The sequence below is a fragment of the Marinomonas sp. genome, assembly GCF_965225885.1.
Taxonomy (GTDB): domain Bacteria; phylum Pseudomonadota; class Gammaproteobacteria; order Pseudomonadales; family Marinomonadaceae; genus Marinomonas.
Window position 1 is genome coordinate 980,412 of record NZ_OZ245329.1, and the last position, 455,148, is coordinate 1,435,559.

At 43.6% G+C, this 455,148-nt stretch carries 454 protein-coding genes, 1 tRNA gene and 9 pseudogenes (2 of these 464 running past the window's edge); 258 read left to right on the plus strand and 206 right to left on the minus strand.

Annotated features, from left to right (window positions below; all coding sequences use genetic code 11):
- On the plus strand, positions 1 to 120 hold the final stretch of the coding sequence (gene rfbC / locus ACO05V_RS04425) for a dTDP-4-dehydrorhamnose 3,5-epimerase (RefSeq protein ID WP_421847903.1). Its footprint begins 417 nt before the window's first position; the window shows 120 of its 537 coding nt (coding positions 418-537); the start codon falls outside the window, past its left edge; the stop codon is at positions 118 to 120.
- A complete protein-coding gene (gene rfbD / locus ACO05V_RS04430; RefSeq protein WP_421847905.1) occupies positions 121 to 993 on the plus strand; it encodes a dTDP-4-dehydrorhamnose reductase in 873 nt (290 codons plus the stop codon).
- Positions 994 to 1,120: 127 nt separating this feature from the next.
- On the opposite strand, the gene ACO05V_RS04435 is transcribed toward rfbD, so the two are convergent.
- Entirely contained in the window at positions 1,121 to 1,936 is an 816-nt protein-coding gene (locus tag ACO05V_RS04435) for a glycosyltransferase (protein WP_421847907.1), read from the minus strand.
- 218 nt (positions 1,937 to 2,154) lie between these two features.
- Here ACO05V_RS04435 and ACO05V_RS04440 point away from each other — a divergent pair, with 218 nt between their 5' ends.
- Entirely contained in the window at positions 2,155 to 3,390 is a 1,236-nt protein-coding gene (locus tag ACO05V_RS04440) for a TIGR03862 family flavoprotein (RefSeq protein WP_421847909.1), read from the plus strand.
- A gap of 131 nt (positions 3,391 to 3,521) precedes the next feature.
- Here the strand turns inward: ACO05V_RS04440 and ACO05V_RS04445 are convergent, their stop codons facing one another.
- The 4 genes from ACO05V_RS04445 to ACO05V_RS04460 form a co-directional block, all read right to left on the minus strand.
- Positions 3,522 to 4,070, minus strand: a complete 549-nt coding sequence (locus tag ACO05V_RS04445; protein ID WP_421847911.1) for a porin family protein — start codon at positions 4,068 to 4,070, stop codon at positions 3,522 to 3,524.
- A gap of 411 nt (positions 4,071 to 4,481) precedes the next feature.
- Positions 4,482 to 5,396, minus strand: a complete 915-nt coding sequence (locus ACO05V_RS04450; protein ID WP_421847913.1) for a glycosyltransferase family 2 protein — start codon at positions 5,394 to 5,396, stop codon at positions 4,482 to 4,484.
- A 427-nt stretch (positions 5,397 to 5,823) separates the two neighbouring features.
- Entirely contained in the window at positions 5,824 to 6,978 is a 1,155-nt protein-coding gene (locus ACO05V_RS04455) for an OmpA family protein (protein WP_421847915.1), read from the minus strand.
- 289 nt (positions 6,979 to 7,267) lie between these two features.
- Positions 7,268 to 8,164, minus strand: coding sequence for an NAD(P)/FAD-dependent oxidoreductase (locus ACO05V_RS04460; protein ID WP_421847917.1), 897 nt, complete (start codon positions 8,162 to 8,164; stop codon positions 7,268 to 7,270).
- Between the two features lie 147 nt (positions 8,165 to 8,311).
- Between ACO05V_RS04460 and ACO05V_RS04465 the strand changes: the two genes are divergently transcribed.
- The 4 genes from ACO05V_RS04465 (at position 8,312) to ACO05V_RS04480 (ending at position 12,455) form a co-directional block, all read left to right on the plus strand.
- Positions 8,312 to 8,758: an Rrf2 family transcriptional regulator gene (locus ACO05V_RS04465; protein ID WP_421847919.1), complete on the plus strand. Its 447-nt coding sequence runs from the start codon at positions 8,312 to 8,314 to the stop codon at positions 8,756 to 8,758.
- A 152-nt stretch (positions 8,759 to 8,910) separates the two neighbouring features.
- On the plus strand, positions 8,911 to 9,300 hold the full coding sequence (locus ACO05V_RS04470) for a VOC family protein (RefSeq protein ID WP_421847921.1): 390 nt from the start codon (positions 8,911 to 8,913) through the stop codon (positions 9,298 to 9,300).
- Between the two features lie 226 nt (positions 9,301 to 9,526).
- On the plus strand, positions 9,527 to 10,318 hold the full coding sequence (locus ACO05V_RS04475; RefSeq protein ID WP_421847923.1) for a DODA-type extradiol aromatic ring-opening family dioxygenase: 792 nt from the start codon (positions 9,527 to 9,529) through the stop codon (positions 10,316 to 10,318).
- Between the two features lie 244 nt (positions 10,319 to 10,562).
- A complete protein-coding gene (locus ACO05V_RS04480; protein ID WP_421847925.1) occupies positions 10,563 to 12,455 on the plus strand; it encodes an LTA synthase family protein in 1,893 nt (630 codons plus the stop codon).
- Between the two features lie 96 nt (positions 12,456 to 12,551).
- On the opposite strand, the gene ACO05V_RS04485 is transcribed toward ACO05V_RS04480, so the two are convergent.
- From ACO05V_RS04485 to ACO05V_RS04495, 3 genes are all read right to left on the minus strand, one after another.
- The gene (locus tag ACO05V_RS04485; protein WP_421847927.1) at positions 12,552 to 12,890 is read right to left on the minus strand and encodes a hypothetical protein; all 339 of its coding nucleotides are present in this window, start codon (positions 12,888 to 12,890) and stop codon (positions 12,552 to 12,554) included.
- A 19-nt stretch (positions 12,891 to 12,909) separates the two neighbouring features.
- Positions 12,910 to 13,794, minus strand: a complete 885-nt coding sequence (locus tag ACO05V_RS04490) for a phytanoyl-CoA dioxygenase family protein (RefSeq protein ID WP_421847929.1) — start codon at positions 13,792 to 13,794, stop codon at positions 12,910 to 12,912.
- Between the two features lie 117 nt (positions 13,795 to 13,911).
- Complete coding sequence (locus ACO05V_RS04495; protein WP_421847931.1) at positions 13,912 to 14,565, minus strand: glutathione S-transferase family protein; 654 nt, start codon at positions 14,563 to 14,565, stop codon at positions 13,912 to 13,914.
- A gap of 122 nt (positions 14,566 to 14,687) precedes the next feature.
- Here ACO05V_RS04495 and ACO05V_RS04500 point away from each other — a divergent pair, with 122 nt between their 5' ends.
- The 3 genes from ACO05V_RS04500 (at position 14,688) to ACO05V_RS04510 (ending at position 17,505) form a co-directional block, all read left to right on the plus strand.
- Entirely contained in the window at positions 14,688 to 15,572 is an 885-nt protein-coding gene (locus ACO05V_RS04500; protein ID WP_421847933.1) for a LysR family transcriptional regulator, read from the plus strand.
- Between the two features lie 176 nt (positions 15,573 to 15,748).
- Positions 15,749 to 15,931 carry a hypothetical protein gene (locus ACO05V_RS04505; RefSeq protein WP_421847935.1) on the plus strand — a complete coding sequence of 61 codons (183 nt, stop codon included), beginning with the start codon at positions 15,749 to 15,751 and terminating at the stop codon, positions 15,929 to 15,931.
- Positions 15,932 to 16,125: 194 nt separating this feature from the next.
- Positions 16,126 to 17,505 carry a Fic family protein gene (locus tag ACO05V_RS04510; protein ID WP_421847937.1) on the plus strand — a complete coding sequence of 460 codons (1,380 nt, stop codon included), beginning with the start codon at positions 16,126 to 16,128 and terminating at the stop codon, positions 17,503 to 17,505.
- A gap of 33 nt (positions 17,506 to 17,538) precedes the next feature.
- On the opposite strand, the gene ACO05V_RS04515 is transcribed toward ACO05V_RS04510, so the two are convergent.
- The 6 genes from ACO05V_RS04515 to ACO05V_RS04540 all read right to left on the minus strand — a co-directional run bounded on the left by ACO05V_RS04515 (position 17,539) and on the right by ACO05V_RS04540 (position 23,677).
- Positions 17,539 to 19,263, minus strand: a complete 1,725-nt coding sequence (locus ACO05V_RS04515; protein WP_421847939.1) for an ABC transporter substrate-binding protein — start codon at positions 19,261 to 19,263, stop codon at positions 17,539 to 17,541.
- Between the two features lie 116 nt (positions 19,264 to 19,379).
- Positions 19,380 to 19,652 (minus strand): DUF2160 domain-containing protein, encoded by a 273-nt coding sequence (locus tag ACO05V_RS04520; protein ID WP_212917374.1) that lies wholly within the window; start codon positions 19,650 to 19,652, stop codon positions 19,380 to 19,382.
- Positions 19,653 to 19,663: 11 nt separating this feature from the next.
- Positions 19,664 to 20,560 (minus strand): carbohydrate ABC transporter permease, encoded by an 897-nt coding sequence (locus ACO05V_RS04525; RefSeq protein ID WP_421847941.1) that lies wholly within the window; start codon positions 20,558 to 20,560, stop codon positions 19,664 to 19,666.
- Between the two features lie 9 nt (positions 20,561 to 20,569).
- Positions 20,570 to 21,439 (minus strand): carbohydrate ABC transporter permease, encoded by an 870-nt coding sequence (locus ACO05V_RS04530; protein WP_421847943.1) that lies wholly within the window; start codon positions 21,437 to 21,439, stop codon positions 20,570 to 20,572.
- Complete coding sequence (locus ACO05V_RS04535) at positions 21,429 to 22,586, minus strand: ABC transporter ATP-binding protein (RefSeq protein WP_421847945.1); 1,158 nt, start codon at positions 22,584 to 22,586, stop codon at positions 21,429 to 21,431. The genes ACO05V_RS04530 and ACO05V_RS04535 overlap by 11 nt, the downstream gene beginning before the upstream one ends.
- Before the next feature lie 2 nt (positions 22,587 to 22,588).
- Positions 22,589 to 23,677: an ABC transporter ATP-binding protein gene (locus tag ACO05V_RS04540; RefSeq protein ID WP_421847947.1), complete on the minus strand. Its 1,089-nt coding sequence runs from the start codon at positions 23,675 to 23,677 to the stop codon at positions 22,589 to 22,591.
- Positions 23,678 to 23,954: 277 nt separating this feature from the next.
- Here ACO05V_RS04540 and ACO05V_RS04545 point away from each other — a divergent pair, with 277 nt between their 5' ends.
- Complete coding sequence (locus tag ACO05V_RS04545) at positions 23,955 to 26,009, plus strand: sigma-54-dependent Fis family transcriptional regulator (protein ID WP_421847949.1); 2,055 nt, start codon at positions 23,955 to 23,957, stop codon at positions 26,007 to 26,009.
- Positions 26,010 to 26,090: 81 nt separating this feature from the next.
- On the opposite strand, the gene hchA is transcribed toward ACO05V_RS04545, so the two are convergent.
- On the minus strand, positions 26,091 to 26,963 hold the full coding sequence (gene hchA, locus ACO05V_RS04550) for a glyoxalase III HchA (protein ID WP_421847951.1): 873 nt from the start codon (positions 26,961 to 26,963) through the stop codon (positions 26,091 to 26,093).
- 323 nt (positions 26,964 to 27,286) lie between these two features.
- On the opposite strand from hchA, the gene ACO05V_RS04555 reads away from it, so the two are divergent.
- The 8 genes from ACO05V_RS04555 (at position 27,287) to ACO05V_RS04590 (ending at position 35,792) form a co-directional block, all read left to right on the plus strand.
- The gene (locus tag ACO05V_RS04555; RefSeq protein WP_421847953.1) at positions 27,287 to 28,657 is read left to right on the plus strand and encodes an ABC transporter substrate-binding protein; all 1,371 of its coding nucleotides are present in this window, start codon (positions 27,287 to 27,289) and stop codon (positions 28,655 to 28,657) included.
- A 58-nt stretch (positions 28,658 to 28,715) separates the two neighbouring features.
- The gene (locus ACO05V_RS04560; protein ID WP_421847955.1) at positions 28,716 to 30,026 is read left to right on the plus strand and encodes an ABC transporter permease subunit; all 1,311 of its coding nucleotides are present in this window, start codon (positions 28,716 to 28,718) and stop codon (positions 30,024 to 30,026) included.
- A gap of 8 nt (positions 30,027 to 30,034) precedes the next feature.
- Positions 30,035 to 30,859 carry a carbohydrate ABC transporter permease gene (locus ACO05V_RS04565; RefSeq protein WP_421847957.1) on the plus strand — a complete coding sequence of 275 codons (825 nt, stop codon included), beginning with the start codon at positions 30,035 to 30,037 and terminating at the stop codon, positions 30,857 to 30,859.
- The gene (locus ACO05V_RS04570) at positions 30,859 to 31,941 is read left to right on the plus strand and encodes an ABC transporter ATP-binding protein (RefSeq protein ID WP_421847959.1); all 1,083 of its coding nucleotides are present in this window, start codon (positions 30,859 to 30,861) and stop codon (positions 31,939 to 31,941) included. Before ACO05V_RS04565 ends, ACO05V_RS04570 begins: the two co-directional genes overlap by 1 nt.
- Complete coding sequence (locus tag ACO05V_RS04575; RefSeq protein WP_421847961.1) at positions 31,928 to 33,415, plus strand: glycerophosphodiester phosphodiesterase family protein; 1,488 nt, start codon at positions 31,928 to 31,930, stop codon at positions 33,413 to 33,415. The genes ACO05V_RS04570 and ACO05V_RS04575 overlap by 14 nt, the downstream gene beginning before the upstream one ends.
- The gene (locus ACO05V_RS04580; RefSeq protein ID WP_421847963.1) at positions 33,412 to 34,416 is read left to right on the plus strand and encodes a LacI family DNA-binding transcriptional regulator; all 1,005 of its coding nucleotides are present in this window, start codon (positions 33,412 to 33,414) and stop codon (positions 34,414 to 34,416) included. The genes ACO05V_RS04575 and ACO05V_RS04580 overlap by 4 nt, the downstream gene beginning before the upstream one ends.
- Positions 34,417 to 34,425: 9 nt before the next feature.
- Positions 34,426 to 35,190, plus strand: a complete 765-nt coding sequence (locus ACO05V_RS04585; RefSeq protein ID WP_421847965.1) for an inositol monophosphatase family protein — start codon at positions 34,426 to 34,428, stop codon at positions 35,188 to 35,190.
- A gap of 104 nt (positions 35,191 to 35,294) precedes the next feature.
- Entirely contained in the window at positions 35,295 to 35,792 is a 498-nt protein-coding gene (locus tag ACO05V_RS04590; RefSeq protein WP_421847967.1) for a DUF7482 domain-containing protein, read from the plus strand.
- 216 nt (positions 35,793 to 36,008) lie between these two features.
- Here the strand turns inward: ACO05V_RS04590 and ACO05V_RS04595 are convergent, their stop codons facing one another.
- Complete coding sequence (locus ACO05V_RS04595) at positions 36,009 to 37,133, minus strand: hypothetical protein (protein WP_421847969.1); 1,125 nt, start codon at positions 37,131 to 37,133, stop codon at positions 36,009 to 36,011.
- Positions 37,134 to 37,731: 598 nt separating this feature from the next.
- Between ACO05V_RS04595 and ACO05V_RS04600 the strand changes: the two genes are divergently transcribed.
- Together ACO05V_RS04600 and ACO05V_RS04605 are read left to right on the plus strand one after the other, a co-directional pair.
- Positions 37,732 to 38,706 (plus strand): DUF1852 domain-containing protein, encoded by a 975-nt coding sequence (locus tag ACO05V_RS04600; RefSeq protein ID WP_421847971.1) that lies wholly within the window; start codon positions 37,732 to 37,734, stop codon positions 38,704 to 38,706.
- 57 nt (positions 38,707 to 38,763) lie between these two features.
- On the plus strand, positions 38,764 to 39,831 hold the full coding sequence (locus ACO05V_RS04605) for a methionine synthase (RefSeq protein WP_421847973.1): 1,068 nt from the start codon (positions 38,764 to 38,766) through the stop codon (positions 39,829 to 39,831).
- A gap of 98 nt (positions 39,832 to 39,929) precedes the next feature.
- Here the strand turns inward: ACO05V_RS04605 and ACO05V_RS04610 are convergent, their stop codons facing one another.
- On the minus strand, positions 39,930 to 40,979 hold the full coding sequence (locus tag ACO05V_RS04610; RefSeq protein ID WP_421847975.1) for a peptidase M42: 1,050 nt from the start codon (positions 40,977 to 40,979) through the stop codon (positions 39,930 to 39,932).
- 296 nt (positions 40,980 to 41,275) lie between these two features.
- Here ACO05V_RS04610 and ACO05V_RS04615 point away from each other — a divergent pair, with 296 nt between their 5' ends.
- Positions 41,276 to 42,355, plus strand: coding sequence for a methyl-accepting chemotaxis protein (locus tag ACO05V_RS04615; RefSeq protein WP_421856873.1), 1,080 nt, complete (start codon positions 41,276 to 41,278; stop codon positions 42,353 to 42,355).
- 209 nt (positions 42,356 to 42,564) lie between these two features.
- Here ACO05V_RS04615 and ACO05V_RS04620 read toward each other — a convergent pair whose 3' ends face one another.
- Positions 42,565 to 42,813, minus strand: coding sequence for a hypothetical protein (locus ACO05V_RS04620; protein WP_421847977.1), 249 nt, complete (start codon positions 42,811 to 42,813; stop codon positions 42,565 to 42,567).
- 17 nt (positions 42,814 to 42,830) lie between these two features.
- Here ACO05V_RS04620 and ACO05V_RS04625 point away from each other — a divergent pair, with 17 nt between their 5' ends.
- Positions 42,831 to 43,454, plus strand: a complete 624-nt coding sequence (locus ACO05V_RS04625) for a TetR/AcrR family transcriptional regulator (protein ID WP_421847979.1) — start codon at positions 42,831 to 42,833, stop codon at positions 43,452 to 43,454.
- A 72-nt stretch (positions 43,455 to 43,526) separates the two neighbouring features.
- Positions 43,527 to 44,738, plus strand: a complete 1,212-nt coding sequence (locus tag ACO05V_RS04630) for an MFS transporter (protein WP_421847981.1) — start codon at positions 43,527 to 43,529, stop codon at positions 44,736 to 44,738.
- A 65-nt stretch (positions 44,739 to 44,803) separates the two neighbouring features.
- Here the strand turns inward: ACO05V_RS04630 and ACO05V_RS04635 are convergent, their stop codons facing one another.
- Complete coding sequence (locus ACO05V_RS04635; RefSeq protein ID WP_421847983.1) at positions 44,804 to 45,922, minus strand: PA0069 family radical SAM protein; 1,119 nt, start codon at positions 45,920 to 45,922, stop codon at positions 44,804 to 44,806.
- Between the two features lie 165 nt (positions 45,923 to 46,087).
- Here ACO05V_RS04635 and ACO05V_RS04640 point away from each other — a divergent pair, with 165 nt between their 5' ends.
- On the plus strand, positions 46,088 to 46,849 hold the full coding sequence (locus ACO05V_RS04640; RefSeq protein WP_421847985.1) for an AraC family transcriptional regulator: 762 nt from the start codon (positions 46,088 to 46,090) through the stop codon (positions 46,847 to 46,849).
- A gap of 23 nt (positions 46,850 to 46,872) precedes the next feature.
- Here the strand turns inward: ACO05V_RS04640 and leuA are convergent, their stop codons facing one another.
- The 5 genes from leuA to pspF all read right to left on the minus strand — a co-directional run bounded on the left by leuA (position 46,873) and on the right by pspF (position 52,848).
- Entirely contained in the window at positions 46,873 to 48,549 is a 1,677-nt protein-coding gene (gene leuA / locus ACO05V_RS04645) for a 2-isopropylmalate synthase (protein WP_421847987.1), read from the minus strand.
- A 134-nt stretch (positions 48,550 to 48,683) separates the two neighbouring features.
- Positions 48,684 to 49,742, minus strand: a complete 1,059-nt coding sequence (locus ACO05V_RS04650) for a FecCD family ABC transporter permease (protein ID WP_421847989.1) — start codon at positions 49,740 to 49,742, stop codon at positions 48,684 to 48,686.
- Positions 49,739 to 50,722, minus strand: coding sequence for an ABC transporter substrate-binding protein (locus tag ACO05V_RS04655; protein WP_421847991.1), 984 nt, complete (start codon positions 50,720 to 50,722; stop codon positions 49,739 to 49,741). The genes ACO05V_RS04650 and ACO05V_RS04655 overlap by 4 nt, the downstream gene beginning before the upstream one ends.
- Positions 50,723 to 50,734: 12 nt before the next feature.
- A complete protein-coding gene (locus ACO05V_RS04660; RefSeq protein ID WP_421847993.1) occupies positions 50,735 to 51,451 on the minus strand; it encodes an ABC transporter ATP-binding protein in 717 nt (238 codons plus the stop codon).
- A 386-nt stretch (positions 51,452 to 51,837) separates the two neighbouring features.
- Positions 51,838 to 52,848: a phage shock protein operon transcriptional activator gene (gene pspF / locus ACO05V_RS04665; protein WP_421847995.1), complete on the minus strand. Its 1,011-nt coding sequence runs from the start codon at positions 52,846 to 52,848 to the stop codon at positions 51,838 to 51,840.
- A gap of 216 nt (positions 52,849 to 53,064) precedes the next feature.
- Between pspF and pspA the strand changes: the two genes are divergently transcribed.
- The 5 genes from pspA (at position 53,065) to ACO05V_RS04690 (ending at position 55,880) form a co-directional block, all read left to right on the plus strand.
- Entirely contained in the window at positions 53,065 to 53,736 is a 672-nt protein-coding gene (pspA, locus tag ACO05V_RS04670) for a phage shock protein PspA (RefSeq protein ID WP_421847997.1), read from the plus strand.
- Positions 53,737 to 53,774: 38 nt separating this feature from the next.
- Positions 53,775 to 54,023 (plus strand): envelope stress response membrane protein PspB, encoded by a 249-nt coding sequence (pspB, locus tag ACO05V_RS04675; RefSeq protein WP_421847999.1) that lies wholly within the window; start codon positions 53,775 to 53,777, stop codon positions 54,021 to 54,023.
- Between the two features lie 51 nt (positions 54,024 to 54,074).
- A complete protein-coding gene (gene pspC, locus ACO05V_RS04680) occupies positions 54,075 to 54,521 on the plus strand; it encodes an envelope stress response membrane protein PspC (RefSeq protein WP_421848001.1) in 447 nt (148 codons plus the stop codon).
- 76 nt (positions 54,522 to 54,597) lie between these two features.
- Positions 54,598 to 54,744 carry a hypothetical protein gene (locus ACO05V_RS04685; RefSeq protein ID WP_421848003.1) on the plus strand — a complete coding sequence of 49 codons (147 nt, stop codon included), beginning with the start codon at positions 54,598 to 54,600 and terminating at the stop codon, positions 54,742 to 54,744.
- A gap of 23 nt (positions 54,745 to 54,767) precedes the next feature.
- Positions 54,768 to 55,880, plus strand: a complete 1,113-nt coding sequence (locus ACO05V_RS04690; RefSeq protein WP_421848005.1) for an MbnH family di-heme enzyme — start codon at positions 54,768 to 54,770, stop codon at positions 55,878 to 55,880.
- A 62-nt stretch (positions 55,881 to 55,942) separates the two neighbouring features.
- Here ACO05V_RS04690 and ACO05V_RS04695 read toward each other — a convergent pair whose 3' ends face one another.
- From ACO05V_RS04695 to ACO05V_RS04705, 3 genes are all read right to left on the minus strand, one after another.
- Entirely contained in the window at positions 55,943 to 56,815 is an 873-nt protein-coding gene (locus ACO05V_RS04695) for a hypothetical protein (RefSeq protein WP_421848007.1), read from the minus strand.
- Positions 56,816 to 56,918: 103 nt separating this feature from the next.
- Complete coding sequence (locus tag ACO05V_RS04700; protein WP_421848009.1) at positions 56,919 to 57,806, minus strand: helix-turn-helix domain-containing protein; 888 nt, start codon at positions 57,804 to 57,806, stop codon at positions 56,919 to 56,921.
- A 118-nt stretch (positions 57,807 to 57,924) separates the two neighbouring features.
- A complete protein-coding gene (locus tag ACO05V_RS04705; protein ID WP_421848011.1) occupies positions 57,925 to 59,541 on the minus strand; it encodes a methyl-accepting chemotaxis protein in 1,617 nt (538 codons plus the stop codon).
- 271 nt (positions 59,542 to 59,812) lie between these two features.
- Between ACO05V_RS04705 and ACO05V_RS04710 the strand changes: the two genes are divergently transcribed.
- On the plus strand, positions 59,813 to 60,022 hold the full coding sequence (locus tag ACO05V_RS04710; RefSeq protein ID WP_421848013.1) for a hypothetical protein: 210 nt from the start codon (positions 59,813 to 59,815) through the stop codon (positions 60,020 to 60,022).
- 9 nt (positions 60,023 to 60,031) lie between these two features.
- On the opposite strand, the gene ACO05V_RS04715 is transcribed toward ACO05V_RS04710, so the two are convergent.
- The gene (locus ACO05V_RS04715) at positions 60,032 to 60,661 is read right to left on the minus strand and encodes a glutathione S-transferase family protein (RefSeq protein WP_421848015.1); all 630 of its coding nucleotides are present in this window, start codon (positions 60,659 to 60,661) and stop codon (positions 60,032 to 60,034) included.
- Positions 60,662 to 60,779: 118 nt separating this feature from the next.
- Between ACO05V_RS04715 and ACO05V_RS04720 the strand changes: the two genes are divergently transcribed.
- The gene (locus ACO05V_RS04720; protein ID WP_421848017.1) at positions 60,780 to 61,637 is read left to right on the plus strand and encodes a LysR family transcriptional regulator; all 858 of its coding nucleotides are present in this window, start codon (positions 60,780 to 60,782) and stop codon (positions 61,635 to 61,637) included.
- Between the two features lie 12 nt (positions 61,638 to 61,649).
- On the opposite strand, the gene ACO05V_RS04725 is transcribed toward ACO05V_RS04720, so the two are convergent.
- Together ACO05V_RS04725 and ACO05V_RS04730 are read right to left on the minus strand one after the other, a co-directional pair.
- Positions 61,650 to 61,928, minus strand: a complete 279-nt coding sequence (locus tag ACO05V_RS04725; RefSeq protein ID WP_421848019.1) for a putative quinol monooxygenase — start codon at positions 61,926 to 61,928, stop codon at positions 61,650 to 61,652.
- Positions 61,929 to 61,939: 11 nt separating this feature from the next.
- Positions 61,940 to 62,857: a DMT family transporter gene (locus tag ACO05V_RS04730; RefSeq protein ID WP_421848021.1), complete on the minus strand. Its 918-nt coding sequence runs from the start codon at positions 62,855 to 62,857 to the stop codon at positions 61,940 to 61,942.
- Between the two features lie 158 nt (positions 62,858 to 63,015).
- Between ACO05V_RS04730 and ACO05V_RS04735 the strand changes: the two genes are divergently transcribed.
- From ACO05V_RS04735 to ACO05V_RS04760, 6 genes are all read left to right on the plus strand, one after another.
- The gene (locus ACO05V_RS04735; protein ID WP_421848023.1) at positions 63,016 to 63,477 is read left to right on the plus strand and encodes an Lrp/AsnC family transcriptional regulator; all 462 of its coding nucleotides are present in this window, start codon (positions 63,016 to 63,018) and stop codon (positions 63,475 to 63,477) included.
- 98 nt (positions 63,478 to 63,575) lie between these two features.
- A complete protein-coding gene (locus ACO05V_RS04740; protein WP_421848025.1) occupies positions 63,576 to 64,028 on the plus strand; it encodes a MarR family winged helix-turn-helix transcriptional regulator in 453 nt (150 codons plus the stop codon).
- A 136-nt stretch (positions 64,029 to 64,164) separates the two neighbouring features.
- Positions 64,165 to 64,587, plus strand: coding sequence for an organic hydroperoxide resistance protein (locus tag ACO05V_RS04745; protein ID WP_421848027.1), 423 nt, complete (start codon positions 64,165 to 64,167; stop codon positions 64,585 to 64,587).
- Between the two features lie 401 nt (positions 64,588 to 64,988).
- Positions 64,989 to 66,875 (plus strand): methyl-accepting chemotaxis protein, encoded by a 1,887-nt coding sequence (locus ACO05V_RS04750; protein WP_421848029.1) that lies wholly within the window; start codon positions 64,989 to 64,991, stop codon positions 66,873 to 66,875.
- 69 nt (positions 66,876 to 66,944) lie between these two features.
- Positions 66,945 to 68,045 (plus strand): SMP-30/gluconolactonase/LRE family protein, encoded by a 1,101-nt coding sequence (locus ACO05V_RS04755; protein WP_421848031.1) that lies wholly within the window; start codon positions 66,945 to 66,947, stop codon positions 68,043 to 68,045.
- A gap of 161 nt (positions 68,046 to 68,206) precedes the next feature.
- A complete protein-coding gene (locus ACO05V_RS04760) occupies positions 68,207 to 68,515 on the plus strand; it encodes a 4a-hydroxytetrahydrobiopterin dehydratase (protein ID WP_421848033.1) in 309 nt (102 codons plus the stop codon).
- A 45-nt stretch (positions 68,516 to 68,560) separates the two neighbouring features.
- Here ACO05V_RS04760 and ACO05V_RS04765 read toward each other — a convergent pair whose 3' ends face one another.
- From ACO05V_RS04765 to ACO05V_RS04780, 4 genes are all read right to left on the minus strand, one after another.
- Complete coding sequence (locus tag ACO05V_RS04765; RefSeq protein WP_421848035.1) at positions 68,561 to 69,193, minus strand: helix-turn-helix transcriptional regulator; 633 nt, start codon at positions 69,191 to 69,193, stop codon at positions 68,561 to 68,563.
- Between the two features lie 116 nt (positions 69,194 to 69,309).
- Positions 69,310 to 70,137 (minus strand): amidohydrolase family protein, encoded by an 828-nt coding sequence (locus ACO05V_RS04770; RefSeq protein ID WP_421848037.1) that lies wholly within the window; start codon positions 70,135 to 70,137, stop codon positions 69,310 to 69,312.
- Complete coding sequence (locus tag ACO05V_RS04775) at positions 70,127 to 70,564, minus strand: RbsD/FucU family protein (RefSeq protein ID WP_421848039.1); 438 nt, start codon at positions 70,562 to 70,564, stop codon at positions 70,127 to 70,129. The genes ACO05V_RS04770 and ACO05V_RS04775 overlap by 11 nt, the downstream gene beginning before the upstream one ends.
- Positions 70,565 to 70,632: 68 nt before the next feature.
- Positions 70,633 to 71,325, minus strand: coding sequence for a GntR family transcriptional regulator (locus tag ACO05V_RS04780; RefSeq protein WP_137168990.1), 693 nt, complete (start codon positions 71,323 to 71,325; stop codon positions 70,633 to 70,635).
- Between the two features lie 109 nt (positions 71,326 to 71,434).
- On the opposite strand from ACO05V_RS04780, the gene ACO05V_RS04785 reads away from it, so the two are divergent.
- The 8 genes from ACO05V_RS04785 (at position 71,435) to ACO05V_RS04820 (ending at position 80,683) form a co-directional block, all read left to right on the plus strand.
- Positions 71,435 to 72,955, plus strand: a complete 1,521-nt coding sequence (locus ACO05V_RS04785) for a UxaA family hydrolase (protein WP_421848041.1) — start codon at positions 71,435 to 71,437, stop codon at positions 72,953 to 72,955.
- A gap of 36 nt (positions 72,956 to 72,991) precedes the next feature.
- Positions 72,992 to 73,741 carry an SDR family oxidoreductase gene (locus ACO05V_RS04790; RefSeq protein WP_421848043.1) on the plus strand — a complete coding sequence of 250 codons (750 nt, stop codon included), beginning with the start codon at positions 72,992 to 72,994 and terminating at the stop codon, positions 73,739 to 73,741.
- A 57-nt stretch (positions 73,742 to 73,798) separates the two neighbouring features.
- A complete protein-coding gene (locus ACO05V_RS04795) occupies positions 73,799 to 75,289 on the plus strand; it encodes a sugar ABC transporter ATP-binding protein (protein ID WP_421848045.1) in 1,491 nt (496 codons plus the stop codon).
- A gap of 22 nt (positions 75,290 to 75,311) precedes the next feature.
- Complete coding sequence (locus tag ACO05V_RS04800) at positions 75,312 to 76,319, plus strand: ABC transporter permease (protein ID WP_421848047.1); 1,008 nt, start codon at positions 75,312 to 75,314, stop codon at positions 76,317 to 76,319.
- A 138-nt stretch (positions 76,320 to 76,457) separates the two neighbouring features.
- Entirely contained in the window at positions 76,458 to 77,405 is a 948-nt protein-coding gene (locus tag ACO05V_RS04805; RefSeq protein ID WP_421848049.1) for an ABC transporter substrate-binding protein, read from the plus strand.
- 62 nt (positions 77,406 to 77,467) lie between these two features.
- Positions 77,468 to 78,322, plus strand: a complete 855-nt coding sequence (locus ACO05V_RS04810; protein ID WP_421848051.1) for a fumarylacetoacetate hydrolase family protein — start codon at positions 77,468 to 77,470, stop codon at positions 78,320 to 78,322.
- A 249-nt stretch (positions 78,323 to 78,571) separates the two neighbouring features.
- Entirely contained in the window at positions 78,572 to 79,561 is a 990-nt protein-coding gene (locus ACO05V_RS04815; protein WP_421848053.1) for an aldo/keto reductase, read from the plus strand.
- An 87-nt stretch (positions 79,562 to 79,648) separates the two neighbouring features.
- The gene (locus ACO05V_RS04820; RefSeq protein ID WP_421848055.1) at positions 79,649 to 80,683 is read left to right on the plus strand and encodes an alpha/beta hydrolase family protein; all 1,035 of its coding nucleotides are present in this window, start codon (positions 79,649 to 79,651) and stop codon (positions 80,681 to 80,683) included.
- Here ACO05V_RS04820 and ACO05V_RS04825 read toward each other — a convergent pair.
- On the minus strand, positions 80,680 to 81,729 hold the full coding sequence (locus tag ACO05V_RS04825) for a helix-turn-helix domain-containing protein (RefSeq protein WP_421848057.1): 1,050 nt from the start codon (positions 81,727 to 81,729) through the stop codon (positions 80,680 to 80,682). The two genes, ACO05V_RS04820 and ACO05V_RS04825, sit on opposite strands and share 4 nt — an antisense overlap.
- 220 nt (positions 81,730 to 81,949) lie before the next feature.
- Here ACO05V_RS04825 and ACO05V_RS04830 point away from each other — a divergent pair, with 220 nt between their 5' ends.
- Together ACO05V_RS04830 and ACO05V_RS04835 are read left to right on the plus strand one after the other, a co-directional pair.
- A complete protein-coding gene (locus ACO05V_RS04830) occupies positions 81,950 to 82,303 on the plus strand; it encodes a DUF805 domain-containing protein (protein WP_421848059.1) in 354 nt (117 codons plus the stop codon).
- A gap of 13 nt (positions 82,304 to 82,316) precedes the next feature.
- The gene (locus ACO05V_RS04835) at positions 82,317 to 82,877 is read left to right on the plus strand and encodes a hypothetical protein (protein WP_421848061.1); all 561 of its coding nucleotides are present in this window, start codon (positions 82,317 to 82,319) and stop codon (positions 82,875 to 82,877) included.
- Positions 82,878 to 82,916: 39 nt separating this feature from the next.
- Here the strand turns inward: ACO05V_RS04835 and ACO05V_RS04840 are convergent, their stop codons facing one another.
- Positions 82,917 to 85,802, minus strand: coding sequence for an EAL domain-containing protein (locus ACO05V_RS04840; RefSeq protein ID WP_421848063.1), 2,886 nt, complete (start codon positions 85,800 to 85,802; stop codon positions 82,917 to 82,919).
- Positions 85,803 to 86,192: 390 nt separating this feature from the next.
- Here ACO05V_RS04840 and ACO05V_RS04845 point away from each other — a divergent pair, with 390 nt between their 5' ends.
- From ACO05V_RS04845 to ACO05V_RS04865, 5 genes are all read left to right on the plus strand, one after another.
- Positions 86,193 to 86,672, plus strand: coding sequence for a GNAT family N-acetyltransferase (locus ACO05V_RS04845; protein WP_421848065.1), 480 nt, complete (start codon positions 86,193 to 86,195; stop codon positions 86,670 to 86,672).
- 33 nt (positions 86,673 to 86,705) lie between these two features.
- A complete protein-coding gene (locus tag ACO05V_RS04850) occupies positions 86,706 to 87,242 on the plus strand; it encodes a hypothetical protein (protein ID WP_421848067.1) in 537 nt (178 codons plus the stop codon).
- Positions 87,243 to 87,346: 104 nt separating this feature from the next.
- Positions 87,347 to 87,661: a hypothetical protein gene (locus ACO05V_RS04855; protein WP_421848069.1), complete on the plus strand. Its 315-nt coding sequence runs from the start codon at positions 87,347 to 87,349 to the stop codon at positions 87,659 to 87,661.
- Positions 87,662 to 87,808: 147 nt separating this feature from the next.
- Entirely contained in the window at positions 87,809 to 88,033 is a 225-nt protein-coding gene (locus ACO05V_RS04860) for an addiction module protein (protein WP_421848071.1), read from the plus strand.
- On the plus strand, positions 88,030 to 88,323 hold the full coding sequence (locus ACO05V_RS04865) for a type II toxin-antitoxin system RelE/ParE family toxin (RefSeq protein WP_421848073.1): 294 nt from the start codon (positions 88,030 to 88,032) through the stop codon (positions 88,321 to 88,323). Before ACO05V_RS04860 ends, ACO05V_RS04865 begins: the two co-directional genes overlap by 4 nt.
- 75 nt (positions 88,324 to 88,398) lie before the next feature.
- Here the strand turns inward: ACO05V_RS04865 and ACO05V_RS04870 are convergent, their stop codons facing one another.
- Genes ACO05V_RS04870 through ACO05V_RS04885 form a run of 4 tightly spaced genes read right to left on the minus strand, consistent with a single transcriptional unit; the run spans position 88,399 to position 91,277 of the window.
- Positions 88,399 to 89,127: an amino acid ABC transporter ATP-binding protein gene (locus ACO05V_RS04870; protein ID WP_338264810.1), complete on the minus strand. Its 729-nt coding sequence runs from the start codon at positions 89,125 to 89,127 to the stop codon at positions 88,399 to 88,401.
- Positions 89,114 to 89,764: an amino acid ABC transporter permease gene (locus tag ACO05V_RS04875; RefSeq protein ID WP_255827687.1), complete on the minus strand. Its 651-nt coding sequence runs from the start codon at positions 89,762 to 89,764 to the stop codon at positions 89,114 to 89,116. Before ACO05V_RS04875 ends, ACO05V_RS04870 begins: the two co-directional genes overlap by 14 nt.
- A gap of 48 nt (positions 89,765 to 89,812) precedes the next feature.
- Positions 89,813 to 90,475, minus strand: coding sequence for an amino acid ABC transporter permease (locus tag ACO05V_RS04880; RefSeq protein WP_421848075.1), 663 nt, complete (start codon positions 90,473 to 90,475; stop codon positions 89,813 to 89,815).
- 10 nt (positions 90,476 to 90,485) lie between these two features.
- On the minus strand, positions 90,486 to 91,277 hold the full coding sequence (locus ACO05V_RS04885) for a transporter substrate-binding domain-containing protein (protein WP_421848077.1): 792 nt from the start codon (positions 91,275 to 91,277) through the stop codon (positions 90,486 to 90,488).
- Between the two features lie 357 nt (positions 91,278 to 91,634).
- On the opposite strand from ACO05V_RS04885, the gene ACO05V_RS04890 reads away from it, so the two are divergent.
- From ACO05V_RS04890 to ACO05V_RS04915, 6 genes are all read left to right on the plus strand, one after another.
- The gene (locus ACO05V_RS04890; protein ID WP_421848079.1) at positions 91,635 to 92,453 is read left to right on the plus strand and encodes a MurR/RpiR family transcriptional regulator; all 819 of its coding nucleotides are present in this window, start codon (positions 91,635 to 91,637) and stop codon (positions 92,451 to 92,453) included.
- 123 nt (positions 92,454 to 92,576) lie between these two features.
- Positions 92,577 to 93,788 (plus strand): amidase, encoded by a 1,212-nt coding sequence (locus ACO05V_RS04895; protein WP_421848081.1) that lies wholly within the window; start codon positions 92,577 to 92,579, stop codon positions 93,786 to 93,788.
- Positions 93,785 to 95,422 (plus strand): gamma-glutamyltransferase family protein, encoded by a 1,638-nt coding sequence (locus tag ACO05V_RS04900; protein ID WP_421848083.1) that lies wholly within the window; start codon positions 93,785 to 93,787, stop codon positions 95,420 to 95,422. The genes ACO05V_RS04895 and ACO05V_RS04900 overlap by 4 nt, the downstream gene beginning before the upstream one ends.
- A gap of 27 nt (positions 95,423 to 95,449) precedes the next feature.
- The gene (locus tag ACO05V_RS04905; protein WP_421848085.1) at positions 95,450 to 96,268 is read left to right on the plus strand and encodes a sulfite exporter TauE/SafE family protein; all 819 of its coding nucleotides are present in this window, start codon (positions 95,450 to 95,452) and stop codon (positions 96,266 to 96,268) included.
- A 9-nt stretch (positions 96,269 to 96,277) separates the two neighbouring features.
- On the plus strand, positions 96,278 to 97,498 hold the full coding sequence (locus ACO05V_RS04910; RefSeq protein WP_421848087.1) for a pyridoxal-phosphate-dependent aminotransferase family protein: 1,221 nt from the start codon (positions 96,278 to 96,280) through the stop codon (positions 97,496 to 97,498).
- Positions 97,498 to 98,724, plus strand: coding sequence for an allantoate amidohydrolase (locus ACO05V_RS04915; protein WP_421848089.1), 1,227 nt, complete (start codon positions 97,498 to 97,500; stop codon positions 98,722 to 98,724). The genes ACO05V_RS04910 and ACO05V_RS04915 overlap by 1 nt, the downstream gene beginning before the upstream one ends.
- A gap of 30 nt (positions 98,725 to 98,754) precedes the next feature.
- On the opposite strand, the gene ACO05V_RS04920 is transcribed toward ACO05V_RS04915, so the two are convergent.
- Positions 98,755 to 99,102 (minus strand): hypothetical protein, encoded by a 348-nt coding sequence (locus tag ACO05V_RS04920; RefSeq protein WP_421848091.1) that lies wholly within the window; start codon positions 99,100 to 99,102, stop codon positions 98,755 to 98,757.
- Between ACO05V_RS04920 and ACO05V_RS04925 the strand changes: the two genes are divergently transcribed.
- The 6 genes from ACO05V_RS04925 to ACO05V_RS04950 all read left to right on the plus strand — a co-directional run bounded on the left by ACO05V_RS04925 (position 99,086) and on the right by ACO05V_RS04950 (position 104,333).
- Positions 99,086 to 99,454: a cupin domain-containing protein gene (locus ACO05V_RS04925; RefSeq protein WP_421848093.1), complete on the plus strand. Its 369-nt coding sequence runs from the start codon at positions 99,086 to 99,088 to the stop codon at positions 99,452 to 99,454. The two genes, ACO05V_RS04920 and ACO05V_RS04925, sit on opposite strands and share 17 nt — an antisense overlap.
- 172 nt (positions 99,455 to 99,626) lie before the next feature.
- The gene (locus ACO05V_RS04930) at positions 99,627 to 100,571 is read left to right on the plus strand and encodes an ABC transporter substrate-binding protein (protein ID WP_421848095.1); all 945 of its coding nucleotides are present in this window, start codon (positions 99,627 to 99,629) and stop codon (positions 100,569 to 100,571) included.
- A 7-nt stretch (positions 100,572 to 100,578) separates the two neighbouring features.
- Positions 100,579 to 101,589 (plus strand): FecCD family ABC transporter permease, encoded by a 1,011-nt coding sequence (locus ACO05V_RS04935; protein WP_421848097.1) that lies wholly within the window; start codon positions 100,579 to 100,581, stop codon positions 101,587 to 101,589.
- Entirely contained in the window at positions 101,582 to 102,613 is a 1,032-nt protein-coding gene (locus ACO05V_RS04940; protein ID WP_421848099.1) for a FecCD family ABC transporter permease, read from the plus strand. The genes ACO05V_RS04935 and ACO05V_RS04940 overlap by 8 nt, the downstream gene beginning before the upstream one ends.
- A gap of 30 nt (positions 102,614 to 102,643) precedes the next feature.
- Positions 102,644 to 103,534, plus strand: coding sequence for an ABC transporter ATP-binding protein (locus ACO05V_RS04945; protein ID WP_421848101.1), 891 nt, complete (start codon positions 102,644 to 102,646; stop codon positions 103,532 to 103,534).
- Complete coding sequence (locus ACO05V_RS04950) at positions 103,527 to 104,333, plus strand: IucA/IucC family C-terminal-domain containing protein (protein WP_421848103.1); 807 nt, start codon at positions 103,527 to 103,529, stop codon at positions 104,331 to 104,333. Before ACO05V_RS04945 ends, ACO05V_RS04950 begins: the two co-directional genes overlap by 8 nt.
- A gap of 26 nt (positions 104,334 to 104,359) precedes the next feature.
- Here the strand turns inward: ACO05V_RS04950 and ACO05V_RS04955 are convergent, their stop codons facing one another.
- Positions 104,360 to 105,796, minus strand: a complete 1,437-nt coding sequence (locus tag ACO05V_RS04955) for a TonB-dependent receptor (protein WP_421848105.1) — start codon at positions 105,794 to 105,796, stop codon at positions 104,360 to 104,362.
- Between the two features lie 57 nt (positions 105,797 to 105,853).
- Here ACO05V_RS04955 and ACO05V_RS04960 point away from each other — a divergent pair, with 57 nt between their 5' ends.
- Complete coding sequence (locus ACO05V_RS04960; protein ID WP_421848107.1) at positions 105,854 to 106,798, plus strand: IS1595 family transposase; 945 nt, start codon at positions 105,854 to 105,856, stop codon at positions 106,796 to 106,798.
- Here the strand turns inward: ACO05V_RS04960 and ACO05V_RS04965 are convergent.
- The 4 genes from ACO05V_RS04965 to ACO05V_RS04980 all read right to left on the minus strand — a co-directional run bounded on the left by ACO05V_RS04965 (position 106,743) and on the right by ACO05V_RS04980 (position 110,035).
- On the minus strand, positions 106,743 to 107,507 hold the full coding sequence (locus ACO05V_RS04965; RefSeq protein WP_421848109.1) for a TonB-dependent receptor plug domain-containing protein: 765 nt from the start codon (positions 107,505 to 107,507) through the stop codon (positions 106,743 to 106,745). The two genes, ACO05V_RS04960 and ACO05V_RS04965, sit on opposite strands and share 56 nt — an antisense overlap.
- A 137-nt stretch (positions 107,508 to 107,644) precedes the next feature.
- Positions 107,645 to 108,571 carry an allantoinase PuuE gene (gene puuE, locus ACO05V_RS04970; protein WP_421848111.1) on the minus strand — a complete coding sequence of 309 codons (927 nt, stop codon included), beginning with the start codon at positions 108,569 to 108,571 and terminating at the stop codon, positions 107,645 to 107,647.
- A gap of 40 nt (positions 108,572 to 108,611) precedes the next feature.
- Positions 108,612 to 109,343 (minus strand): aspartate/glutamate racemase family protein, encoded by a 732-nt coding sequence (locus ACO05V_RS04975; protein ID WP_421848113.1) that lies wholly within the window; start codon positions 109,341 to 109,343, stop codon positions 108,612 to 108,614.
- A gap of 26 nt (positions 109,344 to 109,369) precedes the next feature.
- Positions 109,370 to 110,035: a GntR family transcriptional regulator gene (locus tag ACO05V_RS04980; RefSeq protein ID WP_421848115.1), complete on the minus strand. Its 666-nt coding sequence runs from the start codon at positions 110,033 to 110,035 to the stop codon at positions 109,370 to 109,372.
- Between the two features lie 268 nt (positions 110,036 to 110,303).
- Between ACO05V_RS04980 and ACO05V_RS04985 the strand changes: the two genes are divergently transcribed.
- On the plus strand, positions 110,304 to 111,740 hold the full coding sequence (locus ACO05V_RS04985) for an NCS1 family nucleobase:cation symporter-1 (protein ID WP_421848117.1): 1,437 nt from the start codon (positions 110,304 to 110,306) through the stop codon (positions 111,738 to 111,740).
- Between the two features lie 147 nt (positions 111,741 to 111,887).
- Here ACO05V_RS04985 and ACO05V_RS04990 read toward each other — a convergent pair whose 3' ends face one another.
- The 8 genes from ACO05V_RS04990 to ACO05V_RS05025 form a co-directional block, all read right to left on the minus strand.
- Positions 111,888 to 113,180, minus strand: a complete 1,293-nt coding sequence (locus ACO05V_RS04990; RefSeq protein WP_421848119.1) for an NAD(P)/FAD-dependent oxidoreductase — start codon at positions 113,178 to 113,180, stop codon at positions 111,888 to 111,890.
- A 64-nt stretch (positions 113,181 to 113,244) separates the two neighbouring features.
- Positions 113,245 to 113,667, minus strand: a complete 423-nt coding sequence (locus tag ACO05V_RS04995) for a Rid family hydrolase (RefSeq protein WP_421848121.1) — start codon at positions 113,665 to 113,667, stop codon at positions 113,245 to 113,247.
- A gap of 48 nt (positions 113,668 to 113,715) precedes the next feature.
- Positions 113,716 to 114,855, minus strand: a complete 1,140-nt coding sequence (locus ACO05V_RS05000) for a tyramine oxidase subunit B (protein WP_421848123.1) — start codon at positions 114,853 to 114,855, stop codon at positions 113,716 to 113,718.
- A gap of 264 nt (positions 114,856 to 115,119) precedes the next feature.
- The gene (locus ACO05V_RS05005; protein ID WP_421848125.1) at positions 115,120 to 116,736 is read right to left on the minus strand and encodes a GMC family oxidoreductase; all 1,617 of its coding nucleotides are present in this window, start codon (positions 116,734 to 116,736) and stop codon (positions 115,120 to 115,122) included.
- Positions 116,737 to 116,799: 63 nt separating this feature from the next.
- Positions 116,800 to 117,507: an ABC transporter ATP-binding protein gene (locus tag ACO05V_RS05010; protein WP_421848127.1), complete on the minus strand. Its 708-nt coding sequence runs from the start codon at positions 117,505 to 117,507 to the stop codon at positions 116,800 to 116,802.
- The gene (locus ACO05V_RS05015) at positions 117,507 to 119,189 is read right to left on the minus strand and encodes an ATP-binding cassette domain-containing protein (protein WP_421848129.1); all 1,683 of its coding nucleotides are present in this window, start codon (positions 119,187 to 119,189) and stop codon (positions 117,507 to 117,509) included. The genes ACO05V_RS05010 and ACO05V_RS05015 overlap by 1 nt, the downstream gene beginning before the upstream one ends.
- Complete coding sequence (locus ACO05V_RS05020) at positions 119,173 to 120,039, minus strand: branched-chain amino acid ABC transporter permease (protein ID WP_421848131.1); 867 nt, start codon at positions 120,037 to 120,039, stop codon at positions 119,173 to 119,175. Before ACO05V_RS05020 ends, ACO05V_RS05015 begins: the two co-directional genes overlap by 17 nt.
- 86 nt (positions 120,040 to 120,125) lie before the next feature.
- Positions 120,126 to 121,292 carry an ABC transporter substrate-binding protein gene (locus ACO05V_RS05025; RefSeq protein ID WP_421848133.1) on the minus strand — a complete coding sequence of 389 codons (1,167 nt, stop codon included), beginning with the start codon at positions 121,290 to 121,292 and terminating at the stop codon, positions 120,126 to 120,128.
- Between the two features lie 442 nt (positions 121,293 to 121,734).
- Here ACO05V_RS05025 and ACO05V_RS05030 point away from each other — a divergent pair, with 442 nt between their 5' ends.
- From ACO05V_RS05030 to ACO05V_RS05040, 3 genes are all read left to right on the plus strand, one after another.
- Positions 121,735 to 122,679: a tripartite tricarboxylate transporter substrate binding protein gene (locus tag ACO05V_RS05030; protein ID WP_421848135.1), complete on the plus strand. Its 945-nt coding sequence runs from the start codon at positions 121,735 to 121,737 to the stop codon at positions 122,677 to 122,679.
- Between the two features lie 67 nt (positions 122,680 to 122,746).
- The gene (locus ACO05V_RS05035; protein WP_421848137.1) at positions 122,747 to 123,340 is read left to right on the plus strand and encodes a hypothetical protein; all 594 of its coding nucleotides are present in this window, start codon (positions 122,747 to 122,749) and stop codon (positions 123,338 to 123,340) included.
- 9 nt (positions 123,341 to 123,349) lie between these two features.
- Positions 123,350 to 124,831 carry a tripartite tricarboxylate transporter permease gene (locus tag ACO05V_RS05040; RefSeq protein WP_421848139.1) on the plus strand — a complete coding sequence of 494 codons (1,482 nt, stop codon included), beginning with the start codon at positions 123,350 to 123,352 and terminating at the stop codon, positions 124,829 to 124,831.
- A gap of 69 nt (positions 124,832 to 124,900) precedes the next feature.
- Here ACO05V_RS05040 and ACO05V_RS05045 read toward each other — a convergent pair whose 3' ends face one another.
- The gene (locus tag ACO05V_RS05045; protein ID WP_421848141.1) at positions 124,901 to 125,644 is read right to left on the minus strand and encodes an IclR family transcriptional regulator; all 744 of its coding nucleotides are present in this window, start codon (positions 125,642 to 125,644) and stop codon (positions 124,901 to 124,903) included.
- A 496-nt stretch (positions 125,645 to 126,140) separates the two neighbouring features.
- On the opposite strand from ACO05V_RS05045, the gene ACO05V_RS05050 reads away from it, so the two are divergent.
- From ACO05V_RS05050 to ACO05V_RS05105, 12 genes are all read left to right on the plus strand, one after another.
- A complete protein-coding gene (locus ACO05V_RS05050; protein ID WP_421848143.1) occupies positions 126,141 to 127,553 on the plus strand; it encodes an aldehyde dehydrogenase family protein in 1,413 nt (470 codons plus the stop codon).
- A 253-nt stretch (positions 127,554 to 127,806) separates the two neighbouring features.
- The gene (locus ACO05V_RS05055) at positions 127,807 to 129,348 is read left to right on the plus strand and encodes an acetolactate synthase large subunit (protein WP_421848145.1); all 1,542 of its coding nucleotides are present in this window, start codon (positions 127,807 to 127,809) and stop codon (positions 129,346 to 129,348) included.
- An 8-nt stretch (positions 129,349 to 129,356) separates the two neighbouring features.
- Positions 129,357 to 130,850 (plus strand): aldehyde dehydrogenase family protein, encoded by a 1,494-nt coding sequence (locus ACO05V_RS05060; RefSeq protein WP_421848147.1) that lies wholly within the window; start codon positions 129,357 to 129,359, stop codon positions 130,848 to 130,850.
- A gap of 21 nt (positions 130,851 to 130,871) precedes the next feature.
- Positions 130,872 to 131,666, plus strand: a complete 795-nt coding sequence (locus tag ACO05V_RS05065) for an SDR family NAD(P)-dependent oxidoreductase (RefSeq protein WP_421848149.1) — start codon at positions 130,872 to 130,874, stop codon at positions 131,664 to 131,666.
- 11 nt (positions 131,667 to 131,677) lie between these two features.
- Positions 131,678 to 132,712: a WD40/YVTN/BNR-like repeat-containing protein gene (locus ACO05V_RS05070; RefSeq protein ID WP_421848151.1), complete on the plus strand. Its 1,035-nt coding sequence runs from the start codon at positions 131,678 to 131,680 to the stop codon at positions 132,710 to 132,712.
- 32 nt (positions 132,713 to 132,744) lie between these two features.
- On the plus strand, positions 132,745 to 133,203 hold the full coding sequence (locus tag ACO05V_RS05075; protein ID WP_421848153.1) for a VOC family protein: 459 nt from the start codon (positions 132,745 to 132,747) through the stop codon (positions 133,201 to 133,203).
- A gap of 19 nt (positions 133,204 to 133,222) precedes the next feature.
- Positions 133,223 to 133,825: an amino acid synthesis family protein gene (locus tag ACO05V_RS05080; protein WP_421848155.1), complete on the plus strand. Its 603-nt coding sequence runs from the start codon at positions 133,223 to 133,225 to the stop codon at positions 133,823 to 133,825.
- 75 nt (positions 133,826 to 133,900) lie between these two features.
- Positions 133,901 to 134,743: an alpha/beta fold hydrolase gene (locus ACO05V_RS05085; RefSeq protein WP_421848157.1), complete on the plus strand. Its 843-nt coding sequence runs from the start codon at positions 133,901 to 133,903 to the stop codon at positions 134,741 to 134,743.
- A 12-nt stretch (positions 134,744 to 134,755) separates the two neighbouring features.
- On the plus strand, positions 134,756 to 136,369 hold the full coding sequence (locus tag ACO05V_RS05090) for a bifunctional 3-(3-hydroxy-phenyl)propionate/3-hydroxycinnamic acid hydroxylase (protein WP_421848159.1): 1,614 nt from the start codon (positions 134,756 to 134,758) through the stop codon (positions 136,367 to 136,369).
- A gap of 17 nt (positions 136,370 to 136,386) precedes the next feature.
- Positions 136,387 to 137,148 carry a 2-keto-4-pentenoate hydratase gene (locus tag ACO05V_RS05095; RefSeq protein WP_421848161.1) on the plus strand — a complete coding sequence of 254 codons (762 nt, stop codon included), beginning with the start codon at positions 136,387 to 136,389 and terminating at the stop codon, positions 137,146 to 137,148.
- A 48-nt stretch (positions 137,149 to 137,196) separates the two neighbouring features.
- Entirely contained in the window at positions 137,197 to 137,595 is a 399-nt protein-coding gene (locus tag ACO05V_RS05100; protein WP_421848163.1) for a carboxymuconolactone decarboxylase family protein, read from the plus strand.
- Between the two features lie 107 nt (positions 137,596 to 137,702).
- On the plus strand, positions 137,703 to 139,133 hold the full coding sequence (locus ACO05V_RS05105) for an aldehyde dehydrogenase family protein (protein ID WP_421848165.1): 1,431 nt from the start codon (positions 137,703 to 137,705) through the stop codon (positions 139,131 to 139,133).
- 157 nt (positions 139,134 to 139,290) lie between these two features.
- Here the strand turns inward: ACO05V_RS05105 and ACO05V_RS05110 are convergent, their stop codons facing one another.
- The 4 genes from ACO05V_RS05110 to ACO05V_RS05125 form a co-directional block, all read right to left on the minus strand.
- Positions 139,291 to 140,595 carry a hypothetical protein gene (locus ACO05V_RS05110; protein WP_421848167.1) on the minus strand — a complete coding sequence of 435 codons (1,305 nt, stop codon included), beginning with the start codon at positions 140,593 to 140,595 and terminating at the stop codon, positions 139,291 to 139,293.
- A 404-nt stretch (positions 140,596 to 140,999) separates the two neighbouring features.
- Complete coding sequence (eat, locus tag ACO05V_RS05115) at positions 141,000 to 142,406, minus strand: ethanolamine permease (protein WP_421848169.1); 1,407 nt, start codon at positions 142,404 to 142,406, stop codon at positions 141,000 to 141,002.
- A 75-nt stretch (positions 142,407 to 142,481) separates the two neighbouring features.
- Positions 142,482 to 143,384: an ethanolamine ammonia-lyase subunit EutC gene (eutC, locus tag ACO05V_RS05120; RefSeq protein WP_421848171.1), complete on the minus strand. Its 903-nt coding sequence runs from the start codon at positions 143,382 to 143,384 to the stop codon at positions 142,482 to 142,484.
- Positions 143,381 to 144,802, minus strand: a complete 1,422-nt coding sequence (locus ACO05V_RS05125; protein WP_421848173.1) for an ethanolamine ammonia-lyase subunit EutB — start codon at positions 144,800 to 144,802, stop codon at positions 143,381 to 143,383. The genes eutC and ACO05V_RS05125 overlap by 4 nt, the downstream gene beginning before the upstream one ends.
- A gap of 227 nt (positions 144,803 to 145,029) precedes the next feature.
- On the opposite strand from ACO05V_RS05125, the gene ACO05V_RS05130 reads away from it, so the two are divergent.
- The gene (locus tag ACO05V_RS05130) at positions 145,030 to 146,004 is read left to right on the plus strand and encodes a helix-turn-helix domain-containing protein (protein WP_421848175.1); all 975 of its coding nucleotides are present in this window, start codon (positions 145,030 to 145,032) and stop codon (positions 146,002 to 146,004) included.
- Positions 146,005 to 146,041: 37 nt separating this feature from the next.
- Here ACO05V_RS05130 and ACO05V_RS05135 read toward each other — a convergent pair whose 3' ends face one another.
- From ACO05V_RS05135 to ACO05V_RS05145, 3 genes are read right to left on the minus strand one after another with little or no spacing between them, the layout of a single operon-like run.
- The gene (locus ACO05V_RS05135) at positions 146,042 to 146,734 is read right to left on the minus strand and encodes a response regulator transcription factor (RefSeq protein ID WP_421848177.1); all 693 of its coding nucleotides are present in this window, start codon (positions 146,732 to 146,734) and stop codon (positions 146,042 to 146,044) included.
- A 12-nt stretch (positions 146,735 to 146,746) separates the two neighbouring features.
- Positions 146,747 to 148,141: a 7TM diverse intracellular signaling domain-containing protein gene (locus ACO05V_RS05140; RefSeq protein WP_421856876.1), complete on the minus strand. Its 1,395-nt coding sequence runs from the start codon at positions 148,139 to 148,141 to the stop codon at positions 146,747 to 146,749.
- Positions 148,142 to 148,159: 18 nt separating this feature from the next.
- The gene (locus ACO05V_RS05145) at positions 148,160 to 148,681 is read right to left on the minus strand and encodes a 7TMR-DISMED2 domain-containing protein (protein ID WP_421848179.1); all 522 of its coding nucleotides are present in this window, start codon (positions 148,679 to 148,681) and stop codon (positions 148,160 to 148,162) included.
- A gap of 425 nt (positions 148,682 to 149,106) precedes the next feature.
- Between ACO05V_RS05145 and ACO05V_RS05150 the strand changes: the two genes are divergently transcribed.
- The 4 genes from ACO05V_RS05150 to ACO05V_RS05165 all read left to right on the plus strand — a co-directional run bounded on the left by ACO05V_RS05150 (position 149,107) and on the right by ACO05V_RS05165 (position 153,609).
- The gene (locus ACO05V_RS05150) at positions 149,107 to 149,556 is read left to right on the plus strand and encodes an ESPR domain-containing protein (protein ID WP_421848181.1); all 450 of its coding nucleotides are present in this window, start codon (positions 149,107 to 149,109) and stop codon (positions 149,554 to 149,556) included.
- Positions 149,557 to 149,563: 7 nt separating this feature from the next.
- Positions 149,564 to 152,053: an autotransporter domain-containing protein gene (locus tag ACO05V_RS05155; RefSeq protein WP_421848183.1), complete on the plus strand. Its 2,490-nt coding sequence runs from the start codon at positions 149,564 to 149,566 to the stop codon at positions 152,051 to 152,053.
- Between the two features lie 136 nt (positions 152,054 to 152,189).
- Positions 152,190 to 153,008, plus strand: coding sequence for an alpha/beta hydrolase (locus ACO05V_RS05160; protein ID WP_421848185.1), 819 nt, complete (start codon positions 152,190 to 152,192; stop codon positions 153,006 to 153,008).
- Positions 153,009 to 153,105: 97 nt separating this feature from the next.
- Positions 153,106 to 153,609, plus strand: a complete 504-nt coding sequence (locus ACO05V_RS05165; protein ID WP_421848187.1) for a GNAT family N-acetyltransferase — start codon at positions 153,106 to 153,108, stop codon at positions 153,607 to 153,609.
- Between the two features lie 16 nt (positions 153,610 to 153,625).
- Here the strand turns inward: ACO05V_RS05165 and ACO05V_RS05170 are convergent, their stop codons facing one another.
- Positions 153,626 to 154,552, minus strand: a complete 927-nt coding sequence (locus ACO05V_RS05170) for a DMT family transporter (protein ID WP_421848189.1) — start codon at positions 154,550 to 154,552, stop codon at positions 153,626 to 153,628.
- A gap of 237 nt (positions 154,553 to 154,789) precedes the next feature.
- On the opposite strand from ACO05V_RS05170, the gene ACO05V_RS05175 reads away from it, so the two are divergent.
- The 5 genes from ACO05V_RS05175 (at position 154,790) to ACO05V_RS05195 (ending at position 159,289) form a co-directional block, all read left to right on the plus strand.
- Positions 154,790 to 155,635, plus strand: coding sequence for an arylamine N-acetyltransferase family protein (locus ACO05V_RS05175; protein ID WP_421848191.1), 846 nt, complete (start codon positions 154,790 to 154,792; stop codon positions 155,633 to 155,635).
- The gene (locus tag ACO05V_RS05180) at positions 155,632 to 156,606 is read left to right on the plus strand and encodes a DMT family transporter (RefSeq protein ID WP_421848193.1); all 975 of its coding nucleotides are present in this window, start codon (positions 155,632 to 155,634) and stop codon (positions 156,604 to 156,606) included. The genes ACO05V_RS05175 and ACO05V_RS05180 overlap by 4 nt, the downstream gene beginning before the upstream one ends.
- Entirely contained in the window at positions 156,581 to 157,174 is a 594-nt protein-coding gene (locus ACO05V_RS05185) for a Crp/Fnr family transcriptional regulator (RefSeq protein ID WP_421848195.1), read from the plus strand. The genes ACO05V_RS05180 and ACO05V_RS05185 overlap by 26 nt, the downstream gene beginning before the upstream one ends.
- Before the next feature lie 303 nt (positions 157,175 to 157,477).
- Positions 157,478 to 158,245 (plus strand): coniferyl-alcohol dehydrogenase, encoded by a 768-nt coding sequence (locus ACO05V_RS05190; protein WP_421848197.1) that lies wholly within the window; start codon positions 157,478 to 157,480, stop codon positions 158,243 to 158,245.
- 105 nt (positions 158,246 to 158,350) lie between these two features.
- Positions 158,351 to 159,289 carry a SphA family protein gene (locus ACO05V_RS05195; RefSeq protein WP_421848199.1) on the plus strand — a complete coding sequence of 313 codons (939 nt, stop codon included), beginning with the start codon at positions 158,351 to 158,353 and terminating at the stop codon, positions 159,287 to 159,289.
- A 96-nt stretch (positions 159,290 to 159,385) separates the two neighbouring features.
- Here the strand turns inward: ACO05V_RS05195 and ACO05V_RS05200 are convergent, their stop codons facing one another.
- Positions 159,386 to 161,167 (minus strand): sigma 54-interacting transcriptional regulator, encoded by a 1,782-nt coding sequence (locus tag ACO05V_RS05200; protein ID WP_421848201.1) that lies wholly within the window; start codon positions 161,165 to 161,167, stop codon positions 159,386 to 159,388.
- A 340-nt stretch (positions 161,168 to 161,507) separates the two neighbouring features.
- On the opposite strand from ACO05V_RS05200, the gene ACO05V_RS05205 reads away from it, so the two are divergent.
- On the plus strand, positions 161,508 to 162,968 hold the full coding sequence (locus ACO05V_RS05205; protein WP_421848203.1) for a benzaldehyde dehydrogenase: 1,461 nt from the start codon (positions 161,508 to 161,510) through the stop codon (positions 162,966 to 162,968).
- A gap of 75 nt (positions 162,969 to 163,043) precedes the next feature.
- Here the strand turns inward: ACO05V_RS05205 and ACO05V_RS05210 are convergent, their stop codons facing one another.
- Positions 163,044 to 164,252 carry a LysR family transcriptional regulator gene (locus ACO05V_RS05210; RefSeq protein ID WP_421848205.1) on the minus strand — a complete coding sequence of 403 codons (1,209 nt, stop codon included), beginning with the start codon at positions 164,250 to 164,252 and terminating at the stop codon, positions 163,044 to 163,046.
- A gap of 207 nt (positions 164,253 to 164,459) precedes the next feature.
- Here ACO05V_RS05210 and ligA point away from each other — a divergent pair, with 207 nt between their 5' ends.
- The 5 genes from ligA to ACO05V_RS05235 all read left to right on the plus strand — a co-directional run bounded on the left by ligA (position 164,460) and on the right by ACO05V_RS05235 (position 167,434).
- Positions 164,460 to 164,867: a protocatechuate 4,5-dioxygenase subunit alpha gene (ligA, locus tag ACO05V_RS05215; RefSeq protein WP_421848207.1), complete on the plus strand. Its 408-nt coding sequence runs from the start codon at positions 164,460 to 164,462 to the stop codon at positions 164,865 to 164,867.
- Positions 164,867 to 165,721: a class III extradiol dioxygenase subunit beta gene (locus ACO05V_RS05220; RefSeq protein WP_421848209.1), complete on the plus strand. Its 855-nt coding sequence runs from the start codon at positions 164,867 to 164,869 to the stop codon at positions 165,719 to 165,721. Before ligA ends, ACO05V_RS05220 begins: the two co-directional genes overlap by 1 nt.
- 6 nt (positions 165,722 to 165,727) lie before the next feature.
- Complete coding sequence (locus tag ACO05V_RS05225; RefSeq protein ID WP_421848211.1) at positions 165,728 to 166,441, plus strand: alpha/beta fold hydrolase; 714 nt, start codon at positions 165,728 to 165,730, stop codon at positions 166,439 to 166,441.
- A gap of 6 nt (positions 166,442 to 166,447) precedes the next feature.
- Positions 166,448 to 166,933, plus strand: coding sequence for a nuclear transport factor 2 family protein (locus ACO05V_RS05230; RefSeq protein ID WP_421848213.1), 486 nt, complete (start codon positions 166,448 to 166,450; stop codon positions 166,931 to 166,933).
- A 177-nt stretch (positions 166,934 to 167,110) separates the two neighbouring features.
- A complete protein-coding gene (locus ACO05V_RS05235) occupies positions 167,111 to 167,434 on the plus strand; it encodes a hypothetical protein (RefSeq protein ID WP_421848215.1) in 324 nt (107 codons plus the stop codon).
- 224 nt (positions 167,435 to 167,658) lie between these two features.
- On the opposite strand, the gene ACO05V_RS05240 is transcribed toward ACO05V_RS05235, so the two are convergent.
- The 3 genes from ACO05V_RS05240 to ACO05V_RS05250 form a co-directional block, all read right to left on the minus strand.
- Positions 167,659 to 168,342 carry a DsbA family oxidoreductase gene (locus tag ACO05V_RS05240; protein WP_421848217.1) on the minus strand — a complete coding sequence of 228 codons (684 nt, stop codon included), beginning with the start codon at positions 168,340 to 168,342 and terminating at the stop codon, positions 167,659 to 167,661.
- A 213-nt stretch (positions 168,343 to 168,555) separates the two neighbouring features.
- Positions 168,556 to 169,320 (minus strand): SDR family NAD(P)-dependent oxidoreductase, encoded by a 765-nt coding sequence (locus ACO05V_RS05245; RefSeq protein ID WP_421848219.1) that lies wholly within the window; start codon positions 169,318 to 169,320, stop codon positions 168,556 to 168,558.
- 72 nt (positions 169,321 to 169,392) lie between these two features.
- Positions 169,393 to 170,853, minus strand: coding sequence for an NAD-dependent succinate-semialdehyde dehydrogenase (locus ACO05V_RS05250; protein WP_421848221.1), 1,461 nt, complete (start codon positions 170,851 to 170,853; stop codon positions 169,393 to 169,395).
- A 239-nt stretch (positions 170,854 to 171,092) separates the two neighbouring features.
- Here ACO05V_RS05250 and araD point away from each other — a divergent pair, with 239 nt between their 5' ends.
- The 5 genes from araD to ACO05V_RS05275 all read left to right on the plus strand — a co-directional run bounded on the left by araD (position 171,093) and on the right by ACO05V_RS05275 (position 176,244).
- A complete protein-coding gene (gene araD / locus ACO05V_RS05255) occupies positions 171,093 to 172,814 on the plus strand; it encodes an L-arabinonate dehydratase (protein ID WP_421848223.1) in 1,722 nt (573 codons plus the stop codon).
- A complete protein-coding gene (locus ACO05V_RS05260; RefSeq protein WP_421848225.1) occupies positions 172,815 to 173,582 on the plus strand; it encodes an HpcH/HpaI aldolase family protein in 768 nt (255 codons plus the stop codon).
- 10 nt (positions 173,583 to 173,592) lie between these two features.
- Complete coding sequence (locus ACO05V_RS05265) at positions 173,593 to 174,141, plus strand: TRAP transporter small permease (RefSeq protein ID WP_421848227.1); 549 nt, start codon at positions 173,593 to 173,595, stop codon at positions 174,139 to 174,141.
- A 3-nt stretch (positions 174,142 to 174,144) separates the two neighbouring features.
- Positions 174,145 to 175,431, plus strand: coding sequence for a TRAP transporter large permease (locus tag ACO05V_RS05270; protein WP_421848229.1), 1,287 nt, complete (start codon positions 174,145 to 174,147; stop codon positions 175,429 to 175,431).
- A 66-nt stretch (positions 175,432 to 175,497) separates the two neighbouring features.
- Positions 175,498 to 176,244, plus strand: coding sequence for a TSUP family transporter (locus tag ACO05V_RS05275; protein WP_421848231.1), 747 nt, complete (start codon positions 175,498 to 175,500; stop codon positions 176,242 to 176,244).
- A 116-nt stretch (positions 176,245 to 176,360) separates the two neighbouring features.
- Here ACO05V_RS05275 and ACO05V_RS05280 read toward each other — a convergent pair whose 3' ends face one another.
- Positions 176,361 to 177,098 carry a GntR family transcriptional regulator gene (locus ACO05V_RS05280; protein WP_421848233.1) on the minus strand — a complete coding sequence of 246 codons (738 nt, stop codon included), beginning with the start codon at positions 177,096 to 177,098 and terminating at the stop codon, positions 176,361 to 176,363.
- Positions 177,099 to 177,336: 238 nt separating this feature from the next.
- On the opposite strand from ACO05V_RS05280, the gene dctP (ACO05V_RS05285) reads away from it, so the two are divergent.
- The 6 genes and pseudogenes from dctP (ACO05V_RS05285) to ACO05V_RS05310 all read left to right on the plus strand — a co-directional run bounded on the left by dctP (ACO05V_RS05285) (position 177,337) and on the right by ACO05V_RS05310 (position 184,366).
- Positions 177,337 to 178,407: a TRAP transporter substrate-binding protein DctP gene (gene dctP / locus ACO05V_RS05285; RefSeq protein ID WP_421848235.1), complete on the plus strand. Its 1,071-nt coding sequence runs from the start codon at positions 177,337 to 177,339 to the stop codon at positions 178,405 to 178,407.
- A gap of 191 nt (positions 178,408 to 178,598) precedes the next feature.
- Complete coding sequence (locus ACO05V_RS05290; RefSeq protein WP_421848237.1) at positions 178,599 to 179,486, plus strand: hypothetical protein; 888 nt, start codon at positions 178,599 to 178,601, stop codon at positions 179,484 to 179,486.
- Positions 179,487 to 181,589: a phospholipase effector Tle1 domain-containing protein gene (locus ACO05V_RS05295; RefSeq protein ID WP_421848239.1), complete on the plus strand. Its 2,103-nt coding sequence runs from the start codon at positions 179,487 to 179,489 to the stop codon at positions 181,587 to 181,589. It begins immediately after the preceding gene.
- A 12-nt stretch (positions 181,590 to 181,601) separates the two neighbouring features.
- Positions 181,602 to 182,669, plus strand: coding sequence for a hypothetical protein (locus ACO05V_RS05300; protein WP_421848241.1), 1,068 nt, complete (start codon positions 181,602 to 181,604; stop codon positions 182,667 to 182,669).
- A gap of 20 nt (positions 182,670 to 182,689) precedes the next feature.
- Positions 182,690 to 183,775, plus strand: a complete 1,086-nt coding sequence (locus tag ACO05V_RS05305; protein WP_421848243.1) for a hypothetical protein — start codon at positions 182,690 to 182,692, stop codon at positions 183,773 to 183,775.
- Positions 183,776 to 183,788: 13 nt separating this feature from the next.
- Positions 183,789 to 184,366: pseudogene (locus ACO05V_RS05310) on the plus strand (hypothetical protein).
- A gap of 82 nt (positions 184,367 to 184,448) precedes the next feature.
- On the opposite strand, the gene ACO05V_RS05315 reads toward ACO05V_RS05310, so the two are convergent.
- On the minus strand, positions 184,449 to 185,339 hold the full coding sequence (locus ACO05V_RS05315) for a LysR substrate-binding domain-containing protein (protein ID WP_421848245.1): 891 nt from the start codon (positions 185,337 to 185,339) through the stop codon (positions 184,449 to 184,451).
- A 103-nt stretch (positions 185,340 to 185,442) separates the two neighbouring features.
- On the opposite strand from ACO05V_RS05315, the gene ACO05V_RS05320 reads away from it, so the two are divergent.
- Positions 185,443 to 186,654 carry a Gfo/Idh/MocA family protein gene (locus ACO05V_RS05320; protein WP_072838819.1) on the plus strand — a complete coding sequence of 404 codons (1,212 nt, stop codon included), beginning with the start codon at positions 185,443 to 185,445 and terminating at the stop codon, positions 186,652 to 186,654.
- Between the two features lie 84 nt (positions 186,655 to 186,738).
- Here the strand turns inward: ACO05V_RS05320 and ACO05V_RS05325 are convergent, their stop codons facing one another.
- Complete coding sequence (locus ACO05V_RS05325) at positions 186,739 to 187,578, minus strand: 2OG-Fe(II) oxygenase family protein (RefSeq protein WP_421848248.1); 840 nt, start codon at positions 187,576 to 187,578, stop codon at positions 186,739 to 186,741.
- Between the two features lie 100 nt (positions 187,579 to 187,678).
- Complete coding sequence (locus tag ACO05V_RS05330; protein WP_421848250.1) at positions 187,679 to 187,834, minus strand: hypothetical protein; 156 nt, start codon at positions 187,832 to 187,834, stop codon at positions 187,679 to 187,681.
- Positions 187,835 to 188,133: 299 nt separating this feature from the next.
- Between ACO05V_RS05330 and ACO05V_RS05335 the strand changes: the two genes are divergently transcribed.
- From ACO05V_RS05335 to ACO05V_RS05390, 12 genes are all read left to right on the plus strand, one after another.
- Positions 188,134 to 188,706, plus strand: coding sequence for a YqgE/AlgH family protein (locus ACO05V_RS05335; RefSeq protein ID WP_421848252.1), 573 nt, complete (start codon positions 188,134 to 188,136; stop codon positions 188,704 to 188,706).
- On the plus strand, positions 188,706 to 189,176 hold the full coding sequence (ruvX, locus tag ACO05V_RS05340; protein ID WP_421848254.1) for a Holliday junction resolvase RuvX: 471 nt from the start codon (positions 188,706 to 188,708) through the stop codon (positions 189,174 to 189,176). The genes ACO05V_RS05335 and ruvX overlap by 1 nt, the downstream gene beginning before the upstream one ends.
- Positions 189,177 to 189,223: 47 nt before the next feature.
- Entirely contained in the window at positions 189,224 to 189,721 is a 498-nt protein-coding gene (gene pyrR, locus ACO05V_RS05345; RefSeq protein ID WP_421848256.1) for a bifunctional pyr operon transcriptional regulator/uracil phosphoribosyltransferase PyrR, read from the plus strand.
- Positions 189,722 to 189,959: 238 nt separating this feature from the next.
- Entirely contained in the window at positions 189,960 to 190,964 is a 1,005-nt protein-coding gene (locus ACO05V_RS05350) for an aspartate carbamoyltransferase catalytic subunit (protein ID WP_421848257.1), read from the plus strand.
- A gap of 1 nt (position 190,965) precedes the next feature.
- A complete protein-coding gene (locus ACO05V_RS05355) occupies positions 190,966 to 192,243 on the plus strand; it encodes a dihydroorotase (protein WP_421848258.1) in 1,278 nt (425 codons plus the stop codon).
- Between the two features lie 118 nt (positions 192,244 to 192,361).
- The gene (locus ACO05V_RS05360) at positions 192,362 to 193,468 is read left to right on the plus strand and encodes a diguanylate cyclase domain-containing protein (protein ID WP_421848259.1); all 1,107 of its coding nucleotides are present in this window, start codon (positions 192,362 to 192,364) and stop codon (positions 193,466 to 193,468) included.
- Between the two features lie 164 nt (positions 193,469 to 193,632).
- A complete protein-coding gene (locus ACO05V_RS05365; RefSeq protein ID WP_421848261.1) occupies positions 193,633 to 194,361 on the plus strand; it encodes a YggS family pyridoxal phosphate-dependent enzyme in 729 nt (242 codons plus the stop codon).
- Positions 194,362 to 194,456: 95 nt separating this feature from the next.
- Entirely contained in the window at positions 194,457 to 195,284 is an 828-nt protein-coding gene (gene proC, locus ACO05V_RS05370) for a pyrroline-5-carboxylate reductase (RefSeq protein WP_421848263.1), read from the plus strand.
- A 16-nt stretch (positions 195,285 to 195,300) separates the two neighbouring features.
- Positions 195,301 to 195,861 (plus strand): YggT family protein, encoded by a 561-nt coding sequence (locus tag ACO05V_RS05375; protein WP_421848265.1) that lies wholly within the window; start codon positions 195,301 to 195,303, stop codon positions 195,859 to 195,861.
- A gap of 149 nt (positions 195,862 to 196,010) precedes the next feature.
- Positions 196,011 to 196,496, plus strand: coding sequence for a pantetheine-phosphate adenylyltransferase (gene coaD / locus ACO05V_RS05380; RefSeq protein WP_421848267.1), 486 nt, complete (start codon positions 196,011 to 196,013; stop codon positions 196,494 to 196,496).
- Positions 196,497 to 196,562: 66 nt separating this feature from the next.
- Positions 196,563 to 196,814 (plus strand): YfhL family 4Fe-4S dicluster ferredoxin, encoded by a 252-nt coding sequence (locus ACO05V_RS05385; RefSeq protein ID WP_421848269.1) that lies wholly within the window; start codon positions 196,563 to 196,565, stop codon positions 196,812 to 196,814.
- Between the two features lie 19 nt (positions 196,815 to 196,833).
- A complete protein-coding gene (locus ACO05V_RS05390) occupies positions 196,834 to 198,570 on the plus strand; it encodes a potassium/proton antiporter (RefSeq protein WP_421856879.1) in 1,737 nt (578 codons plus the stop codon).
- Positions 198,571 to 198,580: 10 nt separating this feature from the next.
- Here ACO05V_RS05390 and ACO05V_RS05395 read toward each other — a convergent pair whose 3' ends face one another.
- Positions 198,581 to 199,684 carry an ion channel gene (locus ACO05V_RS05395; protein ID WP_421848271.1) on the minus strand — a complete coding sequence of 368 codons (1,104 nt, stop codon included), beginning with the start codon at positions 199,682 to 199,684 and terminating at the stop codon, positions 198,581 to 198,583.
- Between the two features lie 14 nt (positions 199,685 to 199,698).
- Complete coding sequence (trmL, locus tag ACO05V_RS05400; RefSeq protein WP_421848273.1) at positions 199,699 to 200,172, minus strand: tRNA (uridine(34)/cytosine(34)/5-carboxymethylaminomethyluridine(34)-2'-O)-methyltransferase TrmL; 474 nt, start codon at positions 200,170 to 200,172, stop codon at positions 199,699 to 199,701.
- 119 nt (positions 200,173 to 200,291) lie between these two features.
- Here trmL and ACO05V_RS05405 point away from each other — a divergent pair.
- Positions 200,292 to 200,367 (plus strand) — tRNA-Phe (locus tag ACO05V_RS05405).
- A gap of 69 nt (positions 200,368 to 200,436) precedes the next feature.
- On the opposite strand, the gene ACO05V_RS05410 is transcribed toward ACO05V_RS05405, so the two are convergent.
- The 7 genes from ACO05V_RS05410 to ACO05V_RS05440 all read right to left on the minus strand — a co-directional run bounded on the left by ACO05V_RS05410 (position 200,437) and on the right by ACO05V_RS05440 (position 206,259).
- On the minus strand, positions 200,437 to 201,552 hold the full coding sequence (locus ACO05V_RS05410; RefSeq protein ID WP_421848275.1) for a site-specific integrase: 1,116 nt from the start codon (positions 201,550 to 201,552) through the stop codon (positions 200,437 to 200,439).
- Between the two features lie 4 nt (positions 201,553 to 201,556).
- Entirely contained in the window at positions 201,557 to 201,823 is a 267-nt protein-coding gene (locus ACO05V_RS05415; protein WP_421848277.1) for a hypothetical protein, read from the minus strand.
- A 200-nt stretch (positions 201,824 to 202,023) separates the two neighbouring features.
- Positions 202,024 to 202,215 (minus strand): hypothetical protein, encoded by a 192-nt coding sequence (locus ACO05V_RS05420; protein ID WP_421848279.1) that lies wholly within the window; start codon positions 202,213 to 202,215, stop codon positions 202,024 to 202,026.
- Positions 202,216 to 202,292: 77 nt separating this feature from the next.
- Positions 202,293 to 202,853 carry a phage antirepressor N-terminal domain-containing protein gene (locus ACO05V_RS05425; protein WP_421848281.1) on the minus strand — a complete coding sequence of 187 codons (561 nt, stop codon included), beginning with the start codon at positions 202,851 to 202,853 and terminating at the stop codon, positions 202,293 to 202,295.
- A 23-nt stretch (positions 202,854 to 202,876) separates the two neighbouring features.
- The gene (locus ACO05V_RS05430; protein WP_421848283.1) at positions 202,877 to 205,585 is read right to left on the minus strand and encodes a toprim domain-containing protein; all 2,709 of its coding nucleotides are present in this window, start codon (positions 205,583 to 205,585) and stop codon (positions 202,877 to 202,879) included.
- Between the two features lie 3 nt (positions 205,586 to 205,588).
- Positions 205,589 to 205,969 (minus strand): response regulator transcription factor, encoded by a 381-nt coding sequence (locus tag ACO05V_RS05435; protein WP_421848285.1) that lies wholly within the window; start codon positions 205,967 to 205,969, stop codon positions 205,589 to 205,591.
- Between the two features lie 74 nt (positions 205,970 to 206,043).
- A complete protein-coding gene (locus ACO05V_RS05440) occupies positions 206,044 to 206,259 on the minus strand; it encodes a hypothetical protein (RefSeq protein WP_421848287.1) in 216 nt (71 codons plus the stop codon).
- A gap of 42 nt (positions 206,260 to 206,301) precedes the next feature.
- Between ACO05V_RS05440 and ACO05V_RS05445 the strand changes: the two genes are divergently transcribed.
- On the plus strand, positions 206,302 to 206,751 hold the full coding sequence (locus ACO05V_RS05445) for a hypothetical protein (protein WP_421848289.1): 450 nt from the start codon (positions 206,302 to 206,304) through the stop codon (positions 206,749 to 206,751).
- 1,136 nt (positions 206,752 to 207,887) lie between these two features.
- Here the strand turns inward: ACO05V_RS05445 and ACO05V_RS05450 are convergent.
- From ACO05V_RS05450 to ACO05V_RS05570, 25 genes are all read right to left on the minus strand, one after another.
- Entirely contained in the window at positions 207,888 to 208,829 is a 942-nt protein-coding gene (locus ACO05V_RS05450; protein WP_421848291.1) for a DNA-methyltransferase, read from the minus strand.
- Positions 208,792 to 208,986, minus strand: coding sequence for a Com family DNA-binding transcriptional regulator (locus ACO05V_RS05455; RefSeq protein WP_421848293.1), 195 nt, complete (start codon positions 208,984 to 208,986; stop codon positions 208,792 to 208,794). The genes ACO05V_RS05450 and ACO05V_RS05455 overlap by 38 nt, the downstream gene beginning before the upstream one ends.
- Positions 208,983 to 210,113, minus strand: coding sequence for a hypothetical protein (locus tag ACO05V_RS05460; protein WP_421848295.1), 1,131 nt, complete (start codon positions 210,111 to 210,113; stop codon positions 208,983 to 208,985). The genes ACO05V_RS05455 and ACO05V_RS05460 overlap by 4 nt, the downstream gene beginning before the upstream one ends.
- Positions 210,104 to 210,796 carry a hypothetical protein gene (locus ACO05V_RS05465; protein ID WP_421848297.1) on the minus strand — a complete coding sequence of 231 codons (693 nt, stop codon included), beginning with the start codon at positions 210,794 to 210,796 and terminating at the stop codon, positions 210,104 to 210,106. Before ACO05V_RS05465 ends, ACO05V_RS05460 begins: the two co-directional genes overlap by 10 nt.
- Entirely contained in the window at positions 210,796 to 211,332 is a 537-nt protein-coding gene (locus tag ACO05V_RS05470) for a hypothetical protein (protein WP_421848299.1), read from the minus strand. Before ACO05V_RS05470 ends, ACO05V_RS05465 begins: the two co-directional genes overlap by 1 nt.
- On the minus strand, positions 211,332 to 212,006 hold the full coding sequence (locus tag ACO05V_RS05475; protein ID WP_421848301.1) for a hypothetical protein: 675 nt from the start codon (positions 212,004 to 212,006) through the stop codon (positions 211,332 to 211,334). The genes ACO05V_RS05470 and ACO05V_RS05475 overlap by 1 nt, the downstream gene beginning before the upstream one ends.
- Positions 212,006 to 212,593: a hypothetical protein gene (locus ACO05V_RS05480; protein WP_421848303.1), complete on the minus strand. Its 588-nt coding sequence runs from the start codon at positions 212,591 to 212,593 to the stop codon at positions 212,006 to 212,008. The genes ACO05V_RS05475 and ACO05V_RS05480 overlap by 1 nt, the downstream gene beginning before the upstream one ends.
- Complete coding sequence (locus ACO05V_RS05485; protein ID WP_421848305.1) at positions 212,594 to 214,174, minus strand: phage tail protein; 1,581 nt, start codon at positions 214,172 to 214,174, stop codon at positions 212,594 to 212,596.
- A 32-nt stretch (positions 214,175 to 214,206) separates the two neighbouring features.
- Positions 214,207 to 214,812, minus strand: coding sequence for a phage tail protein (locus ACO05V_RS05490; RefSeq protein ID WP_421848307.1), 606 nt, complete (start codon positions 214,810 to 214,812; stop codon positions 214,207 to 214,209).
- On the minus strand, positions 214,809 to 215,990 hold the full coding sequence (locus ACO05V_RS05495) for a baseplate J/gp47 family protein (RefSeq protein WP_421848309.1): 1,182 nt from the start codon (positions 215,988 to 215,990) through the stop codon (positions 214,809 to 214,811). The genes ACO05V_RS05490 and ACO05V_RS05495 overlap by 4 nt, the downstream gene beginning before the upstream one ends.
- The gene (locus ACO05V_RS05500; RefSeq protein WP_421848311.1) at positions 215,990 to 216,313 is read right to left on the minus strand and encodes a DUF2590 family protein; all 324 of its coding nucleotides are present in this window, start codon (positions 216,311 to 216,313) and stop codon (positions 215,990 to 215,992) included. Before ACO05V_RS05500 ends, ACO05V_RS05495 begins: the two co-directional genes overlap by 1 nt.
- A 2-nt stretch (positions 216,314 to 216,315) precedes the next feature.
- Positions 216,316 to 218,304 (minus strand): phage tail tape measure protein, encoded by a 1,989-nt coding sequence (locus tag ACO05V_RS05505; protein WP_421848313.1) that lies wholly within the window; start codon positions 218,302 to 218,304, stop codon positions 216,316 to 216,318.
- 7 nt (positions 218,305 to 218,311) lie between these two features.
- On the minus strand, positions 218,312 to 218,449 hold the full coding sequence (locus ACO05V_RS05510) for a DUF6890 family protein (RefSeq protein WP_421848315.1): 138 nt from the start codon (positions 218,447 to 218,449) through the stop codon (positions 218,312 to 218,314).
- Between the two features lie 20 nt (positions 218,450 to 218,469).
- Positions 218,470 to 218,778, minus strand: a complete 309-nt coding sequence (locus ACO05V_RS05515; protein ID WP_421848317.1) for a putative phage tail assembly chaperone — start codon at positions 218,776 to 218,778, stop codon at positions 218,470 to 218,472.
- A gap of 4 nt (positions 218,779 to 218,782) precedes the next feature.
- Complete coding sequence (locus ACO05V_RS05520) at positions 218,783 to 219,031, minus strand: hypothetical protein (protein WP_421848319.1); 249 nt, start codon at positions 219,029 to 219,031, stop codon at positions 218,783 to 218,785.
- 9 nt (positions 219,032 to 219,040) lie between these two features.
- Entirely contained in the window at positions 219,041 to 219,553 is a 513-nt protein-coding gene (locus ACO05V_RS05525) for a hypothetical protein (RefSeq protein ID WP_421848321.1), read from the minus strand.
- The gene (locus ACO05V_RS05530) at positions 219,550 to 220,131 is read right to left on the minus strand and encodes a hypothetical protein (protein ID WP_421848323.1); all 582 of its coding nucleotides are present in this window, start codon (positions 220,129 to 220,131) and stop codon (positions 219,550 to 219,552) included. Before ACO05V_RS05530 ends, ACO05V_RS05525 begins: the two co-directional genes overlap by 4 nt.
- A 12-nt stretch (positions 220,132 to 220,143) precedes the next feature.
- The gene (locus tag ACO05V_RS05535; RefSeq protein WP_421848325.1) at positions 220,144 to 220,587 is read right to left on the minus strand and encodes a phage protein; all 444 of its coding nucleotides are present in this window, start codon (positions 220,585 to 220,587) and stop codon (positions 220,144 to 220,146) included.
- A gap of 10 nt (positions 220,588 to 220,597) precedes the next feature.
- Positions 220,598 to 221,731, minus strand: coding sequence for a DUF2586 domain-containing protein (locus ACO05V_RS05540; protein WP_421848327.1), 1,134 nt, complete (start codon positions 221,729 to 221,731; stop codon positions 220,598 to 220,600).
- Positions 221,718 to 222,455 carry a hypothetical protein gene (locus ACO05V_RS05545; RefSeq protein WP_421848329.1) on the minus strand — a complete coding sequence of 246 codons (738 nt, stop codon included), beginning with the start codon at positions 222,453 to 222,455 and terminating at the stop codon, positions 221,718 to 221,720. The genes ACO05V_RS05540 and ACO05V_RS05545 overlap by 14 nt, the downstream gene beginning before the upstream one ends.
- The gene (locus ACO05V_RS05550; protein WP_421848331.1) at positions 222,452 to 222,901 is read right to left on the minus strand and encodes a phage tail protein; all 450 of its coding nucleotides are present in this window, start codon (positions 222,899 to 222,901) and stop codon (positions 222,452 to 222,454) included. Before ACO05V_RS05550 ends, ACO05V_RS05545 begins: the two co-directional genes overlap by 4 nt.
- Positions 222,902 to 223,384 (minus strand): head completion/stabilization protein, encoded by a 483-nt coding sequence (locus ACO05V_RS05555; protein WP_421848333.1) that lies wholly within the window; start codon positions 223,382 to 223,384, stop codon positions 222,902 to 222,904.
- A gap of 106 nt (positions 223,385 to 223,490) precedes the next feature.
- Positions 223,491 to 224,378: a phage terminase small subunit gene (gene gpM / locus ACO05V_RS05560; protein WP_421848335.1), complete on the minus strand. Its 888-nt coding sequence runs from the start codon at positions 224,376 to 224,378 to the stop codon at positions 223,491 to 223,493.
- Between the two features lie 79 nt (positions 224,379 to 224,457).
- On the minus strand, positions 224,458 to 225,492 hold the full coding sequence (locus ACO05V_RS05565; protein WP_421848337.1) for a P2 family phage major capsid protein: 1,035 nt from the start codon (positions 225,490 to 225,492) through the stop codon (positions 224,458 to 224,460).
- Positions 225,493 to 225,551: 59 nt separating this feature from the next.
- Positions 225,552 to 226,466 carry a GPO family capsid scaffolding protein gene (locus ACO05V_RS05570; protein ID WP_421848339.1) on the minus strand — a complete coding sequence of 305 codons (915 nt, stop codon included), beginning with the start codon at positions 226,464 to 226,466 and terminating at the stop codon, positions 225,552 to 225,554.
- A 211-nt stretch (positions 226,467 to 226,677) separates the two neighbouring features.
- Here ACO05V_RS05570 and ACO05V_RS05575 point away from each other — a divergent pair, with 211 nt between their 5' ends.
- Entirely contained in the window at positions 226,678 to 228,492 is a 1,815-nt protein-coding gene (locus ACO05V_RS05575) for a terminase large subunit domain-containing protein (RefSeq protein WP_421848341.1), read from the plus strand.
- A gap of 14 nt (positions 228,493 to 228,506) precedes the next feature.
- Positions 228,507 to 229,514, plus strand: coding sequence for a phage portal protein (locus ACO05V_RS05580; protein WP_421848343.1), 1,008 nt, complete (start codon positions 228,507 to 228,509; stop codon positions 229,512 to 229,514).
- Between the two features lie 9 nt (positions 229,515 to 229,523).
- Here ACO05V_RS05580 and ACO05V_RS05585 read toward each other — a convergent pair whose 3' ends face one another.
- The 3 genes from ACO05V_RS05585 to ACO05V_RS05595 all read right to left on the minus strand — a co-directional run bounded on the left by ACO05V_RS05585 (position 229,524) and on the right by ACO05V_RS05595 (position 230,911).
- Positions 229,524 to 230,114: a hypothetical protein gene (locus tag ACO05V_RS05585; protein ID WP_421848345.1), complete on the minus strand. Its 591-nt coding sequence runs from the start codon at positions 230,112 to 230,114 to the stop codon at positions 229,524 to 229,526.
- Between the two features lie 75 nt (positions 230,115 to 230,189).
- Positions 230,190 to 230,597, minus strand: coding sequence for a type II toxin-antitoxin system HicB family antitoxin (locus tag ACO05V_RS05590; RefSeq protein WP_421848347.1), 408 nt, complete (start codon positions 230,595 to 230,597; stop codon positions 230,190 to 230,192).
- Positions 230,598 to 230,731: 134 nt separating this feature from the next.
- A complete protein-coding gene (locus ACO05V_RS05595; RefSeq protein WP_421848349.1) occupies positions 230,732 to 230,911 on the minus strand; it encodes a type II toxin-antitoxin system HicA family toxin in 180 nt (59 codons plus the stop codon).
- A gap of 147 nt (positions 230,912 to 231,058) precedes the next feature.
- Here ACO05V_RS05595 and ACO05V_RS05600 point away from each other — a divergent pair, with 147 nt between their 5' ends.
- On the plus strand, positions 231,059 to 231,313 hold the full coding sequence (locus ACO05V_RS05600) for an ogr/Delta-like zinc finger family protein (protein ID WP_421848351.1): 255 nt from the start codon (positions 231,059 to 231,061) through the stop codon (positions 231,311 to 231,313).
- Here the strand turns inward: ACO05V_RS05600 and ACO05V_RS05605 are convergent.
- Together ACO05V_RS05605 and ACO05V_RS05610 are read right to left on the minus strand one after the other, a co-directional pair.
- Positions 231,310 to 231,591 (minus strand): hypothetical protein, encoded by a 282-nt coding sequence (locus ACO05V_RS05605; RefSeq protein WP_421848353.1) that lies wholly within the window; start codon positions 231,589 to 231,591, stop codon positions 231,310 to 231,312. The genes ACO05V_RS05600 and ACO05V_RS05605 overlap by 4 nt on opposite strands.
- Positions 231,584 to 231,991 (minus strand): hypothetical protein, encoded by a 408-nt coding sequence (locus ACO05V_RS05610; RefSeq protein WP_421848355.1) that lies wholly within the window; start codon positions 231,989 to 231,991, stop codon positions 231,584 to 231,586. Before ACO05V_RS05610 ends, ACO05V_RS05605 begins: the two co-directional genes overlap by 8 nt.
- 335 nt (positions 231,992 to 232,326) lie before the next feature.
- Here ACO05V_RS05610 and ACO05V_RS05615 point away from each other — a divergent pair, with 335 nt between their 5' ends.
- Positions 232,327 to 235,014, plus strand: coding sequence for an NACHT domain-containing protein (locus ACO05V_RS05615; RefSeq protein WP_421848357.1), 2,688 nt, complete (start codon positions 232,327 to 232,329; stop codon positions 235,012 to 235,014).
- Between the two features lie 703 nt (positions 235,015 to 235,717).
- A complete protein-coding gene (locus ACO05V_RS05620) occupies positions 235,718 to 235,882 on the plus strand; it encodes a hypothetical protein (RefSeq protein ID WP_421848359.1) in 165 nt (54 codons plus the stop codon).
- 90 nt (positions 235,883 to 235,972) lie between these two features.
- On the opposite strand, the gene ACO05V_RS05625 is transcribed toward ACO05V_RS05620, so the two are convergent.
- Positions 235,973 to 236,572 (minus strand): hypothetical protein, encoded by a 600-nt coding sequence (locus tag ACO05V_RS05625; RefSeq protein WP_421848361.1) that lies wholly within the window; start codon positions 236,570 to 236,572, stop codon positions 235,973 to 235,975.
- A complete protein-coding gene (locus ACO05V_RS05630) occupies positions 236,569 to 237,015 on the minus strand; it encodes a hypothetical protein (RefSeq protein ID WP_421848363.1) in 447 nt (148 codons plus the stop codon). The genes ACO05V_RS05625 and ACO05V_RS05630 overlap by 4 nt, the downstream gene beginning before the upstream one ends.
- Positions 237,016 to 237,164: 149 nt before the next feature.
- Here ACO05V_RS05630 and ACO05V_RS05635 point away from each other — a divergent pair, with 149 nt between their 5' ends.
- A complete protein-coding gene (locus tag ACO05V_RS05635) occupies positions 237,165 to 238,073 on the plus strand; it encodes a DUF6731 family protein (RefSeq protein ID WP_421848365.1) in 909 nt (302 codons plus the stop codon).
- Between the two features lie 7 nt (positions 238,074 to 238,080).
- Complete coding sequence (locus tag ACO05V_RS05640; protein WP_421848367.1) at positions 238,081 to 238,536, plus strand: hypothetical protein; 456 nt, start codon at positions 238,081 to 238,083, stop codon at positions 238,534 to 238,536.
- Between the two features lie 142 nt (positions 238,537 to 238,678).
- Here the strand turns inward: ACO05V_RS05640 and ACO05V_RS05645 are convergent, their stop codons facing one another.
- Positions 238,679 to 238,906, minus strand: coding sequence for a hypothetical protein (locus ACO05V_RS05645; RefSeq protein WP_421848369.1), 228 nt, complete (start codon positions 238,904 to 238,906; stop codon positions 238,679 to 238,681).
- A gap of 376 nt (positions 238,907 to 239,282) precedes the next feature.
- Here ACO05V_RS05645 and ACO05V_RS05650 point away from each other — a divergent pair, with 376 nt between their 5' ends.
- The gene (locus ACO05V_RS05650) at positions 239,283 to 240,512 is read left to right on the plus strand and encodes a hypothetical protein (RefSeq protein ID WP_421848371.1); all 1,230 of its coding nucleotides are present in this window, start codon (positions 239,283 to 239,285) and stop codon (positions 240,510 to 240,512) included.
- Positions 240,513 to 240,681: 169 nt separating this feature from the next.
- Here ACO05V_RS05650 and ACO05V_RS05655 read toward each other — a convergent pair whose 3' ends face one another.
- Positions 240,682 to 241,251 carry a tyrosine-type recombinase/integrase gene (locus ACO05V_RS05655; protein WP_421848373.1) on the minus strand — a complete coding sequence of 190 codons (570 nt, stop codon included), beginning with the start codon at positions 241,249 to 241,251 and terminating at the stop codon, positions 240,682 to 240,684.
- Between the two features lie 220 nt (positions 241,252 to 241,471).
- Positions 241,472 to 241,972: a hypothetical protein gene (locus ACO05V_RS05660; RefSeq protein ID WP_421848375.1), complete on the minus strand. Its 501-nt coding sequence runs from the start codon at positions 241,970 to 241,972 to the stop codon at positions 241,472 to 241,474.
- A 50-nt stretch (positions 241,973 to 242,022) separates the two neighbouring features.
- On the opposite strand from ACO05V_RS05660, the gene ACO05V_RS05665 reads away from it, so the two are divergent.
- Together ACO05V_RS05665 and ACO05V_RS05670 are read left to right on the plus strand one after the other, a co-directional pair.
- Positions 242,023 to 242,364: a DUF6626 family protein gene (locus ACO05V_RS05665; protein WP_421848377.1), complete on the plus strand. Its 342-nt coding sequence runs from the start codon at positions 242,023 to 242,025 to the stop codon at positions 242,362 to 242,364.
- 103 nt (positions 242,365 to 242,467) lie between these two features.
- Entirely contained in the window at positions 242,468 to 242,833 is a 366-nt protein-coding gene (locus ACO05V_RS05670) for a hypothetical protein (protein WP_421848379.1), read from the plus strand.
- 177 nt (positions 242,834 to 243,010) lie between these two features.
- Here ACO05V_RS05670 and ACO05V_RS05675 read toward each other — a convergent pair whose 3' ends face one another.
- Positions 243,011 to 243,709 (minus strand): ATP-binding protein, encoded by a 699-nt coding sequence (locus ACO05V_RS05675; protein ID WP_421848381.1) that lies wholly within the window; start codon positions 243,707 to 243,709, stop codon positions 243,011 to 243,013.
- Positions 243,709 to 244,545: a hypothetical protein gene (locus tag ACO05V_RS05680; RefSeq protein ID WP_421848383.1), complete on the minus strand. Its 837-nt coding sequence runs from the start codon at positions 244,543 to 244,545 to the stop codon at positions 243,709 to 243,711. Before ACO05V_RS05680 ends, ACO05V_RS05675 begins: the two co-directional genes overlap by 1 nt.
- A 395-nt stretch (positions 244,546 to 244,940) precedes the next feature.
- On the opposite strand from ACO05V_RS05680, the gene ACO05V_RS05685 reads away from it, so the two are divergent.
- From ACO05V_RS05685 to ACO05V_RS05760, 16 genes are all read left to right on the plus strand, one after another.
- The gene (locus tag ACO05V_RS05685; RefSeq protein ID WP_421848385.1) at positions 244,941 to 245,708 is read left to right on the plus strand and encodes a hypothetical protein; all 768 of its coding nucleotides are present in this window, start codon (positions 244,941 to 244,943) and stop codon (positions 245,706 to 245,708) included.
- 16 nt (positions 245,709 to 245,724) lie between these two features.
- A complete protein-coding gene (locus tag ACO05V_RS05690) occupies positions 245,725 to 245,901 on the plus strand; it encodes a hypothetical protein (RefSeq protein WP_421848387.1) in 177 nt (58 codons plus the stop codon).
- 107 nt (positions 245,902 to 246,008) lie between these two features.
- The gene (locus ACO05V_RS05695; protein ID WP_338269659.1) at positions 246,009 to 247,220 is read left to right on the plus strand and encodes an IS256 family transposase; all 1,212 of its coding nucleotides are present in this window, start codon (positions 246,009 to 246,011) and stop codon (positions 247,218 to 247,220) included.
- A 182-nt stretch (positions 247,221 to 247,402) separates the two neighbouring features.
- A complete protein-coding gene (locus ACO05V_RS05700; protein ID WP_421848389.1) occupies positions 247,403 to 247,546 on the plus strand; it encodes a hypothetical protein in 144 nt (47 codons plus the stop codon).
- Positions 247,546 to 248,709: a Wzz/FepE/Etk N-terminal domain-containing protein gene (locus tag ACO05V_RS05705; RefSeq protein ID WP_421848391.1), complete on the plus strand. Its 1,164-nt coding sequence runs from the start codon at positions 247,546 to 247,548 to the stop codon at positions 248,707 to 248,709. Before ACO05V_RS05700 ends, ACO05V_RS05705 begins: the two co-directional genes overlap by 1 nt.
- Before the next feature lie 693 nt (positions 248,710 to 249,402).
- On the plus strand, positions 249,403 to 252,576 hold the full coding sequence (locus tag ACO05V_RS05710) for a CHASE domain-containing protein (protein ID WP_421848393.1): 3,174 nt from the start codon (positions 249,403 to 249,405) through the stop codon (positions 252,574 to 252,576).
- A gap of 30 nt (positions 252,577 to 252,606) precedes the next feature.
- Positions 252,607 to 252,783, plus strand: a complete 177-nt coding sequence (locus ACO05V_RS05715) for a hypothetical protein (protein ID WP_421848395.1) — start codon at positions 252,607 to 252,609, stop codon at positions 252,781 to 252,783.
- 59 nt (positions 252,784 to 252,842) lie between these two features.
- Positions 252,843 to 254,054 (plus strand): IS256 family transposase, encoded by a 1,212-nt coding sequence (locus ACO05V_RS05720; protein ID WP_421856882.1) that lies wholly within the window; start codon positions 252,843 to 252,845, stop codon positions 254,052 to 254,054.
- Positions 254,055 to 254,095: 41 nt separating this feature from the next.
- The gene (locus ACO05V_RS05725; protein ID WP_421848397.1) at positions 254,096 to 254,278 is read left to right on the plus strand and encodes a hypothetical protein; all 183 of its coding nucleotides are present in this window, start codon (positions 254,096 to 254,098) and stop codon (positions 254,276 to 254,278) included.
- Positions 254,279 to 254,507: 229 nt separating this feature from the next.
- Complete coding sequence (ugpB, locus tag ACO05V_RS05730) at positions 254,508 to 255,809, plus strand: sn-glycerol-3-phosphate ABC transporter substrate-binding protein UgpB (RefSeq protein WP_421848399.1); 1,302 nt, start codon at positions 254,508 to 254,510, stop codon at positions 255,807 to 255,809.
- 81 nt (positions 255,810 to 255,890) lie between these two features.
- Complete coding sequence (gene ugpA, locus ACO05V_RS05735) at positions 255,891 to 256,766, plus strand: sn-glycerol-3-phosphate ABC transporter permease UgpA (protein WP_421856885.1); 876 nt, start codon at positions 255,891 to 255,893, stop codon at positions 256,764 to 256,766.
- Positions 256,766 to 257,614, plus strand: a complete 849-nt coding sequence (ugpE, locus tag ACO05V_RS05740; protein WP_421848401.1) for a sn-glycerol-3-phosphate ABC transporter permease UgpE — start codon at positions 256,766 to 256,768, stop codon at positions 257,612 to 257,614. Before ugpA ends, ugpE begins: the two co-directional genes overlap by 1 nt.
- Positions 257,615 to 257,616: 2 nt before the next feature.
- On the plus strand, positions 257,617 to 258,684 hold the full coding sequence (gene ugpC / locus ACO05V_RS05745) for a sn-glycerol-3-phosphate ABC transporter ATP-binding protein UgpC (protein ID WP_421848403.1): 1,068 nt from the start codon (positions 257,617 to 257,619) through the stop codon (positions 258,682 to 258,684).
- A gap of 7 nt (positions 258,685 to 258,691) precedes the next feature.
- On the plus strand, positions 258,692 to 259,465 hold the full coding sequence (locus ACO05V_RS05750; protein ID WP_421848405.1) for a glycerophosphoryl diester phosphodiesterase: 774 nt from the start codon (positions 258,692 to 258,694) through the stop codon (positions 259,463 to 259,465).
- Between the two features lie 46 nt (positions 259,466 to 259,511).
- On the plus strand, positions 259,512 to 260,270 hold the full coding sequence (locus ACO05V_RS05755) for a DeoR/GlpR family DNA-binding transcription regulator (protein ID WP_421848407.1): 759 nt from the start codon (positions 259,512 to 259,514) through the stop codon (positions 260,268 to 260,270).
- Positions 260,271 to 260,277: 7 nt separating this feature from the next.
- Positions 260,278 to 261,102 carry an HAD family hydrolase gene (locus ACO05V_RS05760; RefSeq protein ID WP_421848409.1) on the plus strand — a complete coding sequence of 275 codons (825 nt, stop codon included), beginning with the start codon at positions 260,278 to 260,280 and terminating at the stop codon, positions 261,100 to 261,102.
- On the opposite strand, the gene ACO05V_RS05765 is transcribed toward ACO05V_RS05760, so the two are convergent.
- Both ACO05V_RS05765 and ACO05V_RS05770 read right to left on the minus strand, forming a co-directional pair.
- On the minus strand, positions 261,099 to 262,019 hold the full coding sequence (locus tag ACO05V_RS05765) for a DUF808 domain-containing protein (RefSeq protein ID WP_421848411.1): 921 nt from the start codon (positions 262,017 to 262,019) through the stop codon (positions 261,099 to 261,101). The two genes, ACO05V_RS05760 and ACO05V_RS05765, sit on opposite strands and share 4 nt — an antisense overlap.
- Before the next feature lie 42 nt (positions 262,020 to 262,061).
- Complete coding sequence (locus ACO05V_RS05770) at positions 262,062 to 262,829, minus strand: IclR family transcriptional regulator (RefSeq protein ID WP_421848413.1); 768 nt, start codon at positions 262,827 to 262,829, stop codon at positions 262,062 to 262,064.
- Positions 262,830 to 262,999: 170 nt separating this feature from the next.
- Here ACO05V_RS05770 and ACO05V_RS05775 point away from each other — a divergent pair, with 170 nt between their 5' ends.
- The 3 genes from ACO05V_RS05775 (at position 263,000) to ACO05V_RS05785 (ending at position 265,850) form a co-directional block, all read left to right on the plus strand.
- On the plus strand, positions 263,000 to 264,184 hold the full coding sequence (locus ACO05V_RS05775; protein WP_421848415.1) for a GAK system CofD-like protein: 1,185 nt from the start codon (positions 263,000 to 263,002) through the stop codon (positions 264,182 to 264,184).
- Between the two features lie 161 nt (positions 264,185 to 264,345).
- Positions 264,346 to 265,368: a response regulator gene (locus tag ACO05V_RS05780; protein ID WP_421848417.1), complete on the plus strand. Its 1,023-nt coding sequence runs from the start codon at positions 264,346 to 264,348 to the stop codon at positions 265,366 to 265,368.
- Positions 265,365 to 265,850 carry a PAS domain-containing protein gene (locus tag ACO05V_RS05785; RefSeq protein ID WP_114413017.1) on the plus strand — a complete coding sequence of 162 codons (486 nt, stop codon included), beginning with the start codon at positions 265,365 to 265,367 and terminating at the stop codon, positions 265,848 to 265,850. Before ACO05V_RS05780 ends, ACO05V_RS05785 begins: the two co-directional genes overlap by 4 nt.
- An 82-nt stretch (positions 265,851 to 265,932) precedes the next feature.
- Here the strand turns inward: ACO05V_RS05785 and ACO05V_RS05790 are convergent, their stop codons facing one another.
- Positions 265,933 to 266,439 (minus strand): ATP-dependent zinc protease, encoded by a 507-nt coding sequence (locus tag ACO05V_RS05790; RefSeq protein WP_421848419.1) that lies wholly within the window; start codon positions 266,437 to 266,439, stop codon positions 265,933 to 265,935.
- 226 nt (positions 266,440 to 266,665) lie between these two features.
- On the opposite strand from ACO05V_RS05790, the gene ACO05V_RS05795 reads away from it, so the two are divergent.
- Complete coding sequence (locus ACO05V_RS05795; RefSeq protein WP_421848421.1) at positions 266,666 to 267,592, plus strand: D-hexose-6-phosphate mutarotase; 927 nt, start codon at positions 266,666 to 266,668, stop codon at positions 267,590 to 267,592.
- A 123-nt stretch (positions 267,593 to 267,715) separates the two neighbouring features.
- On the opposite strand, the gene ACO05V_RS05800 is transcribed toward ACO05V_RS05795, so the two are convergent.
- Positions 267,716 to 268,492 carry an exodeoxyribonuclease III gene (locus ACO05V_RS05800; RefSeq protein WP_072838845.1) on the minus strand — a complete coding sequence of 259 codons (777 nt, stop codon included), beginning with the start codon at positions 268,490 to 268,492 and terminating at the stop codon, positions 267,716 to 267,718.
- A 119-nt stretch (positions 268,493 to 268,611) separates the two neighbouring features.
- Here ACO05V_RS05800 and pyrE point away from each other — a divergent pair, with 119 nt between their 5' ends.
- Positions 268,612 to 269,259, plus strand: a complete 648-nt coding sequence (gene pyrE, locus ACO05V_RS05805) for an orotate phosphoribosyltransferase (RefSeq protein ID WP_011978448.1) — start codon at positions 268,612 to 268,614, stop codon at positions 269,257 to 269,259.
- 41 nt (positions 269,260 to 269,300) lie between these two features.
- On the opposite strand, the gene slmA is transcribed toward pyrE, so the two are convergent.
- From slmA to dut, 3 genes are all read right to left on the minus strand, one after another.
- Positions 269,301 to 269,894, minus strand: a complete 594-nt coding sequence (gene slmA / locus ACO05V_RS05810) for a nucleoid occlusion factor SlmA (protein ID WP_421848424.1) — start codon at positions 269,892 to 269,894, stop codon at positions 269,301 to 269,303.
- Between the two features lie 78 nt (positions 269,895 to 269,972).
- The gene (gene argB / locus ACO05V_RS05815; RefSeq protein ID WP_421848425.1) at positions 269,973 to 270,881 is read right to left on the minus strand and encodes an acetylglutamate kinase; all 909 of its coding nucleotides are present in this window, start codon (positions 270,879 to 270,881) and stop codon (positions 269,973 to 269,975) included.
- 322 nt (positions 270,882 to 271,203) lie between these two features.
- Entirely contained in the window at positions 271,204 to 271,659 is a 456-nt protein-coding gene (gene dut, locus ACO05V_RS05820; RefSeq protein ID WP_421848427.1) for a dUTP diphosphatase, read from the minus strand.
- A gap of 153 nt (positions 271,660 to 271,812) precedes the next feature.
- Between dut and ACO05V_RS05825 the strand changes: the two genes are divergently transcribed.
- Together ACO05V_RS05825 and dcd are read left to right on the plus strand one after the other, a co-directional pair.
- Entirely contained in the window at positions 271,813 to 272,370 is a 558-nt protein-coding gene (locus tag ACO05V_RS05825; RefSeq protein ID WP_421848429.1) for a dCTP deaminase, read from the plus strand.
- Positions 272,370 to 272,888: a dCTP deaminase gene (dcd, locus tag ACO05V_RS05830; RefSeq protein WP_421848431.1), complete on the plus strand. Its 519-nt coding sequence runs from the start codon at positions 272,370 to 272,372 to the stop codon at positions 272,886 to 272,888. Before ACO05V_RS05825 ends, dcd begins: the two co-directional genes overlap by 1 nt.
- Before the next feature lie 7 nt (positions 272,889 to 272,895).
- Here the strand turns inward: dcd and coaBC are convergent, their stop codons facing one another.
- Complete coding sequence (coaBC, locus tag ACO05V_RS05835) at positions 272,896 to 274,107, minus strand: bifunctional phosphopantothenoylcysteine decarboxylase/phosphopantothenate--cysteine ligase CoaBC (protein ID WP_421848433.1); 1,212 nt, start codon at positions 274,105 to 274,107, stop codon at positions 272,896 to 272,898.
- Between the two features lie 136 nt (positions 274,108 to 274,243).
- On the opposite strand from coaBC, the gene radC reads away from it, so the two are divergent.
- From radC to ACO05V_RS05890, 11 genes are all read left to right on the plus strand, one after another.
- Positions 274,244 to 274,918, plus strand: a complete 675-nt coding sequence (gene radC / locus ACO05V_RS05840) for a RadC family protein (RefSeq protein WP_421848435.1) — start codon at positions 274,244 to 274,246, stop codon at positions 274,916 to 274,918.
- 119 nt (positions 274,919 to 275,037) lie between these two features.
- Positions 275,038 to 275,349, plus strand: coding sequence for a CopG family ribbon-helix-helix protein (locus tag ACO05V_RS05845; protein WP_421848437.1), 312 nt, complete (start codon positions 275,038 to 275,040; stop codon positions 275,347 to 275,349).
- Positions 275,334 to 275,627, plus strand: a complete 294-nt coding sequence (locus tag ACO05V_RS05850; protein ID WP_421848439.1) for a type II toxin-antitoxin system RelE/ParE family toxin — start codon at positions 275,334 to 275,336, stop codon at positions 275,625 to 275,627. Before ACO05V_RS05845 ends, ACO05V_RS05850 begins: the two co-directional genes overlap by 16 nt.
- Positions 275,628 to 275,884: 257 nt before the next feature.
- Positions 275,885 to 276,121 carry a 50S ribosomal protein L28 gene (gene rpmB / locus ACO05V_RS05855; RefSeq protein WP_011978458.1) on the plus strand — a complete coding sequence of 79 codons (237 nt, stop codon included), beginning with the start codon at positions 275,885 to 275,887 and terminating at the stop codon, positions 276,119 to 276,121.
- 11 nt (positions 276,122 to 276,132) lie between these two features.
- The gene (gene rpmG / locus ACO05V_RS05860) at positions 276,133 to 276,303 is read left to right on the plus strand and encodes a 50S ribosomal protein L33 (protein WP_011978459.1); all 171 of its coding nucleotides are present in this window, start codon (positions 276,133 to 276,135) and stop codon (positions 276,301 to 276,303) included.
- Positions 276,304 to 276,477: 174 nt separating this feature from the next.
- Entirely contained in the window at positions 276,478 to 277,296 is an 819-nt protein-coding gene (gene mutM, locus ACO05V_RS05865) for a bifunctional DNA-formamidopyrimidine glycosylase/DNA-(apurinic or apyrimidinic site) lyase (RefSeq protein ID WP_421848442.1), read from the plus strand.
- A 269-nt stretch (positions 277,297 to 277,565) separates the two neighbouring features.
- Complete coding sequence (locus ACO05V_RS05870; protein ID WP_421848444.1) at positions 277,566 to 278,558, plus strand: BMP family lipoprotein; 993 nt, start codon at positions 277,566 to 277,568, stop codon at positions 278,556 to 278,558.
- Positions 278,559 to 278,727: 169 nt separating this feature from the next.
- Entirely contained in the window at positions 278,728 to 280,299 is a 1,572-nt protein-coding gene (locus ACO05V_RS05875) for an ABC transporter ATP-binding protein (protein WP_421848446.1), read from the plus strand.
- On the plus strand, positions 280,296 to 281,393 hold the full coding sequence (locus ACO05V_RS05880; protein WP_421848448.1) for an ABC transporter permease: 1,098 nt from the start codon (positions 280,296 to 280,298) through the stop codon (positions 281,391 to 281,393). Before ACO05V_RS05875 ends, ACO05V_RS05880 begins: the two co-directional genes overlap by 4 nt.
- A gap of 9 nt (positions 281,394 to 281,402) precedes the next feature.
- On the plus strand, positions 281,403 to 282,380 hold the full coding sequence (locus ACO05V_RS05885) for an ABC transporter permease (RefSeq protein WP_421848450.1): 978 nt from the start codon (positions 281,403 to 281,405) through the stop codon (positions 282,378 to 282,380).
- A gap of 18 nt (positions 282,381 to 282,398) precedes the next feature.
- Entirely contained in the window at positions 282,399 to 282,812 is a 414-nt protein-coding gene (locus ACO05V_RS05890) for a cytidine deaminase (protein ID WP_421848452.1), read from the plus strand.
- An 84-nt stretch (positions 282,813 to 282,896) separates the two neighbouring features.
- Here the strand turns inward: ACO05V_RS05890 and ACO05V_RS05895 are convergent, their stop codons facing one another.
- Complete coding sequence (locus ACO05V_RS05895; RefSeq protein ID WP_421848454.1) at positions 282,897 to 283,976, minus strand: AbrB family transcriptional regulator; 1,080 nt, start codon at positions 283,974 to 283,976, stop codon at positions 282,897 to 282,899.
- Between the two features lie 293 nt (positions 283,977 to 284,269).
- Between ACO05V_RS05895 and ACO05V_RS05900 the strand changes: the two genes are divergently transcribed.
- The gene (locus ACO05V_RS05900) at positions 284,270 to 284,653 is read left to right on the plus strand and encodes a septal ring lytic transglycosylase RlpA family protein (RefSeq protein WP_421848456.1); all 384 of its coding nucleotides are present in this window, start codon (positions 284,270 to 284,272) and stop codon (positions 284,651 to 284,653) included.
- Here ACO05V_RS05900 and ACO05V_RS05905 read toward each other — a convergent pair whose 3' ends face one another.
- Complete coding sequence (locus ACO05V_RS05905) at positions 284,654 to 287,059, minus strand: GNAT family N-acetyltransferase (protein ID WP_421848458.1); 2,406 nt, start codon at positions 287,057 to 287,059, stop codon at positions 284,654 to 284,656.
- Between the two features lie 163 nt (positions 287,060 to 287,222).
- Between ACO05V_RS05905 and ACO05V_RS05910 the strand changes: the two genes are divergently transcribed.
- The 7 genes and pseudogenes from ACO05V_RS05910 (at position 287,223) to ACO05V_RS05940 (ending at position 294,260) form a co-directional block, all read left to right on the plus strand.
- Positions 287,223 to 288,146: a histone deacetylase family protein gene (locus ACO05V_RS05910; protein WP_421848460.1), complete on the plus strand. Its 924-nt coding sequence runs from the start codon at positions 287,223 to 287,225 to the stop codon at positions 288,144 to 288,146.
- Positions 288,147 to 288,352: 206 nt separating this feature from the next.
- Entirely contained in the window at positions 288,353 to 288,505 is a 153-nt protein-coding gene (locus ACO05V_RS05915; protein ID WP_421848462.1) for a hypothetical protein, read from the plus strand.
- Positions 288,506 to 288,517: 12 nt separating this feature from the next.
- Positions 288,518 to 290,491, plus strand: a pseudogene (locus ACO05V_RS05920) (TonB-dependent hemoglobin/transferrin/lactoferrin family receptor); the annotation flags it as partial.
- Between the two features lie 80 nt (positions 290,492 to 290,571).
- Entirely contained in the window at positions 290,572 to 291,663 is a 1,092-nt protein-coding gene (locus ACO05V_RS05925) for a hemin-degrading factor (RefSeq protein ID WP_421848464.1), read from the plus strand.
- A complete protein-coding gene (locus ACO05V_RS05930; protein ID WP_421848466.1) occupies positions 291,653 to 292,483 on the plus strand; it encodes a heme/hemin ABC transporter substrate-binding protein in 831 nt (276 codons plus the stop codon). Before ACO05V_RS05925 ends, ACO05V_RS05930 begins: the two co-directional genes overlap by 11 nt.
- 2 nt (positions 292,484 to 292,485) lie before the next feature.
- Complete coding sequence (locus tag ACO05V_RS05935) at positions 292,486 to 293,481, plus strand: FecCD family ABC transporter permease (protein ID WP_421848468.1); 996 nt, start codon at positions 292,486 to 292,488, stop codon at positions 293,479 to 293,481.
- Positions 293,481 to 294,260: a heme ABC transporter ATP-binding protein gene (locus ACO05V_RS05940; RefSeq protein WP_421848470.1), complete on the plus strand. Its 780-nt coding sequence runs from the start codon at positions 293,481 to 293,483 to the stop codon at positions 294,258 to 294,260. The genes ACO05V_RS05935 and ACO05V_RS05940 overlap by 1 nt, the downstream gene beginning before the upstream one ends.
- 12 nt (positions 294,261 to 294,272) lie before the next feature.
- Here the strand turns inward: ACO05V_RS05940 and hxpB are convergent, their stop codons facing one another.
- The 5 genes from hxpB to cysP form a co-directional block, all read right to left on the minus strand.
- A complete protein-coding gene (hxpB, locus tag ACO05V_RS05945; protein ID WP_421848472.1) occupies positions 294,273 to 294,938 on the minus strand; it encodes a hexitol phosphatase HxpB in 666 nt (221 codons plus the stop codon).
- 28 nt (positions 294,939 to 294,966) lie between these two features.
- Positions 294,967 to 296,088, minus strand: coding sequence for a sulfate/molybdate ABC transporter ATP-binding protein (locus tag ACO05V_RS05950; protein ID WP_421848474.1), 1,122 nt, complete (start codon positions 296,086 to 296,088; stop codon positions 294,967 to 294,969).
- The gene (cysW, locus tag ACO05V_RS05955) at positions 296,085 to 296,966 is read right to left on the minus strand and encodes a sulfate ABC transporter permease subunit CysW (protein ID WP_421848476.1); all 882 of its coding nucleotides are present in this window, start codon (positions 296,964 to 296,966) and stop codon (positions 296,085 to 296,087) included. Before cysW ends, ACO05V_RS05950 begins: the two co-directional genes overlap by 4 nt.
- A gap of 9 nt (positions 296,967 to 296,975) precedes the next feature.
- Positions 296,976 to 297,836, minus strand: coding sequence for a sulfate/thiosulfate ABC transporter permease CysT (cysT, locus tag ACO05V_RS05960; protein WP_421848478.1), 861 nt, complete (start codon positions 297,834 to 297,836; stop codon positions 296,976 to 296,978).
- 113 nt (positions 297,837 to 297,949) lie between these two features.
- A complete protein-coding gene (gene cysP / locus ACO05V_RS05965; protein ID WP_421848480.1) occupies positions 297,950 to 298,963 on the minus strand; it encodes a thiosulfate ABC transporter substrate-binding protein CysP in 1,014 nt (337 codons plus the stop codon).
- A gap of 266 nt (positions 298,964 to 299,229) precedes the next feature.
- Between cysP and ACO05V_RS05970 the strand changes: the two genes are divergently transcribed.
- Both ACO05V_RS05970 and feoB read left to right on the plus strand, forming a co-directional pair.
- Positions 299,230 to 299,454 carry a FeoA family protein gene (locus ACO05V_RS05970; protein ID WP_421848482.1) on the plus strand — a complete coding sequence of 75 codons (225 nt, stop codon included), beginning with the start codon at positions 299,230 to 299,232 and terminating at the stop codon, positions 299,452 to 299,454.
- 31 nt (positions 299,455 to 299,485) lie between these two features.
- Positions 299,486 to 301,555 carry a ferrous iron transport protein B gene (gene feoB / locus ACO05V_RS05975; RefSeq protein WP_421848484.1) on the plus strand — a complete coding sequence of 690 codons (2,070 nt, stop codon included), beginning with the start codon at positions 299,486 to 299,488 and terminating at the stop codon, positions 301,553 to 301,555.
- A gap of 12 nt (positions 301,556 to 301,567) precedes the next feature.
- Here feoB and ACO05V_RS05980 read toward each other — a convergent pair whose 3' ends face one another.
- A complete protein-coding gene (locus ACO05V_RS05980; RefSeq protein ID WP_421848486.1) occupies positions 301,568 to 301,951 on the minus strand; it encodes a hypothetical protein in 384 nt (127 codons plus the stop codon).
- 101 nt (positions 301,952 to 302,052) lie between these two features.
- The gene (locus tag ACO05V_RS05985) at positions 302,053 to 302,637 is read right to left on the minus strand and encodes a hypothetical protein (RefSeq protein ID WP_421848488.1); all 585 of its coding nucleotides are present in this window, start codon (positions 302,635 to 302,637) and stop codon (positions 302,053 to 302,055) included.
- Positions 302,638 to 303,062: 425 nt separating this feature from the next.
- Here ACO05V_RS05985 and ACO05V_RS05990 point away from each other — a divergent pair, with 425 nt between their 5' ends.
- Together ACO05V_RS05990 and fabA are read left to right on the plus strand one after the other, a co-directional pair.
- Positions 303,063 to 303,884, plus strand: coding sequence for a helix-turn-helix domain-containing protein (locus ACO05V_RS05990; RefSeq protein WP_421848490.1), 822 nt, complete (start codon positions 303,063 to 303,065; stop codon positions 303,882 to 303,884).
- Positions 303,885 to 303,931: 47 nt separating this feature from the next.
- On the plus strand, positions 303,932 to 304,423 hold the full coding sequence (gene fabA, locus ACO05V_RS05995) for a bifunctional 3-hydroxydecanoyl-ACP dehydratase/trans-2-decenoyl-ACP isomerase (RefSeq protein WP_421848492.1): 492 nt from the start codon (positions 303,932 to 303,934) through the stop codon (positions 304,421 to 304,423).
- Between the two features lie 293 nt (positions 304,424 to 304,716).
- Here the strand turns inward: fabA and ACO05V_RS06000 are convergent, their stop codons facing one another.
- On the minus strand, positions 304,717 to 304,956 hold the full coding sequence (locus ACO05V_RS06000) for a helix-turn-helix domain-containing protein (RefSeq protein ID WP_421848494.1): 240 nt from the start codon (positions 304,954 to 304,956) through the stop codon (positions 304,717 to 304,719).
- Positions 304,957 to 305,090: 134 nt separating this feature from the next.
- On the opposite strand from ACO05V_RS06000, the gene ACO05V_RS06005 reads away from it, so the two are divergent.
- The 5 genes from ACO05V_RS06005 to dhiA all read left to right on the plus strand — a co-directional run bounded on the left by ACO05V_RS06005 (position 305,091) and on the right by dhiA (position 308,339).
- Positions 305,091 to 305,321 carry a Trp family transcriptional regulator gene (locus ACO05V_RS06005; RefSeq protein WP_100636463.1) on the plus strand — a complete coding sequence of 77 codons (231 nt, stop codon included), beginning with the start codon at positions 305,091 to 305,093 and terminating at the stop codon, positions 305,319 to 305,321.
- Positions 305,318 to 306,733 (plus strand): anthranilate synthase component I family protein, encoded by a 1,416-nt coding sequence (locus ACO05V_RS06010; protein WP_421848496.1) that lies wholly within the window; start codon positions 305,318 to 305,320, stop codon positions 306,731 to 306,733. Before ACO05V_RS06005 ends, ACO05V_RS06010 begins: the two co-directional genes overlap by 4 nt.
- Before the next feature lie 7 nt (positions 306,734 to 306,740).
- On the plus strand, positions 306,741 to 307,403 hold the full coding sequence (locus tag ACO05V_RS06015) for an anthranilate synthase component II (protein ID WP_421848498.1): 663 nt from the start codon (positions 306,741 to 306,743) through the stop codon (positions 307,401 to 307,403).
- A gap of 139 nt (positions 307,404 to 307,542) precedes the next feature.
- Positions 307,543 to 307,812 carry a type II toxin-antitoxin system toxin DhiT gene (gene dhiT, locus ACO05V_RS06020; RefSeq protein WP_421848500.1) on the plus strand — a complete coding sequence of 90 codons (270 nt, stop codon included), beginning with the start codon at positions 307,543 to 307,545 and terminating at the stop codon, positions 307,810 to 307,812.
- The gene (gene dhiA, locus ACO05V_RS06025) at positions 307,806 to 308,339 is read left to right on the plus strand and encodes a type II toxin-antitoxin system antitoxin DhiA (protein WP_421848502.1); all 534 of its coding nucleotides are present in this window, start codon (positions 307,806 to 307,808) and stop codon (positions 308,337 to 308,339) included. Before dhiT ends, dhiA begins: the two co-directional genes overlap by 7 nt.
- Positions 308,340 to 308,415: 76 nt before the next feature.
- On the opposite strand, the gene ACO05V_RS06030 is transcribed toward dhiA, so the two are convergent.
- Positions 308,416 to 308,610: a hypothetical protein gene (locus ACO05V_RS06030; RefSeq protein WP_421848504.1), complete on the minus strand. Its 195-nt coding sequence runs from the start codon at positions 308,608 to 308,610 to the stop codon at positions 308,416 to 308,418.
- A gap of 218 nt (positions 308,611 to 308,828) precedes the next feature.
- On the opposite strand from ACO05V_RS06030, the gene ACO05V_RS06035 reads away from it, so the two are divergent.
- On the plus strand, positions 308,829 to 309,341 hold the full coding sequence (locus tag ACO05V_RS06035; RefSeq protein ID WP_421848506.1) for a DUF2202 domain-containing protein: 513 nt from the start codon (positions 308,829 to 308,831) through the stop codon (positions 309,339 to 309,341).
- Here ACO05V_RS06035 and ACO05V_RS06040 read toward each other — a convergent pair.
- On the minus strand, positions 309,338 to 310,105 hold the full coding sequence (locus ACO05V_RS06040; RefSeq protein ID WP_421848508.1) for an ElyC/SanA/YdcF family protein: 768 nt from the start codon (positions 310,103 to 310,105) through the stop codon (positions 309,338 to 309,340). The two genes, ACO05V_RS06035 and ACO05V_RS06040, sit on opposite strands and share 4 nt — an antisense overlap.
- Positions 310,106 to 310,235: 130 nt before the next feature.
- Here ACO05V_RS06040 and ACO05V_RS06045 point away from each other — a divergent pair, with 130 nt between their 5' ends.
- The 5 genes from ACO05V_RS06045 to ACO05V_RS06065 all read left to right on the plus strand — a co-directional run bounded on the left by ACO05V_RS06045 (position 310,236) and on the right by ACO05V_RS06065 (position 314,043).
- The gene (locus ACO05V_RS06045) at positions 310,236 to 310,700 is read left to right on the plus strand and encodes a GNAT family N-acetyltransferase (RefSeq protein ID WP_421848510.1); all 465 of its coding nucleotides are present in this window, start codon (positions 310,236 to 310,238) and stop codon (positions 310,698 to 310,700) included.
- Complete coding sequence (locus ACO05V_RS06050; RefSeq protein ID WP_421856888.1) at positions 310,700 to 311,377, plus strand: GDSL-type esterase/lipase family protein; 678 nt, start codon at positions 310,700 to 310,702, stop codon at positions 311,375 to 311,377. The genes ACO05V_RS06045 and ACO05V_RS06050 overlap by 1 nt, the downstream gene beginning before the upstream one ends.
- 28 nt (positions 311,378 to 311,405) lie before the next feature.
- Positions 311,406 to 312,254 carry a diaminopimelate epimerase gene (gene dapF / locus ACO05V_RS06055; protein ID WP_421848512.1) on the plus strand — a complete coding sequence of 283 codons (849 nt, stop codon included), beginning with the start codon at positions 311,406 to 311,408 and terminating at the stop codon, positions 312,252 to 312,254.
- Between the two features lie 109 nt (positions 312,255 to 312,363).
- On the plus strand, positions 312,364 to 313,170 hold the full coding sequence (locus ACO05V_RS06060; protein ID WP_421848514.1) for an endo alpha-1,4 polygalactosaminidase: 807 nt from the start codon (positions 312,364 to 312,366) through the stop codon (positions 313,168 to 313,170).
- A gap of 39 nt (positions 313,171 to 313,209) precedes the next feature.
- Positions 313,210 to 314,043, plus strand: coding sequence for an AraC family transcriptional regulator (locus ACO05V_RS06065; protein WP_421848516.1), 834 nt, complete (start codon positions 313,210 to 313,212; stop codon positions 314,041 to 314,043).
- A gap of 43 nt (positions 314,044 to 314,086) precedes the next feature.
- On the opposite strand, the gene ACO05V_RS06070 is transcribed toward ACO05V_RS06065, so the two are convergent.
- Both ACO05V_RS06070 and ACO05V_RS06075 read right to left on the minus strand, forming a co-directional pair.
- On the minus strand, positions 314,087 to 314,458 hold the full coding sequence (locus ACO05V_RS06070) for a LysE family translocator (protein ID WP_421848518.1): 372 nt from the start codon (positions 314,456 to 314,458) through the stop codon (positions 314,087 to 314,089).
- 26 nt (positions 314,459 to 314,484) lie between these two features.
- Entirely contained in the window at positions 314,485 to 314,676 is a 192-nt protein-coding gene (locus ACO05V_RS06075) for a LysE family transporter (protein ID WP_421848520.1), read from the minus strand.
- Between the two features lie 165 nt (positions 314,677 to 314,841).
- Between ACO05V_RS06075 and ACO05V_RS06080 the strand changes: the two genes are divergently transcribed.
- Positions 314,842 to 315,138, plus strand: coding sequence for a Dabb family protein (locus ACO05V_RS06080; protein ID WP_421848522.1), 297 nt, complete (start codon positions 314,842 to 314,844; stop codon positions 315,136 to 315,138).
- An 81-nt stretch (positions 315,139 to 315,219) separates the two neighbouring features.
- Here ACO05V_RS06080 and ACO05V_RS06085 read toward each other — a convergent pair whose 3' ends face one another.
- Positions 315,220 to 315,600 carry a type 1 glutamine amidotransferase domain-containing protein gene (locus ACO05V_RS06085; RefSeq protein ID WP_421848524.1) on the minus strand — a complete coding sequence of 127 codons (381 nt, stop codon included), beginning with the start codon at positions 315,598 to 315,600 and terminating at the stop codon, positions 315,220 to 315,222.
- Between the two features lie 772 nt (positions 315,601 to 316,372).
- Here ACO05V_RS06085 and ACO05V_RS06090 point away from each other — a divergent pair.
- From ACO05V_RS06090 to ACO05V_RS06100, 3 genes are all read left to right on the plus strand, one after another.
- Positions 316,373 to 317,041: a hypothetical protein gene (locus ACO05V_RS06090; RefSeq protein ID WP_421848526.1), complete on the plus strand. Its 669-nt coding sequence runs from the start codon at positions 316,373 to 316,375 to the stop codon at positions 317,039 to 317,041.
- Positions 317,042 to 317,163: 122 nt separating this feature from the next.
- The gene (locus ACO05V_RS06095) at positions 317,164 to 319,248 is read left to right on the plus strand and encodes a phage/plasmid primase, P4 family (RefSeq protein ID WP_421848528.1); all 2,085 of its coding nucleotides are present in this window, start codon (positions 317,164 to 317,166) and stop codon (positions 319,246 to 319,248) included.
- Positions 319,249 to 319,705: 457 nt separating this feature from the next.
- A complete protein-coding gene (locus tag ACO05V_RS06100; protein WP_421848530.1) occupies positions 319,706 to 320,731 on the plus strand; it encodes a hypothetical protein in 1,026 nt (341 codons plus the stop codon).
- A gap of 21 nt (positions 320,732 to 320,752) precedes the next feature.
- Here the strand turns inward: ACO05V_RS06100 and ACO05V_RS06105 are convergent, their stop codons facing one another.
- Complete coding sequence (locus tag ACO05V_RS06105) at positions 320,753 to 321,964, minus strand: IS256 family transposase (RefSeq protein ID WP_421856882.1); 1,212 nt, start codon at positions 321,962 to 321,964, stop codon at positions 320,753 to 320,755.
- A gap of 205 nt (positions 321,965 to 322,169) precedes the next feature.
- Here ACO05V_RS06105 and ACO05V_RS06110 point away from each other — a divergent pair, with 205 nt between their 5' ends.
- The 3 genes and pseudogenes from ACO05V_RS06110 to ACO05V_RS06120 all read left to right on the plus strand — a co-directional run.
- Positions 322,170 to 323,648, plus strand: coding sequence for a hypothetical protein (locus ACO05V_RS06110; RefSeq protein WP_421848532.1), 1,479 nt, complete (start codon positions 322,170 to 322,172; stop codon positions 323,646 to 323,648).
- A 186-nt stretch (positions 323,649 to 323,834) separates the two neighbouring features.
- Complete coding sequence (locus ACO05V_RS06115) at positions 323,835 to 324,806, plus strand: heparin lyase I family protein (RefSeq protein WP_421848534.1); 972 nt, start codon at positions 323,835 to 323,837, stop codon at positions 324,804 to 324,806.
- Between the two features lie 139 nt (positions 324,807 to 324,945).
- Positions 324,946 to 325,056, plus strand: a pseudogene (locus ACO05V_RS06120) (hypothetical protein); the annotation flags it as partial.
- 1,220 nt (positions 325,057 to 326,276) lie between these two features.
- On the opposite strand, the gene ACO05V_RS06125 reads toward ACO05V_RS06120, so the two are convergent.
- The 3 genes and pseudogenes from ACO05V_RS06125 to ACO05V_RS06135 all read right to left on the minus strand — a co-directional run.
- Positions 326,277 to 326,633, minus strand: a complete 357-nt coding sequence (locus ACO05V_RS06125) for a hypothetical protein (RefSeq protein WP_421848536.1) — start codon at positions 326,631 to 326,633, stop codon at positions 326,277 to 326,279.
- 278 nt (positions 326,634 to 326,911) lie between these two features.
- A complete protein-coding gene (locus tag ACO05V_RS06130) occupies positions 326,912 to 328,063 on the minus strand; it encodes a DUF6538 domain-containing protein (protein WP_421848538.1) in 1,152 nt (383 codons plus the stop codon).
- A gap of 87 nt (positions 328,064 to 328,150) precedes the next feature.
- Positions 328,151 to 328,474: pseudogene (locus ACO05V_RS06135) on the minus strand (type 1 glutamine amidotransferase domain-containing protein); the annotation flags it as partial.
- A gap of 170 nt (positions 328,475 to 328,644) precedes the next feature.
- Here ACO05V_RS06135 and ACO05V_RS06140 point away from each other — a divergent pair.
- From ACO05V_RS06140 to ACO05V_RS06150, 3 genes are all read left to right on the plus strand, one after another.
- Positions 328,645 to 329,538 carry a LysR family transcriptional regulator gene (locus ACO05V_RS06140; RefSeq protein WP_421848540.1) on the plus strand — a complete coding sequence of 298 codons (894 nt, stop codon included), beginning with the start codon at positions 328,645 to 328,647 and terminating at the stop codon, positions 329,536 to 329,538.
- An 89-nt stretch (positions 329,539 to 329,627) separates the two neighbouring features.
- On the plus strand, positions 329,628 to 329,987 hold the full coding sequence (locus ACO05V_RS06145; protein ID WP_421848542.1) for a hypothetical protein: 360 nt from the start codon (positions 329,628 to 329,630) through the stop codon (positions 329,985 to 329,987).
- A 30-nt stretch (positions 329,988 to 330,017) separates the two neighbouring features.
- Complete coding sequence (locus ACO05V_RS06150; protein ID WP_421848544.1) at positions 330,018 to 330,572, plus strand: cysteine hydrolase family protein; 555 nt, start codon at positions 330,018 to 330,020, stop codon at positions 330,570 to 330,572.
- A 46-nt stretch (positions 330,573 to 330,618) separates the two neighbouring features.
- Here the strand turns inward: ACO05V_RS06150 and fecE are convergent, their stop codons facing one another.
- From fecE to ACO05V_RS06195, 9 genes and pseudogenes are all read right to left on the minus strand, one after another.
- Positions 330,619 to 331,386, minus strand: coding sequence for a Fe(3+) dicitrate ABC transporter ATP-binding protein FecE (fecE, locus tag ACO05V_RS06155; RefSeq protein WP_421848546.1), 768 nt, complete (start codon positions 331,384 to 331,386; stop codon positions 330,619 to 330,621).
- A gap of 3 nt (positions 331,387 to 331,389) precedes the next feature.
- Positions 331,390 to 332,346 (minus strand): Fe(3+) dicitrate ABC transporter permease subunit FecD, encoded by a 957-nt coding sequence (gene fecD, locus ACO05V_RS06160; RefSeq protein ID WP_421848548.1) that lies wholly within the window; start codon positions 332,344 to 332,346, stop codon positions 331,390 to 331,392.
- Positions 332,346 to 333,347, minus strand: a pseudogene (locus ACO05V_RS06165) (iron chelate uptake ABC transporter family permease subunit). The gene fecD and the pseudogene ACO05V_RS06165 overlap by 1 nt, the downstream one beginning before the upstream one ends.
- Positions 333,344 to 334,237, minus strand: a complete 894-nt coding sequence (locus ACO05V_RS06170; RefSeq protein ID WP_421848550.1) for a Fe(3+) dicitrate ABC transporter substrate-binding protein — start codon at positions 334,235 to 334,237, stop codon at positions 333,344 to 333,346. The pseudogene ACO05V_RS06165 and the gene ACO05V_RS06170 overlap by 4 nt, the downstream one beginning before the upstream one ends.
- Positions 334,238 to 334,359: 122 nt before the next feature.
- On the minus strand, positions 334,360 to 335,427 hold the full coding sequence (gntR, locus tag ACO05V_RS06175) for a gluconate operon transcriptional repressor GntR (protein WP_421848552.1): 1,068 nt from the start codon (positions 335,425 to 335,427) through the stop codon (positions 334,360 to 334,362).
- 138 nt (positions 335,428 to 335,565) lie between these two features.
- On the minus strand, positions 335,566 to 336,057 hold the full coding sequence (locus ACO05V_RS06180; RefSeq protein ID WP_421848554.1) for a gluconokinase: 492 nt from the start codon (positions 336,055 to 336,057) through the stop codon (positions 335,566 to 335,568).
- A gap of 86 nt (positions 336,058 to 336,143) precedes the next feature.
- Positions 336,144 to 337,460, minus strand: coding sequence for a TRAP transporter large permease (locus ACO05V_RS06185; protein WP_421848556.1), 1,317 nt, complete (start codon positions 337,458 to 337,460; stop codon positions 336,144 to 336,146).
- Positions 337,453 to 338,010, minus strand: coding sequence for a TRAP transporter small permease subunit (locus ACO05V_RS06190; protein ID WP_421848558.1), 558 nt, complete (start codon positions 338,008 to 338,010; stop codon positions 337,453 to 337,455). The genes ACO05V_RS06185 and ACO05V_RS06190 overlap by 8 nt, the downstream gene beginning before the upstream one ends.
- An 85-nt stretch (positions 338,011 to 338,095) precedes the next feature.
- Entirely contained in the window at positions 338,096 to 339,112 is a 1,017-nt protein-coding gene (locus ACO05V_RS06195; RefSeq protein WP_421848560.1) for a TRAP transporter substrate-binding protein, read from the minus strand.
- Positions 339,113 to 339,475: 363 nt separating this feature from the next.
- Here ACO05V_RS06195 and ACO05V_RS06200 point away from each other — a divergent pair, with 363 nt between their 5' ends.
- The 5 genes from ACO05V_RS06200 (at position 339,476) to ACO05V_RS06220 (ending at position 344,444) form a co-directional block, all read left to right on the plus strand.
- Positions 339,476 to 341,353, plus strand: a complete 1,878-nt coding sequence (locus ACO05V_RS06200; protein WP_421848562.1) for a DUF294 nucleotidyltransferase-like domain-containing protein — start codon at positions 339,476 to 339,478, stop codon at positions 341,351 to 341,353.
- The gene (locus tag ACO05V_RS06205) at positions 341,354 to 342,016 is read left to right on the plus strand and encodes a 3'-5' exonuclease (protein WP_421848564.1); all 663 of its coding nucleotides are present in this window, start codon (positions 341,354 to 341,356) and stop codon (positions 342,014 to 342,016) included.
- A gap of 272 nt (positions 342,017 to 342,288) precedes the next feature.
- A complete protein-coding gene (locus tag ACO05V_RS06210; RefSeq protein WP_421848566.1) occupies positions 342,289 to 342,792 on the plus strand; it encodes a hypothetical protein in 504 nt (167 codons plus the stop codon).
- A 111-nt stretch (positions 342,793 to 342,903) separates the two neighbouring features.
- A complete protein-coding gene (locus ACO05V_RS06215; protein ID WP_421848568.1) occupies positions 342,904 to 343,494 on the plus strand; it encodes a hypothetical protein in 591 nt (196 codons plus the stop codon).
- A 53-nt stretch (positions 343,495 to 343,547) separates the two neighbouring features.
- Complete coding sequence (locus tag ACO05V_RS06220) at positions 343,548 to 344,444, plus strand: hypothetical protein (protein ID WP_421848570.1); 897 nt, start codon at positions 343,548 to 343,550, stop codon at positions 344,442 to 344,444.
- Between the two features lie 23 nt (positions 344,445 to 344,467).
- Here ACO05V_RS06220 and ACO05V_RS06225 read toward each other — a convergent pair whose 3' ends face one another.
- The 4 genes from ACO05V_RS06225 to ACO05V_RS06240 all read right to left on the minus strand — a co-directional run bounded on the left by ACO05V_RS06225 (position 344,468) and on the right by ACO05V_RS06240 (position 348,715).
- On the minus strand, positions 344,468 to 345,271 hold the full coding sequence (locus ACO05V_RS06225; RefSeq protein ID WP_421848572.1) for a UDP-2,3-diacylglucosamine diphosphatase: 804 nt from the start codon (positions 345,269 to 345,271) through the stop codon (positions 344,468 to 344,470).
- Positions 345,272 to 345,413: 142 nt separating this feature from the next.
- On the minus strand, positions 345,414 to 347,186 hold the full coding sequence (locus tag ACO05V_RS06230; RefSeq protein ID WP_421848574.1) for a GGDEF domain-containing protein: 1,773 nt from the start codon (positions 347,184 to 347,186) through the stop codon (positions 345,414 to 345,416).
- A gap of 294 nt (positions 347,187 to 347,480) precedes the next feature.
- On the minus strand, positions 347,481 to 347,669 hold the full coding sequence (locus ACO05V_RS06235; RefSeq protein WP_421848576.1) for an RSP_7527 family protein: 189 nt from the start codon (positions 347,667 to 347,669) through the stop codon (positions 347,481 to 347,483).
- Between the two features lie 155 nt (positions 347,670 to 347,824).
- Complete coding sequence (locus tag ACO05V_RS06240) at positions 347,825 to 348,715, minus strand: helix-turn-helix domain-containing protein (RefSeq protein WP_421848578.1); 891 nt, start codon at positions 348,713 to 348,715, stop codon at positions 347,825 to 347,827.
- Positions 348,716 to 349,275: 560 nt separating this feature from the next.
- Here ACO05V_RS06240 and pobA point away from each other — a divergent pair.
- Positions 349,276 to 350,478 carry a 4-hydroxybenzoate 3-monooxygenase gene (pobA, locus tag ACO05V_RS06245; protein WP_421848580.1) on the plus strand — a complete coding sequence of 401 codons (1,203 nt, stop codon included), beginning with the start codon at positions 349,276 to 349,278 and terminating at the stop codon, positions 350,476 to 350,478.
- Positions 350,479 to 350,572: 94 nt separating this feature from the next.
- On the opposite strand, the gene ACO05V_RS06250 is transcribed toward pobA, so the two are convergent.
- From ACO05V_RS06250 to ACO05V_RS06290, 9 genes are all read right to left on the minus strand, one after another.
- Positions 350,573 to 350,905 (minus strand): PBPRA1643 family SWIM/SEC-C metal-binding motif protein, encoded by a 333-nt coding sequence (locus ACO05V_RS06250; RefSeq protein ID WP_421848582.1) that lies wholly within the window; start codon positions 350,903 to 350,905, stop codon positions 350,573 to 350,575.
- Between the two features lie 108 nt (positions 350,906 to 351,013).
- A complete protein-coding gene (locus tag ACO05V_RS06255) occupies positions 351,014 to 352,042 on the minus strand; it encodes an LPP20 family lipoprotein (RefSeq protein ID WP_421848584.1) in 1,029 nt (342 codons plus the stop codon).
- A 2-nt stretch (positions 352,043 to 352,044) separates the two neighbouring features.
- Positions 352,045 to 352,671 carry a penicillin-binding protein activator LpoB gene (locus tag ACO05V_RS06260; RefSeq protein ID WP_421848586.1) on the minus strand — a complete coding sequence of 209 codons (627 nt, stop codon included), beginning with the start codon at positions 352,669 to 352,671 and terminating at the stop codon, positions 352,045 to 352,047.
- A 52-nt stretch (positions 352,672 to 352,723) separates the two neighbouring features.
- Complete coding sequence (locus ACO05V_RS06265) at positions 352,724 to 354,391, minus strand: hypothetical protein (RefSeq protein ID WP_421848588.1); 1,668 nt, start codon at positions 354,389 to 354,391, stop codon at positions 352,724 to 352,726.
- Between the two features lies 1 nt (position 354,392).
- Entirely contained in the window at positions 354,393 to 354,515 is a 123-nt protein-coding gene (locus ACO05V_RS06270) for a hypothetical protein (RefSeq protein ID WP_421848590.1), read from the minus strand.
- A gap of 120 nt (positions 354,516 to 354,635) precedes the next feature.
- Positions 354,636 to 355,115 carry a protein-export chaperone SecB gene (gene secB, locus ACO05V_RS06275; RefSeq protein ID WP_421848592.1) on the minus strand — a complete coding sequence of 160 codons (480 nt, stop codon included), beginning with the start codon at positions 355,113 to 355,115 and terminating at the stop codon, positions 354,636 to 354,638.
- Positions 355,116 to 355,197: 82 nt separating this feature from the next.
- Positions 355,198 to 355,449 (minus strand): glutaredoxin 3, encoded by a 252-nt coding sequence (gene grxC / locus ACO05V_RS06280; RefSeq protein WP_421848594.1) that lies wholly within the window; start codon positions 355,447 to 355,449, stop codon positions 355,198 to 355,200.
- A gap of 11 nt (positions 355,450 to 355,460) precedes the next feature.
- Positions 355,461 to 355,895 (minus strand): rhodanese-like domain-containing protein, encoded by a 435-nt coding sequence (locus tag ACO05V_RS06285; protein WP_421848596.1) that lies wholly within the window; start codon positions 355,893 to 355,895, stop codon positions 355,461 to 355,463.
- 102 nt (positions 355,896 to 355,997) lie between these two features.
- A complete protein-coding gene (locus tag ACO05V_RS06290) occupies positions 355,998 to 356,471 on the minus strand; it encodes a MarR family winged helix-turn-helix transcriptional regulator (RefSeq protein ID WP_421848598.1) in 474 nt (157 codons plus the stop codon).
- Positions 356,472 to 356,583: 112 nt separating this feature from the next.
- Here ACO05V_RS06290 and ACO05V_RS06295 point away from each other — a divergent pair, with 112 nt between their 5' ends.
- From ACO05V_RS06295 to ACO05V_RS06305, 3 genes are all read left to right on the plus strand, one after another.
- Positions 356,584 to 357,612, plus strand: a complete 1,029-nt coding sequence (locus ACO05V_RS06295; RefSeq protein ID WP_421848600.1) for a Rieske 2Fe-2S domain-containing protein — start codon at positions 356,584 to 356,586, stop codon at positions 357,610 to 357,612.
- A gap of 105 nt (positions 357,613 to 357,717) precedes the next feature.
- Positions 357,718 to 358,647: a PDR/VanB family oxidoreductase gene (locus tag ACO05V_RS06300; RefSeq protein ID WP_421848602.1), complete on the plus strand. Its 930-nt coding sequence runs from the start codon at positions 357,718 to 357,720 to the stop codon at positions 358,645 to 358,647.
- Between the two features lie 50 nt (positions 358,648 to 358,697).
- On the plus strand, positions 358,698 to 359,666 hold the full coding sequence (locus tag ACO05V_RS06305) for a helix-turn-helix domain-containing protein (RefSeq protein ID WP_421848604.1): 969 nt from the start codon (positions 358,698 to 358,700) through the stop codon (positions 359,664 to 359,666).
- A 79-nt stretch (positions 359,667 to 359,745) separates the two neighbouring features.
- Here the strand turns inward: ACO05V_RS06305 and ACO05V_RS06310 are convergent, their stop codons facing one another.
- The 3 genes from ACO05V_RS06310 to ACO05V_RS06320 form a co-directional block, all read right to left on the minus strand.
- Complete coding sequence (locus ACO05V_RS06310; RefSeq protein ID WP_421848606.1) at positions 359,746 to 361,482, minus strand: CocE/NonD family hydrolase; 1,737 nt, start codon at positions 361,480 to 361,482, stop codon at positions 359,746 to 359,748.
- A gap of 306 nt (positions 361,483 to 361,788) precedes the next feature.
- Positions 361,789 to 362,592, minus strand: a complete 804-nt coding sequence (locus tag ACO05V_RS06315) for a DUF1338 domain-containing protein (protein WP_421848608.1) — start codon at positions 362,590 to 362,592, stop codon at positions 361,789 to 361,791.
- A 98-nt stretch (positions 362,593 to 362,690) separates the two neighbouring features.
- The gene (locus ACO05V_RS06320) at positions 362,691 to 363,560 is read right to left on the minus strand and encodes a LysR family transcriptional regulator (RefSeq protein ID WP_421848610.1); all 870 of its coding nucleotides are present in this window, start codon (positions 363,558 to 363,560) and stop codon (positions 362,691 to 362,693) included.
- Between the two features lie 193 nt (positions 363,561 to 363,753).
- On the opposite strand from ACO05V_RS06320, the gene ACO05V_RS06325 reads away from it, so the two are divergent.
- The 12 genes and pseudogenes from ACO05V_RS06325 (at position 363,754) to ACO05V_RS06380 (ending at position 378,694) form a co-directional block, all read left to right on the plus strand.
- The gene (locus tag ACO05V_RS06325; RefSeq protein WP_421848612.1) at positions 363,754 to 365,298 is read left to right on the plus strand and encodes an aldehyde dehydrogenase family protein; all 1,545 of its coding nucleotides are present in this window, start codon (positions 363,754 to 363,756) and stop codon (positions 365,296 to 365,298) included.
- Between the two features lie 93 nt (positions 365,299 to 365,391).
- Positions 365,392 to 366,663, plus strand: a complete 1,272-nt coding sequence (locus tag ACO05V_RS06330) for an NAD(P)/FAD-dependent oxidoreductase (RefSeq protein WP_421848614.1) — start codon at positions 365,392 to 365,394, stop codon at positions 366,661 to 366,663.
- A gap of 338 nt (positions 366,664 to 367,001) precedes the next feature.
- On the plus strand, positions 367,002 to 367,934 hold the full coding sequence (locus tag ACO05V_RS06335) for a LysR substrate-binding domain-containing protein (protein ID WP_421848616.1): 933 nt from the start codon (positions 367,002 to 367,004) through the stop codon (positions 367,932 to 367,934).
- Positions 367,935 to 368,031: 97 nt separating this feature from the next.
- Positions 368,032 to 369,561, plus strand: a complete 1,530-nt coding sequence (gene gpmI / locus ACO05V_RS06340) for a 2,3-bisphosphoglycerate-independent phosphoglycerate mutase (RefSeq protein ID WP_421848618.1) — start codon at positions 368,032 to 368,034, stop codon at positions 369,559 to 369,561.
- Between the two features lie 7 nt (positions 369,562 to 369,568).
- Positions 369,569 to 370,708 (plus strand): murein hydrolase activator EnvC family protein, encoded by a 1,140-nt coding sequence (locus ACO05V_RS06345; protein ID WP_421848620.1) that lies wholly within the window; start codon positions 369,569 to 369,571, stop codon positions 370,706 to 370,708.
- Positions 370,709 to 370,973: 265 nt separating this feature from the next.
- Positions 370,974 to 372,047, plus strand: a pseudogene (locus ACO05V_RS06350) (S41 family peptidase).
- 39 nt (positions 372,048 to 372,086) lie between these two features.
- Entirely contained in the window at positions 372,087 to 373,244 is a 1,158-nt protein-coding gene (locus tag ACO05V_RS06355; protein WP_421848622.1) for a divergent polysaccharide deacetylase family protein, read from the plus strand.
- Positions 373,245 to 373,717: 473 nt separating this feature from the next.
- Positions 373,718 to 374,830 carry a branched-chain amino acid ABC transporter substrate-binding protein gene (locus tag ACO05V_RS06360; RefSeq protein ID WP_421848624.1) on the plus strand — a complete coding sequence of 371 codons (1,113 nt, stop codon included), beginning with the start codon at positions 373,718 to 373,720 and terminating at the stop codon, positions 374,828 to 374,830.
- 93 nt (positions 374,831 to 374,923) lie between these two features.
- Positions 374,924 to 375,834: pseudogene (locus ACO05V_RS06365) on the plus strand (ABC transporter permease subunit).
- Positions 375,835 to 377,106: a high-affinity branched-chain amino acid ABC transporter permease LivM gene (gene livM / locus ACO05V_RS06370; RefSeq protein ID WP_421848626.1), complete on the plus strand. Its 1,272-nt coding sequence runs from the start codon at positions 375,835 to 375,837 to the stop codon at positions 377,104 to 377,106. It begins immediately after the preceding pseudogene.
- Positions 377,103 to 377,984, plus strand: coding sequence for an ABC transporter ATP-binding protein (locus ACO05V_RS06375; protein ID WP_421848628.1), 882 nt, complete (start codon positions 377,103 to 377,105; stop codon positions 377,982 to 377,984). The genes livM and ACO05V_RS06375 overlap by 4 nt, the downstream gene beginning before the upstream one ends.
- A complete protein-coding gene (locus ACO05V_RS06380) occupies positions 377,981 to 378,694 on the plus strand; it encodes an ABC transporter ATP-binding protein (protein WP_421848630.1) in 714 nt (237 codons plus the stop codon). The genes ACO05V_RS06375 and ACO05V_RS06380 overlap by 4 nt, the downstream gene beginning before the upstream one ends.
- 211 nt (positions 378,695 to 378,905) lie before the next feature.
- On the opposite strand, the gene ACO05V_RS06385 is transcribed toward ACO05V_RS06380, so the two are convergent.
- From ACO05V_RS06385 to glnA, 5 genes are all read right to left on the minus strand, one after another.
- Entirely contained in the window at positions 378,906 to 379,463 is a 558-nt protein-coding gene (locus ACO05V_RS06385) for an L-threonylcarbamoyladenylate synthase (protein ID WP_421848632.1), read from the minus strand.
- 169 nt (positions 379,464 to 379,632) lie between these two features.
- Positions 379,633 to 380,013 carry a DUF3461 family protein gene (locus ACO05V_RS06390; protein WP_421848634.1) on the minus strand — a complete coding sequence of 127 codons (381 nt, stop codon included), beginning with the start codon at positions 380,011 to 380,013 and terminating at the stop codon, positions 379,633 to 379,635.
- A 146-nt stretch (positions 380,014 to 380,159) separates the two neighbouring features.
- Positions 380,160 to 381,593 (minus strand): nitrogen regulation protein NR(I), encoded by a 1,434-nt coding sequence (gene ntrC, locus ACO05V_RS06395; RefSeq protein ID WP_421848636.1) that lies wholly within the window; start codon positions 381,591 to 381,593, stop codon positions 380,160 to 380,162.
- The gene (gene glnL / locus ACO05V_RS06400) at positions 381,590 to 382,675 is read right to left on the minus strand and encodes a nitrogen regulation protein NR(II) (RefSeq protein ID WP_421848638.1); all 1,086 of its coding nucleotides are present in this window, start codon (positions 382,673 to 382,675) and stop codon (positions 381,590 to 381,592) included. Before glnL ends, ntrC begins: the two co-directional genes overlap by 4 nt.
- A gap of 316 nt (positions 382,676 to 382,991) precedes the next feature.
- The gene (glnA, locus tag ACO05V_RS06405; protein WP_421848640.1) at positions 382,992 to 384,398 is read right to left on the minus strand and encodes a glutamate--ammonia ligase; all 1,407 of its coding nucleotides are present in this window, start codon (positions 384,396 to 384,398) and stop codon (positions 382,992 to 382,994) included.
- A gap of 392 nt (positions 384,399 to 384,790) precedes the next feature.
- Between glnA and ACO05V_RS06410 the strand changes: the two genes are divergently transcribed.
- The 14 genes from ACO05V_RS06410 to dtd all read left to right on the plus strand — a co-directional run bounded on the left by ACO05V_RS06410 (position 384,791) and on the right by dtd (position 399,434).
- Positions 384,791 to 385,198 (plus strand): ParB N-terminal domain-containing protein, encoded by a 408-nt coding sequence (locus tag ACO05V_RS06410; protein ID WP_421848642.1) that lies wholly within the window; start codon positions 384,791 to 384,793, stop codon positions 385,196 to 385,198.
- 23 nt (positions 385,199 to 385,221) lie between these two features.
- Positions 385,222 to 386,223 (plus strand): ABC transporter substrate-binding protein, encoded by a 1,002-nt coding sequence (locus ACO05V_RS06415; protein WP_421848644.1) that lies wholly within the window; start codon positions 385,222 to 385,224, stop codon positions 386,221 to 386,223.
- Between the two features lie 168 nt (positions 386,224 to 386,391).
- Entirely contained in the window at positions 386,392 to 387,459 is a 1,068-nt protein-coding gene (locus ACO05V_RS06420; RefSeq protein ID WP_421848646.1) for a TauD/TfdA family dioxygenase, read from the plus strand.
- 13 nt (positions 387,460 to 387,472) lie between these two features.
- Positions 387,473 to 388,498, plus strand: a complete 1,026-nt coding sequence (locus ACO05V_RS06425; protein ID WP_421848648.1) for a hypothetical protein — start codon at positions 387,473 to 387,475, stop codon at positions 388,496 to 388,498.
- The gene (locus ACO05V_RS06430; protein ID WP_421848650.1) at positions 388,492 to 389,889 is read left to right on the plus strand and encodes an alanine racemase; all 1,398 of its coding nucleotides are present in this window, start codon (positions 388,492 to 388,494) and stop codon (positions 389,887 to 389,889) included. Before ACO05V_RS06425 ends, ACO05V_RS06430 begins: the two co-directional genes overlap by 7 nt.
- On the plus strand, positions 389,879 to 390,628 hold the full coding sequence (locus ACO05V_RS06435; RefSeq protein WP_421848652.1) for a PLP-dependent cysteine synthase family protein: 750 nt from the start codon (positions 389,879 to 389,881) through the stop codon (positions 390,626 to 390,628). Before ACO05V_RS06430 ends, ACO05V_RS06435 begins: the two co-directional genes overlap by 11 nt.
- The gene (locus ACO05V_RS06440) at positions 390,531 to 390,911 is read left to right on the plus strand and encodes a pyridoxal-phosphate dependent enzyme (RefSeq protein ID WP_421856891.1); all 381 of its coding nucleotides are present in this window, start codon (positions 390,531 to 390,533) and stop codon (positions 390,909 to 390,911) included. The genes ACO05V_RS06435 and ACO05V_RS06440 overlap by 98 nt, the downstream gene beginning before the upstream one ends.
- On the plus strand, positions 390,911 to 392,278 hold the full coding sequence (locus ACO05V_RS06445; RefSeq protein ID WP_421848654.1) for an MATE family efflux transporter: 1,368 nt from the start codon (positions 390,911 to 390,913) through the stop codon (positions 392,276 to 392,278). The genes ACO05V_RS06440 and ACO05V_RS06445 overlap by 1 nt, the downstream gene beginning before the upstream one ends.
- Before the next feature lie 63 nt (positions 392,279 to 392,341).
- A complete protein-coding gene (locus ACO05V_RS06450) occupies positions 392,342 to 393,349 on the plus strand; it encodes a FecCD family ABC transporter permease (RefSeq protein WP_421848656.1) in 1,008 nt (335 codons plus the stop codon).
- 6 nt (positions 393,350 to 393,355) lie between these two features.
- Complete coding sequence (locus ACO05V_RS06455) at positions 393,356 to 394,399, plus strand: FecCD family ABC transporter permease (protein ID WP_421848658.1); 1,044 nt, start codon at positions 393,356 to 393,358, stop codon at positions 394,397 to 394,399.
- 6 nt (positions 394,400 to 394,405) lie between these two features.
- On the plus strand, positions 394,406 to 395,212 hold the full coding sequence (locus ACO05V_RS06460) for an ABC transporter ATP-binding protein (protein WP_421848660.1): 807 nt from the start codon (positions 394,406 to 394,408) through the stop codon (positions 395,210 to 395,212).
- Positions 395,213 to 395,323: 111 nt separating this feature from the next.
- Positions 395,324 to 396,775, plus strand: coding sequence for a tRNA uracil 4-sulfurtransferase ThiI (thiI, locus tag ACO05V_RS06465; protein ID WP_421848662.1), 1,452 nt, complete (start codon positions 395,324 to 395,326; stop codon positions 396,773 to 396,775).
- Between the two features lie 247 nt (positions 396,776 to 397,022).
- Complete coding sequence (gene typA, locus ACO05V_RS06470) at positions 397,023 to 398,843, plus strand: translational GTPase TypA (protein WP_421848664.1); 1,821 nt, start codon at positions 397,023 to 397,025, stop codon at positions 398,841 to 398,843.
- A 156-nt stretch (positions 398,844 to 398,999) separates the two neighbouring features.
- Positions 399,000 to 399,434: a D-aminoacyl-tRNA deacylase gene (dtd, locus tag ACO05V_RS06475; protein ID WP_421848666.1), complete on the plus strand. Its 435-nt coding sequence runs from the start codon at positions 399,000 to 399,002 to the stop codon at positions 399,432 to 399,434.
- Between the two features lie 14 nt (positions 399,435 to 399,448).
- Here dtd and ACO05V_RS06480 read toward each other — a convergent pair whose 3' ends face one another.
- From ACO05V_RS06480 to ACO05V_RS06525, 10 genes are all read right to left on the minus strand, one after another.
- Positions 399,449 to 400,405, minus strand: a complete 957-nt coding sequence (locus ACO05V_RS06480; RefSeq protein ID WP_421848668.1) for an ornithine cyclodeaminase family protein — start codon at positions 400,403 to 400,405, stop codon at positions 399,449 to 399,451.
- A 139-nt stretch (positions 400,406 to 400,544) separates the two neighbouring features.
- On the minus strand, positions 400,545 to 403,142 hold the full coding sequence (locus ACO05V_RS06485; RefSeq protein ID WP_421848670.1) for a pectinesterase family protein: 2,598 nt from the start codon (positions 403,140 to 403,142) through the stop codon (positions 400,545 to 400,547).
- Between the two features lie 455 nt (positions 403,143 to 403,597).
- Positions 403,598 to 404,368, minus strand: coding sequence for a twin-arginine translocase subunit TatC (tatC, locus tag ACO05V_RS06490; protein WP_421848672.1), 771 nt, complete (start codon positions 404,366 to 404,368; stop codon positions 403,598 to 403,600).
- 36 nt (positions 404,369 to 404,404) lie between these two features.
- Positions 404,405 to 404,869, minus strand: coding sequence for a Sec-independent protein translocase protein TatB (gene tatB / locus ACO05V_RS06495; protein ID WP_421848674.1), 465 nt, complete (start codon positions 404,867 to 404,869; stop codon positions 404,405 to 404,407).
- A 3-nt stretch (positions 404,870 to 404,872) separates the two neighbouring features.
- On the minus strand, positions 404,873 to 405,088 hold the full coding sequence (tatA, locus tag ACO05V_RS06500) for a Sec-independent protein translocase subunit TatA (RefSeq protein WP_421848676.1): 216 nt from the start codon (positions 405,086 to 405,088) through the stop codon (positions 404,873 to 404,875).
- Positions 405,089 to 405,104: 16 nt separating this feature from the next.
- Entirely contained in the window at positions 405,105 to 405,437 is a 333-nt protein-coding gene (locus ACO05V_RS06505; RefSeq protein WP_421848678.1) for a phosphoribosyl-ATP diphosphatase, read from the minus strand.
- A 16-nt stretch (positions 405,438 to 405,453) separates the two neighbouring features.
- The gene (gene ubiB, locus ACO05V_RS06510) at positions 405,454 to 407,097 is read right to left on the minus strand and encodes a ubiquinone biosynthesis regulatory protein kinase UbiB (protein ID WP_421848680.1); all 1,644 of its coding nucleotides are present in this window, start codon (positions 407,095 to 407,097) and stop codon (positions 405,454 to 405,456) included.
- Between the two features lie 2 nt (positions 407,098 to 407,099).
- A complete protein-coding gene (ubiE, locus tag ACO05V_RS06515) occupies positions 407,100 to 407,855 on the minus strand; it encodes a bifunctional demethylmenaquinone methyltransferase/2-methoxy-6-polyprenyl-1,4-benzoquinol methylase UbiE (protein ID WP_421848682.1) in 756 nt (251 codons plus the stop codon).
- Between the two features lie 174 nt (positions 407,856 to 408,029).
- Positions 408,030 to 409,556 carry a GGDEF domain-containing protein gene (locus ACO05V_RS06520; protein ID WP_421848684.1) on the minus strand — a complete coding sequence of 509 codons (1,527 nt, stop codon included), beginning with the start codon at positions 409,554 to 409,556 and terminating at the stop codon, positions 408,030 to 408,032.
- Between the two features lie 16 nt (positions 409,557 to 409,572).
- Positions 409,573 to 410,196 (minus strand): thiol:disulfide interchange protein DsbA/DsbL, encoded by a 624-nt coding sequence (locus tag ACO05V_RS06525; protein WP_421848686.1) that lies wholly within the window; start codon positions 410,194 to 410,196, stop codon positions 409,573 to 409,575.
- Between the two features lie 324 nt (positions 410,197 to 410,520).
- Here ACO05V_RS06525 and yihA point away from each other — a divergent pair, with 324 nt between their 5' ends.
- Positions 410,521 to 411,165, plus strand: a complete 645-nt coding sequence (gene yihA / locus ACO05V_RS06530) for a ribosome biogenesis GTP-binding protein YihA/YsxC (protein ID WP_421848688.1) — start codon at positions 410,521 to 410,523, stop codon at positions 411,163 to 411,165.
- Between the two features lie 115 nt (positions 411,166 to 411,280).
- Here the strand turns inward: yihA and gshA are convergent, their stop codons facing one another.
- From gshA to hisB, 4 genes are all read right to left on the minus strand, one after another.
- Positions 411,281 to 412,873 carry a glutamate--cysteine ligase gene (gene gshA, locus ACO05V_RS06535; protein WP_421848690.1) on the minus strand — a complete coding sequence of 531 codons (1,593 nt, stop codon included), beginning with the start codon at positions 412,871 to 412,873 and terminating at the stop codon, positions 411,281 to 411,283.
- Positions 412,874 to 413,061: 188 nt separating this feature from the next.
- Positions 413,062 to 413,835, minus strand: coding sequence for an imidazole glycerol phosphate synthase subunit HisF (gene hisF, locus ACO05V_RS06540; RefSeq protein WP_421848692.1), 774 nt, complete (start codon positions 413,833 to 413,835; stop codon positions 413,062 to 413,064).
- Positions 413,836 to 413,893: 58 nt separating this feature from the next.
- Positions 413,894 to 414,556, minus strand: coding sequence for an imidazole glycerol phosphate synthase subunit HisH (gene hisH / locus ACO05V_RS06545; RefSeq protein WP_421856894.1), 663 nt, complete (start codon positions 414,554 to 414,556; stop codon positions 413,894 to 413,896).
- 36 nt (positions 414,557 to 414,592) lie between these two features.
- Positions 414,593 to 415,186 carry an imidazoleglycerol-phosphate dehydratase HisB gene (hisB, locus tag ACO05V_RS06550; protein ID WP_072838962.1) on the minus strand — a complete coding sequence of 198 codons (594 nt, stop codon included), beginning with the start codon at positions 415,184 to 415,186 and terminating at the stop codon, positions 414,593 to 414,595.
- Positions 415,187 to 415,453: 267 nt separating this feature from the next.
- Between hisB and ACO05V_RS06555 the strand changes: the two genes are divergently transcribed.
- From ACO05V_RS06555 to ACO05V_RS06570, 4 genes are all read left to right on the plus strand, one after another.
- A complete protein-coding gene (locus tag ACO05V_RS06555; protein ID WP_421848694.1) occupies positions 415,454 to 417,883 on the plus strand; it encodes an AsmA family protein in 2,430 nt (809 codons plus the stop codon).
- A gap of 54 nt (positions 417,884 to 417,937) precedes the next feature.
- Positions 417,938 to 418,987: an A/G-specific adenine glycosylase gene (gene mutY / locus ACO05V_RS06560; protein ID WP_421848696.1), complete on the plus strand. Its 1,050-nt coding sequence runs from the start codon at positions 417,938 to 417,940 to the stop codon at positions 418,985 to 418,987.
- Positions 418,988 to 419,004: 17 nt separating this feature from the next.
- Positions 419,005 to 420,180, plus strand: coding sequence for a chromate efflux transporter (gene chrA, locus ACO05V_RS06565; RefSeq protein WP_421848698.1), 1,176 nt, complete (start codon positions 419,005 to 419,007; stop codon positions 420,178 to 420,180).
- Between the two features lie 99 nt (positions 420,181 to 420,279).
- Positions 420,280 to 420,564: an oxidative damage protection protein gene (locus ACO05V_RS06570; RefSeq protein WP_421848700.1), complete on the plus strand. Its 285-nt coding sequence runs from the start codon at positions 420,280 to 420,282 to the stop codon at positions 420,562 to 420,564.
- 112 nt (positions 420,565 to 420,676) lie between these two features.
- On the opposite strand, the gene ACO05V_RS06575 is transcribed toward ACO05V_RS06570, so the two are convergent.
- Complete coding sequence (locus tag ACO05V_RS06575) at positions 420,677 to 421,099, minus strand: flagellar basal body-associated FliL family protein (protein ID WP_421848702.1); 423 nt, start codon at positions 421,097 to 421,099, stop codon at positions 420,677 to 420,679.
- Positions 421,100 to 421,251: 152 nt separating this feature from the next.
- On the opposite strand from ACO05V_RS06575, the gene ACO05V_RS06580 reads away from it, so the two are divergent.
- The 5 genes from ACO05V_RS06580 (at position 421,252) to trmB (ending at position 424,682) form a co-directional block, all read left to right on the plus strand.
- Positions 421,252 to 421,758 carry a disulfide bond formation protein B gene (locus ACO05V_RS06580; RefSeq protein WP_421848704.1) on the plus strand — a complete coding sequence of 169 codons (507 nt, stop codon included), beginning with the start codon at positions 421,252 to 421,254 and terminating at the stop codon, positions 421,756 to 421,758.
- Between the two features lie 168 nt (positions 421,759 to 421,926).
- Positions 421,927 to 422,397 carry a sigma D regulator gene (rsd, locus tag ACO05V_RS06585; RefSeq protein ID WP_421848706.1) on the plus strand — a complete coding sequence of 157 codons (471 nt, stop codon included), beginning with the start codon at positions 421,927 to 421,929 and terminating at the stop codon, positions 422,395 to 422,397.
- On the plus strand, positions 422,369 to 423,352 hold the full coding sequence (locus tag ACO05V_RS06590) for a WD40 repeat domain-containing protein (protein ID WP_421848708.1): 984 nt from the start codon (positions 422,369 to 422,371) through the stop codon (positions 423,350 to 423,352). Before rsd ends, ACO05V_RS06590 begins: the two co-directional genes overlap by 29 nt.
- A gap of 3 nt (positions 423,353 to 423,355) precedes the next feature.
- Positions 423,356 to 423,769, plus strand: coding sequence for a DUF423 domain-containing protein (locus tag ACO05V_RS06595; RefSeq protein ID WP_421848710.1), 414 nt, complete (start codon positions 423,356 to 423,358; stop codon positions 423,767 to 423,769).
- Positions 423,770 to 423,968: 199 nt separating this feature from the next.
- Positions 423,969 to 424,682 (plus strand): tRNA (guanosine(46)-N7)-methyltransferase TrmB, encoded by a 714-nt coding sequence (trmB, locus tag ACO05V_RS06600; RefSeq protein ID WP_421848712.1) that lies wholly within the window; start codon positions 423,969 to 423,971, stop codon positions 424,680 to 424,682.
- 94 nt (positions 424,683 to 424,776) lie between these two features.
- On the opposite strand, the gene ACO05V_RS06605 is transcribed toward trmB, so the two are convergent.
- Positions 424,777 to 425,175 carry an H-NS family nucleoid-associated regulatory protein gene (locus ACO05V_RS06605; RefSeq protein WP_421848714.1) on the minus strand — a complete coding sequence of 133 codons (399 nt, stop codon included), beginning with the start codon at positions 425,173 to 425,175 and terminating at the stop codon, positions 424,777 to 424,779.
- Positions 425,176 to 425,553: 378 nt separating this feature from the next.
- On the opposite strand from ACO05V_RS06605, the gene ACO05V_RS06610 reads away from it, so the two are divergent.
- A complete protein-coding gene (locus ACO05V_RS06610; protein WP_421848716.1) occupies positions 425,554 to 427,716 on the plus strand; it encodes a Tex family protein in 2,163 nt (720 codons plus the stop codon).
- A 117-nt stretch (positions 427,717 to 427,833) separates the two neighbouring features.
- Here ACO05V_RS06610 and ACO05V_RS06615 read toward each other — a convergent pair whose 3' ends face one another.
- Together ACO05V_RS06615 and aphA are read right to left on the minus strand one after the other, a co-directional pair.
- A complete protein-coding gene (locus tag ACO05V_RS06615; RefSeq protein ID WP_421848718.1) occupies positions 427,834 to 428,229 on the minus strand; it encodes a hypothetical protein in 396 nt (131 codons plus the stop codon).
- 211 nt (positions 428,230 to 428,440) lie between these two features.
- Positions 428,441 to 429,151: an acid phosphatase AphA gene (gene aphA / locus ACO05V_RS06620; protein ID WP_421848720.1), complete on the minus strand. Its 711-nt coding sequence runs from the start codon at positions 429,149 to 429,151 to the stop codon at positions 428,441 to 428,443.
- 217 nt (positions 429,152 to 429,368) lie between these two features.
- Here aphA and ACO05V_RS06625 point away from each other — a divergent pair, with 217 nt between their 5' ends.
- From ACO05V_RS06625 to ACO05V_RS06645, 5 genes and pseudogenes are all read left to right on the plus strand, one after another.
- The gene (locus ACO05V_RS06625; protein ID WP_421848722.1) at positions 429,369 to 430,553 is read left to right on the plus strand and encodes an AAA family ATPase; all 1,185 of its coding nucleotides are present in this window, start codon (positions 429,369 to 429,371) and stop codon (positions 430,551 to 430,553) included.
- A gap of 39 nt (positions 430,554 to 430,592) precedes the next feature.
- Complete coding sequence (locus ACO05V_RS06630) at positions 430,593 to 431,111, plus strand: hypothetical protein (RefSeq protein ID WP_421848724.1); 519 nt, start codon at positions 430,593 to 430,595, stop codon at positions 431,109 to 431,111.
- 52 nt (positions 431,112 to 431,163) lie between these two features.
- Positions 431,164 to 431,412, plus strand: coding sequence for a type II toxin-antitoxin system Phd/YefM family antitoxin (locus ACO05V_RS06635; RefSeq protein ID WP_421848726.1), 249 nt, complete (start codon positions 431,164 to 431,166; stop codon positions 431,410 to 431,412).
- A pseudogene (locus ACO05V_RS06640) lies at positions 431,402 to 431,686 on the plus strand (type II toxin-antitoxin system RelE family toxin). Before ACO05V_RS06635 ends, ACO05V_RS06640 begins: the two are co-directional and overlap by 11 nt.
- Positions 431,687 to 431,794: 108 nt before the next feature.
- Entirely contained in the window at positions 431,795 to 432,598 is an 804-nt protein-coding gene (locus ACO05V_RS06645) for a hypothetical protein (protein WP_421848728.1), read from the plus strand.
- Positions 432,599 to 432,696: 98 nt separating this feature from the next.
- On the opposite strand, the gene ACO05V_RS06650 is transcribed toward ACO05V_RS06645, so the two are convergent.
- Positions 432,697 to 434,175 carry an ATP-binding cassette domain-containing protein gene (locus ACO05V_RS06650; RefSeq protein ID WP_421848730.1) on the minus strand — a complete coding sequence of 493 codons (1,479 nt, stop codon included), beginning with the start codon at positions 434,173 to 434,175 and terminating at the stop codon, positions 432,697 to 432,699.
- Positions 434,176 to 434,372: 197 nt separating this feature from the next.
- On the minus strand, positions 434,373 to 435,845 hold the full coding sequence (gene ilvC, locus ACO05V_RS06655; RefSeq protein WP_421848732.1) for a ketol-acid reductoisomerase: 1,473 nt from the start codon (positions 435,843 to 435,845) through the stop codon (positions 434,373 to 434,375).
- 221 nt (positions 435,846 to 436,066) lie between these two features.
- Between ilvC and ilvY the strand changes: the two genes are divergently transcribed.
- A complete protein-coding gene (ilvY, locus tag ACO05V_RS06660; protein ID WP_114411251.1) occupies positions 436,067 to 436,960 on the plus strand; it encodes an HTH-type transcriptional activator IlvY in 894 nt (297 codons plus the stop codon).
- A gap of 49 nt (positions 436,961 to 437,009) precedes the next feature.
- On the opposite strand, the gene ACO05V_RS06665 is transcribed toward ilvY, so the two are convergent.
- Both ACO05V_RS06665 and ACO05V_RS06670 read right to left on the minus strand, forming a co-directional pair.
- Entirely contained in the window at positions 437,010 to 438,056 is a 1,047-nt protein-coding gene (locus ACO05V_RS06665) for a Fe(3+) ABC transporter substrate-binding protein (RefSeq protein ID WP_421848734.1), read from the minus strand.
- Positions 438,057 to 438,276: 220 nt separating this feature from the next.
- The gene (locus ACO05V_RS06670) at positions 438,277 to 439,890 is read right to left on the minus strand and encodes a methyl-accepting chemotaxis protein (RefSeq protein ID WP_421848736.1); all 1,614 of its coding nucleotides are present in this window, start codon (positions 439,888 to 439,890) and stop codon (positions 438,277 to 438,279) included.
- 284 nt (positions 439,891 to 440,174) lie between these two features.
- Between ACO05V_RS06670 and ACO05V_RS06675 the strand changes: the two genes are divergently transcribed.
- The gene (locus ACO05V_RS06675) at positions 440,175 to 441,368 is read left to right on the plus strand and encodes a sugar transporter (protein WP_421848738.1); all 1,194 of its coding nucleotides are present in this window, start codon (positions 440,175 to 440,177) and stop codon (positions 441,366 to 441,368) included.
- 29 nt (positions 441,369 to 441,397) lie between these two features.
- Here the strand turns inward: ACO05V_RS06675 and ACO05V_RS06680 are convergent, their stop codons facing one another.
- Both ACO05V_RS06680 and ACO05V_RS06685 read right to left on the minus strand, forming a co-directional pair.
- Positions 441,398 to 443,071: a diguanylate cyclase domain-containing protein gene (locus tag ACO05V_RS06680; RefSeq protein WP_421848740.1), complete on the minus strand. Its 1,674-nt coding sequence runs from the start codon at positions 443,069 to 443,071 to the stop codon at positions 441,398 to 441,400.
- Positions 443,068 to 444,573, minus strand: coding sequence for a bifunctional metallophosphatase/5'-nucleotidase (locus tag ACO05V_RS06685; RefSeq protein WP_421848742.1), 1,506 nt, complete (start codon positions 444,571 to 444,573; stop codon positions 443,068 to 443,070). The genes ACO05V_RS06680 and ACO05V_RS06685 overlap by 4 nt, the downstream gene beginning before the upstream one ends.
- Before the next feature lie 330 nt (positions 444,574 to 444,903).
- On the opposite strand from ACO05V_RS06685, the gene ACO05V_RS06690 reads away from it, so the two are divergent.
- The 4 genes from ACO05V_RS06690 (at position 444,904) to ACO05V_RS06705 (ending at position 448,958) form a co-directional block, all read left to right on the plus strand.
- The gene (locus ACO05V_RS06690; protein ID WP_421848744.1) at positions 444,904 to 446,238 is read left to right on the plus strand and encodes a GGDEF domain-containing protein; all 1,335 of its coding nucleotides are present in this window, start codon (positions 444,904 to 444,906) and stop codon (positions 446,236 to 446,238) included.
- Between the two features lie 158 nt (positions 446,239 to 446,396).
- Positions 446,397 to 446,837 carry a hypothetical protein gene (locus ACO05V_RS06695; RefSeq protein WP_421848746.1) on the plus strand — a complete coding sequence of 147 codons (441 nt, stop codon included), beginning with the start codon at positions 446,397 to 446,399 and terminating at the stop codon, positions 446,835 to 446,837.
- Positions 446,773 to 447,591 (plus strand): aminoacyl--tRNA ligase-related protein, encoded by an 819-nt coding sequence (locus ACO05V_RS06700; protein ID WP_421848748.1) that lies wholly within the window; start codon positions 446,773 to 446,775, stop codon positions 447,589 to 447,591. Before ACO05V_RS06695 ends, ACO05V_RS06700 begins: the two co-directional genes overlap by 65 nt.
- Positions 447,588 to 448,958: a dihydroorotase gene (locus tag ACO05V_RS06705; protein ID WP_421848750.1), complete on the plus strand. Its 1,371-nt coding sequence runs from the start codon at positions 447,588 to 447,590 to the stop codon at positions 448,956 to 448,958. The genes ACO05V_RS06700 and ACO05V_RS06705 overlap by 4 nt, the downstream gene beginning before the upstream one ends.
- A 31-nt stretch (positions 448,959 to 448,989) precedes the next feature.
- On the opposite strand, the gene ACO05V_RS06710 is transcribed toward ACO05V_RS06705, so the two are convergent.
- The 7 genes and pseudogenes from ACO05V_RS06710 to ACO05V_RS06740 form a co-directional block, all read right to left on the minus strand.
- Positions 448,990 to 450,288, minus strand: a complete 1,299-nt coding sequence (locus tag ACO05V_RS06710) for a TRAP transporter large permease (protein WP_421848752.1) — start codon at positions 450,286 to 450,288, stop codon at positions 448,990 to 448,992.
- A 2-nt stretch (positions 450,289 to 450,290) separates the two neighbouring features.
- Positions 450,291 to 450,809: a TRAP transporter small permease gene (locus ACO05V_RS06715; protein ID WP_169459273.1), complete on the minus strand. Its 519-nt coding sequence runs from the start codon at positions 450,807 to 450,809 to the stop codon at positions 450,291 to 450,293.
- Positions 450,809 to 451,450 (minus strand): TRAP transporter substrate-binding protein DctP, encoded by a 642-nt coding sequence (gene dctP, locus ACO05V_RS06720; protein ID WP_421848754.1) that lies wholly within the window; start codon positions 451,448 to 451,450, stop codon positions 450,809 to 450,811. The genes ACO05V_RS06715 and dctP (ACO05V_RS06720) overlap by 1 nt, the downstream gene beginning before the upstream one ends.
- On the minus strand, positions 451,437 to 451,796 hold the full coding sequence (locus ACO05V_RS06725) for a TRAP transporter substrate-binding protein (RefSeq protein ID WP_421848756.1): 360 nt from the start codon (positions 451,794 to 451,796) through the stop codon (positions 451,437 to 451,439). The genes dctP (ACO05V_RS06720) and ACO05V_RS06725 overlap by 14 nt, the downstream gene beginning before the upstream one ends.
- A gap of 65 nt (positions 451,797 to 451,861) precedes the next feature.
- Positions 451,862 to 452,980 (minus strand): glycoside hydrolase family 88/105 protein, encoded by a 1,119-nt coding sequence (locus tag ACO05V_RS06730; RefSeq protein ID WP_421848759.1) that lies wholly within the window; start codon positions 452,978 to 452,980, stop codon positions 451,862 to 451,864.
- A 204-nt stretch (positions 452,981 to 453,184) separates the two neighbouring features.
- Positions 453,185 to 454,477 carry an L-rhamnose catabolism isomerase gene (rhaI, locus tag ACO05V_RS06735; protein WP_421848762.1) on the minus strand — a complete coding sequence of 431 codons (1,293 nt, stop codon included), beginning with the start codon at positions 454,475 to 454,477 and terminating at the stop codon, positions 453,185 to 453,187.
- A 36-nt stretch (positions 454,478 to 454,513) separates the two neighbouring features.
- Positions 454,514 to 455,148 (minus strand): annotated as a pseudogene (locus tag ACO05V_RS06740) (bifunctional rhamnulose-1-phosphate aldolase/short-chain dehydrogenase); it runs 1,455 nt beyond the window's last position.

Genomic DNA, 455,148 nt, shown 5'->3' on the forward strand with positions numbered 1-455,148 from the left:
AGCGATGAAGGCTGTTTGATCTGGAACGATCCAGATGTTGGTGTTGAGTGGCCTTCAGGTATTGAACCTATTTTGTCGGCAAAAGATCAAGTTGGTCTTAGATTAAACGAGTTAAATTAAATGCGTATTTTACTAACAGGCAAAAATGGTCAACTGGGTCGCTGTTTTCAAGATGTAATCAAAAACACAGAATTGGCGCTTTTTGCCTTTGATTCGGCAGAATTGGATATTACGAATGCCCAAAACATTGATCAAGTTGTTAGGCAGACAAAACCTGACATTATTGTGAATGCCGCCGCTTATACGGCAGTGGACAAGGCTGAGACTGATTCAGAAACAGCGTATTTGGTTAATGCCACAGGGCCGTGTTTACTGGCTGAGCAAGCTGCTAGATTGAATATCCCATTGATTCACATATCGACTGACTATGTATTTGATGGCGAAGCAGTCGAGCCTTATAAGCCAAGTGATGTGACTAATCCGCAAAGTGTTTATGGCGCTTCTAAATTAGCTGGTGAAGAATCGGTCACGGCAACGTGTGATAAATATATTATTCTGCGAACGGCTTGGGTCTTTAGTGAATACGGTAATAATTTTGTGAAAACGATGCTTCGTCTAGCAAAAGAGCGAGACAGTCTCGGTGTGGTGGCTGATCAATATGGCAGCCCAACTTACGCTGGAGATATTGCTAGTGCGATACTGACTTTGTGCTTGGATTATCAACAAAATGGTTCTCTTGCTTGGGGGATTTACCATTTTTCGGGAGATATACCGACTAGTTGGCATGGCTTTGCGAGAGCCATCTTTTCTAAAGCTTATCAGCATGGTTTATTGTCTAAACAACCTAAACTGACTGCTCTTGGTACAGAGCAGTACCCGACCCCAGCTAAGCGGCCTGCTTACTCTCTATTCGATTCAAAGGAGCTAGATGAATTACATCTCTCTAGCTCTCCATGGTTACAAGGTTTAGATAAGGTATTAAAAAATTTATAGGTATTGTATAGCCAAGATTAATATTAACAATAAAGGTGTCTAATGTGTGTCTAATGTGTGTCTAATGTGTGTCTAATGTGTGTCTAATGTGTGTCTAATGTGTGTCTAATGTGTGTCTAATGTGTGTCTAATGTGTGTCTAAGCCTTTTTGAGCTTTGTATAGCCCTTGTGATTGCCTGCTATACATTGTTTCGAAGTCATCGAAGATATTATCTCTGTAAGTTCGTGAGTGGTATAGGTGGAATTGGTTGGCGGCAAACTTACAAGATCGAATAGTGAGTCCATATGCTTTAAAGCGCCATTCGATATCCGTGTCGTCAGGTAAAGCGCTTTCTCCATAAGCCTCATCAAACCCATTTATTTCAATGAGGTCTTTTTTGAAGCAAGAGAAATTACATCCTAAGATTTTTGGGCTTTTGGGATAAATCCATTTTTGAAAAATAGAGCCTTTTGGATTAAGTAATAAGCCTGATTCTAAATGACTTTCTTGGCCGTCCTTGAGCAGGCTGGGTAACCGCCAGATGAATTGTTTTTCTAGCTTTAATGTGTTCATTTTACCTGCGCGGATTTTTTCACTGTATTTAGGTCCTAAATTCACTCTGCGTCCAGCAAGTACTTGTCCTTGTTTCGCCAATAAAGCATGGTTTTCGATAAAGGTACTGTAAGGTATGCAGTCACCATCAATGAAAACAAGATACTCACCTGTTGAGGCTAAAATCGCATTGTTTTGTGACCGTGATTTACGTATTCCAATATCATCTTGAGAGGTGTGTATCACTTCTATATCGTTGACTGTGTTAACAAATTCTCGCATAGAGTCGCCGTTATTATCTTCGGCAACAATAAGTTCAAAGTTTTTATAGGTTTGTGTTTTTAGTGATTCTACAATCAATGACAAGGCTTCAATATCCTTGTAGACCGCAACAATTAAACTGACCTTCACTTAATATCCTTCATTTTAAAGTTAGTAACTTGCATTCCAACTTTTTAAGTTTCGTATGTTGGAATAATAACACCTATAAAAAAGGAGTCACATCGAAATATTGGCTGCTCGATCTTTGGTAAAGTATTCTTATTCATAGTGAAACCATTGGAGCCTGAGTCAAAACTCTTTATCATGCACTTCTTTTTTAGTAACTCTGTAAAGTGATGTTGGCAAGTATGCAAGAAGCGGTGCGTAAGCAAAAAACAGTCATTGTTGTTGGTGCAGGCCCTGCAGGCTTGATGGCAGCGGAAGGGATTTGTGCTGCAGGTCATCAGGTGCATGTTTACGATGCAAAACCCAGTGCTTGCCGAAAGTTTTTATTGGCAGGTGTTGGTGGCATGAACATTACCCATTCCGAAGCTTATACAGATTTTATCTCCCGTTATTATGACAAAGCCGATTGGCTGGATACGTCAATTAGTCAATTTAATGCCGATGCCTTGTGCGAATGGATCCACGAGCTAGGTATCGAGACCTTTGTTGGCACATCTGGCCGAGTTTTCCCCAAAGACATGAAAGCCGCGCCGTTGTTGCGCAATTGGTTAAAGCGGTTGCGCGACGCTGGTGTGCAGTTTCATATGCGTCACAAAATGGTCGGCTTGTCGGCCAATGAAGTGGTGTTTGATCACGCTGGAGTCAACGTGACTGCACAGGCTGATGCGATTGTATTGGCAATGGGTGGTGCAAGCTGGCCGAAGTTGGGCTCAGATGGTGCTTGGCTTCCGGTATTGACCGAAAAAGGCATTGATGTGGCGCCATTGCAAAGTGCCAACTGCGGTTTTTACAGTGAGTGGAGTGAGCATCTAAAAACGAAATTCGCGGGTAGTCCACTCAAAGATGTGGCGTTTTCTTTTACGTTAGAAGACGGGCAAGTGGTGACGAAAAAGGGTGAATGTATTGTCACGCAAGACGGTATGGAAGGCAGCCTGATTTATGCGTTTTCTAAATACTTGCGTGATGGCATTAATAACTCGGGTAAGTCGTCTTTGTTGATGGACTTTTTACCTCTGCAAAATGAAGAACAAGTGATCAAAAAACTGCATAATACCAAGCCAAAAGAATCCTTTAGCAAATACTTAAAGCGTACCTTGGGCATCACAGGTGTGAAAGCTGTTTTGCTGCATGAATCTTTTCCTAAAGAAGCCTTCCAAACACCAGAAATCTTGGCGAGATGTTTAAAAGCGGTGCCTGTTAGCTTTTACAAAACTAAGCCGATAGAAGAGGTTATTTCGAGTGCTGGTGGAGTGTGTGAAAGCAGTGTTGATGAAAAGCTCATGTTGAAAGTCATGCCCGGTGTTTTCTGTGCTGGTGAAATGCTGGATTGGGAAGCGCCAACAGGTGGCTATTTGTTAACGGCTTGTTTTGCTACCGGGCATTTAGCCGCGCAAGGCGTGAAAGCGTTCTTGGATTGAAGCGAACTAATCTTAGCTTGCGTCGCAGGTATAAAGTCAGCGGTATAAAAAAACGCCCAATGTTGTCATTGGGCGTTTTTCATTTCATCTTTAATATCAGTTAAATACATCCATGTTCGAAATTTTATCGATTAATAATCTGATGTTTGCTGGTTAGGCATACCAAAACTATATTGCACGCCAACAGACGCCACGTTATCTAGATAGTTGTCTTCGATATCCTGTACTAAGCGGAAATCTGCACGAAGGTCTACATCACTATTAATGGCGTATTTCACACCACCACCCGCGTTAACCAGTAGGTTGTTTGAATCACCATCGACATCCGTGACACCGACGCCAGCGGCTAGGTAAGGTGTTAGGTTCGTTGTTCTGAACTCAGGAAGGCTATATAAGCCATCTACTCGGTATTGATTCAAGTCGTTATTACGACCGTGCTTACTTGCGTCTGAATGCAAATAAACCGCTTCGAGTGCTAATGGGCTATTGGTTTGGTAACCGACACCGATGGAATAAGAAGTATCATTGCCTGCTTGTCGATCACCATCTGCGTTGTAGTAGCCGATGCTTGGTGTGACGGTCAGACCTTGCTTTGGTTGTTCTGCGTATGCCATTGTAGTGAGTGATGAAGCAATTAAGACACCGCTAAAAAGAGTGCGTTTTTTAAAAGATGTAGACATATTAATTTCTCCTAATGAACATAACGTTTTGTTGTTCGTTATCAAGATTACGCCAAATTTAACCATTGAAAACCCCTCTTAAAATGCGTAAAAAATGGGACATGAACCTCTGCTACTCAATCATGACAGAAGCTTTACTGAAGTGATGATATTCAAACAATTGGATGATCGAAAAATGCTTTAAATGGTGTAGGAAAAGCGCCGTTTATTACAATTACTTTTCACTTAAAAGTTGCCGAAAGTAATTGTGATTCGAGTGCATATGATTTTGCAGAAGAATGACGGTTATGAACAAGAAATTCACAAATTAGTTCGACAAGTTCTCTGGGAAGGTGTTTTTTAGGTGCTATTTTAGGCAATTAAGAGTTGGATTTTTGACTGGCAAAAATTGTTTTTTTTTAATGTTAGCAACTATTCAATCGAGGCTTTTTGGCTATGCTTTAAACTGTATTTATCTTTGTTGGGAGTTAATAGGAAACGGAATAGATTTTTATTATTTTTGCTTCTTTTTCGTCTCTTAAAATACTTGATTAACATATATAGTTTAAGAAAAGATTTGTTAAAAAAACCTAAGTGTTTGTTTATTAATCGATAATAGGAGATGATTGATTCGCGCTCTATTTCAAAGCTCCTTTCTGTACTTTTTCCGCAAAAATGAACTATTTTTGCCATAGAATTAAAACAAACTTTAAATTCGGTACTCCACACTTTTTTAGAAATATCTTCCTCTTCGCAATATAAAAAGAAATTAGTATCAAAACCTTTTGTTTTATTAAAGCATTCTCTTCTGAAAAACATTGAAGCGCCACTTACCACACCAACTTCAATAATAGAATTGTAGGTTTTTTTGTTACTATATATTTTCTTTTTTGAAATTAGATTGACAAAACCTCTACCTAAAAAACTCTCTAACGCATTAGGAAAATATTTAAAACTAGAAACTATTTTATTATTTTCATCGTATTGTTGAGGAGAAATTAAACCAATAGAAGCGTCATCTTCACAATTTTTGAATAAAATATCTACAGTGTTGTCTAATAAAAGAGTGTCATTATTCAAAAAGAAAAGGTAACTTGATTCTGAAGAACATGCTTTTACTCCTAGCATATTTCCACCAGAAAATCCCAAGTTTATTTGACTTCGTACTACTTTTACATGTCTTACTCCTTGTAAGATATGTAATTTTTTATATTCTGCTGGACTTGAATTGTTGTCAACGACAATGACTTCGTAGTTTAATGAAGTCTTTTTGCTGATACTGTCTATCATGTTTAACGTATCGTCAGAACTATTAAAATTAACGGTTATGATGGATACATCATACATAAATGTCTTCCTTTACTTGAAATGATTTTAAAATGACATTGATTATAAGATAATCGATTTGGATTTTACAATAGTTTATTTTCAGGCTGTGGAAGTATATAGAAAATAATGGGTGATTTCTGAGTGTGTCATAACGTCAAAAATCCGTCCTGCGCTTCATAAAATGTGAATATGTAAAAGTCTTCTACTCTTACCTTAATATGATGCCTGACTTTAACAGAACATTGATGGTATTAGATGAGGTAATGTTCAGTTTTTTCATGTTTTATAATACATGTTTTCAAGAAATGGAAGTGATGGTTTATTTCTCAACCAAGTCCTTTGACGGTTGTCTAGGAGTATTAGATAAAACGCCTAACAAGGTTGTTGGGCGTTTTTGAATTAGCTTAGTTTAAGGAGGTAAAAACTAAGAGTATTTATGAGGTGACTATCCGTTGTTTGAAATAACTGCGATCACTCGACGATTCGTCTGACGATGTTCGGCGCTATTGTTTTCTACCATAGGTCTTTCTTCACCATAACCAATCGCAGTGACACGGTCTTCAGATACCTCAAATGTTCTGATTAATACATCAGCAATGGCTTTAGCACGCTTTTCAGAAATCATTTGGTTGTAGCTTGCCGCACCAGAGTCATCGGTATGGCCTTCAATGACCACTGTGCTACCTGGGTTATCTTTAAGGAAAGTAGCGATTGTTTCTATTTCCGGATAAAACTTCTGCTCAACATTGGTTTTATTCAGACCAAATTGGATGTTAATTTTTCCCGGTGGCTCAGCCATAACATCTGTTTGCTCAGGAGTCTCTTCCGTCGAAGGTGATGCGTCTATGGCATCTTCTTGAACCATTTCATTTGTCTGTGCCGTTGTGTCTTCGGTCATTGGTGAAGTGGTGGCAGCCTCGTCTTGCACTTGTTCGGTTGGTTCTGAGTAAACGACGTCTGGTTGAGTCGCTTCTTGTGGTTGAGCGTCTTGCGCTGGCTCAGTTTCTGTTTGAGTATAGGTTTGTTCGACTGGCGTGTAGCTATCGTCGTTGGATGTTGAGCTTTTAGACGGGCTGCCGAAGGTCATTTGCACACCTAAAGAGGTGACATTATCGAGATGATGATCTTCGACATCATCAACCAGACGGAAGTCAGCACGTAATGAAACAGTATCATTAACCGCGTATTTTAAACCGCCACCGGCATTGACCTGTGTATTGTTATTACCACCATTACTAAAATCAGCCGTTCCTACACCTGCGGCTAAATAAGGTGTTAGATTCAGTGAACTGATATTGGGCAGGTGGTACAAACCGTCTAAGCGGTATTGATCTACATCGACGTCGTTGCCACTGCCAGACTGTTTACTATCGGCGTTTAGGTAGACAAACTCCACCGCCCATGGATTGTTAAACTGATAACCCAAACCTAGAGAGTAAGCTTTGTCGTCTTTGGTATCTCGATCACTGTCCATATTGTAGTAGCCAATACTTGGCGTAAGGGTGAATCCTTCCTGTTGTTGTGCAAGCGCTAATGTTGAGATTGAAGACGCTGCAATAATACTGCTGAGAAGCGTGCGTTTTGCGATGTTAAAAGACATGTTTTTATCTCCTGATAAATAGCTATGTTGGTTGTTCTTTTTCCACAATAACGCGTTTATCAGGACTTAAAAATTGACAGAAAAATGACCTTTAACCCTTGTGTCATCGAATATTGCGCAAACATGACCAGGCATTTACTTAACAGGCATTTTCAACACGGATGTCGTATCGAAATAGCGTTCAAAAGCGCAGCAAACGAGATATTCATTACATGAGATTTTCACATAATGAAGTAAAAAAATGGGGAGTCAGACGAGTTCCGACTCCCCATTTAAAGATACGAAGTCTTTAGTCTTGCATTAATGACTTATGAGCGCCAACTCCAGCCATGACTCCAGACGCTGATGCTAAGGTGGCATTTTGCATTGGGTTAGACACATCGCCAGCGGCAAACACGCCTTCTATCGACGTTTGATTTAAAGCATCGGTTTTAATAACCAAACCAAGCGGCCCGTCTTCAAATTCGCATCCAAGTTGTTCTGCAAACGGACTTGCCATATGAGTTTTTGGACCAATAAAAAGTGCGGCGATACGAAGGGTGCGACCATCGGCAAGGTAAACTGAAGTGATTTCTGGCGCTCGTCCCAGTACTTCTAATACAGGGGTGCTTTCAATGGTAACACCGCGCTTTAATAAAAAAGCGCGTTGCTCTTCATCCGGCTCATAAAGGCCTTGAGTAAAATACGTGGTTGGTCCCCAATCTGGAATCATACCTGCCTGATGAGCTGACAAAGGACTGGTTGCGATAACGCCGAGTGGTTGATTACGTACTTCATAACCATGGCAATAAGGGCAGTGAATTACTGTTGCTCCCCAGCGTTCTTTTAGACCCGGAATACTGGGCAACTCATCCCTTAAGCCCGTTGCTAATATGAGCTTCTTACTACGAAGAGTAGTGTTGTCTTCAAGCGTGATGCCGAACCCAGAAGCATTTTTTTCGACTGCTACTGCCCTGTGTTTGACAATGTTTACTGTCGGGTATTTAAGCAGCTGACGATAGGCTTCTTGTTGAATCGCGAACGGAGATACGCCGTCCAAACCGAAAAAGCCATGAGATTGATCAGAGAAGCGATTTCTGGGTTCACCGGCGTCTATTACTGTGACTTTTCTTTGTCCTCTTGCGAGCTGCATGGCGGCAGATAGTCCCGCAAAACTTCCACCAATTACGATAACGTCAAGTTGCATTGAGCCGTTCCTTATTTCTGTCGAACATAATGATATTAAGAAACATCATAAGTTACGTGAAATATCAAAGTCAACTCATGATGCTTTTAATGTTTCGTGATAATCTAAGTTACAATGTACGGATTGTTATTCGCCATGAGATCCCTGATGAGAAAAGACAGCCGTTTATCCCGTATGTTGCACGTACTGATTCACATGGATCAGTTGGATGCGCCTGCGACGTCCGAAAAAATTGCCAGCATGCTCAATACCAACCCTGTTGTAGTGCGTCGCACCATGGCTGGCTTACGAGACAAAGGTTACGTCACTTCGGTTAAAGGTCACGGTGGTGGTTGGTCATTGGCCACGGCCTTGTCTGATATCACCTTGTTAGATATTCATAACGCGCTTGGTGAAAGCTCGGTGTTTACCATTGGACTGTCTGATGAGCATACATCGTGCCCAATTGAAATCGCCGTTAACCAAGCCATTAGTGACGTATTGATTGAAGCCGAAGCGTTATTGTTAGAACGCTTTCGAGATGTGACATTGGACAAGTTAGCGGTTGGCTTTGCGGATTATCCACTTAACCAGCAAGCCTCTAGCGGGGAGTAACAAGGTGGTTCGTTCCCAGCGTTTGCTTGCTTTGCATCACTGCTGACAAGATCTGACACTCTGTTTGTTTATTCTCATTTTATCGAGCCAAAGCTTGATTTGAAGTACTAAACTTTTAACGTGAAATATAAACAGCGAATAGGATTATCAGTATGGATCTTTCAAATTTCACCATCTTATATGTGGATAATGTTCAGCGCAGTGTGGATTTTTATCGTCCTTTGTTCGACCGCGAACCTGTGGAAGCAAGCGAAGGTTTTGCTTTGTTTGTTTCGGAAACGGGCGCAAAATTTGGCTTATGGGCGTGGGAAGATGTATTACCAAAAGCCAAGGATGTACCCGCGGGTAGCATGGAAGTGGCGCTGACTCTCGATAACATGATTACACTACAAATCACTTACACAAAATGGCGAGAGCTGGGTGTCGACATCATTCAAGAACCAACGGAAATGGACTTTGGCACGACGTTCACCGCGCTCGATCCAGATGGTCATCGTCTACGTGTCTATACCTATGAAAAAGGCAAGCATGAGAAAGCCTAATGGCTAAGAAGATACCTTCATCGATTAAATGATGAAGGTTTTCTTTTTTAATCGAAAAGAAACTAAAATAGTATTTTTATCTACATTATTAATTAAAATGAAATGATGGGTTAACCGGATGCATATTGATCAACATGATTCACAGGCCTAGACTGATCGCATCAAATAAAGCCAATTCCGTTCTTCGCGAGTTGGTTATTTATTCTAGTTTTAGAGGTGAATGCTTATGTTACCCACTTATTTTATTTCTCACGGCGGCGGCCCTTGGCCTTACATGACCGACATGCGCGCCATGTTTTCTAATCTTGAAGCGTCTTTGGTTCGAATGACCCAAGAATTGCCTGAAAAACCAAAAGCGATTTTGATGATCTCTGGCCATTGGGAACGTAAAACTTTTGGTGTTCAATCTAGTCCCGCTCCGGGAATGGAATACGATTATTACGGCTTCCCTGCGCATACCTATGAAGTGAAATACTCAGCGCCGGGTGCGCCAGACGTCGCAGCTCGTGTTGCTGAACTCATTAAAGATGCAGGCTTTCCTGTCGACCTTGATGACAAAAAAGGGTATGACCACGGCGCGTTTGCTCCCATGGCGGTGATGTATCCAGAGGCGGACATGCCACTGGTTCAGCTGTCGCTAAAGTCGGATCTTGATCCAGAAGAACACATGGCGCTGGGGCGTGCATTGGCCCCTTTGCGTGAAGAAGGCATATTGATTGTCGGCAGTGGTTTGAGCTTTCATAATCTTGGACTAAGAGGCCCGCAAGCCATTAAGCCTTCTAATGCGTTCGATGCTTGGTTGCAAGAAACCTTATTAGAATCCGAGCCGAAAGAGCGTAGCGCGAGCTTAGTCGAGTGGGACAAAGCGCCTTATGCTCGCCTTTGTCATCCAAGGGAAGATCACCTAATTCCCTTGATGGTTGCCCTTGGCGCCGCTGAAAACAGCAAAGCAACCTGTGTGTATCACGATGAAGGACTCTTCGGTGGCTGGACGACATCTAGCTTCCGCTTTGATTGAGTCTTTTTTCTTACTTTTTTCATCTTGTTATGGCGCTAGATCAAACCAGATTTAGCGCCATTTTTATGTCGATTTATTTCATACACATGGCATTTTACCTAACTGTCATTATGTTTGTGCGTTCAAAAAACTGGTCACAAGATGTTGATTTGATTTAGAATGCTCGGCTATTTGACCCGCAATGCGGCTTGCCCGTACTTGTCACCTGCCTTAATCGGGCATACACACAGATATAGATGGATTTATGAATACCTTTTTTTCAACCAGTAAAGTGTTTTTATTCTATAAGGTCTTTGTCTTTTTTTATTTTTCGACTCTGATTCTTAAAGCCGCGTTTTTATATTTCAACTTTGACTACTTTAAAGATCTAGAGGCGACAGGCATTTTGCATGCGTTTTTTTGGGGATGGTTTGATTTCGCCGTTGCGGCTTTTTTTGCTTTTTTCTTTTTGGTCATCAATTACCTTTTATTGAATCGTTTTAGTCGCTTGGTGCTGGTGTTTTTGCAAGTCGTGTTAATTTCGATGCAATTTTCCGACATGTTGTATTTCTCCGATGCTCATCGACATACTTCCTACGAAGAGACCAGCTTTCTTGCTACGCCTTTTTCGTTGATGTCACAAGGGACGAACATCTTTTTTGACTCAGGCAAAATTCTCCCTGTTATTGCCATTGTTGCGATACTTTTTTTCCTGTCGTTTCAACTGAATGTGAAGATTAAGCGCAAAAAAGGAAAAGCTGGTTTCTTGATGTTACCCGTCGAACTGTTTGTTATTTTGCTATCTACGGTGTTCTTTTTTCGTGGCGGTGTTTCTGATCTACCCTTGAACCCTTCTTTTGCGTACGCCATTGGCGATAGTAAAAAGGCTATGTTGAGTCTTAATGGTGCTTACAGCACCGCTTTTTCGATCATCAGTGCCAATAATAAACTTCAGCAAGTGGTGATTAATCATGATGAAGGCAGTCTTTCTCATCTGTATCCCGGCGATAAACTGAACCTAAACATAGATAATATTAAAGACTACAATTTAGTGTTTATTTTGTTGGAAAGTTGGTCTCAAGAAAACCAAATTTCGCCAGACGGGCAAATTGTCACGCCTTTTTTTCAACAGCTAAAAGCCAAATCGTTTTCATCTGATTTGATGATTGCCGGTGGACATCGAACTTCCGAAGGTATTTATTCCATCTTTTGCAGTTCTCAAAACCCATTAGGAAAATCCGTTGCCCACACACAGTTAGAGTCCTTTGATTACGAATGTTTGCCTGAGATTTTGAAACGAAAAGGCTGGGATACGAGTTTCTTTCAGGGATCACACAAAAATACTAGCGGTGTTGGGTCGTTTGCCCAAGCGATAGGCTTTGAAAAAAGCTATGGCAAGGAAGATTTCGACGATGACAAAACGCAATATGGCCAAAACGCTTGGGGTTACTACGATCAAGATTTGTACTCGTTCATTCTTGATAAGGTCGAAAATACGATTAAAGAGCCGTTTTTATTAGGCATTAACACCAACACCACCCATGATATTTCCTTACCAAAAGGTGTGGAAGGTGTGTTTGTCGATGGTTCATCTCGTTCATCTAAATTAAATGTATTACGCTTTTCCGATCAGGCGCTTTCGGCCTTTTTCGCTAAAATGTCATCTATGACATTCGAAAAACCAGTTATTTACGCCTTTGTGGCAGACCATACAGCGGGTTTCACTTCCTCTAATTTGTCTGAGTACTCGATTCCTTTTCTAATCTATTCAGCGGGCCATGAGAAGATGGGTAAGACCTTCCCGGCGATTACCTCTCAGCGTGATATCGTTCCGACTGTGGCAGGTATGCTAGGCGCTAATATTCCTTGGTTTGCTGGTCGAGATTTGTTTCATACTGATCCTGCGTCGGCCTTTGCGGATTATTACCACAATGGCAACATTGGTTGGTTAACGGGGGATTATTTAACTGAAATTGATCTCGCCACAAGCGAGCGTCAATGCTACCTCTGGCGGAAAGATTTTTTATTGAAACAGAGTGTGTCCTGTCCTGCGGATGTGGATTCACGCGTCGATGATGCACTGACATTTACTCGTGTCCAGCAGGATTTATTGTTTTCTGGCAAAACGCAAGATTTTACCGAGTATAAGAAACCATAAAGAATTGTGAACTTGATTAAGCCTCAAACCTACTTAGGTTGTGAGGCTTTTTTATTTTCGGGATTTTGTGGGGACGACATCTAGCTTCCGCTTTGCTTAAGCGCTCTTAGGCTTTTTTGTCGTATATTTCTTGGTGGCTCTAGATCGAAAGCCGGATCTAGCGCCAACCTGTTTGATATGGCCTTTCATTTCCAGCATGGCGATTTTTATCTTTTTGTTCGAAGCCGCTAGCTTCTTTAACTGCTCTATTTCGTTTAATGCCTCGGCAAACTGTTTGTGTGCCAGCAAAATTTCAACAACTCCCTGCATGTGGCTGATAACCTCCGCGTGATCCGTGGTGAAGTTAGACAAACTGATTTCAAATGCTTTTCTCGCATTGTTTAATGTCTCATTTGAATGATCTGTCTGTTCGTCGTTGCGTGTCATTGTGGTCATGAAAGCCTTGGAAGGTAGATTATAATTGGCGCCTAAAATCGAGGCGTAATACTTGTCGAGGAAGACTAGAAACATTGGCAGAGAAAGTGTGAAGGCAGCGCGGATCAAACACAATGATATCGCCTGAGGCACCGGTCAATGTGACAACCTTCTGTTCGATGCCATGCAGCGTACTGCCTTCTTTAATGAATCGTTGGATTCGTTGATCAGCGGAGCCTTTTTGAACCAGCTCTTGGAACCAAGGGTCTTCTTGGATAAGGGGGTCTAACACCTGATCCATAGGCAGTAGCGTTACGTCGTTAGGATTCTCAAACAGTCCGCTGTTCACCGATTCAAAGGCGTTTATTAACGCCTCGTTATTAGATGTTCCAAGTGCCTTTGCGAGAGACTCGGCACGGCGATGGGACCCAGATACGACCGTTGTTGCCCCCATATCTGCAGTGACATTATCGAGAAATACAAAGATAAATAAACTCCAAGGCTCGGCGTCTCCGACAACCGTTGGTTCATCATTATGCCAAGATTTATGAGGCACATTCCAAGCCGACTCTGAGCCCGGAAAACTCAATAAAGAATACCAAAGGTCTAGCGGGCGCCAAGTGTGATCGACAAATATTTGATCGATAACAGGCTGGATCGCACGCTCTATTTCATCCAATTTACCCGATGCTTTGAGGTCTCGCATAATCGCCCCCATGCCGTTCAGCCGTTTTGCACGGGCGTCTCCGACAGGGTTATAGGCATTGGAAAACCATGTGTTAGGTTCGTCGATATGAATGCCAAACTTGCGGTTAATTTCCTGCCAAAGATAAGTCTGCACATTGTTAATTTGGTCAATATCGATGACATTGGAAAGTTTAAGGACACCCTTGTTTTGGAAGTCTTCAAGTTTAGATAATGTCATCGAATGGGTTTCCCGTTCAGCGTTAGTGTCTTAGTAATTTTTTGTCTGTGGCCAATAATACCATTGGACTCTTTTGAAAGAAGTCCTGTAATCAGAAAAGCACTTTTTACAAAAGCATTATACAGCTTCGCCTGTTTCACCTGCAGAAACAATTTCAGTTTCAGCTATTGAGTCTTCTAACCAAGCTTGCATTGCAGGGTGTGCGAACATGGTTTTGTGATAGGCGCTGGCGGCGTCTGACAGCCTGATACCGTAAGTCGAAAAGCGAAAAACAACAGGGGCAAAGAATACATCGGCCAAGCTAAAGGTACCGAACAAGTAGTCGCCAGTTTGGGCGTGCTTAGCGCGTAAACCAGACCAAATAGCATCTAGATTTGCGATTTCTTTTTTGGCGGTGTCGCTTAGTTCGACACGACGATTAGCGCGGCAATTCATCGGCATTTCGTTACGAATACCAAATAGCCCAGAGTGCATGTCAGCCACAACAGAGCGTGCCACGGCGCGGTTTTTTTTATCTTCAGGCCAGCCTTTTCCATCTAAATAGGTTTCATTGATGTATTCGCAAATGGCAAGGGAATCCCACACGCTCAAATCGTTATCCACTAATACGGGCACTTTACCGACAGGAGAGTGTTTGGCAAGTTCGGAATGGAATTCATCACTAAACAAGCTGAGTTTTATTTCTTCAAAAGGAATATTGAAGGCTTTTAACGCCAACCAACCCCGTAAAGACCAAGATGAGTAGTTTTTATTGCCTATGATCAGTTTCATTGTGCAAGGTTCCTTTTTGATGTCTCTACTATTTAAGAAAAGCATTGTTGCAGCTTGTTTTTCTGATGACTAACGAATAGTTTTGATTGTTCCTATTCCAAACGTTGATAGATGGTTTATTTATGGATATAGATGTACTTCGTAGCTTTATCGCTTTCGTAGATACGGGCAGTTTTACTCGTGCGGCAAAGCAGACTTTTCGCACACAAAGTGCCATTAGCATGCAGATGAAGAAGCTAGAAGTAGAAACTGGCCACGCTTTATTCATAAAAGAAGGGCGCAACCTCGGATTAACAGAACAAGGCCAACATTTGGTGAGTTATGCAAGACGTCTGGTGTCTTTGCATGATGAGGCTTTGGGGCACTTTTCAGCGCATCTGCAACATCCGCCTTTAACTATTGGCTGTCCTGATGATTATGCTGAGTCTATATTGCCTTCTATCGTGGCATTGGTTCGGGAGACCTTGCCTCATCAGAGCATTCGAGTCGTTTGTGATTGCAGTACGCAACTGCGGCTTATGCTAGACCAAGGAAAAATAGATGTGGGCATTTTGACTCGTGCGCCAGATGCGGAAGAAGGTTATCTGCTAAAACATGATTCTGGCGTTTGGGTGAAAGGGGAGAGTACACCAACAGATGGGCTAATAGGCACTCCAATAGACTCTCTAATAGAGAATCAAACTCCCTTGCCTTTGGTCTTGTACGAGCCCGACTGTAAGTTCCACAGTACAGCTATTGATGGCTTAGAAAAACAGGGGAGAGCATATCGATTGATGTGCAGTAGTTCCAGTGCGACGGCAATTAAAGGCTTGCTGCGCAAAAGGCAAGGCATTAGTGCGATGGCGCGATCCAGTGTTTCCTATGGTCTTACTATTATTGAGGGCTCTAACCTTCCCTCCTTGCCATCAGTTGATATCGTACTTGCGGTAGCGCCTATTCCTCACCCTATGTTTGCGTCTCATCTGGCTGCGGAAATCAGCCAGCGTTTTTACCAAAAAAATCATTAGCTGTTGGGTTGGTTAACACTCGGGGTACTTCTTCTTTTTTTGAGAGAATGATTGTTATTCGTGCGGAGTTCTGTAAATACTTCAATTTTTTACATAACTTTTCTTATTTATGACAGAGTAAATGGAAAAAGTTGTCTATGGTTAGAGGTCACCATGCATCTACGGAGAGAACACGCATGAACAGAAAAGATGACCGCATACAACATTTGGTTATTTTGCTCGAAAACTTAGAAAAAGTATCGTTGCAGGATATTGCCCAAATCCCCCCTTCTCAGCAGCATATACTGGCCGAAAAAATCGAAAGCTTGCAGGATGAGCTAAAGGCTCTAATGGTGGACGATGAGCCAATGACACATTGATCTTTTTGTTTAGTCACGTCATATCCAAACATTTCCAATACAATTTAATCCTCCCAATTATCCAAGCCAAAAAAAGACCGGCCTAAGCCGGTCAAACACTACTAGATTTTTTCATCTCAATTCTTCATATTTTTGAGACAGGCTGGGTTTGGTTTGCTATTCTCATCTCAATATTTTCTATTTTTGAGATAACCATGATTTCATATCCACCGAAAGAATTGATAGAAAACCCTATTACGAAAATTTATCAGAATGGGGTGCTAGTTCTTCCCTATCTTGAGTACAACGCTCCGGTAGACTCAAAAGGGCGATACTTTCATTTTGATGAGATCAAGCATAGGTTGTCTAAACAACTGAATTCGACATTAGTTTGGTCATTGATGAAAGAAGCCAGAAAAAGACAATCACAAGATCTTTATGGTTCGTTTCTTGGAAAGCACTTAGTACCCGCTACATTGTACATGAGCCCAATTATTCAAAAGGCTATCAGCGAGACGGATAGAAACACCACTACGGCTGCGTTGGAGTGGATGTGCAATAAGATAGGCGAACAAAAACATTTAGACTATTTATTGAATGATTTGGTTGAAGACGAAGCCATCAGTAGCAGTCAACTTGAAGGTGCAGCAACCACAACGAAAGTCGCTAAAGACATGCTTAAAAGGGCTAGAAAACCCAGAAGCATTGATGAAAAAATGATCCTTGGTAACTTCAATATGATGAAGTTTGCGTGGGGAAATAGACATAAAGATTTGACTGTTGAGCTCATCGAAGAGCTGCATAAAGTTGGTGTTGAAGGCATTGAAGATGGCAAATATAAACCAGGCGTTATAAGAACTACAGATGATGTTGTAGTTGAAAATAATGATGGTGAGGTGGTTCACACACCACCAAAAGCACACAACTTAAACAATCGACTTAATATGTTAGTAAAGTGGGTCAATGAATCCCATCACGATGCAGAAAGTGCCGATTACATACATCCTTTGGTGAAGGCCATTACGCTGCATTTTCGGATTGGCTATGAACACCCTTTCCATGATGGTAATGGCCGAGTCGCTAGAGCGCTGTTTTATTGGTACATGTTTAAAAATGAGTTCGCAGCTTTTCGTTACATTGCCATTAGTCTTTTGTTGAAAGAAGCGCCAGTACAATACGGAAAAAGCTATCTCTATACAGAAACGGATGAGATGGATTTGACTTATTTTGTAGATTACCAATGCCGCATCATCATCAGAGCGATTAATAAATTTAAAGAGTCTTATACAGAGTCAGTGCAGGAGTCTGAAGCTTTTAATAAATGGCTTTGGGATTCTGGCTTATATCGAAAATTAACAGATAAACAACAGGCTGTGTTTCAAGTAGCAAAAAGTGAAAAAGCCCTCTCTTTTACTATTAACAATGTGAAAGACAATCTTGGTTGTTCGTACAATACCGCGGCGACTGTGTTGAATGGTTTAGTTGAACTTAAGCTATTTGAAAAAGTGAAAGATGGGCGCGAGTGGGTCTATAAAATGATAGATCAAAAAGAGCTTGTTAAATCTTGGAAGCCAGCCAAAAAAAGACCGGCCTAAGCCGGTCAAACGTTCAGAGAGTGTAGAGTGATATTATTCCCAAGAACGAAGTAGATCGTCATAGGAAACCGTAACACCCTGTGGTTTTTCGTTCGCCAATTTTGGTTTTGGAGAACCAGGTTGAGCCAACCAGTAAGCTTCGTCACGCGGTTTGTTCATTTTTGGTCCGCATAGAGGTTGTACGTTAGCACGCTCTAAACGTTCCATGACTTTGTCCTGTGCTTCTGCTAGACCGTTAAGCGCTTCTTGTGGAGTTGCTTCACCGCTTGCCGCTTGAGAAATGTACTGCCACCAAAGCTGAGCTAGCTTAGGATAATCAGGTACGTTAATCCCAGTTGGAGACCACTGTTTACGCGCTGGTCCTTTGTAGAATTCCACTAAACCACCCAGTTTAGGTGCCGCAGCCGCCATTTCTGGAGAGTTGATATCTGATTCACGAATAGGTGTTAGACCTACTAGTGTTTTTTTCAAAGAAACGGTTTTGGCTGTGGTGAACTGAGCGTACAACCAAGCCGCTAGACGACGGTCTTCTGGTGTTGAATTCATGAAAGTCCAAGCACCAACGTCTTGATAACCTTTCTTCATACCTTCTTCCCAGTATGGCCCAACCGGAGAAGGCGCCATACGCCATTTTGGCGTGCCGTCTTCATTCACAACAGGAAGACCTTTACTCGTCATGTCAGCAGTAAACGCGGTGTACCAGAAAATTTGCTGAGCCACGCCACCTTGTGCTGGCACTGGGCCAGATTCAGAGAAGGTCATGCCTTGCGCTTCTGGTGGCGCGTACTTACGCAACCATTCTACGTATTTAGTTGTTGCATAAACTGCCGCAGGGCCGTTGGTTGCACCACCACGAGAGACGCTTGAACCAACAGGTGAACACGCATCTTTAATACGAATACCCCATTCATCTACAGGCAAGCCGTTTGGAAGGCCTTTATCACCAGCACCAGCCATAGAGAACCAAGCATCGGTGAAACGCCAGCCTAGAGATGGATCTTTTTTACCGTAATCCATGTGACCGTATATACGTTCACCATCGATGGTTTTTACTTTATCGGTGAAGAACTCAGCGATGTCTTCGTAAGCAGACCAGTTAACTGGCACGCCTAGCTCATAGCCATAGATAGATTTAAATTTGGCTTTTAGGTCAGGACGAGCAAACCAGTCAGCACGGAACCAATAAAGGTTGGCAAACTGCTGCGTTGGCAACTGATAAAGCTTGCCATCTGGACCTGTGGTGAAATCCAAACCGATGAAATCGGCAAGATCCAAGGTTGGCGAAGTATAGGCTTTACCGTCGCCTTGCATCATGTCAGAGATTGGTACCACTTTGCCGTAGCGGAAATGGGTACCGATCAAGTCGGAATCGTTGACGTAAGCATCGTAGATGTTACGGCCAGACTGCATTTGCGTTTGCAGTTTTTCGACCACATCGCCTTCTTGGATCAAGTCATGGTTGACCTTGATACCAGTGATTTCAGTGAAGGCTTTAGCTAACACTTGAGACTCGTATTTATGAGTCGTTAAGGTTTCAGATGCTACATTGATTTCCATACCGCGGAATTTTTTAGCGGCTTCTGTGAACCAGTGCATTTCATCAAGCTGTTGTTGCTTGGTTAGTGTAGAAACGGTGAATTCGGTATCTACCCACTTTTCTGCAGCGTCTGAGTATGCGTCAGCCCATAACGTGGCTGAATGCATCATGACAGCAAAGGGTAAGGCGGCGAGTGCAATTTTTTTCTTATTGTAGTGCATGTTTTACCTCAACTAAGTTTGGTTTTGCTTTTTTGGTTTTTATGTTTGGCTTCCGTGCCTGTCGTACTAGAGAGTCCATCGTTCTTATTGATAAACGCGACTGAGAGCGACGCAGACTAGCCCCAACGCATCAGGATGATCATCCAAAATGCGCATAGGACGGTTGCCACCGCAATGTTCACATCCGTTAACGCAACGAATGCAAGGTGGATAAAAGCACTGCTAAGCAGGCCAATGAATAAGCGATCACCACGCGTGGTTGCCAGTGGCAAAAAGCCACGACGTTCCACGCAAGGCGAGACCAGTTGCCATGTGGTCATGCCGACCAAGATCACAGCAATGCCGATAAAAAATAGGGCGGTAGGTAATGTCCAAGACATCCAAGCCATAATAATTCTCCTTACACTCGACCAAGGGCAAAGCCCTTCGCCACATGGTTACGAACGAAGTAAATGACCAACATACCCGGCAGGATAGTGAGCACACCTGCGGCTGCGAGTAGTCCCCAGTCCATCCCAGACGCTGAGACGGTTCGCGTCATAATGGCGGCGATAGGTTTTGCATCGACTGACGTTAACGTCCGTGCTAATAGCAACTCTACCCAAGAGAACATGAAGCAAAAGAAGGCTGTCACACCGATACCTGAGCGAATCAAGGGAATAAAGATACGCACGAAGAATTTCGGGAACGAATAGCCATCGATATACGCCGTTTCGTCAATTTCACGAGGCACGCCGCTCATAAAGCCTTCCAAAATCCAAACCGCTAACGGCACTGTGAAAATACAATGAGCGAGCGCTACGGCAATATGGGTGTCGAACAAGCCAACAGAAGAATACAGCTGAAAGAACGGCAATAAGAACACGGCTGGTGGCGCCATCCTGTTAGATAGTAACCAGAAAAACATGTGCTTATCACCAATAAACTTATAGCGGCTAAATGCATAAGCTGCAGGTAAGGCAACAACGAGGCTGATGACCATGTTCATGGACACGTAAAATATCGAGTTTAGGTAACCCATGTACCACGTTGGGTCGCCAAATATCTTGGCGTAGTTTGCTAGGGTGAAATCTTCAGGGAAGAAAGACAATCCGCTCAGAATTTCGGTATTGGTTTTAAATGACATGTTTACTAGCCAATAGATTGGCAGCAGTAACAAAACCACGTACAGCACCAAGCCAAAGCGTCCACGCAAATTGGCATTGCGGGTTTTACGCTCCGCTCGGCTAAACACCGGAGCTTGTTCTTTTTTACCTGTATTGCGTGTGCGTGTCATAGAGGTATTTGATTGAGTCATGATCCGCTCCTACTTGTCTTTTTGCATGTTCATGATGGTGGTGTAGAACACCCAACACACGAGCAAGATGATTAAGAAGTACACCAGCGAGAACGCTGCGGCAGGACCAAGGTCAAACTGACCGATGGCTTGCTGTACTAAGGCTTGGCTCAAGAAGGTTGTGGAACTACCTGGACCGCCACCGGTTAGCACAAAAGGTTCGGTGTAAATCATGAAAGAATCCATAAAGCGCAATAACACACCAATAATCAGTACGTTAGTGAGCTTAGGCAGCTGGATGTAACGGAATACCGCCCAACGTGACGCTTGGTCGATACGTGCTGCTTGATAATACACTTCAGGAATCGCCCGCAGACCGGAGTAGCACAATAAGGCAACTAAGGGAGTCCAATGCCATACATCCATTAAGACAACCGTTAACCAAGCGTCGGTAGGATCAGAGGCATAGTTATAATCGATACCGATACTGCTCATAAAGGCACCGAATAAACCGATGTCAGCACGGCCAAAGATTTGCCAAATGGTGCCCACTACGTTCCATGGAATCAGCAAAGGAATAGCAACCAGAATTAAGGCCAAAGACGCGCCTCTGCCTTTAGTTGGCATCATCAAGGCAATACAAATCCCCAGTGGTACTTCAATGATGATAATCGTGAAAGAATAGATAAATTGACGCAGCAAAGCTTCTTGTAAGCGGCTGTCTAACATCACTTGTTTGAACCATTCTGTGCCGACGAAGTAGCGTGTATAAGGATCAAAAATATCCTGCACCGAATAGTTCACTACCGTCATCAAAGGAATGATGGCAGAGAAGGCAACGATGAGGAAAACAGGCATAACAAGGAACCATGCCTTGTTATTTTCGACTTTAGTTTGCATGGTCGGTCTCCTTATTCTTATCTACTGTGTCCGTTTGATCGTTCACGTCAACGAGATACTCGTCCACATAGACCTTGGTCCACTGTTCCGGAAAGCTCACATAGATTTGCCCAGATGGGACTTTTTGATCTTCACTTAGACGGGCTTTCATTATTTGTCCATGGAATAAGAAAGACAGAATCTTGTAAGTACCAAGGTCTTCCACGTAATCCACTTCGACAGAAAAAGCGTCGTTGTTTTTGCCATCCCAAACATGAACAAACTCTGGGCGAATGCCTAAAGTAACCTTGCTCGCTCCCATGGCTTTTAATCGCGCTAACATGGCATCGCTGGTGGCGATTTCATGTTCACCAAACATAAGCGCTTCTTTTTGATCGTCTTTGGTCTTCAGTTCCGCTTCAAAGAAATTCATGCCCGGACTACCGATAAAGTAGCCAACAAAAGTGTGAGCGGGTTTTTCGAATAATTCTCGTGGTGTACCGAATTGGACGATTTTTCCGTTGTACATCACGGCGATTTTATCGGCAAAAGTAGAGGCTTCGAGCTGATCGTGCGTCACATACACCATAGTGATATTGAACTGCTCATGGATTTGCTTGAGTTTACGGCGCAGCTTCCATTTCAACTGAGGATCGATAACGGTGAGTGGTTCATCAAATAAAATCGCCGATACATCGTCACGTACTAACCCGCGTCCCATGGAGACTTTTTGTTTTTGATCTGCCGACAAACCCTTGGCTTTGCGTTTCAACTGGTCAGACAATTCAAGAATCTCGGCGACTTCGTAGACTTTCGACTTCACCTTGTATTCAGGCACGCCAATATTGCGCAGTGGAAAGGCCAAGTTATCAAATACCGTCATGGTGTCGTACACCACAGGAAACTGGAAAACCTGAGCGATATTGCGCTCTTCCGGTTTCAGTTCGTTGACACGTTTGCCATCAAATAAAACTTCCCCATTAGACGGTTTTAGCAGTCCGGAAATAATATTTAGTAGAGTGGATTTACCACAACCAGATGGGCCAAGCAGTGCAAAAGCACCACCTTGTTCCCAAACGTGAGACATTTCGCGGATGGCGTAGTCTTCTGGCTTGGTTGGGTTTTCTGTATAAGTATGCGCTAAGGCATTTAAGGTAATAGAAGCCATGATTATTGATCCCTCATTCGTGCTGGGGAATGCACCATCTTGCCTTGTGCATCAAAGGCGTACAGCTTGTGCGTTGGGAAGTAGACTTTAATTTCTTGGTCCACTTGATAGGCATGAACCCCAGATAAATGCAGTACCAAATCAAAATGCGGATTGTGAACATGTAAGAAGGTTTCAGAACCGCTGATTTCAGCCAAGTCTACTCGCACCGGTAGCTCTAAATCATCGTCAGAATGCGGTACTAAACCAATGTGAGAGGCGCGCACGCCAAACTGATATTCACCTGGAATCAGGCGACGTAAATCGCTGTTTAAACGAAAATGTACGGTGTCGTCAAAAGTCACTTCTTCTTCGCTGACGCGACCGGGAACCACGTTAATTGGCGGCTCTGAGAACATCTCGGCGGTAATAATGTCTTTTGGTTGATGGTAAACCTCAGCGGTTGGCCCCATTTGCAACAAACGACCTTCGTTTAATACCGCCGTGTTACCGCCCAAAGCTAGTGCTTCGTTAGGTTCGGTTGTGGCGTAAATGGCGATGCAGTTACGAGCTTTGAACAAGGCGCGCAATTCTTGGCGCAGCTCTTCGCGTAATTTGTAATCGAGGTTAACCAAGGGTTCATCAAACAGGATGATTTGCGAGTCTTTCACCAAGGCTCTCGCCATGGCGGTACGTTGTTGCTGACCACCTGAAAGTTGTAATGGCAAGCGATCTAGGAAAGGATCGATGCGCAACATTTCAGCGGTTTCACGAACGCGGCGGTCGACTTCTTTTTCATCCATTTTTGCCAAACGAAGCGGTGACGCGATGTTTTCGTAAACCGTGAGATTGGGGTAATTGATAAACTGTTGGTACACCATGGAAATGTTGCGTTCGCGAACGGGCACACCCGTTACGTCCACCCCATTCATGAGGATTTTCCCTTTAGTTGGTCGATCAAGACCGGCCATGAGGCGCATCAGCGTGGTTTTACCGGACAGGGTGCGACCAAGTAAAACGTTGAAAGAGCCGGGTTCGAGAGACAGGTTTACGTCATCGATCCACGTCTCGCCTTCAACAACGCGCGATACATTCTGCAGCGTCAGAGACATTGTAAGTACCTTTTTTGTTGTTATTGTTTTCTTGTGCAAACTCTTCTTGGTCTTCTGCAAGGCTCAAAAATGAATGCACAGTAATCTTGTCTGTATACGGTAAGTACTTACAAAAGCCATGCCAAAAATATTTCCATACTCTTAGGAATACTTAACTTATTGAAAAATATTATTTTTATATGATTTTTTGGTTGTCTTAGGTGATTTTCACTTTCGAAAAAGGACTGTTCACGAGTGTTCAAAGTGTTTACAGTCTTGCAATTACAGTGAACATTTCATGCACACTTTGGGTGTTTTACCTGATGTGTTGGAGTTGGAAATGCAAGACGAAGAAGAACAAAAACAACAAAACACCGCTGGCACCTCAGCAGAAATAGGTCCAGCTTCGGAAGCGAATCTGGCACAGACTCACAAAGAGCGAATTCAAGCTTCTTGGTATCGTTGCGAGCAATTTGGCTTGGATCACAGTAGTCGACCAGATTTCGCAACCTTGCCAAAAGGCACCTTGAGTGACTTGATAGATCAGCATCGTAGCTTGCTGGAAACTACAGAAAACGAAGTGTTGCCCTACTACGAAAACATCCTCAGCAATTCGGCTTGTATGATTGTCTTGGCAGATCGCCAAGGGCATGTGCTGAACACATGGGGACAACCGCGTTTTGGTAGTGCTTCACAGCATGGTTTGGTGGGTGGAAACCAATGGACAGAAATGGGCGTCGGCACCAATGCCATTGGCACGGCGCTGATTACTGGTGAAGCCATTCAAGTGGGGCGAGATGAGCATTTCTTGCGTGCTAATCGTTTCATGGTCGGCTCGGCATCGCCAATCTACAACACCAAAAACGATTTGGTTGGTGTCTTAGACATTTCTTCAGATGCGTATCTTCCGCAGGATCATACTTTTGGAATGGTCAAACTCATGTCCTTGAGTGTGGAAAATCGTCTGATATTTGCTGCCTTCCAACAAGAGCATTTTATTCTCAGTTTTAATACCAATGTGGTCAGTTTAGACAGTCATTGGTCTGGTATTTTGGTGCTCGATGAAAACGGCACAATCGTGTCGGCGAATCGTCGTGCAGAAGTCGTGCTCGCGCAGGACTTGGCCTTGTTAAATATTAATCAAATCTTTGATATCGAAATGCGTGAAATCAAACATCATCCCTATAGCTTGCCGATGAAATTGATCGCCATGAGACGTTATCAGTTCTATGTCAAAGTCATTCCTCCCGTACAGCAGATTATGCGCATCCCTGACTTTCGTCAGCGAGCTGATTACGTCGCTCCTCCACAGCCAGAAGCCCTTGTTATGAATGAAAAAAATCCGCCAGTTGAAAAGGTGAAGAAGCTGGAAATATCGCCATCTAAAACGATTCCAGATAACGTCATTCCACTGGCGGAATTACAACATGGTGATGATCATGTGGAGCGATTAGTGCGCCAAGCTCATAAGATTATGGAGAAGGATATTCCTATCTTAATTCATGGCGAAACGGGCGCTGGTAAAGAGATATTTGTGCGCAGCCTGCATTACCATAGTTCTCGCGCTAAAGAGATGTTAGTTGCGGTAAACTGTGCTGCTATTCCCGCTGAATTGGTTGAGTCTGAACTTTTTGGTTATGAAAAAGGTGCTTTTACTGGCGCTCAAAATCGAGGCTCAATTGGCTTGATTCGTCGGGCGCATCACGGCACTTTATTTCTCGATGAAATCGGTGAAATGCCCATGGCAGTGCAGTCGCGTTTGCTGCGCGTTTTGCAAGAAAGAGTGGTCACCCCGTTGGGGTCGACGGAAGCCTTTCCGGTGGATATTAAACTGATTTCCGCCACTAACCGCATTTTAAAAGAAGAAGTGAAAGAAGGTCGTTTTCGCCAAGATTTATACTATCGGATTTCTGGTCTGAACATAGAATTGCCCGCTTTGCGAGAACGAACTGACAAGGCGGAATTGATTAAATACCTTCATGAACGTTTGCGAAAAGAAGAGCCTGGTCCAGCTTTGTCGCAAGCTATGCTGGATTTACTAGTGACTCATCCATGGCCGGGAAATATGCGCCAACTCGCTCATGTATTAAAAGTCGGTATGGCAATGGCCGATGAGGAAGAGTTGGAAGAATGGCATTTACCTGATGATTTTTTTGATGATCTGGATGCTTCCGCGTCATTTGATCTAACAGAGTCTGCATCTACGGGACAAGATGAACCCTTAGAAAGGCTGATTCCTCGCCTGTTAAGCGAGTTCAAAGGCAATGTCTCACAAACGGCAAAAACGGCTGGCGTCAGCCGTAATACGGTGTATAAATACGCTAAATTGAAAGACGAGAATGATTCAGTTTAGTGAGAAACAGATAAAACGCCCATAAAAAAACCGTTTTAGTTCAATAGACTAAAACGGTTTTTTTTGGTGATGGCTATCAAATTACGCTAATTCATCCAATAAGGCTTCTGCGGCCATTTTGCCGAAAGCGTTCGCGGCATTTGGGCTCGCGCCAGTGATAAGTTTTCTGTCTTGGTAGCAGGCGTCATCGGCTTTTTTGTTGATGATTTCAACGCCCAAAGCAGACAGTTTTTCACCGAAGTACCAAGGCATGTGACCTGGCATATAGCCGAATAATGGCGTCATTTTATCGACAGAATCTGGGAAGATAGCGACTTTGTAGCCTTTGTAAGCAAACGCGTCTTTTTCGCCATCTAGATTTGCCGCTAGCAATGCTGCTGGGCCATGGCAAATAGACAGCATGTATTTGTCTTGATCAACGACCCAAGAAATGACTTTTTGCAGATCTCTGCTCTCTGGCAAGCCCAACATGGCACCGTGTCCACCCGGAATAAAAACCGCAATATAAGGAGAATCTTCCGTCATGCCATCTTGAACAAAGCTTTGTAATGATTGCGGCTTTTCAAATTTTGGTAGGTATTTCTTATACATCTTTTGTACAGCATCGTCTTCTGATGGCATGGCCCACATTTCGACTTTCACAGGCTGGCCAGTTGGTGTGCAGACGTCAATATCAAAACCAGCTTTTTCGAGGTGCAGCATAGGAACAAGCATTTCAACTGGGTGATTGCCAGTGGAGAATTTCGTACCATTTTGCATGGTCATATAGCGCTCTTCGGTGCAGATCATCAGCACTTTGAGTTTGCCTTCTTGGTAGGCATTTGGATAAACGCTATGGTCGTAATCCGTTTTACTTTTGGTTGCCAATTTCAGTGCAACCGTCGAAGGGCTAAAGGATCCATTTGAATCATTTTTAGGTGCCATTCCTAGCATCTTTTTGAAAATAGAAGCCATGAGTTTTTCCTTAATTCGTAATAAACAGTTGGGTCGTTAACAGAAGATATTTAGTTCTAATGATATGTTAGTAACTAGAATACGACTATGTTTTTTTCGAGATTAAGACCTTGATAAGAATATTTTCGGTGTGCATCTTTAATGTGCTTCGCAGATTCAATTTTGTTGCTTCTGGCTAGGCGGTTTTGTCATCAAGCTGTCATTCATTTGTCATGTCAAAGACACTCCTTTGTCATCTTATAAAGCAATACTCTCCTAGCAATGTGAGCACGTGTTCACAATCACTATTTAATTTTTTAATGACTGTCTTTGAGAGGCTCGGAATGATGCAATCAGGAACTCAAAAAAGTACTTTTATGAAGCGCAGCATGCTCGCTTTGTCCTTAGGCGTTGTCGGTTTAGCGAATGCGGCCAGTTATGATATTTCGGTATCAGCCGGTGGTACAGGTCCGAACGATCAATATCGTGTGGATGCCATTGAAATGGCCGCTGACCTTTTAATGAAGGAAGCCGATGCGGAAGGAAAAGCGTTAACTATTAATGTCAAAAAGCGTACTTATTCTGATTGGGATAGCTTTAAACAAGCGATTACGTTATCTGCAGAATCCGGCTCTGCGCCTGATATCGTGGTTACCGGACACGAAGATATTGCGCCTTGGGCTCAGTCTGGATTGATTGCACCTATTGAGGATTATGTCAGCTTCGATGCTTGGCCGTTAAACAACCTTTATCCAAACTTAGTCGATATCGCTTCTTTTAATGGTCGTATTTATGGTGTCCCACAGGATGCAGAAGCTCGTCCTTTCTTCGCTTGGAAGGACTATTTGAAAGCGATTGGTTACAGTGCAGCAGATATTGAAAAACTTCCTGCCCGAATTGAGTCTGGAGATTACAGCCTCTATGGTATGCTTAACGATGCGAAAAAAATTCAAGATAAGGGGTTGGTTGAAAAAGGTTATGGATTTTACCCACGACCTTCAAACGGACCAGATTATTGGCAGTTTTACACCAGTTTTGGTGGCCAACTACAAGATCCAGATACCGGTCGATTGATCTTTGATAAAGCTGCAATGCAGAAAACTTACCAGTTTTTTGCTGATGCGGTTGAGATGGGTGTAACACGTCGTAATCACATAGGTACGCCTTGGGATCAGTGGTATTCCGAAGTAGCCAATGGTAAAGCTGCTTTCTGGCACGGTGGGACTTGGCATTATGCTCGTTATACGGGCAAAGAAGGTCTGCAAGATTTCTTTGGCAAAATTGAGTTTAGCTTGATCCCACAAGGTAAAAAAGGTGAATCAGGAAAAGCCAATACGTTAACGCATCCAGTGGTTTATCTGATTACTAAGCAGAAAGACGAAGCTAAAATGGAAATTGCTGCTAAGTTGATTCAAATCGCTTCTGAGCCTCGTATCAACACCTTGCACGCCATCAAGTCTTCTCACCTAGGTATCAGCCCAATACAAAATGAAATTGGTTTATATGCGAATAATCGTTGGGCGGCTGAAGCCACAGAGCGTTTATTACCTCACGCCAATGCTATGCCGAACAATGTCGACTTTGGTGCTTTCTGGACGATTTATTGGAAAGGTCTAGAAGCGACTTGGACGGGGCAAAAAACAGCAAAACAAGCGGTTGCGGATGCAGAAACAGAAATTCGTAGCACGCTAGGTAACAGCGTTATTATTCGTTAATTGTGCGAGTGAATACGCCCTAAGCTCTGGCTTGGGGCGTTTTTTTTGGAGATATCCTATGAATCGCTCAAAGACATTAGGGCCTTTTTTACTGTCGCCGGCGCTGATATTTGTCATCTTACTGTTTCTTTTGCCAGTGGTAATGACTGCCTTTTTTTCGTTCACCAATATGAGTACCGCAACGGGAATCAGTGGTGGTGCTTATCAGGTGACGAAAGCCGCGTTAAATACGTTAAGCATTGACTACAAAATGCCTGATTTGGCGAAGCGGCTAGAAGCAACACGCTTTAAAGTGACCGAAGCCACATTGTCGTCCCTTAAAAAAAGCGAGATCAATCCGCGTTATGTAGCCGAAATAGAAAATCATTTATTAGGCAAAGTGTATGAGCAGCGTCGTCAGTTAACCAAAGCATTAAGAGACCTAAAAGGCGCACCTCGCAGTACGCGACAATTAACTACGTTAGCAAAATATTTCCAATATTCGGTTGGCCATAATCGTTATGACACCCAAGCGGATTTTTTAGCCGCGGTGAAAGGCGCCGAAATCGAGTTGAGTGCAGAACAAGAATCTGCCTTGTTAGCGTCAACCTATACTGGCTGGACTTGGACCACAGAGAATTATCAGCGTATTTGGAATTTGCCAGACGCGACGACATCGCTGTCTGTCACTCTTATGTATGTTTTTACCACCTTAGCATTATTTAATGTTGGCTTTGCCTTGGTGTTGGCGATTGCTACGCATTACATGCCGAAAAAAGCCGCTTCTATGTATCGTGGCTTATGGCTTTTACCGCGTATCACGCCACCAGTTTTGTATGTGTTGTTATGGAAGTGGTTGGCTTGGGACACAGGTTTCATTTCTACCTTGTTGGGCTATTTCGATGTGCCATCACGAAACTGGATGCTAGACACGCCGACCAGTGCGTTAGTGTTTATTATTCTCATCAATGGTTTTGTCGGTGCCTCAATGGGCATGCTGGTGTTGTCCTCGGCGATCAACGCGATTCCTAAAACGCAGTTCTGGGCCAGTGAAGTGGATGGAGCCAATCGTTGGCAACAAATTCGTTACATTATTTTGCCTCAGTTACGTTGGCCTATTCTGTTTATCACTTGTTACCAAACGCTCTCTTTACTTGCCTCGTTTGATTATATTTTGTTAGCGACCGATGGCGGCCCAGGTGGTTCGACTGAGGTCTGGTCTTTGTTGGCGTATCACGTTGCGCTGAATAATTACGCGGGCAATTTGCAGTATGGATATGGGGCGGCCTTGGCACTGGTGCTGGTGGTATTGGGAATAACCTTGTCTTTGATTTATCTAAAAGTATTTGGCTTTAACAAGATGAATAGCAAACCTCGGATCGAGATTTAGGAGTGAGCATGACGAGTCAACAAAGCAGTCGTTATTTGATCGTTGCATTGGGTGTCATCAGTTTGCCCCTTGCTCTGATGTATGTGTATTTGTTTATTGATACTTTATCGAATACCCATCCGGGCGACCTTTTGCCCTATGAGTTTACCTTAGAGCATTGGCGCTTTTTGTGGGAGCCAATTCCGGGTAAGCCCAATATTTGGATCGTGACCTTAAATACCTTGGTGTTTTCGGTGGTTTCTACCTTGGTGACGATTCTGGTGTCTTCCATGGCGGCCTACGCCTTATCACGACTGAATATTCCTTTGCGTAGCGCTATGTTGGGAGGTGTCATGGTGTTGCATGCGTTTCCAACCGTTACCTTGTTGATTGCCATATTTTTGATTTTGCAATATTTGGGGCTATACGACACATTAAGTGGCGTCATTTTGGTTAAAGCCTCATTGGAACTTCCCTTCGGTATTTGGATTTTGAAAGGGTTTTATGACTCGGTTCCTTGGGAGCTGGAAATGGCGGCCATGCAAGATGGCGCAAGTCGTTTGATGGTCTGGCGAAAAATCGTGTTGCCTTTGATTCAACCTGCTTTAGTGGCGTTAGGTATTTTTTCATTCTTGGCCAGTTGGAGCGAATACATTCTCCCGCAGGTGCTGGCTCCGGGTAATGACGCTCAAGTCTTGTCGGTGTATTTGGCGAACTTAATTGCCGATGACAATAACTTCGACATGGCTTTGTTTAAATCTGTCGGCTTATTTTATGTGCTGCCAGTGATATTACTTTTTGCGCTGTTCCAGAAACAGCTTATGAATATGTACAGCGGAGGCAATAAAGGCTAATGGGCATTCAAATATCTAATTTCACAAAAGCTTTCGGCGACACAGTGGTGATCGACAACATGAATCTGGATATTGGTTCTGGAGAAATGATTGCGCTGTTAGGTCCTTCTGGTTGTGGTAAATCGACCACCTTATTTGCGGTCAGTGGTATTCATAATATTAACCAAGGTCGCATTGTCTTCGCTGGACGTGATGTGACTAAATTGCCTCCACAGGAGCGTAATGTAGGGGTGATTTTTCAATCTTATGCTTTGTATCCTCATATGACGGTGGCGGAAAATATTTCTTTCCCGCTAATGGTTCGTAAGGAAAGTAAGGCTGAGATTAAACGTAAAGTCGATGACATTGCCAAACTGGTTCGCATCGATAATTTATTACATCGTAAGCCTGCCGAATTGTCCGGTGGTCAACAGCAACGGGTTTCTTTAGCCCGAGCCATGGTTCGCGACCCTGATGTTTTATTGTTGGATGAGCCTTTGGCGAATTTGGATTCGGCTTTGCGTTTGGAAATGCGTTCGGAAATTCGTCGAATTCAACAGGCGTCTGGCATCACGGCTATTTTGGTCACCCACGATCAAGTGGAAGCCATGAGCATGTGTGATCGTATCGCCATCATGAACGGCGGCAAGATTGTTCAAGTGGATACGCCTTATGAAATGTACAACAATCCTGTAAATGATTTTGTAGCAAGCTTCTTGGGAAATCCCCCCATTGCGTTTCTAACTGGAGCGATTACTAGCGGTTGCTTTGTGAGCTCAGAAGCTAACGTATGTTTACCTTTGAGTGTTGGTTATGAAGATCAATCCTTTGCCAAAATTGGTCTGCGTCCTGAGCATGTTGTGCTGGGTAATCCTGTTGAACCTTGTGGTGATAATGAGGTGAACTGGGCGCAGGTTTGCTTTATAGAAGTGCAAGGACGAGAAAATCTTTACGATCTTAGATTGGCAGACGGATCTGTGATCCGAACGATCCAACCGGTTCGTAGTGACCTTAAACTTGGTGACAAGGTGCAATGGTCTGTAAAAGATAAAGACCTGCTTCTTTTCCAGCAAGATGGAGCTCGCCTTTATGAAACGCCATGAACGTCTAAATAAATTGTTGGCGCAAGCAACAGGTTATCCATTAAATATCGCCCATCGCGGAGCTAGTGGACATTGTTTGCAAAACACCTTGTCTGCGTTCAATTACGCCTCTCAACTTGGGGCTGATATGTGGGAATTAGATGTACGTTTGACTGCCGATGGTGTTTGCATCGTGAGTCATGACGACAGCTTGCTTGCCACTGCCGGAATAGATGCGTTTATTTCGCAACTCACTTATGGCGAGTTAATGCAAATTGAATTGTATAACGGCGAAGTGGTTCCCACCTTTGAGCAAGTGTTGGCGTTAGCTCAAGCAACCGATACGGGTTTGTATGTAGAGCTGAAAGACGCCGGTGCAGGATTGAAGGTTTTGAGTGTTTTAAGTTTCACAAATTTCGATGCGGTTTGTATTGGTTCGTTTAACCCAGATTGGGTGAAACAGCTGGACGAGATAGGCTGCGAATATCCTTTGTCTGTGTTGGTTCGAGCGGGCGATTGTCCCTTTGAACAAGCTAAGCTGGCAGCGGCCGACATGATTCATTTATGTTGGGAGAATGCGTTAGATACACCGCATAAATTGATCACAGAAGCCTTGCTTGCTCAGGCGGCAAGTTTGCAGTTACCTATCGTGCTTTGGCACGAAGAAAGAGCTTCGGAAATGGAGCACTTGTTAGTATTGCCTGTATTGGGCATTTGCACCAACTTACCAGAAATGATTTCAGGCTACCGACCATCGCCTGAAAATCCGATAGATATAGTGTTACATCGCGGTGCGGCGTGCGTGTCGCCGGAAAATACGATGGCAAGCACAATTATTGGCTTACGTTCTGGTGCTCAAGTTATCGAGCTGGATGTGAATACCAGCTTGGATGGCGAATTAATGGTCATCCACGATGGAACGGCTCAACGAACTACAGATTTAACAGGAGAAATACAGACTCTATCGTCAATGGATCTAACCTGTTGCGATGCCGGAAGTTGGTTTGATGCGCGTTTTGTTGATCAAGCGGTACCACTGTTAAGAGATATTTTATTGCTGGTGAAAGACGCTGAAAAGGAGCTTTATGTTGAGTTGAAAGTGGCCGACGTTGATCAAGTGATAACAGAAGTTGAGCAATACTACGATCTTAGACACTGCTTTTTTTGGAGTTTCAATTCGGCTTATGTAGATGATATTCAGCAGCGTTATCCGCAGGCTCGTGTTATGCGCCGACGCCAAGATTTTGCCTCGTTAGAAGCTCTGGTTGATCACGGTAAACCTAGTATTGTTGAATACGATTATCTCCGTGACGATCTTACTGAGCTTACCCAGTGCAAAAAAATGGGCATGGAGGTCATGCTGCGTTATCCCGGAAAAAACATATCAACTTGGCTGGAGTTAATTGCGCTAAAACCCAATCGAGTGAATATTGATTACCCCTTTGCCTTTGCAAAAGCTTACAGAAATTGGTTACAGACGGAGCAAATTCATTGAGTTCAAACAGAATCAAGCAAGTTAGTTCTGTGGATGTTGCGCGCCTTGCTGGTGTTTCACGAGCAGCGGTTTCCCGGACGTTTTCTAATAATGGCTATGTGTCTGATGTAACTAGAGAAAAAGTTATGCTGGCGGCAAAGCAATTGGGCTATCGCGTCAATCATTTGGCCCGCAGTTTGAATCGGCAGCGTTCTGATTTGATTGGTTTAGTGGTGGCGGATTTAGAAAACCCTTTTCGTAGCCAACAGATTAACGACTTAAGTGAAGCGATTCTAGCGAAGAATTATCGACCGTTCTTGATTCCTACTTCGGTTGCTCGAGACAGTACTCAAGTTATTGAAATGCTAATGCATTATTGTGTTTCTGGGGTGATTATTACCTCAGATACGCCGCCAGAAGATATTTATAAAAACTGCATTGAGCAGTCTGTTCCTGTGGTGTTAATCAATAAAAAAGACAAGTATCCGCAAGTGGATCGAGTAGTTTGTGATAATGAAAAGGGAATTGCTCTTTTAGTTGAGGCGTTTGTTCAGCGTTCTTGTAAACGGGTGGTTATCATAGGTTCCGAGGCGGTGTCTTACAGTATCCAGATGCGTGAAGCCTTGTTTAAAGAGCAAGCAGCACAGGCAGGCATTGAGACCGATACCATTCTTGGGCCGAACCACGATTATCAAGGTGGCGTCGTTGCTGCAAATATTCTATCGAATCAGGCGAATCTTCCAGAGGGTGTTTTTTGCTGTAATGACTATTTGGCATTAGGTGTTATTGATCAGTTACGGGAGCGTATCGGCCACACAGAGACGGAAAAAATCGCCATAGCTGGCTTCGATGATATGCAGCAAGCGAGTTGGAAAAGTTATCAGTTGACCACTATTCGCCAGCCTACCCAAGACATGGCGAGCCAAACGATCAATTTGTTGGTAAGTCGCATTGGCGATCCAGAACAGGCATCAAGGACTTATCGCACCGATGTTTTCTTGGTAAAGCGTACTTCTCTGTAAGGAAAAACTATGATATCTCCGCGTGATACTCGATATAAATTTGCTTGTGAATTGGCCAAGCAAGCGGGGCAAATTGCCCTTGGATATCAACAAAGATTAAAGCAAGAAGGTCTGACCATTGACATCAAAGGTCAGCAAGATTTTGTGAGTGAGGCAGATAAAGCCACCGAGGATTATATTCGTAAAGCGCTAGAGAAAACCTTTCCCGAAGACGGCTTTTTAGGGGAGGAAAGCGGCGCGAGTTTAAGCGAAAAAGGCGGCGTCTGGGTGGTTGATCCTATTGATGGCACTACAAATTTTTTGCGTAAACAGCCTACATGGTGTGTGTCCATTGCATTTCTACAAGACGACGAATCAATGATTGGCGTCATTTATGATGCCTGTCGAGGAGAGCTTTTTTCAGCAATAAAAGACCAAGGTGCTTGGTTAAATGGGCAAAAAATTAAGGTTAATCAACAAGGCGATGAGCTTGTTGGTTTGGTCAATTTAGGCTATTCCAATAAAGTGTCACTAGAAAGCTACTTTAGTACGATTCAGCGCTTACTAGAAAATGGTATTGAACATCGTCGCACAGGCTCTGCTGCTCTGGCCTTGGCCCATGTTGCTAGCGGACAATTTGATGGTTTCAGGGAAGACGCTTTGAATGCTTGGGATATGATGGCGGGCGTTTTAATCGCTGCTGAGGCTGGAGCGACAGTATTCGTTTCTCCCATTGAAAATGGCTATAAAGTAAAGGTGAGTATTCCAAGTATTGCCGAATTATTAGCTGGGTGAGATTACCAAAGGTGACACTGAAAAAATAAATAGCTTCTCTTTTTGTCTTTCTGGCCTAAGAATAGTAAGAAGAGAATGTTGATGGATCAAAAGGTGACGTCATTTTGAAAAATATAGTGTTTGTTGTATTGGCTTTGTTATTGTCTGCTTGCAGTGCTGTTTCTAAGCAGTCCCAAGTAAGTTTACCTTTGCTACATGGTTGGCACGAGGGGCAAGAAGTTCGCTATATTACGACAGATGTGTCTGATCAGGCGGTGGCAAAAGCCAAAAATGCCAATTATGCGCCTCGTTTGCGTGACGCTGTGCCTCATTATCCAAAACCACCACAAATGAAAACCGTGCTAGAGCGCGTGTATGCGTTTCCGAATCAAGAACAAACGTGGAGCGTATTTGCTTCTGTCCCAGAACCTTTAGGTTATGAGAGTCAAAATACCCATTATTCGCCGCTTTGGTTGATGTACGCCGTGGTATGGAAAGACCCAAGTAAAGCAACAGAGTTGACTTCTGAAGAAGCGATTCTAACAGCAGAAGATCAGGGCTTGGTCACCATCGAAAGAACTGACATTGTGCTCAATTGTCCGGTCATTCCGTTTGCTGGCTAAAACATAGCAAAGTCATATCAAATATTTGATATGACTTTTAACATATTAAGAAACGCATCGACGGATTCAGCTGCTGTAGATTCAAGTTAGGTGGCCGAATTTTTGCGTCTACTAAACCAGCGTTATTTGAATGCGATAAAACCTCGATTGCCTGCTCGTTGGCGCTTGTTATAGCTCTACTCCAATAAATGCTTACTGAAAAGTAAAGCCTGAAGGTCAATCAGGAGTAATGTTTAGCGGCACTGTGGCGCAGATATTACGACAATAGACTGTTTCTAAGTTTATGGTTATCTGAGGTATCAGCTGAGTATCTGCTGTATACAACGAGTGCATGAGATTATCTGGTAGTTTAATAGATAACGTTTTTTTATTGTATTCATTCGGTTTAAGTTCGAATTCATTTTTAACTTCAATCTCTTCAACTAACGCGATGTTATGTACAAGTGTTTTTGGACTAAGTGAGGAGCTGGAGTCGGGGGTATTAATATGAAACGACTCAAGCATTTCAATTCGTGCAGTAAACTTTTTTATCTTTATAGGTTTTCTTGGTAACAATTGGTACATGATTTTTAGTGTTTGCCCAGGTTTAAAGTCTTGGTGATCGACTTTGATTAATATAGGACCACAGCGACTACGATTTAATTCCTTACGATATTTTAAATATGTTCTAGGGGCAAAAAATAACCACAAGGCAGTACAAATCCAACCAAAAGTGTATGGTTCTAATAGGTTGGGTACGGCAAATAGACTTAATAATATTGAAAATAGAGTTGAGTGAAAGTGATAATCAAATGGCTGACAATTTCCTTGTCCTTCATATACTTTTTCACCTGGTTTTGGTTGGTCACTTGGGAGGCGACGGACTAACTTTGACCCTCTAGGCTTATCTTTTTCTGGTTTAGGGAAAAGCTCGAATGCTATCTCGACTCTTCCTGGCGTTTCAGTTAAAAACCTTGGTTTAAAAGGAATTTTGGAATGACTGGAGTAGTTTAGTGTGAAGTTTTTAAAAACTTTCTTATCTCGCCCAAAAGGAATATCTGCGTAAGCAAGGACATACCAGTCGATAAAAAGTTTATCTCCTTGCCAGCTGATTGGATATTGATCCATTGTAAAATTAAATGGGAACTGATGTTTTCCTGCAGCCAAGAGTTTTTTATCGTTATGAAGAACTATTTTATATGGTGTGTGTTTTTCTGGTAAGCATTTGCCAAATAAATCCCAGAAACAGCTCACATATATTTCGTTAAATGATTTCGGTGAATCCAGCTCTATATCGACATGGCCACTTACGACTTCACCAAGGGTATAGTATTCTTTATCAAGGGATAATTGTAATTTCATAGATAACAGACCAGTAAAGGCTTAAAAAAATGGTGTTACATTATCAGACCCTTGAGGAATAAAGAAGAAACTTGGATGATAGGCTAATAAAGTATTATTTTTTGTTTTAATTCTGTGGCCGTGGATCCAAAGCTCTTTTATTTCAAAACACTCATTACTCACCACTTTGGTTGATGTATGTTGTGGTTTGGAAAGACCCAAGCAAGGCAATAGACTTGACCTCCGAAGAAGCGATTCTAACAGCGGAAGATCAGGGCTTGGTCACCATTGAAAGAACCGATATCGTGCTCAATTGTCCGGTTATTCCATTCTCTCTTGTCGATTAGTGTCCGATAAAATAGCGCTCTATCTAGGGCGTTCTCACCTTCCAGCATACTCCCTTACTCTTGATTGAAAGCTACTATCTTAGAGGAATGTCTATTTTTTAACATGAATAATATTCATGATTGTTAAAATTAATTCATTTTTGTTCATGATTGTGATTGCGTATAACTGTACTCAATTAGTAACTAGGCTGATCGCCGCCAATCGAAAACTGGCAAGTGAAAACAAGGAATAGATCCTTATTTCACTTCAGAAAATAGGATACCAGATCACCATGAACAACAGCTTTACTTTTACCATTAAGAGCATTTGCTTCGATGAAAGCTACCGCCCTTCAGATAATACTCGCATTACAACCAATTTCGCGAATTTGGCCAGAGGAGAGCGACGACAAGAGAATTTACGCGACGCATTAAGGATGATTAACAATCGTTTTAATGCATTGGCGCATTGGGATAACGCAAAGGGAGATCGTTATTCTGTTGAACTTGAAATCGTTTCAGTTGATGTGGATATCGAAGGGAATGGCCAGACCTTCCCAACCATTGAAATTTTGAAGACGAATATTCTTGATCACCACACTGATCAGCGTATTGAAGGGATTGTAGGAAACAATTTCTCTTCTTATGTCCGCGATTACGACTTCAGCGTCGTGTTGCCAAACCATAACAAAGGTCAAAAAGAATTTAGCATTCCTGATAACTTTGGCGACCTGCATGGAAAGCTCTTTAAAAGCTTTGTGAAGTCAGACAGCTTTAAAGAAAAATTTACCAAGCCGCCAGTGATCTGTCTGAGTGTGTCAGACAATAAAACGTATCAGCGAACAGGAAATCAGCATCCAGTATTAGGCGTTGAATATCAGCCAAATAGTACGTCTTTGACCGAGCAATATTTTCAGAAGATGGGCTTACAAGTTCGATACTTTATGCCTGCCAACAGCGCTGCACCGTTAGCGTTTTATTTTGTGGGGGACTTGCTTAACGATTACAGCAATCTTGAACTGATTGGCACCATCAGCACGATGGAAACCTTCCAGAAAATCTACCGTCCAGAAATCTACAACGCTAACGCGGTGGCTGGAAAGCGTTATCAACCGAACTTAAAAAACTCGGATCACTCTCTAACACAAATTGTTTATGACCGTGAAGAACGCAGTCAATTGGCGAGTGAGCAAGGCAAATTTGCTGAACAGAATTTCATAAAACCATATCAAAAGGTACTTGAGCAGTGGTCTGCTAATTACGCATAGACGCAAGTATCCATGGTTATTTTCCAACATTACATTTAATAGACGGCATCTTTTATTATGAAAACAGCTTTTGAAAAAATAGGCACTGAAAAAACACTACTACCAACATCAACGGCAGGAAGCTTGCCTAAACCCACATGGCTTGCAGAGCCAGAAACCCTTTGGTCTCCTTGGAAATTGGAAGGCGATCAATTAGTTGACGGCAAACAGGATGCGCTGCGCATCTCGCTACAAGAGCAACAGCAAGCGGGCATTGATATTGTTAGTGATGGTGAGCAAACGCGCCAACACTTCGTTACTACCTTTATTGAGCACCTCAGCGGCGTTGATTTTGAGAACCGTCAGACAGTAAGAATTCGTGATCGCTATGATGCCAGTGTTCCTACTGTCGTGGGTCCTGTTAGCCGTATCAAGCCAGTGTTTGTTGAGGATGCTAAGTTTTTACGTCAGCAAACCAAGCAACCGATTAAATGGGCGTTGCCAGGTCCAATGACCATGATTGATACGCTTTATGATGACCATTATAAAAGCCGTGAAAAGCTCGCGTGGGAATTTGCCAAAATTCTCAACCAAGAAGCCAAAGAGTTAGAAGCGGCTGGTGTGGATATCATCCAATTTGATGAGCCGGCATTTAACGTCTTTTTTGATGATGTTAATGATTGGGGCATCGCAACATTAGAAAGAGCCATTGAAGGCCTTAAATGCGAAACCGCTGTGCATATTTGTTACGGCTACGGCATCAAAGCCAATACCGATTGGAAAAAGACGCTTGGGTCTGAATGGCGACAATATGAAGAAGCCTTTCCTAAGCTGCAAAAATCCAATATTGATATCATTTCACTCGAATGCCATAACTCTCACGTACCAATGGAATTGCTCGAACTTATTCGCGGTAAAAAAGTCATGGTCGGCGCAATCGACGTGGCGAACCATGCTATTGAGACACCAGAAGAAGTGGCTAATACTCTGCGAAAAGCACTGCAGTTTGTCGATGCAGACAAGCTCTATCCTTGTACTAACTGTGGTATGGCACCGCTTCCTCGTGCCGTGGCAAGAGGCAAGCTAAATGCCTTAACAGCGGGTGCAGACATCATTCGAAAAGAGTTGGCTTTGTCGTCGAATTAATGGGCCTCAAGCGTAAAACAATCCCGTTTCGAATTTATATATCGAAACGGGATTTTTTATGTGTTGCTTCAGATAGTAATAAATAGAATCTGGTGAATCTAAATATTCGACACGACTTTTAACATATTAAGAAACGCATCCACGGATTCCACCGCAGCGGATTCGTGCATGGTGTGATAGCCGATGGTTGGGATTTGAATAGTCGTGCCATCTACCAAGCCATTTGATGCGGCGATAATGCGGCCAAGTTCAGTACTACCTAGCGAGCTTGGTGGCAAACCTTGTTCAGCACGTTTCGCGTTTTCGTTTTCCACATAACGGTTTTTATACAAATAGCTAATATTGTTTTTCACGCACAGTTCTTCAAGAAGTTGTGTGCTGTCTTTGTTAAATGTGGCGTTGGCGTCTTTTTCCCTAAGCACAAGTAACTGCTCATTTGCAGAATCCACATTCGGGAATGGGCTGGTATCCACTACGAATAAACGGTTGGTTGAGCCACCAAAGCGGCGGAACCACTCCAACAAATAGCGCCAACTTTTCCCTGCTTCTTCTTGGGCAGTAAAAAAGGCCGTGCCTTTAAAACCATGATCAAAAAGATGCACTAAAGCCGCGGCTGAAATCACATTGTCAAGCTGACCTTCTAAGCGGTTGTCGACAATGTGCAATTGGTCTTTAAAGGCGATTGGCGTGCCGGCCACCACGCCTTCTAAGCCTTCGGTTTCGAAAATCAAGTTGTTACGAAACTCACAAACGTAAGAGCTTTTAATCGTGCCTTTGCCACGATAAACGCCAGACCAAGGCTCGTAGGCGTAGATTTCTTCGTGGTTGAAGCGTTCTGTTACCTTAGTCATCAATTCTTCAGAAACCGAGTTGTTCAATAAATCGGTGCGGTTTGCCGAAACAAACGCCGCGTATTGGAATTCATTCGGACCAGTACACACTAAACCGTGACGATCTATATGTGCCGAAAACATGGTGCTAAACGGATCGCTGCCTTGGGCAACCAACAAACCTTCGTACCAAGTGACTTTTGCCCCTCGCTCTTCCAGTTCGCGTTGTAACACGCGGAAAAATGAATGCTCTGCGCCAACCACACTGGGCGCGCGAATAAGCAGTTTGAGCAGATCGATAAAGTCATCACTAGGCATGCAAATAGGTTCCAAACAAGGGGGAATCGGAACCTTGTTTATAAACTGAATTGGCTGATTAACATAATGTTTTAACTCAAATTAGCCTAATTATTTCATTATGCTACAAAAATATTATCGTGCTTGTGGAAAACATCCGCTACTCTTTAATACAAATTGAATAATGATATTTAAGGAAGAAGCAAATGCTATTTGGTAAGAAAAAATTATTAATCAGACTAACAGAGTTAGAAAAAGAGCTAGCTTCCTTTCAAGAAACCCAAGCAGATCTTCGACAAGAAATGTTGTATTTCTCTATGTCTCCAGATGGAAAAATAGTCGATGCAAATGCGCTTTTTATAAAGTCCTGTGGGTATGAAAAAGCAGAGTTAACAGGCAAAAATATTAATGACTTGATACTTGGAAAGTCTTTAGAAAAAGAGCATTGCCAAAAGATGTTGTCGGCAATTAGTAATAAGAAACATTGGCATGGCGCTTTGCAGATTGAAGATAGAAATGGCAAAGAGGTTTGGTATCGAGCGACGATTCAGCCGAAAAAGATTGCGGAGGACTCTGTTGTATTAGAAGTTTATGCGGTTGAATTAACGAAAACGATTTCGCATTCGAAAGAAGTTGAAGATATGCTTTTGGCATTAAACCGATCTTCTGCAGTGATTGAATTTAGTTTAGATGGCATCATCTTAAATGCTAACGACAACTTCCTTAAAAGTATGGGGTATTCAAAAAGTCAGATTCTTGGTAAACATCACAAAATGTTTTGTGATGCGCAAGAAGTTGAGACTCAAAAGTATCAAGATTTTTGGCAGCAGCTTCGATCTGGTAAGTTTGTGTCTGAGCGATTTAAGCGTTTCGACAGCCATGGAAATACAGTGTGGTTGGAAGCGTCTTACAACCCTGTTCATGATGACAGTGGTAAATTATACAAGGTCATCAAGCTAGCAACTGTGATTACTGAGCAGATGGAGAGGGAGTTTGCGATTTCTGAAACCTCTGAAATCGCCTATGATATTTCTAAGAAAAGTGATGCGGACGCTGTTAAAGGTAAAAAAGTCATCGAGTCTACGATTCAGACAATGGGCGAACTTTCAGAGCAAATGGGGGATGCGAGCAAAGGCATTACTGAGTTGAATACTCAGTCATTGAAAGTGGCTGATTTGGTAGAAAGTATCCGCGGTATTGCAGACCAAACGAATTTGCTTGCTCTGAACGCTGCCATAGAAGCGGCACGAGCAGGCGAGCAAGGCCGAGGCTTCGCTGTGGTGGCTGATGAGGTGAGGCAACTTGCTTCAAGAACCAGTTCGGCCACTGAAGAAATCATCAAGGTTGTGGGAGAAAATAAAAATCTCACGGAAAAAGCCGTCTCGCTTATAGAGTAAAGCATGGAAAAAGCTCATAAAGCGTTAGACCTTTCAACTGAAGCGGGTCAGGTGATGAATGACATTCAGGTTGGTGCAAGACAAGTTGTTGATGCTGTCGGCCAATTTAACAATAAGCTTTAAACTTTACTCAAGTTAAGCGACACCCTTTTAAACCCCCTAAGAGCTTTGTTTCTTAGGGGGTTTTGTTTGATCAATGATTCAAAGAGCTAAAACAACGCCATCTGATCGCCTTCTTTTGGCGGAACAGCAAAATGACGACAATCGAGATAGCTTAATCGGTTGTCATCCGATCCATATTTGCGTCGCGCTACGTGAAAGCGTTGATTGATTAAATCCGCGAAGATGCCTTCGCCAGTCATGCGTTTGCCAAATTGGCTGTTGTAGAGCTTGCCGCCGCGCATATCCATAATGCGCTGCAAAATTGAATCGATCATTCTTGATTTGGATGAACTCATATCCTAATATGTTAGATATGATTGATTCTACTATGAAATACCGCAGCAAAGTTGGCGAGCGTGGTCGCCCAAGAGAATTTGATATTGATACGGCTTTAGATCGTGCAATACTGTATTTCAGAGAGCATGGTTACAACGGCGTATCAATTTCAGATCTTTCAAAGGCCTTACAACTGTCGGCTGGTAGTATATACAAAGCGTTCTTTAGTAAGCATGCTTTGTTTTCTGCAGCTTTGGATCGTTACATGATGCTTCGGGGACAAAGAATCTCGGAAATTATTGGAAGTAATTCTTCTGGCCGAGAGAAACTTCGAAGTCTCTTGGTCTTTTATGCAGAATCATCTCATGCTTCTGAAGGAAAGTATGGGTGTTTAGTTGTCCTTAGTGCTGTTGAATTATCATGTACTGATGAATCGATTGCATCTAAGGTGACAGCAGCACTCAATGGTAACGAAAGTCGTCTTGTGAGAATTATCCAGGAAGGTCAGGTTGACGGTTCAATAGTTCAGACGATTGATCCAGAGGTAACAGCCAAACTCATGTTGGCGTTGGTTCAGGGGATGCGTGTCCTTGGAAAAATAGGGCAGGAACGTGAAGCTATGATGGCGGTGATAAATACTGCGATGAAAATACTCGATTAAGGCTACTGGTACGCAGGGCTGATGTCAGCTCTGCGTATATTTTTAATTATTTAGGAAATGGATTGATCCAATATGAATAAATCTATAGAAACAAACTCACTAGCCAGTGAGCAGGCACCTACAATTACAAGCTGGCTTACTCTGTTATTAGCATGTGCGTGTGGCTTGATTGCAGCCAATATTTATTATACGCAGCCGCTAATAGGCCCAATTAGCTCTCAATTGGAGCTTTCTGAGCATGCAGCTGGTTTGATTGTAACTCTTACCCAGCTTGGCTACGGACTTGGTTTGCTTCTAGTCGTTCCTTTAGGAGATCTATTTGAAAATAAACGTTTGGCAATATCTATTTTAGGTATTGGAGCTGTCGGCTTGCTGGTATCTGGCTTATCTGGTTCTGTTGGTCCGTTCTTGGTCGCGTCTTTTTTAGTAGGTTTAGGGTCAGTGACAGTACAAATTTTAGTTCCTTATGCTGCACATTTATCCCCTGAAGCGATACGTGGGCGTGTTGTTGGTAATGTTATGAGCGGGCTGATGTTGGGAATTATGTTGGCTAGACCTGTATCTAGCCTTATAACGTATTTCGAGAGTTGGCGAGCTGTATTTTTTATGTCATGCATTTTAATGGTTGTGTTGGCAATTGTGCTGAGTTTTGTTTTACCGGCAAGGCCTGTTAAAGCTCAGTTAAAATACTCCCAGATGTTGAAGTCTATGGTGGAGCTTGTGAAAAATACACCAATGCTACGTCGTAGAGCGCTTTATCATGGTTGTATGTTTGGGGTATTTAGTTTGTTTTGGACAACAACACCATTGTTATTAGCTGGACCAGAGTTTGGCTTGAGCCAAAAAGGGATAGCTCTATTCGCCTTGGCTGGTGTTGCAGGGGCTGTTGCAGCTCCTATTGCTGGCCGAATTGCAGATCGAGGATGGATTAAACTCGCGACTGGGGCTGCAATGATTTTGGCAATAATAGCTTTTGCGATTACTTTTATTGCCCCACTTGGTTCGAGTCTTTCATTAGCCATATTTGTTGTCGCAGGAATTGTACTGGACTTCGCAGTATCTGCTAATTTAGTACTTGGACAGCGAGTGATTTTTGCATTGGCTCCTGAGGTTCGAGGTCGCCTAAATGGATTATATATGACGACTTTCTTTTGCTTTGGGGCCATCGGTTCAGCCCTTGGTGGATGGTTGTTTGCTAGCTATGGTTGGTTTTCGGTCTCGATAACAGGAGTAATTTGTGTTTTCAGTGCTTTAGTGTACTTTCTATTTGAGCCCTCAAATTAAAATAGGCTTAGGTGATACTCCCTTTGATAACATAAATAGCAGAGGGAGTTACGTTATCTAAGCAACTAAAACAACACCATCTGATCGCCTTCTTTTGACGGAACAGCAAAATGACGGCAATCGAGATAGCTTAGGCGGTTGTCATCCAATCCATATTTGCGTCGCGCTACGTGAAAGCGTTGGTTAATCAAATCCGCAAAGATTCCTTCGCCAGTCATGCGTTTGCCAAATTGACTGTTGTAGAGCTTGCCACCTCGCATATCCATAATGCGCTGCAAAACGTGTTCTGCTCTGTCTGGGTAATGCTGGTGGAGCCAATCCGCAAACAAAGGCGCAACCTCATGGGGCAAGCGCAACATGATGTAATTGATGGATTGCGCGCCAACTTCCGCGCATGCAGCGATGATTTCCTCTAGCTCGTTATCGTTGATAAAAGGAATCACCGGCGCGACTAGAACCGAAACAGGAATCCCCGCTTCGCGTAAGGTTTTAATCACCTGCAAACGTGTCTTTCCAGACGCCGTTCTGGGTTCCAAAATACGCTTTAAATCGTTATTCAGTGTCGTCACGCTGATCGCCACATGAATCAGTTTTTTCTCTGCCATTTGCGTCAGCAAATCTATATCTCTGAGTATCAGTGTACTTTTGGTAATCAGTGAAATCGGCTGGTGATGGGCCAAGGCGATTGCCAATAATTGGCGAGTGATTTTCAGCTGTTTCTCAATCGGCTGATAAGCGTCGGTATTGATCCCTAATGCAATGGGTTCACAGCGATAATTTGGGTGCGCCAGTTCTTCTTCAAATAAAAATGTCGCATTGGTTTTGGCAACCAGCTTGGTCTCAAAATCCAACCCTGGTGACAAATCTAAATACGCATGAGTAGGGCGAGCAAAGCAATATACACAGCCATGCTCGCAGCCTTTATAAGGATTCACCGACATGCGAAAAGGAATATCAGGAGACGAATTGCGACTAATAATGCTTTTGGCGCGTTCATGACGAACCTCAGTCTTAGGTGAAGAGGTTTCTAACAAGGCGATGGCTTCGTCGTTTTCATCCACTTCAACCAGCGTGATAGCAAAGCGTCCTGCCATATTATTGGCTGTGCCGCGCCCCTTGATCGGATTGTTGAAAGGAGATTTTTCGCCTTTTTGATCGCTGTTGTTGGTAAAAAAAGCAGACATAAAAACACCCAAAATACTGTATGTATAACCAGTATTTTGGGTATTAAATTTCAATAAAGCAAGTGTTGTTTTGTGGGTTTTTAAGTTTGCTCGTATAGTGTGTTGAGATCTCCTTATTGATAGGTAAACTCAATTGAATGATCGATGGGTTTCTAGGAGAGCGGCGTGTTGTTTCAAAACAATCATTTACCAAATAGTGTTGTGACTTATGCACAAGATTATGAGCACGGTAAATTTGAGCCTTATCATGCTCATAACTGCGCGCAGCTGATTCACACACTAAGTGGTGTGATACGTGTGGAGACTCGTTTTGGTAGTTGGGTGATTCCTCCAAATCGGGGAATGTGGATTCCTGCAGGAATTGAACACAGTCTCCATATGACAGGACTGGTAAAAGTTAGAACGCTGTTTATTGACCCTCTTGCTCGGGCCGATTTGCCCCATGATTGCTCTGTCATTGACGTATCCATGTTATTGAAAGCGCTTATTATTGAAGCGTTAGAGCTTCCTGAAGAAATTGTTTCGGGCGGCCGTGATGAGCGAATTATTGAATTGATTTTGGACGAATTACGTCGATTATCGAGCGTGTCTTTCTATGTGCCATTGCCGAGCTCTGATGCTTTGGTTTCTTTGTGTGATCATGTCAGTCAACGCATTGCTCATGATTGGACAAATGCCGATGGTGCTCATATTTTGGGCATAAGCGAGCGTTCTGTTACTCGAAAGTTCCAGCAAGAAATGTCGCTAACATTTGCAGAATGGCTGCGTAGGAAGCGTTTATTATTGGCTTTGGAATATCTCGCTAGTGGAAAAAGCGTTTTAGATACCGCGATTCTGATTGGTTACGATAGTCCTAGTGCTTTTAGTGCGATGTTTAAAAGTCGAGTCGGCGTATCACCGACTGACTATTTACTGCAATCTCAATAGACGTAATGAAAGTTACCGTCTCGCTAAGCTTCTTTGCACAAAGGATGGCACGCGTTGATTAGTGCTTGTAGCGAGGCCTTGGTCGAATCTTCATCAATGGCAACGCCAAAACTTGCTGGAAGCTGATCGGACTCAATTTGAACATAGCTCACCGCTTTGCTTTTCGTCTGTTGTCCTAATGTGTGTTCATGAAAGTCACTGATGTTTATCTGCCAGTTAAAACGCTTTCTTAATGCATCAAGCATGGCTGACAATAATCCTTTGCCTTCGCCAACCAGTTGCCATGTTTTTTCCTGATAGCGTAATGTAGCACGAATTTCCTGTAATCCGTTTGAGTTATGGCTGCGATAAGTCATTAATGTCATTTGGCCTTTGTTATCTGGGTTCAACCTGTAGGATTCTCTGAATAAACGCCAAACTTCGGCTAGTGGCATCTCGTGTCCTGTTTGATCCGTATGATTTTTGACTCTCTTGCTAAAGTCTATTTGTAATTTTCGTGGTAAAAACAGTCCGTGATTTTCTTGTAATAACCAAGCGGCCCCGCTTTTCCCTGACTGGCTGTTTACGCGAATGACTTCTTCATAAGAGCAGCCAATATCTTTTGGGTCTAATGGCAAATAAGGGATTTGCCAAACCGTCGACGAGGTCAATTTTTGTGCGGCAAAGCCTTTTTTGATCGCATCTTGGTGTGAGCCAGAAAACGCTGTAAAAGCCAATGAGCCAGCATAAGGATGCCGAGGATGAACAGGAAGTTCATTGCATTCTTCGACCAACTCCACTGTGCGGCGCATATCTGAAAAATCTAAATTAGGATGAACGCCTTGGCTATAAAGATTCATTGCTAAGGTGACGAGATCCACATTGCCAGTTCGTTCCCCATTGCCAAATAAGCAGCCTTCGACTCTTTCTGCGCCAGCGAGTATTGCCATCTCTGCTGTTGCAACGCCTGTCCCTCTGTCGTTGTGAGGATGTACGCTGATGGTAATGTGCTCTAGTGAAGAAAAAGACGTCATGAAATATTCAATTTGATCGGCAAACACATTTGGGGTGTTCACTTCCACTGTCGTTGGCAAATTCAAAATCATCGGACGCTCTAGACTCGGCTGCCATGTTTGTGCCGCTGCTTCACATACTTCTAAGGCAAAGTCTGCTTCGGTAAAGCAAAAGGTTTCTGGCGAATATTGAAGCGTCCATTCCGTCTCTGGATATTGTTCACACAATTGGCGAATGTGTTTAATGCCTTGCACAGCTAATTCAAGGGTTGCTGTTTTGTCTTGGCAAAAGACGACTTCACGAAATACGGTCGCTGTAGCGTTGTAAATATGCACTATGGCTTTTTTAGCGCCAACGAGAGACTGTATTGTACGTTCAATTAAATCCGCGCGAGACTGCGTCATCACTTGAATTGTCACATCATCAGGAATGTGGTCACCTTCAATAAGCAAGCGAACAAAATCAAAATCCGTTTGTGATGCGGCGGGAAAGGCGACTTCAACTTCTTTAAAACCGCATTCAATAAGATGCTTAAAGAAAGCCATTTTCTTAACATGATCCATCGGATTAGCAAGCGCTTGATTGCCGTCACGTAAGTCCGTTGAGCACCAACGAGGCGGAGCCTTTAACTGCTTTGACGGCCAAGTTCTGGAAGAAAAATCGATAATTTGAGCAGGGCGATATTTTATAGAAGGCTGGGTTAGCATGATGTTTTCTCTTTAGCATTAGAAATTGAATCCTTATGCTAAAGAGAAGTTTTTTGTCTGTCTGAGCTGTCATTGACAACTATCGTCGCTAAATGGACAAAGCCATCTACAAAAAGCAATCCACAAAAAGTAGCTTACAACGAGACGTTACGCTTTTGTCGCATCAGCAAGACAAAGGCGATGCCGCCGACAAGGCCGGTGAGGATACCTATTGGCATGTCTTCGGGTGGCATGATGATTCTGGAAGCAATGTCTGCCGCGACGAGAAACAAGGCACCGAATAGCGCCGATAAAGGCAAGACTTTGCGGTAATCGCCACCCACTAACAAACGCACAATATGCGGCACCATTAAGCCGACAAAGCCGATGACACCAGAAAAAGCCACCGCTGCGCCAGTCAGTAGCGCGCAGACAACAATTACAATTAGACGGAATCGTTCTACAGGAACGCCCAAGGTGCTGGCGCTTTCATCACCTAGCGTCATAGCGTTTAAATAACGTGCGTTGTAAATCAGATAGCCAGAACCGAGTAAGAGAGTCACCAGCGGGAACCAAAGTTGTCCCCATTGAGCAAGCCCCAAGCCGCCGAGCATCCAGAAAATCACCGTATGAGAGGAGCGGTGATCGCCCATGAAAATGAATAGGTTCCCCAAGGCTGTCAGCACAAAGGCGACAGCGACGCCTGCGAGAATTAATCGTCCCGCACTGTGTGCCGAGGAAAAGTTCGCTACCGCCAAAACTAGAAACATTGCCAATAAAGCGCCGATAAAGGCAAACACGGGAACCGTAACCACGCCTAGAATCATGCCAGTGTGGAGCAAGGCGATAATCGCGCCTAACGCCGCACCAGAAGACACGCCTAATAAATGCGGATCGGCCAAAGGGTTACGAGTGACGGATTGCAATGCCGCGCCCACAATTGCTAAGGCCGAGCCGACCAGGGCAGCAAGCAGAGTGCGAGGTAAGCGCACCGCCCAGATGATGTTTTCGCGTCCCATCGACCAGTTAGGCAGGGTGTTGGTGATCGACAGTTTATGGCCGATCACGCTCCATACGGTGGATTGGCTGATTGACACAGAACCCACACCAATCGCCACGCCCATTAATAACAGCAGTAAGATGCTCAGCATGATTAACAAAGCGGGCAAGGGAACACGTCCCATGATGGTTAGCTTTTTATTGGTAGGTTTCATAACGCCGTTCTAAAAGCCTCGGCTAAGCGTTTAATCGCTTTGATATTTCGTGGCCCTGGCGTGGCCTCGACGTATTCTAATACCACGAAATGGTTGTTTTTCACTGCTGGAATATTTTCGAAGGCTGGGTTGCTGCGCAAGAAATTGATTTTCTGTTCTGCGGTAACGTCGCCATAGTTAACGATAATAATAAACTCAGGTGCTCGGTCAATAACGGCTTCCCAGCCAATTTGAGTCCAGCTTTTTTGCACGTCATCGACGATGTTTTTGCCGCCTGCGGCTTCAATTAACGCCGTTGGCATGCCGAATCGACCCGATGTAAAAGGTTGCTCTTCGCCTGAATCATAAACGAAGACTTTTGGTGCTGTTTTTAATGGCGTTAGGTTTGCTTGGAAGTTGGCTAGGTCTTGCTGATAACCTTTTACTAAGGATTGGGCTTGCTCTTCTTTGCCAAAGATACGGCCTAGATTGAGTAAATCCACATAAAGATCATCCATGGAGACTTTCGGCTTGTCCATGATGTGAATGCAGCTTTCGGTTAGTTCGTAAACCTTGATGCCAAGCGGTGCCAAGGTGTCTGGCGTAACGCCACCGCCGACACGCATGCCGTAGTTCCAGCCAGCAAAATAGAAGTCCGCATCGGCGCCGAGCAGCACTTCTTTGCTCGGATACTTTGGTGACAATTCTTTTAACTCGCCAATGCCATTGCGCAGCGTTGGATCAAGGGTTTTCCAGCCAGAAACGCCCGTGAATCCTGCCATGTGATCTTGAAGACCAAGGGCCAACATCATCTCGGTTAGGTTTACGTCGTTTGATACCGCCGCTTTGGGAGCTTGATCAAACGTCACCTGACGGTCGCAACTTTGTACTGTTACAGGATAACCAGAGGCATTGGCTAAACCTGTGTGCAAAAGTCCGAGCAATGCGCTGCTGATAAGTAATGATGTGTGTTTAATGGTTGTCTTGGCGTTCGCTGTCATGAATCTTTCCTATTAATCATTGATATAAAAAGAGAATCTTGGTCGTTGTGTGATGGGATGATCATCAATGATGGTTTCCACATCAAATACTTGTTTTATGCGCTGCTTGGTAAAGACATCATTGGGTGGTGCGCAGGCCTGCATTTCGCCTTCCTGCATCACTAGAACTCGGTCGGCATACGCAGAAGCAAGCGCCAAATCGTGCAATGACACGATGAGCGTACAAGGCAATTTCGATAGCAAGGCAAGTACATCGAGCTGGTGGCGAATGTCGAGATGATTGGTTGGTTCGTCCAGAATCAATACGTCAGGACGTTGCGCCAAAGCTCGGGCTATCATCACCCGTTGGCGTTCGCCGCCAGACAAAGAGTCAAAAGATCGTTCAGCCAAATGCGCTACATCCAGCAAGGCTAAAGCATTTTCGACTATGTGAGAGTCTTCTTCCGAGCGCCCCCAGACAAGGGATTTTGGCGTTAGGCCGATTTCCACCATTTCAAAAACGCTTAGGCCAAACTCGCCGCCTGTGTCTTGTAAAACTGTGGCGATACGTTGCGCACATTGGCGTGGTGATAGCGACCAGATGTCTTTATCATCCAGTAAGACAGTGCCGTTGGTCGGTTTATTGGTGCGATAAAGACAGCGTAATAAGCTGGTTTTTCCTGAACCGTTTGGCCCAACAATGGCGAGAAATTCACCCGGATGAATAGTGACGCTAATTGGTCTGAGCAATTTCTTGTTCTTATAGGGCGACCAAGCGACGTCCTTCAGCTGCATTCTGGCGGGCTGGCAACTGGAAAAAAACGAGTAAAAAGTGTCGTCTTGTCGCTTATCGTTTGGTGAGGTTGAAGGTGTTGCATTAATCAAGACGAGTCAGGTTCCGTGATGTTGTTTTGTTATAATATAACATTATGTGTTTGGAATATAGATAATGCTTCTTGTTACTGTTGAAAAATAGCATCAAAACGGCGCTTATGTGAGTAAGCACAGACTATACGGAAGGGCGTTTATCTCAACAAGGTTTGTTGGCTGGTGAATTTTCATCTTCACATGTGTGAATTGAATGCAGTGGAATAAGGTCTGAACTAATAAGAGGATTTGCTCAACTAACTAAGAAGTTACTTTAGTTTTTTGAGTTGACCTCTAAATTGGTCGTAAGTGAGCCCCAGAGATTGAGCGGCGAGTCGCTGGTTGTGTTGATTTTTATGAAGAGCTTGCTGAATTAAGTGTTGATGCAGTTGAAAGGTCTGCTCTTTTAAGCTCAAAGATGAATCAGGGGAAAAGATAGATGGTTTTGATTCTAAGGTTTTTGTTTGTGCGACTCGTTTATTGATGAGGCTGTCGCTTGCTTCTTCATTTGCACGAGTAAAAGGATTGATTATGATTTTTTCAACGGGATCGGCATGGAAGCCGCAGCGATAAACCGAGCGTTCAATAGCGTTTTTAAGCTCTCGAATGTTGCCTGGCCAATCATAATTTTGTAATGACCTTAGCGCTTCGGAGCTAAATCCTTGGAAATATTCCCAGCCCAGTTCAATGCTCAGTTTCACAGCAAAGAAATTGGCCAATTCTTCTATGTCTTCTTTTCTATCTCGTAATGGAGGGACTTGAATGACATCAAACGTAAGGCGGTCGAGTAGGTCTGCACGAAATTCGCCTTGTTCGCTCAGGGCCAGCAAATCGGCGTTCGTTGCCGCGACAATTCGAACGTCAACTCGTTGGGTTTTGGCGCTGCCAAGGCGTTCGAATTCACCATATTCAATTAGTCGTAACAGTTTTTCTTGTACTCTTAATGACATGGTGCCAAGTTCGTCAAGGAATAAGGTACCGCCGTCTGCGCGTTCGAATCGACCTTGATATCCTTTGGTGGCGCCAGTAAAAGCCCCTGCTTCATGACCAAATAATTCACTTTCCATCAAGCTGTCGCTAATGGCGGCGCAGTTGATGCTAATAAAAGGCTGGTCCCAGCGCGGTGATAAATAATGCAATCGCTCTGCAATGAGCTCTTTACCGCTGCCTCGCTCACCACAGATCAAGATGGGTCGATTAATCTCCGCCAGAATCGAGGCATGATCAAGTGCATCAGCTAATGCTTGAGAGCTACCAATGACTCTTTGGTTATTCTTCATAAGATTATCGATTGCTCCTAATGTATTTGGTTTAATTCGCTAAATTGATGTGGTTAAAAATACTAAAAAATGGTTTTTTAAACCATTAAAAATTTAGTTAATCACACTCTAAAAACAATAAATTCATGATAATCATAAGGTTATCGATTTTGGCATGAATGCTGTAATAGCAAGATAAGAAATTCATTAATAGTATGTGAAACAGGAGATAAGACCATGGGTATTTTTTCAAGAATGACGGACATTATTAACAGCAATTTAACTTCATTGCTGGATAAAGCCGAAGATCCTAAAAAAATGATTCGAATGATGATTCAAGAGATGGAAGAAACATTAGTCGAAGTGCGTTCTAGTTCTGCCCGTGTGATTGCTGATCGCAAAACCACAGGACGCCGTTTGGAGCGTATGCGCAGCGAAGTAGCAGAGTGGGAAAGCAAAGCCATGCTGGCAATCAATAAAGGACGTGAAGACCTAGCTAGAGCCGCGTTGTCAGAAAAGCAGCAGATAGAAAAAGATGCAGATGCGATTGAGCAAGAATTGTCTGCTTTGGATGAACACCTTGAGCATTTGAATGAAGAAGTAGGGCAGTTACAAATAAAATTGAATGATGCTAAAGCCAAACAAAAAGCCATGTTGTTACGTCAATCCAGCGTAGAAAGCCGTATGCGCGTAAAACGCCAGAATCATAAAGAAGCGTTAGATGATGCTTTTGAGAAATTTGAACGCTTTGAGCGTCGTGTTGACAGCTTAGAAGGTCAGCTCGAATCAATGGATATCGGTATGCAACCAAAAGCCGATCTGAAATCACAAATTGATGCCTTAGCGGAAGATGATGATATCAATGATGAGTTGGCGCGCTTGAAAGAGAAAATGACTAAGACCAACTAAGCTGAATCTTTATCCGTTAATAAAAAAGGAATTGCGCTATGAGTATGGCTGTATTTTTGTTTGTTCCCACCATCATTTTTATGTCGGTAGTGGCACCTATTTGGTTGTTATTGCATTACCGAAGTAAGAACCGTGCCGTAAAGGGATTGGATGAAGGCGATAAGCGGGAGTTAGAGTCTCTATTAATGCAGGCTGATAAATTGACCGACCGCGTACAAGCATTAGAAAAAATTTTAGACGTGGAAAGCCCAGATTGGCGGAGTCGAAATAATGATGAGTACCGATGATCTTTGGGTAGTCGGGTCGTAGATGATTATTAGCCAGTTAAGAGGAATAAAATGATGAAGGATAAAATAAAAGAAAGTATCAAAGCCAAAAAATCTCATGGGTGGGATTTGAACCTATATCGTAATAAGAAGAAAGGTTATTTAGGGGGCGTGTGTGCGGGCTTAGCCGACCATTTTGATGTTGATGCATGGGTCGTTCGCCTTTTCACCTTTGGCGGCTTTTTATTCCTTGGCAGTTTTGTGGTGATTGCTTATATCGCACTTTGGTGGTTCTTGGATGTTCGCCCAAATGGAGAGGGCTATGAATACGAATACGATGAGCATCAACAAAGCTACCGTCCAAAGAAGATGTTTAAGTACGCTGATAGTGCGAATTCGAGATTACGTCGTGCTAAAGAAAAACTCGACGATGCAACGAGACGAGTCACGGAGATGGAACGCCATGTTACATCCAAAAAATTCGATTTAGACCGTGAGTTTTCAAAAATTAGTGACTAATCTTTAATCTGTGTAAATAAGGCGGGTGGGTAAATGCAGATAAAAACTCTTTTTGTCCTTTTAATAATATTAGGAAATGCTTGCCTATATATATCTTGATGCCGTATTTGCTTTTGTTTTGGCGGTGACGATGGATTGTTTAGTCGTGTTGTTATTGAATGTTCCTGTGGCTTTGAGTTTATACAGCCTTGGACGTTTGCTATCGAAACGACTTTATATTTGAAATAAACATCCTGAGGAGATTTGGTGAAGGTTAGATGTGGTTATTTCTTATTCCACGTTGAGCATCTTGCTTTGGGTTTGTTATTGCTAGTTTGTACTCCTTGGCTTTATGCAGACGATTATATTTGGGCATTGCCTGAATGGATGCCTGCTCCTACCGTTCCTGCGGATAATCCAATGACTACTGAAAAAGTCGAATTGGGTCAGCGACTTTTTTACGATGCTAATTTGTCTGGCCCTGGTTACATGTCTTGTTCGACCTGTCATATGCCAGAGCGCGCTTTTTCAGAGCAAAGGCCGGTTTCTGTTGGCGTTACCGGACAGTTTCATAGTCGGAATGCCATGGCGATTGTGAATGTGGCCTATATGAAAACACTGACGTGGGCGAACCCTAAGGAAGTGCGTTTAGAAGAGCAAGCAAAGGTGCCTATGTTTGGCGATCATCCGATTGAAATGGGTACCAAAGATCAAGAAGATAAGGTGATCTTGTTTTTGCAGCGAGACCCTATTTATCCCAACTTATTTCATAAAGCCTTTCCAAATCAAAAGGAGCCAATTAGCTTTGCTACGATCACTAAAGCGTTAGCCTCTTTTGAACGTACTTTAATAAGCTATCAATCATCTTATGATGAGTACAAATACAATCGTAATGACAACGCCATTAGTGATGATGCAAAACGTGGAGAGGCGTTGTTTTTTAGCAATAGACTGGGTTGTTCTGGTTGCCATTCAGGTGTGCATTTTTCCGACGCCACGCAACAATCGCCAGTCTTTCATAATACAGGGCTCTATAACCTAGACGGACAGGGTGCGTACCCAGAAGGTAATCAGGGATTGTACGAACACACTGGGCAAGAGTCAGATAGAGGACGATTTAGAACGCCAACTCTACGCAATATTGCGAAAACCGCACCTTATATGCACGATGGCTCTATCGTTACATTAGAAGAGGTGTTGGATCATTACGCTGCTGGTGGACGTGCCGCATTACGGGGAGACGCTTCTCCCTTGGTATCCGAGAAAATCCATAAATTTGTCTTAACGGCTGATGAAAAACGTCAAATGATTGCCTTTTTAAATAGTCTGACAGACGAAGAGTTTTTAACTTCTTTATCCCATACCACGCCATTTAGATAGCCAGAAAAGGTCTTGCGGTGTTTTGTTAGAAATGCCGCGAGACCTTGATCTAAGTTGAAAGGTTAATTAAGCATCATGGCAGATGATGGAAAGTTAAATTGTCCATTGTCATTCATGCGTTGCTCTTTCGGTGGAATGCTTTGCAGAATGTCCCAATGTTCAACCACGTGGCCTTTATCGACGCGGAATAGGTCGTAGAAAGAGGTTGGCGTGCCATTAAAATCACCACCGCTCACGACTAAAACAAAGTTACCCTCGCCAAGTACAGCATGAATTTTGTCATAGCGAACGGTTGTTCCTTGTGCGACCATGGCAGCAAAGCCTTTTTTAAGCGCGGTGACGCCATCACCAAACCAAGGGTTATGCTGAATGTATTTTTCGCCTTCAACGTATTTGCCTATATTGTCAATATTGCCGTGAAGCAGAACGTCTTCGACCATGTTTTTCACGAGAATTTTATTTTCTAAGGTTTTGTCGAGATCTGTAATTTTGGTGGTGCCATCACTTTGGGTATGACCACTTGGATTCGCAGCGCTTTTGTCTTGGAAATTATCCCAATGTTCTACTATTTTGCCGTTATCAAAGCGAAAAATATCAAACACCACGGCGTTAGCGTCTGCTAAATCTGAATGTAAAACTACATAGTTTCTGTCTTCAAAAGCTCGAACGATGTTGCTGTGATCGGACTTGGGTGTCGCCGGGAATTGTTTTAAAAAGTTCAGCAAACCTTGTTTACCCGAGGCCGCTCCTTGATTGTGCTGAATGTAGGTTTCATCGCTGATGTATTTAAGGCTGGATTGATCCGTTGTTCCTAAATTATCCAAGACAATGATGGCTTTTTCTTTGTTGGACAATTCAGGTGTGGTAGCGGTGCTGGCGCAACCGGCAAGTACCGCGCTCATGGCACACGCGACGACAAATAGATTGAGTTTCATGGTGCTGCTTTCCTATTGAAGAATGATTAAACCATCATATAAGGAATAGGGCTTTTTAGAGGAGGTGATAATCGGCTAAAAGATGGTAAATCTTTGCCTGATTTTAGTTTTCTTTTAGTAAAGATCTTAGTAAATACTCTTTGGGCGTTTTTCCTGTATGTCGTTTGAAGAACTTCACAAAATTAGTGCTTTCATCGAAGCCAAGCGTATTGGCAATATTCTGCGTGGTATGTGTTTTGGTTAATAACATACGTTTGGCTTCTAAGATAACATGGTTATCTATGACTCGTTTGGCGGTTAAGTTGGTGGCAGATTTGCAAATGTTGTTGAGTACTTTATAGCTACAACCCAGTAAATCCGTGTAATAAACCACATCTCGTGATTGGGTGAAATGGCTGAGAAGATACTGATTAAAGCGCACAAAGGTATCTAGTTTGTAGGACGTTTTGGCGTCTGTAATACTTGGCCAATAACGCATTAAAAGATGAATCAAGGTGGTAAATAAATGCCCTTGTAAGATGTCGTCTGGCTCGGTTTTACTTTGTTCTTGCTGTAGTAAAGACAGCAGCATAGCGATGTCTAACTGATCGCTTTTATTGAGGTGATGAGTCGAGGTTAACAGCATGTCCCAATGTAACAGTTGAGTATTTTGCTTCACTAAATCCCAAGCGCTGTCAGTAAAGAAGAGGATATGCCCTTTCACTGGTTTGTTGGGTAAATCGAATTGGTGAACTTGATTGGGACGAATTAGCAGCAAATCGCCTGCGGTTAATGTGACGCATTGGCCATCAATATAATGATTAATATCGCCCTCATTGATCAATAAAAAGGTATAGAAAAGAACGCGGTGGGGCGCAAAAGGTGAAGCTATTTTGGCGTTTTTTTCGGTTAATTCATGGCAGCGTTGATAAAAGGTACTGAGCTCAAATGTCTCAATAGACAATGCGTTGTTATTGGTTTTACGAAAATGGATATTGGGCAAAAGACTCATAACGTGTTTGACCGAAAATACTGATGAATAGCGCAAGATTAGCACAGTCTTTGGGCGAGAAACGAAAAAGGCCAACTCTCAGGAGTTGGCCTTTCGTGTACTTACGCCCAATGTTTGATTACACCGTGAAGCGTTTCACTTGTCCGGCAAGTTCGTCGGAGTTGCTTAAGGTTTGATGAACCGAATGGCTGATGCGTTTGGATATTTCCATAACGTCTTTCGACATGCTGGCAAGATTCGAGAGGTTCTCGTTTATCTCATCAGTGACCTTGCTTTGCTCTTCGGTCGCACTGGCGGTTTGCGCGGTAAAGTCATAAATTCGTCCTGCGGATGTTTTCACCACAGCAATGGATTCCATGGTTTTACGAGAAAGAGACACGCTGGTGCCAGCCATATCGACACTTTGAGTAATCGAACTTACCGCATTGCTCACCCCAGACTGTAAGTCATTGATCATCTTCTGAATGTCTTCGGTAGAGGCTTGGGTCTTGCTGGCCAGTTCACGCACTTCGTCGGCAACGACGGCAAAGCCTCGGCCTTGTTCGCCAGCTCGTGCGGCTTCTATTGCAGCGTTTAGTGCAAGTAAATTGGTTTGCTCGGAAATACCAAGGATGACATCTAACACCGATGCAATTTTATCGGATCGTTCTGAAAGTTGATTGATGACGTCTGCCGCTCCTTTGATTTGTGCTGCAAGATTGTCAAGCTGAGAAATTGCGCTGTCTAATTGCTTCACGCCATCATCTGCAGAGCGGTTTAATGCTTCTACTTCCGATACGGTATCGGCAGCATTTTGCGCAACTTCTCGAGTGGCGCCACCCATTTCTTCCACAGCCGTTACCACAAAATCAAGAGATTGATGTTGGCGTTCGCTCAGATCGGCAGATTCAGAAGCAGATTCGCCTAAATTGAACATTTCTTGGCGGATGTGCTCGCAACCATGACGAACCTGGCCGATCAAGCTGCCTAGTCGTGCGACAAAGCCATCTAGCTCTCGACTTAATTCTCCTGTTTCATCTGCTTTGGTGCTGTTAATACGGCGAGTTAAATCACCGTCTCCAGAGCTAATTTGTCGGACGCCGAAAGTCACTAACTTGATGGCTTTAGAAATATTTCGAGGGGCAAACCATGCGAGTAAGACACTCAGCAATAGAGCAAAAATAGCAAAGACGCCAACAACCATTTTGAAGGTGTTAGTGAATTCATTGATGGCCTGATTTTCTAGCTCAGAGTATTTGCTGATCAGCTCCTCAGAATGGTCGTATAGCGTCCGCAACTCGATGAAATTTGTTTGGTTTTCACCAATAAAAAGAATCATTGCCGCATCGGGATTATCTTTCATTGATTGGATGATATTGAGATTGCCAGTAAGCCAATTTTTATAGAGAGTGTCGAAATTTGCCAATAGCTGGGATATTTCACCTATGTCAGTCGTCAGTGTTCGAAATTGCTGCATGCGATCCAAGGCCTGCTTAGCATTTAATAACGTCAACTCCTCTAATTCTTTCGCACCTTTTGAGTTGTGCTCGAATACTAAGGTTGCTAGTGCGAGACGTGACTGATACAAATCTCTATCGGCATTTTGAATCAATGACGTCCCCGAGGCGTACTTGCCCATGCTATTTTGCAAGTAACTGACTAATGTTTCTGTTGAAATTATGACCAGTAGGAAAACCAACGCCAACCCGCCAAATATTAATGTATAACGGCCTCTTATTGTCTGTAGCATCTTCATGAATTTATCCCTGTGTTTGAAGTCTTTAGAAACCAGAAAATGGTTATTCTTTCCTTGCTATACAGCTGTCTTTTTCAAACTGTCCTTTTCATATAGACGACATCAATTAGACAATAGCGCTCTATTAAAAATGGCACTTGGGATTGAAGCGCGCAAGCTATGGGTTGGTCATTTTTTAAACAAATTGTAACTTTTTGCAAAGAACAATGTTGTGGTAAACAATTACTCTTTGATTCGAGTTAATAAAATAACCAAAAAGGAGAAATGAAAAATGTCGGAGTATTTTGCCACTGTAGAATGGAAGCGTGGCTCGCAGGTTTTTTCGGACAAAAAATACAGCCGCGCCCATGAATGGCAATTCGAAGGTGGCGTGGTCGTGCCAGCTTCATCAAAAGTCCTTCATCGCCAATCCCATGAAGCCTGTTTTATCGCTAATTCGGTCTTAACCGAAGTTCAAGTAGATGAGGCTTTTTGTGTTTGAGTTGTGACCTTAGTCTTGGGTAATGGGAATAAACCAATCCAAGGCTTCAATCTTTTTAATCCAGCGTTGAATATTTGGGTATTCAGACAACTGATAAGAGCCGCCTTCCTCTGCCACATGGGTGTAAGGGAACAAGCAAATATCAGCTAGAGTCATGGAATCGCCCACTAGAAACGCTTGTGTTGCCAATGTTTCTTCCATTTGTTTCAACGCCGCGTGACCTTGTTGAATACGATCTGGCAGCATTTGTTTTTTTAGATCCGTCATGGCGTTGTGAGTCAGCCAAAAACGCGGCGAAGCGATGTTGGGCTCGTGGCTGTATTGTTCCCAGAATAGCCATTTATAGACCTTGGCTCTAAGGATGGCATCGGTTGGTAACAAGGCAGATTTGTGTTGTTCAGCAAGATTATACTGTTCTGTAAGATATAAGAGTACCGCGTTGCTCTCGCTCAAGCATTGTCCATCATCTAATTCTAATACCGGAATTTTACCGTTTGGGTTCATCGCCAAAAAGGATTCAGTGTGTGTTTCTCCTTTGGTAATGTCATATTGTTTTAACGTCACTTTCAGACCTAAACATGCGCATAACAAACGGATTTTATAACCGTTTCCTGAGGGTAAAAAATCGTGCAGAATCATAAGTCTTTCCTTCTTAATAGATGGTTTGATCTTGCGATAAGACAGAAACAGAAAAAAGCCAATTAAATTGACGGCTGGCATAACGCTTTTTGATGAATCCTCAAAAGAGAAAATAGCATTGGATACGGAACTATTAAAAACCCTTGTAGCGATTGTCGATCACGGCAGTTTCCAGCGCGCCGCTATGCAGACCTTTCGCACGCCATCGGCTATCAGCATGCAAATGAAGCGGCTGGAAGAGCAAGTCGGTACCGAACTGTTTTGTAAACAGGGTCGAGATCAAGTGCTTACCGAAGACGGCCAACAGCTGGTGCATTACGCACGGCGAATCTTGCAGCTGCAAGAAAGCGCGTTGCAATCTATCAAAGGCCCACAGCAAGGTGTCTTGCTCAATCTGGGTTGTCCGAATGATTACGTGGCGAATTTATTGATCGTCATTATGTCTGTCATGGAAACGATGCAACCTAATATCCGCTTTCGAATTCGTACAGGCACATCCGCTGAACTAAGAGAATTGATGGACAAAGGTGAAGTGGATTTAGCCTTGGTCACGCGCACTCCAGACAGCGACGAAGGCTTAACTTTGTTTCAAGACAGGGGCGTTTGGGTGGCGAAAAAAGGTTTTGATTGGACGTCGATGAATCCTTTGTCATTGGCGTTATACGAATCGAGCTGTAAATTTCATTCTAGTGCCGTCGATGGTTTGCAGAAGAAAGGCACGGATTATCAACTGTATTGCGTCACCGCCAATCTCACCCTTATTGAAAGCCTGTTGATGGCCGAAAAAGCCATCTCCGCCATCGCCAGCATCAGCGTGAGTGACTCACTAGACATCATCGAAAGCGATTTATTGCCTGCCTTGCCCGCGGTACAAATTGCGTTTTCACGCTCGGCCTCCGCTCCAGATTGGCTAACGGTTGCTTGGATCGAAGAAGTGATTGAACGAGTGATTAGGGAAACGGAAAGGGTAGGTTAATTGGCTTTATATTTACGCTTCAGTAACCGTATAAAACCGCTCAACATTTTTCGTCACTTTACCCCAATGAGACGCTTTCACCCTGGTTTGATGTTTTTCAAATGCGGCTTTGTCGGTGAATTCTTCATACACATCAAAGCGTTGTGGGTTGGTTGAATCTCTGGTCATAGTGAAGGTGATGCAACCTTCTTCTTGATGAGTTAGCGCGATGTGGTTTGGTAGCTCCGTCAATACCGCGTCTAGATCTTCTCTAGGTACTTCAATATGGCCGCTTAAGGTTATTTTTGCCATGGTCGTTCGTCCTATCGTTTCTGTGTCAGTGGAAGTGCCCAATTAAATTTTACTGCGCTGACGGCCAGTAATATCAATATCACGCCGAGTATTTGCGTTGGACTAATGTGGGTCGAAAAGGCAAAGTGATCGACAAACAGAGCCGTGATCGGATAAATAAACGACAGCAAGGCAATCAGGCTGGTGGGCAGTTTTTGAAAGCTGTCGTACATGATGATGTACATAAATCCCGTTAGCACAGCACCAAGAATCAATAGATCGATCCATTGGTTGGTTTGCGATGGTAAATTACCAAAATCCGCGAAAGGCAAGAGCATAAAGATACCAACGATCACCTGTACCAAGGCCACAAAAGTTGAAGGTACTTGGCTGACTTTTTTAGTAACAAGCGTGGTCACGGTATAAAGTAGCGCTGCGCCCAAGGCGAGTAATAAGCCAAATAATGCAGAAGAACCGTCGCTGCTTGCTTCACCTGAGAAGAGTGCACTTATCTCGTTTAGGTCTAATTCCACGATCAAAAACAAACCGACGAACGCCAAGGCAAGCCAGAATAACAGGCTACCCGACAGTTTCTCTTTGGTGATTAACGCGCCTGTTAGCACTAAAAATAACGGTTGCATGTGATAGACTACGGTGGCGATAGAAAACGGAATATAGTTGAAGGAGGCAAACAGAAATATCCAGTTTCCTACCAAGGTGACGCCACCCAAAATAATCATCAACAACACGCTGCGCTGAAAATATTCGCGACGAATAAGATCCGCATAATAAGCATAGCCGCCTAAAACAAGCGCTCCGATGGCACAGCGGAAAAACACCACATTCCAAAACGCTTGGCCTGAACTGATAACAAAATAGCCAATGGTGCCAGATAACATCATGGCTAGAATGAGCTCGACGCTGCCGATTGTGTTACTTGAACGATTCATTGCTGACTCCTCGTAGTGACCTCTGATTTTAAGCGCTCCGGTGAGTACCTTTTTTAGAGGAAGTGTTCTATGGTGAATAGAATAAAGCCGAAATCTTGACTTTGGCAGATATAAAAATAGATAAATACAACAAAGTACTGTCTATATCGGAGGTAAAAATGCGAAATAACCTTAGAAAAGAAGAATTCGTTTTAGATGGCATTGATACAAAGTTAATTGAACTACTTTACGCGAACGCAAGAACACCAGTAAGCGAGCTGGCTCGTGCCGTCGGAATGACCGCTCCAAGCGTTAATGAACGACTCAAGCGATTAGAAGAAAGCGGCGTGATTTCTGGCTATCGAGTGGAAGTGAATCCCGTCGTGCTGGGCTATAGCTTAATGGCGATTGTGCGTATGCGTCAGCTACCGGGTAAATTAAAAGCCTTAGAAGCGCTGATCAGCTCGATCCCAGAATTTGTCGAATGCGATAAGGTTACAGGAGAAGATTGTTACGTCGCTCGCTTGTATTTAAAAGACATCAGCGAACTAGACCCGATTCTTGACTGTATCTCAGAACTGGCGGACACCAATACCGCGATTGTGAAATCCACTCCAGTAACTCGGCGACTGTTGGTATAAGGTGTGTCGTTGGAGCGAGAAAAAGAGTAGAATCCTTAACTATTATCGCTATAACTATTCGTGCAACTATCAATGCGTATAACCATCAATGAGAGCTTATGACTGCTGACAATTCTTTATTCCCCAACAATCCACTATTGCTCGACAATCAATTGTGTTTTGCCTTGTACTCGACGTCTCTTGCGATGACGCAGTTCTATAAAGAACCACTTTCTGCCATAGGTCTGACCTACCCGCAATATACGGTGATGTTGATTTTGTGGGAACAAGATGGGGTGAGTTTGAAGCATATCAGCGATGCGCTTGGGCAAAAATCTGGTGCGCTAACGCCAGTTATAAAACGTATGGAAGCCGATGGTTTAGTGCAGCGCTTACGGGGTGTAGATGATGATCGTAGCTTGAGTATTGCTTTGACTGAAAAAGGAAAAAAGCTGCGCGAGCAAGGTTTAGAAGTAAACCGTTGTGTTGCTGAAGCCTGTGGAATTGATATGGATGAAGTGGTGGCTTTACGTGAACAGCTAGTTGCCCTTAGGAAAAAACTTGTAAAATAATGATTGCACAATAATAGTTATTGCAATAACATAAATTCAACAGCTCAGGTAACTGAGCTTTTATTTACCTACAATATTATCGCGATAATTATTATTCAGATAACTTAATGCAACAATACATTTTAGGAGCAATATTATGCAAGCAGTTTATAGCGCAACAGCAACCTCTACTGGTGGCCGCGATGGTCGTTCTATTACATCTGACAACAAATTGGATCTTGCTCTAAGCACGCCAAAAGAATTGGGCGGCGCGGGTGGTGAAGGCACTAACCCTGAGCAACTTTTCGCTGCTGGTTATTCTGCTTGTTTTATCGGCGCATTGAAGTTGGTCGCATCACAACAGAAAGTAAAAGTGCCTAATGACGTTAACGTCACAGCAACTATCGGTATCGGTGCAAACACCAAAGGTGAAGGTTTTACTATCTGCGCAGATTTAGAAGTGAATGTTCCAGGCGTAGAAAAAGAGGTTGTTGAGCAACTAGTTGAAGCCGCTCATAAAGTTTGCCCATATTCAAACGCAACGCGTGGCAACATTGATGTGAACTTCACGATCAAGTAAAACACTCGTAACACCTGCACAGATCAATGTTTAGTAAAAATGTACTCAAAATGCTGCTTTAACCTATATGAAGAAAATGTAAAGTAATGTAATCTTCATGTAGGTTTGGCTAGGGAAGCATCTTCAAAATGGAATTTTGAGTACATACTTCAATGACTCATTTCCTTTAAAAGTAAGTTCCGAATTTCACTTTGTTATAACGTGAGTTCTGGCCCTTTATGTTGTGTGTTTCGTTACTCTTTCTTAGGTCTTCACCGATTTCTGCCGTGATGACTGATAATATAATCTTTCTGTCACTATTTGCTTATAAGCTATTAACAGGTTGATTTGTATCGTTTTTTCATTTGAGAAAACGGTGTTCGAGTTTCTAAAGACAATACTAGCGATAAAGGACATAAGCTATGAAACTTACTTTAAAAAATAGAATTCTATTTTTTACTTTGTGCCTTATTCTTATCATTTCAGGAGTGTTAACTTGGAATGGATACAGCCGATTCAGTTCATTTAACAGCGAATATGCCCTTGAAGGCCAAAAAGTAGAAACTATTTTGGTGGCGGCCGCTTTAGATCAAAATATCAATTCCTACTTTGGGGCTTTGAAAAGTTTCCATGTCGATTTTAATGATGACCTAGAGTTTGCTAATGAAAAGCAGGTCACAGACGCACTGGCTTTATTAAAAAATACCAATCCTCATATTCAGGCTGCTTTTGTTGCGCTTAAAAATGGTAAATCTTTCGAAGGCGATCGTTTTTTTCCCGGATTTAATGCCAAAGAATTAAAAAAAGAATGGTATGTGCGCGCTTTTGCAGGTGAAAAAAACATCATTACAAAAGCGTATTTTGGTGAAGGCGAGCAAGCTGACGTTTTTGCCTTGGCGTCACCAATTTATCGAAATGGCAACGTAATTGCGGTGGTTTGTGTCACTTTAAAAGTGTCGGAGATTACGCGCTTTATCGAAGGGTTAACGGAAAAAAATCAACTCTTTGTCTTTGATGAGAGTGGCTATGTTGTCTCGGCTCCTCAGAAAGATTTGTTAGGCAAAAACATTTATCAAATACGTCCTGCTTATTCTAAGTTTGACGGAAAAAATCCAGTACTGAATTACACTATCGATGGTCGTGATGTGACTGCTTTTGAAGGCAAGTTGCAGGATCGAGATTGGAAAGTGGTTTCATATACTTGGGACGATGTTATTTCTGCCCCTAGTAAAAGTATGCTGATAGGTTCCATTTCCATTTTTGCTGTTTTAATTATTATTGCGCTTTGCATCGTGTATTACGGCGTGATTAATCTGGTTTACAAACCCATTGGCGGTGAACCAAAAGAAATTTCAGATATTATTTCTCGTATTGCAAAAGGCGATTTATCGCAAAAATTAGAAGACAACGGTAACGAAACTGGTATTTATGCGTCGATTATTACTTTAAACCAAAAGCTATCCGAGATTATTCGCGGCAGTCTGTCTATCTCTGACAATGTGGCTTCTGCTTCTGAAGAGTTAACGCTGGTGATGAAGAGTACCGCGGACAATTCTGAAGAAGAATTGAAAGAAGTTGAGTCAATCGCCAATGCGGTGAATGAATTATCGAATGCTTCGGAAGAAGTCAGTGCAAACGCGGTTCAGGCGGAAGACCAAGCGAATAAAGCCATAGAAAGTGTAACCAAAGGCCATCAAGGCTTAGAAAAATCCATCGGTTTAACACATACCATCAATACTACGTTTAATGAAACGGCAGAGATGATCGCCAAGTTAAGAGATGAAACGCTCAACATCGGCGAGGTAACCAATGTGATTAGTGCCATTTCAGAGCAAACCAATTTGCTGGCGCTTAATGCTGCTATTGAAGCGGCACGTGCAGGTGAACAAGGCCGAGGTTTTGCGGTCGTGGCAGACGAAGTTCGCAGTCTGGCGGCCAAAACGAAAGAATCCACAGCAACGATCCAAACCATCATTGCTACCTTGCAAGATCAGTCTAAGAGAGCCAATGACAACATGGTTGAGAATGTGAAGGCAATTCAATCGTCAGTTGAACTCTCTGAAGATGTTAAGCGTTCTTTCGATGAGCTTTCGACTTACGTTCGTGCTATTTCAGACATCAACACTCTGGTTGCGGCGGCTTCTCAAGAGCAATTCAATGTGACGGCGGATATCAATAAAAACACCTCTAACACCGTCGATTTGGTGAATCAGAACGTGTCTGCCATTAATCAGACCCAACAGGCCGCAAAAGAACTGGCTCAACTGGCATTAAATCAAAAAGATACGCTTGCTTTCTTTAAGCATTAATTGGAATGGCCTAGCTATTGAAATAGTTTGTGCGAAGACCGCAATGGATTGAACAGGGAGTAAAGATAAATGGAAAAAACAAAGCCAATAGAGCTGTCTAAGGAAGAAGTGACTACTTCTCGTCGGGACTTCTTTAAAAAAACCGCCGCGCTTTCTGGTGTTGCATTAGGCGGTTCTGTGTTATCAGGTAAGCTTTTAGCTGAGCCGCTAAGCTTAGGTTATCCGGATGCTCATGTAAAAATTCTAGATGAAAGCTTCTCTAAATATCGGCTCTTTAACGCCAGTGTTGAAAAACTAGCGACGGGAATGCGATGGGCTGAAGGCCCAGTATGGAGTGGTGATGGCCGCTACCTTTTGGTTAGTGACATTGCGAATAATTGCATTATGCGATGGGATGAAATTACCAATCAACTCAATGTCTATCGCCATAAATCCAACTACTCAAATGGCCTTTGTCGAGATCTTGAAGGTCGTCTGATAACTTGCGAAGGGTCGACCTCTGATTCTGAGGGGCGTCGAGTCACCAGAACAGAGCATAATGGCAAGATTACGGTTCTAGCGGATAATTTTGAAGGAAAACGTTTTAACTCACCCAATGACGTGGTGGTGAAACGAGATGGTTCTATTTGGTTTACCGATCCACCATTTCAAGCTGGTAGTATGTATGAAGGTCATATAATTCAAACAGAGCTGCCGGATGCGGTTTATCGTATTGATGGTGAAACCGGAGATTTAATTCAGGTTATCAAGAATGTGGCTGGGCCGAACGGATTATGTTTTTCACCAGATGAATCCATTTTGTACGTGGTCGAGTGTTTGTCACAACCAAGAAAAGTCTGGGCTTATGACGTTAACCTTAATGGCACTCTGGGGAATCGTAACGCAATTATATCGGATGTTGCTCATGCTGCGTTTGATGGTATCAAATGTGATCAAGACGGTAATTTATGGTGTGGTTGGGGTAGTGACGGTTCGGCAAGTCAGAACCCTGAAGGACTGAACGGCGTCATGATTTTCAATAAACAGGGTAAGCCGATTGGCCATATTAAATTGCCTGAATATTGCGCCAATATTTGTTTTGGTGGGACGGAAGGCAACCGACTCTTTATGGCAAGCTCACATTCTATCTATTCTTTGTATGTAAATACGCGAGGAGCAACTTTCGTATAACAATGTGAAGCTCATTGCGTGATTCCTAAAATCCCTTTTGTATTAATCTGTAGAAGGTAACCTGCAGAAGGGATTTTTTGTCTCGTTTTAATCATGGTCTTAACCGACTACACTGATGCTTGGTATGACAATTTTCTTATTTAAAATAGAGGTAAAAAAGCATGGCACATCGAAAGCTCGAACAGCATGAGATAGAGCAAGCACTTAACCAATTAAATACAGAAGCGTCACAAGATTGGTCGATTGAAGACGAAAAACTCAGTAAAACCTTTAAATTCAAAGACTTTCAGCACGCTTTTGGTTTTATGACCATGTGCGCCATCTACGCAGAAAAGAAAGATCATCATCCTGAATGGTTTAATGTTTACAACAAAGTCAGCATCCAATTAACGACTCACGATGTATCTGGAATTTCCAATAAAGACTTTGATCTTGCTAAGAAAATGGAAGCCTTTGCATTGTCTGTGTAACTGGTATTTTACGATAATACGCAGGCTCTTGTTTCTATCATTGTCTTAATTAGTAAGAATAGCGGCTAGCAACTGGCTAGAAGTCGGAACCAGACCCACTTTGATCTCGAAAGGTTTGAACACCTTATTGATGATTTCTGCAGTGTAATTGCCTTTGTCGTTTTCGATTTCTGATAAGGTTTTACGAGAGACGCCACACAGTTTTGTGTAGGCGTCTTGTCTAATGCCCAAAACGCCAACGCGTAATTCACGCAGAGCCTCGCCTTGTGTCATTTCATCCAACAATAAACGCTTGATGATCTGGTTAATCGCGATCAGCTGCTCTTCTTTTGTCATTGGCTCTAAGCTTTTAGATGCACGTTGACGAGTGGTATTTGATGATTCTGGCTTGTCTGCCTCAATAACAACTGGGCTTTCTGGGATGCTTTCAATTTTGTCATCAACAGCACTTTCTGCTGCTTTTTTAGTTTTGCTTTTCTTCGGCGTTGGGATCTCAGCAACATTGGCTTCTACCGTATTGGCAGGTGCGATAATGTCAGGCTGTGAATCTTTCTTCTCTTTAGTCTGTTTCTTATTTTCCTGCTTTGCTTGTTTTTTCTTTTTTAGCTCATTTTTCTTCGATTTAGCTTTGTGTTTTTTCAGTGGTTGAGCGCTGTCTAATTGTTCTTTCATTTTCATTTTGTCGTCTCCGTAGGCTTTAGATAAAGCATAGTTGAATATTGTTAATAAAGTGAGAGTACAGAGCTAATATGACAGATAAGTAACAATAATGGTTAATGATAAAACAATTCAAATTATTTTTTTAGGCTATAAACGCGCACTGCATTGCCACCAAATACTTTTTCCTCAGATAAGCTGTTTTGTGTCAAATATAGATCAACGGTGTCGAACCATTTTGCGTAAGACGATGCCAAAAGGCTGACGGGCCAGTCGCTGCCCCAGAGGACTCTTTGTTCCCCGAAGACGTCAAAAATAGTATCGATATAAGGAAACAAATCCTGCGCTTGCCAATCACTGCTTGCTTCAGTGACGAGACCAGAAAGCTTACAAATTACGTTTGGTAAGTCTCGAAACGCACTGAGATCTGTACGCCACTGATGCAATTCACGTTCTCTAATATTGGGTTTCGCACCATGATTGATAACAACTTTTAGGTCTGGATGTTGTTCTATCAGTTGTTTTAAATTTTTTAGGTGTTGTGGTTTAACAAGAGCATCGAATACAAGTTGGTGTTGGCTTAGACTGCGTAATGTTTTAGCAACAGCAGGGCTTAGCATCCAATCAAGATCCTCAATGTCTTGGATCATTGGACGTATGCCAACTAATTTAGGATGCTTTGCTAATTCGGCTATGTGTTTTGGTGCGTCGCTATGATCAAAATTGACCCAGCCAACGACGCCTTTGATGCATTTGTATTGTTCGCTAAGCCGTAACAAAAATTGGGTTTCTGCTTCCGTTGGAGCTGCCTGAACCAACACAGTGCCATCAATATGGTGATTGTTTAGCAAGGGAAGTAAGTCATCTGGCTCGAAGTCTTTATACAGCGCAGTCGGTTCTGGTGTTAACCAGCCATAATCATTTCGTTCTAGTCGCCAGAAGTGCTGATGAGCGTCAATCCGCATGATTTATCACTCCCTTTTTGACCATAATATTTGCATAAGGCCGAATGTCAGAAGTCTGGATAATCACAAAAGCTTGTTTTGCTCTTTGGTAAAATTCAAACCGTTCAAGTCCAATTGGACGAGCGGTGAAGTTGGTTTTCTTTTGAATTATTTGTGTGAAATCCTCCACTGCTGGAGGAACGATCTCAGGGTGATCGACTGTTTCCATGGTAATAAAAGGGTTTTCAACAAAGGTATCGATAGGGAAGAGCGCGAGTATAGCGGATAAGGCTTCAGAGCTGTTTACACCGCTTAGCCTAATGCATTCTCGACCATGGCTGGTGGCTGGAAAATTGGCATCGGTGATGAGTAATTCATCACCGTGCCCCATTGCTCTCATTGCATAAAGCAGTTCGGGCGTAATGATGCTTGGTATGTGGTAAAGCATGATGTTCCTCTTATTTTTATTATGGAAAGAGTTTTTTTAGAAGACAGAACTTCTCATTATTTTGCGAATTACATTTTAAAATACTCAGCGTGAGATTCTTCCAATGGCAAAATTCTAGGGATCAGTTGGCCAATGTGATATTTCATTGCTTCCCGAGCGGCATCCACATCTTGTTCTTTGATCGCAGCAAGAATCGCCTGATGTTCTTTAACCGCCTCTGCCGGTCTACCTTCTTCCGGCAAAATCAACATACGCGCTCTCACTAAGTGTAGAGAGACGCTGTCTAACACTTGTGAAACACCGTTGAAGCCAGTGAAATTCATCAGCAGAGTGTGAAATTCTTCATCTGCTTGGTAAAAACCCACGAAGTCTTTGTCTTCCACCAATAACGCTTGCATTCGCACGTTGCGAGTCAAGGCGGCTAATTGTTCATCGCTGCGTTCTTGCGTTACTTTTTCAACGGCAGCGACTTCTAATGCCTGCCTTAAAAAGCTTGCCTCACGTATTTCATCCATTGAAAAGCACGATACTTTTGTCGCTGATTGTGGGATGACATCGACTAAACCTTCCGCAGACAGTCGAGCTAATGCTTCAGCAACGGGAGAGCGGGAAACGCCCAGCTGCTCACAAATTGCGCCTTTTCGAATCACTGTGCCGGGCGGGTATTGCATGGAAAGTATGGCCTCTCGCAATGATTGATATACCCGCTGAGACAGTGAACCGCTCAAGTTCTGGATTTTATTAAGCGATGACTCTGCCATAAATTTATTTCCTTAATACTAACATGTTAGTTGACGATTGAAATTGTTGGTGCTAGTTTGAATATACAACAACAATAATTAAATGTGAATTTAGAACAGGGGATTGCCCATGATCATTGGGTCCAAACAAACTATTCGTTTACACGCTAATGATAACGTCGTTATCGCCTTAAGTGATCTTGCTCAAGGCAGTAAATTAAACGAATTTGACGTTACGCTACTTAGCTATGTCCCAAGAGGTCATAAGGTCGCTGTTAAGAATATAGCGAAAGGCGATAATGTTATTCGCTATGGCCAAATCATTGGACAAGCGACACAAGCTATCGCGCTCGGAGAACATGTACACGCTCAAAACATGGGCATGGGCGAGCATCTTCAAGACTATGCATTTTCTCAAAACAGCAATTCATTACCTCCAATTTTAACCCCTCGTACTTTTAACGGTTATCACCGTGAAAATGGCAGAGTCGGTACTCGTAACTATCTTGGTATTTTAACTTCGGTTAATTGTGCTGGTTCCGTTGCGCGTTTTATCGAAGAGGCGGCTACTAAAACGGATTTCCTAAAAGATTATCCGAATATTGATGGCATAGTGCCGATTGTTCATAGCACTGGCTGTGGCATGTCGGGTCAAGGCGAAGGCTATCAAACGCTCCATCGCACGCTCACGGGTTACGCCAATAATCCAAATTTCGGTGGTATTTTGTTGGTCGGTCTCGGCTGTGAAGTACTGCAAGTGTCTAGCCTTGTGGACAGCCAAGAACCGAGCGCTGCCTTTCGTTATATGACGATTCAGTCTGAAGGCGGCACGCGAAAAACAATCGAAAAAGGTTTACAGGAACTGCATTTATTAGCTCAAGAGGCAAATAAAGCAACACGAGAACCTGCGCCTGTCTCCGAAATTATGGTCGGTATGCAATGTGGTGGCTCCGATGGCTATTCCGGCATTACGGCTAATCCAGCTTTAGGTTATGCCTCTGATTTATTAGTTCGTCACGGTGGCACGACTATTCTCTCAGAAACATCCGAAGTGTATGGTGCGGAACATTTATTGACGCGACGCGCTGTATCTACGGAAGTCGGACAAAAACTGATTGATCGGATTCATTGGTGGGAAGATTACTGTGCCCGCAATGGCGGCGAAATGGACAACAATCCAAGCCCCGGTAATAAAAATGGTGGACTAACGACTATTCTTGAAAAGTCCCTAGGGGCGGTTGCGAAAAGCGGCAGTGCGCCATTAACCGATGTGTATTTATTTGGCGAAGCGATTGATAAAAAAGGCTTTGTATTTATGGATAGCCCTGGCTTTGACCCATGCTCAGTAACTGGGCAAGTCGCGTCGGGCGCCAATATGATTATTTTTACCACAGGACGTGGCTCGGTTTCTGGTTATAAGCCGACGCCTTGTATCAAGTTGGCTACCAACACCGAGATGTATCGACGTCTTCAAGAAGACATGGATTTAAATTGTGGGGATATTGTCACTGGTGGCGTGTCTATTGAGGAAAAAGGTCAGGAGCTATTTGAGCTTATTATTCGAATTGCTTCAGGTGAAGAAACGAAAAGCGAAGCGTTAGGTTTTGGTGGGGCAGAATTTGTGCCTTGGCAAATTGGCGCAGTGATGTAGCTATTTTTTATTATCTAGTGAAATGGAGAAACGATTGTGAGACTCAAAGGCAAAACAATATTAATAACAGCCGCTGGTCAAGGAATTGGTAGAGCAAGTGCCGAAGCCTGTTTAAAAGAAGGGGCGAATGTCATTGCGACGGATATCAATGCAGAAGCACTGAAATCTTTGCAGCAAGATTGCCCAACGATACAAACACATATACTCGACGTGATAGATGCTCAGTCGATTAAATCATTCGCAGAGCAGATGCCGAATCTTGATGGTTTGTTTAATTGCGCAGGTTTTGTTCATAACGGCACTGTTCTAGATATTAGTGATGAAGATTGGGAGTTTAGCGTTACCTTAAACGTCACTTCTATGATGCGTATGTGTCGAGCATTTTTGCCTGGAATGATGGAGCAAGCCAAAGTGACGGGGTCTTCTTCCGTGGTGAACATGGCATCGATGGCGTCTTCTATTAAAGGTTTCCCAATGCGAACCGCTTATGGCGCGACGAAAGCCGCGGTTATTGGTTTATCAAAAGGTATCGCTGCGGACTTTGTAAAACAAGGAATTCGCTGTAACTCAGTCTGCCCCGGAACGGTGAATACGCCGTCTTTACAAGGTCGTATCGCTTCAGCCGACGATCCTGTTCAAGCTCAAAAAGATTTTATTGCTCGTCAACCCATGGGACGCCTTGCTGAAGTAAGTGATATTACTCCGATCATTGTGTACTTGTTGTCCGATGAGAGTGCTTTTGTGACGGGGCAATCTTTGCTCGTAGATGGTGGCGTGACTATTTAACTTAGTCATTTAGATGATAGTTCGAATCAACCTACTATTTGTTACGGAGTAAAAGTGATGCCGTTATTGGTTGAAATGAGAGGAATTGAGAAGCGCTTTCCCGGTGTGTATTCCCTCAGAGGTGTGAACTTCGATCTTGAAAAAGGCGAAGTGCATGCGCTGATGGGGGAGAACGGTGCTGGCAAGTCGACGTTGATGAAAATACTGTCTGGAGTTTATCAAAAAGACGGTGGCACAGTAAAAGTAGATGACCAACTTGCTGTCTTTGATGGACCAAAAGCTGCGCAAAATGCAGGCATTGGCATCATTCATCAGGAATTGAGTTTGATGAATGATTTGACGGTTGCTCAGAATGTTTTTATCGGTCGAGAGCCTCGGTCATCTTGGGGTGTCATCGATGAAAAACGCTTAAACAGTCAGGCCAGTGACATCTTTAAAAAGATGAATTTTGATATCGATCCAATGACGGAAATTGGCAGTTTAACGGTGGCGAAGCAACAAATGGTCGAAATTGCCAAGGCTCTATCGTATCAATCTCGCGTTCTTATTATGGATGAACCAACGGCGGCTTTGAATGATGCTGAAATTGCTGAGTTGTTTGTCATTATCCGTCGCCTTAAGTCCGAGGGTGTCGGCATCATTTACATCAGTCACAAGATGGATGAGATCAAGCAAATCGCAGATCGAGTCACAGTGCTGCGTGACGGCGAATACATCGGCACACTTCAAGCAAGAGAAACGCCATTGTCTGACATTATCTCGATGATGGTGGGACGAGAAGTGAAAGATGAAACCCTTGATATCCCAGATTTGTCTGATCAGCCTGAGCTACTTTCGGTAAAAGGTTTGAACCGCGGAAAAGAGATCAAGGATGTCAGTTTTTCTCTCAAGAAAGGCGAAATTTTAGGTTTTGCAGGCTTAATGGGGGCAGGGCGAACCGAAGTGGCTCGGGCTATTTTTGGCGCTGACCCAATTGATTCAGGAGAGGTTTGGGTGAAGGGTAAGCAGTGCCGCATTCAATCTCCATGTGATGCGGTCGCGGCTGGAATTGGTTATTTGTCGGAAGACCGTAAGCACTTTGGTTTGGCCTTGGGGATGGACGTTCGCGCCAATATTGCCATGGCGACGTTAAGCCGTTTCACCAGCTCGTTAGGCGTATTGAATGAATCTGAAATGAGCGGTGTTGCCAATGGTTACATTAAGCAGTTGGGCATCCGAACACCGTCAGACACTCAGGAAGTCGGTTTTTTGTCTGGTGGTAATCAGCAAAAAGTGGTTATCGCTAAATGGTTATTAAAAGACTGCGACATTTTGATTTTTGACGAGCCAACTCGAGGCATTGATGTGGGTGCTAAGTCGGAGATTTACAAATTATTAGAATCTCTCGCGAAGAAAGGCAAAGCCATTATTGTCATCTCTTCGGAACTGCCGGAGGTAATGCGCCTAAGTCATCGAATTGCCGTTATGTGCCAAGTGAAACTCACTGGAATATTGCCCGGTGGGAAAGCAACGAATCAAGAACAAATTATGGCATTAGCCACTCAGTAAAGGCTAACAGGAGAGAAAAATAATGATAACCGAAAGCCAAAAGACGTCACCGAGTCTGATTAGTAAATTGATAAAGATTACCGCTCATCAGCGAGTGCTCGCCTTTGCGAGTCTAGTGGTGCTGTTGATCGTATTTTCCATTGCGTCCCCGAATTTTATGCAGACGTCCAATATGCTGGCGATTCTGCAAGCGACGTCTGTTAATGGCGTTCTAGCTGTGGCAGCCACGTTAGTAATTATCTCCGGCGGTATTGATTTGTCTGTTGGGACTTTGATGACGTTTACAGCGGTGATCGCAGGCGTCTTGTTAACCAAGATGAATCTGCCTTTACCGATTGGCGTACTTGGTGCCATTCTCGCTGGCGCATTTTGTGGATTTTGCTCTGGATCTTTTGTCGCTAAGATGAAAATCCCACCTTTCATTGCCACTTTAGGCATGATGTTGATCTTAAAAGGTTTGTCTTTGGTCGTGAGTGGCGCTCGTCCGATTTACTTTAATAACACGGAGGGATTTGACGAAATTTCACGGGGTTCTTTGATTGGTGAAGTGTTGCCTTTCCTTCCTATTCCGAACGGTGTGTTGATTCTCTTCATTGTTGCTGGTGTGGCGAGTTATGTATTGAGCAAGACTATTTTGGGCCGTTATTGCTTTGGTATTGGCTCAAATGAAGAAGCGGTACGCTTGTCTGGTGTAAATACTGACCGTTGGAAAATTGCTATTTATGCGGTTGCGGGTGGTATTTGTGGCATCGCTGGTATTTTGATTTCGTCTCGTTTGAACTCGGCTCAACCGGCCCTTGGCCTTGGTTATGAGTTGGAAGCGATTGCTGCCGTGGTGATTGGCGGTACGTCTCTTTCCGGCGGACGCGGCACGATTATCGGTACGTTAATCGGTGCCTTAATCATGGCGGTATTAACGAACGGCTTACGAGTACTGTCTGTGGCACAAGAATGGCAGACCGTGGTGACTGGCATCATCATTATTTTGGCGGTTTATGCCGATATGATGCGCCGTCAAAAATCTAAATAAGGCAATCTAAATAAGGCAATCTAAATAAGGCAATCTAAATAAGCAATGCAAAGTAATAATCGTTAGAAACAACCGGTGGCATACCGCCACCACAAAAAAAGTAAACCTCGAAAATAACAACATAACGGAGGAACGGACATGTTGTCACGTCGCAAGCTAATAGGTCTAATCAGTGCTGTATCTATTATGGCAACATCATCACTTGTCAAAGCCGATGATCAGCTATATATCCCATTGATTTCAAAAGGTTTTCAACATCAGTTTTGGCAAGCAGTGAAACAAGGTGCTGACCAAGCTGCAAAAGAGTTTAACGTTCGAGTCACATTTGAAGGGCCTGATACAGAAGCGCAAGTGGATCGCCAGATCGACATGTTAGCGGCTGCATTAGCCAATAAACCCGATGCCATTGGTTTTGCTGCTCTCGATAGCCAAGCCGCCATTCCGTTGTTACGCAAAGCACAAAAAGCCGGTATTCCAGTTGTTGCTTTTGATAGTGGTGTAGAAAGTGATATTCCAGTGACAACAGCAACGACGGATAACTTGGCAGCTTCTGCATTAGCGGCAGACAAAATGGCTGAGTTGATTGGCAATAAAGGACAAGTCGCTGTGGTGGCTCATAGTCAAACAGGGACAACAGGTATTGATCGTCGTGATGGTTTTCTAAAACGCATGAAAGAAGCTCATCCAAATATTGACGTGGTTACCGTTCAATACGGTGATGGCGATCAACTTAAATCAACAGAAGTTGCTCGTGCAATTCTGACCTCTTATCCAAAGCTAGCCGGTATGTTTGGTACCAATGAAGGCTCTGCGGTCGGCGTGGTAAATGCGGCCCGTGAGTCCAAAGCAAAAAATCTTGTCATCATCGGATTTGATTCTGGTACAGCTCAGATGAATGCGATTCGTAGTGGTTTGATGGCGGGTGCGATTACTCAGAACCCAATTGGTATTGGTTATGAAACCGTGAAAGCGGCGGTTCAAACCATCAAGGGTGAAAAGGTGCCAAAAATTATCGACACAGGCTTCTATTATTACACGGCTAAAAACATCGACGATCCAAAAATCGCTGCAGTTCTATATAAATAAAAACTCTATACTGTGGTGAATCTCTTATTCACCACAGTATTTTTTACCGATAGGAGAAAACAATGAAATTAGTTCGCTTTGGGCCACTAGGGAAAGAAAAGCCAGGTTTACTTGATGATAATGGTCGAGTCCGTGATTTGTCGTCAGTCATTCCAGATCTATCTGATGAACATCTAAGCTTAGCAAGCATGAAAAAGTTAAACGCCTTAGATATTAATAGCTTGCCTTTGGTCGATGGCGTACCGCAAGAAGATCTGCGTCTTGGAGCTTGTGTGGCCAATGTGGGTAAATTTATTTGTATCGGCTTGAATTATGCCGATCATGCTGCCGAATCTGGCATGCCAGTCCCTGCTGAGCCTGTTATTTTTAACAAATGGACGTCGGCGATTGTTGGGCCAAATGATGATGTGAAAATTCCAAAAGGCTCTGAAAAAACCGATTGGGAAGTGGAATTAGGTATCGTTATTGGCGAAGGCGGCAGTGACATTGCAGAAGCTGACGCAATGAAGCACGTAGCGGGATTCTGTGTGATAAATGATGTGTCAGAGCGTGCTTTCCAGATTGAGGGAACAGGCACTTGGGACAAAGGGAAAGGCTGCGACACCTTTGGTCCAACGGGACCTTGGTTAGTAACCCCAGATGAAGTCGGTGACTTCAATGATCTTGGTATCTGGTTAGAAATCGATGGCAAGCGTTATCAGAATGGTTCTACTTCGACCATGGTATTTAAAGTGCCTCATCTGATTGCTTATTGCAGCCGATATATGAGCTTACAGCCGGGCGATATTATTTCAACTGGTACACCGCCAGGCGTTGGTTTGGGTTTCAATCCGCCAATTTATCTAAAAGGTGGTGAAGAAATGAAACTTGGCATTGATAAGCTCGGTGTGCAATGTCAACGAGTGGTTAAAGCTTAACTTAATCAAAATCCGACTAATGATTGCAGCACCGCCTGAACGGGCATCCCTGCCCGCGACAGGCGTAGCGCCCATCCATGGGCTTAATGCTTGCAATCATTAGTCTCCTTTTTGAGTTTTTAGCTCTTAAGTTGGTGACATTGAAGCGTAATGTGCCGCGAACAAATATCTATTGGCTATTCAGCCCCTTAACGCCGTTAAGCACCTTTATATTTTAAGTACAAAGGGCTGTGAATAAGTGAGCAAGCAATGAAAACAAGAATAATAAATAGCAGTGGTTCCTCGATTACAGAAATAGGATTTGGTTGTGCTGGCGCGGGTAATCTATTTCGTCCGGTATCTTACGAGAATATCTGTGGCGCCGTTCGCAAAGCGAGTGAATTAGGTGTTCAGTACTTTGACACCGCTCCTCATTATGGCGCTGGCCTCTCAGAGCGTCGTTTAGGCTTGGCTCTAGGCGAAACGCCACATCAAGATATTTTCCTATCCACCAAAGTGGGAAGATTGCTGCATCCAGACTGCAAAGTAGATCAAAAAGAAGCCGACGGCTTTGTTAGCGCCAGTCCCTTTGATCGAGAATACAATTATAGCTACGATGGCGTTATGCGTTCTTTCGAAGATTCTTTGCAGCGCCTTGGCGTGAGTCATATTGATATGCTGTTGATGCATGATATTGGCGAATTGACTCACAAAGAACAGCACGCCATGTATTTTCAACAAGCCATTGATGGTGGTTTTAAAGCCATGATGGAATTACGCGAGCAAGGCTTAGTGCGCAATATTGGTTTAGGTGTGAACGAATGGAAAATATGTGATCAAGCGATGAACCACGGCCAGTTTGATTGCTTCATGGTCGCCAACTGTTTTACTTTATTAAATAACGATATTACGCATACTTTTACCAACAAATGTAGCGAAAGTAATATCTCTCTTATTGCCGCCGCGCCTTTTAATTCAGGTATTTTAGCCAAAGGCTCTAAAAACTTAGGTCATTACTTTTATGGTGAAGCGCCTAAAGACATCGTCGATAAAGTCATCGCTATAGAATCTATTTGTGAGCAATTTAATGTCTCGTTACAGGCGGCTGCGATTCAATACGCCTTGCGATATGACTGTGTGAAATCGGTGTTAATTGGCATGACCAATGAGGATCGGGTTGAGCAAAATATCTCTTGGTACGAAGAATCCATCCCAGAGGCGTTTTGGCAGGCATTGACTCCAGTTATTTACTCATCCTAACGTTCTCGATCCTGTTCTAGGACGCGTTACTCGCATTTTCCTTTCATAGTGACTTCTTTCTAAAGCATTTTAAAGAGGAATGACATCATGAAAGGGTTTGCGATTTTCATCTTATTGGTTGCCTGCTGGGCGTCGAATGCTCTTGCGTATTCGGTGGGTTTTGATCAGGTTCAGTTATACACAGACAGTAATAGACCGTTAAAAGCCAGTGTTTGGTATCCATCACAGACGACCTTTCCCACTGAAAGAATTGCGGAAAACGCGGCGTTTTTGGGAACCGATGTGGTACGAGTTGGAACGCCGCTGGCGGGGCGGTTTCCTCTGGTGGGTACTTTTCCGTTGGTAGTAATGTCTCATGGTTATCGTGGTAACTGGCGTAATCAGAATTGGCTAGCAACAAAACTGGTGCAAGATGGTTATGTCGTGGCGTCGCTTGATCATCCGGGAACCACGTCTTTTGATCATTCTGCGCAAGCAGCGGCTCAGTGGTGGCAACGCGCTGGAGACTTATCGCGCTTGTTGGATTGGTTGTTGAATGAGTCTTATCTATTGCCAAATATCGATGCTAACAACATCACCGCTATTGGCCATTCATTGGGCGGCTGGACGGTGATGTTGCTAGCGGGCGGGCAATTTGATCGAGACCAGTTAAAGCAAGAATGCGTTCTTAAAAATAATCCTCGCGTGTGTGGTTTGATGCCTGAATTGGGCTTGGATCGGGCTCAAACTGGCGAGCCGACTGGCAGCTTAAAAGATAATCGAATCAAGCAAGTTATTACTTTGGATTTGGGCTTGGCGCGAAGCTTGTCACGTCAGAGTTTGCAAGCTTTAACCGTTCCGACCTTGATCTTTGCTGCAGGCGTGGATATTGGTGATTTACCGCAAGCAGAAGAATCCGGCTTTCTCGCGCAGTATATTCCCTCTAATAATCGTCAATACATTGTCTACCCAGACGCCGCGCATTTTAGTTTCATGCAGCTTTGTAAGCCCGGCGCGATTGAGATGATAGAAGAGGAAGAGCCGGGTGATGGCATTGTTTGCAAAGACGGTAATGAACGATCTCGGGATGAGCTTCATCAGGTGATTTATCAAGACATCATGCACTTTCTCAAAAAGTCTTAACTCTTCATGTTAGCACGCCGAAAGGCGCTCGGTGTTTGTTGTGTCAGGCGCGAAAACTCTCGATGGAAGTTAGATTTCGTCTGAAAGCCAGAGTCCAAATAGATTTGGGTGATGGCTTTGTCGGTTGTCAGCAGTAGTGTTTTGGCTCGTTCAATACGATATTCGTTCACGACTTGTGAAATGTTGCGACCGTAAACTTGGTTGATGGCAGCAGAGATTTGACGCGCTGGAATACAGGCTTTTCTGGCGAGTCTATCGAGCGTTAAGTCTGGATCAAGAAACACTTCTTTGGTGCTAAGCAGCACGTCTATTTTGTGTACTATGTCTTTCACTTCATCGTCTGTTAACGGATGCTGTGGCTTGTCTTTTGATTCTTCTACGAGCGGTGTTTTTTCATTTAGGTCGGACGCTTCGTTAACGCTGGGCGCGATACTTAGGCTTATCATAATGACACTGATAGCCAGAACAGGCAGTAACACCGCATGTCCAATAGAGAGAATTATCAACGCATGCTCGCCAGCAAAAAAGGAAAAATCGACCGCCAAAGCGCCATCAATCATGGCGGACATTAACAGCATGGCACCCGCAATACGTTCGGCTTTTAAGGCGTTGTCGATATCGGATAAACGAACTTGTTCAGGAAGGTTCGATGCTTTAAACGAAGCACGAATCAGCGCAATACCATAACCCACGTAAAGCAAGGTTAAAACAGGATCTAAAGGCGGCCGCCAGAATGGATAAGTAAAAGACGCCAAGGTGACAAAAACAGGCGGTAAGAAATGCCAGATTTTTAGTTTATAGCGTTGGTGAGCACTCGAAAAACAGTACCAAGCCGTCACGGGAATACAAGACGCCAAGATAGGTTGAATCAGACGAAATAGCGAATAATCAAACGTCCAACGTAGGCCAACTATGGTCGTTGTTAACGCACACAAAGCGATAAAAACAAACGCCGATTGGGTGGTTTCTTCTCGGCGAATAAACAGCAAAACCGCCAAGATAGACAGCAACAAGGCAACGACAAAAGGTAAGGGAATAGCGATCATTTTGGTTCCGCCTTGTTTATTGTGAAATAGCTCAGACCTGATCTTCGTTGTATATGTATCACTTTTATCTGCATCATGCCCGCCATTATTTTTTAGAAAGCCATCCTGTCCTAAAAAGCCATCAAGGACGTCCTAGAACCTGATCTAGGACGTAAATCTTTCCTTCGCAACGTACTTTTAAGCCTTCAATGTCCCTCGGGATGAATCAAAGGAGAAAAGTATGAACGGGTATTTTGATGCGTGGAAGCGTTATGCGCAATTTTCTGGAAGAGCATCACTGGAAGCATTTTGGATGTTTTTTTTGGTGAATTGTTTGATCTCGTTAGTGTTTGTCTTGTTGGAAATCTTTTTTCAAGCAACGTGGAAAATAGAAGCGCTTTATAGCGTGTTAGTTTTCTTGCCAATGCTGTCTTTGACTGTGCGTAGATTGCATGACACTAACCGTTCCGCTTGGTGGTTGCTGGTGGTCTTGGTTCCAGCGATAGGCATGCTTGTTTTACTGATGTTATTAGCCTTACCAAGCGAGTCAGACAGTGATTTTGCTAATTATCCACAAAACAACGAGATGCTATAAACAGGAACCAAACATGAAAGATGTTAATAACTTACCCGACTTATCCACCATGTTATGCTCAATTTTGCTACTTTTGTCGGTTTCTGCTTGCAGCAGTGAAGCAAAAAACACGAATGAAAGTAACTTGGCAGTTTCAGATAACATAAAAGCTGTGGTCTACATCGAATCGCCGAAAGTCGGTACTTTATTGCAGTTACGAGGTATCGCCGGAAAAGGTGTGCTTATCGCCAAAAAAGACAATCGACTAGAAGAGCAAGCAGCTTGTGTTTCCTCGCCGATTCGATTTGCTGCGGGAGACTTTGGTGGAGATAGCATTGGTATTCAATCCGTTGAACCCATTCGACTGCTGGTTTACTCCAACAAAGTCGCAGAAAAATTGATCGCCGGCGATGAAGTCGTCAGTGAAGATTATGTGATTACTGCTCAAAGCGATGCCCAACTTGGCGACATCAAAATTGAATCCGGCTTAACACTCAGTTATGGCTTTGTGCTCAACCCCGGTGAATGGTCTTGGTCGTCGGTATTTGGGTTGGATCACGAGGACGTCGGGTGTGAACAATTGAGTTCACTTTAAATTAGCCTCTGGAAGCGCTTTGTTTCCAGAGGCTAACTTTTATTTATCCAAGAAGGTTTTCTCAAGCAGGTCTGCAGGTAGCGGTTTGCTGAATAGGTAACCTTGATAAATATCGCAGTCTAAGCCCTTTAGAATATTGAACTCGATATTATGCTCAACACCTTCTGCGACCACTTCTAAGTTCAATTTTTTGCAGAGTGAGATAACACTTTCTACCATGGTAAATAGGTTATCGTCTTTGCTCATATTTGAAATAAAAGACTTATCAATTTTGACCTCGTCAATAGGCAGCTTCCACAAAGAATTCAATGAAGAAAAACCTGTGCCAAAATCATCAAGGGAGATGGTTATGCCATGCTTTCTTAAATTACTTAACGTATTAATTGCTGTTTGATAGCTCTTCATAAAAACAGATTCGGTGATTTCTAAGCGAATGATTTCTTCTGGAACACTGTGTTTCTTGAGAATACGAAGAAGGTCTTCTTCAAATTTCGGTTCAATCAGTTGGATAGGGCTAATATTCAAAGACATCGTTTTGAAATGAATGGGTTGTTTTCTTTTTATCCATTTGGCAAGTTGCGAACAGGCATTGTCTATAATTTGCAAACCAAGAGGATAAATTAGGTTGTTTTTTTCGGCGATCTCTATAAAGACGTCAGGGCTGACAAAGCCAAATTTTTTATGATTCCAGCGTGCTAAAACTTCAATGCCGACGATTTCTTGCAGAGCATTCATCTGAGGTTGAAAATGAAGGTCTATACAGTTTTCGGCAATGCAGTCTCGTAAATCCATCGTTAAAATGGCTTTTTTATTGAAGAGATCTTGGTCTTTATGATCGAAGATATGGAAGCGATTTTTGCCCTTGTTCTTCGCGGAATACATGGCAATATCAGCTTGCTTTAGTGTTTCATTAAAATCCAGTATTTTCACGTCTTCTGAAATAATACCCATGCTTGGAGTAATAACGAGAGTATGTGCATTATCCAAAATAGGTTCGCCAATACGTTGGATAATTTTATCGGCAATAAGCTCTGCTAAAGTAGGATCAGGAAGCACCTGATGCGTTAAGACAACAACAAACTCATCTCCGCCCAAGCGTGCGACTAAGTCGTTAGAAGTTGTACATTCGTTAAGTCTTTGAGCGATGGTGATTAATAGTCTATCTCCCGTTTCATGTCCCATGAAATCATTGACGTCTTTAAAATTATCCAGATCGATAAAAAGCACAGAAATATGGCTAATATGTTTTTGGTCTTTCAGATCTTCTATGAAGGATCGTAAATGTGCTCGGTTGGCTAATCCTGTTAGAGGGTCAAAATAGGCACTTTTTTCCAATTGGCTGATGCGCATTTGGCTGCGTTTTGTACTGAAAAAATCTTTTCCCGCATTAAAAATAATTTCTAACAAGTTTAGATCTTGTTCTTTCCAAGGAGAGCTTTCTCCTGCAATATTTTGGCGCCATAACGCAAAGGAGCTTCTAGGCTCTAAATGCCTTTCATTGTTTTCGACGACAATATTGACAGTTTGTGGAGCACCGCCCCATTTTATCGTTTTGGAGACCTCTTCCTTGCCTATAAAGACATAAAAGTCATTTGGAATTTTGGCTTTCATTATGGCAATTCCGACCATGCTTTCAAGACCCGGTATTACGCCAATTTCTTGATGTAGCTTTTCTGATTGAAAATGGGTTGTTTCTTGTGTTGCGAAGAGATTCTTCAGCGCATCAATGGTCTGATCACCAAGGCTTAAAAACGATGTGTCCTCAAGGATATAAGACTGTTCTCGATAAATAATGCCAATAAAATGGTACTGAGTAATTTTTTGAATTTTAAGCAGGATGGATTCAAACAGCGCCGCTGAAATATTGGCCATTTTGGCTTGGTTAAAGGATGCCTCAATATAGGCCTGAGCGTTCATAAGGTAGGTGAGCTTTTTGATTTTTTCAGCTGGAATCAAATATGAGGTTATAATTTCGCTGAACAGTTCTCCCGATACTCGAAGTTGTGAAATTACATCATTAGTGGGGATTTTTGGCTCATTATGGTGGAAAACAACCATTCCCCATAATCCGTCTCCTTTTTTTATCGATAGCGATAATGAAGAGCCCACGCCCATGTTTTTTAAGTATCTACGATGTACCGTTGACATACTTCTTAAAACGGACAAGCTTTGATTAAGTGGCTGGCCGTCGGGAAGAAATGCTGGTTCTAGTAGACAAGGCTCGGCATTAATATCCGCGAATAAACGTATAGGGCTGAGTGTGTACAATTGACGGGCTTGCTTCGGGATATCCTCAGCAGGAAAACGCATTCCTTGGTATTTTATTTCTTCTCGCTCAGATACGGCTTCAGCGACAATTTCCCCTGACCAGTCAGGTAAGAAGCGATACATCATGACACGATCGTACAGCGTGTATTCTTGTAGCTGGGAAACTAAAGTATTAAATAGGACGGTTTCATCATAGGAAGATTTGAGCAACTCAACCATGTTATCGATTTGAGACAGCAAGACATTAGCGTTGTAATCAGAGCCTAGGTTTGGTGAGAACTCTAAACTGATCCAGCCTTCTGTTAGATGTGCGAAACATCCCCAGCTTGATGATTGAATAATGCCAGATTCTTTGAACTCAACTACAACGGCTTTTTTGGATGATAATTTAGTGAGGCTTTCGACATTGATAAACTTAACCCACTCACTGATATGGCTGCCGATTAGTCCAGGGTGTGTATTTGAATTTATTGACGACGCCTCTTTGAGGCTATCTATAGTGTTGCTGGAGTGTTGGACAATTTGAAATGTATCTGCGTCAAGAATTAACTGAAACCCGTGGGGCTGAATAGAGCCTATTATTTGGATTGCTTCTGCAGCACATTGTTCAGCTTCGGCACTGGTAATTTTACGTGTTTCAATTATTTCTTTTGTCATGTTTCATACCGTAGAAGTGCTAGACGATTAAAGTCAGGGCGGTCTTGTTAAATAAATAAGTAGGTGATGACTCGTTCTTTGCCACGCGATGGAACCATACCAGAAAGGTCTATAAAGTTCATATATATGAAAGTGCTGCGCACTTTGTAGCGCTTCACCCGTAAACAGTCAAATCATAAGTATAGACACAGAAACTTGAGATTGGCTGGGCTTTTGACTTTGCTGTTGAAAACAGCGCCACACGTGAAGGTCAGCCCGGATTGCATCTACTATGAAAGCTGCTTTTTACTTATTTTAGAGACTTAGGCGGCAATAAGGTTTGTGTTGTGTGTCATGAAGTTGAATGACACTATATTTATTCTTGAATCCAGTGTTTGAAAAGGAGTTTTTATGACAGCGTTAATACGTGAAGCGAATCGAGATGATTCAAGCATCATTCTTAGATTTGTTAAAGAACTGGCCGCTTACGAAAAAGCAGAGCATGAAGTCTTGGCCACTGAGCAGATGATTGAAGACTCTATTTTTTCAGAGCACTCGTCTACCAAAGCGATCATTTGTGAGAAAGATGGCAATCCAATCGGTTTTGCCGTGTACTTTTTTAACTATTCCACATGGCTAGGAAAGCATGGTCTATATCTTGAAGACTTGTTTGTGTCACCGTCAGAACGAGGCAGTGGTGCTGGAAAAGCTTTACTAAAACATTTAGCGGGAATTGCTGTAGCGAATGACTGTGGGAGATTTGAATGGAGTGTTTTAGATTGGAATAAACCCGCTATCGATTTTTATGAATCACTAGGCGCAAAGCCTAAGAGTGAATGGCTAGGTTATCAGTTAACGGGTGAACATCTCACTGTGCTGGCCGCTTCTTAAGCGATAACATATTTATTTTAAAAGGGAATTGATTTGAAAAAGACAATAGCTGTGATGATTTGTCTCCTGCTTTTTGGCTGCTCTCATGTTCCATTAGGCAGCATGCTTAAGCTGAGTGCCTTTGATGAAAATAGTTTTTTAGGCTTAAACCCACATGAATTGAGAAGTCGAATTCAGATCGATAAACCGGTTGAAATAGACATATCCAAAACAGCGTTATCATTGAATTTAGAAACATCGAATGGATGGCTAGTTTTTGATTATCCATTGAAGGTTCTCTCTATTAAAAATATTCATCAGGATGACAATAGCTGGTTTACATCGGCGACGGAATTTACGGAATATGAGTTTGCTCTATCAGATGAGGCAGTTCACAACTTTCAAGCTTTACAAGAAAAAATGCAGTTGGAAAAGCCTAAAAGCTACCGTTTGAATATTGATACCGAACTTGAAAAATTACCTGATGATCAAGACGAGATTATGCTATCTATCTTTGTAAGGCTGTCTGCAGAAAGTGATTACATTACCTTGTTTGATAGAGAATCTTTTGATGTTGAAGAGCATAACTAAAGCAACTGGAAGCCAAGTCATTAATTCTGAGTCAGAGCTGGATGCCCTGTTCACCAAAATTAAAGGATAAGCTGTGTAGTGAAGGGATTATAGGTGTTTTTTGTATGGCAAATAGCTGGAATATTCCGTCTTGGCTTGAAGATGAAATTCGAGCAAGAGACAAGGTTTGTGTATATTGTGGTGTGGAATTTACGAGCGCAAAAGTATCTAAGAAAACATGCGCGAGTTGGGAACACATCATTAATGATGCCAGTATTATTAATAAAGACAATATTGCGCTGTGTTGTTGCGGTTGTAACTCAAGCAAAGGTCAGAAAAAACTGTCAGATTGGTTGCAGACAAAATATTGCGTAACCAAGCCGATCACTCCTCAAACTGTTGCTCCAATTATTAAGCAGGCAATTCAAAATGGTCAATAACATATAAGAAACCGTATCGTCCAGCGTGTCTGTAATTGTTCTCTTAAGAGTTGTAATGATACGCTAATCTTATTTCATAACAGCTTAATTGTGTCCTTGATTTGTCTGTGCCAAAATTAATCAATATTCGAATAAGAGGTTTCCCTCATGAATCATCAAAGTATTGAAGATGAAGCACTTCATCTTCCAAGAGAGAAGCGAGCCTTGCTAATTCAACGATTAGTTTTGAGCTTGGAATCTCCATCAGAAAAAGAGCTCAAGTCTGATTGGTTGCTTGAGGCTAAACGTAGAGCTGAAGAGCTTGATAATGGTGCTGTGCAAACAGTGTCTGGTGATGACGTAATGAAGAAGGCTCGAGCTCTCATCAAATGAATTATTCTTTTCACCCAGCAGCGGAAGCTGAGTTCTTAGAATCGGTTGGTTATTATGAATCTAAAGTTCCAGGATTAGGCAGAACTTTGATCGAAGAGTTTGAGACTTTAGCTAAGTTAATCGGCGAGTCTCCAAAAGCTTGGAAAGTCGAGCTATTGCCAAATATCCGTAAAGTGCCTCTTACTAAATTCCCTTTATCCATCATTTATCGAGAAAGTCCAATGGGTCTTCAGATTTTAGCCGTAGCTCATGACCGACGCCGTCCACAATATTGGCTTGGCCGATTTTAGAAAATGTTTCCTTCTCCTTAAAAAACCACACTCCAACCCTGGAGTGTGGCTTGTTCTTGTCTCCCGTAACTCTTATTAAAGCACAGCCCCCATAAACTGTTTCAGTTCGTCAGTCTGTGGGTTGGATAAGACGGTTTTTGGGTCGCCTTGTTCCCAGACTTTGCCTTGGTGCATGAAGACGACTCGGCTGCCGACGTCGCGGGCGAAGTTCATTTCATGGGTCACTAGAACTAAGGTGATGCCTTCTTTCGCCAGTTGTTCGAGTACTTTTAATACTTCGCCGACTAATTCTGGATCGAGTGCAGAGGTGATTTCGTCACACAGCAAGACTTTTGGTGACATCGCCAAGGCACGGGCGATGGCGACACGTTGTTGCTGACCGCCAGATAGCTTTTCAGGGAAGCTGTCGAACTTTTCCGCAAGTCCCACTTTTTCAAGCATGGCGCGAGCCGTTGCTTCGGCCTCGGCTTTGCTTTTCTTCAAGACAATTGTCGGCGCAAGCATGACGTTTTCGCCTACCGTCATGTGCGGGAACAGGTTGAAGTTTTGGAAGATCATACCGACGCTAAGGGCAAGACGACGCACCTGAATGTCTTCTGTGGTGACTTCTTTACCGTCAACGGTAATACCGCCTTCTTGGTATTGCTCTAAGCCATTGATACAGCGCAGTAGAGTACTTTTACCAGAACCACTTTTGCCAATGATAGAAACCACTTCACCAGCTTTGATGTCTAGATCAATGCCTTTCAGCACATGATGATCGCCATAGTATTTATGGACTTGATGTAAGTTAACGAGAGACATTGAATTTTTTCTCCAGATGCTTGCTGTACAAAGACAGTGGATAACAAAGTAAGAAGTAAATAAGTGCAACGAGAGTAAAGACTTTAAAAGGTTCAAACGTGGCGTTGTTTAACATGGTGCCAACTTTAGTCAGTTCGACAAAACCAATCACCGAGGCCAGCGCTGTACCTTTAATAACCTGTACTGAGAAGCCAACGGTTGGAGCCGTCGCCACGCGAATCGCTTGTGGCAATATAATAAAGCGCAAGGTTTGTAAAAAGCTTAATCCTAAACAGCGGCTTGCTTCCCATTGGCCTTTCGGCAGTGTGTCGATACAGCCACGCCAGATTTCTACCAAGAAGGCGCTGGTAAAAAACGTCAGCGACAAAATCGCTGCGCCCCAAGCGGAAATTTCGTAGCCCAGCATGGACAGGCCAAAGAAGCACAAGAACATCTGCATCAGCAATGGCGTACCTTGAAATAATTCCACGTAGATTTTTACGATGCGCTGCATGACTGGATTACGCGTCAAACGCATGGCGGTTAATGCAAGCGCGACGGTTGTGCCACCGATAAACGCCGCCAGTGATAATAAAACCGTCCATTGTGTCGCAAACAAAAGATTGCGCAGAATGTCGTAGTTAGAAAATTCGATCATTGAGTATTCCTCATTTTGCTTTTCATCCTCTTCTTTTTAAGAATGCTTTTAATCGGCTGTACGATAAGCAAATAGGCGTTTTCCTAATGCGTTGAAAGCAAATCTCAGCAGAATAGACAAACCAAGGTACATCAAGGCGGTAACCAAGTAGCTTTCAAAAGCACGGAAGTTACGTGATTGCACAAGGTTGGCTGCGTAAGTTAAGTCTTGCACCGAAATCTGAGAAATCACCGCAGAACCGAGCATGACGATAATGCATTGGCTAGTGAGTGCTGGGTAAATCTTTTCAAATGCCGGAACGAAGATCACGCGCGTCAGTGTTTGGCGAAAGTTAAGCCCCAACACTTTTGCCGCTTCTATTTGACCTTTGGAAATACTGGCAAGACCGGCACGAATGATTTCTGTGCTGTATGCGCCAAGGTTAATAGTCAGTGCGATCATGCTGGCTTCCCATGGCGACAACATCATGCCAATCGCAGGTAGACCAAAGAAGATAAAAAACAGCTGAACAATAAACGGCGTGTTACGGATAAGTTCCACGTACACACTGACAACTCGTTGACTGGCTCGGTTGCCGTATTGGCGTACGGTCGCGCAGACCGTACCCAATACCACTCCCAAGATCGTTGTCAGTACAGTGAGCTCAACCGTGGTTTTTAAACCACTGAGGAACACGTCGCTGTATTGCAATAGATCAGAGAAATACAACATAACGAAAGCCTTATGCGCCGAAGCCTTTAGGTAGTGGTGCTTTTAACCATTTCATCGAAATGTCGTTTAGTTCACCAGATGCCAAGGCGCCTTTGATCAGCTCGTTCACTTTGGCTTGTAGTGCTGTTTCGCCTTTTGCCATACCGATGTAGCAAGGAGAGTCTTTCAACATGAATTTACTTTCTGGTGCGCGTTGAGGCTGACGTTTTGCGATTTCCGCTGCAACCAAGTTACCCGTTGCGATCAAGTTCACTTGACCAGATAGGTAAGCGGTTAGCGTGGTGTTGTTGTCTTCAAAGCGACGTACGTTAACGGATTTCGGTGCATTCTTTTCAAGTTCTAAATCTTCTACGGAACCGCGAGTAACACCAATGGTTTTGTCTGCTAGCTGGCTGATTTGTGTCACGTCTTCATCTTTAGAACCAAAGACGCCTAAGAAGAAAGGCGCGTAAGGTGTTGAAAAGTCGATGGCTTTTTCACGTTCTGGGTTTTTACCAAGACTGGAAATCACTAGGTCGACTTTTTTCGTCTGTAGGTAAGGAATACGGTTGGCGCTGGTCACTGGAACGATTTCGATTTTCACGCCCATTTCTTTCGCGATGTAATTGGCCATGTCCACATCGATACCTTGTGGCTTCAAGTCGGTACCAACGGATCCAAATGGAGGGAAGTCTTGAGGAACAGCAATGCGAATCAGGTTACGGTCTTTTATGTCCTGCAACACGTCTGCGCTTGCACTTAATGCACTAAAGCCTGCAGCGATGATCAATGTTTTGCCAAGTAGTTTGGTCAATCTTTTCATGGTTGGGGTTCCTATTTCGTTTTGTGAATGCCTGAAACGCATTTTGCAACCCCCATGCCAATATGAAACAAAGGTTTCTTGGACATTGATTTATGTAACAAAGCACTGCAAGACGAGTATGAAACCCATTACCAGAAAGAGTCATGATGCAAAGACTTGCAATAGAATGGGGAGTTTTATGCTGATTTTGTGCGCCAATATGGAGCGAGGTTGATATTTTGGTGCGCTACTGTTTTTCTGGTTAGTTCTTTCTATCAGCTGAAAGCAGACAACGAGGCATCAAAGAGAAATCTAAGTTGGCAGCTCAACGATAATCAATTACCGTAGAGCAAAATATCCCCGAATTGAGGTTAACACGTGGCTACAAAGCAGGATGTGCTATCCCTGATCGAGCAGACTTACCCGACTCTGTCTCCATCAGCGCGATCCATAGCGAACTATTTACAACAGAATCCCTTGGCGATTGTGAGTCAAACATCGGCCGAGATTGCTGAAAACACCAATACATCAAAAGCGACCGTGAGTCGTTTCTTTCGTCAGCTTGGCTATGATTCACAACAAGGCGCGAAGCAAGCGCAATTAGCATTGCGCGAAAGTGGTGTACCGATTTTCACCCAAGGCTCGTCTTTGGATCAAACCGCGCAAGAGCTAAAAAACCTATCGCTTACTTTTGAAGGCTTGCGACCTGAAACCCTTAACGAGATCAGCGAACGATTAGCCAAAGCAAGCCGAGTGACTCTGATCGGCTTTCGTAATGCTTATCCTTTGGCGTTGCATTTTCGTCAGCAACTGCAACAAGTGCGTCATTCCGTTCGCTTATTGCCGCAACCGGGTCAAACATTAGGGGAAGATCTACACGACATTCTTGATGATGAGGTGATTGTCTTGTTGGGCTTTAGGCGTCGAACTCGCCAGTTCAAGCAAATTGTAGAAGCCTTGCAAGGTCGAACCACAGTCTTGATCACAGATCCAACGGGGCAGGTCTATAACCAACAAGTGTCCCATGTGCTGCTTTGCCACCTTGGCAATGAAAGCCCATTCGACAGTTACGCTGCACCAATGAGCCTGATCTCTATGTTGTGTAATCGCGTGTTTGGGTTTCTGGGCGATGCTGCCAGTCGGCAGACGCAGGCGATTTCAGCGTTGTATGAAGATTTGGATGAATTGGAACCTTAGTTTTTAAAAGATTAAACCCACACTGTTTACGACACTTTTGCAGAAAATTTAGATTTCTTTTTTGTTTCAGTTGACAGTGTGTTGAAACGATTGTTTCATATGTACTAATCAAGCGGAGGACATATGAAACATTTCATGGTACAAAATCCATTCCTGAATCTCAGTGAAACGGCTTGGAACGATAGTTCATCAGCTAATCCTACTTTGCCACTGAGTGGTTTACGTTTGGCTGTGAAAGACTTGTTTCATATGGCTGGACTGCCAACTTCTGCTGGTAATCCTACTTGGCTTGCGACTCATCCTATTCCGACAAAAACATCTTCTAGCGTTGCCGCTTTGCTGAATGACGGCGCTATTTTTTGCGGTAAAACTATTACTGATGAGTTGGCTTATAGCCTAAATGGTCAAAATATTCATTACGGAACACCCTCAAATCCGGTGACACCAAATCGTCTCCCAGGCGGGTCGTCATCGGGTTCGGCGGTGGCCGTTGCGGCGGATCTTGCTGATATAGGGTTAGGTACAGACACTGGTGGCTCGATTCGCGTGCCAGCAAGCTATAACGGTTTATTTGGATTACGTCCGACCCATGGCGTGATTCCGTCCGATAACATGGTTGCGCTTGCACCGTCTTTCGATACAGTTGGTTGGCTCACCAAAGACTTAGCAACACTGGAAAAAGCGGCCCGCGTTCTGCTGAAGAGTAAGCCTCCTAAAGAATTTAATAACATCTTGATTGCTAAGAATTTAATCGATCAAGTTGAGCATGTGAAAGAGCTAAATATTCAGCTGCAAACATGGCGTGAACAAAAGCGTTTTCCCAAAGAATCTTCCATCGTAATCGACACCAAAGTGTGGAAAACCAGCGAGACATTTCGAACCTTACAAGGCGCAGAAATTTGGCATGAACATGGTAAATGGATCAAGAGTTTAGAAAATATTGATGGTGTCGATGCCTCGGCGGTATTTGCACCAGATATTCAGTCACGTTTCGAGTGGTGCCAAACCATTTCCGAGGCCGATGTTGCTGCTGCGAAACAACAAAGACAGCGTTTTACGGATTGGTTAGAAAATGAAATTGAAGGATCGATTCTTATCATCCCGACCACACCCGGTTTAGCGCCTTTATTTGATGCGGCCGACGACGAACTCGCCGCTTATCGTAATCAGTTGATGGACATTACTGCCATTGCTGGATTAGCGGGTCTTCCACAGTTGCATTTACCGGTTTGTACCTTACATGGCGCGCCATGTGGCTTGTCTTTAGTGAGTTCAAAAGGCACAGATTTGGCACTGATTGAATTTGCAAAACACTTAATGGAGTCGGCGTCATGAGCACTTTGAATCCCAATAATGACTTACATACGAATAACATAAAAAAGAACGACATCGCCTTTACTGCACCGCATTTTAAAGCCACAGAAACAGGGCGGAAGATTCTTGAGCAAGGTGGCACGGCGATAGAAGCCATGGTCGCCGCAGCTGCGACGATAGCCGTGGTTTATCCACACATGAACGGCTTGGGTGGTGATGGTTTTTGGTTGATCAGTGAGCCTGGAAAAACGCCAGTTGGCATTGATGCTTCAGGCAAAGCGGCGGAGCTGGCGACACTGGAATTTTATTGTGGCCATGACAGCATTCCTACTCGAGGCGGCAAAGCGGCTGTGACTATGGCAGGTGCAGTAGCGGGTTGGCAAGAGGCCTTGGCAGTGAGCCAAGCTTGGCAAGCCGTCTCCAACACACAAAACATGCCCTTAACGGACTTATTAAAAGACGCTATTGAGTTGGCGAAAAACGGCAGTGCAGTCACCAAAACCTACGTTGATGCTAGTAAGAAAACGTTTGCCGACTTAGTCAGTGTTCAGGGTTTTGCTGAGGCATTTTTGAACGCTGGTGGCCTTTATAAAGAAGGCGATACGTTGACTTTGCCAGTACTGGCACAAACGCTGGAACAGCTTACTGAAAAAGGTTTAGACGATTTTTATCATGGCGATATTGCCACACGTTTAGCGAAAGATTTAGCCAGCGCAGGCTCGCCGATTCGCTTGGCGGATTTTCATTCTTATCAGGCAAAACGCGTAGAACCTTTGCAGGTCAAAACCAGTGTTGGCTCTCTTTATAATCTGCCAGCACCAACGCAAGGCATCGCGTCGTTATTGATTTTGGCCTTGTATGACAAGCTTTATACGCAAGGCAAAACGGCCACAGACATGGCGCATTTACTGATCGAATGTACCAAACAAGCCTTTATCGCCCGTAACCAATTTGTGACTGAAGAATCTCGTTTAGCAATGGATTTGTCATCTTTGTTGGATGACGAGCAACTGGAAAAAATGTGTCACGAAATCGCTTTAGAACGAGCGCAACTTTGGCCACATCAAGTCAAACATGGCGACACGATTTGGATGGGTGCCTGTGACAGTGAAGGCCGCATGGTCAGCTACATTCAGAGTTTGTATTGGGAATTTGGCTGCGGTGTGGTGAGTCCTTCCACTGGTATTGTGTGGAACAACCGTGGCTCGTCGTTTTCTCTTGAAAAAGGCTCTTTACAAGAGCTTGGACCGAACCTCAAACCTTTCCATACGCTGAATCCGGCGTTTGCTGAACTAAACGATGGCCGTCGTATGAGTTACGGCACCATGGGTGGCGAAGGCCAGCCGCAGACTCAAGCGGCACTGTTCAGTCGCTATGTTTATCATCAAATGCCGTTGGATAAAGCCATCAGCGAAGGTCGTTGGTTGCTCGGTCGGACTTGGGGGGATGTTAGTCATAACTTGAAAATCGAGCGAGACTTTGCCGATATCGCTGCGGATGAATTGGTTAAGCGCGGTCACGATTTGGTTATCGTCGACTCGCAAAATGAATTAATGGGTCACGCTGGTGCGGTTGTGCTTCATCCAGAGGGACATACCGATGCCGCGACGGATCCACGTAGTGATGCAGCCATCGTTAGTAGTTTTAATAAGTAGTACTTTTATTTAGGAGCAAACAGAAACATGTCATTCATAATGGAAAACTATTCCATGATTCTCGCCATGATGGCCACCGGTGTGGTTGGCGGGATTTTAGCCGGTTTGTTGGGTGTTGGTGGCGGTATCGTCATCGTACCAGTGTTGTTTTTCTTGTACCAAGGTTTGGGCGTGAGTGCGGATACGGCCATGCTGGTGGCTACTGCGACGTCTCTAGCGACCATTATTCCGACTTCTATTAGTTCGATCCGCGCCCATAAAGCCAAAGGCAATGTGGACTTCGACCTTTTGAAACGTTGGGGCTTTTTCATCTTTTTAGGCGTGATGATCGGCAGTTTTGTGGTCACGCGTGTTGATGGCGAATGGCTGACTCTGTTGTTCGGTATTATCGCGACCTTGTCTGCGCTGAATATGTTGCTGGGCAAAAAAGACAGCGTCTTCAAATCCCTACCGGGTTCCGCTGGTCAAGGCGTAATGGCGACTTGTGTTGGCTTCTTCAGTTCTATGGTGGGGATCGGTGGCGGTACCTTGACCGTTCCTATGCTGACTTTCTGTAACTATCCTGCTCACCGTGCCGTCGGCACAGCCGCTGCAGTAGGCTTGATCATTTCATTGCCTGCCGCCTTGACCATGTTGATCTTCGGTCAAAGCCCGATTGATTCCCCTTATGGCACTGTTGGCTTGGTTAACTTGATTGGCGCGGCGTGCATTATTCCATTAACGGTTTTATTTGCTCCGGTTGGTGCGGGTTTAGCGCATCGTTTAGATGCAGCGAAGTTGAAAAAAGTCTTTGCCGTGGTGTTGATTATTACCGGCATCAAAATGCTTTATCAGGTTTTAGGTTAGGAGATCATTATGCAGCCGCTTTCATTACCGCCAAGATTATTAATGGGCCCAGGCCCGATTAACTGCTACCCACGCGTGTTGTCGGCGATGTCGACTCAGTTGGTGGGGCAATATGATCCAACCATGACCAGTTACATGAACGAAGTCATGGAATTATATCGCCGCGTGTTTAATACCAAGAACCAGCAAACCTTTTTGATTGATGGTACTTCTCGTGCCGGTATTGAAGCGGCCTTGGTGTCTTGTTTAGAACCGGGCGACAAAGTGCTGATTCCTATTTTTGGTCGTTTTGGTCATTTGTTGGCTGAAATTGCCGAACGCGCCGACGCTGAAGTTCACACTATCGAAGTGCCTTGGGGTGAAGTCTTTGATCCGCAGCAAATCGAAGACGCGATCAAAAAAGTACAGCCAAAATTATTGGCGATTGTACAGGGCGATACTTCGACCACTATGTTTCAGCCTTTAGAAGAGCTAGGCGAGATTTGTCATGCTCATGATGTGTTGTTTTACACCGATGCCACGGCGTCTATTGGCGGGAACCCGTTGGAAGTTGACGCGTGGAAAATCGACGCGGTGTCGGTTGGTTTGCAAAAGTGTTTAGGCGGACCATCAGGCAGCGCGCCAATTACCTTGAGCGACCGCTTTGTGTCTTGTGTACGCAAACGTGCTCATGTGGAAGCGGGAATTCGTGATGCCCATCATCAGGGGGCATCTGGCATGCGTATTCGTTCGAACTATTTTGATCTACCAATGATCATGGATTATTGGGGTGACGAGCGTTTGAACCATCATACGGAAGCCGCAACCATGTTGTTTGGTTCTCGTGAATGTGCGATTCAGCTACTTAACGAAGGCCAAGATGCGGTAATTCAGCGTCATCAGTTAGCAGGCGATGCCATGCTACAAGGTGTTCTAGCCTTGGGCTTGAAGCCATTTGGTAACTTGAAACACAAGATGACCAACGTAGTGGGCGTGTATATTCCTGACAACGTCGATGGCGAAAAAATTCGTCATGATTTACAGAACATTTTTAACATTGAAATTGGCACCAGCTTTGGCCCATTAAAAGGCAAGGTTTGGCGCATTGGCACCATGGGTTACAACGCACGCCAAGACGCTGTTTTGCATACCTTGCAGTCGCTAGAAACCGTACTTCGTCGCGCTGGTTTTGCGTTACCAGCCGGCGCTGCGATAGACGCGGCCATGTCGGTTTACGCAGGAGAAAGATAATGACAGATTACGGCAAACTCGCTCAGTTGGTCATGGACCGCTGTGACGAACTTGGCAAAATCAGTCAAAGCGACGATTGTCTAGATCGTCGTTATCTCACCAAAGAACACAAACAAGCCAATGGATTGGTGGGCGGCTGGATGCAAGAAGCAGGCATGCAAACCTGGCAAGATGAAGCAGGTAATCTTTGGGGGCGCTGGCAAGCCGCTGACCCTGATGCACCGCGCTTTATCATGGGTAGTCATTTGGATACGGTGCCGAATGGTGGTCAATACGATGGCATGTTGGGTGTTATTACCCCTGTTACTCTTATTGCAGCGATGAAAAATGCGGGCGTTCGTTTACCGTTTCACTTGGATGTAGTGGGATTTGGTGACGAGGAGGGCACGCGTTTCAGCTCTACCTTACTGGGGAGTCGTGCTCTAACGGGTCAATGGCCAGCAAGCTGGGCTGATGTAAAAGACAGCGATGGTATTAGCTTGTCGCAAGCGCTTAAAGACTTTGGTTCGGACTTCGCTAGCATTCCCAATGCGGCTATCGTAACCGACAACTTACTGGGTTACCTTGAACTGCATATTGAGCAAGGACCAGTGCTAGAAGATTTAGATTTACCTGTTGGCGTGGTCAGTGCCATCGCCGGGGCAAAGCGCTTTGAATTTAATATTACCGGCATGGCAGGGCATGCGGGCACAGTGCCGATGAATCTGCGCCAAGATACCCTTTGCGCCAGTAGCGAGATGATTCTTGCAGTAGAAAGAGTCGCACAGAATCACGGCATTGTTGCTACGGTTGGCCGTATTCAAAATCGTCCCAATGGCGTGAATGTGATTTCTGGTAACACTGGATTTTCTCTCGATATTCGCAGCGAATTTGATGACAAACGCGATGTGGCGCTCGACGAAATCTTGCTGGAATTAGACGCCATAGCCGCCTGTCGTAATGTTCGTATTGAGCGCAAAGCGACCCATGCCGCCAACGCGGTTCATTGTGATGAAAAGCTACAAAGCGTGCTACGCAATGCGATACAAACACAAAATATTCCTGTTCATACCTTGTTCTCTGGTGCGGGACACGACGCCATGGCGATTGCTGATATTTGTCCTGTGGCTATGCTGTTTATGCGTTGCGACAAAGGCATTAGCCATCATCCAGCGGAAGCGATTGATACGCCAGATGTGGCCGTGACCTTGGCTGTGTTGAGCCATGCGATACAGAATTTGGTGTAACGCCTCGCTCCTGTTGTACTGAACCCAGTATCACGCTTCGCTCCCCGAGCAAGCTCGAAGAATCGCTCTAGCGTGATTCTGGATGCAGTTTGTGATGGGCGGTTGAAGAATCGCTTTCACGTTATGCTGGGAAGCTAGTCTTCTTCGGTTAAAAGCTTCCATGCGTTTAATTGGCGCAGACGTGTCGAGGAACGAGACAATACGCAAGCCAATTGAATTGCATGGACGCTTATGATGACGGTAAACGAGCAGGCTCGTGGCGTTGTATTCGATGAAACGAATATGAACACGCAAGCCAATTGAATTCCATGGATGCTTATTATTACGGTAAATAGAATTACGGCAAATAGAGGAATATTCGATGCAATTTACACGCATTTTTAACGATGATCAGGGCAAGAGTCACTTCGGTGATGTGAATATAGATGTCCGTGATGGCGGTGCAATTGGTTTTTTGTCGGAGCGTTTTTCAGCAGGGGAGATGATTTTTCGTGAGACTCCAAGCGACTACGATTTTAAATGGCATCCAGCGCCGCAGCGTCAGCTTTTGTTCATTATAAAAGGCCGTTGTGAGTTTACAGTATCGTCCGGTGAAACCCGTCAGTTTGGCGCGGGCGATGTTGTCTTGTTAGAAGATACCGAAGGTGAGGGTCACTGCAGCAAAGCGTTATTTAACGAAGTGAGACACTCGATCTTTGTTACCTTAGCGGATGGTGTGGTGTTTGGTTAGTAAACACGTTAAACGCTGATTTTTTTAAAAAAATTTAAAAGCTTGAATCGAATGATTCAGGCTTTTTTATTGTCTTTCATTTGGTCTTTTACACCGTGCTTAATGTTTATGAGGATGATAATTGTTATTATAACGCCCTATATAAAAGAACAATGGAAGGAAGCATCTCAACATGCTGGTAAACCAAGTAAGAAAATGGGCATTTTTGCTGACAGTGTTTTTTCTGATTTTATCACCAGTTAATCAGGTGATGGCGTCAGAAATAAAGACGATCACTCATGCAATGGGGAGTTCTGAGGTTCCCAAAAAAGTCTTACGCGTGGTGACTTTGTTCCAAGGAGCGACGGATTCAGTGGTGGCGTTAGGTGTGACGCCTGTCGGTGTGGTGGATTCTTGGGCGCAGCAGCCAACCTATGAATATTTGCGAGATGCTTTGAAAGGCGTCGCTCATGTTGGGTTGGAAACTCAACCTAACCTTGAGGCGATTGTGGCGTTAAAGCCAGATTTGATTATTGGCACCAAGTCGCGCCATGAAAAAATTTATCGTCAGTTGTCGCAAATTGCGCCTACTGTGATGGCTGAGAATGTTTATGATTTTAAAACCTCTTTGGATTTAACGGCTGAGGCTCTGAACAAACAAGAGAAAGGCAAGCAGGTTTGGAATAACTTCCAACAGCGTATTGCTAACTTTCATAATGAAATAAAAACACGTGAAGCAGATTGGCCGTTAACCGCAGCGATTCTAAATATTCGCGCCGATCATTTACGTTTGTATTTGAATCAAAGTTTTTCAGGCGTGGTGTTGAAGGAGATAGGTTTTAAATTCCCTTTGCCGAATGAAAAGGGTTGGGGTGTGAAGCTGAAAACCAAAGAAGCCTTACCGAGTGTGAATGCGGATGTGTTCTTTGTCATTTTGCATTCCAATGATGCTGCCGTTAGACAGAACTACGATGCGTGGCGCGCTCATCCGTTATGGAAAATGTTAACAGCACCTAAAAACCAGCAAGTGTATGAAGTGGATAATGTGGCTTGGTTGTTGTCTGGTGGGATTCTGGGCGCTGAGAAAATTCTAGATCAGTTGTACCAAATCTATAACTTACCTCAGGCCGATCACTAGAGCATTTATGCGCTTATACAGCCGTCGCACTTTCAAATGGAGCCTTCTTGCTCTGTCTGTTTTATGCCTGATGCTTTCTTTGTTGGGAAGCATTGCCTATGGGCAATATGTCATTTCAGCTAAATCCGTGTGGACGGCGTTTTGGGCGTTTGATCCTCAATCAATTGATCACGTTATTATCCGCACCACGCGTTTATCCCGCGCTGTTGTCGCTTGTCTGGTTGGTATGGCGCTGGCGGTGGCTGGCGTTTTAATGCAAGCCTTAACGCGTAATCCGTTGGCTTCGCCGTCTATTTTTGGTGTTAATGCGGGCGCTGTATTTGCCATTGTTTTGTTCTCGACTTTCTTTTCGGTTACTTCTCTGAATACTTTTTTATGGCTGGCTTTTTTGGGTGCGAGTATCGCAGGCGCGTTAGTTTACGGGCTCGGCAGTCTAGGAAAAGACGGTTTATCGCCAGTGCGTATTGTGTTGTCTGGGGCGGCGATTTCAGCGCTGTTTATGGCCTTTACCCAAGGCATATTAGTGATTGGCCAAGAGGGACTGGACAGTGTTTTGTTTTGGGTTGCAGGTTCCGTATCCGGTCGTGATTTGTCTATGGTGATGCCATTAGTGCCCGCTTTTGTTATTGGCATCGTGTTGGCCATGTTGGCAGCGCCGCAGATCAATATTTTGTTGTCCGGTGATGACATTGCGAAGGGATTGGGGCAGAACACGGTTTTGATCAAGGTGTCGCTGAGCTTGCTGATTATTGGTTTGGCGGGCGGCTCGGTCGCACTTGGTGGTAGCATTGGTTTTATCGGTTTGATGGTGCCGCATATGGTGCGTTCAGTGGTGGGTTATGATCATAAATGGCTGATTCCGTTAAGTGCTTTGTGGGGCGCAATTTTGTTGTTGTGTGCGGACGTGATCAGTCGCTTTGTGATCATGCCAGAAGAAGTGCCCATTGGTGTAACAACAGCTATTTTAGGTGCGCCATTTTTTATTTATTTGGCTCGCAAAGGGGGCAAACGTGAGTAAGTTTTTCAGCGTTCGTCACCGTTTGTTTTCTTTTTCGACTCCAGTTCGTTCTTTGTGGTCGATGCTTGTTCTCCTCGTTTTTTTTCTATCGATTATTTTGCTTTCCTTGTGTTTAGGGGAGGAGTTTATTGCCTTGCCTAAAGTGTTTCAGGCATTGCTGGGCAATAGCGATCAGGCTGCGCAGTTTGTCGTGGAAACTTTGCGTATGCCTCGAGTATTGATGGCGACCATGGTGGGGGCTTCGCTGGCATCGTCTGGGCTAGTGCTGCAATCAATGATACGCAACCCGTTGGCGTCACCAGATATTATTGGCATTACTGGCGGAGCTTCTGCAGCGGCAGTGTGTTTTCTGTCATTTTTTGCAGCGGCAATCGGCATGGTTTGGTTACCTGTTTTTGCCATTGCGGGCGCTTTGCTGGCGGCTTTGTTAATTTACGCGCTCGCTTGGAATAGTGGCGTGACGCCGATGAGATTGGTATTGGTCGGCATCGGTATTTCTTCGGCGATGGGGGCGGTGACAACCTTTGTCATTGCAGCCAGTCCGCTTTCTACCAGCATTACCGCGTATATCTGGCTAACGGGCAGCGTGTATGGCGCTAGCTGGGTTGAGGTGAAAGCCTTGCTGCCGTGGTTGTTGATTTCGTGGCCCTTGGCGTTTTATTTGGCGCGCCGAGTGAATACCCAAGAATTAGGCGATCAGTTGGCAACGGGATTGGGGATATCCGTTCAGCGTTTGCGTTTGTCACTGTTGTTTTTGAGTGTGATTATGGCTGCGCCGGCGATTGCTTATGCCGGTGCAGTTGGGTTTGTTGGCTTGATCGCGCCACACATTGCCAGACGTCTTGTTGCTCGTAGCTTTGCGCTTTTGTTACCAACCTCTGCATTGGTTGGTGCTTGCTTGGTGATGCTGGCAGATCTTTGTGGACGCTTGTTGTTTCAGCCTTTGGATATTCCCGCTGGTGTGTTTGTGTCTGCTATTGGTGCACCATTTTTTATTTATTTACTCTATCGACAGCGTTTCTAAGTCGGTTAGTCATATTGGGATTTTTTTACGATGAGTTTGTCCGAACATTCTTTAGTAGACAGTAATTTATTAAGCCGTCATTTAGGAAACAGTCACTTAGGAGAAAGTAGTCCATTAGAAAGTGTGGCGCTGTCTTTAGGTTATGAGAAAAAAACCATTATTAAATCGTTGGATTTGGCTATTAAACCTAACCAAATTACAGTGCTGGTGGGCGGCAATGGTTGTGGTAAATCTACCTTACTGAAGTCGTTTGCCCGATTGTTGAAACCTTCGACTGGTCAGATTCTCCTTAATGGCGCTGATATTCATTCCTTATCTGGAAAAGACGTGGCTCGCAAGCTGGCTATTCTGCCTCAAGGTCCTGTTGCGCCAGAAGGTTTAACGGTTGAACAGCTGGTTCGTCAAGGTCGTTATCCGCATCAAAACTGGCTACAAAGCTGGACTGAAGACGATGAACGATTAGTGCGTAAAGCCATGCAAGACACCAATATGACCGAGTTTTCTGATCGTTCCATTGATGCTTTATCTGGTGGCCAGAGACAGCGTGCTTGGATTGCCATGGCGCTGGCACAGAACACCGATATTTTGTTATTGGATGAACCAACAACCTATTTGGATTTAACTCATCAGATAGAGATTCTTGATCTGCTGTTTGAGTTAAATGTGACGCAGAAAACGACTATTTTGATGGTGTTGCATGACCTGAATCTTGCTGCTCGTTATGCTCATAATATGATCGCGATTAAAAACGGTACAGTTTTTTGCCAAGGCGCACCGGAAATGATTTTAGATCATGACATGGTGAAAGCGGTGTTTGATATGGAATGCCATATCAGTGCCGATCCCCTGTTTGGTACGCCAATGTGTATTCCTTATGGAAAAGGGCGCAAGCTCGACTCTCAGGCAGCTGAGCATGTTTGAGCGAGATAACAAGCATGAGCTTCTTGCTGAAGAGTGGGAGGTGTTGGCGGCATTTGGGCTTAAGTCCTATCAACAAGACGAGCCACTTGCCATCGATTCTAGCAAGCTATTGGATGATGCTTTGTGTTTAGAAACACTACAAAAAATTATGCCAGAACTTGGTTCGCCGAATCTTAAAGTAACGGCTTCATTAGTGATGAAACGTATAGCGTTTCTCACTCTTGCGCCTGTTTTATATGCGATGTCAGGTTTTGACAAAGGTCTCGATGCTTCGATAGAAAACAGTGTTTTCGAATACCCGTTAGAAAATAAAATGTGGCTATCTAAGATGCCATTAAAAACAACAGAGGTGTCTGTTTGGAAAGGCTCTGACCAAGAAGATCGCAACGCTTGGCGAGATGAGATCTTGAGCAAAGTATTTTCGGGGCATTTAACCTTATTGGTTGAGCAATTTTACCGCCTAACAAAAGTGTCTCGACGTGTCCTTTGGGAAAATGTTGCCGTGCGAGTGTTTAGCATTTATGAACAACGTATTTTGCCCAGTATCGCAGAAGAAAAAAGAGTCGTTGCAGAAGCGGATTACGTGTATTTGCTTGATAAAACCTCGACACAATTATTTGGATTAGAAGAAAATCCTTTGACGCTATTTTATCGAGAAAAACAGTTAACCGCGTTATCTGAAAATCCTATTCGACTTCGACGTACCTGTTGTTTTTACTACCAAGCCACAGAGCCACCAGTGTATTGCGGCTCCTGTCCTCTACCTTTAAAGAAAGCTAACTCTTCTCTTAAAAAATAAGAGAAGAGTTAGGTTCGGCAAGGAAATTAAAAATCCAAACCATAAGCCAGCGTCACCGTACGACCTCGGCCTTTGAAGTAGAAACTGTCGTTTGCATAAGCGGCTTGGGAATAGTAAGTGAAGTAGTCTTCGTTCAATAGGTTAGCAACTGCGACACTCATCTTACCAACAGGAAGTTTATAGCCAACAGATGCATCTACTAGGGTGTAGCCATCGAAGTCAAATTTGTCACTATCAAAACTACGGCTGAAAGCATGGCTTACTTGTAATAAAGAAGACAGTTTTTCATTCCAATTTGCATTCCATGATCCGACCAAACGGTTAGGTGGAATGTCGGCTCCCGTTAGCTTGGTATCTACTTTTCCGTCTTTGTCTGTATCAGATTTGCCTTGGATATATGAGTAGCTGGCTTGTAACTTATGTTCTTGGTTCAGCTGGAATCCTAAAGAAGCTTCTGCACCGTGAATTTCTTTCTTCTCACGTTTTACAACATAGAGTCCATTCTTGTTCTCTATGCGGCTGCCCAAATCGGAATTGGACTGATAAGCACTCAACTCGAAGTCGTATGCATTGCGATTGATGCGAAAGCCTACTTCATAGTTATCCGTCAGAATTGGAGACAGATCAATGAGTGAATCAACATCTTGGTTCGCCTTTGATACGCCTCTTAGTATGCGCCCCACATCCGGCATACCGAAGCCTTGTGAATAGTTGGCAAACACACTTACGGCAGGTGTTAGCTTGAATACAGCGCCAGCATTGTAAACCGTATCGCTAAAGCTTGGAGTACCACCATCAACAGAAACAGAAGTGTCTTCATCCGTTGCAACAGTTCTATAAGTATTAACATCCAGCTTAGCATGTTCATTACGCGCACCTGCTTGTAGAACTAAGCGGTCAGTTGGTCGGTATTCAAGTTGTACGAACGAAGCGTAATTGGTGTATTCCGTTTCAGGAACATAAGTGCGATTGGTTAAGACTAATATCTGGCTGGTTTTGTCTTGTAACAAGTCTAGGCCAGCGGTGATGCTCAGGTCGTTATCTAACAGGTCATCTTTGGTCAAACTGAACTTAGCGCCAATTTTCTCAGATTGGTTTTGGCTTTGGTCATAAAGCGTGCCGACGGGGGCAATACTAACATCCTGAAAACTGTCGGAATTTGATGCGCCATAGCGACCTTCAAAATCTTGATGGAAGACTTGAGCTTTAAACTCCATACCATCCAGGTTGCTGTCGGTATAAGAAAGGTTGGTGGTTTGCACATCGTTGTAAGGTGCAACACCATTCGGCGGTGTGCCTTTGGTTGATCCTGTTGCTATTCCTTGATCTCTGTCTCCGTCCACACCAGTGAAGTTCATGCGTCCTTTCATTCTATATTTGTTGGCTTCGAATTCCAGCCTTTGGTCGTCGCCCAACCAGTAGCCCAATTTGACAAAAGTGTCATAGCTTTTTCTGATTACCACTCAAATTCCGCTCTTATAGACTATGCTTAAAGCCAGAACAGAACGGAGATAATCATCATGGCAAAGAATAAGGTTCAGTTTCAAAAAGGTCTTTCAATTCATGCTTTTATGTCGAAATTTGGTACTGAAGAGCAGTGCCGTAAACGACTGTTCGATATGCGATGGCCTGCTGGTTACCGCTGTGAATATTGTGGGTGTGATCAATATTGTGAGTTAACAGCAAGGCAACTCTATCAATGCAATCGCTGCCATCATCAAGGTTCACTAACATCTGGCACGTTATTTTCCTCCTCAAAATTGCCTCTTAAAGTCTGGTTTTTAGCCATTTATCTTATGACTCAAGAGAAAAATGGTATTTCTGCATTAGAGTTGTCTCGCCAGCTTGGTATTTCTTACAACGCCGCTTGGCGTATGAAGCATAAATTGATGCAAGCCATGAAAGAGCGGGATGATGAAACGCCTCTAAAGGGTTGTATTCAGCTTGATGATGTTTACTGGGGCGGAGTTAGACGAGGAATACGAGGGCGTGGAGCAAAAGGAAAGCGTCCTTTTGTTGCCGCCGTCTCGATGAATGAAGAAGGGCACCCTATTGCTATGCGTTTTAGTGTTGTTACCGGGTTTAAAACAGAAGAATTAACCTGTTGGGCTAAAGAGCACCTTACTCCTCAATCGCTTGTTATTTCAGACGGTTTGGCCTGTTTTAAGGGGGTAGAAAGCGCCGATGTGTATCATCAAACCATCGTGACAGGAGGTGGATTTGAAAGTGTTGAGTTACCTTATTTTCAATGGGTAAACACAATGATTAGCAATGTAAAAAATGCGATGCACGGTACTTATCATGCGATCAACCTTAAGCATTTACCGCGTTATCTGGGCGAGTTTTGTTTTAAGTTCAATAGACGTTTTAATCTTGAAAACATGCTTGAGCAACTTATTTCCTCAAGCATCAGAACAGCACCAATGCCTGAACGGTTGCTAAAGTTAGCGGAGGTTCGATGGTAATCAAATAGCTTTTTGAGTCCATGATGTCGCCACGAACCGTTGCTGCTCCAACATAGTTACCATCTGCATCAAGGTACACGCCTTGTATTTCATTGGTTAAACCAACGAGGTAATCGAAATCGTCATGTGATCCCTCAGCTTGATAGCCAATTTTATACGAAAGAGTGTCATTGCTTATTTCATCCGTAGGCGTTGTTAGTTGCACATCGACATGTTGCTTTAGTTCGTTGGAGCGTGTTGATTTGGTGATGAAGTTGATGATGCCGCCTGTTGCCCCTAATCCATGAACTGCGGTGGCACCATGAATGACTTCAATGCGTTCCACCATAGCAAGGTCAATAGTATGAGCAGAGCGGCTACCTTCTCGAATAGGGTTGGACTGTGGCACACCATCAATCAAGTATAAAACGGAGCGTCCACGAAATGTTTGGCTACTGTTGTTCAGCTTTTGCGTATTAGGTGAATAAGCGGGAAGTAGGTTAGAAAGTGCCTGAGAGCTGTCGGAACTGATAGAAAGTTGTTCTTCAATTTGTTGTCGATTGATGACAGTAATGACCTGAGGACTGTCTTCTTTTTTGGTTTTGCTGCGGCTGGTTTGGATAACTAGCTCATCAAGGTTTATGGACTGCGTGTCTGCAAGGGTGATCTGTGAGGCGCTAAGGGCGAAAGGTAATAGAATAATTGCCGTGTAAGTTTTTTTGGATAACATCTCATAAGTCCAATTAAGGTAAATTTATGCAAATGTTAATGTGTTTGATAGTCATTGTCAATAAGTGGGTTGCAATGATCTTCCGATAGAAAAGATTTATGAGGATAACACTTTGTTTATCCTCATAAATAAAAAAACTACTCTTGCGGAGGATGATTTTCTATCCAGTGATCAGCGATGTCTCCACGGCGAGCAATCCAGACGTTGTCATGGGATTGTACGTAGTCTAGGAATTTCTTCAGTGCCATGAAGCGGCTGGGTTTGCCGAGTGTTCGGCAATGCATGCCAATGGACATCATTTTCGGTGCGGTGGCGCCTTCTTCGTACAAACAATCAAAGTTGTCTTTTAGATATTGGAAGAACTCTTCGCCGTGGTTAAAGCCATAGGGTGAGGAGAATTTCATGTCGTTGCAGTCGAGGGTGTAAGGCACGATCAGATGCGGTTTGCTGCCACCATTGGGTGTATCCATTTTCACCCAATAAGGTAGGTCATCGCCATAATTGTCTGAGTCGTATTTGAGCTGGGCTTGTTCTGCGACTAAGGCGCGAGTATTAGGCGAGTCTCGCCCTGTGTACCAGCCAGCAGGTTTAACGCCAGTGACTTCTTCGATCAAGGCAAGAGCTTGTTGCATGTGCTCGCGTTCTTGCTCAATGGGCATGTCTTGGTAGTGAATCCATTTTAAACCATGACAGACAATCTCGTGTTTGCCTTCCACAAAGGCTTTGGCCACTTCTGGGTTACGTTGTAACGCGGTGGCGATGGCAAAAATAGTCAGCGGTAAGCCGCGTTTTTCGAATTCGTTGAGAATGCGCCAGACGCCAGTGCGGGAGCCGTATTCGTAAAGGGATTCCATGCTCATGTGACGGTCTTTGAAAGGCTGCGCACCGAATATTTCGGACAAAAAAGTCTCGGCGTGTTCATCACCATGCAATACGCAGTTTTCACCGCCTTCTTCAAAGTTTAAAACAAACTGGACAGCAACTCGTGCATTGTTGGGCCATTTTACGTTTGGTAACCCTTGGCGGCCATAACCCGCGTAATCGCGTTCTAAATAGTGTTTCATGGTCTGTGTTCCATTATTTTTTTATGTCGTTTCGCAGCGGTTATAAACTCCAGTGGGCATAGCGCCCAGTAAAGGCTTTGCTAACACGCTGTCCGTATTGACCTTTTTTAGAGGTTTGTAGCCCTAACTGATGCAATGATTCTGCCAGTTTTACCGCGGCGACAACGCCGTCAATGATGGGAACTGGCAGTTCTAATGATAATCTTTTGACCAGATTCGACATGCCTGCGCATCCTAATACTATCGCTTCTGCACCGTCTTGCTCTATGGCCGCAAGGCATTCCGTTTTTAGTAGTAAGTAAGCCGCTGGGTCGATATTTTCTAATGCCAAAACAGGAATGTCAGAGGCTCTCACACCGCTACAATGATGCTTATGGCCATACTTTTGTAGTAAATGCTCACTCGCTGGTAAAGTGCGAGATAGCGTGGTCACAACCCCAAAACGATGGGCAATCAGGCTGGCCATGTGAAAACCTGCTTCAGCAATGCCAATCACGGGGGCGTCAGCTAATTCACGGGCGGCGTCTAAGGCTGGATCACCAAAGCAAGCAATGATGTGGGCGTCGACACCCTGTTGTTTGCCTTGTTCTATTAAGTCGAGCAGTGCTGCGCTGGCAATAACTTCGTCAAAAGCGCATTCGATGCTTTTGGGTCCATGTTCTGGTGTGCAGGCGATAATTTGCGTGCTGTCTAGCGCAATAGATTGCGCGCTTAGCGCCATAGCGTGAGTCATGTCGGCGCTGGTGTTTGGGTTGATTGGTTGGATTTTCATAATGTCCTTTTAAGGCACCAAAAAGTTTAACGAGAGAACAGTTGTTGGAAATCTATGTTCTCTTCAGGTTTGCTTTCGAGAATGAGTGAGGATTTTATATGTTTAAGGTGGTGGCTCATCCAGTTTTGTGCTTTGTCTGCGTTCCCTTGATCAAGAAGGTCCAGTAGCTCCGAGTGTTCTCCGCAGTCGCAACCCACACTGCCGTGAGTACCGTAAGCTGCCAGTATTAACGAAGATCGATAACAAAGTTGTTCGACAAAGCTGGCGAGCACTTTGTTGCCTGATAATGTGGCCAATTCATAATGAAAGCGAGCGGTTAGCTGAATAGAGTCTGCCAGTTGGTTGCTGTCTTCTGCGTATTTTTCTTCCTTCGCCATGGTGCGAAAACGTTCAGAATGTTCTGTATTCCAATAACCAAGTAAGGCTGGAATGAGTTGCGGCTCAATTAATATGCGGCTGTCTAGAACTTCTAAGGCCTCAGTTTTGCTTGGACGATTGACCTGTGCGCCTTTGTTTTTTTCGATCACTACAAAATGTTCTAAGGCGAGTCGCTGCAATACTTTGCGGATGCCGGTTCTGCTCACACCAAAAGCTTCTGATAGACGGTCTTCTGGTAAACGCGCCCCAGGTGGTAATTGGTGTTCGACAATGGCTTTTAGTATCTGTCGGTAAATGTTCTCGTCATTCGACATGAGTGCTTCTCTATAAATTGTATACGATATCTTAATAAATTTACTTGATAAGACAATATAGCATGTCAGTTTGTTTCGTACATCTTAAACAAAGAATCAATTTATTGTGCACAATGATGGTGTTTATTAATCATTTTTGACTTTATTTAGTGCATTTTTATAGGTTTTTCACGCTTCCCATTGCTGTTATTGCTTATATGTATTGAATTCTATTATTGGCACATAAATTGTATTTAGCATTGTATACAATATAAAAAGGAATGTGGCCATGAAACAAGAATTTGAACAAAGTCCTAGATTAGCAAATGCTGATCTTTTACCAGAGAAAGATCAAAAGTGGGGTTGGTACAGCATCTTCGCTTTTTGGATGTCAGACGTTCATAGTGTGGGTGGATATGTGTTTGCTGCCAGCTTGTTCGCACTGGGTCTAAATGGGATTCAAGTATTTATCAGTTTGTTATTGGGCATTTCCATTGTGTTGGTGTTTGCCAGCTTGATGGGTAAACCGGGACAAAAAGCGGGCGTGCCGTTTCCTGTGGTAGCTCGAATGTCTTTTGGTGTGTTCGGTGCCAATATTCCGGCCATCATTCGTGGTTTGATCGCGGTCGTTTGGTACGGTATTCAAACCTTTTTGGCGTCTAGTTCATTTATTATTCTGTTGTTGTATTTCTTCCCTGAAATGGCGTCTCTTGCGGATAAATCTTTCATCGGGCTTTCTTACTTAGGTTGGATTGGTTTTTCTGCCATGTGGATAGTACAGGGTATTGTCTTTATGTTCGGTATGGACATGATTCGTAAAGTGATTGATTGGTCTGGTCCTGCTATTTATGTGGCTATGTTTGCTTTGTGTATTTATATGGTGGACCGTGCTGGTTGGGATAATATTAGCTTTAACTTGAGTTCAAATAATCTGACTGGCATGGATGTGATTGTTCAGATGTTCATCGCGATTGCCTTGGTTGCTGGGTATTTTGCTGGGCCAACCTTGAACTTCAGTGACTTCTCTCGTTACTGCGGTAGCTACAAAAAATTGAAATTGGGTAACCTATTGGGCTTGCCAGTTAACTTTGTGCTGTTTTCTTTGTTCAGTGTGGTGATTGTTTCCGCTTCGATTCCTGTATTTGGTCAGATGATCACCGATCCAGTGGAAACCGTGAAGCAACTGGATTCTGGCTTTATTACTGTACTTGGCGCGCTAACATTTATCTTCGCCACAGTAGGTATCAATATCGTGGCGAACTTTGTTGCTCCAGCGTTTGATTTTTCCAACGTATCACCACAAAAAATCAGTTTTAAAGCGGGTGGTTTTATCGCCGCGTTTGGCTCTGTTTTGCTAACGCCTTGGAACTTGTTCAATAACCCAGAAGTGATTCACTACACAGTGGATGTATTGGGCGCGATGATTGGGCCTTTGTACGGCATTATTATTGTCGATTACTTCTTTATCAAAAAAGGCCAAATCGATGTGGCAGCGTTGTACACAGAATCCCCACAAGGTCGCTACTGGTATGAGAACGGAGTGAATAAGAAAAGTGTCTATGCATTGGTTATTGCGGGGTGTATTTCTATCTTGGCGACCTTCGTGTTTAGCGCCTTGGCAAACTATGCCATCTTTATTGGTGGCATCGTAGCAGCCTTGTCTTATCGTTACATGATGGAGCCAGAACGTCTTGCTTTGCAAAGCATGAACCTTGTTAAGTCATAATCAGCTTACAGGTCATATCTAGAAAACCAAAAGCCCCGCATTATTTAATGTGGGGCTTTTGGTTTTAGAAGAGTACAAAAAAAATGCCAATATACTCGAAGTAACACTGGCATGAGCGGAGACTTTGATTATCGATTCAGGGTGATCTTAAAGTCGCTCGAACTGGTAAGAAGCAGGGTTAATAATTGGATCAGCATTGGTGACTATGTCCGCTGCTAATTGTCCTGCTGCTGGCCCTGTTCCAAAGCCATGACCGGAAAAACCGGTGGCAATCGTTAAGCCGGGAATAGCGCTGATTCTATCAATTACAGGGTTGGAATCTGGTGTGATATCAATGACACCAGCCCATGATTCTTCTATGTCGGCTTGTTCAAAAACAGGCCATGCTTTTCTTAAATTGGCTAGGGCTTCATTATTTAGACCTGGGTTGACCGTTGGGTCTAAGGTTCTAATCTGTTCAAAAGGCGAACGACTACTGGCTTTCCAGCGTCGTGCTAGTTTTAGATCTGTGAAAAACTCGCTACCAAATGAAGTACGTAAAAAACTGCGTTGTGTGCGAAGTTGGCTAAGATAACGCCAACCGATCAATAAATGATCTAAGGTTATGTGAGCATCCAGTGCGCCACGTTGAGTGATGATGAAACCGCCGTCTTTGTGTTTTCTGAATGAAAAGTCAGGACCACCGACAGAGATGTCTGTTGGGCCTTCCATTGGTTTGGTTCTCAAGACAGAACACACCAAAGGCAGAGTTGGTAAAGACACGCCATGATTACCTAGGAAACGTCGAGACCATGCACCGCTAGCGAGTAATACTTGCTCACAACGGATCTCGCCCTTTTCTGTGACAACGCCGCTAACTTTGCCACCTGTGGTGGAAAGAGTACGAACCGCGCAGTTTTGAACCATAATCGCGCCTTTTTCAATGGCCGCTCTTGCCATTGCTGTGGTGGCAATGGAAGGTTCAGCGCGACCATCGGAAGGTGTGTAGATTCCGCCTTGCCAATCGCCTTTGCCGCCGGGAACATGCTGATTGATTTCTTTCAAACTTAGCATTTTTGAATCTAGAGAAAGAGACTCTACGGATTTCAACCAAGCTTCATGCATGGCAACTTGTTCTTCGGTTTTGGCTAAGAACATAATACCGGATTCTTTATAGCCGACCGATTGACCAATACGATCTGGCATTTCTTTCCAAAGTCTATCTGCAGCGAGTGCCAGTGGCACATCGTGCAAATGGCGACTGGTTTTTCGAATCCAGCCTAAATTTCGAGAAGATTGCTCTCCAGCGATATGACCTTTCTCGATTAATACAACGGGAATGTTTCGCTCTGCCAGCGTTAATGCCGCTGTTACGCCAATAATGCCGCCGCCGATGATAACCACCGTGGTGGATTCTGGTAGTTCATCCTGTGTATGAATAGCATCAAGTGTTTTAGTCATAATTCGTTTCCTGAAGAGTATTCAGAAGGCAGAGAACCGTAACGTTCTGCCTTCTAGTTTGGTTCTATGGAGCAACAGTAATGGTTTCAATGTCAGCGTTGGCTGCACCGCGGTAAGCGGTCACTTCCAGCTCCATTTTATAAATGGTTGATCCTAATGGTGGGCAAGTAACGGTCGTTGCTGGATCGACACCACGGAATTTTTCACCGATCAAGGTCATCACGGCTTGTGTATCGGCTGGGTCTTGGATGAAAACACGAGACATCACTACATCGGCAAGGCTTGAACCAACATTCTTTAGTGCGGCTTCCACGTTGCTGAATACTTGATGTGTTTGCTCAAGTACATCTTCTGGAATTTCTTTTGTTTCAGGATTTCGTCCAGCTGTATTGGAAACGAAGATCCAATTGTCTATGCATACTAGGCGAGAGTAGCTGCTGAGTTCTTCAAGTTTTGAACCGGTTTTTAGTTTTGTAATCTTTGTCATTTTAGTCTTCCGAAAAATAGAATAAGAGGGTAATAATATTTTTTACGCTTATCGTAAAACGGGTGTGTCCCAAAGGTTTAGTTTCACGCCAATGCCTTTTTCTATAGCATTGCGATAAACCACGGTTGCCCAAGCCACGTCTTCTACGGGCATACCGCCAACTGACATAATGATGATTTCTTCATCATTTTTACGTCCAGGAGCGTCACCCGCGACAATTTGTCCAAGATCTTCAAGGTCGTCTATTGTTAGTTTGCCTTCATTAATCATGTCCATGCAGCGAACACCAACCAAAGGAATGTTGTTGTGTGCTGGTTTTGGCACTTCTTCGTACCAAGCTTCGTAAAGTCCTGTGTTGTCTAATACTTTACGAACCTCTTTTTGTTCCATGCCTTCATCTAGACTGCAGCTTGCAGGCATTGCCAAGAAAGCCCCCGGCTTTACCCATTCGTGTTTGACGATTGGATAAGTCGTTGGGTCGCCGACAGCACCAGAATTACAGTAAGTGACAAGGTCAGAATCACGGACTACGTCTTCAACGCTGTCGACGATTTGAATATTCGTGATTTGTGGAAAAGCCACTTTAATCCAAGCTGTGAAGTCGTTTAGGCTGTTCTGGCCACGGCCTTTTATCTTGATGGTATCGATATTTGGGCAAGCCGCTATAAAAGCCGCCACGGTTGTTTTACCCATTACACCAGGGCCTAACAGGCCAATGACTTTAGAGTCTTTACGAGCAAGGTGACGTGCACCCACACCTGGAATAGCACCGGTACGATAAGCTGATAACAGATTGGCTGACATAAAGGCCAGCGGAGCACCCGTATCAATATCATTAAGAATTAGTGTGAGGATAGAGCGCGGTAGTCCTTTTTCGCGGTTAGCAATATTTGAACCGTACCATTTCACGCCAGACGTCTGAAAGTTGCCACCAAGGTAAGCAGGCATCGCCATTAAGCGACGATCGGCTGTGGGTTTAGGCATGGTTGGAAAAGGAGACTTTTCAGGGAAGGTAATCAATGCGCCGTGAGAGTCGCTATTAGACCCCGCCATGCGATAGTCGCCTTTGTATAAAAGGGCAAACATTTCTTCCATAGTGTCGACACAACTGGGCATATCCATTACGCCAGCTTTGATCATGTCTTGCTCTGAAAGGTAAATAAAATCGATCTTAGTGTTCTCTGACATAGCATCACCTCATAAAGGGGGAGTTGTTATTTTAATGAGGCACAAATTGCTCTCTAATCTCACAATACGATAAATAACTTATTTTTTAAAGTTTTTATTTATTAATAAATTGTATTTTTCTCTTTTTTATTGTCTCGTAATACGTTTTTCTCTTGATTAAATCTTTCTATGAGGTCACGAGCTAAGCTAAGAAGAGGAAAAAATAGAGTTCATCGAGCCTTGTGAGAATCAATATAAGATTGCGAGTAGATGATCTTTATTTCTTCAGAACGATGACGCCATGTTATTTAAAATAGCTTGCGTACCTTTCTCTCCAATCATCACGGCTACCGCATTCGTATTGCCGCTGGGTATTTGAGGACAGATTGATAAATCAATAACACGTAAGTTTTTAATGCCATGAACTTTGAGTTCTTGATCAGTAACGCTGGTCTTTGGATCATTGCCCATACAGCAGGTACCACCTGGGTGGTAAACCGTTTTGATGTCGCTGCGGACGAAGTCTTCTATGGCTTGGGCGTCTTCCGGATCAATATTTTCTGGCACGATAATTTTTTTTATTAGAGGTTTTAATGCAGGTGTTTCAAACATTTTTAGACCCAGTTTCACAGCTCGAATATGCGCGTCTATATCTTCTCTGTGATCTAAGAAGTTAGTATCGATCTCAATCATATCTTTTGGATCACGGCTTCTGAGTCTGACTTCGCCACGGGACTTAGGTTGTAAATAACCGACTTTTATTGTGATGCCATGCTGTCCAGCCTCGGCTTTTTCGCCTGGGGTGTTATCAAAATTATCCAATACAGGAAGGAAGTGCATTTGGATATCGGGTCGGCCTTGACCGCAAGTGTCGACAACACCAGCACCTTCTAGAACGTTAGAAGTCAATAAACCTTTTTTTAATATTAGCCATTCCAAACCATGTTTGAGAGCTTTTAAGCCGTTATCTTCTTCAAATAAGCTATTTTTGGCTTTTATAGAGGCATTAATGGATAAGTGCAGATGATCATGAAAGTTTTTACCGACAGGTAGATCTGCCTTGACTGGGATATTCAATGACTCAAGATGGTCTTTTGGTCCAATGCCTGACAGCATCAATATCTTAGGATTGCCAAACGTGCCAGAACTTAAGATAACGTCTTTGCAACTGCGTACTTCAACAGGTTCTGCTCCAGCAATACTAACAATAACGCCTTTAGCTTGACCGTCTTCAACGATGACATTATGAACGGTAGCTTGAGTAACAATATCGATATTGGGATTATTTTTGACCGACGCTAAATAAGTGCGAGAGGTGCTGCCTCGAGTGCCATTAAAAGTAGCAAGTTGGTAAATGCCGACACCTTCTTGAGTCGCCCCATTAAAGTCATTGATATACGGCAAACCGATTTGCTGTCCTGCACGAACAAACGCCATAGTAAGAGGGTGACGGTAGCGGTTATCGCTGATGCGAAATAAACCGTCGTTTCCATGATAATCGTCTGCTAGGGTTTCGTTGTTTTCGGCTTTCTTATAAAACGGCAAAACCTTCTCGTAAGACCATTGATCACAACCCCATTGTGTTGCCCATTCGTCATAATCTTCTTTTTGACCACGCATATAGATCATGCCGTTTACTGCGCTGCCACCGCCTAGTCCTTTGCCTTGTGCAATGAGCATTTCTCTATTATTAGCATTTTTAATAGGCAGTGTGTTGTAAGGCCAAGAGGCTTTTTGAAAGATTTTCAACGCGCCCGCTGGCATAACAAAAAGCATGCCGTCGTTTTTGTCTCCAGCTTCGAGCAATAATACTTTGCCTGCATTCGCATGAACTAATTGAGCGGCGACAACACAACCCGCCGATCCTCCACCTACAACAATGTAGTCATATACTTTATTCATTTTTCACCTTTTACTGTGTCGAAAATAGAGCCTTTACTGTCTGAGGCCTTGGTTTTAGTTTGATCAATGAATGCCCATATAGGCGTTATGAAGTCTAGAATGATCACCTCTGAGCGAATCGCAGGATTCGTTCAAGACACATTCGCCATGTACTAGCACGGCGGCACGGTCACCAACTTCCAGCGCTGCATTGGCGAACTGTTCCACTAGTAAAATGGCCATACCGCTTTGTTTTAGCTCTTTTAGAATGGGTAGGAAGCGGCTCACCACAATGGGGGCGAGGCCAAGTGAAAGCTCATCAATCAGCATGACTTGGGGGGATTTAATAATGGAGCGAGCCAATACAATCATTTGCTGTTCGCCACCAGATAACATGCCCGCAGCGGTATTAAGGCGCTTCTGAAGCTCTGGGAATAGCTCTATCGTTCGAGTTATACCTTTATCGGCAAGTTCTTTACTGTCACAAGCGGCGCGAATATTTTGTTCGACACTTAAGTGAGAGAATATTTGGCGACCTTGTTCTACATAGCTAAGGCCCGCGTTTACTCGTTCTAGTCTGCCGAGTTGATTAATGGACTCGCCATTGAGAATCATTGCGCCACTTTGGGTCGGAATGACATGACTAATCGCGTCGAGTAATGTGCTCTTTCCTGCGCCGTTCGGTCCCAATAGAACCGTGATTTCACCAGATGGAATATCGAGGGTAAGATCACGTACGATCAATGCACCACTTCGTTGAATATGTAGATTTTGCAATTGAATCCCTTTCATTAGGCGGCTCCTAGATAGGCTTCGACAACCGATGGGTTGTTTAAGGTTTCTTCTACTGGACCTGCGGCCAGCACTTCGCCAAACTCTAAGACTATTAAGTCACTGCAGACGTTACGTATTAAGCTCATATCGTGTTCTATCAAGAGGACAGTACAACCAAATAGCTCTGGAATTTGACGAATTAAATGGCCAAGGTGTTCAGACTCCACAGAACTCATCCCAGCCGCGGGTTCGTCTAATAACAAAACCTTGGGCTTAGACATGAGCGCGCCAGCAATTTCCACTAATCGACGTGTGCCAACATCAATGTGCGCAATCAAGGTGTCCTCATGAGGGCAGGCGAGTTGGTTGAGCAGCGTTGGTAAATGCCGCTCTTGGAAGTGACTGCCTGATGCAAGGTGAATATATTGCTTGATGGTCAATTCGGGCACAGCGCGTCCTTGTTGAAAGGTACGACGTAACCCCATATTGGCGCGTTTGAAGGCTGGTTGAGTGTCTAGTTTGTCTTGTTCGAGTATTATTTCGCCGCTCATGGCAGGACAAAAACCGCTAATGACGTCAACCAATGACGATTTACCAGCCCCGTTTGGTCCGACTAATCCTGTCACTTTCCCCGGTGCTAATGAGAAGCTGACATTGTTCAATGCTTTAACCGCGCCATAGGACAAGCTGACGTTTTTCAATGTCATGGTTGAATAATGAAAGGATGTGGGAATTCTGGAAATGGCTTCGATTTTTTGCTTTTTAATCACCGGAGTGTTCTTTTTCGCAGGAGGTACTTTGTTTTTAGCATTTTGGCTAAGGGCAAAAATAGCACCGCAAGCAAACATTAAATCGGCAATGTCTTTCCATTCACCTAAGCCAATAAGGCTTAGGACTTGAGGTGTAAACCAAGTTAAGGCACCAGCAAACAAGGCACCGGAAAGAAAGCGTGATTTTGCTAGGATAGCCGGCGCAAAAATGATGAGAGAGGCATAAGGCTCAAAATTTTGCGCGGTAATGTTGCCAAGTTGCATTAGCAAGAGTGAGCCTGAAATACCGGCAATAAAAGCACCTAAGACAAACGCCATCACTTTACTGATAGATACATTAATGCCCAAAGAGGCTGCTGCGCGTTCGCTATAACGCACAGCAAACCATGATGCCCCTGCTGGTTGTTGCTCAATCCAGACCAAAGCTCGGCTAATGACGAAGGTGATGGCAATCACAAAGAGCAGGTAAGGTTTTTCATCGTATACCCAATCTGGGCGGTCAAAGCTGTAACCTTCCATCATGCCAGGAAGCTCAACTCTAGTGAGGACGATATAAATGGCTAACGCAAACGATAAGGTAATAATCGCAAGGTTAATGCCTCTTACTCGAAGTGTGGGTACTATTAATACTAGACCAAGAATGGCGGCACTTGCGCCACTGATGAGCATAATGAGTAGCACAGGTGTATCAGGGAAATGAAATCCCAGCCACATAGCGACCCAAGCCCCAACACCACTTAAGCCAACTTGACATAAGGAAATGATGCCAGCTCGTTCTGTAGTGATACCGATGCTCAAACAGGTAATGGCTGTCAGCAATACTGAGGTAAATAGAAAAGCGTAATAGGGCGACAGCCAGAAACTTGCTATAGCGAGTAATAGCAAAGCACAATCGCCACCTAAAGCGTATTTTTTAAGCACGTTGACCATCCCATTTATCCTTACGTTTTGTCCAAAGAAGAATGATTAAAATCACTGGTAAGTAGATGGTTTGCGCATAAGCAGCGACTAAAGCATTAGATAGAATTAGCGCTTCTAGCATGCCAAATGCTAAACCACCGATAAGCGTCCAGTAGAAATTATGGAAAGCCCCAATCAATGCCGCGCACAACGCAGGAATAATCAGCAAACTCAATGAAGCATAATTCGCATTACGAGCGGATGAGGTAATAATAATGAGCATGGCTAATGCAGACATTCCGCCTGCAATGCTCCAGATGAGAATCGTTAGTTTTTTTGAAGGGATGCCAATTAATTCTGCGGTGGTTGGTTTAGCGGCAAAGGCCTGTAATCGAATACCAATATGAGTTTTATTGATAAATCGATCTAGGCTCGCAGCCAACAAAACGGACAACAGCAAGGACGCGACTAAGCCACCATCTAAATTAACGTTTCCCAATGTGAGGCTGAGCTGTTCAAACAGTGCTGGTGCTTGTCTAGGGCTGTCACCAAACAAACGAGTTCCTATGGACAAGAAGCCAATCATCAGAGCAATAGCGACGGAAGAACGAGTGCCAATGTCACTATTGTTAAACCAACGAGCCATAATGAGCCCCGAAAAGGCGCCGACTAAGCCGCTTATTATCACACCGATCATTGCCGCTAACCAAAGAGGTGTACTTGAGTCGCTTAGCACCAAAAAAGTGTAGCTGCCAAATAGACCTATGGCGGTTTGTGCAAAGTTTACGACACCACCCATTCGAGAAAGAAGGGTGATACACAAACCGAGGGAAGCATAAGCCGCGCCAATAACGAACCCGGAAGCAAGTGTATCTAACATATCGTTTTCCTACTGTTGAAAGACAGATGCTGACCTTTGCACGACTTCTAATCGTAATTTCGTGTAAAGGTTTCAGATAAATAAAATTACTTTGTACTGATGCGGATGAAGTCAGGCGTGACCGAATTCCATTCGCCGTTATTAAGTACAAGGAATTTTGTAGCCGATGTGGATAAGTGATCCGCTGATTCCGCCATATCTAATGGGGTACCCATCATTGAATTGGTTAGAGCTTTGGTGCCTATACTGCTACGCAGTTGTTTAGTGATACTGTCGCGAGTGATGGGGCCTTTTATTTCTTTCATCGTTTCGACCAAGAGCGTAGCCGAGATGTAGCCCCCTTGAGCAAAAGAAGAAAGTGGGACATTTTCATTGTTCATTAGATCGCGCCAGTCATCCAGAACTGGGCTGCTGCCTAGAAAAGGCTCATATTCTGAGTTTGCATATACTTTTCCGGTGTAATCTTTTGCGGCGGCGGCGAAACCAGAGGTATAAGCAGGAGTTAAGAAAACAGTCGTAATGTCGCTTAAATTTTGCATTTCCATGGCTTTTAGCCAAGCAAGATCCATCTGTTCCGCCCCAGAAAATACAATTGCGCTGCACTGTGCTGATCGTGCATGGAGCACATGGGGTGTCATGTCGTCATTTGGCAGTACGGTTGCGTCTAGCAGAGTGAGTTTTTTGTTTGTCATTTTCTCATATTGTGCGACAGCCCATTTATTACCAGCTGCATGAGAAGGTATGCCTAATAAAAATGCACAGACATTTTTTTCTTTAAGTTGTTCAGAGGCGAAATACAGGGCGGCTAGGGTTCCTCTGGCTGGGCCAACACTGACGGGGCCGAAGGCTTCTTTTTTATAACAGCTGAATTCACCTGCCACACCGGGCAAAGAAAGAACACCGCGACGGTCATAGAGTTTGGCATTGACCGCACAGTCTTGCAGGCTAGCTGAACCGGCAAAGGCTAACACGCCTTTTGAGTCGACCAGTTCACGACCTGCTTGCGCTGTAACCCCCGCATCGCCTTTATCATCCTGAAGTAAATACTCAATTTTACGTCCCTGAATACCGCCTTTTGCATTCACCCGATCAAAGACTGCTTTGGCTGCGGCTGGAGATTCCGGAAGGGTCATTGCTCCTGACAGTGTTGCGAGTCCACCGATTCGTATAGGGGAAGTATCTGCATAGCTATTGATAGCCATTGGAAGTAAGGCAATTAAGATAGTTTTTTTAAGCAAAAAGCTAGGTGGCATCTTTTGTTCCTCTTTCTCTGATTTTGTTATTTTCTAATATTTTTAAACTAAATTTACATTAAATAAAATAGTTATTTTCATAATTCGAGATTAAGCACTTTTTGTGCCATTTATTATTCCACCTACTATTCTTTGATATTGCGGGGAGTTTTATTGTTAAGGTGAGAAAAAATGAAAACGAAACTTACAAGAACTGACCTTTAAGGGAGCGGAAGTGGTTGGTTTGCCCTTTTTTAGGGCGTTTTAGAGTTTGTTTTTATGTTGTTAATCTCTAAATGTGATAATAAAATTAAAATAGTGTGATTTTTTAGTTGTTTTTATTGTCTCTATTCTCTATTTTGATTCTAGGTGCTTTTCTAAAAAAGCGAGAAGGATCACTCGATAGACCCTTTTTAGACCGTTTTTTACCAGATTATTACGCATATTTTGTTAGGAGAAGGACATGAAAAAAGTGACTAAGTTGTTAACCAGTGGGCTGTTAATGGGAGCGACATTGCTGTCGCCACTTGCTATGGCGGAATATCCTCAGCGACCAGTTAAGTTCATCGTGCCTTGGCCACCGGGTGACCTTGAAGATGTATTAACTCGTATCATCGCTGAAGAAATGACCAAAGAAACAGGCAAACCTGCAACTGTGGTAAACAAAGCTGGTGGCGGCGGCGTTGTGGGGGCGACAGAAGTTTCTATGGCAAAACCAGATGGTTTGACGATAGGCTCCTTCGTGAACGATTTGTTGACGATTAAAGTGCTAACAAAAAGTGTGCCTTGGAATGATGACACCTTTGAGCCAGTGGGTATCTTCTTAGATTACCCGTTTGTGTTGGCAACCAAAGGCGATGCGCCTTATAACTCAATGAGCGAATTGGCAACTTATTCACAATCTCATAAAGTGTCTTTGGGGCATTTTGGTTATCAAGCGGGTCCTACCGCTATGACGTTTCAAGCAGCAGATCGATTGAATATCAACTTCTCTTCAAATGCGCCATTTGATGCGACAGATTGTTCTGTACTCGCTAACGGTGATGCGGATGTAATAAATACAACAACACAGCTTATTTTGGCTTGTTTGAAATCTGGAGACGCTAAAATCCTAACAAGTTTTACTTCTAGCCGTATTACCTTGGCACCAGATGTACCAACATTGGACGAAGTTGCAGGTATTCCGCTAACGACTTGGAATGGTTTGTTTGTGCCAAAAGGTACGCCTGAAGATATTAAGCAACGTATCGCTGAAATTGCTCAGAAAGCCTTGCAGTCTCAACAGGTTAAAGATATCGCAGCAGAAACTGGTGCGGTTGTGTATTGGCTGGGTGAAGAAGAGTCTAAAAAACGTATCGAAGAAGAAACCTTTCTGAGTCAGCAGTTAGTGAAATATCTTCAGCAATAAGTGAGAGACGCAAAATAATAAGAACAGCACACCCTAGCAAGTTTTCTAGGGTGTGCGGGAGAGCAATATGAAAGTAGGTGTGGCTATGGGCAGTAAGTTTTTTCTAGGTATAAAAAGTAATGAAATGACTGATGAGATGATAGAGCAGTCAAAGACATTACCATTCTATTTTGCCTTCTTTTGCTGCTGTGCATTGCTTTTGTATTTTATTAGTGACGAAGTGAGGGTGTTTTCAGATAAAGGTTGGTATCTTCAGCCTATGCTTGGTCCTGCTATTGGTTTATCGATAATGACATTATCGTCCTTGATAAAGACGATTCAAGGCCTAGCGTATTGTAGGTATTTATCTCTTTCCGTTGTTTTCCAGTATTTAATTCAAATTGTATCGGTTCATCGTATTGCCTTCTGGGCTGTCGGGGCTTTTTACGTCTATATCCACGCGTTGAGTGTCATTGGTTTTTTGCCGTCGAATCTAGTGTTGCTCCTATTCATGTTATTTATCTCGAAAAAATTGGATCGGTATTGGGGATGGATAGCCTGCGCAACAGCTGTTGCGATTGTCATGATTTTCCGCGTTGTCATTGGCCTATGGATGGATGATGTTTGGCTTTACGGCTTGCTGCCTGATGCAGCTGCTGATTTTTGTAATATGTATTTATAGGTCATTTTTATGTTTGACTCGATTTTATTAGGTTTAAATGAGGTCGCCCACTTAAACGTGATTCTGGCGATTGTCCTTGGAGCAATCATTGGTATCACGATTGGTTCTATTCCAGGTCTAGAACCTGCTGGGGTAATTGCAATTTTATTACCTTTAAGTTTCTCTATGGAACCGCTTGCTGGTGTGATGTTGTTAGTCGGGGTTTATGGTGGCGCTTGGTATGGCGGTGCCATTCCTGCGATTTTAATGAATACTCCCGGCACGCCCGTTGCTGTACTGACAACCTATGATGGTTATCCCATGGCACAACGAGGTGAGGGTAAACGTGCTTTATCTATCGCTTATACCTCTTCTTTTGTCGGCGGAATTATTAGTGTTGCCGCTTTAGTATTTTTAGCGCCTGTCTTGGCAAAAGTGGCCACGAAGTTTGGCTCTCCTGAATTTGCGATGTTGGCCTTGCTTGGTATGACATTTGTGGTGCTTGCCCATGGTAAGCATGTATTTTCAGCCGCTATGATGTTGGGCTTTGGTATCTTTCTAGGATCTGTTGGACTGGATCGTTCATTTAACACCCCCATTTATACTTTTGGGCAAACTTGGTTATTAGGTGGTGTGCCCTTGGTGCCTGCGGTAATAGGTTTGTTCGCTATGTCACAAGCGTTTGTGCTGCTTTCTAATAAAGGGCCTGATAGTTTTGAGACTAAATTAGAAGGGACGGGGTATTTTGGCGGTTTTGTAGACTTGTTACGCCACAAAATAGTGGTGGTTCGTTCTGCTATTTTGGGTGTGTTTATGGGGTTGTTACCCGGTGTTGGTGAGTTTGGGTCGCAGTTTTTCTCTTACACTTTGGCGCAGAAGTTTTCCAAAGACCCAGACAGTTTTGGTAAAGGTAACCCTGCGGGATTAATCGCTTCTGAAACGTCAAATAATGCAGTGACGGCTTCGGTTATGGTGCCTTTGTTGGCATTTGGTATTCCTGCCGATGCGTTGATGGCGATGCTGTTAGCTGTGTTTACCGTACATAACTATACGCCAGGTCCAACCCTATTCGCTGAGCGGCCTGAGTTTATTTCTGGTCTGTATATATCATTGTTTTTGATGAATATTGTGGCTTTCTTATATTTGACGTTTGCGACACGGTGGATGGTTAATCTCACCAAAATCAGCGGTAAGTTCATTGGTGCAGTGATACTTATTCTGGGTTTTGTCGGCAGCTATAGTCAGAATTACCAAGCGTCAGATGCTTTGATCGCACTGTTTTTTGCTGTCATTGGTTATGTTTTGCGACGAAATGGTATTCCCGGGATTCCAATCATCTTGGGTATGGTTTTAGGTCCTGTGTTTCTAACACGCCTTAAGCAGTCTATGGGGATTTCAAATGGTGATATGACGATGTTTTTCACTCGTCCTATTAGTGTGATATTGCTGTCGTTAACGGTGATTTCTATCTTGGTATTTATTATCGGGAAAATTCGTCAGTCACGAGCTTAGAACCGTATTACGGTGTGCGGTAATAAAATACAAAGCGGGTTTTTAACATCCCGCTTTGTATTATACGTTTCATTCACGGTCTAAATGTGCACCTTTTTCAATATTAGCTGTAGCAAGCTGTAAGCGTTCTACCACAGCATCAAGGCGGAACAGTTCGAATGCGCTGGTGGTACCAACAAAAGCAATACTTCCAAGAATTTCATCGTTTTCAAGGTTCAGAATAGGCGCAGCTATTCCTGTTAAACCTAGGTTTAATTCGTCATGAGTGACACAAAAACCATCTTTACGAATTTTCTTCGCTTCAGCATTAAACTCTTTCCAGGTGATGTCGTAGTCTTCGTCTGGTGCAATTTGTTCGTCGTAAATTTTCTTCAAGCGCCCTGTTTTTTGATTGGCTACCAGAACTTTAGACTGCGCACCTCTGAAAATAGGTAATGGGCGGCCTCGGCCAAAGGCAAAGCCATATTTCTTAATATCAGACTCAATGTGAGTATTAATAATATGACCATCGTAGAACACACTCATATAGACAGTGAGACCTGTGCTTTTTGACAGTTCAGCCATGACCTCACGACCATGTGAAATAAGGGGGTCGTGTTGTCGCATCATCCAATCTAGTTCGATGATTCTTGGGCCCAGAGTATAGCTAGTATCTATGCGTGTTAATAAGCCAGCATCACACAGTTCTCGAACATAGCGGTAGGCAGTTGCACGGGAAAGAGACAGCTGTTTAGCAATGTCGTCCACATTGATAATAAGAGAACCTGGTCCAAAAATATTCAGCACGTTTAGCATTTTATTGAGACTAGTCACATAGACCTCTTAATTAATAGATAGTAAGGCTAATATAAAGTTGACCATTAAAAATGGCAATTTATTAGATTATATACCTACATAAGTGATTAGTTTCAATGCTATTTCGTATAATTTGAGATTTTGAAGTTTCTTGTCTGTTTGGGCAGTATTATTTTTTGACTCGCAAAAAAATGTCCGATTTTCTCAAAAAGTTTCAAAGTCTCAAAAATTCAATCAGCACCAAGATGTGGTGATGATAAGTAATGAGTAAAATTCAAACTTTATCTTATTGTGAGAAAAAATATAAAAATACTGTTTACAGCTTGGCGTTCGTGTGTCATAAATCTTATATAGAGTTTTAAGAGCCAATCATATTCTTATGAGATTTAGTTGTGTGAATAAGGCTTGAGCTAGCGAGGTCTACACAAATAATACAGGTTGTGTTTGGTTAATTTATTGTCTGCATCAGGTCATTTTGCTTGGTGTGACGAGTCAAGTTTAGTGGAGATAAGTAATGAGCCGTCATTTTAAGTGTCTTATTAATGGTGATTGGGTAGAAGGTAATAATCCGCCTTTTAATGTAAAGAACCCAGCCACATTTGAAACTGTCGCAACCTGCGCGAATGCGGATGCCTCGCAACTTGATGACGCTGTCACCGTAGCGCAAGTTGCTTTTAAAAGCTGGCGTTTGTCTAGTCATCAAGAACGTAAGGATGCACTAAATAAAATCGCCGATGAAGTCGACGCGCGGTGCAATGAAATTGCAGAGCTGATTGTTGCAGAACAAGGCAAACCTTTTGGTCTTGCGGTTGGCGAAGTGCAAGGTGGACTGGCTTGGTTACGCTATGCCGCTTCTCAGGATATAGCTGTTGAAATAGCAGAAGAGACAGAGACTAAACGTATTGAAATACATCGTAAGCCACTTGGTGTAGTTGCTTCTATTACACCTTGGAACTGGCCTTTTATGATTGCTATTTGGCATGTTATTCCAGCGGTACGCGCGGGGAATACCGTAATCAGTAAGCCGTCAGGTTTGACTCCGCTAAGTACGATTACCTTAGTTGAGATCATGAATAACCATTTGCCCAAAGGCGTTATTAACGTCATTACTGGCGAACGAGGCATTGGTAGTGGCATTACGTCACACCCACGAATTAACAAGATTGTTTTCACCGGATCAACGCCTACAGGTCAATCTGTTATGCGTAATGCCGCTGACAACTTGAAGCGTCTTACGCTTGAGTTAGGCGGTAATGATGCGGCTATCGTATTGGAAGGTACGGATGTTGCTAAAGTCGCGCCTGCTATTTTTGGTGCCGCTTTCTTAAATATGGGGCAAACGTGTGGTGCGATTAAACGCCTTTATGTTCATGAAAGTGTTTACGACGATATGTGTGCAGCCATGGTTGCAATAGCCAATGATCAGGTTGTCGGCAATGGTATGGATGAAGGTGTTAACTTTGGCCCCGTTCAGAATCAAGATCAATTACAGCTTGTTACCGACCTTGTTAATGATGCGAAAAAGCGTGGCGCCACGGTATTAACCGGTGGTCAACCGATTGAAGGTATTGGTTATTTCTATCCGCCTACAATTGTGGCGGATATCTCAAATGATGCTCTTTTGGTTCAAGAAGAGCAGTTTGGTCCGGCGCTGCCTATTATCAAGTTCTCAGACGTCAATGATGTTGTGGAAATGGCTAACGGCGTTGATGTGGGGCTGGATGGTTCAGTATGGGGGCCTGATACTGCAACAGCAACTGCGATTGCAGCTCGTTTAGAATGTGGGACGACCTTTGTGAATACACACGCTCAGATTCAGCCAAATATACCAATGGGCGGATGTAAGATGTCTGGCTTTGGTGTGGAGTTTGGCGATGAAGGGTTACTAGAGTTTACGTCTTTGCAGGTTATGCATATCAACAAGTAATTTTTATTTATTAAGTGTTGCCCTCCCTATTAAGCGGTACAAGCAGATCCTCTGCTTGTACCGTTTTTTTATTTATGAATTTTGTGTTTTCTCTCATTTTGATACTAGCATTATGTAAAATTATAATAAAACAGTCTGTTTTTACTTAAAATCTTAATATATGCCGTAAAAATTAAATTTTATGGTTTTCACTTGTTGACATTAGCTTGCATTTTCGCATAATGTGAGAATAAGTTAATAAAGAGGTTCTTCTATGAATGGTGCAGAAGCAATAATTAAAGCCGCAGTCGACTCAGGTGTTGAGTACTGTTTCGCGAATCCAGGAACGACTGAGATGCCGTTTGTAGCAGCAATGGACAGCGAACCAAAATTTCGCCCCGTTCTCAGTATGTTCGAAGGTGTATGTACTGGCGCTGCTGATGGCTATGGTCGAGTGTCTGGTCGCCCAGCATTGACTCTTACTCATTTGGGACCTGGTTTTGCTAACGGTATTGCCAATTTACACAACGCTCGTCGTGCAAATAGCCCGATTGTTAATTTAGTTGGTGACCATGCCTCTTGGCATGTGAATTACGATCCACCGCTAGCGAGCGATATCGAATCCTTGGCTCGTCCAGTGTCGTCTTTTTTCCGTACGTCTAAATCTGTTGATCGCATAGTGGAAGATTTTGCTGCGGCAATGCGTTCTGCTTGGCAGCCTTCTGGTTCTATTTCAACACTTGTATTGCCAATGGATTTACAAGCAAAAGAATTGTCTGGTGATATGCCGAAAGTGTCTATTCTGCCTCCTAAACGTCACTTCAAAGCAGACTATGTTGAAGCCGTTGCTGAACGTATTAAAGCGGGTAAACGATTGGTCTTCATCGTTGGTGATAACGGTCTTGATGAAAAAGGCTTGAAAGCCGCAGGCCGTATTGGACAGCTTCCGAGCATTAAGATGTTTGCAGAGACCTTCCCACGTATTTCTCATCGTGGTGGTGGTTTGCCAGACCTTGATCGTTTGCCTTATTTCCCAGAAAAAGCCATTGCAGAGTTAGAGCAATATGACGAAGTAGTTTGTGCGGGTGTGGTTGAGCCAATTGCTTACTTTGGCTACGAAGGTTTGCCATCTCGTTTAGCAGAAACGGATCGTCTGGTGACATTGGCTGAAGTGGGCGAAGACGTCTCTGCCGCAATGGGAGCATTGGCTGAATTGCTAAATGCACCAGCTCACAAAGATTTAACTGGAACGATTCCTTTACCAAGTGCAAATGAAGCATTGACTCCAGACTCTATCGGTAAAGTGGTTGCCTCAGGTTTGCCAGACAATTGTATCGTGTCTATCGAAGGCGGTACGTGTGGTTACCCATTCTTCACCGAATCCGCTTTGTCTGCTCGTCACCGTGTTATTACCAATACCGGTGGTGCCATCGGCCAAGGTCTTCCTGCTGGGTTTGGTGCGGCATTGGCAGAACCTGGTAATACCGTGGTGTGTTTGCAATCGGATGGCAGTGCGCAATACACCATTCAAACCTTGTGGAGTATCGCTCGCGAGAACTTGCCAGTCGTCATTCTTATTGCTGCAAACCACAAATACAACATTCTGCAAAACGAATTGCGTCGTTACGGCGTGAAAGAATTTGGCGTGAATTCCGTTGCCTTAACTGTTTTGGATAAACCTCGTGTTGATTGGTTGTCCTTAGCGAAAGGTTACGGTGTGGATGCGGTGCGTGTGGAAACAAACGCTGAGCTAGCGCATGCCTTTAAAGCCGCATGTGATGCCAAAGCGCCACGTCTAATTGAAATGTCCTTGTGAGGTTGAACATGACTACTGTGGAACTATTTCCCGAAGTAAAACGATTTCTAGAAAACCCTAAGTGCTTGTTTATTGGTGGCGAATGGGTTGAAGCACAATCTGGAAAATCTTTTACCGTAGAAAACCCAGCGACGATTCAAACGATTGCGAGTGTTGCTGACGCGCAATCCGATGATGTTGATCGTGCGGTTCATGCAGCGAGAAGTGCGCTGGAAGGTGAATGGGGACGCGTATCTGCTTCAGATCGTACGCGCTTTATGCTTCGCCTTGCTGACTTAATTGAAGAGGACGCTGAGAATCTAGGTCAAATTATTTCCCTAGAAAATGGTAAGCCTTATAGCAATGCGAAAAATGGTGAAGTGGTTATTACGGCTAACATCATTCGTTATTTTGCTGGTTGGCCTTCAAAAATTGAAGGCAGCACGATTCCCGTTTCTCCACGTTCTGGCGAACGTATGTTGAACTATACGGTGAAAGAGCCTGTGGGTGTTTGTGCTCTTATCGTGCCTTGGAATTTCCCGCTTTCAATGTGTGCTTGGAAGTTAGGCCCTGCTTTGGCAACGGGTTGTACCTCTATTTTGAAACCAGCTGAGCAAACGCCTCTATCCGCATTGCGTTTGGCTGAATTGATTGAGCGTGCTGGTATTCCTCGTGGTGTGGTTAACGTATTGACTGGTTTTGGTGCTGGCGCTGGTGCGCCACTGGCGGCTCATCCTGATGTCGATAAAATCGCTTTCACTGGTTCCACTGGGGTTGGTCGCTTGATTGCGCAAAGTGCGGTCGGGAACATGAAAAAAGTGTCTCTTGAGCTAGGTGGTAAGTCGCCTAACATCATTTTGCCTGACGCGGACATTATTAAAGCCGCTAAAGGCGCCGCGGATGGCATTTTCTACAACCAAGGCCAAGTGTGTACCGCGGCATCTCGTTTATACGTTCACGAAAGTGTCCTTGAGCAAACCCTTGATGAGTTGCGCAAACACGCGGCGGCTCATGTGGTTGGTCCTGGCCTCGACCCTCGTTCCACCATGGGACCTTTGGTCTCGTCTGCACAGTTTAATATCGTCAAAGGCTATGTTGATAGCGCGGTTTCCGAAGGTGCTGAGCTGGTTTGTGGTGGTCAAAAACCCAGTGATTTGGGTGATGGCTACTTTATGTCTCCGACGGTTTTCTTGGATAAACAAGAACAAGCTCGTGTGGCCCGTGAAGAGATTTTTGGTCCTGTTGTCACTGTGATGAGCTGGTCGGATGTGGATGAATTGGTTCATCGTGCCAATGATACGCCTTTTGGTTTGGCGGCGGGTCTTTGGACCAACGATCTCACTCAGGCACATTCCATTGCAAGCCGACTAAAAGCGGGTTCTGTATGGATTAACTGTTGGAATGTGGTCGATCCAGCGTCGCCATTTGGTGGGTATAAGCAATCGGGCTGGGGGCGTGAAATGGGCAAAAATGTCATTGATGCCTATACCGAAACGAAGAGCGTTTTTGTCAATTTAGGTTAATAGTCATTAGAGGATTAGGTTATGAATTTAGAATTAAAAGATAAAGTTGCCATTGTTACTGGCGGTGGTATGGGAATTGGCAAGGATGTTGCCTTGTTTCTGGCCGAAGAAGGTTGTGACGTAGTGATTTGTTCTCGCACCATGTCGGTATTAGAAAAAACAGCGGCTGAAATTTCGGCGGCTACTGGTCGTCGTATATTGCCTGTTGCTTGTGATACGACTGACATGGATTCGGTAGAAGCCATGGTTGCTGCGGCGGCAAAAGAGTTTGGTCGAATCGATATCTTAGTCAACGGTGCTGCAGCGCCTTCTGGTGTGGTGCGTAACTCGATTGAATTTGCTAATGACTATGAATTACTTGGTGATTTAGATACTAAAGTGATTGGTTACTTCCGTTGTGCGAAAGCGGTTACGCCTTACATGAAGAAGCAAGGCTTTGGCCGTATTGTGAACATCGGCGGGTTAACGGGTCGTAGCAGCAAAGTTATGTCTGGTATGCGTAACCTTGCGATTGTTCACATGACGAAAAACCTGTCAGATCAGCTTGGCCCTCATGGCATCACTTGTAACATCATCCACCCAGGTGTTGTTGATACTCCTCATATTCAGGAGCTATACGAGCGTGAAGGTAAGTTACAAAACAAAACCCCTCAAGAAGTTGAGCAAGGTTACATTGATGTCACACCAATTCGTCGTACGTTAGCGCCTGTTGAAATTGCTTACTTGATTGGCTTTTTAGTATCGCCAAAAGCAGGCGCGGTAACTGGTGAGTCTATTGGCATTGATGGTGGTTTGACTCGCGGTATATTCATTTAGGAGACAGAGCGATGAGCGGAACAATTTTAGTTTCTACTGTCGGCCAAGGTGTCGTCAAAAGCGCAGATAATGGACAAACATGGCATCGTCTTGGCTTAGGTCAAGATATCGAATTTGATGCGATTACTCGTTCATTAGACGTAGATCCTGCCAATCCAAGCACATTATATATTGGTACCGATACAGGTTTGTGTGTCAGTAAAGATGCGGGCACTAAATGGACTCGTATCGATTCGCCTTTTAATGGTGAAACCGTCTGGAAAGTGGCAGTAGACCCAAATGATTCAAAGCGAATTTTTGTCGGCACGGGTGCGCCGTCGCGCGCGGTGCTATGGCGTACGAAAGATGCCGGTAAAACATGGGATCGCGCGCCCGTAGACATTCCAGAATTTTGTGCTGGTGTGAGTAAACCTCGTCTATTGGCGTTTGCTTTTGATCCAACAGACAGCAACAAAGTTTGGTTTGGTTTAGAAGAAGGCGGTTTGTTTAAGAGCGAGAACGGTGGTGATACGTGGGAGCGTATCGACGATCGCTTATTGTGGGACTTTAACTCCGACATTCACACGATTCAGGTTTTGCCAAATCACGGTAAAAAAGTGGTTGTGGTGGTTTGTGTAAACGCGGTTTATCGTAGTTTTGATGATGGTGCGACATGGGAAGGTGTGATTGCAAAAGAAGCATTTGGCTTGTATTACGCGCGTTCTACGGCCGTACCAATGGGCACAGAAAGCACGATTTACTTAAGTGTTTCAGATGGCACGCCGGGTACAACCAGCCAACTTTTTGTTTCCCATGATGCGGCTGCGACGTGGCAGTTACTTCCTTTTCCAGTACAACCCAACTCTTGCGTTTGGGGGATTCATGTTAATCCAGCGAATCCTAATCAAGTGGTTGCTGGGACTAAGTATGGACACTTGTTTACCAGTGAGAAAGCGGGCCTTTCTTGGAAAAAAGAATGGCGTGAATTCAGTGAAATATCGGACGTGCTCTGGACGCCAGCTGAAGCTGTTATTGAAGCTGCTCATACCTCAGTAATCAAAAAATAGTGGTGTGATCGCATAACAATTAGGTGATTAACATGAAGGTGAAAATTAATCGTACCCATCTTTCTTTATTCGTATCCGACCCTGTGGCTTCTGCCGCGTGGTATGAGGATGTGTTGTCGATGGACATCAATGCTCGTAATGGTGACGAATGGATCATGATGAGCTTTGGTCAGAAGCACCATGATATCGCTTTGATCCGAGCGCCTGAAGGCTCCACCAAAGGCGTTATTGGCCTGCAGCATTACGGCATGGAAATCGATGGGGATTTGACGACGTTGCGCAGGCTGTATGGCATGTTGTTGACGAAAAAGGTGCCGATTGTCAAAACCACAGATCATGAAGTGGGGCTAGGTTTGTATTTTGAAGACCCAGATGGTAACCGCTTAGAGTTCTTTTTAGAAACAGAGCATGACGATGAGCTAGGCAAAAGACGTTTTAAAGCAACCGATGCCCCTAGCCGTCCGTTTGCTCTTGAACCTATTTTTGAATAATTTTATAAGGATCTAAATCATGAAAGAAGCTAATTTTGGCCCATACCACATTCGTAAATGGTTCTACAATTACGAAGAAACCTTAGCCAACGAAACAGGTAAATTGGCGGATGGCGAGCCAGTTAAAAAATATGTAATCGCTGCTGCTATCCATAATCCGTTTGCCAATACGTATTCAGAAGATTTGTCTGCCTTGATTGATCACTCTCCTGAATTAGGCAAAGAGTTTGGTCGTCGAATTAATGAAATCGCGGGTGACAATGAGATCGTGAGTTACGGTAAATCGGTTCTTGTTGGTGCCTTTGGTGAATATGAACACGGTAATGCTTTTCTGACGAATCCTGCTGCAGACCCGATTCGAGTTGCATTAGGTGGCGGTAAGTCTTGGGTGCCTTCTACCGGAAGAGTGGGCGCGCCAGGTGCGATCATCGATGTGCCTCTTGCTCATAAAGATGCTCTATATGTCCGTTCTCATTATGACTCTATTGCCGTGTCGTTTAACGATGCGCCACGTAATGATGAGATTTTGATTATCTGGTCCTTTGCGACTCGTGGTCGTTTGCATGCACGTCTTGGTGGCTTAGAAGCGAAAGATGTGAAAGGAGAAAATGGCCTCGTTTAGAGGTCATTTTTAATTGGGGTAATTTTTAATAGAGGCTATTTTTTGTAGCGGCCATTTTGTATAGAGGTAAGAGCCATGACAATGTCGAGTAGCAGCCATTTTTTTACCAGTGATGGGCTTAATTTACATTACCTCAAATGGGGTAATGGCAAGGTGCCTGTGGTCATGCTTCATGGACTACGCGGCTTTGCACAAACCTGGCAAGACTTGGTGGATGCATTGGGGAATGAGTTTACCTTTTATGCATTGGATCAGCGTGGCCGTGGTGAGAGTGATTGGGGACCGACTAAGGATTATAACACCGACTCTTATGTTAAGGATTTAACGCGTTTTGTTGATCATTTAGAGTTGGATCGTTTTGTCTTAATTGGTCACTCATTAGGTGGTCAGAATGCCGTCGAGTTTATTCGTCAATATCCGCAGCGTGTCATTGCTATGGTGATCGAAGACATTGGCCCTGGCTCCTCCAAACAAGGTGAAGGGGCAGAGCGTATTCGCCGAGAAATGCGTAATACGCCCTTAAGCTTTGATTCTTGGCAAGATGCCAAAGCCTTTTGGACAAGCTCCCGTCCGAACTTAACCGAACAAGCCTTACAAGCACGTTTGAATTATTCGTTCCGTGAAGTGGACGGTAACGTGGTGTGGAAACATGATCAACAAGGTATTGGTGAAGCGAGATTGACCATTGAACCTATCGATTTATGGCCGGCGTTTCATGCCATTCGCTGTCCTACGCTATTGGTAAAAGGTGGCAATTCTGACTTTTTATCCAGCCAAACTGTTAACGATATTATGGCATCCAGTGATGTTGTTCAGGCCGTTCAAATAGAGGGTGCTAGTCACTATGTTCATGACGATCAACCTGAAAAATTCAATGAAGCGGTTGTCCATTTCATGAAAACGGTTCTTACAGATTAGAGGTCTTTACTGATGAAAACAAAAAAAACAGATGTGGTGATTGTTGGCGGTGGACCGAATGGTGTGACACTCGCCAATTATATGGGGTTATATAATATCAATACGGTATTGATTGAAGCATCAGCAGAGATTCTACCTTATCCAAGAGCGGTGGGGATGGACGATGAAGCCTTGCGTGTTTTACAAGGTGTGGGTCTTGCAGACACGGCCGTGAAAGACATGATCGCTAACGTACCGCTGCGCTATTACAACGCTCGCGGTGTGTGCTTTGCGGAAGTAAAACCCAAAGCAGCACAATACGGCTGGCCAATGCGCAACATGTTTATGCAACAGCTGTTAGAAGTGACCCTGCGTGATGGTTTGAAACGTTTTGATTCGGTGGATTTATGCTTGGGTCATTCGATGACCAGTATCAAGGAAGAGAACGACAAAGTATTACTGAAAGTCACCGATCCATCTGGTGAAGAATATTGCCTAGAAGCAGATTACGTTATTGCCGCCGATGGTGGTCGTTCAGAAATTCGTAAGCAGCTAGAGGTCGGGTTTACTGGCTTGACTCACCCAGCGAAATGGGTGGTCGTAGACGCGGCCAACGATACACTTGATGCGCCTTTTACCGCATTGCATGGTGATCCGGTTCGGCCTTTTGTGTGTATCTATTTGCCTTATCAACATCGCCGTTGGGAATTCATGTTGTTCCCTCATGAGAAAGAAGAAGACATTTGCCAAGAAGACGTAATTCGCGGTCTGATTCGTCGCCATATTGGTGATAAGGTCGATGAGCTTGATATCGTTCGTATTCGCGCCTATACCCATAATTCCCGAGTCGCCGATACCTTTGTGAAAGGTCGAGTTTTATTGTGCGGTGACGCTGCCCATATTACGCCGCCTTGGGCAGGCCAAGGTCTTAACTCCGGTATTCGCGATGTGGTGAACATCGGTTGGAAAGTCGCGGCGGTTGTTAAAGGATTGGCATCGCCGAGTATTTTACAAAGCTATGATGATGAGCGCCGTGGCCATGCGACTGACTTGGTCGGGTTGGCCGATAACATGGGCGCGATTCTAGGAATGACGAATCCTATTATGGCAGGTATTCGTGACTGGATGTTCAAAGCAACAGATTCTGTCGACAGCCTGCGCGAGCATTTAGTTGAGTTCAAATTCAAACCAAAAGCCCACATTGTTAAAGGTATCGTTTATCACGAAAGTGAAGAAGTCTATGAAGACAGTCTGGTGGGAAAACTTTTCATTCAGCCTAACGTCGAAACGGCCGAAGGCAAGAAAGAGAAACTGGATACCGTTCTGGGCGACTGGTTCTCTATCGTTGGTTACCGCATTAATCCAACCGACTACATGTCGGACGAAAATAAAGCTTTTTGGAACAAGATGCAGACCCAATATGTGCAAGCTAATCCCTCCCGCAGTGGCTTTAGCCATGATGAGCGTTTAACCGCATCCGGTTGTATTAGTGTCGAAGATTTGGAGAACAACTTAGCCGATTGGTTTAGTCAAGCACGGGATAAAATCGTGATCATTCGTCCAGATCGTTTTGTCGCAGCATTGACATCGTCTAGACGCCTAAACGAAGTTTTGGATGAATTACGAGCAAAACTCACTGCGAAATAGCGAATTAGGAGATGGCGGTGTTAGAAGACAAATTTGCCAAACTACTGAAGGGGGCACGTAGCGAATGTGTTGCTGTCTCTCTGATGGAAGAGCTATCGGAACAAAACCTTGAATTTAGTTATCAGGTTCAAAAAGCCATCATGGCCTTGAATCAGCAAGAGGGTAACGGGCTAACGGGTTGGAAAGTGGCCTTTTCTAGCCAGGCCGCTTTAGACCGTTTCTCACTACAAGAACCGATTTATGCCCCTTTGTTTGCAGCTAATATATTGACGGGTGAATTAACTCAAGATCAGGCCATTGCGCCTAAAATTGAGTCCGAAATTATGTTTGTTTTAGGCAAAAGTTTAGTAGGCAGTGATGTGTCTGATGAAGAAATATTGGCTGCCATTGAATGGATGGCGCCGGCGATTGAGGTAGCCGATTGTCGCCTTCATGGATGGAAATTCGACATCAATCATTTTGTGGCAGATAACGCGGCGGCGGGTTTTTATCAGGTTGGTGAGCTGGTGTCATTTGATAGCAAGGCGTTCGATGAGTCTGATTTTTCATGTCAGTTAGACATGGGCGACACAAGTGAACTAGGCTCTCTAACGAATGTCTTGGGTGGGCCGCTTGGTTCAGTCATGCGTATGATCCGCAATATATTGGTCATTTTTGGTGAAGTGAAAGCAGGGCAGCAGTTCTTGAGCGGTTCTTTGACCAAGCCTGTTGATATGGTTGCTGGTCATACTTATCGTCTTCACCTACTCGGTCAGACGGTAGAGCTTCGCTATAGATAATAGTAAGTAAATATATAAGTAACACATAAGAAACTTATAGGTAACGTTATGGCAGATAAGTTTGATAAAGGCCTTGTCACTCGTAAAGCTGTGTTAGGCAGTGAGTATGTGGATAACTCTATTCACAATGTGACTAATTTTACCCGCCCGCTTCAGCAGTTAGTGACAGAATATTGCTGGGGAGATGTTTGGCAGCGAGAAGGATTAGAAAAGCGTGAACGCAGCCTGATTAATTTGGCGATGATCTCCGCGCTTAATCGTCCTCATGAATTAGCCTTGCATGTTCGTGGTGCCGTGAACAATGGTGTTACTGTTGTAGAAATTCGCGAAGTCTTATTGCAAGTGGCGATTTACTGCGGTGTGCCTGCCTCGATCGATGCTTTTCGAACGGCGGGTGCCGTATTAAAAGAAATGGGCCTAGATTTAGATGCACCAGACCTAGCTTAATGATGTGACTTTTTAATAACGTGACGTCCAAATAATGGTAATAGAACGCATGGTTTTCATGCGTTTTTCCCTTCTTGTCATCAATAATATAAAAAGAGATCGAGACCATGCTTAAATCCAGTTATCCATTTTATTTGGCTAATGAAGCCGTTTATGCCAACACGGATTTGTCGGTTCACAATAAATATACCAATGAAGTCGCGACTAAGGTGGCCATTGCCAGTGCTGCTGATATTGATACAGCCATTGCCGCCACCGATGGGGCAAAAGCCGCGATGAAAGCCATGCCAGCGTATCAACGCCAAGCGATTTTGCAGCATTGTATTACACGTTTTAAAGAACGCTTTGAAGAGCTGGCCTATGCGCTTTGTATTGAAGCGGGTAAGCCAATCAAAGATTCTCGCGGTGAAGTTACGCGACTCATTGATACGTTCCAAATTGCCGCAGAAGAAGCAACGCGCATTTATGGTGAAGTGATGCCAATGGACATTTCTGCTCGTGCGGCAGATTATCAAGGCATGTGGAAACGCGTTCCAATTGGTCCATGCTCGTTTATTTCACCGTTTAATTTTCCGCTGAACTTAGCCGCCCATAAAATTGCCCCAGCCATTGCCGCTGGTTGTCCTTTTATTCTAAAACCAGCCAGCTTGACGCCAGTGAGCGCGTTGATTGTTGGTGAGATTCTAGCGGAAACTGACTTGCCAAAAGGCGCGTTTTCGATTCTTCCTTGTCATCGTGATGGTGCCGATTTATTCACCACGGATGAGCGTTTGAAATTGCTAAGCTTCACTGGCTCACCAGATGTCGGCTGGGCCTTAAAAGCCAAAGCGGGTAAGAAACCTGTTGTGCTTGAGCTGGGTGGTAACGCGGCGTGTATCGTCGACGAAGGGACAGACCTTGATGATGCCGTGCAGCGTATTGTGTTTGGTGCGTATTACCAATCGGGCCAAAGTTGTATCAGTGTGCAGCGCATTATCGTGCACGAGTCGCTTTATGACGATGTTAAGCAGCGCCTTACTAAAGCCGTTAATGCCTTGGTATCGGGTGATCCATTGGATGAAAATACCTTTATTGGTCCGATGATCAGCGAACAAGAAGCCTTACGTTTGCATACTTGGATAGAAGACGCCGTCGCTGGTGGCGCAACGGTGTTAGCTGGCGGTAAGCGAGATGGCGCCATGCTGGACGCTACCTTGATGGAAAACGTGGATCCTTCTATGTCTGTATCTTGTCAGGAAGTGTTTGGTCCTGTCGCTGTTTTATCTTCTTTCAGTGATTTTGACACTGCGTTAGAAGAGGTAAACAACTCAGTGTTTGGTCTACAAGCGGGTATTTTCACTAAAGACATCTATAAAGCCTATAAAGCATGGGACGTGCTAGAAGTCGGTGGTGTTGTGATTGGCGATGTGCCTTCGTGGCGTGTTGACCATATGCCCTATGGTGGCGTAAAAGACAGTGGTTTGGGCCGTGAAGGGGTGCGCTTTGCAATAGAAGACATGACGGAAATGAAACTGATGGTACTGCGTACTCCCAAGTAAAGTGCAGGATTAAAAGACAAAACGAAAAGGCGCTTAAAATAAGGCGTCTTTTTTTTTTGAAAAATATTTTGTGCGAACAATATTTTTGGCAAAAAAAACGGCGACCTGAGGGGAGCAGGCCGCCGATTTTCAACGCTTTAACCTCTTTTGAAAGGGATTAGAAAGGCATGATAGCGATGATTTGTGAGTACATGTTTGTATCACTATTTCCTTGATTGCTCGTGCTGGCCTTAGGTGTATAGAAACCAACTAAAGGAGATACAATTAGGTGGTCGTTTATTACCCATTCAGCCCATATATCTAGTTCTTTAGCATCATTTTTGCCTGTACCATTTTTAGTGTTTGATATATCAACATAAACGGCACCAACACTTAGCATTTCAGTAGGGTTTGCCTTGATGTTAATGGAGTGAATATCTGAATCAATATTGTTTCCTGAAGTCCCTGCGTAGTTTGCCGCTACTTCACCTTGGAACCAGGTTCCGTAACCACGACTGAAACCATAGAATAATGGGTCATAGCCATTTTCATAACGAGTAAATCGATAGTTCACACTTGGAGACCAAGCCGTATCAGCAAATGTCCAACCTGCTTCTGCATACCAAGCATTGGCATCTTTAGAGTTGTCGCCTTGGGTCTGCTTCACATATTCAGATGATAGGAATAAATTCTCAACGCCAGCATTGCCTTGATAGCGTAAGCTCATGGTTTTCTGACCATCGCGCTTATCTAACCCGAAGAAGCTTGATTCTTTCTTATCAACGCTTAGACCTTGGTTGTATAGAAAGCCAACAACACCATATTGGTTGATATTCTCAATATTGATCCCTGCCATTTCTGTACTGGCTTGTCCGGCGTTATCAGATTGCAACCAATAAACATCAGAGCGCCAGCCTTCATCGCCACCTATGCGAAGAATGGCCGTATTGCCAAATGCTTTGCGTGGCGCGATCCAGATTCCGCCACCTCGATTGGGGGTTATTTCAGTCGCAACTGAATCTAAGGCACTACCTAGGTTTAAAGCATCGCCGTTGAGGATAAAACCATCTCCGACTTTGAATGGTTGGCGGCCAATCGACACCTCAAACTGATCTGCCCGATAGCCTACAAACAAATCTTCAATGTCTGTTTTTCTTTCATCGCTTGTTGTGGCGCCACCCGCATCGCCATCGCCCCAGGTACCGCCTGAAAGCGCGCTAACAGAACCAAATAGCTCACCGTTAGCTAGCTTTTTATCACCTGATAGGCCGTATTTTATATAGCCCTCCTGCCAAGAAGGTGAGCCGTCGCTACTGTCATATCTTTCTTGACTGTGGAAGATGCCAGCAGCAGCCTCTCCACTAAAAGTTAAATGACTAGTTTCGTTATCAACTATTGAATAAGCATGACCTAGTAGCGGTGTACCAACTAAGGCTGCATAGATGCAAACACTTAACTTACTTTTCTTAAATGACATATTCATACGTTATTTCCCTTTGTGACACTGTTGTTTTTTTTATACATATGCAAAGCACATTAAGAAAATAGTAAAAATTAATATTAATTACAACAAATTATCACAATTTGATAATAAATATATCTTTAAGGCTTTTTTAGAGTTTATTTTTTTAATTTTATTAATTTCTGTTCTTTTGGTTAGGTTTTCATGTATTGATAATCACATTGAAAAGATAATGACGTCTGCAGCGATAGTTGCTGTGTATTCACACCTGTTTTGAGGTAGAAGAAGTTATCTTGGATAGGGGGACGGTAGGCATTATGTCAATGATCATGAACTTGCTTTCAATAAAAAAAGCCCCGCATTTTTCAATGCAGGGCTGTTGCTTTTAGGTTTCTTGTGTTTAGAGCTCAGCTCCTGGTATTGAATTACGCCGAGGTAGCAAGGTCTGCTTCTGCAGCGGCCAGCATGTCGAATTCTTCTTCAGGCGTTTTCGCCACAAGGCGGTTTTTGCTGTACAAGAAGTAATAAGCTGCGCCAATTACAAACAAGACCAAGGTATAGAAAAAGGCGCGAGGGTCGTAAGCATAAACACCAGTCATAGCGAGTAGCGACAACACAAAAGCAATAGATGATGTGAAGATGCCGCCCGGTGTTTTGTATGGACGATTCATCTCTGGTTGCTTAATACGAAGCATAATGTGACTTAGCGACATTAACGCATAAGACACGGTTGCGCCCACTACTGCCATGGTTAGCATCAGGTCGCCTTCCCCTGTTAGAGAAGCAAAGAAGCCCAAAACACCGGGAACAATCAATGCCAAGGTTGGTACTTTGCGCTTACTGGTAATAGACAGACCTTTTGGTAAATAGCCCGCACGAGACAAGGCAAACACCAAGCGACTGTAACCGTAAATAATGGAGAAGAAAGAGGCGATTAATCCTGCCAAGCCTAATACGTTAACCGCTGTCGCCAAAGAGCCATGACCCGCCACATTCAATGCGTCTACAAGTGGCACAGCACTTTTCCCCATGACCTCTGCGCCCGTGACACCAGCCAATATGAAAACCATCAATACCGCGGTGAATAAGAGGAAGATCATCGCCGCGATGATGCCTTTAGGCACATCCTTAGCTGGGTCTTTTGCTTCTTCCGCCGCTAGAGGAACACCTTCCACCGCCAAGAACAACCACATTCCAAACGGCAATGCGGCCCAAACGCCATACCAACCCATCGGCATAAATTCAGACGCGCCAGCGGCATCTGTCACCGCAATATCAAACAAACGGCTGCTATCAAAATCGCCAATTAGCGCGAAAGCGGTGGCTAAAATGGCAATGACCGCCAAGGCGCTGATGACCATCATTACTTTTAGCGCTTCACCGGCACCAGCCAAATGAATGCCGATGAAAATAATATAAAACGCGGCATAGACCCAAGGTCCATTAAAGCCCAACAGAGCTTCTACCGCAGAACCGATAAATATCACAATGGCTGCCGGTGCCAAAGCGTACTCAATTAATACCGCTAAGCCGGTTAAATAACCGCCCGTTGGTCCCATTGCTTGGCGAGCAAAACTATAGCCGCCGCCAGATGCAGGAATCGCCGAAGACATTTCTGCCAAGGATAAAACCAGCGTGAAATACATGACCGCCATCAGCGCGGCCGCAATAGCAAAGCCACCCCAGCCCGCTTCGGCAATACCAAAGTTCCAGCCTGCGAAATCACCAGATATAACATAAGACACGCCCAAACCGGCTAGCAGAACCCAGCCAGCGGAGCCTCTTTTCAGCTGGCGTTTCGCCAGATACTCCTTACTCATTTGATCACTCATTGTTGTTCCTTTTGTGCTCTAATTAATTGGTTTGATTGTCATTTTTTGCCCGATGGGCTTATGTATTACTTTTCCTTAAGAGATGAAGAAGTTCTTCGACTCCTTAGATGTGTCCATGATTAAGTCATCGTCTGATCTGTCTTTGAGTTTTACCCCAGACAGTTTCAGGGTTCGTGCTTCGTTCAATAAATAAAAGGCTTTGCGTGCCGCTTCTTGGTAAACCAAGCCAGCCGGGCGAACGTTGGAAATGCAGTTGCGATAGGCATCGGTCAAGCCGACTTTGCCACCCCAAGTGAGATACAAACCTAAGCTATCGGGCGAGCTCAACCCCGGGCGTTCACCGACTAATACCAAAACGCATTTAGCGTTTAAACGTTGGCAAACATCGTCGCCAATCGCCACGCGGCCTTGCTCGACAAAACAAATAGGTGCGAGGTTCCAGCCGTTGATATGGCTAGAAAGTGCTTGTAAAAACGGTAAAGTATTTTGTTCAACTGCCAGAGAAGACAAACCATCTACCACGACAATCGCAAGGTCATAACTTTGTGATGTGGAAGCTCGATGCTCGTCTAGTTTGTCGGCAGATTCTTCATCTAACCTGCGGCCATAATCTGGTCGCTGTAAATAGGTGGCGCGGTCCGTCGCGCGACTGTGCAACATTAGGGGGGCACAGTTTTTCGTCCAATCTTTCGCCCAGTCCTGCTCCATGAGTGCCTTTGACAAGGCGTTGCTATCGAGCTGCGTGTGAACCGCATCGATGGCCTGAGCATGGGCAAGCTGAAAGGCTAATAAATGTTTGGTTGGGACGCTGATACCAGAACGGCCCAAACCCACTCGCGCATCGGTAAAGGCATTGAGTTTGCTCCATGCGTTCTCGGTGACTGCTTCTTCTTTTTTAGTGACAACAGACGCATGTGGATGGGTCGGGAAAGACTTATTAGGTTTAGGTCTGTCGGATTTAGGGATGTCTTGGCTCATGAGCGACCTCCAATCATACGATTGAGTGACTTATGGAACGCATCGGGTAGCTGGTGGTTGAGGATGAATTGCTCGTTGTTTTTGAAGATTTCCATCTTCGCGAGCCAAGCATCAAACTCCGGCGCAGGTTTTAAGCCCAGTACTCGACGAGCGTATAAAGCATCATGAAAAGATGTTGTCTGGTAGTTCAGCATGATGTCGTCGGAGCCGGGGATGCCCATAACAAAAGTGCAGCCAGAGACACCTAAAAGTGTCAGTAAATTATCCATGTCATTTTGATCAGCTTCGGCGTGATTGGTGTAACACACGTCACAACCCATAGGTAAACCAAGTAACTTACCGCAGAAGTGATCTTCCAGACCCGCTCGGGTGATTTCTTTGCCATCGTATAAATATTCTGGGCCGATAAAACCAACCACTGTGTTAACCAACAATGGATTGAATTTACGTGCCACCGCATAAGCGCGAGCTTCGCAGGTTTGCTGATCCAAACCATGATTGGCATTGGCTGATAAAGCACTGCCTTGGCCTGTTTCGAAATACATGACGTTGTTGCCAACCGTGCCGCGATTCAACGACAAGGCCGCATCTTGAGCTTCCGCCAGATTGGCGAGATTAAAACCAAAGCTGTCGTTTGTCGCTTGAGTGCCGCCGATAGATTGAAAAACCAAATCTACTGGCGCACCTTGTTCAATGCATTCAATGGTATTGGTGACATGAGTGAGAACGCAGGATTGAGTCGGGATTTCATAATGCTGGATGACTTCGTCCATCATCTTGATCAAGCGTGTGGCTTGCTGCACGTTGTCGGTAGCAGGGTTGATGCCAATAACAGCATCACCACAAGCATAAAGCAGGCCGTCTAACATGCTGGCCGCGATGCCGGTTAAATCATCGGTTGGGTGATTGGGTTGTAAGCGGGTCGACAAGTGTCCTGGTAAGCCAATGGTGTTACGAAACGCGGTTTTGACATGGCACTTTTTCGCGACCAAGATCAAATCCTGATTGCGCATAATTTTACTGACCGCCGCCGCCATTTCTGGCGTCACACCGGGGCGAATTTGAATAAGAATATCGCTGGTGGCAAGGTCGCTTAACAACCAATCACGAAAGCCCCCCACGGTCAGATGAGAAATGGCAGAAAAAGCGTTTTTGTCATGATCGTCTAATATTAGTCGGGTAATTTCATCTTCTTCATAGGGAACGAGGGCTTGTTCTAGGAAAAGGCTCAGTGGAACATCGGCAAGCGTCATTTGTGCGATGGCGCGTTCTTCGGCACTTTCGGCCGCAACGCCCGCTAAGCGATCACCCGAACGGGCTGGTGTGGCTTTCGCCATTAAATCGGCAAGATCGACAAAGCCGAAGGTGCGTTCGCCTACTGTGTTCTTAAACTGAAAAGTCGAATGTGTTGTACTCATAACCGTTTCTCGCGCTTTACTGAGAGGCTGTTGGTTCAAGAAAGCAAACTAGAAAAAGGTGTCAATTTTGCATGGCTTGAACATATATGACGTTAGTTAACATTACGGAAATCCATAAACCGACGTTATCGAATAATGGCAAAAGTATGAATGTCTATATATTTCAATGGGTTATTTTTTTATTAAATGAAAATTTAAGAAAAATCGATATATAGCGGGATGAAGAGATGTCGTTAAACCTCAAAAATGCACCAAAAGAGGGCTTTTCCCCTCGCATATCGAAAGTTAGATTGTCGGAAGCTCACGATGCCGATTTGCATGCGAGTAATTTGACCAACTGGCAACAAGAGTATGATCAAATCAGCCGTGGAAGTTTTTACGGCCGTATTGTCGAGCTGCCGTTTGATGGCTTGCAGGTTTTTTGTGAGCACACCAGTCAGGCCTTGCAGCAAAAATGCGTCGTTTGGCCAGATTCCGTTTGGCTGGGGATTCCTCTGGCCGATCAAGAAGAAAGCCGTATCAACGGTTTAACTATTAATCCAACCAACATTATGTGCCGACCGGGCGATTGCGATTTTCAGTTATCGACACCGCAAGATTATGATTTATATGGATTAGTGGTGGATCGGTCGACATTAATCAAAATGGCGACGATTCATGGCGTCGACTTGAATTGGAAAGAGCTCACCGAATATGGTCGCCTTGGCGTGCCAGATAAAACGCTTGAGGACGTGCGCTTTGTACTCGCGCGTTTGCTCTCGGTGCAAAACAAAACAACACCGCCACGCTTGCAGCAAGACATTGTCATGATGGCGTTGTTGGAAGTGCTTAAAGTGGAAACTCCACAGCCTGCCAAAACGCAAAGCTATTACCATCGTAAAAAAGTTGTCGATTGTGTGCGTCAGTTCTTACACAATCACCTTGATGAGCCGGTGACCGTGACGCAATTGTGTGAAGTCACCAACGTCAGTCGGCGTACCTTGCAATACAGCTTTGAAAGCATTCTCGGCGTCAGCCCGATTCAATACCTGCGTATCAGCCGACTAAACGGCGTTCGTCGTTCACTAGTTCAAGCCCAACATGGACAAGCCGTCAGCGATATCGCCGCGCAATGGGGATTTTGGCACCTGAGCCAGTTTTCAAAAGACTACAAGCAATTGTTTGGTGAACAGCCTTCGCAAACACTAGAGTGGCGGGGCTGAGACTGAGAGCAAAGCCATCGCGATAGAAATAGAAATACTATTCTTCAATGCTTTCTATCTTAATCATTAATTGATAACCCTTGTTACGAAAGCTGCGGATTGGGTTGTCTTCGCCTGTTTTCAATTTATTGCGCAAGCGAGAAACGAGTGCTTCAGTGCGATTCTTTTCGTAAAAACTCATAGGCTCGTTTAGGGCTTCAGCAATTAGCTTATGGGATACAATGTCATTTGGGTTACTAAGGAGAACCTGTAAAATGATGTTTTCCTTTTCAGTAATATCTATCTCTTCTCCATTGGGCATTCTAATATTCTTCTGTGATGGAACGTACGCCAAGACGGGATTTCCAAGTTGACTTCGGTGTATGGCAGTTCGTCTTAATAAGGCGCGAATCATTGCAAGTAATTCGCGATAATCGAAAGGCTTAGTGAGGTAGGCATCTGCTCTATCAAGACCAGATAGTTTGTCATTTATCGTATTTCGAGAGGTGACAAAAATGATCAAAATATCATGTGTTTCTGGTGTGTTTTTTAGTTTATTCGCAATTGATAAACCATCTTCTTCAGGTAAATTCCAATCCAATAAAACCAGATCCGGTTTTTGTTCACTCATTAACGCATAAAATTCCTCGGCAGAGCTTACCCCTTTTGCATCATATCCTTCGCTCTTTAGCCATAGAAGGCCATCACTTAATAAATATTCGTTGTCTTCAACAAAATAAATCCGAGCCATGCTTCGTCATTCCTAGTGAGTCTGAGTGGGTGGGATCCATACGGTAAAGGTAATGTTCCATATTGGTTCGTTACCGCGTACCTGACATTCAATCTGTCCTGAGTGCATCTCGACAATGGCTTTAACGAGATATAAACCTAAGCCAAAACCTTGAATATTTGGTACCTCTAGTTGGCGAAAATATTTTTTAAACCAGAGACATGTATCTGGCTTTATATTTGATTTGTATTCATTGCTTAGAGAAATTTGTACACCAGATATATTGTCCTTAGTAGCGTACTTCGCTTTAACTAAGATGCGCGAACCGGGTGTTTTATACTTGATCGCATTCGTCATAAGGTTGCTTAGTATTAAGTCTAAATGAGTTGGAGAAAATTCAAGTGTTAAATTCTGTGGCACCTTAATATCAAACAGTGTTTTTTCAAATGACAGTTGCCTGAGCACCCCTTCAATCCCATCAGCAATGTTCATAATAATAGGCCGTGTGGGAGACTGCTTCTCGGCATATTCAGCTTGTAAAACAGTATTGATCAAATTATTGAGCTCTGAAATAGAGTGTTTGAGGCGCGTATGACGTTCTACCACAACAGGGGGAATGTTTACCTTTTCAAGCGATAAAGTTTGAATGGCACTGTCCATCACGGCAAGAGGTGTTTTTAGTTCGTGAGTGACAAGATTCATAAAATTTGATTGATCAATACGTTGTTTTTTTTCTGCAGCAGCAAGAGACAGAGCAACGACAACGTCTTTTTCTGATTTTCTTCTTTTTTCTTCACTAGCTTTATGATGAATATATAAAGCTCTATAAATCAAAATGATAAATACAAATGATGCGATTTCAGGCATGTCAATTAGAATGGGGTAAGTAGGAATATTGCCAGTGGCAGACAAGACACTGGCAATATTTAAGATAAAAAATAGTAAATACCCAAAAAGCAAATCATAACTACCCGCTATGCCGGTTTTTATTCCCCTCCAGCAGATGTAAGTCAGGATGGGAGACAGCAAATAAATTAGCTGGAACATGTAGGGTGCAAACAATGAATATTTATCAAAGAATTGACTCATAAGCGTTATTAACGTTACGCCTAACGCTAGGTTAATGAGTCGGTTTAAACGTCGAAAATATTGTTTGGTTTTAAAAAAGTCCTTAAAGAACAAAATAAGCCCAATAAACATGAGACAAATACTAGAGGGGGCGATGCTATCTACTAGCAAAGGCCAATCAGGGAACATATATTGAGCAGCACCACCACTAATGGCCAGTCGGTGTAAAATGCAGCCACCGATATATAACGTACTTAGCACATAGGCTTTTTCCTTTTTTAGCCGAGTCATGGCAAAAGCATACAAACACAGAACGACCCACCCACCAATGGCTATGCCGGCAATAAAATTTTCTTTTATGCTTGCCGAAGCGAGAGCTTAGGGCGTGTCTAAAGTGAGGTTTAAAGAGGTTGAACTGCCTGTTTGTAAGCGTAGATAAAACGTATGCGGCTCTGTATTGCTAAGGGTGATGGGTATTGAAAAGGGCGTAAATAAAGACAGTGCTGCCCGTTGGCTCGCCGGCACTAAGTCACCGACTTCATCTTCAATGTAATCCCCATCCGGTGTTTTTGTGAACAGTTTTACACTGTCTAAATAAGAAGGTCTAACGCTTAGCAGCCAATTTTCAGTCGTCTCTTCGTCGCGCTGTAAGGTAAACCTAAACCAATGTATATCATTAGAAAATCCCGCTGAAAATGGCAAAGAAACAGATACGAAGGCTTGGTTTGGGTCTTGTACATTGTCCAGCGATAACTTGCCCGTTTTGTCACGTAAATATTCAACGTTGTGCCGTATCTGCAATGAGTGGGTTTCTTTACCAATTTCGATATTCTGGGAATACCCATTAAGCGAGCCCATTAGCATGCAGTATGTGAGTAACAATCGAAAAACAGTCAGCATGGGCCTTATTCGCGGATTAAAAAAGGGGTTTATCAGCTTTCATCCATTTCAGAATTATAACCACTATAAAATTAACGCTTTATCGACGCAGCTGACTTTATAACATGATAAAGGTTTTTGATCTCATCGGTCTAGAAAACTTGTCATTTGTCATGCTCAATTCTGAGTGATCACAAGCGGCGCTTTTTTCAAAGTGTGTGTCTCCATCGATTGGTTCAAAACGAACCTTATTTAACTGTACCAATGCCAAGTGCACAGAGAGGTATATTATCCTTCTTTTTTGCACTTTTACCTGGCTTTTTATCAGCTTTCGTCAGTTTCGGGCCTCTTCAAAGCAGTATCCTTGACGCATTTCTGACCGAGTGGTGGGTTTTATCGCGCTGTTGGTCCATTTTTGTACTTAATGCTTTGGAGTTAAAAAATCAATGAATCGTTCATTTCGTCTTGTTTGGAATACCACACTTGGCTTATGGGTTGTCGCTAGTGAAGCAGCGAAGGGTAAACATAAAACCCAATCCTCAAACAAAATACCTAAACTAAAGCCGAGCGTATTGGGAAGTTTGCTTATTGCTGGTATTGGGTTAATGCCCCTTTCAAACGCATTGGCTGCTGATATCACTTGGAGTGGAGGTGATGCCGCTTGGACTGATAATAAGTGGATAGTAAATGATGAGCTTCCTGAGCTTTATGAACCAAAAATAGATGATAATGTTAAGGTTAATATCGGCACAGCGAATGTAACAGGCAGTACTCAAGCTAGTAGTGGGTCTTTAACGCTTGGAGAGAATAGTGGCAATAATGGTAGCGTTAAGGTAATGGGAAGCGACGCTTCTTTAGAATCAAAAAAACAATATATTTGTTGGGTCCTCAGGTGAAGGCACCTTGACGATTGCAGCTGGGGCAAAGGTGACTTCTGGGAACATATTATTCATCGGAGCAAATGAAAATTCTGTAGGTACTGTTACCGTAACGGGAGCTAACTCTTCTCTAAAATCAACAACCAATATAAATGTTGGGCACACAGGCAAAGGCACCTTGACGATTGCAGATGGGGCAAAGGTGACTTCTAGTGCTTTCAATATCGGAAATAACCGTGATTCTGAGGCTACTGTTATCGTAAAAGGAAGTGGTTCTTCTTTAACATCAACAGAAGAAATGCGTGTTGGGGACAATGGCAAAGGTACCTTGACGATTTCTGATGGGGCAACGGCAACGGCATCTGCTACTGATTTTTTATATATTGCACGTTCTGACGGTTCTGAAGGTTCTGTTATCGTAACGGGAAGTGGCTCTTCTTTAAAATCAGGGCTAATATATGTTGGGAATCATGGCAAAGGCACCTTGACGATTTCTGCCGGGGCAAGAGTGGAGGCTCGAAGCTATAAGATCGGACTTGAGAGCGACTCTGAAGGTACTGTTACCGTAACGGGAAGAGGTTCTTCTTTAACAGCAACAAACGATATGCATATTGGGAGTGGGGGGAAAGGCGCCTTGACAATTTCTGACGGGGCAAAGGTGACTTCTAATGACGTTGTTGCTATCGGAGGACGTTTTGGTGGCTCTGAAGGGAGCGTTAATATTGGTGCGGCAGAAGGCCAAACGGCAACGGCTGCTGGTACTTTGGCTGCTGAGAAGGGTATCAAGTTTGGCAGTGGAACGGGTACTTTGGTGTTTAATCACACGAATACGGACTATGAGTTTACTCCCACAATTACTGGCGGAGCGAGTGACAAAAGCAATATCAACATTGTAAATGGCACCACTCGATTCACGGGGAATTTATCTGGTTACACAGGAAAGACCAATGTTAAGGGGGGGACGTTATCCATTGCTGATGGCGGTACTCTGGCGTTAGGCGGTGATTACAATCAGACCGGCGGTACTCTGAAAATAGGCGCCAGCAGCCTAAACAGCTTCGGTAAGTTAAAAGTGACCAAAACGGCGACGTTTGCAAAAAATTCCAAAATCAATGTGGATGTTACGAAGGCCAACACGTTAGCGGCGGGCAGCATGACGAAAGTCGTTGAAGCCGGTAAGTTGGAATCTGAGGGTTTTGTCGTAAAAGATAACTCGGCATTGTTTGATTTTTCGGCCGTTGTTGATGGTAACAATGTTAATTTAACCGTTGTACAAGGTACGGATGATTCTAGTAAAGATGATTCTAGTAAAGGTAAGTCTGCCTCTTCTGATAATAAAGTCACTTTACTGAAATCTGTACAAAACCAAAACTTCACTTCTAGTCTTGGTGCGGCCTCTGTCTTGGATAAATTTGTTCTAGGTGGTACAACGGGCACGGGTATGGACAAAGTAGTGGCGAGACTGGGTCAGATAAAAGCGGGTTCTAATGCTAATGCCGAGCTAAGCGAGGCAGTGGCGCAAACCTTGCCATTATTGTCTGGTTCTTCTTCAAAAGTGTCTTCTGGGGTGATGCAAGCCAATGGCAATGTGGTGGCGGCGCGTCAGTCTAGCACGGCCAATGTTTCCTCTGCGGGTCGTTCTGTAGAAACGGGTACCTCTTCTGGTGATGGGTTTATTTCAGACGGACACGCCTGGGTCAAACCTGTGGGCAGTTGGGCGAAACAAGACGCTCGTGGTGGCGTGAGTGGTTACGACGCCGAGACCTACGGCATTATTGGTGGTATGGATGGTGACATCAACGACACGACATCGGTTGGTTTTGCCTTGTCTTACATGAACACCAAAGCCGATGGCAAAGGCACGAACTCGACCAACAACGCGGACATCGATGCTTATCAAGTGATGTTCTATGGCCAACGTAATTTAGGTGAAAGTTTTCATAACCTAGACGTGACTTGGCAGGCGGGTGCTGGTGTTAACCAAACTGCTGGCACAAGAAATATCAACTTCATGAGCACCACGGCGAAATCTGACTACACCAGTTACACGGGGAATTTGAGTGCTGGCTTGGGTCGTACCTTTGCGATCAATGGCGATACAAAACTCACGCCCAGTGTGCGTGCCGATTACTCTTACATCAAAGACGAAAGCTACAAAGAAACGGGTGCAGATGCCCTGAACTTAAACGTGCGCAGCAACACAGCAGAAGCGTTTTTGATCTCGCTGAATGGGGGCTTGGATCAACGTATTAATGACAGCTTGTCCTGGGCAGCCAGTGCCGGAGTGGGTTATGACGTGATGAATGAAACCTCAACATTGACCGCGTCTTACACCGGCGGCGGTGCGTTCTTTACGACAGAAGGTTTGAAACTGTCGCCTTGGGTGGTCAGTGCGGGTGTTGGTGTGAACTACGCCTTGGATGACGCCACTGACATCACGGTTCGTTATGACCTAGAAGGGCGTACTGACTTCCTAAGCCAAACGGCAACCGCGAAATTTACTTGGGTGTTTTAATCTAGAGTCTAGTCTTTAAACGCTAAGGGTCTATGATAAAAGCCTCGCATCGTGATGATGTGGGGCTTTTTTGTTTAAAGGGGCTTTTACTGAAAAGATTTTTGGTTGAAGAGATTTTTTCTTGAGGAGGAATGGTATGAAAGAGTGGTCTTTTGGTGTGCTTGTGGTGATGGCATTCTTGCTGCAAGGTTGTGCGCGATTTTCCGTTGAGAGCCGAGTGGAAAATGCTGACGCAATGGCGGAGCAGGCGGGTTGGAAAAAACAGACATTACACACTGAGTATTTTTCCATTCGCAGTTATTCTCCTAATGCAGAAAAAAGCGTATCAAATGATCCATTAACGATTTATATCGAAGGTGATGGCTTGGCGTGGATTAGTCGTACTAAGCCTTCTTCTAACCCAACTCCGATTAACCCATTGGCCTTGACGCTCGCGATGAAAGATCAAGGCAATGTCGTATATTTAGGTCGTCCTTGTCAGTATGTTGAAGACAATAATTGTTCTAGAAAGTATTGGACGGTTGAACGTTTTGCTCCTGAAGTTGTGGCGTCAATGGATGAAGCTGTATCACTGTTAAAAGCAAAAATGCACGCAAATCAGCTCGTTTTAGTGGGCTATTCTGGCGGCGGTGCGGTGGCGGCTTTGGTGGCTGCAAGGCGTGATGATGTGGTTCGACTCGTTACTGTGGCCGGGAATTTAGATCCTCAAAAATGGACTCAGCAACTGAATGTTTCGCCTTTGATGGGCTCGCTTAATCCTGCCGACTATTGGGAAAAATTAGTGAATATTCCACAGCTTCATCTTGTGGGCGGAAATGATAGTTCGGTGCCATTATTTGTCGCGGAGTCTTATCAATCTCGTTTTTCTGATGGAAAGAAACCGCCAATAAAAACAGTGGCAGGTTTTGATCATCATTGTTGCTGGTCAACTCAATGGCCAGAACTGATGGAGTAAACGCTGTGCCGTCGCAAATTGTCTATTACAGCAATGTGAAGCGTGGTAAAAACAGAACATCGCTTCAGCCTTAGATAATTGCCATTGGGAGATAAAAATGAGCGTTCAAATTCGTCCTGCTGTCATTGATGATTTACCCGCATTAACCGATCTTTATAATCACTACATAGTGAACACGGCGACGACCTTTGATATAGAGCCGTACACGCTAGAAGGCCGAGCGGTTTGGTTCTCGCAATTTGCACTAACAGGTCGGCATCGTTTACTGGTGGCAGAACAAGATGGTGAGATTCTCGGCTACGCTTGCAGTGGGCAATTCAAGCCCAAACGCGCTTATGAAACGTCGGTGGAAGTCAGTATTTACCTAAAACCAAACACCAAAGGTCGAGGGTTGGGAACGGCCTTGTACCTTGAGCTGTTTGAGCAATTGGAAACAGAAGACGTGCATCGCGCCTACGCTGGCATTACCTTACCCAATGAAGCCTCACAAATTATCCATGAAAAATTCGGCTTTGAATCCGTCGGAGTCTACCTAGAAGTTGGCCGAAAATTTGGCCAATACTGGGATGTAGAATGGTTCGAGAAAGCCATTTCTATATAATTTATGCCCACTTAATTTACGTGCTACGAAATAAAAATTTGTTGCCTGTCTCTGCGATGAGCATGCCTAGCAATATGCAGGCGGCACCCATTAAGCCAATAATGCCCAGTGTTTCATTGAGGAATAGCGCTGCAGTGAGGCAGGCGAAAATGGGTTCCAGTGTGAAAATAAGCGCAACTTTGTAGTCTGGTAATATTTTCTGGCAAGCAGATTGTGCCCAGTAAGCGTAGGCTGTGCCAAGGATGCCAGCAATCAGAATGGCAGATAAAACAAGTGGTGACAGCAAGCTTTCCTGCCAGCTAAGCGGTGTATTTCCTGCAAGGTAAAAAGCAGGTTCCGATGAGATAAAAGCACTGATAGCACTGTAAATCCCTACCGCGAATAATTGCACTATGGTTAGCGGGATGACAGGTAAGGCACTGACAAACCGTCCTGTTAATAGCATGTGAACGGCAAATGCGAACGCGCAAATGAGTACCAGAGAGTCGCCTTTATTAAAGGCCAGCTTGTCTCCAACCGTAAGTAAGTACAAACCCACTGTAGCGAAGACAACACCAAGACAAACTGAGCGACTGACCTTCGTTCTAAACAGCAACAAACCGAGAACAGGCACCAAGGGCGAAGCGAGACCTGTTATAAATCCCGCATTCGAGACTGTGGTGAGTTTGAGTCCTTCAGTTTGCGTATAAAAAGCGATAAACAATAACAGCCCAAGAATCGAGCCTTTGAAGAGCAACGGGCGTATCAATACTTTTGGAATGCTTTCAGATGAGAGGATGAATAAAGGAATTAGGGTGATGCCTGCGAGTATAAAACGCAGTGCATTAAAAGTATTGACCGGAATGATCTCCATTGCTAAATCGATTAGCGTGAATTCTGAGCCCCACACAAAAGCGACAAAAATCAGCATAAACAGAGCTGTGCGATGGGATCGAATGATCATTTTATACCTCGTTCTAGTTATGGCGTCTTTCTGGCTCCACTCCACATAGAAACAATAGGCGGGCAAATATTGGTTGATTCAACCTGACACGGTAAAAGTGGCCCATACTAAATGATGTCATGTGCCATCTATATACCTACTTCGGGTTATATCCTTAACCTAAGTTAATTCCTTCTCTTTTTCACTGCTGTAGTCTTGTTTGTATTCCGTATCGGTTGAGTATTAAAGGAGCACTGTATGTCGTTGTCACCCAGTTTACAGAATTATGTTTCTGGTCTTGGATTAAATATCCCACAAGCGTTAAGTATCGAGTTTGTTAAAGCGCTGCAAGAAAGGCATGTGGCTGAATTTAGCTTCAATAGCTTGGCTGTTGTTTTGGGTGAAGATATTTCTTTGGATGTTGAAGAGATCAGCCAGAAAATAGTGACTCGTGGTTTGGGTGGTTATTGCTTTGAACATAACAAGCTGACGTTTGAACTGTTAAAAGCCTTGGGTTACGACGTGCAGCTTAAGTTGGCAAGAGTGCTGAATAATAATGTCGAGCGCGAAGCGGGCAGAACCCATCGGGTAACTTTGTTGACCTTTGAAGGCGTGATCTATTTGGTGGATACCGGCTTTGGCGGCAATGGGCCGATTGCGCCGCTGCGATTAGATATAAACTCACAACAAGTGGCTGGTTTGGATCGTTATCGATTACTCGCTAAAGGCGAGGGGGAATATGATTTGCAGGTGGTGAAGGGCGATGACTATTTCACTCTTTATCGTTTTGATAACGCCGCTTACACGGATGCAGATTGTGAGTTAGGGCATTTTTATTCTCATAAAAACTCCAATGCGGTGTTTCTTAAGAACCTAATGGTGACCTTGAAGAAGCAAGACCAGACGGTTGCTTTGGTGAATGCTGAGCTTATTACAAGAGACCGTCACGGTGAGCAAAAGCAGTGGATTGAAAGCCCTGAGTCACTCGGACATATTTTGAACTCTGAGTTTGATATTGCCCTTGAGCCTGCTGTGGTTGAGCATCTTTTTATCCGCTTTGTGGCGCCTATTTTGGCCGAAGATAAAGTTGGGGTAACGTCATGAGTTCATTTTTTACCTTGTTGCTGTGGGCTTGGTTGATGGCGTCTTCTTTTATCGTATCGGGTCATATGGTGGAATACGCCAGTCCAGTGGCGACCTCGGCGTTTCGTTTTTTATTGGCGATGTTAATTATGTTGCCTGCCTTATTGTTCAGTTGGCATCGTTCTAAGTTGAATAAAACCGAGCAGTTTAAGGCCTTGTTCGCTTCTCGGCAGCGGCTTTTTCATTATGTGGTGATAAGCGGCGCTCTAGTGGGGTTTTTCATCGGATTGTTTGTCGCCTTGCAGTCGACAACGCCGCTGAATACCTCTGTTTTATATACCTTGGTTCCCTTAATTGGGGTAATGATTGCCAGAGTTTGGCTCAAGGAAGTCGCGCCGTTATGGCGAGTCATTGGCTTTGTGCTGGGTTCTATCGGCGCGATGACAGTGTTGTTTTCTACACAAGGCTTTTCTACGCAAGGCACTTTTGTACAAAGCAACAACGGATTTCAGTGGCATTCCGGTGATTATATTTTTGTTGGGGCATGTTTCTTATTGGCTTTGCATGTGGTGTCAGTTCAAAAGTGGGGGCGTTCATTAGGTGCATTGTCTGGGGCTTTTATGATTATGTTATTTGGTTCGCTTTGGCTACTGCCGATCGCGTTGATTTGGGGCGAGCTGGATCAGGTGCAATGGGCGTCGCAAGGCTTTTGGGTGAATGTGTTGTATCTGACGGTGTTTACTACTTTATTTACCTTTGTATTACAGCAGCGTTTGGTGATGACGGTGGGCGCGAGTCGCTTGCTTGCGATATCTTATACCATTCCGGTGTGGGTAGCGTTATTTACGGCCTTGTCTCAGTCGCGTTTATTAAGCTTGGTAGATTGGCCTTTTGCTTCTGGCATTGTATTTTTAGGCGTCGCGCTGTTTCTTATTGATGGCAATGTAAGCAAGGTGAAAATCGCCCATGGATCGAATTCAACTGCAAAATAGCTTCAGGTCTTATTTTAACGAGTTAGGCTACGACATTGATTGGCAAAGATTGACGGTGCCAATGGATGTCCATGTGATTCGAAAAGGCGATTACCTGTTTCAGCAGGGGGATTTTGCGAATCGTTTGTATTTTTTACACTCGGGTTTGGTGCGTTATGTGAGTGTTTGCGATGAGGGGAAAGAGTTCACGCAAACCTTTGCGAAAAGCCCAAGAATCATTGGCTCAACCAAGGCGATGGTGACTGAAACACGAGTTTTGTTCGGTATTCAGGCCTTGGAGAATTGCTTGATTTCGTCTTATCCCTGGCAAGCTTTTTATGACCAAATGCGCCTCGAAACTGGTTTTTTAGAGTGCTATGCTAAATTCCTTGAACGTATTTTTATTACTAAAGAAGAGCGTGAAAATGCCTTTGTAAAACATTCCGCTGAACGACGCTATTTGGATTTTTGTGCCGCTTATCCTGAGTTAAAAGATGTGATTCCACAGCAACAAATTGCGTCTTATATCGGGATCACGCCAGTGGCGTTGAGTCGAATTCGGCAGAAACTGAAATTGCATCGAGACTGATTGCTGGCGCAATTGTTCCTATTGATCACTTCTTTAAATAATCAATTTTTCTTCCTATCTGTTTTTTTGATTTAACTATTTGATTAAATGAATTGGGATGAACGGCTCTAGAGTGTTCATCCACTTATTTATTGCTTGATAAGAAATTTATATAGATATCAATGCCTTGAAGACTACATGAAATAAAATCATGGCCGTTTTTCTATTTGGGCATACTCCATGCAATTCTCCTTGTAGCTGATTGGTAAAGTGGCGTCTCTCTGCTTTGCCTAACGTTTCATAAAAAAAATAAGGAGAAACAAGATGACATTAGCGAATAAAACCATTGTGATTACTGGTGTGTCTTCCGGTATTGGTGCCGATGTTGCTCGATTAGCTCGCTTCCATGGTGCGCGTGTTATTGGAGTAGATCGTAATGAACCCAGTATGACACTAGATGGCTTTGTACAAATAGATTTAGGTAATCCTACGGCGATTGATGCGGCACTTGATGCCTTGCCAGAAAAAATTGATGCCTTATGTAATATTGCTGGAGTGCCCGGCACGGCAGAGGCGGAGCTGGTTGGTCGAGTCAATTATTTAGGGTTGCGCCATTTAAGTGAAGCCTTGCTTCCTAGATTCAACCAAGGTGCCAGCATTGTTAATGTGGCTTCTGTGTTGGGCATGGAATGGCCGGATCGTTTGGAAAAACATAAAGCTTTGGCCGATACGTCTTATTTTGAAGAAGGCGTTACTTGGTTGAAGAACAATCCTGTTCCACAAGAAACTTGTTATCAGTACTTCAAAGAGGCGCTTATTGTTTGGTCAACGCAGCAGGCTTTCACCTGGTTCCGTGATCATGGTGTGCGTATGAATTGCGTGGCGCCCGGCCCTGTCTTTACGCCTATCTTGGGTGATTTCGTCTCTATGCTAGGAGAAGAGCGAGTACAAAATGACGCCGAGCGTATGTTGCGTCCTGCTTATTCGGATGAAGTGGCAGAAGTGATCGCCTTTCTTTGTTCCGATGCTTCTCGTTGGGTGTGCGGCGTTAATATTCCTGTCGATGGCGGATTAGCTTCAACTTATCTTTAATTTTATCTAAATCAATGTCTTGGGCATATCTACGGCGCAGCGTTTGCTGTGTCAGTGGAGATGCTCGTCTAAAAAACGAAAAATAAAAATAAAAAGGTGTTTATCATGACAGCATTCAAGCGAGTTTTTTCGTGTGCCTTACTGACTCTTCCTATCTCGGCAATGGCCTATGATTTACCCGGTGTGAATTTAGGTGGAACCAGTTTTTATGATGGTGCGCCGGGGCCTCAAGGGTCGGGTTGGTATCTGATAGAGTATTTACAATCAATTAAAACGAGCACGTTAAATGGCAGTGATGGCAAGCCATTGTCGCTGCCCAAACAAGACTTAGACGTTTTCGTTCCTCTTACGCAATTAATCTATGTCTCTGATAAGAAAATCGACAACATGACACCCGGTTATACGGTGTTGGCTCCATTCATGGCGAAAGCCGATGTTGATGATGGTATGAATAATAATGCGCTGAAAGGCAATACGGGCTTGGGCGATATTTCCTTAGGCGCTTTTTTGCAGTTTGACCCTGTGATGGGGGAAAACGGGCCGCGTTATTCTCAGCGAATCGAGTTGGATATTACGTTACCGACGGGGGATTACGATGCCAGCGCGGGAATCAATCCGGGGAGTAATGCGTTTAATATTAATCCGTATTATGCACTGACATACTGGCTTTCACCTCGCTGGACGGCTTCCACTCGTATTGCGTATTTGTGGAATGGCAAAAATGATAAGCCGTCCACAGCGCTTAATGCGACTAGCGATAGTCAAGCTGGGCAAGCTATCCATATCAATTTTGCCAGTGCTTATGCGGTGACAGATACGTTAAGTCTTGGGTTAAATGGCTATTGGTTGGATCAGATTACTGACACGAAAGTAGATGGCAAAAGTGTCAAAGGGCGGAAGGAGAAAGTCTGGGCTGTAGGGCCGGGGCTTGTTTATCAGCTTGGCAAAGAGGATTCCCTCGTCGCCAATCTGTATTTTGAGCAGGACGCTGTAAATCGGGCAGAAGGCAACCGCTTTGTGCTTAGGTTTAATCACCACTTTTAAGGATCTTCCTTGATAAAGTGGTCGTGTAATTTTTCATTTTAATTCCCTTATCTTGCCCGTGATGTTGATGCATCACGGGCCTTTTTAATGAATAAATTACTTCTCGGGTGAGTTTTGCTTGTTCTTTTTGAGCCGATAAGCCAGCTGTGGACGACTTAACCCAACTCGTCTTGCGGCTTCTGATAAATTCCCTTTAGCATTGTTTAGAGCTTCTTCTAGTAAGTTTTGTTCGAGTTTTTCAATATCCAGATGACCTTGTCCTCCGACGAATTGGGTGATGTGCTCTAAGAGGGATTCGGTGGATTCTTGTCTGCTATCAGCATGGCTTAAGGTGCCTTGGTGGTTCACTGAATAGATAATCTCTTCAGGGATAAATTCATTTCTAAACAAATGTGGCAGGTCAATTGGCTCGCCTTCTTCTGATGCGATCACGCCGCGTTCCATCAAGTTTTGCAGCTCACGAATATTTCCCGGAAAGCCATAATTTAATAGCGCCCGTCGCGCTGTTTGTGTCATGCCAGATGGTGCTTTTTGATGCAGTTGGCAAAAATGATGATAGAAGTGGTTAATAAGCAAAGGAATATCGGCTTTGCGTTCTCTTAGTGGCGGTAGATGAATAGGAAATACGTTTAAACGGAAAAACAAATCTTCGCTAAATTCGCCTTTTTCAACGGCTTTTCGCAGGTCGACATTGGTCGCTGCGACGACTCTAACATTGACTTTAATCGCGGAGATGCCGCCGACTCGTTCGACCTCTCTTTCTTGTAAAACGCGCAATAACTTACTTTGACCAGCTAGGCTTAGTGTGCCAATTTCATCTAAGAAAAGTGTACCACCATTGGCTCTTTCAAAGCGACCGGGACGACTGTTTGTTGCCCCTGTGTAGGCGCCTTTTTCAACACCAAAGAGCTCTGTTTCCATCAAATTTTCAGGAATGGCGGCACAGTTAAACGCCACAAAAGGGCCTGTTTGGCGGCTGAATTTATGCAGCATGCTGGCAAAAAGTTCTTTGCCCACGCCAGATTCGCCAGTGAATAATACGGTGGCATTGGTTGGGGCGACTTTTTGTAACGAGTGATTGGCGGCGGTGAAAGCAGCGGAAACCCCGATCATTTTAGGTTGATCATCGAGTGCTTCTGGCTCCATTTGGTCGAGCTGCGGGTCTGGTTTGGTGCTGATGTCGGCATCGTTGGTGGTGACATTGAGGAAACGAATGTCGTCTTCGATATTGTCCCAAAGCTCAGCGGATTTGCCAATGACTCGACAGATAGAATGTCCCATGGATTGGCATTCTACTTCTCGGAAAATCACTAAAGAACCCACTAAACCAGAGACATAACCGATGGCGTAGCCCAATTCCATCCAGCAAGCCGGTGAGCTGCCAATGCCGTAAGCGGCAATGTTTTCTTCGTCTTCACTGCTGTGGTGCCAAATAAACTCGCCATCGTAGAGACCTTTTTCGGTATCAAATTCGAAGTGAACCGTTTCCACTTTGACGACGCCTTCTAGCCCATGAAGATGCGTACCAGCTTTGAAAATAGAGGCAGGGTCTGAATCGGGCCAGCGTTTTTGAATGAGCTCCGCATCACGAAGGCCTGACAAATAACCTGTTCGAGTAAGAATGTCGCGCGATTTGTCGAGGCCAAGAGAATCGATTATTTCGCGACGTAACAGACCAAACGATGAACTGTGGATCAGCAACATGCGCTGATCGTCTAGCCAAATACGACCATCGCCCGGCGAAAAAAACAGGCATTCGGTTAGTTCTTCCACGGTGGGCGCATGTTGGCCATCTAGCTCACGGGAGCTGCCTTTAAGGAGGATTTTTTGGTTGTTCTTGGCCATGTCTGCCAAAGAAATACGGTGAGAGTTTGTCATTATTATTTTTCCTCTTCCATCCGATTGATGAAATGATTAAGTGTTTTTTTCTTAGTGTTGATTGAATTTAACGATATCGTCAAGCGTGTTGTGTGTAATTTAATCTATTTAGCAATGAGTGCTTTACATCGAAACTCTTAAAAAACTTTATTTATCAATAAGATAAGTTTTATTTCTGATGTGTAATAAATATAAATTATATTTCGGCATAGGTATTGCTGTGGTTTAGTAATAAGTAATGTTGGAACGATATGAATACTTAATGTCGCTGAACTTTCGCTGGCGTTAATTTGTCCTAGTAAAAATGATGTTACGAATAAAAATAAACAGGAGAACACACATGACAGTATCTGTACTTGAATCCAAAAAGTGGTCCGGCAAATTTTTCACAGGCGACTGGGTTGCCGCGTCTAACAAGCAAGACGTGCTAGAGCCAGCAACAGGGAAAGTATTGAGCGAAGTGGGGATTGCGTCGGCAGACGACGTGTATTCGGCGTGTCAGCGCGCCAATGAAGCGCAAAAGGAATGGCTGAAAGTCCCACCAAGAGATAAGGCCGCTTTGTTCCATAAAGCCGCCGCTTTCATACAAGAAAATTTTGATGAATTGGCCTTGTATGTGGCGCGTGAAACGGGCGGTATCATTCCAAAAGGCCAGCATGAAGTAAAAGAAGCCATGTTGATTCTTCAGTTGGCTGCCAACATGACGCTAGAGCCAAATGGTCTGACATTGCCTTCCGTTCCAGAAAGAATGTCTTATGCCAAGCGTAAACCGATTGGTGTGATTGGTGTTATTTCGCCTTTTAACTTTCCATTAATCCTTTCTATTCGTTCTATTGCGCCGGCACTGGCAACCGGTAACGCAGTCGTCACCAAGCCTGATCCACAAACACCGGTGACAGGTGGTTTTCTTTTAGCACTTGCCCTAGAGGCGGCGGGTTTACCAAAAGGTTTGTTCCAAGTTCTGCCCGGTGCGGTTGAAGCCGGTGAAGCCCTTTGTGCAGCACCAGAAATTGGAATGGTGGCGTTCACTGGGTCTACTGCGGCAGGTCGTAAGGTTGGCGAAGCCTGTGGTCGTAATCTGAAAAAAGTGTCACTTGAATTAGGTGGCAAAAGCTCGCTGATTATTTTGGAAGACGCTGATTTAGATGTTGCCGCCAGTAACATTGCCTGGGGCGCGTATTTCCACCAAGGCCAAATCTGTATGGCATCTGGTCGTATCCTTGTCCAAGAAAGTATCGCTGATACACTAACGGCTAAAATCGTCGAAAAAGCAAAGCATTTACCCGTCGGTGATCCCGTTTCTGGACAAGTCGCTTTAGGGCCGCTAATTAATCAGCGCCAGCTAGAAAAAGTACATGCGATTGTTCAAGACTCGGTCGCGGCGGGCGCTAAGCTAGAAGCAGGTGGAACGCACGAAGGGCCTTTCTACGCACCAACGGTGTTGAGCAATGTGAAACCTGGAATGCGCTCTTTTGACGAAGAGATTTTTGGTCCTGTGGTGAACATCGTGACATTCAAAAGCGACGACGAAGCGGTTGCCATGGCGAACAATACGCAATATGGCTTAGCGGGTGCGGTGATTTCAAACGATCTTTCTCGCGCACAAGGTATTGGTGCTCAGTTGCATGTTGGTTTGTTGCATATCAATGATCAAACCGTCAATGATGAATGCATTAACCCATTTGGTGGTTGCGGTGCATCGGGTAACGGCAGCGCGGTGTGTGGCCCTGCGGATTGGGATCTTTATACTCATTGGCAATGGGTGACGGTGAAACAAGCGGCAACGCCTTATCCTTTCTAAGGTGTTCTTGCTTAAGTAAATCTTAGCAATAAAAAGCCTCATCTCAAGAGAAATGGGGCTTTTTTACTATTGGTTCTATTGTTTGTTTGCAATGGTGGTTTTGAGCTCTTCAATAAATGTCTGAATGATGGCGGATTGTCGTTCGCGATGCAGTGTGATGCCTATGGTGCATTCAGGTTTTGGCAGTGGGATAGGGATTTGCTTTAGGCGAGGGTTGAGTTGCTTGATATTCCAGTCGTCGTAGAAGAGTAATGCGATGGCGTCACTGTGGATAACCAGCTCTTCTGAAGAGGCAAAGGTCAGCATTTCCAGTGCTTGAATGGGCGGTTTGTTGTCTATGCTGTGGAACAGGCTTTCGAAATAATCCCGAATCGGCGTGCCATGCCGCGCCACAATCCAGCGTTCATTTACCAGGTCATTGAGTGTCTTTGCGTCTTGATGAATCGGATGATCAGCACGAGCGATCAAAGCGTATTGGGCTGGTAATAATGGCAGCTCGATTAGCTCTGGATGAATAGGGCCTTTTCTCATAAGACCCAGAAAACAATCTATTTCACCTTGTCGTAGGGCGTTTGCCAGCATGTGATAAGGACCTTGCATGGCTTGCAGTCGAATCCCTGAGTGTTGTTTAAATATAGAAGCAAACGCAATGGGAACAATATCTTGGCAGGAAAAAGACAGCATCCCTACGGACAATCTGCCAGTCAATTCGTTTGGTAGTGATTGAAGGTTATGTTGAAGCGATTGTACCACAGGTGAAATTCTTAGGAATGACGAAGCCAGTTGCTTGGCGGCATCTTGAGGGATCAAACCGCGGCGCGCTCTTGAGAAGAGCGGCTGCTGTACCATATTTTCGAGTTCTTTTAATGTCTTGCTAACCGCTGGTTGTGTCATGCCAAGTGCTTGCCCTGCGACAGAAGCACTGCCAACTTTAACGACGGCTTCAATGATCATCAAATGCCGCCATTCAACGTAGGTTTTTAATTTTAGTAAGGTAGTAACGTTACTTTGCAATTGGCGCTCGGTGTCAGAAATCGCCTGTAAAATGCTGTTGCAAGACGAGATTACCACTTCCCCTGCTGACGTCGGTTCAGCGCCACTCCAACCACGTGTAAATATCTTCACCTGCAATGCTTGTTCGGCTTGTGACAAGGCACGGGAGACACTGGATTGACTTAGGTTTAACGACGAGCTTGCTTCTTTTTCGGTACCTTTCTTCATTATTTCTCTGATAACACGGCATTGTTTGAGTGTCAGTGGAAAGTTTGAATTAGGGTTGCTCATCCTTGGTTTCCTTTTAACAGGTCGTTTCGTGAGGTCGTGGTGAGTAAAAGCTCGTTATCTATAATTTATGATATAACCAAAATTTTAGCCATGTTTTCGATTGTGCATATGTAAGGTGGGCTTTTTCTGTGTACCTTTAATTAAATAAGTTCTACTTAGTTAATTCCTCTTTAGTGAGGGCAAGAAGCGAGCGAAGGTAAGACGCGAATGAATAATAACAATAAGCCTTACAGTGATATTCCTGGCACGACCGTGTTCGACGGCGATATGGCCAGAATAGGCTTTCACCTCAATCAATTTTGTATGTCCTTAATGCAAGAGTCTAATCGAACGGCGTTTAAGCAAAATGAACGTACCTATCTAGACAAATGGCCGATGACGGAAGCGCAAAAATGTGCCGTGATTGCTCGCGATTTTAGTCAGCTCATTGCCCTTGGTGGCAACATTTATTACCTCGTCAAAATCAGTTCGAGCGATGGGCTAAGCGTGGCGGCAGCCGTTTCCACCATGACCGATTTATCCGTTGATGAATACATCGATATGATGCGCCGTGGTGGCCGTTCGCCGGAAGGGAATCGTTATGTTGTAAGTAACACATCTGAGGAGAAGCAATAATGGCCAAAATTACCTGTGGATTAGGTACCTCTCATATTCCGTTGCTTGGACATATTATTGATAAGGACGACAGTGGCGACGAAAAGTGGGCGCCAATATTTGATGGTTATCAGTTCACTAAAAAATGGATCCGCGAGCAAAAACCAGATGTCGTTATTTTGGTCTATAACGATCATGCGACAGCGTTTGATATGAAAGTGATTCCCACTTTTGCGATTGGCTGTGGGGAAGAATATCACCCAGCGGATGAAGGTTATGGTGCTCGCCCTGTTCCTACCGTAAAGGGCGCGCCGAAGCTAGCGTGGCACATTACCGAGTCATTGATAAAGCAAGGCTTTGACATGACGATTGTCAATGAAATGGACGTGGACCATGGCCTTACTGTGCCTTTGTCTATGGTGTTTGGGGAAGTAGAAGAGTGGCCTTGCCAAGTTATTCCCTTGGCCGTCAATACCGTGGTTTATCCTGCGCCTTCGGGCGAGCGCTGCCTAGCTTTGGGTAAAGCGATTCGAGCCGCAGTAGAGCAATTCCCTGAAGATCTAAATGTTCAGGTTTGGGGAACCGGTGGCATGAGTCACCAACTATTAGGCGAACGTGCTGGCTTGATTAACCAAGAGTGGGACCTCGCTTTTCTGGATGATTTAAAGAGTGACTATGAGAAGCTAGGGGCGATTTCTCAAGTCGAATACATCCGCGAATCCGGAACAGAAGGGAGTGAAATGGTGATGTGGTTGATCATGCGTGGTGCGCTGAATCATCAGGTTAACGAAATTCACCGTCATTATTATGTGCCTGTTTCTAATACAGCACTGGGCCATTTGATATACGAAAATGTTGATGAAAAGGGAGAATAAATCACAATGAATGTGCGCATAACTAGACCCAAATTGGTTTGTTTAGCGGGTTTGCTCTGTGATCAACGAATTTGGCAAAACGTCGCAGCTCAATTAGAGAATGATACCGACGTTGAGATTATTAGCTTTGCTGGATTTGATGATCTGACCGACATGGCGCGGTTTGTGTTGTCCAGTATTGAAGGCGACTTTGCCTTGGCGGGACACTCTATGGGAGGACGAGTAGCACTGGAAATATATCGTCTTGCACCGCAGCGGGTAACGCGTCTAGCGCTTTTAAATACAGGTGTTCATCCCAAGTCCGATAAAGAAATTCCCGGTCGTATGCGTTTGATTGAAGCCGCGAAAACGAGTGGTATTTCAGTATTAGTAACGCAATGGCTCATCCCTATGATGTCTCCCAAAGGATTAAATAACACAAATTTGATGGCCGATTTAACAAAAATGGTCGAGTCTTATTCTGTTGAAGATTTTGAAAAACAGATTCATGCATTGATAAATCGCCCCAATGCTGAAGCGCTACTTTCACAAATATCGGTACCAACTTTACTGCTTTCCGGCTCGCAAGATACTTGGAGCCCTGTGGTTCAGCATCAGGCGATCCAACAACAAATTAGTGGTAGTGAACTTGTCGTGATCGACGACGCTGGACACATGGCGCCAGCGGAGGATCCAGATAATGTTGCGGCGGCACTGCACACATGGTTGCAGAAAAAGTAGGGGATTATGAGTAATCAAACGACCGAAAATATGTTGATTGAGTGGCAGTGTCAAAAGCTGGTAACTCGTTCCATTAATTTGCTAGATCAAGGGCGTTGGCAAGAATTGGCAAATTGCTATGCCGAAGATGGCGAACTGTATCGACCCAGTGCACCGACCGAAAAAATTGAAGGTCGTGACGCGATTCTTGAGTCTTTTGCCTCGCGTCCAGCGAAAGAAACCTGCCATGCACTGACAAATATAGAAGCTAATATTATTGATGAAGGTCTTGTCGTCGTAACATCGAGAGTGGTGCTTTTTGCCGCGAATAGAAAAGCCGAAGGTATTGAAAGCATGGTGCAGGCGAGTGCGGACATTTTTATTGGTCGTTTTGTGGATGAAATTAAACGTATAAATGGTACGTGGTTAATAGCCAAAAGACAGGGATCGATTGAACTGCATTATAAAGAAACGTCAGACAAAACCGAGTCGCTGTTAAATAGTCGCTGTTAAATAGCAAAAGTAGTCGCTTGGGAAAGAGTTGCGAGGGAAAGAGTTGTTTGAAGAATTGGCTAATGGTTGAGAGTAGAGTTTCGATTTAAGAAGGGCGCTCCGATTATCCGGTTTGTCCCATAACAAAAATAATAAAGCCTTCAAGCAAGGCACTAAAGTTACATTGGGAGAACAGATATGAAATTGACTAAATTGATTATTGCGGCTTCAGCGGCTATCACTTTATCCACTCAAGTCTTTGCTGAGGAATTGAAGTTCGCTAGCTTCACTCCGCCGTTTCACACCATTAATGCATCAGTAATTGAAAAATTGAATGCTGATTTATCGGCAGCGACTAACGGTGCTTTGACTGTGCGCGGCTATCATGGCGGCGAGCTAGGTGCAGGCCCTGCCGAGCAATATGTGCGTGTTTTGCAAGGTGCAGCGGATATGTCTTGGGGTTTACCGGGTTATACTTCAATGTTTTCATCGTCAAATCGGTCGCACCGAACGTGGAGTTAGGTGACATTTTCAAAGGAGTGCTGCCTTTCTGGTTGATGATGATCTTGGCAGTCGCTTTGTTGATTATCTTCCCACAGATTGTGCTTTACCTTCCTAATACTATGTTTGGCTGATTTAAGTACTTTTTAGTTGCCATGATAATGAGTTGAAATAACAAAAAAGCCCCATGTTGATTTCCAATAACTGGAAAAACAACATGGGGCTTTTTGTTATAGACGACTTAATTAAGCGTCTTGTTGTTCTGCTTTCTGTTTCTCTGCTTTCTGTTTTTCTAGTACCTCTTCAATTGCACTTTTGAAGACTTCCGCTGGCTGTCCACCTGAAATCGCATAGGCGTTGTTGATAATCACAGTCGGCACCGATGTGATGCCATTCTGTTGCCAGATTTGTTCTTGCTGGCGGACTTCATCGGCAAAATGGTTATTCTCCAAAATGCCTTTTGCAGCGGCTGGGTCTAGGCCCACACTAGCGGCAAGGTTGGCCAGAACTGTGTGGTCGCTGACATCTTGATTGTGCGTAAAATGCGCTTTAAACAATGCCATTTTTAGCTCAGCTTGTTTGCCTTCTGACTGCGCCCAATGCAACAAACGATGGGCATCGAACGAGTTACGCATGCGGCTTTCTGGTGAGAAGTTGAAGTCAAAATCGACTTCTTTGCCGCGAGCTTGAATCATGGTTCTGTTTTGGTCTGATTGTTCTTTGTTGATGCCGTACTTTTCCGTAATGTGCTCGTTTAGATTTTGGCCTTCTGCTGGCATTTTCGGATTAAGCTCAAACGGCTGAAACGACAGTGTGGTGTCGACGGTATCGCTGAGTTGTTCAAGGGCTTTGTTTAGGTTTCCCAAACCGACCACGCACCAAGGGCACATTACATCGGAGATGAATTGAATGTCTAAAGAGTCTTTCATGAAGTATGACCTCAGTATGGTGTTTAACTATTAAACTATTCTTATGGGCAGTCTAGGGAATTAAAAGCACAAAGCATGAGAAAACAAGCTAGATACTTTTTGTTTGCAGAATCTAGGCAATATATAGGCCGTTTGAGTACAAGAAGAGGAAGTGAGAAGAGCACGGCTCAGAATGGTTTCTAAACCGTGATTTTAGCGGAAATAGCGTATTTTTTATACGATGCCAGCGTCCACAACAAAGTTTTGTCCTGCACACGCGCGGCTGTCTTGAGAAGCAAGAAACAATGCCATGGCGACAATATCGTCCGGCTCAATACGGAATTTAAGCGATTGCACATCGATAAACTCTTGATCCAATTCAGGCGTTAGCCAAAGTGCTTTTTGGCGTTCTGTGACCACCGCACCCGGAACAATGGAATTGACTCGAATGCCGCGAGGGCCAAGTTCTCGTGCCATGGTTCGTGTCATAGTATGGATTGCACCTTTTGATGTAGTGTAGCCCACCATACCAGCACGGCCACGCATCCAACTGATCGAGCCCATATTGATGATGCTCGCGCCTTCTTTCATCCATTTCGCCGCGGCTTGCATGCCAAAGAAGTGCGGGCGCATATTGATGTTTAAACAGTTGTCCCAGTATTCCGGTGTGACGTTTTCGATTTTATGACGATCGTCTTTGCCCGCGTTGTTGATCAATACGTCTAAGCGGCCGAGTTCTTGTGCTGCGTCGTCGATGGCGGATTGCAAGGCGGCAATATCACGGACATCGACTTTTCTAAACCAAGGTGTCACCTTAAATTCGTCAGTCAGTTTTTGGTTTAACGCAGTAGCGCTAGTGTCATCAATATCGATGTAAGCAACGCTTGCGCCTTGCCCCATGAAGTGACGAACAAGGTATTCGCCAATCCCTGAGCCACCGCCAGTGATAAAGACTACCTTGTCTTTTAAAGATGGGTATTGGTTGGTTAATGTCGGCATTTACTATTCTCCGGTCGACAAAGGACGGGGATGCCTGGGTTTCAGTAGACACCCCCTGTTGTGATGAATCCGTTATTTATCTAAACCGGCGACACACACGTATTTCGTATTGATGTAGTCATCAATGCCGTATTTCGAGCCTTCACGGCCAAGGCCGGATTCTTTGTAGCCACCAAATGGCGCGACTTCTGTGGCGATAACACCTGCGTTCACACCGACTAAGCCCGTTTCTAACGCTTCTGCCACACGGAAAATACGACCAATATCACGAGAGTAGAAGTAAGACGCTAGACCGTATTCTGTGTCGTTCGCCATGGCAATCACGTCGTCTTCTGTTTCAAATTTGAAGATAGGCGCTAAAGGTCCGAAGGTTTCTTCTTTGGCAAACAACATGTCCTGAGTGGCATTGGCGATAACGGTTGGGTGATAGAAGTTGTCACCTAATTCATGGCGTTTACCACCGGTAACGACTTTGCCGCCTTTGCTGATGGCATCTTGTACATGCTCGTCCACTTTATCCACGGCGGCACGGTTAATTAGAGGACCTTGTTCAACGTCTTTTTCTGTCCCGTTGCCCACTTTCATTGCTGCCACTTGAGCGGCGAATTTTTCGACGAAGGTGTCGTAAACGCCTGCTTGAACATAGATGCGGTTGGCGCAAACACAGGTTTGGCCTGCGTTACGGTATTTAGACATCATGGCGCCTTTAACGGCCTCGTCGATATCTGCATCATCAAACACAACAAAAGGCGCGTTACCACCCAGCTCAAGAGAGACTTTCTTCATGGTGTCGGCACAGTCTTTCATCAGCAATTTGCCGATAGGGGTAGAGCCTGTGAACGTCAGCTTACGAACGACGGAAGAGTTGGTTAAAGTTTTGGCGATGGTGCTCGCTTTACCGACAACGATATTAATAACACCCGCTGGAATACCTGCTTCGATGGCAAGAACGCCCATTGCTAAGGCGCTTAATGGCGTTTCGGAAGCTGGTTTGATGATCATGGTACAACCAGCAGCAAGCGCTGGACCAGCTTTACGAGTGATCATGGCCGCAGGGAAGTTCCAAGGTGTAATAGCAGCACACACACCAACCGGTTCTTTCATGACTAGGATACGGCGATCTGGTGCGTAAGTTGGGATCATGTCGCCATAAATGCGCTTGCCTTCTTCTGCGAACCATTCAATAAACGACGCCGCGTAGCCGATCTCACCACGAGACTCTGCCAGGGGTTTGCCTTGTTCTGCGGTCATTAGCTTCGCTAAGTCTTCTTGGTTTTCCATTAATAGATCATGCCAACGACGTAATAATGCGGCGCGTTCTTTGGCGGTTTTCTTTTTCCAAGTTTTTTGAGCGGCTTCAGCAGCGGCGATGGCTTGTTCGGTTTGCGCAGCACCAACAGTCGCAACAGTTGCTACTAATTCACCGTTTGCAGGGTTAAATACATCTAGCGTGCTGCCTTCTGAAGATTCAACCCACTCTCCATTGATTAAACATTTTGTTTGCAGGAGTGCTTTGTTTTTTAGTTCAAGCATTGCGGTACCTCTATTAGTTTGTTCGTTTTATATTTAGGTTGTTACGGTTCGTATTTATTTCAAGCCTCTGCTTTTCACCACGATTTTGTGCACTATTTTTAATGACGGGTGGGATAGTTCTTGACTTATCTTATGTCTTATATAAGAGTTATATCACAAGTTTGAAGAAGCCGTAAACAAGCATTGTTGGTTAAGCGCTCAAACGATAAAAATAAACACTGTAAGAACAGGACAGCATCATGGCAAAACGTATCGAAGACCTGCGCAGTCAGCGTTGGTTTGCTCCTGACAATATGCGAGCTTTTGCGCATCGACAACGTACGCAACAGACTGGATACAAGCGCAGCGATTTTATGAATCGCCCCGTTATTGGCATCATTAATACCTGGAGCGACATCAGTACTTGTCATACTCATCTTAGAGAGCGTGCCCAGTTTGTCAAAGAAGGCATCATTCGCGCTGGCGGTTACCCTTTAGAAATGCCAGCTATGTCGCTGGGTGAAGTGATGGTGAAGCCAACCACCATGATGTATCGAAACTTCCTTGCGATGGAAACTGAAGAGCTACTGCGCAGTCATCCGATTGACGGTGCTATTTTGATGGGCGGTTGTGACAAAACCACACCGGGCCTATTGATGGGCGCTATCAGTATGAACATTCCAGCTATTTATATTCCAGCAGGAGCGAGCCTAAACGGTAATTTTAAAGGCGAAAAAATTGGTACGGGCACCCATACTCGAAAATATTGGGATGAAAAACGCGCGGGTAATTTAAGTGATGAAGATTGGCTTGAACTAGAAGCCAAAATGACCCGTTCTGTGGGAACGTGTAACACCATGGGAACGGCGTCTTCGTTAACCTCTATGGCCGAAGTATTGGGTTTTTGTTTACCCGGTTCTGCCACTATTCCTGCGGCCGATTCTGCACATCAACGTCTATGTTCTTTGGCGGGTGAGCGCATTACCAAAATGGTATTTGAAGACCTAACACCAAAATCCCTTGCCACCAAAGAAGCCTTTGAAAACGCCATTGTCACTTATGTTGCGCTGGGTGGTTCCACCAATGGCATTATCCATTTAATCGCCATGGCTGGGCGTGCTGGTATTGATTTACCCATGTCTTTGTTTGATGAATGGGCACGCAAAGTCCCTGTTATTGCCAATCTTATGCCTGCTGGCGAATATCTGATGGAAGACTTGTTCTACGCGGGTGGCTTGCCAGCGTTATTAACTCGCATTAAAGATTTCTTGCATCTGGATCAAGGCAACGTGAATGGTCGTACCTTGGGAGAGAACTTGGATGGCGTCGAAATCTACAACGACGATGTAATTCGTTCCTTAGACAATCCGGTCAATGATCGCGGCACAATTGGTGTGATCACCGGAAACCTCTGTCCAGATGGCGCGGTGTGTAAGCCCTCTGCAGCGTCGCCGCATTTGTTAAATCATCGCGGTAAAGCCTTGGTGTTTGAAAACCACGCTCAAATGACGGCGCAGATCGACGACCCCAACCTTGATGTGGATGAGAATACCGTTTTAGTGCTTAAAAATGCTGGGCCAATAGGCGGTCCGGGTATGCCTGAATGGGGCGGGTTACCGATTCCGAAAAAGCTTTTGCAGAAAGGCGTGCGTGACATGGTGCGTATTTCGGATGCACGCATGAGCGGCACTCATTACGGCACCTGTGTTTTACACGTCGCGCCGGAATCTTATGTTGGCGGGCCGTTGGCCTTTGTTCGAACCGGTGACTGGATCGCGTTGGACGTAGAAAAACGTACGCTGAATTTAGAAATTAGTGATGAAGAAATGGCCGCACGAAAAGCGGCTTGGGCACCACCACCACCAAAGTTTGCTCGTGGTTATGGCGCTATGTTTTCAACCCATGTCACCCAAGCAAACGAAGGGTGCGATTTTGACTTTTTACAAGGTGACGCTGTCATCGATGAACCGGAGATATTCTAAATGAGCAAGACGATTAACCCATTTAAGCAGCGTTTACTGGATGGTCAGAAGTTGATTGGTGGTTGGACCTTGTCTGGTAGCCCGACTGTGGCAGAAGCGATGGCATTTTTAAACTATGACTATTTGGTGGTGGATTTAGAGCACAGCCCTGCCAGCATTCATGACACGACTCCAATTTTGCGTGCAGTCGAACAAACGCCAACCGCAGCGGTTATTAGAATGCCAAGTCATGATCCGATTGCGATTAAACAAGTATTAGACCAAGGCGGTATGACCTTGTATTTCCCATTTGTTGAATCGGTTGACGAAGCGAAAGCCATTGTTCAGGCCAGTATGTATCCTCCATTAGGCAAACGTGGCTTTGCCAAAATGCACCGAGCGGCGCGTTATACCACGCGTGAAGATTATCCTACAGCCGCCAATGAACAAGTGTGTTTGATCCCTCAATTGGAAACCGTTGAGGCGTTAGCGCTAGCGGTAGAAATCGGCAAGGTGGAAGGCGTCAGTGCAGTATTCATTGGTCCTGGAGATTTGTCGATGACAATGGGCTTGCCAGGTCAGGTGAATCATCCTGATGTGCGCGCCAAAATCGTTGCCTGTGTGACAGCTTGTAACCAAGCGGGGATTCCTGTGGGAACCGTTATGCCAACACCTGATGATGCCAAATGGGCATTAGACGTTGGTTTTAGTTTTGTGTCGATTGCCAATGATCTGGCCAATATGTTGGGACAGTGTAAGGCGCATTTGGCGCAAATGAAGAACTCGTAAAGGTGTCTCTATGCTTTTATTAACAAGAATAATAATGTTACTTGGGCAGGTAAATTCTGCCTTCGTGTTCGTTTTCAAGTATCTGGCAATCACCGCGGTTGCGGTGATGACGGCGTCGATTCTCGTTCAGGTGTTTTGTCGTTATGTGCTCAACGACTCATTACCTTGGTCTGAAGAGCTGGCGCGTTACCTGATGGTTTGGATGACGTTTTTGACACTGCCTGTGGTCTCTCGCACTAAGCAACATGCGGCGCTGGATATTATTTTAGGGTCTTTACCAAGACGCTTGAGCTTGCTGCTGGAGTTGGTGTTGTATGTATTGGTCGGGATTGTCTTGTATTACGCGTTTAATAAAAGCCTAGATTTCGCCCTAAAAGGGACGCGCATGTTAGCCACGGCGCTGCCTATTACCAAAGCTTGGTCATACATGGCGATGCCGATTGGTTTTGGCGTCATGATGCTGGTGTATATCGAACTTTTCTTAATTGGTATTGCGCGTCTTTTTAATGAATCTAACGACGACCATTTTGTGTTGTCAGATAGCGAAAGCGAGGGATAACCCATGGGTATTTCATTTTTCTGGATTTTGCTTTCTGTGATGTTTTTGGGGATGCCTGTTGCGTTTGCTTTGTTGTTTGCGCCGGGCTTGAGCTTGTTCTTAGAAGGTAAAGAGATGTTCTATCTCTTGCTGACACAGCGTCTGTACAACGGTATTGATAGCTTCCCTTTGATGGCGATTCCGTTTTTCATGTTGGCGGGCGAGGTAATGAACCGCAGTGGTATTACCTTGTCGCTTGTACAAGTAAGCCAAGCCTTCATTGGTCATTTGCGCGGTGGTTTGGCGCAAATCAATATTTTGTCTTCCATGTTGTTTGCAGGCCTGAGTGGCTCTGCGGTGGCGGATTGTTCTGCGTTGGGGAAAATGTTGATCCCAGCGATGGAAAAGAACGGCTACTCGCGTCGTTTTGCGTCGGCGGTGACGGCAGCGTCTTCGGTGATCGGTCCTATTATTCCACCAAGCGGCATCATGATTTTGTACGCGTTTGTGATGAACGTATCGGTGGGTGGTTTGTTTGCCGCTGGCCTTGTACCGGGTGTTTTGGTTGGTGTTAGCTTGATGGCGATGACGTGGTTTTTGGCACGTCGTCGTGGTTACAAAGTGGCCTCTGAAAAGGCCACATGGAAAGAGCGTGGCACAGCAGTTAAACAAGCTTTTTGGCCATTATTAACGCCAGTTATTTTGCTTGGCGGTATTTTGTCTGGTGTATTTACACCAACAGAAGCGGCGGCTGTCGCGGCTGCCTACGCTTTGGTTGTTAGCTTGATGTCGAAAACCATGACAGTGAGTAGCTTGCCAAGCTTGTTTTACGCGACGGCTAAATCGTCCGCGGTGATTTTGTTCCTTGTCGGCAGTGCGGTGGCGTTTTCTTCGGTGATCAGCCTATCTGGCGCGCCACAAAAAGTCGCTGCGATCATGGTTTCTTTGACTGAAAATCCATTGCTGCTACTGCTGATTATTAACTTGCTACTTTTATTTGTCGGCATGTTCTTAGATGCCGGCCCTGCGATTCTGATTTTAGGGCCGATTCTTGGTCCTATCGTGACGCAGTTTGGTATTGATCCTTTGCACTTTGCCATTGTGATGTGTGTGAACTTAACCATAGGTTTGACGACGCCACCCATGGGCTTGGTGCTGTTTGTTGCCTCTAGTGTGAGTGGTGAGCGAGTCGAGACGATTAGCCGTGAAATGTTGCCTTATTTGGCTGTGCATATCTTTGTTATTTTGCTGATTACCTATATTCCAGCTTTGACGATGACCTTGCCTCGTTTACTTGGCTTTGCCTCCTGATGGAGGCTAAGCAACTGGTTTTAGACATATTGAAGTGTGTAACAAACGAGAGGGGCTTTTAAGCTTATGGACAGTTCGAGCCTGCTTTTATTATTGTTTTTTGCTCTTGGCAGTTACATTCAGGCGACGACGGGATTCGCTTTTGGATTGATTGTTGTGAGTAGTGTATCGGCATTAGGTTTAGCGCCTATTGAGGTCACTGCGTTTGCGGTGAGTGTGTTAAGTCTTATCAATGCGGGGATCGGGCTTTATGGTGGGCATTGGCGAAAGATAAATCGTCGTGCTTTTTGGGGCTTTGTTTTGCCTTGTTTGCCAGCCATTTTTCTTGGCGTGTGGTTGCTTGGCTACCTTGGCGAAAATGCACTGGGCTGGCTGAAGTTCAGCTTAGGTTTGTGCATTGTGGTCAGCAGTTTAGTGATGATGCTACAAGCTCATAGGGTGAGAAAGGAATCCTCCGCTGGCGCTTTTGCTGTCAGTGGTGTAATTGGTGGCGTTATGGGGGGGATGTTTGCGACTTTTGGCCCGCCAATTACCTTCATGATGTATCGCCAGCCAGATGATCAGGCCAGAATACGTGCGACCTTATTAGGGATATTCTGTTGCACGGCGGCATTACGTGTGGGATCGGTCAGCATGACACAGGGAGTCGAGATCGAGACTTGGTTGTTATGTGCTCTGGGCTTTCCTGTGGTTGTGATAGCGACCTTAGTAGCGAGAAAGTTTCCGGTGCCAATTTCTAGTCGAGCGATGCGCTTTGTGGCGTTTAGCTTGTTGCTACTGTCTGGTGTTAGCTTGATGTGGCAGGGCTTTTAATAGGGATGAAAAGCTCTCACTAAATAGAAAGGCCATAAAAAAAGAGCGCATTGACCCTTGTTGTCAGGCGCTCTTTTTTTAGTTGGTTAATTTTGCTTGTTAATTTAGATAGTCAGTTAATTGAGTTCGACAAGATAATGTAGGTCTTGGCTATTGGCTCGGCTGATTCGGTACTCGACAGTGCGTCCATCTAATGCACGAGCAGTTCGCGTTATTTCTAACAAAGGCTGACCTGCGGCGATGTTTAAAACGCTTTGGTCTTGCTCATCGGCCAAAACCGCTTTGATTTTGTCCGTGGCCTTGTGAACAGTAATATTGAAATGCTGTTGGTAATAGTGGTACAGCGAATGTGGCAGCTTTTCTTCTTTGTCTAAATCCATGAAGTAGCGATGAGGAAGGTAAATTAGTTCACGTATGGATGCTGTATTTTTTATTGAACGTACACGATGAATTTCAATGACTTTTTCATCTGGTGCGATATCAAAAAGAGTGCGTAGGCTGTCATTTGGTGTGATCAAGCGTGTTTCGAGTAATTGCGCATAAGGCAGCTCGGGAACATCACCGTTATCACTTTTGAAATGAAAAAAGTGAAACATCATTTTTTGCAGTGTGTGCTCTGATACAAAAGTGCCAACACCTTGACGACGAAATAAGACATTGTCCTCGGTTAATGCGTTAAGTGCCTTTCGAACCGTTCCCTGACTGACGCCAAGCAGGTCTGCAAGTTGAAATTCACTCGGTAAAATCTCACCTGGCTTCCAAGAACCTTCGATAATTCTTTCCGTAATTAACTCTTGAACCTGTTTATACAGAGGTTTGAAGGTTGGGGATGGCTGCGGTGTACTGACTGTCATGGGTTGCCCTGCTTTGTATCGAATCAATTTAGAATACCAGACGAAATAAAAAAATCTGTTATTTTCTTGCACTTTATGTCTTATATAAGATATAAAACAAGACATGACAAGAAAATAGTGAATTTTCTATAAGTAATCTCTTTTGAGACAGTCTTATGAATGACCTATTTATTTGTTTACCACTTGCGTGATTCAGAATAAAAAAAGTGATCAAAGAATAAAAAACGGAGCCTTCGAAATGAAAAAAACCGCTTTACTAAAAAAGACCACAGCTGCTTTTGTTCCAACATTAATGGCGGCGAGTTTGTCTCTTGCTGCTATGCCTGCACTGTCGGCTGATTATGATTTCAATATTGTCCATCTTTCTAATACCAGCGATGAAGATTATGACGGCGCTGTCGTGTTGAAAGACTATGTTGAAGCGCACTCAAACGGTCGTATTCACGTTAATATTTATTCTGGCGGTCAGCTATGTGGTAACCCAACAGAATGTATTGAAGCGCTGCAAGCTAACTTGATCCAAGTGTTTAATACCACGACGGGTGGTTTGTCGAATGTTTTCCCAGAGATCCAAGCGCTGGATATTCCTTATATATTCCCAACAGATCGTGTTGCTGAATGCGCCTTGAATAATGAAATGTTGGTCGGACCAATTCGTAAAGAGTTGCTAGATCGAACAGGTACTATGCGTTTAATGACCATTGGTAATACGGGCGGCTGGCGTAACTTTGCGACAACCAATAAATTGATTAAAACACCTGCTGACGTGAAAGGTTTGAAGATCCGTACGATCAATTCGCCTATTCAAATGCAGCTTGTGAAAGCGATGGGTGGCAGCCCAACGGCTGTGCCTTGGCCAGAAGTGTATACTTCATTAGCAACTGGTTTGGTGGAAGGCACTAAAAACGGCATTACCGACATTATGGGTATGAAGTTTAATGAACATATTAAATATATGACGCTAGATGGTCACGGTTATATGGCGTCTATGTGGTGGATGAATAACGATTCTCTGAAAGACATGCCTGAAGACCTTCAACACATCATGATGGATGGTTTCGATGCGTTGCGTGAAGTGACAACTGTGATGCCAAAACGTCGTCAGATTGAAGCCTACAATGAGTTTAAGGCATCTGGCGGTACGGTTTATGCGCCGACAGCAGAAGAAAAAGCGCAGTTCCAAGAAGCGGCGAAACCAGTACGTGATTGGTTTGTGAACGAATATGGCGCTAAATGGGTTGAAACCACAGAGAACACGGTTAAATCCTGTGAAGCCTCTATTAACGAAGCTTATATGGCGCAGAACTAATCTTAATAAATCCTTCTGAACGGTGATTTTCCGTTAGGCCAGTGCTTGCACTGGCCTTTTTTTGCCTAGAAAGTCTGACACACAGGAAGTTCATTAAACCGGTATCAGATGCTTTAAAAGTTTGCTTCAATACTCAGTAACAAATAGAATCTTCGTACTAAAAATCAATAGCTAATGACAAGGATTTGTCCATGACATACCGCCTGATTAAGCTGGAGAGCTTAATGGAGATGGAGTTCTCTTCTGTGGAAGGCAGCTTGGAACAAATAAACGAGCGCGACCTCCACTCTATACTGCCTAAAGGCATGAACGCCGCGGCGTTACTGGAGCAGGTTTCTGCTGGGGAATACGTTCTCTCTACCGATTTTCCCACAACGCCCTTACTCATTCGTCCAAGTAAAAATCTGGGTGCCGGCCAATGGGAAATCAACCCAGATGCCGAATCTGAGTTTCAGCCCTCCGCGTTAACCGCACTGACACAACGTCTTAATATGATGGGACAAGGTGCGTCTTCAGCGGCCTTCGATAATCAGAACCGGGGCAATCTTCATCCCGCTAAAGAACCTGATTACACACCAGAACCTGTCGTGCCTGATCGAAGTTCCCGACCACATCAAGCGCCTCTCGCCTACGAATATAATATTGAAATTGCTTTTTCCGCCAAGAACCCGAACCTTCCTGTTGGTTTGAGCACAGAATTATTCGACACAAAGCATAAGATAGCAAAAGGCAATTGGACCGCAAGTCCAACCACCCATGGCACAAAATACACTCTAAAAACCGACTCCAATGAGCCGCATCACTTGAACTTTCGTGCCGCTAAAAACACCATGGGACTTTCCCTGAAAAATGTCACCATGGTGCCATTAGGGTCTGGCAAGGTGAATGACGCCTTTCTTCCCATTATGCCCACCGTGCAATTCGGCGAGCGTTTAGGTTTTGCCACCACAGGCTACCTTTACCATTTCAAAGGCAATACCCTCGTCCAAAAATACCAATGGCAAGGTGACGAAACCTTCAGTCCAATGCCTGATAACATAGCCGATTACACCTTTCGCCATGCCAGAATGTCATTGTAGGTGTATTGGAAAATAGCCGGCAAAGTGGTGAAAGACCAATATCTAGTCTACCGAGCTGAGTCTCTGAGCAATACTGAATTAAACCAAGTCTCACCAGAATGGCTAGAACAACACGGTGTGCATTTAGACATCGACGCCTTATTAAAAGTCACCCAAACACCGCTACTGGAAAGAGACAACTACGAAAAAGAAAACATTAAAGCCGACATCACGATCCATACCGTCATAGAAGACCCAAGCACACAACAACGGGAAACCTGGGCAGACATTGCCAAACAATACGGTTTATCAGCCAAAGAACTGTTGAATCAAAATCTCAGTTACCATGATAATCCACTGGCGCTCAAAATCGGCGACACATTAACCATTCAGCTTAGTGAAGCGGAAAAGCCCGTCGTCTTTGATCGCTTTGAATGCCCACCAGAAGCGCCCAGTACTTACAACAACCCGCACAACAGTCACTATGTTAGTGATGAAACCAGCATCACCGTCACCAACAGCGCGCCAATTTTTACTTTGGAAAAACGCAAAGTTAAAAAAGGTCTACCGCTGGTCAACGTTAAACCGGAACGCATCTTACGCATTGGCGTGTTTTTTGATGGCACGGGAAACAACAAAACCAACGATGCTTACAAAGAAGAATCTGGTGATCACTCCCGCACCAACATCGCTAGGTTATTTGAGGCTTACCCAGAAGAAACAGGGATCTCTGCGAAAATTTACGTGTCCGGCGTTGGTACATTGGATCTGGACGAAAAATCCGCAGAGGAAAGAAAAGCAATCATCGATGCTGGCAATGACATGCTCTCTGCCAGTTTGGCAACTGGACTATTTGATACCGGTAGCGCTTTTTTAAAGTGGCAAAGCTTACTTCGTGATTTGAAAAACATAATTGATGGCTTAAGCAGAGAAGGCACTTATCAAAATATCACTCATATCGCTTTCGATGTGTTTGGCTTCAGCCGCGGGGCCGCCTTAGCACGACATTTTATTAATGCTCTCAACAAAATGGGCTTTCCCGATTACGACACAATTAGAGAAACAAACTGGTATCACACACCTTCAGGAACGCACCCCAATTTATTAGGTGGAACCCATTACGAACGATACAATGCAAATAACGACGGTTACCATGCTGACACTACTCGTACGACCAGCGTACGCTTTGTCGGGCTTCTCGACACAGTCGGGTCTTTTTATTGGCCTGGCAATAACAAGGAAGGCGAACTTGAACTTGAACTCCTCTCAAAAAGTGCGAAACGCGTATTTCACATTACTGCCCATGGGGAATACCGTACTAAATTCCCACTCACCACCCTGAAAACAAAAGGAAAGCTACCACCGAACTTCTATGAAGAAGTTTTCCCCGGCGCTCATTCAGACATTGGTGGGGGATATCCATTTAAAGCTCAGTATAAACCAGACAATAAGCTCGCTCCTGTGTTTGACGTTCCCACGCTTGCGACTTACCGACTGGAGTTAATCAAAGTAGAGGCAATGTACACACTACAAAGTACACGGGAGGATAAATGGAAGGCCAGAATTCATGGAGGCAATGACTCTGATATCGATATTATCCGTCACGAAACCGTTAAACGTCTCAATAATAAATGGGATGAAGAGTCTATTGATAAATATAAGATACATGGCCGTGTCACTCATGACCACGCTAATGTGTATTACTACCACCTACACCCCATGGATGCCAGCTTAGCTGGGCTGACCCAAGAACGTCTTAAGCAGCAAGCAGAGCTAGCAGGGATAGAATGGAACATGAACAAGTATATTCAAACTCAAGATTACAAAGATAATGATCGAGTGAGAGAGCTATGGAATAAGCTATCAAGCAAAACCATCGGCACCATACAAGCAGCAGACTGGCAAACAGACATCGCGCAGATTGACCCTCCTGTCACCCATAACTCCCATGACCTAGCAACCCATATCGGGTTTAATAGTATAAAAGAGGTGTTGGTAAATGGCGTTAAAAACAATGATCAGTTTATACAACGCACAGCAGATCAAATTGTTGACACGCCTGTGCGTACTATTTACGACAACAATATTCCCTGTCCTTCGATTAAAGCAGAACCGAATACTTAAGGAAGTAACAGCATGAAGCAAATGATCACACGTCTGTGCCTAGTAATGTCTATTCTTGGCCTAACTGGCTGCCTATCCATGGAAAGAGAATTGGGGACCGTCGCTCAAAATGGTAACGCGGGCAGTTTAGATGGCGCATACAATCTATCTGATATCTGGGTCACCAGTGTCAATGGTGGTAGCGCTGGCTTTGGCTATGGGGCGGTCAATGGCTATCCAGGAGCCAGTGCCAGCATCGGCATTAGCGTGCCTAGACATATAAAGGGTTACTGGGCAAAGGAAAGGGAAGATGGCCCTGGCTTTCAATCCTACTATCGAATCTCCGCCGATATAGACAGTGAACTGGCAGAAAAGAAAATCCGGACACTACAAAACTATTATCAGAACTTCAAAAGTAAATGGGGACGAATGCAGGTTGAAGTTGAACAATCCAGAATCATGGTTTTATATACTCAAGGTTGCTATGACAACCGAGTCGATTGTTCTGCAAGAGAGAACGCAGACCCAAATGGCTATGTAATTCGCTCTCCGGCAGACACAATTGATGTAGTTGCTCTATTCGATGGTCATGGTGAATCTTCCCCCACACCTTTCCCTGGCTCGCCTTATGATGAACGCCGGGTTCTAATAGAACCCTTTCATTTGGGGAGAAATATCACCCTAACCGATACGGAAGGTCGAACCGCCACAAACAGCAGAAACATTGGCGACTTAACCCGAATTCAAGGAGACTGGACTGTTTATGAGAAAACAGATGATCCTACCGTCTTTATTGATCACTATTTCCATATCAACACCTTAATTGATACCGACGCCGTAAAAGAAAAAATACAAATCATGCGGAAAGGCTTATCCCATAAATATTTTTCGACTCGAACCTTCATAACCATTGATGATAACGGTCATATCAAACTGTATTATCGCCTGATATGTGATTCGAAGAAAGAATGCGATAATTTACAGGAGAGCCGAGGGTCTTCTTTCATTATTCGCTCTTCAGATTACTTCCTCGATATTTTGCTGTTCGAAGGCAAAGCCGAAGAGCTGGATACGCCTTTCGAAAATAAGAGCGATACCTGAAGCTTGTGAGCGAACCATTTATGACAATGTTTAAAGCAATCACAATGAAAACATTAGCCTTCTGTATTCTGGTGACAGCGCTCATGGGATGCAACGATAGTGAAAAAACATTAGGCACCGTCGCTAAAATTGGCAACGCGGGCAGTTTAGACGGTGCCTACAACCTGTCCGACATCTGGGTCACCAGTGTCAATGGTGGTAGCGCTGGCTTTGGCTATGGGGCGGTCAATGGCTATCCAGGGGCCAGTGCCAGCATTGGTATCAGTGTGCCTAAACACATAAAGGGTTACTGGGCAAAGGAAAGGGAAGATGGGCCCGGCTTTCAATCCTACTATCGAATTTCCGCCGACATAGACAGTGACCTAGCAGAAAAGAAAATAAGAACAATGCAAAACTATTATCAAAACTTTGAAACGATTTGGGGGACCATGCAAGTTGAGGTAGAAAAAAGTCGCATTCGAGTTTTTTTTGATAGTGGCTGTTCACCTTCTCTGAAAACAAACGACTGCACTCCCAAAGAGGGAGCAGATCCTAATGGCTGGGTTGTCAAAGCCCCCGGCTCCATTAGATATGTAACGGTACTTTTCGATGGTCAGGGTGAATCCTCCACTACACCATTTCCCGGCTCGCCTTATGATGAACGCCGGGTTCTAATAGAGCCCTTTCACTTGGCGAGAAATATCATCCTAACCGATACAGAAGGTCGAACAGCCACAAACAGCAGAAACATTGGCGACTTAACCCGAATTCAGGGAGATTGGCGCGATTACATCGGTGAAGATGAGACAGGAAAGTCTATGTATCGTTTCTTTCATATTGATGAGCCAATTGATACTGCGTCAGTAAAAGAAAAAATACAAATCATGCGTAAGGGCTTAGCTCACAAGTACTTTGCTACAGTGACTTACACAGAAATTAATGATGACGGTTATATTAAAATTTATTACCGATTGGATTGTAATTCAAAAGAAGGATGCGACAGTTTAGAAGAAAGCCGCGCATCTCCTCTCGTGATCCGCTCCTCTAAGTACAAGCTCGATATTTTACTGTTCGAAGGCAAAGCTGAAGAACTGGATGCGCCTTTCGAAAATAAGAGCGATACCTAAAGACCTGTAATCGATGACAATGAATAAGCTGCTCTTAATCCTCGCCACTTTACTTATGCTTACGGGATGTGAGGAAAAACCCTTTTATGTCGCCAGTATTGGCAATGGCGGTAGTTTAGATGGCCCATATGTTCTAGGACCGATTGGTGTGGCTGATGTGTTAGGAGGCGGCGGCTTTGGTTATGGCGCAGTGCCAGTGCCGACATTGGCCGTATGGGGGTGCCTAAACATATTGAAGGCTATTGGGCGAAACAAAATCCCAATGCACGTGGCTATGTCGCTTTTTATCGTATTTCCGCCGACATCGACAGCGAGTTAGCGGAGAATAAGATTCGGACTTTGAGGAATTATTACCAGTTTTTTAAAGGCAAAACCGGCTCGATGCAGGTACTGGTAGAGAGAGAAAGAGTTAGAATTTTTTATACATTATATTGCTCTCCTTCTTACGATGACTGTACACCAAAGCCTAATGCCGACCCAAATCATTGGGTAGAAAAAGCACCTGAGTCGGTTCGCAATGTTGTCGTATTGTTCGACAGTAAAGGCGAGGTGTCATCAACCCCGTTTCCTGATTCGCCTTATGAAAATTAAGCATAAATAAAAAATAATCGTTAATAATGGCTAAACCACTGTCTAAAATTCCTTGTTTTGTATCTAGTTGATACTTTCTATTTTATTTCGGCACCTGCGCTTGAAGGTGGGCGATTAATCTTTCCATCAAGGGCGTTAGGCTGTTTTTACGCCATACAAAGTGGATGTCGAGCTCTGGTAACACGCCATCAATCGGGCGGTAAGTTAAGCCTTCTCGTTGGTCGAATTGTGTGGATTCTGGAACAAGTGCGATGCCAACGCCTGCGGCGACTAGGGTGCGAGTGGTTTGGGTTAATCGAGCAATTTGCACAATATTAGGCTCGACACCTGCAGCATGCAGATGATGCATTATTTGGTCGTACAATGACGGATGAGCTTGTCTAACAAACGAGATAAATGGCAGCTGGTGTAGGTCACTTAAAGGCACACTTTCTTTTTGCGCGAGCGGATGATTCTCAGGCAAGGCGAGAAGGTGTTTTTGCGTTTCATAGCCTTGGTGTTCTAGGTCGGTGATGTCCATTAGGGGATTAAGGAAGATCATCGCCAAATCGATTTTCTCTGTTCTTAGCGCATCCAATGCATGGGTCGTGGTCATTTCTTCTAGATTGAGTGTCACGTCATGATTGTCTTGTTTGAACTGAGCAATGCCTTTGGAAAAATGCGGCGTGCCAGCCGCCCAAACAAAACCCAGTGATAGGTTGCCTGATGTGCCGTTGGCAATACTTCGAACTTGTTCTTGTATCTTTTCCCAGTTCTGCAAAAGGGCCCTTGCTTGAGGTAGTAGGGCTTCTCCTGCAGGCGTCAGAGAGACTTTCTGGCTACTACGCTCAAAAAGTACGGCACCGAGTTCATCTTCGATGGCTTTAATTTGTTGTGACAGAGGTGGCTGGGCAATATGCAAGCGAACCGCAGCGCGCCCAAAATGCAGCTCTTCCGCTACGGTAATAAAATAATTCAGTTTTCTAAAGCGCATGATATCTTTTTCATATTAAGCATGTGATTAACATATATTAGACATAATGATGCGCTTTTCCTATCTTAGCCTTACAAAATAATTCTAAGTTAGGTGAGACACCATGAGCAGAGAAAAAATCGACGGACAACTATTTAGCTACACAGGTCCAGCGTTTCATTATATCAATGAAGAAGAGCGTCACTTCTTCGCCAAAGAGCCAGCGCAGTTTCGTGTGAACCTGATTGGTTGCGGCATGATCGGTATGGAACACATGCGCGTGGCGACTCGCGTTGGTCGTTCTGCTATTCATGGTGTGTTCGATCTAAACGAGCGCAGCGTAAAAGTGGCCAAAGAAGAGTTCGCTAAAATCACTGATGAAGACTTCAAGGTCTATGACAGCCTAGAAGCAGCCTGTAATGACCCAGAAGTTGACGGCATTTTAATTTGTACACCGAACTTTACTCATCTTGATGTCCTAAAAGTGGCGATCAAATCGGGCAAACACATCTTCATGGAAAAGCCGATGGCGACCAAGTTAGAAGATGCCTACGAAATTACTAAAATGGCTAAAGAATACGGCGCTGTTTTGCAAATCGGTTTGCAGTACCGCTATAAATCCATCTATTCCGAAGCCATTCACGAAGTGCTAGAACGTAAAGCGGTCGGTGAAGTGAAGATGATCAACATCATGGAGCACCGTATTCCCTTCCTTGATAAAGTGAATCAGTGGAACAAATTCTCTAAATTCTCTGGTGGTACGCTGGTGGAAAAATGCTGCCATTATTTTGATTTGATGAACCTGTTTGCTCAATCTCGTCCAGTACGCGTTTATGCTAACGGTTCCCAGTCTACCAATTTCCGTGACTTCGAGTTTAAAGGCGAAAAATCTGACATTCTGGACAGTGCTTTTGTCACTGTTGAATATGAAAATGGCGTTCGCGCTGGCTTTAACCTTTGTATGTTTGCGCCTATGTTCCATGAAGAACTATTGGTCTGCGGTGACGAAGGTAGAGTGAAAGCGGCTGAGATTGAAGACTTCAGCGAAAACGCACGTTTGCGTACCGAAATGGAAGTTTTCTGTGGTCAGAACCGTCCATCTAAAACCTCGCAGCCAAGCTATCCTAAATTGATCGAAGCGTCTGGCCACAATGGTGCAACCTGGTTCGAGCATATTGCTTTTGCTGATCAAATGGCTGGCAAAAAAACCAACAGTGCAACAGTAGAAGAAGGTTTCTGGTCTGTTGTGGTGGGTTGTGCAGCGGAAGAATCGGTAAAAACCGGCAAGATTATCGAAGTGGCAGAGCTGCTTAAATCTAAAGGGATTGATCTTTAAAGTAGTCAGTTTTATTTATACGGCTTAAATAAAAAATGGATGATCGATGGTCATCCATTTTTTTATTGAGAACTTGCTTGGTCTTTAAAGTACGCCCAGTTCCACTAAGCGTTCATGTAAATAGCTTTTTGCCGTATGGCGTTCGGAAAGAACGACTTCAGGTTTTGGGTGAAGGAACAAAGGTAAAGAAATGCGCGACTTGGTTTTGTCTGCGCCTTCTGGGTTAATCACGCGATGAGACGTTGATGGAAAATAGCCGCCAGAGGCTTCTTGTAACATATCTCCGATATTAACCACCAAGGTACCAAAGTCACAAGGTACATCCATCCAATAACCATCTTTTGCTTTCACTTGTAAACCAGGTTCGTTAGCGGAAGGCAATATGGTCAATAAGTTAATGTCTTCGTGAGCGCCCGCCCGGATCGCCCCGAGTTCTTCGTCACCTTTCAATGGCGGGTAGTGAAGTACGCGAAGCAATGTCTGATCACTGCCTTCTACCATGCTAGAAAGAGATTGCGAGTAATGCTTTGCTACGTCGGCAGGTGAGTGTTTTTCAACCCATGCTAGCAGTTCGGATGCCAGCGTGTTTGCTTCTGCATAATATTGTTCTAATAGCGCTTTTTTATCTTCTGGGCATTGTCCCCATGGATAATAGTGAAAGTACTCTTTAATGTCTTTTTTAGTGTGGCCTTTGGCGGTTTCTGAAACATCAGGCGGGAAAAATCCGTCTTGTGTTCCGACATTGTAGCGATAGTCGTATTTAGACTCGCTATCAAAGAAGGTTTGCCATTCTTTATAAATAGCAGACACCAAATCTTTTTGAATAGGATGGTTTTTAAGTACGCCAAATCCTGTTTCACGAAGAGATTTTACAAAGTCTTCTGCGGCAGTTGGGCTGGTGTAATCGATTGCTTGTAGTTGCATTTTTTGCTTCCTCTGCCAATAGCTGGCGGTGTTGTCTTAACAGATTGAATAAGCACCTTTTGAATGATGCTGTTGGTTTTTAATGACAATACTTGGAAGTCTAAGAAGACCAGCCACTATGGAAAAAGTAGCGTAAATCGACAGTTTCGGCTTGGTAGTGTTGAATCCATTGCGCCAAACTCATCGCATGAAGACGATCAAATATCTCGGCGTGAGCCAATTGTGTTTGAACGTTTTGTGATGAAAGTAAGGACAAGGCATGCCTCCAAAGCTCGAAAAAGGTACTCTTAATCCTATATTAAGGATTAAGAGTGCTAGTTTACTGTTTGAAATGTGAGTTTTGAAGAGATTCGGTAATAATTTGTAGTTTGGGGGTAGGCAAACGCTCTGTTTGTCCTATACTGCAGGAGTCGGCTGTTTTTATTTGCCGTCTTCTTTTGATCTTCTCTACATATATATCACGTCTTAATTGGCGAGTTTTGTCTTAAGTTCAGGTACTTCTTAGGTTTTAGTAACTAGCGCGATCCTTGCGCTGTCATCAATTAAAGAGGGCTCATGACTATGAATGCATTTTTCGATTCGTTTAAAAATCACTTTTTAATTTCTATGCCACACCTAGACGACCCACACTTTGAACACACTGTTATTTATCTTTGTGAACACACCAAAGAAGGTGCGATGGGGATTATTATTAATCGTCCCTCAAATGTTGATTTTACCGAATTGGCGGATCACCTTGGTATTCAAATTCACAGCCCACGTTTAACCTCTGAGCCAATTTATACGGGCGGCCCAGTGGAAGCTGAGCGCGGTTTTATTTTGCATACAACAGATAAAGTCTGGAGCAACACTTTACGAGTGACTGATGAAGTCTCTCTGTCGGCGTCTTTGGAAGCGTTGGAAGATATTGCGCAAGGCAATGGGCCTGATGCCTTTCGTATTACCCTAGGTTGCGCTGGCTGGGATGCTGGACAGCTGGAAACAGAGATTGCAAATAATGATTGGCTGGTATGTGAAGCGGATTTAGACGTATTATTCCACACACCAAGTGATATGCAATTTACCGCCGCAACGCGCGTGTTGGGAATTGATATGACAAGACTTTCACCGGATATAGGACATGGTTAATGACAGGGTCAATCTCTACAGAAACATCGTTAGATGATAACCAGAAGCCCAATACTGTTCGCTCAGTATTGGGCTTTGACTTTGGTACCACGCGTATTGGCGTTGCCATTGGTCAGAGTATTACTGGCACTGCTCAGCCGCTTGACCCGCTTAAGGCCAAAGAAGGCATTCCCAATTGGGATGAAATCACGCGTGTTGTAACAGAATGGAAGCCGGATGCTTTTGTCGTTGGCTTGCCATTAGACATGGACGGCTCAGAAAATGAGATGTGTCAACGGGCGCGCAAATTTGCCAAACGATTGCATGGACGTTTTAACCTTCCTTACCATATGATGGACGAACGGTTATCTTCTTATGAAGCCAAGGGGCAAGTCATCGCTCGTGGAGGCAATCGTAATTTTAAAGAAAATTCGGTAGATGGTTTGGCCGCTCAAATGATTTTAGAGACTTGGTTTGCAGAGTCTTATTAAGGATTGTTTGCTACACGGTGTTTTATTATGAAAAGGTTTGAGAAACAATGAAGTTAGATTTAGAGCATTCTCTGGCGTCGATGAAAACGCAATTGGCAGAGTACTGTAAGAAGAACAACATCGAAGATGCCATTGTTGTAGGGATTCATACAGGTGGTGTTTGGGTTGCTGAGCGCTTGATGGAAGCCGTGCCAACGACAGAGCCTTTGGCGACGTTAGACATCACTTTTTATCGTGATGATTTCACCAAAGCTGGCCTGAACCCCAAGGTTAATCAAACTTTATTGCCAGCGATTGAAGATCGTCACGTGATCTTAGTGGATGATGTCTTGATGTCTGGACGTACGATTCGAGCGGCAATGAATGAAATATTTGATTTTGGTCGACCTGCCAGTATCACCTTGGCAATTCTCTACGACCTTGGTCAGCATGAGCTGCCTATCGCCGCAGATATCGTGGGCGAGCACTTATCACTTAATACTGACCAAAGGGTTAAGCTGACTGGGCCGACACCATTGGGTGTTTCTGTAATTGATACCCATTAATATGCATAACAAAGCTTTATTTTTTGTCAAACACGTACGACAATTAGCGTATGGATAAGATTGACGATACAGCGGTTAAAAGAATCAGATTTCACCAAAAAAATACGGTGGGACAACCGTTTAGTGTCATTAATGCCCGGTTGCAGTTTTCCTGTACCGGGCATTTTCCTATCTGAACTTCCTATTTTAAATAGAGAAAGACGACACCATCGTCTTTGCAGTTTGAGGAAAGCAAACCATGATGCGATCCGAGCCTCGGGCATTACAGTTAAATGAACACGGGCAGCTTAAGCACTTTTTAACGCTGGATGGATTGGACAAAACCATTTTGACGGAGATTCTCGATCGAGCAGATTCTTTTCTCTCAATGGGAGAGCAGTCAGTTAAGAAAGTGCCTCTTCTTCGCGGTAAAACCGTGGTGAATTTGTTTTTTGAAAACTCTACGCGTACTCGTACTACTTTTGAATTAGCCGCAAAGCGTTTGTCGGCGGATGTCATCAACCTAAACATTGAAACATCAGCAACCTCGAAAGGGGAATCCTTACTGGATACCCTGAAAAATTTGGAAGCGATGCAAAGTGATATGTTTATCGTCCGTCATTCTGACAGTGGCGCCGCACATTTTATTGCCGAACACTGCACGCCTAACGTGGCAATCATCAATGCCGGTGATGGACGTCACGCTCACCCAACCCAAGCCATGTTAGACATGCTGACGATTCGTCGTCACAAAGGCAGCTTCGATGGCCTTAAAATCGCCATTGTCGGCGATATTCTTCATTCTCGTGTGGCACGCTCACAGCTTCAAGCGCTGACAACTTTAGGTGTTAGTGATGTTCGCTTGGTTGGTCCAAAAACCTTAGTGCCTAGTTTCTTTGCAGAAATGGGCGCGACCATTTGTCATGATTTAGAAGCAGGCTTAAAAGACGTCGATGTGATTGTTATGTTGCGTTTGCAGAAAGAACGCATGAAAGGTGCTTTGTTGCCGAGTGAGAGCGAATTCTATCGATTGTATGGTTTGACGGAAGAGACGCTTGCTTGGGCAAAACCAGATGTAATTGTGATGCATCCAGGGCCAATTAACCGTGGCGTGGAAATATCTTCAGAGGTCGCAGACGGCGAGCATTCGGTCATCTTGAACCAAGTCACTAATGGTATCGCGGTGCGAATGGCGGTTATGTCGATGGCGATGAGCGGCCAGTTGCAACGTGATGAAACGCCAGCAGCGAAGGATGAAAAATAACATGAAATTACGTATTCAAAACGGTCGTTTAATCGATCCGAGCCAAGATATTGATGCGGTAACGGATCTGTTTGTTGATAATCAAAAAATCGTTGCGATTGGCGAAGCACCAGAAGGATTTGAAAAGGCTGAAATTGTCGATGCATCTGGTCAATGGATCTTGCCCGGTTTGGTGGATCTTGCGGTTTCTCTTCGCGAGCCCGGCCTGACACAAAAAGGCACTATTGCCACTGAGGGTCGTGCCGCCGTGTCTGGTGGTGTAACGACTTTGGTTTGCCCTCCTAATACGCGTCCAATTGTTGATACGCCTGCGGTTGCTGCGCTGATTCAGGATAAAGCTGACGAAGCTGGCATGGCGAATGTATTTCCGCTTGGTGCGCTGACGCAAGGTTTGGAAGGCGCTCAGCTTAGCAACATGGTCACCTTAACGGATGCTGGTTGTATCGCTTTATCGAATCATCGCCACCCAATGGCAAGCACCAAAGTGTTGTCTCGCGCACTTGAATATGCTGCGACACATGATTTGCTGGTGGTTTTTCACCCTGATGAACCCAGTCTTTCAGAAGGCGGTTGTGCTCATGAAGGCTTGATGTCGACCATGCATGGTTTGGCGGGGATTCCTGAAGAAGCAGAAACCATTGCTTTGATGCGTGATTTGTTACTGGTTGAAAAAACCGGCGTACGCGCACACTTTGCTCGTTTGTCTTGTGCTAAGTCTGTCGAGATGATCGCTGACGCAAAAGCCTCTGGATTAGACGTGACGGCCGATGTGGCGGTGCATAACCTGTTGTTAAATGATCAGGTGCTGAGTCGTTTCGATGGTCATTATCATGTGCTACCACCGCTACGCAGTGATGAAGACCGTTTGACCTTGATTGAAGGCGTTAAAGCGGGTGTTATTTCTGCCATTTGTTCAGATCATCAGCCACATGAAAAAATGGCGAAAATTGCGCCATTTGCGGCAACAGAACCAGGTATGGCGAATGTCGAAATATTGTTGCCTTTGGCTATGCAGCTGATGGATGAAGGGGATTTAGACTTTTCGACTGTCTTGACTTGCCTAACCTCTGGCCCAGCGGCTTGCTTTGGTTTAGAGGCTGGCTCTTTATCGGTTGGCAGTTTTGCAGACTTTATTTTGTTCGATAGCACGGCTCGTTGGACGTGGTCTTATGACTATCGTAAGACAAAAGGACATAACTCACCTTACTTTGGTGATGAATTTGTCGGGCGTGTAATGTCGACCTATATCTCCGGTCAACGCGTCTATCAGGCCGTTTAAGCTTATTTAGTAAGGCTGATTGAGAGTTTTTCTTTCACTTGGCCTTACTATTTCTTTACTTTTTATATTAGCCAGTTAATCTAGTTTGAATTACGGATTAATATGGTTTTAGTATTTTATGTCTATCGACTCTTCAAATTCATTGCTCAAGGAACAGCAGGTACTGCAGTCTCGTGTTGCATATCTGGAAAAAGAGCGAGACTTCATAAAAAGCTTGTATGGCGACATGCCACAGATGCTTCAGTCTATATCCAAAGGCGCCTTATTAAGTACCTCGCTTAATCGTTTTAAGAACAAAATGCAAAGCCAGTTGCCCAATGCTTATTGTCTTTTTATTGTGTGTGATAAAGAGTGTTTGCTGTGGCGTTTACAATTTACCGATTTGATTAGTGATGGTTTACTAAATTCAAATGGCCAGTTGAGCATAATTCCTCAAGCTCTGATTACCTTTGCGGCGAGTCCGTCCTGTCCCAAACGTCATGATATTGATATTCAAACGGCACCGGGTTGGAATCACTGGTTGCCGTTCTTAAAGGATCATGCCTTTTCTGATGTCTCTATGGTCAGTGTGTCGGACGGTCAAGGTTCGATTTATCTTATGTTGGCGTTTCAGCGTGAAGAAACTCGCCTTGAAGGTGAACTGATGGCACTTGCGTTAGACAGTTATGCCGCTTGGTTAAGTGCAGTGTTTGAGCGAGAAAAAGCGGATTATTTGCTCCTAGAAGACAGTCACCGAGATCCGTCGACAGGTTTGTTGCGACGTTATAGTTTTGATAACAGTTTTGGTATTGTTTTAAAAGATTCTCGTCGTCATTTTCAGCGAGCAGCGTTACTTTCTCTTCGATTGCTGTCTTCTTCAAAAGTGAATGAGACTGACTTGAAGCTTTTGGCTGAAGTAATGAGTGAAACAGTGCGAGATAATGATCTTATCGCCCATTACGATGAACGTGAGTTGGTCATGGGGATTCGTATTCAGCATTTGGAAGACGCTGAAATTGTCGCCGCAAAATTATTAAAGTCTCTAGGTTCTCCCAAGTTCTCAGACAACCGTTTAATACGCGAAGGATTGTCTATTGGTATTGCTTTTTATCCTGAGCACTCATCGTTGGACGCTCTTCATCAAGCCGCTTTATTTGCTGCTAATTCTTTGAAAAACACGTCTGGATATCGCCTTGAATTTCATGGTGAGTGTTATGACTCGAGTGCGGACTTTTATTCCTTGTAAGTGTTGCTTATAACCATTCTTTTAAAATGCCCTTCGCAAGCTTTTTTCTGCCTTTTAAAAAAGATGCTATGATGCCTCCACAGTGTATTCCTCGTATTTACTAACGGGAATGCAATCACAGGTTGAACTCGTTACATCTTGATAACAGCGGAGCATGGCGCGTAATGACGATTGAAGTCGGAAGCAACGAAGCACAAGATATAAAAGCAAATTTAACGCGGGTTTCTCTGCAGATTGATCAGCTTGTACAGCAATATCAGCGAGAAACGGGCAGTGTGCGATTGTTGGCCGTCAGTAAAACAAAGCCGTTATCAGCACTTGAAGCCGCATACGATGCAGGTCAGAGAGCCTTTGGTGAGAATTATGTGCAAGAAGCGGTGGATAAATTTCACGCGTTATCACACTTGGCGGATATCGAGTGGCACTTTATTGGACCAATACAATCGAATAAATCTCGTTTGATAGCAGAAACCATGCACTGGGTGCATTCCATAGATCGTGAGAAGATTGCTCGTCGTCTTAGTGAGCAGCGTCCTAACGATTTGCCGCCGCTCAATGTGTGTATTCAAGTGAATATTAGTGGCGAAGAAAGCAAAGCGGGCGTGGCTTTGTCGGAGTTAAACGACATGGTGACGTTGGTGGCAGAGTTGCCTAATCTACGTCTTCGAGGATTAATGGCCATTCCTGCACCGCAAGATAACCATGACGCACAATGTGCGGTGTATGAACCTTTGGCTCAGGCTTTTGTTGAATTATCTAAAACAGACAGCATGATAGATACCTTATCGATTGGTATGTCTGGGGATTTACCGGCAGCCATCCAATCTGGTAGCACCATGGTTCGAGTGGGCACGGCGATTTTTGGCGAACGAGACTATTCCGCTAAAGCGTGATTCAATTACAGTATGAATGATTCCTTGTACTAGAATATTTTGAATAAGTAGATGACGTATTGTCTGCTTAAAATGATGAAAGAATAGGATACAAAATGACTTTAAGTATCGCCTTTATCGGCGTAGGAAATATGGCAAGATCGATTTTTAGCGGCATGTTGGCGAGCGGTTATCCTGCTGACAAAATCATTGGTACGTCTAGAACGCCAGAAAAACGCGACTATTACCACGCACAATATGGTATTTCTATGTTGGCGGATAATGATGAGGCTGTGAGTCAGGCTGATGTGGTTGTTTTGTGTGTTAAACCTGCGCAAATGCAAGCCGTGGTTGAGGATTTTTCATCTTGTGTGCGCGAAGATCAGTTATTTATTTCTGTGGCTGCTGGTGTTGAGTTAGATTCGTTGGCTCATTGGTTGGGTAAGCCTGTTGCTGTGGTTCGTAGTATGCCAAACACGCCGTCGCAAATTGGTGCAGGTATGACAGGCTTAATTGCGAACGAGCATACCACCGACGAGCAAAAAAACTGGACGAGTAAGTTGTTCTCTAGCGTAGGCAACTCAGTTTGGGTGGAAGACGAAGCTCACATGCATACGGTGACAAGCCTGTCTGGCAGTGCGCCAGCGTATTTTTTCCGATTTCTTGAAGCCATGGTTAAAAACGCTAAAGAACAAGGCTTAGACGAGGAAACGAGTCGTGAACTAGCCAGCAATGCTATGTTTGGCGCAGCACGAATGGTGATGGAGCTTGATGAACCGATTGATCAACTTCGTAAAAATATCACCTCACCTAAAGGAACAACCGAGCAAGCTTTGTTGTCCTTTGAAGCGGCTGATATTGATAAAATAGTCGCAGATGCAATGATGGCCTGCGTGGAACGATCTAAAGAAATGGCAAAAACCTTTTCTGCTAAGAAAGACTAATTAAGGACTATACAAGATGTATTCAGATCCATTTGTTATGCTCGTAAAGGTGATTTGTAATCTTTACCTGTTTATTGTCTTACTGCGTTTAGTGCTTCAACTGACGCGTGCGGATTTTTATAATCCAATTAGCCAAGGTATTGTGAAGGCGACAAGCCCGCTTATTTTGCCTTTGCGAAAAGTGATTCCTGCAATCGGCCGTTTAGATACGGCATCTCTTGTATTGGCGCTGGCTGTACAGTTAGTGACGGTTTTTTTAATTGTACTCATTAAAGGTGTGGCGATATCACCGATTAGCTACGCTGTTTATACCTTTGCAGGCACCTTGTACCATTTGTTGGACCTGTATTTTTGGGCAATGCTAATTTCGGTTATTCTAAGTTGGGTAGCACCTGGAGCCAATCACCCCGGCGCCATGTTGGTAGGGCAAATTACAGCACCTTTATATCGTGCTTGCCAGAGAGTGATTCCGACCTTAGGCGGGCTTGATCTGTCGCCAATTTTTATCTTTCTTGCGATATCATTCTTGCAGATGATGATTAGCCCATATATCTATATTTTAGGAACTAGAATCTAAATCATTTTTTACGGATTCGAATAAGAAAACTTGGCGAATTGAGAACAGGGGCGTATTCCTATATGATGCGACCCCAAACGGGAATTAGCACAGACAAAAGTCGTTAGCTACCTGACTCGTTCTCCCTATTAATTTTTTGGATGAAAGCTATGAGTACGATTGCGGTTTATCCGGGGACTTTTGACCCTATTACAAACGGCCATACGGATTTGGTTGAGCGCGCATCAAAGCTATTTGAAAAGGTTATCGTAGCGGTTGCTGCGAGCCCTAAAAAGCGCCCAGCTTTGTCCCATGAATTGCGTATATCATTGGCAAAACAAGTATTGGGTCATTTGACCAATGTAGAAGTAGTTGGCTTCGATAATTTGCTGACTGAATTTACTCGTTCTGTAAGTGGTAAAGTGGTGATTCGTGGCCTGCGCGCTGTCTCTGATTTTGAGTATGAGTTTCAATTAGCCAATATGAACCGTGCCATTGCGCCAGATGTAGAAAGCATCTTCTTGACGCCCTCTGAAAAGCACTCTTATATTTCATCAACATTAGTGCGCGAAATTGCGTCTTTAAATGGTGATTTTGGCCAGTTTGTTAACCCAGAAGTAAAACGTGTTCTACAAGAACATTATAAAACGATTTAGTTTCTGTTTTTTTAAGTTCCGCTGCTTAACACCTTGTTAGTAAGGTAGCGGTTTTAGGAGAGAAGAATGTCTCTTATTATTACCGATGAATGCATCAACTGTGATGTTTGTGAACCTGAGTGTCCGAACGAAGCTATTTCACAAGGTGAAGAGATCTATGTGATTGATCCATCTAAATGTACTGAATGCGTGGGTCATTTTGATGAACCTCAATGTCAGCAAGTATGTCCTGTTGATTGTATACCTTTGGATCCTAATCGCAAAGAAACGGAAGAGCAGTTAATGGAAAAATACCTAACGCTCACAGGTCAACTTTAATTTATAGGTAGTTACTACCATCGACACAAATAGCTACATCTTTTTAGCCGGAATACTGTTTTTAGTCAGTATTCTGGCCAGCTCCTTTACTGTTCGTGTTGGCTTACCTTTATTGCTAGTGTTTCTCGGGATGGGAATGTTAGCAGGAGAAGAGGGAGTAGGCCGATTAGACTTCGACAACCCCAGCCTTGCCTTTTTTGTTGGTAATCTTGCTTTAGCCGTTATTCTTTTAGACGGTGGTATGCAGACCAAAACCAGCACCTTCCGTGTTGCCCTATGGCCATCTTTATCGCTTGCTACCTTAGGTGTTGTGATTACCACTGCCTCTGTTGGGGCGTTTGCCGCTTGGCTTTTAGAGGTTAAGTTAATTTATGGTTTGCTGCTTGGTGCCATTGTCGGTTCGACGGATGCCGCCGCGGTATTTAGCTTATTGCGTAACAGTGGCGTGAAGCTCAATGAGCGTGTGGGTGGCACACTAGAAATAGAATCCGGTGCCAACGATCCAATGGCTATTTTGCTGGTGGTCATGCTGACTGGGCTGTTGCAAAGTGCAGAGGCGTTGAGCATTTGGGCTTTCTTAGGACAAATGATTCAACAGTTCGCGGTTGGTGGCGTTTTAGGTTTGCTTGGTGGCAAGCTGCTGGTCATGATTCTACGTCGTGTGCCCTTGATCGAAGGTTTATACGCGCTGCTTATTATTTCATTTGGCTTGGCCGTATTCTCTGGCGTTAATATGATTGGCGGCAGTGGATTTCTTGCCGTTTACCTTGTTGGTTTGACTGTTGGTAACGGGCGAATTAAACAACAGGATTCCATCTCTCAAGTGATGGATGGATTGGCTTGGTTGGCGCAAGCTGGTATGTTCTTGTTACTTGGTTTGCTCGTGACGCCATCAAACCTGTTAACTCATGGTTGGCAAGCTGTGGCGATTGCCACTTTCTTGATTTTTGTGGCGCGTCCTTTGGCGGTCATGGTGTGTTTATTGCCATTTGATTTCCGCTGGCCTGAACGTATTTATATTAGCTGGGTTGGTTTGCGTGGTGCGGTGCCGATTGTCTTGGCGCTGTATCCTGTTATTGCTGGGCTTTCTAATTCTGAACTGCTGTTCGAAATCACTTTTACTGTGGTGCTTATCTCCTTGCTACTGCAGGGATCAACGGTTCCACAAGTAGCGCGATGGTTAAAGATCGTCGTTCCTCCTGCACCAGCCCCAACGACACGTTTCTCATTGATAAATGATAGCGATTCGGATCATTCTCTAGAGTTGTACGAGTTTTTGGTTCAGGCGGAAGGTGTTCGAATTCCGGCCTCGATAGTGCAAAATGTGCCTAGCGCGACGGTTTCTACGCCCCAGCTGGTATCACTTGTGCGTGACCAAAAGCCGATTGTGATCAATGCCGACACTGAGCTGAAATCGGGCGATAGAATTTGGATGTTGTTGCATCCTGGTGATGTAAATGATGTCGCGCAGATTTTCTCTCATCAAGCCTCTGCGTCTTTCTTGTTGCAGAACTTCTTTGGTGAGTTTGCCATTCGTGGCGATGCGTCTTTGATTGATTTAGCGAAAGTGTACGGTGTGCCGCTGGATGGTATTGATGAAGCCGACACCGCCGCAGAATTGTTGCAGCGTCAACTTGGAAAGCACTTGGTTGTCGGTGATCGAGTTCGCTTTGGTAATATTCGTCTCACCATAAGACAAATGGACGGCAACCAGATCGAAATGATTGGGCTTAAATTGCAAGATAAGCAAGCTTAAGCCCTTGTTCCTATTCGTTAAAAAACTTACCAATTTCTGCTAGCGATGGAATCTCTTGATCATCATTGACGAGGACGATCAATCCTTGTGCATCTATAACCGAATAGGTTTGCGGATGAGTGATGATCTCGCCATTGGTTTGTATATAACCCAGCGCAGTACCAATGTCCTTTTGAATTAAGGTTGTGACAATCTTTGCCCAGGTCACACCGGTTATTTCCACATCAAGGCGAATAGTATGATCGCCTTGGTGACGAAACAAATCTTCCAGCACTTGTTCTGTTCCCGGAGCAATCAATGACCGCACCAACATCTCAGGGTAGGCCCTCACAGGCCGTATAACGGCGTTTGCGCCAGCCGCTTTGAATCGTGGTCGATTGGTGTCATTAATCGCCTCAGCCATGACGAACGCCGATGTATTTAACGCTTGAACGCGATGTAAAGCATCAAAAGTTAAACTGTCTGAATGGCTGTCTTGAGTGTCTTGGCAAAGCACAATGATGTATTTCGCCTTGTGAGTGCCCGCTGATTCCAGCATGCCATCTTCCAGCGCATCGCCAGTGTGATGAACCACGCCTTGCGATCTTAGATCCAGTGGCAAGCCCTCAGGAAACGCCTGCGTAAGTATTTGAATTGGAACGTCGATTAGTTCTGGTGTTTGGCTGATCTGGCTAATCAGCAAGCCTAAATAACGTTCTGCATCGTACTTGGGTGTATTAATGATAAGTATATGATTTTGCATGTCGTCCCATCTCATACGGCCTTTGATACGCATTTCTTTGCGCGTTAGCCTGATTTCAACATAGTCACTGGCGATTTGTGCGAGTAAAGTAATTCCCATGCCATAAATTAAGACAATAGTGGAAAACTGTCCCCAAAAAGTCGCTGCAGAAATATCACCATAACCTGTGGTACTGGCTGACGTCATGGTCAGCCAAAAGGCTTGCCACCAATTTAAGTCTTCAAAAAACACCATTGCCAAGCTGTGTAGTCCGATCACACCGGCTAAAAACATCAGGCGTTTTTTTAAATCGCCTGATTCATGCAGATGGACTTTTTTCCGAAATTGGCGGCGGCTATTTTTTTTCTTTAAGAGCAGTGAAAGAGAATTCATCGTACCTCGTTTGGTTATTCGCTATCGACTGGCATGGCATAACCCAGCTGACGCCAAGATTCGTACACCATTACAGCAACGGTATTGGACAGATTCAAGCTACGAGAATTCACTTGCATCGGCAAACGTAAGCGCTGAGCAGGCGGCAAGGCATCGATAAACTCCGCAGGCAATCCGCGCGTCTCAGGGCCAAAAACCAACACATCATTTTCAGCAAAGCGTGCTTCACTGTGAGTATGGCTGCCTTTTGTCGTCAACGCGTAGATAGTACCAATCTCGTTTTGATCAACAAAGGCCTGAAAATCTGGGTATCGTTTTAGGCGCGTGAACTCATGATAATCTAATCCAGCTCGACGTAATTTCTTATCTTCAAGTTCAAAGCCAAGCGGCTCGATAAGATGAAGGTGATAGCCCGTATTGGCACACAATCGAATAACGTTGCCCGTGTTAGGCGGAATCTCTGGTTGGTAAAGTACAATATGAAGCATTGGTTTATCTCCTTGATATAGGAAGATAATACCAGACGAGCAGAAGAAACTAAGTTTTTAATTTTTTTTCAAAAAAACTATTGACCAAAAAAAAGGTTTCTCTATAATACGCCCCACTTGCCCAGATAGCTCAGTCGGTAGAGCAGAGGATTGAAAATCCTCGTGTCGGCGGTTCGATTCCGTCTCCGGGCACCATGTTTAAAGAAAACCTGCTTTTATAGCAGGTTTTTTTTTGCCTAAAATGTGCCTAAATAGGCACAAAGGCTACCTTGCTGCTTTATGCCTTTCTATTTTCGTCTTGTATTTATTTCTCATACTTTCTGTTTTGTGACCAGCGATGTGATCGCTTTCTGCGTCAGACACACCTTTTGATTTAAGAAGGTGCAAACTCCAAAAGTTATCTTTTAAGTCACGCTCTGCCATTGTTTCTTTTAAGCGGTGCATGGCGGTTCGTAAGCCAGACATGCTGAGCTTGTATCCTGTTGAGCTAATGATCAATGGTACGTCTTTGCCGTTGGCCTTGTGCTTTTCTAGTATTGAGACAGCGGCCTGATAAGCCTTGTACAGTCTATCTGACCATTCTATGAAGTTGTTTTTGCTCCCTTTGCGACGAGTGACATAAATTCCACCATTAATGGGATCAGGATCAATGTGTGACGTTCTTAGGTCTAACGTTTCAACGCCTCTAGAAGCGATTAGATAAGTGAGCTCAAAAAAGAGGGGAAGGTATTCAGATAGCTCGGCGGCAATCTGGTATTGGACGTCGTATTCTTCGTCGGTTACGTAGCGTTCGTTTTCATCGACTTTGAATTTTTTCACTTTAAATGGGCTGTCTGTAATGCCTAGGTCATCTATGTGTTCAATGGCCCATCTGGTAGCGGAGTGAAGTAATGACATTTCTTGGTTGATGGTTGATGTGCCTTTTAGTCCTTCGGCTATCATGTTATCTAGTCGTTTGTCTGCTAGTCGTCTTACCATGGGTTTGGTGATGGTGATGATGGGCACGTCACCGAATGTGATGTCTTTTCCATTAGCGGCAATAGGGTGCTCCAACACTTTCACTAGAGATTTGGTTCTATGATGTGTTGTCGACGCGAGAGCTCTGAATTGGCTAGAGTTAAGGTATTGATCAATAATCCATTTCAATGTGTGCTTATCGGCCCCTGTACGTGCTGTGAGGCTGGTTTTGGCTGACAGGTATGCAGATAGAATTCTTTCTTCAGAATCTTTAACAGAACCTAATCGAACAGGCGGCTTCAAAAAACCATAGCTGTCTACGTCGATAACCGTTCTGTCTTCTGCAGTAATTCTTGGTCGCCAAACAATACGCCCATTCACTTCACGGACGTATTTTGGCCATTTGTTGTTTTTTTTAGGCATTGTATCAGCGTATTTCTATTGTCATTTTTTCGGTTTGAGGGAGTGCGGTTCTGCTTAACCCCATGGTGTGGTTTATCGCATCTTCTGTTGTAAATGGTCTGCCGCGCTTACCGATGATATAAGGAATACCAGCTCGACTTAGGCGAACCACTACATCCTCGATCGACACTCCGCCAACGACTTCTTTCAGCTTTTCGTATTCAACAATCATGTTTAGCCCTCCTGTTAGCGAATAAAAAGTCGCATGTTTCTTTGTTAAGAAATACAGCATTCCTATCGCCTTTCGGTGTATCTACTGGAAATGAATTCTTCAGTGATTTAGGCGTGTTTCTTAATGTTGATCCGCTCCAGGTCACTTTAAGCCGCTTATAAATATCTTTAGCGCAAAACCAGAGTTGCCCATTTTTGTCTCTATGGCTTCTGATGTTTAAGTATTGATCATCCATAATATGTTTCCATTCGTTGTCGTTATTAACCGTTTTCGTATTCGTAGTCTTTGACTTCTTGCTCGAGCAGTTCGATTTTTGCTTCGAGTCGGTCGCGTTCTTCGAATACGTTGTAGTTAGCAATTTCAACGACTTTGAGACTTTTGGTTTCAACCAAGGTGTCAAAGGGAGGCGTATCCCCTTCGTATTTAATCACTAGAGTTTGGTATTGGGACATGGGTTATTCTCCTAGTTTTTTGTTGGAATAGGTGTTTTTGGTACCCCTAGGGGTACCAAAACTATGTATCAATGTGCTTAAACTTCTAGTGATTGCTGTTTTCCAATAGGAATGTTGATACCAAACTTTTCATTAAGCTGTTCAGCGTAGACTTTCTTTAATTCAAGGTTACGAACGCTATCCAGTTTAGATATGAGGCCAAACATGTCTTTGTCTCGTTGTTGAGTTTTAAAAGCTATTCCATTGGTTTCGTAGTTATGTAGTGCTTCAGCCCATTCGATTTGTAGTTTTAGCAGTGCGTCGGCTGCATTTTCTTTTCCGTTGGCTCTCATTTGAGCGGTATTTACTCTCGCAAGAAACATGGTCGAGCGATCTAAGCGAATATAAACCGCTGTTTTGGTATCCCTAGGTATGCCAAAACCATCAAAAATAGGCATATTTAGCTCCTTGGTGGCGTAAAGTATGGCGTTATCGTCCGAAAAAAGTGTTTTTCTGGCTCTTGTCCACTGTATGCCGGTTAGGTCAACAAGGGGTTTTGCGGCGATATATTCAATACTTTCATGTTCAACAACGGCCAAGGTAAGGCCATGAAAGTTGATAAGTCGGGTGGCAGTAGTCTCTAGATTGTTGGCATTCATTTTCATTTCCTTTTTTTGTGGTTTTAGCGTTTAAAAATCCAGCATCGAACGGTTCGTTCTTCAATACGTGATCGGACGGTGCTGTTTTCGAGGTATTCACGTTTCTTACTGGTAGTGAGCTGTCTGCGTAGCTCTTTTGGTTCCATAAAGGGCAAGTTGTGTACTTTGCACATGCTATGGAAGTGCTCTAGGTTGACCGCGACCTGTTGGTCTGGGTTTTTAGAATGGTTCATTTGGTGTTCTATGTTGACGGCATAGCCACCCGAGCCGGGCTTGGTGTCTAAGTAGTCAAACTGCGCCCAAAATTGTTGTACGACTTGGCTGTCTGCGTTTAAGGCTTGTTGGCGGTGTGTTGCCATGCTTTCTAGCATGGTGTGTACGCTCGCCATGTCGTGTTCTGTAATGGCTGGATAAAGCACGGCTAGGCAATCTGCAAAGGCCATGACTTTTGCGTGGTTGTCGACGATACGGTTGAGCTTTATGTCTGGGTTGTTGGTAAGTGTTTTTTGATGACGGGCAAAGCTTTCTTTAAAGGCTTTTAGTATTTGGTCAGCGTATTGCACGGCATTCAGTATGAAGCCGTTTACCTCTGATATGGGCATTCTGTTCAGTCGGCCTGCGGCTTCATAGCCTTGTGGGCTGTGGTGGCTAGTATCGAAATTCAGGTGGGTGATACGAGTTAATATAGCTTCGGATGCTTGCACAGGGATGTTTTGTACAATCATTAATCCCGCTTTAAAGGCGGGTTTCCTCGTGCTGTTATCTTGGGATTTAATACCTGTTACTCGGCCAAATTCACCCTCGAAAAGGTCTTTCTGTTCATCCCAGTTAAAGCGTTTAACGTGATTGTTCTTGTCGTCGTTCTCGTTATCCGTTTCATTGAATACGACGGGTAAGTTGCTTACTTCGGCCATCTTGCGTGTGCGGCCAGCAAGGGTAGATGAGTTTGGGTTAAATGATTCGCCATCTTTACCGTATAGCTTCCACATGAAGTCGACCAAACTGGATTTACCAGAAGCCGCTTCACCGACCAATTCAAAGAATGGATAGGAACTGGTTTCTTCTCGTACCTGTTCGACAAACAAGCAACCAAACCACCAAGAAAGCGCGACCAACCCTTTGGTGCCAAATGCGGTTTTAAAGTCTGGTACCCAGTCGTGATTGTCTTTTTGCGATAACGTTTGCTTGATGTCGACGGTGGTTTTTATGCCTTGTTTTTTCAGTTCAAAAAATGATTGGTTGTTAAGTTTTAGTATCTTTTTGCCTTCTACCGCGAAGTTGTTGAATACATAGGTTTTGCTCGGCTTGTCATAGCCCACAAAGTCTAAGGTGCGGACTTCTTTGATGTTGTAACGTGTCCATTCTCGATAAAGCCAATCAAGGTCGGTAGCGGTGCCGGTAAACAACGCGCCAGGAATACGCATCGCAGATTTTTTGAAGTCGCTCGCCGCGCTTATTGTCTTGTGAGTAAAGGCGATTTGGCGTTCTTGGCCGTGGTTCGCCAGCATGAAGCGGAAGAAGTACTGGCCGTCTTCGCCGTTGTCTGGCTGTTGGAAATAGAGGTAGTCCATACCAAAGGTGGCAATTTCACGCATTTTTACAGATTGGCTGAAGGCGGTTTTGTCGCACTCTAGTCGTATTGCGTCGGTCGATTTTCCGCGTAATTCGTCTACGTCTTTTTGGCTTAGTGCCATAGGGTCGAGGCCTTCACGATTTGCCCAGTACGCCATAGATACTTTGCCGTGTTCTTCTTTATTAACTGTTGCTGCGTAGGTGCGGTTTCTGAATGAGAAAATGAAGTGACCACGTTCAGGGTTACGTTCCCACATGATTTGGGCTTTTTCGTTTGCGCTTTGTGCCAGTGCTAAGTTACCTAGGTAGCGGTATCTATTTAGGTTTTGCTCTGTAAGCTTGCCGGCTTTGTGTAGGTCGTTCCAATCTGCTTTTTTGTCATTGTCGCTAGATAGGGCTGCGGCAACGTTTTCGCCTAAGTCCCGCAACGTGTTGCTGTGTTTTTCTAGAGCCTTGCGGCCAGCAGCATCGTTATCTGTGGCAATTACCCATGTGATGTCTTTGTTTAGGTGCGACTTTATGGATTCGCTTGGCCATGTGCCAGACGACATGATTGCTACAGCCTTGATACCGTTTTGATTAAGGGCGATAGCGTCAAAGATGCCTTCAACGAGCCAGACTTCGTCGCATACTTCGATTTTAAGAGTGGGTGGTTGCCACCAGAAGCCTTTAAAGTTGCCTTTGAAGTTCTTGTTTCTGGTTTCTTTGCTGCCATCTTCGTTGGTGATGGTTACGTCATCTATTAGGCGTTCCCACATCATGGTTTTGGCTTCGTCTAAATAGAAACGAACCGTAGCGGTACCTTTGTTGCCGTGAGGGTGCCAGTATTTCCCCTGTTCAAATAGACCGCTTAGTTGAGATAGTTCAAAGCCACGAATAAGCGAAAGATACGCTTTGGCTGTGGCGTTTGGGTCTTGTTCTGTTGGCGGGTGTTTTTCATTTAGCTTTTCAAAAAGATCTGGAAATATCTCAAATGAAGGTTCGGAGTAGCCACATTTATTGACCCGATCACATTGGACGTTGCCAGGATTGTTTAGCCAGGTCCATAACGATTTTTTACCGCAATCAGGGCAGTAGCCTCGCAAATAGTCGCCTTGTTCGGTCATTCTAAATTCATGCTGCAGGCGGTTAACGATTTGTGGTGTTAAGTCGTATTCCATTGATTATGACTCTCTGTTGATGCGTATTGTTTGGCTTGCTCGTACTGTTCTTATAGGGCGTGGAGGTCGACGGCTTCCTGCTTGTGGAATCATCATGTGAAACATTAAGAGGAACAGTAGAGCTTTAACGGAAGTGCTAGCGCCTTCGCGTATTTCTACTTTGATCAAACCCATGGCGACCGAGGTTGAGACGATTTCAGCGGCACAGTGGCAGTCTAGTTTTCGAGAAATACTTTCTAGGTGTTTACCGACAGTGCTGTGGCTTCTAAAAAGCTTTAGGGCTATTTGTTTTTGCAAATATCCCTCACACAAATAACGCAATACAGCAGCTTCTTTAGCAGTAAGGGGTCCTTTCTCTATGATGCTTGCGTGTATTTTTTTCATTCGTCTTGTTCGCTTTTTAGGTGTTTAACCAATATTTAGGTGTTTTAAGTTGGGTGATACTCTTCAAATCGAGATTATTCGACGACTTGATTTCCTCGAATAATGACGTTGTAACGAGCCTTTAAACCTTCGTTAAATATCTGGCGAGAGATGTCGGCAATGCCCATGTTTTGTTCTTCAGATAACTCCATGAGCTTGATTTTTACTGACTCGCTGTGGCGAAAGGTGATCTGTTCGGAAAGGCCGTTCGGATTTTTTTTATCGATGGTTTTTGGCGTATGTTTTGACATGATATTTTCCTGCTATACTGTGTTTTCAAATAGGGCTTACAGATGACAAATGAAAATTTAACACCTAAAAAATGGATAGGCAAGAAAAAAGAAGGTGAAATATATCGCTTTCAATTGTTCTTAGCTGAAAAAAATATAAATCCTGAACAAATACAAATGGATACGGGCGTGACTGTACGCACGGTGACGAACAGTATTTACGAAGAAAAACCGCTAGGCGCGAAATTATTACGTGAGTTAAACGCGAAATATGGAGTTTCTATTGATTGGTTAGTAAGCGGAAAAGGACAAATGTTTGTCGATACGCCTGTTTCTCACCTCGAAATTTCTGTACCGCGCTCTGATTATACAAATGATGACCCCCGTTTTAATCGAATCGTTGGTCTCGTTCAGGAATTCATGGCAAATGCTGATGAAGATGAGAAGGCGTGGTTAGAGACTCAGATGAAGTTCAATATTGCTCAGTTCAAGCAATTTTTGAATGATAAATAAGCCTTAAAAACTCAGTTTAAAAAGTGCTTTCACTATACTAATTCTCGGAAGCATAGAGGGAAAAGCGTGATATTTGTGACACGCTTTTTTTATGCCTTTTTTATTCTTTATTTTCAATAAGTTAGGGTGTTTTGAGAATTGTGATAATTTTGTGATATGGCGTGACAGACTTTTTTCTTAAATTGGCCTCTACCTCAGTAATGGCGTGGCTTTGAAGACTGTCACACTAGGTGTGATTTGATGTGATTTTTATGTGATACATAAGTGTGATTCTGTCACACAAATATCACGCTAATATCACATTTTTAAAGCCTTCAAAAACCCTTCTAACTCTATGATATATAAATGATTTTTATTTTATTTAAAAAAGTGTAACGGATATCACGCTTTTCCCTCTATGCCTCTGAGATTTTGAAATTCTCAAATCCCTATGCCTCAATACTCGCTTATAAATCAATCTAACTAATTGTATATAAAGCATAAAATGCTAATAAACCGCTGAAATCGATAATGAAGGTATTCCGTACTTAGAGAAAGTGGTGTGACATAGAAAAAGCCTTGGCTCTCTTGCGCATGAGTGGCCATTCATTCTCAAGAGGCCATGCCTAAAACTTATATCGATCGTTGCCACGTTATGAAAGGCAGTCTTACTCGTTTCAATCGTCTGTAAACCTTTAACCATGGGCGCTCAATGGTAATAAGCCGTGAAGTAAATGCGTTGCTTCTTGTTCGCTGATGGAAATAGGTTTTTACCTGTCTACTTTTTAAAGCCCTGACGTATAAGCGTTTGAGTCAACGATCGCTATTTATAGGGGTGCAAATGGGGCTCTATTGCTGTCCAAACGCTTCAAAATCTTACATACCATGAAATTCTACTAACCAATTATTAAATACTGAACCCCTTATGGGTCTTAGCTTTGACGGATACTCATTGGCACTTGGGTGTTTCAATGCACTAAAAAAATGCAAATACCCTGCAGGCAAGGAGGAGTGAATTTTGTGGCGGGGGAATCCAGTTTAGATTTTTTCTGTGGGGCTGGCTGCATTCTGATTAGGTGGCGTGGAGCTGTGGTGGGTTATGCAATGCGTTTATGATAATGATTACCATAAACGCAATTTAACATAATAAAAGGGTATTACAGGTTTGCGGAAATTCTTCGGACTGCTATGTCGAATTCATTGTCACCCATTTCACTACCAATAAATGACCGTTCTGTTTTGATACAACTGATCGCTGTTGATCCTGAGCCTGTGAACGCATCGAACACAACATCACCAGGTAATGAGCTGGTCTTGATAATGTGGCTCATTAGGTCGAGAGGTTTTTCGCATGGGTGTTTGCCGGCATAAGGTTGTACCGGCTTAAAGTCCCATACGTTCGTAAATGGTACGTCTTTGGTTACATTGAATGTTCGTCTAGAGCGATTAAAGCCATCTCGTAGTGCTACAAACTCAGCTTTAAGTTCTTCATACGGCTTTAAGGTATTACCAAATAGCTTATCCATCGTGTTGTAGTGTTCTTCACTTGGAATGCTGAACTGAGACCGACAAAACCAATGGCTAGACATTTGACAACCACAGGTCGATTCAACGTCCTTTCTTGTTTTGTTTGCATCACGACGTGCGTTATCCAGATACGATCGGACAGACTCAAAAGGAAAAGCGATCGGCTTTTTGCTTTCTGCAAATATGATGTGCTCTGTTTGAGGAAAGAAACGGCGAAGGCTTTCTTTGTTACACCCACTATGCCGGCCACTGGGTTTTCGCCAAATGATTTGGTTAAGCACATTGAAGCGCTTGGCCACGGCTTGTTCCACTTCGTTCGCTAAATGTGGACCAGCGAATAAGTAAAGGGAGCCGGTTGGCTTTAACACGCGGTGTAATTCGATTAACACAGAATCTAACCAGGTAAAGAAGTCTTCTTTGTTCTTCCACTGGTTGTCCCATGCATCGCCTTTAACCTTAAAATAAGGTGGATCGGTGGCGATTAAATCTATGCTGTTATCTTCTAGAGTTGCTAGTAAATCTAAGCAGTCTGATTTACATAATTTGATGTTTGCTTCTTGGAATGTGTTCACGAGTATCATCCATTGTCTGACACTCGTGGTGTTCTGGTTTGGCGTTCGAGACGCTCAAAAAATTCATAGTTTTGCATCGGCTACATTTGATATGCAGCTCGATAAATATTCCGGTACCTAGTTTACGGCCACAACCGCCGCATCGAATATCCTTCATGCTCCTGCCACCTTATCTACATCTGCTTTTACTGCAGAAACCTTGGTTTGTACTGCTGTTATTGCCGCGCCTTGGGTTACTGGCCCAACGACATTGTTACTAAATGGATGGGTATGAGTAGCGACTATTTTCGCTAAATCTGCAACGAGTTGAGCTGTTTCTCCTGCTAATGCGACCAGGTTAAGCGCCGGTGTTCCTACCCACACACTTGGCGCCTTAATCGCTACACTGGCTTGCCCCGTTACTTCTGTCGTTTGTCCACTGATTGCCATTGCGCCGGTTGCGGTTTCTGTTATATCGCCGCTGGCTGTATTGTTTATATTGGTGGCTGTGTTGCTAATATCACCGCCAGCAGAGCTTTCAATATTTGCGCCGGCATTCGATGTAATGTTGCTACCGGCTTTATGTTCGATGTTGCCCGCTGCGTCTGTTTTGATGTTGGCCAGGGCTTTGATAATGGCGTTGGCTTTTGTCGTAATACGTACATGATCAACGGCAGACAAATCCATCACGCCGCCAGACTGAACAACCACAGCGCCAAAGGCTTCTATACGTTTGATTGCGCCAATGATCTCTGTGTCATTGGCTTTGGTGTTTTTGGTGCTTTGGTGAAACGTCTCGATCACATCTAACGCTTCGATTACTCGAGTCAGGCTTTGGTCGTGTATTTCTAAATCTGTTACGCGTTCTTGATTGCCGTCTTTGTCGATGCGTTGATAAGACGCTGCGCTGTGTTGCCACTTCTGTTCGCCGCGTTCTATGCCTGGCATGGTTAAACGATGAGGTAAAACTGAACGAATAAAAGGGCGGTTTGGTGAGCCATAAGCAAAAGCAATTTCAACCCAAGTGCCATTATCCGGATAAGCAAAATGGCCCATCCCATGACCCGCAACCGGCACAGACAAAATCACGTCTTTTAACACTGGCCATTTTGTATCTGGCTCGCCGTATTCATTGAGAATTTGAACGTCGACGGCATAGCGAGGTCGGAATTCATTGCACACATCACCTTGTTTTGGTGTCTCACGGACGCCAACCACTTCTGCAAAAATGGGCAAGTGATAACCGGCTGATATTTCAGGAAACAGATTGTTCACAATGCGTTTAATGGTTTTTACTATGTCCATTTCAGCTCCATGTGATTGCCCGCAAATTCGATAATATTGATGCGCTTTCCGCTAATTCTAATCCCTGGTCTTAAAGCAGGGATTGCGGCGACTCTTGAGCTGTTTTGCGCGCTGTGATCACTAAATAGATTTTCTGGTAACTGCATATTTTTAACACTGGCCCAGCGAGAATCTTCCCAAGATCCAACGTAAATAACGCCACTTTGTTGTTGCCAAATAAAGTCGGGAATATTGAACACCTTCTCGAGAGCGGCCATGGCTTGATATCCATTTCCCAAGTTATAAAAATTAGCCACCCTGCGAGTGGCATAGTCTTTATCCGGTGTTGAGAAATCTAAGCCTGTTATATCGTGAATGGCCTTCAAGACTTCACGCAAAGAAACATGGCGTAAATTCATCGGTAATGTGTGAAAAAGAACACTAGATAATTCACGACAAAAGATTTTTACCCGCTTGTCGCCCGTCGTAACAACTTGATCGGTCACACCAATAAACCAACGCTGCAGAGCATCTTGCGTGCTGTAGCCAAAATCAAAGGTTACCAGCTGGTTTTTATTCACGGCTTTTTCGACATTAACGATCGTAAATTCAGCTCGACCAGGGGCGTATAAATCCAGTGCGATATGCTCATCAACTAAATTACGTTTAATGCCTCCAATGCTTAGCGCTTTATTTAATCGCATTATTCAGCCTCACTCGTGCCGGCGATTTGTCTATCTGCCCACTTCATGACTTTTTCCATACCAGACAAGTCTTCTGCAGTCGGGACCGCATCGTCGGAGACCGTCTCGCCATTTGGCGCTTGGTCTGTCACTGGTGTGGCTTCCTGTCTTGATTCCGCGATCTCTGAGACCGAGCGTTGCTCAACAAGTTTGAACGAGACTTTCCAAAGATTGAAAGTCGCATCTTCACGAACAGTAATGTCACCTTGAAATCTCACTTGGCGTATGGCCATGGCCTCGGCGGTATTGTTGAGAATGTCGTAAGTAACACGTTCTACTCGTTCAGTTTTCGCTTTTGCTAAATTAAGCAAATCAGTTAGATCTTTCGCATTATCGAATTTGATCTCCATATTCACAGACAGTGACTGAGGTTTATCACCTGTTTCTGCCTGAGCCGACATACTTGAACTACCGCTCAAATCTTCACCCGCCAGAGATAGCGTTGCGGATATTTTGAGTTCAGAGCCTTTTATTTTCTGACCATTAAGCGCAAGCATTAGGGCATCAACTCCCGTAAAAAAGCTAATTCATCTGACGAGCCAGAAAAAACCACCATGGCCGTAATCGTATAAGCATGGTCTCGTTGATTAACTCGCATCGCGTTCTTAATGTCTGTCTCGGCATAGAAACGCCAACCAGCGCCACCGGATAAAATAGGCGCCGCCGGCAAAGCAGGTTTTCTTGATTCGAACGCGTTTAAATTGGCTAAAGGATAGGAACCAGCTAATGCATTGGCTTCATTCAAAGCCTCTGTACTAATGGTGTATTTTGAGAGTTTAGCGATAGATGGAATGGCATTTGTAGGTATCGTTTGTTGGCTTTCCACTGTATCGACTAAATCGTATTTATCAGATTCTAGTGTGATTAAAGCCTGTGCGTGTCGCTGACATTTTTCAAACTCTTTGAAAGGAAATACCGCATTTAATGCTGCCGCTTGTTTAGCAAAATCGGTCATGCTTGCCGCTGTAATAGCGATCGCAAAAACGGCTTTTGAAATGTCCACACGATTCGCCACCGCGTCCACAGCATTAGGGAATGACAACCATGTATGATTGCCATTCCCTTCTTTAATGCCATGCGACCAAGGCGACACAGTGAAAACAGTTACGCTTTCACTAATAGCCGGCGCACTTGATGCGGGAGTGGATAAAGACAACAGCGACCAGGACATTAATTAGAACCTTCAAAAACCGGCCAATACTGGTCGTCTATTACGTCGATTTCTAACAAATCTTCACGCGCTAATAACGCAACCAACGCCGCGCGATTTGATGAAATCCAAGCTGCGCATGCGGCTTTACCTTCTTCACCATAAACACCTAACGATGCATTAATCTGGCCTATTTGATTCCAATGGGTATTTATACGCTTTGAGCACTCAGAGTTTGCTAATACCTTTTGGTCATCAACAGTCTTAGATGGATTTATGTGCGCTTCGATTTCAGCTTCTGTCATTTCGACAGCGTCATCGGGGATCCAAATCTTTGTATTTTTTAGTCTTTGCAGACTAACGTACTCATCACATGACTTGTATGCAGCTTCTGCTTCATTAACTCGCTGCATTGCTCTTTTATATTGCTCTGACTCCATATCATCAATAGACGACAGATCGTCATTAGCGCTCAACAGCTCTACATATTGTGTTGTTAATTCTATCGCTGAGTTTTCTGCTGTGATTACATCCACTAGCTCAGCACTCGTCATTTGATCGTCGTCAAATGCCGCAACATGCCCATCCGCTTTTTTAAAGTATCGCATTTATACCTCCCCTAACATTTTAAATTCAGACCATCTACGTAGAATTGAAACAGGTGCTTCCATTCGATAGACGCCGCCGGGTGGAACAATAGCGAAAAAAGAATACACATATGTACCATCCCCCGATGCCTGAGATTCGTCCGCGACTTTAGCGTCTACGCACAGAACGTTATATGCGGCATGATTTGGAGATGTGATTTGTATACTCACGCAAATTGGATACGGATTTATGTTTATGTAATCTGTAAATAATTCTCTGTTAGCTGATTCCAACTGATACTCATAGCTAACAGCAAACCCAAAACCCGCACCCGCCAATGCAGCCGGAGTCACGGGCTTTGCACCTTCTTCGCCAGCTAAAATCTCGGCAGAAGAGGCTACATTGCCCGTATGAAATATTTCAACTGGCACGTTGAGTAGGTGTTTGTCCAAAGCATTCGTAGAATGCAAGAAAAATCGATTAGTATATGGATCGTTTGATAACCTAAACCCACCCGCCACAGAATTAAATCTAATATTCAGCACGAAAGCGCCTCCGCCACCGGACATATCCGGCAGATACATTACGGCAGTCGGCAGCAGTGATGAGGCGCCAGGCAACCCAGTGTCTCCGCTTGTGTATGTGACCATATTCCCCATCCATCCGCCGCACCCAATGGTCATTAATTTGTTTGTCGAATAATCAGTGGCATCACCAACAACCGGCAACCTCTCAATTGCCATGGTTCCTTTGTTAAACCGACTTGCATCATGCGTGTCATAAATCCCACGACTATCTGTCACAGTGCCATCATTCGCAATCGTGGCGATTTTCGTTAAGTAATGAGTAATCCCGTCCCCATCTACATAATCCGCAAACGGCCCTGTATCTATGACGAATTCAGACACGGCGGTCATGTCTGAAATGTCGCCCTGCAGACTCACGTTCAGCCAAATTTCATTTGGGAATGTTGATGTAATTACTTCATGAGGAGCCACATTCTTGGTTCTAATACCGCCCACATAACCAATGCCTGCGGCGACGCTATAAGTGCCAACGGATCCAGTGACCTTCCAGCCGTCATCAAGAAAGCCTTCATGGCCATAAATGTCTAAATTCGCTAAACGTTCTCGTTCATCAATGCCATTTAAGCGATCGCTAAAATCAATCTGCCATGTCTCAACCGGAACGGTTGTCGCCGTGATGTTTTGTATGTCGGTATATTCAATTAAAAAGTTTCGTGTGATTGTGTTACCAGGAACACCACCGACACTTTTGCGTTTCTGGATGTTTGGTACATGCGACACAACAACAAGCACACCGTCTTCATCGACAAGACCAATCCAGTTGAAATCGTAGTCGCCAAGGTTTGATCCCATAACAAGCGAATAAACCACTTGATTCGGGTTTACATAACCGCGCTTTGTGAAGGGGAGGGTATCGACGATTAACGACGAATCGGGCATGACTGTAATGCGATCGGCAGGCTCAGCATCTAAATTTGGTACGTTAGCCAGTACGAAATTAGCGATCGTTAAGCCGCCGTTTACGCTTTGGTTCAGCGCGATTTTGTTCTCACCCGCTATGGTTAAAAAAGGCATAATTACTCTCTCTAAAAAGTTCTCTCGTAATATTAAATTCGTGCAACATCGAGCGACCAAGAATGGCCACAATCCGTTGTTTGTGCGCCTACGATTACGGTTAGTGGGTCGTTTGGTTGTCGTGCAACATCGAGCGACCACGAATGTCCCAATTCAATAACGCTAACGCCGATAGAAATAGGGCTGATTACTTCCAAGCGATACCGCCGGCATGTACGCCCGTATTTTTGGATAACGTGGTCGAGTAATTCCGAGCTTTCAGAAAGTTGAGAGTCTGAAAGTCGCAAGGTAATAACATCCCATTCGACCTCGTCTACGCGTTCTTCTAACTCAACATAGCCAATACCGAGGCGCTCAAAAATGGCGATAAATCCTACTTTCGAACCAGCGTCTTTTGCATTGATTAAAGCGTATTTCACCCGCTTGCGATAAAGATCTTCAGGCTCGTTAGGGAAGCGTTGTATATCGCGCTGGTAAGCCAATAAGTTCACAATGCCGATTGATGCGGTTAAAGCATCCATTTGCGTTAGCGGCCAGCGCACCCAAGTTTCGGTTCGTTCCCACCACGCCTTAGCTGCTTTAATTAGCTTGCTGGACTCATCAGCGGTAAACCAAAAAACCAACTTAATATCGATCATGCAGCGGCCCTCATTGTTACATCCAGCGAATCCACAACCGGCACCCACAATTCGGAGGTGATCGCATCGTCTTCAAAATCCGCACTATTCAAGCCGTCTATCTCAAATTGGTTTTGCAATTCCTTACTAAGTTTGGAAAAGCTAAAGCGGCTAAACGGCTGTGTGAGCGTTGGCGAGTAGCTTTTATTGCCACGAAAGGCCGCATTGATCATCGCCTCAACATTTGTTTTTAAGTTGGCAATATCATCTGCAGATAAAAAGGCCTCGTGCCACACATCAACCACCACTGCCGCCGGTTGTGTTGGTAACTGATAAACCTGCAAATCATCCCCATGGCCATGGTGACCTTGGTCGGTAATGTAGGCGTTGATATTGGTTAAATAGGTATTAACCGGTGCTGAAAAGTCAAAAAGTACATAAGCGTTTGCTGTGCCTGGTCCACGCGGTGCATCGTGAACGATAGAAATCGCATCGACCGATACACCAGGGAATTCTGCAATAAGCGATTTATAAACACTGTCCGTATGAAACGAAGACGCGGTACCGAACTGATTACGAATACGGGCGCGTAACGAGTCGTCGTTTTCTGTGTCTGTGCCTGGCAATGTTAGCCAGCCATCCCCGTTTGCTACGCTAGCAATATTAGCGATCGGAACGGGTAATATAGAAAAGTAGCCAGTCGATAGATTAAAAGCCGAGCCAGCTTCGACCGCTTCTACTTGTACGTCTGTGGTAATAGCGCCAGCTGAAAAAGTTGATTCTGTCAGCGTTTTAACTTGGTAGATTTTGCCATTCAACGTCGCGGTTTGAATAATGGTTCCAGCGGGAATGGTCACCGCCGAGGCAACATCGGCACGGGTGAAAGTCACCACGCCTTGTGCTTTTACGGCCGCTTTCCGAGTCAAATTCACCGCATCTGCGAGCAGCTCTAAAAATACACCGGTTGCGTATTTAACAAACGAATTTGGCATCACAGTCGTCATCATCAACTGGATTAACCAAAGCGCTGGTTTAGTAATTAGTGCAGTGATCGCTTTCCAAAACGGCGAATACTTGCTGTCGTTATTGATCGTGCTACCGCTGGCTTTTACATCGGCTTTCCATTGCGCATCTAAGCCTTCCTGAGTAGTCGGAATGCCAGCATCATCTAAGATTTTTTTGAATTCAGCGTTAGACATTAGTTACTCACCTCGACATTAATGTTGCCGTATTTGTACGTTGTGGCCGTGATGTAAAAGGTCTCAATATCAATTTTGGTAATGACGACCGTGCCAGGTACTAAACGCACATCGTCTTCAATTAATAGAGTCAGTTTTTGCAAATTACTGCGCACTTTGATGTTGTCGCGCTGGCCGATAATCTCGACCATTAAGCCGCTTTCACGGATCAAATGTTTAATATCCTGAGCGATACAATCCGCGTCATAAACGAGCATTGGCTCGCCAGCAGCGTCGAACGTGAAGTCGTCATTAGTAACTAATAAATCAACGTAATCAGCCATAATTAGCCCACCGCAAACGCTAGGTCATTAGCGAGTGATTGGCCGCTCATGGCTTGGCCATAGTTATTAACGTGCACGTCACCAATAGAGCGAGAACTGTTATTTGATGTCGCGTTACTGATTTGATTTACCAACCCACCGCCAGCCACTTTAGGTGCGGCATTGCTTAGGCTCGCTGGTGCGGCCACGGGTTTTGGCATGTCTGTCGCTGTGTCAATATTGATGCCCGGGATCATATTTATTTTGTCGATTAACCAATCAATCGAATCACCAACAAACGAGAAGACGTTCATCCCGCTTAAATAGTTTTTGAATGACGCCCACCACTCAGGAAGCTTATTCCAAAGGGCCAACACGCCATCTACAAAATCAAACACACCAATGAAGCCAAGAAACGCAGTACTCCATTCACCCAGTTTGGCCGTCCATGTATCCCAATAGACCACAGCCGCCGCAACTGCGGCGGTTAACGCAATAACGCCAACAACCACCCAAGTGATAGGGTTTGCCCATAAAGCGGCCGCCATTCCCCAAAGACCACCGTTAAAAATCCAAATCGTTGCGGCGGCTAACTTAGATTGCAGCATCATTACTTTCATACTGCCCAACATACCGAGTAAGCCAAACTTAGCCGTGGCCATCACACCATTGCCCAAAGCAATCGAGAGGTTCATGGCTAACCAACCGGCTTTTGCAGCAGTAAGTAAGGGGCCAAACGGAAGCAGGGCGAATTTCATTAATGCGGCGCTGGCAGTCCAACCCACAATCATAAATTTGCTAAGGCCAACAACAACCGATAGGGCAGATAAACTGCCTACCAAAATGCCAATCCCCATCACGCCTTTAATGACCCAACCAGTGAGGTGTGGAAACATATCCATCCACTTAGTCATCGTTGTCATAGTGAGTGTGATCTTGTCGTAAACGGGCGAGAACACTTTTAATAAGCGCTCGCCAAATTCCATGCGAAAGTTTTTAACCGCGGCGGCGGATTGGTCCCAAGGATCGGCAATCGCCATAGCCATGGCGGTCACATCGTCCAGACCTTTGACTGATTTAATACTCTCTAAATTGCCTTTGAACGTATCTAAGCTGCCAGCCATCGCCGCAAGAACCTGTTGTCCTCGCTTACCAAATGCTTTTTGCAACATCTGCTGATCGCCAGCTTTACTCAAGTCACCAAATTTGCCCTGTAACTTGGTAATAATGTCGACCATGGGCAGAGCTTTATTTTGTGAGTCAGTGAATTTCATCCCTAACGTAGTTTCAGCCTTGCTGATATTTGCCAAGAATGAAGAATAGGCGTTACCGGATCGGCCACCCTCTACCATGGTGTTTTGCAAAAATCCCATCACGGCCAATTGCTCCTCGAGGGGGACTTTCATTGCGGTGGCTTGTTTACCAATGTTCTTCATGGCTTCGCCCATTTGGGTACCATCGGTATTAAACAGTTGCACCGCTTTTGCCGTCTTGCTGATTAACTTATCCATGAACGCGGTTTTTCCGATCGCATCGGCTTCCACAGCATGAATGTTAAACATTTGGCCCACGTAAGCATTGGTCGATTCCAAACTGCCCTTCGTCGCTGTAGCCAACATGGTCGACTTATTAGCCAACATGCTTAGCTCGTTGCCTTTTAAGCCTGAAATCGCACTTTGTAACTTGTACGACGCATTGACGATCTCAGTAGCGTCGGAACCATATTGCACCGCTGTGGCCATACTTGTTTTACGCAAGTGTTCTAAGGCGGCATTTTCAACGCCCAAACTCGAAATGGTACCCAGTGCGGTGCGCATCTCTTTGGCCGGCTCTAGCATTTTATCGAACGCATAACCCACAGAAAAAAGCCCAGCCACGCCATAGCCTATCTTTTGATAGCCTTGCTGGATGTTGCTTGTCACTGTGTCCATCGTTTTCATCATCTTGCCGGCAGGGCCAGAGACCTTGTCCATCAAACTGACAATGAAATCGAGTCGTTGTAATGCGCTCATAACAATCCTATAAAACTTTGCCGATGCCGTTTGCCACAGCGTTGCTCATGTTTTCCCAGTAGCGCTCGTCTAAATAGAGCGCTTCGCCCATGGTCGATTCGTTAAACTCTTGACCAGGTAACCAATGTTTGACCAGACACATCATCTGGCCAAGCCCGTTACTTTTTATTTGTTCAGCGATGTGCTCGGCTTTTTTATTTTCACCGACAAAGTTCCGTTCATCGCTTGTGAGACTTCACCCATCATTAAGATGGCCAACATGCCGCGAGGCACTTTTCCATCAACGAGAATGATGTCTTTAAACTTCGCTTTATCTTCCTGATGAACATGTGCCATCAAAAAGTTATAAGCAGGGCCGACTTTTTCGTCTGGCATCGAGTTATTAATATGTTGGTTGTAGTCTTCCATCGTGACTTCAAAGCGTAAGTCTTGTTCGTCTTCACCTTCGCCCAATGTGATAGTGATTAGTGGCATGTTGTTACTCCTGTTTTTTGGTTTCGTAGACCTTCTTAAAAAGGTCTTCAATTTTGGATTCTAATCGAGCGGCTAACCTGTCGATTTCGCCTTTATGGGCAAATTCGTTAGCGGCTTTAAGCTTGTATTCCCATAACTCTCTTTCGTTTTTAGAAGTGCGCTGGAATAGGAAAACTAAAAAACCCACCACCCCCGAAGTAACCGAAGAAAGCACAAACATGATGATCGTCATCGTTGCTGGGGACAGTTCCATAAATGGCTCCTATATTTTTGCTTTTGCTTCAAACATCTTTGTTAAAAATGGCATGACGTTTTTCACCGCACGCTCTCCAAAAAGGAATGTAAGCACCAATAAATTAATAACGATTAACGCTGTTTGTTGTTGCTCTGTGAAATTCTGAAAGGCGACACCATTAACAACTTTGTTGGATGGTGTCGTGAACCACACAAAGTCGATATACATAACGAAGTACCCCCATACTGGTCGTTGCATACCACGTAGAAGTAAAATTAATGGACCAATAAAAGGGATGCCTTTTAAGTCGCTCGCCGTGCCTTCTAACTGAGCAATTCGGCTTGTTAAAACCTCTTCAGCAGTAATGGCTGCATCATCCATTTGTTGCTGAATGTTGGCTTCAAGCTGTTTGGTTTTTAACGCAAGATCGGCTTTTTGACCTGGTGACATATCAGGCGGGAAATAGTCTTTAAAGGTATCTACCGCCGTAGATACAAAGCCACCGGTTACGCCATTTAAAAGTTTCTTAAAAATGCTCATAACTGATCCTCGGTTAACAGCGTGTAGCTATATTTAATGCCGTATGTCTGAGTAGATTTGTTCACCAATGCCATCAATAAAGCGAAGTCCACAGGGTCGGCCAACACTTGGCAACCGGCAGACCACTTGTCTACCTGAACACTTAGCGAATTCGGGTTAGAGTGGTGGCAGTTAATACCAAACAAACCTTTTTGCGTTTCCGCTTTATCGTCTAGCGTGGCATCACCATCGTTGTCACGGTACACGGTCATTTCGCCCCGTTGCGCCAAGGCTTTGTACTTTCCTTGGTGATAGCCAATTTCCCAACAACCAGCATGGTGACCAGGCATAAGCCACGCAGTGCCATCTACATTGATAGGGTGCTCGCGGTAATACACACCAGGATCGGTCGTGCATGCGAAGTCATAGGCATGCTGTTTGCCGTCCAACGTGAACAACACAAAAAAGCGATCGTTAAAGGTGTTCGCGGCGGTATCGTTAGAACGCACACCAACCAAGGTGATATTCCAGTCTCCTTTAAAGACGGGGTAATCCTGTTTTTTGAGCGCGTCTAGCACCGCTTTCGTCGTGATTTTCATCAGTACGGCCCCTTATAGGTCACGTGTATCGTGAGCGCTTAAATATGGCGTTCCATCGATCGCGACAAAGTCAGGACCCGTCACATCAAACGGCAGTTTGATCTTCATTTGATCGTTGCTGTTCGGGTCGATATTGATCAAATCAGAAATGCGCAGTAGGCATTTATCCAAGTCGATTGTTTGATTTTCACCTGTAACAGAGCCAGTAAGGCCAATGTCGAACGGTTCCAAATCACGCCAAGAACCAGCGTCTTTCGCGGCGGCTGCAATCAACTTAAAGTTTTTGATATTCAGCTCAATTTCACCGGAACATTCCACATCGCCGTTGGTGTAATCCACAGGAACACCGTTTTCCTTGATGACTTTGCGGTTATCTGTGATTGATGCGCTTAGTGATTCAACACGAACTTGGTAATCACCAATCATTGTGTCGAAATCTTTGCCTGTCAGTCTCATATTGCTGCTCCTACGCTGCTACAGGATCGGATAAATCCAGCATGATGTTCGCTGTAATATCCTTCGGAATGGAGTAAGGGCGAGCCACCATGTAGATCTCGACTTTCTCGCGGGTAATCCAATTAATAACGATGTCACCGTCCTGGTATGGCTTAATTTCAGACGGGAAGGTCATACCGTTAAATTCGGTAGACTTGCTCATCATTTTTAATGGCCGGCTGAGTTTTCGAATCGCCCAAGCTTCACCGCTTGCGGTACTGTTAAAGCGACGGTCACCGATTAGCTGAATCAGAATGATGCGAACCATACGCGCCGCTTTATCGATCACCCGTAGGTTTTCAACGACCGTGAAATCACCGCCAACCGCATCGAGTAATTGACCATCAGACCAATACACGCCTTCGTAATCTGAATAAAAAGCCGGCACAGAAAAGCGCTGGTTGTTTAGGGCAATGGCGTGAGCATTGGAATAGATAATGCCGTTCTTGTCCGTCGGTAGGGTGCTTTGGTCTTGACCGATGATAGAACCAGTCGCCACACGCATTGGCGTATCTGCAACACTGACTTGAGCGTTACACAAACGCCCTGCATAAATGCCCACCGCGTCGTCATAAATGTAAGGCACGATAGACACACGAAAGGCGCTGAGCGTCTCGGTTAAGTCTTTAATACTGTTGATGTACTCAGACCAACTTTCACCTGTAGCGGGTGTGCTATCGATCATACGAGCACCAGCAATGAAGAAAGCGCGACGCCCATACGTGGTGTTCAAATCCATGGCTTTCGCGTGCATAGCAGTGAGCTGTGCTTGTTCGGTCACAGGCGTACAAACAACGATCGTTTCGACCTTGATGTTGTTGTTCATAGCGAAATCAACCGCTGCATCCCATAGCGCACCATCGGCCACCGGAATGGCGGCTGCTGCCCAGTTTTGTCCCGCGTTGGCTTTAGCGGCGACAACTTGGCGTTTTAATTCCGAGTCCGCTTCGCCTAATTCAGCGTCTAAATCGCTGTCCGTATTCAAATACAGAATTTGATCCACGTTCGTTGCGCCAACACCGATAAAGAGAAAGTATTTCTCAACGGTCGGGAAGGGGCCCTGCATTAAGTTCAGTGCATTTACTTGAATTCTACCGACGGCCATTGACGACCTCCTGTTTGTATTTGTTCATCATTTCAACCAAGTACTGGTTAATCTCGCGTTGGGTTGCCCCTAAAAAACTTCGTGCCGAAATTGTTACCCGTGCTTCATCGTCTATGCCGTCTTGGCGTCGTGCTTTTTTAAAATTGGACTTGCGCATGGATGTCAAAACAATCGATGCCATCTTGGCGCTGATGTTCCAATTCTTTCGTCGTCCGTCATCCGTTGGTGCGCCACGTATCCAGCGCACAGTGGCTAGCTTTCCTTTGCCGCCGTTTTTCTTCGGTTGTCTAAATCCATTCGCGACCAGGGCGCGTGCTTGCCATCGTGTCGCCGGCGCGTTCTCTGAATTAAACTTCGCCATGTCTGTGACTTTTTCGTCATTCACGTTCTCTTTAGAGCCGTACTGAATACGTTTGGCCAAGTCCGCATTGGATGATCGACGCCAGCCTATTTCGCTCGATGTATCGCTCACCTTGGTCACCGCTAAAAATCGCGCTAAACGGTCAATTTCGTGCTTGTCTTTCCAACCATCTGGACGATTACCAAAGGGCTTCCCGTTTAGATCCACACGTTGTCTAACGCGACGTCGCGTGTCTCGAATTAATTTGTACGCCACGTATTTCAAAAGTTTTTTACGCTGCAAGCGAGGCAAGGCAAGCAGCTCTATTTGTTTCTTTAGTGGTAAAAACCCTTTCACATCGACCGTAATCTGACTGGCCATCACGCCATCTCCGCTTCTTTCACGTAAGAGATAACCGCATCGTCTAATCGATAACGTTGGCCATCGAATGTAATAGGCCCGTTCTCATCGAGCACGGCGGTAATGTCTTCTTCAAACGTGATGGTGATGTCTATATCTGCCGTTTGGCCATCTAAAATATCTACGTCAGTCACCGGCATTGGCAGTTCTTTTTCAAATCGTTCTTCGTCGTTTTCCAATAGCCAGACGGAGACATGAGCAAAGAGCAACTCGGCAGGGTGCCTCTTGTAAGGCCAGCGTTCAAACGACAAAACGGCATCATAAGTTTGGCGAAATAAAACCAGCTGCCCGTCTGTAATCACTTTGCCCCACGGAACAATGCGAGGATTTTCTGCCCATGGGTCGATGTTCTCTGCTGCGACCAAATTTAGGCTGATTAAAAAAGCGGTGATTTGCTGCAACTTGATCATCTAAATCAGCCCCACATGAAAGTTGGCTTTGGTGCTGTGTTCTTCGTCTGGAAAGAATTTGCGTAATATTGCTGCGACACTTTTCTTACTTTCGTCTAGCCAGTACTGTTCGGTTTCAGAGGATTCCTTCGCCATGTTCTCGGCTTCTTTACGACGGTTCATAGTGGAAAACTGCTGCAGCAAAAATGCTTTCGCGTAGCTATAAATCGCGTGTTCGTAATGCACTTTTAGAGCAGCGCTAGACGATTCTAAATACGCGGTGAAGGTCTCAAACGGCATAACTAAAACAGCTCGTTTGGCTCTTTCTAGCTGTTCGTTCACTCGAACCAAGGCAAGAGACAGACCCCAAGAGATCGTGTCGTCTGCGTACTCTGACGGGATGCGGTAGCGGCTCATCAAATCCGACAAAGACAAATCAGGCCAAAAGCCATCATTGGCCACTGGTGCGGCTGTCGTAAGTGAAGGTTTACCTGTTAGAGACATATCCGTAATCCATCAAAGCGTTAAATTGGGGTGCAAGAGCAAGACACTAAACAAAGTTGGCTTTTGCCGCTTTGCCTCGTGCATGCCAAGCTCCTGCAGGTGGAGCCTATTCGTTTGTTTCTTCGTCGCTGCTTTCTACTGATTTATCGAGTAGCTTTTGCACGCGCTCTTTCATTGTCTTCACGCCTGCGCCTTCTGGGTTAGCGGTTTCGGCTTTTTCACACAAAGCAACGCATTCGGCTAACTTGCCTTCGCGTTCTTTATGCTTCGCCAAAAGGGAAAGGTTTTTACTAATAACAGCAGGGTGTAAGTCCCATTTTTCTGCCAGAGCATCGTCAACAAAGTCGACTAAAGCGTCTAAATACGGTGTGGCGGTTTGCTCGGCTTTTAGCTCGGCGTTTGCCCAGTCGTAGAGCGCATCTGCAATAAAAGTGGGTAAGTTACGGCTGAATTTTGGCGGCAAATCGTTGTTGCCGGTTGCGACCAGGTACATGCCGATTTTTAGCGCGTTATCGATGTCATTTACATCGAACAACCACACCATGACCTGTACAGCCACATCGTTCGGGTAGTCGTGACCATCGGCCACATACGCCTGAACAAACGGCAAATAATTGGGCAAAAGCTCGCCTTTAAGGGCTTGCTTGTCCTCGAGTTCTGGCTTGGTTTTGATACGTGCAACGTCCGTCACCATCGCCGCTTGAAGCTGCTCGAATAAATGTTTGCCTACACCGCCAATCATCGTGGTTGAAGTGCTGTCGTCACCATCTGCCATGTCTGCACCAATGATCGTTGGCTTTACGCCATACGCGTCTGGGTTGGCTTCTAGCTGTTTGGCTTTCAATGCTGCGAGTTTGCCCATCTGTTTGCCAGTCGCCATTATCTGCTTGGCGGCTTTAGCCACGAGTTTCTCTGCCTTCGCATACGGGTTCGGCTTTCCAGCCTTTTTAGCCGCTTCAATCTGCGCTTGTTTGATCTGTTGTAGTGTTGCCATGTTGGTCTCCACCGATGTTTAAAAAAGACCCTAGCCAAAGGCGGGTAGGGTCAAAGACACGTCCGTGTGCGGCTTCTGCTTACGCCAAAGTGATGCCTTCAATAAACGCCGCCATCTCTTCGTCTTCCACGACATAACCTTGGTTAGCTGAGTTGAAGTCTTGAACCTCGTTTAACTCCGGTTTGTCTTTCTGCAATCGACGTACAGACGTGTCTTGGAAATAAATGGATAGATTGTCCAAAGGCGTAATGAGCAGGGCACCGTCAGGGAAGAAGGGCGCGTACACGATAGGCAAGTTGCCATAAGCCTTAGTGATACGATTGGCCAATACCGCTTTTTCGGTTGGTGTATCGCCGTTCAGCTCGAAGTAGGTTTCTTCTTGTGAACTCAGAATGTCATCACCAACGATGACAACAAGGTCTTTGCGTTTTCGGTGATAAATCGGCAGCATTTGCTTGGCTTGATGAACCAATACATCCAAGTTTTTAATGCTGTCGCTACCCAATACGATAGGCAGTTCTGCTGTGGCTTTTAGGTACTGTTGACCACCTTTAAATTCACGTAGGAGTTGCAACCAGCCCTTATTCAAATCTTGAAGAAGAGGGTTCGCCGCCAAGTCTGTGAACGTCTCGGCACTAATGCCCGTCCAGCCGGTTTGCAGCATGTCGTCGCCAATAGAAGTACGCACCATTTTCATGTAGCGATTGGCAAAGTCTTTGAACTTAGACCAGGCATCGATCTTCGAATACTTTAACGCCACATCGAATTCCGTATGGAAAAGTTCAAAACCTTTCGAATCGGTTTTAACGAGGTGCTTGGGTTTACGTTCAACACCGCTATCTGTGTCGGTACGGCCAGCAGATCGACCGCTTAGGCTCATGCCGACTTTTTCGCCTTTGATGTCTCGAACACCAATGACGTTGATTAGCTTCAAGAAGCTGTCGCCATGCTCAACGATCTTTTCATACACGGTTTGCGCCACACTTGGCGTCGCGGAAAAATGCTGACCAACCGAAGGGTCGCGAGGTGTTGCATTGAAAGCTTCGGCCGTATCAGCAAAATGCTGATCTAATCGAGCACGGGATTCTGCACTTAAATGAGTGGGTGCGGACATGGTTCTGTTCCTTTATAAAATGTAATGTTTAGCGAATGAAAAAACGTAAGCTCTGTGCCTTAAATACAGGCGCTTAGGTCTTTTGCGTCACCGTCATGTTCTCCACCGTTCGTGCCTGGCTGCTCTTTTGTTGCCGCTTTGAACTGTTCCGTCAGCGCGGTGAGTGCTGTTTGAAGTTGCGAAAACTCTTCTTTCGATACGCTGCTTTCAGGTTCATCTTTTGGCGGCGTGCCTTGCTTATCCGTCAGCTCTTTCACTTGGGCTGTGAGTGCGATTATTTGCTCTTCCATCGTCGGTGCTTCGCTGCCTGCTGGAGCTTGCTGCTGTTCTGGGAAAGCTGTATTGAATCGTTGGGTTAATGCTGTAAGGCCGCTTGAAAGTGCTTCGTATTGTTCTTTAGTCATGTCGGTTTCTTCCTGTGAGTCGTCAGAATCATCGTCGGATGGGGTTTGGGATTTGAAAAAGTGGGCAATGGCTGCGAGCACGTTTTTTGTGTCGCCTTCTTTACCGTCTTGCGCATCAAAGTAATGCGGTGCGGCTTCAATCGCGTCGCCCACCGTGACGTCAGGTTCAACACGGGAAAGATGGATTTCACTGGTCGCCACAGAGGCCGGTTCATCGGTTGCAGCAAGGCCACTAAGATAGGTTTTTTCGGTTTTTCGGAAGTTAGGCCAAAGCTCCATAGAGAAAAACAGGCGCTGGCCCATCTTATTCATGTCTTTGTAGTACTCATTGGCTTCAACTTGACCGTATAAATCCATACCGCCTTCGTCGTTCTTTTCAGCGCGTACAGCGATGACTTTGCCCAAGTTGAACCAACGCTTATGGTCAGGCCAAATGAGCGCGGTATAAAAACTTGTGTCGTAGGAATCTGCGGCTTGCTGAATGTCTTCAGTTTTGATTACTCGACCGTCTATCGTGTCGCCACTACGACCGAATCGATACCACTCTGTTTTTTTCTTAGGCTTTGCCATGTTTCAACCTTTTTGAGTTTTTAAATCACCCTAAAAATGGTGCTTCGTCTCTAATGTTGAAAATTCTAGGTGTAAAAATGGACCCATTCAACGCCATTAATTCCTTATGATTCCTATATAGAACAAACAAAAATTGTCATTAATGAGAAAGGGTTAATTCTTTAATTTCAGCACCTAAAATAGCGTCAATTGTAAAAAGCAGGTGCTAGAAGTGGCAAAGACGTATTCGCCAGAAGTGAAAGAAGCGGCAAAACAGCTGTATATAAAAGGCTGGACGATCCAAGAAATATCCCAAGACACAGGGGTAGAGGTACGCACGCTCTATAACTGGAAGGATGCCGGCACATGGGATCTATTTGCCCCGCCAGACACAGTCGAACAAGCCATATCAAGACGGGTAAATCTACTGGCAGAAAAGGACGACAAAACCCCAGCGGAAATAGACGAACTATCAAAGCTTATTAGTGTGTTTGGGGACTTTCGTATAAAAGCGGCCACAGCAGAAAAGCTACAAGCCGAAGCCAAAATAATGGCCAGCGGTGGCTATATACCGCCTGAATTCATGGGTGAAAATGAAAAGATAAAAACCTACGCACCAGAAAAGAAACAACGCGGTCGAGGTCGTAAAAAAACGGTAAAAAACGACATATCCAGCATCACCACAGAAATGCTGGACGACGTACGAAACAAACTGTTTTTCCCTTATCAAGAATATTGGTACCAACGTAAGTTAGACCCGCTCACACGTCGAACAAGAATGATCCTAAAGTCACGTCAGATAGGCGCGACCTGGTACTTTGCGTTTGAAGCCCTAGACGACGCCATCCGCACAGGCGAAAACCAGCTTTTCTTATCGTCTTCACGTGACCAAGCCGAAGTATTCAAAGCCTACATCATCGCTTTTGCCATGGAACACTTTGAGGTCGAGTTAAAAGGCCAAGGCGTGATAACCCTGTCAAACGGTGCAGAACTACGCTTTTTATCCACAAACAGCCGCACAGCCAACTCCTACCACGGTCATCTTTATTGTGACGAAGTGTTCTGGATGCCCGACTTTGTGAAGCTATGGAACATGGCGTCTGGCATGTCGACCCATAAGAAATGGCGTAGAACGCTATTCTCCGTGCCGTCAGCCACCTCACACCCTGCCTACCAAATGTGGAACGGAAACGACTTCAACGCCAAGCTGGCCGAATCCAAACGCATCAAATTCGACATAACGCATAAAAATCTAAAAGGCGGGTGTTTAGGGGCAGACAAAATATGGCGCCAGATCGTCACGATAGAAGACGCAGAAGAGGGCGGATGCGACCTTTTCGACATAGAAGAATTAAGAGGTGAAAACAGCACAGACGCATTCAACAACAAATACCTGTGCAAATGGATAGACGACGCCAACAGCGTATTTAACCTCGCCACACTCATGAAATGCATGGTCGATACCGAATCATGGATCGACTACAAAAAAGACGCCGCACAACCCTTTGGCAACCGACCAGTGGCGATTGGCTACGACCCATCGCGTACACGAGACAACGCCAGTCTTGCCTTGTTGGCCATTCCATTAAGCCCAAGTGATTCATGGCGACTACTGAAAAAAGACTCATGGCGTGGCGTCAACTTCCAATGGCAAGCCTCACGAATCAAAGAAGAAAAAGACAAACACAACGTCAAACACATCGGCATAGACGTGTCGGGCATTGGCCGCGGTGTGTTTGAACTCGTTGAACAATTTTATCGGCGTGTCACGCCCATAACCTACAGCGTGCAAACCAAAACCGAACTCGTACTAAAGGCGCTCGACCTCATTGAAAACGGACGCTTTAAATACAGCGCCGCCGACAAAGAAGTCACCCAAGCCTTCATGATGATCACCCAAACCGTGACCGGCAACGGGCAAATTACCTACTCGGCCAACCGATCCAACGCAACCGGCCACGCCGATTTAGCCTGGTCAATTATGCATGGCTTCAACTACGAACCACTGGCACCCAAACGCAAATCTACTGTGGCTTTTAGCGACTAAGGAATATAAAAATCATGACATCTGAAAAGAATACATCGACCCAATCAGCCACGCACATGTTTGAATTTGGCGCACCAGAGCCGGTACTGAATAATCACCTATCCGAATACACAGGCACCTACCTCGATACCATGGGCGAATACTACCGCCCACCGGTGTCGCTGTCTGGCTTGGCCGATATTATGAACGCCAACCCGCACCACAACTCGATTCTCCACTTCAAAAAGAACATGGTGCTCAAATGGTTCATTCCATCGACCGTTATGACCTATGCCACCATGCAGCGCCTCGCGTTGGACTACGTGGTCACTGGCATACTGTACTTTCAAGTGTTTAGAAACGGCTTTGGCAAAGTGGTGCGTACCGAATGGCTACCATCGCTCACCATGCGCCGTGGTCGTAAAAAAGGCGTGTTCTTCAAACTGAATAAAGACGGCAGCAAAACCGAATTTAAACCTGGTGAAGTGGTCCAGATTAACAACCCAGACCTAAAACAAGACATCTACGGTCTACCGGAATACCTAGGCGGCATTCAGTCCGTATTACTAAGTGAAGAGGCAGGGTTATTTCGTCGTAAATACTATTCAAACGGCGCGCACATGGGCTATATACTCGTCACCAACGACGCGGATTTAGACGAAGAAACCGCAGAAAAAATACAGAAGAAAGTACAGTCATCCAAAGGACCAGGTAACTTCCGATCGCTTTATCTAAACATCGGCAAATCCGCCGCCAAAGAGCCGGTGCAAATCATCCCCGTGGGCGACATAGGCACCAAAGACGAATTCGAGCGGGTAAAGAACATCACAATGATAGAGATACTTTCTATGCACCGCATGCAACCTGGTCTATCTGGCATCATGCCAGACAACACAGGCGGCTTTGGTGACATAGAGAAGATAATGCGTGTGTATCACGAACTGGAAATAGGCGCACTGCAGCAACCATTCCTAGAGATAAACCAGCACATAGGTGCTGGTTCGGTTAGTTTTAAAGAACCGACGTGGCAGAGTCAGGAATGATGATACGAATTATTTATTTGAAATGAGTTTGTTTTTCGATGTATCTAGGACTGGTTGTTTTTTCTGATATAAATCTTGATATTCAATAACAAGTTTTAAGCGATCAAGGTTCGTTAATATTCTATTTACACTTGCCGATCCATTTACAGCCTTAATTGTTAAAATTGGGTCTTTAGCTCCTGCTTTCATCGCAAAGCCAGTTTGTTTCTCAGAGCCATGTACACTACTTATACTCACAGGAGTTTTCAGTTCTGTAAAAGCGAAACTCAGCGTACTTAATGCTGGATCTTTTTTTGTTTTGTCTATTGGTTGATCATCAGAATAAACTGACCACGACTTTATAATTGCAGGACCAATGCCAACATTCTCTAAATAGACGATCACTGTGAGCATGAGATCAGGTGACTCTATTTGATCAACAGATGCGATGAGTAAAGGACGAACATTGATGATGGCTTGATTTCGGGAAACCCAAGCTTGCCAAAGTGTTGTAAAAAACACACACAAGGCTATGACAACACTTGATAATGCAATCCAATCTGAGGCTTGAAAGCCATGTGTTAACTGCTGTGTGATGGCAATGCTGTTAGCATCTGGCATGATAATTTCCTTATATATATTTAAAAAAATCCCCTCAATAGAGGGGCTGATTTAACAAGGTGCGAAAAAGCGAACTCAGACGACAGAGAAGCTGATTTTTTTACCTAATGCCTCTAGTGCACTCACTAAAGTATCGATTTTCGTATTATGGCCAAGGTTTATAATACGTTGCATTTCCTGCTTCTTTTTACCAATACGTTTGGCCAATTCTGATTGGGAAACATGCTCTTCAAGCATCGCGTTTAGTAGAAGCACTTTGCTCCACACGCTTAAAGGTACGCTAACAAATTCGCCGGTTACTTTAGATCGTAACGGTACCGAGCGTTCGTCCTCAAAGTAAAATTCAAAAGCGGTAATCAAAGCGGCTTCGGCTTCGGCTAAAGCTTCTTCGTAAGTGTCGCCACAGGTTAACGCCTCTGGTATATCTGGAAAGTTGACGCTGTAGCCATCGCCATCTTTATAAATATTGACTGGGTATTTCATAGCAATAAATCCTATATTTATATAACGCCCTTGCGCGTTATGATGCTTTGTTTTTCTAAGCTGCGTGAGCTAAAAGATTAATCTTTTAGCTGCAAAAAAATTAATCTTTTGCGAAAATGAGTAGCCCTTGTAGGCTACTCATTCATTCCTAGTTGCTTCAGTATTGCCTTTCTCGTGCCTTCTGGTATTTCTTTGCTTGGGTGTCTTGGCATCACTGATCGTTTATCTCCGTAGTAGAGTTTTAAGTGGTTTGTACCTTGCTTAACCTCTACTCCCATCTTTTCTAACAGTCGTCTGAATTCACTTTGCTTCACCTTGTCTCCTTGTCAAAATAACAAATTAATAGTAATCAAAAATGTTTACCTTGTAAAGGTTGATGGTAATCTTTTTTGTTTACTTTTTCGGGGAGTGTTATATCCCCTTAATTTTGCTAAAATATCCAAAACTTAGGGGAGTTAGCCATGCGAGTCATTTGCCCACATTGCCACAGCAAAGCTTTGATCACGTCGTCTAACGTATTGTGCGAGACGGTAAAAGACCTATATTGCCAATGTACCAACACCAAAGCCTGTGGCGCCAGTTTTGTTTATAAGTTAAGCCACTCTCACGATTTAAACCCACCTCGTCACACCACGCTACAAATCGCCAGTGCCCTAATAAAAAGCCTGCCTCTCGAAGAAAGGCAGGCTCTGCAGCGCGATATGTTCGCTAGTTAGTGGGTGTTACCATCGTTTTCGTCTATTGCCGCAATGATCTTCCTTTGAGCCATCAATAAACTGTATTCCACACACTTTAGTAAACTTCCTATCTGTTCCCCTGTGACGCCTATGTCGTCATCCACGGCATGGGCCGCCATCATTCCTAGCCCGTCTAATGCATCGATCCCAAACGACATATGGTGTATTTGGCGTTTTATTTCGTCAGATGTTGTCATGTCCAAGTTTACTCGCTCCATGTTGAAATCTTGTACTGAATCAATGTCTGGCTTATCCATGCTGTACTCCTTGCATGTTGTTAAATCCAGTATTAAACACGACTGAGCTGGCTCTGTGGCGGGTGTCGCCCTCGATGAGCAAGGTTTGAAACATCGCATCGACCGCTTGGCCAAGTTCATTTTGTCGGCTGTACTGAAAGCGGACACGGGTATGGATGAGATCGGGTAATAGGGTAAGGAGTTGTTGCTTCTGACGATCGGATAAACCGCCGATAGAAAAGATGGCGCCATTCGGCGTTTGAACAGACAAAGGCGTGTCACTTTCGACGCAAACCGCGACGATACGGCCAATGCCTATTCTTTGAGTAGGTAAAACGTTATGGGAAGGTAGAGCGGAAAAGGTGCCGCTGGACGGCAAAAGGGCGTGGTGGTGCTGTGAACGAACAATAGCGTTATTCATGGTTTATTTCCTCGTAAGAATTTAAACCACAACCCACACTTTCAAATATGGGTGGTGGCTGAACGCGGAGTTGAAAGACCAGTTACGAGGAGCTGGTAGGCCGAAGCCTCACCGCGCACAGCCACCATAACGCAAGCATTATGGCACAAAAAAAACCGCAACGCGGCGGAATGTGCGTCCTCGTATCTTTAGAGCTTTCAAACTCCAGTGTTGGATTTTGCCAACATCCTTAAACCATAGGATGGTAAGAAAAAGAAGTCAATAAAAATGTTTTCAAGTTGGGACAAATGGAACATTATTGAGCTAATTAACTTTACATAAGGATCATCTCTCAAATGGAAACCATGGATCAAAAGTACTTAAAAGCGCTGAGGGCAATGGAGGAGAATGATTTTACAAGAGATATTATTAAGCCTCTTTTTGAAGCTATGGGTTATACACGAGTTGATTTTTATGGCGGTGTATACGAGAGAGGTAAGGATTTAATTGCTCAAAAAGAAAACCCTCCAGAGATAGAACCACAAATTACCTTTATTCAGTCAAAAAAAGTAAGTGATATTCAGAATGTAAAAGAAGGGGCAAAACTCTCGCAGCTATTGCATCAATTAAGACAGTGTTTAACAGATGAAATTCCTCACATAGAGGGACGAAAGGTTCGAGCTGATTATGTATATCTGGCTTGTCCTGAGGAAATATCTACTCGTTTGATGGATGAAATATTAAGTCAGACTAAAGTTGGGGACGGGAAAAAAATCAGTTTTTTTGATGGGCCAAAAATCATTCAAAGTATCAATAAATATGCCCCAAATCTTTTCTCTATTTTGAGCGAAAATGATGATGATTTATTTCTTCATCAACATACACATCTTATAAATAATGAACTTCTCTCTGCTTTAAATAGTAAAAAAGAAGTGAATATTGGTAATTACTATAGTGATTTAGGTTTTTTCGTAGGTTCTGTTGATAGTAATTTGTTGTTTGACTTTAAGTTAAATATTCCAATTGATTTGTTTTCTACTGAAGTTATCGATGAATGGGAAAGAGTTAAAAACGAAGTTTTGTTTTTTGAAAATTCATTCGATTTTTCATTTGGTTTTATCATTGAAAATGTTGGAGAAGTTGAAGATAAATATATTCGTGACCTCGAACGTTATAGTACTGAAGATAATAAAGAAAACATTTGTATTTTCATGAACAAAAAAGAAGAATACGATTTATGGCTCTCTAAATTAATTGAAATCCAAGAGGCGTTTGTTTCAGCTTTTAGTGGTGAAGGTGAAGGTGAGGATGAAGATGAAGATGAAGATGAAGATGAAGATGAAGATGAAGATGAAGATGGAATGGAGGCTATTTCAGAGATTAATCGCGCAATATCATCGTTTAAAAATAAATCAATTTATAAAAACATTGAATATTTTTCAGATCATTTCCTTGTAAATAGAATTTCAGATAGAAGGCTAAGTAATCATTTATTTAAAATTACTCCAATAATAAAAAATTTAAAAGAAGCTTTGATCGCTATTGATGAACTCAATAGTTTGATAGTAACCAGGCCGACTTTCAACTTCACTCTAAATTCATGCTTTATCCGAGCTGAGTTAGATAGAAGAACTAGTGAATATCGTAATTCTTTATCACTTATTAATACTGGCAGCGGCAGTGGTTTATTTAATCTTAAAAAATTTCTATATGAAACTAAGATATCATTAAATTATATTGAATTTATAAAGCGTTTTTCTCCTTTAATATCTGGAGTTATTACATTTGAGACTAATGAGAATGAGGATAGGGTTTCTATTTCTCCACACGATATATTATCTACCGGGAATGATATTGCAGTTTATGGAGGTGCAGGCGTTGGTAAGACAACAACACTCCAAGCATATGTTGCATTTTTTTCAGAGATAGAGAGTAAGCGTTTAGTGTATATCCCTCTAAATAGAGTGTTAGAGGAGTTTATTAAAAATCATGACTTTGAAGATGAAAAAAATATAACTAGAAATGTAATTCAAAAAATAATTCTTTTAAGTAAAAAGCAAGCGGTTAATGAAGATGCTATTAATAAAATTAGTGCTATATTATCGAGTAAACCTATTGCTTTGATTTTAGATGGTTTGGATGAGGTTTATTCAAGCGTTAAGTTTATAACTAAAGCAATATCTGATTTTAAGAAAGAGTATCCCAGTGTTCAGATAATAATTTCAAGTAGAGATTGTGTAAGTTATATAAAAGAGATTGATTTTTTAGGAATAACTCTTTTGCCGTTTACAAAAGAACAGTTATCAAAATTCATTTTAGGATGGATGGAGGATAAAGGTAAAGCAAAAAAATTGATAAAGGCCATTAAGGAAAAGGATATATATGATTATATAAAAACTCCTCTATTAGCAACAATAGCTTGTTCTTTAATGGAGAAAGGGATCGATGCCCCAACATCTGAGTTCGAAATTTATAACGAAAGGCTAAAACTTTTTACAGGGGAATACGACCTGCATAAAAAAGTAATAAGACAGAATCAAAAGTCTGAATCTTTAATAATGTGTGCGAAAAAAATTGCATTCTCAATGCATAAGTCAGGCATTAGATCTTCAACACTTACATCAATAAAGAGTAGATTAAGGTCTGAATTATCAAGTAGTTATAGTAATAATTTCATAATCGAGTGCGTTAAGGAACTTGAAGATCCATGTAATATCTTAATTAAAGATAGGCTCACAGGGGAATATTCATTTGGACACTTTAGATTTCAAGAGCATTTGGCTTCTTGTGTATTAGGAACTGATAGAAATATTGATTTGATAGGACTTACAGGAAATGAATGGTGGAAGGGTGCGTTAAGTTTATATGCTCAAAACAATGATTTTTATGACTTAATTCAAGGGGTTTATGATAAATTTGGGTGTGTGACATATTCACTAAAAACATTAAGGTTAATGATTAAGTCGTCTCCAAAAGAAAATAAGAATTCATACAATGAGCTTTTAAATGGCCATTTAGAATCTGATAAAATTGAAGGTTTTTAGCCTTCAAGCTGTCTTTTTAGACCCGAACTCAATTTCAGGCATTTAGGGTTAGGTGAAAATTTCTATAAAATTTGTTGATTATGTATTGGTGGGATTTTCAATATTTAGGGTCAGATGAAAATTATTATTCTTTTAATTATTCCTGATTGGATAATTGAAGCTGATATGTTGAGGTTGTTAAATGTCAGAAATAGTTGATAAATATAAGTTTCTTTATGAATACGCGAGATCAGGCTTTGATGATGAACTCCAGCGATTTCGTAACATGGAGGATAAGGCTTCGAAACTTTCTATCAATTATTGTTGTCTCTTATACGCTAATGATTCGTCTTTACTCTAATCTAATCTATCCATTTGATAGTGTTTTTAAGTGGATTATAGTTGTTAATATAGCTATTACTTATTTGGGTTTAATGATCTCGTGGAGTTTTCTTTTTAGATCGCTATCTTTTAAAAAAATGCCGAGACTTCCTGTTGATGATTACACTACAAAACTTGTTGAAGAGGAGAGCTTGGTCACTGTCTATTATAACTTGTCAGAAACGTGTAAATCAGCTCTGCAAGATGCTAGAAATTGTAACGAGAGAAAAAGCAAATTAATGGCAATAGGGTATCAGGATATTTCTTTTACAATGTGGTCATTGTGCATATCTGTTTCACTCATTTTTATAATGGGAATCATTAGTTAATAGAGGAAAATATCGTGTCTGAAGAAAATAAAACAAAATCAACAGAGACTTCATCAGGTCCAAACAAAAATGTAACGCCCCCAAAAATCGTGTATGTCACGGATAGCTGGGATGGTGCTCCTAGAAAACCTGATTCTGGAAAGAGTCATCTAAATGAATCATCGAAGGGAGAAAAATAACTTCCAATTGAATAAAAAGCCCTTCACGCAAGGGCTTTTTATTGCCTTTTTTAAATTAAATTCAGACGATCTTTACGGTCTTTAATGTTTTCAATACGCAATTCTATCATATATATATTTCTGCATTGAGTGATCGTAAGGGTATTCTCTTGATACTTTATTTTTTGCATCTTGATTGGGAACAGATTCCATATACTCTTTAGCGGATAATTGTTTGTCATAAGTGTATTTTTGCATTGAGTAATCGTATGGATATTCTCTTATAGAAAATGTCTTAACTTCAGCATCTTCAACTGTTTTCATATACATTTTTGCAGAAAGCTGTTTGTCGTATGTATATTTCTGCATTGAATAATCATATGGATATTCCCGAAGAGAGAACTTCTTAACTTCCGTATCATCAACTGACTTCATATAACGTTTTGCAGCAAGTTGCTTATCGTATGTATATTTCTGCATTGCATAGTCATTGGGATATTCTCTTAATGAGAACTCTTTAAGCTCAGTATCTTGCACTGTAGATAAATAATGATATGCAGAGATTTGTTTTTTGTAGGTGTATTGCTGCATTTGAGGGTCATTAGGGTATTCTCGAGTTGCAAACTCTTTAATATCCGCTTCTATCCCAGATGCTATGGCCAGATTCATCGTAAAAATAACAGCAGCTACAAAACATAATATATTCTTCATTTTTTATCCTGCACTCCGTATGCTTTAAAATGATCGGAATCGAGTAAGCTATATAATAAGACTTGAGTGAAATTGCTGACAGTATCATCTTCTGTAAGGGCACTGTGGAGGCGGGTGTCTTCTTTTAACAAATCTGTTGAATTCTCTTGCCTGTCAAACCAAATGCAAGCTAAATGATTTTCTACTTTGGCACCTGTTGCTGTTTCAGTAATCGTATAAGCTCTAATTTCACCCAGAAAATCAAGATGTAGTTTTTCAATTGGGTTACGAACCATAGAAAATTTCAGTTCAAAGAACTTTCCAAAAGCCTCAAATTGAGTGTCTCCGTCTAACTTTTTCACTTCTCCTGTGATCGCTGCAGTTGCTGTAAATTTTTTGATAAATTTATCTGCATTGTCCTTAAGGCTGGGGTATGTAGATTTTGCTGAGTATAAGTTAATCATCGATCTATCCTTGAATTCTATTATTTGCCTGTTCATCAGATTAGCATGAGAAGGGAATAGTGTCAGTATTTAGTCAAAAAATGTTTTCAAATGATGGCAAATGTCTTAAGGTCTGTTTTGATCACAAAGAAAATTAATAGGGACATCAGATGGCAAGAAGAAAAATTAAGTTCGATTTCTATGAATGTAAGGTGGCTGCAAGTAATCCGCAACTACCAGCTAGGTCAGCGGGCGATATTTTTGCTATCTTAGCCAATGCCTTTGCAGAAGGCCAAACAACGGTTAGAGCAGTTCATAGAACTCAGTTTGATGTTAGGCATATTTCACAAACCGATTATGGTTATCGTGGCGTGATCGGAAAATATAGAGCGGCTGACTTACCTCATGCAGCGGCTCCGGGTGGCGAAGAGCGTGAGATTCCTCTTGAGGAAAATGAGCGACTTCTAGAGAAATGTTATTTCAAATATTTCAGTGACTATTCGTTATTGATCATTCAACGAAATAGATATGCTATTAACTCGAAGCAACTGTCCAGTTACCTAACAGCGAACAGCTATACCTTTTCTTTAGATCCTGTTATCGAAGCGGCTGATTTACTGCGCTTAATGCGAAACGAAGTCCATATACGAACATTAAATGTCAAAATTGCACGACCAACCAATCCCGCGTTATTTCAAAATATTGAACATGATTTTAATAATTCCATCATTCAGAGCCTTAATGCTTCTAATGGAGCGAGCGTAAACATTACATTCAGAGGTGATGGTCATTCAAGTGACCCTGAACGTCGCTATCTTGATAATAGATTGAAGCGTGCGGTGCTTGAAATGAAAGAGAAGTTCGATCTTCAATCTGCGAATCTAATGTTAGAGGAGGGGGATGTCTCTCACCCTTTGGATCTGATCGCAGACCGTTTAGCTCATGATGTCGATATTGAATTAGATGGACGTTATCCAAGCCCTAACAGCATGTGGAATGCTATAATGGAGTCTAGAAGGGAGAAAGAAGCTGAACTTGCAAACTACTTTGGGGTGCTAGGCGAAGCCCGTATAGAATAGACCTATTATGATTAAGAAAGTGATTATATCCGTTATTGCATCAGCTATCGTTGCGGCGGTTGCGTGGGAGGTTGTACCAAGCCTTACACTCAGCCAGATACAACCTATAGCCTCTACTGCGGCCACAGTCACAGGGATTTTGTTTGGTTTTGTGATGGCGTCGGTGATTCTTTTAGCTACAGCGAAAGATAATGCACTGATCCGTAATACACAGTTAACAGGCTATTTACCGCGCTTGGTTAGAAGGCTTCATGAAACAATGGGCTGTTTGCTTAGCGTTTGTATTATTTTCCTAGCATCTTTATTCATTCCTGAAAATGCAATGTTTTCCGATACAGGGACTCTTTCCAATCTGAAGCTTATTTCTATTATTGTAGAAGTAGGTGTCTTCGTTCTCACATTTTCTGTTTGTATGTTTATCATTGTATGGCGTGAATTCTCAAAATTTAGCGCCAATATGTAATAAGACAACAAGCATTTTTGCTGCTTAATATACCTGAAAGTTCATACTTGCCTTGAACAGTACCAGAGGTTGTTGCTGATACTGTTCTTATGCCTGATTAAAAAGCACAATTTTATCTATGCCTTGTCTTGTAATAATAGAGTTACGTCCGTCTTTTGATTGAACAAAAGTATGTATAAGCTGTTTGGTTTGGGGTTGTTCTATTGTTGGAAAGTGCATTGGCGATTTTGCCAAAGGTTTCTAGGTCTACACCAAAGCGCTCTTTTAATGGGGTGTCGTAATCTTCCCCGCTATCGATGAGGGCGTCTGCTTGGTCTGGAGTGAGTCCGAGGGCTTGTTCTGCGAGTAGTTGTATTTCTATTGTGTTCATAAGTGCGTCCTTTCACTGTGTTGAGGTTTTACCTGTAGCAATCCTTACTGACTGCTAGATTAGCAATCTTCTTGTGGTGGTTCAAATCAATGTTAAATGCCATGCGTGAAAGCATAGGCACAAAAAACACTAACCTATTGATTTTAATGAATAATACATTACAGTTCTAGGCACAAGAAAAGCATATAACCTATTGATTTATATGGTTTAAATACAGGATTGAAAATCCTCGTGTCGGCGGTTCGATTCCGTCTCCGGGCACCATTATTATTATACTTTTCAATGACTTACCGTTGGTTTACTAAACCACACTTCTATAGCATACTTGTAGCATACTTTAACTCCTGCGCCTATATTGCGTTACGGTGAGTTTGCCATGCACAATGCCACACACGAAGTCATACCTAAACGCTGTTCACTTTACAAACAACCTCGTAGCACACGATGGTATGCCCGCATCAAAATGGATGATGGGACTTGGTACAGAGTTGCAACTAACGAGCTTGAACTTGAAGCGGCTAAAAGTCGTGCACTTGAGTTGTATTATGAAGCCACCATCAAAGGCAAAAACAACCTCCCCCAAAATACACGTAGCTTTTCAAGCATAGCCAAAAGTATCGTTAAAAAACTTGAAAGTACGCGTGAAACAATGCAGTGGAAACAAACTTATCAAGCTTACATATACGCTATCAACAAATACCAAATACCATATTTTGGACACTGCAAGCTAGACAACCTAAGAGACAAGTACGAAGGCTACGTTGACTACGTTGCAAAAGAGATAGGCAGAACACCAGCACAAAGTACACTTAGTAATCACCATGCCGCACTCAAAATAATACTCGATGAAGCATTAGCACGTGGTTGGGCAAACACAAGCACTCTGCCAATTATCAAAAACATAGGTAAGCAAAGTTCACGTCGTGCTACGTTCGAAATAGATGAGTATAGATCGCTGATAGTAAAGCTAAGGCATTGGTGTAAAAAGCCAACACATCGTAAAAAAGATGCAGAAATAAAACTGCTACTTTATGACTATGTACTCATTCTTGCTAACAGCGGAATAAGGCATGGGCGTGAGGCAATGGAGATTACTTGGCGTAATATTAGTTTTGAAAAAAGCAGAAAGGGAAACGACATTGTTACTATTAATGTAATAAAGAGAAAGGGACGTAAAGCAACAGAAGAAAGACGAACAGTCGTAGTACGTCACAACGCATTTAGTGATGTAAAGAAAGTGCTCACACGTTTAAAGGATAGAAATCCAAAATTTGACGGCAAAACACTTGAAGCCATAATCAAACAAAGAATTGATGAGCCACTATTTGTACTAGTGGATGGCACTCAACCTAAACGTATGGACGGCACGTTTAAGAAGTTTTTAAGTAGTTCTGAACTGTTGGTAGGTGCTGAAAACAAAGACAGAACTTTATACAGCTTTAGGCACTTTTATGCGAGTCAGCAATTACTACGCAAAATACCCATTACTATCTATTTACTGGCAAAACAGATGGGCACCAGTGTAAAAATGATTGAACATCATTACGGTCACATGGAAACGTTTCAAAAGGCCGATGAACTAAGTGATTGGCGAGACATTGATTGAAGGTGATAAAATCATAGTAAGAGAGAGTCACATTTAATGGCAGTATATAACGCTAATATTTGCTTTTGATTTTCTCTTACTTGCTTAGACTTTGGTAAATTCTTACCCAACCAATTTTTGTGTCGTTCAGCTCTTTTTAGTTCTTTTGGCAACTTGTGTTTTGACTGCTTCATATAAGTTCTACAGCATTACTACATAAGTCATCATTTATCTCAATGTACCTCTGTGTTGTTTGTATGCTTTTGTGTGATGCTAATTCAGCAATAACACGCACACTTACTCCACTTGTAGCAAGCTTAGTAATAAAACTGCGTCTACCGCTGTGTGAAGTTGCTCCAACAATACTGCAACGTTGGTATAAACGCTTTAGTAGCTGTTGTAGCGTATTAGCATCAAACTGCTTACTCTTTTGTGTAGTAAACAAGTAACCGCTGTTGTTGACGCTTGTATTGCTTCGCAGATAGCGTTTAATAGCTGATTTAGCTTTAGTGTTAACAAATACTCGTCTGCTATCACTTCCTTTCGTTTGTTCTGCACTTAAAAATATAATGTCATTAACTTCATCTTTGTCGTTTATTACATCACTAACCTTCAAACTAGCAACCTCAGAAACCCTACAACCACATAAGTGTGTAAGTAGTAGCATTGCTCTATTGCGTTCTGCGTATCTATCAAATGCATCTATGTAGTCTAATACCTTCTTAAGTTCTTTTTGTGTAAGTACTTTTGCTTGTTTCATTTCAGCCTCTAATGTTTAGTTTTCATTTACATAAGTATATTTTCAAACATTAGTTATTCCTACCTTTTATCAGTAGTTGTATATCTTCAATAGTTTCAATTGGTTACTTCATAATGTTTAGTATTGTATATTTCTAAACATTACATATAAGAAGAACTTGCACATCAAATTGATGCACAATTACTAAAACAACATTTCAAATTTCGAGCATAGCCACTTATTAAAATGATTTACTTTGTTTTAGATGGCATAGCTGTACAACTAAATTATCGTCATCCATCTGCCAAAACTCCTTCATACCATATGTACTTCTATCTTCGCCTATTTCGTTTATTAATATTTTCATATTATTTGCCTTATGTACTTTTTCGTTCCATAAGAAATTAGCATGCTTAATAATGTTATGTGTCTCTTTTAATGTTTCTCCCTTACAAAAATAATGCATATGTAAGTTATCTCTGTCTTTACCCCCTTCTATGTAAACAAACCTTTCAATTCTATTTCCACTTAACACTTCTTTATGTGTGTATATTTTTCTATCTAAAGCATTCAAAAAGTAACTGCATGTTTTTATTACTTCTTCCTTTCTAAATGTATTCTTATATTCAAAAGTTGCAGTTCCAAAAAGTGTAAACCTTTGTCTCCTTTGCCAATCTCCAACAGCATTAATGTATATCTCTCGTTTAGTAAGCTGTGTGTTGTGTGTTTGACTAAATAACATTGAGCGTTTCCTTTAAGCGTTAATGTTATTTAGCAACGGAGAAATATATTATGATGAAAACGGTTTTTGATGAAACATATGAACTACTAAACAGCATTGGTATTGTAGCTACACAAACTGAATTTTATAGAGATTGGTTAAACAGAAGCGAAAGCTACTTTCGTTGTTTGCGTTTTCATAAGCGTCAACCTTCAACGCAAACTATTGCTATCTGCAGTAGTAAGCTAAAGCACTACAGTAGATTGTTAGAAGCAAAAGAAGATAACGAAAGTAAGCTACTTGCTGACAACTTCTCTAATCTTTCACAAAATTTAGATAATGTTATTTACAGCACAAGTAAGTCAAAATGGATGAATACTGTAAACGAAAAGGTAAACACAACTGTACACTGAAAAGGGTATTTGCACTCACAAAAATTTGCTGTGCGGATTTATAGGGTGGAGTACTTACAGAAGTTGGTTGGTGATTTTACAACCCCCCTAATAAAGGATGAAGATGAATTACAAAGATGAAATGAGAAAGTTAATAGACTTGGTAAAGCAACAAAGTTTTGATGCTCCATTAGAAAGTACGTTAGATGATATGAATATGTTGACTACTGCTGTTAGCGACTTGAGTGACAGAATAACTTTACGTGTATCTAAAAGTCTGCAACCAAATGATAAGAAAGCAAAGGCAAGTGTGAAAAAGAAAAGCAATACTAAGTTAAAAGCTTTTCCCTCTGTTACTCCACTGCCTATTCCACAATCTAAAACAAAGAATACAAGCGATACAAAGCAACAAACGATTAGTAATCCAAAAGACGAATTGTTAGCAAAGCAGATAGCAGTACAATCAATTAAGCCACAAGCTAGTATATAGCGTTATATAATTAACGTTGTCTATTTGCTTAGTGTGGCTTTATCCGTCAAAACAGTACACTTCTATACGCTTGTCTTTATATGTTTGACTGAATGACTGAAAGGTATAGTGATGCCAGGCTTAAATACTTTACACAAAAAAACAGCACTAACTTGTAGTGCTGTCTTTTTATTTTAGTTACTTAGAACTTACTAATTGTAGCTTTGGTTTAGTTGGAGGAATGAACTTACTACACGCTTGCTGTAGTGCAGAACACATACTTCTCCAATCTCCATTAGTTTTACTTGCTATGTTTACAAGCGTTTTGTCGTTCAACATTGGCAAACTATTTTGTCTAATTATTTGCTTCATTCTATCAACATAATTTGTTGTATTATGTGAAGCATTAAAGCAAATGATATGACTTCGACTTTGTAAACCTTTGTCAATTTTGTCTATGTGATTAGTTGTCATCACACAAACAATGTCTTCTCTATTCAAACAACTCTTTAAACGCTTCTGTTGTTCTAATGAATAGTTATCAACTTCATCAAACAAAAAGAAGTGTTTGTTCGAACGATTTAAAGGAATGAAGTTAGCAACAGTATTGATTTTATCTACTGTAGTTGTGATTTTTTCATTACCATCAACTTCAATATTATTCACTCTCATACTGTCTAATAGTAAACTACTGTCTTTAAATGAATGCTCATACTCACTAAAGAAGATATTAGCATATGTAGTTTTACCACTACCAACTACTCCATAAAGTAAAAGACTGTTTTTACCATTTGAAGGAAACTTAATATTATGATTGAGAATATCTAATAGTAAGTCTCTTTCAACATCGCTGTGGAATACCATTTCACTTATTGTTTGTGGAGTGAAGTTTGACATTACGATGCCTCCGCTAACTGTACTTCATCAGCAAGTTCAGCATTAGCAATAATATCATTTATACTTTGTGCTTCCTCTTCTGCTTTATCTTTTGACGTATTCTTTTTTACAGTTTCGTTATGCTTACTATACACGTTACACAAAGCGGTGTTGATAGCAGTACTTCCCTTAATGTTACTGTTGTCTTCCTCTTTAAATATTGTGTGTTTTACAGCAATAGTTCCGTCTGCTTGTAGTACTCCAACAAGCAATACTACTTCATCTATTTTAGTAGATGCGTACTGTTGAGTTTTGCTGTCTGAAAAAGTACTAAGCGTTTTAAAACTATTTAATAAAGAAGTTCCTTCTTCAATACGTATTTCTTTAGTAACAGCTGACTTAGTAGTCTGTTGACGAATGCTTTCAATTCCACCGTTATCATAAATCCATTTAGCAATGTTATCTGCCGCTACAGCATCAGTACAAACTGCCGCTTTTAGTACACGTACATATGAACTTAAACGCTTAGTACAATCTACATCATCAACATAGAATGCGTAGTTGACAAGCAATTGTAAGATAGTTGGCTTTTTAGTAAGTACTACTCCTTTTGCTTTACACTCTGCTTCAATCCATTCTCTTTTTTGTGTAGTAGCTTCGTCAGTAGTAGTAGTTAAAATATCATATAGTACATAAAGCTTACTGAAGATTGAGTATAAGGCTTCGTTACTTGACTTGTATTGATTGCCATACCATCCACTTGCTGTATTGCGTAGTTCTGTAATTTCGTTTTGAAACGATTTTACTTCTGCTACTGTCATATCTTTAGTGCTTGTGTTTTGAGTTGTGTTTAACATTTTAATCTTCCCTTAATTTTGATTTAGGTTACACGTTATCTTCAACGCTATATTCAGTATCGCACTAAAACTGAGTTTCGAATTCCAACGCTAATTAAGTACTTTGATGAGTGATAACACTTTAGTACGTTTGGATTTTTCTACTTGTTTACATGACGATATATACATAATCTCATACAAACAGTATTTCCTATTCCAACGCTAATTAACTACTTTAATTAGTGATAACACTTCAGTAAGTTTGGATTTTCTTTACTTGTTTAAGTGACGATATATACATAATCTCACACAAGTAGTGTTTCCTCTTCTGCTACTAATTAGAAACTTTAGTTGCTGATAACGGAAAGAGTGATATACTTTTATCAATGTATAATTATTTTGGATGCTGATAACAAATGCGTAGATACTTCATTACACAGCATCCAACTTTTGGAAGTTATGCTAATCCAATAGCAAGTAAGATTGAAAAATCTCCATACTTCTATTGGTGGTTAGCACTCACTCTAAACACAGACTATTTAGAGATTTGTAATAGTCCTTCGTCAAAACGTTTCAAAACGAATGATAGGATTCAGCAAGTCTACGAAGACTTTGGAGATGTGCGTTATGAAGGAGATAAGTTTAAAGCGTTTACACAGTGGTGGAGAAGTAAGGTAAGTGATACAGAGACACGTGGAGAGTACTTGTTTTCTGAACCCCTTACTGTCAACGCAGTTATGCTTGTCGAAGATAAAGAGATAGCAATACAATCAGTAGATGATAAGAGTAGTTTGCTTATACGAATACCAAAAGCACTTACACGCAAACAGATAGATATGTCGATTGAACGCATCTTCACAAAAGAAATGACATTTGAAAGAGGCAGACAAACACGCAACCCTAATCGTTCGAATGCTCGTTATAACCTTTCCAATCCTATAAAAGTTGAAACATATAAGATGGCTTTTGATGTGTATGAACAAATATTACTTGCAGAGAGTGATGGAGAGAAAGTATCAAACTACAAATTAGCAAAGGTTGTTGGTTTGAAAGTTGGAAGCAGAACAACAGATGAAGTGTATGACAAAGCATATGAGCATAGAAAAATATCAGTTGCTGTAACTCGTAAAAAGAAGACAGCAATAGGTGCTATAAACAATGTTGTTGAAGGTAAGTTTGGTTAAACAAAAGGAGAAAGAAATGGCACGTTCATTAGAAGAGATACAAGCAGATAAGAAAGCACTTGCTGAAGAAGAGAAACAAGCACTTAAAGCACATAAGAAGGATGCTGTTGCTACTGTGAAGAAACTTATTGTCGAACACAAACTGACAAAAGGCGATATTAGAGGCAAAGCAATTAAGCAATTAGACAGTTAAAAAGCGTTTTCGCTCAGAAGAGTGGTTGGAAAAAGAGACTGTAACTAATTTTGTGTAACTACCTATCACAACATATTCTATAGAGAATTAAGGATAGGTAGATGCAAATGAACCAAAAAGAACTGGAAGCCTTCGCAAAAGAAGCCGCCAAAGGCATTAAAACGCCTGAGGATCTTAACGAATTTAGCCAAATGCTGAAGAAGATTACCGTTGAGGCGGCCTTGAATGCAGAGATGGATGAGCATCTGGGTTACGAGAGACATCAAAAATCCTCGTCAACCAACAGTCGTAATGGTAAGAACAGTAAGCGTATTAAGACGGAAGATGGTGAGTTTGAACTGGATACGCCTCGTGACCGCGAAGGTTCTTTTGAACCAAAGCTGGTCAAAAAGCACCAATCCCGCTTTACTTCCATGGACGATAAAATCCTATGGCTCTACGCGCAAGGTATGAGCACCCGAGACATCGTCAATGCCTTCGATGAATGGTACGGTGCTGAGATATCTCCGACACTGGTATCACGTGTTACCAACGCGGTGATCGAGCAAGTAACTGAATGGCAAGCACGCCCCTTGGATGCCATCTATCCCATTGTGTATCTTGATTGTATTGTGTTGAAAATCCGCCAAGATAAGCGTGTTATCAATAAATCGATTTTCTTGGCACTCGGTATCAACACCGACGGTCATAAAGAACTCATGGGCATGTGGATTGCTGAGAACGAAGGGGCTAAGTTCTGGCTAAACGTCCTCACTGAGCTTCAGCAGCGTGGTGTAGAAGATATTCTCATCGCTTGTGTTGATGGTCTAAAAGGCTTCCCAGAAGCCATCAATGCCGTTTTCCCACAAACCAGCATTCAACTGTGTATCGTGCATATGGTACGCAACTCATTGAAGTATGTATCATGGAAAGACTACAAAGCGGTGACGGCGGACTTAAAGCAAGTTTACCGCTCTGCAACGGAAGAAGAAGCCTTGTTGGAGTTAGATCGTTTCGCAGGCGTCTGGGACGATCAATACCCGCAAATCACCAAATCGTGGCGCAATCACTGGCATAATCTTAATACACTGTTTAGTTACCCTGACGATATCCGCAAAGCGATCTACACAACGAACGCTATTGAATCACTGAACAGTGTCATCCGTAGAGCCATTAAAAAACGTAAAGTCTTCCCAAGCGACGATTCTGCGAGGAAAATGGTTTATCTTGCCATTAGAGAGGCCAGTAAAAAATGGACAATGCCCATTCAAAACTGGCGCCAAGCGATGAGTCGATTTATTATTGAGTTCGAGGAGCGACTCGAAAAGCACCTTAACTAAATGGTAGTTACACAGAATCTGTTACAGGGTCTGGAAAAAGTTCAACCACTCTTCAAATTCAAATAACTTTTTGCGGAAAGATGAACAGAAAGTTTTGTGGAGTGACTGTGAGTACTACGTTGTTTACAGAAGTGTTTCAACATTGTATCGTAGTGAAATAATCTTAATATTTGGAAATTTTAATGTCTCAAGTCCATACAAGGCAAAATAACTTCCCTAAATCGAAGCGTTATACTTGGGGTGCTATAATATTAATTGCTGTAATGTTTGTTGGATTTTTAGCAACAGCGTATTTTTTGGTTAACGAAATGATTGGGGCAATTTAATGACGGAAGTTCGTCCACCTTACGATGATGAGATAGACTTGTTTGAATTATTTGAAACACTTTGGCGTGGAAAGTGGAAAATAATTACTACAACTTTTGTTGCGGCATTAGTCGGTATTACCTTTAGTTTTGTTCAGCCTAATTCATATCAAGTATCCACTCCTATTCAAAATGGGAAGCAATCTGTATTTTTGCCGTACATCGCACTAAATGATCTGCTGAAGGATAAGGGGCTACTGTTTGATAGTGAAAAAAATTCAATCGGCTTCTCATTTAATAGTGTGTCAGTATTTGAAATGTTTGTCGCCGAGTTCAACGACTACGAAGAAATGATAAATGTTTTAAGTGATAATTATTTTGTAAAGCAGTCTATTGAAGATTTAGATGAAACTGACAAGCGAAGAGCATTGATTAATTTTGCTAAATCATTCGCATTAAAGCCTCCATCGAAAAACGGAGAAAGTTGGCTCTTATCATTTGAGTGGCACGATGGTTTGGAAGGAGCTCGTCTATTAGATGATGCTATCCAACAAACGCTTATTAACACTCAAAAGCTTACAAAAGGTAATATTGATAATTTGGCGTCCTCTGTTGATATACGAAATTCATTTGAAGTAGATAAACTTCGCAACGAGCTACGGCTTATTGGACAGAGTGAAAAAACTAGAGATAAGAAAAAAGTTCAATATTTGATTGAGCAGTCTGCTATAGCCAAAGAGATAGGGATTGAGTCAAACAGACTTACTCCGAATGATTTATCGCAAAATTTACAAAACGGAATTTCGTTGAGTGTAGGTTCGAATGAAATTCCATTTTATTTGCGAGGATATAAAGCCATCGATAAAGAGATATCACTAATTAGCAATCGTTCAGATGAAGAAGCGTTATTAATGGCGAGTGGCTATATTGAGATTGAACGAAAAATACTTTGGCTCGAAAATGACTTGTCATCATCTCAATTAAGAAGTTCGTCACAGTTGATAGCAACTGATAGTCCAAATAAATGGGTTAAATACGATTTAGCACTTGCTGATAGTAAGTCACAAAAAAAATCTAAGTTGTATGTCGCCTTATCCATAGTTTTGGGTGGAATGATTGGCATCATATTCGTTTTAGTTAATAACTCAATTCGTAAACGTAAAGAGAGTGCTTCTAAAGTGTGAGAGACTTTTATTGTCTTAAAAATACTTGTGAGTTGAAACTGTCAAAAAACGATATTGGAAGCAAAGCAGTTGGACAGTTGAAGTGCGTTTTTGGTAGCGTAGAAAAGTGGTTAGAAACCTTCCAACACTTTTTCAACGTTTCTGTTACTTTTCAATAGTCACACAGCACTCAGTTTTGCGTACTTTCAAACAGCATCGTTAGAAAGTTGTTAGAAAGTCTAAAAAATATTAAATAAGAACAATGACTTACAAGGTTAGAACTATTGAGTGGGGCTGAATTGGTTGTTAAAATGAAGTAGAATTAGTGTCTAAAAACTGTTGCAAAGTATGTAACCTTTTTTAACGTTACTATTGAATTACAATAGGTTTTTTCGAAACAGAATCTATAGCAATTTACGCTACAATAACTGATTGCACTCACATAATTCTAGTAAAACTATAGCATACTGTATAGCATACCTTGATTAATTAACTTTAACTTGTTGATAGTTATTAAGTTATGGTGACGTAATTTATTGAAAATCCTCGTGTCGGCGGTTCGATTCCGTCTCTGGGCACCATTTCCTCTTCATATTTCTCACTTCAAGATTAACTATTTCTGTTAATGGTTTATTACATAACGTAACCAATATTAAATCTTAAAAACTCGTTGTTTTAGCTATGCTTAGACCATCTTTGATGGAGCAAGTGATTATGATGAGAGTGATGACGATTATAGCCCTAACGGCGGTGGGGTATTTTATCCTTGGCGTTGTGGGGTTGGCCGTTGCTATTTCTCCGGGTTATTCGACCATCATTTGGCCAGCTTCTGGTTTGGCGGTGGCGGCTTCTATCTTTTTTCCTAAGCAAGCGCCGTTCGGTATTTTCCTAGGTTCTCTATTGCTAAATATCGGTGCGACTTGGGTTAATAATCATGTGTTTGCTTTGTCTCTTCCTGCTCTTATTGCTTTTGGCTCGACGTTACAGTCTTTTGTTGGTGGCTATTTAGTCCGCCGTTTTGTAGGTGTGCCCTTTCAATTTCATCGTACCGGCTTAGTGGTTCGGTTTATCTTTTTAGCGGGTGTTTTGTCCACCTTGATTAGTGCCAGTGTTGGTTCAACGTCGCTGCTTTCTTTTGGCATCATCAGTAATGAGGACTTTGTAACCAATTGGCTAGTTTGGTGGGGCGGCGACATGATCGGAGTGCTGGTCATGGTGCCTTGGTTGGCGGTGTGTTTCCCCAAATATTTTGGTAATAAATTCGAGCATCCGCTACGTTTAGTGGGCGGTTTTATATTTGTCTTGGTGCTTACGATTGTTTTGTCTTGGGGAAGTAGCTATTCGGAATGGAACAAGCAGTCGAAAGAGTTCCGTTCTAATGCAGAATTGTTAGAAGTGTTACTCAATAATCGTATTAAAAACAGTGTGGATATGTTGCACAGCTTTGTCGGCTTGATAAACGGCAGTGAGCAGATTGAGGCGAATGAGTTTGAGCTTTTTGCGGATAGTGTGATGCGTCGAGATGATTCTATTTTGGGGGTGTCATTAAACTTTGCCGTGGCTGGAAAAGATATTGCTAGTTTTGAACGGTCTATTCAAAAAAATTATCCAGACGATATTTTTCGTGTGAAGGAAAGGGACAGCGAAGGTAAGCTTAAACCTGCTACGCCAAGAGATAGGCACATTGTGGTGACCTTTATTAGCCCCTTACAGAGCAATAAAGCGGCATTAGGTTACGACGTTTATTCGCAAGCCGATCGACGTTTTGCCTTAGATCAGGCTATTTCGTCACGTCAAGTTTACCCCACGGCTCCACTCAAGCTAGTTCAAAATTCGAATGCTGTATTATTGTTTTTGCCATTTTTTGATCGAGAAACCGATGCTTTTTTAGGTGTTGCGACAGCGGTCATCGAGATTGATACGTTAACAGATACCATTGTTAAGCAAGGGCTTCTCCCCAATACTGAGCTCTACTTGGTCGATACTGATAACGCGACATCCAAGCCGATTATCGTGACAAAAAATACAGCAGCTCATTTGTCCGCAGAAGACTTGGTTGCTCGTTACCTGGCCGGTGAATTTCATCATGCGGTTAATTTCGTGATTAATGTGGGTGGCAAAAACTGGCAGCTGTATCAAGTTAGTGACAACTACTTTTTCAAACAGCCTTGGATTGTGAAGTTTGTCTTGGCGTGTGGTTTTTTATTCACGGGTTTGTTTGGTTGGTTTTTATTGATCGTGAGTAGTCATACGGCGGAAATAGAAAATCGAGTGAGATTAAGAACCCGCGATTTACAGTTAGTTAATGAGCATTTAAAAGCGTCTGAACTAGAGCAGAGCAAAGCCAAAGAAGAGGCGCAAGAAGCCAACCGTGCTAAGAGTGAGTTTTTGGCGAATATGAGCCACGAGATTCGTACACCATTAAATGGCGTTATTGGTTGTTTGTCTTTGCTGATGAATACGAAATTGCAGTCTGAGCAGGCGAATTTAGCGAAAATATCTCAGCAGAGTGCGGAATCCTTGTTGGATATTATTAATGATATTTTAGATTTGTCTAAGATTGAGATTGGAACCTTAGCGTTAGACAAACAAGAGTTTGAGTTACGGGCGTTAATTGAAGAAGTGACCAATATCTTTGTTTTAAAAGCCGAAGAAAAGGGCATCGTACTGAATTCGCCAACCACACCTATTCCGAATGTTACGTTGTTTGGAGATAGATTACGCATCAAGCAAGTATTGGTTAATTTGATGGGGAATGCGGTTAAATTTACTCAAGAAGGTGAAGTGGCGTTGCGATTTGCGATTGAGCCGCTAGCAGATGATAGTGTTATTCTGTGTATTGTTATTGAAGACTCTGGGATTGGCATTTCTAAAGAGAATCAAAGTCATTTATTCCAGCGTTTTAAGCAGGCCGATGGTTCTACTACTCGCAAGTTTGGTGGCTCTGGATTGGGTTTGGCAATCAGTAAAGAGATTATCCAGGCTATGGATGGGGAGATTGGTTTAAACTCGGTAGAAGGTCAGGGTTCTGATTTTTGGTTTCGTATATCACTCACTGTGGTTTCAGCTGCAGAGCAGATCCCCTTGGTGATTGATGGTACAGAACAAGCTGTTAGAGTGACGTTAATTTATGCGAATAAAACCGGTCGTGAGTATGTTGCTGGATTGTTAGAATCATTAGGTGTCACCTACAATGCTTACGACAGTATCGGCAGTGCACTTGCGGATAGTGTGTGGATTGGAAATTGTATACTTCTGGACTCTGATGTCGTTTTGGCTTCTACTGAGATATCTGAGTTGAATGTATTTTGCCAGAAAAATGCGATTAAACGCGTGTTATTACAAGGACGTTCAGATATGGATTTTGATAAAGAAGTGTATGTTGCCGCTTTAACGAAACCCGTCTTTCAGCAGCCATTGCTGGACGCGCTTGAAAATCTAGAATCTTTAATGGAAGGAGAGCCTGCGATGGCGGTGAAAGAAGTGGAGAAAGCGCCAGAAGGTCGGCCAGTATTTAAAGCCAAAGTACTGTTAGCAGAAGATAATTTAACCAATCAGATTGTTGCCCGTGGTTTGTTGAATTTATATGGCGTAGACGTTGTGGTAGCGGAAAACGGTCAGAAAGCGGTCGAGCAAGCCCAATCTACTAAATTCGATATGATCTTCATGGATTGCCAAATGCCTGTAATGGATGGTTATGAAGCGACGCGAAAGATTCGCCAGTTTACCGATGGGCAAACACCTTCCGATGTGGCGATTGTTGCTCTTAGCGCCAATGCCATGAAAGGTGACGAAGATGAATGTTTTGCGGCGGGTATGAATGATCATATTGCCAAGCCTATTTCACAAGATAAGTTAATCGCGATACTGACAAAATGGCTTCCTTAAGGAATACAGTTGAGATGGAGATTCTGGGTGATGTTTGAGCCTAAGGTGTTTGATAATACAGATTACGAAAGTCGTCTGGCCTATAATCACGAATTAATGGCATTGGTTGCGGGTGAATTCATTAAAGAAGCCACTGCCTTGTTAGACGTGCTACAAGCTCACATGGAAGGAGAGGACTTGGAGAACTTGGCTCGAGACTGTAACTAATTTTGTGTAACTACCTATCACAACATATTCTATAGAGAATTAAGGATAGGTAGATGCAAATGAACCAAAAAGAACTGGAAGCCTTCGCAAAAGAAGCCGCCAAAGGCATTAAAACGCCTGAGGATCTTAACGAATTTAGCCAAATGCTGAAGAAGATTACCGTTGAGGCGACCTTGAATGCAGAGATGGATGAGCATCTGGGTTACGAGAGACATCAAAAATCCTCGTCAACCAACAGTCGTAATGGTAAGAACAGTAAGCGTATTAAGACGGAAGATGGTGAGTTTGAACTGGATACGCCTCGTGACCGCGAAGGTTCTTTTGAACCAAAGCTGGTCAAAAAGCACCAATCCCGCTTTACTTCCATGGACGATAAAATCCTATGGCTCTACGCGCAAGGTATGAGCACCCGAGACATCGTCAATGCCTTCGATGAATGGTACGGTGCTGAGATATCTCCGACACTGGTATCACGTGTTACCAACGCGGTGATCGAGCAAGTAACTGAATGGCAAGCACGCCCCTTGGATGCCATCTATCCCATTGTGTATCTTGATTGTATTGTGTTGAAAATCCGCCAAGATAAGCGTGTTATCAATAAATCGATTTTCTTGGCACTCGGTATCAACACCGACGGTCATAAAGAACTCATGGGCATGTGGATTGCTGAGAACGAAGGGGCTAAGTTCTGGCTAAACGTCCTCACTGAGCTTCAGCAGCGTGGTGTAGAAGATATTCTCATCGCTTGTGTTGATGGTCTAAAAGGCTTCCCAGAAGCCATCAATGCCGTTTTCCCACAAACCAGCATTCAACTGTGTATCGTGCATATGGTACGCAACTCATTGAAGTATGTATCATGGAAAGACTACAAAGCGGTGACGGCGGACTTAAAGCAAGTTTACCGCTCTGCAACGGAAGAAGAAGCCTTGTTGGAGTTAGATCGTTTCGCAGGCGTCTGGGACGATCAATACCCGCAAATCACCAAATCGTGGCGCAATCACTGGCATAATCTTAATACACTGTTTAGTTACCCTGACGATATCCGCAAAGCGATCTACACAACGAACGCTATTGAATCACTGAACAGTGTCATCCGTAGAGCCATTAAAAAACGTAAAGTCTTCCCAAGCGACGATTCTGCGAGGAAAATGGTTTATCTTGCCATTAGAGAGGCCAGTAAAAAATGGACAATGCCCATTCAAAACTGGCGCCAAGCGATGAGTCGATTTATTATTGAGTTCGAGGAGCGACTCGAAAAGCACCTTAACTAAATGGTAGTTACACAGAATCTGTTACAGGGTCCTTGGCTCTCGTGGCGCACCGTTTAAAAGGTGCTGCACTGGAAGTGTCTGGTTATCGTTTTTGTCGACTCATTACCAGAATGGAAGAGCTGGCCATACAAGGTAGCAGTGACCAGTTGCCTAATCGTTATCAAGCTTTGAGAGAGGAATTCGCCGCTTTGGTGCTTGCCCTTAATCAAGAAATTCTGTGTTAGTTACTACCTAATTGACCTTTCATAGCCTTTAAACAGGCTTTTCATTTTTGCCTATCTGGCTTTCATTTCAGCTGTTTATAGCAACTTTTCAACTATTTATTCTTAAAAAAAGTTTCATTTGAATTGCAATTGTATTTCAAATGAAACCTAACTATCATCAAAGTGAAACATTTTCTTTCTATAGTCGTTCTTTCTTTTCGAATAAAAACTCATTGTGAGGAACACGGAAATGCATAATTTGAAGTTAGCGTCAGTGGTTGTTGGTCTATCTATTGCGAGTTCAGGCTTTGCCGCCACAGAAATAGAGTGGTGGCATGCAATGGGTGGTGCAAATGGTGAAAAAGTGAATGAAATCGCTCAAGCGTTTAATGATTCACAAGATACTTATGAAGTTAAACCAGTTTATAAAGGCAATTATACCGAAACCATGACGTCAGCAATTGCCGCGTTTCGTGCGAAACAACAGCCTGCAATCGTTCAAGTATTTGAAGTGGGTACAGCGAGTATGATGGCGGCAAAAGGCGCTATTTACCCTGTATACAAATTGATGAAAGACTCAGGTCAGGCGTTTGATGAAAGTGCTTACTTGAGCGCGGTTACGGGTTATTACTCGAACAGCGATGGTCAAATGCTTTCTATGCCTTTCAACAGCTCAACACCTGTACTTTATTACAACAAAGATTTGTTCGCTAAAGCGGGCATTACTAACCCACCAAAAACGTGGGAAGAAATGGGTTCTATTTCTAAAAAGCTAATGGCTAGTGGCGTGAAATGTGGTTTCTCTACAGCTTGGCAATCTTGGACTCAGCTAGAAAACTTCAGTGCTCGTCAGAATATTCCTTTTGCAACGCAAGCCAATGGTTTCGGTGGTTTAGATACTAAGCTTGTTTTTAATGGCCCAGAGCAAGTGGCTCATATCAAACAAATGGGCGAATGGCAGAAGAGTGGTGTGTTTAGCTATGGTGGTCGCCGCAGTGATTCAGCGCCTAAGTTTTATAGTCAAGAATGTGCTATGTACATGAACTCTTCTTCAGGCTATGCCAGTATTAAGAAAAACGCAAATTTCAACTTTGGTGTTGCTCAGCTTCCTTATGATGACAAGACGATTTCTTCCCCTAAAAACACCATCATTGGTGGCGCGTCTTTGTGGGTACTGCAAGGTCACTCTAAAGAAGAATACAAAGGCGTGGCGTCTTTCCTAAGCTACCTATCAAGTGCGTCTGTTCAGGCTGACTGGCACCAGTTTTCTGGTTACTTGCCAATCACTAAAGCAGCGTACGATTTGACCAAAGGTCAAGGCTTCTACGCTGCTAATCCTGGTACAGAAACGGCCGTCATTCAAATGACCTCTGGTATACCTACAGAAAACACCAAAGGTTTACGTTTAGGTAACTTTGTACAGATCCGTGACGTTATTAATGAAGAGCTAGAAGCAGTTTGGGCAGGTAAAAAAGACGCACAAACAGCGTTAGATTCAGCGGTGAAACGTGGTGATGTGCTGTTACGTAAGTTCGAAAAAGTTAACAAGTAATATTGATTAACTAACGTTTGTATCCTTCACCTTTAATGGGTGAAGGATTTCCGTTTGGACTTATGGCAAGGTTTCGTTTCTATGTCTGTTTATTTTCCCCATAAAAAGCTGCCGTATCTTCTTTTGTTACCTCAGCTTGTGATTACCTTTATCTTTTTTCTTTGGCCTACTGAACAAGCTATTGAACAGGCTTTCTATCAAGAGGATGCATTCGGCTTAAGCCGTGAATTTGTTGGTTTAGAAAACTTTATTACGCTGTTTAATGATTCTAATTATTATGCCTCCATGGGGGTGACGCTAATATTCAGTTTCTCTGTGGCATTTGCAGGTTTAAGCATTGCTTTGTGGTTAGCCGTGATGGCGGATCGAGTGATAAAAGGTAAGTTGGTATATCAGACTTTTTTAATTTGGCCTTATGCCGTTGCTCCGGCTTTGGCTGGCGTACTTTGGTGGATTTTGTTTGATCCCAGTATTGGTCCCGTTGCGCTTTGGCTTAAATATGTTGGTATTGATTGGAATCATTTTTTGAATGGCGATCAAGCCATGTTGTTGGTGGTGATCTCAGCCACTTGGAAGCAAATCAGTTATAACTTTTTATTCTTTTTGGCTGGCTTACAAGCAGTTCCTCGCTCTCTTATTGAAGCGGCGGCTATTGATGGTGCAAGCTCTTTTAAACGCTTTTGGACGATTGTTTTTCCGCTTCTATCACCGACGACATTTTTTCTTTTAGTTGTGAATCTTGTTTATGCCTTCTTTGATACTTTTGGTGTTATTGATGCCACGACGCAAGGTGGTCCTGGGTTAAGCACGTCGACCATGGTGTATAAGGTTTTTAAAGATGGCTTTGTTGGATTGAATTTAGGCAGCTCTGCGGCACAGTCTGTGGTGCTGATGTTTTTCGTGGGGATTATGACGATGATCCAGTTCCGATACATTGAACGTAAGGTGGAATACTAATGATAGAAAATCGTCCTTGGTTGACCTTTATTAGTCATCTTTCATTGTTGTTTGGCATTGCTATAGTGGCGTTGCCTGTATGGGTTGCATTAGTTGCATCGACTCATCCTGAATCGGCGTTTGGTTCTGGCCATATTCCTTTATGGTTTGGTGCTCAGGGAGGGGAGAACTGGGGCTCGGTATTAATGAATAAAGCGGGCAATGGTATAGATACGCCTGTTTGGTACATGATGTTCAATTCATTGATTATGGCATTGGGCATTACGATAGGTAAGATTTTCATCTCGCTATTGTCGGCTTATGCCATTGTGTTTTTTCGCTTCCCGTTTCGTAATTTGTGTTTTTGGATCATTTTTATCACTTTAATGTTACCTGTTGAGGTGCGGATTGTACCGACTTATGCTGTGGTAGCTAGTCTGGGGATGTTGAATAGTTATGCGGGTTTGATTTTGCCTTTGATTGCCAGTGCGACAGCGACGTTTTTATTTCGTCAGTGTTTTATGAGTATTCCTAGTGAATTAATCGAAGCGGCGCGTATGGATGGTGCAGGGCCGATTCGTTTCTTTTTTGACATCTTGCTCCCCATGTCGCGAACCAATATCGCGGCCTTATTTGTGATCATGTTTATCTATGGTTGGAATCAATATTTATGGCCTCTTATTATGACCACAGATGAAGCTTATTACACCCTAGTGATGAGTATTAAGCGTATGTTGTCGGTAGAAGCGGGTGATATTCAATGGAATCAAGTTATGGTGACTACCCTTCTTGCAATGTTGCCGCCGGTTGCAGTGGTGATTGGTATGCAGAAGCTGTTTGTTAAAGGCTTAGTGGATTCGGAGAAGTAGTAATGACGGACGTTATTTTAGAAAAAGTGGGCAAAACTTACCCTAACGGTTATCACGCGATTCCAAGCGTGAATTTATCGATTGAAGAAGGCGAATTTATTGTTTTAGTTGGCCCGTCTGGTTGTGGTAAATCCACCTTGTTGCGCATGGTGGCAGGCCTGGAAAGTATTTCTACTGGTGAATTGCGCATCCGTGGTGAGCGCATGAATGAGAAAGAGCCAGCAGAGCGCGACATTGCCATGGTGTTTCAGAATTACGCCTTGTATCCGCATATGTCCGTGTACGACAACATGGCTTACGGCCTAAAAAACCGTGGCATGGCGAAAAACCTTATTGAAGAAAAAGTTAGTGATGTGGCAGCCATGCTGGGTTTAACTGAATTGCTACAGCGCAAACCGCGCCAATTATCCGGTGGTCAGCGCCAGCGTGTCGCCATGGGGCGCGCTATGGTTCGTGACCCGAAAGTGTTTCTGTTCGATGAACCTTTGTCGAATCTAGATGCAAAACTGCGTGTGCAGATGCGCGTCGAGATTCGTCAGTTGCAGCGTAAATTAGGCACCACGACCTTGTATGTTACCCATGATCAGGTGGAAGCCATGACCTTGGCAGATCGCTTGGTGGTATTGAATAAAGGTAAGGCGGAGCAAATCGGCACTCCGATGGATTTATACAATAAACCGGCAACGCCTTTTGTCGCGGCGTTTATTGGCTCGCCATCGATGAATTTGATCAACGCCAATCTGACTGAACAAGGTATTAAGATTTCTGATGCCTTAACTTTGCCGCTTTCCCATCGTTATCGAGGTGGTATTGTCTGGGGGATTCGTCCTGAGCATTTAGAAGTAAGCGATGAGCAAAATGCTGATTTCGCTTTGCGTATCCAAGCGGTAGAATCCTTGGGAGCAGAGACGTTAATTCACGGCAAAATAGAGACTGAATCTGGTAATGGCGAGCCTATGGTGGTGCGTTTGTCTGGGCCGCATTTACCTGATGTAAATAGTCTTATGTGGTTAACGGCGCCAGTGCAGCATTGGCACCTGTTTGACGCAACAACTCAACAACGACTGTGAGGTCGATATGACAAATGACAATGTTTCTACAGGTTATATTGTGAAAGACAAGGTGTTAAATACCAAAGTAATGGGGCATCGTGGTGCGGCATTATTGGCGCCAGAAAATACCTTGGCATCTATCCGAGCTGCTGCCGAAGTCGGCGCGACTTGGGTCGAAATTGACGTGTATTTAATTGCCGAAGGTGGTCTGGTTATTTTCCATGATGACACCCTTGATCGCTGCACCAATGGGACAGGTTTAACCCGTGACGCACGACCAATGGAAGTGGCGGAATTGGACGCTGGCGCTTGGTTCTCAGAAAAATTTGCCGGTGAGAAAGTGCCAACCTTGTTGGAAGCATTGGAATGTATTCAGTCGTTGAATCTTGGTCTAAATCTTGAGATTAAACACGATAGCGCCGATGTGGAAAATATTGTTCCTGCGGTCATGGCGATGTTGCGTGATCATTGGCAAGACAATGATAAGTTGATGATTTCTAGCTTTAACCTCGCGGCTTTAGAGCTGTGTTACGAAATTGATCCTCAGCGTCATCTTGCGCCCTTGTATGAAGTCATTCCTGATGATTGGCAGGAACAGCTTAAGGCCATTAAAGCTTACAGTTTGAATTGCGATTACTCTCGATTGACTGAAACGCAAGCGCGAGCAGTAAAAGCGGCGGGTTATAAACTGTTGTGTTATACCGCGAATGACCCTAAAAAAGTGGAAGCACACTGGGAGTGGGGAATGGATGCGGTGATTACCGACGACCCAACAAAGTTTGCTTTTTTATCAGCCTAGTTTTTAATTAGACAGGTTATTCTTATTGATTTAGTTAGGTTTTTTTGTGGGTTTGAATGAGCGACAAAACCAGATATTAAACTGGGTGCAACAAGAAGACGCGTTATTGGTCGAAGACATGGTGACACGTTTTAGCGTGTCATCGCAGACCATACGTAAAGACATTAATCAGTTGGCTGAGCGTCATCTTGTGCGTCGTACTCATGGCGGTATTGCGCCGGTTTCCAGTACGGAAAATTTGCCTTTTGACCATCGTCAGTTTTTGAACAGTGATGCAAAAGAAGCGATTGCTGCGAAGGTTGCTCAGATTATTCCAGACGGTGCTTCTGTGTTTTTAGGCATCGGCACAACGGTTGAATACGTGGCGAAAGCTTTGGTGTCTCATCATGACCTACAAATTTTTACCAACAATTTAACGGTGGCGAGTATTTTGGGTAATTACCCAAACGTTCGAGTGCGCGTGTTAGCGGGAAAATTGCGTCATCGTCATCATGATTTAGTCGGTGAAGAGACCTTGTCTGGATTGCGTCAATATTATTTCGATTACGGTGTATTAGGCTGTGGTGGCATGGATGAAGAGCAAGGAGTATTGGACTTTGACCCTGAAGAAGCGGCAGTAAGCCGCGTTTTGGTTGAACAGAGTCGCCACAGTTTGTTGGTTGCCGATCAACATAAGTGGGGACGAAAAGCCATGGCGCGAGTTCAGCCTTTTGCGGCGATAGATTGTCTTTTTAGTGATGTTTTAACTGAGTCGCAAACTAAACTACTCACCTCTCATGGTGTTCAAATTCAACTCTGTTCTTAGGACGAATATGTCGATATCTGCTGTAGCGCTTTCCGCTTTAGAACTTTCTTCCTTAGGCAAAAGTACCTGCCAAAACTTACGGTTTATTTTAACGGACTTTGATGACACGCTGACCTGGGAAGGTCAGTTGCCTGTTGAAACATTACGAGCGCTTACGCAACTGGAAGCGAATGGCATCAAGGTGATTCCGGTAACCGGTGGTTGCGCCGGTTGGTCAGACATGATTGCCAGAGCGCTGCCTGTTGATGGTGTGATTACCGAAGGCGGAGCCTGTTTTATTGGCAGAACAGCTGATCGCCATTTGACGTATTCCTTCTGGCGTGATGAGTCAGAAATGCGTGCAGAGCAGGCTCATATATTGACTCAGGTTAATCAGGTTTTAACGCAATTTCCGTGTTTGCGTTTGGCAAGAGATCAAGCGTATCGACTCACGGATGTGGCGATTGATTACGCGCAAGATGTTAAACCAGCGGCAGTGGACGACAAAGATGCTTGTTTGGCTGCGTTAATGGCTATGGGCTTAAACGCTAAAGCCAGCTCGATACATATTAACGTGTGTTCTCAAGGTTACGATAAATTTTCCATGGCGCAGCGCGTGTTAAGCGATGTGTATGGATTAAGTGAAGCGCAGCAGCAAGAGCAAGTGCTGTATGTTGGTGATGCGCCGAACGATGAAAGTATGTTTGCGCGTTTTCCATTGAGTGTTGGAGTCGCCAATATCGCAGAGCATTTGGAATTTATGCAGCATCGCCCTCGTTATCAGACGATGCAACCGGGCGGCTTGGGGTTTGCTGAACTCGCTGAGTTTATTTTGTCCGCTAGGCAGGTTTAAGTTTCTTTCTTAGTTTTTTTCCTAGTGAAGAGCGAAGCAATGCCGACGGCAACGCCACCCAGAATTAAACCAACTGAGAAGCTAATGCCTGTGTTTATTAAGCTTGTAACAAGGGGGAGTTGAGCGATTTCACCAGATACAGCCATGTCAGCAAGGTGATGCAGGGTTGGTAAGCCGTGGACAAAAATACCGCCACCCACTAAGAACATGGCAATGGTACCGACAATGGTTAACAGTCGAATCAGCATGGGTGCGCCTTTCAAAATAACCAAACCAAGTTGCTTAACGAACGTGGTTTTAGATTGATTGAGGTGTAAGCCAATATCATCAAGGCGCACAATCAAGCCAACCAAGAAGTACACACCAACCGTGACAATAAAGGCGATCAGGCTAACGACAATGGCTTGTGTTAATAAGTTTTGTCCCGCCACGGTGCCAAGGGCAATAACGATAATCTCGGCCGATAAAACGAAGTCGGTACGAATCGCACCTTTCACTTTGCTTTTTTCTAATGCGAGTAGTTCTTTCGCTGAGTTTGCTTGTTTGACGTTTTTTCTTAGTGTCTCTTTTTCTTCATGATTATCTCTGAAGGTGTGAAGAACTTTTTCCACCCCTTCAAAACACAGGTACAAACCGCCTGCCATTAATAAGGGCTGAATCAGCCAAGGTATAAACGCACTGATGGCGAGCGCTAATGGCACAAGAATCAGCTTGTTGAGAAAAGAGCCTTTGGCTACAGCCCAGACTACCGGTAATTCACGATCTGCTTTTACACCAGATACTTGCTCAGCGTTCAAAGCAAGGTCGTCACCTAACACACCAGCGGTTTTTTTTGCCGCGACTTTAGAGAAAACGGCCACATCGTCCAGCAGTGTGGTGATGTCATCCAGAAGTGCTAATAAACCTGTCATAGCCATGATTATTTTCCCTAAAAGCTTGTTTCAAAGTGTCTTGGTTGCTTACTCGCAAGCGCCTAGCCGTTTTGAAATGGTGTCAGCTGCTTGTTTGACTTGTACTTTCATCACGTCATACGCCTCGTCGCTGGTGCGAAAGGCGGGCGCTGTCACACTAATAGCCGCCACGGCTTCATGGCGTGAGTTAAAAATTGGTGCCGCCGCACACTTTATGCCCATTTCATGTTCTTCTAAGTCGAGAGAGATGCCCGTTTCTCGAATGAGTTTGAGGTTGGTTTTGAGGGCTTCAGGAGAAGTGAGAGTGTGTTCTGTGTGGCGAAAAAACGCTTGTGTGTCGATAATCGGTTGTTGTTTGTCTTCAGGTAAAAATGCCAGCATAGCTTTGCCAACACCAGTGCAATAGACAGGGCCTTTTTTGCCAACAGCGGAATACAGACGCAGGCTTTTTGGGCTTTCGAGCTTGTCGATATAAATAACGTCAGCGCCATCTAATACGGCAAGGTGAATGGTTTCTTGTGTACTTGACCATAAATCTCGCATCGGCGTCGCGGCCACGTCTCGAATGTCTAAATTGGCCCAGGTGCGATGGGCAAGGGCAAGCAGCCCGTAACCCGGATAATAGGCTTGTTTGTGTTCATCAAAGCGCACTAAACCATGTTCGAGTAAGGTGTTAAGTTGTCGATGAGCGGTTGCTTTGGGGAGTTCAGAAAGATCAACCAGTTCAGCAAAACGTAATGGTACCGGAGACGTGCAGACATGATTTAGCATGTTTAACGCTTTGCTAAGAGATGAGCCTGAGGTTTTGGTTTCCATTGCGCTTCCTGTTCGTAATACGTGCTATGGTTTATTTTAATTCGCATTTTAGCATCCCGTAAGATGGGAAGATAATATTCGTATATTAAAAATATTGTCTCAACGCTTTGTTTTTTGATTTGCTACTATAGCCGTATTTCTGTTTTGTTTTTACCTAGTTGAGGATTTGTATGACAAGCTCTATGCGTATTTGGCGTCGCATGATTATGCCTGATCTCGTCCGCGTTCACCGTTATCAGAGCTTGCCTGAGCAAGGCCCGAAAGTATTGTTTTTTAGCGGCGGCTCGGCTTTAAATAAAATCAGTCGAGTGTTTAAAGAATACACACATCATTCTGTGCATTTGGTTACACCTTTTGATTCTGGTGGCAGTTCCGCCCGATTGCGTGCTGAGTTTGATATCCCGGCGGTTGGTGACTTGAGAAGTCGTTTGATGGCGCTGGCCGATGAAACGGTAATGGGGCAACCAGAAGTCTATGAATTGTTTACCCATCGCCTTCCTCAACAAGCAGAGCCCTTGGCATTAAGAGAGCAGTTGCAGTTGTTAGTGCTAGGCGAGCATCCGTTAATTGAGTGTATTCCTAATCCGATGAGAGCCTTGATACAGACACATTTGGCGGTGACTCAAGCACGTATTCATGCGGAATTTGATTTGCGCGGTGCCAGTATTGGTAATCTGATTATGGCGGGTGGTTATTTGAATAATCAGCATCAGCTCGACCCAATCGTGTTCTTATTTTCTCGATTAGTAAAAGCCTTGGGTGAAGTGAAAACCACGTTAGATGCCAGTCTGCATTTAGGAGTTGAACTTGATAGCGGCGAGATTGTCTTAGGCCAGCATCTTATTACTGGCAAAGAAACCGATGAGCTGCCTAGTCCGATTAAACGCATGTGGCTAAACAAAGGCTTGCGTAATATTGTTCCGACCAATTGCCATATTGCCGATGACCGTAAAGATGCCATTGAAAACGCCGATTTGATTTGTTATCCGCCTGGTAGTTTTTATAGCAGTCTTTTAGCGAACCTTTTGCCGGAAGGGGTTGGGCGTTCGATTTGTCAAAACCCTAATCCTAAAGTTTATTTGCCCAATTTGGGTACGGACCCAGAGCAACAGGGTTTGTCATTAATGGAGCGAGTAAAACGTTTAGTTTCTACTGTGATAGCCGATACAGAGGTTGAAGGCCCATTTTCGGCTTTGGATTATCTGTTGCTGGATGATTCATACAACTACGGCGAACTAGACAGCGAGTTATTACATCGTCTGAATGTTGAGGTTATTCGAACACCGTTAATCTCTGATAAACAGTATAAATACGACGAACGTATGGTGGCTAAGGCTTTGTTATCCTTTGTTTGAGCCTGTATCGTTGAGTGAATAATCATCAAAAGTATATTTAAATGTGAAAATTTTGAGTAAACTTGATGAATATTTAAAGACTAAACATTATTTTATATTCACATGGGTGTCTTTTTAAAGGCGATTTTAAGTGCGTAATGCATTTTTAAAAGAGAACAGTAATGGGGACACGAGTACTGATTTGTGACGATTCTAAAATTGCACGGAAGCAATTATCGAGAATATTGCCGACCGATTGGAATGTCGAGATTGAATTCGCCGAGGATGGTCAACAAGCGCTAGACATTTTGTCGTCCTCAGTTTTTGATATTTTATTTTTAGATTTGAACATGCCGGTGAAAGACGGTTATGAAACACTTGAAGCTTTGCAGTCTTTTAAACAGTCGCCAGCTGTTATTGTTGTGTCTGGGGATGTTCAGCCGAAAGCCATTCAGCGGGTAAAAGATATGGGAGCCGTTGCCTTCCATAAAAAGCCAGCGTCAGCTGAAGAATTGCGTAGTTTACTTATTTCTTTAGGATTGTTTTCTGTCGGCGGTAGTGAGCATGACGAAAGCTCTGCTATAGCAATACCTACAGCCGCAGAGCAATTTACCCTTAATGAATGTTTGCAAGAAATTTCGAATATCGCCATGGGGCGGGCTGCTAGCGTATTGGCAGAAATGCTGAATGTCTTTGTCAAATTACCTGTTCCTACTGTGAATATCTTGGAAGTCAGTGAATTGCAAATGGCGCTGGATTACAGCGTTAAAAAAGACAGTTGCTCTGCTGTGTCACAAGGTTATGTGGGTTCCGGTATTGCGTTTGAAACGCTGCTCATTTTCAGTGATTCCAGTTTTCCTGATATGGCGAAACTTTTGGGTGTGACGGATACCATTACGAGAGAGTTGGAAACAGAACTCTTGATGGATGTGTCTTCGGTTTTGGTTGGCCCTTTTATGGCCGCCATTGGAAAGCAGCTTAATATCGACTTTAGTCACAGTCATCCTTTGTTACTTGGGCAACACGTTAAAATCGCCGACCTGATTAATGAAAAGAAAGCGACGTGGAAAAGAACGTTAGCGGTTGAAATTGTCTATGAAGTGGAAAACTATCAGATTAGTTGCGATTTAATTATGCTTTTCACCGAGGATTCTGTGCCAACACTAGAAAATTTATTGTCCTTTTTGGTTGAGGAAGACGAATGAGTAATGAAGCAGATGGAATGGCAGATCTTCATTGGATGTTTGATATGCTTCATCATATTGATGTTGGGCTGGTGGTATTGGACTCGAAATATCGAGTAAAGCTATGGAACAACTTCATGGAAAACCATAGCGGTGTGAGTTCATCGATAGCTAAGGAGCAATCTTTGCTGACACTTTATCCAGAATTAGATACTGGATGGTTACATCAGAAGTTGGATAATGTCTTTGCTTTGAAAACGCCGATTTTTATATCTTGGGAGCAGCGACCGCATTTCTTCCCTTTTAAAAGTTATCGTCCCATTACTGGCATGGCGAATAAAATGTATCAAAACGTAGCAATACGTCCGATCTCCAGCCCTGACGGGTCAATAAAGAATATATGTTTGGTCGTTTATGATGTGACAGATATCGCCACCAATAAAATGGCGCTATCTGCTGCTAACCATAAATTACGACGCTTGAGCCAAGCCCTCTCAAAATAGCACTTTCTAAATATAAGCAGCGCTTTCTAAACAGAAAATACCTTCCTTTTGTCTCTTCGGTAGAAATAAGGAAGGCGTTTTTTTACTGTTTCTTCTTTGCTGGTTTCTTAGCAGGTATTTTATAGAGTTCCACCAAGGTTTCTTCTTGCTTGTCGCCCTGTAAGCATAGGCCCTCAGGGTCGATGAGAACGCGCCCATTCATTGCTTCACGACCAAGTAACATTCTGTAGCCCATGCTGTCACGGTTGGTTAGCGTGACTTCTGCTTCCCATGAGATGCCGCCAAGAGAAAGTGGAACGCGAATCACCGGTCGGTTCTCTTTGTCTCCACTTGAGCTTTTAATGACTCTTTGATCAATAAGCTGAGCTTCACAATGAACAGTTACTTTACGATTCTTTTGTAGCGGATGAACTTCAAAGCTTACCCAGCTTTCACCATCACGAGAAAAACGTACGATATTGATCGCGTGCATTGATGATGTTTTTGCGCCAGAATCAACTCGGGCTTTAATTGCTGGAATATTAAGAGAAGGGAATGCGCACCATTCGTCGCAACCAATGACCATTTTTGGTTCGTTTTGTTGATTCATAAAAAATATGACACCTTTTTAGAATGACAGCTGCATACGTTAACGATAGTGTAAACGTGCCCTAAGTTGCTGTGTTTTATAGCGTAAAAGTGCGATCAGGTTAAGTATTTATTGATACACAGCAAGGTTATCTTTCTTGTTGTATTGTCAGTATAAGCTCAAACTATTGTAATCATGATATCTAAAGTTAATATGGGCGTACGAAATTACTTTAATGGAGTTGTTGATGAATGGCCGACTGATGCAAGAGTTGGAAGAATTGGGTGGCGAAATTCGCCCTGCAAGCTTAAAAAAATGCGATGAAATAGTCATTGAACAACCGGGCTTTAGTGCGGTCATTTCCTTATGGGGCGGTCATTTGGAGAGCTTTATTCCTGCTGGTCAAGAGGATCTGTTATTTCAATCTACAAATCTAGGTGGTGAAGGTCGTTTTGAGCGTCGTCACTTTGGTGTTCCTGTTTGTTGGCCTTGGTTTGGCGCTAATGAAACGCAAGCGGACTTTCCGGCTCACGGTCTTGCTCGCTATTTTCGTTGGGAATTTATCGAAGCAGGTCGCTTTAAAAATGGTGATGTGAAAATCGTCATTCGTTTGGCTTCAGAAGATCATCCTTTGATCGAAGAAATGTGGCCATTTGCCTTTGAGTTGCGCCAAGTCTTTCGCTTCTCCAACAAAGGTTTCCGTATTAATTTTTCTGCGGCGAATCTTTCTGATAAACCGATGCCAATCAGTGAAGCGCTTCATACGTATTTTCATGTGTCTGATAATCAAACTGCCGAAGTTCATGGTTTGGATCAAGTGAGCTATGTCGATAAATTCGACAATGGTGCTCGTCAGTTGCAGCAAGGTGCTGTGTCGCCATGTGATCTAATGGATAGGGTTTACACATCTGCGCCAGAAAAGTGCGAGATACGAGACATTGGATTAAACCGAAGGTTAGTCATTAGTACAGAAGGCAGTAATAGCACTGTGTTATGGAATCCTGGGGCAGAAATCGCTAAACAGCGTACGGACATGGAAGACGACGATTACCGTCATTTTGTCTGTGTCGAGGCCGCTAATGCTCTAAGTGATGCGTATGATATTCCACCGGGAGACATCCATCAGCTTAAACTAAGAGTGAAGTGTAAGGCTTTAGCGACAGAGACCGAATAAACAAGCCGGAATCTGAATTAAACAAAAGGCCCACTGGGAAATCCTAGTGGGCCTTTTGTTTGTCTTTCAAAGATTAATCGTCTTTCAAATATTAATCGTTAAGCCAAGATAGGAGTAAAACGATTAATCAATATTGTATTCCATGATCAATGGTGCGTGATCTGAAAAACGTTGGCCTTTATAAATCGTGCCGCCTTGGATCAGATTTTTGATGCCCGGTGTAGTGATTTGGTAATCCAAACGACCGCCTTCGTCTAATTTCCATGCGCGCTCATAATCTGGCCACCAAGTATATTGTTTGTCTTGCTTGTTTACTTGGCGGAAAGCATCAATGTATTCCAGCTCATTGAAGATCTCATTTATCCACTTACGTTCTTCTGGTAAGAAGCCAGAGTTACGTTGATTGACAAACCAGCTGCTCACATCAATTGGTGAACGTGCAACGTTGGCGGTACCGCAGAAAATAAATTCACGACGCTTACGGCGAGTTTTAATAAGATGGTTTTTAAAACCTTCCATAAAACGATATTTATGTTCTTGCAGTGTTTCTTCATGGTTTGATCCATGAGGTGTCAAGAATGCGCCAATGCTCACTTTATCGAAATCCGCTTGAATAAAACGACCTTCAAAGTCGCATTCAGGGAATCCCATGCCAGTCATAATGGCTTTAGGCATGGTTTTGCAATAGATAGCGACGCCTGCTTGCTCTGGATTTTCCATCGAGTCAAAGAAGTATGTGTTATACCCAGGTGGGAAAAACACACTGTCATTTAATGTGCGTTCATCTGCCTGTATGTCTTGCAGACATACAACATCTGGGTCCTGACGAACCATCCATTCAAAAAAGCCGCGTTCTGCTGCTTGTCTTATACCGTTTACATTAAGGCTGATGACCTTCATTTCTGGTCCCTACAATTCCTAGCCGTGTGTTATATTAGCGCCTATCCAATGTTGGCATGGCTTCGCTCGTTCTTGGCGGCGCTTTGTTGTGTATTATTTATTATCTTTCTGGAGATGGCATGAAACCTTACCAAAGAGACTTTATCGAATTCGCTATCGAGCAAAACGTGCTGCGCTTCGGCGAATTTACGCTTAAATCAGGTCGCGTAAGTCCATACTTCTTTAACGCAGGCCTATTTAGTTCTGGTCAAGCGTTAGCTAAGTTAGGACGCTTTTACGCGACCTCATTAATGGAAGCAAATGTTCCATTTGATGTTCTATTTGGCCCTGCCTATAAAGGCATTCCCTTAGCAACAACTACCGCTGTTGCTCTTTATGATCATCATAATGTAGACACACCATACGTTTTCAACCGTAAAGAAGCAAAAACTCACGGTGAAGGCGGTTCTCTAGTAGGTGCTCCGTTAGCGGGTAACGTCATGATTATCGATGACGTTATTACTGCAGGAACGGCCATTCGAGAAGTGATGGCTATTATTCAACAAGCCAACGCGCTTCCGGCTGGTGTGCTTATCGCCTTAGATCGTCAAGAACGAGGCCAAGGTGAATTGTCTGCTATCCAAGAAGTCGAACGTGACTTCGGTATGCCTGTTATTAGTATCGTATCTTTAAATGACATCATGACGTATTTAGCAGAACAGGATTCCCCTGAATTTGCGAAACACCTTGATGCTGTTAAAGCGTATCGCCTTCAATACGGCATTTAATGCTATTTCACATGCTAAGGTTTGAGTTTTTGTCTCAAGCCTTAGCGATTTAGCATCAAGTTTTGTGCCAATACTGTCCATTGCTCTTGCCAAATTTCCATCGGCTTCACTTTGAACTCGCTGCGAACGTAATGGCGTATTTTCCCTTCGATGATAGCAATAAGGAAATTCGCGCAAGGCGCAACGCCCATCGCAGGTCGTAAACCCTGCTTCAAGTCTGCTTCACGCATGACTTGTTTTAGCTGAGTTTCGATACGATCAAACACTTGAGTAATACGAACGCGCAAACGCTCCGTTTCGCCTGCCAAGGCGTCTGCCGTTAGCAAACGACACATGCCTGGATTTTGTTCAGCAAATCCTAGTACCAACGTGACAATCATTTCTATTCGAGTAATCACGTTACTTTCTTCTTGGACAATGCGGTTGATACGAGTGAAGAGGCTTTCTTCAATAAACTCAATCAAACCTTCAAACATCTTGGCTTTGCTGGGAAAATGACGATACAAGGCCGCTTCTGATACGCCAACTTGCTTTGCCAAAGCCGCCGTGGTGATGCGTGCTCCTGGGCTGCTTTCTAGCATTTGAGCAAGCGCTTGTAATATCTGTGTGCGACGGTCGTTTTTTTTGTTGCTCATTTTTCTTGTCCAGTTTTTAACCTGTATTTGTTAATTGCCAGTATCTTTAAGTGATAGTATCAACAAAATCGAAAGCTCTTATTCGCCAACCTTGGTGTTTGATATTAGTGTACCAACGCCAGTGTCGGTGAATATTTCCAATAAAGTGGCATGCGGAACGCGGCCATCAATAATATGAGCGCTTGTCACACCAGCATTCACAGCAGAAAGCGCGCAGCTAATCTTAGGTAGCATACCGCCATAAATGGTACCGTCTGCAATCAAGGCATCGACTTGTGCCGTGCTCAATCCAGTTAACACATTGCCTTGTTTGTCTTGTACGCCTGAAATATTGGTTAGCAGCATGAGTTTCTCTGCACCAACCGCTTCCGCTACTTTGCCAGCCACAAGGTCAGCATTGATGTTGTAAGAGTTCCCCTCGTCATCTACACCGATTGGGGCAATAACTGGAATTAGGTCGCTGTTTTCAAAGAACTTTAGGAAGCTGGTGTCGATGCTAGCTACTTCGCCTACATGGCCAATATCCACTTGTTCTGGTGATGTCATGCCTTCCGCTTGGTGTTTAACGAAAAGCTTCTTTGCTTTAATAAAGCGGCTGTCTTTACCTGTGATACCGATGGCTTTACCGCCAGCTTCACAAATTAAATTAACGATTTCTTTGTTTACTTGACCACCTAGCACCATCTCAACCACATCCATGGTTGCAGTATCGGTTACGCGCATGCCATTGATGAATTTTGATTCGATGTTCAGCTTAGCCAGCATGTCACCAATTTGTGGGCCGCCACCGTGGACTACGATAGGGTTAATACCAATGGCTTTCATTAAAACGATATCTCGTGCAAACCCAGCTTGTAGATTTTCATCTGTCATGGCATTGCCGCCGTATTTAATAACCAGCGTTTTGCCAGCAAAGCGCTGAATGTAAGGAAGCGATTCGCTTAAAACCTTAGCAACATCTAAAGCAGATTCACGAGAAAAAGCCACGGATTATGTACTCCTGTAAATAAAAATGGGTCGCACAAAAAAAGATACAAACTTGATAGGTGTATTGTTCTATCAACGAGAGAATATACTTACTAAGTATGGCAGAACGGTGACAGCTAAGGCCGACAACGAGTGTAAGCAACCACTTAGGTTTGAAATAATAGCGTGATCCTGAAGGATTAACTATAGAAATTTGTAGGAAACTGACGAAGTTTAGACTTATGAAAGTTAATTTTGTTTGTGTGATGGTGGAAGGGTGAATGAATGTGGTAACGAACTCAAAAAAGGTGAATTAATCTCACCTTTTTTGAGTGTTTTTTGCTTATTTTGTGCCTGTGTGACCAAAGCCACCTTCGCCACGTTCAGTGTTGTTAGAAAACGAATCTACATAATCTAAATCAACTTTTACAATGGGTTGAAACAGTAATTGTGCGATTCTGTCTCCTGAGTTTACTGTGAAAGGTTCTTGGCCATCATTATGTATTAGTATGCCAAGTTCGCCATGATAGTCGGAGTCAATTACTCCAGGATGAGCTCTTACACCATGTTTCAGTGCTAGCCCTGATCGAGAAGCTATTATTGCCACTATATTAGGGTCTTTCATATTGAATGCTAAGCCAGAAGGGAAAAGGTGACGTCCTCCGCTTGGAATTGTCACTGAATCAGTAATACATGCTCTTAAGTCTAGAGCTGCTGACCCCGATGTTGCGTATTTTGGAAGTTCAATTGAGCTACCTAGTAGCGAATTAACAATTTTGGTTTCGATCTGTCTATGCATTAAAATAGCCTCACTAGCGGTTGTAGCATATCAACGCGTGTAATATATCATGTTTGAACTTAATGGCGCCAAGTCTGTTGTGAGTACCTGACATGAAAGAAGGCCCTACTTTTCATTTGCTTTGAAGGGATTTTTATTTTAAGGAGTGATGTTTTGATTTTGAATAGTAATTTAGGGGCTAGCAAAGTCCGTATAACTCCCCTAGTTGAACAAGGTAAAGAAAAGGTGTCTGTTGACCTTTCTGTTGGTTCTTTATACCGAAGAAGTGAAGACACAGACTGGCTTACAATAAATGGCTCTATTGTTCTGCAGCCGAATAGCTGTGTGATTATCCAGACTAAAGAAACCATTAATATGCCAAATGATGTATTTGGTTTTCTTTCAACTAAAGGCAGTATTGGAGCTAAAGGCATCATTACTGCTAATACTAAGTTAGATCCGCTATTTAATGGAGAACTAAATATCCCTGTCTTCAATGTGAGTGGTCGGAAAGTTGAGTTAAAAAAAGGTCAAGCATTTTGCTCTATGTCATTCTGGCGTACTGAGGCGCCGATTGTTGGTGAGGCTCGGCATGCTATTAACATACAGCCTGTAACAGAGGGGCGAGCCAGTAGCTTTTGGAATAGGTATTCTGTTCAAATTCTGACTGGTATTTTTTCAATTTTAGGTTCCATAATTGCAGCCATGATTACAATAACATTGGGGGCATAATGCTTTTAACAAAAAATGCTTTGCAGGTTCTAGTGGATACTGGCTTAGCCGTAAATAAAAACAATGTTGTGCAGGTTGATGTGTCATCAGTCGGTCTTCGACTAGATAATCAATTTACTGTATACGACCCTTACGAAGGTGAGCCCTTTACTCCTCCAAAAGCAATGCCCAGTACAACGAAAACAATTTCGCCAGACGACTTCTTTGTTTTGCCGCCTAACGGCTGTGTATTGGCTTGTACGCAAGAATACGTGACTATGCCCCGCGATAAATTTGGATTAATTCAAACGAAAGGCTCTATTGCTCGTGGTTTTATTTCTGTTCATATGAGTGATGGTCAGATTGATCCTGGTTATAAAGGGAAGGTGACTTTAGAGTTGGTAAATATGAGCCCGTTTTATTATAAACTTGTTCCAGGAATGCCTATAGCATCACTATTTGTTATTAATACTGACGAAAATGTAGAGCCCTATGATGGTCGTTATCAGTCATCTAGTGGCCCTACTGCAATGAAATAAGAAAAGATTAAATATATTGTTGAATAAACTCAACGAGTTGGTTGGCTAGCGCGCTTTTGGCGGCTTTATCTGGCGACCAAGTTGAATCTTTCGTAATCACTGTGACTTGGTTTTCGTCTTGATTGAAGCCGATGTCGGCACGAGATACGTCATTGGCGATAATAATATCCAAGCCTTTGCGTTCTAGTTTGCTTTTCGCGTATTCGATCACATTTTGTGTTTCAGCTGCAAAGCCTACGATGGTTTTTGCGCGCTTTTGTTGGGCAAGTGTGGCGATGATGTCCGGATTTTTCACTAATGTCAGAGTGACTTCATCGGTACCAGATTGCTTTTTCATCTTCTGTTCGTTAGCTGCTTTCATTTTAAAGTCGGCAACCGCAGCCGCGCCAATGAACACATCCGCTTGAGTGCTCATGCTTTGCTGGCAAGCGGCTAGCATCTCATCAGCACTTTTTACGGCAATGATATTTGCCTTAGCAGGTGCTGGTATTTGTACTGGGCCACTGATTAGGGTGACGTTCGCGCCTCGAGCAATTGCCGCAGTGGCGAGGGCGTAACCCATTTTTCCAGAGCTGTGGTTGCTGATGTAGCGCACAGGGTCGATGGCTTCCATGGTTGGGCCTGCTGTAATCACCCAGTGTTGGCCAGTTAGATCTTGTTCGATCGATGAACCTTGGAAGTGCGTAATGACAGCACTGAATATATCGCTTGGCTCGCTCATACGCCCAGGCCCAATGTCTCCACAAGCTTGTGCACCATCGGCAGGGCCAATACTGAGTACGCCTCGTTCAGCGAGTACTTTTGCATTGGCTTGTGTGGCCGGATGGCGCCACATGGCTTGGTTCATCGCAGGGGCAAGCAAAACCGGCGACTCTGTGGCGATGCACAAGGTACTTAATAAGTCGTTTGCCATGCCTTGAGCATAACGGGCCATAAAGTCGGCAGAGGCGGGTGCAATGACGATTAAATCAGCCCATTTTGCTAGCTCTATATGCCCCATTCCCGCTTCAGCATTTGGGTCTAATAAGGTACTGCGCACAGGATGACCTGAAATGGCCTGAAGTGTCATCTCAGTGACAAAGGCTTTTGCGCCATCGGTTAAAACGACTTGCACCTCAGCGCCTGCCTTGGTTAATAAACGAATTAACTCGATGCTTTTATATGCAGCGATGCCACCAGTAATGCCTAATAAAATGCGTTTTTGAGCGAGGTTTGACATAAAAAACTTCTCAATTCAATCTGTGATAGATAAGGTTAACAAATAAGGCTGGACGCCTTTTTCGGTTATTTATACACCGCTGCTATATTTGCTTGTCTAAATTAGAGCAAGATTATCATGTATCAAGGAGTAGATCATGAGTATTAAACATTGGCCTGAGCAAGAAAGGCCGCGCGAAAAGCTAATCCAGCAAGGCGCTGGTGCATTAAGTGATTCTGAGCTGTTAGCCATTTTTCTTCGTACCAGAACACAGGGTATTAGCGCAGTCGAGCTTGCTCGGCAGGTATTGACCCAATTTGGCGGATTACGTTCCCTCATGTCAGCCAGTCGGGAGGAATTTTGCCAAGGTTTTGGTCTTGGCGACGCGAAATACACTCAGCTGCAAGCTGTGCTGGAAATGTCTAAACGGCATTTACAAGAGCAGCTGATGCGCGAAACCGTGTTCACCAGTGCAGAACACGTCAGAACTTACCTTTCTTCCCAACTGCGTCATTCTCCACGAGAAGTTTTCGCGGTGCTTTTCTTAGATACGCAACACAGATTGATCCGCTATCAAGAACTCTTTATGGGAACCATTGATGCCGCTGCCGTGTATCCACGAGAAGTTGTGAAAGCCGCACTGCAATATAACGCCGCTGCCGTCATCCTTGCTCATAATCACCCGAGCGGTATCGCAGAACCCAGTCAGGCCGATATCAGCATTACTGACAAAATCAAACGTGCATTGGATCTTGTTGATGTACGATTGTTGGATCACTTTGTGGTTGGCGATGGCTCGCCTGTGTCACTGGCTGAAAGAGGGTTGGTGTAGGTTTTTTTGATCTAGATTAAGGTGCTTATTTGGTTGCTTTATTCGCTTTAAATGCACTTAAAGCTACTGTGTTTCGAACAAAAACACGAATAAGAAAAATAGAAGTTGGGAGGAGTGCTGTGTTATCTTTGTTAAACAGTGTACAACAACCGCGAGCAGGTGATCTTATGTTAGGGGTTCGATTAGACAAACAGCTTGAAAGTCGCTTAAGTGCTTTAGCTGCCAAGACTCAGCGTTCCAAAAGCTTTTTGGCCAAAGAAGCGTTAACGCGCTATATCGAAGAGGAGGAGCGTAAGCAGCGTGAAAATGAACTGGCAAGGGCGCGTTGGGAAGAGTGCCAAGAAACGGGTGAAACGATAAGTAATGACGCTATGACCGAATGGCTAGAATCTTGGGGCAATGATCAGGAGAAAACATGCCCTGTGAAATAGTCTGGTTACCGAGTGCATCTAGAGATGTTTTTCGTCCTAGAAACTTTATTAAATCAGAAAACCCTCGGGCGGCACAGCGTGCCGCCAAGCGAATTATTGAAGATGTGAACCTTCTACAAGAAAGTCCTGAAGCTGGTGTGCCAGTAGAAGGACTTGTTGATTACAGAGATTTTGTATTGGCTTTCGGTGCAGGTGAATACGTCATCCGTTATCGCCAGGAAAAAATGAACCGAGTTGTGATAGTGCGGATTCGGCATAGTAAAGAAGAGGCTTACTAAGGTTGCTGCCTTCTCTATAGCTGTGTTTGAAGTGCTCGGCAAAATTTATAACTCATGGCAAACATGCTGTTTTTTTTTGAAGTTAGAAAATTGATCATTTTTTTAACAAAAAGAATTGCTCAATGGGTTGGCTTATGGGAAAATGCGCGCCGCTATATCCTCGGTATGGGATTTTTTTGATTCATAAGGAATCATGCTCCGCCTGAGGAAGTGAAACACTTCCAATAATCTTTCTGGATAGCAAAAGGTATTTAATTATGTCTCGCGTATGTCAAGTTACTGGGAAACGTCCTATTACAGGTAATAACGTTTCTCACTCAAAACGCCGTACTAAGCGTCGTTTTCTTCCTAACCTTCATTGGCACCGTTTTTGGGTCGAAGGTGAAAACCGCTACATCCGTTTACGTGTATCTTCTAAAGGTATGCGTATTATCGATAAAAAAGGTATTGAATCAGTTCTTGCTGAAATTCGTGCCAACGGCGAAAAAGTATAAGGATCTGAATCATGGCTTCTAAAGGCGCTCGCGATCTAATTCGCATGGTATCTTCTGCTGGTACTGGTCACTTTTACACAACTGACAAGAACAAGCGAAATACTCCTGACAAACTTGAAATGAAAAAGTTTGATCCAGTTGTACGTAAGCACGTTATGTACAAAGAAGCGAAAATTAAATAATTTTCTTTCTTTGTCAAAAGGAACCGACTCAATGAGTCGGTTTTTTTATATCTAGTAAAAGATAGTAATAGAGATACTTTTTTCATTTGGTCAATATTGCTTATGTATTTACATGACACAGAATCACATAAGATGGTGAGATGATCTTTTTTTGGGTTTTGTAGGAGATTGCTTATGCCTGAATTACCTGAAGTAGAAACCACCTTACGTGGCATCGAACCCAAATTAGTTGGGCGCTCTCTCGCTAGGGTTGATATCCGTCAGCCAAAGCTGCGCTGGTTAATCACGCCTGAGTTAAGCTCAGAAATGCCAGGCGAGGAAATTACTCATCTTTCTCGTTGCGGTAAATACATTGGTATTCATACGTCAAAAGGCACCTTGATTGTTCATCTTGGTATGTCTGGTAGTTTGTATTTTGTGCCAGCCGAGACGCCGCCGTTGTTTCATGATCATGTGGATTTTTGCTTTGCCGATGATGATGTATGGTTGAGATATACGGATCCTCGTCGTTTTGGTGCCATTCTGTGGACAACGGAAGATTGGAACGAGCATGAATTAATTAGGCATTTAGGACCAGAGCCGTTATCGGATCTGTTTAATGTCGATATGCTGTACGCCAGAGCGAAAGGTCGAAAAGTTCCCATTAAGACCTTTATTATGGACAGTAAGGTGGTTGTAGGTGTTGGGAATATTTATGCCAATGAAGCGCTATTTAAAGCCGGTATTCGCCCTGATCGTTTGGCAGGGAAAATCAGTAAGGTTCGTTTGGCTCGTTTGGTTGAGTGCATTAAAGAAGTGCTAGCTGCTGCCATTAAACAGGGCGGCACAACGCTAAAAGACTTTGTTGGTGGTGACGGAAAACCTGGTTATTTTAAACAGGAATTAGCCGTTTACGGTAGAGCTGGTAAGGCTTGTATCGTTTGCAGTGCGCCGCTGAAAGAAATTCGTCAAGCTCAGCGCAGCACGGTTTTCTGTACGAATTGCCAATCTTGAGCATTTGCTTATTTTCTTAAATGAGAATGGCGGCACAAGAATTGCTGCTTATTAGTGTGAATAAGAGTGGTAATCAAATCGTTATTGGTAAAAAAGATTTTTTTATTGACGATATAAGCAAAAATGTTGCTTAAAATGTGCAGATAACATTGCGGTATTTCGCTAATTGGTTTATTTTTGACCAGTTAGGCAGGGTTTATTATTTAGGTTAAATTGTACCTAAATTAAATTTTGTCTAGATTAAATTATATATTATAAGAGGAATTGGAATGAAAGCTGTCTTTCTTGCGTCTATCACGGCGTTGGCTATCTCATCAACTATTGCCCATGCTGCAACAGAACCTGCGGTTGTTTACGATCAAGCGGGTAAATTCGATAAGTCCTTTAACGAAGGCGTATACAACGGCGTAAAAAAATACACGGCTGAGACAGGTGTTCAGGTTCGTGAATTTGAACCGAAAAACGAAGCTCAAGTAGAACAAGGTTTACGTCGTCTAGCGAAGCGTGGTTATTCTCCAATCGTGACGGTTGGTTTTAATATGACCTCTGCCGTTGAAAAAGTAGCGAAAGACTTTCCTGATGTTAAATTCACTATTATTGATGGTGTGATTGATCTTCCAAATGTTCAATCTGTAGTGTTTAAAGAATATGAAGGGTCTTTCTTAGTCGGTGCATTGGCTGCGATGGCATCCAAAACCAATACTGTCGGTTTTGTTGGCGGTATGGATATTCCTCTTGTTCGCAAGTTCGGTTGTGGTTATGAACAGGGCGTTAAATATGTTTCTTCTGATGCGACTGTTTTGCAGAACATGACCGGCTCTACTGCTGGGGCATTTAACGATCCGACTAAAGGTTCTGAATTAGCGAAAAGCCAGTTCTCTCAAGGTGTTGATGTCGTGTTTGCTGCCGCTGGTGGTACAGGTCTAGGTGTTTATCAAGCTGCGAAAGATGAAGGCAAATACGCTATCGGTGTTGATTCAAATCAAAACCATGTTCAACCAGGCACAATGCTAACGTCTATGGTGAAGCGTGTAGATGAAGCGGCGTTTAAAACTTACAAAGACGCTGCAGCAGGAACGTGGAAATCAGGTTTGGTTGTTCTAGGTTTGGCTGATGGTGGTGTTGATTGGGCTTTGGATGAAAACAATGCCAGCTTAATTACACCAGAAATGAAAGCTAAGGTAAGTGATATTCGCGCTAAGATTATCAACGGTGATATTAAAGTCCACGATTACATGTCAGATAACACTTGTAACTACTAAGTTGCAGAATTAAACAGTTGCCGACTCAGTAGGCAACTGTTTTTTTGTCTTAGGATTTTGGTTACATCGTGCTGTTATAACAAATTAAGTCGTAATAAAAACAAACTGAGTGTTTTATATATGAAGCATTCAGTGTGTTCCATTTTAAGCAGATGAATTACTTTTAGATATGACGAATAAAACAATGCCATACGCAATCGAATTGCGAGACATCAGTAAACGTTTTGGCGCCGTTCAGGCCAATAAAGACATTTGCTTACAAGTTCCTGCCGGTACGGTTCACGGTATTATTGGTGAAAACGGCGCTGGTAAATCGACATTGATGAGTATCATTTACGGCTTTTATGAAGCGGATACGGGTCATATTGAAGTGGATGCTAAGCGCGTTGAGATTCGCAGTTCGCAAGATGCTATTAACGCAGGCATAGGTATGGTGCATCAGCATTTTATGCTGGTAGAGAATTTTAGTGTTCTTGAGAACGTTATGTTGGGGGCCGAAGGTGGCGCTTTACTGAAAAACGGTATAGATGCGGCGCGTGTTGAATTGCAGAGGCTTGCTGAAGAATACAGCTTAGACATTGATGTAGACGCCATCGTAGAGGATCTTCCGGTTGGCTTACAACAACGAGTTGAAATCTTAAAAGCCCTGTATCGCGGCGCACGAATTCTTATTTTAGATGAACCAACAGGTGTGCTGACACCACAGGAAGCGGATCATTTATTTCGCATTCTAAAAGCCCTAAAAGACCAGGGTGTTACTGTATTGTTAATTACCCACAAATTACGTGAAATCATGGCTTCCACCGACAATGTGTCAGTGATGCGCCAAGGTGAAATGGTTGCTCATCGTGAAACGGCTCAAACGAGCAAAGAAGAACTTGCTGAGTTGATGGTGGGTAAAAAAGTTCGTCTTACGGTTGATAAAGATGAAGCTCAACCGAGCGCAGTATTGTTGTCGGCGCAGAACTTGTCTCAATTTGATAGTCAGGGCGTGAAGCGCCTAAAAAATGTTAGCTTAGAGCTGCGTGCTGGTGAAATTTTAGGCATTGCTGGTGTTTCTGGTAATGGGCAGAGTGAATTATTAAATGTCCTTTCTGGTATTACGCCGATGGACGAAGGCGAAATTCAATTTGGTGGTCAGGTTATAACAGCCAAAGCGCCAAAAGATGCGGCACAAATGCGTGATTTGAAAATGGCTCATGTGCCTGAAGATCGTCATAAAATGGGTTTGGTAACGGGCTTTGAAGCGTATGAAGCGGCTGTGTTGGGCTATCATAATTCGCCTGTTTATAACGGCAAAATTCTAATGAATCGCAAGGCAATGCTCGATGAATGCAATGAGCGCATGGCAGCTTGGGATGTGCGTCCACCGAACCCTTATTTAAAAACGGCGAACTTTTCCGGCGGCAACCAACAGAAAATCGTTATTGCTCGTGAAGTGGAACAAAACCCAGATGTTTTGTTGATTGGTCAGCCGACTCGAGGTGTCGACATCGGTGCCATTGAAAATATTCACGAACAAATTGTTAAACTTAGAGATTCCGGCAAAGCCATTTTGCTTGTTTCCGTAGAATTGGATGAAATTATGGCTCTGAGTGATCGCATCATAGTGATGTTCGATGGTGCAGTTGTTGGCGAGCTTGATGCAAAAGACGCGGACGAACGAACTCTCGGCTTAATGATGGCTAATGCCCATTACAAAGAACAAGAAGGCGAAGAGCAAGAAGGGGTGTCCGCATGAGTCAGGCGAAAGTCCCTACTTGGGTAAATATCGGCCTTATACCTTTTATTAATATCATGCTGGCCTTTTTGGTATCTGGTTTGGTTATTTTTGCTATTGGCGAAAACCCGATTGAAGCTGCAGGCTATCTTATTTATGGTGCATTTGGTTACGATGAAGGTATTGGTTATACGCTGTATTATGCGACGAACCTTATCTTCACAGGTTTGGCTGTATCGGTTGCGTTTAAAGGTGGCTTGTTCAATATTGGTGGTGAAGGCCAAGCCTATATTGGTGGCTTAGGGGTTGGTTTGATCTGTTTATCATTGGATCACACCATGCCCTTATATGTGATTGCGCCTTTGGCCGTCATTGGTGCAGCAGTTTTTGGTGCGGCTTGGGCTTACATTCCTGCTTACTTACAAGCTCGTCGTGGTAGTCACATTGTTATTACGACGATTATGTTTAACTTTATTGCCTCTTCGTTGATGGTTTACCTGATTGTAAACTGGTTAAAACAAGATGGTCGTATGGCGCCAAATAGTCGAACCTTTGAAGAAAGTGCTTGGCTACCTTATTTGCATGACATTCTCTCGCCATTCGGCATTGATATTGGCGACTCTCCTTTGAACCTCTCTTTTTTGTGGGCATTGCTATGCTGTGTTTTCGTATGGGGGTTGATTTGGCATACTCGCTGGGGTTATCAGCTACGTACGCTAGGAACCAATCCTACCGCGGCGCGTTACGCTGGGATTGATACCGCGAAAGTGACGATTTGGGCAATGTTGGTGTCGGGTGGATTGGCCGGTTTTGTTGGTCTTAATGAAATAATGGGTGTGAATCACAGTTTATTGCTTAACTTTACCGCTGGCTATGGTTTTGCTGGTATCGCCGTTGCTTTGATGGGACGTAATCATCCTATCGGTATTGTTTTAGCTGCGGTTTTATTTGGTGCCTTGTATCAAGGTGGTGCGGAGTTGGCGTTTGAGATTCCAACCATTACGCCTGAGATCGTTGTGGTTATTCAAGGTTTGGTGATTTTGTTCTCTGGTGCGCTTGAGCATATGTTGAAAGATCGTATCGAAGGCTTTTTTATTCGCAGAGCCGTAGCGTAGGGGAAAACTATGTTTGAATATTTTGACACATTAATACTCATGTTAGATGCAACAATGCGCGTTTCGACTCCGCTTATTTTTGCGGCGTTAGCTGGTTTGTATTCCGAGCGCGCGGGCATTGTTGATATCGGTTTAGAAGGTAAGATTCTAGGTAGTGCTTTTGCAGCAGCAGCGGCAGCGTCTGTTTTTGGTTCTGCTTGGATTGGCTTGTGCTTCGGCATAATAGCTTCTGTTGGCTTAGCGATGATTCACGGCTTTGCTTGTATTACTCATCGAGGCGATCACATTGTGTCTGGTGTAGCGATTAATACCATTGTGGCGGGTTTGACCGTTACCTTGTCTATGCACTGGTTTGGTATGGGCGGACAAACACCGGCACTGGTTGGAGATGCGCGTTTCTTAGACATTACCTTCCCATTTGCTGATGCATTGGAAAATGTTCCAGTAATCGGGCAAATCTATTCGAATTTACTAAGTGGCCATAACATATTGGTTTACTTGGCGTTCGCTATGGTGCCAGTGACTTATTGGGTGATTTATAAGACACGTTTCGGTTTGCGCCTTCGTGCGGTGGGTGAGAATCCTCATGCGGTTGATACGGCCGGTATTTCGGTGTCTTTTATTCGTTACCGCGCTTTGATTATTTGTGGCATTTTATGTGGCCTCGCTGGTGCGTATTTGTCTACTGCTCATAACGCAGGCTTCTTGAAAGATATGAGTGCGGGTAAAGGTTATATGGCCTTGGCGGCGCTTATTTTTGGTAAATGGCGTCCGGTTCCTGTGCTGTTTGCTTGTTTGTTGTTTGGTTTCTTAGACGCTGTCGCGGTTCGCATGCAAGGTGTTGTGATTCCTGGAATTGGCCAAGTGCCTGTGCAAGCCATTGAAGTCTTGCCGTATGTCTTAACCGTCTTGTTATTGGCCGGTTTCATCGGGAAAGCGGTTGGGCCAAAAGCCATTGGTAAGCCATACGTGAAAGAGCGAGCTTAGTATGTTGGATTTAAAATCATGTCTGATATAAAAAAGCAGAGCAATGAGCTTTGTGAGCTTGCCAAAGAAGCGATGAGTAAAGCCTACGTGCCTTATTCTCGCTTTCCTGTTGGTGCGGCGATTCTAACGGCTGATGGCCATATTTATTCTGGTTGTAACGTAGAGAACGCCGCTTATCCAGAAGGTACTTGTGCCGAAGCGGGCGCGATTGCTTCCATGGTATTGGGCGGTGATACGCTTATTAAAGATATTTACGTCATTGGTAAAGGTGATGAGTTGGTAACGCCATGTGGCGGTTGCCGTCAGAAAATTCGTGAGTTCTCTTCTGTTGATACCATGATTCATATTTGTGGTGCAGAAGGGGTGAGAAAATCCCTCACGATGAACGAATTATTGCCTTTTTCATTTGGCCCTGAGAATCTTGAGCAGTAAGCGAGTTAGGTGTTAAAGCTAATTCTTTAAAAAACCACCCTAAGGTGGTTTTTTCGTTTTAGAGCTTTTTGTTTCAGATAGCTTCTAGGTGGCTTGATTCGTGGAAAGCCAACGAGCCAGCATGGGGCCAGCCAACAATACCAACAAAAATCGAGCCACCTGCATTGCCATTACAAACGATACGTCGGCATTGGTCGATGCGGCAATAATCGCTACGGAATCGGCTCCACCTGGACTGGTGGCGAGAAACGCGGTGAGTGGATCGATATCGGCAAAGGTAATCAACAGAACGGCCATGCCAGCGTTGATGGTGATAAGCGCCAGAATCGCGCCTAAAACATGAGGGAAAACATGCCACGCATGCTGAAGTACTTGGCGAGTAAATCGAAAGCCAATTCCCCAACCGAGCACAGCAAAGCTTATCGCCAAACACCAATGAGGCAACACGATTGGTAAAATGCCCGAAAACTTAATGGCTAAGCCAACGGCTAAAGAGAGAAATAAAGGTCCGCTAGGTAAGCGAAAAAATACACCCGCTACAGTGGCGGCCAAGATGATAGCCATAGTCACAGCAAAACCAGACCATGACGACACGCCAAGCCAATCAACAGGTTCAGCGGCAACGCCATCGACGTGGAACACGGTTGCAACGACCGTCGCTGCGATAGCACAACACGCTACACGTAGATATTGCATGAAAGCGACCAATCGCATATCCGCGCCATAAGATTCAGACATAATGGTCATTGCTGAGGCCGCGCCGGGAGAAGAACCCCAAATGGCTGTCGTGCCGGGTAAGAGGCCAGTACGACTGAGTAGCCAGCCTAGAAAACTAGAAGCAACAATTGTTGATACAGTACCAATCAGAAAAAGCGGCCATTCCAGAGAAATCTTCGCAAAGACGGTCAGCGGAAGACTGTTGGCGATCATCATGCCCAAAATGCCTTGAGCAATTAAAAACATCGGCTTTGGTAGTGTCATGCCTGCGCCAATAACCGCTAATACAATCGCCGTAATCATAGGGCCAAGCAAAAGAGCCGCTGGTAAATTGGCGTATTCAAAACACACCACTAAAACGAAAGAGACCGCCAATAAGACGGATAATCGCCAAGTTGCAGGCCAACGAGAAGGGGTTTTACATAGTAATAAAAAGCGAGAAGTCATGTCTATCTGTCGAAAAAAAAGCAGTGGGTTTAATGGCGCCAAGCATACCTTAAATAAGCTGGTATTATTGGCGCCTCTGGTGATGTTAACCATACTCTTAACTTATGTTGGTGCTGTTATGTTGGGAACTGCTGTGATAATTAGGGCAAAGCATCGAAAGATACGCCAAAAAACTGACAAGAAGCTGACGGATGTTTCGTTTGGTTGAGTTTGCGGGGTGGACGTATCTGTTACTATGAGACTAAGAGTATAGCGTCTGACAATAAAAGCGGCTTAAAGGAAAAGAAAGAATAATGCGAAAAATCAGTATTTTATGTTGGGTAGTTTTGTCTCTTGTTTTGACAGCCTGCGCGAGTGGTCCAATCAGTCGTTCAGGTTCAGTAGGGTTCGAAGAAAGCGGCGGAGCCAGTTATTACGCCATGAAATACCAAGGCCGAAAAACCGCTAGTGGGGAATTATTTGATCAAAAAGCCATGACCGCTGCTCATAAGCGATTACCTTTTGGCTCTAAAGTGAAAGTGACCAATGTCGCCAATGGTAAAAGTGTGGTGGTGCGAGTCAATGACCGTGGGCCATTCGTTCGTGGTCGGATTATTGACCTGAGTAAGTCGGCCTTTCAACGCATTGGCAATACTCGCGATGGTGTTGTAGAAGTTGAAATTGAGGTCTTGAACTAGTTAGGAAGCATCCCGACACTTTTCAAGCAAGCTCGGTGTCAGTTTAATGCTGGCGACCATTTGGCCAAAATCGTCTGGATCACGCTGGATGGTGAATCCTAAATGGCGGCAGAAGTCGATCATGCGTTTGTTTTCTGCCAAGACAATGCCTTTCATAACGCGAATGCCTTTGTCGGCGGCGACTTGCATCAGTCGTCGCATGAGATAAGACGCCAAGCCTAATCCTTGGAATTCATCGCCAAGAACAACCGCAAATTCGCAACTTTGATCGTCAAAGTTATCTATGTATCGTGCGGTGCCGATGAGTAAATCTCGTCCATCCCGTTGAATCACCGCGAGTAAGGCCATTTCACGGTCATAATCGATGTGGGACATGCTGGCGAGCATGCGTGGCGTCAGTTCTTCGATGTTGGAGATAAAACGAAAATAGCGAGTCTCGTGGGACATGCTGCGAACAAAATCGGCCAAAATGCCCGAGTCTCTGGGTAAAACCGGTCTAACGGTGGCGATCTCGTCATTTTTCAACACTCGCTCCGATACCCATTGTCTAGGGTAAGGGTGAATAGCGAGATGTTCATAACGACGCCAGTTTTTGCAAAGGCGAAGGTTGGCAGTAACGTCGGCGTAAACGCTACCGCTATCGTGTAGCCTCACATCGGCCAATTCTAGGTTCTCAATTTCGGGCAATTCACACACCATGGTGGATAAGTTGCGCAGCAAACTTTCTAACTCAAAAGATTCTTCGCCGGGAAAGGCACGTTGAATTAAGTCTTTGGCCAAAATGGTATTGAGTGGTGGCAAGGCAACCGCTTCGGCGTGTTTATGTTGTTGAGCGCCTTCTAATGACAGTCCGATGGCTGGGCCAAATACTGCATCTTGAAAAACGCGTAAATGGATCGGTGCAGATAACTGATTTGAGGCCTGACGGCGAGTAATTAAGCGAATATGAAACAGCTCAAAAATATCGCGTAGTGAATCTGCATGAGGTGTTTTATCCCCTTGCTTATACAGTTTGTTAAGTGTTTTTGTTGCTTCCGATACATCGATTTTAAAGCGGAACGCATGGCTGTCTGGCGATTGCTTAGCGAGTAATTGGTTGCGCTGGAATTGCACCAAGAATTGAAAGCCCTCTATGGCGGTTTCTGGGGTGCGGAAGGTTGGAATGCCAGCTTCGTTAATACGCGTACGCATATTGGTCATGTTGCCACCACCAAGCAAACACACCATGACGAGCTTTTTCTGTGTTCGGTGTAATTTGATAATAAGGTCGTACAGGGAATCGATGTCGATTAGCGCAGTTGGGCTTAGCGTCAGTAACACCGCACCACAGTCATCGTTCTGCAAAGCATCTGCAGCGAGATCGATAAAGAGATCCGTCGCACAACTTGCCCAAACTGTTGTCACCGGGCCAATTCCACCACGACCCGCCATGGTGGATTCTAATCTGTCGTGTAGTTCGCCTTCAGGCGTGAGTAGATCAATGCCTAATTCCATCGCGCGTTGCGCTGCGAGTTCGCCTGGCCCTGCGCCGTTACCAATAATTAACAACGAGCCATCTTTGACTCGCCGAGCGTTGGTCATTACCGAAGCGGCCGCGATTAAATCATTCAAGCGTCGACCACGTACTGCACCCGTTCGGCTAAGTGCCGCGTCGAGTACGCGTTCATCGGCACCGACGGAATGCTCAGTCACGACAGCAACCGGTTTGCTTCGCCCCGTGGCGCGTAAGCTGCTGAGGAAACGTGTCGGGCGACCAATTTTTTGCAAATACATCAAAATAGCCTGACTATCAAAATCAGTGGATAAATAATCCAACACTTGCGACGGCATTACATCGACAGGCGACCCCATAGAAACTACTTGGGAAAATCCGATGCCTTGCCATGTTGCCCAGTCAACAAGGGCACTGGCGACCGTACCAGATTGCGACATTAAGGCTAAACGTCCCGATAATGGTTGAGTTAAACCAAGCCAAGCAAACACGCCTTGTTTCGGCCGACAAATACCAAAACTGTTCGGGCCAAGTAGTCGAACATTGTGTTTGCGCAGCGCTTCAACCAAGGATTCTTGACTGTCACCAGTCCAAGACAGCATTAATAAAGAGCCAATGCCCGCTGCGCCACAGGCGGCAATAATGTCTTCCATGGACAGTGGATTTTTGTTGGCAGAATAAGAGCCGACCAATACCGCAAGATCAGGACTTTTTGGTAACTCGTTGAGTGTTGAGAAAAGCGGAAAAGAACATTCTGTAGCAGGCTGAACACCAACAAGACTAACTGGACAGGACTTTGTCGCATGAGAGAGGGAGGTCAAAAGAGCCAACATGAGAGGATCGTGCGCATCATCGCCAGTGAGCACCACCATAGATTTTGGGGCGAGTAGAGATTGTAATACGTGTTGGCTCACTTGATCTTCTCCATAAACTCAATGTACATCTTATGACAGTAGCACAGTCTTCATCTGTCGCAATGATAGACCATGGTAGGATAGATTGTTTTGGTGCTTTTGTGGTTTGATACAAGACACGAAAACGCCAAAGACAGAAAAAATAATAATGTAGAGACACCTAATGACAACGGCTTACATCACACACACTTATTGCGACAAGCATGATATGGGAGACGATCACCCCGAGTCGCCGCTACGCCTTGGTGCGATTCAAAATCGTTTAATCATGGGGCAGTTGATGGATTTTCTACGTCGATTGGAGTCTGATCCAGCAACGCGAGAGCAGTTGCTTCTTGCTCATGATGAAGCCTATGTGGATTCAATTTTCGCACGCGCACCAGAAGAAGGTCATGTGGAACTAGAGCCAGAAACCTTGATGATGCCGCACACGCTAGATGCTGCGCTGTATGCAGCAGGTTCGGTGATTAAAGCGGTGGATCTCGTCATGACAGGCGAAATGGACAATGCATTTTGTGCGATTCGCCCACCGGGACATCATGCGGAATACGACAAAGCCATGGGTTTTTGTTTGTTCAATAATATCGCTGTCGGGACACGTTATGCGATTGAACAATATGGTTTAGAGCGCGTAGCGATTGTCGATTTTGATGTTCATCATGGCAACGGCACCGAAGACATTTTTAAAGCTGATCCGAAAGTGTTTTATGCATCCAGCTACCAGCATCCGTTTTATCCCTACAGCGATCCAGGTGCTTCTCACGATAATATTCTACATATGCCGCTGGAAGCAGGATCTGGCAGCGAAGCCTTTCAAACCATTATCACCGAACAGCTACTGCCAGCGCTTGAAACCTTCAAACCGCAACTGATTATGATTTCCGCAGGTTTTGATGCTCACAAAGAAGATCCGATGGGCCAACTTAGATTAAGTGAATCAGACTTTACTTGGATTACCGATCTCTTGATTGATGTGGCTGATCGTCATTGCGATGGAAAAATCGTCTCAGTCTTAGAAGGCGGCTACAACATAGACGCGCTAGGCCGCGCCGCGTTCTGTCATATCAAAAGCTTAATGAAGTTATGAAGCTAAGAAATTTATTCGTTTTTCTGGGCAACTTTGAGTTGCCCTTTTTTATGTCTAAAACATTCGAATAGGGGGTGGTAATCATGGGATATTTATAAAACCATTAAACGATAATGGTTTCTATTTACATTTAATTGTTATTGTGTATGATATCCATTCTCATTTGATTTTGTTTGTCACTTAATTTACACAACAAGAGTTCCCTTATGCGACCCTTTAATTCTCAGCTACCTCTTACCCTGATTGCCAGCGGCATTCTTTTAGCGACCGCGACTTCTTCTTTTGCTGCTGAAGGGCAGGCCGAAACACAACTGCCTGCATTACAGATTGAAGCGCAAAAAACATCTGCAACAAGCTAAGATACAGACAGTACCGTCAGTGAAATACAAGCTCAGGATTTAGAGCAAAACCTCGTTCGTAACTTAGACGATTTGATACGCTTTGAACCGGGCGTAGAAGCAACGCAAGACTCACGATTTGGCATTTCAAGTATCAATATTCGTGGCTTAGATGGCGACAGAGTAAAAATAGCTGTGGATGGTGTTGATCAAGCGAATGCTTATGGTCCGACATCCACTTACTTGCGCACTGGGCGCAACACCGTTGACATGGAATCTCTTGAGAAGGTAACCATCGCAAAAGGCGGTGATGTTATTTCTGGTAGCGGCGCGCTTGGCGGTGTCGTGAAATACCAAACCAAAGAGCCAAGTTCTTTTCTAGCAGCTCAAGGTGACGATAATTTCGTGTCATTTAAAGGCGGTTATTGCAGTGCCATGGATCAATTTAGTGAGACTTTAACCTTGGTGAATCGTACGGGAAAATTAGAGACGCTGTTTCTTTATACTCGTAGAGATGGTCATGAGACAGAAAATTACTTAGGCGATGCGGGCAGTGATAAAACGCTGGGTGCGACTCGACGTTTTGTTGATCCAGCGGATAATGAATCCGATAACTTCCTTGTCAAAGCGCAATATCAACTTAATGAAATAAATCGCATTGGCGTGGTAGTTGAATCGTACGATGCGGATTCAACCAGTGATTTGTATTCAGAAAGTGCGACGAATGATCTAAATCGAGCTGACGATAACAGCAATCGTCAGCGGATTGGCGTGTTTTGGGAAAATCAGGAAGCTACTTCTGCTTACGATAAAATGAAATGGCAATTGGACTACCAAGAAACTAAAACGACCAATAAAACCTTTCGAGAAAGCTCAACAAGAACGCGCTTGGTCAATCGTTTCTATGATGAGAGCAGCGTCAATTTACGTGGCGACTTGGTGAAAAACCTCAACAACCAGCAAGTGCGTTACGGCATCAATTATAAAGACATCTCGTTAGAAAATTTAAACAAAGACAACACCATGGGAGCATCTCGATTTTCCCCTCTCGCAGACGCCAATATTATTGGTGCGTATGTCGAAGATGCTATTAACGTGAGTGACCGACTGACGTTAACGCCGGCACTTCGTTATGACCACTATCAGTACAGTACAAAGAGTGATCAATATGTTGACGCCTTCCCAAGTAGCAACAATGAAGCCTTGACCGCGCAGCTGGGTGCTGAATTCGAATTAACGCCGGTTTACAGCTTTTACGGAAAATCTGGCACAGGCTTTCGAGCGCCGGATTTAGACGATCTCTATTACTATTATGATGCTGGTCGAGGCTACGCCATCGTTCCAAACCCCGCTTTAGAATCAGAAACGAGTGTCTTTCTAGAGGCTGGTGTTCGTGCGCAAACTGATTACAGCTCAGCGGAATTCACACTGTTTTATAACAAGTACAAAGACTTCATTGAGTCCAGCGTGTCTACAGGCAGAACGGCGGCACATCCTTCTGGCGAGTTCACCACCAAAAACCTCAACCGAGTACAGATCAAAGGTGCAGAATTTAAAGGTAGCTTGAATTTATCTCAGCTAGCCGGCGGAGCAAGTGACAGCTGGACGCTAAATACGGCGATTGCTTATGCAGAAGGCAAAGATCTGCAAAAAAATCAGCCTGTTGATAGCATTGCACCGCTGAGTGCTGTGGTGGGATTGGGTTATGACGCGCCATCGGCAACTTGGGGCGGCAAACTCAATTTGACACTTAATCGCAGTAAGGATAAAGCGGACATCACCAGTTCGAATCAATGGCTAGCGACAAAAAGTTATCACGTGGTGGATTTAACCGCTTATTACAAACCGAGCGAAACCATCACTTTTAATGCTGGGGTGTTTAACCTTTTCGACGAAGAATATCGAAAGTGGAGCGACGTACGCAACGTGTCTAATAAGTCGACCAGTTTAGAGCGGTACAGCCGAGCGGGTCGTAATTTTGGGGTAGATGTTACTTTGGCGTTTTAAGTCTCCCTTATATAAATTTCAAATTCACTATTAATTAGAAAGTCAGAAAGGCTGGTTCTTTCTGACTCTTGGAGAATGTTATGTCTGACGTTGCTAGCGCACCATTATCTGTATTTGAGTCTTTGTATCAATCTTATCAAGAAGCTTTAGTGACTAACCCGAAGAGTCGAGCGAGGGATCTTGCTCATCAGCTTAATGTTAGCGAAGGTGCTTTAGTGGCCTGTCGCCAAGGTGTCGATACTTGGTTATTAAAAGCGCCGTATCAAGATTTATTGAGCACTCTTGAACCTTTGGGTGAAGTGATGACCATTACTCGTAATGAGCAAGTGGTTCATGAATGTCATGGCGTTTATCGTAATGTGAAATTTATGGGACAAGACCGACAAATGGGCTTGGTGTTAACGCCGGACATTGATTTGCGTCTTTTTATGAGTCAATGGTTTGCAGGCTTTTTCGTGATGGAAAAAGGGCGCGAGAGTTTGCAGTTCTTTAACAAACAAGGTTTAGCGCTGCATAAGATTTATCGTACTGAGAAAACCAATGAACCAGCATGGCGAGACTTGATTGCTACTTTTCGCTTATCGATAACCGACGTGGAATTTGACCTTGTGCAACCGAATGAGCTGACTCAAGAGGTATTGCCGGAAGGGTTTGATTTGGCGCTTTTTTCACAAGAGTGGGCGGCCTTAAAAGATGTGCATGAATACCATGGCATGTTGAAACGACATCAGCTGTCTCGAACCCAAGCGTTAGAGCAAATAGGTGACCAATGGGCGACTAAAATTCATCCTCAAGCTATTTCTCAAGCGATTACTACGGCTCAACAAGATGCCAGTGACATCATGGTGTTTGTTGGTAACCCAGGTTGCATTCAAATTTACACTGGCTCTGTGCATAAACTGGTTAACCATGGGCCTTGGTTTAATGTGTTGGACGAAGGGTTTAACTTGCATTTGCGTAACGATTTGGTTGCTCAAGCTTGGGTGATAACGCGACCGAGCAATGATGGCATGATCACGTCAATAGAAGGTTTTAATGCCCTTGGCGACTCTGTGATTACCTTATTTGGTCGTCGTAAACCGGGTGAAGCAGAGCTAAGTGAATGGCGTGAGATTGTAGAAAAAGTGAAGGCGCATTCTTATGATGAGGAGGGCGAAAACCTTGTTGTATAGAATTCTGTTTGCCTTATCGGTGGTGTTATTGAGTTCGTTTTCATTGGCTCAGGAAAGAGTGATCAGTGTCGGCGGCATTGTTACGGAAATTGTTTATCTGCTTGATGGGCAAGATCAATTAGTGGCGACGGACACCAGCAGTATCTACCCACAAGCGGCTACACAAACCCCAAAAGTTGGCTACCAGCGCACTTTGTCTGTTGAAGGTGTATTGAGCGTGAAGCCAGATAAGCTCTTAATCACGCCAGAAACAGGACCACACAAAGTGGTGGATCAACTTCAAGCAACGGGCATAGAAATGGTGACTATTGATGGCCCAGATTCGCAGCAAGGCATTCTAGATCGAGTCACACAAGTTGCTAATGCGCTGCACAAAGAAGTCCAAGGCCAAGCTGCAGTAGAACAAATTAGTAATGCGTTTGCTAAGTTACAAACGCCCAAAAGTTGGTCGCGTCCACCTCGGCTGCTTTTTATTTTACAAATGCATGGTGCGCCAATGATTGCAGGTCGAGGAACCGCGCCCGATGCCTTGTTTAACATGGCAGGAGCGGAAAACGCAGTGGATTCAATAACAGGTTATAAAACCTTAACACCTGAAGCCTTATTAGCCGCTAAACCTGATGCCATTGTTGTTACTCAACAAGGCTTAGATCGACAAGGCGAGTCTTCTGTTTGGGCGCTGCCCGGCGTCTCGATTACGCCAGCGGCCAAAGGTAATCGCTTGGTTAGTTTAGATGCTTTAATGGTTCTTGGCTTAGGGCCGAGAACGCCGCAAGCCATTATGTCTTTGCAACAGCAACTGAGTGACTGGATGCCATGATAATGCGTTCTCCTTACGTGATGTTATCAACTGCGCTGCTGTTAATTATTGCCTTGGCCTTAACTCAAGGCGCTTATTCCTTATCTTGGTCCGCTATTTTTCTCGATCAGGTGAGTAACATTGATCAGCAGATCTTGATGACGGTTCGTTTGCCTCGTTTACTCATGGCGCTCTTAGTCGGTGCCGCGCTGGCTGTAGCAGGCAGTTTGATGCAGGCATTGTTTCGCAATCCATTGGCGGATCCTGGCTTGTTAGGTGTCTCGGCGGGAGCGTCGGTGTTTGTTGGGGTATTAATTGTTTTACAACCAACCTTAGGAGTCGTTCCTCTTTGGGCTAAATCTTATCTGCAAAGTGGCGCTGGTTTTGTCGGCGCGGTAGGCACCTGCGCACTTATCTTTTCTTTGTCGAAACATCAGGGACGAGTATCCGTATTGCATTTATTGCTTGCTGGTATTGCCATTAATGCCTTAGCGGGAGCGGCAACAGGCTTATTAACTTACGTGAGTAATGATGAGCAGCTGCGAGCATTGAGCTTTTGGTCTATGGGCAATCTTGGTGGTGCTCGTTGGCAACACGTTATCGTATTGGCCAGCTTGATTGTTCCGATTTGCTGGTATGTTTTCCTTCAATCCAAGAATCTCAATTTATTGCTTTTGGGAGAGGATGAAGCGCGCTACTTGGGACTCAATGTGGAACGTTTTAAATTCAAACTGGTGGCGGTGGTTGCCTTATGTGTCGGGATAACCGTGGCCTTTGCTGGTTTAATCGGCTTTGTGGGGCTGATGGTGCCACATTTAGTGCGCCTATTATTTGGGGCGGATAATCGTTTGGTTGTGCCTTGCTCTGCTTTGTTAGGTGCCGCGTTATTAACCGGAGCGGACACGGTCGCCCGACTGTTAGTGATTCCGGCGGAGCTTCCTGTCGGGTTGGTAACCAGTTTGTTGGGTGGGCCATTTTTCCTTTGGTTGTTAATAAATAATATAAAGGCGACAAGCTAATGCTGATGGCAAAGACTATTTCTGTGTTTCGTGGAGAAAAAACGCTATTGAGTAGTGTGTCTATGTCGCTGCATCAAGGGCAATTGCTCATGGTGCTTGGGCCAAATGGCGCGGGTAAGTCGACGCTTTTATCCTGTTTATCAGGAGCAATTGGCCACCAGTCTGGTGATGTTTTGTTGGGTTCATTACCGTTAGAAAGCTTGTCACTCGAAAGTTTGGCAAAGAAGCGTGCGGTACTGACTCAACAAGTGACAATGGCATTTAACTTTACGGTCGACCAAGTTGTTACTCTTGGTTTAGCACCTTGGTCATTATCAAATCGACGTGCGGATGAATTGGTCAATCGCACCTTGAATGATGTCGGCCTATTTCAAATGCAGGCCCGTGATTACAACAGTCTGTCTGGTGGCGAGCAACAAAGGGTGCAATTAGCTCGGGTGTTGGTGCAATTGTTGGCGGGGAACGAAGACTTATCTGGCTGTTATTTATTGCTTGATGAACCTATTTCTGCGCTGGATCTTGAGCAACAACAAAGGGTGCTTCGGCTATTAAAAGAGTTAACGCTCAGAGGCTTAGCTATCTTGTGCGTGATTCATGACATCAATTTAGCGGCGCTTTATGGTGATAGCTTACTGTTGTTGAATAAGGGGCGCGTCGCTTTTCATGGCTCACCTGCTGAACTGACGGCCCAGTCTTATATTGAGTCCACTTATCAAGCTGATCTGATTAGGATACATCATCCACAGAAAGCCGTGCCTCAATGGCAATTTCAGGTCTAGCAGCGACAATTGCTACTCCATTGTAAAGCGTGGTTTTTCTAGGAGTTGGATAAAGTCCGCTAAGGTTTTTAGCTTTAGTGGCGCTATATCAAACTTTTCATGGTCGAATTCGTCTGTATGCGGCACGGCAATGGCTTTAATACCTGCGGCCAAGGCGGCTTTTATTCCGCCGAGTGAATCTTCAAAAGCAATGCATTGGTGAGCTTCAATACCAAGCTTTTCCAGTGTTAGCTGGTAAACATCAGGAGCGGGTTTGCCTTGACTTACTTCATCGGCTGAACTGTAAGCCATAAAATAGTCGGCAATATTAAGGCGTTGTAACACACTGGGAATAATGTCTTTTGGTGAATTGGTGGCAAGGCCAATTTTTACCTTGGCTTGTTGTAGCGAGTCGAGTAGGTCATGAACGCCATGCATGGCTTGCCCTTGAGTCTCGATCAAATATTTGACTCGCTCAACGACACGATCCTCGACTTCCTCAAGAGAAGCATCATACCAAGGCTGTTTTGCATACCAAAATTCAGTGACTTCTCTTGTTGTCATGGCTGCGGTAAGCACAGTTAAGTCCGCCGTAATCTCAACGCCAACCGATGAAAATACATCGAACTCCGCTTGTTTCCAGAACGGCTCGGAATCAATCAGTAATCCATCCATGTCAAAAATCACTGCTTGCATCATCGTCTGCTGCTCTATTATTTGTGAGGAATTAAGCTTTGCTTGTTTCCCAATTCAACAGCACAGGTTGTTGTGCATCATGGGCGAAGAAGTAACCGGCTTTTGGCGTCACGTATAAGGTTTGGCCTTTCTCAAAGCAGTTTTTGTCGAAGGCTTTGTGAGGTAGGTCTATTTCCCAGACGTCGTTGCTTTGCCAATCAATCGGAGTCAGTTCTAGACGAACTTCGGCGCCAATCGGGTTGATGGCAATCACGCGAAGTGGCAAGTTGGCTTGAGGTGTCGCCTCTCTTGAGACAAAAAACTCGTGGGAACGAATGTACAGCTGACCGTCTTTTTGTTCTGCGCTTTCTTGTTCAATAACAGAGTGTGGCAAGACAATGCTGGCTTGTTGGTTATGCCATTTACCGTTTTCCACTTTGCCATCGAAGACATTGGCGTTGCCAAGGAAATCAAATACAAACCGGCTGTTTGGTGACGCATAAAGCGCACCTGGCTTATCGATTTGTTCAATGTGTCCATTGCTCATGACGACAACGCGATCCGACAATTCCAAGGCTTCTTCTTGGTCATGGGTCACAAATACGCTGGTAAAGCCTAGCTCATCGTGTAAACCACGTAACCAACGGCGCAGCTCTTTGCGCACTTTGGCATCCAAGGCGCCGAAGGGTTCGTCTAACAGTAAGACTTCCGGCTGCGTTGCTAAAGCACGAGCCAAGGCAATACGTTGTTTCTGGCCACCAGAAAGCTGAGATGGGAAACGGTTAGCAAGATGTTCAAGCTGTACCATTTCCAATAAATGCATCACGCGAGTTTTGATTTCTGTCGCGCTCGGGCGCTCTTTACGAGGCAAGACTTCTAGTCCAAACGCCACGTTGTCAGCTACTGTCATGTGGCGGAACAAGGCGTAGTTTTGGAATACAAAACCGACGCGACGATCACGAACGTGCAAGTTGGTCACGTCTCGGTCGCCAAATTGAATACGACCTGTGTCTGCGCCTTCGAGACCGGCGATAATGCGTAATAGGGTGGTTTTTCCTGAACCGGATGGTCCAAGCAAGCCAATCATTTCACCTTCGTTGATATCTAATGACAAAGGTGACAAGGCTTGAAAATGCCCAAAGTGTTTGGAAATGTTTTCAATCAAAATACTCATTGTGTCACCTGTCTTTCTTTTTCAGCTTCAATTTTTATACTACGTTCCTGACGCCATTCGATGAAGGCTTTCAACAACAAGGTAAGTAGGGCAATCATCGCCAATAGCGAGGCGCTGGCAAAAGCGGCAGCGGCTTGGTAATCCTCATATTGCAACTGAACATGCAGCGGCAAAGTATTAGTTTCACCGCGAATGTTGCCGGACACTACAGACACGGCACCAAATTCACCCACAGCGCGAGCATTGGTGAGGATAACGCCGTAAATCAGCGCCCATTTGATATTTGGTAAGGTAACGCGGCGGAATAATTGCCAGCCAGAAGCGCCCAGAATCACTGCCGCTTCTTCATCTTCTCGACCTTGTTGTTGCATCAGGGGAATCAATTCACGTGCTACAAACGGACAGGTCACAAATACCGTCACCATGACAATACCCGGCCAAGCGAACATCAACTGGATGTCTTGATCATACAGCCAAGAGCCAATCCAGCCGTTATTGCCGTACAACAATAGATACAACAGGCCTGCGACCACTGGTGAAACCGCAAAGGGGATGTCCATCAAGGTCATTAGGATTTTTCGACCAGGGAATTCAAAGCGCGTCACAGCCCATGCGAGCATGACGCCGAAGACCAAGTTAATTGGCACGGTTAACGCGGCAACCACAAGCGTTAATCCAATAGCGTGCAAGGTATCCGCTTCGAGCAAGCTGTTAAAGTAATGTGCAGCGCCTTCCATAAAGGCTTGTTGGAAGATGGCAATCAGCGGCACAACCAACAAAATTGCGGTCAAAAACAGCGTAAGACCAATGAGCAACCATTTCACCAATGGGTTGTCGCCGACTCTAAGTTGGTTCGATGAATGTTTAGACGATGACATATAAGCTTCCTAACTGCGTCCGTGAAGACGACGTAAATAACGTGCCTGCCAGATGTTAATGGCGAACAAGAGAATCAGCGACGCCATCAACACAACAGACGCAATGGCGCTGGCGGCAGGGAAATCGAACTCTTGTAGGCTAACGAATATCATCAAAGACGTAATCTCGCTGACGTAAGGCATGTTGCCCGCGATAAAGATGACCGCGCCGAATTCACCTAAACTGCGAGTAAATGACAAGGCGATGCCGGTCATTAATGCTGGCCACAAGGCCGGAAAAATCACCCGACGAAACACCGACCAATCGGACGCGCCTAACGTCATTCCTGCTTCTTTCTCTTCAGGAGACAGTTCTTCTAAAACGGGCTGAACCGTTCTGACCACAAAAGGAATACTGGTAAATGCCATGGCAAGCACGATACCCCAAGGTGTGTAAGCTACCTTGAGTCCTAGGCTTTCGAGTATTTCACCATACCAACCATTTTGAGCGTACAAAGTCGCCAAGGTGATACCCGCAACTGCAGTTGGCAACGCAAATGGTAAATCCACTAACGCGTCTAAAATACGGCGTCCGGGGAATTCATAGCGCACTAATACCCAAGCCAGCAAAAGACCAAAAAAGCCATTAAAAATAGAGGCGATCAAGGCTGCCCACAGAGTTACCTTATAACTGGCAACCACACGTTCATCGCTGATCACTTGCCAATATCTGTCCCAGCCCATGTCGACCGATTGCATAACCAGTCCGCTCATTGGGAGTAGTAAAATTAAACTGATAAACAGCAGGGAGGTTCCCAAGCTTAAACTGAGTCCGGGCAAGACTCGCTTATGGCGAGGTCTGGTTGCGGCCGCGCTTAAATGTGTTGCCATGTGTTTGCCTATTATGGTCTTAACAAGAGTATTTCAATAAAGTCGCTAGTTGCTTTAGAGACAGAAAAGCCGGACACGCAAGCGTATCCGGCTAGTTGTTATCTATTCTGATATTAGCGACGCTGAAGTTTGTCTAGTTTACCACCATTTGTGAATAATTCTTTAGTCGCTTGTGGCCAGCCGCCAGCAATATTTTCGACGGTTAACAAGTTCACTTCAGGGAACTTATCAGCGAATTCTGCTTTTACAACATCGTTGTGTACGCGGTAGTTAAAACCAGTTAACAAACGCTGAGATTCTTCGCTGTACAAGTAGCTTAGGTATTCGCGAGACACTGCTTCAGTGCCGTTTTTCTTCGCGTTTTTCTCAACAACGGCTACTGGGAATTCAGCCAAGATAGAGGTTTTTGGTACAACCACTTCGTATTTATCTGCGCCGTATTGGTTACGAATATTGTTTACTTCTGATTCGAACGTAATCAACACATCACCGATGCCACGCTCAACGAAAGTCGTAGTCGCGCCACGGCCGCCAGTATCAAATACAGAGACGTTTTTCAGGAAAGTACCTAGGAAATCGTCGATCTTAGTTTCGTTGTCTTTACCAAAGGTTTTTTGTGCGTAACCGTAAGCCGCTAGGAAAGTGTAACGACCGTTGCCAGATGTTTTAGGGTTTGGGAACACCAATGCAACATCATTACCTGCTAGATCGCCCCAGCTTTTAATATTTTTTGGATTGCCTTTACGGACTAGGAAAGCAATCGTTGAGTAATAAGGTGAACTTGCATTTGGGAATTGGTCTTTCCAGTCAGCAGGAATGAGTTTGCCTTTGTCATGCAGTACTTGCACGTCAGTTACTTGGTTGAAAGTCACGACATCGGCAGACAAGCCGTTCATGATGGCATTGGCTTGTTTTGAAGAACCCGCATGAGACTGTTTAATCTCGATGGTTTTGCCGGGTTTTTCTAACCAATGTTTTTCAAACGTTGGGTTGTAAGTCGCGAACAACTCACGAGCAATATCGTAAGAAGTGTTCAGAATCGTTTGATCTGCAGCCGACGCTTGAACGGCGCCGCTCAACAATAATGTGCCAATAATAGATTTTAAAAAGCGTGGCTTAGATTTCATAGTGACCTCATCTGGGAAGCTTAATATTTCATTAAGTGAGAGGTTACTTAAAAGATTTAGTTATTACAACCGTGTCTCATAAACTTTTATGGAATAAGTATAAGAGCTTTTCTACCAAGTTTTTTTTGGGTTTTGTTATAAATCATTGAGCAAGTCGTAAAATGCCTCTTTTCTTATTTTTGTTCTTATTTGTCAGGTTATTCTTACAAGATCTTAGTGATAATATATTGTGTATCAATAATTATTATCAGTTCATTGGAGCGTTTATGGTGTTGTCTGAGTTGTTAAAAGGCCATGTTGCTACCATTCATTCTGTTTCACATCCTCAAGAAGACATGCAGCGCCAGCTTTTAGCATTAGGTTTTGATCCCGGTGAAACTGTGCAGCTGATGACGAAAGCGCCATTTGGTCATTCTTTGCAAATAAAGGTCGGCTCTACTTTAGTCGCCATTCATTCTGATGACGCAAACCATATTCACCTTTGCGATTAGCGTTTAGCTTCAACAAGAGATCACCACAAGCATGACATTCCACATCACTTTGGTCGGTAATCCAAATACAGGGAAAACGACTTTATTTAATAAGCTGGCAGGAACTCGGCAAAAAGTAGGCAATTGGGCCGGCGTTACAGTGGATTGTAAAACTGGATTTTTCACTAGCTCGGAGCAACGTGTAGATATGACCGACTTGCCAGGCATTTACAGTTTGAATAACCAGACTGGCGGCATGGATGAAGTCATCGCGAGACGTTTTTTAACTGAGAACGATTACGATGTTATCGTTAATGTAGTCGATGCCACCAACTTAAAACGTAACCTCAAATTGACGCAAGAACTGGTCGCCTTGGGCCGTCCGATGGTGATTGTGCTTACCATGACCGATTTGGCTCGCAAGCTGAATGTCATGCCAGATCTTGAAGTCTTATCGAGGAACATCGGAGTGCCAGTAGTTGATGGTCATCAGTTGTCGGTAACGGATCTACAAAGCCAATTATTGGCGCATTTTCACGCTCTACCAACTGATCAGCGTACAACACCACAAGGCGATGCCCTTCAAGTAGCAAGTGTTCCCAGTGTAGCGGCTTGGTTGTCTAACGTAACCACAGGACGAGTACAGGCGAAAAATTTTACCGACAGAATAGACCAAATCGTGCTGCATCCTTGGTTTGGCATCCCGATCTTTTTGTTTGCTATGTACGCTATGTTTGCGGTGGCGATTGGTGTTGGCACCTTGTTTATCGATCCTATCGATACGTTTGCTGGTTATTGGTTTGTGACTTTTCCAAGCTACTGGTTCACGCAGTTTGGGATTCCTCAGTGGATCATTGTTGTGCTGGTAAATGGCTTGGGCGGCGGTATTCAGCTGGTGGCGAGTTTTATCCCTGTCATTGGCTTCCTCTATTTATGTTTAAGTATCTTGGAAGACAGTGGATACATGGCGCGAGCGGCGTTTATTGTTGATCGCATTATGTCGTCGATTGGTTTGCCCGGTCAGGCGTTTATTCCTTTGTTATTAGGATTTGGCTGTAATGTGCCGTCCATTATGGCAACACGCAGTTTGACCAATGTTCGACAACGCATGTTGACCATGGCGATGGCGCCTTTTATGTCTTGTGGTGCGCGTTTGGCCGTTTATGTGATGTTTGTGTCGGTATTCTTCCGCGAGTACGGCGGGTTGCTGGTGTTCGGATTGTATTTGTTTGGCATCATCATGGCGGTAGGTACGGCATGGATTTTCAGAAAACAGCTGTTTCGCAATACACGCGTTAGCGTCTTGATGGAAATGCCCCATTATCATCGTCCACGTTGGAGCAATGTCGGTTTGTCGAGTTGGCATAAAGTGCGCAGCTTTATTCTGCGCGCTGGCAAGACCATAGTGCTTGTTTCAGCGATTCTAACTATTTTGAATTCAGTGCCATCTTGGCGCGCTGCAGACGAAGGCGGTAAGCCTTCCACCTTGGCTGAAATCGGCCAAGTCATCACGCCAGTGTTTTCGCCGATTGGTATGGGAGACAACAATTGGCCTGCGGCCGTTGGTGTGTTTACTGGTATCTTGGCGAAAGAAGCCGTGGTTGGCACTATGGATGCCTTGTACTCCAATGCCGACAATGAGCCGAGCAACGTTAAGTACGAATCGCCAGTGGATAATCTTGTTGGCGCTGTGACTTTATTAGGCAGCAATCTTGCTGGCATCGTCACAACATTAACCGATCCGCTAGGTTTGACCAGTGTTAGCGAAGCCAAGAGCCAAACCATGACGCCAGGTCATCGCAACATGGTGTCTTTATTCGAAGGTTGGAAAGGCGCGTTTTCGTATCTGGTCTTTGTACTGCTTTATACACCTTGTGCCGCGACCATTGGCGCCTTAGTAAAAGAAGGTGGAATGCTGTGGTCCAGCGTGGTAATTGCGTGGAGTACGACGGTAGCTTATGTTGCTGCAGTGTTTAGCTTTCAATTTTTAACCTTTGGTGACCATCCACTCCGTTCGATGATCACCATGGGGATCGCTGCCGCCTGCTTAATCCTTTTTATTATTGGATTAAAAGTATGCGTGAAGCCGAGAGTTGAGAGCAACATCATCGCCATAGGCTAACTTAGCTTTTTATTAGCGAAGGTTGAGCTTGATCAGAGTATAAGAATAAAGCGCTGCACAGACAGCAAGTGCCAACAGCGCTAAGTAATCAAACACACGGGGGAGCTTGGCTCGATAGGATTGAATGGACAGCACAACCTGCCTTAACGCGGTCGGCCATGTGTCTGTTTTGAGCAAAGGGATGCTGGTAAATATCATCAGTAAGCCAGAAATAAACGCCGCGTTTCCCCAAAATAAGCCAAGATGCTGCGAACCATACCACGCAAAATTCCACACGCCAGCCAATAACGCCCACAAGGCAAATACGCCTTGGCGTTTCTGCAACCAAATCCGCAACGGGTTAGAAACCGACATAAAAAGAATAAACAACATAAAAACCGTGACAACAATACCCATTACTTTTTCCTTATAACCTATGCAAATAATTTTCTAGGTATTAGACGTAACCAACACGGTTTTATTACAGGAAAATGATTTTTTAACTTGATAGTGGATAATTAATTGTCTGAGCATACAATGTTACGAACGTAATAACCTAAAGTACCTTCACTATACGTAAGGCGGCATTGCTTCTCATTTTTAGGGCATATATGTCCGAAGCCGGAAATTTTCCATTCTTCTCCACTGTTTAGTCTAAATAAAGACCATGAACCTTTTATTCTAGTTCTACCAGTTGTAATACATATAGCATTACTCTCAGAAGTGTCATGAACTATTATTCTAGTTGGTATAGCTGGGATATGGGCGGCAATAGAAAATACAAAGTATCCGAACATAATGCTAAATAGAGTTAATGCAGATAAGGTTTTTAAAAAAGTACGATATTCACCATTTCTATAAAGTTTTGCCAAGGCAACGAGTCCAGCAGGGTTATCCTCAGTGCCTTTTATGAAAATAGAAGCGACAATTATTAAAAAGAAAGTGATAATCGAGGCCAAAGGAAATAAATATTCACCTATAAATTCAGAATGCTGATAAGGTAAACCTTCACTATGTATTAATATGAGCATAAATAAAAAAATACTCAAAATTAAAAATAAAATATACCGTTCTTGTTTATTGTAGTTTATGTACTTCTTCATAGATAAGTTTCTATAGCGATAGAATATTTTCTGATTGGTGAATTGAAATAGCGTTATATGCTGCGTTTTGTGTAAAGTAGCATATTATGACTCATACGCAATAGTCGAGAACTTAGTTAGCAATATCTTAAACGCCCCAAGCGCGATCTGCAGTGAAATCTTTGGCTTTGATGAATGTCATGAGTAGGCCTTTTGGACTTTGATAAATTATTTGATACGTAAAAAAGTACAAGTTACTTAATCGTTAGACAATCGAGAAAGTGATAAAACGTCACTTTGACGGTGAAAGCGACGTTTTATCGTGCAAGAGAGGGAATGTGTTGTTAGTCCAAGCAATGAGCCACTTAATTCAGGTTTAGCTTAGGCCGTCTTTTTATGGTTTTATTTGTCGTAAGCTTTGAATAGTAGTAGTCATAGGATCTTCTTTGGAATCATATCAGGCACTTTATCAACCTTTTCAGCCGACGTTGACGAATGTTGGGCAGGAGCAATTGGGGTTGAGTGTACAAGTTCATAAACCTTGTTTGGGATTATCAGACGATGTTTACGCTTTTGTTGAAGTGAATACTCGCTTTTCTACTATGTATCCCATTGTGCCTGATGGCACCAACATGCTTTTTTTCTCTATCTGCTCTGAATCATTCGGAGGTACTCAATCCTCTATTTTAGATATCCCTCTAAACGCTGGAGGAGGGCCCTATTTTGGCATTTGGTTTCAGCCAGGAAAGCTACGGAGTTTCTTTGATGTGGATGTTTCAGAATCTACTAACCAATTGACAAGAATGGATTTTTTAGAAAACAGCGTCTTCTTATCCTTACAAGAAAACTTGTATGAGAAAGCGTCTTTTAATGATCGAGTTAAGTATTGCGAAAAAATGCTGATAAAGCATACTCAATCGATATCTTTCCCTGATAAATTGAAACACGCTCTTAACATTCTCTATCGAGAGCATGGTGGTATTAGTATGGCGCAATTATCGAGCGAAGTAGGTTGGAGTCACCGTCATTTGAATCGGCAGTTTTTGTTGCATACTGGACTTACTAGCAAGGCATTTGCTCAGACTATTCGTATTAATTATTTTTTAAAGCGCTGCTCTCAAGGTGGTAATTCGTATCTTCATCATGGATTAGATCTCGGGTTTTATGATCAGTCGCATATTCTGAAAACCACGGCTCAGCACAATGTAAAGTTGCTTTCTCCTATCTCCCAGCAATTCATGTCCAATTTTTACAAGCCTCAACCTTAAGCCAAGCCCATACTCGCTAAAACTGATTTTTAAAGTATGAGGTGAATATGACGTTTTCTAAAGCTGATATTATTGCTATGTCAGAAGGGCGTTTCTTTGGAGAGGGCAACGCGCAATTGCCTAGTGATCAAATGCTGATGATTGATGAAATTACTCACATTGATTCTATTGGAGGTAAATACAATAAAGGCCTATTAAAGGCGAGTTTGGCAATTCAGACTGATCATTGGTTTTTTGCCTGCCATTTTAAAGGTGATCCTGTCATGCCGGGATGTTTAGGGTTAGATGCACTTTGGCAACTGTTGGGTGTGTTTTTAGGTTGGTCAGGCTTGCCCGGGAAAGGTCGTGCGTTAGGTGTTGGGAAAGTTCGCTTTACCGGACAGATTTATCCTGATGCGACAGGCATTGAATACCAAGTGCACATCAAACGCATCATCAAAAAACCTCTGGGAATGGGCATTGCGGACGGTTTTGTTCTGCTTAATGGTGAAGTGATTTATGAAGCAACGGATTTGAAGGTTGGATTAATAAAAAACTAGGTTAAGTGCGCTGGTATTTAGTATTGAGGTTTCTAATCATTTTTTCTCGCGCCTCTTGGCTTGAAACGCCTTTGCCTTCAGTAAACTGTTGCTCTGCTATTTTCACTTCCTCAGCAAGTTGTCGCTCATTGTGGATGACGACAGCTTGTTTTTTTTAAGTCTTTATAGAAGTTCATTTTTAATAATCCTTGTGAGTGCTAGCTTTAAACTTAATGCTGGTGTTTTTTGTCAAATTTGATGATTTTTTAAGCGTCATGCGACATTTTTTGCGGTGTTAAGCTGAGCTTAAAACCTCAAGCGTGGGCGTATTTCAACAAAGTAGACCAGCTTGGGTTGGCATTGCCGCGTTCTAATCTGCTGATATTGCTTTTCTGGGTGTGCATGCGTTTTGCGAGTTGTTCTTGGGTTAGTCCTGCTTGGGCGCGCATAGAAAGCAATTGATCGATAAACGCGAACTCACTTTCAAGCTGATCATATTCCGCACGAACCTCTGTGTTGCTCAATGCCTGTTGTTTTAAGTGTTGTATGCTCATCAATTCCCCTCTCTTATTATCCTAAATGATAACCTCCATTCTAATTTTTATCACTCTATGCAGTTGCTAAAAAAAACAAAACGCATTATTGTACTAGTACGCGAATACAAACCTCCTTGTGAGAGTCGAATCCTATGAAGGACTTGGTCCAGTTTTTAACCGAAGCCGGTGATGAAGCGGTGTTGGAGAAGCGCTTAAAAGCCTTGCTAACTCCGAATGAAATCAACGAGATGCAACACAGATTACAGATTTTCTCTCTGTTGGAGCAAGGTGTGCCGCAGCGCGACATTGCGAAACAATTAGGTGTGGGTATTGCCACTGTGACCCGTGGCTCCCGAGCATTGAAGGAATTAAAAGAGATATGAGTTCATATAACAAAAAGCCGCAGCGCATCACGCTGCCGCGTAAACCTAAGTACGTCACCATCAGTTCTGCATGCGATTTTTTTGATCTGTTTAAAAAGGTCGAGAAGCGTTTTGACAACTGTTTTATGTTGGAATCCCTGGGTGAAGAAAGTTACATTTCTCGCCACTCGATTATTGGTTTTGATCCTGAAAAATTAATCTGGGCTGAAGGTAAGCAGCTATTTATCCAAGAACGTGATGGCAGCACGGAATCTTTCGAATCGGATAACCCTTATTATTTGCTGCGCGATATCGTGCCGCAGAACATTTTATCGCGTGGTTATGCTGGTGGTTTAACGGGTTATATCGGTTATGACAGCATGAACTATTTTGAGCCAACGTTGGATCTGCAATCGAGCGAGATGTTCGACGCGTTTCGTTTTGGTTTGTACAAAGATGGTCTGATTCTGGACAAGATGACAGGCGAGGTTTTCTACTTCTATTACGACGACGATTCCACAGGGAATCGTGTGGATTTAGTGAACAGCATGATGGCGGAACCGACGCCTGAAAACGGCCCATTTGTGGTTCGTCCTGCGGGCGAGTCGATGAGCAAAACCGATCACGCGGATGCCGTTGCCAAGGTGAAACAAGACATCATCGAAGGGAAGGTCTTCCAGTGTGAAGTGGGCTTTAAAAAGTGGTTTGACCTTGAAGGCGACACTATCAATTTGTACGAGCAATTACGTGTAGTGAATCCATCCCCACAAATGTATTACATTAAATTTGTTGAGCAAAAAGTCATTGGCGCTAGCCCTGAATCCTTGTTCCGCGTGCGCCAAGGGGAAATGGAAACCTTCCCATTAGCAGGCACGGCCAAGCGCGGTAAAGACGCAGCAGAAGACACCGCCTTTGCACGTGCTTTGTTGAATGATCCAAAAGAAATCGCCGAGCACAATATGATTGTCGATTTGCATCGTAACGACATTGGCCGTGTGGCGCGCTTCGGTACAGTGAAAGTTCGTAGTTTGATGGACATTAAACGTTTCAGTCATGTTCAGCACATTTCTAGTGAAATTGTCGGCATCATGGCCGAAGATCATGACATGTTCTCCGCTTTAGCTAGCAACTTCCCAGCAGGAACCTTGACTGGCGCACCGAAGATCGAAGCGATGAAGATCATCGACGATTTGGAAAACGATGGTCGTGGTCCTTATGGTGGCGCTGTTGGTCAGTTCTCTTTTAATGGCGATTGTATGTTTGCGATTCCGATTCGTACCGTGTTTGCCAATGGCAACAAAGCCTATGTGCAAACCTGTGGCGGCAATGTGTATGATTCCAATGCCGAAGACGAATACGAAGAGATTCAACGTAAATTTGCCGGCACTAAACGCGTGCTAGATAGTTTCGCGCCAAAAGCTAATCAGGAGTAAGGGAAGCATGAAAGTTTATATTATCGATAACTACGACTCCTTCACTTACAACCTGTATCAGTTTATTGGTGAAGTGTTAGAAACCGAAAAAAGCCGTGGCGAGATCGACGCGTTTGAAGTGATCGTAAAACGTAACGACGAAGTGACATTAGACGACATTCGTGCCGCCGCGCCAGATCGCATTATTATTTCCCCAGGACCAGGTTCGCCAGACGACAAGGCGTACTTTGGTGTCTGTGCTGACGTGATTTTGGAATTCGGCAAAACCATTCCATTGATGGGCGTTTGCTTGGGGATGCAGGGGATTTGTCATGTATTTGGCGGCAAAGTGGTTAAAGCACCATTGCCAATGCACGGTAAAACCAGCCCGATTACTCACAACGGTGAAGGTATTTTTCATGACATTCCAGACCAACTAGAAGTCATGCGTTATCACTCGCTTATTGCCGAGGCTGAAAGCTTCCCAGATGTGTTGGAAGTGACGGCTTCTGTTGGAGAGCTAAAAGAAGCGGACTTCAAAGACATTGCCACGGTTCACAAAGGTGGCAAGTTTGAACTGATGGGTGTTCGTCATAAAGAATACCCGATCCAAGGCATTCAGTTTCACCCAGAATCCTTTGCCACTGAAGGTGGCAAAGACCTGATCAAAAACTTCTTATTTCAGGTTTGATTAATTAGAAGTTCAGTATCTTTGAAATATTAAAAAGCAGCGCCCAGCAATGGTCGCTGCTTTTTTGTTTGTAAAATAATGTTGTCTCTTTTGAGAGACTGATCTATAGTTTTATCTATATAAATATCGAGGGGTAAGGATGCCTGAAATCGACGCGTTATTAGGATTATCGTTTTGCTTATACTTTTTTGATAATCAACAGCACAAGTTACCTCACTTACATGTGAAATATGGTGATTATGAATTGATTATTGCGATTGAAACTAGTGAATGCTTAGAAGGTTATTTGCCCAGTAAGCAGCGTAAACGTGCCGAAGCTCATATAACCATGTATAGATATCAACTCATGCAGATGTGGAATAAAGCTGTGAAAGGTGAGAACCCGGGGAAGTTGGAGGATTTATGTTAAAAATTATTGATGTAGATTGGGTTAAAGAGCACACCTTGGCTTTAACCTTTAGTGATGGTTTTGAAGGCCAAGCAGACTTGTCTGACTACTTTTCAAGACCGCCATTTGCTAACGTGAAAGATTTTAAACGCTTCGCTTTAGCTGCAGACGGTGCGTTGAATTGGAATGGTAATGAGCTTACTGCGAGCATATTACGCGGCATTACAAAAGGTGCCTATCAGACCTTATGCATACGATTTGATGTTGAACAAATGGAAGAAGTGATCAAGCAGGCTTCATGGGATTCTATGAAAGAAGGTCGCCCAGACATTTTGCAAGCCGCTATTCGTTCCTATGTTGAGTTATTCGGACACGGTGTCGTCATCGCAAGAGCGGGCATTAAAAGCCGAACCAGTGCTTATCGATCTCTTAAACCGGAAACCAAGCCTAATTTTGCGACCTTGGTACAGCTTGCCCATGCCGTTATTGAAATCGCCAAAGAGAGAGTTGGGGAATCGTTGCCAAACTCGACCATTGTTTCGCATTAGATGGTTTAGTTCGAGACAAATACAGCAATGTCGTCTTTCACGTTGTTGAAAGCGACGATCAGCAGTTCAGATTGAGTTAGTACAGCTTATTTTTAGCGCGGACTTTAGCTTTAAATTCTGTCATTTTAGAATTGGCTTCTTCGTTCGACACAAATACAGCAAGGCCGTTTTCCATATTCTCGAAAGCGGCGTTTACTTGCTGTGTTAACCAAGCATCATGAGATATTTGGTTATCTTTTTCATCAACTTCGTATGTAATTATAGAGTTCATTCTTTAGCCTTATAAGGTCCTTTGTCGTATAAATGCTAGTAGGAGACATGACGTATAACAATCAACTCTACTGAATCATTTTTCCATTCATTTAACGATCTATATCAATAAATCCTCTTCTATTGCTGGAGTAACTGATTATCTGTGCTTTAATTTATATATTAGTATTTACTAATATTTGTTGTTGCACTGGCATTATTGCTGGATAGGAGAGCGAAATGAAGAGCGTTAAATTATGCTTAAGTGGTGTACTTGTCTCTTGGGTGGTTGTTTTTTTTCCGTCTATTGCTGCGGCTGAAGGCTATGGCGCTGCTGGCGCGCAGAATGAAGCTGATAGCATACTGACGTTGGAGTCTATGCTGAGCTATGCCTTGGAAGATGAATATCTAGCTCGGGGAGAGTACCAAAAGGTGATTCGTACTTTTGGTGGGCAGAAACCTTTTACCAATATTATTAAAGCAGAAGAAAGACATATTTCATGGTTAGAGCCTTTGTTTGAGCGTTATGGTTTTGTCTTGCCAGTAGATCGTGGCGTGGAAAGCGCGGTGATGCCTGCGAGATACATTGAGACGTTTTCTGTTGGTGTTGCTGCAGAAGTCGCCAATATTGAAATGTATGAACGCTTTTTGAAGCAAGATTTACCAAGTGATGTGAGAGACGTGTTTGTTCGCTTACATGATGCTTCAGAGAATCATCTGGCAGCGTTTCAAAAGTGGCAAAATAAGTTTTAGCCCTTAATCCACTGCCAAGCGCGTCCAAGCCATTCGTAAAAGGCGCGTTGGCTTTTGTAGGCTCCGGTGGCGTCGATTTGCCAGTCACTTTTTTCTGATCCTAAATACATGGCCGGCGCTGGGATGATGTTTATACCCACTTTTTCGAAAAAAATAGACGCACGTTTTAGGTGTGACGCTTCGGTTACCAAGGCAGCTTTTTTTCCTTTTAGGTAAGGTTTCATACTATTAGCTTCCTCTTCTGTGTCTTTTGCGAGAGGGAAGGCTTTAACCCGATCGGGTTCTACCCCCAGCTCGATGGCTGCTCTACGCATGACTTCTGCATGAGGCTCTGTCATACCAACAGAATACCCCGAAACAAATAATTGCGCGTTTGGGTTGGCTTTTAAAATGCGCAAACCTTCCTCAAGTCTGAACAGTGCGCTGTTGCCAAGCGCCATGACGGTGGGTGTATTACTCAGATCTTTGTGACCACTACCGAGGACGATAACCACATCAACCGGTTGCTGAATATCAAACACAGGATAGTCGTGTTCTACCGTCGCAATCAATGTATTGGCAACCGGGTTCCAGCTAGTGAGTCCCAGCATTAAGATGCCGCACAACAAGAAAAACTTGGCGATTTTGGGCCATTTCTTCATCAGTAAAAATGCGAGACACATAGCTAGCAAAGTGAGAGGGATTGGCATTAGCATCATGCCGATGGTTTTCTTGAGGTAAAATAGAACAATGCCCAAAGTGTTATATCTCTTTAATCGTGTCATTTTAGAATGCAGAGATCATAAAGGAGTATGGCTTTGTCTTAAAGCTTAAAAGAATTTGGTTAAGTTTTGTTTTTCAGGTTGGTTTGTCGGTATTATTTTGCTTATCAGGTTTTCAACGTAAGGACACAACATGTTTTCTACTCGCCCTGCCGAATTTCCACAAGACAATGACAGTGTCTTGGCTATCTTCCGTGAGTATATTGCGTCGGCACCAGTAAGCTTGGACTATCAGCAGAATGAACAAGAGTTTGTTGCTTTGGACGGTAAATACTCGCCTCCTAATGGCGTGGTTTTGCTTATCTGGAAAGACAACGTAGTCGTTGGTTGTGGCGCTTTTCGTCGGGTTGATGCGCAAATTTGCGAAATGAAACGAGTTTATATTCGTCCCACGGAACGTGGTCATCAATTAGGTGAGAGATTGGTGACTAAGTTAATGGAATGCGCAAAGCAAAATGGCTATCAACGCATGTGTCTTGATGTGTTGGCTGACTTTGAGGTTGCTAGGCGCTTGTATGTGCGTTTGGGGTTTGAGCCTTGCGATCCAGTGAGTTACAACCCAATTCCTGGAACGCATTTTCTAGGGTGTGATTTGTGATGAAAGCAGTAAAGCAATTACCAACAGAACCTTTATCTATCAAGGCCATGCCACAAGACACCATTTGGTGGATGCCTCGCCATGAAGAAAAGCTGGCTGAAAAAGATGCCATGGAAAAAGTGGATTTGGTGTTTCTTGGGGATTCCATCACACAAGCTTGGGAGAAAGAAGGCGCCGATGTTTGGCAGACTTTTTATCAACCAAGACATGCGTTGAACTTGGGTTTTAATGGCGATAAAACCGAGAATGTTTTATGGCGACTGGCTCATGGGGAAGTCGATAATATTCAGCCTAAGTTATTGGTTTTATTAATTGGAACCAATAACGCCGGTCATCGCATGGATAAAGCGGAAGATACGGCGTTGGGTATTAAGCAGATTTTGTCTGTATTGGCTGAAAAGTTACCGCTGACAAAAATTCTGCTCTTGGCTATTTTCCCTCGTAGTGCGAAACCAACGCAGAAACTACGTATGTTGAATAACGAAGTGAATCAGATCATTCGTACTTACGCAGATGATGAAAAGGTATTTTTCCACGATATAAATCAGGTGTTTCTGGATGAAAAAGGTCGTTTAACCAGTAATATCATGAGTGATTTTTTACACCCCAACGCTAGTCAGTATCAAATTTTTGCTGATGCAATAGAACCTTATATTGTTGAGTTGATGGCACCTTAATATCTAGTAATAGGAGAAAAAAAGAGCAATGGATTTTCGTAAGTATCATGCACTCGGCAATGTGTATTTAGTGGTATCGCCAGATGCGTTTCCTGATGAGCCTGCCGCTTTGATCATTAAAAATATCTGCCACAAACATTATGGTGTGGCGTCAGATGGTGTGTTGATTGGTCCATTTTCTTCTAATGTGGCGGACTTCGGTTTACGTATGTTTAATCCCGATGCCAGCGAAGCCGAGAAGAGCGGTAATGGTTTGCGGATATTTTGTCGTGCTTTATGGGATCAAGGTTTGGTGAAAGACAATTCTTTTACCCTTGAAACCAAAGGTGGTGTGGTCAAAGCGCAAGTGTCTGACAATGGTCAGCGAGTGGATGTGGAAATGGGTAAAGTATCTTTTCTTAGCCAAGATATTCCTGTTTGGGGTGAACCTCGTGAAGTTCTATTAGAAAACCTCAATGTCATGAGCCTGAATCACATCTACAGCGCTGTTACGATTGGCAACCCGCATTGTGTGATTTTAACCGAGTCGCCAACCGAAACCATGGCAAAAGAGTTCGGTCCTTTGATTGAAACGCATCCCAACTTCCCGAATCGAACCAATGTACAGTTTATGCAAGTGATTGACCGTAATCATATTTTGATCGAAATCTGGGAGCGTGGCGCAGGCTATACTTTAGCGTCTGGCAGTAGCAGTTGCGCCGCCGCCGCAGTGGCGTATAAGTTAGGTTTATGTGACGCGTCTATTAAGGTGATGATGCCGGGCGGCCAGATCGATATTGAAATTAGCGACGATTTTCGGGTCAGTATGAGCGGTGGCGTGACATCTGTTTGTCATGGCAGTATTTCTAATGAGTGCCTGTCTCAGCTGTTCCACTAGAATCTAAGCTATTAGATTGAGAGCCTTTCACCTCATAACAGAGTAGAGTGGGTGCTTGCGGCAAGACCTGTCGCGGGCTTTTTAGCCTTTTGAGCATATGGAGTCCACTATGCGCGTTCTACTTTTTCCATTCTCTGTGTTGTGTGTGTTGCTTTCGTCTCTCTTTTTCCCTCTTTATGCGGCGGATGATTGGTATCGTCCACCGGTTTCCGTGACTTGGCAATGGCAGCTTGATGGTGTTGTAAACGAAGGTTATGACGTGGACTTATACGACATTGATTTATTTGATTCGTCTGTCGAATTGATTCAACGTCTGCAAGCTTCTGGTAAAAAAGTTATTTGTTATTTTTCAGCAGGCTCATACGAAGATTGGCGACCTGACGCAGCGGATTTTGCCGACAAAGATTTAGGGAAAACTTTGAGTGGTTGGGATAATGAGCGTTGGTTAGAGATTCGCTCTAGCCAAGTGCGTGATGTGATGATCCGTCGTCTTGATTTAGCCGTCTCAAAAGGGTGTGATGGCGTTGAGCCAGACAACGTCGACAGTTACCGAACTAATACAGGTTTTTCTTTCCGAGCCAATGACCAATTGGATTACAATCGCTTTTTAGCGGCAGAGGCTCACAACAGAGGCTTGGCGATTGGTTTGAAAAACGACCCTGATCAGGCACGGGCACTGAGCAGTGACTTTGATTTTGCCATCACTGAGCAATGCTTTGAATACTCCGAATGCCGTTCTTATTCCAGCTTTATTAAAGCCGGTAAACCCGTATTGAATGCGGAGTATCGTCGCATTTATGTGGATGATGAATCAGAGCGTAATGGCGTATGCAAACAATCAAAACGCTTACAGTTCAGTACCTTAGTGCTGCCTAAAGCGCTGGATGACACGTTTCGCTTCAGCTGCTTACCGTAAATTATTTGACCTAAACGGCTTGATTGATAGGAAGATAAGATGACACCTTCTACCCATCCGATTTTTTGGCGAGATCCGGCTTTGCCTTATGTCGAACTGCGCCAAGTATTGGATGGCAGAAAGGTCAGCTATGCACCGCATTCCCATCAAGAGTGGTCGATTGGTGCCATTCTGGAAGGTCAGAGTGAATTTCTCTGTGCGGATCGTTTACACGCGGTTGAGCGGGGCGCTTTGGTCATGATGAACCCAAATGTGGTTCATGCTTGTAATCCTCGCCAAGATTCCCCTTGGGCTTATTACATGATGCATTTGGATAAAGACTGGCTGACGTCCTTGTTGTTTTCTCATGGCATAAGACCGACACAAAATTGGCAAGATACCTTGTCTGATACTTTGCTGTCAGTGCAGATGTATCAGGCGTTTGTTGAATTGTGTGACGGTCTAATGTCGACGGATCTTTCGTCGGCTGAAAAAGGCTTAATATTAGAAGCCATGCTGGTGAATTTATTCACTTTGTTAGCGGCAGAGCAGGGTGAAGCTTCCACAGCCTTGCCTGAAAATAAACTGTATCAGGTGGCGAATTATTTAAACCAACATTGTTTACAAGACACTTCGATTGAACAAATCAGTGCTGAGTTTGGTTTCAGTACGGGTTATTTGGTTCGCGCGTTTAAGCGTCATTTCAATATGACGCCTCATGCTTATCGTTTGAATCGTCGTGTTCAACTCGGTCAGCAAGCGTTGAAACAAGGCCAAACCATTGCTGATGTGGCACAGACGATTGGCTTTAGTGATCAGGCGCACTTTCAGCGCGTGTTTAAGCAACGCGTAGCAGCAACGCCAGATCAGTATCGTCGTTCGGTTTCTTCTTAGTTCATCGCTTTCTAGGCCTGTTAGCTTCTAAACTTTTTATCTTCTAGGCAAGTATCAACACACAACTTGCTGCCAGCAGTATCGCCAAGATTTTATTCAGCATGCGCATCTTTGCTGGGCTTTGGAAATATTGCCCAAGTATTTTTCCTACCCACACCCAAATGACTAAAGACAGCCAACAAATTGGCAAATATAAACTCGCAAAAACCATCACCTCTGTCGCTTCCGCATTAGGAATGTAAGCGGCAATACCAGACAACGAGGCTAACCACGCTTTTGGATTGAGCCATTGCATAATCGCACCCGTCATAAAGGTTGGTGCCTTGTTGTGCTTATCCGGGGTGAGTTCGCCATTGTCGGTGAAAAGCTGATAACTCAGATACAGAAGAAAGGCGATACCTAACCATTGCAACACTTGGGTGATCCAGCTTAACTGATCGATTAGGTAATGTAGTCAAAGCCAATCAGTAAAAACAGCACAATAAAACCGAGCGTCGCTCCCGTCACAAAAATAAGCCCAGTTTTTATTCCATAACGAGCACTGCCACTCAGCGAGACAAGATTCACCGGCCCAGGTGACAAAGACGCCGCCAAGGCAAACAAAGACATAGAAGTAATTAACGAGAGAGTCATCAGGTATTCCTAGAATAATAATCAACAGGCGCTCACTATCGTTTTTTAGGAATCTCACGTATTGAACAAAATTGACCTTATTAAGGATTGTTTCCGATTCGCGTTTTTTTGGCATGGAAGGCGGAGTATGATTTTGATAAATCATTTATCTAAACAGGAGTCTTTATGATTCGTCATGTGTTGTTTATTAAGTATAAAGAGCAAGCCAGTGAAACCGATATTGCGACGTCTTTGGCTAACTTCGAAGCGATAAAGAGTAAAATCGATGGTATTGAATCGGTTGAATGGGGCTTAAATATCAGTTCTGAAGGGCGCAATAAAGACTATAGCCATTGCGTGTTTATGACTTTTGTTGATGAAGCCGCTTTACATCATTATCTTCCTCATCCTGAACATGAGGCTTTGAAAGCTCAGTTAGGCCCCATTATGGAAGACATCATCGTATTTGATTACGCGTTATAACGTTTCCATCCACTGGGCTATAAGAAAAAACCGCCTCAAGTCATCTTGAAGCGGTTTTTTTAGTGCCTTTGCAATTAGCGTTTATTTAGCCAATTGAGCCAATAATTTTTCAGCCACTAATTCAGAGCTTGCTGGGTTTTGACCTGTGATCATCAAGCCATCTTGAACCGCAAATGGTGTCCAGTCAGCGGTGTTTTTGTAATCTGCACCGCGTTTTTTCATTTCATCTTCTAACAAGAAAGGCACAACTTCTGTTAATTGAACCGCTGCTTCTTCGCTGTTAGTGAAGCCGGTGACGGTTTTGCCCTTGATGAAGTACTCGCCGTCAGCGTCTTTAATATTCAAGAAAGCGCTTGGTGCGTGACAAACAGAAGAGATTGGCTTGTTCGCTTTGATGAAGCTTTCGATCAAGGCAATAGATTCTTCGTTTTCGGTTAGATCCCAAAGTGGGCAATCCCTCAAGTCCGATACCTAATGGATAGAGCCAGAAGCCCCTAAATACAAGCAAGTTTAACTATATCAGTGACTCTCAAGCTGATCAAGAGGATCATTTTGGTTCACACCTGTGGTTTACAGGTCTGTCAAACACCTAATCCCATAGCCTCTCACAACCACCTCACTCCAGTGATAACTACATGACTTCACACACGGCAAGACCCACTAACCGTCAACACATTCAGCGTGTCCTAATGGGCCAGTACAGAGGCTGTTTAAGCTTAATTGATGGCATAACCGACAGGCTATATATGGGTCTCAGATGGTCCAGTAGGACTCGAGGGATGGGTTCATTCTTACTGTGCCTAACCTATTGATAAACCTAGAGATTATGATGGACCATTTGAGGGCCTATAAGCACCCTAAGGGGTTAATTTATATCACCAATACACAGGCTTAGGTTGGTATTTTAGTGTCCTCAGGGAGCTTGTATGGAGGCCTCAGCGGTGGTTCTGATGGTGGTTATTCCGTGTCTAGCCCTTTGGTATTTGCAGTGCTGTTTGGTGGATCTGGGGGTGTAGCTAATTAAAGTGGGTACCCATATAACAGGGTCTAACTGATGTGTTCTTGAGATCAAGTTACCCCATAGATTCTGATGAGCCTTTAGCTTCTTTTGTTGTTGCAGCTAGTGACAGTATTGCAGCTACTTTGCTATTAATCTCTATATAAGCTTTGGTTTACCAATAACCCCTTTTATGCTGCAATGGTTACACTTAGTGTCATTTTAGGGGTAAAAGATATGGGTATTACAGACATCAAAAGGGTCTTGAGATTGTATTTTATACAGCAGCTAGCTCAGGATGAATTGGTTAGGTCTGGGAACATGCTCAACCCTGACTTTGATTACATACAAAATAGTGAAGGGATCGGCTTGCTGGCTGATTCATATCGTGAGGCCCTTCGTAATGAGAATAGTCAGGGTTTAGACCGTGCTATCGAAGTAGCTGAAGCTTTTGACCGCTCTACTGATGTTGATTCTTCTGACTTCAAACGATTCTACCGTGAGTTCATTAAGATTGAGATTGAGTTGCTGGGAGTGTTGTTAAAGCGGGAATGTTCGGATTACTCTGAAGAGGTCAAGTACCTCTATGGTGATGAAACAGGCCTCTCCGATCCTGCCTTTGGAAGTTATGAGGCTGACTCACAGCCGCTTGAGACGCTTTCCTTGATTACACATGCCATTACTGTTGCAGATAAACAGGCAGCTTCAGGAAGAGCTGGTGGTGTAGCTAGACGACAGGAAGCTGAGCTTGTGTATGAGCCTTTTGATGCTTGTGTATTAGAGATGTCAAAAGAAGGTCCCGGCCATACAGACTCTCACATTGCACGTACTTGCTACAAAAGATCTAACATTGATAGAAGCGAAAGGACCCTTAGAGCAAGGGTAAATAAAATAAGAATGAGTTGATTTGGCAAATACCTAAAGTTGGTTGCCAACATCTTTGTTGCCAATTTGGAAAGTTAAAATTACATTAGCCCAGCAATCTTCAGCTGGCAATTTCAAATGTATATTTAATAACTGGAGTTAAAATGGAACAAAGAACAAGAGACATCATAGAACAAGGCTACCCTGTGTTTCCATGCGTACCTAATAAAAAGATACCCCTAACAAGCCGTGGCTTTTATGACGCATCGGCGGATAAAGAAGTAATAAAACAATGGTGGGCGCAAAGCCCTAAAGCAAACATAGGTCTAGCCACTGGTGCAAAAGCTGACCTATTGGTAATCGATGTTGACGTCAAGAATGGCGCAGGTGGCCTTGCCAGCATGGAGGCGCTTGAATTTGAGCTAGGGCCACTAAATACCCGAAAGATCGTCACGCCGTCCGGTGGCTACCATCTATATTTCAAACACCCGAGAGATGGAATTAAAAACACGATAGGCATCCGCCCAGGAATCGATATAAAAACAGAAGGTGGTTATGTTCTCGCAGCTGGGTCTGTAATCAATGGCAACCCCTATTACGTCGAGAATGACATCGAAGCGCAGGAGCTTCCCCAGTGCTGGATTGATGTATTGGCACAAGGCAAGCTTAGCAAGCAGTTGGCTGCGGCCAATGATACTTCTTTCGATGACTTTGATGACTTCCCTATTCTTAAAGGTAGTCGAAACGATGAGTTATTTAGGCTAGCAAGCTCTTTTCGTGCTCGAGATATGGCGCTTGAGTTCGCTGTTGGCGAGATACTACACTTAGCCAAACAATGCGTTCCTCCGCTACCTCAAAAGGAGGCAATGGTGATTGTTCACGGCGTCTACGAACGATATGAACCCGGCACAATCAATAACACTGACTTAGGAAACTCTAAGCGTCTGGTTCGATCACACGGCGAGACCGTTCGTTACTTGCACGAAATGAAGAAGTGGATGTACTGGGACGGTGATCGCTGGGTTCTCGATGAAGATGGTAAGGTCATGCGATTGGCCAAGAAAACCGCCATTGGAATAAACAACGAAGCCGCTGCAATATCTGACGATAACCTTAGGTCTGATGCACAAAAACATGCTCGAACTTCTGAAAGCCAGAGAAGCTTAAGCGCCATGATCGACTTGGCCAAGACGGAAGAAGGTATACCGCTTTCTGCCTGTCATCTCGATACTGACAATTTCGTTTTAGGTGTAAACAATGGTGTGGTTTCTCTAAATAGCGGGAGCTTATTAACGGGATCAACTAAAAGCCTGTATTTAAGCAAAAAGGCAACCGTGACTTATGACTCAGCTGCCCAATGCCCAACGTGGTTAGGCTTTCTCGATCAAGTGCTGGGTGACGATGAGCTGATTCGCTTCATTCAACGATCTGTTGGCTACTCTTTAACTGGCGACACAAGCGAGCAAGTGCTGTTCTTTCTTTATGGTATCGGGGCCAATGGTAAAAGTACTTTTGTTAACACCTTGCAAACCATCCTTGGAGATTACGCTCAACAAGCGCAGGTCTCGACCTTTATGACCAAAGGGAAAGGATCCATTAACAATGACACTGCTAGGCTAAGAGGTAGTCGCTTTGTGGCCACGACAGAAACTGAAGAAGGTTCGAGGTTCAATGAATCCGAGCTCAAGCAGCTAACTGGTGGCGACACGATCACAGCTCGTTTTTTACGCCATGAGTACTTCGAGTTTAAGCCTAATTTCAAATTGTGGATCAGTGGTAACCACAAGCCTTACATTCAGGGAAACGACATTGGCATTTGGCGACGCATTAGACTGATTCCTTTTGGAGTGTCTGTGGCACCTGAACAGCAGGACAAGGACTTAAGTGCTAAGTTGCTTGCTGAAAGTTCTGGAATTCTGAACTGGGCATTGGAAGGATGTCGAATATGGTTAGTTGAAGGCTTGGGTAGATGCGATGTTGTCGACAACGCTACCAAGGCCTATAAATCTGAAATGGATGTTATCTCTGGTTGGATTAAGGAATGCTGCATCACAGATGTGAATGCTGAGGAGCAGTCTTCTGTTCTTTATAACTCATTCAAACTTTGGGCGCTGGCAAATGGTGAGTACGTAGTCAACAATAGGAAGTTCAAACAGAAGCTCGAAGAAAAAGGCATATTACTGTCTAGGGCGTCAAAAGGTTCTATGTATTCAGGGCTGAGGCTACAAGAAGATCTAACAGGCTTTTAGCCACTGAATACTTGAATTAAATAAGACGGCACCTACCCAAGGTCCTAGGTAAGGCTTCAAATTAGGTGCTAAATATAAAACAAAGATCGTTGATGAAATGAGTAATGCTTTGCCAAATCCATAGTCACACTTCTTCCAACATTGATTAAGAACCTTACAGCGATACTCTAAGACGCGTTCGCTCATACGACACTGGATTGCTGTCAATGCTTATTATCTCCACTTATGAAGTGCTGTAAGGCTTAAAATTGGAATTCTTCCTATATCAATGACAACCTCATATTAGTAGTATCTACAGTGAGCATCACAAAGCTTTAAGCACATAAATTAAATCGAGGTGGCTATGTTGAATTTCTGTATTCGGGTTGTTTGTTTACTGACTGCGTCATTCATGGCTACACACGCGCTGTCTCAAGACATGAGGGGCTGGAGTGACAAAACTGTTTGTCGTTTGCTGATGAGTAAGCCAGATGAGCCAGCATATCTTGAAGAGGTGACTAGTAGAGGTCTTGGATGCGGCAGTGCCCAGAAAAACGTGTCTAAACCATTACTACCCTTCAAATATATTCAAGGAGTGAGCGAAGATCAGTGGGACCTTATAGAAAGAATGGGAGACCCTCAAAATTGTCGGGAAAGGGTCAGAAGCATAGGTATAAAGGGAAAGTCGATTACCGTTACTCCAGATACGTTTCCCACCACAAAATGGTTGATGGAAAAGATGTTTTTAAACTATGACACAGTCATATTTTCAAAGGGAATTTATAAGATTGTGAGCCCTATACCTGTATTTGCTGGATCTTTAATGATTGGAGAAGAGGGAGTTGTAATTGACTCTACACTCTCTGATGTTGGGATAATAGTTGACGGTTCCGTAGTAAGTAATGTTGAAGTTATTAATGCGGGAAATATAGGGGTACAGCTGTCCAGTAATTCGGTACTACACAATTCGAAAATTGGTAATACAGGTGTATTAAACCCTACAAGTCGTGATGGTTCGGGTGTGAGATTAAAAACGAAGGGTAGCCATAACGTTTGTATCGTTAGTGTGGAATCTTATAACGGATATAATGAAACTGGGTCGGGTCCAGATACTTCTAAGGGAGGAAATGCTGATGGGTTTGGTGTGAAGTATGGTGTTTATAACGTGACATTAATTGATGCTCATGGACATCATAACTCTGATGATGGATTTGATTTTTGGAAGGCAGGAACTGGAATGGATATTGAAAATACGGATATCTCTTTTAGAATTTATTATTCAAGTTCGATTGGTAACGGAAGACATCCAACAAAGAGCAGTGGAGATGGTTCAGGGTTCAAGTTTGGGTCTTCGAATAATTATGGAAAACCTAAAAAAGATAGAGGTCTAAGACTTATTCATGGTTCCGCTGCCTGTCATAACGCTGGTAATGGGTTTGATAGAAATACATCACCTGTAAAAGTAAAGGGTTCTAACCTTCACACGTCTGGTAAGACCCTGTAACAGATTCTGTGTAACTACCATTTAGTTAAGGTGCTTTTCGAGTCGCTCCTCGAACTCAATAATAAATCGACTCATCGCTTGGCGCCAGTTTTGAATGGGCATTGTCCATTTTTTACTGGCCTCTCTAATGGCAAGATAAACCATTTTCCTCGCAGAATCGTCGCTTGGGAAGACTTTACGTTTTTTAATGGCTCTACGGATGACACTGTTCAGTGATTCAATAGCGTTCGTTGTGTAGATCGCTTTGCGGATATCGTCAGGGTAACTAAACAGTGTATTAAGATTATGCCAGTGATTGCGCCACGATTTGGTGATTTGCGGGTATTGATCGTCCCAGACGCCTGCGAAACGATCTAACTCCAACAAGGCTTCTTCTTCCGTTGCAGAGCGGTAAACTTGCTTTAAGTCCGCCGTCACCGCTTTGTAGTCTTTCCATGATACATACTTCAATGAGTTGCGTACCATATGCACGATACACAGTTGAATGCTGGTTTGTGGGAAAACGGCATTGATGGCTTCTGGGAAGCCTTTTAGACCATCAACACAAGCGATGAGAATATCTTCTACACCACGCTGCTGAAGCTCAGTGAGGACGTTTAGCCAGAACTTAGCCCCTTCGTTCTCAGCAATCCACATGCCCATGAGTTCTTTATGACCGTCGGTGTTGATACCGAGTGCCAAGAAAATCGATTTATTGATAACACGCTTATCTTGGCGGATTTTCAACACAATACAATCAAGATACACAATGGGATAGATGGCATCCAAGGGGCGTGCTTGCCATTCAGTTACTTGCTCGATCACCGCGTTGGTAACACGTGATACCAGTGTCGGAGATATCTCAGCACCGTACCATTCATCGAAGGCATTGACGATGTCTCGGGTGCTCATACCTTGCGCGTAGAGCCATAGGATTTTATCGTCCATGGAAGTAAAGCGGGATTGGTGCTTTTTGACCAGCTTTGGTTCAAAAGAACCTTCGCGGTCACGAGGCGTATCCAGTTCAAACTCACCATCTTCCGTCTTAATACGCTTACTGTTCTTACCATTACGACTGTTGGTTGACGAGGATTTTTGATGTCTCTCGTAACCCAGATGCTCATCCATCTCTGCATTCAAGGTCGCCTCAACGGTAATCTTCTTCAGCATTTGGCTAAATTCGTTAAGATCCTCAGGCGTTTTAATGCCTTTGGCGGCTTCTTTTGCGAAGGCTTCCAGTTCTTTTTGGTTCATTTGCATCTACCTATCCTTAATTCTCTATAGAATATGTTGTGATAGGTAGTTACACAAAATTAGTTACAGTCTCTCTGGTAATAAGAATAAGAGTTTCGTTTCTGTGAATAACTCCTTCTCCACTAAAGATCCATTCAGACTCCGTTGCTCAATGTTCCCGTCTCGTTAACTCCGTGTTGTTGCGCATACTGAATGATATATATAAATGTCATTATTGATTAGAGAAACTTTAAGGGCAGTAATCATGAACTCTTGTATCCGTATCGTCTGCGTACTCATATCATCATTAATTGCAACACACGCATTGTCTCAAGACATATCAGGCTGGTCTGATAAGACTGTGTGCCGTCTAGTCGAAAGTAATGGTGGCGCAGCTTATGTAGAAGAGGCTAGCAGTCGTGGGCTTGAATGCAAAGCTCAAATCAAAGTTACTAAATCTAAATCTTCTAAGCCCAAGTCTTCTAAGTCCAAATCGGATATAACAATATTCTATGGCAGCAGGTTTGAATTGCCCGACAAGGTTGAACGGCAGCCAAACGATGTAACCATTGCTTATTATTATAAGAAAAACGATACACTGCGTTTGCGACTGCAGGAAGCATACAAAGTAGATCCGTCTGACAACCCAGTCGAATTCATTAAAAAGATTGAACAACATAAAGTTATTGATCGTGAAATGGGGACTAAAACGGCGTTCAGCTATCTGTATTATGAAAATGGCTTAGTAATTTATGATGCAATGCCCCCCGATGGCCGCTTTTCAATGGTATTGGATAATAGTTCTTACTTTTCATCTCACTCAATGGGTAAAAGTATAACGTCCTATCTAATTGGCCATGCGATTTGCGAAGGTTACATTAGCTCTATAGATGCTCCAATATCAGATTGGCCCTTAATGGAAAACACACTTTACTACGGACAGCCTTTGATTAGGCTTTTAAATATGACGGCTGGTGATGCTAATGTTATAAGGAGCTTAGAAGTACGGTTTATTAAAACGGGCCGACATATTCATGGCCTCGCTCCTTTAAGGACCGCTGCAAGAAACTCGCTAGAACTGGCCAATACAAAGCCAATCGGCGCGGCTAAATATTCTTACAGCAACTTAACATCTGACGTTTTGTTTAACTACATGATGCATCGTGTAGGTTTAGATTTTGACACTTTCATTGCTAACTTTTATCAAAGAAAAGTTAGAATAAAACATCCCATTTATATATTAATGAATCCGCTAGACAATCGGATATATCCTCCACCAATAGACGAGCGCATAAAGCAGGGTGCTGGCCGTTATGGGGTAAGTGCTACACGTTACGATTATCTCCGTATCGCAAAGGCAATGATGGATGATTGGCAGAATGATACTTGCGAGGGTCGTTATCTGAAAGAGATTTATAATCGTCGGGTACCGACTAATAAAAGGATTCATAGTTGGAATTCGGCCGATTTAAACTGGGGAAATCCGACTTTTGGTCATACAGCAAAGACCTATGCTGGCCAGTTTTGGACAGACTTCTATGGTTTAAATGATCAAAAAATAATGGTAATGCTTGGTTACAACGGGCAGGTGATAGCAATGGATATGGATAACTCACGAATCATAGTCATTAACGCAGCGAAATCTAGACACTATGACACAGCAAAATTAGGTTACATACCTCTTAAGTATGGTCGAATTAAGTAATTAAAAATTGGTGCGCAATAATGAGAACTTGCCAAAATTACCGACGTCACCAGCATACCTATTTTACATATCTTTTATGTACTCCTAGTATTGATGAATCTGACCTTAAAGCTTTATGGCGGTTATTAGTAGTATCTGCAGTGAGCATCACAAAGCTTTAAGCACGTATATTAAATCGAGGTGGCTATGTTGAATTTCTTTATTCGGTTGATCTGTTTACTGACTGCATCATTGATTACAACACCAGCGTTGTCTCAAGATATGAGGGGCTGGAGTGACAAAACTGTTTGTCGTTTGCTGATGAGTAAGCCAGATGAGCCAGCATATCTTGAAGAGGTGACTAGTAGAGGCTTAAGCTGTGGGATAAATCAAAAAAACGTAGGTAAATTGGAACTAATCGTTAGTGACCCGTTGGGTCAGTCAAATACAGTTAGTCGATGCAAACATAAGTCAACAATCCCAAAAGTCACAAACTTTCGAATTAGTTTAAGCCATGAAAAAACAGTCCCTAACGGAGGATGTTTGATAGTCGGTGGAAATGCAGACGTCAGTCCAAAAGATGGGGAAAAAATGATACAAATTACGGTTAAACCTAACTCATGCAGTCGTGATGATGGTCATGATGACTGCACTTCAGACCGATCTCGAGTTGAATTTTATGATGGGACAGGTGCTTCATCAGGAGTAACTGTAATTTACGAATATTCAATGTTTATACCGAAAACCACTAACCTTAAACAAAATGGCTACCCTACTGTATTTTTAGGTCAGCTGAACTCAGTTACAGGCAACCATTACTCTAGTCCTATTATGCTTACATGGGCAGCTGATGAAAGCATAAAATTCCAGATATATGATGACTTTGATTGGACTGTCTCGAGGGTAATCGAAATAAATAACGTTATTCCAGCATTAGAGCAAGTGGATAACTGGATCGATATTAAATATGAGATTGCAGTATATTCAGATAAAAGAGGAGAAATGAAGATTTTTGTAAACGGAGAAAAAGTTTATCAGCGATTAAATCACGCCACCATTAAAAGGGGGGGAAAGGTCAAATTGAAGATGGGTATTTATAACTATAAGGTAAGTTATATGGGCGAGCCTAGATCAGACCAAGTAGTCTTCTTCGACAAGATAACTAAAACCATAAAATAGCATTGGTAATAATTATATTGTTCTAAAAGTACTTAACTACAACAGTGGTTTACGAGCAAAAACGAATAGTACAGAAGGACTATAAAGGCCATATTATGGTTAATATAATTAACCTAAGTACTTTTCCAAAACGCGCTCAGGCTGCCTCTCTAAGCACAAGGGCAACCTTCAAAATGGTCGATGTAAACGCCATGGTGGAGACTCTACGGGACCGATTAGCCCAGCCTTTTGGAAAAAATATCACCGTTAGATTCACGGCCTTAGAACTAAAGAAGTCATCACTATGCGCGATCTGTAATACCCATACTTTTATGACGCTAAGTGTAACCATTGCAGCATAAAAGGGGTTATTGGTAAACCAAAGCTTATATAGAGATTAATAGCAAAGTAGCTGCAATACTGTCACTAGCTGCAACAACAAAAGAAGCTAAAGGCTCATCAGAATCTATGGGGTAACTTGATCTCAAGAACACATCAGTTAGACCCTGTTATATGGGTACCCACTTTAATTAGCTACACCCCCAGATCCACCAAACAGCACTGCAAATACCAAAGGGCTAGACACGGAATAACCACCATCAGAACCACCGCTGAGGCCTCCATACAAGCTCCCTGAGGACACTAAAATACCAACCTAAGCCTGTGTATTGGTGATATAAATTAACCCCTTAGGGTGCTTATAGGCCCTCACATGGTCCATCATAATCTCTAGGTTTATCAATAGGTTAGGCACAGTAAGAATGAACCCATCCCTCGAGTCCTACTGGACCATCTGAGACCCATATATAGCCTGTCGGTTATGCCATCAATTAAGCTTAAACAGCCTCTGTACTGGCCCATTAGGACACGCTGAATGTGTTGACGGTTAGTGGGTCTTGCCGTGTGTGAAGTCATGTAGTTATCACTGGAGTGAGGTGGTTGTGAGAGGCTATGGGATTAGGTGTTTGACAGACCTGTAAACCACAGGTGTGAACCAAAATGATCCTCTTGATCAGCTTGAGAGTCACTGATATAGTTAAACTTGCTTGTATTTAGGGGCTTCTGGCTCTTCCATTAGGTATCGGACTTGAGGGATTGCCCACCGGCAGCGCCAACCCAACCTCAGGAATCCCCTGAGACCCTCGTGATACATGCATTTCCATCAATTGTTCTTGTGGGGTGTGTATCCCAAACTTCCCTGCCAACTATTGCTATTAACAACCCACACTAGTTCGCCTTATTGAACCATTTTTGCACTTCAGGAAGCTATGGAGCTTACGGAATAATGCTACTTTGGTTGGCAAGGCGAGGCTTAAAGTGGATTATCCAGATTATGGCTGACAATATATTGTTGGGTTGACTGAGCATCAATCATATATCTATGTCGTTCTTGCGCCACAGGACAGTCTTTTGAATCTGACAATTGTAGAATTATCAGCATTTAGTCTGAGGTTACTTGATTTATTCCAAGTAAACTCAGACTTTAAACAGCTAATTACTTACGCACTTTTTCTTAATTTGGGCAGTTTCAATAGCCTCAACTTTCCCTTTCCATTCTGCCACGTCGGCTTCACTATCTCCTGCAAATGCAGATGGTGGTATTAAAATTAAGAAGACTCCACCAGCATCTATGTTGGCTGCCGTATCTTGCTTATCAGAATGTTCAGCAAGTTCAGCTCTCGCATTGGCCATTGTTGACGCTAGTTGCGCACAATCTGAGTCCATATATCTTTCATGCGAAGTGTAAGAGGCTGCAATAGATTCTGGCCTATTTGCACAGCTTGCTACTAATACAGTAAGAGATATTACGGTTAACAGTTTAGTTTTTGAACTTGTAGTAAATTCCATTTCTTAGTCCTAGGTTCATTCTTATCTTATCGATAACATTTTTATACTCTCTAACTTACATGAACACAACCTATTTTAGTTTGGCTTTTATCAATACAAATAGATGTTGTTATAATAAACATCTAATGCTCATTAAAAATCCTTCACAGTGCCTCTCAGACACGCGCATAAATAGCCTTGCAACACAGGCAAGGATGAGACTTAACGCTACTATCATTCTAAAATGACCTTTAGCAAACTTAGGAGGCTAAAACAGTTAAATTGACAACAACTTTCCCCTATTCAATCATTTGAAGCCACTTATGCAACACAGGAAGTTGGTATCCTGCACCGTAGTTCTGACCTACACTTGAGCGACTCCAGCCACCAATTTGATCAACAATATCTGAGGGACACTCAACTGCTCGAAGTCTGTCACGCATACTGTGTCTGAATGAATGTATTACACACCCATCCTCAACATATGGTTTCATCCATCTATTTAAAGCTGAACTTGCTGAATTAGCATTGCACTTTCCACCCTTGGTATACCTAGGAAATAGATACTTTTCATCTGCTCCACTAAGCAGCTCAAAAGCCTGAGTAGCTGCCCACAAGGAAGCCCCAACTAATGGTATCTTCCGCTCACTTGATTCTGTTTTGAGCCTTCTGGCACTGTTTGGCTGCAATGTTATGTGTGGTATTGGCGCATCTAACACCACATCATTTCTTTCAAGACCACACACTTCTGCTAATCTCATTCCAGTATCACTGACCAGAGCAATAACCCACCTTAGATCATCATTCATATCCATACAGACAGATTGAATGCTTTTGATTGTTTGGATTGGTATTGGCTGTCTTTTATCTTTCTTGCTACCTGAAGGCATATAGGTTCCAACTAAGGGGCTTATAGCTTTCAGCCCATGCTCTTGGATCATTAACTTTATGATTGGCCCTAAGGATGAGAAGATACGCTTTATTGAGCTTACAACTAGCCCCTTGTCTAAGAGGAAGTCTCTGAACTTAGCCCCATCAATGGACGTGTAATCACTCAAGTCTCTATTACCAACTGCTTCAATAAAGTAGTTCACATTACGATCGACAGTGCGCTCAAAGACATGGTCTTTACCCTCGCCTTTAAGCTTTAGATAATTATCTCTAGCGTCAAGCAAGTCATAGCCACAACCTGATAGTAATGAGTTGGTTTTAGTTACAGGAGCACTGACAAGACCTTGGGTAATCTGCTCAACACGAATGGAACTCCAATAGGTTTCAAGCTGGAAGCTAATTTGAGTTGAGCTACGCAGAGCGACACGTTTGGATCGAGTTTTAAGGCTTTTAACGATTCGTTTAGAACCATAGAGATTTCTCATATCCAAAGGAATACGACGGGAAAAGTAATATGTATTATTACGAAGGAAAAGATAACTAGATTGGTTTACAACCATGGTACACACCCCACAAGAACAATTGATGGAAATGCATGTATCACGAGGGTCTCAGGGGATTCCTGAGGTTGGGTTGGCGCTGCCGGTGGGGCCGTGGCCACCTGGGTAGAAGATGGCGTCAAAGTCATCTTGTTTCATGTCGCTCAATTTTACAGTGTTGGTGATCACGTCTTGTGCCGCTTGATCTTTATAGAAGCGTTCGGTTGCTTCGGTTTGTGCATCTGGCGCTGTGCTGTTTGGATCTATGGGAGCTTGTCCGCCTTTTGGCGTAGCAACAGTGACTTCGGCGCCAGCGTCAAGAAAAGCGTAATAAGGTGCGGCGAATTCTTCCACCCAAAAGCCCGTTTTGTGTCCTGTATCGCCCAAATCTGAATGGGATGTTAGAACGACTAGAATTTTTTTGCTGCTCATAAGACTGTTCATAAGAGAATCCTAAATGTTTGAATGAGTTGTTTAAATAACTTGTGATTAGTCTATCTAATTAATCTAATCAGCATAATGGGGAGGTTTTTGACTTCATTAGTTTAATAATTGATACAATTGAATCTGTTTCTATTCATCTTTATAAAAGAGTCGTCGCGATGGAAGTCTCCTTTGAGCAGTTAAAAAGTATGGTGGTGTTTGCCCAAGTGGTGGAGCAAGGCAGTTTAACGGCCGCCGCCAAATTCATGGGGATTTCCCGTGGTGTGGTGAGTTATCACTTGAAAAAGCTAGAAGAGCAGCTTGGTGTAAAACTGCTGAATCGTACCACTCGATCCTTGTCATTGACCGAAACAGGCGAAGCCTATTACCAACGTTGCCGAGCCATTGCGTTTCAGGCTCATGAAGCGAACTTACAGATAGAAAAAGCCAAGCAAGAGCCAGAAGGGAAATTGAAGATATCTTGTCCGGTGAATTTGGGGTTGCAGGTGATTGTGCCGGCGCTGAATGAATTTCGCCGACTTTACCCTTTAATCGAATTGAATGTTTCCCTAAGCGATGAAGTGGTTAATATCATCAAAGACGGTGTTGATCTGGCAATTCGCGGTGCGCCGTTATTAGATTCTGGTTTGCAAGCCAGTAAGTTAAAGACCTTCGAGACTTGCTTGTGTGGATCACCAGAATATTTTCGTCGTCGCGGCCGACCAACTCAACCTGAGGAACTTTATGACCATGATTGGGTGGTCTATACGCCCGCAGCAAATACCGTGCATCTTAGCCAAGGTGATAAGTCCTTTAGTTTGTCTGTGCGTGGCGCGGTGAGTACCAACAATGCGGCAGCAAGAACCATTTTCTTAGAAGGCGGCAATGGTATTGGCCGAATTCCAATGTACGACGCTCGTCCGCGGATTGCGAATGGCAGTTTAGAGCGAATTTTGCCAGATTATAAATGTACCGGAATTGATGTTTATGCCGTCTTTCCGCCAGGAACCGCCGAGTCTAAAAAGTTACGCTTACTGCTGGATTTTCTGAAAACATCTTTTGCTCGGTTTTGATGAATGCTTGTTTTGAAGAACTCTGGCTATTAGGGCTGGGATGCCGTTATTATGCGGATATCAATTTGACACTATTTTAGGGACTATTTATGTTATATCGATTGCTGTTGTGCCTGATTCTTGGAAGCTTCGTATCGTTTTCTATGGCCGCCGATAAGGTTTCGGATGATCAGAAAAAGCTAGCTCAAACCGTATTTGAACTTGAGCGAAGTGTGGCAATTCTGCAATTGTCCACTGCGTCTTTAGGTGATTACCAATCACTTTCTACAAAAATGGCCCACGTTAAGTCATTAGAATATCGGGTGAATTTTCTTGGTAACCTAACCTTTCTGTTATGTATGGCGCTGGTGGTTTTCTTCTTTAAACTGCGTAATCAGCAAAAGCGATTATTGGCTCTCGAAAATCGAGAAGATGAAAAAGTTATCGAGCAGCAAAATAAAGACGCCTAATTACAAATGCTTTAAGCAAAGGAAAGAATCATGTTTAAGCCGATTGTGTTGATGATCATTGATATGCAGCAATGCATGTCTTGGCCGCAAGCGGGTCAGCGTAATAATCCCAATGCTGAACATGAAATCGCTGAATTATTGGCTCATTGGCGAGCCAATCATGCGCCAATTGTTCATGTGCGTCATTTGTCGACAGAGCCTGAGTCTTTGTTTTGGCCAGACCAAGAAGGTGTTCTTTTTCAAGATGCTTTTCAGCCCTTAGCCGATGAAAAAATCATTGAAAAATCAGTACCAGATGCTTTTATCTATTCTGACCTAGAGGTCTGGTTACGAGAGCAAGATCTGCAAACTTTGGTCGTCGTTGGCGTCAGCACGAATAATTCAGTGGAATCCACCGTGAGAAGTGCGGGCAACTTAGGCTTTACAAGCTATGTGGTGGACAGTGCTTGTTTTGCGTTTGAGAAAGATGACTTCTTTGGCCAATCGCGCAGTGCAGATGAAGTGCACGCTATGTCACTGGCTAATTTGCATGGTGAATACGCCACAGTCATTAGCCAAGATGAAGCCTTTGCACTCCTGCTATAAATAGCTGGCAAAAAAGCATACCTCGTTGGGTGATTCGTCTTTTTTATTATTCCACCACGCACATTGGTGTTTTGGCGATTGGGTCTTGGTGAATTTGTGCGTTCAATGAAAAAACGTTCTTCAGTAATTTTTGGGTAAGAACCGATTCAGGCGCACCTTGCATCATGATTTCCCCTTGCTTCATCACGATCAAATAATCGCAGTATCGCGCCGCTTGGTTGATGTCATGCAGAACCGTAATAATAGTTTTGCCTTGCAGATTCAATTTTCGCAATAAATGCATTAGCTCCACTTGATGGCTTAAATCCATATAAGTAGTTGGCTCGTCTAGCAACAAATACGGTGTATCTTGCGCCAGCGTCATGGCTAACCAAACACGCTGGCGTTGGCCACCAGAGAGCTCGCTGACGAGCTGGTCGGCCAGTTCGGTTATTCCTGTTTCTTGCATTACCGTATCGATTATTTTCTGATCGTCTTTATTGATTCGCCCCCAAAAACCAGTGTAAGGACTACGTCCATAGGCGACCAAATCTTTTACCTTGATACCTTCTGGAATCGGCTGGGTTTGTGGCAATAAAGCCAATTGCTGGGCAAGCTTTTTGGATGCAATGCTATGAAGGTTTTTACCTTGCCAGTGCACCTGGCCTTCCATAGGTGAAAGAATACGCGCCATGGCTTTTAGCAATGTGGATTTGCCACAGCCGTTTGGACCGAGTAAAGCGATGATTTTTCCTTCAGGAATGGTTAGGTCTACCTGTTTTACGATGGCTTTATCATGATAACCAACAGATAAGTTATGAGTGCTAAGAGACATAAATCATTTCGTCCTAAGGAGTAGCCAAAGAAAATACGGCGCACCAATAATGGCGGTCATAATGCCGGCGGGTAATTCAATGGGTGGATCAATGGTGCGCGCCACAAGGTCTGCAACCAATAACAAAATAGCGCCAACCAACATGGTGGAAGGTAAGAGAATCTGATGTCGACCACCGACCAATTTACGAGTCAAATGCGGAGCCACCAACCCTAAAAATCCGATAGGACCGCAAATCGCCACACAAGAAGCGGTTAACCCAACGGCAATAGCCAAAGAGATTAAGCGTAATTTGTTGGCCTTGATGCCAAGGCTAATGGCACTGTCGTCGCCAAGATGAATCAGGTTCAGAGGTTTGGCCAGCCAAAACGCAAAGGGAATAAGCAATAGCCAAGGCAATAAGATAGAAAGTTGATTCCAACCTCTCCCCCATAAACTACCCGTTAGCCATAAAAGGGCGTTGTTGATTTCCAGTGGCTTCACCAGCATTAGAAAATCAATGGCGCTGGCATACAAAGCGGCCAATGCCACACCGGTTATCGCCAGTTTAATGGTGCTGCTATGCTGACCGCATAGCCACCATAACATTAAGGCGGCAATTAAGCTGCCCATCAAAGCAACGGCTGGTAACCAGCTAATATCCGCATTGGGAAAAAACGTCATATAAAATACGGCAGCCAATCCTGCGCCATGACTAACCCCAAGGACATCTGGCGATGCCAATGGATTGCGAATCACGCCTTGTACCAAGGCACCAGCCAGCGCCATCATGGCGCCAACTAACATAGCAAGAATAGTACGAGGTAAGCGGTATTCGTGAATGGTGAAGTAATTTTCGTTGCCGACTTGAAGGCCATCTAAGATGTCTTTAAGCGGGATAGAAACTGCGCCAAACATCAGATTAGCAGCCAGTAATCCTAGCAAGGCAAGCATTAAAATAGGCAAAGAACGAATAGCCATTATAAGGTTCTCTTGCGTACGAGGTAGATGAAAAACGGCGCGCCAATTAAAGCTAAGATCGCGCCTGCGGGTGTTTCCGCCGGATAAATAATACCTCGACTGACGGTATCCGATAAGATGACCAAGCCAGCGCCCAGCATCATGGCAATAGGTAAGAATTTTCTGTGATCTTGCCCTGTGAGCATTTTTGCCATATGTGGAACCAATAACCCAACAAAGCCAATCGCCCCAACGCTGCTGATGGCGCTACCGACCAGCAATAAAACTAAAAAGCTGCCGCCTAATTTTACCCACATAAGCGAGACACCGAGGTTTCGCGCGTTGTCGTCGCCAAGTTGCAATAGATTCAGTGAGGGAGCAATCACCATGGCGCCCAATAAACCAATCACGCAAACTGGTCAGAATGAATCAAAGGTTTGCCATCTGGCATCAGCCAAACTACCTGCGAGCCAAGTCAGTACGCCAGCGGCTTGATCTTCCGCGATAATAATGACGGCTTTGGTTAAGGCCGCACACAGTGCTGAAATAGCAACGCCAGCCAATACCAATCGACCATGTTCATTGCCACTTCGCCAAGCATTGCCCAATAACATGACCACCGCCCACGCAATGCCACCGCCAATAATGGCCGCTACGGAAGAACCAAGTAGACCAAACCATGGTGCGATAGTGGAAACCGTTGCCATGCCAAGCGCCGCGCCAGCATTAATGCCTAAAACAGAAGGTGAGGCGAGAGGGTTTTGTGTCAAGCCTTGCATGATAACACCAGCGGCGGCGAGGTTAGCTCCTACCATTAAGCCAATAAGAACCCTTGGTAACCGTAAATCGTGGACAATATGCTGAGCAATGCTTTCCTGATCCATATTGTACAAGGCTTGAATCGCATCCGTTGGTGTAACAGGAATCACCGACCAACTAAATAAGCTGATCCATGTGAGCACCAAGAGCAGCAGGAGCAGTAAAAGGCACTGTCCTACGAAAGGAATTTTGGATCGGGTCATTTTTGGGCATTAAAGACTTTTACGAGGTCTTTCCCCATGGTTTCTGCGGAAATAATGCCGCGACAACGTGACCAAGTATTTGGGTTGACCGAATAGATGTGTTTATTTCTTACCGCTTTGAGTACGGCCCATAAAGGTTCGTTCTTCCATTTATCAACAATGCTAGGCGTGACGTAGTTGCCGACAATAAAGTAATCAGGGTTGACGGCAATAAGTTGCTCTAAGCTGGTTTGACGATACGCATTATCGTTGCGGCCCGTGTTGGCATTGTTTAACCCTAAAGCACGAATCACGCCACCAGCATAAGAATCGGCAGTATGCAAAAATAGCGCGTCATCACGGGCAACGCCAAATTGAACCTCTTTGCCTTTTGGTAATTGGGTCGCAAGTTCGGCCATTACTTCATCATGCTTTTTCAAGCGTGCTTGCATTTCTTTATCTTTGCCAATGGCTTTGCCAATGATGGCGGTGGCGTGAAGGTTTTCTTCATAAGTGGCCCGCTTGGAAGGCAGAATCAAGGTCGGAGCGATTTTTTGCAAATCGGCATAAACCCCTTCGTGGCGAGAAATGTCGGCAATGATCAAATCAGGTTTTAGGGCAGCAATAGTTTCAAGGCTAGGCTGAGCACGAGTGCCGACCGACGTCCAATCGCCAATTTCATCACGGATTTCTTTTAGCACTCGCTCTGAATCTTTGTCGTCGGCAATGCCAACAGGGCTGACGCCAACGGCAGCTAATGCATCTACAAAGGAAAGCTCCAATACCACGATGCGTTTCGGGACGTAATCTAGGGTAAACGTACCTTTGCTGTCTTGGACGGTCACTGCTTGGGAAAGTGAGCAAAAACAAATGGATAGAATCGAGAGGGCAATCGACAAAAAGAGCTTCATGGTGCGACCTTAGAAAGATTAAAAAAACACGGTAATGATAACACTTCTCAGTTATATTTGAAGTTTTTTCGAATCTCTTAACTTTCTAATCTTTAAGTTTTTAGTCTGTTGAAATGTAATTGCTAGATACTTTCGCCCGCTTCTATCTTGAAGGGTAAATCTATGACTCTTTGCGAAACAGGATTGCCTTGTAAGCGAGACAGTAAATGTTCGGCAGCAAGTCGGCCCATTTCTTCACGAGGCGTGATGACCGTTGCCAGTCTAGGCACCATAGCGCGAGAAATGTCGTGACCGTGAAAGCCTGCGATACTGATATCTTGTGGGACTTTTATGCCGGCTTTTTGGCATGCGTACAGCGCACCGATTGCCAAGTCATCGTTGGTGCAAAATATGCCGTCGGTGTCGGGTTGCTGCTGCAGGGCATCGTGTAGGAAAGTCGCACCAAGCGTGAAGGAAGACGCGCTATTGGTTTTTAGACACAAAGGCGTTAAGCCATTGTCGAGCATAGCGGTTTCGTAACCCTTAATTTTAAACAGAGTCCGTTGGTCCATTCGCGCCGCAAAATAGACAATCTTTTGTCGGCCTCGTTTGATCATAAAATCTGTCATTGCATAAGCGGCCGCTTCGTTGTCTATGCCGATGGCTTGTTCGATTGGCGGCGAAACAGAATCCATGATTTCGATAACCGGAATGCCAGCGACGGCAAGCATCTTTCTCACACGTTCGGTGTGATAGCTTTCGGAAATAATTAAACCATCCACACTGTAAGACAAAAGCGTGGCAATGCGGGCTTCTTCGGCTTCTTTACTGTAACCATAGTGGGCGAGCATGGTTTGGTAGCCTGCAGGTTCAACCACGGATTCAATACCACGAATGACTTCAGCGAATACTTGGTTGGTTAAAGAGGGCAGCAGAACGCCAATCGCGTGGCTCTTTGATTTGGATAAAATATCAGGTGCTCGGTTGGGGATGTAACCTAGATCTTCTAATGCGTCGGCGATTTTGGTTTGTAATGGTACGGAAACTTGATCTGGATTTCTAAGAAAGCGACTTACGGTCATTTTTGTCACGCCAACTAAGTCAGCAACGTCTTGTAATGTTGGGCGTTTGTTTTTCACGCTGGGGCTTTTCTTGTCGGAGTTTTTCATACCAGTGACGTATCCATGTTTTGTTACAGGTAACATTATCATAAGCCATTCATGGCTAGAAACAAAAAGTAGGTATTATTGAAGCCGGTGTTAATTAAAGTAGGAATCTTCATGAAAGTGAGCATTCACTTATTTAGCAAGAGACACAACTCTTTGGTTGTGTCTCTTGCTTGAATACATTTATTTATTCGCTAAAAGTGTTAGCGCTTCACTTAAGACTTGGTCAGCACTTTGAGAAATATCGATTACCAGAGCTTCGTCGTTTGTAGGTTCAACCAAGGTGGCAAACTGGCTTTCTAGCATTTCTCGACCATTAAAATAATGACCATCACGCTTTTGATGACGTTGCCAAATGGTATCGATGTCGCCTTTTAGGTAGATCATGGTGACGTCGTCTAAACCGTTGCGCAGTATGGCGCGATATTCTGGTTTTAATCCAGAGCAGGCGATGACTGCCGTTGGATTATCGGTCAAGATGGTATTGAGTGTTGCCAACCAATCCTTGCGGTCGTCATCAGTAAGCGGCGTACCTTGACGCATTTTGTCTACATTGGCTTGGCTGTGGAAGTCATCACCATCAAAAAATGCATAGCCAAGTTTGTCTGCGATGCTTTTGCCTATCAAAGATTTTCCTGAACCTGATACGCCTAATACTACAATTTTCTTTGTCATCTTCTTAAGTCCTTATCGCCTTGCTGTTGTCAGCAAGGCCGCAGTGTCGTTCAAAAAGCCGTGTTGAACGGCATGGTCTCAATGGGTTATTTCCACCAAAGGGCCAGCTCAGGGAAGAATATGACCAAAGCAAGAACCAGAACCTGCAAACCAATGAAAGGCATGAGAGAGCTAAAGATCTCGCCCAGGCTAATGTCTTTTGGCGCCACAGATTTAAGATAGAACGCCGCAGGACCAAACGGAGGTGATAAGAAAGATACCTGCATATTCAAACAGAACACCACGCCAAACCAGATAGGATCTAAGCCAAGACCTGTAATGATAGGAACGAAGATCGGCATGGTTAATAGCGCAACACCGACCCAATCTAAGAACATACCGAGGACAAGCAAGATGATCATCATGATCATGACGGTGCCCATCACGCTGCCACCGCTTAGGGCAAGAATGGTTTCTTCAACGAAGGAGATACCGCCCATCAGGTTGTATACACCAACTAGAGCAGTTGCCCCGATACCGATCCAAATGATCATGCCACAGGTACTCATGGTGGCTTTGGCGCTGTCTTTTAGCATGGCGAAATTCAGTTCACCACGAATCGCTGCACTAATGATAATGCCGACAACACCTAGTGCAGAGGCTTCAGTCACAGACGCTACACCTGTGTAAATACTGCCTAACACCATCATTACAGTAAGTAATGGAAATAGCAGGGCTTTGAAATAGTTGACGTCTTTGTCCGCTGCCAGCTCTTCTTCGCTAGGCAATGGCGCGTATTCTGGGTGAAGACGACTGATGATCAACACGTAAGCCATGTAAGCGAAGGCAAGAATAAACGCAGGTAAGAACGCCGCCTTAAATAAGTCACCGATGGAAACGCTGGCTGTTAAGCCGTAGATAATCAATACGATACTTGGCGGTAGCATGGTGCCTAATGCGCCACCGGCACAAGTGACCCCAATCGCCAATTTACGGTTATAACCAAGACGCAGCATTTGCGGCAAAGCCAAGATGCCAAGTAGGACAGTTTCGCCACCGATAACACCAGACATAGAAGCCAAAACGATAGCAACCAATAACGTCTGTACAGCAACACCGCCGCGCAGTTTGCGGCCAAAGACCTTCATCGCATCAAACAGATCTCGGGCGATACCGGATCGATCTAATAAGGCGGCCATGAGAACAAACATCGGTACAGCAAGAAACACATAGCTGCCAACGAAGCTGTACAAACGGCTGGTGATCAGCGGCAAAGCGCCAACGCCAAACCAACCGATTGCAAAAACAAGTGCTACTAACGCGGTAACAAAGGCTAATTGCATGCCCGTTAGCAGTAATAAAATCATCGAGCCGAGCATGAGTAGGCTGCCGTAGCCTATGCCCATAGCGGATAAATCAAACATCTTTGCGTTTCCTTAAACCATTTAATTCTTGTATTAGGTGCAAGAAAAACTGCACAAACATGATACATAAGGTGGCGAAAATCATGCCTTTTACTAAGGCAGGGAAAACGGGATCCCAAGCGGATCCAGATGTTTCTAAACGTAGATCACCAAAGGGTGTGAACCATGAGTCCTGAACCATCTGATAAGCAGCCCAGCTAAGTAAACTGGTAAACATAAGGCCCATAATGTGATGAAAAACATTCAACCAGCGACGAGTTGTGTCTGAAACAATGTCGTAGATCAGCACCACACGAACGTGTTTGTTGATGGCCAAGGCATAAATGCCGCCATAAACGAACAAACAGCCACCTAAAAATGAGGCGGTTTCGTGAACCCAAATGGTTGGTGCGTTGAAAAGGTAACGCATCACAACTTCGTAAAAAGAAATACCAACGGTAAAGATAAACAGCAAACTGATGAGGTTGCCGAACCAATAGATCGCACGATCTAGGGCGTTTCTCGGCTGTTCAGAACTGTCTAGTGTCTGTGGATGAATTTCGTCTTTCATGATCATGATCCAATGAAAAGCAGGCGCCGATGCAATAGGTATGCAGTGCGCCTGTTTTGCAGGTTTAAAAGGCTTCTAGATGAGCTTAAAGAAGACCGTTCGCTTCTAGGTACGTCGTGATAGAGTCGTAAACCTTCTGTGCATTGGCAGAACCTTTCGCGAACTCTTCCCACTGTGTACGAGCAATGGCACGGAATTTTTTACGTTCCTCTTCAGACCAATCGTGAATAGTGATATTTGGATCTGCTTTTGCAGCTTTTACTGCCGCTTGGTCAGCAATACGAAGTTGCGTCGTCATGTCTTCTGCGAAGTCACGAACCGAAACCGTTAGGATAGATTGAATGTCAGCTGGCAATTTGTCCCATTTTTTTAAGTTCATTGAAATATCGATCAATGGCAAAGAATGGAAACCTGGCTGCACAGGGTGTGTCGCAATGTCGTTCATGCCAGCTTTCTGGTTAGTCGAGAAAACAGTGTAGTCAGCCGCATCGATAACGCCTTTGCTTAGACCAGTGAACACTTCAGAGCCCGGTAAGTTAACTGGCGCGGCACCCGCTGCTGCGAATACGCGTTGTACTAAGCCTTCAGGCGCACGAAGTTTCAGACCTTTCAAATCGGCAACGCTGTCTAACGGAACGCGAGAAACCAAAGATTCAACGCCCGTGGTAGAACCACCAATGAATTTCACGCCGTAAGGAGCGTAAAGTTCGTTCATTAGTTCATAACCACCACCGTAGTTAACGTATTGCAGAAGTTGCTGAGTGTTTGACCAAGCGCCGACAGTGTTACCAATCAGGCCAAAAGCGGGATCTTTACCAGAGAAGAATTCAGTTGCGGTAATTTGGCCATCCAAGATGCCCATTTTGATGCCGTCTAATGTTTCAGTGTGTTTGAAAATACTGCCAACAGGAAGCAAGTCGATATGAACTCGGCCACCAGTCATTGTTTCGACGCGTTTTGTCCATTCTTTTTGAACTTGGAAGTTTTTGTCGCCAGCTGGGTCAGAAGATTGGAACTTAAAGTTGTAATCTGCTGCAATCGCTGAAGTCGATAGAATACCGGCCGTAGCGGCAGTCAATAACGTGGTAGTGAACTTATTCATGGTATTGCTTCCCATTATTTTTTTTTGAAAGAACCGCTTTATTGTTAGCGATTTTTAGGAACAGAGTGTTTAGTTACGGCAAATGTTACCGGTAACTAGGTGTTGATGTTACCGATAACATTTTGGGTTAGTCAAGCCTTTGATAACAAAAAAATAGCATGTAAATGATAGATGCTTGATATGCATAGAAATCTTGTTTAAAGCGGGTCGATGCCTTTTGTCGAAATTCCAATAAGGCGCTCTGATAAATATAAGCCCTAGACATTGGTCTAAGAGTGGTTTTGTTGTCTAAGATAAAAGCGCACACTCTTGATACGTAACTTCGTCGGTAAAAATTTCGTCTGCAAAAAAGAGAATAATAAAATGGCTGCGATAGACATTCCTGAAGTCCATAAGTTCATTGAAACGATTCCTCCCTTTTCGAGCTTAAGTTTGCCTGAGCGCAAGCAATTACTGACGGGCGTCTCTATGCTGTACGTGCGGCAGGGGCAAACCTTGACCTTAAAAGATGAAGCAGCCACCGTGCATTTGATTCGTCGTGGCGCGTGTGAGATTCGCACTCCCAAAGGCGGGCTGGTGGATCAAATTGCCGACGGCGAATGCTTTGGTGTGTCCAGTGTCATGGCGCAAAATCCAGACGGCTTACAAGTGGTCGCCATGGAAGACAGCTTGGTGTATCGCTTTGAAAAAACGCGCTTTATGGAAACGCTGGAAAAGAGCGAAGCCTTCGGATTGTTCTTTGAACACACACAGCACAATCGCTTACGTAAATTATCCCGCAGCCAAAGTAACGAATTAGCCTCTCCAGCTTTGCAATTATCGACACCTGTTTCACACATTATGACGCGACAACTGATTCTTGCGACCCCAGAAGAAAGCGTTCAGACCATTGCTATGCGCATGACCGAAGCACGAGTCAGTTCGATTCTGGTAGTAGAAGACGACAAACTAACTGGCATCGTCACAGATCGAGATTTACGCTCGCGTATTTTGGCTCTCGGTGGCTCGGCGGATTCATTGGTAAAAGACGTGATGACTCGGGATCCAGTAAGTCTGAAACCCGATGCCTTGGTGATGCAGGCACAAACCTTAATGAGTGAAAGTAACATTCACCATTTGCCCATCGTTGATGAACAACAAAGAGCCGTCGGCATGTTAACCGCCGCCGATTTGCTGCGACATCAAGAACTCAGTCCTTTGTTATTGATCAATCAAATTCACCGTCAGCAATCCATCGAAGATTTAGCCCGTGTTTGCAAACAATGGCCGACCTTGATCATGAATCTGATTGTGACCGATATGAAACCCGCCGACGTGGGCAAAGTGTTGGCAACCGTGAGCGATAACCTGACGCGTCGCGTGATTGAGCTGGCGCTAGATAAGTTTGGCCCTGCGCCGATGGCATTTCAGTTTTTAGTGTTTGGTTCGCAAGCACGACGCGATCAATCCTTGGGCAGCGATCAAGATAACGGCCTGATGTTAGAACGCGAACCAACGACTGGAGAAAGCCAGTACTTTGCCGATTTATCCGAGTTCATCTGCCAAGGTTTAGGTCTTTGCGGCATTCGTCTTTGTCCCGGTAACATCATGGCGAGCAATCCTGAATGGCGCAGAACAACCGCTAGCTGGCAACAAGCCTTTTCCACTTGGATCAAAAGCAGTGCGCCGAGCGCCTTACTTCACGCCAGCATCTTTTTCGACATTCGTTGCGTGTATGATTCAGGGAGTAAGCAAGGCGAGGCTGTGAATAATCTAATCAAAGCCATGCAGCTGGAGGTGAGTAAAAATAGCGTGTTTTTGGCGACTTTGACCCGTACCGCGTTGGCAAGCAAGCCACCACTGGGCTTCTTCCGACATTTTGTTTTGGAGTCCTCTGGTGAGCATAAAAACCAGCTTGACCTTAAGCACCAAGGTTTGGCCTTGATCAACGATTTAGCGCGCTTGTATGGCTTGTCATGTAAGACCTATCGAGTTGGCAGCTTAGACAGAATAGAGCAAGCTATTCGCGAAAAGCTCATCAGTGTCGATACTGCACGAAACCTTATGGATGCATGGGATAAATTAAATGGTCTGCGCTTAGAAGCCCAAGGTCGCCATTGGCAGGCAACAGGCAAAGCCAGCGCGTATTTGGACCCAAAAGACTTAAGTCCTTTAGAGCGCAAACACCTGAAAACCACCTTTAGCATTATCAGTGATGTGCAAGACGTGGCACAGCAGCGTTTTTTAAGAGGATACAGCTAGATGTCGTTTGCGTTAATGCAAAAGCTCAGTGCGTGGAATTTGTCTCGGCAATCGGTAAAGCGTGCTTGGTCAGAATGGAATTATCTCGTTTTGGATATCGAGACATCTGGGCTAGATCCAAAACAAGATCACATCGTCAGCTTTGGTTGGGTGTGCATTCATAAAGGTGTGATTGAACTGGATACCGCGCGGCATATTGTGTTGGATAGTGCACAAATTGGTGACAGCGTTGGCATTCACATGATTACCGACTCGGATGTTCAGCAGCAAGGCAAAAAACAAGAAAGCGTACTGCGTTACTTACGGCATCTACTACGCGAACGCGTCTTGGTGATGCATCACGCGCCAATGGAACTGGGCTTTTTAAAACAAGCTTGGCAAAGCGAAGCCTTACCGACATTTTCGGCTAGCTGGCTAGACACGTTAGCGATTGAACGCACCAAAGCCAATCGATCCCAACAACCTATTCAAGACGGCGGCTTTCGCCTTGGCGCTTGCCGAGAACGCTACGGATTACCAGAATACCAAGGACACGACGCACTAACCGACGCCCTAGCCACCACTGAACTACTGCTCGCTCAAATTGCTTATCAGGGCAAAGATTGCCGACTACACGACCTAAACCAAATGGGTGGCGGAAGAGTTAGGTTGACGACGCGGTAGTTGTTTGAATACGTCTTTTCAGCGAAGGCGGGAATCAAGGGCTTATGGTCATCGACAATAATTATGGTTTAGTGGCATTTGTGCTGGTTGTTAACTATGAAGTCTTTTAATATAAATGGCGTTTAGGGAATCTAACTTTTTTAGTGATAGGCTAGGCTTGCGAATTATCTTAATTAGTTTTAAAAGAAATATAGAACATGGTGAATATGTCGTATTAAAGATGTCCAAACACGTATTCGCATTAATAAAATGTTAAGCAGTAAAGGGGGATCATGAAAGAGTATGTAGCAGTAATAGCAGCTATAGTCGCTGGTTTATTCGCGTTTATTTCTGCATTAACAATGTGGAGATTAACACATAAGACAAGTGAAATATCGCGTCAACAGGCAATGGCAGACGCAAAATTCAACGAGAAAAAGACCCTATATGTTAGGGTGCATGAGCTATATGAAAGTGCGATCAAATGCACTAAAAGCTATAAAAACGACAATTTAACAGAGTCGTTTAGTAAGTTGACTGCTGAAATTAATCTTATTGCTTCAGATGAAATTGTTAAACAATGTTTTTACGTGGCTGAATTGTTTCAAGATTGGATATCTCTATATTTCAAAGCCTTTCCAGCACCCCAAAAAATCGGAGATCAGAGCTATATTATGCTTCAATCTCCAGATCCGACGCTTAAGTATAAAAAACCTGAAAAAGAAGCGTATGATAAGTTTTATAGAAGTTACGAAGAGTTGGTTAAATTAATGCGCGCGGAATTAGTATCTGCATAACAATACGTTTAATGCTTATCCGCTTTTTGCTCGAGTCGACTTTGGTGTTGACAGCATAATAGTTTAGGTTCTTTGATCGCATTGTATAAGTAAATGAGGATTTGAGCACATATGGAAAATGAAGAGTTAGAGTGCAGAGCGAAAATTACGCATGAAACTTGCGATGGTATTCAACCAATGCATTTAGTGTTTTATGAGCAATCTATTCATTATTCTGCGGAGCGCTGTTTAAATGCTTTTGCACGATATGATTCCATGATAGATAGTGATGAAGCTTATGAACTTATTAGTGCAGTTCAGGAAGCTATCGGTCATTCAGCGGCATTATCACGATACTTTTGGCCAACTTCGATGGGAAAGAAGAAAGAAATTCCTGAGCAATTAGCTATGAGGCAAAGTCGAGGGCTTAAATTAAAAAAAATCTTTGGTGTTACCGATGACTCTCCTATAGCAAATAGAGACATACGAAATGCTTGGGAGCATTTTGATGAAAAGCTGGATACGTATCTAATATCTAATGATGCGGGGTTGTTCTTTCCTTCCCCTATGATTGCTCACCATGCAATTGCTGATGAACCAACTGGAAAAGTGTTTAAATTAATTGATCCAACTAATGAAGTACTTATATTACTTGATAAGAGATTCTTTTATCGTCCTATCCGTGATGAAGTAGAAAGAATCTTTAAAAAGAGTGTGGTTTAGCTTACTTATAAAAAGTGGTTAAAACTGGAATTTATGCATCAGAAGGGACGAGAATGAAGTTTGAATTTGGAGATTTATATAGATTTATTGTCTCTTTAGGTGTGGTATTAATAACGCTCTCTATTCTGGCGCCTTGGCTATTTTTAAAGGAGCAGTTTGATCTATTTCGACCGGAATCTGAGATAAACTCTCTCTCAGAGGTTGCCAAATTAGTAGTGATCAAAAGGCAATATGCTGTTTCGTTCATTGTAGGTTTTATTCCGTGGTTTTCTTCTATCGGTTCTATAATTGGACTGATATTTATTTTCTTTGGTTTGAAAAAATGGCGTAAAAACCAACTTCATCTTGATGAGCAAACAAGTCTAGATGTGCAAATAAAAAAGCAATCGCTTCGTGATGCAACAAAAGATGAAATCGAAGAAAAAGAAATGTCAGAGTTTGCGAGCCTTCAGGTTATTGAAGCTGGAAAATTTGATTCAAACATTGCAAATTCATTTAGGGTGGAATACTCCGAAGTTGAAGAGCTTGTTTATTCTAAGTTATCAGAAGCATATATGCATAAATTCGATGTTAGCCACAACAAAATGGTCGCAAATATTGAATTGGATATTTTGCTTCGTGGTAAAAATATGTTTACCAAAGACTACATTATTGAGATTAAATATATAAGAAAAGGATTTAACTTTGGCTGGCTTCGCGAAGTATATCTGAAGAATATTTATGCAAAGAGTGTATATTCTCAAGTCACAAGCAGATTGCCTAATACGCTCCTGCTCATTGTTATAGATTCAGAAGCCTACAATGCAGAAAAATATCAAGGTTTAATCAATCGGCTTAGAGAAGGACACGAAGGTCGGAAAGGTAAAGACGTGGTTTATATTCTTACAAAGAAAGAGCTTATAGGTCTTGATAAGCTAGCTCTTCAAGAAAGGCTTCCAATACACTACTAAACCCCTTTAGTAACCCTTCACCACTAACTCCTAGAAGGAATCGGCGATAATCCCCAATCTTCTTCTTTTGGTTCGGTCGCTAAAACTCTTGGGTTTTCCGACCAATGTATTAGGCTCATTTCCCCTGCGGGAGATTCTGTTAATGCCGTGCAGTGTTCAACCCAATCGCCATCGTTACAATAAAGAATATCGTCTTTGATTCGGAAAGAAGCAAAGTGAATGTGGCCGCAAATGTAGCCATCAACTTTTTGATTCTTGGCGGATTTTAATGCGGCGGTTTCAAAGCGTTCGATAAACTCTTTTGCCTTGCTGATGTGGCTTTTTAAGTAGCCTGCCAATGACCAGTAGGGCAAGCCAACAAGGCGTCTGACGCCGTTGATCCATTGATTCAGTGACAACATGAGTCCGTGGGCTTTGTCGCCAATGGCAAGCATGAGTGGGCTGATTTTCACCATTTGATCGAATTCATCACCGTGACTGACATGGAAGGTGCGGCCGTTGGCTGTTTTGTGGCGAGCGTTGAGTTTTATTTCAATCCCAGAAAGCGTCTGGCCAGTAAATTGGCGAAAAAATGCATCGTGATTGCCTGGAATATAAATGACCTTAGTACCAGATTTTGCCATAGCGAGAATGCGTTCGACCACTTGATGATGAGCATCGACGAAATAGGCGCGATGACGCATTTCTTGTATGTCGATAATGTCTCCGACTAAATACAAGGTATCGGTTTTGATGCTTTGCAAAAAATCCAATAAGTGCAGCGCTTGGCAGGCCTTGGTGCCTAGATGAACGTCGGAAATAAATACGGATCGAAATGTGGTCTGCATAAGCGCCTCCTCTAAGGTCTATCTCAAAGATAAGGTGCTTATGTGACAAACTTGTGAGGACTTTATGACAGTTAGATCACAATCAACTTTGCTTCGTGACGTCGTGAAAAGGCCTAGATTTGGCTTCGCGAAAAAGTCTCTTTTAGCACGTTGTGTCTGCTGCATGGGTGGCTAAATAAGGTTGCAGATAAATATGATTTCCGCCTTGTTGCTTAGCTGATTTTTTGGCTTGCGCCGCGAGTTCTGCTACTTGGTGATGGTTGGTGCACTGCCTTGGGTTAGGGTGAACCACGCCAATAGCGAGGCTGAGAATAGGGTGGAACATGGTGTCGCCGTGACGGTTTTTCGTCCATACGCCACCTTCTTGTAAGGTTTCTTCAGGGTAAAATTTTCGAACTTGCTGTGAGAATACTTCTAGGTTTTTTTCACATTGCTGACGCCAATTTTGATCTCCAAAAATCACCACAAAATCATCGCCACCGATATGGCCGATAAAATTATTTTCAGGGTTCACTTGTTCTTTGATTAAGGAGCCGACCAGTTGGATAACTTCATCGCCGATTGAATAGCCGAAGAAATCATTAAAGGGCTTAAAGTCATTTAGGTCGAAATAGGCTACATAAAATTCTTCGTTGGCTAATAAACGGCGGCTGACCTCTCTGTGGATTGGCACGTTGCCGGGTAACAACGTCAGCGGATTAGAGTAAGTGGCGTTTTGGATTTTTAATTCGGTGATGCGTTTTAGTAGATCTCGAAGATGACCTGTGCCGATAAACTTACCTTCTCTAACCACAATGATTTCGTTGTTTAGCGTGTCGGCTTCTTGATTGGTCATCAAGGTGGAAACGCTGGATAAACTGACATTACTTTCAACGATCAGTACATCACTGGTGAGTAAGTTAGTCACGGGTTTGTGTTCGTATAAAGCGCGTCCATAAGGCGTCGAAAAAAGCTCGTGAAGCTGATGGCGGCGCACTACTCCGACAGGTTCATGATCGCTGTTTAGAACAGGAATAGCGACTAGGTCAGGTTGTTTCTTAAAGCATTGAGATGCGTCTTCTAATAAACTGTTTTCTTGCAAACTGGGTGTAGGACGACACAGTGTTTGAACGGTTTCAGAATGATCAACTTGAAATTGCGAGCGTCGTTTTGCTTGTTTTGCCAAGTAAGTGTTGGTCGAAAAAGCCGGATGTTCTGTTGGGCGGCCAAGAAAATAGCCTTGTCCTAGTGTGACGCCAATTTCAATCAGTTGGTCTAGCTCTTGCTGAGTTTCGATACCTTCAGCGATTAGTAAGCAGTTTAGACGTTGTGCAATGGTTAGAATAGAGCGGACAAATTCTCGCTTGATTTCGTCTTTGTCGATTCCTTTGATGAAATGTTTATCGATTTTAACAATATCTGGCTGTAATTCAGACCAAAGTTGTAAGCCTGAATAGCCGACGCCTAGATCATCAATGGCAACCTGAAAGCCCATTTCACGATAATGGTCGACACTGTAACGAGGTAAGCCATTGTGGTCGTAAGGATGTTGTTCGGAAAGTTCGATAACGATGTCTTTTTGGTTTAATCCTAGGTCTTGTAAAATCGCTAACGTCATGCCGGACTGATGATCTGGTGAGGCCAATAAAGAGGCGCTTACGTTTAAAAATAGACGGCCTTTTAGATCAAGTTTGGCGAATTTTGATAGCGCTTTTTCACGGCAAAGTAGTTCTAGTTTGTGAAGTTTGCCTTCTTCTTGAGCTAATGTAAAAAGTGGGTCTGGGGAAAAAAGCGTGGAATTCATAGGGCCGCGAGAAAGTGCTTCGTGACCATAGATTTCACCATTGCTTAAATCATAGATAGGCTGGAAATAAGGTGTAATTAGCCCATTTACTAGGATTTTTTCAAGCAGAGCTTTATTGGAGGATTGGCTCATTATGTTTCAAATACATCTATGTTAAAAAGAATGTAGATAGATATTTTATGTCACATATATGACGCTTTCATGACGGTGGCTAAGTTGATGTTGTTCAATTAAGGAAGAGAGGTTGTAGCAAAGGGAGAAAACCCGTTACCGGATCGATTTCTTATTCTTGCCTTTCGATCATCGGGAACATTGGGTTCTTTAGCGTCTTGGCTGTATTTGCTTTTATGACGGCTGTTGGTATTTTGGCAACAACGGAGATAAACAGATCAAATATAGGTGACGTAAAGTATTGTACTGAAAATATTAGTGCTGTGGTTGAGCTGACGTTTTTACTGTGCGATTCGCTGATAATTTTACAAAGAATGCTTTTACACCAGCAACAGCTTTTGCAGTCAACTGAGCGTAGTATTGGCGACGTAATTCGTAGGCTTTTTCTACATAGTAATCAGCATCAAGGTTACCGAAAGCATCATATTTAAGATCGTTTTTCATGGTTATTCTCCTAAAAAAGTTAAGTCATATCTGACCCTTGTTATTTTAGGTTTTGACCAATCATTCAGCAAACGATCAATTTTCAGCTAATAGGTTAGATAAATTCATCTTATGTTTTTTACCTGATTTTAAGAGCGTAGTAATAGTCCAAAATCTCATATTGAGGGCTGATTACTGAGAACTCTAAACTTCCCAGGCGGAATGCCGGTGGAGCGTTTGAAAAAACGTGAAAAATACCCCGGATCTTTAAAGCCTAGGTCATAGCTAATTTCCTCTACTGAACGCACGGTATAGATAAGGCTGCGCTTTGCTTCTAATAAAACGCGATCATGAATCAAGTCGAGCACGCTTTGGTTAAAGGTGGTTTTACTGAGCCGGTTCAAACGGCTGGGGGATGTACCCAACGCATCGGCGTATTGATGGCTGCTCCAGTGTTCTCGATAGTGTTTCTCGATCAGTTCTTTGAGTTGATGTGCATGACTGTTTTCTGTTTTGTTGGTGACATTACTCTCGCCGTTAATGTGTTGGCGATGAAGCAGCAGCAAAATAGCTTTGATGAGGTATTCGCTCATTAAGGCTCGGCCTTCACGTATAAATGAGGACTCGCTTTCGAGTTGTTGGATTAACGGCCAAAGTTCCGAAAACATATTGCGATGGCCATTAAAGTCGATGTAACAAGCCTGACTAAGTAATGGCTGGATAAACTTGGCGCCTTTTTCTTGGTAGGCATCTTCAAGCAAAGGCTCGGCAATACTGATGACTCGCCCGTCGGTATCCGGTGCAAAGCGAAAGCCATGCACGACGCCAGCAGGGACAATAATCGCCCACGCGCCTTGTAACTTTTGTTGCTGCGCGTCTAGCTGAACTTTTGCTTCACCTGATTTTAAAATCAGAATCTGAAAAAGCTGAGCGTGCCGATGCGGATTGATTTTCCAGCCTAAGTCGCCACTGCGAGATTCTATGTCTTCAATATGGAAAAACTCTGGGTCATTGATCCAGCTGGATTCGCCATAAAGTCCAAAATGAGGGATGTTAGTTTTTTGCATGTCGCTCTTCTTATTTTTATAAGTTACATAAATGTACTTTTTTGGCTGTTTCTTCTTATAAGACTAAAATATACAAATAAACCTATGTTTATAGGTTTTTATAAGTGAAAAAAGCCATAAAGTCATTTTAAATCGTATTTAAACAGTTAATCTTAAAAATCATGAATGATCAAAAAGTACAATTTTTTGATCATAAATTACCTAACGTATTGTCTCTTTATCTTCCATTATGTTGTCACGAGGGAAGGTACGAACAAGTCCTCTTGCCTCAGCATGTGGATAAAAGCCTGTTATTCGAGGCGAGTACCGAATGTAAATAGTGGTTCTATTATCGAGGTGCTCAACAAAGAATACAGGCTTTTAGAGTATGCCCTATGGGTCTTTCAGAGAAAACGCCACATGTCGTTGCGACTCTTTGAAAGGTATCTACATTCCTTCAGAGACGCGCCTTATTTGGCGATTTCTCTGAAAGACTGAGGCTTAGTAGACTTATTCGTACCTTCCCAGCACGTTGATCGCAGAATCAACGTCGAGAAAATAACAATAAATCGGAGAGAAAGATGAAAACACAAGTAGCGATTATTGGCGCAGGTCCATCGGGTCTATTACTGGGCCAACTTTTAGCAAAGCAGGGTATTGATAATGTCATTATCGAACGGGTCTCTGGGGAATATATTCTAGGTCGAATTCGTGCAGGCGTACTTGAACAAGGTATGACGGATTTGCTGCGTGAAGCCGGCGTTGGTGAGCGCATGGATCGTGAAGGCCAAGTGCATCACGGTGTTGAGTTAGCGTTTAACAACAAGCGTGTGCAGATTGAATTAGAAAAGCTCACTGGCGGCAGTACCGTGATGGTGTATGGTCAAACAGAAGTGACCCGTGATTTGATGGAAGCTCGCGCAGATGCGGGTTTAACGACTTACTACGAATCTAGCAATGTGGTTTTGCATGATGTGAAAACCGATTCCCCTTATGTCACCTTCGAGCAGAATGGTGAGCAACACAGATTAGATTGCGATTATATCGCTGGCTGTGATGGCTTTCATGGTGTGTCACGTCAAACTATTCCAGAGTCTTCCCGTAAAGAATTCGAACGAGTCTATCCGTTTGGCTGGTTGGGTGTTTTGTCTGATACACCTCCAGTTAACGACGAATTAATTTATTGTAAAACTGACCGTGGTTTTGCTATGACCAGCATGCGTTCTGCGACTCGCTCACGTTATTACCTTCAGGTTCCTCTGACTGACAAGGTAGAAGACTGGAGCGATGATGATTTTTGGACAGAATTAAAACGCCGTCTGCCAGACGATGTCGCTGCGAAATTAGTGACTGGGCCAAGTATTGAAAAGAGTATTGCGCCATTGCGTTCGTTTGTCTGCGAGCCGATGCAATACGGTAACTTGTTCCTAGTCGGTGATGCGGCTCATATTGTACCGCCAACCGGCGCGAAGGGTTTGAACCTAGCAGCGTCTGATGTGGCGACTTTGTATAAAGTGATGACGCGTGTTTATAAAGAAGGCGACAAAGAATGCATCTCGCAGTATTCCGATATTTGTTTGCGCCGTGTTTGGCACGGGGAACGTTTTTCATGGTGGATGACCAGCATGTTACATGACTTTAGTCAGGGCGATGAACATGATAATGACACAGCGACTCATGACAAATTCATGAGTTCTGAATTGAGTTTTTACACGGATAATGAAGAAGGGCGTCGTATTATTGCGATGCAGTATGTTGGTTTGCCTTATGAAGATCTGGTTTAAGTGATAAAAGCTGTTTTGTAGCAAAAAAATAGCGGCACTGTAATATTCATTACGGCCGCTATTTTTTTGTTTTAAAAGTGCTTGCTTGGCTTGTTTAGCCGCAACACTTTTTGTATTTCTTATTACTGCCACACGAACATGGGTCGTTACGTTGTGGAGTTTTTTCAACAATTTGAGTAACCGGCTTATTGAGTAGGACGTCGAGAGGCGTAATATCCTCAGGCATCTCACTGTCGATGCTAATGTTTGCAAATAAATCGTTAGCCATCAATATGGTGTTTATTTCACGCTCACGCTCTGTACTTTGCACTTGCAAAATCAGCGGGTTTTCCTCGCTACCAGATTTCACTTTAGGCTTAGGCTGATAATTGCCTAGGTTATGCTTACCCATGATATCGGGTCTACCACGATAAAAGAATTTTGACACTGGTGTTCCTAATGAAGTGTAAAACCACTCACGGCGAGTGGCTCAATGCAGCGCAGTTTAACAGAATTTAGAATGCTTAGCGCGAATCTTTCATGTCTCTTAAACGTCTTAATCCAAACGTGTAAGCCAAGTAAACATGGCTTCAACGGCTTGGTTTGACCAATTTTTTGAGGCTTGTTCTTGCGCCGTGTTAAGATTCTTGGCAATGCCTCTGGCACTCACAGTCCAAGATGCAAGGCGAGAACCTGTCGGGTCTATAAGTTCTAATGTACCGTCTTCAAATACATAAAAACGTCCATCTTGCTCTTCATGGTGTTGGATTGTTCGGCTGTTCAGCTTGAACAGAGAGCCAGCTTTTGGGGTGAGGCCAAAACGTGATAAAGCACTTGCAAGCGTATCGGCTTGTTCGGTTGATGACACATCAAAGCCATAACTGCTCAGCGCTAGATTAAGGCGTTGTTCTATGTCTTGAATCTCAGAGTCGGCTTTGCCAACAGCTGTGCTTGCTGTTGAATACAAATTGAGCTCATCTTCGTAAGATTTGCGTTGGGCAAAATACGGAATAAGCTGCATATAAGTTTGCCAGTCTTGCGGTGCAGGATATTTGTCTTCAGTTTTCGTCAATAAAGCCGCTTGTTTGCGGATCATGTCGTCAGTGTCGCTAATAGCGATCTTTAGTTTGGCGGTAATGCGGCTGCGATCAATTGATTGCAGCGCATAGACGTAGTTTGTGCCTGCGAAACGTTGCTCATTGATGGCTTGTTCAAGTTCAATGGGCGAGGTTGTGACTTGTGTGTAAGCGGTTTGTGTTTTTGAAACTTGCTCTTTGCCTTGCCCAGATCGTACTTGAGTGTCTTGCGTATTGACCTGACTTACTTGAGTTCGAAGCTGTTGTGCGATTTGAGCATTGCCGTTTTGTTCTGCTTGAGTGAACGCTAAGGCAATGTTTTCAATACGCGCTGCGCTACCGACACCATACAAGTGTGAACTGGCTTGCGGTGGAGCCAATACCCAATCTGGTATTGGCTCTTGTGTATCACTGGATTTGTTATTCAAACCAAGACAGCCAGTTAGGCTGAGTACAAGGCTTGTCATCATTATCCAGTTAAGTGGTGCTGGCAAAGCAGAGAGTTTCATGGTTAGAAGAAGCCTTTGTCAGCCAATTTTTTGATTTTCTTCTGACCGTTCCACACTTCGCGGTTAGTCGTCATATCAATCAATTTAAGGTCAACTTGGTAGAAGCTTACGCGCTGATCACCGTTAGAATCGACGATAGAGTTAATAGAGCCAGATAGGGCAAAACCAGCGCCTTGCTCTAGGCCAAATTTAGCAACCGTATCGGGTGCTGCATTCAATTCTTGCTCTTCACGTTCGTTACGAACTTCGTCTCGTTCAGCGCCAGACACTACAAAGTCGACTTTACCGGCACGTAATAAGCTGCGTTTGATGTCGTTAATGAAGGTATCAACCGGAATATGTTCAGAGGTTTTATTACGGATGGTCTGAACAATAACCGTAGGATTGCCTTTGTTACTGAAATTGTAATCACGGAACCATGGGAAGGTCAGCATGTCGCCCATCATTTCTTCTGCGACAAGGCGAGAGTCAGTATCATTCCAACGATCGGACAATGCGACCTCTTCATTCGTGTCGAGGCGTTTAACGCTACCAGAACACGCTGTTAATAAGACAGCCATGAATAGGGCGAAAAGACCTTTCCATGAACGGGATATCAAATGAGACTGTTTCACTGTATCAATGCGCATAATATTTTCCTTAGTCCGATTAGCCTGATGCCAAGCCGTTAGTGTAATCAATTTAATAGGGGTTGCGTAGATTCCAAAGTTTAATTTTATTGGCGTCCAGATTGACCTTACCAAGAGAGAACGCTTTGCCATTAACCTTGTAATCTGGCGTGTATTCTCCTGGAGGTAAAGGTTCACGAGTAAGCCTCACTTGCGCTGGCAAGGTAAGCCAATTACGAGTGTCTGCAGCAGATGACGCAAATACTGCGACTTGCCCAATCAGGTTTAAAAGCAGCGCGGCGTTTTTATCTTCTACATTTGATGCCACCTGATACGCTAACCAGCTGCGTAATAGTTCTCTTACTAAGCCTTCATAGATGTCTCTTTGTGCTTGTGCAAGTTGCTCTTGAAAGGCAATGTCAGCGAGAGAGGTCATGCGAATGCTGTTATTAAAAGGCGCTATCGCTGATGTGTTTGCCTGCAAGGTTGGCTGATGTTGATCCAATGTGAAACGGCCATAATAAGGCACCGTAACGCGGATCGTTTGTTCGGTGAGTAATTTGTCTACCTTGGTAGAGCTAAGTTGCTGCCAAACAGGTCGTCCGAGAATCACACGTTTAGTGAAGATGCCAGAAAAAGTCCCCCAGGCGCCGCCAGCTTTGTAGTTGGCGATTAGGTTAAGCGGATTGATGTCGGCATAAACCATGGTAAACCAACGGAATGAATCATTAGCATCCATCGTTCCACCGCTATGAAGTGGTTCTAATACCAAAGAGTAAGCGCGCGGATCTGCATACAATAATAAGGTCATTTCGCTTTTATCAGGGATAAAACCTTGGTGCTCTAGGACGACCAGCTCGGCATCGCCTTTATGATATTGTTTGAGCGTTTTTTGCATATCGGCAGACAGCTTTGCTGTAATTTTTTGATCTATTTCACTCTGGCTAAAACCGCCTTTTTGCATCATGCGTATAGCATCTAACCAAGCGCGTTCCGCAGTAGTGCTTGGTAAAGCATATTGTTTCGCATAACCGTCTTCATACAAATTGGCGGCTTTTTCATAACTGATACGGGCATCATCGAATTCGCCATCGATCTCGTACTGTAGGCCTGCCATATAGCGAGCCCAGGCGTCATCACGATAAAGGAATTTGTCTGTGTCGCGGCCGCCAGTATAGAAATCCCCTAGCCAACTTAATGCTTTCATATAAAAGGCTTGGTTTTCTTTGGCGTCTAGATCTTGATAACTAGGATTTTGCGCGCGGATTTCGTTGAGTTTAATGTCTATCCGGCGTACTTCAACTAAAGCGGCGTCACTCAGTTGACGCTTTTTCGAAATATTCTTTTCTTGCTCAGCAAGAGCGAGGTAGTTCAGAGATTTTAGATAACTGATGTAAACGCGTTCCATACCGCTGCCGCGATAGTCGCTTTGTCTCGGATTGCTTAATAAAGCCCAAGAACGATTGGAGAAGTTTTCAGCGAAAAATGTATCACTTAATTTTTCAGCCTGTTCTAGCAATTCGTTACTGCGCTCAAAGTTCCCTTGGTTTTGGGCGAGAGCACCGATTTCCATATAATAGAGTAGTTGGTCTTGAGAGTTGTTTAATACACCTTCAAGCTTGCCTTCAGCGTCTTGCCATTCCCCTTTTTTTGCTAAGCTTAGGCCTTCATTGATATCTTGTTGATATGTTGCACAGCCAGCTAAAAAACACACGCTCATCCAAACTAATAGCCACTTCACGTTACATTCCTTTATCTAGAAACTGATTGGCAAACAGCAGGGCAAAAAGAGCAAAGCAACCGAGGTAAAGGATTAACCAGCGGGCTTTAAGGCAATTCGGACAAGGTTTCTTTTTCTTCTTCATCACAGCTTCCATATTGACTGGCGATATTAAGAGGCGCTAACCCAGCTATTATGCAATAAAAAAGGAAGCGCGTAGCCTCCTTTTTTATAACTCTTAATCGTTTTTATTACTCGGTGTTTTTTACTGAGTTGTTTCAGCTTGCTGCTTTTGTAGGCTTTCCATATAAAGCGCATCAAAATTGATTGGTGCAAGCATGATCGCTGGGAAACTGCCTTTTACCACAATCGCATCGATGTTTTCACGAGCGTATGGGAACAAGGTAGCAGGGCAGAAAGCACCCAAAGCGTGGTGCAATTGCTGATCGTCAAGACCAGAAATAACAAATAGACCGCCTTGTTGAACTTGAACTAAATAGCCAGTTTCTGTGCCATTTTTTACAGTAACGGTAATTTCCAATACAACTTCATAAACGCTTTCGCCAACTTGACGGCTCTTAGTGTTTAGCTCTAAGCCCACTTCTGGTTTCCATTCTTCTTGGAAAATCATTGGCGAACGAGGAGATTCAAAAGAAATGTCTTTTAAAAACACGCGCTGCATGGAAAGTTGTGGCGTCTGTGCTTCTTCTGTTTGTGTTTCTGGTGTTTCAGCTATATCGGACATCTTAGTTCCTTTTTTTAATAATTTAGATAAAGCGATGAGTACGTCGCTCATTTATACCGTGCAGTTATTGGGCAACTTACTTTTATGCAAGTAAAGCGTCCAATTTTTGTTCGCGTTCAAGGGCATAAAGATCATCGCACCCACCAACATGCAGTTCACCAATCCAAATCTGTGGAACGGTGTGGCGGCCACTTTTCTCCATCATTTCTTGTCGTAATTCACGTTCTCCGTCCACACGGATTTCATTAAAGGCAACATTTTTTGCCGTTAACAATTGCTTTGCTCTAACGCAAAATGGACAGTAATCGCTCGAATAGATAGTGACGGTAGCCATAATTTTTTCTCTTATCCTTTAACCAGTGGCAGGTTAGATGATTGCCATTCTGCAATGCCACCTTGAAGTTTGTAAACTTTGCCAAAACCCGCTTTTTTCAGGTCTTTCGCGCTTGCACCAGACGTTACACCAGATTTGCAAACTATGATGATTGGGGCGTCTTTATGTTTCTCAAGGCGATTCATGTTGTCTTTCATCTTAGTCGCAGGAATATTTAGCGCGCCGGTGATGTGGCCTGTGCTGAATTCTTTCTCTGGACGAATATCGACGACAACTGCGTCTTCGCTGTTCATTAGGTTAGTCGCAGCAGAAGGTGAAAGCCCTTTTGCCCCGCCTTGGCTTTCAACAAAAAGTAGTGTGGCAAGAATCGCGAAAAAGACAGCGACCATTTCCCAGTGGTTGATAGAAAATTCAATAAGTTGGTTCATCATAATCGTAAGGCTCATATTTAAACTGCCAGCATTATACACGGACAGCCGAATCGGTACATACTACAAGCGCTAGGTGACAAAGATATGATGAGATAAATTTTAAAAAAAGGATTTAGTTTATTTTGTCATTAATCTGTACAGCTCTTTTAACAGTGTGACAAACTTTTCCCTCTCCATTTTGTCGATATTTTCTAGGATTTGATTACTTATATTGGTTTCAATGTCGCAAGCTTGGGTTAGCTTGTTAAGTCCTGTTTCACTTAGGTTCAAGGCCGTTTGATTGAGTTTTGCCAGTTTGGTTCTGGTGATTAAATCTGAGTCATTCATGGCTGTTGCTAATGCCATTGCAGAGGCTCGGTTGATCTTCAATTTGCGTCCAAGTTCACTTTGGGTAATGCCGGCAAACTGTTCAATTAAGGCGAGAGCCGTAACCCAAGATGGCTTGAGGCCAATATCACTGAGTGCTTGGCTGTATAGTTGATAGTAAGCTGATCCGGTGACGCTTAACCAAACCCCTGGCCTGTCAGAGAACTTATCTATCAAATGAACATCAGCTACCTGCGCGACTAATTGGTTCTTTTCTTTTTTCATAAATGCCTCTTGGAATGTTTTTATTCTAGGTGTATGTTAGCCATACACTAAGTGTAATTCTGCTCAATTGTACATGAAGCGCTTCCTATAATAATTAAAATTGGAGAAGGTTATGTTTTTAAAAAACTCTTGGTATGTCTTTGGCTGGAGCGATGAGCTTAAAGAAAATGAAAAGCTTGTTGGCCGCGTTATTATTGAGATGCCCGTTGTGGTTTGGAGAAATCCACAAGGGCGATTGATGGCGGCGGAAGACCGCTGTCCTCATCGTCATGCCCCATTGTCTTTTGGGAGAGTCGAAGGTGACAACATTCGTTGTATGTACCATGGCATGGCATTTAATAAAAACGGCGAGTGTGTGGATGTCCCCATGGTGGATAAGCCACCTAAATGCTCTATTCGTATGTTTCCTGTAATAGAAAAGAATGACTGGATTTGGGTCTGGATGGGCGACCCTAAATTGGCCGATGAAGCTTTTATCCCGGATGCATGGGGAGTCAATGATCCTAATAAAGCGATGCGTTACAACAGCATTGAATATGATGCCCATTACCAGTTAGTGCATGACAATTTATGCGATTTGTCACACGTTGATTTTGTCCATGAAAAAACATTGCGCCCAGCAACAGGTGCGTATTGGGCAGAAACCTTGCCTGTTGTGGCGCCACAAAGTAGAGCGGTAAGGTTTGAGCGCTGGTTTGAAAACGCGCAGATGCCGAGCGATGCGAGTGTCAAAGTGGATACTTGGTCGACCTACGAGTTTGTTGTACCGGGCATTTTTATTTTATACGGCGCTCGATTCCCCGCCGGCACAGCAAAAAAATGCGATTACAAAGCGCCTAGCAAAGACATTAAACCCATCTTCGAAAACATCGAACAACAGGCTGTAACGCCTATATCGGCTACAAAAACGGCATATCATTATGCGACAGGGCTAATTTTCCCAGCGAAAGACGTGACCAAAGAAATCGAAGCTCGCATGGACGTGGTGATGAAAACCTTTGAAGAAGACCGTCAAATTATCGAAGCTCAGCAGAAAATTTGGCATTTAACGGATCCTTCGATTAAGAAGCAATTCTTACCACAAGATCAAGGACCTTCGATTATGAGAAGGTTGATGGATCGTCTTATGAAAGAAGAATGAGATTAAAGACAGATCAAAGCCCACTTTTTTGGATGACTATTTTTGAATAAAAAAAGTGGGCAAGCTCCAAACACGGTTCTTCTTACAGATAATAAAAGGCGATCTATGATGAAAAAAGACAAGTATCAAGTTCGAGTGCAATCGCTGCACTGGGAGTGTGAAGGCGTTATCAGTATTGTTCTTGTGCCACTAGAAGGTGAGTTGCCCGAGGCCGATGCTGGAGCACATATTGACGTTATTCAAGCCGACGCTCCCACACGACAATATTCACTGACAGCAGGCAGCAGCAACCAACAATATGTTTTAGGTGTTCGTCTGGACCCAAACAGCCGAGGCGGATCCTTGGCGATTCATAACACATGGCGCCCAGGAAGCATGGTGACTATTTCGTCACCGAGAAATGCTTTCCCTCTTGTTGAAAATGGCCCAGTGCATTTAATCGCAGGTGGCATTGGCATCACGCCTATTTTAATGATGGCGCACGTTCTATCGACCACTGAGCGGGAATGGAGTCTTAGTTATTATGTTCGCTCTCGAAAAGACGCGCCTTTCTTAAAAGAAGTCGAGGACCTTGGTGGCAAAATTTGTTGTAACGATGTGGATGGTCGTCCCGATCTGGCACAAGACATACAAGCTTATTCGTCTACAACCCACTTATATTGTTGTGGGCCAGCCTCTATGCTGGATGCTTTTATCGAGGTATGCCGTGATCGTCCATCTGAGTTTGTGCATATCGAGCGTTTTGCAGCGCCACAAGTTCAAGTCGGTGCTGGAGCGTTTGTTGTCGAGTTAAGACAAAGCGCTCAGACATTCGTTGTTCCGGCGGATCAATCTATTTTGGAGACATTATTGTCGGCTGGTATGAGCCCTAACCATAATTGTTGTAGTGGTATTTGTGGAGAATGTGAAGTGACGGTTCTGGAAGGGGAAGTGGATCATCAAGATGGGATCTTGTCCGATGATGAAAAAGCCTCTGGCGTGATGCTTCTTTGCTGCTCAAGATCCAAAACAGACAAGCTTGTTTTGGATCTTTGATGTAAAGCTATCCATCAGAGTGTCTTTAAATGTCTTTTGAGGGCAAAAAAATGTCTAATTTTGTGGAGTGTGTAGAATCAACAGATCCATTTTTACAATCGAATATATTTTCAGATTGGAAGCAAGATTATACGCAGTTGTCGTGTGGTGCTTTTAAAGGTGGGGTTCTTCGAAGGTCGGTTGGAAATGTTCAGGTTTTTCGTGAATGGATGAATCAATCTATTGAGCAAAAAGCCGCCGCTAATGAGGATGTGACGCTAATTGGAGTGAAGCTTCATAAAAGTACATCGTCTTTTCAAAACAGAGAGTTAACGGAAAGTTCGTTGTTTTTTCTGCCAGCTGGTGATGAGTCAAGATTTAATGCGGCTGGGCAGTCAGATTTAATTGGCGTGACGGTAGATTCAAGTTTTTTGGATAGTTTGAGCTTTGATTTATATGGCGTGAGTGCTCAAAGTTTAACAAATGATAATCCTGTTATTCGATGCGCTTCTGAGCAAGTGTCAATGTTTGCGTCTCTTTTATTGAATTCTTTGTGTTCGGCAATAAGAAGTCCTAAATCAATGGAAGCAAACTACTCGATAGAACAGTTGCCCGAAGACTTGGTTGTTACAGCACTACAAGCGTTAAAAGGCTCAAATTCAAAGGTTGGCTCTCGCCCCCATGACTATAAAGTTCAGCGAAACATTATTGATAGAGCTCGTCTCTTTGCTTTGGAACATCCAACATCGAATCCTACTGTTGCGGGCTTATGTGAGCATCTAGGGATGAGTCGTCGCGGACTTTATGATGTGTTTATGAAGCTTTTAGGTGTTAATCCAAGTACCTATTTGCGCCAATTACGTTTACATGGTGTCAGAAAAGATATTCTTCTTGAGCCGCATTCTTCTGTTACTGAAATCGCTTTTCGTTGGGGCTTCTGGCATTTGGGCGTCTTTTCGCAATATTACAAAGAACAATTTGGTGAACTCCCTTCAAAAACACAGCGTAATCCACCTTGTCTAAAATCAATGTCTTGGTGATGGCGCCATTTTTATTTTTACTTAATCCGTCATATTTATAAAAAGCCCGAATGGCATCACTGCCATTCGGGCTTTGAGCTTAAACAATAGGTAAGGTGATGCTGGATGCCATATCTGAGCCGTGGTGAATCGTTTGATTAGCGATGTTGACATCTACTGAGCTAAACGGGGCTCCTGTATTTGGGTTGGCATCCCAATGTGGGAAGCTACTTGAGGTGACATGTACCCGAATACGGTTGCCTTTTTTGAATGTATTGGCGGTAGACCAAAGGTCGATGTCGTAGCGATAAGCTTTCCCCGGCTCAATAAGACTAGGGTTGTCATAACCATCACGATATTGAGCTCGCACAATTCCATCGACAATATTCCACGAGGTGCCATCGGGCGAGACATCGCATAAACGCACGACAAAGTCGGTATCCACAACATCGCTGGTGGCCCAAATAGAGGCACTGATACGACCAATGACCGTAAGGTCTTCTGTTAATGGCTGACTGGTAAAGACAAGCACATCGTCTCTCGCTTCTACCGGACGCTGATCAAAAGGCCCCGGCGGATGACCAAGATCCTGCATGGTGTTACCGCCTAAAAGCGGGACCGGATTATCTGGATCATAGACATAGGTGCTTGTCGCCGGGGTTGAATGGATCGAGGTATTTAATCCGCCATCAGCCTGTAAATACCAGGAGGTTGATGTAGCAGGAACGGGCCATTGGTCAAAGGTTTGCCAGCGATCTTCCCCCATAATGAATACCTTCACTGGCTTTTCTTCTGCCTTGCTTTCGTCCCCTTTTAGCCAGCGATCAAACCAACGAATTTGCATGTCATAAGTTGTATCGAAAATATTGATAGAAAGATCACCAGCGTGCATACCGAAGAAGCGTTCGCCGACTTTACTGCCTGTCACTGCCCCATGAGGACCGGGGCCAATCATTAACTGACAAGGAACGCCACGCTTAGTCATGCCAATATAGTCGTTCAGTGTTTGTTGTTGGAAAATGTCATACCAGCCTGCGATGTGAAAAGCGGGAGCTGTGATGTGATCCAGACGATTTGTGATATTGAGTGCTTCTAATTCAACAGAATTTGGATTAGCGGGTTCTCTTGTGGCGGCAAAGAAGGTTTCGGTCATTAAACCTCTAACGCCTTCACGGTTGATTGAAGCAAAACGGTTGATAGGGCGTTGGATGTAACCTTCTTTGGAAAGAGAGTCCATATCGCTGGCGAGTTGTTTGATCGTGTTTAGTAACTTTTCACCCTGATGATGGCGGCCTGCTTCGGCAAAACTCATCATGGTGTACCAGAATCCGTGACTGCCTAACTCCAGTGCGCCTTGGCGTAGCGATAAACCGTTGGTCGAATCTGCACAGCGCATACGCGGTGCGATGGCATGGATTTCTGGTGTCGGCCCGAAGGCAGCGGCTAGTTGAGTAAAACCAAAGTAAGAGAGGCCATACAAGCCTACTTTTCCCGATGACCCTGGAAGAGAGGCTGCCCATTTTGCAGCCGCAGCGCCATCTTTGTATTCGTTACGAAATGGCGCAAAATCGCCATCAGAGGCATGAGTTCCGCGGACATCTTGTACGACGACTATATAGCCTTGCTTGGCGGCACGGATTGGGTCAATGGCGCCTTGATGAAAGCCTGTTTCATAAAATCCGTCCTTTCCGTATGGCAAACGCGTCATTAATACTGGAAAGGGGCCTTCGCCATCTGGACGAAAAATATTGGCGCGAAGTATCACACCATCTGATGTTTCCATCTCCTGATCAAATTCAGCAATAACTCTCACGTTGGTTGTTTTATTTTTTTTCATATTTATTGTTCCACCATGCTCTCGATAATGGTTGTTACTTTATATGGCGAAGACATTTGCCATAAGTGCTTCAACAGTCGTGTTTATTATAGGTTTCCGCTAAAGCGTATCGTTAGCATGGTGTTATCTGTTTGGTTTGGGTATCAAAAAACGGCGTGACTTTTGAGTATTGATAAGTTCTTTGTGCACTGATTTGGTGCCAATCTGTGGTAGTAGGATCTTTCCTCTGTGCTTATTAGATACAAACAACAAACGAGCCACTTAGGGCTCGTTTGGGGTGAAGGTGTTTGATAAATGAGTTGGTGGTTATTTTGCGCTGGTGGAATCAAAGATCTTATCAGCGTTACCTTCGATGAAACTATCGAATAACACACCGTCTGGCATGGTGTGGCGACGAGCAAATTCATAAAAGCAGCTTGGGATGGTTTTTTGTTTGCCATCAGCAAAGGTATAGTCGACTTTGTCTGCCATGGTGGAAGACTGCTCCAAGAAAGACTGAGGCGAACCTTTTACTAAACCACCAACTTGGTTTAGCGCGTAACCTTCGTTTTGCAGCAAGGTGTTCACTTCTTCAATCGTCGGGAATTTGGTCAAGTGGTTGATGCTGACAGTAAAGTGGTTAGCCTGTAATCCCATGGTTGATAACCAAGCGGCGTATTCACTGTGCTCAGCAAGGGCAAGATATTCGGCTTCTGTTGGTGTTCCCCATAATTTTCCAGCCCAAAAAATAGCCGGTGTTTGCACGGCATCCGCAGGAATTTGTGCGATAAACTTGCCGATAATGTCTTGGCATTTTGCTGGTAGCTCTTCCACTAACAGTTCCGATAAAAACACCTTTGGAGAATCAGCATCCGTTTGGTGTTTGTAACAACGGGCTTTTAGATGTTTGCTTTCAAAACGAAACGCGCCGTAGGCTTTGTACCCAATTGCTTCCAGTTGCGGTTCCAATTTTTCTAATGAAATAGGGGAATTGTTAAAGGTCCGGAAAGCGACGTGATCATTAAGAACGTTTTCACCATGGCTTTTAAACAGTTCTTGGATGCGTTTAGCCTGTGGTGTGATGTCTGTGTAGTGATCCCACAAGGATGCGAAAAAATCATTTGGTGTCATAAGGTTTCCTGCAATAGTGTTAGGTCGATGTAAGGTACTTTAGTGCAGTGATCAGCCTTAAAGCAAAAGCTAAAAACGCACGTTGTTATGCATAAAAATTATGCGAGCCGTATTTCAGTCGGATTTTTGTTAATTAATAATTGCTGCTTAGCAGTCAGGATGGTATTGATCAAATGAGCCGGAAAACTGCGGGTTTTCTTGTGAGCCAAACCAACCACGCGTTTTAATTTCACATCGTTTAAAGGGCGTAAGCACAGATCGTTGCGTCCTCGTGAAGAATGTTCTGGAATAAGTGAAATACCCAATCCTGCAGCCACTAAATCCAACGCGTACTCTTCTGTTTTTACTTGAGCGCGAACATCTGTCGTGAGTTCTTGTTTTTGCATCAAGTAGTTCCAAGATTCCAAAATGTCACATGGCGTACGAGAAATAAAGGGTTGCTTGTCTATTTGCTTAATAGAGAGCGAAGGAAAATCCGCTAGCCAATGGTCCAATGGCATGGCGATCACATAGTCATCTTCCCAAAGTGGATAAAATACATCTTCTTCCGTGGTGTAACGCTGGCAGGTAAAACGCAGGTCAGCGCTTTCTGATTCATCGACTAGCTTTAAAGTAAGCCCGTGAACTTCATCGAGCATGGTTTTGATCACTTGGCTGATTAGCGAGCCAGATAAAAAAGGTGTCAAAGATATAGAAAGCGCAAGTGGCGTTGGCGTGTCGGTAAATAAGCTGCGCATGGCGCTTAGGTCGCTTACCATTTTGCAGGCATGTGGATAAAGTTGCGAGCCACTGTCGGTGGCCGACACGCCTTTTGAATGACGCACAAAGAGTTTTGTGCCTAGATCATCTTCTAATTGCGCGACAGTCGTCGATATTGACGGTTGTGCCACAAAGCAGCGTTTAGCGGCAGCGCTTAAGCTGCGTTCTTCGTAAACGGCAATAAAGTAACGTAATGATCGAATATCCATCTGTATGCTCTTTTAAAGTTGGATCTTGTGAAGCGTGATTTTTGACTCCTTTCTAATATACCTATAGAGACATTATCTAGCTATAGGGAAAAACTAGACCACTGGCAGGAAAACGGTATTTCTCATTCTGGTCTAGGCTGGTTAAGGTGAAGGCATTCCCGTACCACTTATTACATAAAATTTAGAGGTTCCTATGTCACTTACTTGCTTAGAAACATTGGGCGTAAATACCCTGAAACAGGGCGATACCTTTTACAGCGTATTAACTGGCAATACGCTTGCTTTGGGTGAAGGCAGTACGTTTTCCGCTCACAGCCCAATTGATGGCGCGGCGCTGTCTACCTTTAATAATGCGACGCCAGCACAACTTGATAAAGTAAATGCAGAACTAAAAGACGCATTCAAAGTATTGCGTACTCTTCCTGCGCCACGTCGCGGTGAGTTGGTTCGTCGTATTGGTGAAGAAGCGCGTAAGTACAAAAATGAATTGGCACAAGTGATTTCTTTGGAAGCTGGCAAAATTGTTCCTGAAGCCTTGGGTGAAGTGCAAGAATGGATCGATGTGTGTGATTTCGCGGTTGGCCAATCTCGTATGTTACACGGTTTGTCTATCGTGTCTGAACGTCCTGGTCACCGCATGATGGAGCAATGGCATCCACTCGGTCCTGTTGCGGTTATTACAGCGTTTAACTTCCCGATGGCGGTTTGGGCTTGGAATGCCATGCTAGGTCTTGTTTGTGGTGATCCAATCCTACTAAAACCTTCTGAAAAAGCGCCGTTGTGTGCCTTGGCTATGTACCAAATCGCGCAAAACGTCATTGCCGATATGCCTGATATCCCTAAAGCGTCTGTGTCTGTGATGATCGGTGATCGTGATTTGGGTGAAGCGATTGCAGCGAGCGAAACATTCCCGCTGGTTTCTGCAACCGGTTCTACTCTAATGGGTCGTGCTGTGGCGAAAACCGTCGCGGGTCGTTTAGGTCGTTCTTTGTTGGAGCTTGGCGGTAATAACGCGATGATTGTCTCTGATACGGCGGATTTAGATCTTGCTCTTCGTGCGATTGTTTTCTCGGCGGCGGGTACGGCGGGTCAGCGTTGTACAACATTGCGTCGTTTGATTACCCATGAATCTATTGTTGATGGCTTGGTTGAGCGTTTGGCGAAATCTTACGGTTCGCTTCGTGTTGGTAGTCCAATCGTTGAAGGTAATTTGGTTGGTCCACTAATTGACGAAGGCAGCTTTAACCGCATGCAAGCGGCCCTAGAAACCGCGAAAAAACAAGGTGGCGAAATTGTTTGCGGTGGCGAACGTGTTACTGAAGGCGTTCCAACGGGTGGTTTCTACGTTCGTCCTGCGATTGTTCGTATTGCACACGATGCGCCGATTGTTCATGAAGAAACATTTGCGCCTATCATGTATGTTTTGACTTACAAAACGTTTGAAGAAGCGATTGATATTCAAAACGAAGTGCCGCAAGGTTTGTCTTCTGCGGTTTTCACAGAAAGCATGCGTGAAGCAGAATTGTTTATGGCACCAGCAGGTTCTGATTGCGGTATTGCTAACGTGAATATCGGTACGTCTGGTGCTGAGATTGGCGGCGCGTTTGGTGGTGAGAAAGAAACGGGTGGCGGTCGTGAGTCTGGTTCCGATGCGTGGAGAAACTACATGCGTCGTACTACAAATACGGTGAACTACGGTGGTGATTTGCCGTTAGCACAGGGGATTGTTTTCGAATAATTCCTAATATCTTTATTTTGTAAAGTAATAGGCGAGATTCTCTCGCCTATTTACGTTTTTACGTTTTGACCAATGTCCCGATGAGGTCATCTTATGTCTGATAAAATCTGCAATTCTTTATGGCGTGCAAGTTCTCCAGATGCACCCGTGTTGGCGCCTCTTGAAGGGCGTGTTGATGTTGAAGTTGTTATTGTCGGAGCAGGTTTTACTGGTCTTTCTGCCGCTTTGCATCTGGCGAAATTTGGCGTTTCTGTCGCTGTTGTGGAAGCGCAAGAAGTAGGCTTTGGCGGATCGGGTCGCAATGTTGGTTTGGCGAACGCAGGTGTTTGGCTAGAACCGGATCAGCTGGATAAAGCCATCGGGGCAGAAGCGGGCAATGTCATGTACAAGGCTTTGGCGGCCGCTCCGGATTATGTTTACGGTTTGATTGATGAATACGCTATTAAATGTGAGCCAGTTCGTAATGGGACCTTGCACGCAGGCGTAGGCAAAACCGGCTTGGCTCAATTGCAACGTCGTTATGAGCAAATGAAAAAGCGCGGTGCGCCGGTTCAGTTGCTTGATGCGGCAGAAGCGCAAGCTCGAATCGGTTCTAGCAAATTCAACTCCGCATTATTTGATCCAAGAGCAGGCACCATTCAGCCTTTGGCTTATGCGCGTGGGCTTGCTCATGCCGCGCTAAAAGAAGGTGCTAAACTCTTTGATCAATCGCCAGTGAGTAAAATTGAACCTGCTGAAAGTGGTTGGGTTTTGCATACCGAAAAAGGTCAAGTACATGCCGAAAAAGTCATTTTGGCGACCAATGCGTACAGTGAATTTGGTGTAAAAGAACAAGCACGTAAGTTTGTGCCAATCTTTTATTCTCAATTGGCGACTAAACCATTAAGCGACGCGCAATTAGCCAGCGTGTTACCAAACAAAGAAGGCGTTTGGGATACTTGTACGGTAATGAGCTCTTTTCGCTTGGATAAACAAGGCCGCTTAGTGTTTGGTGGTATGGGCGGCGAGGGCAGCGTACTGTCGAACTGGGCAACTCAGCGTGTTACAGAATTGTTTCCGATTTTAAGTAAGGTAGAATGGGATTATTGCTGGACTGGTAAAATTGCCTACAGCGAAGACCATCTGCCCCATTGTCAGCAGTTACAAAAAGGTCTGTTTAGTGTGGCTGGCTACAGTGGTCGAGGCATTGGGCCAGGAACTGTGGTCGGTGCGGAATTGGCGGAATGGCTGTCGGGTCGAAGAGAAAAATTGTCCATACCAACGACTGTGCTTAGAGATATTTCGTTTCGAGAATTGAGACGTTTATTTTATGAAGTTGGCGCGCATACGTATCATATAGGTCAGCAGTCGCACGCTTTGGATTAGAATGATTACTGCGCTCGTCAATACTTTGTTAAAAACAGACTCGAAATGCTCATTTATAACCTATAACTCGGCTTTGGCTTCCTGCGTCGCCCTAACACCTACATCCATGTAGGTGTCCGCTTTCTCGTCTGTTTTTGCCTCGTCTTTGCTTCGCTCGCTACATCATTCGTCTTTGCTTCGCTCGCTACATGGTAAATGTTTCGGTTAGTTTGGCGCTGGCATAAGTTTACTGCGAATAATTGTCACACCAAAATGCATCTTTATGGTGCGTTTTTTGTTTTACTGGTTGGGAATGAGAGTGATATAGGATACAGTTATCTTCTTCTAGATTTTTGCTAATGAGTAACGTCACCATGCGCCGTTATATCCCATCGTCAACCGCGTTAAAGTGTTTCGAGGCTTCGGTCAGGCACCTGAGTTTTACTAAGGCTGCGGAAGAGTTGCATCTTACCCAAAGTGCTGTCAGTCGGCAGATTCGTAACCTCGAAGAGTTTTTGTCGCGAGATTTATTTATTCGTCTCAATAAACGCTTGGTATTAACCGGAACGGGCGCGGCTTATTACAAGGAAGTGGTTCCCTTACTGGATGGCATGGAAAACGCCTGTTTACGCATGCTGCATCGAGAAGATGAAAAAACCACGCTGGCTATTTCGGCTTTGCCTACCTTGGCGTCTTATTGGCTGATGCCACTTCTTGCAGAATTCCAAACCGCTCATCCACAGTTTCAAATTAAAGTACGTTCTTTAGATGATGCCGCTAAGATAGATCCTGAAAGCATTGATATCATTTTGCACTATGGTGGCGATCATTGGCCTCGTGCCATTTCCCACCAACTTATGAAAGAAACTGTGATTGCGGTTTGCTCGCCAGATTTATTGGCTCGCATCGGTGACAAACCATTTGATGCTTGGAAGGTCGAAGATGTCACCTCATTTCCTTTTTTACATTTGTCATCACGTATTAATGCCTGGCCAGATTGGATGGTGGCGCAGGGATTAGAAAGCGGTTCCTTTGCTGGCGCTTCTTTCGCGCATTTTCATATGTTGCTCGAAGCGGCTAAAAACAGCATGGGTATTGCCATTATGCCAACCATACTTGCTGAACGGAGCTTGCAAAATGGTGAGCTGGTGGCGCCTTTTGGTAAAGCGGTTTCCACTCCTCATGAATATCTGCTTTCTTATCCTATGGATAAATCTGATCTTGAACAGGTGGTTATTTTTCGAGACTGGCTGTTGTCAAAACGAAATGTGGCAACATCTTGTCATTCGTAAAATTAATGGTCTGAATAGATCGACTGGCCTGTAACTAAATTACAAGCCTGTGATAGTATCGAAGCATTATCATGATCAATTTATGGGATAGATTAACATGAACAAAAAAACCACAGCCCTCTTTATCCTTGACGGATGGGGATACAGCGAAACCTCTAAATCCAATGCTATTGCTGCAGCCAATACACCTAACTGGGACGCGCTTTGGAATAATCAACCTCATACTTTAATTAAAACCTCTGGTCTTGCGGTGGGTTTACCCGAAGGCCAAATGGGGAATTCTGAAGTCGGTCACATGAATTTAGGCGCTGGTCGAGTGGTTTACCAAAACTTTACTCGTATCGGCAAAGCTATCGAAGACGGTTCGTTTTTCGAAAACGAAGCGCTTGTCAATGCAGTAGACAAAGCCGTCAGTGCTGGCAAAGCGGTGCATATTTTAGGATTGTTGTCTGATGGTGGCGTTCACAGCCATCATGAGCAAATCATGGCGATGTGCGAATTAGCGGCAAAACGTGGCGCGAAACAGATTTTTGTTCATGGTTTTACGGATGGCCGTGATACGCCGCCTCGTTCTGCTAAGACACCAACGGCTGAATTAGAAGCTAAGCTTGCGGAACTAGGTGTTGGTAAAATTGCCACTTTAACGGGTCGTTATTTTGCTATGGACCGTGATAATCGTTGGGATCGTGTGCAAACCGCTTACGATGCCATTGTTTTAGGCAAAAGTGAGTTCCAATCTGACACTGCTGAAGGCGCGATTCAAGCCGCTTATGATCGTGATGAAAATGACGAATTTGTAAAAGCTACAGTCGTTGGTGAATCTGAGCCAGTACAAGATGGTGATGCGATTATTTTTGCTAACTTCCGTCCTGACCGTGCGCGTCAATTAACTCGTGCTTTCACCGATGCTGATTTTGATGGTTTTACTCGCGCTGTTTATCCAAAACTGGCGTCGTTTGTTACTTTCACTGAGTTTGCTTCTGATATTAAAGCCGATGTGGCGTTCCCTCCAGTTGCATTGACGAATACCTTGGGTGAAGTGTTAGCCAAGCATGGCAAGAAACAATTGCGTATTGCTGAAACCGAAAAATACGCTCACGTAACCTTTTTCTTTAATGGTGGCGAAGAAGCCTTGTTTGATGGTGAAGAGCGTGAGTTGATCCCGTCACCAAATGTGGCAACTTACGATTTGAAACCAGAAATGAGTGCGCCAGAAGTGACTGACAAGCTGGTTGACGTGATCGAAGCGGGTAAGTACGACACGATTATCTGTAACTTTGCCAACGGCGATATGGTTGGTCACAGTGGCATTTTTGAAGCGGCGGTTAAAGCGGTTGAGGCCGTTGATGCTTGTCTAGGTCGAATCATTGAAGCCTTGAAAGTGAATGGTGGCCAATGCTTGATTACTGCCGATCATGGCAACGTTGAGCAAATGTTAAGTGACGATGGTGCACAGCCGTTAACGTCTCACACTATTGGACCTGTGCCTTTGGTTTTGTTCTCTCCAACTCAAGGGTTAGGCATTAAAGAAGGCGCTTTGTGTGACCTTGCGCCTACTTTACTGGATATGATGGGAATGGAAAAGCCAGCTGAGATGACGGGTGTAAGCTTGCTCACGCGAGCATGAGGCAAGAATGATCTTATTATCGCGCTGTCTTCTCTTAAGTTTGCTTCTGTTGTCTAGCTTTGGCTGGGCAGCAGGCGAACCACAAACACCGGAGGAGGCGAAACAACAGATTCAGGCTTTACAGAAAGATCTGCAAAAGCTTAATAGCTGGTTGAAAGATATTAAGTCGGAGCGATCTGATGTGGAAAAGCAGCTTGAGGTTAAAGAAAAAGACATTCAAGAGCTGCTTAAAAAAATCCAAAATATTCAAGAGAGCTTAAAAAAAGGAGAGAAGCAGCTGGGGGAATTAAAAGTACAGCAGCGGTCTCTTCAATTAAGTATTCAACAGCAAAATGAACAAATAGCCGCCCAATTAAGGGCGGTTTATCGTTCCGGCAATGAAGAAAGTATCAAGCTGTTATTGAATGGTGACAGCTCCGAAGAAGCTCAGCGATTAGTGCAATACAATCGCTATTTTTCCAATGCTAGGCAGTCGCTTATTAATGGCTTTGTGACCGAAGTGAGTGATTTAAATTTGGTTGAAAAAAGTATTCGCAGTCACCGAGCGCAGCAAGCTAAAGAAGAAATTGAATTAAAAGCAGAGCGCAGTCGTTTGACGGGGCAGCAAGCTGAACGACGTGATTTATTGGCCAAATTAGACAAAGACTTAGCGAAGGGTGACAAACGTTCTAAGCAATTAGTGCAAGATCAGAAAAACCTACAGGATATGTTGCAGCGCCTAGAAGAGGCATTGGCTGATATACAGATTCCGGATCAAGATGTGCCTTTTTCATCGCAACGTGGCAAATTGGTTCGCCCTTTAAAAATGCTCTCAGCATTGTCATCCAATGGCAGTATTAATTTAGGTGGTGTGACATTACGCGCGAAAGAAGGTGAACCTGTTCATGCCATATTCTCTGGTCGAGTGGTGTTTTCTGACTGGATGCGCGGCTTTGGTTTTTTACTTATTTTAGACCATGGCGATGGTTACATGTCATTATACGGTTACAATCAAAGCCTGCTGAAAGAAGTGGGTGAGTGGGTGGGTGCAAACGATACCATCGCTATGGTAGGTAGTACTGGTGGTCGTCCTGATCCAGCGTTGTTTTTTGCAATTCGACATAATGGTACGCCATTAAAACCACTTTCTTGGGTGAACGCTGGGTAATTTACATTACAAACTCAGGCTTGCGGTCAGTGAAAAAGTTATAGGAAGAAATATGATCAATATTTTGCGTCAACGAATTCTCTTTTTATTTATGGTGTTATTGGCTTCGCCTGCTTTTTCTGCGCAGCTTTCAGTAGACGCTCAAGCAAAACCTAAGTTGCCTACTGCCGAAATTCAGTCTTTTGTCGAAACATTTGAAACCATCCGTGAAGGTTATGTCGAAGTCATGTCTGATGAAGATATTTTGAATAAAGCGTTAAAAGGCATGGTGTCTGGCCTCGACCCTCATTCAGAGTATTTCACTAAAGCAGAACTGGTTGATTTTAACGAGCTAACTTCAGGAAATTACGCTGGCATTGGCATTGAAGTTGAGATGAAAGATAAACGTCTTACTATCGTGGCGCCAGTTGATGGCTCAGCTGCGGCCGAGGCCGGAATTTTACCCGGCGATGTGATTGTTAAGATTGATAATACCTTGATCACAGATTTAGGTATGAAAGACATAGTGACGTTAATGCGTGGTGAAATTGGCTCTACTGTGACTCTGGATATTGAGCGTGATGGTGAGTTGAAACACTATGAATTAACACGCCGTTTAGTCGAAGACGCAAGTGTGACTGATAAATGGTTAGGTAATGGCATTGCGTATTTTCGCATCAGTCAGTTCCAAGGCGATAGTGCGTCAGAGTTTTATCAAGCCATTGATAAGCTTAATAAAGAAGGTAAAATCCAAGGCGTTGTTTTAGATCTTCGCAATAATCCCGGCGGTGTTTTACAAAGTGCGGTTGGAATTGTCGATGCTTTTATAGATAAAGGTATGATTGTTTATACAAATGGTCGTCATGAGTTGTCTAAAAGTCAGTTTACGGCGACGGAGAAGAATACCAAATTTGGTAATGTGCCAGTCGTGGTGCTTATTAATTAAGGCTCGGCATCGGCTTCCGAAATTGTTGCTGGCGCTCTGCAAGATCATCAACGTGCCGTGATTTTAGGCACAGAATCTTTCGGTAAAGGCTCTGTTCAGACTGTTGTGCCTCTGTCTAATGGCGATGCGGTGAAGTTAACCACTGCCTTGTATTACACGCCAAATGGTCGTTCTATCCAGGCTCAAGGCATTACGCCAGATTTGGTGGTGCCGCAGGCAACATTGACGTTTGAAAAAGGACAGTTCTTTGTTAAAGAAGCCGAGTTAAAAGGGCACTTAGGCAATGGAACAGGCGGAGAAGAGCGCACCAGTGCCGATGTGAAGTCTGATATTGGCGAGTTAGCAAAAACGGATTTTCAGCTATTTCAAGCAGTGACTATTTTGAAGACGCTACCTAAGTTAGCTCAGAAATAGTGATGCAATTTTTAATATATATTTTTGGTAAAAGCTCGCTTGTTTGATTTTAAGAAATTCGTAGAGGTTGTATTTTGTTTACTCTTTCTATCGGGGGGAGTAAATGCGTCAGAGACTGCTCTAGATCGTCTCGAATATGTATCGATAAAAAGTCCTGATGAGCTTGCAGACCAAGGTGAAGAGTCTGCAAGTGAAACTTTCTTTGAGGTCTCTGAGATTTTGCCTGAGCATCTCGGGCCAGTAATAGTTGCTCCAAAAAGTAAATCATTGAAGCAGTCAGATTATCCTTTTATAACCGATTTTCCTAAAGCGACTAGCCATCCAATGTTTGATACGGCTAAGCCTTGGGTTCCTGCCATTGTGCCTTTTTTAGATGCACCCATTATCCCAGAAATTAAAGGCGTTCCTTCTGTAGAAAAGTTTAATATAGAGCATAAACAGTCTGATGAAGAAGCGGCTCCAGCGAAAAAGCTAGCGGTTGATGCTCACCCTAAAATGCCAAAAATTGCGATTTTGATAGATGATTTGGGCTATAACCGTCAAGGTATGGAATCATCTCTATTGTTGCCAACCGAAGTGGCACTGGCTATTTTGCCTAGTACGCCATTTGCGACGAAGACCGCATTAGCAGCACAGAAACAAAAACGTATTACTCTGTTGCATGCGCCGATGGAAAACCAGCGAGAGTTGAAGCTTGGTCCCGGCGGCCTATATGCCAAGATGACGGAGCATGAACTAAAAGAAACATTGAGCAAGGATCTAGATGGTTTACCAGGTATACAAGGCGTCAACAACCATATGGGCAGTTTGTTAACCACTAAAGCTGACTCGATGAAATGGGTAATGGAAACACTTAAAGGACGCTCTCTGTTTTTTATAGACAGTCTTACCAGTCCTAAAAGTGTGGCTAAAAAGACAGCGCAAGAATATGGTTTAGACACTGTCAGTCGAGATGTGTTTTTGGACAATATTCGTACTGAAAAAGCGATCGATAGACAATTTTCTCGTTTGTTAAAACTGGCAAGGCTTCATGGAAGTGCTTTGGCTATTGGTCATCCTTATCCAGAAACCATGGATTATCTTAAAAAACGTCTTAATAATCTGGAGTTGGATGGTGTGCGCTTGGTTCGCCTTTCTGATCTATTAATTTCTTCTCCTTCTGAACCTAAGCTCTTTCAAGCTTCTGCTAAGAAATGAAGTAGTAAATTGATTTTCTGATAAAACCGGAGTTTTTTGATAAAAAAACCGATTATTTACTAATTTATTTGCTGGTTCTTTGTACTAAATTAGACGGAGTAAAGATTTATGTAATAGCGTCAACGTGTCTATTACACCCTCCTTTGTAAACCACTCAGTATTTCGCTCCTGCTTAGTGCAGAACCCCCTCGTTCATAGTAGAAAAAACCACAAGAATAAATATTTATAGTGATTAATTTTGCTATTTTTTGGAATTTCAGAATTTTATCTAAGCTAATTGAATTATTTGTACGCACTACTATTGACCAAAGTTTAGTCTGAGATTAATGTGTAGCATTATAAAGGTGCACATTTCTTGAATAGTTGCTATGAAAGTTCCATTATTAATACCATTTCTTTAGGGGTTAATTGTTGGAACGCTTCTTGCTTTTGAATAATAACGATAAAACACAAAACGAGTAGAGGCTTTTCTTATGTCAAATGTAGTTGTTAGAAAAACATTAATTTCTCTTGCTATTGCTGGAGCTGCGACGCTAGCTCAAGCAGATGTTGTCATCGGTGTTGCTGGCCCTTTTACAGGCGCTAATGCTGCATTTGGTGAGCAACTGTGGAAAGGTGCACAGAAAGCGGCAGCAGATATTAATGCTGCTGGTGGCATCGCTGGTGAGCAAATCAAACTGGTTCAGGGCGATGACGCTTGTGAACCAAAACAAGCTGTGTCAGTTGCAAACCGTTTAGTTGATTCAGATGGCGTGGTCGCTGTTGTTGGTCACTTCTGCTCGGCGGCAAGTATCCCTGCATCAAACATTTATGCTGAGGCTGGCGTTTTGATGGTTAACCCTGCTTCTACTAGTCCGATTCTAACGGATCGTGGTTTAGCTAATGTTTTCCGCGTTTGTGGTCGAGACGACCAGCAAGGCGATGTAGCTGCAAGCTATATTGTTGATACATTGAAAGCGAAACGTGTTGCTATCATTCATGACAAAGACACTTATGGTAAGGGTCTTGCTGATGCTATGAAGGCAACACTGAACGGCTATGGTGTTAAAGAGGTTATGTACGAAGGTTTGACTCGTGGCGAGAAGGACTTTAACGCTTTAGTTACCAAGATTCGCTCTGTTGATGCTGATATTGTGTATTTTGGTGGCCTTCACTCTGAAGCTGGTCCACTTGTTCGCCAATTGCGTCAACAAGGTTCTAAAGCCATCTTTATGTCTGGAGATGGTATTGTTTCTCAAGAATTTGTTACCGTTGCTGGTGGTAATAACTACGTCGATGGCGTTTATATGACATTTGGTGCGAATCCAACGTCTTATCCTGCTGGTAAAACAGTCATTAAAGAATTCCGCGATAGTGGCTATGAGCCAGAGGGATATACCCTTTATTCTTATACCGCGCTGCAAGTGGTCGCAGCGGCTTTATCAAACAATAATCTTGATCCTGTGAAAGGGGCTGAGTGGTTGAAATCTAATTCTGTGAATACTGTAATGGGTAAGAAAGATTTCGATAGCAAAGGCGACTTAACTGTTTCAGATTATGTTATGTATAAATGGGATGCAGAAGGTCAGTACAAACAATTAGACTAATTTCATATTAGTTTAACTTTCATACTTATCAGCCAAGGATTGCGCTGGTAAGTATGCTCTCTACTCTTTATAAAATTCCCACGAGGTCTTACGATGGATATCGTTCTCCAGCAGCTGGTAAACGGTCTTACCCTTGGTTCTGTTTATGGACTCATTGCGATCGGTTACACCATGGTGTATGGCATTATCGGCATGATTAACTTCGCTCATGGCGATGTTTACATGGTGTCTGCTTATCTCACCGCAATAGCAATCGCTTTACTTACTTTTTTTGGCGTTCAGTCTTTTCCTTTTATTATTATGGGAACTTTAATATTCACAATCGTGGTAACTGGTGCCTATGGTTGGGTGATTGAGCGCGTTGCTTATCGACCATTGCGCAATTCTAGCCGCTTATCTGTATTGATTTCAGCCATTGGTATATCACTGATTTTGCAAAACTATGTACAGCTAAGTCAGGGGCCAAATCAACAAGGCGTACCAACCTTGTTAACTGGTGCTATGCGCTTTCATGTCGGTGATGGCTTTGTGCAGGTTACCTATATGAAAATATTGATTTTACTCATTTCTCTTACCGGAATGGGAATCCTCACTTATATCATACAAAAAACTAAGTTAGGCCGTATGTGTCGTGCTACACAGCAAGACAGGAAAATGGCTTCTATTTTAGGTATTGATACCGATAAAGTTATTTCAACCGTCTTCGTTATTGGAGCCACTATGGCTGCATTAGCTGGCGTATTAGTGACATTGGATTACGGCGGCTTTGACTTTTATATTGGCTTTATAATGGGGATAAAAGCTTTTACTGCGGCTGTTCTTGGGGCATTGGGTCCTTACCAGGTGCTATGCTAGGAGGGCTAATTCTTGGTTTGTCTGAGTCTTTATTTGCTGGTCTTGTAAGTTCAGATTACAAAGATGTTTTTTCCTTTTCTTTACTGGTACTGATTTTGATTATTCGTCCGAGTGGTCTTCTTGGTAAACCTGCTGTGGAGAAAGTGTAAATGAATCAGACTGATATTAGCTATAAAAAGAGTTTCACTGATGCCGTGATTGCAGGTCTTATGGCATTGGTCGTATTTGGCCCAATTATGGGGGTTATGCTTGATGGATATGATTTCAATTTAGAATTTGAGCGTGTTTTTATAATAATTGCCGTGGTATTTGCTGGGCGGTTCCTAATGTCTACTTTTTTCCAAACAGAAAAAGGCAAGGCTATGGCGTTTCGTTACGCAAATAACCATGACAGTGTCAAAGTGCTATCTCCAGATCACAAATCTAAAATGGTATGGATTATCCCATTGGTTATGCTAATTGGTTTGGTCATTCCCTTTATTGCTTCTAAGTACATCTTAACCGTTGTTATTTTGGGTCTAATATATGTGTTACTGGGGCTTGGTTTAAATATTGTTGTGGGCTTGGCTGGCTTGCTGGATTTGGGTTTTGTTGGCTTCTATGCCATTGGTGCTTATAGTTTGGCGTTAGGTTATGAGCATCTTGGTCTTGGCTTTTGGTCAATGTTGCCTATTGCTGCGATATTAGCTGCTTTTGCAGGGGCGATATTAGGTTTTCCTGTATTAAGAATGCATGGTGACTATTTGGCCATCGTGACGCTTGGTTTTGGAGAAATTATTCGTCTTGTTTTAACCAATTGGATCGAGCTAACTAACGGGCCAAATGGAATGTCAGCCCCACTGCCGACGCTATTTGGGTTGGAATTTAAGCGTAGATCTAGTACCGGTGAGACATTTCATGAATTCTTTAATCTCCCTTATGACTCAGCATATAAATACATGTTTGTATATTTGATTTTATTTGTTGTTGTATGGGCTGTGCTTTTTATCAAACATCGTTTAGTGAAAATGCCAATTGGTCGTGCATGGGAAGCGTTACGTGAAGATGAGATAGCTTGTCGTTCATTAGGTTTAAACCATGTGTTGGTTAAGTTGTCTGCTTTTATGATGGGAGCGTCGACAGCGGGTATTGCGGGTGTGTTTTTTGCTACATATCAGGGCTTTATTAATCCTACGTCATTTACCTTTTTTGAATCGGCTTTAATCTTGGCAATTGTTGTATTGGGCGGAATGGGGTCAACTTTAGGTGTGGTAATTGCTGCATTTTGCTTGACGGTGTTGCCTGAGTTGCTAAGAGAAGTGGCGCAATATCGTATTCTGTTGTTCGGGATTTTGATGGTAGTAATGATGATTTGGAAGCCACGAGGCCTTGTTAATGTAACCCGAACAGGTTTTTCTGCAAAAAAAGGGGTGATTAAATGAGCCAAGAGAATATTTTAAGCATCAAAAATTTGGTGATGCATTTTGGTGGTATTAAAGCCCTTAACGACGTTAATTTTGACATTAAACGCGGCTCTGTTTCTGCGTTGATTGGTCCTAATGGAGCGGGTAAAACAACAGTGTTTAACTGTTTGACTGGTTTTTATAAGGCGACTGGTGGAAGTGTAATGCTCTCTGCTAATGGTAAAGAAACCAGTGTAATTAAAGTATTGGGTGAACCATTTCAGGGAACGGACTTTGTATCTCCTGTCGCATTTTTTAAGCGGTTAAAATATAAGATGTTTGGCGGTTCTCATTTGGTGAATCGCGCAGGACTAGCTAGAACCTTTCAAAATATTCGTTTGTTTAAAGAAATGTCTGTTGTGGAAAACCTCTTAGTTGCACAGCATATGCGAGCAAATCGGAATCTGCTGTCGGGTATTTTTAATACTTCATCGTATAAAAAATCAGAAGAGGAAGCGCTTGAGAGAGTTTTTTATTGGCTTAAAGTGGTTGATTTAACGGAATTTGCGAATCGTCTGGCCGGTGAGTTGTCTTATGGTCAACAGCGCCGCCTTGAGATCGCTCGTGTCATGTGCACTAATCCTGAAATCGTTTGCTTAGATGAGCCTGCAGCTGGTTTGAACCCATCTGAAACCGAAGCTTTGACCAAGATGATTCGTGTATTGCGTGATGAGCACAATACGACCGTGTTATTGATCGAGCACGATATGGGCATGGTTATGGATATCTCAGACTATATTGTTGTATTAGATCATGGCGAAGTCATTGCCAAAGGTGGTCCAGATGACATTAGAAATAACCCTAAAGTTATTGCTGCTTACCTTGGTGCAGAAGAAGGCGAGGAGGTAACACTATGACTACATTGATGGAATTTAAAGACGTAGACGTTCATTACGGTCCAATCCAAGCCTTGAAGAAAGTCTCTTTGACCGTCACGGAAGGTGAAATTGTTACCTTAATCGGTGCAAATGGTGCAGGTAAATCTACCTTGTTGATGTCTATTTTTGGGCAGCCGCGCATTTCTTCTGGTGAAATTATTTATCGTGGTGAAGATATTTCGCAAAAATCGGCTCACTACGTCGCATCACATGGCTTGGCTCAATCGCCAGAAGGTCGTCGAATATTTCCTAGCATGTCAGTAGAAGAGAATTTGCTGATGGGGACGATTCCAATCGGTATGGATCATGCTGAAGAAGACATGCTGCATATGTTTGAATTGTTTCCTCGACTATTAGAGCGTCGTAATCAGCGGGCTTCAACTATGTCTGGTGGTGAACAGCAAATGTTGGCTATTGCACGTGCCTTGATGAGCCGCCCAAAATTACTTTTGTTAGATGAGCCTAGTTTGGGCTTGGCGCCCATTATTGTTAAGCAAATTTTTCAGATCTTGAAAGATGTAGCGAGTACTGGGATGACGATATTCTTGGTTGAGCAGAACGCCAACCACGCGCTAAAACTGGCTAACCGTGGTTATGTTATGGTGAATGGCGAGATACGTATGACGGGAACCGGTGAAGAGTTGTTGGTTAATCCTGAAGTACGTGAAGCCTACTTGGGTGGTCACTAGAAGTAATATTTGAATAAAGGTGTTTCATTACAAGCACTGATAAATTAAAGCGGCGTTTCATTTATACAAAAAATGAAACGCCGCTTTTTTATTACTGTGGATAAAAAAGACGTTTTTACACAGGAAGTTCGCTGAACATCGTGGTTTAAACGGTTTGTGAGCTATTTCTTAATAAGGCCTTATTAAAAAAGTCTTATTGATTAGAAGAAATTTAAGCTCTAAATAGCGCGTCAGTCAAAATGTCTCGAACCTGTGAAGGCTGCGAGGCGTCACCCAGAGAAGCGTCAAAAATAGCATCAATCTTATCTCCAAAATATGTGTTTACTTCTTCTGCGCTCATGGCAGGGGCGAGTCCTGCAGGGTTCGCAGAAGTAGAAACAATCACTCCTTGAAAGGCGGCACACAGGCGCTGAACTGGTTTATGTTGAGATAAACGTATCGCCACGCTTTGGTGTTCGCCTCTCACCCAGCTTGGCGTGATTGTCGTATCGGGAACAACCCAAGAGGTGGGTATCTCATTTAGGCTTATCAAGCGCTGGGCAGCTTTAGGATCTAATGTGACCAGCCAAGGGGATAGTTCCTTTTGTGCGCCAGCCACCAAAATAAGTCCCTTCGATTCGGGACGGGATTTTAGCATTAAAATGCGTCTTACCGCAGACTCATTAAATGGGTCGCAGCCTAATCCCCAGACTGCTTCAGTTGGATAGGCGACAATGCCACCTTGTCGGATGATATCGGCAAGTTTTTCAACGGATGTGACAAGATGCATATAAATAAGCTTATAAAGGTGTATGGAAAACGTAGAGGTGGGGATTGTAGCGGGATTTTTGAAATGGAGCCAGCAGGTATACCTTTCTATTAATGACCTAAACATGGTGTCTTGATCGATGGAAAGGCGTTCCTGCTAGTGAGCCTATAAATAGACTTTTACTACGTTGTTATTGCATAGAATCGATTTTTTCTTTGATCTCACTGATCTTGCTATTCACGACTTTTTCTAAGTGTTCTAGCTCTTTGATTAGATCCGCTTTTGTTGCTTTACTTTCGTGTTGTTTGCCGACGATTTGTTCTAGTTCTTCCATTGCTCGTAAAACGATTAGCGACGGTTCTTGAACCTGACGGTAAGTTTGCTGACCGCCATCCGCCAATACAGTTTTGGTTGAACGGCCAAACTTGAACTTTTTACTTTTAGGCAGCAATGAGCCTTTTTCACGACGGTAATAAATTTTTAGTACGTCGTGTCCGCCTTCGTAGCGCAAAGTGAATTTCTCAATGTCCTGTATGCTGGTGATACCCATGGACTGAAGTGTTGGATACATAACTTTTTCCCGTTTTTTAAATGACCAATTAGTTGTCTTTAATTAGTAGGGGATTGTGCTAGTAAATGCAAGTCCAAAATGCTAGAAAGCTGAGATAATACAGGCAAATTGCATATAGTTTTGCCTGTATTAATTTCTTATTCTCACTAGTCTTCATCTTGCTCAGCGTGATCAATATTCAACTCTTTAATTTTACGCGTCAAAGTGTTGCGCCCCCAGCCTAGTAGTAGCGAAGCATCTCGGCGGCGTCCGCCAGTATGTGCCAGCGCTGTTTCAATCATGATGCGCTCAAATTTTGGTACGGCTTGATTAAGAATGCCTTTTTGCCCTGTTGCCAATGTGCTGTCCACCCAATTTTTAAGGGCTTCTTCCCATGAGGCAAAAGGTTGTTCATGAGGAACCGCAGCAAGCAATTCTGGTGGTAAATCTTCCACCAAAACTTCACGGCCTGATGCCATGACAATCAACCAGCGACAGGTGTTCTCCAATTGACGAACGTTACCTGGCCAATCTAATTGAGTTAGATAGTTTTCGGTTTCTTTGCTGAGCTGCTTAGGTTCAACAGCGAGCTCTTCCGCAGCTCGGCTTAAAAAGTGACGGGCAAGTTTTGGAATGTCTTCGCGACGTTCTGCTAACTTAGGCAAATGGATGCGGATTACGTTTAGGCGATGAAACAAATCTTCACGGAATGAGCCTTTTTGTACCAAGTTTTCTAAGTTTTGGTGTGTGGCCGCGATGATACGAACATCAACTTTAACTGGAGTATGGCCACCAACACGATAGAACTCGCCGTCCGCTAAAACGCGTAATAAGCGAGTTTGCGTCTCAGCTGGCATATCACCAATTTCATCAAGGAAAAGCGTACCGCCGTTAGCTTGTTCGAAGCGGCCGCGACGTTGAGTGTTTGCGCCTGTAAACGCGCCTTTTTCATGTCCAAATAGTTCTGACTCGATTAAGTCGTGTGGAATGGCGGCCATGTTTAAAGCGATAAAAGGGTTTGCAGCTCTAGGACTGTGAGTATGCAATGCTTGAGCAACCAGCTCTTTCCCTGTACCAGACTCACCATTAATTAATACGGTAATGTTTGAATTGGCAAGACGACCAATGGCACGGAAAACTTCCTGCATAGCCGGTGCTTCGCCAATAATTTCTTTATCGACTTGTGTCTCTTCTTCCACTTCCATATTGTCAGTGCTTGGTCTTGCGTTGCGGTGATGCAGCATGGCGCGCTTAACAAGACTAACCGCTTCTTCTACATCGAAAGGCTTAGGCAAATATTCAAACGCACCGCCTTGGTAAGAGGCGACGGCGCTCTCTAGATCTGAGTGTGCAGTCATTATGATAACAGGCAAATAAGGATGGTCTTTTTGTAGTTTTTCGAGCAGTTTTAAACCGTCCATGCCAGGCATACGGATGTCACTGATAATGGCGCTGGGTTGCTCTTTATCAATCATGTTGACTAGGTTTTCAGCGGAATCAAACAAGCGACATTGGATTCCCTCTTGTTCTAATGTCTTCTCTAGTACCCAGCGAATAGAGCGATCGTCGTCAACAATCCATACGGTTTCTTCTGGTGTCATGAGTGTTTCTCCTGGTCTTGGACTGTCGTCTCAATGGGAATTAATATATTAAATTCGGTCATTTTCGGGTAACTGTTGCATTCAACAATGCCATGGTGCTGATGAATAACGGATTGCGCGATAGATAGCCCTAAGCCTGTTCCATCGGCTCGTCCGCTGACCATGGGATAAAATAGGGTTTTGAGAATGGCTTCTGGAATGCCTGGACCATTATCAATAATGCTAATTTTACAGACCAAACGATGACGTTTAGAGCCAATAGTGAATTGACGTAATGTTCGGGTCACCATATGAATTGTCTTATGGCGATTATCGTCATCATCCATCAGCGCTTGCATGGCGTTTCTGGTGATATTCAGCAAAGCTTGAATTAACTGAGATTCGTCACCTATTAAATCTGGAATACTTGGGTCGTAATCGCGAATCAGTTCAATTTGGTTGTCTGTTTCAACGGAAATAAGTTGTCTAACGCGCTCAATCACTTTATGGATGTTGAGGGATTTGTTTTTAGGCAGTTGTCTCGGTCCTAACAAGCGGTCAACAAGATCACGCAACCGATCTGATTCTTCAATGATAACTTGTGTGTAATCGTTTAATGCCTCGTCAGTAAAAGCACGACTAATTAATTGGGCGGCGCCACGAATGCCACCTAATGGGTTTTTTATTTCATGGGCTAAGCCGCGCACCAATTCTTTGCTGCTTTCATGGTTCGCTATAATCTCGTCTTCTTGAGAAATGCGCTTCATTCTATCGCGTGGATAGAGTTCTATAATCAGGCTTTCAGTGTCATTTGATGTGCCCATAACTGGCGTGACGGTATAGTCACAAAAGAGTTTTCTGTTGTTGCTGCTCTCTATTTCCGCCTCGCGCTTAGTGAACGGGTGGCCAGATTCTATTGCTGCATGAAGAGCCTGAATGCTTTCTTCGTTTTCACGAAAAGCAGCGCCTATATCGCTGCCATAAATTCGGCGTCGGCTGACCGCTAACAACACTTCGGCAGCAGGGTTTAGATACTCAATCTCAAGCTTGTCGTTCAATTGAACAACTGCAGTGGATAAATGGTCGATTAATAAACTATACACAGACAGTGCCTCTCTATTGACTCCTGCTTTTATGATTTCCTTTAATAATAGTTGCAAAAAGCGAACCAACATTGGGCAGTCCGAGATAGCTTATTTATTAAGGTCTTTGTATTAACTATAAAAAGTTCAATGCACAATTATAGTGCATGTTGGTAATGGTGTTTCTTTTCGTGCAAAAAAAGTTGTGCAATAAAAAGCAGTGCATAAACAGTTGTGCAAAAAAAGCCGTGCAAAAAGATTAACGAATAAATAGTGGCGCAAAAAAAAGCCTCGAACTAGGGTCGAGGCTTTCGTGTTCTACTTTGCGGTTTAACTATTAAGCGCTGTAGTAAAGTTCAAACTCAAGTGGGTGAGTCGTCATAGATACACGACGAGCTTCGCCAGCTTTCAGATCGATGTAAGCATCGATCATGTCATCAGAGAATACGCCGCCTTGAGTCAAGAATGCGCGGTCTTCGTCTAGGCACTTAAGCGCTTCTTCTAGGCTGCTAGCAACCTGAGGAATCGCATGAGCTTCTTCAGCTGGAAGGTCGTACAAATCTTTATCAGCTGCATCGCCAGGATGGATCTTGTTTTTGATACCATCGATACCAGCCATCAACATAGCGGCGAATGCTAGGTATGGGTTAGCGGTTGGATCAGGGAAACGAGCTTCAATACGCTTGCCTTTAGGGCTTGAAACGTATGGGATACGGATAGAAGCAGAACGGTTACGAGCAGAGTATGCAAGCATTACTGGCGCTTCGAAATGAGGAACAAGACGCTTGTAAGAGTTAGTTGAAGCGTTAGTGAACGCGTTCAATGCTTTAGCGTGCTTGATGATACCACCGATGTAGTAAAGCGCCATTTCAGATAGGCCAGCGTATTGGTCGCCAGCGAATTGGTTTTCACCGTTTTTCCAAAAAGACTGGTGGACGTGCATACCAGAACCGTTGTCACCAACGATTGGTTTAGGCATAAATGTCGCAGTTTTACCGTAAGCGTGAGCAACGTTGTGTACACAGTACTTAAGGATTTGAACTTCGTCCGCTTTCTTAACTAGAGTGTTAAATTTAACGCCGATTTCGTTCTGGCCAGCAGTCGCCACTTCGTGGTGGTGAACTTCAATAACCAAGCCCATTGTTTCCATAGCGCCACACATTGCGCCACGTAGGTCATGATGAGAATCAACTGGTGGTACTGGGAAGTAGCCGCCTTTTACGAAAGGACGGTGTCCCATGTTGCCGCCTTCAAATTTCTTGTTAGAAGACCAAGCGGCTTCTTCAGCGTTGATCTCTACAGAACAACCTGACATGTCTGTTTTCCATTTAACATCGTCAAAGATGAAAAATTCAGGCTCTGGACCAAAGAAAGCAGTGTCGCCAAGACCTGTTGATTTAAGAAATTCTTCTGCGCGAAGAGCGACAGAGCGTGGGTCGCGGTCATAGCCTTGCATAGTAGAAGGTTCGATGATGTTACAACGAACAATAACTGTCGACTCTTCAGTGAAAGGATCGATGATAGCCGTATCGTCCTGAGGCATCATGATCATGTCAGATTCGTTAATGCCTTTCCAGCCAGCGATTGATGAACCATCAAACATTTGGCCGTTTTCAAAAAACTCTTCATCTACCGTAATAGCTGGAATCGTTACGTGTTGCTCTTTACCTTTAAAGTCGGTAAAGCGAAGGTCAACCCACTTCGCGTCATGCTCAGCAATCAAGGCAAGGGTCTTGTTTGACATAGTTGTTCTCCAGTCGTAGTTAAAGCGAAATTATTTTTCGTTGTAAAAGGTGCTTTAATATTTAATACAAAGCGCCATTTGTCGAGTTATTTATCAAGTAGATAGTAAGCATAACTTGTGCCAGAATTTTGTGCGGGTTAATAAATCCTTATATTACAATAAGATAAGTTCTTTTCATTTTGTGGTGCACTTAATCGTAGCTAAATCCAGCCTTTAAAAAAGCCAATATGCACTATATTGGATCACTGTTTTTGGTTTTTGTTCTATGTTGGTGCGCCATTGGTTTCTGAGTTAAAAAAATATAAACAAAATTAAAGGCGTTATTGATAATCATTATTATTTGGTGATAGTCTTGTGAATAATGTACTACAAGACAGCTCTAAGGAATTGCTATGTCAATCATTCATTTTCTATCGCTTGAAAAGTTACGTCCTACTGAGAGTGTTGCTCCGCGTCGAGTCGCAAAGCTAAAAAAGAAGATTCAGCAAGAAGGGGTTTGGACGCGCCCAATATGTGTAGAAGAAAACGATTTATTTATTATGGATGGGCATCACAGATTTGCTGTTGCGAAGAGGTTGGGGTTAAAGCTAGTCCCTGTTTTGCTTTTAAATTATGAAACCACTTCTGTTTTAAGTCGTAAACGCAAGTATAAAGTTTCCGCGTCTTTTGTTCGTTCTCGAGCGAAAAAAGGTTTTCTGTATCCGCTAAAAAACACTTGCCACATTTTCCCTGAAGGTCTGTCAGGGTGTGTTGTGCCTCTTTCTAAGCTGCATTGTTCTGATATTAGTGTCGAACATTAGTTTGCGTATCTCGTTTTATTTGAATGTATAAATACAAAGGAAAAAATATGATAAACGTAAAAAATAAGAAGCTTTTATCAGGCTTTGGAATGGCAGCTGTATTGATGTTCGCTTCTCTCGTAAACGCAGCCCCGATCTCTGTAATTGATGATAGAGGGAGTCATGTCACTTTGCCTGACACGGCTAAAAGAGTTGCCTCCATATCCTATTTTGCGGCAGACACTGTGATTGCCTTGGGAGGTAAGCCGGTTGCTAGTACCTATATGCTAAAGGATAGAAATCCAGATTATTTGCTGGATTACCTTTCTGATGTGCCTGAAATTGGCCAGCGTGCGGCGCCAAATTTAGAGCTGCTGGCTGATGCAAAGCCAGATTTGATTGTTGCAATTCGCCGTTATACGGAAGCCAATGCTGCCCAGCTTAATGCTATAGCACCCTATTTAGCGCTTTCTCTGGAGACTTTTAGCGATAGTGATCGTTCAATTCAGCTGCTGGGAGGACTGTTGGGGAAAAGTCAGCAGGCGGCAAAACTTAATGCAGATTTTCATCAAGACCTAGATCATTTTGTCAAAGAGAGTGAGGCAAAAGAGCGGGTGAAATACCTATTTATTTGGGGCGGCGGTGAAGCACCTTGGGCTTTTTATAATGAGAATATGACAGCCGCAATAATCACTGCGTTGGGAGGCGAAAATGTAGCGGGTTCTAATCCTACGCCACATATTCCTGATAATACGGCTTTTGAAATGAGCTTAGAGTCGATATTGGTTGCTAATCCAGATGTTATTTTCGTCTATGACTATGGTCCAGATCGGCCTTTTGAAAGTAACCCGATCTGGTCACAGTTAAATGCAGTGAAAAAAAATAGAGTGTATTTCGTCAAAGATCATTGGGTTGAATCACATGGTCCGATTGCTAGGCAAATGGTACTAAGAGAGTCTGCTCATTTACTTTATCCAGAAGAATTTCCTGAATTTAATTTGAAAGACGAAGTTGAGCGCTTTTTATCGGCGGGGCTGAAGGGGTAATAGTGCCTGTCTATTATTTTTGCAAGAGAGGCGCTCTTTTCTGATTTGGTTTTTTGATCAGATCAAAGTTGTCTTCTTACCGCTAAGTTAATGCTGTTAACTGAAAAAGTATAAATGGCGCGCCTGCTCTTCGGGTGGGTGGTGTTTTACGCTTAAAGGAATGTAGTCATGGAAACTACCGCGAAATCCCTTACATCTTACAATCAAGCTCCTAACAACATCGCATCATATTATTTGAGTAAGTCAGGGGTTGGAAAAATAGAGGCTCTGATCGATGATTTGGCGACTGTCTTTGAAAAGGTTGAGTCAACGGAATTTGCCGAAACTTGTGCTTTGAAAGCGCAAGAGTTACCAATCGGTTTAAGAAAGTTTCTGTACTCTTTCAAAACGCTCCAGATAAGAAAAGGGGCGGCCCTGATAAAAGGTTATGTCATTGACGATGAGGTTATAGGCGAGAGTCCCTCTCATTGGGATATGCCATGGGTTAATCCGAAGGTGTTGCGAGAAGAAATATATCAGTGTTTGGTGACTTGTTTAGTCGGCGATATTTTTGGTTGGGTGACTCAGGAAAATGGTCGTTTTATGCGCCATATAGTGCCAATTAAAAAAGATGCCTATGAGCAATTAGGAGCAAGTAGTGCTGTGGATCTGGTCTGGCATAATGAAGAGGCTTTTCATGAAAAACGAGCTACTTTTTTATCCTTGTTGTGCTACCGCAATGAGGAGCAAGCAGAAACGATTACTTGCTCGATTGATGACTGTGAAATCACTCCTGAAATCGAAGCATTACTCAGACAAAAGCGTTTCTTTATTCAGCCCGATAAGGCTCATTTGCCAGAGCAGAATAATAGTAGCTTATGGCAATTAAGTAATGAGCAGTTTCAGTTAATCCGCTCTCATATAGAGAATCCCCCTGTTATTCCTGCAATCCGTGGCCCTCATTGGGAAAGGTTTATTCAAGTTGATCAGGCCTTCATGGAGGTTATTGATCAGGACCCAGAAACCATTAATGCTTTAAATGCTTTGTATACTCAGTTTGACCAGCATAAATCCTCAGTTGTTATGTCTCCAGGTGATTTAATTGTCATTGATAACGATAAGTCCGTTCATGGTCGAAGCAAATACCAGCCTAATTATGGGCCCAGACAGCGCTGGATAAGAAGAGTGAATGCCACGATTGATATTCGGCGTACTCATCAATACCGCAGTGGGCCTCGTTCAAGACAGCTTTATTAAAATCAAGGAGTAGATGATGAATGTTCCTAATATTCCTACGGATTTGCATAACAAAGAGGACGTCGATCATAGTGTTGTGTTGCTCTCCAAAAGTGATATCGCCAAGATCGCGTTGGACCATAAAACAATGATTGCTTGGGTCGAGAGAGCTTTAAAAGATTTGGCACAGGGTGATTCTCTTAACCCGACTAAGATTGAAATGGTGTCACCAAAGCATCATTCAATGAATTACGCCATGATGGGCACATGTGCAGAACCTGCTACGGTTGGGATGAAATTGTCTCATAAGTTTTTTGGCGGGGCTGGGCGTCAAATGCAGCGTTATTATACAGCCTTGCTTATTTTTGATGATAACAGTGGCCAGCCGCTAGCGTTGGCAGATTGCTCTTGGATTACCGCTGCTAGAACACCAGCTGTGTCAGCACTTATTGTTCGTGAAACGATGAGAGAAGGGGCTAGGAAGGTGCTTATTGTAGGTTCTGGGATGCAAGCGCAATATGCGGCACCCATGATAGCGGCATTATGTCCACAGCTCGATAAGTTTGAAATTTTTGGTCACTATCAACAAGGGTTACAGTCTGCTCAACATTACTTTTCTGAATGCCACCCAGAAAAAGAGCTGAATATTGTTGAAGATTTAGAAAAAGCAGCGCGCGAGGCTGATGTTATTGTTGGTGTTTCTGGTGGGCATTCTTCTTCAAACGTACAAGCTAGCTGGCTTAAACCAGGCGCGGTTTCGATTCTAGTTGGTTATGGTATTGACCCTGCCGCTTTTCATGAGGCGGATTATAAAATCGCCACTAGTGAAGAGCAAATGAAGGTGACAGGGCAGGACTTTGCTTATGAGGATGGTTCATTTCCTGAATTAGATGGAAATTTGCCTGATATTTTGATGGGGAAATTGCCTGCAAGAAGATCTCAGGAACAGAGGGTTTTTGCTTATAACAGTGGCTTAGTAGTCACCGATATTGCGGTAGGGCGGGCACTTTATGAGGCGGCAAAACAGCAGAATTTAGGTCAGAAGGTGGCCTTATGGTAGCGGCATTGGTAATAACAGAGAAGGCGTCCCTTGGTATTTCTCCATTGGTTCACTCTGATGTGAAAGCATGGTTGCAAAAGACGGAAAAGCTGTTTGAACTCAAGCAGGGTTATGATGAGCCCTTACATTTGATTTTCCCGCATATCTTTAGGAGTACATTAGCCAATTATCAGGATCTTCTGTCGCGTTTGAATATCGATTTTCAGATACTGTATGCGAAAAAAGCGAATAAGGCCCATGCCTTTGTGCAAGAGTGTGCCCGTGCTGGAGTGGGCGTGGATTGCGCTAGTGTTGGTGAGCTGGTTGACTCGGTTCGAGCTGGGGTTCCGCCAGAATGTATAGGCATTAGTGGGCCTGCCAAGAATAAAAGGTTGCTTATGCTTGCTGCTCAGTTGGGTTGTCTTGTGGCATTGGATTCATTAGATGAGCTTGAACATGCCGCGCAAATTGCAAGAGCCGTTGGTAAACCCCTACGAATATTGCTTCGGATTAGGCCTGAAAGTCAGCAGAACAGTAGATTTGGTTTTTCTGAGGCGGAATTTTCCATTGCCTGTGAACATTTAGAAACTTTACCAGTTTTTCTAATGCTTGAAGGGCTGTCTTTTCATCTCTCTGGCTATGATTTGCAAGAAAGAGCGGCTTTCGCATTAGAAGTAGCGCATAGAATAGTGAAAATGCGATACAAATTCCCTCATTGTCGTAAGTTGAATATTGGTGGTGGCCTGCCTATTTCCTATGTCTCTGAACCTATATGGAATGAGTTTCTAAGAGGTAACTCGGAGGATAATTTTCATGCAAACAGGCGATTTGATGGGTTTTACCCTTATTACAGCCCGGTTTCTGGAGTAGAAGCATTGAGCGCTATTTTAACTCAGGAGCAAGGTGAGGGTTCCTTGAGAGACTTTTTGCATCAGCACGGGTTATCGATACTGTTAGAGCCCGGCAGAGCTCTGTTGGATCAAGCTGGTATAACGCTATTTTCAGTGCAAGGGCTCAAAGATAGAGGGGATTACTCAATAGCAACGGTAGACGGGACCAGTTTTAGTGTCTCTGAGCAGTGGTTTGGTAGCGAGTTTTTGCCTGATCCTATACTTATAACACCTATAAAAAGAGGTGGTGATAGCTGTCAGGCGTGTATTGGCGGTGTTAGTTGTCTTGATCGTGATATGTTGACATGGCGCAAAGTGATGTTTCCTCAGCGCCCGAAAGTAGGGGACCTAGTTTGTTATATGAATACAGCAGGCTATCAGATGGATTCAAATGAGTCAGAATTTCACAACTTACCTTTACCTGAGAAACTCTGCTTGTTTTCAACAAACGAAGCGGATGCTTGGTGTCGAGACAGTGCCTATTTAGCGATTATGGATGAGGATGATTTAGATGGAATATAAGCAAATTCAACGTCAGAGAAATTTAGCGTCATGTTATACGAAAACGGTTGGTCAAACGCCCTTAATGAAAATAGTTTGTCCTGGGTATGACACAACATTGCTGCTGAAGCTGGAATCTTTTAATCCTATGGGGAATATGAAGTTTCGCATGGCAATCAGTATGGTAGAGGCCGCTGAAGCCAGTGGTGATCTTAAACCTGGCGGGCGTATTGTAGAAAGTACTTCTGGTAATACGGGATTAGGCTTGGCAACCATTGCGGCTGAACGAGGTTATCGCTTTACGGCCATTGTCGACCATCATGCAGCTCAAGATAAGCTACGAGTTATGCAAGCGCTCGGGGCTGAGTTGATTTTTGTTGATGATGGCGAAACTGATGACCTTTCCACAGCAGCGAGAGAAGAGCTTGCGGAGAAAATAGCGGCTGCTGACCCTGAGGCTTTTTGGACTGAGCAACATAACAACCCAGCGAATTCTACTGGTTATACAGCATTGGCTTATGAGCTCATGGAGGTGTTGGGTAGTGAAATGGACGCTCTGGTCGGAGCAGTTGGAACCGGAGGTTCGTTGTGTGGCACCGCTCAAGTACTTAAAGGGGCTTTACCTGATTTGTTTGTATTTGGGAGTAGAGCCGGTCGGCTCGATAGCCTTCGGTGGCCCCGGAGGGTCTTATTTTCAGTCAGGTACAGGAACACCTCCAGGAGCAGAAATAGGAAAATGCGTAGACTTTTCCCTGATTGATAAAGGGATAAAAGTGAGTGATGAAGCCGCTTTTTCAACTTGCCGTTTTATTGCTAAGCGCTTTGGCGTGTTAATTGGTGGGTCTGCTGGAGGAGCTTTTTATGGCGCTCTACAGATGATCAAAGAAGGCAAGTTGAAAGGAAATGTCGTCATGATCGTGCCTGATGGTGGGGAAAAGTACTTAGATACTATTTTTAATGACCAGTGGATGTTAGAGCGGAGTCTTGTCGATGATGAAATACTCGTAGAATTAGATGACTTTTTCAGTGTTAAGGAGAGCTGATGTCTATTCAGGCTTATTCTAGGGAAGTTACCCCATTGCTAAGGTTAGCCTCGCCTTTAATTCTGACACAACTGGCCCAAGTAGCGATATCCACGACGGATATTATAATGATGGGGATGTTGGATGAGATCAGTCTGGCAGCGGGTGGTCTAGCTTTGTTTCTGTTTAATTTGCTTAGAACCATGGGATTTGGCATGGTCGTGGGCTTGTCAAACATGGTAGCTGAGTCAATGGGGGAGTCTAAAGACTCTTCAATGATTGAGTGTTTGTTTGCTGGATTGGCCGTGTCGACAGTTACGGCAATCATTGCTGCTTTGATTATGATTGCAGCACCTGCTTACCTGCCTTGGTTGGGGCAAGCACAAGATGTTGCCGTGCAAACTGGGCAGTACTTACTATGGATGGCACCGGGAATGTTGCCTGCTTTTTGGTTTTATGCTTATCGCGGTATTGCAAGTGGCACTCAAAAAGCAGGGATTCTATTCTGGATTACGCTGGTTTCTGTGGCCGTCAATGCAGGGTTGAATTGGGTATTAATAAAAGGTCTATTAGGTTTTCCTGCGCTTGGTTTGTCGGGGATTGCTGCAGCCAGTAGCTTAGTGTTTTTTTTATCCTTTGTTGCTTTAGCCATCTTTACGCATAAAACGATTGACCTTGGTGTAATCCGCTTTCGTTTGGATATGATCAAACAGGATATTGTTAGACTGCTGAAAATAGGCGTGCCAACCTCCGCTTCTTATGGCTCTGAGGCGGGGTTCTTTGTTGTTCTGAGCTTGCTGGTTGGTACATTTGGAGCGCAAGCATTAGCTGCCCATGTATTGGTTAATCAACTGATATACATTGTTTTTATGATTTCTATTGGGTTGTCTCATGCCTCGTCTATACGTATCAGTGAAGCGATAGGAGCTAAGCAGCTGGAACGTCAGCCACTCATTGCACGATCGGCTATATTGACCGGGATCGTATGCATGCTTGCATTTTCTACTGTGTATTGGTTGTTTCCTGAACAAGTCTTACACCTGTTGATTATAAAAAATGGCCCGCAGTCAGTAGAAGTCATTCAAATTGCAACTCAGCTGTTACTCGTTGCGTCTGTCATGCAGTGTTTTGACTGTATGCAAAATATTGCGATTGGATGCATGCGCAGTATAGGCAAAGCTTCAGCGGGGTTCTGGCTTACTTTAGTTGGATACTGGGGGATAGGGTTACCTAGTGCTTGGGTAATGAGTGACTGGCAAAGGGATGTAACAGGTGTGTGGATAGGTTTGATGGTGGGGGTGATGGCGACGGCTTTTTTGTTGATTACTGCGTTTGAAATTTATAGTCGTCGTAGTTTAAAAGCAAATACCGTTGTACAGATTGTATAGTGTTATTGATAATGGTTACTATCTGCATTATCATTATTTATTGATCTTATGACGAGAATATCTGTGCAGTTGTTTGTAAATATTTACAGAAAATGGAATACGCTGGCGTGGGGTTATTGTTTCACTCTGATGATCTTGTTGGTTGGAGTGATGAGTCTGAGCAGTGGTGCTCACTCCATTCCTCTGCAAAGCGTGATTACATCCCTATTTGAGCCAAGTAATTCAGTAGACAGTATTATTATTTGGAAACTACGCTTGCCTCGTTTGCTTGTGGCATTGGCTGCTGGATGTGGGTTAGCGTTAGCGGGAATGGTGTTACAGAGTATTACACGTAATCCACTGGCATCCCCTTCTTTAACTGGAGTTACTGCAGGGGCTGCTCTGGGAGTGGTGACGTGTTTTGTCTATTTGCCCTCAATTATTACCCCTTTTTATTATCCTTTTGCTGCCTTGATTGGCGGGCTTGGGGCTGCTGCTCTGACTTTTTTTGTCGCTGGACATAAATATATTTCACCTATGCGGCTGGCGTTGGCTGGGGTGACTGTTTCGTTTCTGGCTTCTGCGGTAACCAGTGTTATGTTGTTGTCTACTGGGCCTCAATCTGCCACTTTGTTGTTCTGGTTATCGGGTGGGTTACAAGGTAGAAGCTGGGAGCAACTATATATTTTGCTGCCTTGGTTAGTATTTGGAGTGGTGGGCGTTTTGGTAGCGATACGGCCTATGGCGTTGCTTACTCTTGGAGACGATGCTGCCTCTTCCATGGGGGTTGATAGCGGAAAATGGCGTATTATGTTAGGAGCTATGGCGGTATGTATAACGGCTGGTGTTGTGTCTGTAGTGGGGCCGATTTCCTTTGTTGGTCTTTGCGTTCCTCATATCGCTAGATTGCTGGGTGCACGTACTGTTATATCGTCGGTTTTGCTTTCCTCGGTGTTAGGAATGTTATTGCTTGCTACCGCTGATTTGTTCGCCCGTACAGTAGCTGCGCCTAGGGAAATTCCTATAAGTGTGTTGACGGCTTTGGTCGGTGGCCCACTATTTATTGCACTTGTCTATCGTGAAAGAGGTTAGTTGCTCATGAAACATGCCATCTTTCTTTTATTACCTTCAATAACTATTCAGTCGATACGTTTACCGCTGTTGTTTGGGGGAGTCATCTTACTATTGATAATGGCTGTTTTGTTTGGGGCAGTTGGCTTGTCAGTTGAGTCGGTAGTTGCGGTTCTGAGTGGTAAAGGAGAGCACAGTGCTGAGATTATTATTTCTAACTTACGAGTTCCTAGAGCATTAACTGCGATATTAGTGGGTATTCATTTCTCCTTAGCTGGAGCGATTCTACAGGCAGTTACTCGAAACCCTTTGGCTGACCCTAGTATCTTAGGAGTTTCTCAGGGGGCTGTATTATCCGTTGTTGTGTTTTTGCTGTTTACGGTCTTTATTGGTAACAGTGATGGTAGTCGACTGTTTACATTGCCTGTGCAGTATTTGTCGTTAGTAGGCACTATTGGTGGTCTGCTTACAGGACTTTTAGTGTACGTCTTAACTCTTCGTCATAGATTATCTCCGTTGCGTTTAACTCTTATGGGAATTGCTGTCGGGGCAACTTTGCAAGCCATCGCGATTGGTATTGTTGCTGGTTGGGGATCGACTAGAGTCGAGAGTCTTTTGCTTTGGATATCAGGCAGTCTTTATGCTCGAGGCTGGGAGCATTTTTTCTACTTGTTGCCTTGGACGATATTGGGCGTCCTGTTGATGCCATTGTTGCAGCGTCCTTATTTTTTGTTGCAAATGGAGGATTCCGCTGCAACCTCATTTGGTTTATCTGTAATGCGTTATCGAACATTGGCCTTTGCTATAGCATCTGGGCTTGCGGCAAGTGCTGTGGGAGTAGTTGGTCCTGTGGGTTTTATTGGCCTTGTTGTGCCGCATATAGCACGTAGCTTGGTGGGGAGGGATACTCGTTCTTATTTTATTATGACGGCTCTATTGGGAGCGGCTTTTGTCCTTGGGGCAGATTTGCTCGGAAGGACTTTACTTGCTCCTGAAGAAATACCTGTAGGGTTGGTTAGTTCCGTCTTGGGAGCACCTTTATTTCTTTATTTACTACGGCGCAATGGGTAGCTTGTTATGTCAATTAAAATGTTATCAGCTAGTCTTGGTTACAAAGATAAGCTAGTTGTTGAAACGCTAAACTTTTCATTAGAAAAAGGGAAAATGACGGCGTTAATTGGTCCGAACGGATGTGGTAAGAGTACTATATTGCGTGCTATGTCTGGTTTGATTAATCCTTCTTCAGGGCAAGTGCTGCTTGATGGATCCTCTATTGCTAAGCAGCCAAGAAAATTGTTGGCTAAACGTTTAGCATTTTTACCTCAAGCTCCACAAGTACCTGACAATATGACGGTTTTACAATTAGTAGAGCAGGGGCGTTTTGCTCATCGTGGGCTATTTGCAGCACTAAATGGAGAAGATGTAGAGAGTGTTGATTGGGCTCTAGAGCAGGCAGGGATGTCCGCCTATCGTCAGCGTTATTTAACCGAGCTTTCGGGGGGAGAGCGACAACGAGCATGGATAGCCGCAGCGTTAGCTCAGAAGACGGATATTTTATTATTAGATGAGCCCACCACCTACTTAGATTTAGGGCATCAGCTTGAAGTGCTGGAACTGCTGCAGTCTTTAAGCAGAAAGCAATCTCTTACAGTGGCATTATCTTTACATGAAATTAATCATGCATTGATGTTTGCGGATAGTATTGCGGTTGTTAAAGCGGGGCAACTTCTTTTCAAAGGGAATGCAAAGTCGCTTTCTAAAACCAGTTTGCTTGAGTCTACGTTTGCGATTCAAGGGTATTATACGAATGGTGCTTTAGAGCGGCCTGTATACTTGGCTACTGGCTCTGATCGGCATGCAGTAGAGATAGACAAAATTGCTTAGTAATTAGCTGCTTGTATCAAAGTGATGTGGATATTTTGTGAGTTTGGCTTCGCGGAGCTGTATGCTTTATACTGTGCGCCTTTCAAATATCCGGTATAAATCGCAACCCCTATGAAATTCATTGTTAAGTTTTTTGCAGAAATCACCATTAAAAGTCGTCCAGTTAGAAAGGCTTTTATTAAACAGCTTCGACATAATGTTAAGTTGGTTCTTAAAAAGCATGATGCTGATGTTGTTGTTTCTGGCAATTGGGACTTTATTGAAGTGTTTTCAGATAAAGATGAATTGCGGGAAGAATTTACCGAAGCGCTGTCGAACATTGCTGGTATTGCGCATTTTCAATTCGTTCGTGAATTTCCTTTAGTTGACCTTGATGACATCGTTGAACAAGCCATCGTTTCTTATGGCGATGTTATTAAAGATGCCGTGTTTGCTGTTCGCGTTAAACGTGTTGGTCATCATGACTTTACGTCAGTTGATGCCGAGCGCCATATCGGTGGTTGCTTAAAAGCTCGTTGTGGCGCTTTGGCGGTTCGCTTGAAAAATCCTGAAGTGTTAGTGCCGATTGATATTCGTGATAATCGAGTATGGATGATTGAGCAACGTGTGGAAGGACTTGGTGGTTATCCGCTTGGATCACAAGATTCTGTGTTGTCCTTAATGTCTGGTGGGTACGATTCTACCGTTAGCTCTTTTTTAACCATGAGCCGAGGATTAAAAACGCATTTTTGCTTTTTTAATCTTGGCGGCGATGCCCACGAGATTGGGGTAAAGCAAGTGTCTAACTTCATTTGGGAAAAATATGGCTCGGCGTTAAATGTTAAATTTATCACAGTGCCTTTTGAAGCCGTTGTTGGCGAGATTTTAACCAAAGTTGATAACGCAGAGATGGGCGTGATCCTAAAACGTATGATGTTGCGAGCAGCCTCTCAGTTAATGACAGAAGTTGGAGCGAAAGCCTTGGTAACTGGCGAGAGTGTTGCGCAAGTATCTAGCCAAACCTTGATGAACTTAAAAGTCATTGATCAGGTAACCGAAGAGTTAGTGCTGCGTCCTTTAATCACTACCAATAAGCAGGTCATCATATATAAGGCTATTGAAATCGGAACTGCACCATTTGCGGCCAGCATGCCTGAGTTCTGCGGTGTTATTTCTGTTAAGCCAACCACGCGCGCCAAAATGCATCGTGTGGAGAAGCAAGAATCTAATTTTGATTTTGCGGTATTAGAACGCGCGATTGAAAACGCTCAAGTCATGTCTATTCAAAATGTGATGGACGATGTGGCGAAGCAATATCAAGGTGAAGTTCCTGTTGTGCGAATGCCGGTGGGTGACGAAGTGATTATTGATATTCGCCATCCCGATGAGGCGAGCAACCGACCTTTAAAAGTAAGTGGTCGTCCTGTCAAAGTGATTCCATTTTTTGCACTAGAATCTAATTGGGCTGAATTAGAAAAAGATGTGACCCACTTGTTGTACTGCGGCAAAGGTGTCATGAGTCGTATGCATGCTTCTTACCTATTAGGTAAAGGGCATGAAAATGTAGGTATTTACTTACCTTAATAAGCACTAAAAAACGGTAGCATTTCTGTAGTATATGAATGTTATCGTTTCATATGAATGCGCATTGTTACTCTATTGCAGTATTTTTGTAGACTTTTTTTGTCACTTTAATGGGATATTGATCAATATAAGGGTACAATTGCGCCAATTTTACCCCGCACCAAGATCCGAGACGCTTGAAGAGCATACTTGCCCGTATCAAGCGGCGGTATATCTTTTTGCTCACGCTAAATGCAGAGAACTATAAATGTCTAATGATATCAATAAGTTACGTAACGTAGCTATTATTGCCCACGTTGACCATGGTAAGACTACCTTGGTTGATCAGCTATTAAGCCAATCTGGCACACTAGATCGTAAAGATCAAGGTTCTGAACGAATCATGGACTCTAACGATCAAGAGAAAGAGCGTGGCATCACGATTTTGGCGAAAAATACGTCAATTATGTGGCACGACTACCGTATTAATATCGTAGACACACCTGGACATGCCGACTTCGGTGGTGAGGTTGAACGTGTATTGTCTATGGTTGACTCTGTACTTTTGTTGGTTGACGCAGTTGATGGCCCAATGCCACAAACTCGTTTCGTAACATCAAAAGCATTTGAACGTGGCCTACGTCCTATTGTTGTTATCAACAAAATTGACCGTCCAGGCGCTCGTCCTGATTGGGTTATGGATCAGGTTTTTGATTTGTTTGATAGCCTTGGTGCAACTGAAGAGCAGCTAGACTTCTCTGTTATTTATGCATCTGCAATCAATGGTATTTCTGGTAATGACCCAGAAAACATGGCAGAAGACATGACGCCACTTTACCAAATGATCGTAGACAGCGTACCTGTTCCTGATGTTGATCCAGAGGGCATGTTCCAAATGCAGGTTTCTGCATTAGATTACGATGCTTATGTTGGTGTTATCGGTATCGGTCGTATTACCCGTGGTAGTCTGTCTCCTAACCAACAAGTAGTTGTAAAATCTGCTGACGGTAAAGAGCGTAAAGGTAAAGTTCTTAACGTTAAGGGATACCATGGTCTAGCGCGTGTTGATACAAATAAAGCAGGCGCTGGTGATATCGTTTGTATTACTGGTATCGACGGCCTAAGTATTTCTGATACTTTGTGTAATCCTGAGTGTGTTGAAGCGCTTCCTGCTCTAACAGTAGATGAGCCAACAGTAAGCATGACCTTCATGGTGAACGACTCTCCGTTTGCTGGTAAAGAAGGTAAATACATTACCACACGTAATATCTCAGATCGTCTTGATCGTGAGCTTATACACAACGTAGCATTGCGTGTTCGTCAAGGCGAAACTCCGGATAAATTCATCGTATCTGGTCGTGGTGAGCTTCATCTTTCTGTATTGATTGAAAATATGCGTCGTGAAGGCTTTGAGATGGGTGTTTCTCGTCCTGAAGTGGTTCAGAAAGAAGTTGATGGAAAAATTCAAGAGCCATTTGAGTTAGTGGTTATCGATGTTGAAGAACAGCATCAAGGTTCTATCATGGAAGAGCTTGGCTTGCGTAAAGCTGAGTTAACTAACATGGAACCTGATGGTAAAGGTCGTGTACGTCTAGAGTTCATGACGCCTTCTCGTGGCTTGATCGGTTTCCGTGGCTTGTTCCTAACACTAACTTCTGGCTCTGGTATCATGACCAGTGTGTTTGACCATTACGGTCCAGTAAAAGAAGGGGATGTTGGTAGCCGCCAGAATGGTGTATTGGTCAGTATGGTGACGGGTAAAACAGCAGCGTTCGCTTTGTTTAACCTACAAAGCCGTGGTCGTTTATTCTTGGGTCACGCGGTTGAAGTGTACGAAGGTCAAGTTATCGGTCTTCACTCACGTGATAATGACTTAACTGTTAACCCAGTTAAAGGTAAACAGTTAACAAACATGCGTGCCTCTGGTACAGATGAAGCCTTGACCTTGACTCCGCCTATTCGTCATACACTTGAGCAAGCGCTTGAGTTTATCGAAGACGATGAATTGGTAGAAGTAACACCAGAAAGCATCCGTATTCGTAAAAAATTATTGACTGAAAACGAGCGTAAACGCGCTGGTCGTAAGTAATAGCTATTCTTTAAAGAGAGCAGCAGCAAATGAGTTCATGCAAATGAATTCGTGAGCGACAGAAGCGCCTTCGGGCGCTTTTGTTTTTTCTGGACTTTGTTAAAGTCATTTGCCTTATTTATCTGGGTAAGCATTGGCAAGTATTGGGGGAAAACGATGAAAGTTTTAGTGCAGCGAGCCTTGAACGCCAGCGTTGTTGTTGATGGTGAAGTCATTGGTGCGATTGACCACGGACAGCTCGTGTTGGTGGGCATAGAAAAAGGCGACTCGGAAGCGGATGTTCAGCGACTGGCCGATAAACTGTTGAAATACCGCATGTTTGGTGATGAAGATGGCAAGATGAACCTAAATGTTCAGCAGGTAGCTGGTGGCGTTTTGCTGGTGTCGCAATTTACCTTGGCGGCTGAAACCAAGAAAGGTTTACGTCCAGGTTTCTCTACCGCGGCGATTCCTGAAGAAGGAGAGCGTTTGTTTAATGATTTCGTTAATAAGGTGCGCGCTCAATACGATAAGGTGGAAACAGGGCGTTTTGGTGCTGATATGAAGGTCTCTTTTACCAATGATGGCCCTGTCACTTTTCTATTAGATTAAGTGTTTATACTTGATTAAGTTTGCTTATTATTAAGTAATTGATAGACATGGTAAGCGCTGGCAACATCGGCGAGCGCAGTGCCAACGGATTTAAACAAGGTTGTTTGACTGCTGTTTAATCTGCCCTTTGCCTTTCCTGAACACAGTTCTGCGAGCTCGCCTTTAATGTGACTTTCCTCAATACAATTTTCTTCAAGGGGAATTAGAATGTCACCTGCTTCATTTAAAACATTTAAGCGACTGTCTACTATGACACGCGACATCTTTACTGTGGCTGAATCACATTCACGGCATGTTCTGTGGTGATTACCGACTAAATCTATATGTGTGCCAGCGGCCAATAAGGCGCTTCTGAACAAAGGCGTTGGGCTTCCAGTCGCGCAGCTAACGATATCCACACTAGTGATCACGTCTTCATAATTAGCGCAAACTTCAACATTAAGATCGGGGCGAATGTCTTTGATCTGCTTTTGAACTTTACGCATTTTTTCGTCAGATCGACCGTGCACATAAACAGTGCAAAGAGGGCGGACACTCGCGTGGGCAAGTGCCATGAAAGGCGCTAATTCCCCTGTTCCAAACAGTAGTAACGAGCTTGCATCCTCTCTTGCCATATAGCTGGCTGCCAGCGCCGATACAGCTGCTGTGCGCCAATAAGTAAGGCTCGTGCCGTCGACGAGAGCCAAAGGCGCGCCGGTGTCACGAGAGAAAAGCAATACTTGAGCGGCAACCGTTAACAAGCCTTTTTGAGGGTTTTCTGGATAATGAGTAAAAGATTTTACACCCAAGACATCATTAGTCCACGAAGGAAGTACCGCGAAGGTGTCGTGTTTCTCGGCTGAACCGCCAGGCAAAGCATACATTTGTCTTTGCGGCATGCCAAAATCTTGTTGGAAGGTTTTTCTTATAGCCGGAATGAGACTGTCAAAACTTAAAACCTCGCTTACAGTTTTTGCGTCAATAATCTGCATGTCTGAAAGCCTCCTGTTAGATGGCAATTTTTTATTGGATGTTATTCAGAATAGCATTATGTGGTAAATGGATGAAGCGCATCACAGCAAAAGGGTTGTAATGCGCTTTATTATTTGAAACAGGCGGTTAGAAGCTGCTTTATTTATGTAGAGAAGAGATTAATTCCTGAAGTTCTGGTTGTTTCTTAATTTCTTCAATCACTAATTTTGCTACTGCATTGGCGCCTTTTTCTTGGAAATGAGTGGTGTCTGGTTTGTCTAACCGCCCTGTGCGATTTTTATAGTACGGATAAACAGCCGAATCGACGGCAAGCCAATAGCTTTTCCAATCTGGCTCGCCAAGCTCATTTGCAAGTTCTATAGTTCTCGCTTCTAAGTCTAAATAAACAATGTTGTTTGCTTTTGCTGTGTCTTTAACTGTTTGGATGTAATCGCCAAAGTAGGCAAAACCAGAATCTTTGTTTTGTTTAGTGATGTGCCCTGAGGCAACTGGGAAGCCTGTTTTTCCCTTTGCATTTTTCACTCGTGTCACTGGCGTTAATAGAACTGGTGTTACTTTGTGAGATTGAGCGTAATGTACAAAAACCTCCAGTGAGCGCTGAAATGAAAAGGCATCTTCGCCTTTTGGAGCTTGTATATCTCCATTGTCATTATTTGGGTAGGTGCAAGTATTAGCGACATCGTGTGGTCCTCTGCCTTTGCTGGCCTCGTTACATTTTTCATCATTATGGCCAAATTGAATCAGCAAATAATCATTTGGGCGCATCATGCTGCTGAGGTAGCGAAACCAACCTTGGTTATAGTAAGAGCGAGAGCTGCGGCCAGACTGCGCGCCATTTATGACTTGTGCCTTAGAAGGTTCAAAATTGTTTTGTAGAACCTGTCCCCAGCCCATTCTAGGAGCAACCGCTTCTGGATAAATAGAGGCAGTGGAGTCGCCAATAATGAAAATACGATGTGGAGCATTATCGGCTTGTTTTTGCTTGGCTAGAGTTGCGTTCAAATCAAACTCAGGCACTTGCCCGTCTAGGTTCGGGACAAGCAGAGGGTTAAAAAAGCGATCCATCAGTGTGCTATCAGCGACTTCGCCAATTTTTGTATGATAATTTCGGTTTGTCCATAGCCATTTAGTCACTTTAGAAAAGCGCTTATGCAATTGCGGTTGATATTGGGCTGGATCGAATTCCTCAGTTAATCCTAAAGACATTAGGCTCTTGTTAAATCCTTGATGAAATCTTGCCATTGACGCGTTGTATTCTGTCGCCGAAAAAGCAATTGGCGTTGTCGTTTTAGATACTACTTGTTGAGACCCTAAATAGCTGGCATCAACAGCAAGATCTGACAAAATTAGGTCAGTAATTGGATTGATATTAATGTGAATATTTTTATCAAGTTGTGCTTTTTTAGGTGTATAGAAGGCTGTCATGCAAATGCCTCGGAGTGTGTTGTTGCTAAGGCAGTCAGTGTTTTCTTCTGATGCTGACACAATGAAGGGTGGAATAAACCCTTCTATTTCAAGCTGATAAACGCCGTTTTTATCTGTGGTGGTTGTGATGTTCTTGCCATATTGATCTATCAAGGTGACTTGAGCTGGAAACGTCATCAAGTGTGCGCTTACATGACCTTTGACTGAGGTCTTCTGGTTGGAGGCAAAAATCGGCTGCCAGCCATCGAGCATGTTTTTGATCGTAAATTTAGTGGCTTCGTTATCGGTTAATTGAGGACGATAACCTTGTATTGAAGCGCCGGAACCATAGTTTTTATATTCGCTAAAACGTGCCCCATTTTCTGGTGTAAACCAAATGGGTTGTCCGTTAATGTCTTTACCATGCATTCTGTCCCAACCGTAAATATGATCATCCATTTCTGAATTGATAAAGGTTGTTGAGCCCATAGCTGAAGGGTCAGCATAGCGACCATCTTGGAAAGTGGTGGTTGGGTGCCAAGGGCGACCAAGTGCATAACTGGCCGCGGGAATTCGGTCATCTTCTTTTATTAAGCGGCTGTTGATAAAGACTAAACCAAAGGCTTGTTTGTCGTTGGTGCTCGGTGCTGTTAAATAGCCTATCGGGAGTTCTTTATTTGGGCGATAACGCGCGACTATATCGCTATTATCAAAAACGACTAAGCCGTTGCCGAAGATAAAATCAACCGTTCCGCTGATTCGTGAATGGTTGAAATAGCTTCGGCCGCCTTTGCTGTAAAAGGTATCTTGGAAGCCTTCTAGAGAGACATCATAGAAGGCTGATCGGTCGCTCTGTTTGCCGAGTAATAAAGCAACGGCTTGAGTTTGTCTGATTCTGCTTGGATCATCTTTTGCTTTTATGTCATTGGCTAAATAGTCAAAATCGTTACGGATGGTCAAAGACTGGGCTGTGAAGTCTGTACCGTTTATCTCAACAACTCGACTGCCGGATGTGCCTATGTTTTTACCATTTTCACCTTTCATACCAGCAGCGATCGCTTTGGCAATGATGGTTTTGTCTTTGCCTGAGCCAATAAGATGGACATTATTACGATTAATGATGATTTGTTCATTATAGAGGCCGGGTTTAATAAAAACGCTATAAGTGCTGTTGTCGTCAGGTGCTTTTTGGATTGCTTCATTAATACTGCTGTATTCGCCCGCATTCGGCTTTGGTGATACGACGGCTTGATATAAGCCAATAGCCTGTGCTGGCAGGGTTAACAACATGCTAAAAATCCCTATTAAAATGGTGACGCTATAGTGTTTCATCTTTCTTCCTTTTCCTTGTATTACCTTTTTGCTGACATATGACACGGCATTGTTTGTTCAGTGTTGAGACGCAACAAGAAAGGTATTCATTATTGTTTTTAAGGATCGATCTGGTACGAAAACATTGAGCTCGTGGCTGTCTTATGGGGATAAGGTTGCCGTTAAACTACGTTTTATGCTGAGTTCGTGTTTTGGATTATTCGTAGGGAATAGAAAGGGCGGTTGGTGCTTTTTTGCATGATATTCATAACTTCCTCGCATTATTATTTTTTTAAGAGAGTTTTTTGCTCATGCTGAACGTTGAAATTGCATGAGATCTTTAGAATATAACGTAAAAAATTAAAATGAAATAGTGTTTTATTTTATGTGATTAATCGTTTTTTTATTGTGTGGTGCAAAAAAAAGCCCCAGTTGAACTGAGGCGTTTTAGTGTAGGACTATAAAGTGCAAGCAAATTAAGAAGCTTGTGAAGACTCTCTTTCTGCTTCTTCACTGCCATCGACAACAACTTTTACTGTTCGGCCAGCGATTAAGCCTAGTTCGAATAGCATCCACATTGGGATAGCGAGTAAGGTTTGCGAGAAAATATCCGGTGGCGTAATGAGCATGCCGACTACAAAACAACCTAGAAAAATATAAGGGCGTTTTTTGGATAAGGTTGCAACCGTAGTGACGCCGGCTTTAATGAGCAGGTAGGTGGCAACAGGGATTTCAAACGTTACACCAAAGGCAAAAAATAACTTTAAGACGAAATTTAAGTAGTTATTAATATCTGTCATAACGGTCACTTCGCCTGGTCCTACCGTTGTGAAAAAGCCAAAAATAAGTGGTAAGACAACATAGTAGGCAAATAGAACGCCAGCATAAAAAAGAAAGATGCTGGAAACCAGCAAGGGAATCGCAATTTGCTTTTCATTTTTATACAGGGCTGGCGCAATAAATGACCAAGCTTGAAAAAGAGTATAAGGAACGGATATTAGTACCGCGACTGCAAAGGTTAGCTTGAGTGGTGCAAGAAAGGGTGATGCTACTTCGGTTGCAATCAACGAGCTACCGGGAGGGAGTAATAGTCGTAATGGCTCAGAAACAATCAGGTATAAATCATTGGCAAAAGAATATAAGCCAAGAAAGAGAATGAGTATGGCGATAACACACTTTAATAAACGATTTCTTAGCTCGATAAGATGAGCGACAAGTGGTGCTTGATTGGAAGAATCTGTACTCATAATGCGTCACATGTCCGCGCGTAGTTTAAATAATGATTAAGTTCGAGAAGCCGTTATTTCGGGCGTTTTTTCGACTTCGTCCATTCGTTGCGCCTCAGTGGAGTCTGCTTTATCTGCTGTTGCTGATTCATCAGACATAGATGGCGGCATTTCTTTTTCAAGAGCTTCATCGTCAGCGTCTTCTACTTTCAGCTGCTCAGAGGTTTTCGTAGGCTCTATTTTATCCTTTTTGATTTCGTAACCTTCAGGATAGGGTGTAATGGTATTTTGAATCGCTTGGCCTTCTTTTAGAAGGCGTTGGTTGGTCTCGTTGATTTTCTGCTGCAGTTCTTCGTGATCCAGCTGTGCATTGATTTCTCTTTGCACTGAATTAATACTGCGACGAATCTTACGAACCCATAGCCCTGCCGTTTTCGCGGCGTAAGGTAATCTCTCAGGGCCCAGAATCAACAAACCTACCACGAAAACAACGAGTAACTCAGAAAAGCCAATGTCGAACACAGATTAGGCGCTCTTCTCATCTTTTTTGACTTCAGCATCAATCACTTTGTGCTGAGCTGTTTTTTCTTCTTCAGTGTCGTTTTTGTCGACAGCTTCTTTAAAGCCTTTGACTGCGCCACCTAAATCAGAGCCAAGATTCTTTAATTTTTTAGTGCCGAAAATAAGTACCAAAATGGCCAAAACGATTAATAATTGCCCAATACTGATTCCACCTAACATATCTTTCTCCTATTGCTTATTTGGTGCGACTGGCCTTTTCTTCTAAGCCAGACAAGTTAAACCTGCGTGCTAGTTCATCAAGTATAGCATCTGGGCTAATATCTAGATGAGATAACATGACAAGTGTGTGAAACCATAAATCTGCAGTTTCATAAATCACATCAGATTTATCGCCGGAGATAACGGAATCTTTCGCCGCAATAATGGTTTCTATGCTTTCTTCGCCTACTTTTTCAAGGATCTTATTTAACCCCTTTGCGTGTAGACTAGCAACATAAGAAGAGTCTGCTGCTGCGGTTTTACGTTCTTCTAGAGTGGCTGCTAATTCAGCCAATACATCGGATTTCATTATAGTCTCTCAAAGGTTACGGTTTTAAGACAAGCAGGTAAATTCCTACTAAAAACAGTCCTAAACTGGTTAAATCGGCGTCTTTTATATGCGTTAAAGAAGCCGGGTCAGTAATAATCCAAGCCGCCCCTAAGCTTAGTAGTCCAAGCAATCGGAAAGGGATATTTTGTCGGCCTTTTTTTAATTCTTTACCCAGTTGATCAATTGCCTCAGTTTGCGCCTGCATGCGTTCTTCTTGGTGAGACATTTGAGATAATGCAGTAAACACTAAATTAGGAATTTGTGGTAATTGACCCGCCCATTGTGGCGCTTGTTTGCGGACTTCTTCCATTACGCGTTTTGGCCCCATTTGTTCTCGCATCCAGCGCTCTAAGAAGGGCTTAGCTGTCACCCATAGGTCTAAGTCTGGATAAAGCTGACGACCTAACCCTTCAATATTTAGCAGTGTTTTTTCTAATAAAACCAATTGCGGTTGCACTTCCATATTAAAGCGTCGCGCCGTTTGGAATAAGCCAATGAGCACCTGGCCAAAAGAGATATCTTTAAGTGGTTTGGCGAACATAGGTTCACAAACACTGCGAATAGCGGATTCAAAAGCATGAACCGGCGTGCCTTTAGGAACCCAGCCACTTTCTACATGAAGTTCTGCCACCATGCGGTAATCGCGCTGGAAAAAAGCTAAAAGATTACGTGCTAAGTAGCTTTTATCTGCATCATCTAGACTGCCCATAATGGCGCAGTCAATGGCAATATATTTGGGCTTCTGAGGATTAGTGACATCAACAAAAATATTGCCAGGATGCATGTCGGCATGGAAAAAGCTGTGTGAAAAAACTTGAGTAAAAAAGATCTCAACGCCGCGTTCTGCTAAGCATTTCATGTCTACATTAGCTTTGTTAAGGGCGGCAATATCGGCCACTGGAATTCCAGAGATGCGCTCCATCACCATGATGTTGCGGTGACTGTAATCCCAATGGACTTGAGGCACATACAGCAAGTCAGAGTTGGTAAAGTTGCGTTGCAATAAACCTGTGTTACCTGCTTCTTTGGCAAGGTCCAATTCATCAAGAATAGTGTATTCGTAATCTGTGACTACTTCGACAGGTCTTAATCGACGACCATCGGCGCTCAAGTTAGCAACAAGATGCGCCAATGTGTAGAGTAAGCTAATGTCTTTACTGATGGTTTTTTCAATCTTCGGGCGAATGACTTTGACAACCACGTCTTCGCCAGAATGCAGTTTAGCAGTATGGACTTGTGCAATAGAGGCCGAAGCCAGAGGCGTTGCTGAAAACTCAGCAAACAGTTCAGATACTGGTGCTTTTAAATCCCTTTCGACAATGGCTTGGGCAATGTGACCGGGAAAGGCGGGGACTTTGTCTTGCAGTTTAGCTAATTCATCAGCGATATCGTCGTCTAACAAATCTCGGCGCGTTGATAATATTTGTCCGAACTTAACAAAAATAGGCCCAAGAGACTCTAGTGCCAAACGGAGACGTTCGCCTTTATTTTGACTAGCACGCTTGCGTCCAATGGAGCAAAAAAGGCCAACTGTATAGCGGATATACCAAGGCAAAACAGCAAAGGGAATGAACACATCAAGACGAAAGCGCATTACCGTATAGAGTATGCGCAGTAAGCGAAAAGTACTGATCAACATAACTAGAATTTAAATCCTTTATGAAGCGCAACAATGCCGCCCGTTAAATTTTGGTAGCTGGTGCGTTCAAATCCAACTTCATCCATCATGCCTTTTAAGGTTTCTTGATCTGGGTGCATACGGATAGATTCGGCAAGATAGCGGTAACTGTCTGCGTCATTGGCAATTAATTTGCCCATTGCTGGAAGCAGGCGGAAAGAGTATTGGTCGTAGACTTGCGATAAAAGCTCTGATTCTGGTTTAGAAAATTCCAGTACTAACAAGCGTCCGCCAGGTTTTAAAACACGATACATAGACGCAAGCGCTTTGGATTTGTCAGTGACATTGCGTAAACCAAAAGCAATGGTAATGCAGTCGAAAGTGTCGTCAGGGAAAGGAAGGGCTTCTGCGTTGGCTTGAACAAATTTTACGTTGCCAACAATGCCTTGATTGGCAAGTTTGTCTCGGCCAACTTTGAGCATAGAATCGTTGATGTCAGCTAGGATGACTTGGCCTTCGCTACCCACAAGACGAGAAAATTTAACCGTCAAATCACCAGTACCACCCGCGATGTCCAATACGCAATTGCCAGCACGAACACCTGATTGGCTGATAGTATGTCGCTTCCATAGGCGATGAATACCGCCAGACATTAAATCGTTCATGATGTCGTATTTTGCCGCTACGGAATGAAAAACTTGCGCGACAGCTTTTGCTTTCTCATCGGTTGGGATTTCTTTGAAGCCAAAGTCGGTGGTTTTTTTCTGATCGTCTTGCATAAACTACTTCATCCTAGTGGCGGCATCGCTCGCCATTCTCTTTATTGAAAAGCTTTATTGGATAGCCTATTGAAAAGCTTAATGTAATCGCTTTGTCGATGTTTGACAGCATTGCATTCAATTTAGGGGTTATTGTAACCGCGACAGCGTGGCTCTGGTACTGCTTTGCTTAAACTATTTACTTGCCATGACTCTATTTCGTCCTGCCTCTTTTGCTAAATAGAGTTGTTTGTCTGCTCTGGCGAACAAGGATTCTGGATCTTCTTGATTCTGAAGCTCAGCGATGCCTATCGAAATGGAAATCGAAACAGGCTCACCTTGCATGTTGAATGGCGCTTGCGACACGGCAAGCCGAATAGCTTCAGCGCGTTCAATTGCTTGAGCTAAATTCGTATCTGGAAAAGCAATAACAAACTCTTCGCCACCATAACGGAAGATAAGATCTTCTTTTGATAAAGCATTGCGTATTTGTTTTGGCACTAGACGTAATACTTTGTCGCCCGCCAGATGCCCCCAAGTGTCGTTCACTTTTTTGAAGTGATCTATGTCACAGACCGCTAGGCAAACGGTTTTCTGGGTTTTTTGCATGATTTTGCATAGGGGTAAAATAGCATCTTGATAGGCTGTACGGTTCGGTAAATCTGTCAGCGAATCTGTCATTGCTTGAGCCAGCTTTTCTTGTAACAAAGAACGTAAAGAGACAGTGTCCTTTTCCATTCGCGTGACTTTATTTTTTAATAGAGTGATGGATTGGGTGGCGTGCTTTTCCTGCTCCATCATCTGGGTTTTGTATTCAGTCATGGTACTAGAAATCGTCGACAACCTATCGTTAATAAGTGTTTTTAGACTATCTAAATCGTTTGCACCTTGAATTGCTTGGGACGTATCTGTTACTTGCTTTTGTAATTTGCTGTTAAAGCCTTCTCGGCTTTCAGATAATGATTTCTGCGAATGATAGCTGTTGGAGATAGATTCATTGATGCTGGCAAGTTGTTTGTTTAGTTGATTAAGGTAATTGGTCAAACTCTCTTGAGTTTTGCCAATAGCGATCATAATAAAGTTGATCACTTCATCAAGTAACCCTGGCAGTTGTTGGATGTTGTCGTTGCCTAAAAGCGCCTTTTTTAAATCAAGAATGTCTTCATCATAATGACTTGGCAGTGATAAATTATTCATTAGCCCAGCCAGAGTATGGCTAATTTGCATCATGATTTCTTGGTCGTTTTTCTGAGACTTGGTTTCTAAGTCACGGTTGAAAAAACGACGGAACAGTGAACCTTTAGGTTGGCTTGATTCCGTTTGGGTTAATGTTTTTTCAGCAAGCGATAAAAAGCTTTTTAGCAGATCTGGCCATTGAGAAGAGACTTGCCAATGTAGGCGTATTTGAGCCTCAAGTTGTTTTTTTTCATTTTGAGGAACTCTTTTACTGTCTTGCTTTTCAAGTAGATCGATAAGTTCTTGTAGTGTACTTCTAACCTGTTTAGCTCGGCTTATTTGAGCTTCATCGCTTTTAATAAGAAGTGGCTCAGCGTTATTGAGTGCATCTTGTATTTCTTGAGCATTCGCCCCTTTGGTTATGACTTGGCGAATTTGGCGAACAACGGAATCAAGTTCGGGGCCATTTCCTTCAGCAAGCATGCTGGTTCTGGAAACCGCTTTACGTAACACTTCTATCAATTTATCGCTTGATGATTCCGTCATATCGCCTCATTCTTTTTTATTTTTTCTGACGTTCTTTTTCAATTAGAAAATCAACGACTTTGTAGATGTTTTCATTGCCGTTTGCAGTTTCAGCGCTTACCAAGTATTTGCCGTTCACGATTAATCCAGGTACGCCACGAGCACCGTAAGCACGAATTTTGGCATCGGCTTGGCTAAGACGGCTATTCACAGCAAATGAATTGAATTGTTTGTGAAACTCATCTTCGCTGACTCCGTAGTTTGCAAAGAAAGCAGCCAGTGTATCTTCAGAGCTTAGATTACGGCGTTCAACATGGATAGCGTTAAAAAGATCCGCGCGAAGTTTATCTTCTATACCAAGTAAATCGGCAACATAAAAGGCTTTTGCATGCGCTAACCAACCACGACCAAATACGGCTGGTAAGAATTTAAAATCAACATCACTTGGTAGGTCTTTTTTCCAAGCTTGAGTAATAGGCTCTAATTTGTAGCAGTGAGGACATCCATACCAAAAAATCTCAGTCACTTCGATTTTACTTGGATCGCTGGTGCGAACTGGTGTTTTGATGGTTGTGTAACCGTTGCCATCACTGTATTCAGCTGCAGCGGCTGTCAGAGGGATGAGAAGAGAAAGTATGAGTGCTGAAAACAGCTTAATCATGGAGGACTCCTAGTCTAAATAATGGTTTAGTAAACTTTTAAAGGTATTCTTACATCATGCACAGAATTACAACAGAATACGATTCCATCAAAGACTTAAGGTTCTAATTTTCCAGTAAGTTCACACAAAACTTACACGAATAAGGTCTATTTATTGGTCGTTATTTGTCTTGTTTTGTAAATCCTTGTCTCAATCGTGTTCATTTACCCAGATTAAGATAGGCAATCGAGTTTAACATGGCATATTTCCATATTTGCTGGCATTATATACAGCAATTGAAATAAATCTGAATGCAAATCCGAATCTATTGACGAATATCAACTTATGACCCCTTTTGACTCCACTTTCCAATCCGCACATTTCATTAAGAGTGCTGAAAAACTTTCTCAATGTCCTTTAGACCAAGGTGTCGAAGTTGCATTTGCCGGTCGATCAAATGCAGGTAAATCTACTGCACTAAACACTCTTACCAACCAAAAGAAGTTAGCACGAACGTCAAAAACACCTGGACGAACTCAGTTGATTAACTGTTTTGGCTTGAACGTTGACGACCGTCGACTGATTGACCTTCCGGGGTACGGCTTCGCTAAAGTGCCCATTGCCATGAAAAAAGTTTGGCAAGCTCATATGCAAGATTACTTGATGAATCGTCGCTCTTTGGCTGGCGTTGTTTTGGTAATGGACATACGTCATCCACTAAAAGAATTTGATGAAATGATGCTGGATTGGGCAAAATCAAACGGCATGAAAGTTCATGTGCTGTTAACCAAGTCTGACAAGCTAAAACGTGGGCCGGCAAAATCCACTATGTTGGCTGTTCAGAAAGTTCTAAAAACACTTGGCGTTGATGGCTCGGTACAAAGTTTCTCTTCTTTGAGTGGCGATGGCGTTGATGATTTACGAATTAAGCTGGCTGAATGGCTGGTACTGGATAATCTTGAAGGGATTCCTGTTTCGCCAAACGCATAATAGCGCATTTTTATCTAAATGCTCGTGACGTCCTGCGAAAATCTCGAACAGCCATAAAAATAAAAAAAGCCCCACATGAGGCTTTTTTTATGTCTGCCAGTTCTAAAAGCCTGATTTACTGCGGTGTTAAATAAGCCGCTAGGAAAGTATCAAAGTCCACTTCATCGGCGGCTTCAATGGCTTCTTGATCCTGTAATGATTGTTCGGCTTTTTCCATAAACTCGCGGGTCAGTTCATCGGATAAAGGGCGAGACATCCATTCTGTTTGCTGTTCTTTTGATAGCATTAACATGGCATTTTGATAGCCTTGTTGTGCCTTGCTGCGCTCGAGTAGCTGAGCGGAAGGCAGTAGTGTTTCATTGATTAATTTTTCTCGTTGAACTTCTACTGCGTGTTTGTAAGCCGGATTGCCTGTTTTATTAGACAAAAATTCCGCGACTTCAGCGAGTGAGTTCAGCATGTCTTCTGCTTTCGTACGAAGTTTGGTTGGGCCTTGGCCGAAATCAAAGTCCATATCTAGGTCGCGGCCGTGAGATGCAATTTCTTGCTGCATCTTACGAAGTTGATCGCACTCATCGCTACCTAGGTATTCATCGCCGCGGAGCATGCAGTAAAGCAGAAACACGTCGATGAAATACAAAGTAGAAGATTGCATGCCAATAGAAGAACTTGGATCGAGATCCATGATGCGCACTTCAATGTATTCAACACCTCTAGCATGCAAGGCGGCACTTGGATGTTCGCCAGGTTGAGTAACGCGTTTTGGACGAATATCGCTGTAATACTCATTTTCGATTTGCAATAAATTACTGTTAAGCTGACGATATTGACCATCAACTTTCACACCAATGTCTTGGTAGCGCTGATAAGGCATCTGCAGGGCTTTTCTTACGGTGCTGATGTAGGTTTCAACTTCGTTGTAACACACGTATAAATCGGCTTGGGCTTTGTTTTGATAACCAAGGTCACTCATGCGCAGTGAGGTGGCTTTGGGGCCAAACCAAGTGTTTTTCTCAAGCGCAGTCAGACTATCAGGTTTTTTAGGTAAAAAGCTTTCATCGATAGCGGGTGATGCACCAAACAATAAAGACAACATCCAAGAGCCGCGACGGAAGTTACGGATCAAAGCAAAATAGCTATCGGATTGAAATGCTTGTTTTTCAGCTACAGAAAGATTGGATTTGCCTTTATAGTTTTCTAAAAAAGCCCAAAAGTCTTTATCAAAAGAGAAATTGTAATGCATGCCAGCAATACATTGCATGATACGACCATAGCGATTCGACAAGCCTTCCCGGTAAACACGTTTAAGCTTGCCAGTGTTTGATTCACCGTAATACGCAATTGGAACATCTTCGTTGCCCGCTAAATAGCAAGGCATACTGGCTGGCCATAAGCATTCATCTTGTTTGTACAGTTCGTGGTTGACCAGATTATGAATGTCTTCTAGCTCTTGGATAACACCCTCAACACTTGGGTGAACACCTGTAATAAACTCCATCAAAGATTCTGAATAATCTGTCGTGATTGAACTGTGAGTCAGTGCGGAGCCCAATGCTTTCGGGTGGGGCTTATGCGAAATGCGGCCTTTAGTGCGGTCAACTCGTAGCGCTTCTCGTTCCACGCCACGATGAAAGGTTAAGATAGAAGTCGTCGCGGCTTGTTGGCAATGATTGGCCAACGCTTGCAAAGCATCAGTTAAGGTGGTCAAGAAGTCTTCCTTCTATTGAATAAGGCAAAATTGAATTTCAGGGATTGTACTCGGCAGAGCTTATTCGCAGCAAGCAACAGATACTCTATGCACAAAAAATGCTGACTTCCCGACAAAGGATAAGAAAATAAAAAACGCGATGTTGGAGCATCACGTTTTTTATTTTTTATCCGATGTCTGTCTAATAACTAAAGGCGCATTTCAATGCCAGCATCGGTCATACGCTGCTTTGCTTGTTGAATGCTGTATTCACCAAAATGGAAAATGCTCGCCGCCAATACCGCATCGGCTTTGCCTTCAATAACGCCATCAACAAGATGATCTAAGTTGCCAACACCGCCAGAGGCAATGACTGGCACATGAACCGCTTCACTGATTGCTCGGGTGACGCCAAGATCAAAACCATTTTTAGTGCCATCACGATCCATACTGGTTAACAGGATTTCTCCTGCGCCGTATTCCACCATTTTCTTGGCCCATTCAACGGCGTCTAGTCCGGTTGGTTTACGACCGCCGTGGGTGAAAATCTCCCATTTGTCTGGTTCGCCTTCCGCACTGACTTTTTTGGCATCAATAGCCACAACGATACATTGTGAACCAAAGCGTTGAGCGGCTTCACGTACAAATTCAGGGTTAAACACCGCTGCGGTGTTAATGCCGACTTTGTCAGCACCTGCGTTTAACATGCGACGAATGTCTTCGCAGGTACGAATGCCGCCGCCTACAGTCAAGGGAATAAACACTTGGCTGGCAATGGCTTCGACCATGTGAACCGTTGTTTCGCGATCATCAGAACTGGCGGTGATGTCTAGAAAAGTAATCTCATCAGCGCCTTGTTCGTTGTAGCGCTTTGCCACTTCAACTGGGTCGCCTGCGTCACGAATATCGACGAACTGAACACCTTTTACAACGCGGCCATTGTCCACATCAAGGCAAGGAATAATACGTTTTGCTAAGCCCATAAAATGGCGCTCCTAGAATCTAATATGCTTCTATCTAAACAAACTCAATGGCTCGCCGTTATGGCTTGCCATCCCAGTGAAGGAAGTTTTTATAAAGCTGAAGGCCGTCTTTATGGCTTTTTTCTGGGTGAAACTGCACCGCAAAAACATTGTCTCGGGCGAGGGCCACGCAAAATTCCAAACCATAATCACAGGTACCCGCGACTTCGCTTTTGTTCTCTGGTACCACATAAAAACTGTGTACGAAGTAAAAGCGCGCGTTGTCTGGAATGTCCGCCCAAAGAGGGTGGTTTATGGTGTTCTTAACTTGATTCCAACCCATGTGTGGCACTTTAAGTTTGCTGCCATCATGATCTGTGTGTTTTTCACCAAAGAACAAAGCGTTGCCTTGGAAATGATTCAAACAATCTACGCCGCCGTTTTCTTCACTGTGAGACATCAAAGACTGAATGCCAACACAAATAGCGAGAAAAGGCTTTTCCGCCATGGCTTTACGAATGCTCGGAACCAGTCCGGCATTGTACATTTCACCGATACAGTCACGAATCGCGCCAACACCTGGTAACAACACACGATCTGCTGCATCAATCACCGCTGGGTCACTGGTTACAATGACCGTGGTATTTTCATCAGCAACGAATTCGAGGGCCTTGGCAACCGAGTGAAGGTTGCCCATGCCGTAGTCGATTACGGCGACTGTGGATTTTTTCATCTCACTCATACTGCTCATACTCATACCGATCAAACTAAGAGAATCCTACAAAGAGCCTTTAGTGGAAGGCATTTGTCCTGCCATGCGCTCATCAGCTTCTAACGCCATGCGTAACGCACGTCCAAATGCTTTGAAAATGGTTTCCGCTTGGTGGTGAGTATTTTTGCCGCGTAGGTTGTCTAGATGCAACGTAACTTTGGCGTGGTTGATAAAGCCGTGGAAGAACTCAGAAAATAAATCCACATCAAAGCCGCCAACCGAACCGCGAGTAAAAGGTACATGCATTTCTAAACCTGGACGGCCAGAAAAATCGATGACTACACGAGATAAAGCCTCGTCTAATGGTACATAAGCGTGGCCATAGCGTTTGATGCCTTTTTTATCGCCAACAGCAATGTCAAAAGCTTGTCCTAAAGTGATGCCCAAATCTTCGACTGTGTGGTGAGCATCAATGTGAAGGTCGCCAACTGCATGAATGTCTAAGTCAATCAGACCATGACGTGCTACTTGCTCAAGCATGTGATCAAGGAAAGGAACACCTGTGACGCAGTTGAATTTACCGGTACCGTCTAAGTTAATCGACACCTTGATCTGAGTTTCAAGCGTATTACGCTCGACACTGGCAATGCGATCTGACATTGATTGGTTTCTCCACAATGATGGTGACGAATGGTCGTCACGTGTTTGTATAATAAGAGCATGACATAATTTCCCCATTATAGAACGTGGGCTCTTTGGCTTCTATGCCTTGACTGGTTGTTTTTTGATGAGTTGTCGCTATTGCGTCGATAAACTCTTAATTCGAATGCTATGATATGACATCTATTCAATGCAGAATGCGTTCTTAGTTAGGTTTCAGATTAGGTTGAACGCATTTGTCGCAATACATTTATTAAGGAGTTTGTCATGGTTTGGATAAAGCGACTTTCACTGCTGGTGGCTGGTTTATTAGCCGTTGTTGCCATTTTGTTGGCGTACGTTATGTTGTTTGTAAATCCCAATGATTTTAAAGACGAGCTAAAAAGCGTAGCGTTAGAAAAAGCTAATGTTAATTTACGTCTAGATGGCGATATTAGTTGGTCGTTTTTTCCTTGGCTTGGACTCGAGTTAGAAGACATCGGCGTTGCCTTAGGTTCGGATGCTGAAATATTGAAGTTTGATCGTGCCGAGTTTGGTTTGGCCATTATGCCGTTATTGGAACAAAAGATTCAGGTCAACAAAGTTAACCTCGTAAACCTAAAAGCCAGTTTAAATAAAAATGCACAAGGCCAAGGTAATTGGCAGCTAGACTTGCCAGACAATACGTCTGCGACAAACGCTACTAATGCGTCAAAGACTTCTGAAGTGGCAAGTGCTTCCACTAACACAGCAAATACAGCTGCCAATAATGTTGCGAATAACACCGCTGAAAAAATTAAATTACCAGAGATTCAGCTTGATGAGTTGCGTATTGAAAACGCGCAAGTGCAATATCGTGATGAGCAAACGAAGCAACTCATTAATGCAACATTGAATGTACAGCTAAATGATGTCCAGTGGGACAAAGCTTGGCCTATGGTGATGGACATCGCCGTGACGCAAAGTGACTTACAGGGCAAATCACCAATCAAGGCGAAAGCGACGTTAAACGCCAATCTTGCTGTTTTCCCTGAGCGCGAATCTTTATCGCTAGACTCTTTAGTTTTATCAGGGGAAGTCGAAAGCGATTTGCTGCCCGCTAGCCCAATTAGTGCAAAACTCAGTGCAGCCAATGTGGATCTTGATTTACCCCAAGAGAATGTTTTGGTGGAAGGTTTGGCATTAAGTGTTTTGGGTGTAAATGTCGATGCTAAAATTCAAGCTTATCAAGTATTGAGCGAACCTCAATTTTCAGCGGCATTGTCCATTGGGGAGTTTAATCCACGCTATTTAATGACACGTTTAAATTTGCCCTTGCCAGACATGTCAGATGATACCGCGCTGACCAAAGCACGTGCCAATATCACGCTAGAAGGTAGCTTAGATTCCATTACAGCGCAGCCAATTTCTATTGCGTTAGACAATACCAATATCGAAGCCAATGCCGTGGTGGATTTATCGCCTTTGCGTTGGGATGTGAGTATTGCCGGTAAAAACTTAGATCTTGATCGCTATTTGCCAACGCCTGTTGAAAAAAGCGAAGAAGGTGCTGATTTAGCAGATGTTACGACTGTTGCAGCGTCTGCTTCTAAAGGTGAAAATAATGCAACGGCGCAAAATGGATCTGGTGCAGAATCCTTTAAGGCAACTTCACAAAATGATCTTGATACGGGCGCATTGATTCCAATCGATTTGATCCGTTCTTTAAATGGTCATGTGGGCATTGTGTTTGAAAACCTCACGGCTAAAAAGTTAAAAATCGACAAAATAGAGCTGGATTCCACTCAGTTGCATGGTTTGGTGAACATTTCTCCTCTTCGTGCTTCCTTGTACAAAGGCAGTATGTCTTCAAAAGTCAGTTTAGATGTGCGAGGCATCACGCCAGTTTTCAATGTTTCACCTGTTATTGATGGCGTACAAATTCAGCCTTTGCTGGTTGATTTTATGGATCTAGATAAAATCGCAGGAGCGACCTACCTGAATGGTGAAATCAGCGCCAAAGGTAATAGCATTAACAATCTTATGTCGTCTCTACAAGGTGATTTACTGGTAGAAATTAAAAATGGTGCCTTGGTTGGGACTAACCTTACCAAAACGGTGTGCGAAGGCATTGCGGCGATTAATAAAGATAAAATTAATGCTCAGCAGTTTGGCCCAGATACACCGTTTGAAACCATGCGTTTTCCTGCTCACATAACGAATGGACAAGTGTCGACACCAGGGTTGAAAATAAACTCGGCAGGCATTCAGGTGACGGGAGATGGTGTGGTATCTCTTCCCGGTTCTTCTTTGGATTATCAAGCCAATGTTGGTATTTCGGGCAGTGCATTAGATAAAGCTTGTCGGGTCAATGAGAAAGTGACTCAGTTGGCGTTTCCTATTGTTTGTAAAGGAAAATTTAGTGATGACCCTGCAGGATTGTGCCGTCCGGATATCAAAGGATTTGGAGCCCTATTCGCAGATTTAGCCAAAGCAGAATTAAAACTCAAATTAGAGGCAGAGAAAGCCCGCTTGAAAGAAAAAGAAGCTGAATTAAGGGCGAAAGCGGAGGCAGAAAAAGTTCGCCTTCAAGCTGAATTGAAAACGAAACTTGATGCCGAAAAAGCTCGTCTGAAAGAGAAGGAGGCAAAGCTTAAAGCTGAGCTGGAAGAAAAACGTCAGGCCGAAGAAGAAAAATTGAAAGAAAAGCTAAAAGATAAATTAAAGAGCTTGTTTTAATCCCTGCTTGATCAACAAATAGAGCGATTAAAGTACCAAGAACGTGAGAGATAAATGCAACCAGTTGACAATTTTGCGCCCCGTGTTTTAGCGTGGTTTGATGAGCACGGGCGTAAAAGTTTGCCTTGGCAAGAGAACAAAACACCTTATCGAGTATGGATTTCTGAAATCATGTTGCAGCAAACGCAAGTGACCACAGTGATTCCTTATTACCATAAATTTATGACGTCTTTCCCAACGGTTGAAGCGCTGGCTGATGCCGAACAAGACGACGTGCTCGCCCATTGGAGTGGTTTAGGTTATTACGCTCGGGCGCGTAATATGCATAAAGCGGCGAAAATGCTGGTGGACGAATTTGACAGCGAGTTTCCGCAGACTGTCGAGGGTGTGTGTGAGTTACCGGGTATTGGGCGTTCGACAGCGGCGGCGATTTTGTCTATTTCGCGTGGTGTTCAAGCGGCGATTCTAGATGGCAACGTAAAGCGTGTTTTATCGCGTTTCCATGCAGTGCCCACTTGGCCGGGTAATAAAAAAACCGAAAATGCCATGTGGGATTTGGCGGATTATTATATGCCGAATGAGCGCTGTGGCGATTACACGCAAGCCATGATGGATTTAGGTGCGACGCTTTGCACTCGTTCTAAACCGCAGTGTTTGATCTGTCCGTTACAAAGTGACTGCCAAGCTCGACTTAGTCAAGACCCGACACAATATCCTATTCGTAAACCGAAAAAAGCTGCCAAGCCAGAGAAGAGCATTCAGTTGATGGTGTTGACCAATCAACAAGGGCAATGGTTATTGGAGAAGCGTCCTTCTACCGGAATTTGGGGTGGGCTTTGGAGTTTGCCTGAGTTGGCAGTGGACGAATCGGTGGTGCTGCATATTGAACAGCGTTTTGCGACTCAGGTCACCACTGTCACATCCTTGTCATCTTTTAGACATACTTTTAGTCATTATCATTTGGATATCTCGCCAAGCCATATTCAAATTTCCGACACAAAAATGGTGACGGAAGGTGATAAATACCAATGGTTTAGCCAACAAGACGCTATGGCGCTAGGGTTGCCCGCGCCGGTTAGAAGTATTTTAGAACAAATTAATTAATTTGAGGCCTTCTTGCGATGACAGATAAAAACCTCTCATATTTTAAACGAGTAACAGAGGTCTTTATCTCTTTCTTGTTGTTAGGTTTTACCAGTTTTGGTGGACCTGCGACTCATCTTGGTTATTTTAATCAAACCTTTATACAGCGCAAAAAATGGGCGAGTGAAGCTCAATATGCCCAATGGGTGGCGCTTAGTCAGATTGTGCCGGGTCCTGGGTCGAGTCAGGTTGGTTTTGCCTTGGGCTATCATCGTGCTGGATTACTGGGCGCTGTCGCGGCTTTTGTGGCTTTCACTTTGCCGTCTTTTGTCGTTATGGTTTTATTAGCCCAATTTGGAAATCATTGGCAAGGTAATCGATTTTTTGACGGCACAGTTCATGCCTTAAAACTTCTGGCGGTTGTGGTTGTGGCCGACGTTTGTATTAGTATGTGGCGATCTTTTTGTCAGAGTAAAATTATGGCCGGTCTCGCTGTCTTTAGCGCGGCGTTTATTGTCTTATCTCCTTCTGGTTTCGCTAGTTTGACTGTTTTGTTAATCGCTGTGTGTTTTGGCTTTTTAGCAAGACCTTCTATTGTTGCAACTGCCTCTGAATCTTTGCCTAAGGTTCGCCTCGCTTGGTGTTTTTTTTCGGTCGCTGTGGTGATTTTTTTTGCAAGTTTCCTGTTTGGTAGCGGCTTGAGTGGTTTGTTTGCTGATTTTTATCATGCTGGCGCTTTAGTTTTCGGTGGCGGGCACGTGGTGTTGCCAATGTTGTCGGCTTTCGTTCCACCCCCTGATTCTAATCTACTATTGGGTTACGCTGCTGCTCAAGCGGTTCCCGGCCCCATGTTTACCATGGCGAGTTTTTTAGGTGCATCGGCGACACCTGAAGGTGACAGTATTTGGTTGTGGGCTGGTGTGGCCACTTTAGCGGTATTTTCATCCGGATTACTGCTGATGTTAAGTGCGCAAGCTGCGTGGCAACGCTTGTCTCATCATGCTAGGTTTCGTTCTGCTATAGCGAGTTTGAACGCCGCAGTGGTCGGAATATTGTTGGCTGCCTTATACCATCCAATTGGAACGTCAAGTTTAATCGGGTGGTGGGATGTTGTTATTGTTGGATTGGGGTTTGTTTGGTTGGCTTATAAACGTCCATCGATTTTCGCCTTGATTATTGTGTTCATCACGGTCGGGTTGATTCGAAGCTTATAAAGTTGCTGAATTTAAAAGCCGATTAAAAATTTTGACCTTGAATTATCTGGTGTTAACGCCATTATTCACTCTATACATTTATGATGGCGAGAAATCTTTATGGCGAATACTGTTTTTTGTAAGAAGTTTCAGAAAGAAATGGAAGCGCTAGATCGTGCGCCATTGCCCGGAGCAAAAGGCCAAGAGATCTTGCAAAATGTTTCTAAGCAGGCTTGGCAAGAATGGCAGCAGCTTCAGACAATGATGATTAATGAAAAACAGCTGAACTTGATGCAACCTGAATCACGCAAATATGTGATGGAGCAGATGGATAAGTTTTTCAATAATGAAGCAACTGATAGGCTAGCGGGATATGTTGATCCTGATGATATTAAAGAGCTCTAAGTTATAGGCTCTATTTTTTAAGTAATAGCACCAACAAAAATGTCCCTCGTTAAATAATTAACAAGGGACATTTTTGTTGGTTAGATTAAGTGCTAAACGACTACCGTGTCGTTTATTGAGTGACAAAGCTCGCAAACAAAATGTCTCTCACCGGAGATAAGCCAGTTTCTTTTTGTAGTGCGGCATTTACGGCAATGGCTGCTTCTTCACGGGTTTTCTCTCGAGCAACGGCACCAGTGACTTGTTCAGTGGTTAGGGAGCTGAGGAACATTACTATTGCATCTCGTACTAACGGCATATTCGCTTCTATTAAGTCTTTTTTGGTTTCGTCGGTGCGAATGCTGATGCTGGTTTTGATGTATTTAAGTCGGTCTTCGCTTCCCAAATGGTTAACGACAAAATTGGGTTTTAATTCAATATAAGCGGCGGTTGGTGTGGCTTCGTCTTCAGCATGACCTGTAATGCTTGTTAGTGTACATAGTAAGATCAAGGTAAATAAGTGTGTTTTGTTGCTTAGGGATATCATCAATGACATTTTAGGCTCTCGTTTTCATTCCAATAGACAGTATACTAACTGGCATTAAAGCTGTCTGTCAGTAGTATTTTTGCACTTTCCTGTTTCACTACTGTCATAATAATTGTATTCAATTAAAAATATCCCCTTGGTAAGTTTAGGAATCTTTTAATATGTCCTTGTTTTTGTCTGCTCGTCGTTTTCATGGTCTGGTTGCGTTTGTGGCTTTTGCTCTTTTGGCTGTGGCATTTTATATGGAATACCAAATGGGTTTAGAGCCTTGCCCATTGTGTATGCTGCAGCGAATCGTCTTTTTCTGTGTAGGTGTGGTGTCTTTGGTATCCGCTTTAACGTCGAGTGAAAAAGCGCGAAAAGTATTTTCTTGGATGGTGGTTGTTTTATCTTTTGCTGGCGCTGCTTTGGCGATTCGTCATTTGTACCTGCAGAGTTTGCCAATGGACGAGCTTCCAGCTTGTTTGCCAGGCTTGAGCTATATGTTTGAGGTTTTCCCGTGGCAAGAAATTATGCAAGCTATGGTTATGGGAACTGGCGAATGTGGTGATGTGGTTTGGACCTTGTTTGGAATTAGTATTCCTGGTTGGACATTGGTGGCTTTTATTGGCATGGCGATCATTAATATCGTTATCGCCTTGCGAATTAGCAAAAAAACATCTGTATAAACGAGATATTTGAATCTGTTTTTAACAAAGTATTGGCGAGCACAGTAATCATATAAAGTTCTCTAAAAAGGTTACAAATCCCTCCAGTTATCGCCTTGCAGGGGGTAACTTATCGGAATATGCTTGAGACAAAGAGTAATAATAATTAACGCCTGATGGAGTCTGCATATGTTAGAAGGTTGTAAAACAGCTCAAGAGCGATGGGGCGGAGTGCATGTCATTATCGATCGTTGGTTACAGCAGCGTCGACAGTTATTGGAAATGGGAATTTACTTGCGTGAGCGTGGTGATTTGACGCCGACGGATACGCCTAAAATCCAATCATTTTGTGAGCAGCTGGTGGACTATGTTTCTGCTGGCCACTTTACTGTCTATGAGCAGCTCGCATTAGAAGCGAAAGAGTTTCATGACGACGGTGCTGTTATTCTCTTGCGTGAACTGTTGCCTCTTATTGATAGCACAACTGAAGTCGCTATTGAGTTTAACGATAAATATGACACCAAAGAGCACTGTAACGCTCAACTTGAAGCCTTGCCTTTTTCATTGCAAGCTTTGGCTGTTGTCATGGCAGAACGATTTCAATATGAAGATCAATTGATTAAGGAATTACATGAGGCGCACAGTGAAAAGAGCGTTTGAGCTTGGTTTAATTGCTTTCTGCTCAGTGGCTTTATTATCTTGCTCAGCAGAAGCACCAGTTCGAACAGCTCAATACGCTGTGCAGGGTTTGTATTCTGCGGTTTTAAGTGACGATGGCACTACCTCTTTGGTTGGCTCTATTCAACATGGCGGCAGTTACTGGGTGAATGCTGTTAATGAGCGCCGCTTTAGCTGGAACCATGTTCAAGGCGAATATTCATCACTGCTTGGTGTGGATATTGACCCAAGTGGCCAATTTGCTGCCACCGGCGGTGCTCGAACCTTGGTTTTGTGGAATACATCGACAGGTAAATCCGACGGTTTCTGGACAACCCCGGGGGATATTCAATCGTTAAAACTCACTCAAAATGGTGATTATGCTCTTGTGGGTTTAAATGACCAGACGGCCCGTTTTTTTGATATTAAACGCGGCGGTATTAAGCAAACGCTACGGACTGGCTCGACAGTTCGCGCTGTCGATGTCACGCCAGATGGAATGCTGGGTATTACTGGAGATGATTTTTCTAACGTCATCCTTTGGGATATGCAAACTGGCAAAAAGAAATACGAGTGGCCATTAAGTAATATCATTGGCAGTGTGGCGTTATCTGCTGACGGTAAATATGCGTTTGGCGCCGCTCAATTAGGAAACGCAAAAATCTGGTCAACGGCTACGGGTAAAGAGCTAACTAAAATAGACACTGGCGCATTGAAGTATCGTAATGCCAGTATTAGCCAAGCGGTGTTTTCTAAAGATGACCGATCTATTTTGCTTGGAGAAGTGAATAGCCGGGTCACCTTGGTGCAAGTCAGTACAGGTGCTGTTCAAAAAGAATGGGAGCTTTTTACTCCAAAGAGTCGACCTAGTGGCGCTAGTGTTTTAGCTTTAGCTTTTGGTTCGGCTAATCGTTATTACGCCATTGGTAGTAATGGTTATTTAAACGTATTGGAATAATTCATGTCTTATCACGATGTTAAAGAAGCTTCACTGCATCCGCCTTTAAAGTGGGGAGCTTTTTTTGCTGCTCAAGCCTTTATATCGGTTGCTGCGGGTGCATTTGGTGCTCATGCGTTAACCGACATGCTAGATCAAAAAGCGTTAGGCTGGTGGCACACTGCAAGCCAATACCTTATGTATCATGCTTTAGCGGGTTTAGTAGTAGTTGCCTTGTCTGCTTATTTATCCTCAACGAAAATTATATTGTTGCTTCTTAGTGTTGGTAATATTTTATTTGCCGGTAGTTTATATGTCATGGCTTTAACGGGTTACACCATATTAGGAGCGGTTACGCCATTAGGCGGTTTATGCTACCTCATTGCTTGGGGGTTTTTAGTGTTGCACCTATGGCGTTCAGGTCGCCAAGAGTCCTAGGGAATAGCATCCTAGCTGTTAACAAACGCAGCTGACAAACGCAGCTGACAAAAGCAGGACATAAAATGCTTTTTCCGGTAGGATAGCGCCCCGCTAGTCTTACATAAAAGACATTATTGATTAATGACTGACCTAACCAAAGTTATTAAGGCTGCGTAGGCTCATCAAAATATAGAACACACTTAAGCGATATATAACCATGCAAGAGCAAGAAATAAATACTCTAGAACCTATCAAGAAACGCACCATTCGTAGTTTTGTGGTACGTGGTGGCCGCATGACGGAAGGCCAGCAAAAGAATTACGATGCCAACTGGGCCATATACGGTTTGGACCTTGGTGATGGTCGAATTGACTACACAACCGTGTTTGGTCGTGAATCAGATGTGGTGCTTGAGGTGGGGTTTGGCATGGGAGCTTCGCTTGTCGAAATGGCGAAAAATGCCCCAGAGAAAGATTTTATCGGTATTGAAGTACATCCACCGGGTGTTGCTAAACTGATGATGCTGGCAAAAGAAGAAGGCATTACAAATTTACGTGTTTACTGTGACGACGCGATTGAAGTCATGGCAAATTGCTTACCGCAAAACACAGCCAGCGCCTTTCAGTTGTTTTTCCCAGATCCTTGGCATAAGAAGAAACACAATAAACGCCGTATTGTTCAGCCTTTGTTTGCTCAGCAAGTGGCAAATGTATTAAAAGAAGGCGGACACTTTCATATGGCGACAGATTGGCAGCCTTATGCCGAGCACATGATGGAAGTCATGGAAGCTCAAGAAGGTTATCAAAATGCAGCAGGTAAAGGTTTGTATCATCCTCGTCCTGAATGGCGTCCACTGACCAAATTTGAACAACGCGGTGAGCGTTTAGGCCATGGTGTTTGGGATTTGATTTATACAAAACAAAGTCGCTAAGCGTTTTTACGTTCAGTTCAAAAATAGGTTTAGCAAAAAAAAAACGACTCAATGAGTCGCTTTTTTATTGATCAGATAAAGCTGAAATCAAAAATTATTTGATTTCTACACTTTCGCGGCTGTTGCCAGCATCAAAGTATTCTTGGAATACTTTTGGTGTGCGGCCACGGCCAGTCCATTCGTGAGTTTCGCCTGCTACGGTCAGACGGTATTTAGGTTCAACCGTTTTGCCTTTTGTTGCGCCAGCCTTTGGAGTCGTTAGCAATGCAACTTCTTCCATTGTTAGGCCGCTTTTAGCGATTAGGCTGGCAATTTCTTCAGCGCGAGCAGATTTTAGTGCTTGTTCTGCGTCACGAGCCGCTTCTTCTTCTTTCGCTTTTTCAAGCGCATTGTTGAAGCCTGCGATTAAGTTTTCAAGTTGAGCAACGCTTAGCTCTTTTGCTGCTGCGCGTGCTTTTGCTTTATTGCCTGCTAATTCTAGTAATAAACTCATTGGTGTCCCCTATTTATTTGTTAAGAACTGGTTGTTTCTTAATAACTAGTTGGTCCTGCACTTAAAAAGAGATCCATCTTTTATGCTCAGTGGTATGTGCTAAAATTAATAAATTTGAAACTTCCATATGATTGGAAAAGTATAAAACGCTTTTTTAGGCTGATAGTGAATCTGAACCAGATGAAAAAGTGTTTTATCTTATGCTAAAAATTCAATCATAATTCATACCATTAAAAAACATTGAATTGATATCAGTACATTGTGATGTAATTTTATACTATTTCAAGTTTGTGTGTCGATTTTAATAAAAAACAACCCAACATGCTAATAAAATTACGTGTTTAATCTGTTAGAAAAGTGTAAACAATAGGGTAATAAATGAATTCCATATCAGATAACTTAAGCTTAGAATTTTCTATATTAAAAAAGTACAGCCAAAATATTATTCAATTATTTGAAGAAGGAGCCACTGTTCCATTCATTGCTCGCTATAGAAAAGAAAATACAGGTGGCATGAGTGATATGGATTTGCGTTCTTTTTATGATAGATGGCAGTATTTAGTAGAATTAAAAAAACGTAAAGAAAGCATTCTTTCATTATTAGCTGATGATCCAAATGTCTCAGATGCTATAAGGGAAAAAATACAAAATGCCGTTTCTAAAAATGAGCTAGAGGATTTGTACTCGCCATTTAAGAAAACCCGTAAGACAAAAGCGGATGAGGCTAGAGAGCAAGGGCTTCAGCCTTTAGCCGCGTTAGTGTGGTCGGGCGAGCGTTCTGATACCTTGTCTGCAATTGAAGCGTGGTGCAAGCAACAGAATATTGTGATGTCAGCAGAAGCCGCTTTAGAGGGCGCAACTGAAATATTGAATGAGGCTATTGCGAACGACAGTGATGTTCTAAAAAAAGGCCGTGCAGTCTTGCTTAAAGACGGCCTTTTAAACAGTAGGGTTCTGCGCGGTAAAAAGGACGAAGGTGAGAAATTTCGTGATTACTTTGATTATCAAGAGGCGATAAATAAAGTACCTTCTCATCGTTTGCTTGCTCTCTTTCGAGGAAAAAAAGAGTCAATATTAAAATTGAGCGTTTCCCTGAAAAATGGAGAGAATTATCCTGATGAATTAATCTTGCCTCACCTTAATCAATTGCTTGATGCAAGCTTACCAGAATCCAATCGAGTAACGCCTTTGCAGCGTAAGTATTTAAATCTGGCCTGGGAAAACAAACTTCTGCCTAAACTGGAAACCGATGTTCTTTCTCAATTGAAAGATCGAGCAGAAGAAGGTGCTATTCAGGTTTTTGCTGATAATCTACAAGATTTATTAATGGCGGCACCTGCAGGAGCATATCGAGTATTGGGTGTTGATCCAGGTTTTCGTAATGGCGTTAAATTAGCGGTTATCGACGAGCAAGGTTCTTTGCTTGATCACGGTGTTATTTACCCTCATGGGCCTCAGAACCGCACGCAAGAAGCCAATACAACGCTTTCTAAGCTGATTCATCAACACCGTATTGGTTGGGTGGCGATTGGTAATGGTACAGCCTCACGAGAAACAGAAGCGCTGGTCAGAGAGCTTATTACCGAGTCGAATCTAGATTGTAAAGCCGTAGTGGTTAGTGAAGCGGGTGCCTCTGTATATTCTGCTTCACCAATAGCGATACAAGAATTTCCAGATTTAGATGTCACCATACGAGGCGCGGTGTCTATTGCCCGTCGCTTCCAGGATCCGCTCGCTGAATTAGTGAAAATTGATCCTCAGGCCATTGGGGTTGGCCAATATCAGCATGACGTCAAAGTTAGCTTATTGTCTAAGTCGCTTACAAACGTGGTAGAGGATTGCGTTAATCGCGTTGGCGTAGACATTAACCTCGCTTCGGTTTCATTGTTGTCCTATGTTTCTGGTTTAACCAATCGCTTAGCGCAAAATATTGTGGATTATCGTCAGCAGAAAGGACGTATTGAATCGAGAAGCGAGCTGTTAAAAATAAAAGGCATTGGTGATAAATGCTTCGAGCAATGCGCTGGATTTTTAAGAATACTTAATGGCAAAGAAGCCTTGGACCAATCTGGCGTACACCCTGAATCTTACCCTCTAGTGCAAAAAATGGCATCACAGCTAAAACTAAAAGCGAATGACTTGCTTAATAACAGTAGTGCTTTACAACAGCTAAAGTTGTTAGCGCCAAGCTTTGCCCAAGCAGGCGATTTTACCTATACCGATATTCTTAACGAGCTTGCCAAGCCCGGCCGAGATCCACGGCCAGAGTTCCGTTATGCGTCTTTTGACCATAGCGTCCAAAAACTTGAAGATGTGCAAGAAGGTATGACCCTAGAAGGCGTTGTGACTAACGTAGCAGCATTTGGAGCCTTTGTTGATTTGGGTGTGCATCAGGATGGATTGATTCATATCTCGCAATTGGCCGACCGATTTGTCAAAGACCCAAGAGATTTGGTGCGAGTGGGTCAAGTTGTTAATGTCACTGTGTTAGAAGTGGACGTGCAGCGTAAACGAATTGCCTTAAAAGCGAATGGTCTTTGATGCAATTCAATTGTCAGCCTAAAGGCGTGATCTACAAAAAACTATAATTAGTCGTCCCTGAATAATGGTGTCTCTTGCCTGAAACGCCATTATTCAGGGACGACCATCTAGAATCCACTAGTTCGACGGTGAGCCTGAACCACCGTTACCTTTGCCGCCATTGCTTCCTGTACCGTTACGATTACTTCCCATACCACCGCCATTCATTCCCATGTCACTAGACCAAGAAGGTAAAGAGACACCTTGTTCACGAGCTCGAATTAACATTTGGTCGTGGTGCAAGTCACGGAATTTCTCACGTTCTTGTTCTGTTTTTAATGCAAAATATTGCTGATGATATTGCAAGCGCTCTTGCTGGGTCATGAGTTGAGAACCATAAACTATCGACATGTCTTCGCGTTGGATTTGATCCTTGTCTTGAGTTCTGTCCCGATCTGCAGCAAAAATCGGATTGCTGGCCATCATAATGGATGCACCAGCAATAACTGATAGTAAAGTGAATTGCTTAAACATACGGATCTCCTTAAATAGGTAAAAAAACCGTGTCGCCTAAGCTTTGCCAGCGATACGACCGAAGACTCAATCTCGCGCATACTCCGCGGATCAATCCTTAGTTCCATCATAGAAGCTTGTTCCGACTAAGATCGTGCGCTACATCACATTAGATGAAATGAATGTAACTATTATTGTGTTTTGTATTGTCTGGTACTAATAACTGGAAAGATTAGTACTGAGAGTTTTTTAACACTCGTTCGCCATAGATACCATTTTTCGGAATTGGCTTGTAGCTAGAGTTAGCCGCGCGCATTACACGAATGCCTTCAGCGCCCGCATCACGGGCCGAAATAATGTCACCATCTGCATCACCATAATACATCTTGATGTCATTCTCTTTGATGTACTTGGTTTTTGTGTATTCAGTACGGCTTGATCCTGCAAAAATGACATCGTGCATATCTTTGATATCAAACGCCTTTTTCAAATATTCCGTGGTGAAGTTACAGTCAGAACCGGTACGACCTGTGATGAAATAAATGCTATCACCACGTTCTTGGTGCATCGCAATCAACTCTTTGGCAATATTCTTCGGCATACTGAATGCGTCCCAGCCACAGTTTGCTTTATCCCAAAAATCTTGATTCGATAGGTAAGAGTAACCATTTGGTGAAAATTCTTGCTGACCACGATAAAAAACTGGCGTGCTAAACAAGGTCGTATCATCGATATCAAAACCAACGGCAAAAGGCGCTTTGCCTTGCAGCTCTTTCTGAATATCCGCAACAGAAATCATCTTCACATCAGCTGGCATGCCCGCAGTGGTCATATCAATGGTGGAATAGCCTTTATGAGTACCAGGTGTTTTTGGATCCGCGTTAGCAGATAAACTAGCGACACAAGCCAGTACAAGCGTTATCGAGCGTAGAGTATGGCTCACAGTGTTCCCTATAGGTTTCATTGTTAATAACTTACGCATTTTATCGCTAAAATATATGACTTTCTATCAACTTGTTTTGGTTTAAACAGGAGCTTCAAATTTAATAAATACGTGTTTTTATAGAAAGTCACAGTGCTCTCTTAATGATAGGTATCTATTTTGAAACATCTTTTGTATAGTCTTAAAATAAACGTAAATTTGTTGGAAATTGGTTTTTATGATTATTTCAATGCGGTTTAGCAATTTTTATAGCTTTGCCCAAGAAGCATCGATTAACTTTGCTGTGGGGAAAAAGCCAATTCCATCTGGGTTTGATGTCAGCTTGCCTGACATTCGTTTAAACAAAGTGCTTGCTGTAGTTGGGGCAAACGGATCCGGTAAGACGCAATTTATAAAACCACTGGTCTTTTTAAGCTGGTTTGCCAGTTCGTCCTTTTTAAAAGGTGATCCTGATAGTGATGTTCCTTTTCAACCTCACCGTCTTCACCTTGAGGAAGACTCCATGGTTGAAGTCGATTTCTTATTAGACAATCAGACTTATAGGTATCGACTTGTATTTAATGATGAACGTATTCAATTCGAAGGTTTGTATGTAAAAACAAGCAGTCAGTTCAGTTACTTATTTAAGCGAGAAAAAAAGGGTGAGAAATTTTCTTTTAGAGAAAAGGGCTTTCCTTTCCCTGCAAATAAAGCGGAAACTCTTCGCGATAATGCGTCGCTTTTGTCTGCGGCCTATAGTTACGATATTTTAGAAGCTCGGCCATTTATTGATTTTTTTAAAAGTGTTGCAAGCAATGTAGCTTATATGGGGCGTAGAAATTTTCGATCTGAAGCCTTGTTTCATGCCGCAGAATCTTATGAGAAGTCACCAACGCTCAAAGCTCGTATGATCGAAGTAATGGGAATGTTTGATTTAGGGTTATCTAACGTGGAGATCAAAGCGTTTGAAGCGACTGACAAAGATGGCTCCACTGAACAACTTTATATGCCTATTGGCGTACATCAATCTCCTGATGGAAAAGAATTTTCCTTGCCATTTTTAGAAGAGTCGAGTGGTACGCAATCTGCTTTTGTTATGTTAGAGCGTCTGTTGACCGTGCTTGAAAACGGCGGTTGCGTTGTGATTGATGAAATCGATAATGACCTGCATCCTTACTTGATTCCTAAAATCATAGAATGGTTTCGCTTTGAGCATACTAATCCCCATCAAGCTCAACTTATCTTCACATGCCACACTCCAGAAGTGCTTAATAGACTGCAAAAACACCAGATTTATCTTTGTGAAAAACAGCAACAAATCTCAGATGTATGGCGTTTAGATGAGGTGGTTGGCGTACGAGCTGATGATAATCTCTATGCAAAATATATGGCTGGAGCACTTGGGGCGTTGCCAGAACTGTAAACTCTGCAATTAAAAGATGGCTAGCAAAGGAATGACATAATGGCCAAACGTAAACAGATTAGAAAAACAGTCAGCACATCGCTTCTAGTTGTAGGCGAAGGTGCTGATGATAAAGCTTTTATAGACCACATGAAGCGATTCTTTTGTCCGAGATCTTGTGGTCGAACTGCCAAAGTGGAAGCGGGCGATGGCGGCTCAGCAGGAAACATTATTCAAAATGCCATTCGTAGTTTTAAAGCTGCTGATTACGACAAGCGATATCTTGTTCTAGACTCGGATCTTCCTCCCACTAATACTGAAATGAAAAAAGCGCATCAAAATGGTTACAAGATCATACTTTGGTCACCACAATGCTTAGAAGGTGCATTATTAGATGTACTTGGAGAACGAGTGAACGACCATGAAACCAGTCAAGACCTTAAAAAGCGACTGCATCCACGACTTGATGGTAAACATACTGACATGAATGCTTATCAAACCCTTTTTCCAGAAGACACTTTAGCGGCCACGGAGAATGAATCTGTTGGGGCTGTTAAGAAAGTGTTGCTTGATAAATGATCAGTCACAAATTAAAGTGACCTTTTATTAGGTCGATTAAAGGTGCTTTAAAATGACTTCTAGAATCCTTTCCGACGTGGCTGCCAGCATTACAGAGTTTAAAGCCAACCCAATGAAAGTTGCCGCCAGCGCACACGGTAAGGCGGTTGCAGTATTAAATCGCAATGAACCTGCGTTTTACTGTGTCCCTGCCGAAGCGTATGAAGCCTTAATGGATAAATTGGAAGATATGGAACTGATCTCACTCGCGAAGGAACGCGCCAATGAAGAAAGTATCTCAGTCAGCATCGCTGACTTATAAACTCGAATTCAAAAAGAGCGCTCTGAAAGAATGGCAAAAACTTGGAGCCACGCTACAACAGCAATTCAAAAAGAAGTTAATCGAGCGTTTAGACCATCCACATGTTCCTGCTTCAAAACTTTCAGGCGCTGATAACCTCTACAAGATAAAATTACGCTAATCAGGTTATCGCCTTGTATACGAAGTACAAGACGATGTCGTTATTGTCACCGTGTTGGAGGTAGGAAAGCGGGAGCGTAATGAGGTTTATAAAAATGCTATTAAACGGGTTTAGATAGCGTAGCTGTCAGTGATTAACTACTTTCAACTTTTTTCTGCATCCTTATCAATCCCTTGGATTATAGTGCTGTTTTAAAAAATTAATCATACGGAGAATGAGGTTATGGATTTTAAAGAAAAAGTAATTGCTTTTATCGATATTATTGGCTTTAAAAATATTGTTGAAAACTCAGAAAAAGGAGAAGGGAAATCGCTTTCTGAAATACTTGAAATTCTTAATATTTTTAATACACCACGTAATACTGTCTGTGCATTAAGTGACGATGACTTGGATTTTGTTATAACTCAAATTTCTGATTGCGCAGTAATTTCAGCTGAACTCTCCGATTTAGGTATCGTTAACTTGATAGAACACTGTCACAGTGTGACATCGGGTCTTATGCTAGATCATGGAATAATGTGTCGTGGCTATATCACGATAGGTAATATTTACCATACTCCTACTCAGGTGGTCGGCACAGGTTATCAAAAGGCTTATTTAGGAGAAGGAAAAGTCATTATATTTCAACAATGCGATGAAAAAACTCCGTTTGTAGAAATAGGCCCTGAAGTACAAAAGCGTTTAGACGATATTCATGACCCATGTATCAAGAGTTACATTAAGTTAAATACGCATTCAGACGATGTTTATCAAGCCATTAACCCTTTTAGTTGCTTAACCCGTTTAGCAGACTCAAGCGAACATACAAAACAATTACATAGGGTTAAAGGGATAATATCTGGTCTTAAATTAAAGATAAGCACTATCTCTCCTGATGAAGACAAAAATGCATTTGCAAAGTCTAAGTATTATTATAGTTTTCTGAATGAGCAAAACCAAAAGTGTGATGAGCTAATAAGTAGAGAAGAAACCTTATCTCAGCCATTTCCCTCTCGAAAAATGGATGAGATTTATAACCCTAAATGAGTTTAAAACAAGTGTGACGCTTCATGTGAGGTAGGCGTCAGTTTCGAGTATGAAGCGTCACACGGTTTTCTGTCTGAGGCAAAGAGCCTGCTAAAAGCTTAGTTATTCTTCTTCAACCCCAAGTAGTTCTCTATCCCTTTGATCTGGTCTTCCGCGTGGTGGTTGACGTAGAGAACAGTGGTTTCTTTTCCTTCACAGATTTTCTCGATTAGGGCGAGGACAAGCTGGCGGTTCATGTCGTCTAGGCCAAGGCAGGGCTCGTCTAGGATTAAGAGTGGCGGGTGCTTCACCATGGCGCGGGCGATAAGTAATAAACGCTGATCGCCGTAGGAAAGTTTGTTAAATGGCTGGTCGGCGCGGTCTTCCATGCCTAGCAGTGCAAGCCATTGGTCGGCGCGGTCTTCCATGCCTAGCAGTGCAAGCCATTGGTCGGCGATTTTCTTCTGGTTATCGGTTGGTTTGCTGTACATGCCGATGCTGTCGTAGAAGCCAGAAATAATCACGTTTTTACAGCTGGTGCTGACGCGGTATTCCCATTGCAGTGCCGTGGAAACATAGCCGATAAATTGTTTGATCTGCCAGATGCTTTCGCCGTTCCCACGCTGGAATCCGAAGACAAAAATGTCGTTGGTGTAGCATTGTGGATGATCGCCAGTGATCAAATACAAGACGCAGGTTTTGCCGCTGCCATTGGGGCCGCTGAGTTGCCAATGTTGGCCTTGCTCTATGGTCCAATTCAGTCTATCGACAATGATCGTATCGCCGTATTGGATAGTCGCTTGGTTGAGTTTGACGAGCGGCTGACTTGGGTCGAGTGCTGGCAGTTTATTGGTTGGGTCGGCCTCTGGCACGCTTAGGTCGGTGGTTTTCAAATGCAGTAATTGGTAAAGCTCGTTGAAAGCGTTTTCGTCTTTTTTGTCTACCGTTAGTGCCAGCTCACCTTTGTCTACATAGGCGACATGAGTGATGAAGGTCGGCATTTCATCAAAGCGGTTGAGCACTAAGATCATAGGTGTGGCGTCTATGATGGAAGCCAGATGCGCTTGCAACATGGCTAGAGTGTCGACGTCTAAACCGTCGAACGGTTCGTCGAGTATTAATAAATCGGGTTTGCTAGATAAAGCGCGAATCAGCATGACTTTGCGTGTCTCGCCAGTAGATAGCTTACGAAAGGCGCGGTCGAGCAGTTTGGTCAAACCAAATTTTTCTACCAAGGCGTGGGCAAGCTCAGGGTCTTGGCAGTTTTCAAAAATCATTTCATGTACAGGCGTGCCGAGGGAAATTACGTCCATAATGTCGGCATCGTCTTTTTTAAGTTCTTTGGCAATCAGCTCCGCTTGGGCCTCAAAAGATACCAATCCCACATTTTTTGGCAGACCAGTGACTGTGCCACTTTCAATTTCCCCCACGCCAGCCAGCACAGCAGCCAAGGCCGATTTGCCCGCACCATTTGTGCCAGTGATGACCCAATGCTGGTTCGGTTCAATGGTCCAGTCGATCTCGCTTAGGGTAAAGCGATCATCAAAGTTCACTGTTACTTTGTTGAGGAGGATATTGTCTAAGCGGATGCTGTCCATGGTATTTCCTAATGTTTTGTTTAGAACCAGTAGAGACAAAAAAGCCGAGTTTTGAAACTCGGCTTCTTATAGGTAAATTACGATGTCATGAGCGAAGCCAAGACGAGGCAAAAATAGAGGAGAAAGCAGAGTTTATAAGTATAAATGAGCATTTCGAGTCTATTTTTAACAAAGTATTGGCGAGCGCAATAATCGTATTAAACGATTTTTTTCATGTCCGCCATGTGACCACGAAGTACTGCGCCAACCGCTTCTACTGGGTGAGAGCGAAGCGCTTTGTTTACTTCGATCAAGCGAGCGTTGTCTACGCCGTTGTCTTCTACAGAAAGACCTTTACCGATAACGTCGGTTTTGATGTCTTTCATGAAGTCAGCCAATAGTGGAACACATGCGTGGTTGTATAGGTAGCAACCGTATTCTGCTGTATCAGAGATTGTCGCGTTCATTTCGTACAATTTCTTACGAGCGATTGTGTTCGCGATTAGTGGCGTTTCGTGTAGAGACTCGTAGTAAGCCGATTCAGCAATGATGCCAGCAGCAGTCATAGTTTCGAAAGCAAGCTCAACGCCCGCTTTAACCATAGCAACCATCAAGATACCGTTGTCGAAGAATTCTTGTTCAGAAATTTCTACATCGCCAGCAGGTGTTTTCTCGAAGTTAGTTTCAGCTGTATCTGCACGCCATTGAAGAAGATTTTTATCATCGTTCGCCCAATCTTCCATCATAGTTTGAGAGAAGTGACCGCTGATGATGTCATCTTGGTGCTTGTTGTACAAAGGACGCATGATTACTTTTAGTTCTTCAGAAAGATCAAATGCTTTGATCTTAGCTGGGTTAGAAAGACGATCTAGCATGTTAGTTACGCCGCCGTATTTCAATGCTTCTGTGATGGTTTCCCAACCGTATTGGATCAAGCGAGATGCGTAACCAGCATCGATGCCTTCTTCAACCATTTTGTCGAAGCAAAGGATAGAACCAGTTTGCAACATACCACAAAGGATAGTTTGCTCACCCATAAGGTCGGATTTAACTTCCGCGATGAAAGAAGACATCAAAACGCCTGCTTTGTGACCGCCAGTACCAACTGCGTAAGCTTTCGCTAGTGCAAGACCTTCGCCTTTAGGATCGTTGTCTTCGTGAACCGCGATAAGTGTTGGAACACCGAAACCACGAACGTATTCAGCGCGAACTTCAGAACCTGGGCACTTAGGTGCAACCATGATTACAGTAAGGTCGTCACGGATCTGCATGCCTTCTTCTACGATGTTGAAACCGTGAGAGTAAGATAGGCAAGCGCCTTGCTTCATAAGAGGCATAACCGCTGTAACAACTGGAGTGTGCTGCTTATCAGGAGTAAGGTTCAATACAACATCAGCAGTCGGGATCAAATCTTCGTAAGTACCTACAACAAAACCGTTTTCAGTGGCGTTTTTCCAAGACTGACGTTTTTGAGCAATCGCTTCAGGACGCAATGCGTAAGAAACGTCTAGACCTGAATCACGTAGGTTCAAGCCTTGGTTAAGACCTTGTGCGCCACAACCGATAACAACGAGTTTTTTGCCTTTAAGCGCTTCTACGCCGTCTGCAAATTCAGAGCTGTCCATGAAGCGACATTTTGCTAATTGAGCTAGTTGCTCGCGTAGAGGCAAAGTATTGAAGTAATTAGCCATGATAAACACACCTTTTAAATTAATGTATCAGCGATAAAAACACGCGGATATTAAAAATGGATGACACAGTCGCCAAGCAATGATTTTCCTGACATTCTGCGAGTAGGGTTAATCTATCCTAGTAGAACCTTTTCGTAAATTGATATATTCGCAATATAGTATCCCATTTATTGCAATCATGATTTATGATGAGTAAACAGCAATTGGGTGCAGGCTTCATTATGAATATAAAAACGCTTAAGCAGTTTCTCGCCTTAGCGGAAACGTTGAATTTCGGACGCGCCAGTGACGAATGTCACATCAGTATTTCTGCCATGTCACGAAACATCCGACACTTAGAAGACGAGCTCGGCGTGGCTTTGTTTAACCGTGATAATCGCACTGTAGTATTAACCCAAGAAGGACAGAAATTTCTCAAGTACGCTCGCGATACCAGCCGACAATGGAATTTGATTCGTCATGAATTGACAGATAATTCCGACCAGCTTAGTGGTGAAATCAGTCTTTATGGATCAGTTACAGCGAGTTATAGTTTTTTGTATGAATTACTGCGTCGTTTTCGTATTGCTTATCCAGCGATTGAGATAAAGCTACGTACTGGCGATCCAGAGCATGCGATTGCGCATATTCTGGATGGCAAAGAAGACATTACTATTGCTGCCCGCCCAGCTAACTTGCCTCGTGGCTTAGCCTTTAAGCCAATCGCTATTTCGCCTTTGTTGTTTATTGCGCCACTTGAACAGCAAGTGCCGAATGTTCCAACCAACACGCCAACGTCGCCAGAGGAGTGGGCTAATATCCCAATGATTCTTTCTGAAGGCGGTGTATCTCGAACACGTATTGACGAATGGTTTCGTCAACTCGACATCGCGCCAAGGATTTATGCTCAAGTCACCGGTAATGAGGCGATTGTGAGCATGGTGAGTTTGGGTTTTGGGATTGGCGTGGTGCCAAAAATCGTCTTGGATAACAGCCCATTGGTGGATCGAATTAAGGTGCTGGATGTGCAGCCAGAGTTGGAGCCTTATGATATTGGCCTGTTTACACTCAAGAAAAGTTTGAAGAACCCATTGGTAGAAGCATTTTGGAGTTTGATGGAAGAGGAGGCTAAATAGCCTCCTCTTTTAAGTATTACAGTGTAACTATTTGGATATAGCTGGAGTATTACTTCCAACCACCTTGGTCCATTAGTTTAACCGCTTGACGGTTGTTTTCGCCCAACACGCTCAAAGACACTTGGTCGGCTTTGAACTCACCAAAAGTCGCTAAGCTTTTAGGTGGTGCCACGCCTTCAATCACTGCGTATTCGTTGTTCACGTTAGCGTACCATTCTTGGCTCTGCTTATTGGTTAAGAAATCGATTAATTGCTTAGCGTTGTCTGTGTTTTTAGACGAGGCCGTGATGCCGATGCCGCTGACATTCACGTGAGCGCCACGCTCGTTGTCGGCTTGGTTAGGCCAGAACATTTTTAGCTTGTCAAAAACGGCCCGTTCGTCTGCCTTGTCACTCAAACCTAAACGGCCAAAGTAATAGGTATTTGCTACCGCAATATCACAAAGCCCAGCGGCAGCTGCTTTTAACTGATCTCTATCGCCGCCTGCTGGTGGGCGAGCAAAATTCGCAACCAAGCCTTTAATCCACTCTAGCGTTTGCTTTTCGCCGTTTGCATCAATCATGGAAGCAACTAACGATTGGTTGTAGATGTTACTAGAAGAACGAATGCAAATTTTGCCTTTCCATTTTGGATCAGCTAGATCCTCGTAGGTTGATAAGTCTGCAGCGGAAACGTTATCCGGGTTATAAAAAATAATACGCGCTCGTTGAGACAAGCCGTACCAGTAGCCATCGCGGTCTTTTAGGTGCTCTGGCACAACTTTGTTTAGGTGGTCGGTTTCAAATGCCTGAAGCACGCCCGCTTCTTTTGCTCGATACAAACGTCCTGCGTCAACCGTAATGAATACATCGGCTGGGCTGGCGTCACCTTCTGATTGTAGTCGGCTTAATAACGCATCCGCGTTACCGGTAATTAGGTTTACTTTGACGTTATTTTCTTTTGCATAGATGTCTAGCAAAGGCGCGATAAGTGCTTCGCTGCGAGCAGAATAAACATTGACCTCGCCACTTGCATGAACAGATGCGCTGCTGAAAGCGAGTATTGAGGTTGCGCCAGCCAAGGTGAAGAGTGATGTTTTTGTTGTTAGACGTTTCATTGTGGGTTCCTATCTATAGTTTGAAATTGAAATTGCCAATGATTACTCTGCTATAGACAGATGGGAATGGAAATCGTTCCTATCCTTGGTGATTTTTTTTATTTTTTTTGTCTGTATGAAGCTTTGAGAAAAAGGGACTCTGATTGATGGGAAAGTTTAGCGATTCGTAATGAAAGGATAGGCTGGATAATGTCCATGCCTATCCTAAAAATGTTGCTGATTAAACTTTAAAAAAGTCGAGTTGCTTCTGCACATCGACACTGCTTTGAGCCATGTTTAACCCCGAGCGTGTCGCCATTTCAGCGCTTTGTTTCGTTAATTTCTGCACTGAGTGCATTTTATGGGCAATGTCTTCAGATACTTGTGTTTGCTCTTCAATGGATTGTGCGATTTGTTGCGCTTGTTCAGACACTCGCTCAATGCCTGACAGAATGTTGCTGGTTAGTTGGTTGGTCTCAGCCACGTGTTCTTTAGAGGATTCGACTAACCCCAAGCTAACTTCCATCCGATTGACGGCTTGGCCACTGGCCGTGCTAAGTTGTGCCAAGAGTGTTTCAATTTCATTTACGCTGTCTTGTGAGCGTTGCGCGAGGGTTCTCACTTCGTCGGCTACAACCGCAAAACCACGGCCTTGTTCGCCAGCACGAGCCGCTTCAATAGCAGCGTTTAGAGCAAGTAAATTGGTTTGCTCTGCGATGCTACGAATGACATCGAGAATGGTTTCAATGTTGCTTGTTTCTTGGCGAAGCTGAGTAACAACACTACCGGTTTCTTTCAATGATGTGACGAGCTGATTAATGGCTTCTAAAGTACTGTTTGCAGTGGTGAGACTCTGTTGTGCTACGCCACGAATATTGTTCGCAGCGTCAGCGGACTGTTGGGTGTTATCCGAAATGGTGCGATTATTGGCAGACATTTGGTCTAAGGCGACAACGACTTGGGTCGTGTCATCCATAATTTGTACCGAGAAATCTGCCACTTCTTGGTTAACTTTAAGCACAACTTGGCTGTTGTCGTTAACCTTATTGACCGAGCTTAAAACACCTGAAATAACAGAGCGTAGATTGTTCGCTGACGTATTGAGCGCATTACCAAGTTCTGCTATTTCATCGCTTCCTGACACTTTTACGGGTTTGTTTAGAAAGCCTTGTGCAATGTCTTGTGCCGCGTTACGAGCCGCCAAAATCCCGCGAACAATATTGTTGGAGATTAAATAGCTCAATGTAATGGAGATAACGAGCGCAACTAAGATAGAGGTCCAAAAACCTACTTCAATGTCTGATACAAGATCTTCTGTTTGTTGTTTGGCTTCTAATACTTCTGTATTTGTTTTGTTGGTAAGCTGAGTAAAGTAACTCATTAGATCATTGTAAGATTTAATAAATGCTGAAAATACGGGAAAGGGCGCTTTGTTATCCGCTGAGTTTTCCATGGCGCTGACGAAGGTTTTGGTTTTGCTTTGGAAGTCGCTGAGTAGTGTTTGAAGCTTTTTAGATTCTTCAGAATCGTTAGCAAGCCCTTGGTTTAATTCAGAGAGAAGTGTTGGCGTGACAGCGTAGCTTTTTTTGATACTTTCTAAATAACCTGGGATCTGTTTGTCGAGTGAAAGTAAATAGGCAATCTGTAAGCCTCGTACGTTGAGTACAATATTGACCTGAGCTTCTTTCACTCGTTCTAAATTGAGTGAGACATTATGGTTTTCTTCATAAAATCGATCAAAGCGATCTGCTAATTCATTGCTTTTGGTTTTGATTAAGCTTAATGCCACCAAAAATATAATGATGATGGATAAGATAAGCGTGATGAATTTGGCTTTGACGGATAGGTTATTCATGTCGGTTCCTTCAACGGTGATCAAGGTTTATCGCACTATTATGGTGTGTTTTCGTGCTTTAATACAGAGCATCGAAGAGAAATGTTTAAAAAATGTGAATTATTTTTTTCTGTTTAATTACTTATTTTATCCATTAGCAATAATTTGCCTTTTAATTGAAGGCGTAGGTTGATTTTGTCTACCTTTAAAATATCAATAAACATTCATATTTGGCTATTCCGTTCTTTTTATAAAAGTGGACAATAGAAGCCTTTCTTATTGTTCACATTTTCCTGCAGGTTATCATGATTTCAATTCCTTCGTCTGAGGATACCGCTTCTCGTCGTGTTCAATACTTGCGCGTTTTTGTGCTGGGTTTTAGCGCCTTTATTTTTAACACTACGGAATTTGTCCCCGTGGGATTGTTGTCAGATATTGCGCAAAGCTTTTCGATTCCGCCAGCTCAGGTGGGTTGGATGTTGACTGTTTATGCGTGGATTGTGGCGCTTATGTCGCTGCCAATGATGTTATTGACGCGTAAGCTAGAGCGTAAGATGTTATTGTTAGGTTTGTTTGCCTTGTTTATCGCCAGCCATATTTTGACGGTAGTGGCGTGGAATTTTACGACGTTATTGATTAGTCGTATCGGCATCGCTTTTGCCCATGCGGTGTTTTGGTCGATTACCGCTTCTATTGCGATTCGTGTTGCTCCACAAGGAAAACATACCTTTGCACTGAGTGTTCTCGCGACGGGAACTGGTTTGGCGATGGTGCTCGGTGTGCCTGCGGGTCGTATTATTGGTCAACTTTTGGGATGGCGTACGACATTTGCGGTGATTGCGATCATCGCGTTAATTATCATGTTAGCCATGTACCGTTTGTTGCCTAATTTGCCGAGTTTGTTTTCAGGTTCTCTTAGCAAGGTGCCAGAAGTACTTCGTAATAAAGTATTGCTAGGCATGTATTTGTTTATCTTCGTGATTTTCTCCGCTCATTACACGGCTTACAGTTACATAGAGCCTTTCTTAAAAGAGGTTGGTTCAGCCAGTGGTCAATTCACTACGTTAGTCTTATTGCTGTTTGGTATGGCTGGGATTGTCGGAAGTGTGCTGTTTAGCTACTTTGGTGAAAAAGCGAATACCTTGATGTTGATTTCCAGTGTCGTCATCGCATCTTTGTGTATGAGTGTTTTATATTTTGTCGCACCAAGTGGTGCGCTACTTATTACCAGTGTTTTGCTGTGGGGTGCATCGCTGATGATTATCGGCTTGAGCATGCAGATTCGAGTGCTGAAAGTGGATGATACGGCCGCTGATATTATTATGTCCTTGTATTCAGGCATTATTAATTTGGGGATTGGTGCGGGTGCTCTTATTGGTAATCAGGTTATTCAATTTGTCGGCTTGGGCAGTGTTGGTTTTACTGGTGCTATTTTAGGCGTTTGTGCGCTTGCGGTAATTTTGATGTTACTAAAGCGTGTTGGTAAAACCACTGTCTAAGTGTTGTTCGCTGCGATTCGCTGATGTTGCTAAGAGGTGATGTCATTAATGTGAGTGCTTCGGTCTCGGCCGCGGTTCTTGGAGTAATACAGCGCGGTGTCCGCTTGTTTTATTAATGTGTCGGTGTTGGTGGTGGTATTTTTTAGTTTTGTCACTATGCCAACACTGATCGTTATGGCATGAAAAACCTTATTGGTTCGATGTTCTATGTTGGCAAGGCTTATGGCTTGTTTCATGTTATGTGCGATTAATTTGGCTTGAGCTGCGTCTTTATTTGCCAGAATCACGACAAACTCTTCTCCTCCATAGCGAGCGATCAAATCCGTTTCTTCATGAAGAACACTTTCCAATACCGACGCAATTTTTTGCAGTGCTTTGTCTCCACTAATATGGCCATAAGTATCGTTGTATTGTTTAAAGTAGTCGACATCAATGAGTAAAATGGAAAAATCATATTGCCCATTTTTCTGGGGAGAAAGTTCTTCAGCTAAGCGCAAATCAAAGGCTCGTCGGTTGGCAATATTCGTCAAACTGTCGGTGAGTGATAATGCTTCTAAGCGTTGAGTTTGTGCGTCGATGGTTTCTGAAAACTCATCAAAGGCTTTAAACAACTCGTCAATTTCATCCATATTAGACGGCGAGTCATTTGAATCTGTTGTCATTTGGTGGATTTTTTGGGTTAATTTTCTTAATCGTTTAATGGCATGGGAGTACAAGGCTAACGTGGCTATGACCATTCCAGCCAACAACAAAAAGCCACTGATAAACCAGATTTTCTGGCTTTGCATATCCTGTGACAGTCTCTCTGTCTTGCTATGAAGGCTGGTATGCTCATTTAATGATAGTTGGTTAGTGATATTACTATAGTCATTGATCATGTTACGAATAAAGTGTTCTCGCCCCCTTACTCGTCCTGTAATGCGTAAGTAATTGGCTTGCTGTTCTGTGAGATTTTCGGGAACCGACAAAATGTTTTCTAGGCTAATATTAATGGATTGGATGGTTTCTTTGGTGGCGCCGGAAAGGGTAATAGCCATGTCGTTTAATATTTTTAGCTCTCGTTCAAGAGCGCGGTGGATTTCTTGTAAGTCGCTTAACCGTTCTGTGGTTTCTATGCGATAAGCGAGTCCAATAATTTCCAGAAAGGCGGTTTTCCACTGGATTATTTGTTCTTTCTCAGAGGCTTTTACTTGTTTGCTGCGGTCTACTTCCGCGCTGAGTTTTTTAAGTTCCCATAGACGGTTCAAATCATTTTTAATTTGATAGTTTAGATCGAGTTTTTGGTCAATAAGAAGGTTGATATCTTGAGTTTCTCCTTGAATAGCTTTGAGCAGTAACAGCTCGGTTTTGTCTCTATTGTGTGTTTCTTCAGAGGACTCATCGAGTTTTTTGGCAACTTCTAATTCGGCAATTCTTCTCTCGGCGGCGGTAGTTGCTGACGTCAAGGATTCTAGCGCTGACAGTAATTCACTGGACTTTAACGCACTTCGTGTGGCGCGGTTCATGGCAGGAATGGTGTTGATGGTTAAATCGTTCAACATCGACTGAGTTTGCTCCAGACGGTTTTGTAACACGTAACCAACCGAAATGAACAAAAACAGAACGATAACCAGTAATATGCCAAGCTGTTTACCTAAGCTTAATCGTCGAGCCTTATGTATTTTAGGGATCGGAAAAAAAGTGGTTGGGTCTACTTTGCTCATAATGCTGGGGATACGTCTTTTAAGCGGCCATCTACTTTAGGCTCAATGACTTTTTGTTGCTGGATTTCTACGTTCATAATGTCTGATAAGGTTAAGCTGGAAATTTGTGAATAGCTTAATATTTTGCTGCCTTGAAGCATGGTAAAGCCGTCACCACCTTTTAATAAATAATCCAGCGTAGCCACCTTGTAGGTTTGGTTAGGGTTTAATGGTTTGTCGTCGAAAGTGATGGACAGTAAACGCCTTCCAACGGGCCGAGTCGAATCATAGGTGACCTTGATTCCAGCAACTTGTAAGAATTGTCCGCTTTGTTGTTCTAATCGGTTTAGTCCGTGTTCAAGTGCGTCGGTGATTTGCTGACCTGTTGCTTCTATGAGCTTAATTGTATTTCTGTAAGGCAGCATTAAGCGGATGTCTTTTATGGTTAATGACGATCCTTTACTAATTGGTTGGTCGCCACGGAACGTTCCACTATTGATCAGCGTGATTTGGGCGCCGGTAAAGTTTTTAAAGGTATCCGCTACCAAGTTCGCAAAGCTATTTTCGGAGGTCCGCAATGACTTTCTGTCTAAATCGATTAGTGCATTGGTTTTGCCGATGACTTCGCTCAATAAGGTATTCAGTCTGTTGTCATATTGTTCTTCTTGCGCTAGAACTCGTGGTTTTGGTTGTAGCGTCGCCAAGTCTATTTTTGTTGTTTGGTTAATAAGGTTTTTTCTTGAGGAGTCTTCTTGCCAAGTAAGCTGGATGACGGCCACTTCTGCTTCTTCGGCGATGACAATATTGTTTGGATGCTTGTCAGTTTTATCATCTGGGCTTGAGTGAAAGTGCTGATCTTTAAAAAGGGCAAGATCAATTACTCCTTCCTTCAATAGTTGGTTTATCAGTGGGGAATAAGTGGAATAATGTAACACTACTAAATCGACGTGTTGTTCTCTTAGTTGATTCGCTGTGGTTCTAATTGCGACTTCCGGTGGTGTTACCTTTAGTCTTTTGGTTGGGTATTTTTCTAGAATAATGGGGTCAAGTACTGACATAAACCCCAGGGTCACCTGACCTTGTTGGAGTAACGTATGGGTTTTAATGCCATCAGGAGATTGTTTGCTAATCGGGTCGAATAGGTTACTCGATACAATAGGAAATGCTGCTTCGTATGTGCGTAAGATTAATTCGTCTTCCTCATAACTGAGCTCTCGCTTTGAAACGCCCATGGCGTTAGGTTCAAGACTATTCAGAACGTCAATGATATGAGCGCCTCGGTCCATGGATGAGAGCATGCTCGGCCCTAAGCTTTCTCCGCCGAAAATGAAGAAGGTACTCGGATTTTTGTCTCGGTATTGGTCAATGAGAGTCGCTAATTGGGCGTAGCTGCCTGAGTTTGAGTCATTGATCTTGGGCATTTCTGCATCATAAATGATGGTGGCTTGTTTTTGAGCAAAAGCATTATTGCCAGTGACTAGCACTAAGGCAAAGAATAACGCCAACATGGTTCGATAATGCATTTGAACATAGTCCATTTTTTAGAGTGCTTGGTCGAATGAATGAAGCGCGGCCTTCATATTTGCTAGTGATAGCGATTAGCAACATTTCTTAATTTTGAATATAGCGGGTTTTTGGCTGATTGACCTATGTTTTATTCGGCAGTGTGATAATCGAGCTATCTTAAACAAATTAGGAAGGATTCTTTAGCCTTAAAAATAGACAACTATGTTAATATTTGTAACTGAATATCTTGTCGTGGCTATTCGATTATTTAATCACGATACTTTTTTAGCTTTTGCTTTCTCTCATTTATCAAGATTCTTTTTATGCTTAGCTGGTTGAATGCCTCAATGACTCGAAAAATTAGCAGCTTATCTTTTATTCTATTGTCATTCCTTTTTGTGGTGATTTTGTATTCTGTTTATCAGTCACAAAGCATCTACAAAAAAATGCAGGAAGTCGCCGAGATTGATATCCCGCTGTCAGAAATAATTGCCAATATCGAAATCTCACAACTTAAACAGCATTTACAGATGGAAACCATTCGTTTGAAAGGTGATGCTTTTTTTACAAATAAAGCAGTCCAGTCCAGCAGCGTAAAAGGGTTTGATGAATTCAGTCACCATTTGTCACTACAGCTCGATAAAGCGGTCAGCATTCTTCATCAAGGAATGAAGTTTGGCAGCATTCGCATTGGCGTGGCAGAACATCAGTCTTTGATCCAACAAATCAATAAGTTACATAGTCATCGATTGAGTTTTGAAAATGTATTTTCACAATTTATAGCGAGTGAGCGAACTGGATTTAAATTGTCTTGGGAGGCGTTGGAAAAACAATATAACTTATTAGATGATGAAGCGAATGACTTGTTAGTGAATATTGATCAACTCACAGTAAAAGTCGCCGCAACGGTCGAGCAACAAGAACGTAATTTTATGATCATGAATGCTGTTTTGGGCCTTTCCGCTTTCGTCATTGGTGGATATTTAACGCTTTATACGATTTTGTCATTCCGTCGCAAGGTAGGATCTTTACGTGGGCAGATAGAAACGCTACATCGTTCTATTTCTCCGGATGAAGACAGTCACATTGCGCGTCATCAAGGCTCAGATGAACTAGACGAGTTGGAAAAGGACTTAAAGCTTTTAATGGGGCGTTTGTTTCTTGAAAAAGAAAACCGTGATGAAGTTGAAACTCAACTGCTTGAATTAGCAACCCGAGATAAGTTAACCGGTGTGTTTAATCGCCACAAATGGGATGAACACATTAAAGATGAATTAGCGCTGGCCAATCGTGGTCATCACTTTAGTTTGATTTTGCTCGACGTGGATCATTTTAAAAAAATTAACGACACCCATGGCCATGATGTGGGCGATATTGTTTTAAAGTCGCTGGTTAGGGCTTTAAAAAGAAGACTTCGCGAAACCGATGTTCTTTTTAGAGTTGGTGGTGAGGAGTTTGCTATTTTGCTAAGAGATACGCATCTTGGGGATGCGGGCAAGTTAGCTGAACAGCTGCGTAAAAATGTTGAATCTATCAATGAAGACAAAGTCCCTCCTTTTACCATTAGTTTGGGAGTGACTGAGTACCAAGACTCTGATGACCAACAACGTATCGTAAAACGTGCTGATGTGCTGCTGTATGAAGCCAAAGATGCAGGACGCAATCAATTTCGGGCTGGGTAATTTTTTGCGAGACCGTCTGCGCTGATTTTTTCAGTTATATCTTCTCATTATGGGAATATTTAAATGTGCTAATATTCATACTTATCCTGAGTGTGAGTTTTTGAGCTTATCTAATACTTCACTTTAACTTTCTTTTTTCAGTGCCGACATGAACCTTTATGTTTAATTGGTTAAATGCCTCCATGACTCGAAAAGTTAGCAGCTTGTCGTTTATTCTTTTGTCATTTCTATTTGTGGTGATTATTTACACTGCGTATCAAACACAAAAGATCTACGCAGAAATGCAGGAAGTGGCAGAGATTGATGTCCCGCTGTCTGAGCTTATTTCTGACATAGAAATGTTGCAGTTGAAACAGCATCTTTTGGTGGAAACCATACGACAGCAAGGTCGTGCTTTTTTTGATAATGAAGCGCTGCAAGCAAAAAGCGTAAAAGACTTCAACGACTTTAGCCAACGACTTTCTGTAGAGCTTAATAAGGCCGTTAATCTACTTCACCCAAGACGATGCCCACATCTATTGTACGCTAGCCCAAATGGAAGCCGAATGTCGCGACGTGGTGTCCTTGGTGTTAGATATTTATCGCCAATTTGGTTTTAACGAGGTGCGTATCAAATTATCCACTCGCCCAGAAAATCGGATGGGCGATGACGCCACATGGGACGTGCTGGAAAACACCTTAATCGACGTATTGACGAAAATGTCTTTGGATTACCAAATCAACCCTGGGGAAGGCGCTTTCTATGGCCCGAAACTGGAATTTGTTTTAAGAGACGCCATCGGTCGAGATTGGCAATGTGGCACTCTGCAAGTGGACATGAACTTACCAGAACGCTTTGATATTGACTATGTCGACATGGACGGCCAGAAAAAACAGCCTGTCATGCTACACCGCGCACTCTTTGGCTCACTGGAACGCTTCACTGGTATTTTGATTGAACATCACGCGGGCAAACTGCCTGCTTGGCTCGCTCCCACTCAAGCCATTGTATTGGCCATCAGCGAAGACAATAACGCGTATGCTCAAGATGTCGCTGCCTTTCTAGAAGGCGAGCATATCCGCACCGAAACGGACATTAGTAACGAGAAAATCGGCTACAAAATCCGCAAACACACCTTACAACGCATTCCTTACTTGCTGGTGGTTGGTGCGAAAGAGCAAATGTCTGGCAGCGTCGCGATTCGTAGCCAAAGCGGTGAAGATCTTGGCACCTTGTCTTTAGAAGACGCCATCGACTTACTGCAACAAGCTACCCAAGCGCCGGATGCTGCGGGTCGTTTGGCGACTCATCAAACCCTTAAAAACAGGCTAATAGCTACTAATCACACCGATGACATAGAAGGAGCCGCATGACCGCATCAATACTTCCTCATCACACAGATAAGCATCATGCCGATTTACTCGTGCATGGTGGCACAGTGATCACGCCCAATGGCGAAGAACCCATTGATGTTGCCTGCCTTGCAGGTCGTATTGTCGCGCTTGGCAAGCTAAAAGAGACTTGGCATGCAGACAAATACCTTGATGCCAGCGGTTTGCATGTTTTGCCCGGCGTCATAGACAGTCAAGTGCATTTTCGTGAGCCGGGCTTAACGCACAAAGAAACCATCGAAGCGGGCACCCGAGGCGCTGTGCTGGGCGGTGTGACCAGTGTATTTGAAATGCCTAACACCAATCCCCTTACGCTCAATGAAAATGACTTAAACGCCAAGCTTGCCATCGCTAAGCAACAGGCATGGTGCAACTTTGCTTTTTACATGGGCGGCTCTGGCGCCAATGCCGAGCAACTGGATAAGCTCGAAAAGCTCCCCGGCTGCTCTGGCGTTAAAGTTTTCATGGGCAGCTCTTTTGGCGACCTATTAGCCGACGATGACGATATTCTGCGGCGTATTGTTGCCCATGGCACCCGCCGTATGGCGGTTCATGCCGAAGACGAAGCGCGCTTAAAAGCGCGTAAAAGCATCGTCGAGACCAGTAAAAAAGTCACCGATCACCCTGTCTGGCGAGACCCAGAAAGTGCCCTTATGGCCACCAAACGCATCGTCAAAATAGCCAGTGAAGTAAACCGTCGCTTACATGTTCTGCATGTTTCTACTAAAGAGGAAATGGCCTTTTTGGCTCAGCACAAACACAGAGTCACGGTCGAAGTCACGCCTCACCACCTAACCATGAGCGCACCAGAATGTTACGAGCGTTTAGGCAGCCTAGCGCAAATGAACCCACCCGTTCGAGAACAAGTACATCAAGATGCGCTTTGGCAAGCCATTCAAGAGGGAGTAGTGGATGTGATTGGCAGTGATCATGCACCGCACACCCTAGAAGAAAAAGCGCAACCTTACCCACAATCGCCAAGCGGCATGACAGGCGTTCAAACCTTACTTCCTCTGATGTTGGATCATGTTAATGCAGGTCGCTTAAGCCTATCGCGCTTAGTGGACCTCACCAGCGCTGGCCCCGCTAGGATTTTTGGCATAGAAGGAAAAGGACGGATCGCCCTAGGTTACGATGCAGACTTAACCCTCGTTGACCTTAACGCCAAACGGGAAATCCATAATGATTGGGTCGCCAGCGTCAGTGGTTGGACACCTTATCACGGCAAAACCATCACTGGCTGGCCCATTCACACCGTAGTGAATGGGCTGCTTGTCGTCGAAAATGAAACCTTGGTGGGCACGCCCAACGGGAAAATGATTCGATTTCTGGATACCGAACTTATCTAAACCCCAAAGCTATTCATCCAAAGCTATTCATTCAAAGTCCAAAGAGTGTTGGCAAGTACAAGGTGATGACAGGCACGTAAGAGATCAGCGCGAGTAAGCTGAAAAGCACGAAGTAGAAAGGCGCGAGCGCGACAATGACTTTTTCGACTTTTACCTTGGCAACGGTAGCCCCGACGAATAAGCCGGTACCGACAGGCGGAGTGATGGTGCCGATGGCAAGGTTGAACACCATGACGACGCCGAAGTGCACAGGATCGTAGCCAACCTTCATGGCAATCGGCAGCAAAATCGGCGTGAAGATCAAAATTGCCGGCCCAATGTCCATAAAGCAGCCGACAATCAACAATAAAATATTGATGATCAACATGACCATAATCGGGTCGTTGGAGATCCCAAGAATCAAGGCGGAGATTGCTGCTGGAATGCCAGTAAAGGCCATGGCGAAAGACAAGGTGGCCGATGCCGCTAAGAGCAACATGATGGTGCCGGTAATGTGCGATGTCTCAATAAGAAACTTAGGCAGCGCGCGAAGTGGTGTGGTTTTGTGGATGAAGAACGCCAAGATCATGGTGTAAATGACTGCAATACCTGATGCTTCTACTGGCGTCACTACACCCATAACAATCCCACCAATAATAAACACGATGAGAAACAAACTAGGAATGGCATCAAGAGTTATCTTAATGGCTTCTTTAAAGGGTACTCGATCTGACAATGGGTACTTGCGCTTTTTGGCAATAATGACGGTGACTAATACCAAGCCCAACGCCCAAATAACACCTGCTACAGCGCCACCTAAAAACAAGGCCGCGACAGAAGTGCCGCCGGAAATCAACGAGTAAATGATGAAAGCAGTAGTGGGCGGTACCAGCATGCCCGTTGGGGCCGAGGCAATATTCACTGCCGCGGCAAACGATTTGTCATAGCCTTCTTTGGCTTGAATCGGCACCATAACGCTACCAATTGAAGTAGACGCCGCAATGGCCGAACCTGAAATACAACCAAACAGAACGTTACCTGCGATGTTGGTTTGCGCCAAGGAGCCTGGAATGCGCCCAGCGAGCAGTTTAGCGAAGTTCACCAAACGAATGGCAATACCGCCGGAGTTCATGATGACGCCGGAAAGAATAAAAAACGGCACGGCTAGCAGAGAAAAACTGTCCAAGCTGGCGACCATTTTTTGTGCCGAGGTGAAAAGTGCTATATCCACTGGCACCATCATGGTGACGGCGGCTAAAGACGAAGCCACTAAGGCAATCGCCAGCGGCAAGCCTAACAGCGACAGGATAGAAAAGGTAATAATGAGCACAAGGCTTGCTTCACCCGCCATGTTTATTCTCCCATGCTTAGTGATTGATCAACATCCGAATCCGACTGATTTGTGGTCGGCTCTTTTAATACATCAATCAAATTTAAAATGGCGTACAGAATCAGCAATCCACCACAGACAGGCAATGCGGCATAAAAGCTCGACATTGGCATTTGTAACACCGCAGTGAGTTGTTTAGAGGCAATCTGCATGCTGTGCAAACCTCCTAAAATCAGCACATAAATACTGAAAATAATAAAACTGACAGGAACCAACAGCTTAAGAAATTTGCGGAACCTACCGCGCGAAAGATCGCGCAGTAGGTCGATAGCCATGTGAGAATTACGGCCTGCAGAATAAGCGGCTCCTAATAGAGACAACCAGACCAGTCCTAAACGTAACAGCTCTTCGGTAAAGGTCGAAGGGTCGTTAAATACATAGCGGCTGATCACCTGCCAGCTGAGTATTACAACCATGCTGAGGAGTAAGAGTGAACAAGTTGTCCCTAGACAGATGTCTAGGAAACGTCTTATTTTTGGCATTATTTTGACTCCGCTTGCTGGCGGATTGCCTGATAAACCTTATATTTTGCTGGCTCCGATTTTAGCTCGTCATACATTGGCTGTACGGCTGCTTGGAACTCGGCCACATCTGGGTAATAGAAGGTTACACCGAATTGTTTTTCACTCATGGCTTTGGCGTCGTTAACGGCTTTTGTCCATGCTTGCTTTTGAAACTCAGTGGATTCTTTTGCCGCTTCTTGAACCGCTTGACGTTGATCTGGGCTTAAACGATCCATGGTTGCTTTCGAGATCAACACAATGTCTGGCACACGAGAATGCACATCGTAAGAGTAATGCTTAGCTACTTCTGCGTGACGAGCAATGGTCAAGGCAAACTCGTTGTTTTCCGCGCCATCTAATACGCCTTGCTGAATAGACGAATACACATCAGCTTGTCCCATGGCGATAGGCGAACCACCGAGCATTTTGACCATCTTGATAGAGGTTGGGCTTTGCATGACGCGGATTTTGAGACCTTTTAGATCGTCCACATTACGGATGACTTTTTCTGAGGTATAGAAGCTACGAGCGCCGCTATCGTAATAGGTTAGACCCAAAATACCTTCGCCTTTTGACGATTCATAGATCGGTGTGGTGATTTTGGGATTATCCATGAACATTATAAAAATGTTCTTGGCTATCAAACAGATAAGGCATCGAGAAGACGCCATAAACAGGGGCAAAGCTTTCCATTAGGCCGCCACTGACTTTGGTCATATCTAACAAACCAGCTTGAAGTAGCTCGACCATTTCCCGTTCGCCGCCTAATTGGCTGTCAGGGAAAAAGGTGACAGTGACATCGCCTTTGGTTTTCTGATCAACCAACTCGGCAAACTTTTTCACTGCTTCTACCGTTGGCGTGGCATTACTGGCGTAGCCAAAACGCAAGTTTTCCGCATAAGCAGACGCGGATGCGAGTCCTAAGCTGATTAGGGTAAGTGCGGTGGTAAATAGTTTGGTTTTCATTCTCTTATCCTTTTTATGTTTATTGTTGATCTAAGAAATTGATTGCTAGTGTGTTTATAAACTAGCTAAATATAGCGACGTAAATATTCGCTAAGACATAAAATCGCCATCGTTTGTCCATAAGGCATGGAGGTGATTTTGATGTTTTTGTAATACTCTAAATCGTCGCCCATGGCGGTACCAAACGAGGTGTTTTGCAGTTCGCCTTGCGCGTCAATGTTGCTATAGACCGCTTTGATGGCTTTTTCCGCAACAGGTAAGTAGTCACTAGAGAGATAGCGTTTGCGAACGGCTTTTAAGATGCCGTAAGCAAATCCTGCCGATGCTGAAGCTTCTAAATAGGTGCTGCTGTCATCCAATAAGGTGTGCCAAAGGCCATCGCTATGTTGTAGCTCGCTCAGGGCTTTCACTTGTCGTTCCAGCGTAGAAAGCAAGAAACGACGAATTGGATCGTTTTCAGCCAAATCCAATAATTCGATGAATTCTGGAATAACGATAGTGATCCAGCTATTGCCGCGAGCCCATAAAGCGTCGGCAAAGTTGTGGTTGCCTTCGAACGTCCAGCCGTGGAACCATAGGCCGCTTTTTGAATCCATTAGATATTGAATGTGAGTCAAAAATTGGTATTTTGCTTCTTCCACGTAATCCGGTTTGTTGAGCAATTTACCGATTTTAGCGAGCGGTAAAACACTCATCATTAAGGTGTCGTCCCACATTTGATTGTGGTTCACGCTGTTATAAACAATGTGCTGAAGGCCGCCTTCTTGTACGCGCGGCATTTCGTACATGACCCATTCTGCCCATTCTTCCAGATAAGGAACCCAAGACTCTTTTGGCGTACGTTCATGCAAACAAGCCAGTGTTAAAAAAGGTGCAACCGTGTTGATGTTTTTAGTTGGCGTGCCTTCACTAAGGCGCTGATCGAACCAATCGTGAATAATTTTTAGTGTGTCTGGGTTGTTGGTGAGCTGCCAATATTTGAACAAGCCATATAAGCCAATGCCATGAGTCCATTCCCAGCCTGCCCAGCCTTTGGTGTCGATCACTCGACCGTCTTCAAGACGTAGCAGAAAGTCACCAGTAGTATCTTCAATATTGATGAGATTTTGAGTTAAAAGATCGATTGCCTCGACGACTTGATCGCGTGAAACAACATGCTTCTTTTCTCTTAGTAATTCATGCATTGCTAATCCCTTTTTATTTTTGGGTCTTGTAATGGTTAGACTCAATATAGGTCACAAAATATCAACTTGAAACGAATGATTGTATTTTGTTATACATTCAATCATTTAAAATAAAATAGCGTTTCTAAAATGAAATTAATCAAAAAAATATAGCCTCATTTGAAAGCTATATTTTTTAATCGTTCGCTTTTTTTATCTGTTTTACTACACGATCCCTGAGCCAGTTTTATTCGGATCTGCTGGACGAGCCTTAGCGACGGCAGCACGGTAGCCACTCGCTCGATAACAGCTAACAGGGTCGATGGCACCACCTGCCTGTAAACGGGCCATTTGTAAGATCGGCTCAACGTCTAAGTTGTAAGCTTGTTTCAAGCTGGCCTGTGCCATCATTGGGTCGTTTGCTTCTTGGTATTGAGTTAAGGCTTCGCGATCCACTAATAAGCTTTTCACGAAGGCACGCTGTACTTCTGCTGCACTGTACATCAAGCTTTCTACCGGATCGGTCACGTTGTGTGATTGATCCAACATATAGAATGGGCTGTACGCAGGATCTTGGCTGCGGATGTCTGTTAGCTCATTGAAGATCAAAAACAATTGATAAGGATTGATAGAGCCGCTGTCCAAATCATCGTCGCCGTATTTGCTGTCGTTGAAGTGAAATCCGCCAAGTTTGCCGAATTGCGCAAGACGGCTAACGATCATTTCAATATTGACGTTCGGTGCATGGTGGCCCAAATCCACCAGAGACAAACAACGCTCGCCGGTTTCTTTCGCGGCAAGGTAGCTGCTGCCCCAATCTTGAATCACGGTAGAGTAGAAGGCTGGTTCAAAGATCTTATGTTCTAACAGCATGTTCCAATCGTCTGGCAGGCTGTTATAGACCTCTTTGATACTTTCTAAATAATGCGTGAAGCTGTTTTTAAAGTGTTGTTGGCCGGGGAAGTTGGAGCCATCGCCCACCCAAACGGTTAGGGCTTTAGAGCCGAGCTTTTGACCTAATTCCACCACATCGATGTTGTGAGCAATGGCTTGCTCGCGCACGGCTTTGTTGGTGTGCGTCAAACTGCCGAACTTATACGACTCATCCTGACCAATTTGATCTTGGAAAGTGTTGGAGTTCATGGCATCAAAATGCAAACCGTATTGTTCTGCGTACTGACGAAGTTCCCTTGGGTCTTTTGGTCTGTCCCAAGGAATATGCAGGGATACCGCAGGCGTGGCTTGCGATAGCAGTTGAATTACCGAGCAGTCGTCGAGCTTTTCGAAGATATTGCGCGGTTCACCTTTGCCTGGAAAACGGGCGAAACGCGTGCCGCCAGTGCCAACACCCCAAGAAGGTACGGCAACGGTAAATTGCTTAGCTTGTTGCAGAATAGTATCGATTTTCACGCCGGAGCGATCCAGCTTTTCCGCCAGCGCGTTGTAATCACTTGTGACGTCGGCTTCTTGCTTCGCGTTGTGTTCTTGCAGCAAGTTTTGATCAATTAACTGTTTCATGAGTAATCCTTTTTATTGTTCTTTTTAATCAATGCTCTAGCGAGTAAACGACGGTGCGTGACCCGCATCAACATTCAGAATATTTCCTGTCGATTTAGATGACGCGTCAGACGCAAAGAAGTAGATGGCTTCGGCAATGTCCTCTGGGAAAACATTCAGCTTTAACATGCTGCGTTGTCGATAATGCTCTTCTAACTCATCGGTAGACAGTTTATAAGCGCTGGCTCTTTCTTCCTTCCATTTGCCTGTCCAGATTTTTGAACCACGCAAAACCGCATCTGGGTTGACCACATTGGAGCGAATACCAAGCGGTGCACCTTCTAGCGCGACACAGCGAGCAAGCTGAATCTCAGCGGCTTTTGCTACACAGTAAGCGCTGGCGTTGGCACTGGCAACCAAACCATTTTTACTGGCAATAAACACCATATTACCGCCCATGTTCTGTTGTTTTAGCAGACTAAAGGCTTCACGAGCAACTAAGAAGTAACCTGTTGATAAGATGCTTTGGTTTTTATTCCATAGAGCAAGAGTGGTTTCTTCTAATGGTGCAGAAGACGCAATACCTGCGTGGAAACAACAATGTCCAAGCCGCCAAATGCCACAGCGCAATGTTTCACCGCACGGATAACATCGTCTTCGTTAGTCACATCCATCTTGATACTAGACGCGCA

What these genes read in the sequence shown, in the direction of transcription:
- rhaI (WP_421848762.1), bottom strand. Translation starts at nt 454,477, where the DNA reads ATGAAACAGTTAATTGATCAAAACTTGCTGCAAGAACACAACGCGAAG.
- ACO05V_RS04510 (WP_421847937.1), top strand. Translation starts at nt 16,126, where the DNA reads ATGATTTCATATCCACCGAAAGAATTGATAGAAAACCCTATTACGAAA.
- ACO05V_RS05605 (WP_421848353.1), bottom strand. Translation starts at nt 231,591, where the DNA reads ATGGATAAGCCAGACATTGATTCAGTACAAGATTTCAACATGGAGCGA.
- ACO05V_RS04475 (WP_421847923.1), top strand. Translation starts at nt 9,527, where the DNA reads ATGTTACCCACTTATTTTATTTCTCACGGCGGCGGCCCTTGGCCTTAC.
- ACO05V_RS04925 (WP_421848093.1), top strand. Translation starts at nt 99,086, where the DNA reads ATGCAATTTACACGCATTTTTAACGATGATCAGGGCAAGAGTCACTTC.
- ACO05V_RS05715 (WP_421848395.1), top strand. Translation starts at nt 252,607, where the DNA reads ATGTTTGAGCCTAAGGTGTTTGATAATACAGATTACGAAAGTCGTCTG.
- ACO05V_RS04685 (WP_421848003.1), top strand. Translation starts at nt 54,598, where the DNA reads ATGCTTGCCTATATATATCTTGATGCCGTATTTGCTTTTGTTTTGGCG.
- pspA (WP_421847997.1), top strand. Translation starts at nt 53,065, where the DNA reads ATGGGTATTTTTTCAAGAATGACGGACATTATTAACAGCAATTTAACT.
- ACO05V_RS05100 (WP_421848163.1), top strand. Translation starts at nt 137,197, where the DNA reads ATGGCAGATAAGTTTGATAAAGGCCTTGTCACTCGTAAAGCTGTGTTA.
- ACO05V_RS04930 (WP_421848095.1), top strand. Translation starts at nt 99,627, where the DNA reads ATGCTGGTAAACCAAGTAAGAAAATGGGCATTTTTGCTGACAGTGTTT.
- fecE (WP_421848546.1), bottom strand. Translation starts at nt 331,386, where the DNA reads ATGTCTCTTAGCACTCATAACTTATCTGTTGGTTATCATGATAAAGCC.
- ACO05V_RS05550 (WP_421848331.1), bottom strand. Translation starts at nt 222,901, where the DNA reads ATGATCAAGTTGCAGCAAATCACCGCTTTTTTAATCAGCCTAAATTTG.
- dtd (WP_421848666.1), top strand. Translation starts at nt 399,000, where the DNA reads ATGAAAGTTTTAGTGCAGCGAGCCTTGAACGCCAGCGTTGTTGTTGAT.
- ACO05V_RS05365 (WP_421848261.1), top strand. Translation starts at nt 193,633, where the DNA reads ATGACGATTGAAGTCGGAAGCAACGAAGCACAAGATATAAAAGCAAAT.
- ACO05V_RS04855 (WP_421848069.1), top strand. Translation starts at nt 87,347, where the DNA reads ATGGCAAATAGCTGGAATATTCCGTCTTGGCTTGAAGATGAAATTCGA.
- ACO05V_RS04900 (WP_421848083.1), top strand. Translation starts at nt 93,785, where the DNA reads ATGAGCACTTTGAATCCCAATAATGACTTACATACGAATAACATAAAA.
- cysW (WP_421848476.1), bottom strand. Translation starts at nt 296,966, where the DNA reads ATGTCATCGTCTAAACATTCATCGAACCAACTTAGAGTCGGCGACAAC.
- ACO05V_RS06190 (WP_421848558.1), bottom strand. Translation starts at nt 338,010, where the DNA reads ATGAAAGACGAAATTCATCCACAGACACTAGACAGTTCTGAACAGCCG.
- ACO05V_RS05360 (WP_421848259.1), top strand. Translation starts at nt 192,362, where the DNA reads ATGTCTATCGACTCTTCAAATTCATTGCTCAAGGAACAGCAGGTACTG.
- ACO05V_RS05785 (WP_114413017.1), top strand. Translation starts at nt 265,365, where the DNA reads ATGAGTAATGAAGCAGATGGAATGGCAGATCTTCATTGGATGTTTGAT.
- ACO05V_RS04615 (WP_421856873.1), top strand. Translation starts at nt 41,276, where the DNA reads ATGTCTCCAGATGGAAAAATAGTCGATGCAAATGCGCTTTTTATAAAG.
- ACO05V_RS05230 (WP_421848213.1), top strand. Translation starts at nt 166,448, where the DNA reads ATGAGTAATCAAACGACCGAAAATATGTTGATTGAGTGGCAGTGTCAA.
- ACO05V_RS05655 (WP_421848373.1), bottom strand. Translation starts at nt 241,251, where the DNA reads ATGAAACAAGCAAAAGTACTTACACAAAAAGAACTTAAGAAGGTATTA.
- pspC (WP_421848001.1), top strand. Translation starts at nt 54,075, where the DNA reads ATGATGAAGGATAAAATAAAAGAAAGTATCAAAGCCAAAAAATCTCAT.
- ACO05V_RS04875 (WP_255827687.1), bottom strand. Translation starts at nt 89,764, where the DNA reads ATGATCGAATTTTCTAACTACGACATTCTGCGCAATCTTTTGTTTGCG.
- ACO05V_RS05580 (WP_421848343.1), top strand. Translation starts at nt 228,507, where the DNA reads ATGACATCTGAAAAGAATACATCGACCCAATCAGCCACGCACATGTTT.
- ACO05V_RS05355 (WP_421848258.1), top strand. Translation starts at nt 190,966, where the DNA reads ATGAAATTACGTATTCAAAACGGTCGTTTAATCGATCCGAGCCAAGAT.
- ACO05V_RS06715 (WP_169459273.1), bottom strand. Translation starts at nt 450,809, where the DNA reads ATGCCAAAAATAAGACGTTTCCTAGACATCTGTCTAGGGACAACTTGT.
- ACO05V_RS04540 (WP_421847947.1), bottom strand. Translation starts at nt 23,677, where the DNA reads ATGTCTCTGACGCTGCAGAATGTATCGCGCGTTGTTGAAGGCGAGACG.
- ACO05V_RS05760 (WP_421848409.1), top strand. Translation starts at nt 260,278, where the DNA reads ATGTCGATATCTGCTGTAGCGCTTTCCGCTTTAGAACTTTCTTCCTTA.
- pyrR (WP_421848256.1), top strand. Translation starts at nt 189,224, where the DNA reads ATGAAGTTAGATTTAGAGCATTCTCTGGCGTCGATGAAAACGCAATTG.
- ACO05V_RS04870 (WP_338264810.1), bottom strand. Translation starts at nt 89,127, where the DNA reads ATGTCTCTCGTTAACTTACATCAAGTCCATAAATACTATGGCGATCAT.
- ACO05V_RS06700 (WP_421848748.1), top strand. Translation starts at nt 446,773, where the DNA reads ATGGAAGCCGAATGTCGCGACGTGGTGTCCTTGGTGTTAGATATTTAT.
- ACO05V_RS04700 (WP_421848009.1), bottom strand. Translation starts at nt 57,806, where the DNA reads ATGAGTCTTTTGCCCAATATCCATTTTCGTAAAACCAATAACAACGCA.
- ACO05V_RS06525 (WP_421848686.1), bottom strand. Translation starts at nt 410,196, where the DNA reads ATGATTAAGCTGTTTTCAGCACTCATACTTTCTCTTCTCATCCCTCTG.
- ilvC (WP_421848732.1), bottom strand. Translation starts at nt 435,845, where the DNA reads ATGGCTAATTACTTCAATACTTTGCCTCTACGCGAGCAACTAGCTCAA.
- ACO05V_RS05440 (WP_421848287.1), bottom strand. Translation starts at nt 206,259, where the DNA reads ATGTCAAAACATACGCCAAAAACCATCGATAAAAAAAATCCGAACGGC.
- hisH (WP_421856894.1), bottom strand. Translation starts at nt 414,556, where the DNA reads ATGAGTGAGATGAAAAAATCCACAGTCGCCGTAATCGACTACGGCATG.
- ACO05V_RS04830 (WP_421848059.1), top strand. Translation starts at nt 81,950, where the DNA reads ATGAACGGGTATTTTGATGCGTGGAAGCGTTATGCGCAATTTTCTGGA.
- ACO05V_RS04975 (WP_421848113.1), bottom strand. Translation starts at nt 109,343, where the DNA reads ATGAAAATCCAACCAATCAACCCAAACACCAGCGCCGACATGACTCAC.
- ACO05V_RS06680 (WP_421848740.1), bottom strand. Translation starts at nt 443,071, where the DNA reads ATGAGCAAAGTAGACCCAACCACTTTTTTTCCGATCCCTAAAATACAT.
- ACO05V_RS05640 (WP_421848367.1), top strand. Translation starts at nt 238,081, where the DNA reads ATGATTAAGAAAGTGATTATATCCGTTATTGCATCAGCTATCGTTGCG.
- ACO05V_RS06580 (WP_421848704.1), top strand. Translation starts at nt 421,252, where the DNA reads ATGTCCTTGTTTTTGTCTGCTCGTCGTTTTCATGGTCTGGTTGCGTTT.
- ACO05V_RS04480 (WP_421847925.1), top strand. Translation starts at nt 10,563, where the DNA reads ATGAATACCTTTTTTTCAACCAGTAAAGTGTTTTTATTCTATAAGGTC.
- ACO05V_RS05500 (WP_421848311.1), bottom strand. Translation starts at nt 216,313, where the DNA reads ATGGCTGATTACGTTGATTTATTAGTTACTAATGACGACTTCACGTTC.
- ACO05V_RS04765 (WP_421848035.1), bottom strand. Translation starts at nt 69,193, where the DNA reads ATGAAAATGAAAGAACAATTAGACAGCGCTCAACCACTGAAAAAACAC.
- ACO05V_RS05025 (WP_421848133.1), bottom strand. Translation starts at nt 121,292, where the DNA reads ATGCCACCTAGCTTTTTGCTTAAAAAAACTATCTTAATTGCCTTACTT.
- glnA (WP_421848640.1), bottom strand. Translation starts at nt 384,398, where the DNA reads ATGTCAAACAAGACCCTTGCCTTGATTGCTGAGCATGACGCGAAGTGG.
- ACO05V_RS05485 (WP_421848305.1), bottom strand. Translation starts at nt 214,174, where the DNA reads ATGCCTTTTTTAACCATAGCGGGTGAGAACAAAATCGCGCTGAACCAA.
- hisB (WP_072838962.1), bottom strand. Translation starts at nt 415,186, where the DNA reads ATGTCAGATCGCATTGCCAGTGTCGAGCGTAATACGCTTGAAACTCAG.
- ACO05V_RS04595 (WP_421847969.1), bottom strand. Translation starts at nt 37,133, where the DNA reads ATGAAATTACAATTATCCCTTGATAAAGAATACTATACCCTTGGTGAA.
- ACO05V_RS05195 (WP_421848199.1), top strand. Translation starts at nt 158,351, where the DNA reads ATGACAGCATTCAAGCGAGTTTTTTCGTGTGCCTTACTGACTCTTCCT.
- fabA (WP_421848492.1), top strand. Translation starts at nt 303,932, where the DNA reads ATGACGTTTTCTAAAGCTGATATTATTGCTATGTCAGAAGGGCGTTTC.
- ACO05V_RS05935 (WP_421848468.1), top strand. Translation starts at nt 292,486, where the DNA reads ATGCGTTCTCCTTACGTGATGTTATCAACTGCGCTGCTGTTAATTATT.
- ACO05V_RS04705 (WP_421848011.1), bottom strand. Translation starts at nt 59,541, where the DNA reads ATGAAGATGCTACAGACAATAAGAGGCCGTTATACATTAATATTTGGC.
- feoB (WP_421848484.1), top strand. Translation starts at nt 299,486, where the DNA reads ATGACATTCCACATCACTTTGGTCGGTAATCCAAATACAGGGAAAACG.
- ACO05V_RS05765 (WP_421848411.1), bottom strand. Translation starts at nt 262,019, where the DNA reads ATGGCTATGACAGGTTTATTAGCACTTCTGGATGACATCACCACACTG.
- ACO05V_RS05055 (WP_421848145.1), top strand. Translation starts at nt 127,807, where the DNA reads ATGAATGGTGCAGAAGCAATAATTAAAGCCGCAGTCGACTCAGGTGTT.
- ugpE (WP_421848401.1), top strand. Translation starts at nt 256,766, where the DNA reads ATGATAGAAAATCGTCCTTGGTTGACCTTTATTAGTCATCTTTCATTG.
- yihA (WP_421848688.1), top strand. Translation starts at nt 410,521, where the DNA reads ATGACCCCTTTTGACTCCACTTTCCAATCCGCACATTTCATTAAGAGT.
- ACO05V_RS05720 (WP_421856882.1), top strand. Translation starts at nt 252,843, where the DNA reads ATGAACCAAAAAGAACTGGAAGCCTTCGCAAAAGAAGCCGCCAAAGGC.
- ACO05V_RS05250 (WP_421848221.1), bottom strand. Translation starts at nt 170,853, where the DNA reads ATGCTTGAACTAAAAAACAAAGCACTCCTGCAAACAAAATGTTTAATC.
- ACO05V_RS05270 (WP_421848229.1), top strand. Translation starts at nt 174,145, where the DNA reads ATGGGTATTTCATTTTTCTGGATTTTGCTTTCTGTGATGTTTTTGGGG.
- ACO05V_RS05790 (WP_421848419.1), bottom strand. Translation starts at nt 266,439, where the DNA reads ATGAATCAACAAAACGAACCAAAAATGGTCATTGGTTGCGACGAATGG.
- ACO05V_RS05245 (WP_421848219.1), bottom strand. Translation starts at nt 169,320, where the DNA reads ATGCCGACATTAACCAACCAATACCCATCTTTAAAAGACAAGGTAGTC.
- ACO05V_RS06455 (WP_421848658.1), top strand. Translation starts at nt 393,356, where the DNA reads ATGAAACATGCCATCTTTCTTTTATTACCTTCAATAACTATTCAGTCG.
- ACO05V_RS04840 (WP_421848063.1), bottom strand. Translation starts at nt 85,802, where the DNA reads ATGACAAAAGAAATAATTGAAACACGTAAAATTACCAGTGCCGAAGCT.
- ACO05V_RS04980 (WP_421848115.1), bottom strand. Translation starts at nt 110,035, where the DNA reads ATGTCGAATGACGAGAACATTTACCGACAGATACTAAAAGCCATTGTC.
- ACO05V_RS04465 (WP_421847919.1), top strand. Translation starts at nt 8,312, where the DNA reads ATGAGAAAAGACAGCCGTTTATCCCGTATGTTGCACGTACTGATTCAC.
- ACO05V_RS06205 (WP_421848564.1), top strand. Translation starts at nt 341,354, where the DNA reads ATGTCGTTTGCGTTAATGCAAAAGCTCAGTGCGTGGAATTTGTCTCGG.
- ACO05V_RS05460 (WP_421848295.1), bottom strand. Translation starts at nt 210,113, where the DNA reads ATGGACATAGTAAAAACCATTAAACGCATTGTGAACAATCTGTTTCCT.
- ACO05V_RS05005 (WP_421848125.1), bottom strand. Translation starts at nt 116,736, where the DNA reads ATGAATAAAGTATATGACTACATTGTTGTAGGTGGAGGATCGGCGGGT.
- ubiE (WP_421848682.1), bottom strand. Translation starts at nt 407,855, where the DNA reads ATGCAAGACGATCAGAAAAAAACCACCGACTTTGGCTTCAAAGAAATC.
- ACO05V_RS06575 (WP_421848702.1), bottom strand. Translation starts at nt 421,099, where the DNA reads ATGTCATTGATGATATCCCTAAGCAACAAAACACACTTATTTACCTTG.
- ACO05V_RS04770 (WP_421848037.1), bottom strand. Translation starts at nt 70,137, where the DNA reads ATGCGGATTGACGCTCATCAGCACTTCTGGCGACTAGAACGAAATGAT.
- ACO05V_RS06290 (WP_421848598.1), bottom strand. Translation starts at nt 356,471, where the DNA reads ATGAAAAAAGAAAAGAACCAATTAGTCGCGCAGGTAGCTGATGTTCAT.
- coaBC (WP_421848433.1), bottom strand. Translation starts at nt 274,107, where the DNA reads ATGTCAAACCTCGCTCAAAAACGCATTTTATTAGGCATTACTGGTGGC.
- dcd (WP_421848431.1), top strand. Translation starts at nt 272,370, where the DNA reads ATGCTTTTAACAAAAAATGCTTTGCAGGTTCTAGTGGATACTGGCTTA.
- hisF (WP_421848692.1), bottom strand. Translation starts at nt 413,835, where the DNA reads ATGGGCTTAGCAAAACGTATTATTCCTTGCCTTGATGTGGACAATGGC.
- ACO05V_RS05205 (WP_421848203.1), top strand. Translation starts at nt 161,508, where the DNA reads ATGACAGTATCTGTACTTGAATCCAAAAAGTGGTCCGGCAAATTTTTC.
- ugpC (WP_421848403.1), top strand. Translation starts at nt 257,617, where the DNA reads ATGACGGACGTTATTTTAGAAAAAGTGGGCAAAACTTACCCTAACGGT.
- dhiA (WP_421848502.1), top strand. Translation starts at nt 307,806, where the DNA reads ATGTTAAAAATTATTGATGTAGATTGGGTTAAAGAGCACACCTTGGCT.
- ACO05V_RS06010 (WP_421848496.1), top strand. Translation starts at nt 305,318, where the DNA reads ATGAGTTCATATAACAAAAAGCCGCAGCGCATCACGCTGCCGCGTAAA.
- puuE (WP_421848111.1), bottom strand. Translation starts at nt 108,571, where the DNA reads ATGAAACACTATTTAGAACGCGATTACGCGGGTTATGGCCGCCAAGGG.
- ACO05V_RS06670 (WP_421848736.1), bottom strand. Translation starts at nt 439,890, where the DNA reads ATGAATAACCTATCCGTCAAAGCCAAATTCATCACGCTTATCTTATCC.
- ACO05V_RS06000 (WP_421848494.1), bottom strand. Translation starts at nt 304,956, where the DNA reads ATGAGCATACAACACTTAAAACAACAGGCATTGAGCAACACAGAGGTT.
- ACO05V_RS06725 (WP_421848756.1), bottom strand. Translation starts at nt 451,796, where the DNA reads ATGAAAACCAAACTATTTACCACCGCACTTACCCTAATCAGCTTAGGA.
- ACO05V_RS06185 (WP_421848556.1), bottom strand. Translation starts at nt 337,460, where the DNA reads ATGTTTGATTTATCCGCTATGGGCATAGGCTACGGCAGCCTACTCATG.
- ACO05V_RS06555 (WP_421848694.1), top strand. Translation starts at nt 415,454, where the DNA reads ATGGTTTGGATAAAGCGACTTTCACTGCTGGTGGCTGGTTTATTAGCC.
- ACO05V_RS05475 (WP_421848301.1), bottom strand. Translation starts at nt 212,006, where the DNA reads ATGTCCTGGTCGCTGTTGTCTTTATCCACTCCCGCATCAAGTGCGCCG.
- leuA (WP_421847987.1), bottom strand. Translation starts at nt 48,549, where the DNA reads ATGCTAACCCAGCCTTCTATAAAATATCGCCCTGCTCAAATTATCGAT.
- ACO05V_RS06150 (WP_421848544.1), top strand. Translation starts at nt 330,018, where the DNA reads ATGTTTAAGCCGATTGTGTTGATGATCATTGATATGCAGCAATGCATG.
- ACO05V_RS05000 (WP_421848123.1), bottom strand. Translation starts at nt 114,855, where the DNA reads ATGTCAGAGAACACTAAGATCGATTTTATTTACCTTTCAGAGCAAGAC.
- ACO05V_RS05870 (WP_421848444.1), top strand. Translation starts at nt 277,566, where the DNA reads ATGAAAGCTGTCTTTCTTGCGTCTATCACGGCGTTGGCTATCTCATCA.
- secB (WP_421848592.1), bottom strand. Translation starts at nt 355,115, where the DNA reads ATGTCCGATATAGCTGAAACACCAGAAACACAAACAGAAGAAGCACAG.
- ACO05V_RS04920 (WP_421848091.1), bottom strand. Translation starts at nt 99,102, where the DNA reads ATGCGTGTAAATTGCATCGAATATTCCTCTATTTGCCGTAATTCTATT.
- ACO05V_RS04885 (WP_421848077.1), bottom strand. Translation starts at nt 91,277, where the DNA reads ATGAAAAGATTGACCAAACTACTTGGCAAAACATTGATCATCGCTGCA.
- ACO05V_RS05880 (WP_421848448.1), top strand. Translation starts at nt 280,296, where the DNA reads ATGAGTCAGGCGAAAGTCCCTACTTGGGTAAATATCGGCCTTATACCT.
- ugpA (WP_421856885.1), top strand. Translation starts at nt 255,891, where the DNA reads ATGTCTGTTTATTTTCCCCATAAAAAGCTGCCGTATCTTCTTTTGTTA.
- ACO05V_RS06125 (WP_421848536.1), bottom strand. Translation starts at nt 326,633, where the DNA reads ATGGAATTTACTACAAGTTCAAAAACTAAACTGTTAACCGTAATATCT.
- dut (WP_421848427.1), bottom strand. Translation starts at nt 271,659, where the DNA reads ATGCATAGACAGATCGAAACCAAAATTGTTAATTCGCTACTAGGTAGC.
- ACO05V_RS06015 (WP_421848498.1), top strand. Translation starts at nt 306,741, where the DNA reads ATGAAAGTTTATATTATCGATAACTACGACTCCTTCACTTACAACCTG.
- ACO05V_RS05150 (WP_421848181.1), top strand. Translation starts at nt 149,107, where the DNA reads ATGAATCGTTCATTTCGTCTTGTTTGGAATACCACACTTGGCTTATGG.
- ACO05V_RS05950 (WP_421848474.1), bottom strand. Translation starts at nt 296,088, where the DNA reads ATGAGTATTTTGATTGAAAACATTTCCAAACACTTTGGGCATTTTCAA.
- cysP (WP_421848480.1), bottom strand. Translation starts at nt 298,963, where the DNA reads ATGAAATCTAAGCCACGCTTTTTAAAATCTATTATTGGCACATTATTG.
- ACO05V_RS05650 (WP_421848371.1), top strand. Translation starts at nt 239,283, where the DNA reads ATGCACAATGCCACACACGAAGTCATACCTAAACGCTGTTCACTTTAC.
- ACO05V_RS06040 (WP_421848508.1), bottom strand. Translation starts at nt 310,105, where the DNA reads ATGACACGATTAAAGAGATATAACACTTTGGGCATTGTTCTATTTTAC.
- ACO05V_RS06285 (WP_421848596.1), bottom strand. Translation starts at nt 355,895, where the DNA reads ATGAGCCTTACGATTATGATGAACCAACTTATTGAATTTTCTATCAAC.
- ACO05V_RS05680 (WP_421848383.1), bottom strand. Translation starts at nt 244,545, where the DNA reads ATGTTAAACACAACTCAAAACACAAGCACTAAAGATATGACAGTAGCA.
- ACO05V_RS05985 (WP_421848488.1), bottom strand. Translation starts at nt 302,637, where the DNA reads ATGAAGAAGTACATAAACTACAATAAACAAGAACGGTATATTTTATTT.
- gpmI (WP_421848618.1), top strand. Translation starts at nt 368,032, where the DNA reads ATGAACAAAAAAACCACAGCCCTCTTTATCCTTGACGGATGGGGATAC.
- ACO05V_RS05175 (WP_421848191.1), top strand. Translation starts at nt 154,790, where the DNA reads ATGTCGTTGTCACCCAGTTTACAGAATTATGTTTCTGGTCTTGGATTA.
- ACO05V_RS05505 (WP_421848313.1), bottom strand. Translation starts at nt 218,304, where the DNA reads ATGAGCGCATTACAACGACTCGATTTCATTGTCAGTTTGATGGACAAG.
- rpmG (WP_011978459.1), top strand. Translation starts at nt 276,133, where the DNA reads ATGGCTTCTAAAGGCGCTCGCGATCTAATTCGCATGGTATCTTCTGCT.
- ACO05V_RS04775 (WP_421848039.1), bottom strand. Translation starts at nt 70,564, where the DNA reads ATGCTTTACCACATACCAAGCATCATTACGCCCGAACTGCTTTATGCA.
- ACO05V_RS06505 (WP_421848678.1), bottom strand. Translation starts at nt 405,437, where the DNA reads ATGAAATCCGATGTATTGGCTGAATTAGCAGCCACTCTAGAAGAACGT.
- ACO05V_RS04445 (WP_421847911.1), bottom strand. Translation starts at nt 4,070, where the DNA reads ATGTCTACATCTTTTAAAAAACGCACTCTTTTTAGCGGTGTCTTAATT.
- ACO05V_RS04730 (WP_421848021.1), bottom strand. Translation starts at nt 62,857, where the DNA reads ATGAATCGTTCAAGTAACACAATCGGCAGCGTCGAGCTCATTCTAGCC.
- rfbD (WP_421847905.1), top strand. Translation starts at nt 121, where the DNA reads ATGCGTATTTTACTAACAGGCAAAAATGGTCAACTGGGTCGCTGTTTT.
- ACO05V_RS04570 (WP_421847959.1), top strand. Translation starts at nt 30,859, where the DNA reads ATGGGCATTCAAATATCTAATTTCACAAAAGCTTTCGGCGACACAGTG.
- slmA (WP_421848424.1), bottom strand. Translation starts at nt 269,894, where the DNA reads ATGAGCAACAAAAAAAACGACCGTCGCACACAGATATTACAAGCGCTT.
- ACO05V_RS05710 (WP_421848393.1), top strand. Translation starts at nt 249,403, where the DNA reads ATGATGAGAGTGATGACGATTATAGCCCTAACGGCGGTGGGGTATTTT.
- proC (WP_421848263.1), top strand. Translation starts at nt 194,457, where the DNA reads ATGACTTTAAGTATCGCCTTTATCGGCGTAGGAAATATGGCAAGATCG.
- ACO05V_RS05145 (WP_421848179.1), bottom strand. Translation starts at nt 148,681, where the DNA reads ATGCTGACTGTTTTTCGATTGTTACTCACATACTGCATGCTAATGGGC.
- ACO05V_RS05705 (WP_421848391.1), top strand. Translation starts at nt 247,546, where the DNA reads ATGACGGAAGTTCGTCCACCTTACGATGATGAGATAGACTTGTTTGAA.
- ACO05V_RS06195 (WP_421848560.1), bottom strand. Translation starts at nt 339,112, where the DNA reads ATGAATAAGTTCACTACCACGTTATTGACTGCCGCTACGGCCGGTATT.
- ACO05V_RS06110 (WP_421848532.1), top strand. Translation starts at nt 322,170, where the DNA reads ATGTCATTATTGATTAGAGAAACTTTAAGGGCAGTAATCATGAACTCT.
- ACO05V_RS05625 (WP_421848361.1), bottom strand. Translation starts at nt 236,572, where the DNA reads ATGAAGAATATATTATGTTTTGTAGCTGCTGTTATTTTTACGATGAAT.
- ACO05V_RS04560 (WP_421847955.1), top strand. Translation starts at nt 28,716, where the DNA reads ATGAATCGCTCAAAGACATTAGGGCCTTTTTTACTGTCGCCGGCGCTG.
- ACO05V_RS06710 (WP_421848752.1), bottom strand. Translation starts at nt 450,288, where the DNA reads ATGGCGGGTGAAGCAAGCCTTGTGCTCATTATTACCTTTTCTATCCTG.
- ACO05V_RS05200 (WP_421848201.1), bottom strand. Translation starts at nt 161,167, where the DNA reads ATGACAAACTCTCACCGTATTTCTTTGGCAGACATGGCCAAGAACAAC.
- ACO05V_RS04800 (WP_421848047.1), top strand. Translation starts at nt 75,312, where the DNA reads ATGATAACCGAAAGCCAAAAGACGTCACCGAGTCTGATTAGTAAATTG.
- ACO05V_RS05885 (WP_421848450.1), top strand. Translation starts at nt 281,403, where the DNA reads ATGTTTGAATATTTTGACACATTAATACTCATGTTAGATGCAACAATG.
- rpmB (WP_011978458.1), top strand. Translation starts at nt 275,885, where the DNA reads ATGTCTCGCGTATGTCAAGTTACTGGGAAACGTCCTATTACAGGTAAT.
- ACO05V_RS06320 (WP_421848610.1), bottom strand. Translation starts at nt 363,560, where the DNA reads ATGGATATTCGATCATTACGTTACTTTATTGCCGTTTACGAAGAACGC.
- ACO05V_RS05535 (WP_421848325.1), bottom strand. Translation starts at nt 220,587, where the DNA reads ATGAGACTGACAGGCAAAGATTTCGACACAATGATTGGTGATTACCAA.
- ruvX (WP_421848254.1), top strand. Translation starts at nt 188,706, where the DNA reads ATGACAGGGTCAATCTCTACAGAAACATCGTTAGATGATAACCAGAAG.
- ACO05V_RS05085 (WP_421848157.1), top strand. Translation starts at nt 133,901, where the DNA reads ATGACAATGTCGAGTAGCAGCCATTTTTTTACCAGTGATGGGCTTAAT.
- ACO05V_RS04835 (WP_421848061.1), top strand. Translation starts at nt 82,317, where the DNA reads ATGAAAGATGTTAATAACTTACCCGACTTATCCACCATGTTATGCTCA.
- ACO05V_RS05585 (WP_421848345.1), bottom strand. Translation starts at nt 230,114, where the DNA reads ATGCCAGATGCTAACAGCATTGCCATCACACAGCAGTTAACACATGGC.
- ACO05V_RS06075 (WP_421848520.1), bottom strand. Translation starts at nt 314,676, where the DNA reads ATGACTCTCTCGTTAATTACTTCTATGTCTTTGTTTGCCTTGGCGGCG.
- ACO05V_RS05350 (WP_421848257.1), top strand. Translation starts at nt 189,960, where the DNA reads ATGATGCGATCCGAGCCTCGGGCATTACAGTTAAATGAACACGGGCAG.
- ACO05V_RS04545 (WP_421847949.1), top strand. Translation starts at nt 23,955, where the DNA reads ATGCACACTTTGGGTGTTTTACCTGATGTGTTGGAGTTGGAAATGCAA.
- ACO05V_RS05160 (WP_421848185.1), top strand. Translation starts at nt 152,190, where the DNA reads ATGAAAGAGTGGTCTTTTGGTGTGCTTGTGGTGATGGCATTCTTGCTG.
- ACO05V_RS04490 (WP_421847929.1), bottom strand. Translation starts at nt 13,794, where the DNA reads ATGACATTATCTAAACTTGAAGACTTCCAAAACAAGGGTGTCCTTAAA.
- eutC (WP_421848171.1), bottom strand. Translation starts at nt 143,384, where the DNA reads ATGAGCCAAGACATCCCTAAATCCGACAGACCTAAACCTAATAAGTCT.
- ACO05V_RS05940 (WP_421848470.1), top strand. Translation starts at nt 293,481, where the DNA reads ATGCTGATGGCAAAGACTATTTCTGTGTTTCGTGGAGAAAAAACGCTA.
- ACO05V_RS05980 (WP_421848486.1), bottom strand. Translation starts at nt 301,951, where the DNA reads ATGGGTATTGTTGTCACGGTTTTTATGTTGTTTATTCTTTTTATGTCG.
- ACO05V_RS05185 (WP_421848195.1), top strand. Translation starts at nt 156,581, where the DNA reads ATGGATCGAATTCAACTGCAAAATAGCTTCAGGTCTTATTTTAACGAG.
- ACO05V_RS05515 (WP_421848317.1), bottom strand. Translation starts at nt 218,778, where the DNA reads ATGCCACTAATCACTATCACATTGGGCGAAGGTGAAGACGAACAAGAC.
- ACO05V_RS04995 (WP_421848121.1), bottom strand. Translation starts at nt 113,667, where the DNA reads ATGACAAAGATTACAAAACTAAAAACCGGTTCAAAACTTGAAGAACTC.
- ACO05V_RS04535 (WP_421847945.1), bottom strand. Translation starts at nt 22,586, where the DNA reads ATGGCTTCTATTACCTTAAATGCCTTAGCGCATACTTATACAGAAAAC.
- ACO05V_RS06595 (WP_421848710.1), top strand. Translation starts at nt 423,356, where the DNA reads ATGTCTTATCACGATGTTAAAGAAGCTTCACTGCATCCGCCTTTAAAG.
- araD (WP_421848223.1), top strand. Translation starts at nt 171,093, where the DNA reads ATGGCAAAACGTATCGAAGACCTGCGCAGTCAGCGTTGGTTTGCTCCT.
- ACO05V_RS05510 (WP_421848315.1), bottom strand. Translation starts at nt 218,449, where the DNA reads ATGATGTGTCTGGTCAAACATTGGTTACCTGGTCAAGAGTTTAACGAA.
- ACO05V_RS04755 (WP_421848031.1), top strand. Translation starts at nt 66,945, where the DNA reads ATGGAAAAAACAAAGCCAATAGAGCTGTCTAAGGAAGAAGTGACTACT.
- ACO05V_RS05750 (WP_421848405.1), top strand. Translation starts at nt 258,692, where the DNA reads ATGACAAATGACAATGTTTCTACAGGTTATATTGTGAAAGACAAGGTG.
- ACO05V_RS05410 (WP_421848275.1), bottom strand. Translation starts at nt 201,552, where the DNA reads ATGCCTAAAAAAAACAACAAATGGCCAAAATACGTCCGTGAAGTGAAT.
- ACO05V_RS06675 (WP_421848738.1), top strand. Translation starts at nt 440,175, where the DNA reads ATGATTTCAATTCCTTCGTCTGAGGATACCGCTTCTCGTCGTGTTCAA.
- ACO05V_RS05895 (WP_421848454.1), bottom strand. Translation starts at nt 283,976, where the DNA reads ATGACTTCTCGCTTTTTATTACTATGTAAAACCCCTTCTCGTTGGCCT.
- ACO05V_RS06730 (WP_421848759.1), bottom strand. Translation starts at nt 452,980, where the DNA reads ATGCATGAATTACTAAGAGAAAAGAAGCATGTTGTTTCACGCGATCAA.
- ACO05V_RS05325 (WP_421848248.1), bottom strand. Translation starts at nt 187,578, where the DNA reads ATGCAACTACAAGCAATCGATTACACCAGCCCAACTGCCGCAGAAGAC.
- ACO05V_RS05015 (WP_421848129.1), bottom strand. Translation starts at nt 119,189, where the DNA reads ATGGTCAACGTGCTTAAAAAATACGCTTTAGGTGGCGATTGTGCTTTG.
- ACO05V_RS04515 (WP_421847939.1), bottom strand. Translation starts at nt 19,263, where the DNA reads ATGCACTACAATAAGAAAAAAATTGCACTCGCCGCCTTACCCTTTGCT.
- grxC (WP_421848594.1), bottom strand. Translation starts at nt 355,449, where the DNA reads ATGGCTACCGTCACTATCTATTCGAGCGATTACTGTCCATTTTGCGTT.
- ACO05V_RS04710 (WP_421848013.1), top strand. Translation starts at nt 59,813, where the DNA reads ATGTCGGAGTATTTTGCCACTGTAGAATGGAAGCGTGGCTCGCAGGTT.
- ACO05V_RS05035 (WP_421848137.1), top strand. Translation starts at nt 122,747, where the DNA reads ATGAAAGTAGGTGTGGCTATGGGCAGTAAGTTTTTTCTAGGTATAAAA.
- ACO05V_RS05170 (WP_421848189.1), bottom strand. Translation starts at nt 154,552, where the DNA reads ATGATCATTCGATCCCATCGCACAGCTCTGTTTATGCTGATTTTTGTC.
- ubiB (WP_421848680.1), bottom strand. Translation starts at nt 407,097, where the DNA reads ATGTTGATCAGTACTTTTCGCTTACTGCGCATACTCTATACGGTAATG.
- ACO05V_RS06435 (WP_421848652.1), top strand. Translation starts at nt 389,879, where the DNA reads ATGGAATATAAGCAAATTCAACGTCAGAGAAATTTAGCGTCATGTTAT.
- ACO05V_RS05685 (WP_421848385.1), top strand. Translation starts at nt 244,941, where the DNA reads ATGCGTAGATACTTCATTACACAGCATCCAACTTTTGGAAGTTATGCT.
- ACO05V_RS06140 (WP_421848540.1), top strand. Translation starts at nt 328,645, where the DNA reads ATGGAAGTCTCCTTTGAGCAGTTAAAAAGTATGGTGGTGTTTGCCCAA.
- ACO05V_RS04455 (WP_421847915.1), bottom strand. Translation starts at nt 6,978, where the DNA reads ATGTCTTTTAACATCGCAAAACGCACGCTTCTCAGCAGTATTATTGCA.
- ACO05V_RS06315 (WP_421848608.1), bottom strand. Translation starts at nt 362,592, where the DNA reads ATGACACCAAATGATTTTTTCGCATCCTTGTGGGATCACTACACAGAC.
- ACO05V_RS06115 (WP_421848534.1), top strand. Translation starts at nt 323,835, where the DNA reads ATGTTGAATTTCTTTATTCGGTTGATCTGTTTACTGACTGCATCATTG.
- ACO05V_RS05080 (WP_421848155.1), top strand. Translation starts at nt 133,223, where the DNA reads ATGAAAGAAGCTAATTTTGGCCCATACCACATTCGTAAATGGTTCTAC.
- ACO05V_RS05235 (WP_421848215.1), top strand. Translation starts at nt 167,111, where the DNA reads ATGAAATTGACTAAATTGATTATTGCGGCTTCAGCGGCTATCACTTTA.
- ACO05V_RS04565 (WP_421847957.1), top strand. Translation starts at nt 30,035, where the DNA reads ATGACGAGTCAACAAAGCAGTCGTTATTTGATCGTTGCATTGGGTGTC.
- ACO05V_RS05590 (WP_421848347.1), bottom strand. Translation starts at nt 230,597, where the DNA reads ATGAAATACCCAGTCAATATTTATAAAGATGGCGATGGCTACAGCGTC.
- ACO05V_RS05890 (WP_421848452.1), top strand. Translation starts at nt 282,399, where the DNA reads ATGTCTGATATAAAAAAGCAGAGCAATGAGCTTTGTGAGCTTGCCAAA.
- pobA (WP_421848580.1), top strand. Translation starts at nt 349,276, where the DNA reads ATGAAAACACAAGTAGCGATTATTGGCGCAGGTCCATCGGGTCTATTA.
- ACO05V_RS06225 (WP_421848572.1), bottom strand. Translation starts at nt 345,271, where the DNA reads ATGCAGACCACATTTCGATCCGTATTTATTTCCGACGTTCATCTAGGC.
- ACO05V_RS05565 (WP_421848337.1), bottom strand. Translation starts at nt 225,492, where the DNA reads ATGTCCGCACCCACTCATTTAAGTGCAGAATCCCGTGCTCGATTAGAT.
- dapF (WP_421848512.1), top strand. Translation starts at nt 311,406, where the DNA reads ATGGATTTTCGTAAGTATCATGCACTCGGCAATGTGTATTTAGTGGTA.
- ACO05V_RS05570 (WP_421848339.1), bottom strand. Translation starts at nt 226,466, where the DNA reads ATGGCAAAGCCTAAGAAAAAAACAGAGTGGTATCGATTCGGTCGTAGT.
- ACO05V_RS04820 (WP_421848055.1), top strand. Translation starts at nt 79,649, where the DNA reads ATGAAAGGGTTTGCGATTTTCATCTTATTGGTTGCCTGCTGGGCGTCG.
- ACO05V_RS04865 (WP_421848073.1), top strand. Translation starts at nt 88,030, where the DNA reads ATGAATTATTCTTTTCACCCAGCAGCGGAAGCTGAGTTCTTAGAATCG.
- gntR (WP_421848552.1), bottom strand. Translation starts at nt 335,427, where the DNA reads ATGATAATGTTACCTGTAACAAAACATGGATACGTCACTGGTATGAAA.
- ACO05V_RS06425 (WP_421848648.1), top strand. Translation starts at nt 387,473, where the DNA reads ATGATGAATGTTCCTAATATTCCTACGGATTTGCATAACAAAGAGGAC.
- ACO05V_RS04915 (WP_421848089.1), top strand. Translation starts at nt 97,498, where the DNA reads ATGACAGATTACGGCAAACTCGCTCAGTTGGTCATGGACCGCTGTGAC.
- ACO05V_RS06045 (WP_421848510.1), top strand. Translation starts at nt 310,236, where the DNA reads ATGTTTTCTACTCGCCCTGCCGAATTTCCACAAGACAATGACAGTGTC.
- ACO05V_RS05610 (WP_421848355.1), bottom strand. Translation starts at nt 231,991, where the DNA reads ATGAATAACGCTATTGTTCGTTCACAGCACCACCACGCCCTTTTGCCG.
- ACO05V_RS04715 (WP_421848015.1), bottom strand. Translation starts at nt 60,661, where the DNA reads ATGATTCTGCACGATTTTTTACCCTCAGGAAACGGTTATAAAATCCGT.
- ACO05V_RS05470 (WP_421848299.1), bottom strand. Translation starts at nt 211,332, where the DNA reads ATGCTTGCGCTTAATGGTCAGAAAATAAAAGGCTCTGAACTCAAAATA.
- ACO05V_RS04880 (WP_421848075.1), bottom strand. Translation starts at nt 90,475, where the DNA reads ATGTTGTATTTCTCTGATCTATTGCAATACAGCGACGTGTTCCTCAGT.
- ACO05V_RS05480 (WP_421848303.1), bottom strand. Translation starts at nt 212,593, where the DNA reads ATGCGATACTTTAAAAAAGCGGATGGGCATGTTGCGGCATTTGACGAC.
- cysT (WP_421848478.1), bottom strand. Translation starts at nt 297,836, where the DNA reads ATGGCAACACATTTAAGCGCGGCCGCAACCAGACCTCGCCATAAGCGA.
- ACO05V_RS06210 (WP_421848566.1), top strand. Translation starts at nt 342,289, where the DNA reads ATGAAAGAGTATGTAGCAGTAATAGCAGCTATAGTCGCTGGTTTATTC.
- ACO05V_RS05225 (WP_421848211.1), top strand. Translation starts at nt 165,728, where the DNA reads ATGAATGTGCGCATAACTAGACCCAAATTGGTTTGTTTAGCGGGTTTG.
- ACO05V_RS05275 (WP_421848231.1), top strand. Translation starts at nt 175,498, where the DNA reads ATGGACAGTTCGAGCCTGCTTTTATTATTGTTTTTTGCTCTTGGCAGT.
- ACO05V_RS06220 (WP_421848570.1), top strand. Translation starts at nt 343,548, where the DNA reads ATGAAGTTTGAATTTGGAGATTTATATAGATTTATTGTCTCTTTAGGT.
- ACO05V_RS04990 (WP_421848119.1), bottom strand. Translation starts at nt 113,180, where the DNA reads ATGACTAAAACACTTGATGCTATTCATACACAGGATGAACTACCAGAA.
- ACO05V_RS05050 (WP_421848143.1), top strand. Translation starts at nt 126,141, where the DNA reads ATGAGCCGTCATTTTAAGTGTCTTATTAATGGTGATTGGGTAGAAGGT.
- ACO05V_RS05665 (WP_421848377.1), top strand. Translation starts at nt 242,023, where the DNA reads ATGATGAAAACGGTTTTTGATGAAACATATGAACTACTAAACAGCATT.
- ACO05V_RS06180 (WP_421848554.1), bottom strand. Translation starts at nt 336,057, where the DNA reads ATGACAAAGAAAATTGTAGTATTAGGCGTATCAGGTTCAGGAAAATCT.
- ACO05V_RS04695 (WP_421848007.1), bottom strand. Translation starts at nt 56,815, where the DNA reads ATGAAACTCAATCTATTTGTCGTCGCGTGTGCCATGAGCGCGGTACTT.
- ACO05V_RS04505 (WP_421847935.1), top strand. Translation starts at nt 15,749, where the DNA reads ATGAACAGAAAAGATGACCGCATACAACATTTGGTTATTTTGCTCGAA.
- ACO05V_RS06145 (WP_421848542.1), top strand. Translation starts at nt 329,628, where the DNA reads ATGTTATATCGATTGCTGTTGTGCCTGATTCTTGGAAGCTTCGTATCG.
- ACO05V_RS06345 (WP_421848620.1), top strand. Translation starts at nt 369,569, where the DNA reads ATGATCTTATTATCGCGCTGTCTTCTCTTAAGTTTGCTTCTGTTGTCT.
- ACO05V_RS06625 (WP_421848722.1), top strand. Translation starts at nt 429,369, where the DNA reads ATGATTATTTCAATGCGGTTTAGCAATTTTTATAGCTTTGCCCAAGAA.
- ACO05V_RS05395 (WP_421848271.1), bottom strand. Translation starts at nt 199,684, where the DNA reads ATGAATTCTCTTTCACTGCTCTTAAAGAAAAAAAATAGCCGCCGCCAA.
- ACO05V_RS05910 (WP_421848460.1), top strand. Translation starts at nt 287,223, where the DNA reads ATGACAACGGCTTACATCACACACACTTATTGCGACAAGCATGATATG.
- tatC (WP_421848672.1), bottom strand. Translation starts at nt 404,368, where the DNA reads ATGAGTACAGATTCTTCCAATCAAGCACCACTTGTCGCTCATCTTATC.
- ACO05V_RS05775 (WP_421848415.1), top strand. Translation starts at nt 263,000, where the DNA reads ATGACAAGCTCTATGCGTATTTGGCGTCGCATGATTATGCCTGATCTC.
- ACO05V_RS06480 (WP_421848668.1), bottom strand. Translation starts at nt 400,405, where the DNA reads ATGCAGATTATTGACGCAAAAACTGTAAGCGAGGTTTTAAGTTTTGAC.
- ACO05V_RS06005 (WP_100636463.1), top strand. Translation starts at nt 305,091, where the DNA reads ATGAAGGACTTGGTCCAGTTTTTAACCGAAGCCGGTGATGAAGCGGTG.
- ACO05V_RS05970 (WP_421848482.1), top strand. Translation starts at nt 299,230, where the DNA reads ATGGTGTTGTCTGAGTTGTTAAAAGGCCATGTTGCTACCATTCATTCT.
- ACO05V_RS04845 (WP_421848065.1), top strand. Translation starts at nt 86,193, where the DNA reads ATGACAGCGTTAATACGTGAAGCGAATCGAGATGATTCAAGCATCATT.
- hxpB (WP_421848472.1), bottom strand. Translation starts at nt 294,938, where the DNA reads ATGATGCAAGCAGTGATTTTTGACATGGATGGATTACTGATTGATTCC.
- ACO05V_RS05675 (WP_421848381.1), bottom strand. Translation starts at nt 243,709, where the DNA reads ATGTCAAACTTCACTCCACAAACAATAAGTGAAATGGTATTCCACAGC.
- ACO05V_RS05495 (WP_421848309.1), bottom strand. Translation starts at nt 215,990, where the DNA reads ATGTCTAACGCTGAATTCAAAAAAATCTTAGATGATGCTGGCATTCCG.
- ACO05V_RS04585 (WP_421847965.1), top strand. Translation starts at nt 34,426, where the DNA reads ATGATATCTCCGCGTGATACTCGATATAAATTTGCTTGTGAATTGGCC.
- ACO05V_RS04450 (WP_421847913.1), bottom strand. Translation starts at nt 5,396, where the DNA reads ATGTATGATGTATCCATCATAACCGTTAATTTTAATAGTTCTGACGAT.
- ACO05V_RS05645 (WP_421848369.1), bottom strand. Translation starts at nt 238,906, where the DNA reads ATGAACACAATAGAAATACAACTACTCGCAGAACAAGCCCTCGGACTC.
- ACO05V_RS04945 (WP_421848101.1), top strand. Translation starts at nt 102,644, where the DNA reads ATGAGTTTGTCCGAACATTCTTTAGTAGACAGTAATTTATTAAGCCGT.
- ACO05V_RS05850 (WP_421848439.1), top strand. Translation starts at nt 275,334, where the DNA reads ATGCCCTGTGAAATAGTCTGGTTACCGAGTGCATCTAGAGATGTTTTT.
- ACO05V_RS05530 (WP_421848323.1), bottom strand. Translation starts at nt 220,131, where the DNA reads ATGAAAATCACGACGAAAGCGGTGCTAGACGCGCTCAAAAAACAGGAT.
- ACO05V_RS05520 (WP_421848319.1), bottom strand. Translation starts at nt 219,031, where the DNA reads ATGGAACTGTCCCCAGCAACGATGACGATCATCATGTTTGTGCTTTCT.
- ACO05V_RS06090 (WP_421848526.1), top strand. Translation starts at nt 316,373, where the DNA reads ATGGGTATTACAGACATCAAAAGGGTCTTGAGATTGTATTTTATACAG.
- ACO05V_RS05615 (WP_421848357.1), top strand. Translation starts at nt 232,327, where the DNA reads ATGGAAACCATGGATCAAAAGTACTTAAAAGCGCTGAGGGCAATGGAG.
- ACO05V_RS06650 (WP_421848730.1), bottom strand. Translation starts at nt 434,175, where the DNA reads ATGGACAGCATCCGCTTAGACAATATCCTCCTCAACAAAGTAACAGTG.
- ACO05V_RS04625 (WP_421847979.1), top strand. Translation starts at nt 42,831, where the DNA reads ATGATTGATTCTACTATGAAATACCGCAGCAAAGTTGGCGAGCGTGGT.
- ligA (WP_421848207.1), top strand. Translation starts at nt 164,460, where the DNA reads ATGAATAATAACAATAAGCCTTACAGTGATATTCCTGGCACGACCGTG.
- ACO05V_RS04530 (WP_421847943.1), bottom strand. Translation starts at nt 21,439, where the DNA reads ATGCAAACTAAAGTCGAAAATAACAAGGCATGGTTCCTTGTTATGCCT.
- dctP (WP_421848235.1), top strand. Translation starts at nt 177,337, where the DNA reads ATGAAAAAAACCGCTTTACTAAAAAAGACCACAGCTGCTTTTGTTCCA.
- ACO05V_RS04750 (WP_421848029.1), top strand. Translation starts at nt 64,989, where the DNA reads ATGAAACTTACTTTAAAAAATAGAATTCTATTTTTTACTTTGTGCCTT.
- ACO05V_RS06105 (WP_421856882.1), bottom strand. Translation starts at nt 321,964, where the DNA reads ATGAACCAAAAAGAACTGGAAGCCTTCGCAAAAGAAGCCGCCAAAGGC.
- ACO05V_RS05385 (WP_421848269.1), top strand. Translation starts at nt 196,563, where the DNA reads ATGTCTCTTATTATTACCGATGAATGCATCAACTGTGATGTTTGTGAA.
- ACO05V_RS05375 (WP_421848265.1), top strand. Translation starts at nt 195,301, where the DNA reads ATGTATTCAGATCCATTTGTTATGCTCGTAAAGGTGATTTGTAATCTT.
- ACO05V_RS04575 (WP_421847961.1), top strand. Translation starts at nt 31,928, where the DNA reads ATGAAACGCCATGAACGTCTAAATAAATTGTTGGCGCAAGCAACAGGT.
- ACO05V_RS04440 (WP_421847909.1), top strand. Translation starts at nt 2,155, where the DNA reads ATGCAAGAAGCGGTGCGTAAGCAAAAAACAGTCATTGTTGTTGGTGCA.
- gpM (WP_421848335.1), bottom strand. Translation starts at nt 224,378, where the DNA reads ATGGCAACACTACAACAGATCAAACAAGCGCAGATTGAAGCGGCTAAA.
- ACO05V_RS06080 (WP_421848522.1), top strand. Translation starts at nt 314,842, where the DNA reads ATGATTCGTCATGTGTTGTTTATTAAGTATAAAGAGCAAGCCAGTGAA.
- ACO05V_RS05425 (WP_421848281.1), bottom strand. Translation starts at nt 202,853, where the DNA reads ATGAATGCCAACAATCTAGAGACTACTGCCACCCGACTTATCAACTTT.
- ACO05V_RS05280 (WP_421848233.1), bottom strand. Translation starts at nt 177,098, where the DNA reads ATGACAGTCAGTACACCGCAGCCATCCCCAACCTTCAAACCTCTGTAT.
- ACO05V_RS06170 (WP_421848550.1), bottom strand. Translation starts at nt 334,237, where the DNA reads ATGAAGCTCTTTTTGTCGATTGCCCTCTCGATTCTATCCATTTGTTTT.
- ACO05V_RS06335 (WP_421848616.1), top strand. Translation starts at nt 367,002, where the DNA reads ATGAGTAACGTCACCATGCGCCGTTATATCCCATCGTCAACCGCGTTA.
- hchA (WP_421847951.1), bottom strand. Translation starts at nt 26,963, where the DNA reads ATGGCTTCTATTTTCAAAAAGATGCTAGGAATGGCACCTAAAAATGAT.
- ACO05V_RS05540 (WP_421848327.1), bottom strand. Translation starts at nt 221,731, where the DNA reads ATGGCCGTCGGTAGAATTCAAGTAAATGCACTGAACTTAATGCAGGGC.
- ACO05V_RS05090 (WP_421848159.1), top strand. Translation starts at nt 134,756, where the DNA reads ATGAAAACAAAAAAAACAGATGTGGTGATTGTTGGCGGTGGACCGAAT.
- ACO05V_RS06310 (WP_421848606.1), bottom strand. Translation starts at nt 361,482, where the DNA reads ATGAAAAAAAATAAAACAACCAACGTGAGAGTTATTGCTGAATTTGAT.
- ACO05V_RS04745 (WP_421848027.1), top strand. Translation starts at nt 64,165, where the DNA reads ATGCAAGCAGTTTATAGCGCAACAGCAACCTCTACTGGTGGCCGCGAT.
- ACO05V_RS06705 (WP_421848750.1), top strand. Translation starts at nt 447,588, where the DNA reads ATGACCGCATCAATACTTCCTCATCACACAGATAAGCATCATGCCGAT.
- ACO05V_RS06410 (WP_421848642.1), top strand. Translation starts at nt 384,791, where the DNA reads ATGTCAATCATTCATTTTCTATCGCTTGAAAAGTTACGTCCTACTGAG.
- ACO05V_RS05630 (WP_421848363.1), bottom strand. Translation starts at nt 237,015, where the DNA reads ATGATTAACTTATACTCAGCAAAATCTACATACCCCAGCCTTAAGGAC.
- ACO05V_RS06300 (WP_421848602.1), top strand. Translation starts at nt 357,718, where the DNA reads ATGATGAAAAAAGACAAGTATCAAGTTCGAGTGCAATCGCTGCACTGG.
- ACO05V_RS05690 (WP_421848387.1), top strand. Translation starts at nt 245,725, where the DNA reads ATGGCACGTTCATTAGAAGAGATACAAGCAGATAAGAAAGCACTTGCT.
- ACO05V_RS06445 (WP_421848654.1), top strand. Translation starts at nt 390,911, where the DNA reads ATGTCTATTCAGGCTTATTCTAGGGAAGTTACCCCATTGCTAAGGTTA.
- ACO05V_RS06645 (WP_421848728.1), top strand. Translation starts at nt 431,795, where the DNA reads ATGGATTTTAAAGAAAAAGTAATTGCTTTTATCGATATTATTGGCTTT.
- ACO05V_RS05210 (WP_421848205.1), bottom strand. Translation starts at nt 164,252, where the DNA reads ATGAGCAACCCTAATTCAAACTTTCCACTGACACTCAAACAATGCCGT.
- ACO05V_RS05105 (WP_421848165.1), top strand. Translation starts at nt 137,703, where the DNA reads ATGCTTAAATCCAGTTATCCATTTTATTTGGCTAATGAAGCCGTTTAT.
- ACO05V_RS05660 (WP_421848375.1), bottom strand. Translation starts at nt 241,972, where the DNA reads ATGTTATTTAGTCAAACACACAACACACAGCTTACTAAACGAGAGATA.
- livM (WP_421848626.1), top strand. Translation starts at nt 375,835, where the DNA reads ATGAATCAGACTGATATTAGCTATAAAAAGAGTTTCACTGATGCCGTG.
- ACO05V_RS06240 (WP_421848578.1), bottom strand. Translation starts at nt 348,715, where the DNA reads ATGCAAAAAACTAACATCCCTCATTTTGGACTTTATGGCGAATCCAGC.
- ACO05V_RS04620 (WP_421847977.1), bottom strand. Translation starts at nt 42,813, where the DNA reads ATGAGTTCATCCAAATCAAGAATGATCGATTCAATTTTGCAGCGCATT.
- ACO05V_RS04630 (WP_421847981.1), top strand. Translation starts at nt 43,527, where the DNA reads ATGAATAAATCTATAGAAACAAACTCACTAGCCAGTGAGCAGGCACCT.
- ACO05V_RS04785 (WP_421848041.1), top strand. Translation starts at nt 71,435, where the DNA reads ATGATCATTGGGTCCAAACAAACTATTCGTTTACACGCTAATGATAAC.
- ACO05V_RS06100 (WP_421848530.1), top strand. Translation starts at nt 319,706, where the DNA reads ATGAGTAAGCCAGATGAGCCAGCATATCTTGAAGAGGTGACTAGTAGA.
- ACO05V_RS05915 (WP_421848462.1), top strand. Translation starts at nt 288,353, where the DNA reads ATGCGACCCTTTAATTCTCAGCTACCTCTTACCCTGATTGCCAGCGGC.
- ACO05V_RS05780 (WP_421848417.1), top strand. Translation starts at nt 264,346, where the DNA reads ATGGGGACACGAGTACTGATTTGTGACGATTCTAAAATTGCACGGAAG.
- chrA (WP_421848698.1), top strand. Translation starts at nt 419,005, where the DNA reads ATGACAGATAAAAACCTCTCATATTTTAAACGAGTAACAGAGGTCTTT.
- ACO05V_RS06200 (WP_421848562.1), top strand. Translation starts at nt 339,476, where the DNA reads ATGGCTGCGATAGACATTCCTGAAGTCCATAAGTTCATTGAAACGATT.
- ACO05V_RS05030 (WP_421848135.1), top strand. Translation starts at nt 121,735, where the DNA reads ATGAAAAAAGTGACTAAGTTGTTAACCAGTGGGCTGTTAATGGGAGCG.
- ACO05V_RS05110 (WP_421848167.1), bottom strand. Translation starts at nt 140,595, where the DNA reads ATGAATATGTCATTTAAGAAAAGTAAGTTAAGTGTTTGCATCTATGCA.
- ACO05V_RS05190 (WP_421848197.1), top strand. Translation starts at nt 157,478, where the DNA reads ATGACATTAGCGAATAAAACCATTGTGATTACTGGTGTGTCTTCCGGT.
- ACO05V_RS05040 (WP_421848139.1), top strand. Translation starts at nt 123,350, where the DNA reads ATGTTTGACTCGATTTTATTAGGTTTAAATGAGGTCGCCCACTTAAAC.
- ACO05V_RS05265 (WP_421848227.1), top strand. Translation starts at nt 173,593, where the DNA reads ATGCTTTTATTAACAAGAATAATAATGTTACTTGGGCAGGTAAATTCT.
- ACO05V_RS04600 (WP_421847971.1), top strand. Translation starts at nt 37,732, where the DNA reads ATGAACAACAGCTTTACTTTTACCATTAAGAGCATTTGCTTCGATGAA.
- ACO05V_RS04525 (WP_421847941.1), bottom strand. Translation starts at nt 20,560, where the DNA reads ATGACTCAATCAAATACCTCTATGACACGCACACGCAATACAGGTAAA.
- ACO05V_RS05135 (WP_421848177.1), bottom strand. Translation starts at nt 146,734, where the DNA reads ATGGCTCGGATTTATTTTGTTGAAGACAACGAATATTTATTAAGTGAT.
- ACO05V_RS05875 (WP_421848446.1), top strand. Translation starts at nt 278,728, where the DNA reads ATGACGAATAAAACAATGCCATACGCAATCGAATTGCGAGACATCAGT.
- ACO05V_RS04795 (WP_421848045.1), top strand. Translation starts at nt 73,799, where the DNA reads ATGCCGTTATTGGTTGAAATGAGAGGAATTGAGAAGCGCTTTCCCGGT.
- ACO05V_RS06215 (WP_421848568.1), top strand. Translation starts at nt 342,904, where the DNA reads ATGGAAAATGAAGAGTTAGAGTGCAGAGCGAAAATTACGCATGAAACT.
- ACO05V_RS04555 (WP_421847953.1), top strand. Translation starts at nt 27,287, where the DNA reads ATGATGCAATCAGGAACTCAAAAAAGTACTTTTATGAAGCGCAGCATG.
- ACO05V_RS06485 (WP_421848670.1), bottom strand. Translation starts at nt 403,142, where the DNA reads ATGAAACACTATAGCGTCACCATTTTAATAGGGATTTTTAGCATGTTG.
- ACO05V_RS05925 (WP_421848464.1), top strand. Translation starts at nt 290,572, where the DNA reads ATGTCTGACGTTGCTAGCGCACCATTATCTGTATTTGAGTCTTTGTAT.
- ACO05V_RS04460 (WP_421847917.1), bottom strand. Translation starts at nt 8,164, where the DNA reads ATGCAACTTGACGTTATCGTAATTGGTGGAAGTTTTGCGGGACTATCT.
- ACO05V_RS05315 (WP_421848245.1), bottom strand. Translation starts at nt 185,339, where the DNA reads ATGCGCTTTAGAAAACTGAATTATTTTATTACCGTAGCGGAAGAGCTG.
- ACO05V_RS06305 (WP_421848604.1), top strand. Translation starts at nt 358,698, where the DNA reads ATGTCTAATTTTGTGGAGTGTGTAGAATCAACAGATCCATTTTTACAA.
- ACO05V_RS06095 (WP_421848528.1), top strand. Translation starts at nt 317,164, where the DNA reads ATGGAACAAAGAACAAGAGACATCATAGAACAAGGCTACCCTGTGTTT.
- ACO05V_RS05420 (WP_421848279.1), bottom strand. Translation starts at nt 202,215, where the DNA reads ATGTCCCAATACCAAACTCTAGTGATTAAATACGAAGGGGATACGCCT.
- ACO05V_RS06270 (WP_421848590.1), bottom strand. Translation starts at nt 354,515, where the DNA reads ATGAAGAAGAAAAAGAAACCTTGTCCGAATTGCCTTAAAGCCCGCTGG.
- ACO05V_RS05075 (WP_421848153.1), top strand. Translation starts at nt 132,745, where the DNA reads ATGAAGGTGAAAATTAATCGTACCCATCTTTCTTTATTCGTATCCGAC.
- radC (WP_421848435.1), top strand. Translation starts at nt 274,244, where the DNA reads ATGAGTATTAAACATTGGCCTGAGCAAGAAAGGCCGCGCGAAAAGCTA.
- ilvY (WP_114411251.1), top strand. Translation starts at nt 436,067, where the DNA reads ATGAATATAAAAACGCTTAAGCAGTTTCTCGCCTTAGCGGAAACGTTG.
- ACO05V_RS04805 (WP_421848049.1), top strand. Translation starts at nt 76,458, where the DNA reads ATGTTGTCACGTCGCAAGCTAATAGGTCTAATCAGTGCTGTATCTATT.
- dhiT (WP_421848500.1), top strand. Translation starts at nt 307,543, where the DNA reads ATGCCTGAAATCGACGCGTTATTAGGATTATCGTTTTGCTTATACTTT.
- ACO05V_RS06415 (WP_421848644.1), top strand. Translation starts at nt 385,222, where the DNA reads ATGTATAAATACAAAGGAAAAAATATGATAAACGTAAAAAATAAGAAG.
- ACO05V_RS04825 (WP_421848057.1), bottom strand. Translation starts at nt 81,729, where the DNA reads ATGATCGCTATTCCCTTACCTTTTGTCGTTGCCTTGTTGCTGTCTATC.
- ACO05V_RS05695 (WP_338269659.1), top strand. Translation starts at nt 246,009, where the DNA reads ATGAACCAAAAAGAACTGGAAGCCTTCGCAAAAGAAGCCGCCAAAGGC.
- ACO05V_RS04960 (WP_421848107.1), top strand. Translation starts at nt 105,854, where the DNA reads ATGGCAAAGAATAAGGTTCAGTTTCAAAAAGGTCTTTCAATTCATGCT.
- ACO05V_RS06030 (WP_421848504.1), bottom strand. Translation starts at nt 308,610, where the DNA reads ATGAACTCTATAATTACATACGAAGTTGATGAAAAAGATAACCAAATA.
- ACO05V_RS06635 (WP_421848726.1), top strand. Translation starts at nt 431,164, where the DNA reads ATGACTTCTAGAATCCTTTCCGACGTGGCTGCCAGCATTACAGAGTTT.
- ACO05V_RS06385 (WP_421848632.1), bottom strand. Translation starts at nt 379,463, where the DNA reads ATGCATCTTGTCACATCCGTTGAAAAACTTGCCGATATCATCCGACAA.
- fecD (WP_421848548.1), bottom strand. Translation starts at nt 332,346, where the DNA reads ATGGCTATTCGTTCTTTGCCTATTTTAATGCTTGCCTTGCTAGGATTA.
- ACO05V_RS05465 (WP_421848297.1), bottom strand. Translation starts at nt 210,796, where the DNA reads ATGCGATTAAATAAAGCGCTAAGCATTGGAGGCATTAAACGTAATTTA.
- ACO05V_RS05240 (WP_421848217.1), bottom strand. Translation starts at nt 168,342, where the DNA reads ATGAAAGACTCTTTAGACATTCAATTCATCTCCGATGTAATGTGCCCT.
- eat (WP_421848169.1), bottom strand. Translation starts at nt 142,406, where the DNA reads ATGAGTGATCAAATGAGTAAGGAGTATCTGGCGAAACGCCAGCTGAAA.
- ACO05V_RS06065 (WP_421848516.1), top strand. Translation starts at nt 313,210, where the DNA reads ATGACACCTTCTACCCATCCGATTTTTTGGCGAGATCCGGCTTTGCCT.
- ACO05V_RS05130 (WP_421848175.1), top strand. Translation starts at nt 145,030, where the DNA reads ATGTCGTTAAACCTCAAAAATGCACCAAAAGAGGGCTTTTCCCCTCGC.
- ACO05V_RS06665 (WP_421848734.1), bottom strand. Translation starts at nt 438,056, where the DNA reads ATGAAACGTCTAACAACAAAAACATCACTCTTCACCTTGGCTGGCGCA.
- mutY (WP_421848696.1), top strand. Translation starts at nt 417,938, where the DNA reads ATGCAACCAGTTGACAATTTTGCGCCCCGTGTTTTAGCGTGGTTTGAT.
- mutM (WP_421848442.1), top strand. Translation starts at nt 276,478, where the DNA reads ATGCCTGAATTACCTGAAGTAGAAACCACCTTACGTGGCATCGAACCC.
- ACO05V_RS05555 (WP_421848333.1), bottom strand. Translation starts at nt 223,384, where the DNA reads ATGTCTCTAACAGGTAAACCTTCACTTACGACAGCCGCACCAGTGGCC.
- ACO05V_RS06050 (WP_421856888.1), top strand. Translation starts at nt 310,700, where the DNA reads ATGAAAGCAGTAAAGCAATTACCAACAGAACCTTTATCTATCAAGGCC.
- ACO05V_RS04655 (WP_421847991.1), bottom strand. Translation starts at nt 50,722, where the DNA reads ATGACAGCGAACGCCAAGACAACCATTAAACACACATCATTACTTATC.
- ACO05V_RS04470 (WP_421847921.1), top strand. Translation starts at nt 8,911, where the DNA reads ATGGATCTTTCAAATTTCACCATCTTATATGTGGATAATGTTCAGCGC.
- ACO05V_RS05445 (WP_421848289.1), top strand. Translation starts at nt 206,302, where the DNA reads ATGACAAATGAAAATTTAACACCTAAAAAATGGATAGGCAAGAAAAAA.
- ACO05V_RS04605 (WP_421847973.1), top strand. Translation starts at nt 38,764, where the DNA reads ATGAAAACAGCTTTTGAAAAAATAGGCACTGAAAAAACACTACTACCA.
- ACO05V_RS06690 (WP_421848744.1), top strand. Translation starts at nt 444,904, where the DNA reads ATGACTCGAAAAATTAGCAGCTTATCTTTTATTCTATTGTCATTCCTT.
- ACO05V_RS05795 (WP_421848421.1), top strand. Translation starts at nt 266,666, where the DNA reads ATGAATGGCCGACTGATGCAAGAGTTGGAAGAATTGGGTGGCGAAATT.
- thiI (WP_421848662.1), top strand. Translation starts at nt 395,324, where the DNA reads ATGAAATTCATTGTTAAGTTTTTTGCAGAAATCACCATTAAAAGTCGT.
- ACO05V_RS06230 (WP_421848574.1), bottom strand. Translation starts at nt 347,186, where the DNA reads ATGAGCCAATCCTCCAATAAAGCTCTGCTTGAAAAAATCCTAGTAAAT.
- ACO05V_RS04485 (WP_421847927.1), bottom strand. Translation starts at nt 12,890, where the DNA reads ATGACCACAATGACACGCAACGACGAACAGACAGATCATTCAAATGAG.
- ACO05V_RS06295 (WP_421848600.1), top strand. Translation starts at nt 356,584, where the DNA reads ATGTTTTTAAAAAACTCTTGGTATGTCTTTGGCTGGAGCGATGAGCTT.
- ACO05V_RS06610 (WP_421848716.1), top strand. Translation starts at nt 425,554, where the DNA reads ATGAATTCCATATCAGATAACTTAAGCTTAGAATTTTCTATATTAAAA.
- ACO05V_RS06460 (WP_421848660.1), top strand. Translation starts at nt 394,406, where the DNA reads ATGTCAATTAAAATGTTATCAGCTAGTCTTGGTTACAAAGATAAGCTA.
- ACO05V_RS05490 (WP_421848307.1), bottom strand. Translation starts at nt 214,812, where the DNA reads ATGATCGATATTAAGTTGGTTTTTTGGTTTACCGCTGATGAGTCCAGC.
- ACO05V_RS06255 (WP_421848584.1), bottom strand. Translation starts at nt 352,042, where the DNA reads ATGAAACTCTCTGCTTTGCCAGCACCACTTAACTGGATAATGATGACA.
- ACO05V_RS05335 (WP_421848252.1), top strand. Translation starts at nt 188,134, where the DNA reads ATGACTATGAATGCATTTTTCGATTCGTTTAAAAATCACTTTTTAATT.
- ACO05V_RS05020 (WP_421848131.1), bottom strand. Translation starts at nt 120,039, where the DNA reads ATGTTAGATACACTTGCTTCCGGGTTCGTTATTGGCGCGGCTTATGCT.
- ACO05V_RS05635 (WP_421848365.1), top strand. Translation starts at nt 237,165, where the DNA reads ATGGCAAGAAGAAAAATTAAGTTCGATTTCTATGAATGTAAGGTGGCT.
- ACO05V_RS04895 (WP_421848081.1), top strand. Translation starts at nt 92,577, where the DNA reads ATGAAACATTTCATGGTACAAAATCCATTCCTGAATCTCAGTGAAACG.
- ACO05V_RS06630 (WP_421848724.1), top strand. Translation starts at nt 430,593, where the DNA reads ATGGCCAAACGTAAACAGATTAGAAAAACAGTCAGCACATCGCTTCTA.
- ACO05V_RS05010 (WP_421848127.1), bottom strand. Translation starts at nt 117,507, where the DNA reads ATGAAAGGGATTCAATTGCAAAATCTACATATTCAACGAAGTGGTGCA.
- ACO05V_RS06570 (WP_421848700.1), top strand. Translation starts at nt 420,280, where the DNA reads ATGGCGAATACTGTTTTTTGTAAGAAGTTTCAGAAAGAAATGGAAGCG.
- ACO05V_RS06060 (WP_421848514.1), top strand. Translation starts at nt 312,364, where the DNA reads ATGCGCGTTCTACTTTTTCCATTCTCTGTGTTGTGTGTGTTGCTTTCG.
- ugpB (WP_421848399.1), top strand. Translation starts at nt 254,508, where the DNA reads ATGCATAATTTGAAGTTAGCGTCAGTGGTTGTTGGTCTATCTATTGCG.
- ACO05V_RS06590 (WP_421848708.1), top strand. Translation starts at nt 422,369, where the DNA reads ATGAGGCGCACAGTGAAAAGAGCGTTTGAGCTTGGTTTAATTGCTTTC.
- ACO05V_RS06520 (WP_421848684.1), bottom strand. Translation starts at nt 409,556, where the DNA reads ATGACGGAATCATCAAGCGATAAATTGATAGAAGTGTTACGTAAAGCG.
- trmB (WP_421848712.1), top strand. Translation starts at nt 423,969, where the DNA reads ATGCAAGAGCAAGAAATAAATACTCTAGAACCTATCAAGAAACGCACC.
- ACO05V_RS05260 (WP_421848225.1), top strand. Translation starts at nt 172,815, where the DNA reads ATGAGCAAGACGATTAACCCATTTAAGCAGCGTTTACTGGATGGTCAG.
- ACO05V_RS06615 (WP_421848718.1), bottom strand. Translation starts at nt 428,229, where the DNA reads ATGTTTAAGCAATTCACTTTACTATCAGTTATTGCTGGTGCATCCATT.
- ACO05V_RS05220 (WP_421848209.1), top strand. Translation starts at nt 164,867, where the DNA reads ATGGCCAAAATTACCTGTGGATTAGGTACCTCTCATATTCCGTTGCTT.
- ACO05V_RS05525 (WP_421848321.1), bottom strand. Translation starts at nt 219,553, where the DNA reads ATGAGCATTTTTAAGAAACTTTTAAATGGCGTAACCGGTGGCTTTGTA.
- ACO05V_RS06430 (WP_421848650.1), top strand. Translation starts at nt 388,492, where the DNA reads ATGGTAGCGGCATTGGTAATAACAGAGAAGGCGTCCCTTGGTATTTCT.
- typA (WP_421848664.1), top strand. Translation starts at nt 397,023, where the DNA reads ATGTCTAATGATATCAATAAGTTACGTAACGTAGCTATTATTGCCCAC.
- ACO05V_RS04725 (WP_421848019.1), bottom strand. Translation starts at nt 61,928, where the DNA reads ATGGCAAAAATAACCTTAAGCGGCCATATTGAAGTACCTAGAGAAGAT.
- ACO05V_RS04815 (WP_421848053.1), top strand. Translation starts at nt 78,572, where the DNA reads ATGAAAACAAGAATAATAAATAGCAGTGGTTCCTCGATTACAGAAATA.
- ACO05V_RS04810 (WP_421848051.1), top strand. Translation starts at nt 77,468, where the DNA reads ATGAAATTAGTTCGCTTTGGGCCACTAGGGAAAGAAAAGCCAGGTTTA.
- ACO05V_RS05180 (WP_421848193.1), top strand. Translation starts at nt 155,632, where the DNA reads ATGAGTTCATTTTTTACCTTGTTGCTGTGGGCTTGGTTGATGGCGTCT.
- ACO05V_RS05770 (WP_421848413.1), bottom strand. Translation starts at nt 262,829, where the DNA reads ATGGAAACCAAAACCTCAGGCTCATCTCTTAGCAAAGCGTTAAACATG.
- trmL (WP_421848273.1), bottom strand. Translation starts at nt 200,172, where the DNA reads ATGCTTCATATTGTACTTTACCAACCAGAGATTCCGCCTAACACGGGC.
- ACO05V_RS04910 (WP_421848087.1), top strand. Translation starts at nt 96,278, where the DNA reads ATGCAGCCGCTTTCATTACCGCCAAGATTATTAATGGGCCCAGGCCCG.
- ACO05V_RS06360 (WP_421848624.1), top strand. Translation starts at nt 373,718, where the DNA reads ATGTCAAATGTAGTTGTTAGAAAAACATTAATTTCTCTTGCTATTGCT.
- ACO05V_RS04860 (WP_421848071.1), top strand. Translation starts at nt 87,809, where the DNA reads ATGAATCATCAAAGTATTGAAGATGAAGCACTTCATCTTCCAAGAGAG.
- ACO05V_RS04905 (WP_421848085.1), top strand. Translation starts at nt 95,450, where the DNA reads ATGTCATTCATAATGGAAAACTATTCCATGATTCTCGCCATGATGGCC.
- ACO05V_RS04965 (WP_421848109.1), bottom strand. Translation starts at nt 107,507, where the DNA reads ATGTTATCCAAAAAAACTTACACGGCAATTATTCTATTACCTTTCGCC.
- ACO05V_RS05290 (WP_421848237.1), top strand. Translation starts at nt 178,599, where the DNA reads ATGACATACCGCCTGATTAAGCTGGAGAGCTTAATGGAGATGGAGTTC.
- ACO05V_RS05435 (WP_421848285.1), bottom strand. Translation starts at nt 205,969, where the DNA reads ATGAAAAAAATACACGCAAGCATCATAGAGAAAGGACCCCTTACTGCT.
- ACO05V_RS06260 (WP_421848586.1), bottom strand. Translation starts at nt 352,671, where the DNA reads ATGCGCATTGATACAGTGAAACAGTCTCATTTGATATCCCGTTCATGG.
- ACO05V_RS06390 (WP_421848634.1), bottom strand. Translation starts at nt 380,013, where the DNA reads ATGTATCCAACACTTCAGTCCATGGGTATCACCAGCATACAGGACATT.
- ACO05V_RS06035 (WP_421848506.1), top strand. Translation starts at nt 308,829, where the DNA reads ATGAAGAGCGTTAAATTATGCTTAAGTGGTGTACTTGTCTCTTGGGTG.
- ACO05V_RS06330 (WP_421848614.1), top strand. Translation starts at nt 365,392, where the DNA reads ATGTCTGATAAAATCTGCAATTCTTTATGGCGTGCAAGTTCTCCAGAT.
- ACO05V_RS04500 (WP_421847933.1), top strand. Translation starts at nt 14,688, where the DNA reads ATGGATATAGATGTACTTCGTAGCTTTATCGCTTTCGTAGATACGGGC.
- ACO05V_RS05305 (WP_421848243.1), top strand. Translation starts at nt 182,690, where the DNA reads ATGACAATGTTTAAAGCAATCACAATGAAAACATTAGCCTTCTGTATT.
- ACO05V_RS06375 (WP_421848628.1), top strand. Translation starts at nt 377,103, where the DNA reads ATGAGCCAAGAGAATATTTTAAGCATCAAAAATTTGGTGATGCATTTT.
- ACO05V_RS04760 (WP_421848033.1), top strand. Translation starts at nt 68,207, where the DNA reads ATGGCACATCGAAAGCTCGAACAGCATGAGATAGAGCAAGCACTTAAC.
- ACO05V_RS05300 (WP_421848241.1), top strand. Translation starts at nt 181,602, where the DNA reads ATGAAGCAAATGATCACACGTCTGTGCCTAGTAATGTCTATTCTTGGC.
- ACO05V_RS05700 (WP_421848389.1), top strand. Translation starts at nt 247,403, where the DNA reads ATGTCTCAAGTCCATACAAGGCAAAATAACTTCCCTAAATCGAAGCGT.
- ACO05V_RS05800 (WP_072838845.1), bottom strand. Translation starts at nt 268,492, where the DNA reads ATGAAGGTCATCAGCCTTAATGTAAACGGTATAAGACAAGCAGCAGAA.
- ACO05V_RS04780 (WP_137168990.1), bottom strand. Translation starts at nt 71,325, where the DNA reads ATGGCAGAGTCATCGCTTAATAAAATCCAGAACTTGAGCGGTTCACTG.
- ACO05V_RS05670 (WP_421848379.1), top strand. Translation starts at nt 242,468, where the DNA reads ATGAATTACAAAGATGAAATGAGAAAGTTAATAGACTTGGTAAAGCAA.
- ACO05V_RS06325 (WP_421848612.1), top strand. Translation starts at nt 363,754, where the DNA reads ATGTCACTTACTTGCTTAGAAACATTGGGCGTAAATACCCTGAAACAG.
- ACO05V_RS04650 (WP_421847989.1), bottom strand. Translation starts at nt 49,742, where the DNA reads ATGAAACCTACCAATAAAAAGCTAACCATCATGGGACGTGTTCCCTTG.
- pspB (WP_421847999.1), top strand. Translation starts at nt 53,775, where the DNA reads ATGAGTATGGCTGTATTTTTGTTTGTTCCCACCATCATTTTTATGTCG.
- ACO05V_RS04520 (WP_212917374.1), bottom strand. Translation starts at nt 19,652, where the DNA reads ATGGCTTGGATGTCTTGGACATTACCTACCGCCCTATTTTTTATCGGC.
- ACO05V_RS06605 (WP_421848714.1), bottom strand. Translation starts at nt 425,175, where the DNA reads ATGAGTTTATTACTAGAATTAGCAGGCAATAAAGCAAAAGCACGCGCA.
- ACO05V_RS05320 (WP_072838819.1), top strand. Translation starts at nt 185,443, where the DNA reads ATGAGCAGAGAAAAAATCGACGGACAACTATTTAGCTACACAGGTCCA.
- ACO05V_RS06235 (WP_421848576.1), bottom strand. Translation starts at nt 347,669, where the DNA reads ATGAAAAACGATCTTAAATATGATGCTTTCGGTAACCTTGATGCTGAT.
- ACO05V_RS06130 (WP_421848538.1), bottom strand. Translation starts at nt 328,063, where the DNA reads ATGGTTGTAAACCAATCTAGTTATCTTTTCCTTCGTAATAATACATAT.
- ACO05V_RS05600 (WP_421848351.1), top strand. Translation starts at nt 231,059, where the DNA reads ATGCGAGTCATTTGCCCACATTGCCACAGCAAAGCTTTGATCACGTCG.
- ACO05V_RS06420 (WP_421848646.1), top strand. Translation starts at nt 386,392, where the DNA reads ATGGAAACTACCGCGAAATCCCTTACATCTTACAATCAAGCTCCTAAC.
- tatA (WP_421848676.1), bottom strand. Translation starts at nt 405,088, where the DNA reads ATGTTAGGTGGAATCAGTATTGGGCAATTATTAATCGTTTTGGCCATT.
- ACO05V_RS05900 (WP_421848456.1), top strand. Translation starts at nt 284,270, where the DNA reads ATGCGAAAAATCAGTATTTTATGTTGGGTAGTTTTGTCTCTTGTTTTG.
- ACO05V_RS04935 (WP_421848097.1), top strand. Translation starts at nt 100,579, where the DNA reads ATGCGCTTATACAGCCGTCGCACTTTCAAATGGAGCCTTCTTGCTCTG.
- pspF (WP_421847995.1), bottom strand. Translation starts at nt 52,848, where the DNA reads ATGAAGAATAACCAAAGAGTCATTGGTAGCTCTCAAGCATTAGCTGAT.
- ACO05V_RS05455 (WP_421848293.1), bottom strand. Translation starts at nt 208,986, where the DNA reads ATGAAGGATATTCGATGCGGCGGTTGTGGCCGTAAACTAGGTACCGGA.
- ACO05V_RS05415 (WP_421848277.1), bottom strand. Translation starts at nt 201,823, where the DNA reads ATGCTGTATTTCTTAACAAAGAAACATGCGACTTTTTATTCGCTAACA.
- ACO05V_RS04950 (WP_421848103.1), top strand. Translation starts at nt 103,527, where the DNA reads ATGTTTGAGCGAGATAACAAGCATGAGCTTCTTGCTGAAGAGTGGGAG.
- dctP (WP_421848754.1), bottom strand. Translation starts at nt 451,450, where the DNA reads ATGTTCATGGATAATCCCAAAATCACCACACCGATCTATGAATCGTCA.
- ACO05V_RS06685 (WP_421848742.1), bottom strand. Translation starts at nt 444,573, where the DNA reads ATGCATTATCGAACCATGTTGGCGTTATTCTTTGCCTTAGTGCTAGTC.
- ACO05V_RS04735 (WP_421848023.1), top strand. Translation starts at nt 63,016, where the DNA reads ATGCGAAATAACCTTAGAAAAGAAGAATTCGTTTTAGATGGCATTGAT.
- pyrE (WP_011978448.1), top strand. Translation starts at nt 268,612, where the DNA reads ATGAAACCTTACCAAAGAGACTTTATCGAATTCGCTATCGAGCAAAAC.
- ACO05V_RS06380 (WP_421848630.1), top strand. Translation starts at nt 377,981, where the DNA reads ATGACTACATTGATGGAATTTAAAGACGTAGACGTTCATTACGGTCCA.
- ACO05V_RS04610 (WP_421847975.1), bottom strand. Translation starts at nt 40,979, where the DNA reads ATGCCTAGTGATGACTTTATCGATCTGCTCAAACTGCTTATTCGCGCG.
- ntrC (WP_421848636.1), bottom strand. Translation starts at nt 381,593, where the DNA reads ATGACACCAGAAGAAACCGTATGGATTGTTGACGACGATCGCTCTATT.
- ACO05V_RS05165 (WP_421848187.1), top strand. Translation starts at nt 153,106, where the DNA reads ATGAGCGTTCAAATTCGTCCTGCTGTCATTGATGATTTACCCGCATTA.
- ACO05V_RS04635 (WP_421847983.1), bottom strand. Translation starts at nt 45,922, where the DNA reads ATGTCTGCTTTTTTTACCAACAACAGCGATCAAAAAGGCGAAAAATCT.
- ACO05V_RS05060 (WP_421848147.1), top strand. Translation starts at nt 129,357, where the DNA reads ATGACTACTGTGGAACTATTTCCCGAAGTAAAACGATTTCTAGAAAAC.
- ACO05V_RS06695 (WP_421848746.1), top strand. Translation starts at nt 446,397, where the DNA reads ATGTTTAATTGGTTAAATGCCTCCATGACTCGAAAAGTTAGCAGCTTG.
- ACO05V_RS05430 (WP_421848283.1), bottom strand. Translation starts at nt 205,585, where the DNA reads ATGGAATACGACTTAACACCACAAATCGTTAACCGCCTGCAGCATGAA.
- ACO05V_RS05065 (WP_421848149.1), top strand. Translation starts at nt 130,872, where the DNA reads ATGAATTTAGAATTAAAAGATAAAGTTGCCATTGTTACTGGCGGTGGT.
- ACO05V_RS04495 (WP_421847931.1), bottom strand. Translation starts at nt 14,565, where the DNA reads ATGAAACTGATCATAGGCAATAAAAACTACTCATCTTGGTCTTTACGG.
- rsd (WP_421848706.1), top strand. Translation starts at nt 421,927, where the DNA reads ATGTTAGAAGGTTGTAAAACAGCTCAAGAGCGATGGGGCGGAGTGCAT.
- ACO05V_RS05125 (WP_421848173.1), bottom strand. Translation starts at nt 144,802, where the DNA reads ATGAGTACAACACATTCGACTTTTCAGTTTAAGAACACAGTAGGCGAA.
- ACO05V_RS04740 (WP_421848025.1), top strand. Translation starts at nt 63,576, where the DNA reads ATGACTGCTGACAATTCTTTATTCCCCAACAATCCACTATTGCTCGAC.
- ACO05V_RS05070 (WP_421848151.1), top strand. Translation starts at nt 131,678, where the DNA reads ATGAGCGGAACAATTTTAGTTTCTACTGTCGGCCAAGGTGTCGTCAAA.
- coaD (WP_421848267.1), top strand. Translation starts at nt 196,011, where the DNA reads ATGAGTACGATTGCGGTTTATCCGGGGACTTTTGACCCTATTACAAAC.
- ACO05V_RS04985 (WP_421848117.1), top strand. Translation starts at nt 110,304, where the DNA reads ATGAAACAAGAATTTGAACAAAGTCCTAGATTAGCAAATGCTGATCTT.